Source organism: Paraburkholderia eburnea (assembly GCF_002917095.1).
GTDB classification, from domain to species: domain Bacteria; phylum Pseudomonadota; class Gammaproteobacteria; order Burkholderiales; family Burkholderiaceae; genus Paraburkholderia; species Paraburkholderia eburnea.
Window position 1 is genome coordinate 113734 of record NZ_PQGA01000003.1, and the last position, 440697, is coordinate 554430.

At 64.2% G+C, this 440697-nt stretch carries 374 protein-coding genes, 11 tRNA genes, 2 pseudogenes and 1 riboswitch (1 of these 388 only partly in view); of the genes and pseudogenes, 126 read left to right on the plus strand and 261 right to left on the minus strand.

The window, feature by feature from the left end:
* From B0G62_RS08580 to B0G62_RS08640, 13 genes are all read right to left on the minus strand, one after another.
* Window positions 1–871, minus strand: the 5' portion of a protein-coding gene (locus B0G62_RS08580) for a GH1 family beta-glucosidase (protein ID WP_103703768.1). 542 nt of this gene lie to the left of the window's left edge; 871 of the gene's 1413 nt are visible here — the first part of the coding sequence; the start codon lies at window positions 869–871; its stop codon lies off the left edge, out of view.
* A 227-nt stretch (window positions 872–1098) separates the two neighbouring features.
* Window positions 1099–2775 (minus strand): SulP family inorganic anion transporter, encoded by a 1677-nt coding sequence (locus B0G62_RS08585; RefSeq protein ID WP_103703769.1) that lies wholly within the window; start codon window positions 2773–2775, stop codon window positions 1099–1101.
* Between the two features lie 218 nt (window positions 2776–2993).
* Window positions 2994–4739, minus strand: coding sequence for a SpoVR family protein (locus tag B0G62_RS08590; RefSeq protein WP_103703770.1), 1746 nt, complete (start codon window positions 4737–4739; stop codon window positions 2994–2996).
* Window positions 4736–6004: a YeaH/YhbH family protein gene (locus tag B0G62_RS08595; protein ID WP_103703771.1), complete on the minus strand. Its 1269-nt coding sequence runs from the start codon at window positions 6002–6004 to the stop codon at window positions 4736–4738. The genes B0G62_RS08590 and B0G62_RS08595 overlap by 4 nt, the downstream gene beginning before the upstream one ends.
* A 167-nt stretch (window positions 6005–6171) precedes the next feature.
* Complete coding sequence (locus tag B0G62_RS08600; protein ID WP_103703772.1) at window positions 6172–8094, minus strand: PrkA family serine protein kinase; 1923 nt, start codon at window positions 8092–8094, stop codon at window positions 6172–6174.
* A gap of 735 nt (window positions 8095–8829) precedes the next feature.
* The gene (locus B0G62_RS08605) at window positions 8830–9591 is read right to left on the minus strand and encodes a 2-keto-4-pentenoate hydratase (protein WP_103703773.1); all 762 of its coding nucleotides are present in this window, start codon (window positions 9589–9591) and stop codon (window positions 8830–8832) included.
* A 476-nt stretch (window positions 9592–10067) separates the two neighbouring features.
* A complete protein-coding gene (locus B0G62_RS08610; RefSeq protein WP_103703774.1) occupies window positions 10068–11855 on the minus strand; it encodes a methyl-accepting chemotaxis protein in 1788 nt (595 codons plus the stop codon).
* A 294-nt stretch (window positions 11856–12149) separates the two neighbouring features.
* Window positions 12150–13229, minus strand: coding sequence for a LacI family DNA-binding transcriptional regulator (locus B0G62_RS08615; RefSeq protein ID WP_103703775.1), 1080 nt, complete (start codon window positions 13227–13229; stop codon window positions 12150–12152).
* 241 nt (window positions 13230–13470) lie between these two features.
* On the minus strand, window positions 13471–14505 hold the full coding sequence (locus B0G62_RS08620) for an ABC transporter permease (RefSeq protein WP_103703776.1): 1035 nt from the start codon (window positions 14503–14505) through the stop codon (window positions 13471–13473).
* On the minus strand, window positions 14502–16199 hold the full coding sequence (locus tag B0G62_RS08625) for a sugar ABC transporter ATP-binding protein (protein ID WP_103703777.1): 1698 nt from the start codon (window positions 16197–16199) through the stop codon (window positions 14502–14504). The genes B0G62_RS08620 and B0G62_RS08625 overlap by 4 nt, the downstream gene beginning before the upstream one ends.
* 383 nt (window positions 16200–16582) lie before the next feature.
* Window positions 16583–17539, minus strand: a complete 957-nt coding sequence (locus B0G62_RS08630; protein WP_103703778.1) for a sugar ABC transporter substrate-binding protein — start codon at window positions 17537–17539, stop codon at window positions 16583–16585.
* A gap of 189 nt (window positions 17540–17728) precedes the next feature.
* Window positions 17729–18706 carry a magnesium/cobalt transporter CorA gene (gene corA / locus B0G62_RS08635; RefSeq protein WP_103703779.1) on the minus strand — a complete coding sequence of 326 codons (978 nt, stop codon included), beginning with the start codon at window positions 18704–18706 and terminating at the stop codon, window positions 17729–17731.
* Window positions 18707–18955: 249 nt separating this feature from the next.
* A complete protein-coding gene (locus B0G62_RS08640) occupies window positions 18956–19414 on the minus strand; it encodes a hypothetical protein (protein WP_103703780.1) in 459 nt (152 codons plus the stop codon).
* 229 nt (window positions 19415–19643) lie between these two features.
* On the opposite strand from B0G62_RS08640, the gene cydX reads away from it, so the two are divergent.
* Together cydX and B0G62_RS08650 are read left to right on the plus strand one after the other, a co-directional pair.
* Window positions 19644–19769, plus strand: coding sequence for a cytochrome bd-I oxidase subunit CydX (gene cydX, locus B0G62_RS08645; protein WP_103703781.1), 126 nt, complete (start codon window positions 19644–19646; stop codon window positions 19767–19769).
* 29 nt (window positions 19770–19798) lie between these two features.
* Window positions 19799–20383, plus strand: a complete 585-nt coding sequence (locus tag B0G62_RS08650; RefSeq protein ID WP_103703782.1) for a P-loop nucleotide/nucleoside kinase family protein — start codon at window positions 19799–19801, stop codon at window positions 20381–20383.
* A 10-nt stretch (window positions 20384–20393) separates the two neighbouring features.
* Here B0G62_RS08650 and B0G62_RS08655 read toward each other — a convergent pair whose 3' ends face one another.
* A complete protein-coding gene (locus B0G62_RS08655) occupies window positions 20394–21500 on the minus strand; it encodes a saccharopine dehydrogenase family protein (protein WP_103703783.1) in 1107 nt (368 codons plus the stop codon).
* A gap of 199 nt (window positions 21501–21699) precedes the next feature.
* Window positions 21700–22164 (minus strand): Lrp/AsnC family transcriptional regulator, encoded by a 465-nt coding sequence (locus B0G62_RS08660; protein ID WP_103703784.1) that lies wholly within the window; start codon window positions 22162–22164, stop codon window positions 21700–21702.
* A 287-nt stretch (window positions 22165–22451) separates the two neighbouring features.
* Here B0G62_RS08660 and B0G62_RS08665 point away from each other — a divergent pair, with 287 nt between their 5' ends.
* Entirely contained in the window at window positions 22452–23012 is a 561-nt protein-coding gene (locus tag B0G62_RS08665) for a Spy/CpxP family protein refolding chaperone (RefSeq protein WP_103703785.1), read from the plus strand.
* 242 nt (window positions 23013–23254) lie between these two features.
* Complete coding sequence (locus B0G62_RS08670; protein ID WP_103703786.1) at window positions 23255–23689, plus strand: PGDYG domain-containing protein; 435 nt, start codon at window positions 23255–23257, stop codon at window positions 23687–23689.
* A 53-nt stretch (window positions 23690–23742) separates the two neighbouring features.
* On the opposite strand, the gene B0G62_RS08675 is transcribed toward B0G62_RS08670, so the two are convergent.
* From B0G62_RS08675 to B0G62_RS08710, 8 genes are all read right to left on the minus strand, one after another.
* Window positions 23743–24108, minus strand: a complete 366-nt coding sequence (locus B0G62_RS08675; protein WP_103703787.1) for a DUF3022 domain-containing protein — start codon at window positions 24106–24108, stop codon at window positions 23743–23745.
* A gap of 159 nt (window positions 24109–24267) precedes the next feature.
* Window positions 24268–25077 (minus strand): YhfC family intramembrane metalloprotease, encoded by an 810-nt coding sequence (locus B0G62_RS08680; protein ID WP_103703788.1) that lies wholly within the window; start codon window positions 25075–25077, stop codon window positions 24268–24270.
* Between the two features lie 133 nt (window positions 25078–25210).
* Window positions 25211–26296, minus strand: coding sequence for a LacI family DNA-binding transcriptional regulator (locus tag B0G62_RS08685; RefSeq protein ID WP_103703789.1), 1086 nt, complete (start codon window positions 26294–26296; stop codon window positions 25211–25213).
* Window positions 26293–27258 (minus strand): 2-hydroxyacid dehydrogenase, encoded by a 966-nt coding sequence (locus tag B0G62_RS08690; RefSeq protein WP_103703790.1) that lies wholly within the window; start codon window positions 27256–27258, stop codon window positions 26293–26295. The genes B0G62_RS08685 and B0G62_RS08690 overlap by 4 nt, the downstream gene beginning before the upstream one ends.
* 50 nt (window positions 27259–27308) lie before the next feature.
* On the minus strand, window positions 27309–28592 hold the full coding sequence (locus tag B0G62_RS08695; RefSeq protein ID WP_103703791.1) for an MFS transporter: 1284 nt from the start codon (window positions 28590–28592) through the stop codon (window positions 27309–27311).
* 83 nt (window positions 28593–28675) lie between these two features.
* Complete coding sequence (locus B0G62_RS08700; RefSeq protein WP_103703792.1) at window positions 28676–29650, minus strand: sugar kinase; 975 nt, start codon at window positions 29648–29650, stop codon at window positions 28676–28678.
* An 88-nt stretch (window positions 29651–29738) separates the two neighbouring features.
* Window positions 29739–30527 carry an apurinic/apyrimidinic endonuclease family protein gene (locus B0G62_RS08705; RefSeq protein ID WP_103703793.1) on the minus strand — a complete coding sequence of 263 codons (789 nt, stop codon included), beginning with the start codon at window positions 30525–30527 and terminating at the stop codon, window positions 29739–29741.
* 166 nt (window positions 30528–30693) lie between these two features.
* Window positions 30694–31638 (minus strand): LysR family transcriptional regulator, encoded by a 945-nt coding sequence (locus tag B0G62_RS08710; protein ID WP_103703794.1) that lies wholly within the window; start codon window positions 31636–31638, stop codon window positions 30694–30696.
* A 113-nt stretch (window positions 31639–31751) separates the two neighbouring features.
* Here B0G62_RS08710 and B0G62_RS08715 point away from each other — a divergent pair, with 113 nt between their 5' ends.
* From B0G62_RS08715 to B0G62_RS08735, 5 genes are all read left to right on the plus strand, one after another.
* Complete coding sequence (locus B0G62_RS08715) at window positions 31752–32825, plus strand: YeiH family protein (protein WP_103703795.1); 1074 nt, start codon at window positions 31752–31754, stop codon at window positions 32823–32825.
* Window positions 32826–33014: 189 nt separating this feature from the next.
* On the plus strand, window positions 33015–33749 hold the full coding sequence (locus tag B0G62_RS08720; protein WP_103703796.1) for a glutathione S-transferase: 735 nt from the start codon (window positions 33015–33017) through the stop codon (window positions 33747–33749).
* 133 nt (window positions 33750–33882) lie between these two features.
* Complete coding sequence (locus B0G62_RS08725) at window positions 33883–35649, plus strand: ClcB-like voltage-gated chloride channel protein (protein WP_103704101.1); 1767 nt, start codon at window positions 33883–33885, stop codon at window positions 35647–35649.
* Window positions 35650–35947: 298 nt separating this feature from the next.
* Entirely contained in the window at window positions 35948–36208 is a 261-nt protein-coding gene (locus B0G62_RS08730; RefSeq protein ID WP_103703797.1) for a hypothetical protein, read from the plus strand.
* A gap of 178 nt (window positions 36209–36386) precedes the next feature.
* On the plus strand, window positions 36387–36617 hold the full coding sequence (locus B0G62_RS08735; RefSeq protein ID WP_103703798.1) for a DUF2795 domain-containing protein: 231 nt from the start codon (window positions 36387–36389) through the stop codon (window positions 36615–36617).
* Window positions 36618–36654: 37 nt separating this feature from the next.
* On the opposite strand, the gene B0G62_RS08740 is transcribed toward B0G62_RS08735, so the two are convergent.
* Window positions 36655–37287: a TetR/AcrR family transcriptional regulator gene (locus tag B0G62_RS08740; protein ID WP_103703799.1), complete on the minus strand. Its 633-nt coding sequence runs from the start codon at window positions 37285–37287 to the stop codon at window positions 36655–36657.
* Between the two features lie 432 nt (window positions 37288–37719).
* On the opposite strand from B0G62_RS08740, the gene B0G62_RS08745 reads away from it, so the two are divergent.
* The 4 genes from B0G62_RS08745 (at window position 37720) to B0G62_RS08760 (ending at window position 44213) form a co-directional block, all read left to right on the plus strand.
* Entirely contained in the window at window positions 37720–38823 is a 1104-nt protein-coding gene (locus B0G62_RS08745) for an efflux RND transporter periplasmic adaptor subunit (protein ID WP_103703800.1), read from the plus strand.
* Window positions 38820–41996 carry an efflux RND transporter permease subunit gene (locus tag B0G62_RS08750; protein ID WP_103703801.1) on the plus strand — a complete coding sequence of 1059 codons (3177 nt, stop codon included), beginning with the start codon at window positions 38820–38822 and terminating at the stop codon, window positions 41994–41996. The genes B0G62_RS08745 and B0G62_RS08750 overlap by 4 nt, the downstream gene beginning before the upstream one ends.
* Window positions 41993–43498 (plus strand): efflux transporter outer membrane subunit, encoded by a 1506-nt coding sequence (locus B0G62_RS08755; protein WP_244193158.1) that lies wholly within the window; start codon window positions 41993–41995, stop codon window positions 43496–43498. Before B0G62_RS08750 ends, B0G62_RS08755 begins: the two co-directional genes overlap by 4 nt.
* Window positions 43499–43790: 292 nt before the next feature.
* Window positions 43791–44213, plus strand: coding sequence for a YfiM family lipoprotein (locus tag B0G62_RS08760; RefSeq protein ID WP_103703803.1), 423 nt, complete (start codon window positions 43791–43793; stop codon window positions 44211–44213).
* 310 nt (window positions 44214–44523) lie between these two features.
* Here the strand turns inward: B0G62_RS08760 and B0G62_RS08765 are convergent, their stop codons facing one another.
* The gene (locus tag B0G62_RS08765) at window positions 44524–47034 is read right to left on the minus strand and encodes a penicillin-binding protein 1A (protein ID WP_103703804.1); all 2511 of its coding nucleotides are present in this window, start codon (window positions 47032–47034) and stop codon (window positions 44524–44526) included.
* Between the two features lie 647 nt (window positions 47035–47681).
* On the opposite strand from B0G62_RS08765, the gene B0G62_RS08770 reads away from it, so the two are divergent.
* From B0G62_RS08770 to B0G62_RS08785, 4 genes are all read left to right on the plus strand, one after another.
* Entirely contained in the window at window positions 47682–48248 is a 567-nt protein-coding gene (locus B0G62_RS08770; protein WP_103703805.1) for a plasmid mobilization protein, read from the plus strand.
* Window positions 48249–48604: 356 nt separating this feature from the next.
* On the plus strand, window positions 48605–49285 hold the full coding sequence (locus tag B0G62_RS08775; protein WP_103703806.1) for a PspA/IM30 family protein: 681 nt from the start codon (window positions 48605–48607) through the stop codon (window positions 49283–49285).
* 108 nt (window positions 49286–49393) lie between these two features.
* On the plus strand, window positions 49394–50584 hold the full coding sequence (locus B0G62_RS08780; RefSeq protein ID WP_103703807.1) for a tetratricopeptide repeat protein: 1191 nt from the start codon (window positions 49394–49396) through the stop codon (window positions 50582–50584).
* A gap of 94 nt (window positions 50585–50678) precedes the next feature.
* Window positions 50679–52157 carry a flavin-containing monooxygenase gene (locus B0G62_RS08785; RefSeq protein ID WP_103703808.1) on the plus strand — a complete coding sequence of 493 codons (1479 nt, stop codon included), beginning with the start codon at window positions 50679–50681 and terminating at the stop codon, window positions 52155–52157.
* A gap of 7 nt (window positions 52158–52164) precedes the next feature.
* Here the strand turns inward: B0G62_RS08785 and B0G62_RS08790 are convergent, their stop codons facing one another.
* The 14 genes from B0G62_RS08790 to B0G62_RS08855 all read right to left on the minus strand — a co-directional run bounded on the left by B0G62_RS08790 (window position 52165) and on the right by B0G62_RS08855 (window position 71977).
* Window positions 52165–52887, minus strand: a complete 723-nt coding sequence (locus B0G62_RS08790; RefSeq protein WP_244193159.1) for a class I SAM-dependent methyltransferase — start codon at window positions 52885–52887, stop codon at window positions 52165–52167.
* 354 nt (window positions 52888–53241) lie between these two features.
* Window positions 53242–54042: a hypothetical protein gene (locus tag B0G62_RS08795; RefSeq protein ID WP_103703810.1), complete on the minus strand. Its 801-nt coding sequence runs from the start codon at window positions 54040–54042 to the stop codon at window positions 53242–53244.
* Between the two features lie 247 nt (window positions 54043–54289).
* Window positions 54290–54934 (minus strand): hypothetical protein, encoded by a 645-nt coding sequence (locus tag B0G62_RS08800; RefSeq protein ID WP_103703811.1) that lies wholly within the window; start codon window positions 54932–54934, stop codon window positions 54290–54292.
* 19 nt (window positions 54935–54953) lie between these two features.
* Window positions 54954–56015, minus strand: a complete 1062-nt coding sequence (locus B0G62_RS08805; RefSeq protein ID WP_244193160.1) for a hypothetical protein — start codon at window positions 56013–56015, stop codon at window positions 54954–54956.
* Between the two features lie 62 nt (window positions 56016–56077).
* Window positions 56078–56722 carry a type VI secretion system lipoprotein TssJ gene (tssJ, locus tag B0G62_RS08810; protein WP_407671121.1) on the minus strand — a complete coding sequence of 215 codons (645 nt, stop codon included), beginning with the start codon at window positions 56720–56722 and terminating at the stop codon, window positions 56078–56080.
* 23 nt (window positions 56723–56745) lie between these two features.
* Window positions 56746–57774: a type VI secretion system baseplate subunit TssG gene (gene tssG, locus B0G62_RS08815; protein ID WP_103704104.1), complete on the minus strand. Its 1029-nt coding sequence runs from the start codon at window positions 57772–57774 to the stop codon at window positions 56746–56748.
* 68 nt (window positions 57775–57842) lie between these two features.
* On the minus strand, window positions 57843–59666 hold the full coding sequence (gene tssF / locus B0G62_RS08820) for a type VI secretion system baseplate subunit TssF (protein ID WP_103703812.1): 1824 nt from the start codon (window positions 59664–59666) through the stop codon (window positions 57843–57845).
* A gap of 58 nt (window positions 59667–59724) precedes the next feature.
* The gene (locus B0G62_RS08825; RefSeq protein WP_244193161.1) at window positions 59725–62499 is read right to left on the minus strand and encodes an ImcF-related family protein; all 2775 of its coding nucleotides are present in this window, start codon (window positions 62497–62499) and stop codon (window positions 59725–59727) included.
* A 791-nt stretch (window positions 62500–63290) separates the two neighbouring features.
* On the minus strand, window positions 63291–64529 hold the full coding sequence (locus B0G62_RS08830; protein ID WP_146055222.1) for a hypothetical protein: 1239 nt from the start codon (window positions 64527–64529) through the stop codon (window positions 63291–63293).
* Window positions 64530–64538: 9 nt separating this feature from the next.
* Window positions 64539–64790, minus strand: a complete 252-nt coding sequence (locus tag B0G62_RS08835; RefSeq protein WP_103703815.1) for a PAAR domain-containing protein — start codon at window positions 64788–64790, stop codon at window positions 64539–64541.
* Window positions 64791–64945: 155 nt separating this feature from the next.
* Entirely contained in the window at window positions 64946–65971 is a 1026-nt protein-coding gene (locus tag B0G62_RS08840) for a DUF6708 domain-containing protein (RefSeq protein ID WP_103703816.1), read from the minus strand.
* Between the two features lie 2 nt (window positions 65972–65973).
* Window positions 65974–68739 carry a T6SS effector BTH_I2691 family protein gene (locus tag B0G62_RS08845; RefSeq protein WP_103703817.1) on the minus strand — a complete coding sequence of 922 codons (2766 nt, stop codon included), beginning with the start codon at window positions 68737–68739 and terminating at the stop codon, window positions 65974–65976.
* A gap of 6 nt (window positions 68740–68745) precedes the next feature.
* On the minus strand, window positions 68746–69621 hold the full coding sequence (locus B0G62_RS08850) for a DUF4123 domain-containing protein (RefSeq protein WP_103703818.1): 876 nt from the start codon (window positions 69619–69621) through the stop codon (window positions 68746–68748).
* A 1-nt stretch (window position 69622) separates the two neighbouring features.
* Window positions 69623–71977 carry a type VI secretion system Vgr family protein gene (locus B0G62_RS08855; protein ID WP_103703819.1) on the minus strand — a complete coding sequence of 785 codons (2355 nt, stop codon included), beginning with the start codon at window positions 71975–71977 and terminating at the stop codon, window positions 69623–69625.
* A gap of 217 nt (window positions 71978–72194) precedes the next feature.
* On the opposite strand from B0G62_RS08855, the gene B0G62_RS08860 reads away from it, so the two are divergent.
* From B0G62_RS08860 to B0G62_RS08865, 3 genes are all read left to right on the plus strand, one after another.
* Window positions 72195–72566 (plus strand): PAAR domain-containing protein, encoded by a 372-nt coding sequence (locus tag B0G62_RS08860; RefSeq protein WP_244193162.1) that lies wholly within the window; start codon window positions 72195–72197, stop codon window positions 72564–72566.
* An 890-nt stretch (window positions 72567–73456) separates the two neighbouring features.
* Window positions 73457–73747, plus strand: a complete 291-nt coding sequence (locus B0G62_RS31110; RefSeq protein WP_146055223.1) for a hypothetical protein — start codon at window positions 73457–73459, stop codon at window positions 73745–73747.
* A complete protein-coding gene (locus tag B0G62_RS08865) occupies window positions 73748–74065 on the plus strand; it encodes a hypothetical protein (protein ID WP_103703821.1) in 318 nt (105 codons plus the stop codon). It begins immediately after the preceding gene.
* A gap of 592 nt (window positions 74066–74657) precedes the next feature.
* Here B0G62_RS08865 and B0G62_RS08870 read toward each other — a convergent pair.
* The 13 genes from B0G62_RS08870 to B0G62_RS08920 form a co-directional block, all read right to left on the minus strand.
* The gene (locus B0G62_RS08870) at window positions 74658–75200 is read right to left on the minus strand and encodes a hypothetical protein (RefSeq protein ID WP_103703822.1); all 543 of its coding nucleotides are present in this window, start codon (window positions 75198–75200) and stop codon (window positions 74658–74660) included.
* Between the two features lie 107 nt (window positions 75201–75307).
* Window positions 75308–75856, minus strand: a complete 549-nt coding sequence (locus B0G62_RS08875; protein ID WP_146055224.1) for a hypothetical protein — start codon at window positions 75854–75856, stop codon at window positions 75308–75310.
* Between the two features lie 33 nt (window positions 75857–75889).
* Window positions 75890–76474, minus strand: coding sequence for a DUF927 domain-containing protein (locus B0G62_RS32455; protein WP_279629744.1), 585 nt, complete (start codon window positions 76472–76474; stop codon window positions 75890–75892).
* Between the two features lie 1414 nt (window positions 76475–77888).
* Window positions 77889–78383: a bifunctional DNA primase/polymerase gene (locus tag B0G62_RS08885; RefSeq protein ID WP_103703825.1), complete on the minus strand. Its 495-nt coding sequence runs from the start codon at window positions 78381–78383 to the stop codon at window positions 77889–77891.
* Window positions 78384–78563: 180 nt separating this feature from the next.
* Complete coding sequence (locus B0G62_RS31120; RefSeq protein ID WP_146055226.1) at window positions 78564–78842, minus strand: hypothetical protein; 279 nt, start codon at window positions 78840–78842, stop codon at window positions 78564–78566.
* A 118-nt stretch (window positions 78843–78960) separates the two neighbouring features.
* Window positions 78961–79266: a hypothetical protein gene (locus B0G62_RS08890; protein WP_103703826.1), complete on the minus strand. Its 306-nt coding sequence runs from the start codon at window positions 79264–79266 to the stop codon at window positions 78961–78963.
* 361 nt (window positions 79267–79627) lie between these two features.
* Window positions 79628–80752: a tyrosine-type recombinase/integrase gene (locus tag B0G62_RS08895; protein WP_146055227.1), complete on the minus strand. Its 1125-nt coding sequence runs from the start codon at window positions 80750–80752 to the stop codon at window positions 79628–79630.
* Window positions 80749–81132 (minus strand): integrase arm-type DNA-binding domain-containing protein, encoded by a 384-nt coding sequence (locus tag B0G62_RS31125; RefSeq protein ID WP_146055228.1) that lies wholly within the window; start codon window positions 81130–81132, stop codon window positions 80749–80751. The genes B0G62_RS08895 and B0G62_RS31125 overlap by 4 nt, the downstream gene beginning before the upstream one ends.
* A gap of 306 nt (window positions 81133–81438) precedes the next feature.
* A complete protein-coding gene (locus B0G62_RS08900) occupies window positions 81439–81624 on the minus strand; it encodes a hypothetical protein (RefSeq protein ID WP_103703828.1) in 186 nt (61 codons plus the stop codon).
* Between the two features lie 132 nt (window positions 81625–81756).
* Window positions 81757–82575 carry an ABC transporter permease subunit gene (locus B0G62_RS08905; RefSeq protein ID WP_103703829.1) on the minus strand — a complete coding sequence of 273 codons (819 nt, stop codon included), beginning with the start codon at window positions 82573–82575 and terminating at the stop codon, window positions 81757–81759.
* Window positions 82572–83516: an ABC transporter permease subunit gene (locus B0G62_RS08910; protein ID WP_103704105.1), complete on the minus strand. Its 945-nt coding sequence runs from the start codon at window positions 83514–83516 to the stop codon at window positions 82572–82574. The genes B0G62_RS08905 and B0G62_RS08910 overlap by 4 nt, the downstream gene beginning before the upstream one ends.
* A 5-nt stretch (window positions 83517–83521) precedes the next feature.
* Window positions 83522–84682, minus strand: a complete 1161-nt coding sequence (locus B0G62_RS08915; protein WP_103703830.1) for an ABC transporter ATP-binding protein — start codon at window positions 84680–84682, stop codon at window positions 83522–83524.
* Window positions 84683–84794: 112 nt separating this feature from the next.
* Window positions 84795–85895, minus strand: a complete 1101-nt coding sequence (locus B0G62_RS08920) for a polyamine ABC transporter substrate-binding protein (RefSeq protein WP_103703831.1) — start codon at window positions 85893–85895, stop codon at window positions 84795–84797.
* Between the two features lie 526 nt (window positions 85896–86421).
* On the opposite strand from B0G62_RS08920, the gene B0G62_RS08925 reads away from it, so the two are divergent.
* Entirely contained in the window at window positions 86422–86625 is a 204-nt protein-coding gene (locus tag B0G62_RS08925; protein ID WP_103703832.1) for a DUF1289 domain-containing protein, read from the plus strand.
* Between the two features lie 81 nt (window positions 86626–86706).
* Here B0G62_RS08925 and B0G62_RS08930 read toward each other — a convergent pair whose 3' ends face one another.
* From B0G62_RS08930 to B0G62_RS08940, 3 genes are all read right to left on the minus strand, one after another.
* On the minus strand, window positions 86707–87348 hold the full coding sequence (locus B0G62_RS08930; RefSeq protein WP_103703833.1) for an OmpW/AlkL family protein: 642 nt from the start codon (window positions 87346–87348) through the stop codon (window positions 86707–86709).
* 84 nt (window positions 87349–87432) lie between these two features.
* Window positions 87433–88623, minus strand: coding sequence for an NAD(P)H-dependent flavin oxidoreductase (locus B0G62_RS08935; protein WP_103703834.1), 1191 nt, complete (start codon window positions 88621–88623; stop codon window positions 87433–87435).
* Window positions 88624–88811: 188 nt separating this feature from the next.
* Complete coding sequence (locus tag B0G62_RS08940; protein ID WP_103703835.1) at window positions 88812–90245, minus strand: aldehyde dehydrogenase family protein; 1434 nt, start codon at window positions 90243–90245, stop codon at window positions 88812–88814.
* Between the two features lie 174 nt (window positions 90246–90419).
* On the opposite strand from B0G62_RS08940, the gene B0G62_RS08945 reads away from it, so the two are divergent.
* Complete coding sequence (locus tag B0G62_RS08945; RefSeq protein ID WP_146055229.1) at window positions 90420–91160, plus strand: PA3715 family protein; 741 nt, start codon at window positions 90420–90422, stop codon at window positions 91158–91160.
* A 96-nt stretch (window positions 91161–91256) separates the two neighbouring features.
* Here the strand turns inward: B0G62_RS08945 and B0G62_RS08950 are convergent, their stop codons facing one another.
* Window positions 91257–92849, minus strand: coding sequence for an ABC-F family ATPase (locus B0G62_RS08950; RefSeq protein WP_103703837.1), 1593 nt, complete (start codon window positions 92847–92849; stop codon window positions 91257–91259).
* Window positions 92850–93019: 170 nt separating this feature from the next.
* Window positions 93020–93916, minus strand: coding sequence for an NAD(P)-dependent oxidoreductase (locus B0G62_RS08955; RefSeq protein WP_244193163.1), 897 nt, complete (start codon window positions 93914–93916; stop codon window positions 93020–93022).
* Window positions 93917–94108: 192 nt separating this feature from the next.
* Here B0G62_RS08955 and B0G62_RS08960 point away from each other — a divergent pair, with 192 nt between their 5' ends.
* Entirely contained in the window at window positions 94109–94318 is a 210-nt protein-coding gene (locus B0G62_RS08960) for a dodecin (RefSeq protein ID WP_027814779.1), read from the plus strand.
* A gap of 82 nt (window positions 94319–94400) precedes the next feature.
* Here B0G62_RS08960 and B0G62_RS08965 read toward each other — a convergent pair whose 3' ends face one another.
* From B0G62_RS08965 to B0G62_RS08980, 4 genes are all read right to left on the minus strand, one after another.
* Window positions 94401–95486, minus strand: a complete 1086-nt coding sequence (locus tag B0G62_RS08965) for a BMP family ABC transporter substrate-binding protein (RefSeq protein WP_103703838.1) — start codon at window positions 95484–95486, stop codon at window positions 94401–94403.
* 100 nt (window positions 95487–95586) lie between these two features.
* Window positions 95587–96516, minus strand: coding sequence for an ABC transporter permease (locus B0G62_RS08970; protein ID WP_103703839.1), 930 nt, complete (start codon window positions 96514–96516; stop codon window positions 95587–95589).
* Between the two features lie 37 nt (window positions 96517–96553).
* Window positions 96554–97660: an ABC transporter permease gene (locus B0G62_RS08975; RefSeq protein WP_103703840.1), complete on the minus strand. Its 1107-nt coding sequence runs from the start codon at window positions 97658–97660 to the stop codon at window positions 96554–96556.
* Between the two features lie 70 nt (window positions 97661–97730).
* On the minus strand, window positions 97731–99353 hold the full coding sequence (locus tag B0G62_RS08980; protein WP_103703841.1) for an ABC transporter ATP-binding protein: 1623 nt from the start codon (window positions 99351–99353) through the stop codon (window positions 97731–97733).
* A gap of 324 nt (window positions 99354–99677) precedes the next feature.
* Between B0G62_RS08980 and B0G62_RS08985 the strand changes: the two genes are divergently transcribed.
* Window positions 99678–100610 (plus strand): LysR substrate-binding domain-containing protein, encoded by a 933-nt coding sequence (locus B0G62_RS08985; protein WP_103703842.1) that lies wholly within the window; start codon window positions 99678–99680, stop codon window positions 100608–100610.
* Between the two features lie 99 nt (window positions 100611–100709).
* Here B0G62_RS08985 and B0G62_RS08990 read toward each other — a convergent pair whose 3' ends face one another.
* The gene (locus B0G62_RS08990) at window positions 100710–102089 is read right to left on the minus strand and encodes an 8-oxoguanine deaminase (protein WP_103703843.1); all 1380 of its coding nucleotides are present in this window, start codon (window positions 102087–102089) and stop codon (window positions 100710–100712) included.
* Window positions 102090–102659: 570 nt separating this feature from the next.
* On the opposite strand from B0G62_RS08990, the gene uraH reads away from it, so the two are divergent.
* The 4 genes and pseudogenes from uraH (at window position 102660) to B0G62_RS09005 (ending at window position 107576) form a co-directional block, all read left to right on the plus strand.
* The gene (gene uraH / locus B0G62_RS08995; protein WP_103703844.1) at window positions 102660–103013 is read left to right on the plus strand and encodes a hydroxyisourate hydrolase; all 354 of its coding nucleotides are present in this window, start codon (window positions 102660–102662) and stop codon (window positions 103011–103013) included.
* Window positions 103014–103174: 161 nt separating this feature from the next.
* On the plus strand, window positions 103175–104368 hold the full coding sequence (locus B0G62_RS09000; protein WP_103703845.1) for a urate hydroxylase PuuD: 1194 nt from the start codon (window positions 103175–103177) through the stop codon (window positions 104366–104368).
* Between the two features lie 517 nt (window positions 104369–104885).
* Window positions 104886–104981: pseudogene (locus tag B0G62_RS32645) on the plus strand (ESPR domain-containing protein); the annotation flags it as partial.
* Between the two features lie 54 nt (window positions 104982–105035).
* Window positions 105036–107576 carry a YadA family autotransporter adhesin gene (locus B0G62_RS09005; RefSeq protein ID WP_244193164.1) on the plus strand — a complete coding sequence of 847 codons (2541 nt, stop codon included), beginning with the start codon at window positions 105036–105038 and terminating at the stop codon, window positions 107574–107576.
* Window positions 107577–107681: 105 nt separating this feature from the next.
* Here B0G62_RS09005 and B0G62_RS09010 read toward each other — a convergent pair whose 3' ends face one another.
* The 12 genes from B0G62_RS09010 to B0G62_RS09065 all read right to left on the minus strand — a co-directional run bounded on the left by B0G62_RS09010 (window position 107682) and on the right by B0G62_RS09065 (window position 120069).
* Window positions 107682–108206, minus strand: a complete 525-nt coding sequence (locus B0G62_RS09010) for an ureidoglycolate lyase (RefSeq protein ID WP_103703847.1) — start codon at window positions 108204–108206, stop codon at window positions 107682–107684.
* 18 nt (window positions 108207–108224) lie between these two features.
* Complete coding sequence (gene alc, locus B0G62_RS09015) at window positions 108225–109235, minus strand: allantoicase (RefSeq protein ID WP_103703848.1); 1011 nt, start codon at window positions 109233–109235, stop codon at window positions 108225–108227.
* Between the two features lie 83 nt (window positions 109236–109318).
* Entirely contained in the window at window positions 109319–109840 is a 522-nt protein-coding gene (gene uraD, locus B0G62_RS09020; RefSeq protein ID WP_103703849.1) for a 2-oxo-4-hydroxy-4-carboxy-5-ureidoimidazoline decarboxylase, read from the minus strand.
* Window positions 109837–110796: an allantoinase PuuE gene (gene puuE / locus B0G62_RS09025; RefSeq protein ID WP_103704107.1), complete on the minus strand. Its 960-nt coding sequence runs from the start codon at window positions 110794–110796 to the stop codon at window positions 109837–109839. The genes uraD and puuE overlap by 4 nt, the downstream gene beginning before the upstream one ends.
* Window positions 110797–111056: 260 nt before the next feature.
* Window positions 111057–111845 (minus strand): aspartate/glutamate racemase family protein, encoded by a 789-nt coding sequence (locus B0G62_RS09030; RefSeq protein WP_103703850.1) that lies wholly within the window; start codon window positions 111843–111845, stop codon window positions 111057–111059.
* Between the two features lie 47 nt (window positions 111846–111892).
* A complete protein-coding gene (locus B0G62_RS09035) occupies window positions 111893–113407 on the minus strand; it encodes an NCS1 family nucleobase:cation symporter-1 (protein WP_103703851.1) in 1515 nt (504 codons plus the stop codon).
* Window positions 113408–113697: 290 nt separating this feature from the next.
* Window positions 113698–114432, minus strand: a complete 735-nt coding sequence (locus B0G62_RS09040) for a GntR family transcriptional regulator (protein WP_103703852.1) — start codon at window positions 114430–114432, stop codon at window positions 113698–113700.
* A 297-nt stretch (window positions 114433–114729) separates the two neighbouring features.
* Window positions 114730–115656 (minus strand): muramoyltetrapeptide carboxypeptidase, encoded by a 927-nt coding sequence (ldcA, locus tag B0G62_RS09045; protein WP_103703853.1) that lies wholly within the window; start codon window positions 115654–115656, stop codon window positions 114730–114732.
* 64 nt (window positions 115657–115720) lie between these two features.
* Window positions 115721–116386 (minus strand): tRNA adenosine(34) deaminase TadA, encoded by a 666-nt coding sequence (gene tadA, locus B0G62_RS09050; RefSeq protein WP_103703854.1) that lies wholly within the window; start codon window positions 116384–116386, stop codon window positions 115721–115723.
* A gap of 11 nt (window positions 116387–116397) precedes the next feature.
* A complete protein-coding gene (locus B0G62_RS09055) occupies window positions 116398–116799 on the minus strand; it encodes a DnaJ family domain-containing protein (protein WP_103703855.1) in 402 nt (133 codons plus the stop codon).
* A 544-nt stretch (window positions 116800–117343) separates the two neighbouring features.
* On the minus strand, window positions 117344–118540 hold the full coding sequence (locus B0G62_RS09060; RefSeq protein ID WP_103703856.1) for an amino acid aminotransferase: 1197 nt from the start codon (window positions 118538–118540) through the stop codon (window positions 117344–117346).
* 104 nt (window positions 118541–118644) lie between these two features.
* Complete coding sequence (locus B0G62_RS09065) at window positions 118645–120069, minus strand: amino acid permease (RefSeq protein ID WP_103703857.1); 1425 nt, start codon at window positions 120067–120069, stop codon at window positions 118645–118647.
* A 284-nt stretch (window positions 120070–120353) separates the two neighbouring features.
* Between B0G62_RS09065 and B0G62_RS09070 the strand changes: the two genes are divergently transcribed.
* The gene (locus B0G62_RS09070; RefSeq protein WP_103703858.1) at window positions 120354–120827 is read left to right on the plus strand and encodes an Lrp/AsnC family transcriptional regulator; all 474 of its coding nucleotides are present in this window, start codon (window positions 120354–120356) and stop codon (window positions 120825–120827) included.
* Between the two features lie 249 nt (window positions 120828–121076).
* Here the strand turns inward: B0G62_RS09070 and B0G62_RS09075 are convergent, their stop codons facing one another.
* From B0G62_RS09075 to B0G62_RS09105, 7 genes are all read right to left on the minus strand, one after another.
* Window positions 121077–122168, minus strand: coding sequence for a porin (locus B0G62_RS09075; protein WP_103703859.1), 1092 nt, complete (start codon window positions 122166–122168; stop codon window positions 121077–121079).
* A gap of 195 nt (window positions 122169–122363) precedes the next feature.
* Window positions 122364–123386, minus strand: coding sequence for a 4-hydroxy-2-oxovalerate aldolase (gene dmpG, locus B0G62_RS09080; RefSeq protein WP_103703860.1), 1023 nt, complete (start codon window positions 123384–123386; stop codon window positions 122364–122366).
* Between the two features lie 11 nt (window positions 123387–123397).
* On the minus strand, window positions 123398–124348 hold the full coding sequence (locus B0G62_RS09085) for an acetaldehyde dehydrogenase (acetylating) (protein ID WP_103703861.1): 951 nt from the start codon (window positions 124346–124348) through the stop codon (window positions 123398–123400).
* 14 nt (window positions 124349–124362) lie between these two features.
* Window positions 124363–125166, minus strand: a complete 804-nt coding sequence (gene mhpD, locus B0G62_RS09090) for a 2-keto-4-pentenoate hydratase (protein WP_103703862.1) — start codon at window positions 125164–125166, stop codon at window positions 124363–124365.
* 80 nt (window positions 125167–125246) lie between these two features.
* A complete protein-coding gene (locus B0G62_RS09095) occupies window positions 125247–126803 on the minus strand; it encodes a bifunctional 3-(3-hydroxy-phenyl)propionate/3-hydroxycinnamic acid hydroxylase (protein ID WP_103703863.1) in 1557 nt (518 codons plus the stop codon).
* A gap of 149 nt (window positions 126804–126952) precedes the next feature.
* Window positions 126953–127807: a 2-hydroxy-6-oxo-6-phenylhexa-2,4-dienoate hydrolase gene (bphD, locus tag B0G62_RS09100; RefSeq protein ID WP_103703864.1), complete on the minus strand. Its 855-nt coding sequence runs from the start codon at window positions 127805–127807 to the stop codon at window positions 126953–126955.
* Window positions 127808–127874: 67 nt separating this feature from the next.
* A complete protein-coding gene (locus tag B0G62_RS09105) occupies window positions 127875–128798 on the minus strand; it encodes a VOC family protein (protein WP_103703865.1) in 924 nt (307 codons plus the stop codon).
* 347 nt (window positions 128799–129145) lie between these two features.
* Between B0G62_RS09105 and B0G62_RS09110 the strand changes: the two genes are divergently transcribed.
* The 4 genes from B0G62_RS09110 to B0G62_RS09125 all read left to right on the plus strand — a co-directional run bounded on the left by B0G62_RS09110 (window position 129146) and on the right by B0G62_RS09125 (window position 132747).
* Window positions 129146–130174, plus strand: coding sequence for a LysR family transcriptional regulator (locus B0G62_RS09110; protein WP_103703866.1), 1029 nt, complete (start codon window positions 129146–129148; stop codon window positions 130172–130174).
* Window positions 130175–130831: 657 nt separating this feature from the next.
* Window positions 130832–131326 carry a Spy/CpxP family protein refolding chaperone gene (locus tag B0G62_RS09115; RefSeq protein WP_244193166.1) on the plus strand — a complete coding sequence of 165 codons (495 nt, stop codon included), beginning with the start codon at window positions 130832–130834 and terminating at the stop codon, window positions 131324–131326.
* Window positions 131327–131457: 131 nt separating this feature from the next.
* Entirely contained in the window at window positions 131458–131736 is a 279-nt protein-coding gene (locus B0G62_RS31130; protein ID WP_146055230.1) for a hypothetical protein, read from the plus strand.
* Between the two features lie 291 nt (window positions 131737–132027).
* Window positions 132028–132747, plus strand: coding sequence for a Crp/Fnr family transcriptional regulator (locus B0G62_RS09125; protein WP_103703869.1), 720 nt, complete (start codon window positions 132028–132030; stop codon window positions 132745–132747).
* A 109-nt stretch (window positions 132748–132856) separates the two neighbouring features.
* On the opposite strand, the gene B0G62_RS32650 is transcribed toward B0G62_RS09125, so the two are convergent.
* Complete coding sequence (locus B0G62_RS32650; RefSeq protein WP_103703870.1) at window positions 132857–133069, minus strand: glycine zipper 2TM domain-containing protein; 213 nt, start codon at window positions 133067–133069, stop codon at window positions 132857–132859.
* A gap of 334 nt (window positions 133070–133403) precedes the next feature.
* On the opposite strand from B0G62_RS32650, the gene B0G62_RS09135 reads away from it, so the two are divergent.
* Both B0G62_RS09135 and B0G62_RS09140 read left to right on the plus strand, forming a co-directional pair.
* Entirely contained in the window at window positions 133404–133607 is a 204-nt protein-coding gene (locus B0G62_RS09135; RefSeq protein ID WP_103703871.1) for a hypothetical protein, read from the plus strand.
* A 166-nt stretch (window positions 133608–133773) separates the two neighbouring features.
* A complete protein-coding gene (locus B0G62_RS09140) occupies window positions 133774–134091 on the plus strand; it encodes a hypothetical protein (RefSeq protein WP_103703872.1) in 318 nt (105 codons plus the stop codon).
* Between the two features lie 119 nt (window positions 134092–134210).
* On the opposite strand, the gene B0G62_RS09145 is transcribed toward B0G62_RS09140, so the two are convergent.
* From B0G62_RS09145 to B0G62_RS09160, 4 genes are all read right to left on the minus strand, one after another.
* A complete protein-coding gene (locus tag B0G62_RS09145; protein ID WP_103703873.1) occupies window positions 134211–142982 on the minus strand; it encodes a GH36-type glycosyl hydrolase domain-containing protein in 8772 nt (2923 codons plus the stop codon).
* A 154-nt stretch (window positions 142983–143136) separates the two neighbouring features.
* The gene (locus tag B0G62_RS09150; protein WP_181315541.1) at window positions 143137–143496 is read right to left on the minus strand and encodes a hypothetical protein; all 360 of its coding nucleotides are present in this window, start codon (window positions 143494–143496) and stop codon (window positions 143137–143139) included.
* Window positions 143497–143595: 99 nt separating this feature from the next.
* Window positions 143596–145275, minus strand: coding sequence for a phosphoglucomutase (alpha-D-glucose-1,6-bisphosphate-dependent) (gene pgm / locus B0G62_RS09155; RefSeq protein WP_244193167.1), 1680 nt, complete (start codon window positions 145273–145275; stop codon window positions 143596–143598).
* A 109-nt stretch (window positions 145276–145384) separates the two neighbouring features.
* A complete protein-coding gene (locus tag B0G62_RS09160; RefSeq protein WP_103703875.1) occupies window positions 145385–146257 on the minus strand; it encodes a slipin family protein in 873 nt (290 codons plus the stop codon).
* Between the two features lie 35 nt (window positions 146258–146292).
* Here B0G62_RS09160 and B0G62_RS31590 point away from each other — a divergent pair, with 35 nt between their 5' ends.
* Both B0G62_RS31590 and B0G62_RS09165 read left to right on the plus strand, forming a co-directional pair.
* Window positions 146293–146439 carry a hypothetical protein gene (locus tag B0G62_RS31590; protein WP_167401212.1) on the plus strand — a complete coding sequence of 49 codons (147 nt, stop codon included), beginning with the start codon at window positions 146293–146295 and terminating at the stop codon, window positions 146437–146439.
* A 423-nt stretch (window positions 146440–146862) separates the two neighbouring features.
* On the plus strand, window positions 146863–147717 hold the full coding sequence (locus B0G62_RS09165) for a sensor histidine kinase (RefSeq protein WP_167401213.1): 855 nt from the start codon (window positions 146863–146865) through the stop codon (window positions 147715–147717).
* A gap of 270 nt (window positions 147718–147987) precedes the next feature.
* Here B0G62_RS09165 and B0G62_RS09170 read toward each other — a convergent pair whose 3' ends face one another.
* On the minus strand, window positions 147988–149235 hold the full coding sequence (locus tag B0G62_RS09170; protein WP_103703877.1) for a type II toxin-antitoxin system HipA family toxin: 1248 nt from the start codon (window positions 149233–149235) through the stop codon (window positions 147988–147990).
* Window positions 149228–149566, minus strand: coding sequence for a helix-turn-helix domain-containing protein (locus B0G62_RS09175; protein ID WP_103703878.1), 339 nt, complete (start codon window positions 149564–149566; stop codon window positions 149228–149230). The genes B0G62_RS09170 and B0G62_RS09175 overlap by 8 nt, the downstream gene beginning before the upstream one ends.
* A gap of 552 nt (window positions 149567–150118) precedes the next feature.
* Between B0G62_RS09175 and B0G62_RS31135 the strand changes: the two genes are divergently transcribed.
* Window positions 150119–150679: a hypothetical protein gene (locus tag B0G62_RS31135; protein WP_146055231.1), complete on the plus strand. Its 561-nt coding sequence runs from the start codon at window positions 150119–150121 to the stop codon at window positions 150677–150679.
* Window positions 150680–151109: 430 nt separating this feature from the next.
* Here the strand turns inward: B0G62_RS31135 and guaA are convergent, their stop codons facing one another.
* The 3 genes from guaA to guaB all read right to left on the minus strand — a co-directional run bounded on the left by guaA (window position 151110) and on the right by guaB (window position 155070).
* On the minus strand, window positions 151110–152693 hold the full coding sequence (guaA, locus tag B0G62_RS09180; protein ID WP_103703879.1) for a glutamine-hydrolyzing GMP synthase: 1584 nt from the start codon (window positions 152691–152693) through the stop codon (window positions 151110–151112).
* A 208-nt stretch (window positions 152694–152901) separates the two neighbouring features.
* Window positions 152902–153603: a hypothetical protein gene (locus B0G62_RS09185; protein ID WP_103703880.1), complete on the minus strand. Its 702-nt coding sequence runs from the start codon at window positions 153601–153603 to the stop codon at window positions 152902–152904.
* Between the two features lie 6 nt (window positions 153604–153609).
* A complete protein-coding gene (gene guaB / locus B0G62_RS09190) occupies window positions 153610–155070 on the minus strand; it encodes an IMP dehydrogenase (RefSeq protein WP_103703881.1) in 1461 nt (486 codons plus the stop codon).
* Window positions 155071–155353: 283 nt separating this feature from the next.
* Between guaB and B0G62_RS09195 the strand changes: the two genes are divergently transcribed.
* Entirely contained in the window at window positions 155354–156397 is a 1044-nt protein-coding gene (locus B0G62_RS09195) for a DMT family transporter (RefSeq protein WP_103704108.1), read from the plus strand.
* A 52-nt stretch (window positions 156398–156449) separates the two neighbouring features.
* Here B0G62_RS09195 and B0G62_RS09200 read toward each other — a convergent pair whose 3' ends face one another.
* Together B0G62_RS09200 and B0G62_RS09205 are read right to left on the minus strand one after the other, a co-directional pair.
* The gene (locus B0G62_RS09200; protein WP_103703882.1) at window positions 156450–156797 is read right to left on the minus strand and encodes an RnfH family protein; all 348 of its coding nucleotides are present in this window, start codon (window positions 156795–156797) and stop codon (window positions 156450–156452) included.
* A 2-nt stretch (window positions 156798–156799) separates the two neighbouring features.
* On the minus strand, window positions 156800–157237 hold the full coding sequence (locus tag B0G62_RS09205) for a type II toxin-antitoxin system RatA family toxin (protein ID WP_103703883.1): 438 nt from the start codon (window positions 157235–157237) through the stop codon (window positions 156800–156802).
* A 102-nt stretch (window positions 157238–157339) separates the two neighbouring features.
* On the opposite strand from B0G62_RS09205, the gene smpB reads away from it, so the two are divergent.
* Complete coding sequence (smpB, locus tag B0G62_RS09210; protein ID WP_103703884.1) at window positions 157340–157786, plus strand: SsrA-binding protein SmpB; 447 nt, start codon at window positions 157340–157342, stop codon at window positions 157784–157786.
* Window positions 157787–157877: 91 nt separating this feature from the next.
* On the opposite strand, the gene B0G62_RS09215 is transcribed toward smpB, so the two are convergent.
* The 3 genes from B0G62_RS09215 to ppsA all read right to left on the minus strand — a co-directional run bounded on the left by B0G62_RS09215 (window position 157878) and on the right by ppsA (window position 161891).
* Complete coding sequence (locus B0G62_RS09215) at window positions 157878–158834, minus strand: SPFH domain-containing protein (RefSeq protein WP_103703885.1); 957 nt, start codon at window positions 158832–158834, stop codon at window positions 157878–157880.
* A gap of 31 nt (window positions 158835–158865) precedes the next feature.
* On the minus strand, window positions 158866–159330 hold the full coding sequence (locus B0G62_RS09220; protein ID WP_103703886.1) for an NfeD family protein: 465 nt from the start codon (window positions 159328–159330) through the stop codon (window positions 158866–158868).
* Window positions 159331–159491: 161 nt separating this feature from the next.
* Window positions 159492–161891: a phosphoenolpyruvate synthase gene (gene ppsA / locus B0G62_RS09225; protein WP_103703887.1), complete on the minus strand. Its 2400-nt coding sequence runs from the start codon at window positions 161889–161891 to the stop codon at window positions 159492–159494.
* Between the two features lie 412 nt (window positions 161892–162303).
* On the opposite strand from ppsA, the gene ppsR reads away from it, so the two are divergent.
* Window positions 162304–163119 carry a posphoenolpyruvate synthetase regulatory kinase/phosphorylase PpsR gene (gene ppsR, locus B0G62_RS09230; protein WP_103703888.1) on the plus strand — a complete coding sequence of 272 codons (816 nt, stop codon included), beginning with the start codon at window positions 162304–162306 and terminating at the stop codon, window positions 163117–163119.
* 86 nt (window positions 163120–163205) lie between these two features.
* Here ppsR and B0G62_RS09235 read toward each other — a convergent pair whose 3' ends face one another.
* From B0G62_RS09235 to rpsB, 17 genes and pseudogenes are all read right to left on the minus strand, one after another.
* The gene (locus tag B0G62_RS09235) at window positions 163206–163991 is read right to left on the minus strand and encodes a TrmH family RNA methyltransferase (protein WP_103703889.1); all 786 of its coding nucleotides are present in this window, start codon (window positions 163989–163991) and stop codon (window positions 163206–163208) included.
* A gap of 94 nt (window positions 163992–164085) precedes the next feature.
* Complete coding sequence (gene rnhB / locus B0G62_RS09240; protein ID WP_103704109.1) at window positions 164086–164772, minus strand: ribonuclease HII; 687 nt, start codon at window positions 164770–164772, stop codon at window positions 164086–164088.
* A gap of 80 nt (window positions 164773–164852) precedes the next feature.
* Window positions 164853–166022 (minus strand): lipid-A-disaccharide synthase, encoded by a 1170-nt coding sequence (gene lpxB, locus B0G62_RS09245; protein ID WP_103703890.1) that lies wholly within the window; start codon window positions 166020–166022, stop codon window positions 164853–164855.
* A gap of 3 nt (window positions 166023–166025) precedes the next feature.
* Complete coding sequence (gene lpxA, locus B0G62_RS09250; RefSeq protein WP_103703891.1) at window positions 166026–166814, minus strand: acyl-ACP--UDP-N-acetylglucosamine O-acyltransferase; 789 nt, start codon at window positions 166812–166814, stop codon at window positions 166026–166028.
* A gap of 72 nt (window positions 166815–166886) precedes the next feature.
* Window positions 166887–167351 carry a 3-hydroxyacyl-ACP dehydratase FabZ gene (gene fabZ / locus B0G62_RS09255; protein WP_103703892.1) on the minus strand — a complete coding sequence of 155 codons (465 nt, stop codon included), beginning with the start codon at window positions 167349–167351 and terminating at the stop codon, window positions 166887–166889.
* A gap of 273 nt (window positions 167352–167624) precedes the next feature.
* Entirely contained in the window at window positions 167625–168701 is a 1077-nt protein-coding gene (lpxD, locus tag B0G62_RS09260; RefSeq protein ID WP_103703893.1) for a UDP-3-O-(3-hydroxymyristoyl)glucosamine N-acyltransferase, read from the minus strand.
* Between the two features lie 18 nt (window positions 168702–168719).
* On the minus strand, window positions 168720–169265 hold the full coding sequence (locus tag B0G62_RS09265; RefSeq protein ID WP_103703894.1) for an OmpH/Skp family outer membrane protein: 546 nt from the start codon (window positions 169263–169265) through the stop codon (window positions 168720–168722).
* A 43-nt stretch (window positions 169266–169308) separates the two neighbouring features.
* Window positions 169309–171615 (minus strand): outer membrane protein assembly factor BamA, encoded by a 2307-nt coding sequence (bamA, locus tag B0G62_RS09270; RefSeq protein WP_103703895.1) that lies wholly within the window; start codon window positions 171613–171615, stop codon window positions 169309–169311.
* A gap of 68 nt (window positions 171616–171683) precedes the next feature.
* Window positions 171684–172520, minus strand: a pseudogene (gene rseP / locus B0G62_RS32655) (RIP metalloprotease RseP); the annotation flags it as partial.
* Between the two features lie 192 nt (window positions 172521–172712).
* A complete protein-coding gene (locus tag B0G62_RS32660; protein WP_407671110.1) occupies window positions 172713–173183 on the minus strand; it encodes a site-2 protease family protein in 471 nt (156 codons plus the stop codon).
* Between the two features lie 137 nt (window positions 173184–173320).
* Entirely contained in the window at window positions 173321–174502 is a 1182-nt protein-coding gene (locus B0G62_RS09280) for a 1-deoxy-D-xylulose-5-phosphate reductoisomerase (protein ID WP_103704110.1), read from the minus strand.
* A 30-nt stretch (window positions 174503–174532) separates the two neighbouring features.
* Entirely contained in the window at window positions 174533–175342 is an 810-nt protein-coding gene (locus tag B0G62_RS09285; RefSeq protein WP_103703896.1) for a phosphatidate cytidylyltransferase, read from the minus strand.
* The gene (gene uppS / locus B0G62_RS09290; protein ID WP_103703897.1) at window positions 175336–176118 is read right to left on the minus strand and encodes a polyprenyl diphosphate synthase; all 783 of its coding nucleotides are present in this window, start codon (window positions 176116–176118) and stop codon (window positions 175336–175338) included. Before uppS ends, B0G62_RS09285 begins: the two co-directional genes overlap by 7 nt.
* A gap of 64 nt (window positions 176119–176182) precedes the next feature.
* Window positions 176183–176743: a ribosome recycling factor gene (frr, locus tag B0G62_RS09295; protein WP_103703898.1), complete on the minus strand. Its 561-nt coding sequence runs from the start codon at window positions 176741–176743 to the stop codon at window positions 176183–176185.
* Between the two features lie 92 nt (window positions 176744–176835).
* Window positions 176836–177552 (minus strand): UMP kinase, encoded by a 717-nt coding sequence (gene pyrH, locus B0G62_RS09300; RefSeq protein WP_027814826.1) that lies wholly within the window; start codon window positions 177550–177552, stop codon window positions 176836–176838.
* Window positions 177553–177828: 276 nt separating this feature from the next.
* Complete coding sequence (tsf, locus tag B0G62_RS09305) at window positions 177829–178710, minus strand: translation elongation factor Ts (RefSeq protein ID WP_103703899.1); 882 nt, start codon at window positions 178708–178710, stop codon at window positions 177829–177831.
* Between the two features lie 213 nt (window positions 178711–178923).
* Window positions 178924–179679: a 30S ribosomal protein S2 gene (gene rpsB / locus B0G62_RS09310; protein WP_103703900.1), complete on the minus strand. Its 756-nt coding sequence runs from the start codon at window positions 179677–179679 to the stop codon at window positions 178924–178926.
* Window positions 179680–180033: 354 nt separating this feature from the next.
* Between rpsB and map the strand changes: the two genes are divergently transcribed.
* The 4 genes from map to B0G62_RS32575 all read left to right on the plus strand — a co-directional run bounded on the left by map (window position 180034) and on the right by B0G62_RS32575 (window position 185798).
* Window positions 180034–180855 carry a type I methionyl aminopeptidase gene (map, locus tag B0G62_RS09315; protein WP_103703901.1) on the plus strand — a complete coding sequence of 274 codons (822 nt, stop codon included), beginning with the start codon at window positions 180034–180036 and terminating at the stop codon, window positions 180853–180855.
* Window positions 180856–181130: 275 nt separating this feature from the next.
* The gene (locus B0G62_RS09320; RefSeq protein WP_103703902.1) at window positions 181131–183710 is read left to right on the plus strand and encodes a [protein-PII] uridylyltransferase; all 2580 of its coding nucleotides are present in this window, start codon (window positions 181131–181133) and stop codon (window positions 183708–183710) included.
* Between the two features lie 220 nt (window positions 183711–183930).
* Entirely contained in the window at window positions 183931–184881 is a 951-nt protein-coding gene (locus B0G62_RS32570) for a hypothetical protein (protein WP_322789228.1), read from the plus strand.
* Window positions 184882–185054: 173 nt separating this feature from the next.
* Complete coding sequence (locus B0G62_RS32575) at window positions 185055–185798, plus strand: pseudouridine synthase (RefSeq protein WP_322789226.1); 744 nt, start codon at window positions 185055–185057, stop codon at window positions 185796–185798.
* Window positions 185799–185889: 91 nt separating this feature from the next.
* Here B0G62_RS32575 and def read toward each other — a convergent pair whose 3' ends face one another.
* The 5 genes from def to B0G62_RS09350 all read right to left on the minus strand — a co-directional run bounded on the left by def (window position 185890) and on the right by B0G62_RS09350 (window position 195272).
* Window positions 185890–186423: a peptide deformylase gene (def, locus tag B0G62_RS09330; RefSeq protein WP_103703904.1), complete on the minus strand. Its 534-nt coding sequence runs from the start codon at window positions 186421–186423 to the stop codon at window positions 185890–185892.
* The gene (gene ligA, locus B0G62_RS09335) at window positions 186420–188480 is read right to left on the minus strand and encodes an NAD-dependent DNA ligase LigA (protein WP_103703905.1); all 2061 of its coding nucleotides are present in this window, start codon (window positions 188478–188480) and stop codon (window positions 186420–186422) included. The genes def and ligA overlap by 4 nt, the downstream gene beginning before the upstream one ends.
* Before the next feature lie 348 nt (window positions 188481–188828).
* On the minus strand, window positions 188829–190154 hold the full coding sequence (locus B0G62_RS09340; RefSeq protein ID WP_103703906.1) for a cell division protein ZipA C-terminal FtsZ-binding domain-containing protein: 1326 nt from the start codon (window positions 190152–190154) through the stop codon (window positions 188829–188831).
* A 231-nt stretch (window positions 190155–190385) separates the two neighbouring features.
* On the minus strand, window positions 190386–193904 hold the full coding sequence (smc, locus tag B0G62_RS09345) for a chromosome segregation protein SMC (protein ID WP_103704111.1): 3519 nt from the start codon (window positions 193902–193904) through the stop codon (window positions 190386–190388).
* 222 nt (window positions 193905–194126) lie between these two features.
* Window positions 194127–195272: a DMT family transporter gene (locus B0G62_RS09350; protein ID WP_103703907.1), complete on the minus strand. Its 1146-nt coding sequence runs from the start codon at window positions 195270–195272 to the stop codon at window positions 194127–194129.
* A 276-nt stretch (window positions 195273–195548) separates the two neighbouring features.
* Here B0G62_RS09350 and dapC point away from each other — a divergent pair, with 276 nt between their 5' ends.
* From dapC to cls, 6 genes are all read left to right on the plus strand, one after another.
* Window positions 195549–196805: a succinyldiaminopimelate transaminase gene (gene dapC, locus B0G62_RS09355; RefSeq protein ID WP_103703908.1), complete on the plus strand. Its 1257-nt coding sequence runs from the start codon at window positions 195549–195551 to the stop codon at window positions 196803–196805.
* 106 nt (window positions 196806–196911) lie between these two features.
* A complete protein-coding gene (dapD, locus tag B0G62_RS09360; protein ID WP_103703909.1) occupies window positions 196912–197739 on the plus strand; it encodes a 2,3,4,5-tetrahydropyridine-2,6-dicarboxylate N-succinyltransferase in 828 nt (275 codons plus the stop codon).
* Window positions 197739–198107, plus strand: coding sequence for an ArsC family reductase (locus tag B0G62_RS09365; protein ID WP_103703910.1), 369 nt, complete (start codon window positions 197739–197741; stop codon window positions 198105–198107). Before dapD ends, B0G62_RS09365 begins: the two co-directional genes overlap by 1 nt.
* 142 nt (window positions 198108–198249) lie before the next feature.
* Window positions 198250–199389 (plus strand): succinyl-diaminopimelate desuccinylase, encoded by a 1140-nt coding sequence (dapE, locus tag B0G62_RS09370; protein ID WP_103703911.1) that lies wholly within the window; start codon window positions 198250–198252, stop codon window positions 199387–199389.
* Window positions 199390–199421: 32 nt separating this feature from the next.
* On the plus strand, window positions 199422–200318 hold the full coding sequence (gene prmB / locus B0G62_RS09375) for a 50S ribosomal protein L3 N(5)-glutamine methyltransferase (protein WP_103703912.1): 897 nt from the start codon (window positions 199422–199424) through the stop codon (window positions 200316–200318).
* A 177-nt stretch (window positions 200319–200495) separates the two neighbouring features.
* Window positions 200496–201962: a cardiolipin synthase gene (cls, locus tag B0G62_RS09380; RefSeq protein ID WP_103703913.1), complete on the plus strand. Its 1467-nt coding sequence runs from the start codon at window positions 200496–200498 to the stop codon at window positions 201960–201962.
* Between the two features lie 14 nt (window positions 201963–201976).
* Here cls and B0G62_RS09385 read toward each other — a convergent pair whose 3' ends face one another.
* The gene (locus tag B0G62_RS09385; protein ID WP_103703914.1) at window positions 201977–202459 is read right to left on the minus strand and encodes a glutathione peroxidase; all 483 of its coding nucleotides are present in this window, start codon (window positions 202457–202459) and stop codon (window positions 201977–201979) included.
* Window positions 202460–202677: 218 nt separating this feature from the next.
* Here B0G62_RS09385 and B0G62_RS09390 point away from each other — a divergent pair, with 218 nt between their 5' ends.
* A complete protein-coding gene (locus B0G62_RS09390; protein ID WP_103703915.1) occupies window positions 202678–204627 on the plus strand; it encodes an ATP-binding cassette domain-containing protein in 1950 nt (649 codons plus the stop codon).
* Window positions 204628–204717: 90 nt separating this feature from the next.
* Window positions 204718–205905 carry a CaiB/BaiF CoA transferase family protein gene (locus tag B0G62_RS09395; RefSeq protein WP_103703916.1) on the plus strand — a complete coding sequence of 396 codons (1188 nt, stop codon included), beginning with the start codon at window positions 204718–204720 and terminating at the stop codon, window positions 205903–205905.
* A gap of 99 nt (window positions 205906–206004) precedes the next feature.
* Here B0G62_RS09395 and B0G62_RS09400 read toward each other — a convergent pair whose 3' ends face one another.
* The 3 genes from B0G62_RS09400 to alr all read right to left on the minus strand — a co-directional run bounded on the left by B0G62_RS09400 (window position 206005) and on the right by alr (window position 208984).
* Window positions 206005–206268: a DUF2866 domain-containing protein gene (locus tag B0G62_RS09400; protein WP_103703917.1), complete on the minus strand. Its 264-nt coding sequence runs from the start codon at window positions 206266–206268 to the stop codon at window positions 206005–206007.
* Between the two features lie 154 nt (window positions 206269–206422).
* On the minus strand, window positions 206423–207802 hold the full coding sequence (gene radA, locus B0G62_RS09405) for a DNA repair protein RadA (RefSeq protein ID WP_103703918.1): 1380 nt from the start codon (window positions 207800–207802) through the stop codon (window positions 206423–206425).
* A 111-nt stretch (window positions 207803–207913) separates the two neighbouring features.
* A complete protein-coding gene (alr, locus tag B0G62_RS09410) occupies window positions 207914–208984 on the minus strand; it encodes an alanine racemase (RefSeq protein WP_103703919.1) in 1071 nt (356 codons plus the stop codon).
* 218 nt (window positions 208985–209202) lie between these two features.
* Between alr and lplT (B0G62_RS09415) the strand changes: the two genes are divergently transcribed.
* Together lplT (B0G62_RS09415) and thiD are read left to right on the plus strand one after the other, a co-directional pair.
* Window positions 209203–210513, plus strand: coding sequence for a lysophospholipid transporter LplT (gene lplT, locus B0G62_RS09415; protein WP_103703920.1), 1311 nt, complete (start codon window positions 209203–209205; stop codon window positions 210511–210513).
* A gap of 120 nt (window positions 210514–210633) precedes the next feature.
* Window positions 210634–211440 (plus strand): bifunctional hydroxymethylpyrimidine kinase/phosphomethylpyrimidine kinase, encoded by an 807-nt coding sequence (gene thiD / locus B0G62_RS09420; protein WP_103703921.1) that lies wholly within the window; start codon window positions 210634–210636, stop codon window positions 211438–211440.
* Between the two features lie 21 nt (window positions 211441–211461).
* Here thiD and B0G62_RS09425 read toward each other — a convergent pair whose 3' ends face one another.
* Genes B0G62_RS09425 through tsaB form a run of 4 tightly spaced genes read right to left on the minus strand, consistent with a single transcriptional unit; the run spans window position 211462 to window position 214811 of the window.
* Window positions 211462–212535, minus strand: coding sequence for a DUF1853 family protein (locus B0G62_RS09425; RefSeq protein WP_103703922.1), 1074 nt, complete (start codon window positions 212533–212535; stop codon window positions 211462–211464).
* Window positions 212532–213494, minus strand: a complete 963-nt coding sequence (locus B0G62_RS09430) for a uracil-DNA glycosylase (protein WP_103703923.1) — start codon at window positions 213492–213494, stop codon at window positions 212532–212534. The genes B0G62_RS09425 and B0G62_RS09430 overlap by 4 nt, the downstream gene beginning before the upstream one ends.
* Window positions 213481–213975: a ribosomal protein S18-alanine N-acetyltransferase gene (rimI, locus tag B0G62_RS09435; protein WP_103703924.1), complete on the minus strand. Its 495-nt coding sequence runs from the start codon at window positions 213973–213975 to the stop codon at window positions 213481–213483. Before rimI ends, B0G62_RS09430 begins: the two co-directional genes overlap by 14 nt.
* Window positions 213972–214811, minus strand: coding sequence for a tRNA (adenosine(37)-N6)-threonylcarbamoyltransferase complex dimerization subunit type 1 TsaB (tsaB, locus tag B0G62_RS09440; RefSeq protein WP_103703925.1), 840 nt, complete (start codon window positions 214809–214811; stop codon window positions 213972–213974). Before tsaB ends, rimI begins: the two co-directional genes overlap by 4 nt.
* A gap of 187 nt (window positions 214812–214998) precedes the next feature.
* Here tsaB and B0G62_RS09445 point away from each other — a divergent pair, with 187 nt between their 5' ends.
* The 3 genes from B0G62_RS09445 (at window position 214999) to aceA (ending at window position 219244) form a co-directional block, all read left to right on the plus strand.
* Entirely contained in the window at window positions 214999–215268 is a 270-nt protein-coding gene (locus B0G62_RS09445; protein ID WP_103703926.1) for an acyl-CoA-binding protein, read from the plus strand.
* Between the two features lie 448 nt (window positions 215269–215716).
* Window positions 215717–217480 (plus strand): DEAD/DEAH box helicase, encoded by a 1764-nt coding sequence (locus B0G62_RS09450; protein ID WP_103703927.1) that lies wholly within the window; start codon window positions 215717–215719, stop codon window positions 217478–217480.
* Between the two features lie 438 nt (window positions 217481–217918).
* Window positions 217919–219244, plus strand: coding sequence for an isocitrate lyase (aceA, locus tag B0G62_RS09455; RefSeq protein WP_103703928.1), 1326 nt, complete (start codon window positions 217919–217921; stop codon window positions 219242–219244).
* Between the two features lie 139 nt (window positions 219245–219383).
* Here the strand turns inward: aceA and B0G62_RS09460 are convergent, their stop codons facing one another.
* The gene (locus B0G62_RS09460) at window positions 219384–219818 is read right to left on the minus strand and encodes a universal stress protein (RefSeq protein WP_103703929.1); all 435 of its coding nucleotides are present in this window, start codon (window positions 219816–219818) and stop codon (window positions 219384–219386) included.
* Between B0G62_RS09460 and B0G62_RS32465 the strand changes: the two genes are divergently transcribed.
* On the plus strand, window positions 219817–219951 hold the full coding sequence (locus tag B0G62_RS32465; RefSeq protein ID WP_279629745.1) for a hypothetical protein: 135 nt from the start codon (window positions 219817–219819) through the stop codon (window positions 219949–219951). The genes B0G62_RS09460 and B0G62_RS32465 overlap by 2 nt on opposite strands.
* 27 nt (window positions 219952–219978) lie before the next feature.
* Here the strand turns inward: B0G62_RS32465 and B0G62_RS09465 are convergent, their stop codons facing one another.
* Window positions 219979–220887, minus strand: a complete 909-nt coding sequence (locus B0G62_RS09465) for a LysR family transcriptional regulator (RefSeq protein WP_103703930.1) — start codon at window positions 220885–220887, stop codon at window positions 219979–219981.
* A gap of 144 nt (window positions 220888–221031) precedes the next feature.
* Between B0G62_RS09465 and B0G62_RS09470 the strand changes: the two genes are divergently transcribed.
* From B0G62_RS09470 to B0G62_RS09480, 3 genes are all read left to right on the plus strand, one after another.
* Entirely contained in the window at window positions 221032–221820 is a 789-nt protein-coding gene (locus B0G62_RS09470) for a haloacid dehalogenase type II (RefSeq protein WP_103703931.1), read from the plus strand.
* A 71-nt stretch (window positions 221821–221891) separates the two neighbouring features.
* The gene (gene aceB, locus B0G62_RS09475) at window positions 221892–223484 is read left to right on the plus strand and encodes a malate synthase A (protein WP_103703932.1); all 1593 of its coding nucleotides are present in this window, start codon (window positions 221892–221894) and stop codon (window positions 223482–223484) included.
* A gap of 195 nt (window positions 223485–223679) precedes the next feature.
* A complete protein-coding gene (locus tag B0G62_RS09480) occupies window positions 223680–224567 on the plus strand; it encodes an AraC family transcriptional regulator (RefSeq protein ID WP_103703933.1) in 888 nt (295 codons plus the stop codon).
* A gap of 27 nt (window positions 224568–224594) precedes the next feature.
* Here the strand turns inward: B0G62_RS09480 and B0G62_RS09485 are convergent, their stop codons facing one another.
* From B0G62_RS09485 to gltX, 9 genes are all read right to left on the minus strand, one after another.
* Entirely contained in the window at window positions 224595–225059 is a 465-nt protein-coding gene (locus B0G62_RS09485; RefSeq protein WP_103703934.1) for a GNAT family N-acetyltransferase, read from the minus strand.
* Between the two features lie 221 nt (window positions 225060–225280).
* Window positions 225281–225357 (minus strand) — tRNA-Asp (locus tag B0G62_RS09490).
* Between the two features lie 79 nt (window positions 225358–225436).
* Window positions 225437–225512 (minus strand) — tRNA-Glu (locus B0G62_RS09495).
* A gap of 77 nt (window positions 225513–225589) precedes the next feature.
* Window positions 225590–225666, minus strand: a tRNA-Asp gene (locus B0G62_RS09500).
* Between the two features lie 83 nt (window positions 225667–225749).
* Window positions 225750–225825, minus strand: a tRNA-Glu gene (locus tag B0G62_RS09505).
* A 70-nt stretch (window positions 225826–225895) separates the two neighbouring features.
* Window positions 225896–225972: transfer RNA gene (locus B0G62_RS09510), tRNA-Asp, on the minus strand.
* Window positions 225973–226050: 78 nt separating this feature from the next.
* Window positions 226051–226126 (minus strand) — tRNA-Glu (locus tag B0G62_RS09515).
* Window positions 226127–226181: 55 nt separating this feature from the next.
* Window positions 226182–226257, minus strand: a tRNA-Ala gene (locus B0G62_RS09520).
* A gap of 223 nt (window positions 226258–226480) precedes the next feature.
* On the minus strand, window positions 226481–227902 hold the full coding sequence (gene gltX / locus B0G62_RS09525; RefSeq protein WP_103703935.1) for a glutamate--tRNA ligase: 1422 nt from the start codon (window positions 227900–227902) through the stop codon (window positions 226481–226483).
* Window positions 227903–228450: 548 nt separating this feature from the next.
* Here gltX and B0G62_RS09530 point away from each other — a divergent pair.
* A complete protein-coding gene (locus tag B0G62_RS09530; protein ID WP_103704112.1) occupies window positions 228451–229368 on the plus strand; it encodes a patatin-like phospholipase family protein in 918 nt (305 codons plus the stop codon).
* A gap of 97 nt (window positions 229369–229465) precedes the next feature.
* Here B0G62_RS09530 and B0G62_RS09535 read toward each other — a convergent pair whose 3' ends face one another.
* The 5 genes from B0G62_RS09535 to B0G62_RS09555 all read right to left on the minus strand — a co-directional run bounded on the left by B0G62_RS09535 (window position 229466) and on the right by B0G62_RS09555 (window position 236064).
* A complete protein-coding gene (locus B0G62_RS09535; protein WP_103703936.1) occupies window positions 229466–230188 on the minus strand; it encodes a C40 family peptidase in 723 nt (240 codons plus the stop codon).
* Window positions 230189–230348: 160 nt separating this feature from the next.
* Complete coding sequence (locus tag B0G62_RS09540) at window positions 230349–231980, minus strand: ABC transporter ATP-binding protein (protein ID WP_103703937.1); 1632 nt, start codon at window positions 231978–231980, stop codon at window positions 230349–230351.
* On the minus strand, window positions 231977–233083 hold the full coding sequence (locus B0G62_RS09545; protein WP_103703938.1) for an ABC transporter permease: 1107 nt from the start codon (window positions 233081–233083) through the stop codon (window positions 231977–231979). Before B0G62_RS09545 ends, B0G62_RS09540 begins: the two co-directional genes overlap by 4 nt.
* 1 nt (window position 233084) lies before the next feature.
* Entirely contained in the window at window positions 233085–234122 is a 1038-nt protein-coding gene (locus tag B0G62_RS09550; RefSeq protein WP_103703939.1) for a microcin C ABC transporter permease YejB, read from the minus strand.
* A gap of 25 nt (window positions 234123–234147) precedes the next feature.
* On the minus strand, window positions 234148–236064 hold the full coding sequence (locus tag B0G62_RS09555; protein ID WP_103703940.1) for an extracellular solute-binding protein: 1917 nt from the start codon (window positions 236062–236064) through the stop codon (window positions 234148–234150).
* 125 nt (window positions 236065–236189) lie between these two features.
* Here B0G62_RS09555 and fabI point away from each other — a divergent pair, with 125 nt between their 5' ends.
* Window positions 236190–236981 carry an enoyl-ACP reductase FabI gene (fabI, locus tag B0G62_RS09560; protein ID WP_103703941.1) on the plus strand — a complete coding sequence of 264 codons (792 nt, stop codon included), beginning with the start codon at window positions 236190–236192 and terminating at the stop codon, window positions 236979–236981.
* Window positions 236982–237132: 151 nt separating this feature from the next.
* Here the strand turns inward: fabI and B0G62_RS09565 are convergent, their stop codons facing one another.
* From B0G62_RS09565 to cysS, 7 genes are all read right to left on the minus strand, one after another.
* Window positions 237133–237474 carry a hypothetical protein gene (locus B0G62_RS09565; RefSeq protein ID WP_103703942.1) on the minus strand — a complete coding sequence of 114 codons (342 nt, stop codon included), beginning with the start codon at window positions 237472–237474 and terminating at the stop codon, window positions 237133–237135.
* Between the two features lie 653 nt (window positions 237475–238127).
* Window positions 238128–238221 (minus strand) — tRNA-Ser (locus B0G62_RS09570).
* 181 nt (window positions 238222–238402) lie between these two features.
* Window positions 238403–239653 (minus strand): aspartate kinase, encoded by a 1251-nt coding sequence (locus tag B0G62_RS09575; protein WP_103703943.1) that lies wholly within the window; start codon window positions 239651–239653, stop codon window positions 238403–238405.
* A 477-nt stretch (window positions 239654–240130) separates the two neighbouring features.
* Window positions 240131–241570, minus strand: coding sequence for a tRNA lysidine(34) synthetase TilS (tilS, locus tag B0G62_RS09580; RefSeq protein WP_103703944.1), 1440 nt, complete (start codon window positions 241568–241570; stop codon window positions 240131–240133).
* An 18-nt stretch (window positions 241571–241588) separates the two neighbouring features.
* Window positions 241589–242560: an acetyl-CoA carboxylase carboxyltransferase subunit alpha gene (locus B0G62_RS09585; RefSeq protein WP_103703945.1), complete on the minus strand. Its 972-nt coding sequence runs from the start codon at window positions 242558–242560 to the stop codon at window positions 241589–241591.
* Window positions 242561–242741: 181 nt separating this feature from the next.
* Entirely contained in the window at window positions 242742–243716 is a 975-nt protein-coding gene (locus B0G62_RS09590) for a DNA-3-methyladenine glycosylase family protein (protein ID WP_103703946.1), read from the minus strand.
* Window positions 243717–243763: 47 nt separating this feature from the next.
* Entirely contained in the window at window positions 243764–245164 is a 1401-nt protein-coding gene (gene cysS, locus B0G62_RS09595) for a cysteine--tRNA ligase (protein ID WP_103703947.1), read from the minus strand.
* A 293-nt stretch (window positions 245165–245457) separates the two neighbouring features.
* Here cysS and B0G62_RS09600 point away from each other — a divergent pair, with 293 nt between their 5' ends.
* The 4 genes from B0G62_RS09600 (at window position 245458) to B0G62_RS09615 (ending at window position 248354) form a co-directional block, all read left to right on the plus strand.
* Complete coding sequence (locus B0G62_RS09600; protein WP_103703948.1) at window positions 245458–246162, plus strand: tetratricopeptide repeat protein; 705 nt, start codon at window positions 245458–245460, stop codon at window positions 246160–246162.
* 86 nt (window positions 246163–246248) lie between these two features.
* A complete protein-coding gene (locus B0G62_RS09605) occupies window positions 246249–246836 on the plus strand; it encodes a peptidylprolyl isomerase (protein WP_103703949.1) in 588 nt (195 codons plus the stop codon).
* 129 nt (window positions 246837–246965) lie between these two features.
* A complete protein-coding gene (locus B0G62_RS09610) occupies window positions 246966–247460 on the plus strand; it encodes a peptidylprolyl isomerase (protein WP_103703950.1) in 495 nt (164 codons plus the stop codon).
* A 60-nt stretch (window positions 247461–247520) separates the two neighbouring features.
* On the plus strand, window positions 247521–248354 hold the full coding sequence (locus B0G62_RS09615) for a UDP-2,3-diacylglucosamine diphosphatase (protein WP_181315544.1): 834 nt from the start codon (window positions 247521–247523) through the stop codon (window positions 248352–248354).
* 82 nt (window positions 248355–248436) lie between these two features.
* On the opposite strand, the gene cysE is transcribed toward B0G62_RS09615, so the two are convergent.
* Together cysE and B0G62_RS09625 are read right to left on the minus strand one after the other, a co-directional pair.
* Complete coding sequence (gene cysE, locus B0G62_RS09620; protein ID WP_103703952.1) at window positions 248437–249258, minus strand: serine O-acetyltransferase; 822 nt, start codon at window positions 249256–249258, stop codon at window positions 248437–248439.
* A gap of 263 nt (window positions 249259–249521) precedes the next feature.
* A complete protein-coding gene (locus B0G62_RS09625) occupies window positions 249522–250313 on the minus strand; it encodes an RNA methyltransferase (RefSeq protein ID WP_407671123.1) in 792 nt (263 codons plus the stop codon).
* Between the two features lie 444 nt (window positions 250314–250757).
* Here B0G62_RS09625 and B0G62_RS09630 point away from each other — a divergent pair, with 444 nt between their 5' ends.
* The 4 genes from B0G62_RS09630 (at window position 250758) to B0G62_RS09645 (ending at window position 257295) form a co-directional block, all read left to right on the plus strand.
* A complete protein-coding gene (locus tag B0G62_RS09630) occupies window positions 250758–251567 on the plus strand; it encodes an inositol monophosphatase family protein (protein WP_103703954.1) in 810 nt (269 codons plus the stop codon).
* Between the two features lie 216 nt (window positions 251568–251783).
* The gene (gene lplT / locus B0G62_RS09635) at window positions 251784–253082 is read left to right on the plus strand and encodes a lysophospholipid transporter LplT (protein WP_103703955.1); all 1299 of its coding nucleotides are present in this window, start codon (window positions 251784–251786) and stop codon (window positions 253080–253082) included.
* Between the two features lie 162 nt (window positions 253083–253244).
* On the plus strand, window positions 253245–255950 hold the full coding sequence (mutS, locus tag B0G62_RS09640) for a DNA mismatch repair protein MutS (protein WP_103703956.1): 2706 nt from the start codon (window positions 253245–253247) through the stop codon (window positions 255948–255950).
* A 55-nt stretch (window positions 255951–256005) separates the two neighbouring features.
* Complete coding sequence (locus B0G62_RS09645) at window positions 256006–257295, plus strand: hypothetical protein (protein WP_103703957.1); 1290 nt, start codon at window positions 256006–256008, stop codon at window positions 257293–257295.
* A 99-nt stretch (window positions 257296–257394) separates the two neighbouring features.
* On the opposite strand, the gene B0G62_RS09650 is transcribed toward B0G62_RS09645, so the two are convergent.
* The gene (locus tag B0G62_RS09650) at window positions 257395–257940 is read right to left on the minus strand and encodes an FKBP-type peptidyl-prolyl cis-trans isomerase (RefSeq protein WP_103703958.1); all 546 of its coding nucleotides are present in this window, start codon (window positions 257938–257940) and stop codon (window positions 257395–257397) included.
* A gap of 32 nt (window positions 257941–257972) precedes the next feature.
* Between B0G62_RS09650 and B0G62_RS09655 the strand changes: the two genes are divergently transcribed.
* Together B0G62_RS09655 and B0G62_RS32100 are read left to right on the plus strand one after the other, a co-directional pair.
* Window positions 257973–259208: a cupin domain-containing protein gene (locus B0G62_RS09655; RefSeq protein WP_103703959.1), complete on the plus strand. Its 1236-nt coding sequence runs from the start codon at window positions 257973–257975 to the stop codon at window positions 259206–259208.
* 232 nt (window positions 259209–259440) lie between these two features.
* On the plus strand, window positions 259441–259716 hold the full coding sequence (locus B0G62_RS32100) for a hypothetical protein (RefSeq protein WP_103703960.1): 276 nt from the start codon (window positions 259441–259443) through the stop codon (window positions 259714–259716).
* Window positions 259717–259942: 226 nt separating this feature from the next.
* On the opposite strand, the gene yoaA is transcribed toward B0G62_RS32100, so the two are convergent.
* From yoaA to B0G62_RS31595, 3 genes are all read right to left on the minus strand, one after another.
* The gene (yoaA, locus tag B0G62_RS09670; protein ID WP_482811927.1) at window positions 259943–262105 is read right to left on the minus strand and encodes a DNA repair helicase YoaA; all 2163 of its coding nucleotides are present in this window, start codon (window positions 262103–262105) and stop codon (window positions 259943–259945) included.
* 171 nt (window positions 262106–262276) lie between these two features.
* Window positions 262277–262510: a DUF465 domain-containing protein gene (locus tag B0G62_RS09675; protein ID WP_103704113.1), complete on the minus strand. Its 234-nt coding sequence runs from the start codon at window positions 262508–262510 to the stop codon at window positions 262277–262279.
* Between the two features lie 116 nt (window positions 262511–262626).
* Window positions 262627–263649 (minus strand): hypothetical protein, encoded by a 1023-nt coding sequence (locus tag B0G62_RS31595; protein ID WP_407671125.1) that lies wholly within the window; start codon window positions 263647–263649, stop codon window positions 262627–262629.
* A gap of 171 nt (window positions 263650–263820) precedes the next feature.
* On the opposite strand from B0G62_RS31595, the gene B0G62_RS09685 reads away from it, so the two are divergent.
* Window positions 263821–266184 carry a Tex family protein gene (locus B0G62_RS09685; RefSeq protein WP_103703963.1) on the plus strand — a complete coding sequence of 788 codons (2364 nt, stop codon included), beginning with the start codon at window positions 263821–263823 and terminating at the stop codon, window positions 266182–266184.
* Between the two features lie 109 nt (window positions 266185–266293).
* On the opposite strand, the gene B0G62_RS09690 is transcribed toward B0G62_RS09685, so the two are convergent.
* From B0G62_RS09690 to ndk, 17 genes are all read right to left on the minus strand, one after another.
* Window positions 266294–268180 (minus strand): potassium transporter Kup, encoded by a 1887-nt coding sequence (locus B0G62_RS09690; RefSeq protein WP_103703964.1) that lies wholly within the window; start codon window positions 268178–268180, stop codon window positions 266294–266296.
* A 307-nt stretch (window positions 268181–268487) separates the two neighbouring features.
* Window positions 268488–269060 (minus strand): phosphoribosyltransferase, encoded by a 573-nt coding sequence (locus tag B0G62_RS09695; RefSeq protein WP_103703965.1) that lies wholly within the window; start codon window positions 269058–269060, stop codon window positions 268488–268490.
* 23 nt (window positions 269061–269083) lie between these two features.
* On the minus strand, window positions 269084–270430 hold the full coding sequence (locus tag B0G62_RS09700) for an adenylosuccinate synthase (RefSeq protein ID WP_103703966.1): 1347 nt from the start codon (window positions 270428–270430) through the stop codon (window positions 269084–269086).
* Between the two features lie 168 nt (window positions 270431–270598).
* Window positions 270599–271753 carry an ATP phosphoribosyltransferase regulatory subunit gene (locus B0G62_RS09705; RefSeq protein WP_103703967.1) on the minus strand — a complete coding sequence of 385 codons (1155 nt, stop codon included), beginning with the start codon at window positions 271751–271753 and terminating at the stop codon, window positions 270599–270601.
* A gap of 129 nt (window positions 271754–271882) precedes the next feature.
* Window positions 271883–272074, minus strand: a complete 192-nt coding sequence (locus tag B0G62_RS09710) for a DUF2065 domain-containing protein (protein WP_103703968.1) — start codon at window positions 272072–272074, stop codon at window positions 271883–271885.
* 44 nt (window positions 272075–272118) lie between these two features.
* The gene (gene hflC / locus B0G62_RS09715; RefSeq protein ID WP_103703969.1) at window positions 272119–273018 is read right to left on the minus strand and encodes a protease modulator HflC; all 900 of its coding nucleotides are present in this window, start codon (window positions 273016–273018) and stop codon (window positions 272119–272121) included.
* Between the two features lie 11 nt (window positions 273019–273029).
* Window positions 273030–274487 (minus strand): FtsH protease activity modulator HflK, encoded by a 1458-nt coding sequence (gene hflK, locus B0G62_RS09720; protein WP_103703970.1) that lies wholly within the window; start codon window positions 274485–274487, stop codon window positions 273030–273032.
* 92 nt (window positions 274488–274579) lie between these two features.
* Entirely contained in the window at window positions 274580–275752 is a 1173-nt protein-coding gene (hflX, locus tag B0G62_RS09725; protein ID WP_407671111.1) for a GTPase HflX, read from the minus strand.
* Between the two features lie 74 nt (window positions 275753–275826).
* Window positions 275827–276063 carry an RNA chaperone Hfq gene (hfq, locus tag B0G62_RS09730; RefSeq protein ID WP_027814901.1) on the minus strand — a complete coding sequence of 79 codons (237 nt, stop codon included), beginning with the start codon at window positions 276061–276063 and terminating at the stop codon, window positions 275827–275829.
* A gap of 173 nt (window positions 276064–276236) precedes the next feature.
* Window positions 276237–277574 (minus strand): ribosome biogenesis GTPase Der, encoded by a 1338-nt coding sequence (gene der / locus B0G62_RS09735; RefSeq protein ID WP_103703971.1) that lies wholly within the window; start codon window positions 277572–277574, stop codon window positions 276237–276239.
* 375 nt (window positions 277575–277949) lie between these two features.
* Window positions 277950–279095 carry an outer membrane protein assembly factor BamB gene (gene bamB / locus B0G62_RS09740; RefSeq protein WP_103703972.1) on the minus strand — a complete coding sequence of 382 codons (1146 nt, stop codon included), beginning with the start codon at window positions 279093–279095 and terminating at the stop codon, window positions 277950–277952.
* Window positions 279096–279155: 60 nt separating this feature from the next.
* On the minus strand, window positions 279156–279785 hold the full coding sequence (locus B0G62_RS09745) for a tetratricopeptide repeat protein (protein ID WP_103703973.1): 630 nt from the start codon (window positions 279783–279785) through the stop codon (window positions 279156–279158).
* 113 nt (window positions 279786–279898) lie between these two features.
* Entirely contained in the window at window positions 279899–281236 is a 1338-nt protein-coding gene (gene hisS, locus B0G62_RS09750) for a histidine--tRNA ligase (protein ID WP_103703974.1), read from the minus strand.
* Window positions 281237–281302: 66 nt separating this feature from the next.
* Window positions 281303–282622 carry a flavodoxin-dependent (E)-4-hydroxy-3-methylbut-2-enyl-diphosphate synthase gene (gene ispG / locus B0G62_RS09755; RefSeq protein ID WP_103703975.1) on the minus strand — a complete coding sequence of 440 codons (1320 nt, stop codon included), beginning with the start codon at window positions 282620–282622 and terminating at the stop codon, window positions 281303–281305.
* Window positions 282623–282734: 112 nt separating this feature from the next.
* Window positions 282735–283919, minus strand: coding sequence for a helix-turn-helix domain-containing protein (locus B0G62_RS09760; protein WP_103703976.1), 1185 nt, complete (start codon window positions 283917–283919; stop codon window positions 282735–282737).
* Window positions 283920–284146: 227 nt separating this feature from the next.
* Window positions 284147–285310 (minus strand): dual-specificity RNA methyltransferase RlmN, encoded by a 1164-nt coding sequence (gene rlmN, locus B0G62_RS09765; RefSeq protein WP_103703977.1) that lies wholly within the window; start codon window positions 285308–285310, stop codon window positions 284147–284149.
* A gap of 127 nt (window positions 285311–285437) precedes the next feature.
* On the minus strand, window positions 285438–285863 hold the full coding sequence (gene ndk / locus B0G62_RS09770; protein WP_027814909.1) for a nucleoside-diphosphate kinase: 426 nt from the start codon (window positions 285861–285863) through the stop codon (window positions 285438–285440).
* Between the two features lie 294 nt (window positions 285864–286157).
* On the opposite strand from ndk, the gene B0G62_RS09775 reads away from it, so the two are divergent.
* A complete protein-coding gene (locus B0G62_RS09775; RefSeq protein ID WP_103703978.1) occupies window positions 286158–286856 on the plus strand; it encodes a Bax inhibitor-1/YccA family protein in 699 nt (232 codons plus the stop codon).
* Between the two features lie 89 nt (window positions 286857–286945).
* Here B0G62_RS09775 and B0G62_RS09780 read toward each other — a convergent pair whose 3' ends face one another.
* The 10 genes from B0G62_RS09780 to B0G62_RS09825 form a co-directional block, all read right to left on the minus strand.
* Window positions 286946–287722: an MBL fold metallo-hydrolase gene (locus B0G62_RS09780; RefSeq protein WP_103703979.1), complete on the minus strand. Its 777-nt coding sequence runs from the start codon at window positions 287720–287722 to the stop codon at window positions 286946–286948.
* Window positions 287723–287729: 7 nt separating this feature from the next.
* Window positions 287730–288872 carry an outer membrane protein assembly factor BamC gene (gene bamC / locus B0G62_RS09785; protein ID WP_103703980.1) on the minus strand — a complete coding sequence of 381 codons (1143 nt, stop codon included), beginning with the start codon at window positions 288870–288872 and terminating at the stop codon, window positions 287730–287732.
* Between the two features lie 108 nt (window positions 288873–288980).
* The gene (dapA, locus tag B0G62_RS09790; protein WP_103703981.1) at window positions 288981–289886 is read right to left on the minus strand and encodes a 4-hydroxy-tetrahydrodipicolinate synthase; all 906 of its coding nucleotides are present in this window, start codon (window positions 289884–289886) and stop codon (window positions 288981–288983) included.
* A gap of 44 nt (window positions 289887–289930) precedes the next feature.
* Window positions 289931–290602 carry a class I SAM-dependent methyltransferase gene (locus B0G62_RS09795; protein ID WP_244193170.1) on the minus strand — a complete coding sequence of 224 codons (672 nt, stop codon included), beginning with the start codon at window positions 290600–290602 and terminating at the stop codon, window positions 289931–289933.
* Between the two features lie 3 nt (window positions 290603–290605).
* The gene (locus B0G62_RS09800) at window positions 290606–291808 is read right to left on the minus strand and encodes a tryptophan--tRNA ligase (protein WP_103703982.1); all 1203 of its coding nucleotides are present in this window, start codon (window positions 291806–291808) and stop codon (window positions 290606–290608) included.
* A gap of 4 nt (window positions 291809–291812) precedes the next feature.
* The gene (locus tag B0G62_RS09805; protein WP_103703983.1) at window positions 291813–292478 is read right to left on the minus strand and encodes a site-2 protease family protein; all 666 of its coding nucleotides are present in this window, start codon (window positions 292476–292478) and stop codon (window positions 291813–291815) included.
* 84 nt (window positions 292479–292562) lie between these two features.
* Window positions 292563–293198, minus strand: coding sequence for an L-threonylcarbamoyladenylate synthase (locus tag B0G62_RS09810; RefSeq protein WP_103703984.1), 636 nt, complete (start codon window positions 293196–293198; stop codon window positions 292563–292565).
* Window positions 293199–293359: 161 nt separating this feature from the next.
* Window positions 293360–294190 carry a 3',5'-nucleoside bisphosphate phosphatase gene (locus B0G62_RS09815; RefSeq protein WP_103703985.1) on the minus strand — a complete coding sequence of 277 codons (831 nt, stop codon included), beginning with the start codon at window positions 294188–294190 and terminating at the stop codon, window positions 293360–293362.
* Window positions 294191–294273: 83 nt separating this feature from the next.
* Window positions 294274–295191 carry an alpha/beta fold hydrolase gene (locus B0G62_RS09820; RefSeq protein WP_103703986.1) on the minus strand — a complete coding sequence of 306 codons (918 nt, stop codon included), beginning with the start codon at window positions 295189–295191 and terminating at the stop codon, window positions 294274–294276.
* A gap of 79 nt (window positions 295192–295270) precedes the next feature.
* Window positions 295271–296155: a ferritin-like domain-containing protein gene (locus B0G62_RS09825; protein WP_103704114.1), complete on the minus strand. Its 885-nt coding sequence runs from the start codon at window positions 296153–296155 to the stop codon at window positions 295271–295273.
* A 175-nt stretch (window positions 296156–296330) separates the two neighbouring features.
* On the opposite strand from B0G62_RS09825, the gene B0G62_RS09830 reads away from it, so the two are divergent.
* The 3 genes from B0G62_RS09830 (at window position 296331) to B0G62_RS09840 (ending at window position 298379) form a co-directional block, all read left to right on the plus strand.
* Entirely contained in the window at window positions 296331–296855 is a 525-nt protein-coding gene (locus B0G62_RS09830) for a gamma carbonic anhydrase family protein (RefSeq protein WP_103703987.1), read from the plus strand.
* 75 nt (window positions 296856–296930) lie between these two features.
* Window positions 296931–297893: an Hsp33 family molecular chaperone HslO gene (hslO, locus tag B0G62_RS09835; RefSeq protein WP_103704115.1), complete on the plus strand. Its 963-nt coding sequence runs from the start codon at window positions 296931–296933 to the stop codon at window positions 297891–297893.
* Between the two features lie 81 nt (window positions 297894–297974).
* Window positions 297975–298379 carry a hypothetical protein gene (locus tag B0G62_RS09840; RefSeq protein WP_244193176.1) on the plus strand — a complete coding sequence of 135 codons (405 nt, stop codon included), beginning with the start codon at window positions 297975–297977 and terminating at the stop codon, window positions 298377–298379.
* Between the two features lie 92 nt (window positions 298380–298471).
* Here B0G62_RS09840 and ftsB read toward each other — a convergent pair whose 3' ends face one another.
* The 9 genes from ftsB to B0G62_RS09885 form a co-directional block, all read right to left on the minus strand.
* Window positions 298472–298891 carry a cell division protein FtsB gene (ftsB, locus tag B0G62_RS09845; RefSeq protein ID WP_103703988.1) on the minus strand — a complete coding sequence of 140 codons (420 nt, stop codon included), beginning with the start codon at window positions 298889–298891 and terminating at the stop codon, window positions 298472–298474.
* Window positions 298892–298992: 101 nt separating this feature from the next.
* Complete coding sequence (eno, locus tag B0G62_RS09850) at window positions 298993–300276, minus strand: phosphopyruvate hydratase (protein WP_103703989.1); 1284 nt, start codon at window positions 300274–300276, stop codon at window positions 298993–298995.
* Between the two features lie 390 nt (window positions 300277–300666).
* Entirely contained in the window at window positions 300667–301521 is an 855-nt protein-coding gene (gene kdsA, locus B0G62_RS09855; RefSeq protein ID WP_103703990.1) for a 3-deoxy-8-phosphooctulonate synthase, read from the minus strand.
* Window positions 301518–303179 carry a CTP synthase gene (locus B0G62_RS09860; RefSeq protein ID WP_103703991.1) on the minus strand — a complete coding sequence of 554 codons (1662 nt, stop codon included), beginning with the start codon at window positions 303177–303179 and terminating at the stop codon, window positions 301518–301520. Before B0G62_RS09860 ends, kdsA begins: the two co-directional genes overlap by 4 nt.
* Before the next feature lie 206 nt (window positions 303180–303385).
* Window positions 303386–304189, minus strand: coding sequence for an alpha/beta fold hydrolase (locus B0G62_RS09865; protein ID WP_103703992.1), 804 nt, complete (start codon window positions 304187–304189; stop codon window positions 303386–303388).
* A 101-nt stretch (window positions 304190–304290) separates the two neighbouring features.
* Window positions 304291–306879 carry a ComEC/Rec2 family competence protein gene (locus B0G62_RS09870; protein ID WP_103703993.1) on the minus strand — a complete coding sequence of 863 codons (2589 nt, stop codon included), beginning with the start codon at window positions 306877–306879 and terminating at the stop codon, window positions 304291–304293.
* 102 nt (window positions 306880–306981) lie between these two features.
* Window positions 306982–307770, minus strand: coding sequence for a TatD family hydrolase (locus B0G62_RS09875; protein WP_103703994.1), 789 nt, complete (start codon window positions 307768–307770; stop codon window positions 306982–306984).
* A 23-nt stretch (window positions 307771–307793) separates the two neighbouring features.
* On the minus strand, window positions 307794–308525 hold the full coding sequence (locus B0G62_RS09880) for an ABC transporter ATP-binding protein (protein WP_103703995.1): 732 nt from the start codon (window positions 308523–308525) through the stop codon (window positions 307794–307796).
* On the minus strand, window positions 308518–309771 hold the full coding sequence (locus B0G62_RS09885) for a lipoprotein-releasing ABC transporter permease subunit (protein ID WP_103703996.1): 1254 nt from the start codon (window positions 309769–309771) through the stop codon (window positions 308518–308520). Before B0G62_RS09885 ends, B0G62_RS09880 begins: the two co-directional genes overlap by 8 nt.
* A gap of 314 nt (window positions 309772–310085) precedes the next feature.
* Here B0G62_RS09885 and B0G62_RS09890 point away from each other — a divergent pair, with 314 nt between their 5' ends.
* The 5 genes from B0G62_RS09890 to B0G62_RS09910 all read left to right on the plus strand — a co-directional run bounded on the left by B0G62_RS09890 (window position 310086) and on the right by B0G62_RS09910 (window position 316981).
* A complete protein-coding gene (locus B0G62_RS09890; protein ID WP_103703997.1) occupies window positions 310086–311213 on the plus strand; it encodes a regulator in 1128 nt (375 codons plus the stop codon).
* 51 nt (window positions 311214–311264) lie between these two features.
* A complete protein-coding gene (gene recJ, locus B0G62_RS09895; RefSeq protein ID WP_103703998.1) occupies window positions 311265–312971 on the plus strand; it encodes a single-stranded-DNA-specific exonuclease RecJ in 1707 nt (568 codons plus the stop codon).
* Window positions 312972–313134: 163 nt separating this feature from the next.
* A protein-coding gene (prfB, locus tag B0G62_RS09900; RefSeq protein ID WP_103703999.1) for a peptide chain release factor 2 occupies window positions 313135–314239 on the plus strand; the annotation gives its coding sequence in 2 pieces (ribosomal slippage) (window positions 313135–313215 and window positions 313217–314239; 1104 coding nt in all).
* 121 nt (window positions 314240–314360) lie between these two features.
* Window positions 314361–315899, plus strand: a complete 1539-nt coding sequence (lysS, locus tag B0G62_RS09905) for a lysine--tRNA ligase (protein ID WP_103704000.1) — start codon at window positions 314361–314363, stop codon at window positions 315897–315899.
* A gap of 347 nt (window positions 315900–316246) precedes the next feature.
* Entirely contained in the window at window positions 316247–316981 is a 735-nt protein-coding gene (locus B0G62_RS09910; RefSeq protein ID WP_103704001.1) for a glycine zipper 2TM domain-containing protein, read from the plus strand.
* A gap of 91 nt (window positions 316982–317072) precedes the next feature.
* Here the strand turns inward: B0G62_RS09910 and iscX are convergent, their stop codons facing one another.
* From iscX to B0G62_RS09970, 12 genes are all read right to left on the minus strand, one after another.
* Window positions 317073–317270: a Fe-S cluster assembly protein IscX gene (gene iscX / locus B0G62_RS09915; protein WP_027814936.1), complete on the minus strand. Its 198-nt coding sequence runs from the start codon at window positions 317268–317270 to the stop codon at window positions 317073–317075.
* Between the two features lie 26 nt (window positions 317271–317296).
* The gene (gene fdx / locus B0G62_RS09920) at window positions 317297–317638 is read right to left on the minus strand and encodes an ISC system 2Fe-2S type ferredoxin (RefSeq protein ID WP_027814937.1); all 342 of its coding nucleotides are present in this window, start codon (window positions 317636–317638) and stop codon (window positions 317297–317299) included.
* A gap of 157 nt (window positions 317639–317795) precedes the next feature.
* Complete coding sequence (gene hscA, locus B0G62_RS09925; protein ID WP_103704002.1) at window positions 317796–319667, minus strand: Fe-S protein assembly chaperone HscA; 1872 nt, start codon at window positions 319665–319667, stop codon at window positions 317796–317798.
* Between the two features lie 125 nt (window positions 319668–319792).
* Window positions 319793–320329, minus strand: a complete 537-nt coding sequence (gene hscB, locus B0G62_RS09930; protein ID WP_103704003.1) for a Fe-S protein assembly co-chaperone HscB — start codon at window positions 320327–320329, stop codon at window positions 319793–319795.
* 122 nt (window positions 320330–320451) lie between these two features.
* Complete coding sequence (gene iscA, locus B0G62_RS09935) at window positions 320452–320775, minus strand: iron-sulfur cluster assembly protein IscA (RefSeq protein ID WP_103704004.1); 324 nt, start codon at window positions 320773–320775, stop codon at window positions 320452–320454.
* Window positions 320776–320926: 151 nt separating this feature from the next.
* Window positions 320927–321331 (minus strand): Fe-S cluster assembly scaffold IscU, encoded by a 405-nt coding sequence (iscU, locus tag B0G62_RS09940; protein ID WP_103704005.1) that lies wholly within the window; start codon window positions 321329–321331, stop codon window positions 320927–320929.
* A gap of 86 nt (window positions 321332–321417) precedes the next feature.
* Entirely contained in the window at window positions 321418–322641 is a 1224-nt protein-coding gene (locus B0G62_RS09945; protein ID WP_103704006.1) for an IscS subfamily cysteine desulfurase, read from the minus strand.
* Window positions 322642–322709: 68 nt separating this feature from the next.
* Window positions 322710–323243, minus strand: coding sequence for a Fe-S cluster assembly transcriptional regulator IscR (gene iscR, locus B0G62_RS09950; RefSeq protein WP_103704007.1), 534 nt, complete (start codon window positions 323241–323243; stop codon window positions 322710–322712).
* A 168-nt stretch (window positions 323244–323411) separates the two neighbouring features.
* Window positions 323412–323894, minus strand: coding sequence for a low molecular weight protein-tyrosine-phosphatase (locus B0G62_RS09955; RefSeq protein ID WP_103704008.1), 483 nt, complete (start codon window positions 323892–323894; stop codon window positions 323412–323414).
* Window positions 323895–324028: 134 nt separating this feature from the next.
* The gene (locus B0G62_RS09960; RefSeq protein WP_103704009.1) at window positions 324029–324265 is read right to left on the minus strand and encodes a hypothetical protein; all 237 of its coding nucleotides are present in this window, start codon (window positions 324263–324265) and stop codon (window positions 324029–324031) included.
* Window positions 324266–324437: 172 nt separating this feature from the next.
* Window positions 324438–325877, minus strand: a complete 1440-nt coding sequence (locus B0G62_RS09965) for a lactate utilization protein B (RefSeq protein ID WP_103704010.1) — start codon at window positions 325875–325877, stop codon at window positions 324438–324440.
* Window positions 325878–325916: 39 nt separating this feature from the next.
* Window positions 325917–326639 carry a (Fe-S)-binding protein gene (locus B0G62_RS09970; RefSeq protein ID WP_103704011.1) on the minus strand — a complete coding sequence of 241 codons (723 nt, stop codon included), beginning with the start codon at window positions 326637–326639 and terminating at the stop codon, window positions 325917–325919.
* A 202-nt stretch (window positions 326640–326841) separates the two neighbouring features.
* Between B0G62_RS09970 and B0G62_RS09975 the strand changes: the two genes are divergently transcribed.
* A complete protein-coding gene (locus tag B0G62_RS09975) occupies window positions 326842–327642 on the plus strand; it encodes an IclR family transcriptional regulator (protein ID WP_103704012.1) in 801 nt (266 codons plus the stop codon).
* Between the two features lie 34 nt (window positions 327643–327676).
* On the opposite strand, the gene B0G62_RS09980 is transcribed toward B0G62_RS09975, so the two are convergent.
* From B0G62_RS09980 to pbpG, 3 genes are all read right to left on the minus strand, one after another.
* On the minus strand, window positions 327677–328201 hold the full coding sequence (locus tag B0G62_RS09980) for a helix-turn-helix transcriptional regulator (protein ID WP_103704013.1): 525 nt from the start codon (window positions 328199–328201) through the stop codon (window positions 327677–327679).
* 3 nt (window positions 328202–328204) lie between these two features.
* The gene (locus B0G62_RS32105) at window positions 328205–328465 is read right to left on the minus strand and encodes a hypothetical protein (protein ID WP_103704014.1); all 261 of its coding nucleotides are present in this window, start codon (window positions 328463–328465) and stop codon (window positions 328205–328207) included.
* Between the two features lie 247 nt (window positions 328466–328712).
* Window positions 328713–329897, minus strand: coding sequence for a D-alanyl-D-alanine endopeptidase (gene pbpG, locus B0G62_RS09990; RefSeq protein ID WP_103704015.1), 1185 nt, complete (start codon window positions 329895–329897; stop codon window positions 328713–328715).
* A 741-nt stretch (window positions 329898–330638) separates the two neighbouring features.
* Between pbpG and B0G62_RS09995 the strand changes: the two genes are divergently transcribed.
* Window positions 330639–331211, plus strand: a complete 573-nt coding sequence (locus B0G62_RS09995; protein ID WP_103704016.1) for a phasin family protein — start codon at window positions 330639–330641, stop codon at window positions 331209–331211.
* Window positions 331212–331507: 296 nt separating this feature from the next.
* Here B0G62_RS09995 and lpdA read toward each other — a convergent pair whose 3' ends face one another.
* From lpdA to B0G62_RS31600, 4 genes are all read right to left on the minus strand, one after another.
* The gene (gene lpdA, locus B0G62_RS10000; RefSeq protein WP_103704017.1) at window positions 331508–333274 is read right to left on the minus strand and encodes a dihydrolipoyl dehydrogenase; all 1767 of its coding nucleotides are present in this window, start codon (window positions 333272–333274) and stop codon (window positions 331508–331510) included.
* Window positions 333275–333361: 87 nt separating this feature from the next.
* Window positions 333362–335029, minus strand: a complete 1668-nt coding sequence (gene aceF, locus B0G62_RS10005) for a dihydrolipoyllysine-residue acetyltransferase (RefSeq protein WP_103704018.1) — start codon at window positions 335027–335029, stop codon at window positions 333362–333364.
* Window positions 335030–335106: 77 nt separating this feature from the next.
* On the minus strand, window positions 335107–337803 hold the full coding sequence (aceE, locus tag B0G62_RS10010) for a pyruvate dehydrogenase (acetyl-transferring), homodimeric type (RefSeq protein ID WP_103704019.1): 2697 nt from the start codon (window positions 337801–337803) through the stop codon (window positions 335107–335109).
* Between the two features lie 155 nt (window positions 337804–337958).
* On the minus strand, window positions 337959–338198 hold the full coding sequence (locus B0G62_RS31600; protein WP_167401210.1) for a hypothetical protein: 240 nt from the start codon (window positions 338196–338198) through the stop codon (window positions 337959–337961).
* On the opposite strand from B0G62_RS31600, the gene fixL reads away from it, so the two are divergent.
* The 4 genes from fixL (at window position 338101) to B0G62_RS10030 (ending at window position 344810) form a co-directional block, all read left to right on the plus strand.
* On the plus strand, window positions 338101–340617 hold the full coding sequence (gene fixL / locus B0G62_RS10015; RefSeq protein ID WP_103704020.1) for an oxygen sensor histidine kinase FixL: 2517 nt from the start codon (window positions 338101–338103) through the stop codon (window positions 340615–340617). The genes B0G62_RS31600 and fixL overlap by 98 nt on opposite strands.
* A complete protein-coding gene (gene fixJ / locus B0G62_RS10020) occupies window positions 340614–341270 on the plus strand; it encodes an oxygen response regulator transcription factor FixJ (RefSeq protein ID WP_103704021.1) in 657 nt (218 codons plus the stop codon). The genes fixL and fixJ overlap by 4 nt, the downstream gene beginning before the upstream one ends.
* A gap of 303 nt (window positions 341271–341573) precedes the next feature.
* Window positions 341574–342428, plus strand: coding sequence for a bifunctional methylenetetrahydrofolate dehydrogenase/methenyltetrahydrofolate cyclohydrolase FolD (folD, locus tag B0G62_RS10025; RefSeq protein WP_103704022.1), 855 nt, complete (start codon window positions 341574–341576; stop codon window positions 342426–342428).
* A gap of 285 nt (window positions 342429–342713) precedes the next feature.
* Complete coding sequence (locus tag B0G62_RS10030; RefSeq protein WP_103704023.1) at window positions 342714–344810, plus strand: M3 family metallopeptidase; 2097 nt, start codon at window positions 342714–342716, stop codon at window positions 344808–344810.
* 84 nt (window positions 344811–344894) lie between these two features.
* On the opposite strand, the gene B0G62_RS10035 is transcribed toward B0G62_RS10030, so the two are convergent.
* On the minus strand, window positions 344895–346181 hold the full coding sequence (locus B0G62_RS10035) for an amidohydrolase family protein (RefSeq protein ID WP_103704024.1): 1287 nt from the start codon (window positions 346179–346181) through the stop codon (window positions 344895–344897).
* A gap of 208 nt (window positions 346182–346389) precedes the next feature.
* On the opposite strand from B0G62_RS10035, the gene B0G62_RS10040 reads away from it, so the two are divergent.
* Window positions 346390–347085, plus strand: a complete 696-nt coding sequence (locus B0G62_RS10040) for an aspartate/glutamate racemase family protein (RefSeq protein ID WP_103704025.1) — start codon at window positions 346390–346392, stop codon at window positions 347083–347085.
* A 76-nt stretch (window positions 347086–347161) separates the two neighbouring features.
* On the opposite strand, the gene B0G62_RS10045 is transcribed toward B0G62_RS10040, so the two are convergent.
* Window positions 347162–347238, minus strand: a tRNA-Met gene (locus tag B0G62_RS10045).
* A gap of 133 nt (window positions 347239–347371) precedes the next feature.
* Entirely contained in the window at window positions 347372–347908 is a 537-nt protein-coding gene (locus B0G62_RS10050) for a PadR family transcriptional regulator (protein WP_103704026.1), read from the minus strand.
* A 185-nt stretch (window positions 347909–348093) separates the two neighbouring features.
* Between B0G62_RS10050 and B0G62_RS10055 the strand changes: the two genes are divergently transcribed.
* On the plus strand, window positions 348094–349065 hold the full coding sequence (locus B0G62_RS10055; protein ID WP_103704027.1) for an NAD(P)H-dependent flavin oxidoreductase: 972 nt from the start codon (window positions 348094–348096) through the stop codon (window positions 349063–349065).
* 67 nt (window positions 349066–349132) lie between these two features.
* On the opposite strand, the gene B0G62_RS10060 is transcribed toward B0G62_RS10055, so the two are convergent.
* On the minus strand, window positions 349133–349744 hold the full coding sequence (locus B0G62_RS10060) for a 2-hydroxychromene-2-carboxylate isomerase (protein WP_103704028.1): 612 nt from the start codon (window positions 349742–349744) through the stop codon (window positions 349133–349135).
* A gap of 158 nt (window positions 349745–349902) precedes the next feature.
* Here B0G62_RS10060 and xth point away from each other — a divergent pair, with 158 nt between their 5' ends.
* Window positions 349903–350688, plus strand: a complete 786-nt coding sequence (gene xth, locus B0G62_RS10065) for an exodeoxyribonuclease III (RefSeq protein WP_103704029.1) — start codon at window positions 349903–349905, stop codon at window positions 350686–350688.
* 82 nt (window positions 350689–350770) lie between these two features.
* Here the strand turns inward: xth and B0G62_RS10070 are convergent, their stop codons facing one another.
* The 4 genes from B0G62_RS10070 to glnA all read right to left on the minus strand — a co-directional run bounded on the left by B0G62_RS10070 (window position 350771) and on the right by glnA (window position 357406).
* Window positions 350771–352852: a prolyl oligopeptidase family serine peptidase gene (locus B0G62_RS10070; protein WP_103704030.1), complete on the minus strand. Its 2082-nt coding sequence runs from the start codon at window positions 352850–352852 to the stop codon at window positions 350771–350773.
* A 117-nt stretch (window positions 352853–352969) separates the two neighbouring features.
* Window positions 352970–354550, minus strand: coding sequence for a nitrogen regulation protein NR(I) (gene ntrC / locus B0G62_RS10075; protein WP_103704031.1), 1581 nt, complete (start codon window positions 354548–354550; stop codon window positions 352970–352972).
* 85 nt (window positions 354551–354635) lie between these two features.
* Window positions 354636–355778, minus strand: a complete 1143-nt coding sequence (glnL, locus tag B0G62_RS10080; RefSeq protein ID WP_103704032.1) for a nitrogen regulation protein NR(II) — start codon at window positions 355776–355778, stop codon at window positions 354636–354638.
* Between the two features lie 212 nt (window positions 355779–355990).
* The gene (gene glnA / locus B0G62_RS10085; protein ID WP_103704033.1) at window positions 355991–357406 is read right to left on the minus strand and encodes a type I glutamate--ammonia ligase; all 1416 of its coding nucleotides are present in this window, start codon (window positions 357404–357406) and stop codon (window positions 355991–355993) included.
* 580 nt (window positions 357407–357986) lie between these two features.
* On the opposite strand from glnA, the gene B0G62_RS10090 reads away from it, so the two are divergent.
* Window positions 357987–358451 carry a rhodanese-like domain-containing protein gene (locus tag B0G62_RS10090; protein ID WP_103704034.1) on the plus strand — a complete coding sequence of 155 codons (465 nt, stop codon included), beginning with the start codon at window positions 357987–357989 and terminating at the stop codon, window positions 358449–358451.
* A gap of 107 nt (window positions 358452–358558) precedes the next feature.
* Here the strand turns inward: B0G62_RS10090 and B0G62_RS10095 are convergent, their stop codons facing one another.
* The 5 genes from B0G62_RS10095 to hrpA form a co-directional block, all read right to left on the minus strand.
* Entirely contained in the window at window positions 358559–359371 is an 813-nt protein-coding gene (locus tag B0G62_RS10095) for a competence/damage-inducible protein A (protein ID WP_103704035.1), read from the minus strand.
* A 53-nt stretch (window positions 359372–359424) separates the two neighbouring features.
* Window positions 359425–360267 (minus strand): EI24 domain-containing protein, encoded by an 843-nt coding sequence (locus B0G62_RS10100; protein WP_103704036.1) that lies wholly within the window; start codon window positions 360265–360267, stop codon window positions 359425–359427.
* Between the two features lie 199 nt (window positions 360268–360466).
* Window positions 360467–361495, minus strand: coding sequence for a sterol desaturase family protein (locus tag B0G62_RS10105; RefSeq protein ID WP_103704037.1), 1029 nt, complete (start codon window positions 361493–361495; stop codon window positions 360467–360469).
* 31 nt (window positions 361496–361526) lie between these two features.
* Window positions 361527–362567 carry a YncE family protein gene (locus B0G62_RS10110; protein WP_103704038.1) on the minus strand — a complete coding sequence of 347 codons (1041 nt, stop codon included), beginning with the start codon at window positions 362565–362567 and terminating at the stop codon, window positions 361527–361529.
* Between the two features lie 175 nt (window positions 362568–362742).
* Window positions 362743–367434, minus strand: coding sequence for an ATP-dependent RNA helicase HrpA (hrpA, locus tag B0G62_RS10115; RefSeq protein WP_244193171.1), 4692 nt, complete (start codon window positions 367432–367434; stop codon window positions 362743–362745).
* A 23-nt stretch (window positions 367435–367457) separates the two neighbouring features.
* Between hrpA and argA the strand changes: the two genes are divergently transcribed.
* From argA to proP, 3 genes are all read left to right on the plus strand, one after another.
* Entirely contained in the window at window positions 367458–368861 is a 1404-nt protein-coding gene (gene argA / locus B0G62_RS10120) for an amino-acid N-acetyltransferase (protein ID WP_103704039.1), read from the plus strand.
* 93 nt (window positions 368862–368954) lie between these two features.
* On the plus strand, window positions 368955–369230 hold the full coding sequence (locus B0G62_RS10125; RefSeq protein WP_103704040.1) for an oxidative damage protection protein: 276 nt from the start codon (window positions 368955–368957) through the stop codon (window positions 369228–369230).
* Between the two features lie 644 nt (window positions 369231–369874).
* The gene (gene proP, locus B0G62_RS10130) at window positions 369875–371338 is read left to right on the plus strand and encodes a glycine betaine/L-proline transporter ProP (protein WP_103704118.1); all 1464 of its coding nucleotides are present in this window, start codon (window positions 369875–369877) and stop codon (window positions 371336–371338) included.
* A gap of 75 nt (window positions 371339–371413) precedes the next feature.
* Here the strand turns inward: proP and B0G62_RS10135 are convergent, their stop codons facing one another.
* The 5 genes from B0G62_RS10135 to B0G62_RS10155 form a co-directional block, all read right to left on the minus strand.
* Window positions 371414–371890: a metallophosphoesterase family protein gene (locus B0G62_RS10135; RefSeq protein WP_103704041.1), complete on the minus strand. Its 477-nt coding sequence runs from the start codon at window positions 371888–371890 to the stop codon at window positions 371414–371416.
* A 42-nt stretch (window positions 371891–371932) separates the two neighbouring features.
* On the minus strand, window positions 371933–372265 hold the full coding sequence (locus B0G62_RS10140) for a cupin domain-containing protein (RefSeq protein WP_103704042.1): 333 nt from the start codon (window positions 372263–372265) through the stop codon (window positions 371933–371935).
* Window positions 372262–373671, minus strand: a complete 1410-nt coding sequence (locus B0G62_RS10145) for an FAD-containing oxidoreductase (RefSeq protein WP_103704043.1) — start codon at window positions 373669–373671, stop codon at window positions 372262–372264. Before B0G62_RS10145 ends, B0G62_RS10140 begins: the two co-directional genes overlap by 4 nt.
* A gap of 303 nt (window positions 373672–373974) precedes the next feature.
* Complete coding sequence (locus tag B0G62_RS10150) at window positions 373975–374184, minus strand: hypothetical protein (RefSeq protein ID WP_103704119.1); 210 nt, start codon at window positions 374182–374184, stop codon at window positions 373975–373977.
* 179 nt (window positions 374185–374363) lie between these two features.
* Window positions 374364–374978, minus strand: a complete 615-nt coding sequence (locus tag B0G62_RS10155; RefSeq protein ID WP_103704044.1) for a glutathione S-transferase family protein — start codon at window positions 374976–374978, stop codon at window positions 374364–374366.
* Between the two features lie 473 nt (window positions 374979–375451).
* On the opposite strand from B0G62_RS10155, the gene B0G62_RS10160 reads away from it, so the two are divergent.
* The 9 genes from B0G62_RS10160 (at window position 375452) to B0G62_RS10205 (ending at window position 384672) form a co-directional block, all read left to right on the plus strand.
* Window positions 375452–375700 carry a hypothetical protein gene (locus B0G62_RS10160; protein WP_103704045.1) on the plus strand — a complete coding sequence of 83 codons (249 nt, stop codon included), beginning with the start codon at window positions 375452–375454 and terminating at the stop codon, window positions 375698–375700.
* A gap of 357 nt (window positions 375701–376057) precedes the next feature.
* Window positions 376058–376330 carry a hypothetical protein gene (locus tag B0G62_RS10165; protein WP_103704120.1) on the plus strand — a complete coding sequence of 91 codons (273 nt, stop codon included), beginning with the start codon at window positions 376058–376060 and terminating at the stop codon, window positions 376328–376330.
* 1098 nt (window positions 376331–377428) lie between these two features.
* A complete protein-coding gene (locus B0G62_RS10175; protein ID WP_103704047.1) occupies window positions 377429–378484 on the plus strand; it encodes a LacI family DNA-binding transcriptional regulator in 1056 nt (351 codons plus the stop codon).
* A 97-nt stretch (window positions 378485–378581) separates the two neighbouring features.
* Window positions 378582–379613, plus strand: a complete 1032-nt coding sequence (locus B0G62_RS10180) for an ABC transporter substrate-binding protein (protein WP_103704048.1) — start codon at window positions 378582–378584, stop codon at window positions 379611–379613.
* Between the two features lie 37 nt (window positions 379614–379650).
* On the plus strand, window positions 379651–380475 hold the full coding sequence (locus B0G62_RS10185; protein WP_103704049.1) for an ABC transporter permease: 825 nt from the start codon (window positions 379651–379653) through the stop codon (window positions 380473–380475).
* Window positions 380472–381383 (plus strand): ABC transporter permease, encoded by a 912-nt coding sequence (locus B0G62_RS10190; RefSeq protein ID WP_103704050.1) that lies wholly within the window; start codon window positions 380472–380474, stop codon window positions 381381–381383. The genes B0G62_RS10185 and B0G62_RS10190 overlap by 4 nt, the downstream gene beginning before the upstream one ends.
* The gene (locus tag B0G62_RS10195; protein WP_103704051.1) at window positions 381380–382420 is read left to right on the plus strand and encodes an ABC transporter ATP-binding protein; all 1041 of its coding nucleotides are present in this window, start codon (window positions 381380–381382) and stop codon (window positions 382418–382420) included. The genes B0G62_RS10190 and B0G62_RS10195 overlap by 4 nt, the downstream gene beginning before the upstream one ends.
* A 33-nt stretch (window positions 382421–382453) precedes the next feature.
* Window positions 382454–383281 (plus strand): phosphodiesterase, encoded by an 828-nt coding sequence (locus B0G62_RS10200; RefSeq protein ID WP_103704052.1) that lies wholly within the window; start codon window positions 382454–382456, stop codon window positions 383279–383281.
* 176 nt (window positions 383282–383457) lie between these two features.
* The gene (locus B0G62_RS10205) at window positions 383458–384672 is read left to right on the plus strand and encodes an MFS transporter (RefSeq protein ID WP_103704053.1); all 1215 of its coding nucleotides are present in this window, start codon (window positions 383458–383460) and stop codon (window positions 384670–384672) included.
* Window positions 384673–384711: 39 nt separating this feature from the next.
* Here the strand turns inward: B0G62_RS10205 and B0G62_RS10210 are convergent, their stop codons facing one another.
* Both B0G62_RS10210 and B0G62_RS10215 read right to left on the minus strand, forming a co-directional pair.
* Window positions 384712–385248 (minus strand): ferritin-like domain-containing protein, encoded by a 537-nt coding sequence (locus B0G62_RS10210; protein WP_103704054.1) that lies wholly within the window; start codon window positions 385246–385248, stop codon window positions 384712–384714.
* Between the two features lie 59 nt (window positions 385249–385307).
* Window positions 385308–385469 carry a DUF1328 family protein gene (locus B0G62_RS10215; RefSeq protein ID WP_103704055.1) on the minus strand — a complete coding sequence of 54 codons (162 nt, stop codon included), beginning with the start codon at window positions 385467–385469 and terminating at the stop codon, window positions 385308–385310.
* 185 nt (window positions 385470–385654) lie between these two features.
* On the opposite strand from B0G62_RS10215, the gene B0G62_RS10220 reads away from it, so the two are divergent.
* Window positions 385655–385792, plus strand: coding sequence for an entericidin A/B family lipoprotein (locus tag B0G62_RS10220; RefSeq protein ID WP_103704056.1), 138 nt, complete (start codon window positions 385655–385657; stop codon window positions 385790–385792).
* A gap of 151 nt (window positions 385793–385943) precedes the next feature.
* Here the strand turns inward: B0G62_RS10220 and B0G62_RS10225 are convergent, their stop codons facing one another.
* Entirely contained in the window at window positions 385944–386939 is a 996-nt protein-coding gene (locus B0G62_RS10225; protein WP_103704057.1) for an EamA family transporter, read from the minus strand.
* 673 nt (window positions 386940–387612) lie between these two features.
* On the opposite strand from B0G62_RS10225, the gene B0G62_RS10230 reads away from it, so the two are divergent.
* The 5 genes from B0G62_RS10230 (at window position 387613) to B0G62_RS10250 (ending at window position 393551) form a co-directional block, all read left to right on the plus strand.
* Window positions 387613–388020 carry a GreA/GreB family elongation factor gene (locus tag B0G62_RS10230; protein ID WP_103704058.1) on the plus strand — a complete coding sequence of 136 codons (408 nt, stop codon included), beginning with the start codon at window positions 387613–387615 and terminating at the stop codon, window positions 388018–388020.
* A gap of 205 nt (window positions 388021–388225) precedes the next feature.
* Window positions 388226–388365: riboswitch (TPP riboswitch) on the plus strand.
* Window positions 388366–388463: 98 nt separating this feature from the next.
* Window positions 388464–390395 (plus strand): phosphomethylpyrimidine synthase ThiC, encoded by a 1932-nt coding sequence (gene thiC / locus B0G62_RS10235; protein WP_103704059.1) that lies wholly within the window; start codon window positions 388464–388466, stop codon window positions 390393–390395.
* Window positions 390396–390623: 228 nt separating this feature from the next.
* Window positions 390624–390845: a glycine zipper 2TM domain-containing protein gene (locus B0G62_RS10240; RefSeq protein WP_103704060.1), complete on the plus strand. Its 222-nt coding sequence runs from the start codon at window positions 390624–390626 to the stop codon at window positions 390843–390845.
* A gap of 244 nt (window positions 390846–391089) precedes the next feature.
* A complete protein-coding gene (locus B0G62_RS10245; protein WP_244193172.1) occupies window positions 391090–391647 on the plus strand; it encodes a hypothetical protein in 558 nt (185 codons plus the stop codon).
* Between the two features lie 302 nt (window positions 391648–391949).
* Window positions 391950–393551: an L-lactate permease gene (locus B0G62_RS10250; RefSeq protein ID WP_103704061.1), complete on the plus strand. Its 1602-nt coding sequence runs from the start codon at window positions 391950–391952 to the stop codon at window positions 393549–393551.
* An 83-nt stretch (window positions 393552–393634) separates the two neighbouring features.
* Here the strand turns inward: B0G62_RS10250 and bamC (B0G62_RS10255) are convergent, their stop codons facing one another.
* Window positions 393635–394900, minus strand: coding sequence for an outer membrane protein assembly factor BamC (gene bamC, locus B0G62_RS10255; protein ID WP_103704062.1), 1266 nt, complete (start codon window positions 394898–394900; stop codon window positions 393635–393637).
* A gap of 390 nt (window positions 394901–395290) precedes the next feature.
* On the opposite strand from bamC (B0G62_RS10255), the gene B0G62_RS10260 reads away from it, so the two are divergent.
* Complete coding sequence (locus tag B0G62_RS10260) at window positions 395291–395785, plus strand: DUF2844 domain-containing protein (RefSeq protein ID WP_103704063.1); 495 nt, start codon at window positions 395291–395293, stop codon at window positions 395783–395785.
* Here B0G62_RS10260 and B0G62_RS32665 read toward each other — a convergent pair.
* Window positions 395763–396056 (minus strand): hypothetical protein, encoded by a 294-nt coding sequence (locus tag B0G62_RS32665; RefSeq protein ID WP_407671128.1) that lies wholly within the window; start codon window positions 396054–396056, stop codon window positions 395763–395765. The two genes, B0G62_RS10260 and B0G62_RS32665, sit on opposite strands and share 23 nt — an antisense overlap.
* Here B0G62_RS32665 and B0G62_RS10265 point away from each other — a divergent pair.
* Window positions 396037–397062, plus strand: coding sequence for a DUF3443 domain-containing protein (locus B0G62_RS10265; RefSeq protein ID WP_407671127.1), 1026 nt, complete (start codon window positions 396037–396039; stop codon window positions 397060–397062). The two genes, B0G62_RS32665 and B0G62_RS10265, sit on opposite strands and share 20 nt — an antisense overlap.
* A gap of 6 nt (window positions 397063–397068) precedes the next feature.
* On the opposite strand, the gene B0G62_RS10270 is transcribed toward B0G62_RS10265, so the two are convergent.
* A complete protein-coding gene (locus B0G62_RS10270) occupies window positions 397069–397650 on the minus strand; it encodes a hypothetical protein (protein WP_103704065.1) in 582 nt (193 codons plus the stop codon).
* 154 nt (window positions 397651–397804) lie between these two features.
* Here B0G62_RS10270 and B0G62_RS10275 point away from each other — a divergent pair, with 154 nt between their 5' ends.
* Together B0G62_RS10275 and B0G62_RS10280 are read left to right on the plus strand one after the other, a co-directional pair.
* Window positions 397805–399607 carry a VRR-NUC domain-containing protein gene (locus B0G62_RS10275; RefSeq protein ID WP_103704122.1) on the plus strand — a complete coding sequence of 601 codons (1803 nt, stop codon included), beginning with the start codon at window positions 397805–397807 and terminating at the stop codon, window positions 399605–399607.
* On the plus strand, window positions 399604–401889 hold the full coding sequence (locus B0G62_RS10280) for an ATP-dependent DNA helicase (RefSeq protein ID WP_103704066.1): 2286 nt from the start codon (window positions 399604–399606) through the stop codon (window positions 401887–401889). Before B0G62_RS10275 ends, B0G62_RS10280 begins: the two co-directional genes overlap by 4 nt.
* Before the next feature lie 84 nt (window positions 401890–401973).
* Here B0G62_RS10280 and B0G62_RS10285 read toward each other — a convergent pair whose 3' ends face one another.
* The 6 genes from B0G62_RS10285 to xylA all read right to left on the minus strand — a co-directional run bounded on the left by B0G62_RS10285 (window position 401974) and on the right by xylA (window position 412366).
* A complete protein-coding gene (locus B0G62_RS10285; protein WP_244193173.1) occupies window positions 401974–404823 on the minus strand; it encodes an ATP-dependent Clp protease ATP-binding subunit in 2850 nt (949 codons plus the stop codon).
* Window positions 404824–405317: 494 nt separating this feature from the next.
* Window positions 405318–406475 (minus strand): sugar ABC transporter permease, encoded by a 1158-nt coding sequence (locus tag B0G62_RS10290; RefSeq protein WP_244193177.1) that lies wholly within the window; start codon window positions 406473–406475, stop codon window positions 405318–405320.
* A gap of 38 nt (window positions 406476–406513) precedes the next feature.
* Window positions 406514–408127, minus strand: coding sequence for a D-xylose ABC transporter ATP-binding protein (gene xylG / locus B0G62_RS10295; protein ID WP_407671114.1), 1614 nt, complete (start codon window positions 408125–408127; stop codon window positions 406514–406516).
* Between the two features lie 70 nt (window positions 408128–408197).
* Window positions 408198–409226, minus strand: a complete 1029-nt coding sequence (xylF, locus tag B0G62_RS10300) for a D-xylose ABC transporter substrate-binding protein (RefSeq protein WP_103704068.1) — start codon at window positions 409224–409226, stop codon at window positions 408198–408200.
* A gap of 223 nt (window positions 409227–409449) precedes the next feature.
* Entirely contained in the window at window positions 409450–410940 is a 1491-nt protein-coding gene (xylB, locus tag B0G62_RS10305) for a xylulokinase (RefSeq protein ID WP_103704069.1), read from the minus strand.
* Window positions 410941–411043: 103 nt separating this feature from the next.
* A complete protein-coding gene (gene xylA, locus B0G62_RS10310; protein ID WP_103704070.1) occupies window positions 411044–412366 on the minus strand; it encodes a xylose isomerase in 1323 nt (440 codons plus the stop codon).
* A gap of 261 nt (window positions 412367–412627) precedes the next feature.
* Here xylA and B0G62_RS10315 point away from each other — a divergent pair, with 261 nt between their 5' ends.
* Both B0G62_RS10315 and B0G62_RS10320 read left to right on the plus strand, forming a co-directional pair.
* Window positions 412628–413860 carry a XylR family transcriptional regulator gene (locus B0G62_RS10315; RefSeq protein ID WP_103704071.1) on the plus strand — a complete coding sequence of 411 codons (1233 nt, stop codon included), beginning with the start codon at window positions 412628–412630 and terminating at the stop codon, window positions 413858–413860.
* Window positions 413861–413893: 33 nt separating this feature from the next.
* Complete coding sequence (locus tag B0G62_RS10320) at window positions 413894–414988, plus strand: aldose epimerase family protein (protein WP_103704072.1); 1095 nt, start codon at window positions 413894–413896, stop codon at window positions 414986–414988.
* 19 nt (window positions 414989–415007) lie between these two features.
* Here B0G62_RS10320 and B0G62_RS10325 read toward each other — a convergent pair whose 3' ends face one another.
* The 3 genes from B0G62_RS10325 to B0G62_RS10335 form a co-directional block, all read right to left on the minus strand.
* Entirely contained in the window at window positions 415008–415868 is an 861-nt protein-coding gene (locus tag B0G62_RS10325; protein WP_103704073.1) for a 3-hydroxybutyryl-CoA dehydrogenase, read from the minus strand.
* 167 nt (window positions 415869–416035) lie between these two features.
* Entirely contained in the window at window positions 416036–416602 is a 567-nt protein-coding gene (locus B0G62_RS10330; protein WP_103704124.1) for an acyloxyacyl hydrolase, read from the minus strand.
* A 452-nt stretch (window positions 416603–417054) separates the two neighbouring features.
* Entirely contained in the window at window positions 417055–417993 is a 939-nt protein-coding gene (locus B0G62_RS10335; protein ID WP_103704074.1) for a DMT family transporter, read from the minus strand.
* Between the two features lie 690 nt (window positions 417994–418683).
* On the opposite strand from B0G62_RS10335, the gene B0G62_RS10340 reads away from it, so the two are divergent.
* The 6 genes from B0G62_RS10340 to B0G62_RS10365 all read left to right on the plus strand — a co-directional run bounded on the left by B0G62_RS10340 (window position 418684) and on the right by B0G62_RS10365 (window position 422835).
* Window positions 418684–420030: a tyrosine-type recombinase/integrase gene (locus tag B0G62_RS10340; protein WP_103704075.1), complete on the plus strand. Its 1347-nt coding sequence runs from the start codon at window positions 418684–418686 to the stop codon at window positions 420028–420030.
* A gap of 10 nt (window positions 420031–420040) precedes the next feature.
* Window positions 420041–420622, plus strand: coding sequence for a hypothetical protein (locus B0G62_RS31145; protein ID WP_146055233.1), 582 nt, complete (start codon window positions 420041–420043; stop codon window positions 420620–420622).
* Window positions 420623–420795: 173 nt separating this feature from the next.
* Complete coding sequence (locus B0G62_RS10345; protein WP_103704076.1) at window positions 420796–421023, plus strand: helix-turn-helix transcriptional regulator; 228 nt, start codon at window positions 420796–420798, stop codon at window positions 421021–421023.
* A 221-nt stretch (window positions 421024–421244) separates the two neighbouring features.
* On the plus strand, window positions 421245–421538 hold the full coding sequence (locus tag B0G62_RS10355) for a hypothetical protein (RefSeq protein WP_103704078.1): 294 nt from the start codon (window positions 421245–421247) through the stop codon (window positions 421536–421538).
* Between the two features lie 2 nt (window positions 421539–421540).
* Complete coding sequence (locus B0G62_RS10360; protein WP_103704079.1) at window positions 421541–422326, plus strand: hypothetical protein; 786 nt, start codon at window positions 421541–421543, stop codon at window positions 422324–422326.
* A 329-nt stretch (window positions 422327–422655) separates the two neighbouring features.
* Window positions 422656–422835: a hypothetical protein gene (locus B0G62_RS10365; RefSeq protein WP_106346925.1), complete on the plus strand. Its 180-nt coding sequence runs from the start codon at window positions 422656–422658 to the stop codon at window positions 422833–422835.
* 379 nt (window positions 422836–423214) lie between these two features.
* Here B0G62_RS10365 and B0G62_RS10370 read toward each other — a convergent pair whose 3' ends face one another.
* From B0G62_RS10370 to B0G62_RS10445, 16 genes are all read right to left on the minus strand, one after another.
* Window positions 423215–423589, minus strand: a complete 375-nt coding sequence (locus tag B0G62_RS10370; RefSeq protein ID WP_103704081.1) for a hypothetical protein — start codon at window positions 423587–423589, stop codon at window positions 423215–423217.
* 190 nt (window positions 423590–423779) lie between these two features.
* Window positions 423780–423856, minus strand: a tRNA-Pro gene (locus tag B0G62_RS10375).
* Between the two features lie 79 nt (window positions 423857–423935).
* Window positions 423936–424334 (minus strand): MerR family transcriptional regulator, encoded by a 399-nt coding sequence (locus tag B0G62_RS10380; protein WP_103704125.1) that lies wholly within the window; start codon window positions 424332–424334, stop codon window positions 423936–423938.
* 143 nt (window positions 424335–424477) lie between these two features.
* Complete coding sequence (locus B0G62_RS10385; protein ID WP_103704082.1) at window positions 424478–424888, minus strand: integration host factor subunit alpha; 411 nt, start codon at window positions 424886–424888, stop codon at window positions 424478–424480.
* 93 nt (window positions 424889–424981) lie between these two features.
* A complete protein-coding gene (gene pheT, locus B0G62_RS10390; protein ID WP_103704083.1) occupies window positions 424982–427438 on the minus strand; it encodes a phenylalanine--tRNA ligase subunit beta in 2457 nt (818 codons plus the stop codon).
* Window positions 427439–427567: 129 nt separating this feature from the next.
* Window positions 427568–428581, minus strand: coding sequence for a phenylalanine--tRNA ligase subunit alpha (gene pheS, locus B0G62_RS10395; RefSeq protein ID WP_167401216.1), 1014 nt, complete (start codon window positions 428579–428581; stop codon window positions 427568–427570).
* 289 nt (window positions 428582–428870) lie between these two features.
* The gene (gene rplT, locus B0G62_RS10400) at window positions 428871–429230 is read right to left on the minus strand and encodes a 50S ribosomal protein L20 (RefSeq protein WP_004192938.1); all 360 of its coding nucleotides are present in this window, start codon (window positions 429228–429230) and stop codon (window positions 428871–428873) included.
* Window positions 429231–429260: 30 nt separating this feature from the next.
* Window positions 429261–429458, minus strand: a complete 198-nt coding sequence (gene rpmI, locus B0G62_RS10405; protein ID WP_027793434.1) for a 50S ribosomal protein L35 — start codon at window positions 429456–429458, stop codon at window positions 429261–429263.
* A 308-nt stretch (window positions 429459–429766) separates the two neighbouring features.
* On the minus strand, window positions 429767–430288 hold the full coding sequence (infC, locus tag B0G62_RS10410; protein ID WP_084068824.1) for a translation initiation factor IF-3: 522 nt from the start codon (window positions 430286–430288) through the stop codon (window positions 429767–429769).
* A gap of 49 nt (window positions 430289–430337) precedes the next feature.
* Window positions 430338–432245, minus strand: coding sequence for a threonine--tRNA ligase (thrS, locus tag B0G62_RS10415; RefSeq protein ID WP_103704126.1), 1908 nt, complete (start codon window positions 432243–432245; stop codon window positions 430338–430340).
* Window positions 432246–432558: 313 nt separating this feature from the next.
* Window positions 432559–432635, minus strand: a tRNA-Val gene (locus B0G62_RS10420).
* Between the two features lie 89 nt (window positions 432636–432724).
* A complete protein-coding gene (locus B0G62_RS10425) occupies window positions 432725–434977 on the minus strand; it encodes a RelA/SpoT family protein (RefSeq protein WP_103704085.1) in 2253 nt (750 codons plus the stop codon).
* Between the two features lie 118 nt (window positions 434978–435095).
* Window positions 435096–435449: a RidA family protein gene (locus B0G62_RS10430; protein WP_103704086.1), complete on the minus strand. Its 354-nt coding sequence runs from the start codon at window positions 435447–435449 to the stop codon at window positions 435096–435098.
* A gap of 108 nt (window positions 435450–435557) precedes the next feature.
* On the minus strand, window positions 435558–436451 hold the full coding sequence (locus B0G62_RS10435) for an alpha/beta fold hydrolase (protein ID WP_103704087.1): 894 nt from the start codon (window positions 436449–436451) through the stop codon (window positions 435558–435560).
* 299 nt (window positions 436452–436750) lie between these two features.
* Window positions 436751–437392 (minus strand): CoA transferase subunit B, encoded by a 642-nt coding sequence (locus B0G62_RS10440; RefSeq protein ID WP_103704088.1) that lies wholly within the window; start codon window positions 437390–437392, stop codon window positions 436751–436753.
* A 15-nt stretch (window positions 437393–437407) separates the two neighbouring features.
* Complete coding sequence (locus B0G62_RS10445; protein ID WP_103704089.1) at window positions 437408–438127, minus strand: CoA transferase subunit A; 720 nt, start codon at window positions 438125–438127, stop codon at window positions 437408–437410.
* 239 nt (window positions 438128–438366) lie between these two features.
* On the opposite strand from B0G62_RS10445, the gene B0G62_RS10450 reads away from it, so the two are divergent.
* Window positions 438367–438933: a PAS and helix-turn-helix domain-containing protein gene (locus tag B0G62_RS10450; RefSeq protein WP_103704090.1), complete on the plus strand. Its 567-nt coding sequence runs from the start codon at window positions 438367–438369 to the stop codon at window positions 438931–438933.
* Window positions 438934–439017: 84 nt separating this feature from the next.
* Here the strand turns inward: B0G62_RS10450 and B0G62_RS10455 are convergent, their stop codons facing one another.
* Together B0G62_RS10455 and B0G62_RS10460 are read right to left on the minus strand one after the other, a co-directional pair.
* A complete protein-coding gene (locus B0G62_RS10455) occupies window positions 439018–439458 on the minus strand; it encodes an acyl-CoA thioesterase (protein ID WP_103704091.1) in 441 nt (146 codons plus the stop codon).
* A 49-nt stretch (window positions 439459–439507) separates the two neighbouring features.
* Window positions 439508–440287, minus strand: a complete 780-nt coding sequence (locus tag B0G62_RS10460; RefSeq protein WP_103704092.1) for an SDR family oxidoreductase — start codon at window positions 440285–440287, stop codon at window positions 439508–439510.
* A gap of 177 nt (window positions 440288–440464) precedes the next feature.
* Here B0G62_RS10460 and B0G62_RS10465 point away from each other — a divergent pair.
* The coding region (locus B0G62_RS10465; protein ID WP_146055234.1) for an NAD(P)/FAD-dependent oxidoreductase at window positions 440465–440697 on the plus strand (233 nt) is incomplete at its 3' end.

The following is a 440697-nucleotide window of genomic DNA, read 5'->3' on the forward strand; positions in this document are numbered from 1 at the left end:
AGAGTTCGAACAGCTCGGCCGGATATTCGCCCTTGAGCAGCGGGTCGAGAATCCACGCATTGTGCTGCACTTCGAAGCGGCGCGCGGCGGTGATATCGGCCGGCGTTTGCGAATTGGGCGTGCCGCGCCCGACGTTCGCGACGATACCCTTGGCCGACTTCGCATCGTTGGCGCGCAGCACCTGGGTCGCAAGGCCATGGCCGAGCAGCAGGTGATGCATGGCCTGGGTCGGATAGCGCGGATTCGAAAGCCCCGGCGCGTGATGGCCGTTGCCGTAGCCGAGATACGCCGAGCACCACGGCTCGTTGAGCGTCATCCAGGCATCGACGAGACCCGTGAGTTCGCGGCTCATCAGATCGGCGTAGTCGGCGAAGCGGTATGCCGTATCGCGGTTGAGCCAGCCGCCGCGATCTTCCAGATGCTGCGGCAGATCCCAGTGATAGAGCGTCGCGAAGGTCTGGATGCCCTGCTCTTTCAGGCGTTCGAGCAGACGCTTGTAGAAAGCGATGCCTTTCGGATTGGGGCGGCCCGACGCGTCCATCACGCGCGGCCAGGCAATCGAGAAGCGATAGGCCTCGAAATTGAGGTCCTTGAGCAGATCGAGGTCGCCGGACCAGCGATGATAGTGATCGCAGGCCACCGCGCCCGTATCGCCGGCCAGCACCTTGCCGGGCGTGGCGCTGAAGGTGTCCCAGATCGACGGCAGACGGCCGTCCTCGGTCGCCGCGCCTTCGATCTGGTAGGACGCGGTGGCCGCGCCCAGCAGGAAATCGCGGCGCCAGAGCGCGGAATCGGGCGACGGCGTGAAAGCGTCGTCGTCGAGAATGGCGTTTGAAGCGGAATGCTGCGAAGCGGCTGAATCGTGTGTCACGAAAGCTCCTGCGCGAGGTCTGACCGGTTGGCGGGTATGGTGGCTATCCGGCCTTCCGGTGGTGAGAGTGGAAGCGCTTCCACAGCGCTTGAGGCGCACGATATCAGCCGCGAAAACTCATGGGCAATCAGGGTTTGTCTGGAGCGTTTTAAGTAGTTTGCGTGTAGGGAGAAAACGCACGGTGGCTGGGCGTTTAGCCACCGTGCGTTGAAATGATGCGCGCTGAATTACGCGTCGGCGTGGGCGTCGAGTTCGGGGTGCACGGCGGCGAGCGCCTCGTGCAAGGTCGTATAGAGATTTTCCGCACCCACCACGGGCGTGATGCCGTGGCGATCCATATCCGCGCGCAGATAGCGATTGACGCGCCCGAAAATCACTTTGATGCCGCTATTGCGCAACGACTCGCATAGTTCGTTGACCGAACGACCTGCCGAATAATCGACATCGGTGATGGCGGCGGCATCGATCACGAGCCAGCGCACCGGCATCGGCGCGCCGTCGATCAGACAACGGATATCATCGATGAAAAAATGGTCGTTTGCGTAGAAAAGGTCTGCGCCAAAGCGGTAAACGATAAGCCCAGGCGACGTCATCTGCCCGGCCTGCGCGGGCACCGGCATCCAGCGCCCCTCGTCGTTCGGCATCAGCACCATCGTGTGCGGGCGATAGCTGTGGCGCACATGACGCAGCAAGGACAGCGCGATCGCGATGAGAATACCGTTCTCCACGCCGATCACGACCACCGACACGGCCGTGGCCACTGCAAGCCGAAACTCGCCGCGGCTTTCCCCGCGAATATCGATCAGTTGTCCGATGTGAACCAGCCCGACGGCGATGGTGAAAACGATCGCGCCCAGCACGCAGCGCGGCAGATACTGCAACCAGTTGCTCAGGAACAGCAGCACGATCACCACGACACCCGCGAACACGAGCTGCGCGAACTGGCTGCGCGCGCCCGCCTGCTCGCCCATCGCCGTCTGCGTGGGACTGCCGTTGACGACGAAGGCGCCGCTGAATGCGGCTGTCGCGTTCGCGGCCGCGAGACCGAGCAGATTGCGATCCTCGTCGACGCGTTCACCGTATTTTTCCGCGAAGGCGCGGCTCGTGGCCGCGCTCTGCGCGACGATGATGACGAAGCACGACGCCGCCACCTGCAGCAGGTCGATCATCTGGAACCAGCCGACCGCGGGAAACGCGAGATGCGGCAGGCCACCCTCGACCGGGCCGGTGATGGCAATGCCGTGGCCCGCGAAATCGAAACGCGCGCTCGCGGCGATGCCGCCCACCACGGCCAGCAAGGGCACGGGCCAGCCAGGCCGCAAGCGCTTGAAGATCAGAATCGCCGCGACGACGAAAGCGGATATGGCCAGTGTCTGCCAGTGAATCGCGTTGAACTGCAGCACGATCTGCTTGATCTGCAACACCGTGCGTCGCGAGGTGAACGGAATGCCCAGCATGTCGCCGAGCATTGCCACACCCACCTGCATACCGACGCCCGTGAGGAAACCCACCAGCACGGTACGCGAGAGAAAGTCCGCGAGAAAGCCCAGCTTGAAGATGCGCGCGAGCAGCAGGATCGCCGCGGTGAGCAGTGCCGTCATGCCGGCCAGCGCGACATATTCCGCGCTGGAGGGCGATGCCATGGTGGAAAGCTTGCTCGCGAAGATGGTCGCGGTGGCCGAGTCGGCGGCCACCACCAGATGACGCGACGCGCCGAACAGCGCAAACGCGATCAGCGGCAGAAAGCCCGTGTAGATGCCCGTCACGGCGGGCATGCCCGCGATGCGCGCGTAGCCTAGCAATTGCGGGATATTCATCGAGGCGAGCATGACGCCCGCCTTCGCGTCGCGCAGTGCGCCTGGGCGGGTAAGCGGCCGCACGCCCCTGAACAGGTCAAACGCCATGGCCGCGTCCTTTCGATTCTTGCATCCGCATCGACTCCTCTGTGAATCCTTGATGAAATTTCGGCAATCGGAATAGCGTTGTATCTTAGCGCGCCCCTCCACCGCTGCGTTGCAGTGAAGGCCGGTGAAAGCTCGCATCGGTCTGCGCGCCGACAATAAAAAAGGCCAGCGCGTTGGCTGGCCTTCGATTACCGCATCAATCAAGAACGCCTGGTGCGTCACACCCTTATCGGCGGCGGCACGTAGCGGCATTCATAACGCTTTCTCACCGTGCCGTTTTCATCGACGCTCTCCAGGTACACGTCGAACTGCCAGAGCCGTGCCATGTGCCTCAGCACCTCGTCGGTGTCGCCCGACAGATGGCGGTTGTCGCTCATGAAGTGGCGCAGCGTGAGGCTGCGGTCGCCGCGCGTGTTCACCGACCACACCTGGATGTTCGGCTCGCGATGATGCATGTCGTACTGACGCGAAAGCGCCTGCCGCACGTATTGATAGCCGCTGTCGTCATGGATCGCCGAGACTTCGAGCGCATCGCGCATGTCGTCGTCAAGCACCGAGAAAAGCCGCATTTCGCGAATCAGGTGCGGCGACAAATACTGCGCAACAAAGCTCTCATCCTTGAAGTTGCGCATCGCGTAGTGCAATGCCTTCAGCCATGGGCTGCCCGCGAGTTCCGGGAACCACTTGCGGTCTTCGTCCGTGGGGTTTTCGCAGATGCGGCGAATGTCGCTCATCATCGAAAAACCCAGCGCGTACGGATTGATGCCGCTGTAGTAGTGCTTGGTGACGGGCGGCTGATAGACCACGTTGCTGTGCGAGTGCAGGAACTCCATCATGAAGCCGTCTTCGAGCTTGCCCTGCGCGTACAGCGTGTTGAGCAGCGTGTAATGCCAGAAGGTGGCCCAGCCTTCGTTCATCACCTGGGTCTGGCGCTGCGGATAGAAGTACTGCCCCACCTTGCGCACGATGCGAATGACTTCGCGCTCCCACGGTTCGAGCAGCGGCGAGTTCTTTTCCGCGAAATACAGCAGGTTTTCCTGCGGCTCGGGCGGAAAGCGCTCGTCGTATTCCTCGGCAATGGGCTGCTGTGTTTTCGGCAGCGTGCGCCAGAGTTCGTTGACCTGCGATTGCAGATACGCCTCGCGCTCGCGGCGCATGGCGGCCTCGCGTTCGAGCGAAAGCTTCTGCGGCCGCTTGTAGCGATCGACGCCGTAATTCATGAGGGCGTGACACGAATCGAGCAATTCTTCCACGCGATCGAGCCCGAAGCGCTCCTCGCACTCCGCGATGTAGTTCTTCGCGTAGACGAGGTAGTCGATGATCGCGTGTGCGTCCGTCCAGAGGCGGAACAGGTAATTGCCCTTGAAAAACGAATTGTGGCCGTAAGCCGCGTGCGCGATCACCAGCGCCTGCATCGTCATGGTGTTTTCTTCCATGAGATACGCAATGCAGGGATTCGAGTTGATGACGATCTCGTAGGCGAGACCCATCTGGCCCCGGCGATAGCTCTTCTCGGTGGAGAGAAAATGCTTGCCGAACGACCAGTGGCGATAGTTGACCGGCATGCCGACGGAGGCATAGGCATCCATCATCTGCTCGGCGCTGATCAATTCGAGCTGGATCGGATAGGTGTCCAGTTCGTATTGCTCTGCAACATGCGAGATGTGCGTGTCGTATTCCTCGATCAGATCGAAAGTCCAGTCGGATGGGCACGGCAACGGCCGTCTGTCGGCTACGTTCATATGCACTTCCCTTTTTTGGGCAGGATGCCGCTCAGGAGGGAGCCTGTGCTCGTCGGGCCCGGGCGCCTCGGCGCGCGCCGGGTCGGCGACTTGTCCTCCCATTTCCGTTGCGGCCTCGTGACCGGCTTGCTGCCCTGCTTGCCGGTCCGGTCCGTGGCCGCCCTTTTTCTTGCGCTCCGGCTGGTAGCCGCGCGCCTCGTTGTGCAAATGGCGCGTCGTCATGAGCGCTCCACCTGCTTTTCGAACAGCTCCCGGAAAACGGGGTAGATATCCGCTGCGGTGTCGACCTTCTTCATCGCCAGTTCAGGCTCGGTGAGCGCCAGTTGGGCATATTCCAGCCAAAGGTTCTGCTCCTCCGGCGTTACCTGAATATAGGCAAAATAGCGCACCTTAGGCAGGATGTCATCCGCGAGCAGCTTGCGGCACTTCGGCGAATCGTCGGTCCAGTTGTCGCCGTCCGAAGCCTGCGCGCCGTAGATGTTCCAGTCGCTCGGCGAATAACGGTCCTCGATCACTTTCTTCATCAGCTCCAGCGCGCTCGACACGACCGTGCCGCCGCTTTCCGTCGAATGGAAGAAGGTGTCCTCGTCGACTTCCTCGGCGCGGGTGTGGTGGCGGATGAACACCACCTCGATCTTCTCGTAGTTGCGCTTGAGGAACAGGTACAAAAGGATGAAGAAGCGCTTGGACAGATCCTTGCGCTGCTCGTCCATCGACCCGGACACATCCATCAGACAGAACATCACGGCCTGGCTCGACGGCTGCGGCTGCTTCACGCGGTTCACGTAGCGCAGATCGAACGGATCGATGAAAGGGATGCGCCAGATGCGCCCGCGCAAATGATGGATCTCGTCTTCGAGAATCTTGATCTCGTCGCGGCGATCGGTCGGGTCGGCCATCAGCGCTTCGAGCTGCTCTTCGAGCGTATGCAGCTCGTTCACGAGCGGCGCACCCAGCGCGATACGCCGGCCGAGCGCGCTGCGCAGCGAGCGCACCACGTCGATGTTATTGGGCGTGCCTTCGGCGGCCCAGCCCGCGCGGATGCTCTTCCACGTGGGGACGGCCATCAGATGGGTTTTGACGAGGCGCGGCAGTTCGAGGTCGTCGAAGAAGTACTGCATGAACTCTTCGCGGGACAGCTCGAACACGAAGTCGTCCTGACCTTCGCCCTCGTTGCTGGCCTGGCTGCCCCCCCCTCCGCCGCCGCCTTGCGGGCGCGGGATACGGTCGCCGCGAATGTAGTCCTCGTTGCCGGGATGAACCATTTCACGCCGCCCGCCCGGGCCGTGCCGGAACGAGGGTTCGGCGATGTCCTTGCGCGGAATGGTGATGCTCTGGTTACTCTGTATGTCCTTGATGCTGCGGTCACGCACCGCTTCCGAGACGGCGTGACGGATATAGTTTTTCACGCGGCGCAGAAAGCGCTCACGATTTGCGATGCTCTTGTTCTTGCCTGCCAGCCTGCGGTCGATGATTTGATGAAGCACATCCAGTCTCCCGCTCCAGTGTGGAATGGGCGAGGTGCGCAGTCTGGGATGCCGTGCCTGCCGCGTTCACCCGCTCGCGGCTGCGTGGCCTGCGCCCTGCCGGAGTTTCCTTTTGCGCTGCCGCATGATGATTGCGGCGGCGCAAAAAGAAGGTAAAGCCTCTGCGCTCATGACGACTTGCGCACCCGCAGATACCAGTCGCAGAGCAACCGGACCTGCTTCGGCGTATAGCCCTTCGCCACCATGCGGTTGACGAAGTCTTCATGCTTGCGCTGTTCTTCCGCCGATCCTTTTGCATTGAACGAGATGACCGGCAAAAGTTCTTCCGTATTCGAGAACATTTTCTTCTCGATCACCACGCGCAGCTTCTCGTAGCTGATCCATGCCGGATTCTTCCCGGCATTGGCCGCGCGCGCGCGCAGCACGAAGTTCACGATCTCGTTGCGGAAGTCCTTCGGATTGCTGATGCCCGCGGGCTTTTCGATCTTCTCCAGCTCGGCGTTCAAGGCCGCGCGGTCGAAGCTCTCGCCCGTGTCGTGATCGCGGAACTCCTGATCCTGAATCCAGAAGTCGGCGTACGTGACATAGCGGTCGAAGATGTTCTGACCGTATTCCGAATACGATTCGAGGTACGCGGTCTGAATCTCCTTGCCGATGAACTCGGCGTAACGCGACGCCAGCACGTCCTTCACGAAGGACAGATACTTCTGCTCGGTTTCCGGCGGAAACTGCTCGCGCTCGATCTGCTGTTCGAGCACGTACATCAGGTGCACGGGATTCGCCGCCACCTCGGTCGAGTCGAAGTTGAACACGCGCGAGAGAATCTTGAACGCGAAACGCGTGGAGACGCCGTTCATGCCTTCGTCGACACCGGCGAAGTCGCGATACTCCTGGTACGACTTGGCCTTTGGATCGGTATCCTTGAGATTCTCGCCGTCGTAGACCTGCATCTTCGAGAAGAGACTGGAATTCTCGGGTTCCTGCAGACGCGTGAGCACCGACATCTGCGCCATCATCTTGAGCGTGCCCGGCGCGCACACCGCATCGGCCAGCGACGAATTGCGCAGCAGCTTCTCGTAGATCTTCATCTCTTCCGAGTAACGCAGGCAGTACGGCACCTTCACCACGAAGATCCGGTCGAGCAGTGCTTCATTGTTGCGGTTGTTGCGGAAGGCCTTCCATTCCGACTCGTTCGAGTGCGCCAGGATGATGCCGTTGAACGGAATCGCGCCGAAGCCCTCGGTGCCCTTGAAGTTGCCTTCCTGGGTGGCCGTGAGCAGTGGATGCAGCACCTTGATCGGCGCCTTGAACATTTCGACGAATTCGAGCAGACCCTGATTCGCGAGGCACAGACCGCCCGAATAGCTATAGGCATCCGCATCGTCCTGCGCGTATTGTTCGAGCTTGCGGATATCGACCTTGCCGACGAGCGACGAGATGTCCTGATTGTTCTCGTCGCCAGGTTCGGTCTTGGCAATACCGATCTGACGCAGGATGGAGGGATAGCGGCGCACCACGCGGAACTTGCGGATGTCGCCGTTGTACTCGTGCAGACGCTTGACGGCCCACGGGCTCAGGATGCTCTTGAGATAACGGCGCGGAATGCCGTATTGCTCTTCGAGGATCGGACCGTCTTCGTCGTAGTCGAACAGACCCAACGGCGACTCGTTCACGGGCGAACCCTTGATCGAGTAGAACGGTACGCGTTCCATGAGCTGTTTCAGACGTTCGGCGATGGACGATTTGCCGCCGCCCACCGGACCCAGCAAGTAGAGAATCTGCTTCTTTTCTTCGAGTCCTTGCGCCGCATGGCGGAAGTACGCGACCACTTGCTCGATCACGTCCTCCATGCCATAGAACTCGCGGAAAGCGGGATACACCTTGATCACCTTGTTCGCAAAAATGCGCGATGTGCGCGGATCATTGCGGGTATCGATCTGTTCTGGTTCCCCGATTGCCGTCAGCATGCGTTCGCCAGCCGTGGCGTACGCGCTGGGATCTTCTTTGCAGAGCGCGAGATACTCCTCGAGCGAGAGTTCCTCTTCTCGCGTTTTTTCGAAGCGGGTCGCGAAGCTGCTGTAGATATCCATGCTACCTCCTCGCCGAGATCTGCGACCGATGTCGTGCGCGGCGCGCTAATCGGAAACGACATCGCTCGAATTCATCCTAAACCCTTTTGAATTTTTTTTCACACATAAATCGCGCCTGATTCAAGGGCCGATTTGAGCGCTTGGTGCCGCGCCTGCTACGTCTTACAATGATCTTCCCTGCCCTCGCAAGTTTCACGCCGCAAGCGCATCAGATCGCGAAGGACTTCGACGTTCCAGCATCGCCACCGCAGCGAAACCGCGCGTCGAACTTCGCTGCGCGCACCCCCTCCTGCTGCGCACTGCTTCTTTCCAACAACGCATGGCCGCACAAGCCGTGTACACGCCGCAACGATTTCTACTGCCATATTTGTAACAAGTCGAGCGCGCTCTCGTGTCGGTCTCGTGTGTAGCGCCGCTTCGTCCATTGCGCATTTTTTCCTGTTTTACGCGTCGTATTTGCGCGCGTCGGTGACCTGCCGCGCATTTATTCGTGTATCTGCACAGGCGTTTTCACGCGCACCACTGCCCCTATCGCCAGTAGTGGCTTTCTCTTAACGGGCACTTGCTTGAATGCGAGAAAAATGACGCGTGTGACAGCTTGTCTGCACGCCACACCGAACAATCAGGTCAACAATCCGCTCAACAATCAGGTCAACGAAAAACGGCCATCGCGCGAGGTGCACGATGGCCGTTGACGTGTTCTCGACGCGTGCGATGACTGCGTCGCGCATCCGATCACACGAACTCGATTTCGACTTCGCCGAATCCGTCGATGTGACCGTGTAGAAGACCGGGGCCTTCGATGCGGTGAGCCCCTACGTAGGAACCCGTGGTAATCGTCCATTCCGGCTCGATGGTGATACCCATGGCCGCGCAATGGTTGACGAACCAGACCAGCAGTTCGCGCGGGTCACCCGCCGGATTACCCGGAGCTTCGGGGACGAGCGACACGCCGTCGAACGTCAGTTCGAGTTCGGGCGCGACGAAGTCGAGCGCGCGCGCAAGCGTTCCGTAGGGCTGCGCGTGGCCTGTCACGAGCGCGCCGTTGTTCTGGGCATCGGCGAGCTGGGCCAGCGGCGCGACATTGGGCCATTCGGCATAGCGGCTATCGACGATTTCGATGGCGGGCAGCACCTGCCCCACCAGGGCTAGCACCTCGTCGCGCGCATAAGCGCCGGGACGCGGCGCGACCGGCTCGGCGAAGCGGAAGGCGATTTCGAGTTCCACCAGCACGCGAAAGAAGTGCTGACGCTCGATGCGCGCGGGCGAGGCGTGCACCAGCGTGGCCGGGATCGGCGCGCCGGAGGCGGCGCCACCGGGCGTGCGCGCGCCGATCTTCCAGGCGCCCGTGGCGGTGCCGAGCCCGGCGATCACGGCCTGCTGGATCGCATAGGCCGTTGCCGCGTCGGGCGGCAGGCTCTCGGGCGGCAGCGTCTCGATCAGGTGATGGCGGCGGCGCGCCGTCACGAGGCGTTGCACGAGATCGTCACGTGTCATGTCTGGGTCCTGTTTGTACGTTCTGTACGTTCACATGCCGACGGCACCTGAGCGCGGTCTGGCCGGCATGTTGTCGTCATATCGCGTTTGCGGCGCCGCACCGCTGCGCCGCCCGGTTACACCTCGGCAAGGCGGCGCGCCCTCCCTGGCGCCCATTCGTGACCGCTTTGCCGCCCCTTTGAATACCGCTTGCCCTGCGCTTATGCGGTTCGCACAGCCGCGCAGGATGCCACCACGGCGCTTGTGTTGCACCCGCGCCGTACCAAGGCGGCTGGAGGCAGCGCAGTGTACCTTGCGTCCCTGGCTGCGCGCGTGACACGACTCACAATGTACCGTAACCCGTTGGCCACGGCGCGCGCAGGATCCACTGAGCGTCCATACGGGCGAAAAAAAGCCGCTGCAGGGCAGCGGCGTGATTGCAGCAGGCCAGGAGGCGCGGGGCGGCTTCGGTGCGCCGGAACCTTTGGATATGACGATTAGAAGGTTTCCCAGTCGTCGTTCGAGCCGGTGCTGGCCGTGGTGGCGACCGAGGCAGCAACCGAGGCAGCAACCGGGACGGCAGACCGCGCCGCAGCCGTTGCCGGCGCGCGCGGCGCCGGGGTGGCCACGGCGGGCGCCTGGCGTGCCGCGATGGGCTTCACCGCCGCACGCGCCACAGGCTTCGCGCTCGTCCTGGCGGGTGCTGCCGCAGGAGCCGACGCAAACGCCATAGCCGACGCGCCATGATCGTCGAGATTGAATACCGCGACGACAGCGCGCAGACGGCCCGCCTGATCCTCCAGCGACTGCGCGGCGGCAGCGGCCTCTTCCACCAGCGCCGCGTTCTGCTGCGTGACTTCGTCCATCTGCGTGACGGCGCGCGCGACCTGGTCGATGCCGCTCGACTGCTCCTGCGACGCCGCGGCGATCTCGCCCATGATGTCGGTGACGCGCTGCACGGCGCCGATGATTTCCGTCATCGTGCGGCCCGCCTCGTCGACCAGCGCCGAGCCTGCATGCACGCGCTCGACCGAGTTGTCGATCAGCGCCTTGATTTCCTTCGCCGCCGCCGACGAGCGTTGCGCCAGGCTGCGCACCTCACCCGCCACCACCGCGAAGCCGCGGCCCTCTTCGCCCGCGCGGGCCGCTTCCACGGCCGCGTTGAGCGCGAGGATGTTGGTCTGGAACGCGATGCCTTCGATGATCGTGATGATGTCGGCGATCTTCGCCGAACTCTGGTTGATGTCGCCCATCGTGCCGACGACCTGGCTGACCACGCTGCTGCCCCTGTTGGCGATTTCCGAGGCGTTGGCCGCAAGCTGGCTCGCCTGGCGCGCGTTTTCGGCGTTCTGCTTCACGGTGCCGGTCAGCTCTTCCATGCTCGACGCGGTTTCCTGGAGCGCCGATGCCTGCTCTTCCGTGCGCGACGACAGATCGATGTTGCCGGCCGCGATCTGGCGCGTGGCCGTCGCGATCGATTCGGTGCCTTCGCGCACCGAGCGGACCGTGTCGGTCAGGCTGCGCTGCATGCGCGAGACGCCGCCGAGCAGTTCGCCCATTTCGTCACGCGTACGCACCACAACGGGGCGGCGCAGATCGCCGGCGGCGATCGCCGTGAACGCGCCCAGCGCCTCGTTGAGCGGCTCCGAGATGGCGCGGCGCAGCGCGAGGAACGAGAACACCGAAGCGCCGATGCCGATCAGAAGCGCTGCGATCACCGCGATGCGCAACTCGCCAAATGCCGCTTGCGCGTCGTCGAAGCCTTGCTGCGCGAGCGAGGCCTGGAGCTTGTCGAGCGCGAGATCGGCCTTCGACAGTTCGTCGTAGGCGGCCTGCAGCGCCTTCGCGCCGTCGATCACCTTGCTCTGGTCGCCTGCCGTGACGATCGCGGCGAAGTTGTCGGCAGCCTGATGCAGCGCGTCGCGACGGGCCGCGACGTCCTGCGCGAGCCGGTCCTCGTCCTGGCCGCGCGGCAGATCGGTGTACTTCTTCCAGTAGCTGTCGGAGATGCCGCGCAGGTCGTGGGCGCGGGCGAGCGTGGCCGCCGCATCGGGCGTGCCGATCTGGAAAGCCGCGCGGTCAAGGGCGAGACGCTCGCGTGCGGCGTAGATTTCGGCCAGGTTGACGGCATGGCCACTGGGCATCTGGTTGGTATAGGTATCGCTGTACGCGTTGTTGGAACGCGTGAGACCGAGCAGCCCCATCACGCTGATGACGACGATGAGCGCCGCCAGAAAACCCATCGTGAGGCCGATACGCGCCTTGATGCTGATGCCCTTGTTCATGACTCTCCCGAACTTGCCGAAGGCGGTGGCTGCCGCCCTGAAAAACGAATAAGTGCAATTAACCTGCTCTTGATTTGTTTACGGCAAACGTTTGAGAGACTTGAAATTGTTATATGGTATGAAGAAAATGCCCTGATGCGCGAGGCAATAATTACAAATCAATGCCTTTTGCTTTCTAATCCTTAACAACGAGGCAGAGGTTGAACTGAGCAGGCCCGCGAGCGTACAAACGGAGGTTTGTGCGCCTGCGGCCATTTGCGCGGCTGGCGCGCCGCGCACTGAAGCGCGGCGGGGTCAGGCCGCGAGCGAGGCAGGCTCGGGTTCCGGTTCCTGCTCCTGTACGGACTCCGCCGGGGCGTTGCCGCTCCATGGTGCGGTCGATTCGCGCTGCAACAGTTGCGGCGCCATGACGCGCCGCAGCACCTTCGCGCCCATGCGCTCGTGCTCCGTCGCGCCAATGCGCTCGATCAGCGTGAGCGCCGCCATTTCGCCGAGCGCCCGCGCAGGCTGACCGACCGTCGAGAGCGCGGGCCACGTGAAATGCCCCAGCTCGATATCGTCGAAGCCGATGATCGAACAGTCGGCCGGCACGCGCAAACCGCGTTCGGCGGCGGCCCGCAGCGCGCCGATGCCCATCATGTCGTTGCCCGCGAAAATCGCGCTCGGGCGCACGGTGTCGAACAGTTGCGCCGCGGCGCGATAGCCGCCCGCGCCCGAGAAGTCGGCTTCGACGATCGCGCCCGGCGCGATCTCGATGCCGCGCTCGGCCATCGCGCGCAGGAAGCCGTGCATCCGCATGGCGCTTACGGCTGTCGTGACCGGCCCGGTAATGCAGCCGATATTCGAGTGGCCGAGTTCGATCAGATGGCGCGTCGCGAGCCACGCGCCGCGCTCGTGGTCGATCTGCACGAGATCGGCGTCGAGCCCTTCGATGTTGCGGTCCACCACCACGATCGGCTCGCGCGTGTCGCCCAGCGTCGCGGCGAGCACGGCGTCATCGCCGGCCGAGGCCACGATCAGCCCGTCGATACGCTTTTCCTGCAGCACGCGCAGGTAGTTGCGCTGCTTGACGGGATCGTCGTCCGAATTGCAGAAGAACACGCAGTAGCCTTTCTGCGCGCAGCCGTCCTCGACGCCGCGCGCGAGTTCGGCGAAATACGGATTCGTGCCGTTGGGCACCACCAGCCCGATAGTCGCCGTCGAGCGCGCTTTCAGCGAGCGCGCCACGGCCGAAGGCACGTAGTTGAGGTCGCGGATCGCCTGCTCGACCTTGGCCCGCACCTCCGCGGACACGGGCCGCGAATTGTTCACCACATGCGACACCGTCGTGAAAGACACCCCCGCCACGGCGGCCACATCTTTGATCGTCGCCATTTTCTGTTGCTCCTGCTTCGTCCTGCACGTTTTCTACTGCTGCCGCCGTACACACGGCGATTGCTCCCGGCGCCCGCGCTGATTTGCTGGTCTGCTACGTGGGCGCGCCCTCGTTACGTTCTTATTGCTGCCGATGTTGCTGTATTGCTTCGATGATCGCGTCGATGTGCGCGCTGCCCGGTCCGCAGCCTGCCTCACCCCTCGCTTCACCGCCTCTGCTGCTCTTTTTCCCTCTTTTTCATCATTTGCCGCCACCGCTTCGGCGCTTGCTGCGCCGGTTGCTGCGATACGTGTCGAGCACGACGGCCACCACGATCACCGCGCCGGTGATGATGCGCTTGGTCGGCTCGTTCGCGCCGATCTGCGCGAGTCCCGCCGCCAACACCGAAATGATCAACACGCCGAAGAAAGTGCTGACCACCGATCCCCGGCCGCCCATCAGGCTCGTGCCGCCGATCACCACGGCCGCGATCACCTGCAGCTCAAGCCCGACGCCGGCATTCGGATCGGCAGCTTCCAGGCGCGACACCTGGAACAGCGCCGCAAGCCCCGACAAGGCGCCCATCAACGCAAACACCAGAATCTTGTAAGGCCGCGGATCGACGCCCGCGAGTCGCACGGCTTCCTCGTTGGTACCGATACCAATCAGATAGCGGCCGAACACCGTGCGCGTCAGCACCAGTTGCGCAACCACCATGACCGCGACGGCGATCAGGAACGCGGGCGAGATGCCGAACGCGATCGGGTTCGACAGGAAGTCGAACGCATCGCCGATATAGGCCGTGCGCGAATTCGTCATCTGGTACGCGAGGCCGCGCGCGGCCTCCAGCACACCGAGCGAAACGATGAACGACGGAATGCGCCAGCCCACCGTCACCGCGCCGGTTAGCGTACCCGTGGCCGCAGCGGCCAGCAGGCCGAGCAGCGCCGAGGGCAACGGCCCGAGACCCCACTTGAGCGCGGCCACGCTCACCACCGACGCGCCGAGCGCCAGCACCGACCCCACCGACAGATCGATGCCCGCGATGATCAGCACGAAAGTCATGCCCACCGACATCACGACGAGATCGGGGATCTGGTTCGCGATCGTGCTGAACGTATCGTAAGTCAGGAAATGCGAACTCAGCAGCGAGAACAACACGATCATCGCCACCAGCGCGAGCGCCAGGCCCAGATAGTTCGACAGGCCGAAACGCGTGCCCACGGGCTTGCCGCTCGCGAGCCGGGCTTCGTCGCCAGGCGGCGTTTGTTGTTCGCGCAACGGTTGATTCGTCATGAAGCGCTTTCTCCTGGACTCTTTCCTGAGCCGTGATCGCCGAATTCACCGATTTCGCCCACCTGAGGATCGGGCAGATCGGCGGCATCGGCGAGCAACGCGTCTTCGGCGCGATAGCCCGCGAACGCCGCGCCAAGCAGCGCATCCTGGGTCCATTCCCCGCGCGAGAACACCGCCGTCATCCGGCCCGCCGACATCACGCCGATGCGGTCGCAGATCAGCATCAGCTCGCGCAGATCGCTCGACACCACCACCAGCGCGCGGCCTTCGCGTGCGAGCGCGCCCATCAGCGCGTAGATGTCGAACTTCGCGCCCACGTCGATGCCGCGCGTGGGCTCGTCGAACAACAGCACACGCACGTCGTTCGACACGCGCCGCGCGAGCCAGCGCCCGATCACGACCTTCTGCTGGTTGCCGCCCGACAGCTCGCCCACCGCCTGCCCCGGACCCGCCGTGCGGATGTGCATCGCGTCGATCTGCGCGGACGCCAGCGCGTTTTCGCGCGTGGCGTCCACGACGCCGTAACGCGACACCGCGCCGATATTGCCGAGCGACACATTCGCGGCGATCGGTTGCGACAACAGCAGCCCTTCGCCCTTGCGGTCCTCGGTGATCAGCGCGATGCCGAGGCGCACCGCATCCACCGGCGACCCGATCTGGACCGGCACGGGCGCGGCGCCTGGCGTCGGCGCGAGCGCGACCGAGCCGCGGCCCTTCGCATCGGCGCCGTAGATCAGGCGCATCAGTTCCGTGCGTCCCGCGCCGATCAAACCCGAAACGCCGAAAATCTCACCCGCGCGCACTTCGAACGAGACGTCGCGCACGGCATTCGCCCGTCCGAGCCCGTCGACCTTGAGCAGCGGCGCACCGATGCGCCGCTCGCCCAGATCGATGCGCTCGCCCAGCTCCCGTCCCACCATCAACGCGACGATGCGATCGGGCGTGAGGTTCGCCATCGCGTCCTCGCGCACGAGCCGCCCGTCGCGCAACACGGCCACGCGCTGCGCGATGCGCTCCAGCTCTTCGAGCCGGTGCGAGATGTAGACGAGCGCCACACCGCGCGCCTTGAGCCGGGCGATCTGCTCGAACAGCAGCTCGACTTCGCGGCCCGTGAGCATCGCCGTCGGCTCATCGAGGATCAGCACGCGCAACGGCGCGCCTTCGGTGCCGATCAGATTGCGCGCGATCTCCACCAACTGCTGATGGCCGATGCCAAGCGCTCCCACCGGCGTGTCCGGGGCGATCGCTTCGAGGCCGACCTGGGCCATCGCCGCGCGCGCATCCTCGCGCAGGCGCGTGCGATCGATCCAGCCCGTCCAGCCGAGCGCCTTCGCGCGCGGCAGATGATTCAGATACAGGTTCTCGGCGACCGAGAGCGTGGGCAGGAGATTCAGCTCCTGCATCACCATCCGCACGCCGAGCGCCTCCGCTTCCTTGCGGCTCGCCGGCGCGTAGGGCCGGCCCATCAGCGTCATGCTGCCGGCCGTGGGCGTGGTCAGACCGCCGATGATCTTCGACAGCGTGCTCTTGCCCGCACCGTTCTCGCCCGTGAGCGCAAGCACTTCCCCCGCACGCAGCGCGAGGCTGACGTCGGCGAGCACCGGCTGCTCGTAGGTCTTGCCGACGCCCGTTACCGTCAGCACCGCGTCTTCGGCGGGTGCAGGTGACTGTGCATCGGGGGCAATTGCTTCCATCAGGATCCTGTAGTCGCGCTGCCAGGGCCGCCTTCGGCGCTGTGTACGATCCGCACAAAAAGGCGCGGGCGGCGCGCGGCACGCACTGGCCCACGCCGTTCGGACGGCCCGCTTTCGGCGGCGCAATCGTGCAAACCCGGTTCAATCTGGGTTCGACCTCGCTCACGCAGTCATCACGCTACGAATAACGGCGGCGCAGCGCTTTTCTTGAGCGGTTTATTACACAAGAACCCGGCGAGCTGGCGCGCAATCCTTTGCGCAAGCCGCCGGGCCGGCCACGTCATGCATGCCGACGCAAAATCGACGATTCGGCATGCATATTTTGTGCCTTCCCGGCCGGGTCGTTTCGCCCGTCAGCCAGTGGGCTGATTGGTTGGTTGGGCTTACTTCGTGACGAGCACGACCGGCGTTTCGACCACGCCCGACAGATCGCCCTGCTTCTTGTGGTCCTTGAGCGCCTTGAGCGCCGTGTCGATGCCGAACACGGCCTGCTTCGCGGCGTACTGGTCGGCGGTGGCGAGCACGCGGCCGTCCTTGAGCATCGGCTTGATGGCGTCGATGTTGTCGTAACCGACCACGTAGACCTTGCCCTGCTTGCCCGCCGCGCGCACGGCCGAGACGGCGCCGATCGCCATATTGTCGTTGCCGCACAGCAGCGCTTTCAGGTCCGGGTATTCGTTGAGCATGGCCGAAGCGACGGCATTGCCCTTGTCGATTTCCCATTCGCCCGACTGCGTGGAGACGATCTTCGCGCCGAGCGCGTCCATCGCGTCCTTGAAGCCCGCCGTGCGCTGCTGCGCGTTGGTGGTGGTCGACACGCCCTCGACGATGCCGACCTGATCGCCCGCCTTGAGCTTCTTCGCCAGGTAATCGCCGACGAGGCGCGCGCCCTTCCTGTTGTCCGGGCCGACGAACGGCACATTCAGGTTCTTCGACTTGAGCACGTCCGGATCGAGCCGGTTATCGATGTTGACGACGATGATGCCCGCGTCCACGGCCTTCTTCACGACCGGCACGAGCGCCTTCGAGTCGGCGGGCGCAAGCACGATGGCGTCCACCTTCGAGACGATCATCTGCTCGACGATCTGGATCTGCGCGGCCGTGTCGGTCTCGTTCTTGATGCCGTTGGTGATGAGATCGAACTCACCCGCGTTGTGCTTCTGATAGTCCTTCGCCCCGGTTTCCATGGTGAGGAAGAACTCGTTGGCGAGCGACTTCATGACGAGCGCGACCTTGGGCTTGTGCCCGGCGGCCTGGGCGTGCGCCGAAAGCGGCAGCGCCGAAACGGCGAGGAGTGCAGCGGCAGTACAAAGAACGCGACGGCGAATGCGGGAGTTCATCTTTGGAGTCTCCGGTTGTCTGGCCCGGTCGGGCCGTATTTCTGGTTATGCGCAAACGTTTCTGGACGGCCCGTTCTCCAGGGCCGCCGCGCGCGCGGGCAATCGGTCAACAGGCCGCGCGTTGTTGCCACCCGCGCCGCGCCGCGTTGCGATGCAGCATGGGTGTATCCGATGAAACCGCAGAGGCTATCAGAGCCAGCCGCCGCGGCGGAACAGGATGTACAGCACGATGTCGATGACCGCCATCACGGCGAGGCAGACCTCGTAACCGTACTTGAAATGTAGCTCGGGAATGTGCTCGAAGTTCATCCCGTAAATACCCGCAATCATGGTCGGCACGGCGAACAACGCGGCAAAAGAACCGAGCCGCTTGGTCACCTCGTTCTCGGCCAGCGAGATCATGCCCAGATTCACCTGAATCGCCGTGACGATCATTTCGCGGCGCGCATCGATCATGTTCGAGATCCGTACCAGGTGGTCGTACACGTCGCGATAGTACGCCTGCATGCCGACGCACACCGCAGGTATGCGCCCGCCCACCAGCTTGCCCACCGCATCGACGAGCGGCGTGATGTGGTGCTGCAGGATCACGAGACGGCGCTTGAGGGAATACAGATCCTCGATGATGGCGCGCGACTGCGCGAGCGAGTGCTTCTCGAAGATGCGGTCCTCCAGCTCCTCGATCTCGGTGGAAAGCGCTTCGAGCACCGGCGCATAACGGTCGACCACGCTGTCCATCAGCGCGTACAGCACGAAGCCGGAGCCTTCCTTGAGCAGATCCGGTTCGCGCTCGCAGCGCGCGCGCACATCCTGAAACCCCTGCTGGGCGCGATGGCGCACGGTGAGCACGAAGTTCGGCCCGGCGAACACGTTGACCTGGCCGGCGATGATCTCGCCGTCGCCGTCGATCTCGATCGTGTGGAAGACCGCGAACAGCGTGTCGCCATATTCCTCGATCTTGGGGCGCTGGTTGCCGTTCATCACGTCTTCGATGGCGAGCGCGTGCAGACCGAACTCTTCCTTCATCGCGGCCATTTCGCCCGCGTCCGGGTCCTTGAGCGCAACCCAGACGAAGCATTCGGGCTTTTGCAGATAGTCGCTGATGGCGTCGATGTCGATATCGGCCAGTTTCTTGCCGCCCTGATACGCGGCGCAATTGATGAGCATGTTCGGATTCTTCCCGGCGGCGCGCGGCGATGATGGCGCGCCGCCTGTCCTGAAGTTGATACTTGAGTTGACACCTGGGGTGATGCGGATGCCAAGTGTAAGCGTTGGATCGACCTTCGCGCGCCGCGCCAGTTCCGTATGGCGCCCAGCAAGCGCGGTGCCGGGCGCCGCGGCGCTGCCAATGAAAGCAATGTGAAAGTTGCGGGCGCCGGAGCTGCCCGCAGCCCGGCGGCGGTGGCCAACGAGGCTTTACTGCGCAACCCGCCGGATGCCGATCCGATGATCCTTGTCGAACGTTACACTCGCGCGATTCGTGTAGCGCGGATCGACCACGAAGCGCAATTCGATCACCGGATCGAATTGCGTCGTCACGCCGATGCGGTGGATGCCCGGCTTCAGATAGAACGTGACGTGCTCGCCGTCCATGATGTCGGTGACCTCTTCGCCATCGATGTAGATGTGCGCGTCACGGAATTTAACGATGACGTCGCGGATGCGCTCGCGCCGCACGTCCACGGCGACGAGGCCCTCGCCCGGCTCGGTGTAGCCCGGCTTGAGGACGCGGGCCTGCGGGACCGGCTTGAACGCCACGGGAGGCGCGCGCTCCTCGGCGCAACCGCCTAGCGCCAGCGCCATGCTGACGGCCAGTGCAGCAAGGGGCGCGGTGCCCCACGAACGGCGACGCTCTTTGCATAGGCGCAACGGCATGGGCGCACTCCCCTTTGTCTGCTCTTTGTCCGCTCGGGCCGTGGGCTTTTGTCCCGTTTTGCCGCCGACCCGCGAGCGCCCATCATAACCGCACGCGGGCCGCCCGCCGCGCCCGGCGGCGCACATTGCGGGCGCGCATAACCGGCACGGCGGTGGCAATGGTATATGCTCCACGAATTGGCGCGCGATCGCGCCGCTTCATCCCGTCACTCCAGGGAGGTCGCAGACGATGTGGTACTTCACATGGATACTCGGCATCGGCGTTGCGCTCGGCTTCGGCATCATCAACGTGATGTGGCTGGACGCCAACGGCAAGCTCCTCACTGGCGACGGCGGCACGCAGCCCCCTGAATAAGCGTTGCACCCAACAACGGACTGGCGTACTTGACTCGACTGGTTTTCTTTTGCGGACACGCCGGCACCGGCAAGACGTCGCTGGCCAAACGGCTGATCGGCCCGCTCGCCCGCGCGACGGGCAAGCCGTTCTGCCTGCTCGACAAGGACACGCTCTACGGACGAAGCAGCGCCGCGACGCTCGCCGCGCTCGGTCAGGATCCGCACGACCGCGACAGTCCGCTCTTTCTCCACCATCTGCGCGACCCCGAATACCAGGGCCTGCTCGACACCGCACGCGAGAATCTGGCGCTGGGCGTGAGCGTGCTGGCGGTCGGTCCGCTATCGCGCGAGGTGCGCGAGCGGCGTCTGCTGGATCGGGACTGGCTGGGGGTGAGTCAGGACGTGGCGCTTGCCGCCGTCTGGGTGCGGGCCGCCGAGGAGACGGCCCACCAGCGCATCGTCGCGCGTGCCCACCCAGGCGACGCCTGGAAACTCTCGCATTGGGACGAATATCGCCAGCGGCGCTTCGAACCCGAAGGCGCGCAACTGGACGACCTCATCGTGTTCGACACGACCGCGCCCGCGCAAGGCGATTACGACGCCCTGCTACACCGGCTTGCGCAGGCTACCTGAGCCAGACCGCCTACACCACCGCGACCGGCGCGAGCGCATCGAGCGTCGCGCCTTCATAGACTTGCCCGAAGCGGTTGGCCAGAAACTCCGCCAACGGCACCTGCTCCTGGCGCACAAAACCCGACTGCGGCAGACGCTTTTCGCGGAACAGGTCGAGCACCGCGCACATCGCGCCTGCCGTGGTGATCTGGATCGCGCTCATCGGCACGCCGCATACCGTTTTGGCGAAGATCTTGCGCGTGAAGACTTCCTGCACGAGCTGCCCGTTGCGCATACCCGTGACCGTCATGAAGATCAGCACGACGTCCTGCTCCGTGGCGGGAATCGCGCGGCGCATGATCGACTTGAGCACATCGCGATCGTTGGACAGCCGGAGATCCTCGAGCAGGAACTGCATCAGCGCGCGATGGCCCGGATAACGCACGGATTTATAGTCGAGCGATTCGACGCGGCCCGACAGCGTCTCGCACAGCGTACCCAGACCGCCCGAGGTGTTGAATGCTTCGTACTCCACGCCATCGAGCGAGAAATGCTCCAGGCCTTCGAGCGGCTGGACCCATTGCGTGCGGCCGTCGCGGATCGCTTCGCAAGGCTGGCAGTATTCGTTGATGAGGCCGTCCACGCTCCAGGTGAGGTTGTATTTGAGCGCGTTGGTGGGGAATTGCGGCAGCGCGCCCACGCGCATTTTCACTTCGCGGATCTCGCTGAAACGGCTCGCGAGCGCGTGCGCGGCGAGCCCGATAAAGCCAGGCGCAAGCCCGCATTGCGGCATGAAGGCGTGATCGGCGCCATCGGCCAGCGCGCGGATCGCGTGCGTCGCGCGCACGTCCTCGGTCAGATCGAAATAGTGAACGCCGGCGCCCTTCGCGGCGGAGGCCACGTTCACCGCGAGGTAATACGGCAGCGCGTTGATGAGCACGTCATAGCCTTCGAGCGCGCCGCGCAATGCTGCGGCGTCGGCGGAATCGACGCGGACCGTGGGGATGCCCTGGGCGGCGAGCGCTTCGAGTGCATGCGCATCGCGGTCGAGCGCGGCCACTTCATAGTCCCCGGTTTCGCGCAGCATGTGTGCAATGGTGTGGCCGATCAGGCCGGCGCCTGCGATAGCGACTTTCATCTTGCCTCTCCTTTTTGATGTTCTGTGGTCGGGGGCCATGCCGCGCCCGCTCCGCTACAGTCTAGGGAGGTGCAAAATCAGATCATAGGCACAAAATGATGCGCTTCGACGTCGGCTTTCGTCATTTGGACGAAGGTTTTGGTCGAAATGACGAAAACTCGCATAAATCGTGTTAACGCTGCCGCGCTCGCAGCCCCGCTCAGCCCATGACCGTGCCGCGATCGATCTTGCGCGCCAGCACGATCGAGGTGGTCGTGCGCTCGACGCCTTGCATGCCGCCGATCTGGTCGAGCAGTTCGTTCAGACGCTCGGGCGAATCGGCGCGCAACCATGCCACGTAGTCGTATTCGCCGCTCACCGCGCAGAGCAATTGCACCTCGGGCATCTTGCCCAGACGCTTCTGCACGTCGGGACCATGACGCGGCGCGATGATGAGACCGACCCACGCCTGCAGGCTCGCATCGAGCACATCCTGACCCAGCCGCACGCCATAACCCGCGATCACCTGCGAACGCTCGAGCCGCGCGATGCGCGCGAGCACCGTCGTGCGCGCGACGCCCAACTGGCGCGCGAGATTCGCCACGCTTTCGCGGGCATTCTCCTGCAGCAGCGCAACGAGGCTGCGGTCGAGATCGTCGAGTTGATCGAGGCGCGGCGGTCTCATCGTAGGTCGGGCTCCTGGGCACGAAAGCGTTGGGTTGGTGTGGGAAGATCCGCGCCATTATCGCCCGCGTATGCGCGATGCAAAGCGGCGTGTTTCAGCTTATTTCTGAGCGTTTCGTTTGTAAGCAGATGTCGCATCATCGCCGTTTTGTCGCGATAACGTGGTACTAATATCGTCTGCAACCCGCCTGCACCCGCTTTGGTCGTTTTTTGGTCGTTTGGGTGTTGCGCCTGCTCGCTACGAAATAGTCACGAACTCGCTACGAAATGAAGATCCAAGGAGCAACAATGAAGAAAGCTTTCGTCATCCTTGCCGCCACGCTTACGATGAGCGCCGCCTTCGCGCAAGGCGCTGTCGCACAGACCGCCGCGCCGGCCGCCGCAGCCGCATCGAGCGCCGACGTGCGCGCCGCGCAGCATCAGCAGCGTGTGGAAGAGCGCATTGCGTACCTGCATTCGGCGCTGAAGATCACGGCCGATCAAGAGCCGCAATGGAAGACGTTCGCCGATGTGATGCGCAGCAACGGCCAGACCATGGCCGATCTGTACAAGCAGCGCGTGGAAGGCGAAGCGCAGCGTAACGCGCTCGACGACATGAAGCAGTACGCCCAGATCACCCAGGCGCACGCCGACGACATGCAAAAGCTCGTGACGGCCTTCGAGCCGTTGTACACCGGTTTCTCGCCGGAACAGAAGAAGCTTGCGGACACGACCTTCCGTCACCCCGAGCACGGTCAGAAGGGTGAAGCAGGCCAGGCGCATCCGAAGCACAAGCTGAAGCCGAAGGCCAAGGCGCCCGCCGCGGCAGCCAGCGGCGCCGACGCCGCGAGCGCACCGGCTGCTCAGTAAAACCACTCGATAAAGCTCCACGGAAATCGCGCGCGCTCGCGTAGCGGGCGATTTCAAGGTACGCTTGCGGACCGCACGACGGCCGGGTAATTTGCCCGGCCGTCGTGCTTTTTGTCGTGCCCGTTTCTGCCGACTTATTTCTGCCGACTTATATCAGCTAAAGTACCGGCTAAAGTTTGAGCCCGTATTTCAGGCAGTTTTCCCGCCTGGACATCCTTCGCGGCAGGTCCGCCATTACCACCATGATTGAATTGACCCAACTCGACCTCGCCGCCGATCCCGCCGCGCAACGCGTGGTCAAGGACGAAACCGTCACCGTCGAATTCGCCGCCGCGCCGGGCGAGCTGATGAGCCTCGAAGGCCCGAACCGCTTCGCGCCCGGCGACGCCATCATCACCGGCGCCACGGGCGAGCGCTGGGTCGTTTCGCGCGAGCGCTTCGATCCGAAGTACCTGCCCGCCGATGCCGCGCTCGCGCATGGCGCGCCCGGCGCCTACCGCAACCGCCCGAGCGTCGTGCTCGCCAAACGTGTGAACGAACCGTTCACGATCGTGCGCTCGGCCGGCGGCGACCGCCTGCACGGCGAAGCCGGCGACTGGGTCATGCAATACGCGCCCGGCGATTACGGCGTGGTGAAGGCCGCGCGTTTCGCGAAGGTGTATCGGGCGGCCGATTGACCGGCCACGCTGTAGCGGACGCATGACGCGCCCACCCTCGCCTCCAGCGCGCTTTAAGCGAATTCCTCGTCGAGATCGAGCGTGACGTCGCGCGGCGTTTCCTCGCCTTTCGCGTGCTGCTCTTCGAGCGAACCGATGGTCGCTTCCACGTAGGCGTGCAGCACCGCGAAGCTACGTGAGCGCATACGCGCGGGCAAGGCGCGGTAGCGCGCCAGCGCGGCGGGCGCGATGGCCACGGTCAGCGTCATGCGGCGCGCAGCCGTGCCCATGCGCATGGCGACCCAGTGCACGACCAGTTGCGGCGTGCCGTTTTCGGCGGCGTGCTCGGCAAAGCGCGTCTGCTCGGGGAACAGATCGGCGATCACGCGCGCGAGCTGCTCGATATCGGCGCTCGCGCATTCAAACAGATAGTCTTCCATCGCTCGGTCATGTCCCCGGTAGTGTCGCGAGTGCCGCAAAGGCCGCAGATTCAAGATAGCGCCGAAGCGTACCCGAGCCGCCGCCGTGACGCCAGTGCCGTCAGGCGCGCTCAGTTGCGTTCAGTTGCGCTCAGTTGCATTCACGTGCGCTCAGAGACGTCAGGCCGCGCGAGCCTCGCTGCGGCGCGGCGCGCAGGTCTTGAACAGCACGATCGCGGCGACGATCGCAAGCGACACGTAGAGCGCATCCACGGCGACCAGCGGCAAGAGGCCCGCCTGGAACATCGCGGCGGGCACGTCGATCAGCGCGTGCACGAGAATCGCGATCGGCAGGATCGATTTGCGTCCCGCCTGTACGCCGCGCCACATCAGCACCGACAGCGCGATCTGGAACACGAAAGCCGCCGTGCGCTCCAGCGCGAACACGCCCGCATGCAGCGGCGAAAGCTCGGCGAGGATCAGATGCACGCGCAGCACCGAATCCATCGTGAGATTGCTCAGATGCCCGTCCAGGTCGCCGCGATTGGCGAGCACCGCGAAAAAGATCCATTGCAGTTGCACCAGCACGCCGACAAACCACGCCTCCGCGCCGCCGTGGCCAATGCCGTAGGCGAGACCCGTGCTGTCCTGCGGCGAACCGGACAGACGCCCGCCGCGCCGCGCGAGCATGCGCATCGCGATATAGCGCCCGACTTCCTCGCACACGCCCGCCACGAGCGCGCCGTAGATCACGAACGCAATGGGGTTGGTCAGGAAGTCGGCGCTCCGGGCGTTGTCGTGCAGCAGGAAGCCGTTGAGCGCGCGCTCGATGACGGTAGCGAACAGCGCGAAGACGGCGATCCCGGCGATGGTGTCGCGCCAGTCGAACAGGAAGGGCCGGCGCAGCCGGCGATAAAGCGAAATCGGCAAGAAGGCGACGAAAAGCGTCGCGAGTGAGAGACAGACTAGCGTGACCGGTTCTACGTGCATGGGGTTCCTGGGGTTCCTCTAACGTCCGGCGTGCGCACAAAATCATTCATGCCGCCCGCCGCAGCCCGCATCATCGCAGAAAATGGGCCGATCGCGCAGCCTCGGCTGCGCGCGGCCCCGGCCCCGCTCCGGCTTAGCCCAGTGTCGAGGCCCGTACCACCAGCTCGCCGGGAAACGCCGCCGCACGGGCGGCCGGCGCCGCGCCTTCGATGCGCTCGTGCAGGAATTCGACGGCGCGATAGCCGATCTCGCGCGTCGGCTGGCGGATCGTGGTGATGCCGGCCAGTTCGGCCCATTCGGGATCGTCGATGGCGATCAGCGCGACCTGCTGCTGCCACTGCGCGCCGAGCTTCGCCTTCAGATGGAGCGCGAGGCGCAGCGCCACCGGCGCGTTGGCCGCGAACAGCGCGCAGCGTGCGCCGCGTCGGGCCGCATCGGCAAGATGAGTGTCGAGCGCCGCAAGCGAGGCTTCGATGGCGGCTTCCTCGCGCAGATCGAGCACATGCGTGCTCCGTGCGGCCCGTGCGCCTTGGATCGACGCACGAAACGCCGACTCGCGCTCGCGCCGCGAACTCACCTGCTCGAACGGCTGCACGACGAACACGAGGTCGTCATAGCCGCGCTCGATCAGGTGCTGCACGCCCTGACGCACGGCGGCCGCGTTGTCGAGGCCAACCATATCGGCGTCGAGACCGTCGACGGTACGGTCCACCAGCACGGCAGGAATGCCGCCGCTGCCCACCGGCTTGAGCATCGATTCGCGCACGCCCAGCGCATTGACGATCACGCCTTCCACGCGATATGTCGTGAGCAGTTGCAGATAACGCCGCTCCATATCGACTTCGTTGGCGGCGTGGCAGATGAGCGGCATATAGCCGAGCGCGTGGCAGGCCTCTTCCACGCCTTGCAGGACTTCGACCGAATACGGGTTGGCCAGATCCGCGAGCAGCAGGCCGAGCAGCCGGTTGCGGCCGCGCTTGAGGCCGCGCGCCATCTGGTTGGGCCGGTAGTCGAGCCGCTCGATCGCCGCTTCGATGCGCGCGCGCAGATCCGGCGAGAGCACCGACAGCTCGCCGTTCAGATAGCGCGAGATGCTGGTCTTGCCGGTGCCCGCCTCGCGCGCGACGTCGCTGATGGTCGCGCGGCGCGCGCCGCCGCGCGTCGTGACTGCGGCGGCATCGGCGGCTGCGGCGTCGGGGGCGCTCGACTCGACCGTCATTGCGCCAGCACCTCGCGGTTGACGATATTCGTGCGCAGCGTGCCCGCAAGCGCCGCGACCAGGTTCTCCGCCGCGTTGCGCGCCATCGCGTGACGCGTCTCGTGCGTGGCCGAGCCGATGTGCGGCAGCGCCACCACGTTCGGCATGCGCAGCAGCGGCGAGGCCGGATCGATCGGCTCCTGCTCGAACACGTCGAGACCCGCGCCGTGGATCGTGCCCGCTTCGAGCGCCGCGATCAGCGCTTTCTCGTCGACGGTCGCGCCGCGCGAGGCGTTGATGAGGATCGCGCTCTTCTTCATCCTCGCGAATTGCGGCGCGCCGATCATATGGCGCGTGGCGTCCGTGAGCGGCACCTGCAGGCAGACGAAATCCGATACCGCAAGCAACTCGTCGAGTTCGACACGGCGCGCGCCGTACTCGCGCTCGGCGGTCTCGTTCGGGCTGCGGTTGGTGTAGAGCACGTTCATGTTGAAGCCCAGCGCCGCGCGCCGCGCGACCGCGCCGCCGATGCGCCCCAGCCCGACGATGCCGAGCGTCTTGCCCTGCACGTCCACGCCGAAATGCGCCGGGCCGATGCTCGCCTTCCACTGGCCGGCCTTCACCCAGTCGGCCAGCTCGACCACGCGGCGGGCGCTGGCGAGGATCAGCGAGAACACCGTATCGGCAGTCGATTCCGTGAGGACGTCGGGCGTGTGCGCGAGCACGATGCCGCGCTGCGTGAGGTCGGGCACGTCGAACTGGTCGAAGCCCACGGAAATGGTCGACAGCGCCTTGATGCGCGTGCCGTCGAGCATCGCGGGCGTGATCCTGATGCTCGAGCCGATGGCGCCGTCGGTGTCCTTGAGCGCGGCGCTCAAGGCCTGCGTGTCGCTACCATCGACGAACACGACTTCGGCATGCTCGCGCAGATAGTCGGTCACATCGGCGGGCAAAGTCTTGTAGGCAACGATTTTGTGCTTCATAGGTCCGCGGTTTCCGTTGGGTCGATTTGGGTCGGTTTGGGTCAGGTCTGTTATTTTCCATGCGCCGGCGCGACATAGCCAGGCGCGTCGTCGCGGCGCGGCTTCACGGCGAGCGTGAGGCCCACCGACACCAGCAGCGCCGCGCTCATGAACGCGTAGGATGCCGCAGGCGAGCCAGTCGCGCCATTCAGATAGCCGACCACATACGAGCCCACGAACGAGCCAAGCGCGCCCATGCTGTTGATGAGCGCCATCGCGCCGCCCGAGACATTCTTCGGCAGCAGCTCCGGCACGATCGCGAAGAACGGGCCATACGGCGCGTACATCGCCGCGCCCGCGATCACCAGCAGCGCATACGAGGTCCAGAAGTGCGTCGCGCCGAGCGCGCAAGAACCCGCGAAGGCCATCGCGCCGATCAGCAGGAACGGCCACACGAAGGCGCGGCGGTTATTGAGCTTGTCCGAAGCCCACGAGGCGCCGAGCATCGCGATGGTAGCAGCGAGATAAGGCATTGCCGAGAGCCAGCCCGTCTCGACCATGCCGAGCGACGAGCCGTCCTTCACGATCGACGGCAGCCACAGCACGAAGCCGTACACGCCGATGCTCCAGCAGAAGTATTGCGCGCACAGCAGGATCACGGCGGGCGAGCGGAACGCTTCGGCGTAATTTTTCACCGGCTTGATCGCGGCCTGCTCGGCGCGCATGGCGGCGTCGAGCGCGCGCTTTTCGTCGTTCGAGAGCCACGTGACCTGCGCGGGCTTGTCGCGCACCAACAGCCACCAGCACACGGCCCAGACCACGGCGGGCACGCCCTCGGCGATGAACATGTGGCGCCAGCCGTAGGCGTGCACGAGATAGCCCGAGACCACCGACATCCACAGCACCGTGACCGGATTGCCGAGGATCAGGAAGGTGTTGGCGCGCGAGCGCTCGGTCCTGGTGAACCAGTTGCTGATATAGATCAGCATCGCCGGCATCACGGCCGCTTCCACCACGCCGAGCACGAAGCGGATCACCATCAGCGAGGGGATATTGGTGACGATGCCCGTGAGCGACGCGCAGCCGCCCCACAGCAAGAGGCTCGCGAACACGAGCTTGCGCACGCTGCGGCGCTCGGCGTAGACGGCGCCGGGCAACTGGAAGAAAAAGTAGCCGAGGAAGAACAGCGCGCCGATCAGCGACGACAGCGCGGGACTGATGCCCAGATCGCGGTTGATGCCCGCCGCCGAGGCGAAGCCGTAGTTCGCGCGGTCGAGATAGGCGAGGCTGTACGTGATGAACACGATCGGCATGATCGCCCACCAGCGGCGCGGGGCAAGCGAGGTTGAGGTCATCGGTGTCTCCTGTCGGCGGCACGTTTGGGCGGTCAGCCTCGTGCCGTTCCTTGCTGAATGTGGGGCCAGGTGTCTGACGTGCTTCAGGCGGCCTGCGCCGGGCTGACGTCGTGCGCTTCGAGCGCATCGAGTTGCGCGCGCGTCGGCAGTCCTTCCGAATCGCCGATCACCTGCACCGCGAGCGCGCCGATGCGGTTGCCGCGCGCCACGGCCTCGGGCAGCGGACGTCCTTCGAGCAGCGCGCTCACCACGCCCACCGCGAAGCCGTCGCCCGCACCGACCGTATCGACCACGTTGTCCACGCGCTGCGCCTGCACGTGGCCGCGCTCACCCGTGTTCGTCTCGAAGTACGCGCCTTCGGCGCCGAGCTTCACGATCACACCGCGCGCGCCGCGCTCCAGATAGAAGCGTGCGATCAATTCCGGATCGTCGGAGCCTGTGAGGATGCGGCCTTCGTTCACGCCCGGGAGCACCCAGTCGGCGAAGCGCGCGAGTTCGTTGAGCGTCGCGACCATTTCGGCTTCGGAGCCCCAGAGCGTCGGGCGCAGATTCGGATCGAAGGTGATCGTGCGGCCCGCTTCGCGCATCTCGCGGGCAAGCATGAAAGCGAGTTCGCGCGAGGTCGCCGAAATGGCGGGCGCCACGCCGCTCAAATGCAGATGCCGTGCGCCCAGCACGTAGCCGCGTTTGTAATCGCCGATCGACAGATGGCTCGCCGCCGAACCGCGCCGGAAATATTCGACGGCGGGATCGCTGCCGTCGTCGGTCTTCGATTTGAGCTGGAAGCCGGTGGGATAGCGCGGATCGGTTTCGACGCACTGGGCGTCGATGCCTTCCTGCGCGAGCACGCCGCGCACGAAGCGGCCGAACGAATCGTCGCCGACGCGGCTCATCCAGCCCACCTTGAAGCCGAGGCGCGCAAGCCCCGTCGCCACGTTCAGTTCCGCGCCCGCCGCGCGCTTCGCGAAGTGCGCGACGTCGTGGAGCGCGCCGGTGTCGGCGGCCACGAACATCGCCATGGCCTCGCCGTAGGTGATGACATCGAGGGAGTGCGTCATGAAATGCGTTCCTGCAAAAAAGTGAATTCGGGGGCGCTTAGTGCACGCTCAGTTCACGCCTGGTTCACCCAGTTCGCCCGGATCCCGCTCAAGCCGAGGCGAGCCACGCCACGTAGCGGGCGGCGTCTTCCTCGACGCGCGGCTCGTCGAACGGAAATTCGATACCGCGCGGCACGTCCGAAGGCAGTCGCGCGAGCGCGGCGCGGCACAGCGGATCGTCGGCGGCGGGCGCGCAGGCAAAGCGGCGCGCGCCCTCGCCAACGACGGCCTTGCAGTGGATGTATTCGACGTTGGGCGCGAGCGCGACGGCGGCCATCAGCGGCGCTTCCCCGGTCCACTGCCAGTTGCCGATATCGAATGTCATGCCGATCAGCTTGTCTTCCCCGGCTGCACGCAGCGCGCGGAACAGCGCGGTGAATTGGGCGAGCTTGCCGCCCTGTTCGAGCTGGCCGTTTTCGACCACCACGCGCGGCGCGCTGGCCTCTGCGCGGCCTTTCACGCCGAGTTCTTCGAGAATCGCCGCGAGCCGTGCGGCGTGCGCCTCGCCCGCGAAGCCGCCGAGCTGCAACTTGACGAAGCGCGCGCCGAGCGCGCGGCCGCATTCGACGGCATGGCGCAGTTGCATTTCGTTGAGCGCGCCGTCGTCGGCGTAGAGCGTGTCGGGCGTTGACCACACGGGCCACAAGCCAGAACCCGCAAGCGCTGTGCCGAGCGCGCGCAGCGCGTCGGGATGCGCGTCGGCGTCGTGCATCAGTTCGCGCCGCACCTCGAAGGCACAGGCGCCCGAGCGCTTCGTCGCCCCAAACCATGCCGCATGTCCGTCACGCCAGATCGATCCAGCGCCGAACGCGCTTGACACAATTGCCACTTCCGCCATCGTCGTCTTCCTGTTACTGCCGGTTCCGCTTGCCTGGATATTGCTTGGAACCGGTTCCAAATCATGCTCGAAAAAAAGCGCTTACGCGCCTGAGCCGATCCATCGGATTGATTGGCGGGATGTTGCGCCGACCCGGCAGCCGGCGCCATTGTGGAAATCCCCTAATTCAAGGCGGGAACCTCGTAGCGCCCGAAGCGTGGCCTGAGCCGCCGCCGTTCTCGCCCGGCGCGTCGAGCAGACATAGCTCGAGAAAGCGCTGCGTCACGCGCGAAGCCGCGCCCGCGTGCGGCACGACGATCGAGAAGCGCCGCGCGAGCGGTTCGGGACCGATGCGGATCTGGGCCAGCGCGCCGTCCTCGTGGCGCATCGACATCGCCGACACAAAGCCGATCCCCATGCCCGCCCGCACCGCTTCCTTAACGCCCTCCACGCCCGCGATCTCCAGTGCGACGCGCATCGGCACCGCCGCGCGCGCGAAGGCGCGTTCGACCACTTGACGCACGCCCGAGCCGTCTTCGCGCAGCACGAGGGGCAGATCGCCGAAGGCCGACAGATCACAGCGCGCTAGCCCTGCTGCGCCGGCGAGCGCATGGCCGCGCGGCGCGATCGCCACGATTTCGTCCTCGTGCCAGGGATGCACGGCGCAATCGGCGGGCAGTTGCGAACCCACCGGCCCTTCGACCAGCGCGATATCGAGCTCGCCGAGCATCGCCACGACGTCGGCGGTGTTGCCGCTCGCGGTTTCCAGCTTCACGTCCGGATAGCGCCGATGGAACGCCGCGACCAGATACGGCAGGCGGTAGCTCGCGGGTGTCGTGCTCGCGCCGATGCGCAGCGTGCCACGCTCCAGACCGCGCAGTGCGTCACGAAATGCCTGCGCGTCGCGCCAGTTCTCGCGCAGACGCGCCGCGTAGGCCGCGAGCTGCTCGCCCGTGGGCGTCAGGCGCACGCCGCGCCCGTCGCGCAGATACAGCGGCTCGCCGAATTCCTCCTGCAACAGCTTTAGCTGCCCGGACACGGCGGGCTGCGACAGATGCAGCGCGAGCGCGGCGCGGCTGATGTTGCGGTGCTCGGCGACGGCAGCAAAAGTTATCAGTTGTTCCGGGGTCATCGCATCAAATTATTGGGTTGACCTATAGTTTACTTCGCAAATGACGATTTTTCATATCGTTATATGTAATTTAGGATTAGCGCATTCGTAGCCAGATCAAAACACTCACTGCCATGTCCACTCCGTCGTCTACTCTCGCTCACCCGTCGCTTTCGACACGCGGCCAGATCAACGGCGTGCTGTTCGTCGCGCTGTTCGCCTTCGCCGTCACGCGGCTCGCGGCCCTGCCCGCCATCGCCAACCTGGGGCTGAGTCCGCTGATCGTCGGCATCGTCGCCGGCGCGATCTACGGCAATCTGCTGCCCGACACGATGCCCGAAAGCTGGGCGGCGGGCGTCAACTTCTCCGCGCGCAAGCTGCTGCGCATCGCCGTGGCCTTCTTCGGGCTGCGCGTGAGCCTGCAGGAAATCGCCCAGGTGGGGCTGCCGGGCCTCGTCGAATCGGTGGCGATCGTCGTGAGCACGCTGGTGATCGGCACCTGGGCGGGCATGAAGATCATGAAGCTCGACCGCGACACGGCCATCCTCACGGCCGCCGGCAGCGCGATCTGCGGCGCGGCCGCCGTGCTCGCCTTCGAGTCCACGCTGCAGTCGAAGCCGCACAAGAGCGCGATGGCCGTGGGCAGCGTGGTGCTGTTCGGCACGCTGTCGATGTTCCTCTACCCGCTGCTCTATCGCGCAGGCTGGCTGCATCTGGATACCGTCGGCGCGGGTCTGTTCTTCGGCGGCACGATTCACGAAGTCGCGCAGGTCGTGGGCGCGGCGAGCAACGTGGGCCCGGACGCCTTGCACATCGCCACCATCGTCAAGATGACCCGCGTGATGCTGCTCGTACCGGTGCTGCTGGTGCTCGGCGTGTGGCTCAATCGTTCGGCGCGCGGTGCGCAAGGTACTGACGGCGCGAAACACGGTTCGCGCAAGCTCGCGGTGCCCTGGTTCGCACTCGGTTTCCTCGCGCTGGTGGTGGTGAACTCGCTGCATGTGCTGCCCGAAGCGGCTACCTCGTCGCTGAACCTGCTCGACACCTTCGCGCTGACCATGGCCATGACGGCGCTCGGCATCGAAACGCGCGTCTCGCAGATCCGCCAGGCCGGTCCGCGTGCGCTGACCACGGGGTTCATCCTTTACGTCTGGCTCGTGCTGGGTGGCCTCGCGATGACCTGGGGCGTGGAGCGGCTGTTCGGCTGATGACAGAAACGCGATTCAGGCAGAGCCTGAGAGACTGCGCACCGGTTCGTCCGGTCGCTTGCCCCGCCCTCGGCGGGGCTTTTTGCGCTTGTAGCCCAGCGTTCGCATCCCTGATTTCGGGCAAGCCACGCAGCACCCAGGCGCGACGGTTGCGGCCCATACTGTCCGATCCGACGAAGGGGACGAGCAATGGCATACGAACTGTATTACTGGGACGGTTTGCAGGGACGGGGCGAATTCGTGCGCCTGGCGCTGGAGGAAGCCGGCGCGCCCTATGTGGACGTGGCGCGCGGCGCGAAAGAGGATGGCGAGGGTATCGGCGCGCTGATGGCCGGACTGGAGAGCGACGGGCCGTATCCGCCCTACGCGCCGCCTTTTCTCAAGGACGGCGAGCTGATCGTGCCGCATGTGGCCAACATCCTGTTCTACCTCGGCCCCAAGCTCAAGCTCGCGCCTCGCGACGAGGGCTTGCGCATCATTGCGAACGGCCTGCAACTGACGATCGCGGACCTCGTCACCGAAGTGCACGACACCCATCACCCGATCGCCAGCGGCCTCTACTACGAGGATCAGCAGGACGCGGCGAAGGCACGCTCGAAGGACTTCATCCAGCATCGCCTGTCGAAGTTCATGAGCTACTTCGAGCGGGTGCTCGCGCAGAATCCGGACGGGCCAGGGCACATGGTCGGCCGTGCGCTCAGCTATGTCGACCTGTCGATGTTCCAGATCGTCGAAGGCTTGCGCTACGCGTTCCCGAAGGCGACGAAGCCTCTCGCCGACCACTATCCGCACGTGATCGCGCTGCACGACGCCGTGGCCGCGCGGCCCAATATCGCGGCTTACGTGCAGTCCGGGCGGCGGCTGCCGTTCAACGAAACGGGGATCTTCCGTCACTATCCGGAACTCGATCGGGCCGTGCGCTGAGCGCCGCGAGCGCCGTGAACCATCGCGGTCGCGCCTGTCAACGCAGTCGGACTCAAGCGGCCACCGCGTGGCGCGGCGCCGCTATTCGTTTTGCTGGTTTTTTCTTCTCAACCCTCCAACCTGCCCGCCTGCCGTGCTGTCATTCCTGCTGAAACTGCGCACCCGCGCCCGCGACCTCTTTCGCCTCTCCGACGCCCATACCATGCTGATCTGGTCGGTCATCGTCGGCGTGGCCGGGGCGTTCGCGACCGTGCTCTTCCGCGAGGGCATCGCTCATTTGCAGATCCTCTTCACGGGCAGCGAAGGCAGTTTCGTCGAGATGGCGCGCCGGCTGCCGTGGCACACGCGCATCTGGCTGCCCGCCGCGGGCGGCTTCATCGCGGGCTGTCTGCTGCTGATGGCCAGACGCGATGCGCCGGCTGCGGGTAGCAAGCCCAACAAGCCAGGCGACAAGCCGATCCACACCGACTACGTCGAAGCCGTGGCGATCGGCGACGGCGTGATGCCGGTCGGCACGAGCCTCTGGCGCAGCGCATCGTCGCTGTTCACGATCGCCAGCGGCGGCTCGATCGGCCGCGAAGGGCCGATGGTGCAGCTCGCCGCGCTCGCAGCCTCGCTGATCGGACGCTGGGTCCATTTCGACCCGCAACGTCTGCGCCTGCTGGTCGCGTGCGGCGCGGCGGCCGGTATCACTTCGGCCTATAACGCGCCGATCGCGGGCGCCTTTTTCGTGACGGAAATCGTGCTGGGCGCGATCGTCATGGAGAGCTTCGGGCCGATCGTGGTGGCCTCCGTGGTCGCCAACATCACGATGCGCGAGTTCGCGGGCTACAAGCCGCCTTACGAGATGCCGGTGTTCCCGCCCGTCACGGGCGTCGAGGTGTTGCTGTTCGTCGCGCTCGGCATTCTGTGCGGCGTGCTCGCGCCGCGTTTTCTCGCCTTGCTCGACGTGACGAAAGCCGGCTTCGGGCGCCTCAAGCTGCCGCTGCCCGCCAGGCTCGCGCTCGGCGGGCTCGTGTGCGGCGTGCTGTCGGTGTGGACGCCCGAGGTCTGGGGCAATGGCTACAGCGTCGTGAACTCGATCCTGCATTCGCCGTGGACATGGACGGCGCTCGCCACGGTGCTCGTCTTCAAGCTGATCGCCACGGCCGCGACGGTGGGTTCGGGCGCCGTGGGCGGGGTCTTCACGCCGACGCTCTTCATGGGCGCGGTGGTCGGCTGCCTGTTCGGCCATGGCATGAACGCGTTCTGGCCGCACGGCACGTCCGCGCCGTTTGCCTACGCGATGGTCGGCATGGGCGCGTTCCTCGCGGGCGCGACCCAGGCGCCGCTGATGGCGATCCTCATGATCTTCGAAATGACGCTCAGCTACCAGGTGGTGCTGCCGCTGATGCTCTCGTGCGTGGTCGCGTATTTCGTCGCACGCGCGACGGGCACGAAGTCGATGTACGAAATCACGCTGCACCGCAATCGCGAGGAAGCTGAACGCCTGCGCCTGCGCGCCACCCAGATGCGCGAGCTGGTGCGCCCCGCCGATACCGTCGTGCGCGCCGATGCGACGGTGCAGGAGATGACGCGCGTGTTTCTCGAATATCCGGTCAAGTATCTCTACGTGACGGACGACACGGGGCGCTTTCTCGGCGCGGTCGCGCTCGCCGACATCACCAACGACCTGCTGCAAAAGCGCGACACCTCGAACAAGCACGCGTGCGATTACCTCAAGGCGTCGTTCGACGTGCTGACGCCCGATATGCCGCTCGCGGTGGCGTTGCAGCATTTCATGTCGTTCCAGGGCGAGCGCCTGCCGGTGATTGAAAGCGCGCAGCAGCCGCGGCTGGCGGGGGTCGTCTACAAGACTTCGTTGCTGGATGCGTATCAGCGGATGAACCCGGAGCGCTAGGCTGCAATAAGCGAAGTTAAGTTGCTGATTTCCTGTGACAAATCAAAAAAGCACGCGCGTTCGAGACGTGATGCCGCATTTGCTGCCATTATGAGATTTCCGTTCGCGCGTGTGCCCTGACAGACGTTGCGCCAATGTCTGTCACCGCTTTTCCGCATGCCCGACGGTGTGTCGCGTGGCCTGCGCTGCTTTGCCCAGTTTCCTGCACGCGGCCGCCTTGCCTCGTCCGGTCAGCCTGACCGCCACGGCACGGCACTTGCTGCGACCTTCGGGCCGCATGAGGAAAGGAGGTCGAGCGATGAAAACCTCGACGCTGTTGACCACTGTGCTGCTGTCGGCCTCGTGCTTCGCGGCACCCGTGCGTACGCAGGACGCCCAGATCGACCGTGCCAGCGCCGCCGCGCCCGACGTTCGTTCGCCGATGGCGGATGTGCCCGTGGCGCCGCCCGCGCCCGAGGTGCCGAGTGCGACGGGCGTGCAGCACTGGGAGTATCTGAGCCTGCCGAAGTCGCACAGACTGGACCGTACGCTAAGCCCGATTCTGCATCAGCAGACTTGAGCGCCGGGCGCGCGGGTTTGCCCGCTGTGCATCGACTGGCGGCGCGGCGCCGGCATTGTGTATGCTTGTCGCGACGCCAACGGCCCTACGCCATGTTTCACCCTGCGGGGGCCGTCCATCTATCCGGTTTTTGAGCTGATTTCACGTTAGCGCGCCCGCCGCGCCGAGGATTTCGCGCATGTCCGCCTCATCCATCCCCGAAGAGCCGATCGACCTTCAGTTCGCCGACGTCCTGCGCGAAGTGCGCTGGCCCGCCAACAAGGACGATCTCGTGGAGGCCGCCCGCAACGCCGGGGCGAGTAACGAGGTGCTGGGGATTCTCGACGGGATGCCCGAGCAGGACTACCGCGACGTGGCCTCGGTCACGCGTCTGATCGGCAGCAACTACGGCCCTGGCCTCGGTATCTGAGGGCCGCGAGGCTCGCCAGCTCCATCGTGCGCGCGGCTCAGGCGTCGCGGCCAAACACCACGCGCGCGAAGAAGCGGCCAAGCACTTCTTCCACCACCGGCAGCGTCACGTGCTGCGGATCGGCCGTGGCCAGGAATTGCACGCCATCGCACAAACCCATCAGGCCCAGCGCCATCAGATCGGGCGCGATCGACAGCGGCGTGCCCACGCGCGCCGAGAATTCCTCGATATAGGCCGCCAGGCGCTCGCGTTTTTCCTTCATGAAGGCGTTGAAACGCGTGCGAAAACGCGCGTCGCGGGCCGCAAGCAATTTGGCTTCCACCCACAGCAGGAACATCTTGTTGTCCTGCGGCAGGCGGCTGTAGAACGCCAGCACGCGCGCCTCCATGACCTCGCGCGGGGCGTTGGCCTCGAAGATCGCACGCAGATCGACTTCCATCGCCTCATGGTCGCGCCGCAGCAGTTCGACCAGCAGCTCGGCCTTGCTATCGAAATTCGAGTAGAACGCGCCGCGCGTGTAGCCGGCCTCCTGCGCGATGTCCTCGACGCTCGCGCCCACAAAGCCTTTGGCCATGAACAAAGCCTGCGCGGCATCGAGCAGGCGCTCGCGCGTCTGATCGCGGCTCTGCTCGCGGGTGAGTCGTGGGCGCGGTGTGGCTTGGCGCGTCATGGCGTGGGGTGACAAGGCTCGGGTGGATAGGTTGCGGCGTGATGGCGATGCTTCTGGCATGACCCGACGGTAGCGCGAGTCTATCACTGAATCTTTCTTCGGATTCATTTGTGTATTCAGATACAGCCTTGTATTAGAATTCACGGAATTATCTGAGATCGATCGGTGTGCGACGCAGGAGCCATCCATGTACGCCGTGTCTGGCCTGTTTTGCTTTCGCGGGCGGACGGACTCAGCGGCGGCGTGACCGGCCCGGGGCGAGCGACAGCGCGCACGGGCCCGGCGCGCGTGCGTTCCAGGCATGTCGAGGTCCATGTGAATCGTCGCGGTCGTAGCGCATCGAGGATGCGCAGTCAGTGTCAGTCCCAGGCTATCGCCGTCAATCCGTCCGATCCGTCCGTGCAGGCAGGCGCATCGAGGTCATCGCGCGTCATGAGCGCCCTCGCGTTGTGCGCCTTCAGCGCACTGGCCGGCCTCGCCGGCTGCAGCAAGCATGAGGAAGCGGCGCCGGGGCCGCGCCCGGTCGTCTCGATGACCGTGCATGCCGATCAGAGCGGCCCATCCACCACGTATCCGGGCGGCGTCCAGGCGCGCAATAACACGCCGCTGTCCTTCCGCGTGAACGGCAAGATCATCGAGCGCAACGTGCGGCTAGGCGATGTGGTCAAGCCCGGCCAGGTGCTGGCGCGGCTGGACCCCGCCGATTACGACAGGAATGCCGCGAGCGCCCAGGCGCAGTACGATGCCGCGCAGCACCGCTATGTGTTCGCGAAGCAGCAGCTCGACCGCGATACCGCCCAGGCGCAGGCCAACCTGATCGCCCGCGCGCAGTTCGAGCAGACTCAGGATGCCTACGCATCGGCCGTCGCGGGGCGCGACCAGGCAAAGCAGCAACTCGCGCTCTCCCAGGATCAACTCCGCTACACCCAGCTCGTCGCCGATCACGCGGGCATCATCACCGCCGAGAACGCCGATACCGGCCAGAACGTGCAGGCGGGCCAGGCCGTTTATCAACTCGCCTGGACCGGCGATGTGGACGTGGTCAGCGATCTGCCCGAAAACGCCATCGCCGGATTGCATACCGGCGACCCCGCGCAGGTCACGCTCCCCGCGCTGCCGGGACGCAGCTATACGGCGAAGGTGCGCGAACTGGGCGCCGCCGCCGACCCGCAAAGCCGGACGTGGCGCGTCAAGCTCACACTCGAACACCCGGACGCCGAGGTGCGCCTCGGCATGACGGCCAATATCGCGCTCTCTTCCACCGCCGCCAGTCACGCGGCGAGCAGCCATTTCACCGTCCCCGCCACCGCCCTCTTTCACGACGGCAACGCGCCCGCGCTCTGGATCGTGCAAGGCGCGGACAACGTGCTGCAACTGCGCCGCGTGAGCGTGTCGCGCTACGACGCGCGCACCGTCACCGTGACGGACGGCCTCAAGGACGGCGATCGCATCGTGCTGCAAGGCGTGCATACGGTCAGCGCGGGCGAGAAAGTGCACCCGGTTGCCCCGCTGCACCCCGAGGACTTCGCGTCATGAGCGAACGCGAAGACCCGCAACACGCAGCCGACGACCCATCCGACCACGGCCCCGGCGCCGACCACGACGAAGGCCGCTTCAATCTGTCCGCCTGGGCGCTGCGCCACCGCACGCTAGTGACCTTTCTGATCGCGCTGGCGACGATCTTCGGCGCGTTGTCGTACACGCGTCTTTCGCAGTCCGAAGATCCGCCCTTCACGTTCCGCGTGATGGTGATCCAGACCTTCTGGCCAGGCGCGAGCGCGCGCCAGGTCGAGGACGAAGTCACGAGCCGCATCGGCCGCAAGCTCCAGGAAACGCCTTATATCGACTTCCTGCGCAGCTACTCGCGGCCCGGCGAGTCGTTGGTGTTCTTCACCATGAAGGATTCCGCGCCGGTTTCCGAGGTGCGCGAAACCTGGTATCAGGTGCGCAAGAAAGTCGGCGATATTGCGCCGATGCTGCCGCAAGGCGTGCAAGGACCGTTCTTCAACGACGAGTTCGGCGATGTCTACACCAACATCTACGCGCTCGAAGGCGATGGTTTTTCGCCCGCGCAACTGCACGATTACGCCGACAATCTGCGCGAAGAACTGCTGCGCGTGAAGGACGTCGGCAAGGTCGATTACTTCGGCGATCCGAATCAGCGCGTCTATGTGGAAATCGCCAACGCGCAACTCACGCGTCTGGGCATCTCGCCCACGCAGATCGGCCAGGCGATCGGCGCGCAGAACAGCGTCGCGGCATCCGGCACCCTCACCACGCCCGACGACCGCGTGTTCGTGCGCCCGAGCGGCCAGTTCACCGATCTCAAGGCGCTCGCCGATACGCTCATCAGCGTGAATGGCCGCAGCTTCCGGCTGGGCGACATCGCCACGATCCGGCGCGGCTACGACGACCCGCTCGCCACGCAGATGCGCTTCCAGGGCAAAGCCGTGCTCGGCATCGGCATCACCATGCAGCCAGGCGGCGATGTGATCCGCCTGGGTAAGGCGCTCGACGCGCGCGTCGGCGAGTTGCGCCGCGAACTGCCCGCGGGCCTCAAGCTCGTCGAAGTGTCGAGCATGCCGGACGCGGTCTCGCATTCGGTGGACGACTTCGTCGAAGCGGTGGCCGAAGCCGTCGGTATCGTGCTGGTCGTGAGCCTCGTGTCGCTGGGCGTGCGCACGGGCATGGTGGTCGTCATCACGATTCCGATCGTGCTCGCCGTCACCTCGCTCGTGATGTACCTGTTCGACATCGGCCTGCACAAGGTCTCGCTCGGCACGCTCGTGCTTGCGCTCGGGCTGCTGGTGGACGACGCCATCATCTCCGTCGAGATGATGGCCGTGAAGCTCGCGCAGGGCTGGAACCGCACGCGCGCCGCCGCGTATGCCTATACGAGCACCGCGTTTCCGATGCTCACCGGCACCCTCGTCACGGTGTCCGGCTTCCTGCCGATCGTGCTCGCGAAATCGAGCACGGGCGAATACACGCGCTCGATCTTCCAGGTGTCGGCGATCGCGCTGGTCGCGTCGTGGTTCGCGGCGGTCGTGCTGATTCCGCTGCTCGGCTATCGCCTCCTGCCCGAACGCAAAGCCGATCCGAACGCCACGAACGGCGCGCATCACGAAGAGGACATCTACGACACGCGCTTCTACCATCGTCTGCGCGGCTGGGTAGGCTGGTGCATCGAGCGGCATATCGTCGTGCTCGCGCTCACCATCGTGCTGTTCGTCGTGGCGCTCGCGGGCTTCACGCTGATTCCGCAGCAGTTCTTTCCGAGTTCGGACCGGCCGGAGCTGCTGGTGGACGTGCGCCTGCCCGAAGGCGCGTCGTTCGATGCCACGCTGCGCCAGACGAAACAGCTCGAAGCAGCGCTCAAAGGCCGCCCTGAAATCGATCATTCGATCGACTTTGTCGGCACGGGCGCGCCGCGCTTCTATCTGCCGCTCGACCAGCAGTTGCAGCAGCCGAATTTCGCGCAGTTCGTCATCACGGCGAAGTCGGTCAAGGATCGCGAAAAGCTCGCCGACTGGCTGGAAACGAAGTTGCGCAATGACTTCCCGGCGATCCGCACACGCCTCTCGCGGCTGGAAAACGGCCCGCCCGTGGGCTATCCCGTGCAGTTCCGCGTGAGCGGCGACGACATCGCCACCGTGCGCAGCATCGCCGAGCGCGTGGCCGCGCAGATGCGCGCCGACCCGCGCACCACGAACGTCGGCTTCGACTGGGACGAGCCGGCCGAGCGTTCGCTGCACTTCGCGATCGACCAGCAGAAAGCGCGTGCGCTCAATATCTCGTCGCAGGACGTCGCCAATTTCCTGCAGATGACCTACTCCGGCTACACGGTCACGCAGTACCGCGAGCGCGACAAGCTCATCAGTGTCGATCTGCGCGCGCCCGCCAACGAGCGCGTCGATCCCGCCCATATGCTCGCGCTGGCGATGCCCACGCCCAACGGTCCGGTGCCGCTGGGCGCCATCGGCCACCTCGAAAACACGCTCGAATACGGCGTGATCTGGTCGCGCGACCGGCAGCCGACCATCACCGTGCAGGCGGACGTGCGGCGCGGCGCGCAAGGCATCGACGTGACGCATGCGCTGCAAAAAACGCTCGCGTCGATGCAGGGCACGCTGCCGACCGGTTATCGCATCGAGGTGGGCGGCTCGGTCGAGGAAAGCGCCAAAGGCCAGGCGTCGATCTTCGCGCAGTTGCCGGTGCTCATGATCGCTGTGCTGACGCTCCTGATGATCCAGTTGCAAAGCCTCTCGCGCGTGATGATGGTCGTGCTCACCGCGCCGCTGGGGCTGATCGGCGTGGCCGTCGCGCTCCTGCTTTTTCACGAGCCGTTCGGCTTCGTGGCGATGCTCGGCGTGATTGCGATGTTCGGCATCATCATGCGCAATTCGGTGATTCTGGTGGATCAGATCGAGAGCGATATCCGCGCCGGACACAAGCGTTTCGACGCGATCGTGGGCGCGACCGTGCGGCGCTTCCGGCCCATCATGCTGACGGCCGCCGCCGCCGTGCTCGCGCTGATTCCGCTGGTGCGCTCGAACTTTTTCGGGCCGATGGCGACGGCGCTGATGGGCGGCATCACGAGCGCAACCGTCCTCACGCTGTTCTTCCTGCCCGCGCTCTATGCGGCGGCGTTCCGCGTGCGCGCGAGCGAGAGCGACGCCGCGCGTCCCAATGGCCAGAACGCATCATGAAACGATCCGCGCCGATGAAGACCTTTGCCTTGCAACGCCCGCTGCTGAGTGCGGCGGCGCTTGTCGTGTTACTGGCAAGCGGCTGCGCCTTCGGCCCCGATGGCGCGCCGCCCGTGACGCCCAATCCCGCGCATTACGGCGTAGCGGCGCAGCCCACGCAGACTGTCGCCGCACAAGGCGTCGCGCAGCAGTTCGCGGTGGGCGCGCAGCCGGTGCCGCAATGGTGGACGCAGTTCGATTCGCCGGCGCTCGATGCGCTGGTCGAGGAAGGTCTCGCCAACAGTCCGAACCTTGCCGCCGCCGATCACAGCCTGCAAGCCGCGCGCGAGCAGTTGCGCGGCCAGATCGGCAGCTCGTTGTTGCCGACCGTCGATGCGATCGGCACCGCGCAGCGCCAGCGCGCGCCCGGCATCCCGCAGCTGGGCGTCGATAAGCTCGAATACAACCTGTTTGCGGGCCTCGTCGAGGTGCGCTATTCGTTCGACATCTTCGGCGCTTCGCGGCTGAACAATGCCGCCCTCGCCTCGCGTGTGAATTTGCAGGCGTTCCAGTTCGAGGCGGCGCGCCGCGCGCTGGCGGCCAATATCGTCGCGAGTGTGTTGGGCATCGCCACGCTGCACGCGCAGATCGACACGACGCAACGGCTCGTCGACATCGCCAATGCGCAAGCCGACGATCTGCAAAAGCGCTATGCGCTGGGCGCGGTTTCGCATACGGACCTGCTCAACGCGCAGCAAAGCGCGGCGGCGCTCGCCGCCAATCTGCCGGGGCTGCAGCAGCAGGCGGCGGCCATGCGCCATGCGCTGGCCGTGCTGCTGGGCCGCTCGCCCGACCAGGCGCCGTCCGATCTCGATCTCGCGAGCTTTCATCTGCCGCAGCAGGTGCCTGTTGTGGTGCCGTCGGATCTGCTGAAAACGCGCCCCGATATCGAGGCCGCGGGCGCGGCGCTGATTGCCGCCTCCGCGGAGGTGGGCGCGGCCACGGCGCAGATGTACCCGAGCATCACGCTTTCGGCGGGGCTGGGTCAGGGCGGATTTAGCTGGCCGGTGGCGACTTCGGGCGTGGGCGCGCTGTGGGCCATCGGCGCGTCGCTCACGCAGCCGATCTTTCACGGTGGCGCGCTGCTCGCGCAGCGGCGGGCCGCCGTGCAGTCGTATGACGCGGCCAATGCGTCGTACCGACAAACCGTGCTTGCGGCCTTCCAGGATGTGGCCGACCGGCTCGCGGCGCTGGAGCACGACGCACAGGCGCTCGATGCGGCCGGCACCTCGGCGCAGACCGCGCAAGGCGTTTACGACGATACCAACGCGCGATACAAGCTGGGCGCGGTGCCGTACTACGCGGTGCGCCAGAGCGAGCAGCAATGGCGCAATGCGAGCCTCGACGCGATCCGCTATCGCGGCGCACGACTGTCGGATACGGCCGCGCTGTTCCAGGCAATGGGCACCCCGCCGGGCGCCGGCAGCACCAACGCTGCCAGCACGAACACTTCGGCACCTTGAAGGCGTGTCGCCGTGCACATGCAAGGTGTGCGCGTTCATTCCCGAGGCGGCCAGAATCAGAAAAAAGGCCGCCTCGCACGCTCTCCACTTAATCTGAATCTCGTCTTTCCCACGCATATTTCACGATTTTCCGACGGAAAGATCTCAGATTAATTTTTAAGACTTTACTGATACACTCGATCGCAAATCGAGGGTAAGGCAATCTAATTAATTCGGATTCCTTTATATAACTCGATCATTTTTATCGAGAGAGAGCGCAATAATCAACCTCGGCAATGCCGACCCGTCGATCATGGCAATCGTGCTAAAAAGCGGCCTCTGCGCCGCACTGCTGCTTATGGCCAGCGCCGCGGCGCATGCGGACTTCGACTGCTCCGGTTCGCACGGCGGCTTTCGCATACAGACCTCAGACAGTTGGGTCGGCACGGACAAGCTGGAGCACTTCGGTGTCTCGGCGCCGTTCGGCGCGCTCGGCGGGTGGTTGATGCGCGACACCGATCATCCGGTGATTTACGGCGGCCTGCTAGGCACCGTGCCGGGTCTGATAAAGGAAACCATCGACGGCACCTGCCGCACCGATGGTTTCTCGTACAAGGATCTGTTCGCCGATGCGCTGGGCGCGTTCACCGGCGCATGGCTCGCACATTGGGCGCTCACCTATTCGAGCAGCGTGCACGGCAAAACCGTCGGAGTCCGATACGACAATACTTTCTGATGCGAACTGCCTCATCGCCGCTTCGCACTGACAAGCGCTTTCGGATCAGATAGTTAGCTTCGCTCTCCCAAGGTTACCCACAGGGCTGCCAACAAAATCTGTTGATAAGCCTGGCGCTTGCGCAGGGCTTCGTTGTCCACAGTTTTTGTGGACCTGCCTGTGGAAAAGCCCTGGGCAACCTACCCAAGTACTTGTCGCAAAAGGAAATCGGCGCCGCAAAACAAAACACGGCACACCGTTGCCGGTGCGCCGTGTTCAGGTTATTCGTTTACCGCAATCGTCCGGGCTGCCAGGCAGCCCGAACCATCCGTCAAGGCTTGTTCGTTTCGAACAGATCCATGATCTGCTGTTTCTCGCTCGACGTCACGCTGGGCGGCGTCATCCCGCCCGGCCCCATGGTGCCGGTCGCGCCGCTGGCGTCGCTCGCCGCACCCGCCGGCACGCCCGAGTCCATGCCGATCGCCGAAACGAAGCCCGCACCCGGCGTCGCATCCGAGTAGTAAAGCTCGCCGCCGATCGTCGTGATGCCGGCCGGCATGGGCGGCTCTTCCTGCGGGATGCTGCGCAGCGCCTTGCCCATATACTCCACCCAGATGGGCAGCGCGAGCTGCGCGCCGAACTCGCGGCTACCGAGGCTCTTCGGCTGGTCGTAGCCCATCCACGCCACCGCGACCAGATTGCGCTGATAGCCCGCGAACCAGCCGTCGTGCGCATCGTTGGTCGTGCCGGTCTTGCCCTGCAGGTCGTCACGGTGCAGCACGTTGGTGCCCGCACCCGTACCCGCCGTCGCCACCGAATGCAGCAGGCTGTTCATGATGTAGGCGTTGCGCGGCGTCAGCGTCTGCGGCGCATTCTGGCCCGCGACCAGCGGCTGTGCGCGCGAAACCGGCTGACCGTGCGCGTCGTCCACTTCAGCAATCAGATACGGATTGATGCGATAGCCGCCGTTGGCGAACACGCTGTACGCGCCAGCCGACTGCAGCGGCGTGACGAGGCCCGCGCCCAGCGCCATCGGCAGGTACGGCGGCGTCTTGTCCGCGTCGAAGCCGAAGCGTTGCGTCACGTAGTCCTGTGCGTACTTCGTGCCGATGTACGACAGGATGCGGATCGACACGAGGTTCTTCGACTTCTGCAGCGCGAGGCGCATCGGCATCGGACCATCGGGCTGGTCGTCGTCCTTCGGCTCCCAGGCGTCGCCGCCTGGCGTGCTGGGCGGGAAGTACAGCGGCGCGTCGTTGATGATGGTCGCCGGTCCCAGGCCCTTTTCGAGCGAAGCCGAATAGATGAACGGCTTGAAGCTCGAACCGGGCTGGCGCCACGCCTGGGTCACGTGGTTGAACTTGTTCTTGTTGAAGTCGAAGCCGCCGATCAGCGCGCGGATCGCGCCGTCCTGCGGCGTGAGCGACACCAGCGCGCCTTCGACCTGCGGCAACTGCGTGATCAGCCAGTTGCTCTTGTCGTCGGCGATCAGGCGCACGATCGAACCCGGGCGGATCTTCAGCGCAGCCGAGGCGCGCGTCGACAGACCCGCCGCCGCGAAGCGCAGGCCCTCGCCCGTGATGTTGACCGAGGTGCCGTCGAGCAGTTGCGCCGTGACCGACTTCGGACCCGCTTCCGTGACCACGGCCGACACGAGATCGCCGTTGTCGGGGTGATCGGTAAGCGCATCGTCGATCGCCTGATCGCGGTCGTCGCCCGCGGGCGGCAGTTGCACGAAGCCTTCCGGACCGCGATAGCCGTGACGGCGCTCGTAGTCCATCACGCCCTTGCGCACGGCGGCGTAGGCCGCGTTCTGGTCGGCCGAATCGATGGTCGTCATGACCGTCAGGCCGCGCGTATAGGTTTCGTCCTTGTACTGCGCGTACATCATCTGACGCACCATTTCCGCGACGTACTCCGCGTGCACGCTGTACTCGGTGCCGGCGGTGCGCGTGCGCAGCGGCTCCTTCACGGCATCGTCGTACTGCGCCTGGGTGATGTAGCCCAGATCGAGCATGCGCTTGAGGATGTATTGCTGACGGATCTTCGCGCGCTTCGGATTGACGATCGGGTTATACGCCGACGGCGCCTTGGGCAGGCCCGCGAGCATCGCCGCTTCGGCGAGCGTGATGTCCTTGAGGTCCTTGCCGAAGTACACCCGCGCCGCCGCCGAGAAACCATAGGCGCGCTGCCCCAGATAGATCTGGTTCATGTACAGCTCGAGGATCTGGTCCTTCGTGAGCGCGCGCTCGATCTTGTAGGCGAGCAGCATTTCGTAGATCTTGCGCGTATAGGTCTTCTCGCTCGAAAGGAAGAAGTTACGCGCGACCTGCATCGTGATCGTGCTCGCGCCCTGCGACGCGCCGCCGTGCATCAGGTCGGCCACGCCCGCCCGCAGGATGCCGACGAAGTCCACGCCGCCGTGCTCGTAGAAGCGGTAGTCCTCGATGGCGAGGACGGCCTTCTTCTGCACGTCGGGGATGTCCTGGAAGCGCACGAGCTGGCGACGCTCGTCGCCGAACTCGCCGATCATCACGTGATCGGCGGTATAGATGCGCAGCGGCACCTTCGGCTGATAGTTGGTGAGCGCGTCGAGCGAGGGCAACTGCGGCCCCATGACGACGAGCGCATAGCCGACGATCAGCGCACCCACCACGCAGAGCGTGGCAATCAGGCCGGCGAACCAGATCGCGATCGACGCGCCGATGGAACGCCTGCGCGGGCGCTCGCCGCGCGAACCTGGGCGTGAATCGTCGTTACGCTGCTGGCGTGCGTTGTTGAAGGAAGGTTCCCGATCGTCGTTCGGGTATTGCGGTGAAGGCGGTCGTTTGATGATAGGCATGACTGGAATGATTGGCGCGTCTGGTACTGCGCCCCGGCTGCGCGCATCGAAGCGCGCATAGATCTGATCATGGCGTCATGGCGCCAATGCGGCGTGGACGGCATCGCACCCCGAGTGCGGTGCCGCGGCGCGACCGGCAACGCCCCCGTCCGGTCACGCGGCGCGTGGGTAAGACGCGCCGTCGCGTGGTCACTCTTTCAGCAACCTTTCGAGCAAAGCCCTTAAAAGCGGCATCCGCGCGAAATGTAACAGCGCATTCTAAATAAATCGCGCGCCGACGGTCGCGCTTTTTTTGTAAGAGTTTCCTGGATTCGGCCTTGGGGGCGTCGACGATCCGGTTTCATGACGGCACCTTGCGCGATCTAAGGCGTTCTGCGGAGAAAATATCGAGCCGGCTCCCGACTCGATTCCGTAATGCGCGGTCATTATGCTTATGCACGATACATTGTTGCTTGAGCCGTCCGGTCTGCACGCGCATCTTTGCGTTGCGCGGCGCGCGTCTCGTCTTATGATGGATAGGTTGCCGCACCCCCTGCTCGCCTCGCCTGCTTCGCGTTGCCGGGGAGCGGGCGCCAGGTGCGTTTCGTAGCCAGATTCGACGCCGATTTCAAAGCCGCTTTCAAAACCGATTGCCCGGCAAGCCGATCATGAACAAGCCCAGCGAACGCATCGTCGTCTTCGTCACGCCCGCCCAGAAGCGTGCGATTTCCGCCACGGCCGACGAACTCGGCATCAGCGTCAGCGAGCTGATGCGCCGCGCCGTGATCGCCTTCAGCGCGACGAGCGATCAGGTGAAGGCCGCAAGCATCGTCGACCGGCTGAACGCGCGGCGCGAACCCGATGCGCTCGCCCAGGTGCTACGCAAGGCGGCAAAACCGCTGCGCGCCGGGCGCGGTGGCGTGCGCCCGGTCGCTCAAGCGCAGGAGGACGCCGCCGGCGAAGCCCATCGCGTAACGTCCGCCGATGAGCCGCAAGAAGAGCCCGCACTCGATCAAGCCGAGCGTGAAATGGCGCAGACGGTCGCGCGCCTGGCTGCTGAAGCGGCGCAACCGCAAACTGATGCGCGGAATTCACATTCTGATAGTCCGCCTATGCGCGAAGGCGCTCCCCTGCCGCCGCTCAGCAATGCGCCGTTCGCGCGCACGCAGCGCCTGCACGGCGACGAAGATGCATCGGACGGCGATCCCGCGCCCGATGGCGGAAAATTCGCCTGACGCCGGACCTATGGGTACCTTATACGTACCTTTAAGTCCCTTTTAAGAGACCCCTGGTGTAATATCCGCGAGCATTGCGGGCAGCCCGGACGGTCGATACGCTGACGTAAGGTTTGTCCGCACGGGCATTGCGGGCGACGCAATCGCGCGCTGCAAGAGATTTTGGGTCACGCGCCACCTGATCTCTATTGCAATTACCCGAAGCGCCCCGATTTTCGCGCTGCATGCGCAGCCCGCACAAAGCGGCGTAAGCTGAATGCTGAACGTGAAAGCGAATCGCACTCGGCAAGCGCAGCGCGGCATGTACGCACGCACTGAGGCCCCAGGGGCCGATTTCATTACACCGGAGGAATTCCATGTCGCTTTTCGACTCCATCTCCCGCACGGTCAAGGGTCTCCTGAACGACGCGGCCGATTCCGTGCAGGACCCGTCGCGCGACGCGCGCCAGATCGTGCGCGAACTCGACGACAGCATCGCCAAGGCCGAAAACTCGCTGGTCGAGATTCAGGCTCAGGTCGCGATGCAGCAAAGCAAGCGCGATGTGGCCGCCGACAAGGCGAAGAAGTACGAGGACGGCGCGAAGCGCGCCCTGCAATCGGGCGACGAAGCGCTCGCCCGCGAAGCGCTCGGCGCGCAGTCGACGGCCGAAGCCGAACGCGATGCGCTCGCCGCTGAACTTGCCAAGCTCGAGCCGTCGGTCGATCAGCTCAAGCAGCAGATCGACGACATGCGCTCGCGCCGCAACGACCTGAACGCGCGCTCGAACATCCTGCAGGCGAAGCAGCAGATCGCCCAGGCCAAGGACGTTGCGGCCACGGCGCTCGGCGGTATCGGCGGCAAGAATCTTGCGCAGGACTTCCAGAAGCTCGAAGACAAGGTGAACCTGTCGAACGCGCGCTCGGACGCCCGGCTCAATTCGGCGGACGCTTCCAGCGGCAAGGCGCTCGAAGACAAGCTCGCCGCGCTCAACAAGGGCCCATCGGTGGACGACCGCCTCGAAGCCCTGAAAAAGCAGCTCAATACGCCGGCGCAGTAATGCGCCGTGCGTGACGGATGCGGCGCGGCAGTTCAGTAGTCCGGGCGCCCCACCGCATCCACGTAACGTATGTCATGGAGACGGGCGACAAGCCGCCCGGCCTGCAACATGAAAAAGTTTCTTGTCGCTGTTTTCGCATCGCTCGCCCTCGTGAGCGGCGCGGCGTTCGCCGTGCCGAGCGTTCAGCAGATCGAATCCGCGATGTCGCAAGGCGACTGGCAACGCGCGGACTCGGGCCTGACCCAGGTTCTGCAGGCGCACCCCGACAATGCCCGCGCGCACTATCTGTACGCGCAGGTGCTCAACCGCGAAGGCCGCTACGCCGACGCGCTCACCCAGGTCGAGCAGGCAAAATCGCTCGATCCGCAGATCCGCTTCACGCAGCCGCAGCGTTTTGCGCAAGTCGAAGCGAAGATCCGTTCCGACGCCACGCGCGCGGGCGCCACGAACACAACCCGCACGAGCAACCCGTTCGCGCAGCAGACCCAGTCGGCCGCGCCCGCCGCCGTGGCGACCGCCGCCGCGCCGCAGCGGCACGGCCCCGGCATGGGTATGTGGATCGGCATCGCGATTGTCGTGATCGGCATTGCGCTGGTGCTGCGCTGGACGCTGCGCCGCGCGAAGTCAAACGACGATGCCCGCGCCGGCGACGACCGCCGCGACCAGCTCAAGCGCGCGACCGACCTGCTCAACGCGGTGCGCTCGCTCAAGCTCGACGTGAAGCTTTCGACGCTGCCCGGCCACGAAGCCCTCGAAAAGGATGTCGACGCGTTCGAAACGCAGTTGCGCAGCGTGGTCGAAAAGCTCTCGGGCAGCACGAGCCCGGTGGCGCCCTATGAGATCGAAGATCTCGAGCGCCAGTTCGCAAGCCTCAAGGCGCGCGCCGAAGGCCGCCCTGATCCGAACGCGCAAGCCGCCGCGCCCGCGGGTTCGTACGGCGGCGACTCGCCCTACGCGCGCGAGGCCGATGCGGCCTTCGGCCGTCAGCCGCAATATCCGCCCCAGTATCCGCCGCAACAGCAGCCGCCCCAGGTCATCGTCCAGCAAGGCGGTGGCGGTATGGGTGGCATGGGTGGTTTGCTGACCGGCGTGTTGCTCGGCGAAGCGCTTAACTCAGGCCGCGACCGCGTGGTCGAGCGCGACGTGATCGTCGATCGCGACGATGGCCGCCGCCGTGACGGCAACAACGATGGCGGTGTCGACTACGGCCAGGGTTCCAACGACTGGGACGAGGGTTCGGGCGGCGGCGGCGTCGATATGGGCAGCAACGACAGTTCCTCGGACGACTGGAACTCCTGAGCGTAGCCGGATCTGGCCAGACGGGCTCCTTCGCGGAGCCCGTTTTGCTTGGATGCTCGCCTGGTTAAGCAAGACTATTTCGAATCAGACTGATATGGCCACTCACGCGGGCACGCCGCGCATCGCGATCGTCGGCAGCGGCTTTTCCGGCATCGGCATGGCGATCCAGTTGCGGCGCATGGGGATCGAATCATTCACGATCTACGAGGCGGCCGCGAGCCTTGGCGGCACATGGCGCGACAATGCCTATCCCGGCGCCGCCTGCGATGTTCCTTCGCACCTCTATTCATTTTCCTTCGAGCCTAATCCCGACTGGACGCGCACCTACGCGCCGCAAAGCGAGATCCTCGCTTACCTGGAACGTTGCGCGCGCAAGTACGATGTCGAGCGCTTCATCACGTGGCGCTCGCGCGTGAGCGCGGCGCGTTTCGACGCGGCGCGTGGCGTCTGGAGCATCGACGTCGAGGGCGACGGTGTCACGCAGACCGTCGAGGCCGATCTGCTGATCGCCGCCAACGGCCCGCTCTCGCGCCCCGCCCTGCCCGCCATCGAGGGGCTGGAGCGCTTTGCAGGCAAGCTCTTTCATTCGGCGCGCTGGGATCATGACTACGCACTCGAAGGCAAACGCGTGGCCGTGATAGGCACGGGCGCGAGCGCTATCCAGTTCGTGCCGCGCATCCAGCCGCGCGTCACGCAGCTCACCGTATTCCAGCGCACCCCGCCGTGGATCATGCCGCGCCGCGACCGCGCGATCGAGGCGCGCCGCCGCTGGATGTACCGGCATATCCCGTTCGCGCAGCGCCTCGCACGCGCCGCGATCTACTGGCAGCTCGAATCGCGGGCTCTGGGTTTCGTGGTCGATCAGCGCCTGCTCGCCGCGCCGATGAAGTTCGCGCGCAACTATCTCGCGCACAAGGTCAAGGATGCCGCGCTGCGCGCGAAGCTCGCGCCCGACTATGCGCTTGGTTGCAAGCGCGTGCTGCTGTCGAGCGACTATCTGCCTGCGCTGACGCAACCGAACGTCGCCCTGCTCACCGATCCGATCCGCGAAGTCGTGACCGACGGTATCGTCACCGCCGACGGCCTGCACCACGCCTTCGACGCCATCGTCTGCGGCACGGGTTTCCAGGTCAACGACGTGGAGGCGCCGTTTCGCGTGAGCGGTCTGAACGGCGCCGATCTCGGCGAGGCCTGGCGTCGCGACGGACCTGAGGCGTATTTGGGCACGAGTGTGGCGGGGTTTCCGAATCTGTTCTTCGTGATCGGACCGAACACGGGCCTCGGCCACAACTCAATGATTTACATGATCGAGTCGCAGATCCGCTATATCGCCGCCTGCATCCGCGAACTGCAGCGCCGCGGCGCGCGCACGATGAGCGTGCGGCCCGCTGTGCAGCGCGCCTTCAACGACAGGTTGCAGGCGCAACTGCAACGCACGGTCTGGACCTCGGGCTGCCACAGCTATTACCAGACGCGCAGCGGCAAGGTCACGTCGCTGTGGCCTGGTTTCACCTTCACGTTTCGCCGCAAGACGAGGCGCGTGCGCGCGGGCGATTACGAGTTCGGACGCTGACCGTGCATTAGCCGCGCACCGGCTTGCCCACGAATACCCGCGTTTCGTAAGCGAAGTTCACGCGCCCGGCCTGCTGTGTGGCGTCGAATAGTTCGCGCAACGCCGCGAGCATCGGCTCGTAACGCGGGTCGCCGGGCTTGGGCGCGTAGGAGGACGAAGCCAGCCGCCCGCGCAACCCATCGAAATCGAGCAGCTGCGCGTTCGGGAACACGGTCTTCTGGGCGAAGCCGTTGCCGAACCATTCGGCCATGGCGTCGTCGGTGGGATAGCTTTCGGCGACGCTCGCGTAGTCTTCGGAAAAGCGCTGCAGCAGGGCTTCAAAGCCCTCCAGAAATGCCGATCCCTTGAGCAGGCGGCTATTCCAGAACAACACGATCTTGCCGCGCGGCTTGAGAATGCGCGCGAATTCACGCCGGGCGCCCGCCTTGTCGAACCAGTGGAAAGCCTGCGCGGCGCTCACGAGATCCACGCTCGCGTCGGGCAAGGTGGTGGCTTCGGCCGTGCCGGCCACGCTGCGGTAGCCCGGATAGTCCGCGAGGAAACGGTCGGCCGCCTCGCGCATCGCCGCGTTCGGCTCGACGGCCACGACCGGATGCCCGGCGTCCAGAAAGAGCCGGGACGAAATGCCCGTGCCCGCGCCGATATCCGCGACGCTCGCGCCGGGCGCCACGCCGCATTCGACATGAACGAAGGTCGCGACTTCGCGCGGATAGGTCGGACGGTACTTCACGTAGTCTGCGACCAAATCAGTGAACCGATCATAGTTCACGGTACCACACCCCTTGCCACAAGGCTTTGCGGCCCGCGTGCAGGAAAAAGGGCATTCCCCACGCGCCCACAAACATCGTTCCCCCACGTTTCCCCTCACACTGCGGTGCAGAAGAAACGGCCATTCCCCTCGCTGGAGAATGGCTCGCATATTAAACAGGTGTTCTGTAAAACTTTCAAGATGGGGGCAGTCGCGGGTTACGCTGACAAGTCACGTGTTCACGAAAAGCGCATACAAGCCATCTGTTCACGCTGCGACGCACACAATCACGGCAAGGCTGGCGGATTTCCCCACGGCTTACGATGCCAGGGTCGCTCAGCCGCCATACTTCGCCCGCTTCAACGGGCTCTTCGTGATCCGCAGCCGGAAGCAGAAGGGGCACCACGCGTCCTTGCTCAAGACCATGGCCGGCGTGGTGTCCCAGACGTGGCCCAGGTGGCACTGCCAGGCCAGCTTGACTTTGATGCCAAGGTACACCTCACTCAGACAGCGTCCTCCACGCGCGTGCGCGACCTCCCGCATCCTCTCAATGCCCAGGCGCTTCGACTCGCTCAGGCACTTCATGCACCACGTCCCGCGAAGTATCAGATGGCCACGGGCTTTCCACTCATGCCCTTTCGCACAGCGAAACCGGTACTTCTCGTCCAGCGTCCCATAGGCTTCGGCCAGACATACCCCGCCCTGCGCCACAGCCGCCGCCCTCAGACGCTCCAGTCCATCGGCCAGGCGGCGCAGCTCGCCACGGCGTTGTACCGCACAGATAGCGCACCAGACGCCCGCCAGAACCCTGGCACCCTCGCTGTTCCATCGGTGCCCCTGCGCGCACTCCCACGTGTATCCGGCGCTGACGCCGTCATAGGCCGTGGCAAGGCACCTTCCACCACGGGCCGCCGCCGCAGCGTGCAGGCGCTCCAGCCCGTCCGCGCGCAGAAGCCGCTCCGAGCGCGACTGCACCATACACTGCGGGCAACCGGTCCCGTCCACGACGCGCTGCCCGCGCGTCTCCCACCGATGGCCCCTGGAGCAGGTAAAGCCGTATCGCTCGTTCGCGCCACGGTATTCGCCCTCGACAACAAAGCCACGTCGCGCCACGGTGTCGAAAAAACGCTGCGCCACTTCTTCCCTCGCACACTCCACGCAGATCGGCGTACCGTGCAGCAGGACATCCCCCGACGGGTGAATTCGTGTCCCTTCGGACAGGCCAGGTGATAGACGGGGGTATGGCCTTTCCATTGCGTCGAAAGCAGCCTCAGACCGCGCTCAATCGCGGCGCGTCGAAGGCGATGCAGCGCCGTTTCATCGTTCGTCATGGACTTTCACCGCCTCCCATTCTTTCCCGCCTCCCGACCCGGGCATCCCGCTCTCACTTCTTCAGGAAGTCCGCAGCCGGAACGAAATGCCATCGCTCCGACTCGGGGTCGAACAGTGCCAGTTCATCGCACAACGACGCATCACAAGCCGTCACTTCAATCGTCCCCAGCGCACGCTTCACGGCGGACTCCACCCTCGACACCTCCCAGGAGCGAGTTGCCCGCACTGTCTCGCGCCACGCAAAAAGCCCCGCACGCTCGTGTACGTCATCGAGCCATCTGGATGCAGCCGCATCCACCTCGAACGAAGCTGGCAGTTCTGCCCCGTGCGGTACATGAAGCCGGACCGGCTTCGTGATTGTGGCGAGGCTCAGGTCGGGCTGCAAGATGATCCTGCGCTCATGCACGGGCCAGCAGGTACGCACATCGACCATCAGGCACTGCGTATCCGCGTTATAAAACAGCTTCCGGTTGAACCTTCCAGCCCATTCGGGCCTGTAACCCGACCGTCCTGCCTTTGCAAACTGTGTCGCGTCGATCCACGCCGTCACGGGATTGGCATAGCCGCCAATGGTCCTGCCGTCCACCGCCATATGGCCAGATACATCGAACTGGCCGTCGTCGGTGGGACGCGCAAGGACCAGCAGGGGAAATTCGGAGAAGTACGGACGCACGGCATCATGCTGTGTGTTCTTCATGGTCACTGTTCACCCGGATTCACCCCTCGAAATCGTATTTCAGCCGCTTGCCGCGCTTCTTCGACCGTTCGAGGTTCGCGCACAGCGGGCACCAGCCCCCCCCCCGGATGATGACAGCCGGTCTGGTGGACCATGCATGCCCGCGCTCACAGCGCCATTGCAGTTTCGTCCGGGTATCGACGTACTCTGACGATACGCATTCGCCACCGTGGCTGCGCGCCAGGGCCTGCATCTCCTGGATCGAGTGCTTCAGGCTGTCCCAGTAACACTCCCGGCACCACTTGCCATACCAGACCTGGTTCGCCCTCGCTTCCCATCCGTGCCCGTGCGCGCAACGGAATGGATAGTGGCTCTTTGCGCCGGTGTAGGTCGTTGCCAGGCACGTGCCACCGTGCTGCCGCGCGGCCTCCTGCAACCGTTGCAGGCCGTCGCGGTAAAACTGGCGGGCGCCTGTCTTCGCCCCGATCACCTTCTTCTTGCACCCCGGGCACCACTGGCCACGAACGATTTCCGCGCCCTGCGCGCTCCAGCGGTGCCCCAGAGCACATTCGAACGGGTAGTACCCGCTCCCCCCGGTGTATTCCGTGGTCAGACACCGCCCGCCCTTCTCCCGTGCGGCGACCTGGAGCCGCTCCAGCCCGTCCGCCCGGAGATGACGCCGTGCCATACGTTCGTTCCGGCAACCCGGGCACCAGTAACCTCCGGCGATCTTGCCGCCCTGCGCCTCCCACTCATGGCCCTTTGCGCAGCGCAGCCGGTAGCGCTTCTCCAGCCCCGTGAACGTGCCCTCGACCAGTTCACCGCCACGGCGGGCGAGCGTGGCCATCCAGCGATCCCGGATTGCGTCGGCCTCGCAGTGCCGGCAAACCGGTATCCCGTAGGTCACCGCCACAGCCTGCCGCTCCTGCAGGTGGCCGTTCGGACATTCGAAGGCATAACGTGCGTGATACCCGTTCCAGGTGCGCGCCAGGCACCGCCAGCCGAGTTCACTGGCCCGCCGGATGAGTTTCACCAGCGAAGGGGACATCGGCGCAGCCGCGCCGACCTCAGGGCGCCGCGCGTACTCTGGCACGGCATTCATGAATGGCCCCGCCATCGGGTTGCCATTGATATGGACTCCAGATCAATCATTTCCCGCTCCTTTCACCCGGTCTTCTGGCTGCCGGCCTGCGCCCCTGTCGGACCCACGGGTTTCGGGCCTGACGGCAAACCCTGCTGCGGCGCCTGACGCGTGACCGGCTGTGGATCGGCACCGATCACCACCAGTTCGCGACCGCTCACCGCGATCTTGACCGGGTCGGTCTTTTTCCACTGCTTCTTCGGAATCGCAAGCTTCCAGTCCGCGTCCTGCGACGGCTCGCGGAAGAACGCCACCACACCGACATATTGCGCATCGGCGTTCATCGGCTCGGCCACGCTCGCGCTCGCGCCTGGCCGCAGCACCACGTCCTTCGTGGCCAGCAGATCCGCCTTCAGGAGTGCCAGGTCATCCGTCTGCAGCTGCACATAGGTCAGTTGCGCAAAGGTCTTCGCGTCCTTCAGCTGGTAGAACCTCACCACCGTGGACAGCGGCTGGCCGCTGGCCGCTTCGTTGACCGCCTCACGGGCCGCGAGATCCACATTCATGGTCTTGACCTGCGTCGTAAAGGCCCATTTCGCCGCGTTCACCGTGCTGTCTCCCACCGCCTGCCCGACTCCGCAGCCAGCGGTCAGCGCTGTCGCCAGCGCTGCGACCGCCAGCGTCGCTAATCTCGCCCTGCGTTTCATCGATCCGTTCATCCACGTCATGTTCATGGGCTGCGTCCTGTCGTTCATGTGGCGTGCGCCGGCCCGTTCCAGCGGCCAAGCTGGACGCTGGTCATCCGCGCTGAACCCCGCGCGGCTTCGGGTGCCGCCAGTTGCGCCGTGAAGCCGAGCGTCGTCTGCTGCGGCGACAGCAGCGGCGCGGGCATCAGCTCCGGCCGCACCTGCATCTCAAGGTGCGCCTCGCTTTCGTAGCCCAGGTAGAAGCGCAGCAGCGCCATCACCTCGCGATGCGCCGGCCTGCCGGGCACCAGCGCGAGCACGCCTTCACGCGTCACGGGCGTAAAGGTCACCCGCACCGTATTTGCCCGGTCGTAAAAGCCCCGGCCCAGCAGGCACTGCTCGCCCAGCGGTGCCGCTTCCACCTCATCCAGTTCCCGCCACACCGGGTAGAACTCCTCGACCGTGATCGGGCCGTCCGGCACCGCATGCCGCAGCACCCCCGCCAGCCCTTCGGCCGTGCGGGTTTTCTGCATCGCGAGTCCAAGCATCGACAGCAGCCGGCGTTTGTCGGCAACCGACGCGAGGCTGTGCCGGGCGCTTCGCGATACGGGTTCCTGCGCGCTGTCCGTCGGCGTGAAAGCGGGTGCGCCCCGGCGTGCGGACGTACTGAACCCGAACCCCACGAAGCTGAGCAGGTAGCGCGACACCGGGTCCGTTCCATCGCGCCGGAAGCCCACCGGATAGCGGTACTTGCGCGCGACGCGGTAGAACTGCGTGGCCACGCGATGGTGAAACAGGTCGAGGAACGCCGACAGCGCTTCCGCCCCGTCGCGGTGCTGCGCCACCTCGTCAGCGAAGTACGCGGGCATGCGTGCATCGACGCCGTAGAACCCCAGGAACGTCGTGCGCACGGCGGGCGGCGCGGACGGACTGTCGGCGTCGTACTCCACCGCGTCGATCTCGCGCCCCGGAAACCCCAGTTGCGGGCGCGAGCGGAAGCGCACCGGCTCCCGCGCGGGCGAATCCGTGGTGCCGAGGGGCGGTGCATCGGGCGCGGCCAGTTCGATCAGCTCGCAGAAGCGGATGAAGTTCATCCGCGTGGCGTCACCGAGCAATGCGGGCAGCAGTGGCGGCAGGGTCGCCGCAAGCACGTCCTGGGCGTTCAAAACGGCGCCCCTTCGCCCTGGATTGCCGGCCAGTCGATGCGCCGGCCGGTGGGCTTCGCGACGACCACCAGCTTCGTGTAGAGGTTCGCGGTCGCGTACAGCCCGAGGAAGCGGCTGAGCATGCTGCCGAACAGTTCGAGATCCCCGTCACCCGCGAAGTGCCGGCTGTCGAGCGTCACCGTGATCTCCACGCCCCGCATGAGGCCGCCCTTGACGAGCTTCTGCAGCGGCCGGTGCCGCACGTCGCTGATCGATTCGATACGCTGGCGGTTCACCTCGCCTTCGGTCCAGTCGTAGAGCGACAGCGAGCCGCGCAGGATCTCCGCGTCGAGAAGCGACAGATAGCTGGGCGCGAGATGCGAGAGCACGCGCCACTGGAAACGGTCACCCGTGGGGGGATAGACCGGCAGCGTGGGCGCCGTAAGGTTGCTCACTGCCGCGACGTTCGTAAATCCCCCGCGCATGCGCCGGATGCCCGCCTCGCGCAGCGCCCGGCGGGGCAGCATGCCGTTGGTGCCCGTCACCGACAGCGTCAGCTTCTCCTTCGGCAGCGTATCCGCCCTCTCCCGGGCGTGGCCGCCCAGCACAATCCAGGTGTCGAAGCGACCGGAGGGACCGCGCTGCATGCGCGTGTGGTAGTAGCGCTCGGGCTTTTCGTGACGCAGCATGCCGCCACGATGACGGAACGCCGCGAACGGCACGTATTCGAAGCGCCGGCCGCGTTCCATGCACTGCACCGCATCGACGGAATAGATGTCGATGGGCGAGTCCTGCTGTGCCCCCGTCGTCACGCGGTATTCGTTCTCGTGGGGCGTGACGCTCACCAGGTCGGCCTCCACAGGAAACAGGTTGATGGCGGGCGTGCAGTAGAGCCGCACATTGTCCGCGCCGAAGCGCATGTCGTCCGGGTACGGTCTGTCGAGCACCACCTCGACATCGACCCACGGTGCCGCCGCCGGAATCGCCTGCATGTCGAGCCCGAGCAGATCGAAGAACATGAACTTCTCGGGGAACGTAAAGTACTCCAGCAGCAGCTGGTAGCCGCTGAACGCCTCGTCGGCGTTGGGCCAGAGCCGTTCGCCGGTCGCAAAACCGGCCGGTGTCAGGCGCAGGCCGGGCATGGCCTGGGGCGTTCCCGGCCGGTCCTCGGGCCAGCCCGGCACGCGCACGTGCATCGACACCGGCTTCGCGCTGAGCGCGGCGTAGAGGGCCAAGGCAACGGGCCGGTCGGCATTCAGGTACAGGCGCAGACGCGGCACCTCCAGACGCTCACGCTGCGTCTGGGGCTGGACCGTCAGACGCAGGCGGATGACCGAGTGGCCATCCTCGCGGGCGTAGGCGCCGGCTTCGGTCAACGAGAGCGGATACAGGTCAACGGCCTGTGTGGTGCGGTATACGCATTCGACGTACGCCTCGCCGCCCGTTCCGTTCCCGGCCTGCCCAGACGCGATGGGGTCCGAGGTGGCTTCCAGCCCTGGCTCTACCGTTTCGTGCTTCTGCAGCGCCCCCCGGTCGGGCGTCAGCTCCAGGATCGCCAGCGACGGGATCATGCGCAGGTAGTGCGGCCAGAGCATGCTGACCAGACCCTCGGTCAGCTCCGGCAGCTCATCATCGAGCTTGTGGCGCAGCCGCCCCATCAGAAACGCGAAGCCTTCAAAAAGCCGTTCGACGTGCGGGTCCCCCTCGCCCACGCGGTCAAGTTCCAGTTCACGCGCGCGCTCGGGGAACGCGCGGGCGAACTCCTTCGCGGCCTCGCGCAGGTAGCGCATTTCCGCCTCGTAGTAGCGCAGGATCTCGTTGTCCCTGACTGGATCGGTCATCGTCACTCCTTGATGCGGGCGCTCAACTGTGCGTGGCGCGGGTGGCTGTTCGTGGACATCAGGGCGCAACACCTGCGGGCAGCGACACCGCCGCGTGCTTCGCGGCCAGAATCGCCGCCTTCGGCAGGGGCGGCGGACCCGCCGGCTGGCTCACCGCCTTGACGGCCGGCCCAGGGCTGTCAATGAAGATGCGCGAGGGTAGCGCGAAGCCTCTGAGCGCCAGGAGTTCCAGCGGCCCTTTACCCACGTCGGTACGCAGGATGTAGTGGACCGGGCGCGTGAACTCCGCCGGGGCCGGGGCGAGCGGCCCCTGCGCGTTCAGGGCGTCCTGATCCGTCGCGGTGTCGGCCTTCGCGACCGCCGGCTTCGTTCCTGCTTCCGGCGCGGCCCGCCACGTGAGCTGGTACGTTGCGCTGTCCAGCGGTTCGACCGTGGCCCGTTCGAGCATGCGCACCAGCGCCCAGCGGCCACTGAACTCGAAACTGCGGCTGGTGCCCGCCGTGTCGGTCTGCCATTCGAGCCGGGTGCCCGCCTTCTGGGGCTCGCCCGAGGGCCACGTCATCGTGCTCCACGTCTCCACCTGGTTGTAGTAGTGCAGGGTCTGTCCGTCGAGCGTGAGCAGCGTGTCGGTGATGCCGGGCGTGGGCACGGGCTTGAGTCCGAACACGAACTGCGGTTCGCCCTGCGCCAGCAGGTGCGCGGCAAGCTTGTGCAGCGTGTTGATGGCCTTCAGGAAAGCCGGATCAAAGGCGCGTGAGGTACTGCCCGCGCCCGCACCGCCCGAGACCGGCACCCACTGGTCGCCCTGGAGCTGCAGCGCGCCCGCAAGCTGCGTGGTCAGGAACGCATCGAGGACGCCGCCCTGCGGCTTCAGGAAACGGGCCAGTTCGGGCAGCGAGGCATCGTTCGACGTACTGGCAAACGGATAACGCCCGGCAAACGACTGGTTCCACGCCTCGACAATGCTCTGCCGCCAGGCGTCGTTCAGGCTCGATTCGGCGGGCGCGAGCACCGTGCGCGTGGCCTGCGTGACGGGTTCGACAAAGAGCGTGTTGCCCATGCCGGCCCACTGCTCACCGAGGCTCGCCGCGATGAGCTTCGCGTAGTTCAGGGTATCGGAGAGATCCGAGCCCTTGCCCTGGTACAGCGCCTGCGCAACCTGACGCGCCTGATCGTCGGAATCGGGGCTGTCGCTGATCTGCTGCAGCTTCAGGCGCAGCGTCGTCACGCGTTCGGTGAAGCGCTCCAGGCTCAGGTCGCTCGCGCCAGGCGTGTTGCCGCTGCCCTGTCCGACGAGCCGGAGGACCGGCCCGAAGGATGCCCCCAGCGGTCCGGCCGGATCGGGTTGTGCTGCCTGCGGGGTATCGTCATTTTTGCCGAACAGGTTCTGCGCCTTCGTCACCAGCGCATCGGAGATCGACGCCTGCTGCGCGCCCGCGCCGCCCTGCCAGGCGAGCGACTTCATCAGCGCAATGACGGGAGACTGGCGCGCATCGGCGATGAGCCTGAGCTGCCCCACCGCAGAGGGAAGGGTCGTCGCCGCATCGAGGCGCAGGCTGTTCATGAAATCCTGCCAGTGCTCCCCATAGTCGGCAAAGTACCGCTTGCGCAGGGCCCTGCGCAGTGACTCCGGGGTCTGGGCATCCGGTGCGCCCGGTGCGCCGCCTTGTGCGCTGGCGGTGTTGCCGAGCACCCAGTCGGCGGTGACGCCATTGTGCTTCGCGGCCTCGTCAATCGCGGCCTCGATGGTGCCTTCCCACGCCTGGCGGGTGAAGACGCCGGGCACCGTGGCCGTGGTGCGGAACAGGCCGCGCGTATCCGTGCCGGCGGTCAGCGACGCCAGCGTCTGGTCGGGATACTTGTGGCCCACGGAATCCAGGATGCCCTGGTAGATCGTGTCTTCCGAACTTTTAACCCCTATCATCGCCAGCAGCGTCTGGCGCGCGTTGCCGACCAGATCCTCACGGGGCTGGATGCGCCAGTCGGGATGCGCCTGCAGATGCTGAGTCCAGAAGCCCATCAGCTGCGTGGCGAAATCCAGCTTCTCGCCAGGACGCAGTCCGGTGTCGAGGTTCCAGTGGCGGGCAAGTTCCGGTGCCATGAAGGCCGCATCGACGCGCTGCGGCTCGGCCATCATGAGGTAGGTCTTGAGCGCCTGCTGGCCATCCTGCGCCATCTGGCTGCTCTGGGTGTCGAGCTGCGCAGTCTGCATCTGGCCGAGATCCACGAGCTGACCTTCGATGTCCTGCTGGGTGGGCGCGACAAGCAGCGTGCGTGCCGCACGCGCGTAGGGCGTCCACAACGCGTCGAGCACGGCGCGGTCGTGGTTCAGGCCAAAGCGGGTAAGCAGCGGTGTGTGTTGCTGCACACGTGCCTCGTGCAGGCCGATGCGCTGCTGAAGGGCGAGGAGCGCGCGCAGACGTCCGGGGGTATCGCCCGCGCGGTCGAGCGCCTGCAGGGCCTCCTTCGTGAGCATGACCTCGTGCGCGTTGTTCATGCCCGAGACCAGCATGCCCGCGCTCCACAGGCCGATGGCGGCAAGCGCGATAGCCGACGACACCGTATAGGGATGCGCCAGGGTACGTCGCCCCGGCATGCGGGTGCTCGCCTCGGCCAGATAGCGCCATAGCGGCAGATGGGCGCTGTCCACGCCCGGTGTCAATACGATGTCAGTCGGCAACGGAGCGAAGAAAGCGCCTGCGACCGGCAACGGACGGCGCTGCCAGTCGGTAAGGGCCGCGATCCAGCGTGCAAGCGGCGCGCTGCGGGTATCAAGCCGCTTCGACAGTTCCGAGGCGTAAACGTGGTCGCCGTTATCTGCGAGTTGGTACACGCTCCGGTCGGCCAGCCTGTCGCGCAAATCGATCAGCGCGGTTTCAACGGCCGCAGCATCCAGGCCACGACTGAATTCGCAACCTGTTACAGGCGTGCTGACTCCGTGAACCGGATCGGCCCCTGCGACATCAAGAATGTACACTGGCGCCGACCAGCGCACGACCTCAGAGATGCGCGAGAGGCGAGAACCCCATGGGTTCCTCTCATGCACAGAATCCGGCAACGGCATTTTGCCATCTAGCAGGAGCACGATGGCGTCAAGCGGACGGCCGCGCCGCAACCGACGAATCTGGCGCAACCTGGACTCATCGATACGGGCGTTGGATTCCAGGCCACCCCACAACAGCACGACATCGTCGGTGACCCGAAAGCCTCTCTCGGCTAGTTCCGGTACTAGGCGGGAGATCACCGGACCCTCACCGACCAGTAACAACCAGGGTATCTGATAACGCCGACCCCACCAACCGTAGCGGTCGCGCAGTACATCTTTTAGCTCGTCTGCCCAGCTTCGCTGGACCGTAACATTGGAAGTGCCAGTCGCTCCAGCACGGGCAGCAGGATCGCGAACATAGCGACGGGAGGCACGCTGAGGAGCGTGCCTCGCCCCCCAACGCCAGGCGGTCGCAAATGGTCCCCGTGCAAGCAACAGGATTGCACCGGCCAGCAACACGACCGTGACCCTGAGTACAGCCGAGGGGTGCAGCGCCCCACCCTGAAACCAGGCCAGGACGGCGACAATCAACGTGAGAGTGACGACGAAAATCCAGTAACCCGACAGCTTGCGGTTGCTCATCCTTGCTCTTCTGTTTCTGTTATATGACCCGAAGGCCGGACGACGGCCAGTCGCAGGCTGCTTTCACGGCTTGCGACCATTTGTGGCGTTGTCATCTGCCCTGCAAACTCCGCTGCCAGGGCAATGGCAAGCCATGCCGCCGCCGCGCCCGGGTTGCCGATAGCCAAGTCGATGTCGTGGACGCCGGAAAACGAATCGGTCAACGATATACCGGACTGCAGATCGGACGATGCCTTGAGTAGTCCTGCCTTGTCTCCCTGATCCAGACCAGCCTGCCATAGATCACTGACCTGTTCAGCTTCAGCGTCCCCCCACATGAGTGAGCGGGCCACTGCATCGTTGATCGTGCCCACTCCAACGCTCACCGGACGATGCAGCAGGGCTTTCGGCGTCAATCCGCTGCGCTGCGCAAGTGGCACCCAGCCAAGCAGTAGCGCTACCGCCGCTTCAGCGCCGTTGACTTGAGGTATCGAATGCAACTGCACTGCCACGAACAGCGCAAATTTCTCCAGCCCCGTCCCGCCGCGAACATCCAGCCACGTATCCAGCGCCATCACTCCGTCCCGCAATGACAGCAGTGCCGCCTCGACCGGACGATGACCAAAGGCCCGCCAGCAGTTCTGCCAGGCGTCGTGTATGGGCGCCCATTCCGTATCTGGCTGAAGTTGCAGATACACCTCCAGTGGCGCGTGCTCCGGAACAACCCGCAGGGTTTCGTCCAGCCGTTCCAGCAATTCAACGAAGCAGGCCTCGTACCGGCTCCCGAACGCAGGATTATCAGCACTGGCCAATCGTGTGTGGCGGACAGCATCGCCGCTGCCAGATGACTTTCGGGATTCCAGCGCCTGAACTTCACCGGCAATATCCTTCGCGACATTGTGGCTTCCCATCGCACTCAGATAGGCACTGTCCAGTATCGCCAAGGGTTCGCGGGCAAACTGGACCGCCTCGGACCTGTCGGCCTCAAGCTGTTCCTTGTCCGCTTCAAAGCGATCCGCTTCCTGCTCGAAATAGAGTTCGCGTAAACCATATGCCAGGCAACCGGCAAACGCCGGGAGTACCAGTAGCCGCACCCAGAACCATAGGGTATTGGTGGGTTGCCCATTGGGCCAGGTGACCAGCATCGCTATCACACCCGCTATCACGACCAGCAGGAAAATGACGAGCCAAACCATCAATCCTGGCGGCTCCGGCGGCGTCAAATCCCCCTGAGGGGATGGCAGTTCAACCGGCATGTCTGACGCCTAGTTCACGCTCGATATCAAGCGGCAACCGCACATCGCGCGATGCCCCTGGCGGGCAACAGGAATGCCATCGTCCTTCATCGATTCATCGCCCTCGATGATGCGATTTGGACGGACATCCGGGTGTTTGGGGCATGTCACCTCGTCACCCTTGCGTGCCACAAAGCGGCCCTCGTAACGCATTGTCTGAGAAGCACTGACCACCTTGCCGCCGTGATCTGTATCATCGCCCAACCGGATCAGGTCATTCATTTCTTGACTCCTTTTCTATGTTGTTAAATGTTTCGTGGATATTCATGCAGCAACTGCCGGGTCAAACCCATCATCTGTCACCCGCAGTTATCAATTCGTTACCACCTCGCAGCAACCAGACCAAACTGGTCCCAAGCTCTTCAGCGGCATAGCAATCATTGCCGCAACGACTGCTCGCGGGCGCGCTCCTTTTCCCAGCGACGCCTCGCCTTTGCCTCCGCGTATTCGAGCACCCCTGGGATATCCGCCGCGAACTGTCCCGTGGACTCTGGAACAGGCCACACATTCGGATCGTCTGCTGCGACCTGGCAGGTCGCTTCGATCTCTGGCGAGAAGACAGGCTCCTTGCAGGTGCGGAACACCAACCATCGTGTGGCCGTGAACAGCGCAATGAACGGCGACAGGAGGACACGCCTGAGCGTAGTCGTCGCACTGGTGAAGTTCACCGCAAAGAGCATGGAGTTCTTCAGCGTGGGCGTAACCGACAGCGCCACGTACTTCGCCATCGGACTGTCGACCACAGCGTCGGGACCTTCATCCATGTAACGCCGGATGAATTCCCACATCTCGCGCACCGGGGGTTCGCTTTCCGCTGCGTGGCCAAGCGCGAACGTGTCCTTTACCACTTCGCCGTCCAGCACCTCACCGCGTATGTCACGCAGAAATTTCATGTCCGTGCCGCGACCAATGTGAAAGTACATCGACTCCCACGGTACACTTAGGACTCCACCCGGACCGTTGTGCCTGAACACATGCACCATTCTTGTCTTCCGATTGAAACGGATGGGATAGTGGGTGTAGGTGAAGTAGTCGTATCGAATCGTGAAGTAATAGAGCAAATAGCTGATCCCAAAACCGAAAATCGATATCGCTACGGCGCATGCCACATTGGTCCAAAGGTCTTGACCCGCTTCCGGAATTAAACGCAATAATACATAGGCCGCGTATATCCCGGAACCGGCAATGAAGATACATCCCAACGTTGCTACAAATGTGTTGAGCATTCCACGAAAGCGGAATCGGCGATCGATCCAGTCAATATAGGTCGAATTGATGTGAATCAGGCTAATATGCTGTCCTGGTTCGATGTCAGCTTGTGTTTCATGTGGAAGAGACTCTTGGCGCTCTTGAGCAGACAACGTGCGGTCAACAGGAAACGAACGAATCCAGCCGGTGTACATCTTTAAGCTCCCGTCGCCATTGCTTTAAGGGCCATCGCCTGCTCAACGGGACCTCCAAAACGGCCGTCCTTGCCCTTGCCAAAGGTCAGCGATTTACCCAGCCAATCCTGCAAGGGGGACGGGGTAAATCGCGCTATGGCCACCATGATGACGCCAATTACCAGCATTACCGCGAAGCCAATTCCTGCGGTTGCTGTGAACAACATCAAGACTGCCGCACCGATGGAAACGAGACCAAGGCCGATGTTCAAAACGCCAAGAACAGGATGGTTGGCCAATAGTTGAACTCCTTGAACCATCGTCACCACACCTGCCACGACACCTCCAACGATTCCAAACAGCTTGCCCACGCCGACAAGCCAGCTGGCACGCGTTTCCATTTCGATTGCCACGAACTTGAACTGCCGGGCAGTTTTAGCCGCGCCCCACGCGGTCTTTTCTGCCACCGCGCCAACCGCCTGTCCTGCCGTGCCAACCAGACCCACCACACCCGCCCCGAAATTAACCGTCTTCCCAAGAATCTCCCCGGGGTTAGCCGTCATCATGTCCTTGAAAGCGCTATACAGGGTGATCGAAGAGAACACCAGCTGTGCGACGCCCGATTTGAAGTCCATGTTGCCCAGCTTGCCGAAGCTTTCCTGCATGATTTCGTCGAATTCGGCTGGCGTAAGCACACCGGCCACTGCCGTCCTGCGGGCGGCTCCCGTCAGTCCAGCCAGCTCCTTCGCCTTCACCTGATCCACGAGCATCACGCCGTGATAGGGATGAAGGTCATCTCCCGACTTTGCCAGTGCCTCAAGCGCCGCACGCGCACCGCTGCGATATTTCTGCGGATCGTCCCCGGCAAGCTTGGCCAGCGTGCCGGCCAGACTCCGTGCGGCATCCTTCCGGCTCCACGCCCCTCGCAGGTCCACCACGATCAAATTAGGGTTTTCCTCCCGGGCCATTGTGCCGAGTATCCCCATCAACCAGTTGGTGGGCAGCTTGCTTGCTCCTGTTGCCACTCCCTGGTCTATCGCTTTGCTCAAATTCCTGATCGCTGCGCCGCTCAACTGATAGGCACAACGTGCAATAGCATCAGCATAGGGCCGCTTGAGATTATGGTCGGCCCCCTGAACGATCACGTCCTTGAACTTGTCGTGGAATTTCTCGACCAGATCTTTCCAGGGAAAATCCTTCGACGTCGCCTGCGCGAGTGCCTTTTCTGTCCAGCTGGTAATCAGCGGTTCGTGATTGAGCGCAAGCCCTCGCGTCAGCCACGCCTCCGGGTGACGTGGGTCCTGCTGCAAACATTCGCTCAAGAAATCGAGCACCGCTGTGCGTCCGCTGGCATTGTGAATTATCGCCGTAACCAGATCGGTATAGGCTGCGCCGCAATCACAATCGTGCGAATCGTAGTTATGCGTCAGATAAGCGCTCAAGCTACTGCTCTTGAGCCATGCGAGATACGGCACATCCAGTGGTGCCAATGTGGCATCCGTAAAAGCCTGCAGTTCGGATGGGTAGGTCGACTCAACGTATTTGCGTTCGCCTGATTCATCAAATTCTCCGGCATACTTTTCCCAGCCGTGCTGCGCAACCGTGTCCTCCTCGTCGCCGCCAAGCTCACCGGCCTTCGCTATCTTTTGCTGATACGCGTCATAGCCACCGACTGAGTCATACCCTCCATGGCTGAGTGCGTAGGCGCTACCAATCTCTGCCGAAAGCTGCCGGTCTGCTTTCTCGCTCTTGACCGCGCCATTCATCACATTTGCGCGCAACGAATCGATAATCGAGGCCGTTTCGAGAATCCACTTGCGCCGCCTGTCGTCCGTGAACTCGATGCTGCACTGTAATGCCAGGCCGTTAAGCTCAATGGCAATACCAGCAGGGTCGAACAAACCGACGACGGCGGCCCGCCAGGGTTTGGCAGCGCTGTTCGCCCACTTCATCAGCCCTTCTGCTTCACCATGGGCAAGCCAGAACCTCTGCGTTGAGAATGCCCACGCCGCCGTATCTACCGGGCCGCTTGTCGCGGGCGTGCCGATCGCACCTGCCCAAAGCTTCTGGATCATGGGTGAAAGCATACCCAATGCCATCTTGCTGGCTGGATCGGTCTTCAGAAGATCTTCCAGCGTTCTGTAGGGCGGCGGCATGAAGTTCTGCACGTAGCTACGCGTTTCCTTCTGCAGGCTTACGCCGTCTGCCGCAAATTCAGCCACTTGCTTCAACGTATCGAAAGCCCCGACATGCGGTTGCGTACCACCACCACGCCAGGCTGCGATATCGATGCATTGCATATGCGCCTTACGGTAATCCGGCTTGGCGTGCTTCTGAAGCACAGCAGGAGTCCACATGACATCACTGAACCCTAGCCACACGCGAGTCGAGTGGGCCGCATCCTTCACCGTGATGCAACGGGCAAGGTAAGGATCGTTCTTCGCCTTGCATGCTTCGTTGAATTCCTTGTTACCTACCTCTGGTGATACCTTGGCGTGAATATCAAACACATAAAGATAACCCTGAGGATTGACAACATACCCGCTCCACTCGTTGCGTCGTTCATCAAACACATACAGGTAACCCGAACGCAGCAGGCGCAGTGTGTAGTGTGCGTTTTTGGCAGGCAGGTCAATTGATGTGACGCCTGCGCCGAAAGGAGCCGTGAGCTTTGGCGCGTTCCCCTTGTCGGCACGCGCGATTGCGTAGCGCACGGGCAGGATGGGCAAACCATGCTTGTCGCAAAACGGGCAAAACGGGGAAGATGCCGGCGATGCAGTAGCGTTCATAACGTGTTATCTCACCTGAATCTGTTCGAGTTCTTTTGCCAAACGACACATCCGCGAATCGTCAATATCAGCGCAAGCCGTAACGAAAGTCATCGCGTTCTCGCGAACCTGACCCAGACAATTCCGTAGTACTGGATGTTGGTGGATATGACGGTGATAGCGGCTTGCCTGTAACACATAGAGCAACCGGTCCTGGGGATCGCCCAGACCACGCACGTCTGATGCCTCGGCCAGCAGCATGTCGAGTTGTTGCGCGATGCCCGGCTTGCCCGCGCAAGCCGGATCGACACGCGAAAGCTCCACCAGCGCCCGATTGATCTCCGCCATGCGCAGGAGCGTCAACCATTGCGGGGAGGTCAACCGCAACGGCCGCAGACTGGCCTGCTCCGAGACACGTACGTGCTGATGCCATGTGCCGTCAGGTTGACGCCAGTGCCACGTCGTAATCGGCCCAAGCAGGCTGTCCATCTGCCCGACACTCAACAGCCAGAGCAGATGCTGAAACACAAACGGGTCGTAGAAGCGCAGGGCGTCGTCCACACCGTCAGGGCGCCGCACGGCCATGCGCCTGACCAGATGAGCGGTAACAGCAGAGCCTTCAACTGTGGCGTCGAAAAACGCGAGAACGAACGGCACACCGTTTTCCTGCTCCGACACCCGGTCCCGACTCCAGACATCCGCGCGACCGTCCGGCCCCAGCGGCTGAAAATCCACAAGCACGGGAAACAATTCTGGCTGGTGGCAGAATCGTTCCGGCACGACCGGTAGATACGCCAGGTCAACCCACTGTGAACGGCTCACCTGCGCAGCATTGACCAGTGCGTATCGGGCCTGCGGTTGCGTACCAACGTCAAGCCGGCCGGAGGACGGGAGGCTATTCATCTCACGCGCCCCCCATCAAGGCCGCGTGCTGGGAATTGGCCTGCTCGCCTCGCAGCGAGCAGACCACCGCGTCGCCCTGCGGCAATGAGGATGCGACCTTGCCAGAAGCTGCGCCTAGCTTGTCCCACATGGCACATTTTTCAAGGATATCGCCCGACGTGACATTCTCGATGCTGCTGCCGTTGATCTTGATGTAAGAACCGTCTGCACCGATCCAAACTTCCTTCGCGGCCGACAAAACCAGCCGGCCATCAACGCTCGTAATGGTGAGATCATGGAGCGCGCACAACGCCATCGCATCATTTTGCGCTTGCATGTTCACCTTTCCATGACTGGCAACCAGTTCGATGCCCTTCTCCTCCGCAAAGAGGCTGATCAATTCACCAGCCGTCATGGTGACCTTACCCTGCACGCCAACATCTGCGTTCTGGCCGGCTACAAATGTCAGGTTCTTGCCTGCGCCGTGCAGTATTGACTCTGGCGTCGCCACAGCAATACTCGACGCCGAAGACAGCACCATCACAGCCTGCTGCAAATCCTTGATCTGCGACTGCAACACCTCATTCATTGCCTTGACGTCAGCAGCCTGCGCCTGGGCTTGCTGCGCGCACTGTGCCAGCCGCTCCATGAGCGTATGGGACGCCTGGAGCTGCTGCATAAGTTCCTGCATGTCCGTCTGGTTGCCCTGGGCGTTCGGACGATCAAGGGTCGTAACCAACAGCCCCTTGCCTGAGCGAATCGCGCCATAGCCCGACGTGCGCAGCTCAAAACCCTCACCCCGGTATTCGAGCTTCTGGTTGACGAGGTAACCGAGACTCAGCTGCGACTTGCCCGAATGTTCCGTGCTAAGCTTCACGCCTTCCTGGCCCGCCCAGTCCTCCATGCGCAGCTTGTTGTTCGCCTGCGTGCGGATCATGTTGCGCGAGAGCCAGCGCCGGTCGCTGGTCACCAGATCAGTGGCTTGGCTGTGATGATGAAACGCAATAATTTCCGGCTTGTCAGGGTCTCCATCTCGAAATGCGATTACTGCCTCGTCATTGTCCAGCGCGACGAAGTGCATGCCGGTCTGCAGCTTGCCCGCGAAGGGTTTGGCCAGACGCAGCGGCACACTTTCGCCGCCCCTGGGCCAGTCCGCGAAATCGACATCGAATCTAACGGTGTAATAGCCGGCCACTGTCAGATAGCCATACTTGTATCTGTCAGGCGAAGTCACCCGCGCTGACAGCGTGCCGGAAATCCTCGCCCACTTCGACTCCTCGAATTGCAGCCGGAAGCGCCGGTCGGCAGGGATCGCCTTGAAGGTGTTGGAGTAGGACTGGTCGCGCGCCCCGCTGTGCGTCACCTCGATAACAACCAAGCCGTCCGGTGCATCGGGCAGTTCGGCATCCATCTCCAGCACACGCCCCGGCTGCAGTTCCAGCACGGTGCTCTCGCCTTCGTAGATGACCTGCCAAGCGATGGCCGCCTCGTGTCGGATCTGTGCCTGACGCTTCGCCCCGGCCTGATCCAGATGGTGGGTGCCGTAGATGTACGGCTGGCCGTACGTCGTCTGGTCCTGCGGTGCGACATTGGCGCTATCTCTAAATCTTTCCCAGGCTTTTTCAGGGTTGTAATCTGCGACAACGTACGACTGCGGCACGACCTCCGCGTGGGTCCTGAGCATCGTCACCGCTTCCACGCCGCCCGATTCGAGCCCTGCCGCCTCGCGGTACGGCACGGTCAGCCTGGGATCGTAGAGATAGTGATCGACGTCATCGGCAAAGACGGTCTGGTCGCCGTGTTCCGTTTCGACCACGAAGCAGTAGATACCGTCCCGTTCCATCAGCATATGGACGTAATCCATATCGCTCATCCGGTACTGCATGCGGAACAGGTGCAGCGGGTACTGGCTTCGCAGGCGGAAAACGAACTGATGCCCCTTCATGCCATGACGGCGCAGGATCGCCTCGATGATCTGCGGGGTGCTCTTGTGCTGATAGATCGCCGTCATGACGACGCCTTCCAGCCTGGCCAGCCCGGACCTGAGGACGATCTCGTGCTTCGTGAAATCGCCCGTCGTCTTGACGGCGGAAAAGCGCGAGATATGGCCTGAGTATTTCTTGACGGCGCCATCGTCCGCCACAATCGAAAACGTGGCCTCCTGGTTCAGGTATCCGTCACGGCCCAGGCGTCGGGGATGGGTGAACACGATGACCACCTCGTTGGCCGCCCCCATCTTTTCCTTCGCGGTGTAGGACACCACGGACACCTCGGCCGAGCTGTCGGTACCGGGCACGTCCAGGTGGTACGCCTGGCGGCCTGGTATGGCCTTCAGGTCGGGCACCACCGACCTTGCATCATCAAACAGACTTGCCATCGTTATTCCCCCTGCCTTCTGTCAGGACTGCTTTACAACGGGTATGCATCGCGAGCCGCTTGTGTGTAAAAAAAGCGCGCGAACAAATCATCTGACGAAAATACCTGCACTTCGGGTCTTCAGTGAAGGGGGAAGTTGAGGCTATGAACACATCTCTTGTCGAGACTCAAAGCACTCACATCATTCACCCCCACCTCCTGTTTTCGGGATGAACGGCATGCTAGACGTGAAGGGCTGGCGGCGCGATGCTGGCCGGAAATCCGGGCGACGTGCCCGGGGATGCGCAGCGATCAGGGAGGAAGACGCGATGGCAAAATTGATGGCACTCAAGGGCAACGCCACCACGACGGGAGGCCGTGTGCAGGACGGGGAAGAACTCGATCTGGATCATGGACAACCCTACACGTACCACCTGGCACGGGCGTCCTACGGGCGTTGCGGACAGAGCGGGCCGATACTCGGGACCGCTTTTACCTGGAGCGTCGGCAAGACGCATGGCGTCCTCGACGGCGATATTGTCCAGTGCGCTTGTCCCCACGGGGAGAACCGGGTCATCGCGCAGTCCACGTTCTACTACAACACGCCGTGACGCTGGCAGGGGATCGCCCAGGACACTGCGTCGCGGGAGACGGCAGCAAGTGACTTGTTCCTGGCTGCGGGACGCGAGGCGGTTATCTCTGGATGCGAAACCTGCCCCGCTGAAGGCGGCTGGAAACCGCTGGCGGATCCGCCCCGGCGGTCGGCATCGACCGTGACCCGCAGCCGGGAAATCGCGGCTCCAGCAACCCTGGCGTATGCCACATGCACGAGCCCGGATAATCACCCAACACTCACCCCGCACTCCCCCGGTCGCCGGACCGTAACGCGTGCAAGCCGCCGATGCTGGCGGGCCGGTGCCGACACGCTCACCACGACGCGCAGCCCGCCATCCGCCGGACGGTCGAAATCCGCCGGGAGCCGGTGCCGGAAAATGCCCGTGTTACTCTTCTGGAGACGACTGGAAGCCGCCGGCGCGGGCGGGCCGGTGTGCAAGGCTGGAGGGGAACCCGAAGCCGTCAAAGTCTGCTAGGGCAGGATCGGGGCGGTTAGTTGCGGTTCGTGGGCTGTGGAATATTGGGGCGCGCATTGTTGGTGAACAGGAATCATTCCCGATATGAAACCGCACGCGATGGCGATGATAGGGCGCGCTGCCCTGCCGCAGATTACCCGGCAAAAGTGCGGCCGGGTGAAAATCAGAAAAATCAATGGGTTAGGAGAAGGGGTGTCATTTGGGGAGAAAAGTGACGGGCGGGTACCCCCGAAAAGATCACTTTTCCCTGAAAAATAACATGACCCCATTAAATTTATCTCATTAAAAATCAATGACTTGGCTGAATCAGGTGTCATTTTTGGCCAAAAATGACAGGTTTCCCGGCAACAAGGAGAGCTTCCTATACACGTCACCTGTACCGCACGCGGGTGAGTTGAAACGTAAGTCATGTGGGCAGCACCCCGAGCTACACGTACCGCCTGTTTCAGCCTGTCATTTTTATCATTTTTCTATCTATCAATTATTTACGAGTTATTATTTATTATTATTCATTAAAAATTAGTAGATTTCACTCGCATGGCGAGGTACCCACCCTCGAGCCGGGACAACTGTTTTCGGTTTCCGGCGATGCGCCCGCGTACCGTATTGAGGAAGCCGGACCCGTTGCGTATGCCGCAGGCTCGCTGCTGGACAATCCGTTCGGGACGTGGTGGCTCGTGCCGCTGGAGACGACGCACTGAATGCACATCGTGAAGGCATTACCGTATCTCGCCATGCGCACCGGACACCCAACGCCGGAAGAGGACGCGGTGCAGCGCCAGCGCATGCCGACCAGCAAAGCTACCCTTTGCCGCCAGCTTCAGGACTCGCATTACCCCAGGGAATTCGGCGACAACCAGTGTGGCTTTTCAGACCAATGCGTCGTTACACCGGTCGGCCCAGTGTCACCAGTGCTATCGTCCCTTTTCCCGGTCCTCCTGCTGAACACGTTCAATGAGCTGTCGCCACGCCCCCGCCCGGATCACCCTGTCAATCTGTCGTTCAACCATGCCTTGTAGATCGTACAGATTTACGCTCTCACTCGTATAGCGATCCTGACAGCAAGTCTCGCAATGCATGTGCAATATACGGGACCGTGATCGCCACGATGCAAATTCAAGGTCACCGAAAACCTTTTCAATAACGGCCACGAGCGCTGTATCACAACGTGGGCAGTACGCAGATAGATCACTTATCCTGTTATCCACATAACGCCAGCGCCAGCGCATTTCAAAGAAATTATCTTCCCTGTAGCTATGGAAGGTAATCCGTGTCCCCGGTTCCCGTCGTTTTACAACCTTCCTTGTTGCAACAGTGATCCAGGTCAGAACTGATAGCCCCCCCTACATAACCCATCCAGGCAGGGAGCGAAACGTGCTGCATCATATGGAGCTGAAGCGCATTGAGGCAGTTGAGTAGCCAGCGCCATATATATGTCGGGCAAATGCTGCCACAAGAGCGTCAAGCCACAAACGATGCTTGCTCCCACAACTGTAACGATCACCCCGTTTCTGATTGAGTGCTCAGCTTTCTCTGTCATCCTATGTTTGGCACGCTAGGCCTTTGCCCGACTCGACGTTTCTAGTGGATCTCAGAGCACGTCACCGCCAGCTATACGTAGTCCGCCCTGTCCTCGCGGGCCGCCGCTGTGCCCGCTGTCTCGCCAATCGCCCCCGGTAATGACATGATCGCGCCCAGCACCGGTATACCGAGAAAAAACAGCAGGACAACACACAGGAGTACAAACAGCCGGTAAAAGAACCGCGCGACATGCGGATGCCGGACCTCCCGGCCCCGGGCTTCGTCCCATCTTTCGATCCGGGGCCGGCAGTGATCCGCCAGCGACCACAGGGCGAACCAGAACGCGAAGTACAGCACCGTGCAGACCATCGCCAGCCGGTGCGCACCTGCCCATGTCGTGAGTCCCACGCCTGCATGCAGGAACGCCAGCGCGCCATAGATCAGAATCGTCTCGTGGGCGCGTGCAAATACGTTGCCGTCCACCTGAAATGCCTGCAACCACGCGGTGTAGTACGCCTGGCCGAGAAAGTAGTCCGCGCCGACCACCACCACCCCGAGTACGGGCATCGACACCTTCCAGAACCACTCCGGGATCGAGGAAAGAAGAATCGCGACCTTCGGCTGCTGCTCCATTTCGTACTCCGTTCATGAAGAAATACGAATGGTATGCGTGACGCTGTCCCGAATTTATGGGGTAAACGTGAGGCGTGGCCGCGCGACTCACACGCCTGCCAGGTGATTCAACCGGTAACCTCCGCCCCCTGCCGGACAGGGACACGCCCGCTGTCCCCGTCCGGACTTTCATGTCTCGTTGCATTAACGACGATGCAGGTTGACAGCGGGCCACCCGTGCTGCCGAACTGCGGCAGGCCGCGCCCCAGCCGGGTCCGGCAATGCCGCTTCAGAAGCGGCCCCTGGCGCTCCATCTCGTCAAGTGCTGCCTGATAGTCCTTGTGGCGGCGGCGACACCACGTCTCGAACGCGCTGCGCAGGATATACGTATTACCCGAGCTTTCCTCAAAACGCGCCCTGAGCGAATGGCCTGGTGCTAAATCCCTTCTGACGTAGTCCTCCTGGCTATCGGGGACGATGGGCAGCTTGTGGCGCGCCACGGCGATCATGTTGCCGATGTTGTCGTTCAGGAACTCCGCCAGCACCGATCCGGCTTCCTCGCGCACCGTCGTAACTTCCCGGCGCTGCTGCGGCAGCAGCACGTCGATCACCCACCGCTCGACCAGCGCCACGTCGATGTCGTGCAGCCCTGCGGCCTTCGCCAGCTCCGCTGCCACGAAATCGCCGCCAGCGCCGCGAACCACAACCGCTCATCGCGACGCGCGTGTGCACGTCGCATGAGCGACTGCCGCTTTGCCTCGATCAGCGCGGCCAGCCGGTGGCTGTTGGTCACAATCCACTGCACGAAGGCTTCGCCCGCCAGGCCGTAGTTGCGCATGGCCAGTTCCACGATGGCGCGCTCGCTCATCCAGGACCCGTTTGGGATCGTTCGGCGGTATCGTGACTTCCAGCATCCGGTTGAGCACGGCGGCATTCTCTTCTTCGGTGCACCCGGAGAGCATGCCGCGCAGCGAGCGGTTGCCTGCTGCCACGTAGATGGACTTCCAGGTGGTACCCGGCTTCAGCGTCAGGCCCGAGGTCATGCGGTCCTTTTCCTGGCCGCCCGCCAGCGCATGCACCAGCGGAAAGGCTTCCTCGGGCTGGGTAAGCGGCAGTTCATCGAGCATGAGCGGCAGGTTCTTCAGCACGCCGAGCTGCGCCATGAGCGCGTTACGCGTGCTGCCGTCTTTCGAGGTCGGTGCATTCCTGACCAGTTCCTTCGGGTCGCGCCAAAAGCCTGCCGATATGCGCATCACCGAGGTCTTGCCGCTGCCCGACGGTCCCGTGACGTACACGAGAAAACCCTCCCCGTCGGTGAAATGCAGCAGCGGCGCCCCCCATTCCGGCAAAGAGCAGGAACGCCATCGCTTCCTGCCCCGGCTTCGCGTAGAGGTTCGCCGCCTGCTTCCACTTTGCGAGTTCGCCCTTCGGCTCCAGCATGCGCGCGATGCTGGCCGCCGTGGGCGTCAGACGCCCCGGCACGATCTCCAGGTTGGGGCCATCGGGTGTGTCGCCGGTCCTTGCGATGAACTGGTTTTCCTTCAGGACGAAAGTCCCGTCACCCGCCCATCCCTCCCGCTCCAGCAGCACGACCGCTGCACGCGCCTGGCGCACCTGGTTCATGTAGGCTTTCATATACTCCAGCATCCTTTCCTGGCTCTCGCGACCGGCGCACAGGGTCAGGCCATGGCCGCTCAGTTCGGGGGGCAACTGGCGCGACAGGACAAAGAGGTTCCCCGGCACCGCCGCCTCGTCCCACACCTTGCGTCTGACGTCGTAGATGCGCACGAAGTAGGTGAAAACGACCCCGCCCTGGGCGTCGGGCAACCATGCAGCGTCGGTAATCAGCGCCGGCTGGCGGGAGACGGGTATCAGCTTCTCCTTCCAGGTACCATCGTCACCCTTGCTTCGATCTGCAAAATAGACACCCATGGGCAGATGCTCGTTTTCCTCGTCGGACATCACGAGCCGGAAGCGGGGATCACGAAGCCGGGGAACCTCCCGGTGTGTTTCCGGCGCACGGGCACGCGGCACGACGAAGTCGCCCGGCGTGGCACCCTCGCCGCCCACGACATGGACCGGTGCCGCTGCCACAGCAGGGGCAAGGATGGGTGTCCCTTCGAGGCCCAGCAGAACCGGTGAACGGATCGCCCCCCAATGGCGACATGCCGTGCAGATGCCAGGGCGCTTCTCGTTGAAGGTGGCGCACGTCATCGGCATGCCGCCCGCGCCCTGCTGGCGGACGAGCGTCACCAGCTTCGCTTCGGTATCCTCACGACGGTAACGCGCCCTGTCGAGCTTCGACATGGCGTGGCACCACCAGTCACCGTGCCCACACAGCCGCACCACCGAGAGCATGCCGCGCCAGATTTCCTCGCTCTGGAACGGGGCTTCGCGTATTTGGCGGCAGCCCCGGTAAATCGGATCAAACTCCTTCGGCGTGCTGACGTCGAGGCTACCCAGCGGCAGGCTGCCGTTGGCGTGGCTGACGGCGCTGGCCCTGGCGAAGGACGCCCGGTGCGGTTCGGCCGCCTCCCGGAGCCGCGCGGCGAATTCATCGAATGTGTATTCGTCGCTCAGGCCGAGCAGTTCGACCGGCCTGGGGTTCGCCGCGTCTTTCCAGTTCATCGTGCCCACGGGCCGCAGCACGCGCGCCGCGTCCGCCGTGCAGGCATGATCGGCCTTCAGCTCCAGCGCCTGCGTGAGACCCTAGAGATCACACGCCAGCCTCTGCCAGCCGTCGCGAGATATGTACTGACCGAACGGCCAGTACAGGTGAAAGCCGTGGCCCGAACTGACCACCAGCGGGAACGGCAGACCGGATTCGCGAATGAAGCGGTCGATGCCTTTCGCCGCCTGCGCAGGCGTTGAATAGGCATCGTCGCGCCCCGGCTTCACGTCGATGTCGAGCCATAGCGAGCGGAACCACTGCGCGTTCTCCCCGGTGCGGCGAAAGCGCGCCCTGCCGCCCGCCGGTCCCGCTTCCCTGCGCTCCCGAAACCCGGCCATCGCCATGTAGGCGTCCGCCTTCGCCGTATTGATCGACTGCACGCGTGCGGCCAGCCCGTCTACGTCCGCGACGGGCTTGTGCCGCCACCACGGACCCTTCGTGCCCTGTTCCAGTTTCGCGGCGCACAGCACGCCCTGGCCCGGCAGAACGCGCCGGAGGAAGGCTGCGGTATCCGATCTCGCAGATTGCTCCATCGTGGACTCCCCGGCATCCGGGCCTGACCCGTGCAAGTCACTTGCCGTCCGACGCGAAATCAGTCCCCCACCACTCACGAAGGTTTGCACACGTCGAACGAGGCCAGGCGGAGAAGTCACCATCGGGGCCGCCAGCAACGCGACGGTCGCCCGAAAATGGAAGCAGCAGCGCCCGGGCCATCACCGCGTCTTCCGCAGCCACGGGAAATGCAAACAGCTTTTCCGGCCTGCGATGTAGGGTGTCAGATAAACAAAGGTCCCAGAGCCATCGGGCGAATCCGGGTCAACACCCCAACCGACAGACTCCGGGACCGGCCCGAGTTCGGGAGATGTGTACAGATACGCACCAGTAAATGCTCCCGTGATAATTGCCAGCACACCGTGCTCGCGCCGCAACTGCTCATACTGCGCACGAGACACCATCGCTTCACCACAAACATCATTTTGTTCGGAGTCCATATCTTCATCCTGATACCGCTCTACGCCCTGTGCACCATTATTCCCCCTGAATCAGGGGTTATCCGGTGTCACCCATCAACGACTGGCCCGCCAGCACGGGGCACATCACCACCACCGCTCAGACCGCAGCAAAGAACTCCATCGTGACACGGCGGCGTGCCACCACCCGCAGCCTGTCAAGTAGCCAGCGCGGCACGGGATACCGCCGCCGGAGCAGCATGCGCGTGTAGGATTCGCTGATGCCGAGTTCCTGCGCCATCGTGGCGGGGTCGTTGCCGTATTCCTCGCGTAGCAGCGCCGAGAGCCGCAGGTACACCTCGTCCGGGGTCAGGGGTTTGCCGATCCTGCTTCGTGTCATGCCATCCTCCATCGGGGTAATGCGCGTCTGGCGCCGCTCCTGCGCATCGGACATCGCAGGGGTCATGAGATGGCCTTTTAGCGCGATCCACCCCGGATTGCAACAGTGATTTTTACCTCCTAATTCAAAAATTACAGATGTTTTATTCGTCAAATTTAATAAATTTAATAATATTTCTCCAAAATAACCGAAGCGAGGAGATTCAACCTCCCGGCTCCCCGGTTTCGGAAATTGAGTGCTCCAGGAACACAAACCGGAATATTGGGGGCCGGGGGTATTTCCCCCGCCTCCCGTCACAAAAAGTTGCGACGCACGGAAGGAATAACCACAAACGTGATAGGGATTTGAGGCGGGAGCCGTGCGGGAAATCCGTCACGCGAGCGCGTGACCGGAGTGAAACGGACGCGGCGTGGCCGCGCCCGGTGCATCAGGCCGTTTCGATCTGCGGCGGTTCGGCGCTGTCGTCGTTGGCGACGATCATTTCATCGGGACCTGCAATCTGCGTAAGCGCGCCATCGAGCTTCGTCAGGTAGTCGCCTAGCGCCTGCCAAGCCGCGCGCATTTCTCTTTCGTAGTCGTACCGCTGGTAAGTACGCACGAGCCGGGAATTCAGCCCCTTCCTGCGCGTTTGGGTTGCAATGCTATGGTTCAGGCACCGCTCGACAATTCCTTCATCGAAACCACATGCCTGCATGAGCGTGGCACCTGTGCGGCACAGGTCGTGACAACTCCATGGCCCTCCGTGAAGGAATAGCGCGCCCGCCGTCGCTGCCGATGGTCTCGCTTTTTTCTTCCATTTGCCCCAACTCTGCCGCGAACTGATCGCCCCCCGAAGAATGTCAGTTGTCATCGGTACACCCCCGACCTTTGTGTGCGGCAATACGTACCCGGTGTGCCCGGTCAGATCACGCAATTCCTTGAATAGTCGCAATGCAAAACGCGAGAGGTAGATCGTAAAGCTCTTGCGATTCTTCGATTGTGATGGCGGAATGAACCAGGTACCGGCGTCGAAGTCAATGTGCGTCCAGCAAGCAGCGCACATTTCGTTGATACGGGCAAGCGTTGCCAGCATGATCCAGATAGCTAGCTCGTGCTCCCTTGCCATGGGCCGTGCGAGCCCCTTTCTCGTTCCATGATGAGCCTCAAAAGCCTGACGCATGACCTGGAAGCGGTTGCGCAACTCGACAATTTCATCGTCCGCCAGCACCCGCTCACACCAGCTCTGGTAGTCGGCAGGGACCATCCTGTCGATATCGACTTCTTCGGCAGGGCTTACATCGAGGACGAAACGCCACGGTTTGCGCTTCGCCGCCCACACGAACATCGCACTGGTGTACACGTATAGCGAAATGGCGGTCGATACCTTTCCAGCGTCGATGAGCGCTCTGACTGGCTTGCGTACGTGCTCCGACTTTACTTCGAGCAATCGGACACTCGCGACTTGAGGGAGGAAGTGAAATTCAAACAGGCGACGCACGCGCAACGCCCCCTTCGGAGTATTCTCCGCCATCGCTTCGGGATGCCACGCCTCGAACATGGCCAGTAGGGTCACAACTGCTGCTCAGCACGCTCGCGCCGTTGTTCGGCCAATTCATACTGCTGCTGTTCAAGCTGGGCCTGTTCAAGCTGCACCTTCTTCACGAAGGCCTGCTTCCGGCCAACCGGATCGCTGCCGTGCGTAACGCGCAGTTTGGTTTCTTCAAAGCTCTCTCGGATGGCTTCAAGTGAGTCGCGCTGCCACGCACACAACGTCATCTCACGCGGCTCCCCCTGAAACCGATAACGGTAGCGAAAGTGGACGCTGATACCCTTCGCTCCTGCACGAACCTTGCCGGACAGACCGCTACCCTCATTGAGAACCCGGTTGTGATCAGCGGCGGGGAGCTTCAGGAGTACCCGTTCGCTGATGGTTTGCGAACGATTTTCCCCCACGATATTCCCCACAAAACGGATGCGCTGTCTGGATTCTAGTCCGAAGCCGGATCAGCGAGTAAACATCCAAGTTCCTAAATCTAAACAGAATAGATATTTGTGTGTGTGGCGCAACGCAAAACGAAATTCTTCACGGTTTTTGCGACCCGGTCGGTGAAACGCCGGGTGGAATCGTCGATCATCGTGTGCCCTTGCATTGTGGTCACGCGCGCCGCCGTAACGGTTCACAGCGCCTCGCGCGGGACTTCAAGCCCATCGCGGCAGGCCCTCGCGCGCCCGCCGCTCCCCGTCGGCCTGCTTGCCCCTTCAGGCGCCGCCCAGCAATCTGAGCAGCCCCCATAGAAAACGGCAGACCATCACGATCAGCTCCCAGAGCTGAAAAAGTTGCTGCCACAGTGCGCTAATCGCGCCCTCTTTGAAAATCGTTTCGATCATCGTGTTCCCGCGGCGGCCCTCGGCTTGACGCGCCAAAGCCGCGTTTCCTCCGATCATAGCGCCTCGTCGCCTGGTCACGCTAAAGCGGCAAAAGGTCCCCCCGGCCCCAGTCTCCCAAAAAGCAAAACGGCGCGTGGACCGAAGTCCACGCGCCGTTTTCCCTATCGCTGCCTTAACAAGGCCTGAGCGTCAAACCGCCATCGCCATGCGCTTGCGCTCGGCGCGCTGCATGAAGTAGTTGCCGACGATCACGCCCACCGTCACCACGGCGATAAAGAGTGTCGCGAGCGCATTCATCTCGGGATTCAGACCCAGACGCACGCGCGAGAACACCACGAGCGGCAGCGTCGTCGAGCCTGGTCCCGAGAGAAACGCCGACAGCACGAGATCGTCGATCGACAGCGTGAACGACAGCAGCCACCCGGCCGCGAGCGCCTGCGAGATCAGCGGCAGCGTGATCTGGAAGAACACCTTGAGCGGCGTCGCGCCCAGATCGAGCGCCGCCTCTTCGAGCGACGGATTCAGTTCGCGCACGCGCGACTGCACGATGATGGCGACGTACGAGATACAGAGCATCACGTGGCCGATCCAGATCGTGAAGACGCCGCGTCCCGCAGGCCAGCCCAGCAGCTTGCCCATCTCAACGAAGAGCAGCAGCAGCGAAATGCCCTGAATCACCTCGGGAATCACGAGCGGCGCGTTGATCATGCCCGTGTAGAGCGTGAAGCCGCGGAAATTGCCCATGCGCGCGAGCACGAAGCCCGCCCACGTGCCGATGATCACGGAGGCGAACGCCGTCATCAGCCCGATACGCAGCGATAACCAGGCGGCGTTGATCAGCTCGTCGTCGGTCGCGAGCGCCTGATACCAGCGCGTCGAGAAACGCGTCCACACCGTCACCAGTTGCGACTCGTTGAACGAGTAGACGATCAGGCTGACGATCGGAATATAAAGGAACGCGAAGCCCAGCCCCAGCGCGATGAATTGCAGTACGCGATTCGGTTTCATTTGCCGCGGCCCTCCAGTTCCTTCGCCTGGAAGTGCTGGAACAGCGCCATCGGCACGAGCAGCAGCAGGACCATCGCGCAGGTGACGGCGGAGGCCATCGGCCAGTCGGCGTTATCGAAGAACTCGTTCCACATGACGCGGCCGATCATCAGCGTGTTCGCGCCGCCGAGCAGTTCCGGAATCACGTATTCGCCCACCGCCGGGATGAACACCAGCAGGCAGCCTGCGATGATGCCGTTCTTCGAGAGCGGCAGCGTGATTTCGAGGAACGCGCGCCAGGGCTTCGCGCCCAGGTCATAGGCCGCTTCAAGCAGCGTCAGATCCATCTTCACGAGATGCGCGTAGAGCGGCATCACGAGGAACGGCAGATACGAATACACCATGCCGATATAGACGGCCGTGTTGGTGTGATAAAGCTCGATGGGCGTGTGGATGATGCCGGTCGACATCAGGAAATTGTTCAGCAGTCCGTTGTTTTTCAGAATGCCGATCCACGCATATACGCGGATCAGGAACGATGTCCAGAACGGCAGCATCACGGCCATCATGAGCACGTTGCGCGTGGCCGGGTTCGAGCGCGCGATGTAATACGCCATCGGATAGCCGATCAGCAGACAGAGCAGCGTCGAAATCGCCGCCACGACCACCGAATTCACATAGGTCGCGAAGTACAGGCTGTCCTGGAACAGGAACGCGTAGTGCGAGAGGTCCAGCGCGATATGCCAGACGCCGTCGCTGAACGACGTGAGTTCCGTGTACGGCGGAATGCCGAGTTGCTGGTCAGCGAAGCTGATCTTCACCACCAGGATGAACGGCACGAGGAAGAACAGCAGCAGCCAGAAGAACGGCCCCGCCACCACGGCGGTGCGGCCGGTCAGGTTAAAGCGCTTCGCCGGCCAGTTCAGGAATTTCCTGAAGGCGCTGGAGGTGCTGGAGTTCATCGTGCTCATGACGTCAGCACCACGCCGGCCGAGGCGCTCCAGCGCACATAGACTTCGTCTTCCCAGGTGGGAGAGTCGATTTCGGAAAGCGCGAGGCTCGACATGTTCGCGATCACCGTCTTGCCCGATTCGAGCTTGACGTGGTAGAGCGAGTAACCACCCATGTAGGCGATATTCTTGACCACGCCCTTGCCCCAGTTGAAGGTGCCTTCGGGCGGTTTGCGCGTGAGCGAGATGCGCTCGGGACGCACCGAAATCGTCACGGGCATACCGAGCGGTCCGGTGATGCCGTGGTTCACATAGAGATGCACGGGCAGTTCCGCCGACTCGACGTACACATGGTCCGGCTCGTCTTCCACCACCTTGCCGTCGAACAGATTGGTCGAGCCGATGAATTCGGCCGAGAAGCGGCTGTTCGGGTACTCGTAGACCTGGTTGGGCGTGCCGAGCTGGACGATCTCGCCTTCGCTCATGACCGCCAGGCGCCCCGCCATCGTCATCGCCTCTTCCTGGTCGTGCGTGACCATGATGCAGGTGACGCCGACCTTGTCGAGAATGTTGACCAGCTCGATCTGGGTGCGCTGGCGAATCTGCTTGTCGAGCGCCGACATCGGCTCGTCGAGCAGCAGCAGCTTGGGGCGCTTCACGAGCGAGCGGGCAAGCGCCACGCGCTGCTGCTGGCCGCCGGAAAGCTGATGCGGCTTGCGCCTGGCAAAACGCGACATCTGCACGAGTTCGAGCACGTTGGCCACGCGTTCCTGCAGCTCGGCCTTTTTCACGCCTTCCTGGCGCAGCCCAAAGCCGACGTTCGATTCCACCGTCATATGCGGAAAAAGCGCATACGACTGGAACATCATGTTGACCGGGCGGCGGTACGGCGGCAACGCAGCGAGGTCTTCGCCATCGATCAGGATCTTGCCCGACGTGATCGTTTCCAGACCGGCGAGCATGCGCAGCAAGGTGGACTTGCCGCAGCCCGAGCTGCCAAGCAGCGCGAACAGCTCGCCCTTCTTCACCGACAGGTTGACGCCCTTGACGGCCGTCGTGTCGCCGAACTTCTTGACGACATCGACAACCTGCACGAAGTTGTCCGCGGCTGAATCGCTCGCGGCGAAGCCCGCAGGCAGCGCGCCTGCTAGGGTCGGCACACTCGACTGGTCACTCATGATTCTCTCTGCCCTGCCTTTCTGACTTGATACCTGGACGGGGTTGACGAACAAAGCCCCCGGCACGTGCCGAGGGCTTTAGGCAAAACGCAAAACTACGTGGCCGGGCGCGTCAGCGGCCCGACTTGAATTCGGTCCACAGACGCGTCTGCAGGCGCTGGATTTCCGGCGGCAGCGGCTTGAGCAGGAACAGCGTCTTGAGCACTTCCGGCGACGGATACACGGCCGGATCGTTGGCGATGTCCTTGTCCACGTACTTGCGCGCTTCCGCATTCGCGCTCGGGTAGTACACGGCGTTGGTGATCGCGGCGTGAACCTGCGGCGTTTCGATGTAGTTGATCCACTGGTACGCGGCGTCCTTGTGCTGCGCATCCTTCGGGATGGTCATCACGTCAAACCAGATCGGCGCGCCGCCCTTCGGAATGTAGTATTCGATCTTGTACGGCTTCTTCGCCTCGATCGCGCGATGCTTCGCGATCACGACGTCGCCCGACCAGCCGTAGGCGAAGCAGACATCGCCGCCAACCATATCGTTGATATAGCCCGACGAGTTGAACTGCGTGATGTACGGGCGGATCTTCTTCATCATCGTCAATGCGGCGCGATAGTCGTCCGGATTGGTCGACAGCGGATCCTTGCCAATGTAGTGCAGCGCGGCGGCAAAGAACTGATCCGGCGCGTCGAGCACGGACACGCCGCAGGTCTTCAGCTTCGAGATGTTCTCGGGCTTGAAGAGGATGTCCCAGTTGTCGAGCGACACATTCTTGCCGAGGATCTGCTGCGCCTTGTTGACGTTATAGGCAAGACCCGTCGTGCCGTAGGCCCAGGGCACCGCGAACTTGTTGCCCGGATCCGCGCCGGCGACGAGTGCCATCAGCTGCGGATCGAGATACTTGAGATTGGGGATCTTCGACTTGTCGAGCGGCGAGAAGATGCCGGCGGCGATCTGCTTGCCCGCGTAGTTGGTCGTCGGCACGACGATGTCGTAGCCCGAATTGCCCGCGAGCAGCTTGGCTTGCAGCGTGTCGTCGCTGTCGTAGTTGTCGTACTTGACGGTGACGCCGGTTTGCTTCTGGAAGTTCGGAATCGTGTCTTTGGCGATGTAATCGGACCAGTTGTAGACGTTCAGTTGCGTATCTTTCGCCACCGACGCGACCCACGGCGACGCACATAGTGCGAGCACAGCCAGTTTCGCCAAAACCCGTTTCTTCATCCCGTTCTCCGTTCTTAGCCTGCCGCTCGAGGTCGTTTGAATGTTGCTCGGCGTCTTGCCAGGCTGCGTTGCGCCGCATGTGCGCCGCCCAAGGCGGCCCCCAGAATTTACCGAACCTACCATCAATCGCGCCAGGCGACAAAAAAGAACGCCGGCTTGTCGCGCAAACGGAACAGGGCCGCGGACAACCCCGGGCGACCCGGCTGGCAGGCGGTAAATCGCGCGCAATTTTAGCCGTTTGAGCGTCCCTGTCTACAAAAAAAACGTGGACGCAACATTCGCGCGACGCCCGCCGCTTAAGCCCCGGGGCGCGTCCGATCCGGATTGCATCGGCGAGCGTCCGGTGCGGGCGGTACGGCGACTGCCAGCCGCCCTTTCCGGCGGCAAGAAAATCCTTGCCCTTTTGGCCGCATGGGCAAGGCAGGGGCAAGGCAGGCCGCCGCCCGCGAATCGGTTAACATAGCGGGGTTTTCCGCACGGCCGGCGTGCCTTTTGCGCCCCGGCCATCCCGCCCCAAGACATATCGATGGCATCCAATCTTCACGACCTTCCCGACAGCCCCTGCATCGGCGTGTGCTCCACGCTTTTCGACGACATCTGCAAAGGCTGCGGCCGTACCGCGATCGAAGTCTCCAACTGGGTCTTCCTGAGCGACGAAGAAAAGCAGGCAATCTGGGCCCGCATCGAGCGCGAAGGCACCGCCATGCGCTTTCAGCCGAAAAACGCCTGAGGGCTGCGCAGGCGTAAAAAAACGCCGGACAAGCCGGCGTTCGGTCCCGCTTGTGCGGGTCGGCCTTGACCCGCGCGGCGCTCAGAACTTCATGCCGACGCCGATACCCACGATGATCGGGTCGATATAGAGCGTGCCCAGCGACGACCCGTTGAGCGACGCGCCCGTGCGCATCCATATCTTCTTGATATCCGCGTTCACGAACACATTCTTCGCGACCTGGTAATCGACGCCGAATTGCAGCGCCGGGCCAAAGCTATGGTTGTCGATCGACACCGGCTGGCCGCCCGCGTGCAGACCGTTGTTGTAGAACAGCGTGTAGTTGATGCCCGCGCCCACGTAAGGCCGGAACACGCCGGCATTGTTGAAGTGATATTGCAGCAGCAGCGTGGGCGGCAGCACGCCGACGCCGCCCAGCGCGCCGAGGCTCGACGTGACCTGATGGCGCGAGGTGCCCAGAATCAGTTCCGCGCCGATGTTGTTCGTCACCATGTACGTGAAGTCCAGTTCGGGCACGATGGCGTTGTTGACGTCGGTCTTGAGCGTAGTGAGCGTGCCGTTCGTGCTCGACTGCGGCATGATGCTGATCGCGCGCAAACGCACGAGCCAGTCGCCCGCGTAGATCCCCGTGTCGGGCGTGGCGGCGTGAGCCGCCGATGCGCCAAACGCCAGTGCGGCAACTGCGGCGGCAGCGGCCGCGATGGTCTTGATCTGATTTTTCATGGTGAATTCCCCTGTAGTTCCCGCGGTGATTCGCAAGACACTGCGAATTCTCCGAGGCAGGGGCCACCATTTTCTTGATTCGAATCAGCTAAGCGCGAACGCCGCGCGATGTGCGACCGCAGGTCGCGCTGAACCCGTCAAAAGCAGTTCCAAAAGGTCTCTTACCGAGCGGATGGCGTTGCCAAAAGGCAACGCTTCGCGCCCGCGGAAAAAGAGTCCGTTCGACACGTCGCCGCGCAGGGCGGCGGCAAGACGCGTATCGATGCAAAAGTGCCCGAACTTTTCGATCCCGTCGCGCAAGCCGCACACGGACAGACATTCGAGCCCCGTCGGGCAAGCGTTTTTGACCTGACCGATCTTCACGCGGATGCGCGATTCGTTGCGCAGGTAACGATCGAGCCACGGCGTTTTCACGGCGCGCGCGGGTAGCCCCGTCACGCTGATGAATTCGACGATGTCTTCGGGCTTCGCATCGGCGAGCACGCGCTTGAAGTTGGGATGCGCGTCGCCCTCTTCCGTCACGGCGAACGGCGTGCCCACCTGCACGCCATTGGCGCCGGCCTGCAGCCAGCGCCGCACTGCCTCATGGCTATTGATGCCGCCGCCCACGATCAGCGGAACATCGCTGCGGCTGATGCCGAGCGTGGCGTACACGCCGTCCAGTTCCTCGAAGATACGCTCGAAACCGAAACGCTCGTTATCCATATCGGCCAGATCGGTCACACCCAGATGGCCGCCCGCATGGGCGGGATGCTCCAGCACCACGGCGTCGGGCAGACGCCCCTTCTTCATCCACTTCTTGAGCACCAGCGACACGCCGCGCGCGTCGGAAAGAATCGGGATCAGCGCGATGTCCACGCCCTGGGTGAGATCGGGCAGATCGAGCGGCAGGCCCGCGCCCATGACAATGGCGTCGGCGCCATGCTCGCAGGCCGCGCGCACATAGTCGGCGTGGGCGTTGACGGCCTTCATGACATTCACGGCGATCATGCCGTGGCCGTCGGCCAGCTTGCGCGCGGCTTCGATCTCGCGGCCCAGCGCGACCAGATTGGCCTGCGCGAGCGTGTCGTGGCGCGGATCGGCGCGGCATTGTTCGACGAGATCGGCGTGATGGTGGCGCAAGTCGATGCTCGCGATGGTGCCGAGCGCGCCCTCGCGCGCGACGCTGCCCGCGAGCCGGTGCGCGGAAATGCCGACGCCCATGCCGCCTTGCACGATGGGCAGCAATTGACGGCCGCGAAGTTGGAGCGGCGCGAATGAATGATCTGGAAACATGGTGACAGTGACCCGCCTGGCGTTGTCGATGACAAAACGCTAATGGTCGCGCGCACCCGGATGGCAGCATTGATAAAAGTCAAAAACTAATGCGGGAGCCAAGTATGACTCCCGCATTAGTGATGTAAATCAAGACGTCGCACCGTGACATTTGCAAGGCGCGACGTTTTCAGCCGGCTTTAAACGGCTCAGTCCTTCGGCACCTTGAACTGCATCGACTTGTATTCGAGGTATTCCTCGAGCCCGTACACGCCGTTCTCGCGGCCATGTCCCGACTGCTTGTAGCCGCCGAACGGTGCGGCCATGTTCCATGCGCCGCCGTTGATGTCGATCTGGCCCGTGCGGATGCGGCGCGCGACGCGCATCGCGCGCTCGTCGCTGCCTGCCCAGACCGCGCCGCCCAGACCGTAGAGCGAATCATTGGCGATGGCTACCGCGTCGTCCTCGTCTTTGGCCGTGATGATCGTCAGTACCGGGCCGAAGATTTCCTCCTGCGCGATGGCCGCGTCGCGCGGCACGCGACCGAAGACTGTCGGCTTCACGAAGAAGCCCTGAGTCAGCCCTTCGGGCATGCCTGCGCCGCCCGTGACGAGTTCGGCGCCGTCGGCGATGCCGCGCTCGATGTAGTGCTGCACTTTCTCCTGCTGCACCTTCGAGGCGAGCGGGCCGAGCCTGGCCTTTTCGTCGCGCGGATCGGCGACCGTGTAGGCTTCGGCGGCGGCTTTCGCCAGCTCGCGCGCTTCTTCATAGCGCGACTCGGGCACGATCATGCGCGTGTGCGCCGAGCAGGTCTGCCCCGAGTTCAGGAAGCACGCGCCCACGGTGCCCTTCACCGCAGCCGCGAAATCGGCGTCGTCGAGCACCACGGATGCCGACTTGCCGCCCAGCTCCAGCGACACGCGCTTGACGCTCGCCGACGCGACTTCCGACACGCGCTTGCCCGCGCGCGTCGAACCCGTGAACGAGACCATGTCGACTTCGGGATGGCGCGCCATCAACTCGCCGACGACCGGGCCGTAACCGCTCACGAGATTGAACACGCCCGCGGGCAGGCCCGCTTCGTGGATCGCCTCGGCGAGCACGAAGGCGTTGAGCGGCGCGATCTCGGACGGCTTGAGCACGACGGTGCAGCCCGCGGCCAGCGCGGCGGCGACCTTGAGCGTGATCTGGTTGAGCGGATAGTTCCACGGCGTAACGGCCGCGACGACGCCCACCGGCTCGCGCACCACGAGCGAATTGCCGACGCGTTCCTCGTACTGGAATTCGCTTGCGAGCTTCGCGTAGGCGCCCCAGTTGTAGACCGGACCGCCCACCTGAATCGCGCGCGCGAGCTTGAGCGGCATCCCCACTTCGCCTGCGATCAACTGCGCGAGTTCGTCGGTGCGGGCCTTGAGGTTGTCGGCGATCTTTTGCAGATACGTTGCGCGCTCGGCGGCGGGCGTCGTCGCCCAGGCGTTGAACGCGGCACGCGCGGCGGCGATGGCGGCTTCGGTATCGGCTTCGTTGCCTTCGGGGATGCGGCCCATGACGGCCTCGGTGCCCGAATCGATCACATCGATCGTGCCCTTGCCCTGCGGCGCGACCCATTGGCCATTGATGTAGAGCTGGTCGAACTGTTTCATGTGCGGTGCTCCTGTCTCCGTTTGTGTGTCTGTGTGTGCTTTTGCGCGTCGATGAAAACGCGACGAATCCGCATTCTAGCTTGCTTGACGCATACGGAAAGTGTTGCGCACGCTCATGCTGGGGTTTTGGTTGCGCCCTTATACTGCGCGCTCCTCCACTCGCTTGCACGCTTCATGAAACGCACTCTGCTTTGTCTCGCCATGGGTCTTACTCCGCTGCTCGCTCACGCGGGTTGCGAGGACAACTTCCAGAAGTGGACCGCGCAACTGCATCCGGGCCGCACGCTCGACACCGACCATGCGGTCTGCAAGGTCTGGCCCGCGAACGAGGCACTGACGATTGCCGCCCTGCCGTTGCCGCAGAAAAGCAGCAACGACGACACGGGCACGGACGATCTAGAAGTGCTGGTGGCCGATACGGCGTCGGGGACGGTGATCGCGCATCAGTTCCAGAAGTCGGCGATTTCCTACGATGCGATCCGCCTGGAGAGTATCGCGCTCGATACCGCGCGTTATCAACTCGCGCCCGGCAATCGTGCGTTCGGTGTGCGCTTGAGCTACGAAGGCTCATCGCGCGTGAGCCCTTACGAAGCCACGGCGCTCAGCCTCTACACAATCGAGGGCCAGCGCCTTCGCGCGGTGCTGGACAACCTCACGGTGAGCCAGTCGAGCGGTGACTGGGACGGCAACTGCGCGGGCACGTTCAACGACACGACGCGCACGCTCGACATCGGCGCGCCCGGCAAGGAAGGTTTTGCGACGCTGAAGATCGCGGAAAAGTCGGTGGATCGCGTGAACAAGCCGGCCGGCAACGACTGCGCCGAAAACCAGAAGCCGCCGAAGCGCGCCAATATCACGCTCGAATACCGCAACGGCAAGTACGGTGTGCCGAACGGTATGCAGTACAGCAACTGACCCGCTGCCGCCAAAAGCAGAACGGGCGACACCTATCGCGTCGCCCGTTTTCATTTCACGCTTCGATCGCCTGAACCGGCAATCGAAAACCGCAACTCAATGCAGACCCTGGCTCGCCAGGAAGTCCTCATAGTTACCGCTGTAGTCGTTGATCGTGCCATCGGTTTTCACTTCGATGATGCGATTGGCCAGGCCGTTCACGAACTCGCGGTCGTGCGATACGAACACCAGCGTGCCTTCGAACTTTTCGAGCGCGATCTGCAGCGACTCGATCGATTCCATGTCCATGTGGTTGGTCGGCTCGTCCATCAGCAGCACGTTATGGCGGCCCAGCATCAGCTTGCCCCAGATCATGCGGCCCTTCTCGCCGCCCGACAGCACCTTGACCGACTTGCGGATGTCGTCAGCATTGAACAGCAGACGGCCCAGCGTGCCGCGCACGGATTGCTCGTCGTCGCCTTCCTGGCGGTACTGGTCGATCCAGTCCATCAGCGTGACGTCGTTCGGGAACTCTTCGTACGTGTCCTGCGGCATGTAGCCGATGCTGGCGTTTTCAGCCCATTTCACCGTGCCGTTGTCGACCGCCACGTTGCCCATCAGCGAGCGCAGCAGCGTGGTCTTACCCGCGCCGTTTTCGCCGATGATCGCAATGCGCTCGCCCGGCTGCACGCTGATGCTGAATTTGTTGAAGATGCGGCGCTCGTACGTCTTCGTGATCTCTTCCGCGACCACGACGATGTTGTGCAGCTTCTTCTCGAATTCGAAGCGGATGAACGGATTCTGACGCGACGAGGGCTTGAATTCCTCGATCTTGATCTTGTCGATCATCTTCAGACGGCTGGTGGCCTGACGCGCCTTCGACTTGTTGGCCGAGAAGCGGCGCACGAAGTCCTGCAGGTCGGCCACGCGCTCCTTGGCCTTGGCGTTGGCGTTGGCCTGGCGCTCGCGCGCCTGTGCCGAAGCGAGCATGTAGTCGTCGTAGTTGCCCGGATAGACCTTCAACGTGCCGTAATCCATGTCCGCCATGTGCGTGCAGACCTGGTTCAGGAAGTGTCGATCGTGGGAAATGATGATCATGGTCGAGTTGTACTCGTTCAGAACATCTTCCAGCCAACGGATCGAGTTGATGTCGAGGTTGTTGGTCGGTTCGTCGAGCAGGAGCACGTCCGGCTTCGAGAACAGGGCCTGCGCGAGCAGCACGCGCAGTTTCCAGCCCGGCGCCACGCCGCTCATCGGGCCGTTATGGAATTCCGTGGCGATGCCGATGCCGAGCAGCAGTTCGCCCGCGCGCGCTTCGGCCGTGTAGCCGTCGTACTCGGCGAATTTCGCTTCGAGTTCGGCGGCGTGCATGTAGTCGTCGTCGGTGGCTTCGGGGTTCGCGTAGATCGCGTCGCGCTCGCTCATCGCGGCCCACATTTCGGTGTGGCCCATCATGACGACGTCGAGCACGCGCACGTCTTCGTATGCGAACTGGTCCTGGCGCAGCTTGCCCAGGCGCACGTTGGGTTCGAGGATGACGTTGCCCGAGCTTTGTTCGAGGTCGCCGCCCAGGATCTTCATGAACGTGGATTTACCGCAACCGTTCGCGCCGATCAGGCCATAGCGGTTGCCTTCGCCGAATTTGACCGAGATGTTCTCGAACAAGGGCTTCGGCCCGAATTGCATGGTGATGTTGGCGGTAGAGAGCACAGCGCGTCCCGGTAAGTAGATCGACGAAAAACCTGTAATTTTAGCAGGTTATGCCAGTTCGCGCGCGTCTGCCAGAGTCCGGACGCGGGAGGAGGACAAAGCGCGCGCCCGTTCGAAATTACCGGAAATTCGTGGCAGATTCGTGCAGGGCTTCGCTTGAGCCGCGCGCCCTAGCCGCGCCGTGCGGTTTGCAGCACATCGACGAAGCCGGACAAATCGGCCTGATCCAACCCCATCGCAGCGCCAAGCCGCAGGATCTGCTGCACCGTCCCCGCCACGGGCATGGGCGTGCCGGTCTGCTGTGCGGCGGCCGCCACCGTATCGACATCCTTCTGGAACGTTTTCAGCGCGCCGATTGGCGCGAGCCCATCCTGCGTCATGCGCGGCACGAACGTGCGCAACAGCGTCGAGTCGGCCCAACCGCCTGCGAGCGCCTCGGGCAGCTTCGCGGCGTCGATGCCGCTGCGGCGCGCGAGGCCCACGGCTTCGGCGATCGCGGCAACCGTCGCCGTGACGATGGCCTGATTGCAGAGCTTGGTGGTCTGCCCCGCGCCCGCCGCGCCCATGTGCGTGACGCGCGCCGCGTAGGCGGCGAGGATCGGCGCGACGGCTTCGACGTCCCCGGCGTCGCCGCCCGCCATCACGGCGAGCGTACCGGCCTGCGCCCCGCCCACGCCGCCCGACACCGGCGCATCGACCCAGCCGACGCCCAGCGCCGCGGCACGCGCGGCCAGCTCGCGCGTGAATTCCGGCGCAATGCTCGAATGATCGACGATGCGGCGCACGCGCGCCCTGCCCGCATCGCCTCGTCCTGCCAGAATGCCGTGCGCGCCGAACACCGTCTGCTCGACTGCCGCGCCGTCGGCGACGCACAGCAGCACCACGTCCGCACGTTGCGCGAGCGCCTGCGGCGTGTCCACGACCTGCGCGCCATCGGCCATCAGCGCTTCGGCCTTGGCACGCGAACGGTTCCACACATGAACGGCGTGACCGGCGCCCAGCAAATGGCGAATCATCGGCGCGCCCATCAATCCCGGCCCGCAAAATCCCAGTTCCTGCTTCTGCATCTTCCTTGTCTCCTGCTGCATGTTTTCAGCGACGTCGTTTGCTTCGCGCCCGCGAGGCGTCATGATACCGGTCGACGTCCATCGCGCAGCGATCTCCGACGCGCCCTGGCGTACGACGCGCCGTTACCTATACTCGGTTGACGTGCCTGAAAAATGTCACGCGCGCGCCGCCCCCATCGAGGAGACTTTGTCATGAGCGACCACGTCTACAAACAAATCGAACTCACCGGTTCGTCCACCGTTTCGAGCGACGAAGCGATTCGCTGCGCGATCGCGCGCGCATCGAAAACGCTGCGTCATCTGCACTGGTTCGAAGTCACCGAAACGCGCGGTCTGATCGAAGGCGACAAGGTGATGCACTGGCAGGTGACGATCAAGGTCGGCTTGCGGATCGATGAATAAGCGCGGCCAATGAAAACGGCTGCGCGCGCCGTGAAGGCGTCGCGCAGCCGCACCCTGCTGCATTGATCCTACGAAAGCGCGCTTATTTGGGCAGCGATCCGTCCACGCCTTCGACGTACCAGTTCAGGCGCTGCAGTTCGGGATCGCTCAGCGTCTTGCCTGCGGGCACCTTGACCGCGCCCGTCTGATCCTTGATCGGACCCGTGAACACGTCCCACTTGCCGCCTGCGATCGCTTCACGCTTTGCAGCAACGGCCTTCTGCGCATCGGCGGACAGCGCGGCCGTGTTCACGTCGCCCAGATCGACGGCTTTTTGCGGGATGCCCCACCAGACCGGATCGTTCTTCCACTTGCCGTCCAGCACCTGCTGGATCGCGGCGACGTAATAAACGCCCCAGTTCGCCTCGACCGAACCCAGATGCGCGTCCGGGCCGAACTTCTTCATGTTCGAATCCCAGCCGAACGCGTGGACGTGTTTCTCTTCGGCGGTCGCCAGCGTCGCGCTCGAATCGGTGTTTTGCAGCAGCACGTCGGCGCCCTGACCGATCAGCGTTTCGGCGGCCTGCTTTTCCTTGCCCGGATCGAACCAGCTGTTGATCCAGATGACCTTGGTATGGACCTTCGGATTCACCGAGCGCGCGCCCAGCGTGTACGCGTTGATGTTGCGCACGACTTCGGGAATCGGCACGGAAGCCACGAAGCCGAGCGTGTTCGTCTTCGTCGCATAACCCGCCGCGACGCCCGCAAGGTACGCGCCCTGATACATGCGCACGTCATAGGTGCCGAAGTTCGGCGCCTTCTTGTAGCCGGTGGCGTGCAGGAACACGGTGTCCGGGAAGTCCTTCGCCACTTTCAGTTCGAAGTCCTGATAACCGAAGCTCGACCCGAAGATGATCTTGTTGCCCTTGCTCGCGAGGTCGCGGAACACACGCTCCGAGTCCGCCGATTCGGGCACGTTCTCCACGCGCGTGATCTTGATCTTGCTGCCGAACTTCTGTTCGGCGGCCTTCGAGCCCTGATCGTGCGCGTAGGTCCAGCCGGCATCGCCAGGATTGCCGAGATAGACGAACGCGACGCCTGGCGCATCGGCGGCCTGCGCCGACGGCGCGAGCGCCGCCGCGCCGCAAGTGGCGGCCACGGCGAAAGCGGTCAGGATGGTTTTTTTCATTGTGAGTCTCCGGTCCCGTTGGGATGCTTGCTTCTGTGGTGGATTGAGAAACTGCGAGCGCTTCGAATAATTTTTGCAACAAGCGACAAACAAGCGACAACTACGCCGCCCCAAAGAACGACTTGCCGAGCGACGCGGGCGCGTTCAGGCGGATCGTGTTCGGGTTACGCGAGATCAGCACGAGCACGACGACGGTGGCCACATACGGCAGCATGGCGAGGAACTGCGTGGGCACCGGCACGCCGATCGCCTGCGCGTAAAACTGCGCGCCCGTCACCGCGCCGAACAGCAGCGCGCCGATCAACAGACGGCCCGGCCGCCACGTCGCGAACACCACGAGCGCAAGCGCGATCCAGCCGCGTCCCGCCGTGATCTGCTCCTGCCACAGATGCAGTTGCACGACCGAGTAGTACGCGCCCGCGAGACCCGCCATCGCGCCGCCGAACGCCGTCGCGCCATAACGCACGCCAATCACCGGAAAGCCCACCGAATGCGCGACCTGCGGCGACTCGCCCACCGAGCGCAGCACGAGTCCCGCACGCGTGCGATAGAGGAACCACGCGACCACGGCGAACATCACGAACGCGAGGTAATCGACAGGCGTGAGACTGAAGAACGCCGGGCCGACCACGGGCAGATGCGAGAGACCGGGAATCGGCCACGCATTGATCGTCGCCGAAGTGGCCGCCGAGGTGTACGGCTTGCCCACGTAGGCCGACAGGCCCACGCCGAAGATCGTGAGCGAGAGGCCTGTGGCGACCTGGTTGGCGAGCATCGTCAGCACGAGAAAGCCGAACAGCAGCGACATTGCGATGCCCGCCGCCATGCCCGCGACGAGGCCGAGCCACGGGTTGCCGCTGATCGTCGTGACCGCGTAGCCGGTGACGGCGCCCATCAGCATCATCCCTTCCACGCCGAGATTGAGCACGCCCGACTTTTCCGTGACGAGTTCGCCCACGCCCGCGAACATCAGCGGAATGGCGGCGGTGACGGCGCTCGATGCGAGCGAACTGGCTTGCTGGATATCCATATCGTGTTGCCTTGTTTCGTGTAAGCAGGTGGCTCGATCAATGCGCCGCGGCAGCGGTGTGACGACGGCGAATCCGGTAATTCACGAACAGATCCGCGCCGAGCAGGCAGAACAGCAGCAAGCCCTGGAACACGCCGGAAAGCGCCTGCGGCAGTTGCAGCGAGGTCTGCACCGCTTCGCCGCCGAGATACAGCAGCGCCATCAACAGACTCGCGAGCACGATGCCGACCGGATGCAGCCGCCCGACGAACACGACGATGATCGCCGTGAAGCCGTAACCCGGCGACCACGTCGCCTGCAACTGGCCGATCGGCCCGGCGATTTCGCCCATGCCCGCGAGACCGGCCAGCCCGCCCGAGAGCAGCAGCGAAGTCCAGATCGTCTTTTTCTCCGAGAAACCGGCGTAGCGCGCGGCGAGCGGCGCGAGACCGCCCACGCTCATGCGATAGCCGGCAAAGCTGCGGCGCATGAAGAGCCAGACGAGCGGAATGGCCGCGAGCGTGAGGAAGATCGACGCATTCAGACGCGTGCCGCGCAGCCAGTGGATGCGCCAGTCGCCGCCGAAAGTCGGATAGAGCGCATCGCCGCTGAACATTTCGGAGAGCGGGAAATTCATGCCGTTCGGATCGCGCCACGGCCCGCTCACGAGCCAGATCAGCAACTGCGTGGCGACATAGGTGAGCATCAGGCTCGTGAGGATTTCGTTGGTATTGAAGCGGCTCTTGAGCCAGGCAGGAATTGCCGCCCACGCCATGCCGCCCAGCACGCCCGCGATCATCATCAGAAACAGAATCCACCCGCCGCTGGCCTGATCGAAGTAGATCGCCACGCCGCTCGCCGCGATGCCGCCGAGCACCATCTGCCCTTCCGCGCCGATGTTCCAGACGTTGGCGCGATAACCCGCCGCGAGGCCGAGCGCGATCAGGCACAGCGGCGACGCCTTGAGCAGGAGTTCCGACCAGCCGTTGACGCTCGAGAGCGGTTCGATGAAAAACGCGTGCATGGCCTGCACGGGATCGCGGCCCACGAGGCCGAAGATCAGGAAGCCGATCGCCAGCGTGAGGAGCGCGGCGATCAGCGGCACGGCGATGCGCACCGTGCGGGACGGCGTCGTGCGGGCTTCGAGTCGGTAGGGAAAGATCATGGCGGTGGAATGGCTGTAGCGTTGTCGTTATGTGGTACGCGCATGAGTCATGGCAGTCAAGTCATGGCGGTCATGCGTGCGCGGCCGGTGCCGCCGGCGCGGCGGGCGGCGGAGCGCCGTTGGCTTGCGAGGCGCGCTCGCCGAACAGGCCGGCCATCCAGCGGCCGATTTCCTCGGCATTGGTTTCGCCGGTCAGACGCGCGGGCGAGAGCCGTCCGCCCGCGAGCACGGCGATGCGGTCGCAGATATCGAACAGTTCTTCGAGTTCTTCCGAGATCACCAGGATCGCCACGCCGCTCGCCGACAAATCGAGCAACTGCTGACGGATGAAAGCCGCCGCGCCCACATCCACGCCCCAGGTGGGCTGCGCGACCACGAGCACCTTCGGCGCCTGCAAAATCTCGCGCCCGACGATGTACTTCTGCAGATTGCCGCCCGAGAGACTTTGCGCGAGCGCATCGGGGCCGCCGCAGCGCACGTCGAAGGCGCCGATGCAACGCTGCGCGAACGCGCGCATCGCGCCGGTCTTGAGCCAGCCCGAGCGCACCATGCCTTCGCGGTGCGCCGTGAGCAGCGCGTTTTCCGCGAGCGACATCGCGGGCACCGCGCCGCGCCCAAGGCGCTCTTCCGGCACGAAGGCAAAACCGAGCCGCCGCCGTGCGCCCGCCGACAGCCGCCCCGCCGGCTTGCCGCAGATCGTCACCGAATCCGCCGCGCCGTGACGACCCGCGGGCGTCTGGCGCGCCTCGCCCGAGAGCGCCGCGAGCAGTTCCGCCTGACCGTTGCCCGACACGCCCGCGATCCCGAGAATCTCGCCCGCATGGACGCCAAAGCTCACGTCGTCGAGCGAGGTGCCGAACGGATCGTCGCTCGGCATCGACAGATGCTTCACGTCGAGCAGGACGTCGCCGGGCGTATGCGAGCGCCGCGTATAGGCAGGCAATTCGCGTCCCACCATCAGTCGCGCGAGCGATGCGTGGGTTTCCTCGCGCGGAATCACGTTGCCGGTCACCTTGCCGCCGCGCAGGACCGTGGCCGTATCGCAAAGCTCCTGGATTTCGTCGAGCTTGTGGCTGATGTACAGAATGCTGCAGCCTTCCGACGCGAGCCGCCGCAGCGTGCCGAACAGCTTGCGCACGGCCTGCGGCGTGAGCACGGAGGTCGGCTCGTCCATGATGAGCAGACGCGGGTTCTGCAGCAGGCAGCGCACGATTTCCACGCGCTGACGCTCGCCCACGGTGAGGCTATGCACGTGGCGCTGCGGATCGACGTCGAGGCCATATTGCCCCGACACCTCGCGGATGCGCGCGGCCAGCGTCTTGAGATCGAATTTTTCGTCGAGCGAGAGCGCGATGTTCTCGCCCACGGTGAGCGTTTCGAACAACGAAAAATGCTGGAACACCATTCCGATGCCGAGCTTGCGCGCCGCCGCCGGGCTGGCGATTTCGACGGCAGCGCCCTCCCAGCGGATCTCGCCCGCGTCGGGGCGCACCGCGCCATAGACGATCTTCATGAGCGTGCTCTTGCCCGCGCCGTTCTCGCCGAGCAGCGCATGAATCTCGCCGGGCGCGACCGTGAGCGTCACGTCGTCGTTGGCGCGCACGGCCGGGTATTGCTTCGTGATGCCGGAAAGCGCGAGGCGCGGCACGCGCGGCTGCGTTTCAATCGGTTGACGGGAAGAAGAATCGCCCATGGAAGTTCCGCCGAGGTACGTTATTTAATACGTTATTGCTGGTTCGTTATCTGTTGTCGTCCGTTACCGCCGCGCTACCGCAGTTCGCGCGCAAGCCTTTTCCATGGCCGCGCAAAGCGCCCCCGCGCGGGGTGACGATACCTTGCCGGCGTGGCCAGCGTCGAGCCGACAAAAATCCTCATGACACGCCGTCGTGCCCCGCGCAACAGGGACTTGTCAGGATGGCTCGGTACAACCCTGTCTTGACGGGTCTTTTTGTCCATATTAAAAAACATATATCCCTAAAGCCCCTCGATCAGCCAAAACATATAATTCGGAGATTTCATGAGCCAGCAACGCGAGGCGATCGACACGTACCTTTTGCGCGTCTTGCACACCCTCTTGATGGAGCGCAGCGTGACGCGCGCGGCCGTCAAGCTCAATCAGTCGCAACCCGCCATCAGCGCAGCGCTACGGCGTCTGCGCGACATTACCGGCGACCCGCTGCTCGTGCGCGGCAAGTCCGGCATGGTGCCCACCGAATACGGCCTGCGCCTGCTCGAACCCGTGCAGAACGCCCTGCGCGAGATCGAGCGCATCCGTTTCCAGCAGCACAATTTCGATCCGGCCACCTCGATCCGCTGTTACCGCATCGGCTGTCCGGACTATCTGAACGTGCTGTTCGTGCCCACCGTGGTCGAGCGTTTCCGCCAGGCCGCCCCCAATGCCACGCTCGAATTTCATTCGCTCGGACCCGCGTTCGACTACGAACTGGCGCTCGAAGAAGGCAAGCTCGACATCGTGATCGGCAACTGGCCCGAGCCGCCCGAGCAGCTTCACCTGTCGAATCTGTTCGTCGACCAGATCGTTTGCCTGATGAGCAACACGCACCCGTTCGCCAAGCGCGGCGGGCTGACGCTCGACCAGTACCTCAACGCGCCGCATCTCGCGCCCACGCCCTATTCCGTGGGCCAGCGCGGCGCCATCGACGTGCATCTCGCGCGCGAGCGCCTCAAGCGCCACGTGGTCGTCACGCTGCCGTACTTCAATCTGGCGCCTTACGTGCTCATCAAGTCGGATCTGGTGTTCACCACCACGCGTCTCTTTGCCGATCATTACGCGCGCTTCCTGCCGCTCACGGTCGTGCCCGCGCCGCTCGACTTCCCGCCGATGCAGTACTACCAGTTGTGGCACGAACGCTGTCACTATTCGGATGAAGTCCGCTGGTTGCGCAGCCTCGTCGCCGAAGCGACGAAGACGCTGATCGACAAGCCTTAATAGACGCCGATGCCGTTTTGCCGAACGGCTTGAGCGTTACAGCACGGGCGGCCCGCTTCTGCGCGCCGCCCGTTTCGTTTCCGCGCGGCTTAACGTCGCTTAACGCGCCGCCTGCACGAGTTGCCCCGCGAGCCGGTTATGGCGCTCGATCACCGGCCCAAGTTCGACCGTCTGCAGCACGCCCTCTTTCACCACCACGCGCCCATCGATCACCGACAGCGCAACCTGCGAGGGCGCGCAGAACGCCAGCGCCGCGACCGGATCATGCAGCGCGCCCGCGAACAAAGGCTGGCGCAGATCGAAAGCCACGAAATCCGCCGCCATGCCGGGCGCGAGCGCGCCGATATCGTCGCGGCCCAGCACCTTCGCGCCGCCGAGCGTCGCGATCTCCAGCGCCTCGCGCGCCGTCATGGCGTCGGGGCCGAAGCCCACGCGCGCGAGCAGCATCGCCTGGCGCATCTCGCCGATCATCTGCGCGCCGTCGTTCGAAGCCGAGCCGTCCACGCCCAGGCCCACGGGCACGCCCGCGAGGCGCATTTTCCTGATCGGCGCGATGCCGGACGCCAGGCGCATATTCGAGCACGGGCAATGCGCGACGCCCGTGCCGGTGCGTCCGAACAGACCAATGCCGTGCTCGTCGAGCTGCACGCAGTGGGCGTGCCAGACGTCGCGGCCGACCCAGCCCAGATCCTCGGCATATTCGGCCGGCGTCATGCCGAACTTTTCGCGGCTATAGGCGATGTCGTTGACGTTCTCCGCGAGGTGCGTGTGCATCGACACGCCGTAATGGCGCGCCATCGTCGCCGATTCGCGCATCAGATCGCGGCTCACCGAGAACGGCGAGCACGGCGCGACCACCACGCGCAGCATCGCGTAACGCCCCTCGTCGTGATACGTCTCGATGAGGCGCTGGGTGTCGGCGAGGATCGCGTCCTCATTCTCGACCACTGAATCCGGCGGCAGGCCGCCGTCCTTCTGCCCCACGCTCATGCTGCCGCGCGCCGCATGAAAACGCATGCCGATCTGCTGCGCGGCGCGGATGCTGTCGTCCAGACGGCTGCCGTTCGGGTAGATGTAGAGGTGATCGCTCGACGTCGTGCAGCCCGAGAGCAGCAGTTCCGCCATCGCCGTGAGCGTCGATACCTCGATCATTTCCGGCGTCAGGTTGGCCCAGACCTTGTAGAGATTCGTGAGCCAGCCGAACAACTCGGCATCCTGCGCGGCGGGCACGGCGCGCGTGAGGCTCTGATACATGTGATGGTGCGTATTGACGAGGCCCGGCGTGACGATATGGCCGGTGGCGTCGATCACCTCGTCGGCGGTCTGCGGCAGTTCCGCCGTCGGGCCGACCGCGACGATGCGGTTGTCCTCGACATAAAGACCGCCGCCGCGGATCTCGCGCCGCGCGCCGTCCATCGTCACCAGCATGTCGGCGTTCTTGACCAGCAAGGTTTTTTTCGTGCGGGGGGTGCGTTCCATCGTGTCTGTTCGCTCCGTTGTCCATGAATCGACTGTGAATGTGAAGCAAACGCCCTTGCCGCACCGCCGGTCAACCGGAACAACCGGTGCCGACGCATCCTGACGAGGACGCCGCTGGCCCGGTTACCCGGCGCCCAGCGCCGTCTTCGGGTTGCGCGCTCCGGTATGTGTCCGGTGTGTGCCGTTGCGCGCATGACCGCTACCTTCGGCAACCAAAATTCCGCTGGCAATTCGCCTGGGCGAGATACCGGAATTCAGTCCCTTCATATAAAGGTCGATTTTTGGCGCGGATACGATGTGCACATGGGTGAAAACCCGAGGTTTCGATCGCCGCGAGAGCCGCTTGCAGCAAGGCCAGGCGGCCAGGCTCATGCGGCGGGGATTATCTTTCCTATCGCTCGCGCGATTGCGGCCCGAACGTTCTTAAAATGCGTTCACGGCGCTCGCTTCGATCCGCCGACGGGTATGTAGCCACTGACGTGGAGCCTCGATCCGCCGCTTGAGCATCATGGGATCGAGACGCCGCCGAAACCTCGCAACGACACCAGGAAAAGACAAGGAAAACTGCGAATGGGCAAGCTGACTACCCACGTGCTCGACACCGCGAACGGCCGTCCCGGCGCGGGCATCAAGGTCGAACTCCACGCGCTCGACGGCGACGCCCGCCGCGCGCTGAAGACCGTCACGACCAACCACGACGGCCGCTGCGACGAACCGCTGCTCGAAGGCGCGGCGCTCACCCCGGGCGAATACGAACTCGTGTTCCATGCCGGCGACTACTTCGCGTCGATCGGCACGAAAGTGCCGGAGCCGCGCTTCGTCGATCGCGTCGTGCTGCGCTTTGGCGTGGCCGATGCCGGCGCGCACTATCACGTGCCGCTGCTCGTCTCGCCGTGGTCGTACAGCACCTATCGCGGCAGTTGAGCTTGCTGGGCTGCCGTCCACAGCACACCAACAACACAACAAAGAGAAAGGCGGCGCGCCGACGCGTCCGCGCTTTGCGGCGCTGCACTTATGCCGCCCCCGCAGTCCCGCGCGAGACGCCTTGACGTCCGCGCGCAACGAATCAGGAGTGGAGGAGTTTCATGGAAGGCTTTATTACCGACTGGCTGAACCTCGCGTTGCGCTGGTTCCACGTCATCGCGGCGATCGCCTGGATCGGCGAATCGTTCTACTTTGTCGCGCTCGACAACAGCCTCAAACCGCCCACGGATGCGAACCAGCGCCGTCGCGGCGTGTTCGGCGAACTGTGGCACGTCCACGGCGGCGGCTTCTACAACATGCAGAAGTACACCGTCGCGCCGCCCGAAATGCCCGACGATCTGCACTGGTCGAAGTGGCCGTCCTATACGACGTGGCTCTCGGGCGCATCGCTCTTCACGGTGCTTTACCTGTTCGCGCCGAATACGTATCTCATCGACAAGAACGTGCTCGACATGGGCCCGGTCGTGGCGGTGGCCTCGGCGCTCGGCTTCCTGGCTGCGGGCTGGATCGTGTATGACTCGCTGTGCCGCCTGCTGGGCACGAAGGACAAGCTGCTCGGCGTATGCGTGGGCGTCTATGTCGTGGTTGCCGCGTACCTCGCCTGCCACATCTTCTCGGGCCGCGCCGCGTATCTGATCATGGGCGCGATGCTCGCGACGATCATGTCGGCGAACGTGTTCTTCGTCATCATCCCTGGCCAGCGCAAGATGGTCAACGCGATGCTCAAGGGCGAAACGCCGAACCCGATCTACGGTAAGCGCGGCAAGCAGCGTTCGGTGCACAACACCTACTTCACGCTGCCGGTGGTGTTCGCGATGCTGTCGAACCACTACGCGATGACCTACGCGCACGAATACAACTGGGCCGTGCTCGTGGTCATCATGCTGGCCGGCGCGCTGATTCGCCAGTTCTTCGTGATGCGCCATCGCGGCCAGCAACTCTGGTATCTGCCGATCGGTGGCGTGGCGCTGATGTTCGTCGCGCTGGTCTGGACGCTGCCGCGCCCGGTCGTGCCGCAGGCCGAAGCCGCAAACGCGCCGACGATCAAGATCGGTGACATCCAGCCGATCCTGCAACAGCGTTGCGCGGGCTGCCACTCGGCGCACCCGACGATGATGGGCGCAGCGCCCGCCGGCGTGATGTTCGATACGCCCGATGAAATCTCGCAGAACGCGCAGCGGCTGTATCAGCAGGCCGTCACGCTCAAGGCGATGCCGCTGGGCAACGTCACGCACATGACCGACGACGAGCGCATGAAGATTGCCGCGTGGTTCCAGGGCGGCGCGAAGCAGTAATCTTCCTGGGCCAGTTTGGCCGCATTAAAAGCCCGAAGCACTTTTGTGTTTCGGGCTTTTTGTTTTTTGATCCGTGCTTGAGAAAATTCTCAATTTATTAGTCTGAAAGTGCAAATAATTAAGAATTCGAAGCGCCGAGATTAAAATCACGAATCCAATCCTACGCCTCGCGACGCACTTTCATTCTGGTGCAGGGCGCACACCGCGTCGGCATCCGATCTATGTCGGTCCCGCTCCCGCTTCCCGACTACTGCTCCTGGACTAATCAGTTCAACTTCAATCGATTTTAAGAATTCTCTTATACCCCATTATTTGAGCAATTAATAAAGTTCGAGGGATTTTCTATCGCGGTGATTTCACATAGATTGAAAACAATACCAGTGAATGCCCGCGAGATTGAAAATCGACTCAACATCTTGAGTGACGGTTAGTCACGTCATTCGAGTCTGGCTGCGGCGCATCTGAGACTATGTCGCCCCCATGCGTTCGTAGCCACTCAATTAAATCAGGATAACGAATGAATAAGACCTATCGATCAGTTTGGAACGAAACGACGGGGACATGGGTAGCAGTATCGGAACAATCCGTAGCACGTGGCAAGCAAAAGAATTCACGATTGAGATCCTTCAGGATACTTGCAACGATAGGGGTTGGCACCGTTGGAGGCATGGTATCCAGCAGCGTCTTCGCGAGCCAGTTATGCACCACCGACATCAACGGCGGAAACCAGGAAGCGGTGAGCGCCGCGTCGAAATCGCTTATCCAGGGCTGTCAAGGGCTACCGGTCACGGGTCATGACATCGGCATGCTCGAAGCGCAGTCCAGCATGGTCTATGTCGACGGGACGACGGGTACGGTCAATTTCCGCGCGACGGCGTCCGGCCCGACCTTAACGATTAACGCTGCCGGCAACCTCAAAAATCTCACGGCTGGCGTGGTCAATGGAAGTAGCAAGGACGCAATTAACGGTTCGCAGCTCTTCGGGCTGGCTTCGAGCGTCGCGACAGATTTGGGCGGCGGTGTTTCAGCGAATGCCGACGGCAGCGTGACCGCTCCGAAATATGTCGTTGCCGGGGGCACCTACAGCAACGTCGGCTCGGCGCTTGCCGCGCTCAGTGCGGGCGGCAAGCAGGACGCCGTGCTCTACGACTCGTCCGCGCATAGCTCCGTAAGTCTTGGTGGCGCGAGCGCAACGGCGCCGGTGGCCCTGCTCAATGTCGCGAACGGCGCAGTCAATGCGTCGAGCACGGACGCGGTCAATGGCGCGCAGTTGTATGGGGTATCCAGTTCCATCACTAGCATCAATAGCGACGTTACACGGATACACAACACCCTGACCACGGCAGGCTGGGGAGCGCAAAGCGCCTCGTCAAATCCCGCGGCCTACACGTTTGGCGGCTTCATCATGGACGCGGACGGCAATGTGAGCAATCCTGCTGTTCTCTACACCCCGAACACGACTGGAACGGCGAACGCGCAAATCGTGCTCGACCCAGGCAAAGGCAATAGCCTTTATTTCGTGAACGGCGACCGTTCCCAGGGTTATTTGCCGAAGGGCACCGTTATCAGCAACGTGGCCGACGGCATTCAAGATACCGACGCCGCCAATGTCGGTCAGGTCTACGAAATTGTCAGTTCGTCGAGCGGAGGCAGTAAGGACAGACTGTTGCTGTCGGCATCGACTGCAAACAACGCGAACGGCGGCTCAGGTGTGAATTCGACCGGGCTCAACCAGTCATATACGACCGCGGCGTACTACGCCCAGGTTGCGGGCCTGGCGGATAACAGCGGTTCGCAAGGCCCGTCTGACGCGGCACGTGCTTCGGGAGCCGGCGCCATCGCTATCGGCTCGAACGCCTACACACATGCCGCAAATGGCGTCGCGCTTGGCGTGCAAGCCTATGCCAGTGCGAAGGATGGAGTCGCAATCGGTGCGGGTTCCGTGGCGAACGAGTCGAATACGGTCTCGGTGGGCAATGACGGCAAAAGCTCGTATGTTGCGTATGACGCCAATGGTGTGCCCTTCACGATTCAAAACGAAGCCAACACGCGTCGGATCGTGAACCTGGCGGCGGGCCAGGACGATACGGATGCGGTCAACGTCTCGCAGCTCAGATCCGTGGCAAGCGCGTTGGGCGGCGGCGCCGGCATCAATGCCGCCGGCGGCTTCATCGCACCGTCCTATACGGTGGGTGGCGCGACGGTCAATAACATCGGCGACGCGATCACCAATCTCGACAACCGCGTGCTGAAAAATACAACGGACATCTCGACGCTCGCAGCATCGATGAATCCGGCAGCGGCGACGTCAGCAACGTCGTCTGGCACCGAGCGCGGCGCCGTGGCGATCGGCTCGCTCGCGCCCGCGAATCCCATCAGCGTGGGCGTGGGCGGCGTAGGCGACACCAGCACGACGGACTCCAACGCCGTGCATTACGATTCGGCAGACCACTCCACGGTGACGCTCGGCGGCACGAGCGGCGGCAACGTCAGCCTGAGCGGCCTTCAGAACGGCACACTGTCCGCGCAAAGCACCGATGCCGTCACCGGCCAACAGCTCTATGCCACGAACGAGCAGGTCGCCAACATCAATCAGGCTGTACAGAATCTCAGCACGGCGGGTTCGACGGCCATTTCGGTCAACTCGACCAGTAATGCTGCGAGCGCATCGGGCACGCAATCGGTTGCCGTAGGCGGTGGCGCGGTGGCAACGGGCAGCAACGCGACCGCAATCGGCGATACGGCCAATGCCTCGGCAACGAATTCCGTGGCGCTCGGTGCAAACTCGGTTGCCAACCGCGACAACTCCGTGTCGGTCGGGGCGGCCGGATCGGAGCGTCAGATCGTCAACGTCGCTGCCGGCACGCAGGGCACCGACGCCGTCAACCTGAACCAGTTGAACACGGCGATCGCCCAGCAATCGAGCGCGATCGGACAGCAGATCTCCAATCTGCAAGGCTCGATCAACACCGTGTCGAAGAACGCCTATGCGGGTGTCGCGGCGGCCATGGCCATGCCCAACCTCACGCCCTCGGGTCCGGGACGCACCGTCGTCGCGGCAGGCGGCGGCTACTACATGGGCGGCAGCGCGGCGGCGGTCGGCGTGACATATCGTTCGGCAAACATGCACTGGCTCATGAGCGGCGCTGTATCCGTCACGAGCACGGGCAATCCGGGAGTGCGCGCCCAGGTCGGCTACGAATTCTGATCGCACCTCCTCGCGCATGACTCGCGCACGCTCAATGCAAAAAGCCACGGCCCAGGCCGTGGCTTTTACGCTTGATTCCTCGCGTGAGGCGAAGCGCTTCTAACTTCAGCGCTGCGCTTCGTGCATCGCATCTTCGGTCAGCCAGAGCGATTCCGGCAGATCCTGCTCGTTGAGGTTCAGCCCCTCGCCGCCCCGATCGACAACGATAAAGTCGCTCACGTCACCCAGCGCGATCAGCGGATGGTGCCAGACGCCCTTCGCATAGTTCACGCCCTGCCAGCCGCTCGACACGAACGCGCGGATCTTCGTCACGTCCAGATCGCCCGCCGGCGCGACAACGACGAGATACGGCTTGTCGTTGAGCGGCACGAACGCCTGGCTGCCAAGCGGATGACGCTCGAGCATCTTCACCTCGAAGGGCAGCACGCGCGGCTGGCCGCGAAAGAGATTGACGAGCGTGCGCCCGCCCTCTTCCGTGACATCCACGTTCGCCAGATCGTGATAGCGGATCGTCGTGCCCAGATTGATCGGAATCTGTTTCGCGCCCTCAAGCTCGATCACGTCGCCGAACGGCGCGAACGCTTCGCGCGTGAGCGGCTCGATGGTCAGCGTTGTATTCACTTCGCTCATGATGGCCTCGTCGCCGGATCAGGCGAGCGTACCCCACAGACGCACGCGCGACACGCCGCCGTCCGGGAAGATGTTGAAGCGCACGTGCGTGACCGGGCCAAGCGCCGCGATTTCGCTCTCGAAGTAGTGCTGCTTGTCCATCTGCAGCTTCTGTTCGTCAAGCAGCACGGGCCAGAACATCGCCTGCGTCACGAGCGAGCTGTCCGTGCCGCCCACCACGCGCGCGGCCTGGAACGAGCAGCGATCCGGATAGTTGCCCTTGAAGTGGGCCGTATCGACTTCGATCTTCTTGATGATGCCCGGCTGTGCGAGCGCGATGATCGCCCAGTCGTTGCCAGGTTCGCGGCGGCGGCGCGTTTCCCAGCCGTCGCCCATGTTCACGCCACGGCCCGGCATGAGCAGCGTCGACGCCACACCAAAGTGCTGGTTGTTCGCGCCGACCAGATACGCGCCGTTTTCCATCGAGGCCAGATCGAACAGTTCCGTGCGGCTCGCGCCCTGCCAGTCGACCTGCGGCTGGCCGTACACGCGCAGACGCGCAATGCCGCCATCCGGATAGATGTTCACGCGCAGATGCGTGAACGGCTTCTCGCTCGACACTTCGACGTAGTGGTGGCTGTTGCCGTTGAGCGAGGTCGAGGGAACGATCTCGGTCCATTGCGTCGATGCGCCAGGCGCGCCTTCGGCCACATAGGCGCCTTCAACCGAAGCTGCAGGCGGGAAGTTGCCCGTGAAATGGCTCGTGTCGAGATCGAGGCCCTTGATGACGCCAGGGCGCGCGAGCTTGACGATGCACCAGTCGTAGCCGTTGCTACGCTTACGGCGCGTTTCCCAGCCGTCCATCCACTTGCCGTGGTCGTCGTACTTGCCCGGGATAAAGACGGCCGGCTCCGGATTGAGCATGCGCTCCTTCGGCGCGAAGAAGTCGTCGCTCGCCTCGAGCGCCTGCGCCCCTAGCCGCGGATCCGCGAGATTGACGAAGCGGCGCGTAAAGTCAGGTGCGTTGGGGTCGAGAGTCGGGAGTGCCATCTTTGTCTTCCTTCGTATCTTTTCTGTGGTTCAAAACGGCGCTGCGCCCCGCAGGTTGCTACTTGCCGGGGCGCATCGCCACGTCACGCGTCGATCAGCTCATCCAGCCTGAAGCGCGCGATACGGTAAATCTGGTCGAGGCTCGCGCGCATTTCGTCGGCGCGATTGTTGTTCACGCGCGACTCGAAGTTCGCGATGATGCCGTGGCGGTCGTAGCCGCGCACCGCGAGAATGAACGGAAAGCCGAACTTCTCGCGATAAGCGCGGTTGAGCGCCTGCAGCCTGTCGAATTCTTCCTGCGTGCACTGGTTCAGCCCGGCGCCGCTTTGCTCGCGCGTCGATTCCGCCGTCAGCTCGCCGCGCACGGCGGCCTTGCCCGCAAGCTCCGGGTGGGCGTTGATGAGCGCGAGTTGCTGCGCTTCGCCCGCCGTTTCCACCGCCTTCGACATCGTCGTATGCAGCGCGTCGATGCTCGCGTAGGGCCGTTGTTGCGCCGCCGCCTCGGCGACCCAGGGCGAGTGCTCGAAAATGCCCGAGAGCGCGGCCACGAAGGCGTCGGTCGAGGCCTGATTCAGCTGTTCAAGGGTGTAGTGCATTGCCTTCATGCGGCGACCCCGCGGTGATCGTTCTGTTGCGGTTGATAGGGATGGTGCTCGCGCCAATGGCGCGCGATATCGACACGGCGCGTCACCCAGACGCGGTCGTGCTTTTCGATGTGATCGAGAAAGCGCTGCAGCGCGCGGATGCGGCCCGGGCGTCCGAGCAGGCGGCAATGCATGCCGATCGAAAGCATCTTCGGCGCTTCGTCGCCTTCTTCGTAGAGCACGTCAAAGGCGTCGCGCAGATAGGTGAAGAAGTGATCCGCCGTGTTGAAACCCTGCGGCGTGGCGAAGCGCATGTCGTTGGTGTCGAGCGTGTACGGCACGATCAGTTGCGGCACCGTCTTGCCGCCCGTCACTTCGACGTCCATCCAGAACGGCAGGTCGTCGCCGTAATAGTCGGAGTCGTAAAGAAAGCCGCCGTATTCGGCCACGAGGCGATGCGTGTTGGGGCTGTCGCGGCCCGTGTACCAGCCGAGCGGACGCTGGCCCGTCACGCGCTCGATCGCCTCCATGCCGAGCTTCATGTGCTCCGCTTCGCGCTCGGGCGTGGCGTCCTGATAATGAATCCAGCGATAGCCGTGGCAAGCGATCTCGTGGCCCAGTTCGACGAATGCACGGCCCAGCTCGGGATGACGCTCGATTGCCATGCCCACGCCGAATACCGTAAGCGGCAGGCCGCGCTTCTCGAACTCGCGCAGGATGCGCCAGACGCCCGCACGCGAGCCATATTCGTAGATCGACTCCATGCTCATGTGGCGTGCCGGATAAGCCGCGGCGCCCACGATCTCTGAGAGGAACTGCTCGGACGCGGGGTCGCCGTGCAGCACGCAGTTTTCGCCGCCCTCTTCGTAGTTGAGCACGAACTGCACCGCGACGCGCGCCTGGCCTGGCCAGTTGGCCTGCACCGGATGGCGGCCGTAACCGATCAGATCGCGGGGATATTGGGGATCGAGTGGCATGCTGTCGAATCTGTCGAAGGGTGATGACGAAACGAAACCGGGCGGAACGCCGCGAACGAATGCCGTTGCCACTGCATTAAAACCTTGCGCCACAAGGATTGGCAGGCAGGCGGACATTCTGCTTCGAGGACCGGCCCAGTTTAGCGAAATCGTTCGGGCGCGCCCATACGCGAGGACGGATAGTACGGGTCAAGAGAGGTGTATGTGCCGGGCCGGCAAGGCCCGAGCATAGTGCAGCCCGGGCCGTTTGCGTTGCGCGTTTACCCGTAGCGCAGCGGGCGGACGGGCGGCGGCGTATCGGTCACGCTGGCCGCGCCGGTGGGGCTAAAGCGTGCGAACTCGCCGTCGTAACGCTTCGTGAGCGGCCGGGCGAAGTCGCCGCGCTTGGCGGTCGTCAGGCGCAGCGCAACCAGCGCCTCGACCCATTTCACGGCCGCGGTCACGCCATCCACGACCGGCACGCCCAGCGCGTCCTCCACCTGCGCGCACAGGCTCGTCATGCCCGCACAGCCGAGCACGATGGCGTCGGCGCCGTCCTCCTCCAGCGCGCGGCGGCATTCGTCGACGATCGCGCGGCGCGCCGCCGATCCGGGCTCGTCGAGTTCGAGCACCGCCACGTCGATGGCGCGCACGTTGCGGCAAAAGCGCGTCATGCCATAGCGCTCCGCCAGATGCCACGCCATCGTTTTGGTGCGCGAGAGCGTGGTGACGACCGAGAAGCCGGGAGCCAGCACGCTTGCCGCGTGCATGGCCGCTTCGGCGATACCCACTACCGGCCCGCGTGCGAGTTCGCGCGCGGCGTAGAGGCCGGGGTCGCCGAAGCAGGCGATCACGTAGCCGTCGAAGCCTTCGCGCTCGCCCGCCTCCACCTCGGCGAGCAGGCCGGGGGTGGCCAGCGCCTCGTCGTAATAACCCTCGATCGAGGGCGGCCCCATCGTCGGACTCACGGCCACCACTTCGGTGCCGGAGGCCGCGACGGCCCGCGCGCATTGCCCCATGGCCGCCGTCATGCGCTGCGTGGTGTTCGGATTGATCAGTTTGATACGCATGGCAATTCCCTGGTCTTCAGACATTGGTACGCATATTTGGGTGTCGTTCAGGCCTGCGCGCGTGCGCGCTCGCCCATCGTCAACACGCGATAGAACAATGCGCCCAGCGCCGCGCCGATGAACCACGAGAAGTTCGCCGCGTTGCCCAGCGCCGGCACCATCACGCACAAGATCGCGATCACCGCGGCAGGCAGCAGCGCCGCGACCGCACGCCAGTTCACGCCGTTGCTGTACCAGTAAGCGCCCTTCGGCGACACCGTGTAGAGATCGTCCACCGCAAGACGGCCACGCTTCACGAGGTAGAAGTCAACGATCAGGACACCATACAAAGGACCGATGAAAGCGCCCAGCACATCGAGCGTGTAGTGAATCACGGCAGGATTGTTGAAGAGATTCCACGGCGTAATGAAGATCGAAGCCACGGCGGCGAGCATGCCGCCCGCACGCCAACTGATGAGGCGCGGCGCGACGTTGGAAAAATCGAAGGCCGGCGAAACGAAGTTGGCGACAATATTGATGCCGATGGTCGCAATCGTGAAGGTCAGCGCGCCGAGAATCACCGCGGTCGGATGATCGATACGGCCCACGGTTTCGACCGGATCAGTAATCAGTTGTCCGAATACAGGCAGCGTGGCCGAGGTCGTGATCACCGTGACCAGCGAGAACGCGAGAAAGTTGACCGGCAGCCCCCAGAAGTTGCCGCGATGCACGCTGCGCAGCGACTTGCCATAGCGCGAGAAGTCGCCAAAATTGAGCATCGGCCCCGAGAAATACGACACCACCAGCGAGATGGCCGTAATCATCACCGGAATCACTTCGGCGCCGTGATACTTCACGCCACCAAGATTAAGGCCAATGTTCTGCCAGCCCGCGCGATACACCATGTAACCCGCGAGCGCGAACATCACCACATAGACCGCCGGGCCCGCGAAGTCGATGAACTTCTTGATGGTGTTCATGCCGTTCCAGAACACGAGTGCCTGCAGCACCCACAGCGTCATGAAGCCCGCCCAACCGACTGTCGAAAGGCCCAACATGCCGTGCTTGTGCACATCGGCGTATGGCATCAACTGCGGGACGAACTTGAGCACGACGATCACGAGCGCGCTCGACGCGAGAAAGGTCTGGATGCCGTACCAGGCGACCGCGATCAGGCCGCGAATCACGGCGGGAACATTGGCGCCGAGCACGCCGAAGGTGCCGCGGCAAGCCACTGGATACGGCACGCCATGACGCTGGCTGGGGCGTGCGATCAGGTTGCACAGCACGTTGACGATCGAGATGCCGACGATCAGCGCGACGAGCACCTGCCAGCTCGTGAGACCCAGCGCGAACAGGCTGCCCGCGAACACATAGCCGCCGACGCTGTGCACGTCGGACATCCAGAACGCGAAGATGTTGTACGCGCCCCAGGTCTGTTCCTTGAGCGGCGCGAGATCGTGATTGTAGAGGCGCTCGCTGTAACCGGCGGGCATTCGCATGCCGTCGCCGGGTTCGCTGCTCTCGCCTGAGTCGAAGGTGGGCACTGCCGGACTGCCATGTGACGCGCTGAACTGAGCCATGATCCGCTCCTTGGGATGGATATGCCGACGGAAAAAAGACGCCTTGACGCCTTAAAAACGCGTGCTGCGCCGCCTGATGCAAAACCTCATGCGGCTGCCGCGATCTCTGCGTGGAGGGCCGCGCGTGCGCACTGCGCCGGTCGCCACCGTGGCGCCCTACCCGCCGTGCCGCTGCCATCCCCAATCCTTCCCCGCGCGGCGGCGTCATGCGTCGCGCCGCGCATCATTCAGTTGTCCTTCAGTTCAGTTGTGTGGAAGCGCTTATTTTCGGGCGCTCCCACGGTCACACGTCAGCGCGCTGCAACAGCGGCGTCACGCATACCGAAAACATCCTGCAGATCCACCGACGCGCCGGTCGGCCGGTCCAGCATCTTGAGTTCCACGCCCTGCAGGTGGCGCACCATCAGCGCGGCCGCTTCCTGCGCCTGCCCGGCCTCCAGCGCCACGAGAATCGCCTCGTGATCGTCGAACGAACACGGGCTGCGTCCGGGCGATTCGTAGAGCGCCGAAATCAGCGTCGAACGCGCGACGAGGCCGTTCAGGCAATCGCACAGCACCGTGTTGCCTGTGAGCGCCGCCAATTCGGTATGAAACTCGCCGGAAAGACGGATCCACGCCGGAAAGTCTCGCCCCTCGAAGGCTTTGCGCTCGCGGCGGATGGTTTCGCCAATGCTCTTGAGCCGCCGCGCACCGTGCTGGGCGCCGCACACCCGATCCACCACGGCTAGCTCGATGATGCGGCGCATCTCGAACACCTCATGCACTTCCTGGAGCGTCGGGCTGGCGACGAACGCGCCGCGATTCGGTTCCAGATCGACAAGGTGATCGGTGGCGAGCAACGCGAGCGCCTGGCGGATCGGCCCGCGCTTGACGCTGAACACATCGCACAACTGCGCTTCCGTCAGCTTCGCGCCAGGCGGCAGACGATGCTCGAGGATCGCGGCGCGGATGCGCGCGGCGATGGCCTCGGGCTTCGTGCCGGTCGCGTCGGCTTCGGTATCGGCGTTTTGCACGTCTTTGGGCATGTCTGTCACCTTGATGTTGGGTATGCTAGTTTGGACATAAAGATTGTCAACAATTTTATCGGCGAACCTGGGGAAGATGCCTGGTCTGACCGGTCAGCCACATGCCTTATTCTGGTGAGAACCGCTTCAACACGGGGAATTCCGCACTTTCATGGTGACCGAATGCCCTTAAATGGCCCAAATTTTTGTCAACAATTTGTCCCGCTGGCGGTTCTAGAACATTTCGATAGAGAAGGATTTATTGGCTGTTAGTTGCGTATTGACGGTTAAAAACAGCGCCCGAGGGCGCTGGCGAAATCAACCCAGATGCGGATAGCCGCTCATGTTGAGTTCGAACCCGTGCGCATTGGCGCTCAGTTGCGCGTCGGCGCCGAAGGGCAGCGTGACCAAGTCGGCGGTATGGCCGAACGGCAGGCCAGTGAAGACCGGAATGCCCGCCAGCGCGCGCACCTGCTCCACCACCGCGTGCATGTCGTAGCCGTTGTCGTAATCGAAGGGTTTGCCGCCCGAGAAATCGCCGAGCACGAGCGCCTTCTGGCGCGCAAGGATGCCCGACAGATGCAACTGATACAGCATCCGTTCGATGCGGAAGGGTTGTTCGTTGACATCCTCGACGAACAGGATGCCGCCCTCCACCGGCGGCATGTACGGCGTGCCGATCAGCGACGTGAGCACCGCCAGATTGCCGCCCCAGAGCATGCCCGAGACATCCGCGTGCTGCGACTGAGGTGTCTTCACCTTGAGCGTGAATTCGGGCTGCGTGAGCGCCTGCCAGAAGTGCTGCATCGTGAAGCTGCTCAACTCCGGCGCGCCGAAGTCGCCCAGCAGCATCGGACCGCCGAAGGTCGTGAGCCCCGCGCGTGCATAGAGTGCGAGCTGGATCGCCGTGAAGTCGCTATGGCCCACCAGCGCAATGGGCTGACCCGCCAACCGCTTTTGCAGCCCCTCGTAGTCGAGACCGTGCAGGATGCGCACCGCACCGTAGCCTCCGCGAACCGCCAGCGCGATATCGGGCAACGCGCGCGAAGGATCGGCCAGGCGATTCAGTTCGGCGGCGCGCTGGCCGTCGGTGCCAGCAAAGCGCTGAAAACGGCGCTCCGTGGCTTCGATGTTCTCAACCCGATGACCCTGCGCGCGCAGCCGCGCGATGCCGCGATGCACGGCTTCCGGATCGTGGGGGTAGCCTGACGGCGCAATCAGTTCGATGGTGCGATGGGTGGTCATGTTCGACTGGTTCGAATTCCACCAGGCGCCATCAGGCTGCGGCGGCGCGACGTGGCGGTGTGAGTCAGTGAGGATCGGTCCGGCCAGGATTGGTCCGGCCGGGCTGTGCGCTGGCCGCATCGGCGGCTTCTGCGGCGGCGCGGCGTGCTTCGCGGCTCGCACGGCGGCGCTCGGCAAAGAAGGCGCGCAGCGCGTCGCCGCATTCGGTTTCGAGCACGCCGCCCACCACGCTCGTATGGTGGTTGAGCTGAGCGTTCGAGAACGCATCGACGACACTGCCGCACGCGCCCGTCTTCGGATCGCGCGCGCCGTACACCACGCGCGAGATGCGCGCATGCATGATCGCGCCCGCGCACATGAGACACGGTTCCAGGGTCACATAAAGTTCGCAGCCGGGCAAGCGGTAGTTACCCAGTGCGGCGCCGGCGGCACGCAACGCCGCCATTTCGGCATGGGCCGACGGATCGTGCGTGCCGATCGGATGATTGAAGCCCGTCGCGATGACTTCGTCACCGCGCACCAGCACCGCGCCAACCGGCACTTCGCCGGCCGCGCGCGCCTTGTCGGCGGCGGCTTGCGCCAGGCGCATGAAATGGCGGTCGCGTTCGCTGACGGGATCGGATTCGGGGATAGGGGGGGATTCAGCGGAAGCGGCCGCCAGCGGCGCTGCGGCTTCGGACGGCGTGTCGTCGGGTTCGCGTGCGTCGTCGGGCGCGCCGGACGGCGTCATGGCGCCCACGCTCAAGCGGCACCCGCCGCGAAACCCTGTGCGCTCGCCGCGCGCTCGGACAGCCGCTCGGCGATGCGGCGGCGATATTCCTGCGGCACCACCATCGGGCCGCCGCGCAGCGACTCCAGCGCCATATCGAGGGCGAGCAGGCGCGCACGCAGACGGCACTGCGCGGCCTTGTCGCCCACCTTGGCGAGTTCTTCCTGGAGATCGCGCAACGCGCGCAACTGTTCGAGCGCGGGCGGCACGAATCCGGCGTTCTTCAGGATACGGTTCGCGACACGCACTTCTTCGGGCACGAAGAGGTCGTCGTCGAGTTCCTGGGGCGCTCCGGCGCCGGGCAACCCTTCGAAATCCCCGCGCGCGGCTGCGGCGGCAATCCGTTGTTCGACGAGGGCATCAAGCAATTTCATCGGCAATCCACTACGTTGCGGCCACGGGATTCTATCAGGGTAACACCTGGAAGACTGCGCTAGTCCGACATGGACGACATGGAGGCCCTACACATTGACAGACACGCCATTTGATGCGAGGCGCATGGGCGAGGTGCCATGCCAAGCCCGAGGAAAGCCGGATTCGTCCGATAGGCGCGCCTCGGAGGCGGGAGTAAGGTCGTTCGATTCGCCGCCAGCAAACGCGCGACGGCACCCTTCCCTTACTTGCGCAGGCAACGATGAAATCTTCTTCATTTTTCCGCTTACCGATCACGCGGCGGGCGCTTTGGGCTGGGCATCGCGCTTCCTCGCGGATCGCCCGGATGGTGCGGATGATGCCGCAGTGGCGTTTTGCTGTGGTTTGCGTGCTGCTTTGCGCCAGCCTGAGTGGCTGCAGCGTGTTTTGCGGCGCGGCGGGCGGCAGTGGCGGCGGCGCGGCGGGGGTATGTGGAATCGGCACGGGAATGCGATTCTGAAGCGGCGCCCGGATGATCGGGCGCCGCTTCGGCAACTCACAGGGGGCTTAGTCCTTCAGCACCTTGCCCACGGCATCGACCACGATGCTCACGTTCTTTTCGTTGAGGCCCGCCACGCACATGCGGCCCGAACGCAGGATGTACACGCCGAACTCCTCCTTGAGGCGATCGACCTGCTCCGCGCTCAAACCCGTGTACGTGAACATGCCGCGCTGCTTCACGTAGCGCGACAGCGCCTCGCCGCTCACATGCGCCTTCAGGCCGTCGTGAATCGCCACACGCATACGCGCGATACGCTCGCACATGGCCGCCAGCTCGGTTTCCCACGATTGGCGCAGCGCCGGCGTCGTCAGCACGCGCGTGACGATCTTCGCGCCATGCGTCGGCGGATTGCTGTAGTTCGAGCGCACCGAACCCGTCAGTTGGCCCAGCACACGATCGGCTGCCGCCGCGTCTTCGCAGATCACGTGCAGACCGCCGCAACGCTCGCCGTACAGCGAGAAGTTCTTCGAGAACGAATTCGCCACCAGCGCCGGGATACCGCGACGGCCCAGTTCGCGCACCGCGAACGCATCGGCATCGAGACCCGCGCCGAAGCCCTGATACGCCATATCGACGAACGGCAGCAGATCGCGCTTTTGCAGCACGTCGATCAGTTGCACCCATTGGGCGTCGTCCAGATCGACGCCGGTCGGGTTATGGCAGCACGCGTGCAGCAGCACGACGCTCTTCGCCGGGAGCGCGTCGATGGCCGCGAGCATCGCGTCGAACTTCAGGCCGCCTGTCGCCTCGTCGTAGTACGGGTAGGTGTTCACCTGGAAACCCGCGCGCTCGAAAATGAAGCGATGGTTTTCCCACGTCGGGTCGCTCACCCACACCTGACTTTGCGGGAAATAGCGCTTGATGAAGTCCGCGCCCACCTTGAGCGCGCCCGAGCCGCCGAGCGTCTGCACCGTGGCCACGCGCCCGGCCGCCCGCGACGGACATTCGGCGCCGAACACCAGCGTCTGCACCGCGTCGCGGTACTGCGCGAAACCGGCCATCGGCAGATAGGGCTTCGCGCCCGGCTCGTTCAGCAGCGCCGCTTCCGCTTCGTGGACGGCCTGCATGACCGGCAGGCGGCCTTCGTCGTCAAAATAGATGCCAATGCTCAGATTGACCTTGTTCTGCCGCGGATCTTTCTGGAAGTTCTCGTTGAGCGAGAGGATCGGGTCGCCGGGATAGGCATCGATATGTTCGAACATGGCCTTAACTTGTCGGTTACGGGAAAGTTGCTGGAATACGGATGATAAGCGCCTGATGCGGGTTCATGGGGCGCTCGCATGAACGCCCTTCCCCCACGGGCGACTTACTGCCCCTGGCGCGTCTGCATGCCGCCGTGCAGAGCGGGCGCCGCACCACGACGCCAGAACCGATACGCGCCACCGAGCACCGCCAGCCACACGGGAATCAGCCAGACGGACAGGCGCAGATCCGGAATCAGATACATCACCACGAGAATACCCGCGAGGAACGCGAGACACAGGTAATTCGTGAACGGATAGCCAAAGCTGCGAAACGCCGTCGTCTCGCCGGCACGCGCCTTCTCGCGACGGAACTTCAGGTGAATCAGGCTGATCATCGCCCAGTTGATGATGAGCGCCGATACCACGAGCCCCATCAGCAGCTCGAAAGCCTTGCCCGGCATGAAGTAGTTGATGACCACGCAGGCCGCCGTCGCCACCGCCGTCACGGCGAGCGCCGTCAGCGGAATGCCGCGGCGGTTCACCTTGAGCAGCGCCTTCGGTGCGTTGCCCTGCTGCGCCAGACCGTAGAGCATACGGCTGTTGCAGTACACGCCGCTGTTGTAGACCGACAGTGCGGCCGTGAGCACGACCACATTGAGCACGTGCGCCACGAAGTTGCTGTTCATCGCATGGAAGATCAGCACGAAGGGGCTGCCGCCCGTCACGACCTTTTCCCACGGATAGAGCGAAAGCAGCACGCCCAGGGCGCCGACGTAGAAAATCAGGATGCGGTAGATCACCTGATTGGTCGCGCGCGGAATGGTATGCGAGGGATCGTCCGCTTCGGCGGCGGTGATGCCGACCAGCTCCAGCCCGCCGAACGAGAACATCACGACCGCCATCGACATCACGAGACCCGAGACGCCGTGCGGGAAAAAGCCGCCATGCGCCCAGAGATTCGAAATCCCGGCCTGTGGTCCCGCGTTGCCCGAAAACAGCAGCCAGCCGCCGAAAGCGATCATGCCGACGATCGCCAGCACCTTGATGATCGCGAACCAGAATTCGAGCTCGCCGTAGGACTTCACGCTCGCCAGGTTGATGCCGTTGATGACGACGAAAAAGCCGAGCGCCGACACCCACGTCGGCAGCCCCGGCCACCAGTAGTGCATGTAGATGCCGACCGCCGACAGCTCCGCCATGCTCACGAGCACGTAGAGCACCCAGTAGTTCCAGCCGGAGAGAAAGCCTGCGAACGGGCCGAAGTACTTATCGGCGAAATAGCTGAACGAACCGGCGACGGGCTCGTCGACGACCATCTCGCCGAGTTGCCGCATGATGAAGAACGCCACGATGCCCGCGATCGCATAGCCGAGCAGCACGGAAGGCCCAGCGGTCTGGATGGTCTGTGCGATGCCGAGGAACAGTCCGGTGCCGATCGCGCCCCCGAGCGCGATCAGCTGGATATGTCGATTCTTGAGGCCGCGCTTGAGATGACCATTCTCGTCGCCGCGACGGCCCGAAGGCTTGCCTGGTGTAGTGGAAACCATGTCTCTTCCTGTCTCTTCTTTATCGATGCGTCGGCAAGGAACCGGCTGGCTGATACGTACACTGCGCCGTACACCGCGCCGTTCCCTGTGCGGCCACGCGAAATAATATTGCGCGCGCAACCTTCTGCGCTGGCGCGCTCCCAAGGCCGCCACAGGTGGCTAACCGCCTTGTCAGGTGCGCCCAGTGTATAGGCGGTGAGGAAAAATATGATTTCATCTGATACGCAGGCAAACCCTGATTGGTACAATTTCATTTCGCATTGAACTCATCCCGAGCAAGAAAAGTGCAGACACTCGCCCTCGACCCCATCGACCTGCGGCTTCTCGCCGCCCTGCAGGAGCACGGACGCGCCTCCAATCTCGAACTGGCCGCGGCTGTCAAGCTCTCGCCCGCGCAGACATTGCGGCGCCACCGACGGCTCGAAGAACTGGGCGTCATCAAGCGCTATGAGACGCGACTCGACGCGCAGGCACTCGGCTTCGGCGTGGTCGCGTTCATTCAGGTGACGATGGAGCGCGGGCACATGCGCGAACTCGTGAAGTTCAAGGAGCTCATCGCAACGCTGCCGCAAGTGCAGGAGTGCTATTCCGTGACCGGCGATATCGACTACGTACTGAAGGTGGTGGCGCGCGATCTCAAGGCGCTCTCCGAATTCCTGCTCGACACGCTCATGCGGGCGCCCGGCGTCAGCAGCGTGCATTCGATTGTGTGCCTCGATGAACTCAAGGGGACGAGCGCGATGCCGTTGGAGGCGTGAGCGGAGCGTGAAGCCGGCTCGCTGGGGATAAGTCCAGTGCGGATTCGCAATTTTATCTCATTTGAGTCGCCCAGATGAGGGATGATTGCATTTTGACGCCCTGAGATGGCTGAAAATGGAGCCACAACGGGGAATCCAATAGCCACAAAAAAACCCGCGCCGGATCAAGATCCGTGCGCGGGTTTTGTTTATCGCCGGCGTTTTGACGCGTCGTCCACGGCCCCAACGCAGATCGCGACAATCCGCCGATCAGAAAGAGGTGCGCAACCCGACACGAGCGATGGCCTGCGAGGCGCTGCTCGACGAACCGGAGGGATTCAGGATGCCATCGATGTCCGCTTGCGCGCCGGAATTGGCCCGCTGATAGACCCCTTCTGCATAGACCATCGTGCGTTTGGAGAGCGAGTAGCCCAGAATCGCATTCAACTGGTTCGCATGGTTGTCATTCAGCACCTCATTGCCTTTCATATACATGTAACTCAAGCCGAGCGAAACGGCAGGCGTGATTTGCCAGTTAGTGGCGAGTTGGCCGGAGTACGCATAGGCGCCCGTCAGCTCGTTACGAACCGTGACAAGGCTTGCCGACGTCAGCGTGGGCCCCACGGCGTAGTGAGCACCGACACCCCAGTTTCGAATGGCCACCTGCGGAGCGTTACCGAGCGAGCCAGGATATTTCTGCTCGGTATAGGCGGCGCCAAAACCTAGTGGACCGCGATCGTAGTTCAGGCCTACACTCACGCCCGAATTCGATCCGAACGACCCGGCAACGCCGCCGAACGAATAAAGCGCACCAAAGGAAAACCCGGCGATTTGCGGCGACTGGTATTTGACTGCATTACCGATGGGAATGCCATTCGTGCGGGCCCACCCGAACGAGCCCGTCGGGTTTTGCGGAATGCCCAGGTTCTGAAACGGACCTGCGGCAAAACTATATAGACCACCGGAAAACTGGCCAGGCGTGTTGTTGTGCTCGGTCAGTGAAGTAAACATAAACTCGTAGACGTTCCCCAGCGTCAACTTGCCAAATCTGGGATCGTCGAGTCCGACGTACGCATTGCGCCCAAAAATTCCCGGTTGCACGGTCGTCCCCGTACCGAGATAAAACTGATTTTCGAGCTTGAAGATTGCCCGGGTTCCTCCTCCCAAGTCTTCGGCGCCTTGAATACCGAAAAGGTTGGGGGCGAAGATCCCATCATCGAATTTGGTTACGGAATGTCCACCCTCATTGGATATATACGATATCCCGGCGTCGATCATCCCATACATCGTCACATTGCTCTGGGCAAAAGCATGATCTATCGTTAGTAATACGAATAATGGTATCGCGCAAAGCTTTTTCATATTCCGTCTCCAAACTGCGTTTTTATTTTTTAAAACCGCGCATTATCGCCTTAGCGACCGATCGCGCATCCAGTCCAACACGGCGCCCCTCCTTCCTTCAGGCCATGATTTGACCGTCCTCACCCCAAGACGTGCGAGCCGTCTTTAATCCGACAGACTGCAACGGTGCGCACGTCGCGGGGATTCCGTTGCTCGCTAATGGCTGCCGTTGACCTGTCTGGCAAGGTCAAGCGCGACATCGACAATCATGTCTTCCTGGCCGCCCACCATGCGGCGCCTGCCCAGTTCGACGAGAATGTCCACGGTCTTCAGGCCGTACTTCTTCGCGGCCACCTCCGAGTGGCGCAGGAAGCTCGAATACACGCCCGCGTAGCCGAGTGCGAGCGTCTCGCGATCCACCCGCACCGGGCGGTCCTGGAGCGGGCGCACGATGTCATCGGCCGCGTCCATCAGCGTGTACAGATCGGTGCCGTGATTCCAGCCCATGCGCTCCGCCGCCGCGATGAACACTTCCAGCGGCGCGTTGCCCGCACCGGCCCCCATGCCCGCGAGCGACGCGTCGATACGATCGCAGCCCTCTTCCACGGCCACGATCGAATTGGCCACGCCCAGCGACAGGTTGTGGTGCGCGTGCATGCCGGTTTGCGTTTCCGGCTTGAGCACGGCCTTCACCGCGCGGAAACGATCGCGCACGTCGTTCATCGTCAGCGCGCCGCCCGAGTCGACCACGTAGATGCAGGTCGCGCCGTAGCTTTCCATCTTCTTCGCTTCGACGGCGAGGTTTTCCGGCGTGGTCATGTGGCTCATCATCAGAAAGCCCACCGTGTCCATGCCGAGTTCGCGTGCGTATTCGATGTGCTGCTTCGAGATGTCGGCTTCCGTGCAGTGCGTGGCGACGCGCACGATGCGCGCACCCGCGTTGTACGCCGCCTTCAGGTCGTGAATCGTGCCGATGCCGGGCAGCAGCAGCGTGGCGATCTGTGCGTGCTCGACCACGTCGGCCACGGCTTCGATCCATTCGAGGTCGCTGTGCGCGCCGAAGCCGTAATTGAAGCTCGAACCTTGCAGGCCGTCGCCATGGGCGACTTCGATGCTGTCCACCTTCGCGCGGTCCAGCGCACGAGCGATGTCCTGCACGTTCTGGATCGAGTACTGGTGGCGGATCGCGTGACTGCCATCGCGCAGCGTCACGTCGGAGATATAGAGTTTCTTGCTCATCGCCCTGTCCCTTAAGTTCTTTGCACGCCAGGCAGCGCCTGCGCCATGCGCTCGGCGGTGGCGAGCGCGGCGGAAGTCATGATGTCGAGATTGCCCGCGTACGCGGGCAAATAGTGCGCGGCGCCCTCCACTTCGAGGAACACCGACGTTTTCAGGCCGCTGAAGTTGCCAAGACCCGGAATGTTGAGCGGCGCGCTCGCGGGAATCTCGTCGAACTGCACCTTCTGCTTCAGGCGATAGCCCGGTACGTAAGCATTGACCTTTGCGACCGTCTCTTCGATCGACGCTTCGATCTTTTCGCGGTCTGCAAGGTCGGAAAGCGTATAGACGGTGTCGCGCATCATCACCGGCGGCTCGGCCGGGTTCAGCACGATGATCGCCTTGCCCTTCGCCGCGCCGCCCACGGCTTCGATGGCCTTCGAAGTCGTCTCGGTGAATTCGTCGATGTTGGCGCGCGTGCCAGGTCCCGCCGACTTGCTGCTGATCGACGCGACGATTTCCGCGTAATGCACCTTCGCCACGCGCGAGACCGCCGCGACCACGGGAATCGTGGCCTGGCCGCCGCACGTCACCATGTTGACGTTGAGCGCTTCGATCTGCGCGTCGATGTTCACGACCGGCACGCAGTACGGGCCGATCGCAGCAGGCGTGAGGTCGATCACGCGAATCGACGGCTTGAGCTTGCGCAGTAGCGCGTCGTTTTTCACGTGCGCGCCCGCGGACGTAGCGTCGAACACGAAAGCGATCTCGTCGAACACGGGCAGGCGCGTGAGCCCCTCCACGCCTTCATGCGTGATCGCGGCGCCCAGGCGCGCGGCACGCGCAAGGCCATCGGAGTTCGGGTCGATGCCGACCATCGCCGCCATTTCCAGATGCCGGCTGTTGCGCATGATCTTGATCATCAGATCCGTGCCGATATTGCCTGAGCCAATGATCGCGGCCTTGAGTTTTTCCGAAGCCATAGTGAATTCCTGTATCAGGCGGTGAATGTCGCGCGAACGCTGCCAAGGCCTTCGATCTGCGCGGTGTACGTACCGGGTTCCTTCACGGCGACCATTGGCCCGAGCGCGCCCGTGAGCACCACGTCGCCCGCGCGCAGCGGCGTGCCGAGCTGCGCCATGCGATCGGCCAGCCATGCGGCGGCGTTGAGCGGATTGCCGAGGCAAGCCGCGCCGTTGCCGCGCGAAAGTACCTCCGCGTCGCGCGAAAGCTCCATTGCGCAGGCACTCAAATCGATCTGCGAGAGCGGCACAGGACGGCTGCCCACGACGAAACGCGCGCTCGATGCGTTGTCCGCCACCGTATCGACGAAGCGGATATCCCAGTTCTGGATGCGGCTATCGACCACTTCGATCGCCGCCAGTGCATACGCGGTCGCGTTCAGGATGTCGACGAACGTGTGCTTCTCCTGCGTCAGGTCGCGCTCCAGAACGAGCGCGATTTCGGCTTCCACCTTCGGCTGGATCAGTTGCGAAAGCGGAATCGGCTCGCTGTCGCCATAGGCCATCGAGGCGAACAGCGCGCCAAAATCGGGCTGTTCGACGCCCAGTTGCTTCTGCACCGCGAGCGACGTGAGGCCAATCTTTCGCCCAACGATGCGCTCGCCACTCGCCACGCGCCGTTCCACGTTGGCCTGCTGCACCGCGTAGGCCGTGGCGATGTCATCAACGGCGATACCGCCCGGCGTGCCGCCCGTGCGCACCGGCATGATGGTCCGGCACGAGACTTCGGCGTCACGCAAGCGCGTAGCAAGCGTGTGCACCATAGTGTTATCAAGCATCGGTAAACTCCTTCTTCGATCGATGCGGGTCGGCGCCACGGCCGCCCCGCACGTCGTATTCCGTTACCGCCAGTCACCGCCTACGCAGCAGCGGTGCAAACCGGCACGGCAAGACCGCTCACATCGGCTGCGGCCACGAAACGATCGGGACGCAACGCGACCGCACGCGCACCGTATTTGCGCAGCCAGGGACGCAATACGCCGTCGAGGTCGATCAATTCGTCGGCTCCCCGGGTACGCTGGTCCTGCTGGCGCACAGCGATGTACCGGGCGCCGAGCCGGTCCCACTCGTCCTTCTCGCTGGCGGTGAGCAACGTTGCGGGGTCAACGTCATCGCCGAGCAGCACGAAGCCGTCACCGAGCAATTCATCCAGACGGGCCATCCGCCCGCGCGTGTCTCCGACGACGGGTTGCGGCACCATGCGGCCAACGATACTGTCCCTGGCGAGCGGGCCGCGCAGCCATCCGGCGGCGAGCACCGGCGGTGCAATCAGCGGCGCCTCCGGTGCATCCTCCGCGGGCGGCGCGTTGAGAGCCGCCTGCTCTTCATCCGTCAGTTCCTGCTTGATGACGCGGCCAAGCTGAACGGCGAGTTGCGTGTAGAACTCCGCGTTGGGGCGACGCTCCGTTTCGTAGGTATCGAGGAACGGCTCGGGCAAGGTCCCATTAATCACGCCCGCGAGCTTCCAGCCGAGATCGAACGCGTCACGCATACCGGTCTGCATGCCGGCGCCGGCCCAGGGCGGCATCAGATGCGCTGCATCGCCGGCAAGGAAGACGCGTCCGACGCGCCATGTTTGCGCCATGCGGGTATGGTGGCGATAGAAAGCGTGCTGATGAATTTCGACGTCGTCTTCGCTTACGCCGAGCGCCTTGAGCAATGGCCACACCTTGTCGTTCGTCGCGAAGTCCGCCTCGGTCTCACCGGGCTTGAGCGGGAGTTCCCAGCGATGATTGCCGCCCGAGAGCGCAATATCCACCACCGGCCGCTCCTTGTCCGACCAGAAGGTCAGCAGATTGCGATCCGGCCACCAGCGCTTCACACGGCAGTCGACCACGATCCACAACACTTCCAGCGTATCGCCGAGCAGCTTCACACCGAGTGCTCCGCGCGTCGCGCTGCTCCCGCCGTCGCAACCGATCGCATAGCGCACGCGCGTGGAAGTCCGGGCGTCCGTGTCCGCATCCTTCGCCGTCACCGTGACACCCGCTTCGTCCTGGTCCAGCGCCACCACCTCCAGGCCATAGCGCACGTCGATCTGTGCGTGGCGGCTTGCGCATTCGCGCAACGTCGCCTCCATCGTGGGCTGATAGATGTTGAAAAAGCGCGGCTTGATGCCGAGCGTCGAAGGAGGATGCTCGATGCGCATGATCTCGGTGCCGTCATAGCGCATCCAGCGCAGCGCGCGCTGCGGATCGATGCATTTCAGAACCGGTTCGTCGACGCCCAGGCTCTGGAAAATGCGCATGGTCCAGTCGTTGACGGTAACAGCGCGGGCACGGGGGTAAATGTCGCGGTAGCGTTCGAATACGACGGTGGAGATGCCATATTTCGCCAGAGTAAGGGCAGCGATCACGCCGCTCGGGCCATAGCCGACGATGGCAATGTCGGCGTCGTAGTTGAGATGCTCCGTCATGGGTAAAACTCCACTAGAAAATTTGCCGCTTCAATGCAACAACGAGCTATTTAATTCGTACTGCGTAGTTAATAACCCGGATGTCTCCGTACTCACGTCTGCTCGTACCGGCGATGGCTTGAGGCGTCTGCGCGCCGTCGCCGTCGCGTTTAGCCTTTCAGGAAGTCGAGAACGAGCCGGTTGAATTCTTCGGCGTGTTCCCATTGGGCCCAGTGACCACATTTCGGCAGGATGTGGAGCCGCGCATCCTGCAAGGTGTTGATCATGCGCAGGCCATGATCGAGCGGTACGAAACGGTCGTCGCGGCCCCATGTCACCAGGGTCTTGTGGGCGATCTCCGGGAAGCGGCTCGACAAATCCCAGTTGGTGACGGGACAACGCTTCGAACTTTCGACGAAGTTCTTCAGGTGATTCAGGTTCGACTCGATGTTGCTCCAGCGTCCCTTGCGCAGTTCCTCGGTAATCGCTTGCGGATCGTAGACGAACACCTCGAGCATGGCCTCGAAATTCTCGTAATTGGGCTGCATGTACAGCTTGAACATGCGCTTGATACCTTCTCCAGGCTGCGGCTGAATGATGCTTGGACCTTGTGCGCCCGGTCCCATCAACACCATGCGATCCAGGCGATCGGGGAACTCCAGCGCAAAGCTCAAAGCCGAGGCGCCGCCCATCGAGTTGCCAACCAGATGAGCCTTTCCGATACCGAGCGCATCCAGCACGCCCTTGGTCGCGCGCGCGTTGAGCAGATTGCGAGGCACGTCACTGACGATCTCACCCGACTTGTTGAAGCCGGGACTGTCGATCAGCAGCACGCGAAAACCCGCGTTCACCAGCGCATCGAGGTTACGGTAGTAGTTGCTCCAGCCGCTCGCGCCGGGGCCGCCACCGTGCAACATGGCGACTGCAGGACCACTGCCCGCGTCGTTGAAGTGAATGGTGAAATTTTCGAGTCCCGGTTCGTCGATCGTCACGAACTTGCTGGTACTGGCTTCGGTCAAGGACATTTTTTAGCTCCGATGGCTTGCGGTGTTGCGGTTGCTTCAGATGGAATGCGCGCGTGATGCGACGGGTTCAATGCGCCTTCGGCGCGGGTGCGCCCGGCGGCGGATTGAGCTTGTGGCCCCAGTCGCTGAGTTCGGTGTAACGTTTGACTTCCCACGTGTCGTCGTCCACGACGATGCCGCCCGAGCCGAATTCGATCGCGAAACCCGAGGGCGAGATCAGGTAGAACGAAAACATTCCGTCGTTAGGGTGGTGACCCAACTCCATCAGGATCGGCACACCAGACGCCTTGCAGCGGTCGTAGGCAAGACCGACATCGTTGGCATCGGAGCACTCGATCATCATGTGGTGGATACGCTTCGAGACCGGGAACGGGACTTCGGCGATCGCGAGTGAATGGTGGCGGCCAGCACGCGCGTGGAAGAACGTCACATCGATCGTCATGCCCGGCGCCGCGTCGCCCCCGATGCTGTCGCTAAGCTTCAGGCCGAGTATGTCCTCGCAGAACGCTTTCGCACTCGCGCTATGCTTCGGCACGGTGACGAAGTGGCCCGCGCCGAAGCGCCCGGTGCTGAAGCCACCGCGCAGCACTGACGAGCGGAACGCATCGCGGGTATTCGCCCGATACGCGGTGCTATAGAACTCATGGCGGATGCCGTCCGCGTCCTCGCAGACAAAGAGACGCGTGACGCGGCGCTGGTCGGCGACCGCCTGGTCAGCCTCGGCGACTTCGACGCCTCGGGCGCGGATCTGGGCGATATAGGCGTCGAGTTGCGCATCCGTCTCGAACTCCCAGCCTGCGGCGAGGAAGTCGTCGATGTCGCTTTTGAGCAGCAGAATGCGCTGTTCGTAGTCGTCCATGCGCAGGCCGAGCGACTCGCCGGCCACGCGCTTTCCGGCCTGCAGACCCAGCACGTTGACGGCAAACCCTTCCCACGCCGCGAGGTCGCTGACCCCGAGGACCATATATCCGAGCGTCGAGACGCTATGCATGACTTCTCCTTGTTCGTACTGCGATATAAAGGCCGCGGATTAGCCGATGGCCAGCGTCAGCATGTCCCGCTCGGGGCCGTGGCAGGCCGGGGACGATGACCTGGCGCGACGTGAATGGCGTCCGGTCAACGGTGTGTTTGATGTGGCACGAAGTATAGTGACGCGGGCCGCGCGAAAGGAAACCGCCGTTTTCCATAGGAGGTATTGGCAAAGCCGCTTAGGTAAAAACGCCAAGGTAGCGACGGCGGGCAATCCCCGATTGCGCAAAGACACGGCCCGGTGGACGATTTTCGGTCCCAGGGCGAAGCGTGCCGGCCCGGGCTAGTCAAACGGCGACGAATCCAGTCATGAGCAAATCGAATCAACTTCGCAACGTCAATCTCAATCTGCTACCGATCCTCTACACGTTGCTGAAGCATCGAAACGTGACGATAGCCGCGAAGGAACTGCATCTGACCCAGTCCACGGTCAGCGGAAGCCTGAAGCGTCTGCGCGAAGTGTTCGACAACGAACTGCTGGTATTCAACGGTCGCGAGCTGCTTTTGACGGAGAAGGCGAAGGCGCTGCTGCCGCAGCTGGAGCAATTCCAGATGGCGGGCGAATCGCTGCTCGGGACGCTCGAATTCGATCCCGGCGAGATTACCGGGCGCTTCCGTATCGCCTCGGCTGACTGGTTGAGTTTCCTGCTGATACCGCCTTTGCATGAGCGTCTCAATGCTGGCGCGCCGAAGGCCAGCGTGCAGTTCGTCCATGGCGACCAGAACTCGGGCGAAGACATGCGCCAGGGCATGATCGACATGGTGATCGCCCCGGAACGGGCATCCGACTGGTCCGGCCTCAATCTATTTAACGAGGATTCCGATCACCAGTACGAGTCTCTGTTCACCGACCAGATGGTCGGCATCGAATCGACACGGCATGCGCCGTCGCGCGCCGGGCTGGGCCGGGACGCGTACTTGCAGCATACGCATATCAGTTTCAATCTCGGGTCTCGCGTGAATGCGAGCATCGAACGCGATACGCTGGCGGGAACCGGCCTCGCACAGAACGATCAGTTTCTGATACCGGAATTCACGACGATACCGTACATGGTGGCCGCGACCGGTTGCATTGCGGCAATACCGCTATCGCTCGCGCGACCGTTCCAGGACATGCTGCCGATCCGGATTTTCGAGCCGCCAGTGGCCTTCCCGCCGCTGAAGATCATCATGGCCTGGACCAAGGCGAGCGATCGCGATGCGTCGCAATGCTGGTTCCGCCAGCAGGTTCGCGAAAGCGTCCGCGAACTCACCGCTGCATGGACGAAAGGCGCATCAGCGCCGGGAAACGCGACATCGGCGGCACCGAATAACGGTACATCGGAATCCCTGGGTTAGGACAAGTCAAGCGCAGAGCGCCGTAATAGTTGCCTGCGCATCGTTTCTTTGAAAGTCCACGTATGACTTCGCCCGCCGCCTAATCAGCACCCGCGTACGCAACTGGGGGGCGGCGCGCAGGCTCAGATCAACGGCATGGTCGGTCCGGACGGAATGTCGAGCGGGCCGAACCAGGTGCTTGCGCGGGTCGGCTTCCAGACGATGTTCTGATCGATATCGTTGCTAAGGGAGGCGGGAGCCATTCTTTATTACTCAGGATACCGAATATCTTTGGTAAGTCACGACGACCTGGACCACCCGCGTTAGCTTTGATGGTTCTGCTCATCGATGATGTCCCACCATCGCCGGCAACAAAACGGTTCCGAACGCGCGTTTAGCACGTAACGGGAACGATGCATGACAGGACTCAGCGCCCTGGCAGCGTAACGCGCGACGAACTGGCGATCCGCGCCTGTCCTCAGTCAGGTTTCATCGAGCCGGTCACGCCACCTCGCGGCAGTGGAATCCGTGCGGCACGCTACCGGTGTAGCGAGAGCAAACTCGCCCAGCGTCCGGCACCGGACAGACGCCGCTCAGGAATGAGCCCATACATGAGCAGTTCGATCAAAGCTCGCCCATAGCGACAGAAACGCGCTGGCGGGCGCCCACGAGCTCACCTTGGAGAACACCATGAAATTCAACACCCCCCTCTTTGCGCAGGGACGCTTACCTGCAGGCGCAGCAGGATTCTTTCTCGCGATAACGGCATTCGCCAGCCCCGCAGGCGCTGCGGCACCCGCGCAGAATCCGGCGCCAGCACATGTGATGACCGTGGCGGCCCACGACTCGATTGACGCACGCATCAACAGCCTTCACAACAGGCTTCAGATCAACGGGGCGCAGGAAGCGCTCTGGCAAAAAGTCGCGCAGGTCATGCGCGACAACACGGACACGATGCGCGCGCTTAGAGAGACCCGCATGAGCCAAATGAGCAGCATGAACGCCGTGGACGATCTCAAGTCCTACGGTCAAGCCGCCGACGCGCACGCGGAAGGCATCAGAAAGCTCACGCCCGTCTTCCAGACGCTGTACGACAGCATGTCCGACGAGCAGAAAAAGAACGCCGATCTGATCTTCCGGACCGATCACCACCATCCCGCGAAGAAGGGCTGATCACGGGCCACCCGCATTGGGCGCGGCTCGAAGCAGCGTAGTACGTCGGTTCGGGCCGCAGACAGGAGAACATGATGAGAAGCACGGAAAGACGAACCGCGTGCAAGGGTTCGATAAAGAGCAGGATCGCGATGGCATCGGCTATTGCGTTAGCCGTTAGCGGCGTGTTCGTTGCGCCCGCACAGGGCGCCAATAACAATCGTCACGAGGAACAGCACACGACCAATGGCGGGAATCACCACGAGCAGGGACATCAGGCCGCTCACCGGGATCAACACTATCAGCACGATGCCCGGCGCTATGGCGACGGCTACGGCCGTCAGGACTACGTCTACTCTCCTCCGCCCGTTGTCTATGCGCCTGATGAGTCGCCAGGCATCAGCCTGTTCCTGCCGATTCAGCTTCGCTAGCAGGAAAGGCACGTAACCGGGGCAAACCGCGCGGTTGCGACATAAGTGCCAGTACCGGTGACAGTGGCGGGCTTCGATGTGGGTACGAACCACACCCGCCCGCCGGTCATTGTTGCGTTGACCGGCTCCGAGACAGGCACAGACGACGTTTTCGGCCATTTGTTAAAACATGCCATAGTGTGCGCTATCGGAGCGGGAACTATAATTCAAGGCGACGAACCGGCTTGACATCCGGTATCGCTGCAATGACCACAGCGCGCAGTATTCAGGCAGGACTTTGAGGAGCGGCACATGGCGAACGGGCATCAGCCGAAAGACAACCATCTGCTTTCCGTTTTGCCGGACGCCGAGTGGGCGCGTCTTTCACCTCACCTGGTTCGCCTCGATATGCCCTTGGGGCAGGTGGTCTATGAATCCGGCGACCGGCTCGATCATGTCTATTTCCCCACTACGTCGATCGTCTCACTGCTCTACGTGATGGAAGATGGCTCCTCCGCCGAGATTGCGATTGTGGGCAACGAAGGGCTCATCGGTATCGCACTCTTCATGGGCGGAGAGACCATGCCCAACCGCGCAATCGTGCAAAGTGCGGGCGCGGCATACCGGCTCGATGCAAGGATTCTGAAAGAGGAGTTTCACCGGGCCGGCCCGGTCCAGCGGCTATTGCTGCGCTATACCCAGGCATTGATCACACAGATGGCTCAAACGGCCGTTTGCAACCGTCACCATTCGATCGACCAGCAGTTATGCCGCTGGCTGCTGCTTAGCATCGACCGCCTGCCGTCGAACGAACTGAAGATGACGCAGGAACTGATTGCCAACATGCTGGGGGTGCGCCGATCCGGGGTCACCGAAGCGGCGTTGAAACTGCAGGATGCGGGACTGATTCGCTACAGCCATGGTCACATCGAAGTGCTGGATCGCCCCGGACTCGAAAAGCGCGTATGCGAGTGCTACGCCGTAGTACGGCGGGAATTCGACCGACTGCTGCCCGACCTCAAAGCGCTATAAACGACGCGTCCCGAAGCCCCCACCAAGAGATGTAAAACGCGTCTGTGCCTGGCTGTACCGTCGAGGCGTCCCGCCCTTCTCTTGCCGCGCCCGGTCCTCCTCCAGCGTTCTATTTGCCCACCTGGTTGCCAACCACACCGCCGACGGCAGCACCTCCCACCGTACCCAGCGCCGAGCCGCCAGTCAGGACTGCGCCCCCTACTGCGCCGACGCCCGCTCCGACTACGGTATCTGTGCCTCTATGGGACATATCACCGCAACCGGTCGCGGCAAGCGCGACAGCCAGCACGAACATGTCGATCACTGTTCGAATGCGTTTCATCGTGACACCCCTCGTTCGCCGATACGGCGATGCGGCCCGACCCGTTCGACAGAACCCAACGATGCAAAACTTCGTTGTACGCCGCAGCCGAAATCATCGTAGCGGAAAGACATTCTCGACGCGGTCCGCCAGCGTACAGAAACCCGGGCGCAGCCCGGAAAATGGCTAACGACGCTTCCTGGCGCTGTTTAAGCAGACGGCAATCGCGACATCGCTCAGCTCGGCTCACGTGAAAGGTTCGAGGCAGTCCCACGCCGTACGGTAGCGTGCAGACATGCAAAATCGGCCATCCCATACTTGAAGCGGGTTATTAAACAGTGCCTTGGGGGGGACGATGCAGCATTATCAATTCGAAGAGGACCTTACGCATCTCGAACAGATCATTCCGCAACTGATCAAAGGAAATCCGCTCGGACTTTCGTATTGGCGCCGTCGTGTCACTGCTTTGGCGGTGTATCAGGGTCTGGTGCCAGATGGAACGAGCCGTGTGACCCGGTTAATCAGGTTATTTGAAGAAATCGAACGCACGACGACATGAGGTTCACCAGCCGATACCCGGCACGCTCGTGATCGCCAGGCATGAACGTTGATTCGGTCACGTCAACTGCAAAACAGCAGTTGCGCAAAGCGCATGGCGATAATGGAAACGCTGAGGCAATAACAGGGCGTACACTCGAAATACGCTCAATCCCCGGATCCGTATCATGACCGACGCTACCCCCCAAAGCACCTTTCGCGGTCTTCCCTTGACTGCGGAGCAAGACGCCGAAGTCAGGCACTACATAAAGACGAAAAAGCAGCACGGGGCACCGTGGGACACCCCCGAGCTGGAGGCCATGCTCAAAGACATGCTGGAGCCGCCGGGCGACGACGATGAAGGACCCGGTGCCATCGCCGACGAAACAAAGGCGGCTACGGAACGCGCGACAGCGTCCGTCGACGAAGCCATGGAACCCATTGAGGCCAGCGAAGAGCGGAATGCCGCAATGGAAACCGAAGGCATGAAGGGACCAAGGCGTTGAAATTGCCCCCGCGTGTCCGGATCCTGGCCACATGCCTTGCATCACGTCCAGAAAATACGCTTGCCGGATATGACGAAGCAATCGCCAAACGCATTGCCCGAATTCAAATAATCGTCTGGTTAATCTGCGCCGCTTGAGCCGCTTGAGCCGCTTGCGAGGCAACCGGCAACAGCCCCCGATCCTGGTCCTTCCGGCTTGCCAAGCGTCACCGTCACACTATGACGCTCGCCGTCGTCCAGCAGTTTCACGGTCGATTTGCCCTCGGCGAGGCTCAGGCCGTCCACGACGATGCCGCTCACGCCACGGCTCACGCCATCCGGATTCGTCACCACGATGTCGTACCGTGTACGGCCACAGCGGAATATCGCCGTGAAGCCAGGCCACGCTCGTGGTACACAGGGATCGATCGACAATGCGTCACCGTGCTTGCGAATGCCGAGCACACCTTCGATGCCCGCTCGATACATCCATCCCGCCGATCCCGTGTACCACGTCCATCCGCCTCGCCCCACGTGTGGCGCAACCGAGTAAACGTCGGCGGCAACAACGTAAGGCTCAACCTTGTAGCGGTTCACACCGCTTCGAGTACGACTGCGATTGACCGGGTTCAGCATGGCGAAGAGTTCCGCCGCGCGATCGCCGTCGCCCATGCCGGCGAAGGCCAGCATCGACCACATCGCGGCATGCGTGTACTGGCCGCCGTTCTCCCGAACTCCAGGCGGATAGCCCTTTATATATCCGGGATCAAGCACCGTACGATCGAACGGCGGGGTGAACAGCAACGCGAGGCCGTCTTCGCGGCGAATCAATTGCCTGTCGAGAGCGGCCATCGCCTCTTTAGCCCGTCCTGCGTCGGCGGCGCCTGACAACACGCTCCAGGACTGCGCGATCGCATCGATCGAGCATTCGTCGTTGCTGATCGAACCGAGCGGCGTACCGTCGTCAAAGTAGCCGCGCCGGTACCATGCGCCATCCCATCCTGCGCTTTCGAGCGCGCCTCTTAACGCTTCGGCGCGCGCGCGCCAGCGATCCGCGCGCGCATTGTCGTCGCGTGCCCGCGCGAGTGGCGCAAAAGCCGTCAGCGTGGCGTACAGAAACCAGCCGAGCCAGACGCTTTCACCTCGCCCCGCCTCACCCACGCGGTTCATACCGTCGTTCCAGTCGCCTGTCCCGATCAGCGGCAGACCGTGCGCGCCGAACAGTTCGAGCGTTTGTTCCAGCGCCAGCACGCAATGCTCGAACAACGTCACACTGGTCTCCGATACTCCCGGCACAAAGTAAGCGTCGTGCTCGCCGTCAGCCAGCGATCGCCCTTCGAGAAAAGGCAACGTTACGTCGAGAATAGCGGCGTCGCCGCTCACGTCGATATACTGCGCAACCGCATGAGCAAGCCACACGCGATCATCCGAGATATGGGTGCGCACGCCATCGCCGGCCTGAGGCAGCCACCAGTGCTGCACGTCGCCTTCCGGGAACTGTCGTGCCGCCGCCCGCAGCAGATGCTCGCGGGTCAGCGCCGGGCGCGCGACGGCAAGCGCCATGACGTCCTGGAGCTGATCGCGAAAGCCGTACGCCCCGCTCGCCTGGTAAAAGCCCGCGCGTGCCCAGAGGCGGCAGGCGAGCGTCTGGTACAGCAGCCATCGGTTGAGCATCAGGTCCATCGACCGGTCGGGTGTGACGACCTGGACCGCTCCGAGCGTGTCATCCCAGAACGCCGTGACGGCAGCCAATAACGCGTCGAGGTCGGCTTCGCGATAGCGGACGATCAGTTCCCGCGCGATATCGAGCCCGGCGGCTTCGCCGAGCAGAAACACCACTGTCGCGACGCCGCCGGGTTCGAGTTCGATGGTGTTTTGCAACGCCGCACACGGGTCGAGTCCAGCGCCGACCTTTCCCGCCAGCGGCAAGACACCCGCGAGCCCGGCAGGATCGCTCAAGCTCCCGTTACGCCCGATGAATTCGCGCCTGTCCGCGCTCCACGCTGTCTGCTGGCCGCCCAGATCCGCGAAGGCCACGCGGCCGCGATAAGCCTGGGACCAGCCGTTACGCGCCAGCATCGCGCCGGTGGCCGCATCGATCTCGCTGATCGTGTGCGGCGCGGCGACGCTGCGCGATGCGCCCAGTGACCACTCCACATACGCCGTCACCGAAAGGCGACGTGTGCGGGCGGACAGGTTGTGCAACGTCAACCGGGATATCTTGATCGGGTCCTCCAGCGGCACGAATTGAAGCAGGTCGAGCGCAATATCGTTGGACGTATGCGTAAAGCGGCTGTAGCCCTGGCCGTGACGGGCAACGTAGGGCGCGGCTTCGGGGCCGCTGTCGCGCACGGGGTTCGCCTGCGGTCCCCACAGCGCGCCCGTATCGTCGTCGCGGACATAGAACGCCTCGGCGGGTGGATCGCTGACAGGATCGTTCGACCATGGCGTCAGTTGATGCTCCCGGCTATTCGACGTCCACGTATAGCCGCTGCCTTCGGCCGACACGAGAAAACCGCAAACCGGATTGGCGATCACGTTGACCCACGGCATCGGCGTGCATTGGCCAGGCCCCAGCACGATCACATATTCGCGGCCATCGTCCGCAAAGCCGCCGAGACCGTTGAAGCACTCGAGGCCGCCACCGATCGACACGCTCCTTGCAGGCGTCGTTGCCTCCTCCTGCGCAGGCAGTCGCCTCGCACGCGGCGGGAGGGTCGCGGGCGGCACCGCCAGTCGCCTCAACTGGTCGAGCAAACGCCCGTTGCGCGCCGCCAGTACGGCGCGTGCGACGACCGGAAAGATTGCGCGCGCATCGCCCGACATCAGGTCGGCACGCAGCACGAAAATTTCGCCGCGCGACGTGCCGCCGGGCTGAGACCGCCGCCCCGAGCGAACCAGGGTTTCAAGTGCGCCCTGCAAATCCTGCACGTACGACGCCGCGCGCTCGTTGACGATGACGAGATCGACTGCCAGCCGCTTCATGCGCCAGTACTCATGGGCATGCACCAGTTGCTGCACGAGCGCCATGTGCTCGATGTCGTCGATGCGCACCAGCAGGATCGGCAGATCGCCGGATACACCGTGCGCCCAAAGTGGCGCGGCGCCCACGCCACCGGCCGCGGACACTTCCGCCGCCCCGCGCACCAGCGCAACGGAGGTGGGCCGCATCGACGGATCGCTGTACAGCATGCATCCGGCCATCCGCTGGTACAGTGCGGCCTCGTCGGCACTGACACCGTGATGGCGCAACTGCACTTGTGCCTGCGTCCACGCAAGCATCGCTGCACGCGCGAACGAGGCGCCATCGCGATGTTTGTCCACCAGGTCGAGCAAGCTCGCGCGCGAATCCGCGACGATGGTCCAGAACGCGACGCTTGCGGTCGTCCCCGGCGCGATGCGCAAACGCCGGCGCATCGCGAAGGCCGCATCGAGCACCACGCCCGCGGAGTTGGCCAGCGGCCGGTCTTCGGCGAGGCTCCGCGGTGAGCGCACGTGCCGTCCGCGCCCGACAAAGCGGGCGCGGTCGGTTTCAAATTCGATAGCGCCCAGCGCCTCGCCTTCGACGACCGAAATATGGGCCGCCCACAGTTCCGGTTCGGTTTCGGCGCGGCGTCTTCGCGTCGCGAGAATCGCCCCCAGCTCGGGTAGATACTCCGTCTCGACGAACAGTTTGCTGAATGCCGGATGCGCCTGATCGGCCGCCGGTGTCGCGAGCACGATTTCCGCGTACGAAGTGAACTCTATCGTACGGGCACGGGACCCCGCATTGGCCACGGACACCCGGCGCACTTCGGCGTCGTCTTCGGCGGAGACGATGACGTCGAGTGACGTGGTGAGCGTGCCGTCGCACCGGACGAACTCCGCACGATCTTCGGTGAACGTCACCGCGTAACTATCCGGCACCACGCCGGCAGGTTGCCACGCAGCCGACCAGAATTCGCCGCTTTCGACATCGCGCAGATAGAGATAGCTGCCCCAGTCGTCGCGCGTCGCATCCTCACGCCAGCGGGTGATCGCCAGATCGCTCCAGCGGCTATACCCGGAACCGGCGGCCGTCAGCATGACGGCGTAACGCCCGTTGCTGAGCAGATGCGTGGCAGGCGAGAGATCGTTCGCTGACAGAAGGCGCCGGGCGATAGCGGGCTCGACGCCGCGGATCGGCCCGCTGCCGCGATCTTCGCCGACCCGCAGATGCGCCACCGCTACCGTGCCCGGCATACGCTCCTGCAGCAATAGCTCGGTCGCCCGGATGGCGGGCTGCGCATGGAAGTACGAGCGGATGCGCCCGCCCAGCAACGCGTTAGCCAGCGAAACGATCGACATCCCCTGATGATGCGCCATGAAGGCCCGCACGATCGCCACCTGCTGCCCCTCGGGCACGCGCGCGGGCGTGTAGTCGAGCGCCTCGTAAAAGCCGAAGCGCCCGTATGCGCCCGCCGCGCCCAGACGTTCGAGATTACGGGTCGCCGCCGCCGGCGCCACCATTGCAGCGAGTGCGGTCGCATAGGGGGCAATCACGGCGTCCTGACCGAGACCGCGCTTGAGGCCGAGGTCCGGAATGCCGAAGCTCGAATACTGATAAGTGAATTCGACATCCCGTGCGTTGTAGGCCGATTCGGAGATGCCCCACGGCAGGCCGAGCATGGCGCCATAGCCGATCTGCCGGCGCACGACGAGGCCGTTGGTCCGTGCGATCAGGCTGCTGGCGGGTGCACACATCACCAGCGACGGCATCAGATATTCGAACATCGAACCCGACCACGACACGAGCGCGGCACCACCCGCCACCGGGATCGCGACACGCCCCAGGCGGAACCAGTGGCGCGCGGGAATATCGCCTTTCGCGATCGCGACAAAACTCGCCAGCCGGGCTTCGGACGCGAGCAGATCGTAGCTGCTTGCGTCGAGCCGGCCGTCAGCAACGGCATAACCGATCGACAGCAGATTGCGCACAGGGTCGAGCAGGAAGCCGAACTCCATCGCGTTGGCCATCTGCAGCGCGGTCTCGGTCAGCGCGGTCAGACGTTCGCCCAGAGCCGCCCACTCTTGCGGCGAGCAGGCGGCGTCCCGGCAGTGACTGCGGATCGCGCGTTCCAGCGCGTCGGTCCAGAACAGCACGTCGGCATTCCGGTTGTCCTGCGCTGACGGATCCTCGTCGACGAGCGCGCGCGCAATGTCGGCCACGGTGGCAGCAAGCGCCTCGACTGCAGGCCACGACGGCGCGGCAGGTGGCTCGCCGCCCAGCGCCGCCTGCAGCGCGGCCACCGACTGATCGAAGTCCGTATGCAGGGCCGCCTGGTTGCCACTACCGGTATTTCCATCGCGGGGGTGCCCGCGCACGGCGTCGAGCAATAACGCCAGGCTGTCGCCGATGCCGGCAAAGGCCACGCACGGGTCCGCATCGGCTGGCTGGCGAGTCCACACGCGACACGCGTTACCGAGCGCAATCAGATGACCCGCGAGATTACCGCTATCGACAGACGAGACATACTTTGGGTCGAGCGGACGCAGGTCCTGGGTGTCGTACCAGTTGTAGAAATGCCCACGGTAACGCGGCATCCGCTGCATCGTGGCAAGCGTCGCCGCGAGGCGCTCAGCGGTCTCGAGCGTGCCGGCCCAGCCGAACTCGCGGGCGCTGACTGTTGCGAGCAGATAGAGCCCCAGGTTGGTCGGCGACGTGCGATGGGCGATGACGGGTCGTGGATCTTCCTGAAAATTGTCCGGCGGCAGCATCTGGTCCGCCGCCGTCACGAAGGTTTCGAAATAGCGCCATGTACGGCGCGCGTAAAGACGCAGTTGTCGCGCGTCGGCGGCGGTAATGGCGAGATCGCCAGCGGGCCGCGGGGGGAGGCTCGACCACCAGGCGACGGCGGGCGCGACCAGCCACCCCAGCACGAACGGGGCCGCCACCCAGCCGCCACGGTTGCCCGTCAGGCTTGCGACCAGCGCGACCGCGCAGCCCGCGCACAGGGCGAGCCCCATTCCGCCATGCATGCGCAGGTAGGTGCGGCCGGGCGTGAGCCGGCCGCGCGCCCCCGCTTCCGCGGCCGTGGTCCATTCGAGCAGATGCCGACGACTCACCAGCAAGCGGAACAGGGTTCGCGAGATCGCGTCGCCCATCGACCAGGTCTCCTGCGCAAGAAAAATCACCACCATGCCCAAGCGCAGCAACTCGAGCCGCAAACCGGCCAGCCAGACGCCTAACACGCTACGCGCGGTCATCTTTATGTGGGCACGGCGCCAGGGCGGCATGAGCGCGCTCAAGGTCGGCAGCAGCACCGGGAACGCGAGCGTTGCCAGCACGAAGCCGGTCCACGACAACGACGCCAGCAACGGCAAGGTCCAGCCGGCCAGCAGCGCGACAAATGCCGCAGGCGCGGTGAGTGTGCGGCGCAGGTTATCCAGCATCTTCCAGCGGCCGGCGGCCTGGAGCATGCGCTCCGGGTGCCCCGACGCCGCGGTCAGCCACGGCAGCAGTTGCCAGTCACCTCGCGCCCAGCGATGCAGGCGGGCCGCCGAGACGTCATAGCGAGCCGGAAATTCTTCGACCACCTCGATGTCGGATGCCAGTCCGGCCCGCGCGAAGATGCCTTCGAACAGATCGTGACTGAGCATGGTGTTATCGGGAACGCGGCCGGCCAGAGCCGCCTCGAAAGCATCGACATCGTAGATCCCCTTACCCGCGTATGAGCCCTCGTCGAGCAGGTCCTGATAGACATCGGAGACGGCCGCCACATACGGATCGATTCCGCTTGGACTCGACGACACGCGCTGAAACAGCGAGCCTTCCGCGCCCACCGGCAACGAAGGCGTCACGCGCGGCTGCAACACGCCATAGCCGTCGACGATGCGCTGACTCGCGCGATCGAATACAGGGCGATTGAGCGGATGGGCCATTTTTCCGATCAGCCTGCGTACCGTGTCGCGCGGCAAACGCGTGTCGGCATCGAGCGTGATCACGTAGCGCACGTCAGGCGGAAAGACCGGCGGTCGTCCGTCGATGGCGACAAACGAGGTATCCAGCGCGCCGCGCAGCAGCCGGTTCAGTTCGTGCAGTTTGCCGCGCTTGCGTTCCCATCCCATCCATACGCCCTCCTCCTCGTTCCAGGTGCGGCGCCGATGCAGCAACAGGAAACGTTCGCTGTCTGCCGTGCCAGGATACCGCTGGTTCAGCGCCGCGATGCCCGCCGCCGCAGCGGCTAGCAGGTCGTTATCAGCCTCGGTTTGCGCCATCTGAGCGTCGGTCCAGTCGGACAGCAACACGTAGTACACCTCACCTTCGGGGCTCGCCAGGTGGCAAATCTCGAGCCGTTCGATCTGCTCCGCCAGCACCTCCGGCGTAGTGAGCAACGTGGGCACGGCGACAACGGTGCGCAAGGCAATGGGGATTCCGTCAAGCAGCGCCAGACCGGGAAGGACGATCGCGTTGACATCGCGCATGACGCCACGATTGACGAGCGCCACCGTGAGATCCATCGCGGGCAGGAACCCGACCAGAACCAGACCGATCCCCATGCGCGGAACAGGTGCGAGACCGGCCAGCAATACGAGCATGCCGGCCAGAAGCAGCACGGCCAGCAGGAGGATGCGACCGATATAACCGCCAAGGCCGGCGCGACGCGTGAAGCGGTGAAGCCAGACCGCCACCGGCGGCCGGTACCCGATTCCGGCCTCCAGTGCACGCCGCCCGCCCGAGAGCAGGTGATAGCCCGGATCAGCTTCCCGGTCGTGCATCGTGCTGTCAGATGGTTCACAGCCGGGTTCACTGCCGGGTTCACTGCCGGGTTCACTGCCTGGCTCGCTGCCTCGTTCGCACGTATTCGCCGCGGCAGCCTGTGCCGCCGCAACGGCCCGCTGTGCGATGTCCAGTTCGCTCACCGACGAACCGCGCGCGAGCGTCTCGATGGCACCGCGATACAGGTTACGGGTCGCAAAATCCATTTCGACGAAACGGGGATGCGTGCGCAGCACTTCGTCGACCGGGCTGACGCGCTCGAACAGTTCAGTCCAGTCCACATCCGAGATCAACCGCATGCTGGTAATGACGTTGCGCACCGTCACGCTGGCGGCGCCCTGCTGCTGATGAACGTCGGCCACAATCTGGTCGGCCGTGGTGTGCTGCACGGCGAGGCGCTCATGCAGCCACATGACTGCGGGCGTGACCTCGGGGTCCTGGTCATGCAGTCGCTGGATCAACTGCACGGCAAACGTATCGCGCAGCGCCGAGCGTCCATAGCGCGCGATAAGTGCGCCGACCGGCTCCGGGCTTTGTCCGCCTACGCCGAGAATGCGGTCAGCCATCGCATCGGCATCGAGACGCGCCGTCCGACCGTGATCGATCTGGTGCGCGAGGCGCCGCAGATTTTCGATCAGCACGATACGCAGCGTGATTGCCACGGCCCAGAGTTCACTGATCGTCAACGGCTGAACCGTCTGGTAGGCATGGACGAACCGGCACAGCAGATCCGGATCGAAGCGGCTGTCGGTGTGCGCGACGAATGCCCAGGCAAGACCGAACACGCGCGGATAGCCTGCAAACGGCCCCTCGCTGAGTTTGGGCAACTGCCGGTAGTAACTCGGCGGCAGGTCGTCGCGTATCTTGCGAACCTGTTCGTCGACCAGGTAGTAGTTGTCCAGCAGCCATTCCGCTGCCGGCGTGATCGCCTCATCATTCGCTGCTGCCGTTACCGTCGCTTCATACGCCCGCACCAGGTAGCGCGCGTTGTCCTTGAGTCGTGCGGCGAGCGAACCGCCCGAAGCAGACCCCGGTGCAATTTTCTGTGTGGCGGCAAGGCTGCGGGCATGTTGCGCCAACCGTTCTTCGCCGAAGAGTTCCTCGCGGACTGGCTCGTTACTGTCCCAGGGAGGAGGCGCGGTGCGGCCCCGCAGGATGCGCGAGAAAACGGACATCAAGGCGCCTTTTTGAATGGGGACAGGGGATACAGTCCGGACCGCTTCATCAACGACCAATGTGCATCTGTCAGAAATGGCATAAGACCTCCTTCTGTCGACTGGTTTACCGCTCTCATGCACGCGGAAACCGACTGCTCTTCGTGATCGGAAGTCAGGACGACGGCACTGCATCTAGTTTCGCGTCACGTCCTTTCGTTGCAGCACCGTCGGACACGTCATGCGCTCGAAGCGCCGCGTTGGCCGCCACCAGCAGCGTCGCGTTCTGCTCAAACAGCGCTGTATCGAGTTCGTCAAACGTCTTCAGCAGCCTCTTTCGACCCGCCTTCGTCCCAGCCCTGCTGTCTTCCACCGCGACCGCTTCCTTCCTCAGGCGTTTGACGAGCTTCGCAGCACATCGACTGTCCAGCGACTGATCGGCAACCAGCGCCTGGATGTGACTTGCCAGTTCGACGAGCGCCGACTCGGTAGATTGAGTCCTGTCGAGTTCCGCGTCAGTGTGTTTCCTGCTCATGATGATTCTCCAAGGTCGATTCATGACACCCATCCCGGGCGCGGGGCATGTCATATGCGTCGGTTCATAAATGGTCCAAAGCCGGGCTGTATCCCTTCCCTATACGCCGTCATTTGTGGCCGCCTGTGCCTCAAGCGTGCTGTCGACCATTGCCCGCGCCTCGTCGACAATGCGTGTCAGGTGGTCCTCGCCGCGAAAACTTTCCGCATAGATCTTGTAGATATCCTCCGTGCCTGACGGGCGCGCCGCAAACCATCCGCTTTTCGTGACCACCTTGATGCCCCCAATGGCCACGCCATTGCCTGGCGCGCGGTCGAGCACCTGCTCGATTTTTTCACCCGCAAGGTCAGTGTGAGGAAACTGCGCGCGCGAGAGGCGGGCCAGCACCGCGCGTTGCGGCGCCGTCGCCGCCGCCTGTACGCGACGTTCGACCGGCTCGCCCAGCTGCTGGGTCAGATCCCGATAGCGTTCCGCGGGATCGCGGCCTGTCCGGATCGTGATTTCGGCTGCAAGCAAAGCGGGCACGATACCGTCCTTGTCGGTACTCCACGCCGTACCGTCGAGCCGCAGGCAACTGGCGCCCGCGCTTTCCTCACCGGCGAAACCCAGCGACCCGTCTAGCAGGCCATCGATAAACCATTTGAAGCCGACCGGCACTTCGTAAAGCGGTCGGCCGATTTTTTCAGCCACCCGATCGATCATCTGGCTGCTGACGATGGTCTTGCCCACCGCGGCCTGAGCGCGCCACATCGGGCGATATGCGTACAGATAGTGAACGAGGACCGCGAGATAGTGATTCGGCGGCAGCAATCCCTCTTGCCGGGTGACGACACCGTGGCGATCGTGATCGGTGTCGCACGCGAAGGCCACGTCGAAGCGATCCTTCCGGTTGATCAGTGTTTGCATCGCATACGGCGACGACGGATCCATGCGAATCCGCCCATCCCAGTCGACGCTCATGAAGCGGAAAGTCGGATCGACCTCGTCGTTGACCACGGCGAGATTCAGGCCATAGCGCTCGGCAATCGGCGCCCAGTAGTGCACACCCGCACCGCCAAGCGGATCGACGCCGAGGCGGATCGGCGCGCCGCGCACCACATCCATGTCGATGACGTTGACGAGATCGCCGACATAAGCGTTGAGGAAATCATGCCGATGCGTCGTCGTTGCGCGCAGCGCTTTCGGCAAATACATGCGCAGCACACCGTCGAGCCTGCTTTCGAGCAGTCCGTTCGCGGCGCTTTCGATCCAGCCGGTCACCGTCTCGTCGGCCGGCCCGCCGCTCGGCGGGTTGTATTTGAAACCGCCGCTTTCCGGCGGATTGTGCGACGGCGTGATGACGATGCCGTCTGCGAAACCCCCAGTGCGGCCGCGATTGTAGGTAAGGATGGCATGCGACACCGCGGGCGTGGGCGTGTATTCGCCGTTTTGCGCGATCATGACGTCGACACTGTTGGCGGCCAGCACCTCCAGTGCGCTCGCGTAAGCGGGTTCAGACAGGGCATGCGTGTCGATGCCGATAAAGAGCGGGCCATCGATACCCTGCTGCTTCCGGTAGTGGCAGATGGCCTGCGTAATCGCGAGCACATGCCACTCGTTGAAGCTGCGCACAAATGCTGAGCCGCGATGCCCAGACGTGCCGAACGCGACCCGTTGCGCCGGGATCGCTGGGTCCGGCTTGTCGGTGTAGTACGCCGTGACAAGCCGCGGGACGTTGACCAGCATCGCATGGGGCGCCTGCTTGCCGGCGAGCGGACTAAGGTTCATCGCGGTCTCCATGGGCAATCGCAATTCACGAGAGCAACGCCTGCAAACGACAGGAACGCCGGATTAACGCACAGGCCGCACTGTCGCGTCTTGACGCGCCGTGTCATCATCGCCGGTCCGTCTACGCCGCGGTCTTGAGCGGACTCACTAGCACCTCTTTAGCAGGCTCGCGTCCGGCGATCGCGAGCGCCAACGCCGGATTCAGACTGTCAACCATCGAAGTCGGCATGAGGATGGTCGCGCCGCGCTCCTTGGTCGTTTCATAGATGATGTTCATCGCGCGAAGCTGGAGCGCACCGGGCTGGTCTTGATAGACGCGAGCCGCCTCGACGAAATTCGCCGCAATGGCCGCTTCGGCAGAACCGAGAATGACGCGCGCCTGCTTTTCCCGCTCGGCCTGCGCCTGACGGGACATCGCGTCCTGGAGCGCAACGGGAATCGCGACGTCCCGAATTTCCACCGAACCGACCGAAATGCCCCACGCAGCCGTTTTCATGCCGATCTCGTCTCTGAGATGGGCATCCGCATAGGTTCGATCCGAAAGCAGTGTGGCCAGCATCGACGATCCGATTAATTCGCGTAGCGTGGTCTGGGACACCCGATCGATTGCCTGGCGATAGTCCGTGATGGCGAGTGCCGCCTTTTTTGCATCCTCGACATGCCAGAAGATGATCGCATCGACGTTGACCGGCACCGTGTCTTTGGTCAGCGCCTGCTCGGCGTTGAAAGCCGTGGTCTGGATACGTTCATCGATGACCGCCACGACGTGATCGAGCATCGGAATGATCATGAAAAATCCCGCGCCCTTGACGCTCTGCAGTTTGCCAAGCCGCAGAATCACGAACTTTTCCCACACATTGGCCACCCTCACGGACAGTCCTATCAGGATGCCGATGATGATCAAGGGAGGCGTCAGATAGACGCTGACCCATTGGCCAGCCGCAGCACCGGCCAGCACAAAAGCTGCGGACAGAAACAAGGTAATCGGATTCATGGTTGCTCACTCCGTCTTATGGAGAATCACAACCGGTGACACCGATCGAACAGGATCATGTCTCACGCGGCCGCGCCGAAGGTGCCTTGAAACTGAAAACTCAAGGCATCAGAGACACGGTGCACATCATTGAGATCAGAGTCGGTACGGTGCCGTACCGGGGTGCGGCCGACGGCGCCTGACTCCGAGTCCTCAGGTAGTCAACCAGATGGGCGGTGCCGCCGTTGGCTGGATTCGCAGGCCGGATAGGGAGGGCGAACTCAAAAGCGTGGTTTCGCCCTTCCGGAATATGGATGTTGACGCCGATGATGATCCGCGCGTTCCGTTCCGTTCTCTAGTCAGCCTTGATTTCAGGAAACCAGTGGCAAGGAATCCTGATCTATATCTGCCCTCGGACCATGACGTCGATCTACTCCGGGAAGCCTGGCCGCGAGCGAGCGCCGCGGTTGTTTTTTCCAACCTGAACGCCACCGTACAGACTTGCCGGATCGCTCATGGGATCTTGCTGTGTCAACCTGCCCCTGGCAGTGATCTTCAGATCACGCTCGCGAAGCAGGTATCGGCGAATCGCCCACTGCTGGAGCATCGCGACCGAAAAGCGCGACATGGGGATCAATATGTCAGTACGTTCAACGTCTTTCCGATGGTCTGTCGGCACTCACGACGCGCACCACGAAGAGCTGACCGATGAAATCATCGCACGCCCTCCGCGGCGGTCCACCGTTGTTCTCCTCGAAGCGCCCCGTCCAGGCGGCGACCCTGCCGGCGTGCCGAACTTCAAGAACAGGGTGCTGACCATGGTGGCGCATGAGCTTCGTGGACCGCTCACCCCGCTGCAACTCGCCACACAGCTGATCCGCAGGGCGTCGGCGGATCGGCCGGAAGTGCTCCGCTCGCTTGACATGATCGACAGACAAGTCGCGCAGATAGCCCGGCTCGCCGAAGATCTGATGGATGCTATCCGGCTCGACCGCGATGCCCTTCACATGACCCTGGAGCGCGTCGACGTGGCCTCGTTCCTGGCCGCCCCGCTCGCCGCGGCTGCACTGGAGACGGCCAAACGTGGCCAGACATTCACGGTGCAACTTGCCGACAGGACGCTACGCGTTGAAGGCGATCCGGTCCGTCTGGCACAGGCCGTCAGCAATCTCCTGCATAACGCGGTGAAATACACACCTGAAAATGGTTGCATCACTGCGAATGTACTTTCGGACGGAAAAGACCTTGTCGTCTCGATCAAGGACAATGGCCTGGGCATATCGGCGGCACTTCTGCCGCACATATTCGAACTCTTTGCTCAATCCAGCAGAACGATAGTGGCAAGCGCGGGCGGTTTGGGAGTTGGTCTTGCCGTTGTGAAAGCCGTCGCCGAGTCACATGGCGGAACCGTGTCAGCGACCAGTGCGGGACCCGGCGCCGGCAGCGAATTCACGCTGCGGCTGCCCATCGTGATCGAGTGATGGGTAGCGGATGCACCGGCATGATGGCGGCAATACCGCGGCAACCTCAAGGCGCTCGCCTGATTTCGTGTGTCCGCCATTCTGGCTTCGTCAGGCCAGTTGGCAGCCCATTCACCAACGATCTTCGCCACGGTGCGCCGCTGCTTTTCCCGCTGGATCAGCGCCTGCGTTATTTGAAAAATCTCGAACAGTGGCTGTCTCAGGACGCGTTAAGAGCGCGATACCGTCGTCGATACCGTCAGGCTCGTTCGAAAGCGACCCTTGATACCGTCACAACCGCAACGCTGCATCACGATCATCATGCTCGAAGGCACTTGCCATGCGAGCGCTCTCTGCGCGCCGGCAACCGACTTCCTGAGCAACCGCTTGCCATGTCCGGGTCACGTCTGCCACCTCCCGAATCGTGGCCCGGGCCTGTTTCAGCGACAAGCCGAAAAACTCCGCTGCATTCTCAAGGAGTCCGACCGAACACGTTCCCTCGTCGAGATCGATGTTAGTCGTCAGGATGCGCGCCTTGACGTCGGTTGGCGTGGGATTAAGGTCATAAGCCGGTGACAACACCCAGCCATCGCGGCCGGCCCAGAGGAAACCATGGTTGCGCAGATGGTCGTCGACATTGGAGACCAGTACGTTGAAGGTCACGCGACGATACAACTGTGCAGCATCGGCCCGCGCCTTCGCGCCGTGTTGCGTCAGTGCATCAACCAGTTCGGGATAGCTGCCACGTTGGCCGTCCCGCGATCCTGTCATCGACATGGCCGAGAGAAAGGGAATGCGAATATTCCCAGCGCGGTCGAAGCGACGCGACAACAGCACAGGCTTGCCCGCTACCTGAAGCAGTTCGTGATGTGGGGTGGAAATGCCGGCGCGTTCAGCCAGGCGCAGGGCGACTTCCTCCCACGCCTCGATGCTGTAGTCGTCGGTCTCCTTCGGGAATTTGGCAATCGACAAATGGCCATACTGGTCGATGACCGATGCCTTGGGACGCGCGCCACCGAGTGACGACCCGGGCGCGAAGATCAGTTGCAGATCCTCATCGGTTTCCTCGTCCCGCAGGATGCGCTCGGTGATTTGAAGCAGACGCCCCAATTCGATCAGCGCGGGGACACCGGCGGAAACGGGCGTCTGGAATTCGTCTTCTCCGCTCCAGCGGAATCGCAGCGCGCCCAACCGCGTTTCATCCGCTACGCCCAGCAGATAATCCAATTCGCCGAGCGTGCGGACGCGCCGGCCTTCACGTTCGGCCTGTCGACGCTCCGCGCGCTGCATGAGGCGGCGCCCCCAGGTATCGGGCGCTGAATCGCCGATCGAACCAAAGACGGATTGATCTGGCGGCGGTGGGAATACGCCACGCGTCAACGCCAGCGCCGGCTCAATCGAAAAGCGCTCGTCGTCGGCCAGCCAGGTCTCGTCATATTCGAACGTGACCGTTTCTTCCCGACGCGACGCGTGGCGTCTGAGCAGCCCTACCGGTCGCGGCGTGCCGGCGAGATCGATATATACCTCGACATCAGCCATGATCACCCTTCCCTCCGCCGCCACGGGGCAGCCGGACGCGCTGAGGCAATGCGGCGGTTGCCAGCGACTGCCCCACGGTATCCCGGGCGGCGTCGGCAACCTCCAGTAGTCCGTCCAGAAGTCCAAGCGCCTGCAGAACTGCCGCGTAGATGCCCACGCTCACGCTGGGATCACCCGCCTCGATGCGCTGCAAAGTCGCTCTCGACGTAAAGGCCCGCTCGGCAATCACAGCCATGGTTAGCCGGCGACGACGACGAGCGTCGTGAATATCGGCGCCCAATTTGCGCAGCGCCCGCCGGACGCCGGCTGAAGGAGCGTGGGGGGTTGGCATTTTGCTATCTTCCTGAGCCTCTGTGCTTGTTAATGTATCACGAAGATAGCATTTTTCTGGTCAGGTTGGGTCGGCGGTGAAACTTGACGTCGCACGGACATAGGGTGCGATCACCGTGAGTGAGTTTATGATGACTACCTGTCACCATAGGGAGCCGGCAAGACCGTTGCGCTCGATACCCAGTTGATCTCCCGTCATTAAGGGGTCGTTGGTGCATCTGCCGGCTCTCCATTTGCCGCCTTTTGCACAGAGAAGACTCCTTCACCAAGAGCAGGAAAGAATGATCGGCGCGTTCAAAAGATTGGAGTTGTAGGCCCGTCGTTATTACTTGACTCGCCAGCGCGTCCATACCGTCCTCAAACCGATTCCGTCGTGGCTGGCGCGTAATACGGCTCTATTGGCCAAAGGAGACAATCGTGGCAAATGGCCCAAGTTGTGAATATCCGTTCTGCAGGGTTTATTGAGGTATGAGAACACTCGTCGGCGTGCCCACAACGCATGCATCGTTTCGGACTGTTTGCTGAGAGCACGACCTGGCATTGGGGAATTCGCATGAAACAGGATTCTGATCCGTCGTTTTCCGAAGAGCTTGCCAAACTACCTGAGTGGGATCGAGGATTTTGGCTCTCACGCGCATTTATTGAAGCCAGTCAATGCTTGTGTACGAAAATGCTTGAGGGTGAATTCAGTTCACAATATTCATCAAGTCGCGTAATACTGCACCTGGCTCGCCAAGGAATTGAGCTGTTCTTAAAGGCGGCAATTGGCGCCGTTTCTAGTCGAGACTTGACACCGCCGACCCACAACTTAAACAGACTATTCCTTGAATATCGTCGACTTTATCCAGATCTGATCTTTTCATTCGAAATTCCGCCTTGTTTCAACGTCAGCCAAAATCTTGACCTATTTCCGGACGTTCAAGAAGCGTTCCACTCGACGCTAGATCAGCGCCATCGATATCCGACCGATCGAAAGGGCAACTCGTTCGCCACCAAGGAGGTGTTTGATCCGATAGCGACGTTAAAGGACCTGGAAGAACTTGACCGCGAGCTGAAAATTTTGGAGTGGGCGCGCATTCGACCTTATCTGCGAGGCGAGCCGCTGATCTATTAGATACTGTGCAACGTGGACAACTAACAGAAAACTTCGATCAGCCGCCCCACAGACCATGCCGTACCTGCACGGCAAGGTCGAGGAGACAATTCTTTCACGCTAAAATTCCTGTTCTCGCCATCAGAAATTTTATGCAAACTCCTAACGCCGCTGCAATTTCGCTTATCTGGCAGATATCGGGCACCTGCCACGCTCCTTTTGGGCATAGAGACGCAACTCACGGTATTAAGCGAGCCTGTACCTGTCGCTCGCCTATACCGTTAGAGATGCTGTTGAAGCGCGCCCAAGGGAATGCCGAAACGCACGCTGTGGCGAAATCAGTACCTTTAACTCGCTGATCGATTGCAGATCGATCTCACCAATTTACAATAGCTCCGAAACCAACTATCGTAAACTGCAAGTCATTAATTCCTACCACGCTTCATCATTCCTACTCCCACTCAATCGTCGCCGGCGGCTTCCCCGAAATATCGTACACAACGCGATTAATCCCGCGCACTTCATTGATAATGCGGTTCGACACATTGCCGAGCAGCTCATGCGGCAGATGCGCCCAGTGCGCCGTCATGAAGTCCATCGTCTGAACCGCGCGCAGCGCGACGACATACTCATACGTGCGGCCATCGCCCATCACGCCCACGCTCTTGACCGGCAGAAACACTGCGAACGCCTGGCTCGTCAGTTCGTACCACGACTTGCCGGTTTCCTTGTCGATGGTGTTACGCAGCGTCTCGATAAAGATCGCATCCGCGCGGCGCAGCAGATCCGCGAAATCGCGCTTCACTTCACCCAGAATGCGCACGCCCAGACCCGGACCCGGGAACGGATGGCGATACACCATCTCGTGCGGCAGGCCGAGCTTCACGCCCAGTTCGCGCACTTCGTCCTTGAACAGCTCGCGCAGCGGTTCGAGCAGCTTGAGGTTCAGCGTTTCCGGCAGGCCGCCTACGTTGTGGTGGCTCTTGATCGTGTGCGTGCCCTTCTTGCCCTTGCCCGCCGATTCGATCACGTCCGGGTAGATCGTGCCCTGTGCGAGCCACTTCGCGTCCGTGAGCTTGCCCGCTTCCGTCTGGAACACTTCGACGAATTCCGCGCCGATGATCTTGCGCTTCGCTTCCGGATCGGTCACGCCCGCCAGCTTCGACAGGAACGCTTCGCTCGCGTCGACGTGAATCACCTTCACGCCCAGATTGCCGGCGAACATCGACATCACCTGTTCGGCTTCGTTCAGACGCAGCAGGCCGTGATCGACGAACACGCAGGTCAGCTGGTCGCCGATCGCGCGATGCAGCAGCGCCGCGGCCACCGACGAATCCACGCCGCCCGACAGACCCAGGATGACGTGCTCATTGCCAACCTGCTTGCGGATCGCTTCGACGGCTTCGTCGATGTAGTGGCCCATTTCCCAGTCGGCCTTCGCGCCGCAGATGCCCACCACGAAGCGTTCGAGCATCGCGCGGCCCTGTACCGTGTGCGTGACTTCCGGGTGCCATTGCAGGCCGTAGAAGTGGCGTGCTTCGTCGGCCATCGCCGCGATCGGGCACGACTCGGTCGAGGCCATCAGCTGGAAGCCGGCCGGCATTTCGATAACCTTGTCGCCGTGGCTCATCCACACCTTGAGCATGCCGTGGCCTTCGGCCGTACGGAAGTCTTCGATACCGTCGAGGAAGCTCGTATGGTTGCGGGCGCGCACTTCGGCGTAACCGAACTCACGCAGGTGGCCGCCGTCGACCTTGCCGCCGAGCTGTTCGGCCATCGTCTGCATGCCGTAGCAGATGCCCAGCACGGGCACGCCCAGTTCGAACACGGCTTGCGGGGCGCGCGGCGTGTCGGTTTCGGTAACGGAGCTGGGGCCGCCCGACAGGATGATGCCCTTCGGTGCGAATTCGCGGATAAACGCGTCATCGACGTCGTAGGGATGGATTTCCGAATAGACGTTGGCTTCGCGCACACGGCGCGCGATCAGTTGGGTGACTTGCGAACCGAAGTCGAGAATCAGGATTTTGTCGTGCATGGCAGCGGACGAGACCTAAAAAAGAACGGATACAGAAAGCCGCGCACTGGCTGCAAAGCTCGCACGCGGCGTGAATTCATTGGCGCCTGGGGCGCCTGCGCCTCTGCGCGGCAAAACCGGGGGTCCGGTGCAGCGCGGTGCGGGCGCGGGTTTGGGCGCACTCTGGCGGATGTCGCGTCTGACGGTTGGCGTCGACGCGCATCGCACCTCAACCTCGCAGCGGTGGCCGCTGCGCGTCGGCGGCTTCGTCGCGGGCGCTCTGGCGCGCTTGCCCAGCTGTTTCGGCTTCTGCGGCTTGCACCGTCGTGGCGTGCGGCGTAACCACCGGCGCAACGGGTGCAGCGTATGTTTGCGCAGTCGCTGGCGCCACAGGTTCAACAGGCACGGCAACCGGCGCGGTCTTTACGTGCGGGAAACCCGGTTTCGCATACACCACCGGCTCATCACGCCTGGAGCTGGCCGCAAGGCGCGCCTCGCGCTGTTGCGCCGCGGCTTCGGCCGCCAGCGCCTTGTCGCGCAGCTTCACCTTCCCCGCGAGACGCGCGCCGCCCAATCCGATGACGATCAGGCAAACACCCACCGCACCGGCCACCAACTGGCCGAAACCCGTGAGTTGCGGCTTGTGCAAGCCGATCAGCCAGACCAGCATCAACACACCGGCGATCCAGTTGACGTGCCCCGCCGTGCGGCCGACCGTGGCGGTCAGCGCGCCGTCGAAGACCCCGCGCAGCGCGAGCCAGGCAAAACCGAACAACACCACACCGAACGCCTGTCCGATGAGCGCCGGCTGCGCCTGTACCAATTGCAGCGCGTCGTAGAGCGAGGCCCAGGGCGTGAGAAGAAACAGCACGCCGAACCCCAGCAACACCAACGCATCGACAATCAGCACTACGCGCAGCAGCGGCTTCATCGAGGCTTAGTCCACGTGATAGTTGGGCGCTTCCTTGGTGATCTGAACATCATGGACGTGCGATTCGTTCAGACCGGCACCCGTAATCTGCACAAACTCCGCCTTCGCGTGCAGTTCGTCGATCGTGCGGCAACCGCAGTAGCCCATCGAGGCGCGCACGCCGCCGATCATCTGGAACAGGATGGCGTTGATGGGACCCTTGTAGGCCACACGGCCTTCGATGCCTTCCGGCACGAGCTTGTCGATGTTCGCCGAGTTGTCCTGGAAGTAGCGGTCAGCCGCGCCGTCCTTCATCGCGCCGACCGATCCCATGCCGCGGTACGACTTGTACTGGCGGCCCTGGAACAGGAACACGTCGCCCGGCGACTCTTCGGTGCCCGCGAACATGCTGCCCATCATCACGGCGTTCGCGCCGGCTGCCAGCGCCTTCGACACGTCGCCCGAGTAGCGCACGCCGCCGTCGGCGATGCACGGCACGCCGGTGCCCTTGAGCGCTTCCGACACATTGGAAATCGCGCTGATCTGCGGCACGCCCACGCCCGCGACGATACGCGTCGTGCAGATCGAGCCGGGGCCGATACCGACCTTCACGCCATCCGCGCCATATTCGACCAGCGCACGCGCGGCATCGGCCGTCGCGATGTTGCCGCCGATGACTTCGACGTGCGGGAAATTCTGCTTGACCCAGCGAACGCGCTCCAGCACGCCCTTGCTGTGGCCGTGCGCCGTATCGACGACGATCACGTCGACGCCGGCCTGCACCAGCAGTTCGACGCGCTCTTCGTTGTCCGGACCCACGCCGACTGCCGCGCCAGCGCGCAGCTTGCCGTGTTCGTCCTTACAGGCGGCCGGGTGCTCGGTCTGCTTGGTGATGTCCTTGACGGTCATCAGGCCGCGCAGTTCGAAGGCGTCATTCACGACCAGCACGCGTTCGAGGCGGTGGCTATGCATGAGCGACTTGGCTTCGGCGAGCGGCGTGCCTTCCTTGACGGTGACGAGGCGCTCGCGCGGCGTCATGATCGAGCGCACCGGCTCGTCCAGACGGGTTTCGAAGCGCAGGTCGCGGTTCGTGACGATACCGACGAGTTGCGCGCCTTCCACGACCGGGAAGCCCGAAATGCCATGCTGCTGCGACAGCGCGATGACGTCCGCGACCTTCATCTGCGGCGGCACGGTGATCGGATCGCGCACGACGCCCGACTCGAAACGCTTCACCTTCGCGACTTCGCGCGCCTGTTCGGCGGGCGTGAGGTTCTTGTGGACGATACCGACGCCACCCTGCTGCGCCATTGCGATAGCGAGACGCCCTTCCGTGACGGTGTCCATCGCGGCCGAGACGAGCGGAATGTTCAGGGAGATATTGCGGGTCAGCCGGGTCTTCAGGCTGGTGTCGCGCGGGAGAACGTCGGAAAAGGCGGGAACGAGGAGCACGTCATCGAACGTGAGTGCTTTCTGGATCAGACGCATGGCAAATCCTATAGGCGCAAAAGCAGATTATACGGGATAGCGCCCTGGAAATCATCAGCGCGTACAGTAGCTTAGCGCCGATTTGGGGATTTTTTTGGGGCTCGGGCGGCGTCGCGAAGGGCCGCCGCACAAGGGTTTCCGACCCGAATTTCGATCCATTGAGCATGACCCGCGGGTGTGCGACAAGCGGGCGCCGTGCAGTATTGAACAAGACGCCACCGCGCCCGCACGGTTAAGCTGCGAGCCAATGAAATGCAATGACTGACTTGCGGAGGCAATGGAAATGCAGCGTGGTGTGTTGTACGGCGTGCTCGCCGGAGCGTTATGGGGAACCGTATTCGTGGTGCCCCGGCAACTGGTGGACTTCTCGCCGTTGCTCCTGAGCGCCGGACGCTACGTGATGTATGGGCTCGTTTCGCTGGCTGCCCTGTTGCCGATGCTCAAACGCGTCTGGCCGCGTTTCACGCGCGAGGATCTCGTCGCGCTCGTCAAGCTGGCGCTGATGGGCAACCTGCTTTACTACCTGTGTCTGGCCAGCGCGATTCACCTCGTGGGCATCGCCCCGGCGTCGCTGATCGTCGGCGTATTGCCGGTGACGGTGACGCTGCTCGGGCGCGCCGATCGTGGCGCCGTGCCGCTCTCGAAGCTGGTCTGGCCGCTCGCGATGATCGCGGCGGGCATCGTCTGCATCAACGTCGATGTATTCACGGCGTCCGCCAGCGCAAGCGATCACACGACGACGCTCACGAAGATCGCGGGGATTGGCTGCGCGGTCGGCGCGCTGATCTGCTGGACGTGGTTCGCCGTGGAAAACTCGCGCTACCTGCAACGCAACGCGCATTTCAGCGGCAACGAGTGGTCCGTGCTCTGGGGCGTGGTGACAGGTGCGCTCGGCGGCCTGCTGTGGCTCGGGATTCTCGTGATGCCGGCGGGCACCGCACAGGCAACGCTCGCCGATGGACGCTGGACGACGTTCTGGCAGCTCAACCTCGTGCTGGCGATCGGCGCATCGTGGCTCGGCAACGGCCTCTGGAATGCCGCCGCCAAGCGCCTGCCGCTCACGCTGTCAGGGCAGATGATCGTATTCGAGACGCTGTTCGCCCTGCTCTACGGCTTCATCTACGACCACCGCCTGCCGCGTGGGCTGGAAATCGCGGCTATCGTGCTGCTGGTGGTGGGGGTGAGCTGGTCCGTGCGCCATCATGCGGGCGGTCCGGAGGATACGATGCACGGGGACGGCATCGTGCCGGAAGGCGATCTGCCCGGCATGGGCCACGCAGGGAAAAGTGGCGAAAACGGCACCGAACGGCGCCGCGTGGCCAACTGAGCGAAACCGAGCGACAAGGAGGGGCGGATACGCGCACCGGTCCAAAGCCCGATCAGCGCGAATCCTTGTTCTGCCACTTGCGCCCTTCGATCGAGCCCGCCTTGCGCGTTTTGTCGACACGGCGCTGACGCGCGAGCTTGGGATCCACGACCAGCGGCCGATAGATCTCCACGCGGTCGTGATCGGCCAATTCGGCGTCGAGCGGCTTGAGCTTGCCGAACACGCCCACCTTCAGTTTCGTCAGATCGATCTCGGGATGGCGCGTCAAGATGCCGCTGGCGTCGATGGCCTGCTGGACGGTCGCGCCGGCCGGCAACTGCACGCCGATGAGCGTCTGCGCGTCAGGCAGCGCGTAGCAGACATCGACGCGAAGGCTGCTGGAGGTGACATTCGCGCTCATGCTCAGGCCTTGCCGTAGCGCTGATCGGCGCGCTTCACGAAGGAATCGACGAAAGTGTTCGCAATGTGGTGGAACACCGGGCCGATGATCTTTTCGAGAATGATGTTAGAAAACTCGTAGTGCAGCGCGAACTCGATCTTGCAGGCGTCCGCGCGCAGCGGCGTGAAGCGCCACGAGCCGGTGAACTTCTTGAAAGGACCGTCCGTGAACTCCATATCGATCCGTTCGGGGCGCTGCTGCACGTTACGCGTGGCGAAGTGCTGCTTGATGCCCTTGAAGTTGATATCGATTTTCGCCTCCATGCCGGTTTCGTCCTTGCGGCGAACCTCGACGCCGCCGCACCACGGCAGGAAATTGGGATAGTCGTCGACATCGGTCACGAGGTCGAACATCTGTTCCGCCGAATGGCGAATCAACACGGTTTTCTGGACATCCGCCATAAATTGCGCAATGCGATGCAAGGGTGAAGGCGCCACGGGCTTTCGCTGGCCCGCTTTGCTAAAATCGTAATTTTAAACGAGTTGGGCGTTTCCCATTTTCCTATGAGCATCATCGACAACAGAAAAGCCTTCTTCGATTACTTCATCGAAGAGCGCCACGAGGCGGGGCTCGTGCTCGAAGGGTGGGAGGTCAAGGCGATGCGCGCCGGGCGGGCCAACATCAAGGAAGCCTACGTCATCATCAAGGATGGCGAGCTTTACCTGATCGGCGTGCACATCAGCCCGCTGCCCGAAGCCTCGACCCACATCCAGCCCGACCCCACGCGCACCCGCAAGCTGCTCTTGCATCGCGAGGAAATCGACAAACTGATCGGCAAGGTCGAGCAGCGCGGTTTCACCCTCGTGCCGCTGAACTTCCACTACAAGGGCGGCCGCGTGAAGTGCGAGATCGGCCTCGCCAAGGGCAAGAAGCTGCACGACAAGCGCGAAACCGAGAAGCAGCGCGACTGGCAGCGCGAAAAGGCGCGCCTGATGCGCAACCCCACTTAAGCAGCGCTGAGCGGCGCGTACGAAACCCTCAGACATGACAAAGGGCGGCCCTGGCCGCCCTTTTGTCGTTCTGTCACATTAGACCGAAAGCTCAGACGCCTTTGGTGGTGTCGCGGGTCAGCTGCGTTTCCTTCATGCCCGTGCGGTTCACGATCGTCAGCGCCGACGCAATCATCGAACTCAGATCGCTCATATTGCCCGGCACGATCAGCGTATTGCCCTGCTTCGCCAGGTTGCCGAAGGCCGTCACGTATTGCTCGGCGACCTTGAGGTTGACCGCATCCATGCCGCCCTGCGCCTGGATCGAGTTGCCGATCTTCTGGATCGCGGTCGCATTCGCCTCGGCAACCGCCAGGATCGCCGCCGCCTGACCCTGCGCCTGATTGATCGCGGCCTGCCGCTCGCCTTCCGACTTCTGGATAGCGGCCTCGCGCGCGCCCGCCGCAAGATTGATCTGCTCCTGCTTGCGCCCTTCTGACGCCGCGATCAGCGCGCGCTTCTCGCGCTCCGCCGTGATCTGCGCCTGCATCGCGTGGAGGATTTCCTTGGGCGGCGTGAGATCCTTGATCTCGTAGCGCAGCACCTTCACGCCCCAATTCGACGCCGCCTCGTCGAGCGACGAGACCACGCTATGGTTGATGAAATCGCGCTCCTCGAAAGTCTTGTCGAGTTCGAGCTTGCCGATCACCGAACGCAGCGTCGTCTGCGAAAGCTGCGTAATCGCAAACACGAAATTGCTCGATCCGTACGAGGCTTTCATCGGATCGGTCACCTGGAAATACAGCACGCCGTCCACCTGCAACTGCGTGTTGTCGCGCGTGATGCAGATCTGGCTGGGCACGTCGAGCGGGATTTCCTTGAGCACATGCTTGTAGGCCACGCGATCGATGAAGGGCAGCACGATCGTGAGGCCCGGCGTGAGCGTGGCGTGATAGCGGCCCAGCCGTTCCAGCACCCAGGCGTGCTGCTGCGGCACGATCTTGACGGTTTTGGAGATCAGGACGATGACGATCACGAGCAGAATCAGCCCAACAACTGGTACTTGCATGCGCTTCCCCTTTTGTTTCGTTCAGGCGTCGTCAGGCGTGGCGTGTTGCCACGCCGGTCACGTCACCATGCGCGGCCGCGACGATGAGGCAACTGCCCCGTAAGGCTTTGATCTGATAGAGATGGGCGTCTTCCGGTTCGCCAGGCGCGAGTTCCACGTCCCATTCGGCGCCGCGATACAGGGTGCGCGCGCGGCCTTCATGCCACGCGGCCACCGTGAGCGTCGAGCCAATATCGAGATTCACGCCGGGATCGCTCGACGCATCGACCATGCGGCGCTTGCGCCCAAAACGCGAGCGCCGCAGCGCGATCACGGCGACCAGCGCCACCAGTGCGGCCACCACGAGCTGCAAATCGAGCGGCGCGTCCAGTTCGAAGGCCAGCGCGCCGGCGAGGAAGCCGAGCGCGATCATCAGCAGATAGAAGGTGCCGGTCATCAGCTCGGCCACGATCAGCACGCCCGCGCCGATCCACCAGAACAAACCATGCGGACCCACGTCGACCTCCCAAAGTAAAACACCCCGGATAGACCGGGGTGTTATAGCACGAAGCTGACACTTTTTTCCGCTGCGTGCGAAAGCCCAATGCAAGCTGCATCAAGCTTCTCGCGCGCGGGCGGCGGGACGGCTTACGCCGCCCGTCGGCGTGGTTCGCGATCTTACTTCGCCTGCGCCTTTGCCAGCGCCTGCCACGTTTCGATCACCGTGTCGGGGTTCAGCGAGATCGAGGCGATGCCCTCTTCCGCGAGCCACTGGGCGAAGTCCGGATGATCGGACGGGCCCTGACCGCAGATGCCGACGTACTTGTTCAGGCGCAGGCAGGTTTCGATCGCGCGCTTGAGCAGGAACTTGACGGCCGGATCGCGTTCGTCGAAGTCGGCGGCCAGCAGCTCCATGCCCGAGTCCCGGTCGAGGCCGAGCGTGAGCTGCGTGAGGTCGTTCGACCCGATCGAGAAGCCGTCGAAGTACTGCAGGAACTCTTCGGCAAGGATCGCGTTGGTCGGGACTTCGCACATCATGATGAGGCGCAGACCGTTTTCGCCGCGCTTCAGGCCGTACTTCGCCAGCAGCGCGACGACGCGCTCCGCCTGCTTGAGCGTACGCACGAACGGCACCATGATCTCGACGTTCGTGAGGCCCATCTCTTCACGCACGCGCTTGAGCGCCAGGCACTCCATCTCGAACGCCTGAGCGAAGTCGTCGGCGATGTAACGCGACGCGCCGCGGAAACCCAGCATCGGGTTTTCTTCGTCCGGCTCGTAACGCGAACCGCCGATCAGCTTCTTGTACTCGTTCGACTTGAAGTCCGACATACGCACGATGACGGGCTTCGGATAGAACGCCGCGCCGATCGTGGCGATGCCTTCCGTCAGCTTGTCGACGTAGAACGCACGCGGCGACGCGTGGCCGCGCGCAACGCTCTCGACCGCCTTCTTCAGGTCCGCGTCGATGTTCGGGTACTCGAGGATCGCCTTCGGGTGAACGCCGATGTTGTTGTTGATGATGAACTCGAGACGCGCGAGGCCCACACCGGCGTTCGGCAGCTGCGAGAAGTCGAACGCGAGTTGCGGGTTGCCGACGTTCATCATGATCTTGACCGGAATCGACGGCAGCTCGCCACGCTGGATTTCGCTGACTTCGGTTTCCAGCAGACCGTCATAGATGCGGCCTTCGTCGCCTTCGGCGCACGACACCGTCACCAGCGCGCCGTCCTTGAGCATGTCGGTCGCGTCGCCGCAACCCACGACTGCCGGCACGCCCAGCTCACGCGCGATGATCGCCGCGTGGCAGGTACGGCCGCCACGGTTCGTGACGATGGCCGCTGCGCGCTTCATTACCGGCTCCCAGTTCGGGTCGGTCATGTCGGCGACCAGCACGTCGCCCGGCTGCACGCGTTCCATTTCGGACGGATCGTGAATCACCTTCACGCGGCCCGCGCCGATCTTCTGACCGATTGCGCGGCCCGTCGCCAGAACCTGCGATTGGCCCTTGAGCTTGAAGCGCTGTTCGACCTTGCCGGCGGCCTGGCTCTTCACCGTCTCCGGACGCGCCTGGAGAATGAAGATCTTGCCGTCGAGACCGTCCTTGCCCCACTCGATGTCCATCGGGCGCTGATAGTGCTTTTCGATGATGACGGCGTACTTCGCCAGCTCGATCACGTCTTCGTCGGTGATCGAGAAGCGATTGCGCTGTTCGTGCGAAACGTCGACCGTCTTCACGCGGCCCGGCTCGCCCGGCTGCGTGAATTCCATCTTGATGAGCTTCGAGCCGATCGAGCGGCGGATGATCGGCGCCTTGCCTTGCGCGAGCGTGGTCTTGAAGACGTAGAACTCGTCCGGATTCACCGCGCCCTGCACCACGGTCTCGCCCAGGCCGTAGCTCGACGTGATGAAGACGGCTTCCTTGAAGCCCGATTCCGTGTCCAGCGTGAACATCACGCCTGCGGCGCCGCGGTCCGAGCGGACCATGCGCTGCACGCCGGCCGACAGCGCGACTTCAGCGTGGGTGAAGCCCTTGTGGACGCGATAGGAAATGGCGCGGTCGTTGTAAAGCGACGCGAACACGTGCTTGAGGCGGTCGAGCACGTCCTCGACGCCCACCACGTTCAGGTAGCTTTCCTGTTGACCGGCAAACGAGGCGTCGGGCAGATCTTCCGCCGTCGCCGACGAACGCACCGCGAACGACAGCTCGGAAGGCGAGCTGGCCTGCAGCGTTTCGAACCCCGCGCGGATGTCCGCTTCCAGTTGCGGCTGCAGCGGCGCGTCAACGATCCATTGACGGATTTCCTTGCCGGCTTCGGCCAGCGCCTTGACATCGTCGACGTCGAGCGTTTCCAGACGAGCGGCGATCCGTTCGGTCAGGTTGTTGTGTTTCAGGAAGTCGCGGAAGGCGAGCGCAGTCGTCGCGAAGCCCGTAGGCACACGCACGCCAGCCTCAGCCAACTGGCTGATCATTTCGCCGAGCGAGGCGTTCTTGCCGCCCACGATCTCGACATCGGTCATCCGCAACTGCTCGAAAGGCACTACATAAGCCTGATCCTTGGCAACGGTGTTAGTCATACAAGCCCCTAAGTGTGAAAAAAATTCACGATTGCGCAAGTGGGCTCGAACGCGAGTCGCCCATTGGGGGCGAATTCGCGTCTTGCGCAACCTGTTGGAGAAGCAATCGCCGTGGCTCCGAAGGACTGGAGCCGGCATGGGGAAAAGCACGAAGATGCGCGCGATTGCAGAAAGTTATCCAAAACCGCTGCAAGTTGACGCCAGTTTGAGCCACGATGGACTGCGGTTTGGCGCGGTTGCACTGCAATTGCTTATCCAACAGGTTGCCGCTATTCTACCGTGCCGACTACGGAAAATGTGTCAGTCGGCGAGAATCGCGCCTCGGACTCGTCCCACAGCGGTCCGACGGCGCCTACGGGGCTTTCCAGCCCGTCCCGAGCGCTCCAGCAGCTCACGTACCCAGCCTCAACCGATGCCGCCTACCGTATTCATCGTCTCCGACGGTACCGGGATCACTGCCGAAACGTTCGCGCATTCGATCCTGTCGCAGTTCGACCAGAAATTCCGCCTCGTGCGCGTGCCCTTCGTCGATTCGTCCGACAAGGCTTATGCCACCGCCGAGAAGATCAATGAGGCCGCGGTGCAGGAAGGCCGTCGCCCGATTGTCTTCACGACGCTCGTGGACAGCAGCTCGAACGAGATCGTCAAGCGCGCCAATGCGCTCGTGCTCGACATGTTCCAGACCTTCGTGGAGCCGCTGGAGCAGGAACTGGAACTCAAGTCGAGCCACGCCATGGGCCGCGGTCACCAGAACGCGGACACCGACGAGTACAAGAACCGGATCGAGGCGATCAACTTCTCGCTGGCGCACGACGACGGCCAGTCGGACCGCAATCTTGCCGATGCTGACGTGATCCTCGTGGGCGTATCGCGCAGCGGCAAGACGCCGACGAGCCTCTATCTGGCGATGCAGTACGGCGTGAAGGCGGCAAACTACCCGCTGATTCCCGACGATTTCGAGCGTGGCAAGCTGCCGACTTCGCTGCTGCCGCACCGCTCGAAGATCTTCGGGCTGTCGATCGATCCGCAGCGCCTCACGGAAATCCGCAACGAGCGGCGCCCGGGCAGCAAGTATGCGGCGCTGGAAAACTGCCGCTACGAGGTGAACGAAGCCGAAGCGATGATGCGCCGCGAAGGCATCAAGTGGCTCTCCTCCACGCACAAGTCGATCGAGGAAATCGCCACAACGGTCCTGCAAGAGATTCGCATCGACAAACCGTCTTACTGATTTGCCGTTCGCAACGCATTCGTAACGAAAAAGGCCTGCAGTTCATATCTGCAGGCCTTTTTGCTTTTGAGGGGCGCCGCGTGACGTCAGCGCGCGTGGCGCTGTTGCCGGCACTGCTCGAAGACGCACACGGCCGCCGCCGCCGCGACATTGAGCGATTCCATGCCGCCGGGCTGCGGAATCGTCACGCGCAACGCCGCCGCGTCGCGCCACACCTGCGAGACGCCCGCGCCCTCGTTGCCGAACACCCATGCGAGCTGCCCTGTCAGATCCGCCTCGTCGATGGCCTGTGCGCCATGCGAATCGGTGATGACGACCGGCACGCCGAGCAGGTCGAGGAGCGTCTGCGGCTCGACGTTCTCGTAGACCTGCAGCAGAAAATGCGCGCCCATCGCCGAGCGCAGCACCTTGGACGACCACGCGTAGGCCGTGCCAGGCGTGCAGAACACCTTGTCGATGCCCGCCGCCGCCGCGCTGCGCAGGATCGAGCCGACATTGCCCGCGTCCTGCAGACCGTCGAGCACAAGACAGGTCGATGCGACGCGCTGCGGCAGCGTCGTTTCCGGCATGTCCACGAGCAGCAGCATCCCCGCGCCGTGCACGACGTTCGAAAGCTGGCCGAACAGCGCATCGGGCAAGGTGATGACGCGGCGTTCGTCGACCCGCGCGACGATGTCCTGCGCCTCCTCGTGCGCGAGCGCGCCTTCGGTGACGACGCAATATTCGGGCTGCACGCCGCCGTCGAGCCAGGCGCTCGCGAGGTGGAACCCTTCGAGCAGGGCCTGATGGGCGCGCCGCTGTTGATGCGTCGAGCCGGCCAGCGCCTTCAGGCGCTTGTAGAGCGGATTGTCGCGCGAGGTAATGGCTTTCACGGGCGGGCCTGGCGGTTCAAAAAAGGATCGTTGAAAAGGAAAACGGCGCCGCACGAGGCGGCGCCGGATGAGTTCGGCAGGCGCATCGGCGGGGTCAGGCGGGCGCGAAGGCGTCGTCCGGACCCGCCGCATCGCTTGCCGCCGTCGCGGCCGCCACCTGCGCCGCCGCGCCATGCAGTTCATAGGCTGCGCGCACCGGCGCGAATGTACGCCGATGATGCACGCACGGGCCATGCGCGCGCAGCGCCGCCAGATGCTGCGGCGTGCCGTAGCCGGCGTGCGCGTCGAAACCGTAAGCGGGAAACGCCGAGTGCAACTCCAGCAGCATGCGGTCGCGCGTGACTTTCGCGATGATCGAGGCCGCCGAAATAGCCGGCACCAGCGCGTCGCCGCCGATCACCGCCTCGCTGCGCACCGGCAGCACCGGGCAGCGGTTGCCGTCGATCCTGGCGAGCGTCGGCGTCACGCTCAGGCCTTCGACCGCGCGGCGCATCGCCAGCATGGTCGCGTGCAGGATATTGAGCGTGTCGATTTCCTCGACGCTCGCTTCAGCCACGCACCACGCAAGCGAGCGCTCGACGATGAGGTCGTAGAGCGCGTCGCGCGACTTCGCGGTGAGCGCTTTCGAGTCGTCGAGACCTTCGATCGGGCGAGCCGGATCGAGAATCACCGCGGCGGCGACCACCGGGCCGGCCAGCGGCCCGCGCCCGGCTTCGTCCACACCGCAGATGATGTCGTCAGGCGATTCGAACAGCAGACCGGCCTGTTCCGCGCGCTGCATGCGCACCGCGCGCTTTTGCGCGGCCTGCGAAGGCGCCTTCGGCTTTGCGGCTACCTTCGCGCGCCGGGTCGTACCTTCGCTCATGCCCGCCCCTTGCGGCTTTCGACGACGCGCGCCACCACTTCAGCGGCACGCTCCGAGGTGTTCTGGCGCAGCGCGTGATGCATCTGCGTAAACACTTCGGTCAGGGTGCGCCGGTTCGCTTCGTCGTGCAACTGGGTGAGCGTGGCGTCCGCGAGCGCTTCGGGAGTGGCGAAGTGCTGAAGGATCTCCGGCACCACGAAACGCCCCGCAAGGATGTTCGGCAACCCGACATAAGGCAGATAGGCCTGACGGCGCATGATCTGCCCCGTGAGCCAGGGCACCTTGTAGGAAATCACCATCGGCTTCTTGAGCAGCGCCGCTTCGAGCGTGACCGTGCCGCTTTTCACGAGAATCGCGTCGGCGGCCGTCATCGCGAGTTGCGACTGACCGTCGACGATCGTGAGCGCCAATCCCTGATGCTGGCTCGCCAGTTCCTGCAACTGCGCGTGAATCGCGGGCGTCGCCGCCGGCATCACGAAGCGCAGGCCCGGTTCGCGCTGCTGCATGATCTGCATCGCGTCGAAGAAGGTCGGGCCGATCAGGTTGATCTCGGAGCGGCGGCTGCCCGGCAGCACCGCGATGATCGGGCCGCTGTGGGGCAGGCCGAGCGCGCGGCGCGCGCCGGGCACGTCCGGTTCAAGCGGGATATCGTCGGCGAGCGGATGGCCCACGTAGGACGCGGCGACGCCGGCCTTTTCCAGGATCGCGGTTTCGAACGGGAACACGCAGAGCATGTGATCCACGGACTTCTGGATCTTCTTGATGCGGCCGCCCCGCCACGCCCAGATCGACGGGCAGACGAAATGGATCGTGGGAATGCCCGCTTCGCGCAACGAATGTTCGAGGCCGAAATTGAAGTCCGGCGCATCGACACCGATAAAGACATCGGGCTGTTCCGCGAGCAGTTGATGCTTGAGCTCGCGGCGGATGCGCAGGATTTCGGGGATGTGCTTGAGCGCCTCGACGTAGCCGCGCACCGTGAGCTTGTCCATCGGCCAGTGCGCGTCGAAACCGACGGCCTGCATGCGCGGGCCGCCGATTCCATAGTACTGCGCAGTATCCGGCAGCTTGCTGACAAGCCCCTTGAGCAGCGACGATGCGAGCAGGTCGCCGGACGGTTCGCCGGCGACCATGGCGAGGCGTAGCGGATGGGTTTGCAACGCCATCGTTTAGCGGATGATGCCGCGTTGCGACTGCTCGACGAAGCTGAGCAGCGCCTTCACGTGCTCGTCGCCGTCGCCGCCCGCCTGGGCGAGTTCGGCGAGTTGCTGCTTCGCTTCTTCGAGCGACAGGCTGTTCTTGTACAGCGTGCGGTAGGCTGCGCGCAGCGCCGAGATCGCGTCGGGCGAGAAGCCCCGGCGGCGCAGACCTTCGACGTTGACGCCGTGCGGCACCGCCTTGTTGCCTGCGGCGATCACGAACGGCGGGACATCCTGCACGAGCGCCGAGGCGCCGCCCACCATCGCGTGCGCGCCGATGCGCACGAACTGGTGCACCCCCGTCATGCCGCCGACGATCGCGTAGTCGTCCACGATCACGTGGCCCGCGAGCTGCGCGTTGCTCGACATGATGATGTTGTTGCCAAGACGGCAATCGTGGCCGACGTGCACGTAGGCCATGATCCAGCAGTCGTCGCCGATCGACGTGACGCCGGTGTCCTGCACCGTGCCCGTGTGCAGCGTCGTGAACTCGCGGATCGTGTTGCGGTTGCCGATCACGAGCTTCGTGGGCTCGCCGCGGTACTTCATGTCCTGCGGGCGGCCGCCGATCGAGGCATAGTGACCGATCGAATTGTCTTCGCCGATCGTCGTGTGGCCTTCCAGCACGCTATGCGAGCCGATCTGGGTACGCGCGCCGATGGTGACGTTCGCACCGATCACCGCATACGGGCCGATCTCGACCGATTCGTCGACTTGAGCGCCCGGCTCGACGATCGCAGTGGGATGGATCCTGCTCATTCGTCATGCTCTCCGATTCTGTTGTCGTGCGCAGCGCGTCTGCAGGCGCGCTGCGGCATGCGACAGCGCAGCTTACTGCGCCGCGTCCATTTTCTTGACGGTGCACATGAGCTCCGCCTCGCAGGCGACCACGCCGTCCACGTCGGCTTGCGCCTTGAACTTCCAGATGCCGCGCATGTAGCGCTCGAACGTCACGTTCAGAATGAGCTGATCGCCCGGCTCCACCACGCGCTTGAAACGAGCACCGTCGATGCCGACGAAGTAGTACAGCGTGTTCTCGAAGTCCTGCTCTTCTTCCGAGAACGTCAGCAGCGCGGCGGTCTGCGCCAGCGCTTCGAGGATCAGCACGCCCGGCATGACCGGACGCTGCGGGAAATGACCCGTGAAAAAGGGCTCGTTGATCGTCACATTCTTCAACGCCTTGATGCTCTTGTGCGGCTCGAGCTCGAGGACCCGGTCCACCATCAGGAACGGATAACGGTGCGGGAGCAACGTGAGAATCTTGTGGATGTCGAAGTTGAGTTTTTCGATGTTCATGGTGTTTCTGCTCACGCAGGAATTGCGTGTCACTTTCGATTGCGTTGCCCGAAGCGCCTGGCTAGCACCTGGCTATAAGCGGCGGCTGCCGCGCCGGCGAGGCGTACCCCTGCGGTTCGCGCCCTGGCGCAGTATGCGCCCCGCGCGCGACTTCGTGCATACGGATTCCCCCGCGCCACGCTGGCCGGCTAGCGGGCCGGGCACGCAGCCCGGAACGCGTCGCGCGAGGTTCGGCCCGGCACGCGGCGAGAGCCGCGCCGCCAGGCCTGGTTCTTATGCGTCGCCCTGCGGTTTTTGGGCGACGGCGGCTTCAAGCGCGCGGATACGGTCGCGCAGCTTGTCGATATTGCGCAGCAGCGCGGCGCTCTTGTTCCAGTCGCCGTGTTCGACGGCCGGGAACGCACTGGTGTAGATGCCGGCCTTCGGCAGCGACTTCGACACGCCCGACTTCGCCGTGACGATTACGTAATCGCCAAGCGTGACGTGCCCGGCGATGCCGACCGCGCCGCCGATCATGCAATGCTTGCCGATCGTCGTGCTGCCCGCAATGCCGGCACAGCCCGCGATCACCGTGTATGCGCCGATCCGGCAGTTGTGGCCGATCTGCACGAGGTTGTCGATCTTGACGCACTCCTCGATGATCGTGTCGGCCATCGCGCCACGGTCGATCGTGGTGTTGGCGCCGATTTCGACATCCGGTCCGATCGACACGCCGCCCACCTGCGGAATCTTGACCCAGCTACCCGTGCGCGCATCGCCCTCGCCCGTGAAATCGGGGGCAAAGCCGAAGCCGTCGGAGCCGATCACCGCGCCTGCGTGCACGATGGCGCGCGCGCCGATCCTGCAGCCGTAGTAGACGGTGACGCCCGGATAGAGATGCGAGCCCTCGCCCACCTGGGTACCGCGACCGATCACCACATTGGCGTCCAGACGCACGTTCTCGCCAATCACCGCGCCCGCTTCCACCGTCACGTTCGGGCCGATCACGGCGCTGGCCGCCACCGTGGCCGTCGCGTCGACGTGCGCACTCGGGTGCACGCCCGGCTGCACCTTCGGCGCGGCCAGGTCGATGAACGCCTGCGCGACGCGCGCGAAGTAAGCATACGGATTGGGTGTGACGATGAAGTTGCGACCTTCGCGCGAAGCGAGTTTCGCCAGATCGTCCGGGCTGATGAGGACCGCGCCCGCACGGGTCGTTTCGACCTGCGAGAGATACTTCGGATTGGCAAGGAAAGCCAGTTGCTGCGGACCCGCCTGGTCGAGCGGCGCGAGCGAACCGACGCGGTGCGTCGCATCGCCCACCACCTCGCCGCCGAACTGCCCGGCGATTGCCTCAAGCGTAAATGCCATGCGCGTGCTGCTCCTGCCTTAGTTGCTGTTGCTGCCGGTGGCGCCGTTGGCCAGCGCCTTCAGCACCTGGTCGGTGATGTCGATGCGCGGACTCACGTACACCGCTTCCTGCACGATCAGATCGTAGTGCTGCTGCTCGGCGATCTGCTTGATCACCTTGTTCGCGCGATCCAGCACCGCCGCGAGTTCTTCGTTGCGGCGCTGGTTCAGATCTTCGCGGAACTCACGCTGCTTGCGTTGAAAGTCGCTGTCGAGCTGCGACAGATCGCGCTGCTTCTGTGCGCGATCCACAACCGACAGGCTGGGCCCGCTCTTGTCGAGCGAGTCCGACATCGTTTTCAGGCGCTGCGCCATGTCCTGCAGATCCTTGTCGCGCTTCGCGAACTCGGCTTCGAGCTTGGTCTGCGCAGCCTTCGCGGGGGCGGATTCGCGCAGGATGCGGTCGGAGTTGACCGCCGCGATCTTCGCTTCCTGCGCATGGGCCGCGCCCGTGCCGAAAGCGAGCATCGCCAGCGACAGCGTCAAGGCCCCGATCGTCCGCCTGGAAAACAGTCCCGTTAGCAAAGTTATCCTCTCGTTTCTGTAAATGCCTGTTCCTGCGCGTCCGTCAGAATGCCGTGCCGATCTGGAACTGGAACTTCTGATACTGGTCGCCTTCATGCTTCGTGACCGGGAAGCCCAGGCTCAGCTTGAGCGGGCCGATCGGCGAAATCCACGCCAGACCCACACCGTAGGCGTAACGCAGACCGTTCGAGCCGATGCTCGTGCCTTCGTCGCCCCAGACGTTACCACCGTCGAGGAAGGTGAAGACGCGCAGCGTGCGGTCGTAGCCCGTACCCGGCAGCGGGAACGTGAGTTCGATGTTGCCGACCACCATCTTCGAGCCGCCAATCGGGTCGTTCGTCGTCTTGTCGCGCGGACCCAGCGAGCTCGGCTCGTAACCCCGCACGGAACCAATACCGCCGGCGTAGTAGTTCTTGAAGATCGGGTACGGCTTGCCGCTCAGGCCATTTCCGTAACCGGCCTGGAAGTTCAGGCCCAGCACGAAGCCGCGCGCAAACGAGTAATAGTACTGCGCCTGCACATCGGTCTTGTAGTACTCGGTCGCGCCGATCGGCGTGCCGTATTCGGCATTGGCCTGCAGGAAGTAGCCGCGGCTCGGAATCAACGCGCTGTCACGTGCGTCGCGCGACCAGCCGATCGTCAGCGGCACGTTGTTCGACACGCGGCCGAACTGGTTCACGTAGTCCTTGTACGACTGCGGCGTTGCGTCATCGACGTCGAGACGGTCCTGCTCGAAGCCCACGCCGAAGAACACGGTATCGACTTCCGAGAACGGAATGCCGAACTTCAGGTCGCCGCCCGCCGTGATGATCTTGAAGCTCGAATCGGTCGAGTAATACAGCGGCTGGTACGTACGGTAGTAGACGTCCGTGATGCGCTTGATGCCGTCCACGGTGAAGTACGGATCGACCTGCGTGACGGACAGCGTGCGGTACGACTTCGCGGTGTTGACGTTCACCGACAGCGACGTGCCCGAACCGAACACGTTGTCCTGCGACACGCCCGCCGAGAGCACCACCTTGTCGGTCGACGAGAAGCCCGCGCCTAGCGTGATCGCGCCGGTCGGCTTTTCGGTGACCTTCACGTCCACGTCCACCTGGTCAGCCGTGCCTTCCACGGGAACCGTGGTCACGTCGACGTCGGTGAAGTAGCCCAGACGGTTGATACGGTCCTTCGACAGCGCGAGGCGGCTCGAATCGAACCACGAGCTTTCGAGCTGGCGCATTTCGCGGCGCACGACTTCGTCGCGCGTGCGCGTGTTGCCGACCACGTTGACGCGGCGCACGTACACGCGGCGGCTCGGGTCGACTTGCAGCGTGAGGTCAACGGTGTGATTGGCCTGGTTGATCTGCGGCAGCGCGTTGACGGTCGCGAACGCATAGCCGTATTCGCCGAGCTTGTCGACGATGGCCTTGGTCGCCGCCTGCAGCTTTTCAGCCGAGAAGCGATCGCCCGCCTTGATCTTGACCAGCTTGTTCAGCTCCGCCTCGCGGTCCAGCAGATTGCCGGCGAGATGGATGCCCGAGATCTTGTACGGCTCGCCCTCGTGCAGCCCGATCGTGAGGTACATGTCCTTCTTGTCGGGCGAGATCGAGACCTGCGTCGAGTCGATGTTGAACTCGAGGTAGCCGTGATTCAGATAGTACGAGCGCACGTTCTCGAGGTCGCCCGTGAGCTTTTCCTTCGAGTACAGGTCGTTCTTGGTGTACCACGAGAACCAGTTCGGCGTGGACAACTGCATTTCGCTCAGGAGCGTGCTGCTGCTGTACGTCTTGTTGCCGATAAAGTTGATCTGGCGGATCTTCGCGCTCGGACCTTCGACGACCGAGAACAGCAGACCGACGCGGTTGCGGTCGATCGGCGTGACGGTGGTCGTGACTTCGGCTGCGTAGAAACCGCGCGTGAGGTACTGGCGCTTCAGCTCCTGCTCGGCCTTGTCGACCAGGGCCTTGTCGTAGTAGCGGCCTTGCGAGAGACCGACTGCGCGCAGCGCCTTGGTGAGGTTGTCCTTGTCGAACTCGTGGATGCCGGCGAAATCGATCGTGCCGATCGCGGGGCGTTCCTGCACCTGCACGACGACCACGCCGCCTTCGGTGGCGATGCGCACGTCGTTGAAGAAACCGGTCGCATACAATGCGCGAATCGCTTCGGAGGCCTTGTCGTCGGTGAATGTATCGCCCTGCTTGATCGGCAGGTACGCGAACACCGTGCCCGGCTCTACGCGTTGCAGTCCTTCGATGCGGATGTCCTGTACCACGAAAGGCGTCGTTGCAGCATGGGCCACAAGACCCTGTGCGGCAAGCGCCGCGGCGGCTACCGTTTTTGGAACCAAGCGATGAGGTCTAAACAACGTGCTTCCCCAGTGTGTATAGCTGCATCAGGTCGGGCGGCCCGCCCTCGGACGCCGCCAGACAATCTTTAGAAATGGATTAACCGAGCCAGATCGTTGAACAACGCGATCGCCGACAGGGCGACGATGCAGGCAAGCCCCGCTCGCTGCAGCACCATCTGCCAGCGATCCGAGACGGTTTTGCCCGTTACGGCTTCAACCGCATAATATAACAGATGCCCCCCGTCCAATACCGGAATTGGGAGCAGGTTGAGTACGCCGAGGCTAATACTGACAAGGGCGAGGAACGAAAGGAACGCCGACGGCCCGAGCTTCGCGCTCTTGCCGGCATAGTCAGCAATCGTCACGGGGCCCGAAAGATTCTTGAGCGACGCCTCGCCCGTCAGCATGCGGCCGAACATGCGCAGCGAATACACGCCGATATCCCACGTGCGATTCGCCCCGAGCCGCGCGCTCTCGAGCGGCCCATAACGCACCTCCACCGTGGGTCCCTGCGCCGAAAGCGCCGCGCCGATACGACCGACCTGCTCGCCCGTTTCTTCGTCGCGCTGCACGGCGGGCGTCACGGTGAGCGTCAGCGTTTGTGAGCTGGCCTGCACATTGCCCTGCGCGGCGCGCGGCTCATCGCCCGACTCGCTGCCAGACACGCCACCCTGCGCGTCGTCCTTGCCGACATCCTGGGCCGCGCCGCCGCGCTGGATCCGCAACTGCACCGGCTTGCCCGCATGTGTCTTCACGTAGGCGATGAAACTGCTTGCGCTGTCAACGGGTCGTCCGTCGATGGCGCTCAGACGATCGCCCTTTTGCAGTCCTGCCTGCTGCGCCGCGCTGCCCGGCTCCACGCCGGCAATGCGCAGCGAGCCGCCGCCAGGCTCGAAGCCGATCTTCGACATGAAGTCGTCGTCGAGGTCCTTGCTGTCGAGCCGGGAAAGATCGAGCGAGTAATCGGAGCTGATATTGCTGGCGTGCGCATCGCGCGCGGCCAGCACCACATGGCGATGGTCGAAGGCCGCGGAAAGCAGCTTCCAGCGCAGGTCGGCCCACGACCGCACCGGCTCCATGCCGTTGCCGTTCGCCGCGCTGACGGACAGCACGGTCTAGCCGCCCTGGAAGCCCGCGTTCGCGGCAACGGACTGGGTTGGCGGCGCGGCTACGATCGCGGCAGGCTCGCTCACGCCGCTCGCATAAACGACCGCGAACAACACGATGGCAAGAATGAAATTGGCGACGGGACCCGCGGCGACGATGGCGATCCGCTTGCCGACCGATTGACGGTTAAAGGCATGCGGGAGATCGTCGGGGGGAATGGCAGACATGGCGTCGGGCCGGTCGGCAAATTCGCGCTCGTCGAGCATCTTGACGTAGCCGCCTAGCGGCAACCCCGAGATCGTCCATTCGGTGCCGCTCTTTTTGCTGACCCACCGCAAAAGCGGCCGGCCAAAGCCGATGGAAAATCGCAAAACCTTGACGCCGCACAAGCGCGCGACACTGTAGTGCCCATACTCGTGGACGACGACGAGCACGCCTATCGCCACGACAAAAGCCACCAGTTCGGTGAGCAGATCCATATGCGCCTCCTGTGCTGGAAGCAGCGCGCCGGTGCGGGGAGCGGCCCTGCCTGCGGGCCGAACCTTGTAAACCCTCGGGTACCTGCCGTTGCTGCGCAGGTGGCCCGAGCGGGGTCTCATGGACCCCCTGGTAGGCCTTAGGCCGGCACCGGCAGGCTGTCGATGATCTTATGTGCCGCGCGGCGCGCGGCTGCGTCGGCTTCGAGGACCACGTCGAGGCTGGTGGCGCTGCGGTTCTGCAGCGCGTTCAGCACGGCATCGACCGTCTGCGCGATCGCCATGAAGCCGATACGACGATTCAGGAACGCCTCCACGGCGACCTCGTTGGCCGCATTGAGCGTCGCGCTCGCGACACCGCCCTCGGCCAGCGCCTTCATGGCCAGCGCGAGACACGGGAAGCGTTCGTAGTCCGGTTTCTCGAAATTGAGCGTCGCGACCTGCGCGAGATCGAGCTGCGCGACGCCCGAATCGATACGATCCGGGAACGACATCGCATGGGCGATCGGCGTGCGCATGTCGGGATTGCCCAGTTGCGCGAGCACCGAACCGTCCGCGTACGAAACCATCGAGTGGATCACGCTCTGCGGATGGATCAGCACGTCGATGCGATCGCCGGGCAGATCGAACAGGTAATGCGCCTCGATCACTTCGAGGCCCTTGTTCATCATCGTGGCCGAGTCGACCGAAATCTTGCGGCCCATCGACCAGTTCGGATGCTTGCAGGCCTGCTCCGGCGTCACGTCGACGAGCGTGGACGGCTCGCGCGTGCGGAACGGGCCGCCCGAGGCGGTCAGGATGATCTTCGTCACGCCGCCGTGCTGCGCACCGTCGCGCGGCATGCACTGGAACACGGCGTTGTGCTCGCTGTCGAGCGGCAGGAGCACGGCGCCGCTGTCGCGCACCGTGTCCATGAAGATGTCGCCCGACATCACGAGCGCTTCCTTGTTCGCAAGCAGAATGCGCTTGCCAGCCTTCGCCGCCGCGAGCGACGGCTCCAGACCCGCCGCGCCGACGATGGCCGCGACCACCGTATCGCAGGCGTCGCTCTTCGCGACATCGATCAGCGCCTGCGGGCCGTAGCTCACGACGGTCTTCGAACCGGCCGCGCGCAGTTTGCGTTCGACGTCCTGGGCCGTTGCGGCGTCGCCGACCACGGCCACTTCGGGCGCGAAGCGCAGACATTGATCGACGAGCTTGTCGCCGTTGCGGTGCGCGGTGAGCGCGTAGACGGAGAAGCGTTGCGGATGACGTGCGACCACGTCGAGCGTGCTGTCTCCGATCGAGCCCGTGGAACCGAGCAGGGTGATTCGTTTTTGCATTTTCATATCTCTAACCGGGCGCCTGGCGCGTTAGCCGAGCAGCAGCATGGCCAGCGGCAACACCGGCAACAGCGCGTCGATACGGTCGAGGACCCCGCCGTGACCGGGCAGCAGGCCGCTCGAATCCTTCACGCCGGCCTGGCGCTTGAGCATCGACTCGAACAGATCGCCGACCACGCTGAATGCGACCAGCACCGTAAGCACGAAGAGCGCACGGCCCACACCCAGTTGGGCGGCCAACGCCGAATACAAAGTAGGCTCGAACACTTGCAGCACGAGTGCCGCGACCGACACGATCATCACGGCAGCCCAGCCGCCCACTGCGCCTTCCCAGGTCTTGCCGGGGCTGATCGAGGGAGCCAGCTTATGCTTTCCGAATGCCTTGCCCGAGAAGTATGCGCCGATATCGGCCAGCCAGACGACGAGCAGCAGCGAAAGCACGAAGGCGACGCCAAGCACCCGGGCGCCGACAAGCGCATGCCAGCAGGCGGCAAAGATCACAAAACCAGCGGCCAGCAGGAAGACGCGCCAGGCGCCCGCGGCGAGCACCGGTTTGCGCACCAGCACGTAAGGACCGGCGACGAGCCAGAAAATGCCCGCGGCCTGGTAGAGCGGCCGGGCGGATTCGAGCCGGGTGCTGGCGAAGACAAGAACGGCGGCGATGGCCGCATAGACGATCGAGCCGACCTTGCCGGCCTTGAGCAGGCGCGCCCATTCCCACGCGGCGAACACCACCACGAGGCCGATCAGCGCGCCAAAGGCGGCCACCGGCGCGAACAGCGTGACCGGCAGGAAGACGGCCAGCAGGACGATCGCCGTGATGACACGGGTCTTTAGCATGAAAGCGAGTCGGCGTTCTGGTTTTGGGTAACGAGCTGGGCGCTCGTACGGCCGAAGCGGCGCTCACGATCGGCGTAGGACGCGATCGCGCGATTGAGCGCGTCGGCGTCGAAGTCCGGCCAATACGTGTCGGTGAAATAGAATTCTGCGTAAGCGAGCTGCCAGAGCAAGAAATTGCTCACGCGCTGCTCTCCGCCAGTGCGGATGAAGAGATCCGGCTCCGGCGCGTAGTTCATGGCGAGATACTGGCTGACCGTGTCTTCGTTCACCGGCACCGCCTCGCCTGCCGCCACCGAAGCTTCCACGAGCTTGCGGGTGGCCTGCATGATGTCCCAGCGGCCGCCGTAGTTCGCGGCGATGGTCAGCGTCAGGCGGGTGTTGCGCGCGGTCTTGGTCTCCGCGCGGCGAATCAGATCCTGGATGCGCTCGTTGAACATCGACAGATCGCCCACGACGCGCAGACGAATGCCGTTCGCGTGCAGGCGCGCCACTTCGCGCTCGAGCGCGGTGACGAACAGGCGCATCAGGAAGGAGACTTCGTCGGTGGGACGCCGCCAGTTCTCGGAACTGAAGGCGAACAGCGTGACGAATTCGACGCCGCGTGCGACGCATGCCTCGACGACCGAACGCACGGCGTCCACGCCGCGCGTATGGCCTGCGACGCGCGGCAAGCGGCGCTGCGTTGCCCAACGGCCATTGCCGTCCATGATGATCGCGATGTGGCGCGGCACGGCCGCCACGTCGGGCACGTGAACGGTTGAGCTGGTATAGGTCATGGCCGTCGGACTAAAACTGCGATAAGGAAAGGGAAACCCTGGCGGAACTGGAAGCCTTGCGGCCTCAGACCGTCATGATTTCGGCTTCCTTCGTCTGGACGAGCTTGTCGATCTCGGTCACGAAGCGGTCCGTCAGCTTCTGGACGTCGTCGCTGCCGCGACGCTCGTCGTCTTCCGAAATTTCCTTGTCCTTGACGAGCTTCTTGAGCTGCTCGTTGGCGTCGCGGCGCAGGTTACGCACGGCAACCTTGGCCGTTTCGCCTTCGTTCTTGACGACCTTCGTGAGTTCCTTGCGGCGCTCTTCGGTCAGTGCGGGCATCGGCACGCGGATCAGATCGCCGTGCGTGGCCGGGTTCAGGCCGAGATCCGACTCGCGGATGGCCTTTTCGATGACCGGCACCATCTTCTTTTCCCACGCCGTGACGCCGATCGTGCGGGCGTCGACGAGCGTCATGTTCGCGACCTGCGAGATGGGCACGGGCGAGCCGTAGTAGTCGACCTGGATGTGGTCGAGCAGACCGGTGTGTGCACGGCCCGTGCGGATCTTTGCCAGATCGCCCTTGAACGCGTCGATCGAGCGCTGCATTTTCTGCTCGGCGCCCTTCTTGATGTCAGCCACAGCCATTTTGATACCTCCGAACCTTCATTGCGGTACGGGCCCGCCAGCGCGCATAGTGGGCGGCGCGGCCCGAGATCGATCTCGTGCGAGACGAGAGTTTACACGTGGACGAGCGTGCCTTCGTCTTCGCCCTGAATGATGCGCTTGAGCGCACCGGGCTTGACGATCGAAAAAACACGGATCGGCAGCTTCTGGTCGCGGCACAGCGCGAAGGCCGTGGCGTCCATCACCTGCAGATTGCGGCCGATTGCCTCGTCGAAGCTGATCGTCGAGTAGCGCGTGGCCGTCGGGTCCTTCTTGGGGTCGGCCGAATAGACGCCGTCCACCTTGGTGGCCTTGAGCACCACTTCCGCGCCCACTTCCGCGCCACGCAGCGCGGCGGCGGTATCGGTGGTGAAGAACGGGTTGCCCGTGCCGGCCGCGAAAATCACGACCTTGCCCTCTTCGAGCTGACGGATCGCGCGCGGGCGGATGTACGGCTCGACCACCTGGTCCATGCGCAGCGCGGACTGCACACGTGCTTCGATGCCGGCGTGACGCATGGCGTCCTGCAGCGCGAGCGCATTCATCATGGTCGCGAGCATCCCCATGTAGTCAGCGGTTGCGCGGTCCATACCGGCCGCGCCGCCCGCGACGCCGCGGAAAATATTGCCGCCGCCGATCACGACTGCGAGCTGGGTGCCCAGGCGCACGACCTCGGCCACGTCCGCCACCATACGTTCGATCGTGGCGCGGTTGATGCCGAAGGCATCATCGCCCATCAGGGCTTCGCCGGAAAGTTTAAGCAGGACGCGTTTATAGGCGGGTGTGGGCATGGAGGTATCCAGGATCGCGCGCAAAGGGCAATAACTTGAAACTGTAGGGGTGAAATACGGCTTGGGGCAAGCGCCACCAGAAATAGCGAAGATTTGCGCCGCAGGGCACGGCGGATGGCCGCCATGCCCGGCGTGTCGCTATTCGGGCGTCGCTACGCTGCCCACCGCGGCGGTGAAACGCCGCCGCGGCTTGCTACGGTACTGCGGTCAGACTTTTACTGCCTTGAAGCTTGCCGCTGCTTAAGCGGCTTTTACTGCTTAAGGCTTGCGCGGCCTTTATTGCTGCTTTGCAGCAGCGACTTGCGCGGCCACTTCGGCTGCGAAGTCGTCTTGACGCTTCTCGATGCCTTCGCCAACGACGAACAGCGCGAACTTCTGCACCGAGCTGTTGGCAGCCTTCAGCATCTGTTCGATCGTCTGCTTGTCGTTCTTAACGAACGGCTGGTTCAGCAGCGAGACTTCCTTCAGGTACTTCTGGACCGAACCGTCGACCATCTTGGCGACGATTTCAGCCGGCTTGCCCGATTCGGCGGCCTTCTGCTCGGCGATGCTGCGCTCCTTGGCGATCAGCTCGGCCGGCACGTCGTCCGACGACAGCGAAACCGGCTTCATCGCGGCGATGTGCATCGCGACGTCCTTGCCCACTTGCTCTTCAGCGCCCGTGTAGTCGACCAGCACGCCGATACGCGTGCCGTGCAGGTACGCAGCCAGCTTGTTGGCGGTTTCGAAGCGCGCGAAGCGGCGGATCGAAACGTTTTCGCCGATCTTGCCGACCAGTGCCAGGCGCACTGCGTCGACCGTCGAGCCTTCCAGCGGCAGAGCCGACAGAGCGGCGACGTCAGCCGGGTTTTGCGTGGCGACCAGTTCGGCCACCGTGTTCGAGAACGCGAGGAAGTCGTCGTTCTTCGCGACGAAGTCGGTTTCGCAGTTCAGTTCGACCACGGCGCCAGCGTTGCCGCCGATGAACGAAGCGATCACGCCTTCAGCCGTGACGCGCGATGCAGCCTTGCTCGCCTTGTTGCCGAGCTTGACGCGCAGGAGTTCTTCAGCGCGCGCCAGGTCGCCGTCGGCTTCCGTCAGCGCCTTCTTGCATTCCATCATCGGCGCATCGGTCTTCGCGCGCAGTTCTGCCACCATGCTTGCGGTAATTGCCGCCATCATTCGCTCCTTGAGTCTGTCTGGTACGCGCCGGTCGCATGATTCGATGCGGCCGGCAGGAATTCGTTTCCGTTTATGCCCATGCTGAAACGCTTTTTTACAGCTGCTTCTACAGGACTACGGTGCCGCCCATATGACGCGGCGTCGAATGCCACGGCTTAAAAAAAAGGGGCCTATGGAAAGCCCCCTTTTCTTGCCGGACACGGGGGCAGCTTACGCCTCCGGGTTGACCTCGACGAACTCGTCGTCGCCGTCGTTGCCGCGTGCAGCTGCGACCACTTCGTTCACCGAGTTCGCGCGGCCTTCGAGGATCGCGTCCGCCACGCCTTGCGTGTACAGCGCGACAGCCTTGCTGGCGTCGTCGTTACCCGGGATGACGTAGTCGATGCCTTCCGGCGAGTGGTTCGTGTCGACCACGGCGATAACGGGGATGCCCAGCTTGTTGGCTTCCGTCACAGCGATCTTGTGGTAGCCGACGTCAACCACGAAGATTGCGTCCGGAATGCCGCCCATGTCCTTCACGCCGCCGATCGACTTTTGCAGCTTGGCGATTTCGCGTTCGAACAGGAGCGCTTCCTTCTTGCTCATCTTTTCGAGCTCGCCTGCCTCGACCGCTGCTTCCATGTCCTTCAGGCGCTTGATCGAAACCTTCAGCGTCTTGAAGTTGGTCAGCATGCCGCCGAGCCAGCGTGCGTTCACGAACGGCATACCCGCGCGGTTTGCCTCTTCAGCGATCGTGTCACGCGATTGACGCTTCGTGCCGACGAACAGGATCGTGCCACGGTTCGATGCCAGCTGACGCACGTACTTCAGTGCGTCGTTGTACATCGGCAGCGTCTTTTCGAGGTTGATGATGTGAATCTTGTTGCGATGGCCGAAAATGAAGGGGGCCATCTTCGGGTTCCAGAAGCGCGTCTGGTGACCGAAGTGGACACCTGCTTCCAGCATTTGGCGCATGGTAACTGCCATGTTTGATTCTCCGCGAGGGTTGGGTTCTTAAGCCGGCTGCCGTATCGCCGCGCCGCCCTGCCTTCAGGACTGGCGCCGCGACACCCTGGGTGCGCCGGCTTGCGATTTCAATTGCACTACCAAGTCACCCGGAGTCCGTTCATTCGAACAGGACGAGAGCGACTTAGCCGAAGAGTATAGCACGCAAATTGTGCATGCCTCAAGACGGCTATTACCCTCGGGCTATGCGATCCGGACGATATATCTATCGGCGCCGATGTAACCCGCCGGCAGGATAGCGCATTCTCAAAAGCCAGCGACCATAGTGATTAGGTGCGATAATTCGATATTCGACTGCATTTTCGGGCGCACACCATGGCCATTTCGATCAAGAACGAACACGACATCGCGCAAATGCGCGTCGCCTGCCGACTGGCGAGCGAGGTGCTCGACTACATCACGCCCTTTATCGTGGCGGGCGTCACGACCGGCGAAATCGACCGGCTCTGCCACGAATACATGACCAACGTGCAGGGCACCGTGCCCGCGCCGCTGAACTACCAGCCGCCCGGCTACCCGCCCTACCCGAAGGCGATCTGCACGTCGGTCAACGATGTGATCTGTCACGGTATTCCGGGCGACAAGGCGCTGAAAAACGGCGACACGCTCAATATCGACGTCACCGTCATCAAGGACGGTTACTTCGGCGACACGAGCCGCATGTTCATCGTCGGTGAGGGTTCGATCCTCGCGAAGCGCCTCGTGCAGACCACGTACGAGTGCATGTGGCTCGGCATCGACCAGGTTCGCCCGGGTGGCCATCTGGGCGACATCGGCCATGCGATCCAGCGTTACGCGGAAGCGCAAGGTTATAGCGTCGTGCGCGAATACTGCGGCCACGGCATCGGCACGGTGTTCCACGACGAGCCGCAGGTGCTCCACTACGGCCGCGCCGGCACCGGCGTGGAACTGCTGCCCGGCATGATCTTCACCATCGAGCCGATGATCAATGCGGGCCGCCGCGACATCCGCACGATGCCGGACCAGTGGACCGTCAAGACCAAGGACCGCAGTCTTTCGGCACAGTGGGAGCACACCGTACTCGTCACCGAAACCGGCTACGAAGTGCTGACGGTGTCGGCGGGCACGCCCGCCAGGCCGGCGATCGTCGCGCAGGCGGCGGGCGCCACGGCCTGAACAGACGCAAGACCAGGCACGGCTGCCCGGCGCTCCCTGTTAGCCGGGCGATAGTGCGCGGCTTCCGGCAGCACGCCGGAGCCTGCAGCAGCACCACAAAAAAGCACAGCCTCACCCGGCACGACCAGCACTAACGGCATGACATGGCCACCAGCCGGCTCAACCCGGCTGGAAGAGCCTGCAAAGCAGCACCCCAGCCCGTACGGCTTGCCTTGCGAAACCCCGCCGTACGCACGGCACATCGCCCGACCAACCGCGCCACCATCACCTGACCCATGAGCGTTCTCGCCGTCGCCGCACCCGATACGTCGTCGCTGAAGTCCGACTACAAGGCCGCCAAGGCCGAGTTGCTCGAACGCTTCAAAAGCACGTCCAACGTCGATTCGCTGATGCGCGCACTCGCCCGCACCACCGACGAGATGCTGCGTCGCGCCTGGAGCCTGTGCGAGCTGCCGGCAACGCTCGCGCTCGTGGCCGTGGGCGGCTTCGGCCGGGGCGAGCTCGCGCCCTTCTCCGACGTCGACATCCTCGTGCTGCTGCCCGACGACGAAGCGCTCGCGCCGCTCGAAGCCCGGATCGAGCGCTTCATCGGCCTCGCGTGGGATCTCGGGCTGGAGATCGGCAGCAGCGTGCGCAGTGTTTCGCAATGTATCGAGGAAGCGGCCAACGACGTGACCGTGCGGACCTCGCTGCTCGAAGCGCGCCGCATCACCGGCAGCACCACCTTGTTCGGCGACTTTGTCCAGCGTTATCGCGACGCCATGGACCCGCGCGCGTTCTTCCAGGCGAAGGTGCTGGAAATGCGCCAGCGTCACGCGCGCTTCCAGGACACGCCCTACGCGCTGGAGCCGAACGTCAAGGAAAGCCCCGGCGGACTGCGCGACCTGCAACTGATCCTGTGGATCACGGAAGCCGCGGCATTCGGCAGTAGCTGGAAGGAACTCGACCAGCGCGGCCTGATTACGACCCGCGAGGCCCGCGAATTGCGCCGCAACGAAGCCTTTCTGAAGGCATTGCGCGCGCGCCTGCATGTCATCGCGGGACGCCGCCAGGACATCCTGGTGTTCGACCTGCAAACGCCGGTCGCCGAAAGCTTCGGCTTCAAGGCGAGCAGCGCGCGGCGCGCCAGCGAACAACTGATGCGGCGCTATTACTGGGCCGCCAAAGCGGTGACCCAGCTTGCCAGCATCCTGATCCAGAACATCGAGGCCCAGCTCTTCCCGAGCACGAGCGGCATCACGCGCACCCTCTCGGATCACTTCGTCGAAAAACAGGGCATGATTGAAATCGTGTCCGACGACGTATTCGAGCGCGAGCCGCACGCGATCCTCGAAGCCTTCCTGCTCTACGAGCAGGTGCCCGGCGTGAAGGGACTGTCGGCGCGCACCATGCGCGCGCTCTACAACGCGCGCGAAAAAATGGACCTGCACTGGCGGCGCGACCCGGAAAACCGCCGCCTCTTCATGGAAATCCTGAAGCAGCCGGCCGGCATCACGCACGCCATGCGGCTGATGAACCAGACGAGCGTGCTCGGGCGCTATTTGCTGAATTTCCGGCGCATCGTCGGGCAGATGCAGCACGACCTCTATCACGTCTACACGGTCGATCAGCACATCCTGATGGTGCTGCGCAACATCCGCCGCTTCGCCGTGGCGGAACACGCGCACGAATACCCGTTCTGCAGCCAGTTGATCGCCAATTTCGAGCGGCCCTGGGTGCTCTACGTGGCGGCGCTCTTTCACGACATCGCCAAGGGACGCGGCGGCGATCACTCGCAGCTCGGCATGGCCGACGCGCGGCGCTTCTGCCGCGAGCACGGCATCGAAGGCGACGACGCCGATCTGATCGTCTGGCTCGTCCAGCAGCATCTGACCATGAGCCAGGTCGCGCAAAAGCAGGATACGAGCGACCCGGAAGTGGTGAAGCGTTTCGCCGATCTGGTGGGTTCGGAGCGGCGCCTGTCGGCGCTTTATCTGCTGACGGTGGCCGACATTCGCGGCACCAGCCCGAAGGTCTGGAACAACTGGAAAGGCAAGCTGCTCGAAGATCTCTACCGGTCGACGCTGGCCGTGCTCGGCGGCGCGCGGCCCGACACGCATTCCGAACTGAAGACGCGCCAGGAACTGGCGCTTGCGCTGCTGCGCCTCGAAACCGTCCCGGAACACGCGCACCGCGCGCTCTGGGACAAGCTCGACGTCGGCTATTTCCTGCGGCACGACGCCGCCGATATCGCGTGGCAGACGCGCGTGCTCTACCGTCACGTCGAAACGCCCTCGCCCGTCGTGCGCGCGCGGCCCTCGCCGATCGGCGAAGCGCTGCAGGTGCTCGTCTACGCGCAGGATCGGCCCGATCTGTTCGCGACGATGTGCGCGTACTTCGACCGCAGCGGCCTGTCCGTGCTCGACGCGCGCGTGAGCACGACGCGTCATGGCTATGCGCTCGACAATTTCATCGTCGCCCACACCGAGGGCGACGTGCATTACCGCGACATCGCGAACCTGGTCGAACAGGAACTCGCCGAGCGTCTTGCGGCTGAAAGCCACGTGCTGCCGGAACCGTCGAAGGGACGGCTCTCGCGGCTCTCGCGCACCTTCCCGGTGACGCCGCGCGTCGACCTGCGGGCCGACGAGCGCGGCCAGTACTACATCCTGTCCGTGTCGGCCAACGACCGGCCGGGCCTCCTTTATTCGATCGCGCGCGTGCTGGCCGAGCACCGGGTCGGCGTCCATGCGGCGCGGATCAACACACTCGGCGAGCGCGTCGAAGACGTATTCCTGCTGGACGGGTCGGGACTCTCCGACAACCGTTTGCAGATCCGTGTCGAAACCGAACTGCTGCGCGCGATAGCAGTGTGAAAGTCAAAGCGAATTACCTGAATCATGCGAGCCAAACTGACAGCCAAACACCCGCGCCCGGCCACGCCGGAACGCTCCCCCGTCCGACGCGGCAGCACGACCGCCCGCAAACCGGTGCGGCCGGCTGAGGTGCGGCCCGCTGACGCACGTCCGGCGGCAGCCAAGCACGCGGGCGGCAAACCCGCGCGCGCCGGCAAGCCGATGTCCCGCGAGGATGGCGGTGAGCGTCGTTTTCCGCGTCGGGATGAAGGTGGCGAACGCCGCTCGTTCGGTGCGCGTGAGGATGGCGGTGAGCGTCGCTTCCCGCGCCGCGACGAAGGTGGTGAGCGCCGTCCGTTCCGTGCACGCGAGGAAGGCGGTGAACGCCGCCCGCCCCGCCGTGAGGAAGGTGGCGAACGTCGCTCGTTCGGCGGTCGTGAGGATGGCGGTGAACGTCGCTTCCCGCGTCGGGATGAGGGTGGTGAGCGCCGTCCGTTCCGTGCACGCGAGGAAGGCGGTGAACGCCGCCCGCCGCGTCGTGACGAAGGCGGCGAACGTCGCTCGTTTGGTGGTCGTGAGGATGGCGGCGAGCGCCGCTTCCCGCGTCGGGATGAAGGTGGCGAGCGCCGTTCGTTCGGTCCGCGCGAGGACGGCGGTGAGCGTCGCTTCCCGCGTCGGGATGAGGGCGGCGAACGTCGCCCGTTCCGCGCGCGTGAAGATGGCGGTGATCGTCGCCCGCCGCGTCGTGACGAAGGCGGCGAGCGCCGTTCGTTCGGTCCGCGCGAGGATGGCGGTGAGCGCCGCTTCCCGCGCCGTGACGAAGGTGGCGAACGTCGCCCGTTCCGCGCGCGTGAAGATGGCGGCGACCGTCGCCCGCCGCGCCGCGATGAAGGTGGCGAACGTCGTCCGTTCGGTGCTCGCGAAGACGGCGGTGAGCGCCGTTTCCCGCGCCGTGACGAAGGTGGCGAACGTCGCCCGTTCCGCGCGCGTGAAGATGGTGGTGATCGTCGCCCGCCGCGTCGTGACGAAGGCGCCGAACGTCGCCCGTTCGGTGCGCGCGAAGACGGCGGTGAGCGTCGCTTCCCGCGTCGGGATGAAGGCGGCGAACGCCGTCCGTTCCGCGCTCGCGAAGACGGTGCCGATCGCCGCCCGCGCGAAGACGCCGGCGATCGTCGCTTCGCGCGCCCCGTAAAGTCGTCCTACGGCAGCGACCGCGACGGCGCAGCGCCCCGAAAGTTCGCAGATAAGCCCGCCGGCAGGTCCTTCGACAAAGCTCCACGCCGCACGCCCGATCAGGACCGCTCACGCGACGCCGCGCCGCAACGCGCCCGCCGCGAGGAAATCGACGGCGACAATACACTGCGTCTGTCCAAGCGCATGTCGGAACTGGGCCTGTGCTCGCGCCGAGAAGCCGACGAATGGATCGAAAAAGGCTGGGTCTTTGTCGATGGCGTCGTAGTCGATACGCTCGGCGCCAAGGTCACGCCCGAGCAGCGCATCGAAATCGACCCCGCCGCGCTCGCCGCGCAGGCGCGCCAGGTGACGATCCTGCTGCACAAGCCGATCGGCTATGTCTCCGGCCAGGCCGAAGACGGCTATTCACCCGCCGCCACGCTGATCACCGGCGAAAATCACTGGGAAGGCGATCGCTCGGGCATCCGCTTCTCGGCGCAGCATCTGCGCACGCTCGCGCCGGCCGGCCGCCTCGACATCGATTCGACCGGGCTGCTCGTACTCACGCAGGACGGCCGCGTGGCGAAGCAACTGATCGGCGAAAGCTCGGACATCGACAAGGAATACCTCGTGCGCGTCACCTACGGCGACATCGAGACCGAAGTCGATCAGCACTTCCCGGCCGAACTGCTTTCGAAGCTGCGCCACGGCCTCTCGCTCGACGACGTGCCGCTCAAGCCCGCACAGGTCAGCTGGCAGAACGGCGAGCAGCTGCGTTTCGTGCTGCGCGAAGGCAAGAAGCGCCAGATCCGCCGCATGTGCGAGCTGGTCGGCCTGCACGTAGTGGGCCTCAAGCGCGTACGCATGGGCCAGGTCCTGCTGGGCGCGCTGCCGCAAGGCCAATGGCGCTACCTGTCGGCGGACGAGGGATTCTGAACGCCCTGACACCGGCGCTTCGTTGCGCCGGGCCATAAAAAATGGGAGCCATTGGCTCCCATTTTTTTTTCAGTGTCACGGCTTCGCGGCTTCAGTCGTCACTATTCGGATCGAGATCCGGGAACAGCACCTCGGTGAAACCGAATTTCGCAAAATCCGTGATCCGCATCGGGTACAGCTTGCCGATCAGATGATCGCACTCGTGCTGCACCACGCGCGCGTGGAAGCCTTCCGCGACGCGCTCGATCGGCTTGCCGTACTGGTCGTAGCCGTTGTAACGGAGCATGGAATAGCGGCTCACCGCGCCGCGCATCCCCGGCACCGACAGGCACCCTTCCCAGCCCTCTTCCATGTCATGCGAAAGCGGATGGATGACAGGATTGATCAGCACCGTTTGCGGCACGGCCGGCGCTTCCGGATAGCGCTCGTTGTGCTCGAAGCCGAAGATCACCACCTGCAGGTCCACGCCAATCTGCGGCGCAGCGAGACCCGCGCCGTTGGCCGCGTGCATGGTGTCGAACATGTCGGCGATCAGTTCGTGCAGTTCCGGCGTATCGAAGTGATCGACGGGTCGGGCGATGCCGAGCAGGCGGGGATCACCCATCCTGAGAATTTCGCGAATCATGTTGAATGCCCCTCCAGGAGCTTGTGCAACCCTTCTTCGTCGAGCACCGGCACGCCGAGTTCCTCGGCTTTCGCAAGCTTGCTGCCCGCGTCGGCGCCCGCCACCACGTAGTCGGTCTTCTTCGAGACCGAGCCGGCGACTTTCGCGCCGGCCGCTTCCAGCATTTCCTTCGCCGCGTCGCGCGTGAGCGTGGGCAACGTGCCCGTGAGCACGACCGTCTTGCCCGCGAGCACGCCCACGGGCGCTTTCGGCGCGGGCGGACCTTCAACCCATGTGACCTTGCCGGGCGCGCGCAGTTGCTCGATCACGGTGCGGTTATGTTCTTCCGCAAAGAACTGGTGAATCGATTCCGCCACCACCGGCCCCACATCCTTTACTTCGAGCAGTTGCTCGATGCTCGCGTCCATGATCAGGTCGAGCGAGCCGAAGGATCTGGCCAGATCCTTCGCCGTGGACTCGCCCACCTGGCGGATGCCCAGCGCGTAGATGAAGCGCGCGAGCGTGGTCGATTTGGCTTTCTCCAGTGAATCGAGCAGGTTTTGCGCCGATTTGTCGGCCATGCGGTCGAGTTCGGCGAGCGTCGCGAAGCCGATGTTGAAGAGATCCGCGGGCGTGCGCACGAGGTTCTGCTCGACGAGCTGATCGATGATTTTCTCGCCAAGGCCATCGATATCGAGCGCGCGGCGCTGCGCGAAATGCCAGAGCGCCTGCTTGCGCTGCGCCGGGCAGAACAGGCCGCCCGTGCAGCGGGCAATGGCCTCATCGGGCAGACGCTCGATGCGCGAGCCGCACACCGGGCATTGCGTGGGCATGACGAACTCGCGCGCGTCCTGCGGACGGCGTTCGAGCAGCGCGCTCACCACTTCGGGAATCACGTCGCCCGCGCGCCGCACGATCACCGTGTCGCCGATGCGGATGTCCTTGCGGCGGACTTCGTCCTCGTTGTGCAGCGTGGCGTTGGTGACGGTCGCGCCGCCCACGAACACCGGCTCGAGCCGCGCGACCGGCGTGATGGCGCCGGTGCGGCCCACCTGCACGTCGATGGCGAGGAGCGTCGTGAGCGCCTCCTGGGCCGGGAACTTGTGCGCGAGCGCGAAGCGCGGCGCGCGCGAGACGAAGCCGAGCGCGTCCTGTTCGTCGCGGCGGTTCACCTTGTAGACCACGCCGTCGATGTCGTACGGCAGGCTGTCACGCTTCTCGCCCACGGCGCGGAAGAAGTCGAGCAAGCCCTGCGCACCCTTCACGAGCGCGCGCTCGCTGTTCACCGGCAAGCCCATTTCGGCGTACCAGTCGAGCAGTTCGCCGTGCGTGGCGGGCATCGTCTCGCCTTCCAGCACGCCGATACCATAGGCGAAAAACGACAGCGGGCGCTGTGCGGTGATCTTCGAGTCGAGCTGGCGCAGGCTGCCCGCCGCCGCGTTACGCGGATTGGCGAACTCTTTCTGGCCGGCCTCACGCTGACGCTCGTTCATGCGCGCGAAGTCGCGGCGGAACATCAGCACTTCGCCACGCACGTCGAGCACCTTCGGCACGCGCTTGCCCTTGAGGCGCAGCGGCAGCGAGCGGATCGTGCGCACGTTTTCGGTCACGTTCTCTCCGGTCGTGCCGTCGCCGCGCGTGGAGGCCTGTACGAACACGCCATCGACATAGCGCAGCGAAATGGCCAGCCCGTCGAACTTCAGCTCGCACGCGTAATCGACTTCCTCGCCCTCGGCCTTGCCGAGCGTGTCGTGCACGCGCTTGTCGAACGCGGCGATGTCTTCGTCGGCGAAACCGTTGTTGAGCGAGAGCATCGGCACGTCATGGACGACCGGCTCGAAGCCGGACGCGGCCTCGCCGCCCACACGCTGGGTGGGTGAGTCGGGCGAGATCAGATCGGGATGTTCCGCCTCGATCTGCTGCAGTTCGCGGAACAGCTTGTCGTATTCCGCGTCGGGCAATTCCGGCTGGTCGAGCACGTAATACGCGTGATTGGCGCGCTCAAGTTCGGCGCGCAGCCACGCCGCGCGCTCGGTCGCGGAGGATGCTTCGGGGGGACGGGCGGGATGACGGACCATGCTGATTGCGGCTTCTGACGAGTGATTTAGGAGACAGATTATCTCAGGAAGCCGCGCCCGTCGCATCGGCCAAACGGCTAACTTCGTGCGCCGCCGAACGGGTCGCGCGAATGCCTGGCCGAATGGCTAACGTGACCCGTAAAGCATTGACCCGGTGCGTTTCCGGTGCGACCGTAACTGGACCGTGGCCCGCGCCGCAACCCGCACGCTGCACCGCCTCTTCGATGCCAAATGAATACGCCATCCGCCCCACCCATGCCCCGATCAGGCAACCGGACGCCCATAGGAAAAAAGGCGCGGCGCCCTGATGGCACCGCGCCTCTTGCACGTGCGAAAGACCGGTCGGTCTTACTGGCTGAACAGCCGGCGCGTCGCCGGCGAACCGGCCGGGATACCCGCCTGCTCGAGCTTCGCATAGAGCGTCATGAGCTGCTTGTCGATGTCCTGCAGCACCGATTCCGGCAGCGGCCGGCGCTGGTCGTCCACCACACGCCCGCCGATGCGCTCCGCGAGCGAGCGCGCGTAATCGCACATCAGGCGGAACGGCAGGATGTCCTCGTCGGCGACCGGCACGTCGAGGATCAGCGTGATCATCTGGCCGCCCTTGTAGGTCAGGTCGTCGCGCAGGAAGTTGGTGTCGCCGAACTGCAGCATGAACACGGGACTTTGCTTCGCGTCGAGCTTCACGAAACGCGTGCCGTCGCGCGAGAGCAGCAGACCGTCCTGCGCCGACACCGCCTGCACGTAGTTCGCCGACCACGGCGCGCCGTCCGACAGCACGTTGATCGAAAGCTGCGCGTCGCACTGCGCCGCGAAACCGTCGAGTTCGCGCGCCATCGCGACCGTCTCGGTCATGTCCGGAAATTCGGGCAGGCCGTCCAGCGCATCGGCGAACTGATGCACGCCCGCGACGAACTCCGAAAACTCCAGCTCGTTGAGCGGACCGCTGCGGTTCGCAAGCTGTGCGGCCGCGCGCAGCTCTTCGTAGCGCACGCCGTTTTGCAGCAGCTCCCAGCTATCGCCGCCTTCGGGCTTGCCTTCGATATGCACAGGCTTGCTGCCCGCGCGGCGCAGGCGCTGCGCGAGCGGAATCACGCGCTCGCCGGGCAATGCGGCGCCCAGGCGAATCGGCACGATGCAATCGATTCGGCGGTCCACGATAGCGGGCGGCGCCGAGGAAATCGTCGTAGCGGCCGGAAGCACCGGCTCGATGCGCTCGTCTTCACCCGCAACGGCCTGCGCGTGCGTTTGCTCTTCGGCGGCGTGCCCGGCAGGCGCGGTCTCGCCGTGCTCATCCGGCGTCACGGCGGGCGCGTCGCCTTCAGTGTGCGCCACCTCAGTGTCGGCGAAGCCGTTCGGCGAGGTGTTTTCGGCCTGAATGTCGACAGGCGTGTCGGCGGGCGCCGCCGTGCCGAAGCCCGGTTCCATGCGCTCGACGGCTTCCTCTGGAGCGCCGCCAGCCAGCGACGGCTCGCGCCGCGACGGCGCGCGGGCCGGCTCGATGAACGGGCCAGGCTCCTGCAACTCGTCGCGTTGCGGCGACTCGACTGCTTCCTCGGGCATCGGGCGCGGCATGCGGCGGCGCACCCTGGCGCCCTGCCACGCGTTGTACACCACCACGCCCCCGACGACTACGGCGCCAGCGCCGATCAACCCGAGAGTCAACTGATCCATGCATGCTCCATCTGCAATTCCTTTCCGGCGGCACACCCAGGCCTGAGCCCGTGCGTCTGCCGCAAGCGTGGCATCGCGGGCATCTGCGCCGGCCGCCATCGTGAGGCGCTGCCGGACGCGCACCGCGCGCCGTCCCTTAGATTCCTGAACCGTCCCGACTGCGTGGCCGAAATTCAGCCCGTCGTTCAGCCGGCTTTTCAGCCCGTTTTTGCGTCGCTACTCAATCGATATTCAGCCGATATTCTGAGCGAAACCCGCAGCCGTTTCCATGTCCACGGCCACGATGCGCGACACGCCCTGCTCCTGCATCGTCACGCCAATGAGTTGCTGCGCCATCTCCATCGCGATCTTGTTGTGCGAGATGAAGAGGAACTGCGTCTTGTCCGACATCGCGCGCACCAGGTTGGCGAAGCGCTCCGTGTTGGCGTCGTCGAGCGGCGCGTCCACCTCGTCGAGCAGGCAGAACGGCGCCGGATTGAGCTGGAACATCGCGAACACGAGCGCCGTGGCCGTAAGCGCTTTTTCGCCGCCCGACAGCAAGTGGATGGTCGAATTCTTCTTGCCAGGCGGCTGGGCCATCACCTGCACGCCCGCGTCGAGAATCTCGTCGCCGGTCATGATGAGCTTCGCCTGGCCGCCGCCGAACAGACGCGGGAACAGCTCGCCGAAATGGTGATTCACCTGATCGAACGTACCCTGCAGCAGCGTGCGCGTTTCCTGGTCGATCTTGCGAATCGCGTCTTCGAGCGTTTCGATCGCGCTCGTCAGGTCGGCCGACTGCGCGTCAAGGAAGCGCTTGCGTTCCGTCGCGGCGGCCAGTTCGTCGAGCGCGGCCATATTGACGGGCCCGAGCGCCGCGATCGCGTTGTTGATGCGCGTGACTTCGCCTTGCAGGTACGGCGCCTTGAGATCCGGCGTGAGCTTTTCCTGCAGCGCGATTTCGTCCACGCCCGCGGCCTGAAGCTGCTCGACGTACTGCTCGCCATTCAGGCGCGCGGCCTGTTCCTTCAACTGCAGTTCGGTGATACGGTCGCGCAGCGGTTGCAGCGCGCGCTCGGCGTTCAGGCGCGTCTCGTCGGCGGCGCGCAGTTTGGCGCTCAGATCGTCGAGTTCGGCGCGCGCGTTGCGCAGCGCTTCTTCCTTTTCGGCGCGAATTTCCAGCGCATCGTGCAAGCCGGTGTGCGCGGTCTGCTCGTTGATGGTTTCGAGTTCGGCGCGCGCGTCTTCGAGCGAGGCGGCCACGCGCTCGCTCTGATCGTGCGCGACCTGAACGTTGCGCTTGAGCTCTTCGATGCGATTGGCCATGTTGCGCGCCGCAAAACGCGCGTCGCCCGCGGCGCGTTCGAGATCGCGCGCCTGATTACGCGCGGCACCGAGTTCTTCGTCGAGCGCTTCGAACGCGAGCTGGTTGTCCTCGAAGCGGGCCTGCAGTTCAGCGAGTTCGGTGTCGTGACGCTCGAAGTTCGCTTCCGATTCCGCACGCAGCGCGCGCTGCTCTTCGATCTGCGCGCGAATTTCTTCACGTTCCTCGCGGATCTGCGTGCTGCGCGCCGTGTAGCGTTCGTGCGCCTGGGTCAGCTTGAGCACGTCCATCTGCAGCGCGTGCACGCGTTGCGTCGCGCGTTCGGCCTGCTGGCGCAACTCGGCGAGTTGCTGGGCCGCCTGGGTATGCGCCGCTTCGGCGCGCACCACGGCCGTACGCGCGTCGTCGGCGAGCAGCGCCTGGGCGCGCAATTGACGCGTGAGGTTTTCGATTTCCTGCTGGCGCGCCAGCATACCGGCCTGTTCCGAGTCGGCGGCATAGAGCTGCACGCCGACACGCGTGACCATATGGCCCGCCTTCACCACGAACGTACCGCCTTCGGGCAGTTGCGCGCGCTGGGCGAGTCCTTCGGCCAGATCGGCGGCCACGAAGGTCGTGCCCAGCCACTCGGTCAGGACGGCGCGCAGGCCCGCGTCGTCGATACGCACGAGCGAGAGCAGCGGCGTCAAACCTGCGGGCGCGGCGGGCGTCGCAGCCGCGAGCGGCGGCGCATAGAACGCGAGCTTGGCCGGCGGCGCATCGCTGGCGAACGCTTTCACCCAGTCGAGATTCGATACTTCGAGCGCGGCCAGGCGCTCGCGCAGCACGGCTTCCAGTGCGGTTTCCCAACCGGCTTCGACGTGCAGCTTCTTCCACAGACGCGGCAGCGAATCCAGTTCGTGACGTTCGAGCCACGGCTGGATCTTGCCTTCGGTCTGCACGTTTTCCTGCAGTTGCTTGAGCGCTGCAAGACGGGCTTCGAGCTGATGGGTCTGCGCGCTTTCCGCGTTGACGCGCTCGTGCGCGGCGCGGCGTTCCGCGTCCAGACGCGGCACGGTTTCCTGCGCATCGGCCAGACGATCCTGTGCGTCGCGCTGGATCTCTTCCTGCTCCGCGAGCTGCATGCGCAACTCTTCGAGCTGCACTTCGTCGGGCGCGTCCAGGCCGCTCGCTTCCGACTTCAGGCGCTCTTCGCGCTGCTGGAATTGCTGGAGCATCTGGTCGGCGTTGCGCTGATGGGCGGCTTCGAGCTTGATCGCCTGTTCCGTGCGCGCGATGCCGGCACGCTCTTCGTTGAGCTGCGACTGCGCATCGCGCCAGCGGTTTTCGAGCGCGGGCAGCGCTTCCTGCTTCGCGGCGGCCTCCTCTTCGGCAACGGCCGCTTTTTCCTCGCCCATCGCAAGCTGCTCTTCGGCGTCTTCGATGTCGTCCTGGGCCTTCTGCGCCTGCACCTGCCATTGCTCGCGCTGCGCGGTGAGCGCGGCGATCTGCGCCCGCACGCGATTGCGCGACTCGACGATAAACTTGATTTCGGCTTCGAGGCGGCTCACCTCGGCGTTCGCCTCGTAAAGCGAGCCCTGCGCGCCCTGCATGGCGTCGCTCGCCGAATAGTGCGCGACACGCAGCGTTTCGAGCTGCGCCTCGACTTCGCGCAACTGCGCCGTGTGGCGTTCCAGGTCGATTTGCGCCTGCTCGATCGCACGTTGCTGGCGTTGCTGTTCGGCCGCAGCTTCGTTCTTGCGCAGCAGCCACAAGAGACGCTGCTTTTCTTCGCCGTCTGCCTGCAGTTCGCGAAAGCGCGTCGCCACCACGGCCTGGCCTTCGAGCTTCTCGAGATTGGTCGAGAGTTCGCGCACGATGTCTTCCACACGCGTCAGATTCTCGCGCGTGTCGTGCAGACGGTTTTCGGTTTCGCGGCGGCGTTCCTTGTATTTCGACACGCCAGCGGCTTCTTCGAGGAACACGCGCAGTTCTTCGGGCTTGGCCTCGATGATGCGCGCGATCATGCCCTGCCCGATGATCGCGTAGGCGCGGGGCCCAAGCCCGGTGCCGAGGAAGATGTCCTGGATGTCGCGGCGGCGCGCCGGCAGGTTGTTGATGTAATAGCTCGAGGTGCCGTCACGCGTGAGCACGCGCTTGACGGCGATTTCGGCATATTGGCCCCACTGGCCGGCGGCGCGGCCGTCCGCGTTGTCGAACACGAGTTCGACGCTCGCGCGGCTACCGGGCTTGCGCGCCGTGGAGCCGTTGAAGATAACGTCCTGCATCGACTCGCCGCGCAGCTCGGAGGCGCGGGATTCGCCCAGCACCCAGCGCACGGCGTCGATGATGTTCGATTTGCCACAGCCATTCGGCCCGACCACTCCGACGAGTTGGCCCGGGACCTGAAAATGCGTGGGATCGACGAAAGATTTGAAGCCAGCGAGTTTAATCGAGGTCAGACGCACGGCGATATCGCTGTTGGAATAGGAAGAGTGAACGGGACCGCCCGCGCCGCTGGTCGCAGGCCGCGCGCCGTCGACCAAGGCTCCGGTCGCACGACGGCGCGGCGCGCCGCATCAGGCATACATCAAGCATCTCGGGCAGCCGCCACGGCTCGCCGCACCACGCGCTTCATACACTTTTCATACACTTGCATGCGCGAGCCGGCTGGCGAGGATCAGCGGCAATCATACCATCGCGCGCGAGCCATTCCGCCCGCTGCGCGGACAAGCGCCGGGCATCGCGCTGTCTTTCGCGTCGCTTTCGGGTTCGTCGGCGGCTTTATCGGCGTCGGTCGCTGTGCTCGCGTCGCTTTTGGGGCTATTGCATGGCGCGCCGCCATCGTCGTCGACACGGCTGGTCTGCGCGTGCGCGATCGCGCTGGCATCGGCGCTTTCGTGCACGCGGGGCGCCGTGTGAGTGTCCTCCCGTTTCTGCGTGCGGTACTGCGTGCGGTGCACCCAGCTCGACAGCAGCGAAGCGAGCACGATGCACGCCCCGCCCGCCCATTCGCGCGGCCCGGGCGTCTCGCCCGCGAGCAGCCACGACGAGAGCGCCGTCACGACGATTTCGAACAGCATGATGATCGAGGCGCGGTTCGCCGGCACGCGCGCGAGACCGTACTGCACGAGCATGTTGTTCGAACTGAGCAACAGGCCAAGCACCAGCACCAGCAGCACGACCCGCGCAACCGGCTCGCCGGCATGGAGCGCAGGCAGCGGCTCGAAGCACGAGGCCAGCGCGCCGAAGATCGCCGCGCCGCCGAAGATCACGGCCGTGCGCATTTCGGGTTTCATCTGCGGCAGGACACGGCTCGTTTTCACGACCAGCACGTTGCTCATCGCGAAACCCATCCCGGCGACGAGGCCCGCCCACTCCGCCGCGCTACCCGGCAACGGCACGCCGAGCCTGGGCGACCACAGCATCATCACCGCGCCGAGCAGCGACAGCCCGGCGAGCGCCGCGCCCGACCACGACAGGCGTTCGTGCAGGATGAAGTGCGCGAAGATCGCGGTCCACGCGGGCGTGAGATAAAAGAGCAGCAGCACGCGCATCACTTCGCCGTGGATCGCACCCCACACAAAGCCGATGTTGGTCACGCCCGCCGCGAGGCCCAACATTGGCAGAATCCAGTGCCAGCGCACCGTGGCGATCGAGCGGCGGCGCAGCAGCAGCACGAACAGGCAGCCCGCCGCGCTCGTGGCGGCGCCCGCGGCCGTGCCGGTCAAGCCGAAGCTCGCGAGCGTGCGCAGCGGATACCAGATGACACCCCAGACCGAAGCGCCGATCAGGATGGCGAGCGTCGGCCAGCCGGCCTTCAGGCTCGCGTTCATTGTGCTGGCCGCGAGGTGCGGCTATTCACCGGCGGCGTTCCATTCACGGATTGCATGTCTCTCCTTTTTGCCTCTGCGGCTCACGTCCGGCTTGCCGTGCGAGCCTTTCCGGCCCGCAACGTCCGGACGACACCACGTTATAATTCACGCTTTTCCAGCCACAGCAGCCGCGCAGCGATCCGCAGCGACCGTCTTCGGCCCCGCCGCGCCCGCGCCGATGCGCGCCACCATGCTGCCACGCTGTCCATCCGTCTTTCGCGTCCGCCCGCCAAGCCAGTGAATCCGCTACTCGACACCCTCCAGTCCTATCCCTTCGAAAAGCTGCGCGTGCTCTTCAAGGACGTCACGCCGAACGCCGGCCTGCGCCACATCAGCTTCGGGATCGGCGAGCCTAAACACCCGACGCCCGCGCTGATCCGCGACGCCATCGTCGCCTCGCTCGACGGTCTGTCGGTGTATCCGGCGACGGGCGGCACGCCCGCGCTGCGCGAAGCGATCGCGAAATGGGTGACCGAGCGCTACGCGCTGCCCGCCATCGACGCCAGCACTCAGGTGCTGCCGGTGTCGGGTTCGCGCGAGGCGCTGTTCGCGCTCGCCCAGGCCGTGGTGGATCCGACGGCAGGCGCGAAGGACCCGGCAAAGCGGGCGATCGTACTCTGCCCGAACCCGTTCTACCAGATCTATGAAGGCGCCGCGCTGCTCGCGGGCGGCGAGCCGTACTTCGTGAACAGCGATCCGGCCCGCAACTTCGCCTGCGATTACTCGCAGGTGCCCGACGAAGTCTGGGCCCGCACCCAGTTGCTGTTCGTCTGCTCGCCGGGCAACCCGACCGGCGCCGTGCTCACGCTCGACGACTGGCGCGAACTGTTCGCGCTGTCCGACCGCTACGGCTTCGTGATCGCGTCCGACGAATGCTATTCGGAGATCTATTTCGACGAAACGAAGCCGCCGCTGGGCGGCCTCGAAGCGGCGCACCAGCTGGGCCGGGGCTTCGAGCGCCTCGTCATGCTGTCGAGCCTGTCCAAGCGCTCGAACGCGCCGGGCATGCGCTCGGGGTTCGTCGCGGGCGATGCGGCCATCCTCAAGCAGTTCCTGCTCTATCGCACCTACCACGGCTCGGCGATGTCGCCGGTCTGGCAGTCCGCCAGCATCGCCGCGTGGGGCGACGAAGCGCATGTGCGCGAGAACCGCGCAAAATACGTGCGGAAGTTTTCGACCGTCACGCCCATGCTCGCCGAGGTGCTGGACGTAAAGCTGCCCGACGCGGCGTTCTACCTCTGGGCCAACGTCGCGCGCACGGGCCTGTCGGACGCCGCGTTCGCCCAGCGCCTCTACGCCGACTATAATGTGACGGTTCTGCCGGGCTCGTATCTCGCGCGCGAAGCGCACGGCACGAATCCCGGCGCCGGTTTCGTGCGCCTCGCCCTCGTCGCCGACGTCGAGGAGTGCATCGAGGGCGCGCAGCGCATCGTCGACTTCTGCCGCTCGCTCGAAGCCAACCGCAGCCTTCAAACCACCGGGAAGCCGCTTTAACCGCTTCTCCCGCACGCGCGCCGCGCGTGCCACGCTTTGCCGATCGCGCCCTCGCGGTGCGCTTTTTCACCGCGCTTTTTCACCGAACTCTCACGAAATCACCACCATGTCGCAACAACTTCAGCAGATCATCGACACCGCCTGGGAAAACCGCGCCGACTTCTCGCCCAAGTCCGCGCCGAACGACGTGCGTGAAGCCGTCGCCCACGTCATCGCCGAGCTGGACAAAGGCGCGCTGCGCTGCGCCGAGAAGAAGGATGGCGACTGGGTCGTCAACCAGTGGGTGAAAAAGGCCGTGCTGCTGTCGTTCCGCCTGGAAGACAACGCGCCGATGCCCGCAGGCGGCTACAGCCAGTTCTACGACAAGGTGCCCTCGAAGTTCGCCAACTACACGGCTGAAGACTTCGCCGCGGGCGGCTTCCGTGTCGTGCCGCCGGCCATCGCGCGCCGCGGCTCGTTCATCGGCAAGAACGTCGTGCTGATGCCGTCGTACACCAACATCGGCGCCTATGTCGACGAAGGCACGATGGTCGACACGTGGGCGACGGTCGGTTCGTGCGCGCAGATCGGCAAGAACGTGCACCTCTCGGGTGGCGTCGGCATCGGCGGCGTGCTTGAGCCGCTGCAGGCCAACCCCGTCATCATCGAGGACAACTGCTTCATCGGCGCGCGCTCGGAAGTCGTGGAAGGCGTGATCGTCGAGGAAAACTCGGTCATCTCGATGGGCGTGTATCTCGGCCAGTCGACCAAAATCTATGACCGCGAAACCGGCGAAGTCTCCTACGGCCGCATCCCGGCAGGCTCGGTCGTCGTGGCCGGCAACCTGCCCTCGAAGGACGGCTCGCACAGCCTGTACTGCGCCGTGATCGTCAAGAAGGTCGACGCGAAGACCCGCGCCAAGGTCGGCCTGAACGAGCTGCTGCGAGGCGACTGATGGCGAAGGCCGCAAAGACTGTCGTTGTCTACGGCATTCCGAACTGCGACTCCGTGAAGAAGGCCCGTGTGTGGCTGGAAGAACACGGCGTCGAGTTCGAATTTCATGACTTCAAGAAGGCGGGCGTGTCGAATGCGCTGGTCCAGGACTGGCTCAAGGATGTGTCGCTGGATCAGCTCATCAACAAGCGCGGCACGACCTGGCGCGGTCTGTCCGAGGTGCACAAGGCCGAAGCCGACTCGACCGCCGGCGCGATCGCGCTGATGATCCACAAGCCGTCGATCATCAAGCGTCCGGTCATCGCCGTGAACGGCCGCGTCAAGACGCTCGGCTTTGCCGCCGAGCAGTTGGAAGCGATTTTTGCCTGACACTTTTGCCTGACACTTTTGGCTGATTTATCGCGTGAGTCCGGCACATTCGTGCGCGTATCGGAACGAACGCCATCACAAGCTGTTGCCGGCCCCTGATTCGTCAGCGGCGCCGGCATTTTCATTTGCAACCGGTCCATCCATGTCCGCCACCCTCGCCCTTACCGAAGCCCTGATCGCGCGCGCGTCCGTGACGCCCGACGACCAGCACTGCCAGCGCATCATGACCGAACGCCTCAGCGCGCTCGGCTTCGCGTGTGAAACGATCGAATCCAACGGCGTGACCAACCTGTGGGCCGTCAAACGCGGCGCGGCCGGCACCGACGGCCCGCTGCTCGCCTTCGCGGGCCACACCGATGTCGTGCCGACCGGCCCGCTCGAGCAATGGAGTTCGCCGCCGTTCGAGCCCGCGCACCGCGACGGCGTGCTCTACGGCCGCGGCGCCGCCGACATGAAGACGTCGCTTGCCGCCTTTGTCGTGGCGAGCGAAGAGTTCGTCGCCGCCCATCCGCAGCATCGCGGCGCCATCGCGTTCCTCATCACCAGCGACGAGGAAGGCCCGGCCACCGACGGCACCGTCAAGGTCGTCGAGGCGCTGCAGGCGCGCGGCGAGAAAATGGATTACTGCATCGTCGGCGAGCCCACTTCGTCGGCGACGCTGGGCGACTGCGTGAAGAACGGCCGCCGCGGCTCGATGTCGGGCAAGCTCGTCGTCAAAGGCGTGCAAGGCCACATCGCCTATCCGCATCTGGCGAAGAATCCGGTGCATCTGCTCGCACCGGCGCTGGCAGAACTCGTCGCCGAAAAATGGGACGACGGCAACGAATACTTCCCGCCGACCACGTGGCAGGTGTCGAACCTGCACAGCGGCACGGGCGCGAGCAACGTGATCCCGGGCCATGCCGACGTGCTGTTCAACTTCCGCTTCTCGACCGCCAGCACGGTCGAAGGCCTGCAAGCGCGCGTGCACGCGATCCTCGACAAGCATGGTCTCGAATACGACCTGACCTGGAGCGTGAGCGGCCTGCCCTTCCTCACGCCGCGCGGCGCGCTCTCGAATGCGCTCGAAAAAGCCATCCTGGACGAAACCGGCGTCACCACCGAGCTTTCCACCACGGGCGGCACCTCGGATGGCCGTTTCATCGCGCGCATGTGCCCGCAGGTCGTCGAATTCGGCCCGCCCAACGGCAGCATTCACAAGATCGACGAGCATATCGAAGTGAAGTTCATCGACCCGCTCAAGAACGTGTACCGCCGCGTGCTCGAACAACTGATCGCCTGAGCGCCACGCGCGCTCACGCTGGAGTCCACACTATGACCCAACCGCTTTCCACCACGTTCAAGACCGTGCGCGATCTGCTGCGCTACGGCGTCTCGCGTTTCTCCGCCGCGCAGCTCGCATTCGGCCACGGTTCGAGCAACGCCTATGACGAAGCCGCGTATCTGATCCTGCACTCGCTGCATCTGCCGCTGGACCTGCTCGACCCGTTCCTCGACGCGCGCCTCGCGCCCGAGGAAATCGACAAGGTGCTCGCCGTGATCGAGCGCCGCGCCACCGAGCGCGTGCCCGCTGCCTACATCACGCAGGAAGCGTGGATGCACGGCCTGCGCTTCTACGTGGACGAGCGCGTCATCGTGCCGCGTTCGTTCATCGGCGAGCTGCTCGCAGACGGCCTGCAACCGTACGTGGAAGATCCCGAGCAGGTCACCGCCGTGCTCGAACTCTGCACGGGCTCGGCAAGCCTCGCGATTCTCGCCGCGCACGCGTTCCCGAATGCCGATATCGATGCCGTCGATCTGTCCGCGCCCGCGCTCGAAGTCGCAAAACGCAACGTGCACGAGCATGAGCTGGACGAACGCGTCGCGCTGTTCGAAGGCGATCTGTACGCACCGCTGCCCGAGCGCCGCTACGACGTCATCATCACCAACCCGCCCTACGTCAACGCCGATTCGATGCAGGCGCTGCCGCCCGAATACCGCCACGAGCCCGAGATGGCGCTCGCAGGCGGCGCGGACGGCATGGATATCGTGCGCCGCATCGTCAAGGAAGCGCGCAACTGGCTCACCGACGACGGCGTGCTCGTGGTCGAGATCGGCAACGAGCGCGAGAACGTCGAAGCCGCGTTTGGCGGCCTCGATCTCGTCTGGCTCTCGACGAGCGCCGGCGACGATCAGGTGTTCCTGATCCAGGCCTGCGATCTGCCGGTCTAAGTCTGCTGCCCTGAACGGGCCGCCGCCGTCACTCGCGCGTCGCCACGCGGCGCGCGAGCTTGACCCAGACGCACCGCCTGACCGGCTACCGGGATAGCCCCCATTGCGCGGGCTTCGGTAAGATGGACGTTTCCCGGCTGACACCGCCGCCCGGCTTCAGGAGCGTCCCGCGTCTTTATGCGATTCGACTGGTCTACCCTCGGCACCCTGCTCGCGATCGTCCACCTGCTCGGACTGATCGCCGCGTGTCACGCCATCCTCGTTACCCGCACTTCGCAAGGGGCGATCGCGTGGGCGGTCTCGCTTGCGACGATGCCCTACCTCACGCTCATCCCCTATCTGTTCCTTGGCCGCAGCAAGTTCGCGGGCTATGCGGACGCGCGGCGGCTGCGCAACGAAACGCTGCGCTCGCGCGCGCGTGCGCCGGACCTTGGGCAACTCGGCAGCGAATCCGGCGACCGGCTGGCCAGCGAAGCGAACTGGCCCGCCGACGCGCTCAGTCCGCGTGTGATCCGCACGCTCTCGCATCTGGGCGGCATGCCGCTCGTGCCCGGCAACGCAGTGCGCACGCTCGTCAACGGAGAGGCCACGTTTGCCGCGATCTTCGACGCCATCGAGCGGGCCCGCCATTATGTGATCGTGCAGTTCTTCATCGTGCGCGCCGATGCGCTCGGCGACATGCTCAAGGACCTGCTGCTCGCCTGTACCGCGCGCGGCGTGCGTGTGCATTTTCTCTACGACAGCATCGGCAGCTTCGATCTGCCCGCGAGCTATGTGAACGCACTGCGCGCGGGCGGCGTGGAAGTGCATCCGTTCTCGACGAAACGGCGCTTCGTCAACCGCTTCCAGCTCAACTTCCGCAATCACCGCAAGATCGTCGTGGTGGACGGCGAGCGCGCCTTCGTTGGCGGTCACAATGTTGGCGTGGAATACCTCGGCGCCAAACCGCCGCTTTCGCCGTGGCGCGACACGCATATCGAAGTGCGCGGCCCGGTGGTGGCCAACATCCAGTTTGCGTTTACCGAGGACTGGTACTGGGTCACGCAGGAACTGCCGGGCAGCGAGCCGCCCGCGCTCAAGCCGCGCGACGGCGACGACATGGCCTGCCTCGTGATGCCCACCGGTCCCGCCGATCGTCAGGAGACCTGCTCGCTCTTTTTCGTCGAAGCGATCAACGCGGCGAACACGCGCATCTGGATCACCACGCCCTATCTGGTACCTGATTCCGCCGTGCTGGCCGCCCTGCGCCTGGCCGCGCTGCGCGGCGTGGACGTGCGCATCCTGATCCCGAGCCGGCGCGACCATTACGTAGTGTTCGAAGCCTCGACGCTCTATGCCTACGACGCCGTGCGCGCGGGCATCCGCATCTTCCGCTACCAGCCGGGCTTCCTGCACCAGAAGGTCGTGCTGATCGACGATACGGCGGCCGCCATCGGCAGCGCGAACCTGGACAACCGGTCGTTTCGCCTGAACTTCGAGATCATGGTGCTGACCGTCCACGCAGGCTTCGCATCGGAAGTCGAAACGATGCTGCTGCGCGACTTCGAAGCGAGCCTGGAAATCGATCGCAGCGAGTATCGCGACGCGCCCGCCTGGCGCAAGATCGCGATGCACGTCGCACGTCTGTTCGCGCCGATTCTCTAAGTAAAAGGCACCCGCTACAGGAGTTTTTCGATATCGGCAGCAATGGCGTCGGGCTTCGTGAGCGGCGCATAGCGCTTGACGACGTTGCCACTGCGATCCACGAGAAACTTCGTGAAATTCCACTTGATGCGCTCAAGGCCAAGCAGCCCCGGCGCCTCGCCCGTAAGCCAGTTGTAGAGCGGATGCGCGTTCGCGCCGTTCACGTCGATTTTCTCGAACATCGGAAACGTCACGCCGAAGTTCTTCTCGCAAAACGCGCCGATCTGCGTGGCGTCGCCCGGCTCCTGCTTGCCGAACTGGTTGCAAGGAAAGCCGAGCACCGCAAGGCCCCGTGTGGCGTACTGGTCGTAGAGCTTTTGCAGGCCCGCGTACTGCGGCGTGAAGCCACATTCGCTCGCAGTATTGACGATCAGCAGGACCTTGCCCGCGTATTGTTCGAGGCTCACCGGCGCGCCGCCGCCAAGCGGTTGCGCCGTGAACGAATAAACCGTGGTCATCTGGCTCCTCCCCAAGGAAAGCGCCAGTCTACGTGAGAAAACGTGCCGCCCGCACCCTGGCCAGATGGCTAGCAACGGGGCACGGTAAAAGTCACCAGAACAGCGGCCAATCCGCTGCAAATGCACACTAGCCGTTCGGCCGATGCCGGCCGGCGCGCGCGGCAGTCTAAAATAGCGCTTTACGTTTTGTCCGCGGCCCTGACCGCGCCCGCGCTCCCGTGATTCGCTTCAATCAATTCAGCCTTGCCCGCGGCACCAAGCCGCTTTTCGACCAGACCTCGTTCACCCTCAATCCGGGCGAAAAGGTCGGTCTCATCGGCGCGAACGGCGCGGGCAAATCCACGCTGTTCGCCGTGCTGCGCGGCCAGCTGCACGCGGACGCCGGCGACTTCTCGATGCCGCCTTCGTGGGAAATCGCGCACGTCGCGCAGGAAACCCCCGCGGTCGACAAGAACGCGCTCGAATACACCCTGGACGGCGACGCCCCGCTGCGCGAGATCGAGGCCCGCATCGCCGCGGCGTCGGCGGCGCATGACGGCGCGGCCGAAGCCGAGGCGCACGCCGCATTCGCCGATGCCGACGGCTATACCGCGCCCGCACGCGCCGAAGCCCTGCTGCTTGGTCTGGGCTTCACGATGGATCAGACCCGCCAGCCGGTCGCGAGCTTCTCGGGCGGCTGGCGCATGCGCCTGAACCTCGCCCAGGCGCTGATGTGCCGCTCGGACCTGCTGCTGCTCGACGAACCCACGAACCACCTGGATCTGGACGCCATCGTCTGGCTCGAAGACTGGCTGCACCGTTATCCCGGCACGCTCGTCGTGATCTCGCACGACCGTGAATTCCTCGATTCGGTCTGCAATGTCACGCTGCACCTGGAAAACCAGCAGATCAAGCGCTACGGCGGCAACTACTCGCAGTTCGAAATCCTGCGCGCGCAACAGATCGCGCTCCAGCAAAGCGCCTACGAGAAACAGCAGCGCACCGTCGCGCATCTGCAAAGCTTCATCGACCGCTTCAAGGCTCAGGCCACCAAGGCGCGCCAGGCGCAAAGCCGCGTCAAGGCGCTGGAGAAGATGGAGCTGATCGCGCCCGCGCACGCAGCCTCGCCCTTCACGTTCGAATTCCGCACCCCCGATTCGGCGCCCAATCCCATGCTGGTGATGGACCGCGTGCGCTGCGGTTATCGCGCCGACGACGGCAGCGAAACACCCATCGTCGAAGGCGTCGCGCTGTCGATCCAGAACGGCCAGCGCATCGGCCTGCTCGGCGCGAATGGCCAGGGCAAGTCCACGCTCATCAAGACGCTCGCCGCCACGCTCGCGCCGCTTTCCGGCGATCTGCGCACGGGCAAGGGCCTGCAGATCGGCTATTTCGCGCAGCATCAGCTCGAAACGCTGCGCCCCGACGACACCCCGCTCCAGCATCTCGCGCGCCTCGCGCCCGACACGCGCGAGCAGGAACTGCGCGACTTCCTCGGCGGATTCAACTTCCCCGGCGAAATGGCCACGGCGCCAATCGCCCCGTTCTCCGGCGGCGAAAAAGCGCGCCTCGCACTCGCGCTCATCATCTGGCAGAAGCCCAATCTGCTGCTGCTCGACGAGCCGACCAACCATCTGGACCTCGAAACGCGTCACGCGCTCACCATGGCGCTCGCACAGTTCGAGGGCACGTTGATTCTCGTCTCGCACGACCGGCATCTGCTGCGCGCCACCACGGACCAGTTCATGCTGGTCGCGAAGCACCGCCTGCAACCCTTCGACGGCGATCTGGACGACTACCGCGACTGGCTGCTCCAGCACGCAGCGGAACAGCGCGCGGCGATCAAGGCGGCGGCGGGAGGCACGGCGAATGCAGCAACCGGCACCATTGCCGACGACGGTGTGAACCGCAAGGAACAACGCCGTCAGGAAGCGGAAACGCGCCAGCGTCTCGGGCATCTGAAAAAGCCCTTGCAGCAGAAGATCGCCAAAATCGAGAAAGAGATGGACGCGCTCAACGCAGAAAAGGGCACACTGGACGCGTACGTCGCCGATCCGGCCAGCTACGAACCCGCGCAGAAGAGCAAGCTGACCGAGTCGATCCGCCGTCAGGCCGAAGTCCAGGGGCGGCTCGAAGCACTGGAAGCCGACTGGCTCGAAGCCCACGAGGAACTCGAACAGATCGGTTGACGCGCGTTGCGCCAACCGTCTCCAGCCAACCCACGCCCACGCCAGCCAGCGCCATCGTCAGGAGCCATCCTAGTGTCGACACCCGCCGCATTGCAGGGCTTACGCGTTCTCGATCTGACCCGGCTTTTACCCGGGCCCGTGGCCACGTTGCGCCTCGCGGAAATGGGCGCGGACGTGCTCAAGATCGAGCCGCCAGGCGCCGGTGACGCGGCGCGCACGATGATGCAGAACACCACCGATGAACTCGCGGGGCGTCCCGGCGCGTTCTATCGGCTCGTCAACCGGGGCAAGCGCGAGACGCGGCTCGACCTGAAGTCCGAAGGCGGCCGCGCGGTGCTGCTCGCGCTCGCGCGCGATGCCGACGTGCTGGTCGAGAGCTTCCGGCCCGGCGTGATGGAGCGGCTCGGCGTTGGCTACGAAACGCTGCGCGCGGCCAATCCCAAGCTCGTCTATTGCGCGATCACGGGCTATGGCTCCACCGGCCCGTTTTCGGATCGCGCGGGCCACGATCTCAACTATGTCGCGTATGCCGGTGTGCTCGACCAGCTCGCCACGCGCGACGGCGCGCCCGTGCTGCCGAATTTCCAGATCGCCGATCTGCTGGGCGGCGCGCTGTCGGCCGTCACGCAGATCCTCGCGGCGCTCTGGCACGTTTCGCGCGGCGGCGAAGGCCGTTTCGTCGATATCTCGATGGCGCGCGAATCGCACGTGAACAACGTGGTCGCACAGGTAGCGCTCGCCAACGACGACGCGGCGGCGCTCCAGCCCGGCGGCGGCCTGCTGAACGGCGGCGTGCCCTGCTACAACCTCTACCGGACCCAGGACGACCGATGGCTCGCGGTGGGCGCGCTCGAACTCAAGTTCTGGCAGGCACTGTGCGCCGCGCTGGGCCGCGAAGACTGGGCGCAGCGTCATTGGAGTCTCGGTCAGGCGATTGGCGGCTCCGACGCTGCGTCGCTTACGCGCGAGCTGGGCGCGCTGATCGCGTCCGAGACGCTGCAAACCTGGATCGATCGGCTCGAAGTGATCGACTGCTGCGTCTCGCCCGTGCTCACCCCCGGTGAAGCCGCCAATCATCCGCTCTTCAATGCCGACGTGCTTCGGGCCATGCTCGACGATATCGATGCGCAGCGTGAAGCCGCCGTGCAGCCGCCGGCAAGCATTGCGCGCCTGCCCATGGGCGCCGCGCCGGCAGCCCCCGCCATCTCGCCGGCGAGCGCTCACCCGAGCGCCGGTCAACCGGGCAAGAAGCCGTTCAACTACGGCCCGTGGGGCTAAAACAGCAATGGGCGCACCGGGCGCCCATTGTCTCGTTTGTTGCTGGAATGACAGGAATCGGGGGAGTTGCGGGAGTTACGGGAAAAAGACGCCGCGTGCCTAGCGTCGCGGCAAGGTCTGGCGCGGTGCGCGCTCGTCGTCATAGAGGACGTGCTTGCGGCCTTCGACGTGATGGGCGATGGTGCTGCGCACCTGCGCGGCTGTCACGTTGCCGGCCACCACCTGTCGCGAAATGCGGCCGTCGCCATCGATCCATTCGACGATACGGCAACTGCTGCCCCAAGGCTGCACGAGCGGCTCGGAGACCCGGCAGCCGCGCACGACGATCGAACTGGCGCTCGTAAACGTTTCTGTCTGTTTCAAAGTCGCTATCCTTTCCGCTGGATGCGGGGTTGCTCAACGGGGCAAGGATAGGGAAATCGCAAAACTTTCTGGTTACAGCACGCGCCAGGGTTGTTACTAATCATTACGCGCCAGACCGCGCCTGCGCGCGGCGCCTGGGGCCGTGAATTCGCCGTTATTCGAACTCGCGCACGCGATCGATGGCCTCTTCGATCCGCTCGACGGCGATCACGTTCAAACCTTCGATCGGCTGCTTCGGCGCGTTGGCGCGCGGAATCAGCGCGCAGGTAAAACCGAGCTTCGCCGCTTCCTTCAGACGATCCTGGCCGCGCGGCGAGGGTCGGATCTCGCCCGCCAGCCCGACTTCGCCAAAAACGATCAGACCCTTGGGCAACGCCTTGTTACGCATCGAGGAGTGAATGGACAGCAGCACGGCGAGATCCGCGGCCGGTTCGGTGATCTTGACCCCGCCCACGGCATTGAGGAACACGTCCTGATCGAAGCAGCCGATGCCCGCATGACGGTGCAGCACCGCCAGCAGCAGCGCGAGCCGGTTCTGCTCCAGGCCAACCGCGAGCCGGCGCGGGTTGGGCACCTGCGCCGTATCGACGAGCGCCTGCACTTCCACCAGCAGCGGGCGCGAGCCTTCCTGCGTCACCATCACGCACGAGCCGGGCACGCTCTGCTCGTGCTGCGACAGAAAGAGTGCGGAAGGATTCGCGACACCGCGTAAGCCTTTTTCCGTCATCGCGAACACGCCCAGCTCGTTGACCGCGCCGAAGCGGTTCTTGAACGCGCGCACCAGACGGAACGACGAATGCGTGTCGCCCTCGAAATACAGCACCGTGTCGACGATGTGTTCGAGCACGCGCGGGCCCGCGAGGTTGCCCTCCTTCGTCACGTGGCCGACCATGATGATCGACGTGCCCGACTGCTTGGCGATACGCGTGAGCTGCGCGGCGCATTCGCGCACCTGCGCGACCGAGCCGGGCGCGGACGTCAGCGCTTCGGAATAGATCGTCTGGATCGAGTCGATCACGGCGACGTCGGGTTTTTCGGCTTCGATGGTCGCCTGGATCTTTTCGAGCTGGATTTCCGCAAGGAGCTGAAGATCGTTCATCTTCGAGCCCTTTTCGAGCAGCCCAAGACGTTGCGCGCGCAACGCAATCTGCGCAGCGGACTCTTCGCCGCTCACGTAGAGCGAGCGCCGGTCGGCGGCGATTTCGGCGAGCGATTGCAGCAGCAGCGTCGACTTGCCGATACCGGGGTCGCCGCCGATCAGCACCACGCCGCCCGCAACCAGTCCGCCGCCGAGCACGCGATCGAATTCGCCGATGCCCGAAGTGAAGCGCGGCACATCCGAGGCTTCGATATCGGCAAGACGCCGCACCGGCGCGCTCTTGGCGAGCGACTGGAAGCGGTGATTGCCGTTCGTCGGCTCCGCGACGCTTTCCACCAGCGTGTTCCACGCGTTACAGGCGGGACATTGTCCTTGCCACTTGTGGGCCTGCCCGCCGCATTCGGTACAGATATAGACCGTCTTCGCCTTCGCCATGCTGGTTGTCGTACCGGGTTTTTACGCGCGCATGAGCGCGCATGTCTGAAGATTGATCGGAGGGAGCGTGGTGGGCTTTGGTGCGTGCTTTGTGCGCGCTTTTGTGCGCACTTACTCCGCGCGCACCGGCACGCGCGGCGCAACCGCACACATCAGCTCGTAGCCGATGGTGCCGCACGCCGCCGCCACCTCGTCGATGGGCAGATTCGCGCCCCACAATTCGACGCGCGTGCCCATGCCCGCGTTCGGCACCGGCGTGAGATCGACGGTAATCATGTCCATCGAGACGCGTCCGACGATGCGCGTGCGCACGCCATCGACGATCACGGGCGTGCCTTCGGGCGCGATGCGCGGGTAGCCGTCCGCGTAGCCGCAAGCGACCACGCCGATGCGCATCGTCTTGCGCGCCGTGAAGGTCGAGCCGTAGCCGACGGTCTGCCCTTCGGCGACCGTCTGCGTGCCGATGATCTCCGAGGCAAGCGTCATGGCCGGCTGCAGCCCGGTGCCGTCGAGCGCCGACGCCACGCCTGAAGGCGACGCGCCATACAGAATGATGCCGGGGCGCACCCAGTCGAAATGCGACGACGGATGCCAGAGCGTGGCCGCCGAATTCGCGAGGCTGCGCGTGCCCGCGATGCCTTGCGCGCCGCGCTCGAACGTTGCCATCTGTTCGGCGATGCCGCGCGGCGCGTCGGCGTCCGAAAAATGCGTCATCAGCGTGATCTGGCCAATGCCGGGACAGGCGCGCGCCCGTTCCCAGGCCGCGCGATATTTCTCGGGCGAGTAGCCGAGCCGGTTCATGCCGCTATTCATCTTGAGCTGCACGTTGACCGGCTTCGAGAGGCGCGCCATTTCGAGCATTCGCATCTGTTCGTCGCAATGCACGACCGTCGTGAGGCTGTAACGGTCGATCACATCGATATCGGTGGGGCGGAAAAAACCTTCAAGCAGCAGGATGGGACCGGCCCAGCCCAGCTCGCGCAGTTTCGCGGCTTCTTCGAGGTCGAGCAGACCAAAGCCGTCGGTGGCGCGCAGCCCCGGAAAGGCGCGCGCAAGCCCGTGCCCGTAGGCATTGGCCTTGACCACGGCCCAGATTTTCGACTTCGGCGCGTATTTCCTGACGACGGAGAGATTATTGGCGAGTGCGGTGGTATGGATCGTGGCTGAGAGGGGGCGCGGCATGGGAGTTTTTTCGCAAAGACGCTTTCGAATCAGGAGCTTACAGGGTGTTTTCAGCGCCCGGCAGGCCCGCCAGGTGGGCGGTCAAGGAATGTGCTAGTCCGAATACAGCTATTTTCGTGATATAAAGCCCTGCGCACAACCCATTTCGAACGTAATAAGCCCGGATGCCTCCACCCGTCCGGGGCGGACGGACCGCAGCGAGGACAGCATCGCATCAGATGAAAAAAGGCTTTTACACCATCATGGCCGCGCAGTTTTTTTCGTCGTTGGCCGACAATGCGCTCCTCATCGCTGCGATAGCACTGCTGAAAGACCTCCACGCTCCGAACTGGATGACGCCGCTGCTCAAGCTGTTCTTCGTCCTGTCCTACGTCGTTCTTGCCGCCTTCGTCGGCGCCTTTGCCGATTCGCGCCCCAAAGGGCGCGTCATGTTCATCACCAACACGATTAAAGTGGTCGGCTGCGCCATGATGCTGGCCGGCACCCATCCGCTATTGGCCTATGGCGTCGTGGGCTTTGGCGCGGCGGCCTATTCGCCGGCCAAATACGGCATTCTCACCGAGCTGCTGCCGCCCGAGCGCCTCGTCGCCGCCAATGGCTGGATCGAGGGCACGACGGTCGGCTCGATCATTCTCGGCACGGTGCTGGGCGGCGCGCTGATCAGCCCGCATATCGCCGCGCACGTGATCCGCCATACGCCCGCCTCGATCAACACGCCCGCCGAAGCCGCGATGCTCGTCATCATGGCCATCTACGTGATCGCCGCCCTTTTCAATCTGCGTATCCCCGATACCGGCGCGCGTTATCCGCGCCAGGAACACGGGCCGATCCGCCTCATCACCGATTTCGCCGACTGTTTCAACACGCTCTGGCACGACAAGCTCGGCCAGATCTCGCTCGCCGTCACGACGCTGTTCTGGGGCGCGGGCGCGACGCTGCAATTCATCGTGCTCAAGTGGGCCGAAGTGTCGCTGGGCATGTCGCTGTCCGAAGGCGCGGTGCTGCAAGCCGTGGTGGCCGTGGGCGTCGCTGCGGGCGCAATGATCGCCGCGGCCCGTATTCCGCTCAAGAAGTCGCTTTCGGTGCTGCCCGTGGGCATCATGATGGGCATCGCCGTGATGCTGATGGCGTTCTACACGCGCAACCTGTTTCCGCCGCACTGGGGGCTGCATATCGGCCACCTGCGCCTGCCGGGCTATCTGCTGTTCGCGTATCTGTTCCTGATGGTGGTGGGCGCGCTCTCCGGCTTCTTCGTCGTGCCGATGAACGCCCTGCTCCAGCACCGCGGCCACGTGCTGCTGTCCGCCGGTCACTCGATCGCCGTGCAGAATTTCAACGAGAACCTCTCGGTGCTCGTGATGCTGTGCCTCTACGCCGTGCTCGTCTGGCTCGACGTGCCGGTCGCCATCGTGATCGTGCTGTTCGGCACCTTCGTCTGCCTGATGATGTGGCTCGTGATGCGCCGCCATCAGGCCAATCAACGCGCGTTCGACTCCGTCGCGCTGATCGGCGAAAATCACCGGCATTGACCCGGCGGCGCGCGTGTTAGCGCGCCCGCGTCACCTACCGTATCGACTCTCTTTCCTGCGCCCGCGCCTATGCGGCTTCGACTCCGAAGCTCCACGCGCGGCGCGGCACGCGAAGCTGACATGACTGCTCCGATTTCCAACGTCCTCACGATCGCCGGCTCCGACTCCGGCGGCGGCGCCGGCATCCAGGCCGACCTCAAGGCCTTCTCCGCGCTCGGCGCATATGGCGCGAGTGTCATCACCGCGCTCACGGCACAGAACACGCGCGGCGTCACCGCGATTCACGCGCCCGATCCGGCCTTCGTGACGGCGCAGCTCGACGCCGTATTCGACGATATCCGCATCGACGCCGTGAAGATCGGCATGCTCGCCAACGCGCCGATCGTGCGCGCGGTCGCCGACGCGCTGCGCCGTCACAAGCCGCAGCGTGTCGTGCTCGACACGGTGATGATCTCGAAGAGCAATCACGCGCTGCTCGCGCCCGAGGCCGTTGCCGCGTTGCGCGAGGAATTGTTGCCGCTCGCGGGCATCGTCACGCCGAATCTGCCGGAAGCCGCGGCGCTGCTCGGCGTCGCGCCGGCCACGGACGAAGCCGCGATGGTCGAGCAAGGCGAGGCGCTGCGCGCGCTCGGCGCGCAGGCGGTGCTGATGAAAGGCGGCCATCTGGGCAGCACCGACAGCCCCGACTGGCTGATCGAGGCGGAAGGGACATTGCGGCTGGGCGGTCCACGCGTGCCGGTAACGAATACGCACGGCACGGGCTGCACGCTGTCGTCGGCGATCGCCGCGCTGTGGCCGCAACATCCGACGCTCGCGGAGGCGGTCGCGCAGGCGAAGACCTACCTGACGGGCGCGCTGGAAGCCAGCGATCGACTCGACGTGGGCGACGGCGTTGGGCCGGTGCACCACTTCTGGCGCTGGTGGTAAGCCGTTCGCGCGGTGGTAACGCTACTGCCGCGCGTAAGCCTGGGCGCGCGCCGGCCAGTCGTCGGGGACGATGAAGCCGCGCGAGCGCTCCACGTAGCCGCCTGCCCCATCGTCGATAAAGGCGGCGACCATCGTGGGTTCGTGCGGGCGCGCAAGGCTCTCGAAATACGTCGAGAAAAGCGTCGCGGGATCGGTCGGCCTGCCGACTTCCGTGCTCGATGAGCGCAACGATCTGGCGGCGGCATCGCAGCCGTTTTCGTGATGTTCGCTGACTTGGCTGTTAGTTGCGATCAGGGACCGCGAAGAGAGATGACGCGGCGCCAGCCAGGCCAGCCTCGGCAACACGCTCCAGCCATCCGCGCCCGAGCGTTGCGCGAAAGCCATCCAGTCGGCGTGCGTCACCCACCAGCCCCGGCCATGCCCTGGCGTCAACTCCGGCGCATCGGCGACCTGCTCGCCGGCGCGGTAGAACAGCCATCCCTTGATGAACATCTGCGCGAGCCACGGCCCGGCAAAACCCAGCGACGCCAACTCGGGCCGCTCGCTCAGGCGCAGTTGATGATCGCGCAGATGCGCAAACTTCAGGTCGAAGCGATCGCGCAGATTCGGCCCGACGTAATCCGCCAGCCGCGAGGCGGTTGCGCCCGTCGTACCCGCATGAAGAAAGCACTTCACCGCCAGTTCCCAATGCAGGCGCAAACCGTCAGCCGTTTCGACGAGGAAATCGCATTCGCCTAGCGTCCTGCCCTCGCCGCGCAACGCAACATTGGCGGCAATCAGGCGCGGCTCGGGACCGTTTTGCAGATACCAGGCGAGCAAGGTTTCGGCGTAACGGCCAAGGCGCGTGATGCGCGCGCCATCCAGCGCGGCATGCAGACGGGAAGGCTCGTGATCGAGTTGCGCAAGCCACGCGAGCGCGTGGCCCCTCTCTTCGTCGTTCGACCCTGTCCGGGCGAGCGGCATGTGGGGTTGCGCGCGCAGCAGATCGGCGCTGAACAACAGCCATGCGAGATCGCGCACGGCGGGATCGGCATAACGATCGATCGGCGAACCCTGACCCGGCCCGCCGCCATGCACGGGCCGCGCGGCGCTCATTGACCGCCGCCCGCCGTGCGCCACGTATCGCGCGCGAGGCACAGATCGGTCCACGCCTTCGACTTGTCCTGCAGACTGCGCAGCAGATACGCCGGGTGATAGGTGACGATCACGGGCACGCCTTCGTACTCGTGCACGCGCCCGCGCAGCGACGCAATGCTGTTGCCCGTCTTGAGCAGGCTTTGCGCTGCGAAGCGGCCCATCGCGACGATGATCTTCGGCTTCACGAGCGCCACCTGGCGCTGCAGATACGGCTCGCAGCGCGCGACTTCGTCCGGTTCCGGATTGCGGTTGCCGGGAGGGCGGCACTTGATGACGTTGGCGATATAGACGTTCTCGGTGCGGGCGAGCGTGAGCGAGCGCAACATGTTGTCGAGCAGCTTGCCCGCCTGGCCGACGAAGGGCTCGCCCTGGCGATCTTCGTTCTCGCCCGGCGCTTCGCCGATCAGCATCCAGTCCGCTTCGCGGTCGCCCACGCCAAACACGGTATTCGTGCGCTTCTCGCACAAACGGCAGCGCGTGCACGACGCGACGCGTTCGGCCAGTGCGTCCCAATTCAGCGTGGCCACGTCATCACGCGGTGCGCGGACCGGTTCGATGTCGTGTGGCAGCGCCGGTTCCGGCACGGCGTCGAACCATGCGAAATCGTCTTCGGTGAGCGGAGGCGGTTCTTCGGACGCGGCCTGCGCGGGCCTGGCGGGCGCCACGCGCTCCGGCGAAACCTGTGGTGTTGCTTCGGCAGCGAAGGCATCTTCGGCACGTACCTTGGGCGGCGTCGCACGCTCCACGGCCGGCGCGGGCGCGGCGGTTTCGAGAGCGACTGCAGGCCGTGCTTCGACCTCGACTTCCACTGCGGCGCTCGCGACTGGCGCCGCTTGCGGCGCAACGACCGTCACGCCCTTGCGAACCCAGCGCGGCGCAAGGCCCAATTCTTCCAGCGCGATCTCATCGAGCGGCATCCGCGCCCTCCAGTGCAAAAGAAAAACGCATCACGATCGCGTCCTCGCGGCTGTGATGGCGGGCCGGATAGTAGTTCTTGCGGCGACCGATGGTGACGAAGCCGAACTGCTCGTAAAGCCGGATCGCCCGATAGTTGGACGGCCGCACTTCGAGCAGCAGCCCTTCGAGTCCCTGCACGCGCGCGATGCGCACGCCTTCGCGCAGCAACGCGAGGCCTGCGCCCGCGCCCTGCGCCTGGGGCGCGACGCACAGGTTCAGCAGATGCATCTCATCGACCACGGGCATCAGCACGCAGTAGCCCAGCAGCGTGCCCGTCACATGACGCATGCAGATGCCGTAGTAGCCGTTGCGCAGCGAGTCTTCGAAATTGCCGCGCGACCAGGGGAATTCATAGGCGGACTTCTCGATGACGACGACCTCGTCGAGGTCGCTCTCCGTCATCTGCGAGAGATAGCGGTCGGTCATCAACACGCCGCTCATCGGCTTCCCTCCTGGGCGTCGCCGCGCGCGGTCCGTGTATCCCGTGCGTCTTTTTCCGCCTTCGCCGCCATACGCTCGGCAGTGGTCTGCGCGACCTTGTTGCGCACGTATTCCGGCGCGGCCTGATCGGCAGGCACGGTGCGGCCCGCGCGGAACGCGCGCAGCGCGGCATGGGCGAGCGGGACGGCGTGCGGCAGCGCTTCGGCGTCGATCGTGCGCGCGGCGGCCGAGGCCGCCAGCCGCGAGCCAAACGCCGCCGCGGCGTTACCGGCCAGCGTGAACGGTTCGTCGGGCGCGACGATCGCCTCGGGCGCGTCAAGCGAGGCCGCCTGCAGCGTGCGCCAATCGCCCGAGTCGCCCGCAGAGGCATCCCACGCGTAATCGGCCCAGTAAGCCTCGTCCATGCGGGCATCGAGCGCCGCCAGCACGCGCACGGTCGAGGGATCGCGCAGACGCGCGCTTTCCGCGCACACGAGCAGCGTGCTCACGGGCACCACGGGAATGTCGAGTCCGAACGCGAGGCCTTGCGCCACGCCCGTCGCCGTACGCAATCCCGTGAAGGAACCGGGGCCGGAACCGAAGGCGATCGCATCGCAATCGGCAAGCGTAAGCCCCGCTTCGGCGAGCAGTTCGCCGATGGCGGGCAACAGGCGCGTGCTGGAGACGGCGCCGGTGGCTTCATGACGCACCCAGACGCGCGGTTCTTCTGCGGCGTCGGGGGCATCGGCGGTGAGGGAGGCAACGGCGGCAGCGCCAGCGGGCGTGGCGACGCGAAGCAGCGCGACCGAGCAGTATTCGGTCGAGGTATCGAGGGCAAGCAGCACGGTTTCAGTCATGAGCGCTATTGTAATGCGCCGCTCCCGCGCAGTCGCCGCCCGGGCATGAGTCATGCACTCCTTCGCGTACTGACGGCGCATGCCTGACTAGAGTGGAGGAATCGTTCCAGCCCTGTGCCAGATGATGCCGTTCTCACGCTGGTAGGATCAATGGACTGCATCGATACCTATAGTGGAGGAAAAACCCATGAGCGACGTACAAGCCCAATTCGCGCAGGCCCAGCAAGACGTCCAGCAACTGACGGAACGTCCGGGCAACCTGACGCTGCTGCGTCTGTATGCCCTGTTCAAGCAGGCCACCCAAGGCGACGTCCACGGCGACAAGCCGGGCTTCGCCGACATCGTCGGCAAGTACAAGTACGACGCGTGGGCCGCGCTGCAAGGCACCGCTGAAGACACGGCAAAGACGCAGTACATCGAGCTCGTCGAATCGCTCAAGAGCGGCGCTGCTAGTTGAGTTAATCCAGCCCCATTTCCATCAACGGGACTGACGGCTGCGCAACACCCTCGCCCAGTCCCCGCCAAATCCTACCCTCGCCCCTTGCGTCAGGCTGTCGCAGGGCGCGAGGCGTCATATGCGCTGGCGCGGCGCAACAAAACGAGATATAATGCCTGCTGCGTTGCGCTCCGGTCGCCCTTTGCGATCAGTGCTCCGCCTCGTAGCGTTAAGCTCCAATCCAGTTTAGAACCTGTCCCCCCCTGCCGTGGCCCAGTTATCGGGCCGTCAAGATTCAGGCTGGCGACTGGCCAATCCCGGCTAGAGTCGCACCCAAAACAGCTTCTAACGAAAAATCCGCCCTCTCGTGGTGCGGATTGCCCCCGTTTTTCGATTTGTTCGCAAAATCAGACGACTTGGGTATGCCGATTGGCGCCGACGTTCTATTTCCTGTGTACCAAGGATTTTCATGACTTCGAGCAATACCCAAAGCCCCCTCGACGCGATCGCTAACGACGCCCTCGGTCTCGACGCTGCTGCTGCCGCCGCTTCCACTGAAGCCCCCGCGCAAGCCGCCGACGCACCCGCAGGTCCGACGTTCGAATCGCTCGGTCTGTCGCCGGAGATCATCTCCGCGCTGATCGCGGCGGGCTACAAGGCTCCGACGCCCGTGCAGGAACGCGCCATTCCTGCCGGCATCGCGGGCCGCGATCTGCTGGTCTCCAGCCCGACCGGTTCGGGCAAGACCGCAGCCTTCATGCTGCCGGCGATCGAGCGCTTCGCGCAGATCCAGAAGGCACAAGCCGCACAACCGCGCGAGCCGCGCCCGCAAGGCGAAGGCCAGCAAGGCCGCCAGCGCCGTCCGCAACAGCCGGTCGCCCGTCCTGGCCTGCTCGTCCTCACGCCCACGCGTGAGCTCGCCATGCAGGTGACGACGGCCGCCGCGACCTACGGCAAGCATCTGCGCCGTCTGCGCACCGTCAGCATTCTGGGCGGCGTGGCCTACGGCCAGCAGCTCATGCTGCTCGCGAAGAACCCCGAGATTCTCGTGGCGACGCCGGGCCGTCTGCTCGACCACCTCGAACGCGGCCGTATCGACCTGTCCGAACTCAAGATGCTCGTGCTCGACGAAGCCGACCGCATGCTGGACATGGGCTTCATCGACGACATCGACACGATCGTCGCCGCTACGCCGGAAACGCGTCAGACGATGCTGTTCTCGGCCACGCTCGACGGCAAGATCGCGTCGGTCACCGGCCGCCTGCTGAAGGATCCGGAGCGTATCGAGATCGTCCGCAAGGTCGAAGCCGCCTCGAACATCGCCCAGACCGTGCATTACGTGGACGACCGCGATCACAAGGATCGTCTGCTCGACCATCTGCTGCGCGACGAGAGCCTCGACCAGGCTGTCGTGTTCACGGCAACCAAGATGGACGCCGACCAGCTGGCCGGCAAGCTTGCCGACGCAGGCTTCGAAACCGCCGCCCTGCACGGCGATCTGCCGCAAGGCGCGCGTAACCGCACGATCCGCGCACTGCGCGAGCGCCGTGTGCGCGTGCTGGTGGCGACCGACGTGGCAGCACGCGGTATCGACATCCCGGGCATCACGCACGTGTTCAACTACGACCTGCCGAAGTTCGCGGAAGACTACGTCCACCGTATCGGCCGTACGGGCCGTGCAGGCCGTTCGGGCACGGCCGTGAGCCTCGTGCATCACGCCGAGCAAGGCGCGCTCAAGCGCATCGAGCGCTTCGTGCGTGCTCCGCTGCCGGTCAACGTCGTCGCAGGTTTCGAGCCGCGCAAGTCGCCGCCCGCAAACCGTGGCTTTGGTGGCGGCCGTGGCCGTCCGGGCGGCGGCAACGGTGGCGGCCGTCGCTTCGGCAGCGGCAGCGGCAAGCCGGGTGGCTACGGCAACAACCGTGGCGGCAACGGCGGCGAGCGCAGCTTCGGCAACGGTGGCAACGGTGGCAATAGCGGCGAACGCAGCTTCGGCGACCGTAACAACAACGGCGGCGATCGCAACGGCAACAGCTGGGGCAACCGCACGGAAAACTCGCGCGGCGGCTACGGCCAGCGTGAAGGCGGCTACGGCGCCTCGCGCCGCGAAGGCAGCGGCGGCGATCGTGGCGGCTACAGCCAGCCGCGCGGCGAAGGCTTCGGCGGTCGCCCGCGTGAAGGCTTCAGCGGCGCACGTCGCAACGACGGCCCGCGTGGCGCACGTCGCGACAGCTAAGCGCTAGCTAACGTCGCTCGATGTTGCGGGCGGAATGAAGATTCCGCCTGTCTCACACAAGTCACGATCGGCAAATAGAAAGACCGGTGCCCAGGCGCCGGTCTTTTTTTGTTTGCGCGCATCGTTTCACGATACGAAAAAATTTTTTGCGTGGTAAAAAATCGTGCTGCGTGGCACAACGCGCCCCATTGCAGGATGAAAAACAGCGTTTCTTATCGCAAAACGCATCTTGTAAGCGCCTGATTTTAATGAAATAAAAAGCCAGAAATTTACCCGTTCCCGCCCTGTCGCGGCGCAATCGATCCGCCTAGACTCTTATATAAGAGTTCGCGAAACGAAAACGCTCCGTCACCTGACTAGCAGCAGGCTTCGCGAAATTCGTCCGCTCAGCAGTTCCGATCAGTGGTCCCTATATCAGGTAGACAGAAGGAGCTCACCATGTCGACTCGTCAAGAGCAAGTCCAGCAGCTTCAGCAGCAATGGGAAACGGATCCGCGCTGGAAGGGCATCAAGCGCAACTACACGGCCGAAGACGTGGTGCGTCTGCGCGGCTCGATCCAGCCCGAGCACACGCTCGCGAAAAACGGCGCGCAAAAGCTCTGGCATGGCGTGAACAACGAACCCTTCATCAACGCGCTGGGCGCCCTCACCGGCAACCAGGCGATGCAGCAGGTGAAGGCGGGCCTGAAGGCGATCTATCTGTCGGGCTGGCAGGTCGCGGGCGACGCCAACCTCGCGGGCGAAATGTACCCCGACCAGTCGCTCTACCCGGCCAACTCGGTGCCGCAGGTCGTCAAGCGCATCAACAACACGCTCACGCGCGCCGACCAGATCCAGTGGTCGGAAGGCAAGAACCCGGGCGACGAGGGCTACACCGACTTCTTCCAGCCGATCGTGGCCGACGCGGAAGCGGGCTTCGGCGGCGTGCTCAACGCGTTCGAACTGATGAAGGCGATGATCGAAGCGGGCGCGGCGGGCGTGCACTTCGAGGACCAGCTCGCTTCGGTGAAGAAGTGCGGCCACATGGGCGGCAAGGTGCTCGTGCCGACGCGCGAAAACGTCGCCAAGCTGACGGCCGCGCGCCTAGCCGCCGATGTCTGCGGCGTGCCGACCGTGCTGCTCGCGCGCACCGACGCCGAAGCCGCCGACCTCGTCACCTCCGACATCGACGACAACGACAAGCCGTTCCTGACCGGCGAGCGCACCGTGGAAGGCTTCTTTCGCACGCGCAACGGCCTTGAGCAGTCGATCTCGCGCGGCCTCGCCTACGCGCCGTACGCCGACATGATCTGGTGCGAAACGGGCAAGCCGGATCTGGCGTTCGCGAAGCAGTTCGCGGAAGCGATTCACAAGGAATTCCCGGGCAAGCTGCTGTCCTACAACTGCTCGCCGTCGTTCAACTGGAAGAAGAATCTCGACGACGCGACGATCGCCCGGTTCCAGCGCGAGCTGGGCGCGATGGGCTACAAGTTCCAGTTCATCACGCTGGCGGGCTTCCACTCGCTGAACTACTCGATGTTCAACCTCGCGCACGGCTATGCGCGTCAGAACATGAGCGCGTTCGTCGAATTGCAGCAGGCCGAGTTCGCCGCCGCCGAGAAGGGCTTCACCGCCGTGAAGCATCAGCGCGAAGTGGGCACCGGCTACTTCGACGCCGTGACGCAGACGGTCGAGCGCAACGCGTCGACCACGGCGCTGCACGGCTCGACGGAAGACGAGCAGTTCTTCGAGCAGAAGGATCAGCGGGATCAGAAGGTCGCTTAATGGTGTCGAGGGTGTCGCGGGTGTAGAGGCGCAATGGCGGTAAGGCAGTACGACTGTGGCGGCGGCCGGCGTGCGAGTCCTTGGCGGGACGCGCCGGTTGCCGCCGCCGTCACCCGCGCCCACCACGTCGAGCACGGCATCAGCGATAGACGATCACCGGAATCTTCGTATGCGTGAGCACGCGCTGGGTCTCGCTGCCGATCAGCAGGCTGCCCAGACCGCGGCGCCCGTGCGAGGCCATGAAGATGACGTCGCAACCACAGTTTTCGGCGGCTTCGATGATGCCCAGGTACGGCGCGGGATGGACGCTCGTGCAACTGGCGCAGCTCACGCCGACACGGCGCGCGGCCTTTTCCACCTCGTCCAGATGCGCGCGCGCCTCTCGCTCACTGCGCGTCTGGAAATCGCCGGGCAGTTCGATCACGACATCGGCGTAAGGCGAATACGGATATTGCGGCAGGCACGCGTAGGCGGTCATGCGGGCGCCCACCGTGCGCGCCAGGTCGATCGCGCCGTCGATGGCCTTTTGCGACAGATCCGAGCCGTCGGTCGGAACGAGGATGTGCTTGAACATGGCGCTCTCCGTGTTCGTCTGGGCTGCGGGCCTGCTTGACGCGATTTTTCTCGCGATCCTGATTCCGATTGTAGTGCGCGAAGTCGTGCACGAAAAAGCGCCGCAAGACGCGCTTACGGGCTTCTCCGCATAGTGAAAACGCGCAATGCAGACCGCGCATTCATTCCTGGCCCCAGTAACCCGGTTGACCGTAGGTATGTTTGAGATAGTCGAGGAAGAGGCGCACGCGCAGCGGCAGATGGCGGCGCTGCGGAAACACGGCATGGATGCCGATAGGCGGCGCGGCGTAGGCGTCGAGCACGCTCGCGAGCCGGCCCGCCGCAATATCGTCGCCGACTTCCCACCACGAACGCCATGCGAGACCATGGCCTTCCAGACACCATTCGTGCAGCACCGCGCCGTCCGAGCACTCCATCGTGCCGGAAACGCGGATCTGCACCACCTTGCCGTCCTCCTGGAACGTCCAGCCGCGCTGCTGGTTCAGGCTCGCCCCGAATGCGAGGCAATTGTGGCGCGCGAGATCCGCCGGCGTATCGGGCGCGCCGCGCCGCGACAGGTAAGCGGGCGATGCCACCACCACGCGCCGGTTCTCGCCGAGCTTGAGCGACACCAGCGACGAATCGGGCAATTCGCCCAGCCGCACCGCGCAGTCGAAGCCCTCGTTGACGAGATCGACGAGACGGTCGGACAGATCGAGCGTGATCGTCACGTCCGGATGCGCGGTCGTGAAATCGGGCACGAGCGGCGCGACGTGGCGCCGCCCGAAGCCCGCGGGCGCCGACACGCGCAAGTGCCCGCTCGCCTTCACGCCGCCCGCCGAGACGCTCGCTTCCGCATTCTGCAAGTCATGAATGATGCGCTGGCAGTCCTCCAGGAACGCCGAGCCTTCGAAGGTCAGCGTGAGCCGGCGCGTGGTGCGCACGAGCAGCTTGACGCCCAGGCGCTCCTCCAGCGCGTCGATGCGGCGGCCGATGATCGCGGGCGCAACGCCTTCGGCCAGCGCGGCGGCGGAAAGACTGCCCTTCGCGGCGACGGCGGCAAAGGTTTCTATCTGTTTGAAGCGGTCCATGAGCGCGCCTGTGAGGGAAAGCGTAAGTCCGGCGCACAGATTAGGTAGGTAAAAGTAAAAGATCAAGTGATCATTGCCGACTTTTTCCACCATTGCACTCATGAATACAATGCTCCTCGACCTCTGATGATGGAGTGCAAGGCTATGTCGGCCACAACGACAATCCACAATCCCAAGGCAGTGATCTTCGACGCGTACGGCACGCTTTTCGACGTCCATTCGGTCGTCGCCGCCGCCGAGCAGATGTTCCCCGCTCACGGCGAAGCGCTCTCGCAGCTCTGGCGTCTCAAGCAGATCGAGTACACGCAGCTGCGCACGCTGTCGGACCCGGCGGGCGCGCGCTACAAGCCGTTCTGGGAGATCACGCTCGACGCGCTGCGCTACGCGGCACGCCGTCTGAACCTGCCGCTTACCGGCGCGGGTGAAAAACGCCTGATGGACGAATACGCCTGTCTCTCCGCCTTCCCAGACGTGCTGCCGGTCCTGCGCCGGCTGCGCGAGCCACGTGAAGACGGCACGCGTGCGGGTCTTGCGATCCTCTCGAACGGCAATCCGCAGATGCTCGACATCGCCGTGAAGAGCGCCGGCATGAACGGCCTGTTCGATCACGTGCTGTCGGTCGATGCGGTGCGCGCCTACAAACCGGCGGCCGCGGCCTACGCGCTCGGCACGAGCGCATTCGACGCCGCGCCGCGCGACATCGTCTTCGTGTCGTCGAACGGTTGGGACGCCGCGGGCGCGGGCTGGTTCGGCTACACCACGTTCTGGATCAACCGCCAGCGACTGCCCGCCGAAGAACTCGGCATGGCGCCGCATGGCACCGGCGGCGGCATGGCAGAGCTTGTCGCCTTTCTCGCCGCTTTTCCTGCTTCACTTTCCGATACCGCCGCAACCGCCGAACGAAGCCGCCCCCGCCCCAGCCCGGGCGCATGACGCCATCGTTCAGCCAGCACGGTAATAACAACACTCACGCATTCCAATCTGACCGACCAAGGAGTTAGCAAATGGCAAACACATTGCAACTGCCGCAAGGCATGCAGATCACGGCCGAGATCCAACCCGGCTTCGAACAGATCCTCACGCCCGAGGCGCTTGAACTCGTCGCGAAGCTGCACCGCGCATTCGAGCCGCGTCGGCAGGAACTGCTGAAGGCGCGCGTCGAGCGCACGAAGCGCCTCGATGCGGGCGAGCGTCCTGACTTCCTCGCGGACACGAAGTCGATCCGCGAAGGCGACTGGAAAATCGCCGCGCTGCCGAAGGATCTCGAATGCCGCCGCGTGGAAATCACCGGTCCGGTCGAGCGCAAGATGATCATCAACGCGCTGAATTCGGGTGCGGATTCCTACATGACCGACTTCGAGGATTCGAACGCGCCGAACTGGGACAACCAGATCACCGGCCAGATCAACCTCAAGGACGCGGTGCGCCGCACGATTTCGCTCGAACAGAACGGCAAGTCGTACACGCTCAATGACAAGATCGCCACGCTGATCGTGCGTCCGCGCGGCTGGCACCTCGACGAAAAGCACGTGACGGTCGACGGCCAGCGCGTCTCGGGCGGCATCTTCGACTTCGCGCTCTACCTGTTCCACAACGCGAAGGAACTGATCTCGCGCGGCAGCGGCCCGTACTTCTATCTGCCGAAGATGGAAAGCCACCTCGAAGCGCGCCTGTGGAACGACATCTTCGTCGCGGCCCAGGAAGGCGTGGGCATCCCGCGCGGCACGATTCGCGCGACGGTGCTGGTCGAAACGATCCTCGCCGCGTTCGAGATGGACGAAATCCTCTATGAACTGCGCGAGCACAGCTCGGGCCTGAACGCCGGCCGTTGGGACTACATCTTCTCGGCGATCAAGAAGTTCAAGAAGGACGCGGACTTCTGCCTCGCGGACCGCTCGCAGATCACGATGACGGTGCCGTTCATGCGCGCCTACGCGCTCGAACTGCTCAAGACCTGCCACAAGCGCAATGCGCCGGCGATCGGCGGCATGAGCGCGCTGATCCCGATCAAGAACGACGCGGCGGCCAACGACAAGGCAATGGGCGGCGTGCGCTCGGACAAGGCGCGCGACGCGGGCGACGGCTACGACGGCGGCTGGGTTGCGCACCCGGGCCTCGTGCCCATCGCGATGGAAGAGTTCGTGAAGGTGCTCGGCGACAAGCCGAACCAGATCGGCAAGCAGCGCCCCGACGTCAACGTGACGGGCAAGGATCTGCTCGACTTCCGCCCGGAAGCGCCGATCACCGAAGCCGGCCTGCGCAACAACATCAACGTCGGCATCCACTACCTGGGTTCGTGGCTCGCGGGCAATGGCTGCGTGCCGATCCACAACCTGATGGAAGACGCCGCGACCGCGGAAATCTCGCGCTCGCAGGTGTGGCAGTGGATCCGCTCGCCCAAGGGCAAGCTCGAAGACGGCCGCAAGGTCACAGCGGAGCTCGTGCGCGAGTTGATCGGGCAGGAACTGGACAAGGTGAAGGCGTCGGTGGGCGGCGATACGAAGCCCTACGATCGCGCCGCGCAGATCTTCGAACAGATGTCGACGTCGGAGAATTTCGTCGAATTCCTGACGCTGCCGCTGTACGAAGAGATCTAAGTCTCGCTATCGTACTGATCGCCTGAAACGTCCGGGCGATGAAAGAGGCCCGGCGGATGCAAGTCCGTCGGGCCTTTGTCGTTGCTGCGTCTGCGGATTCGGCGCGCGAGCCGTTCGTAGGCGGATTCTCACGAGGCTGTTCGCGTTGCACCAGACCCGCCTAAAATGATGCCGACAGAATCGCTCAGACCCGCCATGCCCGCCGCCTCGCTCCCCTTGCTGCCCGACCCGTTGCCGCCCGCTGAACTCGCCGATATTCCGCGCGAGTTCGAGCCGACCAGCGAGCATCCGATTCGCGTGCGCTCGCGGCCGATGGCGGCAGGCGTGCGTATCGCGCGCCATACACATGCGTGGGCGCAGCTCGCCTACGCCTCGCGCGGTGTGCTGCGCATGGCCACGCCCGGCACGACCTGGATGGTGCCGCCTTCGCGCGCCATCTGGGTGCCGCCTCACGTGACGCACGAAGTCTCGATCGTCGAAGACGCGTTCTTGCGCACGCTCTATGTCGATGCCTCGGTGATTCCGCCGGGGCTCGACGCATGCCGGGTAGTCGAGGTGTCGGGGCTGCTGCGCGAAGCGATCGCCGCGTTCGACCAGCACGCCATCGGGCCTGCGCGCGAGCGGCTGCTCGGCGCCGTCGCACTCGACGAGATCACGCGCTCCGCGCCCCTGCCGCTCGCCGTGCCGATGCCCGAGGAAAAGCGCCTGCGCTCGCTCTGCGAGGCCTTGATCGCCGATCCGGCCGCGCCCGGTTCGCTCGAACATTGGGCCGCGCAGGTCGGCGCGAGCACGCGCACCATTGCGCGGCTGTTCCGTCAGGAACTGGGCGTGAGCTTTTCACAATGGCGCCAGCAGGCGATCCTCGCGCGTGCGATTCCGCTGCTCAATCAGGGCAAGCCGATGTCGATCGTCGCGCAGGAACTGGGCTATCAAAGCCAGAGCGCGTTTTCTGCGATGTTCCGCCGCGCCTTCGGCGAAAGTCCGCGCGCGTTCATCGCACGCGGCACCGGCGAGCGCGAAGACGATCAGCGGGAAGAAGAGGCGACCAACGACGAGCCGATCGCGGCGCCCCACGACGCCTGAACGACGCGTTGCAGCGAAAGCAGACGCTCAGACCAGCCGCGTCATGTGCCGGATCGAACCGAGCCGCGCCAGCCGTGGCCCCGCCACCCGGTAGCCCATGCGCAGATAGAGCCGCGCCGCCGGGTTATCGACGAATACGCGCAGTTGCAGTTCGCGCAGGCCGCGCTCGCGCGCCCAGCGATGCGAGATGTCGAGCAGAAAGGTCCCTGCCCCGTTGCCGCGATAGCCTTCGGCAATCTGGACATCGCGGATATGCAGCGAATCGTTTTCCTGCGTCACCCGCAGCACGCCGATGGCCTCGCCATCGAGTTCAAGAATGAAATTTTCCGATTCGCGGTAGCTGGCGAGAAAAAGATCACCGCGCCAGATCAGATGATGCCGCTGGTAGTAGCCGCCCATGTTGCGGCGCGTGAGCGCCTCGGCGAACTCGAAGTCGTGCATGGTGGCGTGGCGCAGCTGGAAGCGCGACGGAATGTCGTTCGGTGCGAACATGGCGGGTAAGGCGACTAAGGCGGCTATCGCGAAAATTCGAAATTTCGACAACGCTACGATAACGCGCGGGCGCAGGCAATGGCCGTTTGTCCGTACTGGGCGGAAATATCGCGAGAGGCGGCTGGAGAGCGGCCGGGACAATCCGGCAAGAAAGCCGGCGTGAAACCCAGCGCGAAAGAAATAGAAAAAGCCCGCTGGTTTGACCCAGCGGGCTTCTTATCTGGCGGAGCGGACGGGACTCGAACCCGCGACCCCCGGCGTGACAGGCCGGTATTCTAACCAACTGAACTACCGCTCCAGCTTGCTGCATCACCGGCGGGCGTTGGTTAGACCCGCTGGCGGCGTCGCCTTGACTACTTGTGGCGCCACTTTGAATTTGGCGTCCCCTAGGGGATTCGAACCCCTGTACTCACCGTGAAAGGGTGATGTCCTAGGCCTCTAGACGAAGGGGACAGCACAGGCTTGCGCCTTGAACTACATGCTACCTGAAGTTTTCGCACAACTTGCGCGAAGTTTCCGGCAACTTGATCTGGCGGAGCGGACGGGACTCGAACCCGCGACCCCCGGCGTGACAGGCCGGTATTCTAACCAACTGAACTACCGCTCCAGTACTGCTTGACTACTACACCGGCGGTGTCGGTTAGATCCCCGCTGGCGGCTTCGCCTTGACTCTTTGGCGCCGCATGATTCTGGCGTCCCCTAGGGGATTCGAACCCCTGTACTCACCGTGAAAGGGTGATGTCCTAGGCCTCTAGACGAAGGGGACAGCATAGGCTTACGCCTTTAAACTCTTACAACTAAAAAGCCCACTCACGCTTTCTGAGCGGGCTTCTATCTGGCGGAGCGGACGGGACTCGAACCCGCGACCCCCGGCGTGACAGGCCGGTATTCTAACCAACTGAACTACCGCTCCAGCTTTCGACATAAACAGATGGGCATTGACTTCCTTCCCACCTGCCGCAGCGTCAACCTCGTTGACGACGCCTATGTCTGGCGTCCCCTAGGGGATTCGAACCCCTGTACTCACCGTGAAAGGGTGATGTCCTAGGCCTCTAGACGAAGGGGACATGATCTTTGCAGATAATGCCTTGCTACACTTTACTGCCAAACACGCTGTTTTGTTGGTGGAGGTAAGCGGGATCGAACCGCTGACCTCTTGCATGCCATGCAAGCGCTCTCCCAGCTGAGCTATACCCCCCTGCAAAACAGAAGCGAAATTTTAAACATCAATTTCACTCTTGTCAAGCACTTTCGAATCATTTTTTTACTACGCTTTGAAGTTTTGGCGAAACTTCGTTGCTTGATTCTCGGTACTTGTCGCAAGATCTGCTGCTTTTCTTGCGCTCCGCGTTCAACGGAGACCGAATACTACAGGACTTCTTGCTCCGGCGCTAGTGCCAGAGCAAGAAAACTTCATTTTTTTACGAGGAAGCAGAAATACCCTTCTCGATGCGGCCCACCACCACATCCCGGCCGAACAATTCGAGCACTGCATCGATGGCCGGCGTGTGCGTCGTGCCTGCCACGAAGAGGCGCACCGGCATGGCCAACTGCGGCATCTTGAGCTTGTGCGTGGCCAGTGTCGCCTTGAAGGCGGCCGAGATCGCAGCCTTCTCCCACTGCGCGCCCTTGAGCGCCGCGAGCAGATCGGCCAGCGCCGGGCGCACCGCGTCGGTGACGTGCTGGGCGATGGCATCGGCTTCGGGCTGCGGCTCACGGTAGAACATCGCGGCGCTTTCGGCCACTTCCTTGATCGTGTTGGCGCGATCCTTGAAGAGCGCGACTACGCCGTCGAGCGGCGCGCCCTTGGCGAGCGCGGCGTCGTCCACGCCCAGTTCGGCGAGGAACGGCTTCGTCAGTTCGGCCAGACGCGCGTTGTCGACGCTCTTGAGGTAGTGGTTGTTGAGCCAGTTGAGCTTGCTGTGGTCGTACTGGGCCGGCGACTTGCCGAGGTGATCCAGATCGAACCACTCGACGAACTGCTCGCAGGTGAACACTTCCGCGTCGCCATGCGACCAGCCAAGACGCGCGAGATAGTTCAGCACCGCTTCCGGCAGATAGCCGGCGTCGCGGTAGCCCATCACGCTCATGGCGCCGTGGCGCTTGCTCATCTTCTCGCCCTGCTCGTTGAGCACGGTCGGCAGGTGGGCGTAGACCGGCGGTTCGCCACCCAGCGCGCGCAGGATGTTGATCTGACGCGGCGTGTTGTTCACGTGGTCATCGCCGCGAATCACGTGCGTGATCTTCATGTCGAGGTCGTCCACCACCACGCAGAAGTTGTAGGTGGGCGTGCCGTCCGGACGCGCGATCACGAGATCGTCGAGCTCTTCGTTCGAGATTTCGATACGGCCCTTCACGGCGTCGTCCCAGGCCACCACGCCTGTCAACGGATTGCGGAAGCGCAGGACGGGCTGCACGCCTTCGGGCGGCGTGGGCAGGACCTTGCCCGGCTCCGGGCGCCACGTGCCGTCGTAGCGCGGCTTCTCGCCCGCTTCGCGCTGGCGCTCGCGCAGCGCGTCGAGTTCTTCGGTCGACATGTAACACGGGTACACGAGGCCCTGCTGCTGCATCTGCGCGAGCACTTCGCGGTAACGGTCCATGCGCTGCATCTGGTAGAACGGACCTTCGTCGAAATCGAGGCCGAGCCACGCCATGCCTTCGATGATCGCGTCCACGGCTTCGGAGGTCGAACGCTCGACGTCGGTGTCCTCGATCCGCAGCACGAAGGTGCCCTTGTTGTGGCGCGCGAAGGCCCAGGGATAAAGCGCGGAGCGGATGTTGCCGAGGTGGATGAAGCCGGTCGGGCTCGGCGCGAAACGGGTACGGACGGGAGTCGTGGTCATGGGCGAATACTCGAGGACGGTGCTGTCTCGCGACCGGTTCGCGTATCCCGTGCGTGACGAAGATGGCGGAACCGGCCGGCGGCGGACGGCGTAGGTTCGCGGCGCGGGGCACGCGTATGCGTATCGCGCAGCGCCGAAAGCGAACGAAAAACCGGGAAAATTAGAGACGGGATTATACCCGGCGCACGACGCTTCGGCCGTCCCTGGGCGCGGGGGGCAAAGGCCCGCGCCATTTGCGCCGCATGACGATGTTTCGGGATGAAATTCATCCCACATCAAACGTCACATCGCGTTACACGCACAACGCGTTCGCGCATGGCGCTTTGCCTTATTATGTCGGCGCGCTGGCGCCCACGCCGGCCTGAACCGGCCCGCCGACGCGGGCCACGAGAACAAACGCGGCGCGCCCGCCACACGCTCATGCCTGTTCGCACGCCGCCTGGAGAAATTGCTTGAAGCCCAGCTCGAAGCCCGCCCTGCCGCCCGTCCCGCAATCCGGATCTGAGTCTGTTTCCGGTTCTTCCTCTGCAGCAAGCGCGTCGTTTTCGCTGCGCCGCCGCCACTTTTCGCTCGCGGCCGCGTCCGGCGTCCTTGCGGCCTGCACCAGCGCCGGCACGCAGTCTCCCGACAACAAGCCGCAGGTTGCCCCGCCGCCCGTCGCGCGCACGCAGCGCCCGATCCGCGTGGGCCTCGCACTCGGCGGCGGCGCCGCGCGGGGTTTCGCGCACATCGGCGTGATCAAGGCACTGGAGGCCCGCAACATTCAGGTCGATCTGGTCACGGGCACGAGCGCGGGATCGGTGGTCGCCGCGCTTTACGCGTCGGGCATGAACGGTTTCGCGCTCAACAAGCTCGCGCTGACGATGGACGAAGCGTCCATCAGCGACTGGGCCATGCCGTTTCGCACGCGCGGCATCCTGCAAGGCGTGGCGTTGCAGAACTTCCTCAACACGACGCTGCACGACCGCCCGATCGAGAAGATGAACAAGCCGCTCGGCGTCGTCTCGACCGATCTGCAGACCGGCCAGCCGATCCTGTTCCAGCGCGGCAATACCGGCATCGCCGTGCGCGCGTCTTGCAGCATTCCGTCGATCTTCGAGCCGGTGAAGATAGCCGGTCACGAATACGTCGATGGCGGACTGGTCAGCCCGGTCCCGGCTTCGTTCGCGAAGAAAATGGGCGCCGATTTCGTGATCGCCGTGGATATTTCGTCGCGGCCGGAATCGGCTTCGACGCTCAGCCAGTTCGACGTGCTGATGCAGACCTTCACGATCATGGGCCAGTCGATCAAGACCTATGAACTCGACAAATACGCCGACGTGGTGATCCGCCCAAGCCTCAGCGCCATGTCGAGCAGCGACTTCACGCAGCGCAACGCGGCAATCCTCGCGGGCGAGGAAGCCGGTGCGCGCGCGGCTGCGGAAATCGAACGCAAGCTGGCGGCAGCGCGCGGCGCAGTGGTCTGAGCGACGAATTCACGGCGCACAGACGCAAAAAAGCCTGCTTCGATGAAGCAGGCTTTTTGTTGCCCGGAGCGTTGACACTGACCCGGTAAAACCGCGATCAGTTGCCGCCGGTGGTGTCAAACTGCGCGCTCACGCGCTGCTTGAGGCTTTGCTGCTGATCCGGCGTGAACGAGGTCTCGACACGGCGAGCGCCCGTGAAACGCTTTTCCCAGTAGCCGTCGTCCAGGTCGTCGACGCGGATCGTGCTGCCGGTGGACGGCGAATGCACGAACTTGTTGTCGCCGATATAGATGCCGACGTGCGAGAACGTGCGGCGCATCGTGTTGAAGAACACGAGATCGCCCGGCTTCAGGTTGCTCATGCTCACCTTTTCGCCGACGCGGCTCATTTCCTCAGCACGGCGCGGCAGGTTCATGCCCAGCGTATCCTGGAACACATAGCGCACAAAGCCGCTGCAATCGAGCCCCGAATCCGGCGTATTGCCGCCCCAGCGGTAACGCACGCCGATCATATTCAGGGCGCCAACGACGACATCGCCAGCCTTGCCGGCCATGCCGGAAAGGAATGCGCGTGCGCCGCCCTCGGCCGGTGCGGATTGCGTGCCCGAGGAGGTTGAAGGGGTCGAAGGTGCGTTCTGAACGGCCGCCTGGGCCGAAGGGAGCGATTGCGAATTCGCCTGGCTGGAGGGGGCGAATGAGACATTCTGGTTAAAGCTGCTAGCTTCGTCGGCGAATGCGCCGTTAGCTGCTGCCATCAGTACGCCGATGAACATGCCGGCGACGACGCGCGTGCAAGCCTGGGTCAGGTATCGGTGCTGCATGGGTCGGTAGAAATTGCCCGTAAATCAGGGAGTTAGAAGAAAAGTTTGGACGATACTAGCCAGATAGTATTTGTGTGTCAAAAGTTATAGAAAAATACAATCGCGACGCGCACCTCATTGGTGAATTTCACCAATATTCCCTCTAAAGTTCTCAGGACGTTCAGCGATCGAAGGCCGCTTTCAGCAACTTTCGCGTGTAAGCGTGGGCGGGCTCGTCAAAGATTTTTGTTACGTCTCCAGCTTCGACGATCGCCCCGTTCTGCATCACCGCCACGCGATGCGCCATCGCTCCGATCACCGCCAGATCGTGGCTGATGAACACATACCCGAGGTTGTATTTGCGTTGCAGGTCCGTCAACAATCGCAGGACCTGCTGCTGGATCGACACATCGAGCGCACTGGTCGGCTCATCAAGCACGATCACGCGCGGCTCAAGCACCAGCGTGCGCGCGATGGCGATGCGCTGGCGCTGGCCGCCGGAAAATTCATGCGGATAGCGTTGCAACGCCGTGCGATCGAGGCCCACTTCGCGCAACACGCCGACAATGCGTTTGCGACGCTCGTCGGCGGACAGTTCGGGCCGGTGCAGCGCCAGCCCCTCCCCCACGATGCGCTCGATGGTCTGACGCGGCGAAAGCGAACTGAATGGGTCTTGAAAGACCACCTGCAGATGCGCGCGCAGTCCCATGCGCTCACGACCCTGATAACTCGCGATCGGACGCCCCTGAAACTCGACGCCGCCGCCCGCGGTTCGTTGCAGACCCAACAAGGCCATTGCCAGCGTCGACTTGCCCGACCCCGATTCGCCGACGATGCCCAGCGTCTCACCCTGGCGCACCGACACGCTCGCGTCGTTGACCGCACGAAAGCGCCCGCGCCGCCACCAGCCCTGAAAACCCGGCAGCCGGGTCGCGAAATCGACGCTCACGTCCTTCGCTTCCAGCAGCACCGGCGCGATCGGCAGCACGGGCAGCACGTTGCGCTCGGGGCGGCTTGCGATCAGCCGCTGCGTGTACGGATGCTGCGGCGACGCGAAAATCTGCTCGACCGTCCCCGTTTCGACGAGCCTGCCCTTCTCCATCACCGCCACACGCTGCGCGAAGCGGCGCACGAGATTGAGGTCGTGCGTGATCAGCAGCACGGACATGCCGCGCCGCTGCGCCTCCTCGCGCTGCAGTTCGAGCAGCAGATCGACGATCTGGCCGCGTATCGTCACGTCGAGCGCCGTGGTCGGTTCGTCCGCCAGCAGCAGGCGCGGACGGCACGCCAGTGCCATCGCGATCATCACGCGCTGGCGCTGGCCGCCCGAGAGCTGATGCGGATAGCTGAAGAGGCGCCGGCGCGGCTCGGGAATGCCCGTGCGCTCCAGCAGCCCCACGGCGCGCTCATACGCCGCTTTCTTCGGCACGCCGTCGTGCAGCACGATGGTCTCGGCGATCTGCTCGCCGATCGTGTAGAGCGGATTGAGCGCCGTCATCGGCTCCTGGAAGATCATCGCGATCTCGTTGCCGCGCAGGCCGCGCATCGCGCGTTCGCTTTTCGCGAGCAGATCGTCGCCGTCCAGACGGATCGCGCCGTCGATCCGCGCGTCGCTCAAGAGGCGCAGAATCGCCAGCGCCGTGACGGTCTTGCCGGACCCGGACTCGCCCACCAGCGCCACGCGCTCGCCGCGCCCGATGGTCAGCGCGATATCGTCCACCGCGAGCGTGTCGCCAAAGCGCACGCTCAGGTTCTCGATCGACAGCAGCGGCGTTTCGCTCATCGTGCCGATGGCTTCAGGCAGCGCGCTCATTGATTGCCTCCGGCCTTCATGGCGTCGGAAATGCGCGTATCGAGCGCGTTGCGCAGCGCGTCGCCCATGAAGGTCAGGAGCAGCAGCGTGACCACGAGCACGCCGAACGTCGACATCGAAATCCACCACGCGTCCAGATTGCCCTTGCCCTGCGCGAGCAACTCACCGAGGCTCGGCGTGGGCGGCGGCACGCCCAGACCCAGAAAGTCGAGGCTCGTGAGCGCGAGAATCGATCCGCTCATGCGAAACGGCAGGAACGTGATAACGGGCGTCAGGCTGTTGGGCAGGACGTGGCGCCAGATGATCTGCCAGTTCGACAATCCCATTGCGCGCGCGGCGATCACATAGTCCTGATTGCGGTTGCGCAGGAACTCCGCGCGCACGTAGTCCGACAGCCCAATCCAGCCGAACAGCGACAGCAGCACGATCAGCAGGATGAAGCCCGGCTCGAAGATCGACGCGAAGATGATGAGCAGATAAAGCTCGGGCAGCGCGCTCCAGATTTCGATCAGGCGCTGCCCGACGATGTCGATACGCCCGCCGAAGTAGCCCTGAAACGCGCCCGCCAGCACGCCCAGCAAGGTGCCGATGGCCGTGAGCACCAGCCCGAACTCCACCGAGACCTTGAAGCCATACAGCAGCCGCGCGAACAGGTCGCGCCCGCTCGCGTCGGTGCCGAGCCAGTTCTGGCGCGACGGCGGCGCGGGGTTCGGCACCTTCGAAAAATAGTTGAGCGTGTCGTAGTAGTACGGATTCGGCGGATAGAGCGCGAAGTTGCCGGGCGTGTCGAAGCGATGGCGGATATACGGATCGAGATAATCGGCGGGTGTCGGGAAGTCGCCGCCGAAGGCCGTCTCCGGATAGTCCTTGAAAAGCGGGAAATACAGATGCCCCTCGTAACGCACGACGATCGGCTTGTCGTTGCACCAGAGCGGGCCGGCCAGGCTCGCCGCGAACGCGACGATAAAGACGATCAGGCTCCAGTAGCCCAGGCGCTGCTGCTTGAAGCGCAGCCAGACGCGGCGCGCGGGCGTGGGCGACTTGAAGGCGCGCACGCTCTCGGTGCGCGGCTCGGGTTCGGCGCCGGTGCGGACTCGGTTCAACTCAGCGCTCCAGTTGTTCGAATTGGATGCGGGGATCGACCCACACGTAGCAAAGATCGGAAATCAGCTTGGTCAACAGGCCGATCAGCGTGAAGAGATACAGCGTGCCAAGCACGACCGGGTAGTCGCGCCGCACCACCGACTCGTAGGACAGCAGGCCCAGACCGTCGAGCGAGAACAGCGTCTCGATCAGCAGGCTGCCCGTGAAAAACGCGCCGATAAACGCCGCCGGAAAGCCCACCACGAGCGGCAGCAAGGCATTGCGGAACACGTGCTTCCAGAGCACGGTGCGCTCGGACAAACCCTTCGCGCGCGCGGTCAGCACGTACTGGCGGCGGATTTCTTCGAGGAAGGCGTTCTTGGTGAGCATCGTCGTCACCGCGAAGCTGCCGACCACCGACGCCGTCACGGGCAGCGTGATGTGCCAGAGATAATCGACGATCTTGCCGCCGAGCGAGAGCGTGTCCCAGTCGTCGGACGTGAGATTGCGCAGCGGAAACAGTTGCAGGAAACTGCCGCCGCCGAACAGCACGAGCAACAGCACGCCCAGCACGAAACCCGGAATCGCATAGCCGACCAGCACGACGAGACTCGTGACGAGATCGAAGCGCGAGCCGTTGCGCACCGCCTTGGCGATGCCCAACGGCACCGATATCAGATAGGTCAAAAAGAAGGTCCACAGGCCGATGCTGATCGACACCGGCAGCTTCGAGATCACCAGCGACCACACGCTCTGGTGATGAAAATAGCTCTGCCCGAGATCGAAACGCGCGAAGCGGCCAAGCATCATGAAATAACGCTGCAGCGGCGGCTTGTCGAAGCCATAGAGTTGCTTGAGTTGGGCGATCTGCTGCGCGTCGACGCCCGAATGCGCGCGCATACCGAACGGCATGCCCTGCTCCGCGCCGCGCCGCAGGTCGCGCACGGCCTGCTCGACGGGGCCGCCCGGCACGAACTGGATCACGGCGAAGGTCAGCGTGAGCACGCCGAGCAGCGTCGGGATCATCAGCAGCAGGCGTTTGACGATGTAGCTCCACATGATGGACGTGTTCCGTCGAAGAAGGTCAATGCGGCTGCGGTTGTGACTGCGACTGCGATGGCTGCGGCTTGAGCCACCACGTCGAGATGATCCAGTCGATCGCGCCATAGTACAGCGGCAGGGTCGCCGGATACGCGAGCGTGTTTTTATAGGCCACGCGATGTGTCGCGCTGTACCACTGCGGCACCACATAGTAGCCGTGCAGCAGCACCCGGTCGAGCGCATGGGTGGCGTCGAGCAATTGCTCGCGCGTCTGCGCCTGCATCAGCGCCTTGATGATCGCATCGACCGCGGGCGACTTCAGGCCGATCAGATTGCCCGAGCCGGACTCGGCCGCCGCCTTGCTGCCGAAGCGGTCAAGCTCCTCCGCGCCCGGCACCTGCACGTCGGGAAACTTGATCGTGGTGAGATCGAAGTCGAAGTCGTCCAGGCGCTTCTGATACAGCGCGAAATCCACCGAACGATAATTCACGCCGATGCCCAGCCGCGCGAGCGCCTGGGTGTATTGCGCCATGATCGGCGCCCACTGCGCGGACGCCGCGGTGTCGTCGAGCACTTCGATCACGAAGGGATCACCTTTGGCGTTGCGCAGCGCGCCGTCGCGATAGGTCCAGCCGGCATCGGCGAGCAGCGCGCGCGCCTTGAGCAGATTCGCACGCAGCGAATGGGGCGGATTCGTGTCCGGTTGCGCGGGTGGCGGCCCGAACACCGCCGGATCCAGTTGCTTGCGCAACGGTTCGAGCAAGGCCATTTCGCCCGGCGAAGGCGGCCCTTTGGCCTGCAGATCGGTATTGACGAACCAGCTGTCGATGCGCCGATACTGGCTATAGAACAGCATGCGGTTGAGCCACTGGAAGTCGAGCGCGAGATCGAGCGCCTGCCGCACGCGCACGTCCTGGAACAGCGGCTTGCGCACGTTGATGACATAGCCCTGCATGCCGGTGCCGTTGTGCTGCGGGAATTCGCGTTTCACGAGTTCGCCGCTGTCGAACTTCTTGCCGATGTCGCGGCGCACCCAGTTGCGCGCGACGTACTCGACCAGCGCATCGTATTCGCCGGCCTTGAACGCTTCGAGCCGCGCGACGTCGTCCGAGTAGAGCTTGTAGACGATGCGGTCGAAATTGTTCTGGCCCACGCGCACGGGCAGATCACGGCCCCAGTAGTGCTCATCGCGCTTATACGTGATCGTGCGGCCATTCGAGTAGCGCTCGATCACGTAAGGACCGCTGCCGATCGGCTCCTCGAAGGCGAGCTGGTCGAACGCGATACGGCTGCCGTCGGCACGCAAGCCCCACTTGTGCGAGAACACCGGCATGCCGCCCGCGATCAGCGGCAGTTCGCGATTGTTGTTGCGAAACTCGAAGCGGATCGTGGCCGCATCGACCACCACGGCCTGCACGATATCGCTGTAGTAGGCCTGCATCGACGGCGCGGCCTGACGGCTCTTGAGCGTATCGAGCGAGAACTTCACGTCGGCGGCGGTAACCGGGTCGCCGTTCGAAAATCGCGCGCGCGGATTCAGATGAAACGTCACCGACAGGCGATCGGGCCCGACGTTGATATCGTCGGCGAGCAGGCCATAGGCCGAGGCCACCTCGTCCATGCTGCCCGTCGTCAGGCTTTCGAACAGCATGCCGATACCCGGCGCGACGTTGCCCCGCAGTGTGAACGGGTTGAACTTGTCGAAGCTGGTCGAGCGGTCCGGATTCGCGAGCACCAGCGTGCCGCCCTGGGGCGCAGCCGGGTTCACGTAGTCGAAGTGCTTGAAGTCCGCGGGGTATTTCGGCTCGCCGTACTGCGCGATCGCGTAGACCGCGTGCGCGGCGGGCATCGTGATCCACGTCAGCGCAAAGGCGGCGGTGACGGCCGCGAAGGCTCGCTCAATCCGTCGTGTGCGTCCTGCGCGCCGCCACGCTGTACTGCCTCGCGTTCCTGTCGTCATAGATCGGGGTGTCCGCCGGGGGTGTCCGGAGTGCCAGGTCAAGTGTGGGAGAATTCTACCCAAACCGCGCGACGGCACACACCGGCACGTTGCATCGGCTGCACCGAACCTGTTCAGGAGATTCCATGGGCTTCCTCGCTGGCAAACGCATTCTCCTGACCGGTCTGCTGTCGAACCGGTCGATCGCTTATGGCATCGCGCAGGCCTGCAGACGCGAAGGCGCGGAACTCGCCTTCACCTATGTCGGCGAGCGCTTCAAGGAGCGCATCACCGAATTCGCCCAGGAGTTCGGCAGCGATCTCGTGTTTGCCTGCGATGTGGCCGACGACGCGCAGATCGACGCCCTCTTCGCCGATCTCAAACAGCACTGGGACACGCTCGACGGTCTGGTGCATTCGATCGGCTTCGCGCCGCGCGAGGCGATCGCCGGCGACTTTCTCGACGGCATGACGCGCGAGAATTTCCGCATTGCGCACGATATCTCGGCTTATAGCTTCCCGGCGCTTGCCAAAGCCGCGCAGCCGATGCTGGCCGACAACGCGGCGCTGCTCACCCTCACCTATCTCGGTGCCGAGCGCGCGATTCCGAACTACAACACGATGGGGCTTGCCAAGGCGTCGCTCGAAGCAAGCGTGCGCTATCTCGCGGTTTCGCTGGGCGCCAGGGGCGTGCGCGTGAACGGCATTTCGGCTGGCCCGATCAAGACGCTTGCGGCGAGCGGCATCAAGAGCTTCGGCAAGATTCTCGATTTCGTCGAACACAATGCGCCGTTGCAGCGCAATGTCACGATCGAACAGGTCGGCAATACGGCAGCGTTCCTGCTTTCGGATCTGGCGGGCGGCGTAACGGCTGAAATCGTGCACGTCGATGCAGGCTTCAATGCCGTCGTCGGTGGCATGGCGCATCTGGGCGAGTAGGACGCTCCGCGATTCGCGTCTTGCCGCATCGACTTTGTTGCGCAGGCAACCGTTGCAAGCAACAAAAAAGCCGCCTGTGGGCGGCTTTTTTGCTTCCAGCGCGACGCGTGCTCTGCGACCAGAAACACGCGCGGCGTCGAATGAATTCGGCTTAATGCCAGTGTCCCGGAGGGCCGCCGTGATCGTAGCCATGGCCACGGCCCGGACCGTAACCACCGCCGTGATGGCGATACCAGTCATCGCGGGCCCAGTAGCGGCGGCCGTCCCAGTAACGATCACCGTGCCAGCCAATCACGATCGCCGGCGCGGCGTACACCGGTGCGGGCTGATAGACGACGGGCGGCGGCGGCGGAGCATAGACCGGCTGCGGAGCGACATAAACCGGGGCCGGAATACCGATGTTGACACCGACGCTCACGCCAGCGAAGGCCGCGCTCGACGCACCGATAGCCAAGCCCCCGAGCAGCATTGCAACAACACGAGCGAACTTCATGGACTCACCTTTTGGGGTTGATGTTTTGTTGAAGCCAATATAGCGCAGGCTCCCCAGCCCGCGTATTTCAACTTTGTAATAACTGATGCACAAAAGCACGCCGAACACACCTGGGTAACGTCTCGTTACATAGGACAGGTCGCCGCAACGCAGAGCCTGCGAAGAGGCCTCTTCCCGCCAGCATTCCAGCGTGCCCGCCGCATCAAGCGCAACCGTTTGCGCGAAGCACACGCCCGGTCCTGGATGCGGCGACCGGGAGGATATCATCGCTTTGCATCAAGCGTGAGTGCGCACGCAGCCTATATTCGAGCGCGTATCTCGCAGGTGCCGCGCAACCCTACGAACGCATACGATATGCCTGCCGAATCGCTTACAGAGGTGCTTCCAGCAGATTTCGCAAGCGCACTTGCGTCGCAACCGTCACCTGCAATTTAATTCGGATTCCAGATTAAATTGCGGTCGCATGACTTGCGCGTGTTTGCGCCAGAACACTTCGAATTTGCGGAGAGGAGGAAAAGCGTCGCACTCCTATTGGAGTGCACTGCCACATTTGCCGTAGAGGCAGCGAGTACACCGTGAGCCGCTCGCCGAACGACATCCGGAAAAAGAAAAACCCCGCAAGCCTAGACTTGCGGGGTTTCCACCGCCATTACTGGCGGAGACGGAGGGATTCGAACCCTCGATCCAGGTTTTGGCCCAGATGCTCCCTTAGCAGGGGAGTGCCTTCGACCTCTCGGCCACGTCTCCCGAAAACCTCGTTGGCGCCAGGGAGGCAGCGCAACGAAGCCAAGATAATAGCGGGTTAAAGTCAGTCGGTCAATTCATAAGACGCTTTTTTGCAAACTTTTTTCTGCAAGTGCGCAGACCGGTTCAAACCACGTCGCGCGCAGCGTCCGGATAACGGACCGACTGTCACGCCGCCATCACATCAAGCCTGTTCCAGCTCGAATGCCTTGTGCAGCGCGCGCACTGCGAGCTCCATGTACTTCTCGTCGATCAGCACCGAGATCTTGATTTCCGACGTCGAGATCATCTGGATGTTGATGCCCTCTTCCGAAAGCGTGCGGAACATCTTGCTCGCCACGCCCACATGCGAGCGCATACCCACACCGACCACCGAGACCTTCGAGACCTTCGCGTCGCCGAGCACCTTCTCCGCGCTCACATGACCCTGCACGGTGTTCGTGAGGACATCCACGGCGCGCTGATAATCGCCGCGCGGCACCGTGAACGTGAAGTCGGTCTTGCCGTCCACGCTCTGGTTCTGGATGATCATGTCGACGTCGATGTTCGCATCCGCCACCGGGCCGAGGATCTGATACGCGATGCCGGGCTTGTCGGGCACGCCCGCCACGATGATGCGGGCCTCGTCGCGCTGGAACGCGATACCCGAGATGACTGCTTTTTCCATGGTCTCGTCTTCTTCAAAAGTAATCAGGGTGCCCGACTTCATTTCCGCGTCGAGGTCCATCATCGGGTCGGTCAGGCTGGAGAGCACGCGCGTCTTCACCTGATACTTGCCCGCGAATTCGACCGAGCGGATCTGCAGCACCTTCGAGCCGAGGCTGGCCATTTCCAGCATCTCTTCGAACGTGATGCGATCGAGCCGCCGTGCGTCGTCCACCACGCGCGGATCGGTCGTGTAGACGCCGTCCACGTCGGTGTAGATGAGGCATTCCTCGGCCTTGAGCGCGGCCGCGACCGCGACCGCCGACGTGTCCGAGCCGCCGCGGCCGAGCGTGGTGATGTGGCCTTCGGGGTCGATGCCCTGGAAGCCCGTGATCACGACCACCTTGCCGGCGTCGAGATCGGCCAGCACGCGTTCGCCGTCGATGTCGTTGATGCGCGCCTTCGTGAAGGCGCTATCCGTCTTGACGGGCACTTGCCAGCCGGTGTAGCTGATGGCGTCCACGCCCGCTTCCTGCAGCGCGATCGAGAGCAGACCGACGCTCACCTGTTCGCCGGTCGACGCAATCATGTCGAGCTCGCGCGGGTTCGGCTGCGGCGAAATTTCTTTCGCGAGACCGAGCAGACGATTGGTTTCGCCGGACATCGCCGAGGGCACGACGACCATCTTGTGGCCGGCCTTGTGCCATTTGGCAACGCGCTTGGCAACGTTCTTGATGCGCTCGACCGAGCCCATCGAGGTGCCGCCGTATTTGTGTACGATGAGTGCCATTGTCGTTCTGAACTGGAGATGTTACCGCGCTGGCGCACCAAAGACGGCGCAGCCGGAAAGGCCGGTGAGGACGCGATTAGCGAATACGACCAGGGAACCGGACCGCGGCAGCGGCTTGGCGCGTGCAGCACACGCGGAATTTGCCCCGGAACCGCGAAGCCATGGAGGTTCGCGCGCTCCGCCCGCACACCGCTACGACGTCCTTGCAACCGTCGGATACCGCTCGAAGGAGAAATCGCGCTTTCAGGGAATGCACCGCTTTTGACGGCGTCCGTGAACGCGAAAAAGCGGGCTGGACAAACAACTTACCCTACCCGATCAAGGTCGAAATTACAAGACCAAATTGGCCGACGAGGAGCCAAAAAGGCTTGTGGGGCAAGGATTTGCGGCGATCCGGCGACAATGCCGACGTGCGGGCGATGTGAGGCAACAACAGGTTCGTGGGCAGTCCGGCAAAAATGACCTGCCCGGGGCGGCTCAGGCGATCTGCAGATCCTCGCGCCATTCGATGCGGCGCCAGGGTTGCGGAGGCGTCATGCCGTGCTCCCCCAGCACCGAACGGTTCACGCCGATGCGGGGCACGAACAGCAGCGTCTCGCCACTGTAAAGCAGCGGCACGTCGCGCTCCCACGCAGGCACGCCGCGCGACTGGAACAGGTTCTTTAGCGTGCGGCTCAGATTCGCGGCTTCGTCGCGCAGACGCTCACCGCCTTCGCGCGCCCTCGCCACGAGCGGCGCGCGCCGCAGCACGGACTCGGGCACGGCATCGGGATCGCTTTCATCGGCGACTGCGAAAACATAGGTGCCGCGCCACTGCGGCAGGCGCCAGATCTCCTCGCCACGCCAGATCAACTGCATGGGTTCGCGTTGCACGCCCTCGCCCGGCGTCTGCGCAACGGCCGCGGGGACCAGGGCATCCCAGAACACTTCGCCGCGATAACAGCGCAGCGCGCGCCCCGCATGATCGACGCGTAGCGCGTGGCCCTCGCCTTCGCGCGCGGTCTCGCGCAACTGCCGCAAGGCATCGGCAAGCCGCGCCGTGGACGCCGCCGGCAAGCCGAGTGTGCGCATCCAGTAGCGCAGCAGATTGAGCGCGCGCGCATCGTCCAGCGCGACCACGGCGGCGTGCGAAAGCGCATTGGCGCCACTGGCGCGGGCCGCGAGCAGATCGCCCCGCGCAAGCTCGTCCAGCAGTCCTTGCGCCGACGCGGCATGCGCCGCCGTGCGCGCGAGCGCTTCGCGAAAGCCCGGAAAATGCGCGGAAAGCGCGGGCATCACGTCATGGCGCAAGGCATTGCGCGCGTAGCGCGTATCGGCGTTCGACTCGTCTTCGATCCAGCGCAGGTCGCAGGCGTGCGCGTAGCGCTCCAGTTGCGCGCGCAACAAACCCAGCAGCGGCCGCACGCGCGTCACACCACCCGCGACCTCGCGCACGGGCGCCATCGCGGCGAGTCCAGCGAGACCCGCGCCGCGCAGCAATTGGAGCAAGACGGTTTCAGCCTGATCGTCGGCGTGCTGGGCAAGCCAGAGCGCCTGCACGCCGTGCGCGGCGCACATCGCATCGAGCGCCCGATAGCGCGCGTCGCGCGCCGCCGCTTCCACGCCTGCCGCGTCGTCGGGTGCGACGTCCACCCGGCGCGCGTCGAAGCTCACGCCGTAGGCCCGCGCCGTGGCGTCGCAGTGCGCGAGCCACGCATCGGCATTCGGGCTCAGACCGTGATGGACATGGAACGCGACAAGGCGGTCCGCGCCCACCATCCGCACAGCCGCATCGAGCAGCACCGACGAATCGAGGCCGCCGCTGTAGGCGACGGCAATGCGCGCATCGCCGGGCAGCGCAGAAAGCACAACGCCGAGCGCGTCGCGAACGATGCGCCCGGCGTCGGAACCGGAATCAGACTCGGGATGGGCAGTCACGGCGTGACGTCGAGCACCTTACGCGCCCGGCGTCGTTTCCTTGTACTTGCCGTAAGCCATGAGGCGCTCGAAGCGACGCTCCTTAAGCTCGGCGATGCTCATACCCTGGAACTGGCGCAGCGAATCGGACAGTGCGCGGCGCAGCAGCGCGGCCATGCCCTTCGGATCGCGGTGCGCGCCGCCCAGCGGCTCGTTGACGATCTTGTCGATCAGGCCCAGCGCCTTCAGGCGGTGCGCCGTGAGGCCCAGCGCTTCGGCGGCTTCGGGCGCCTTGGCGGCGCTCTTCCACAGAATCGACGCGCAGCCTTCCGGCGAGATCACCGAGTACGTCGAGAACTGCAGCATCATGACCGTGTCGGCCACGGCGATCGCGAGCGCGCCGCCCGAACCGCCTTCGCCGATGATCGTCGTGATGATCGGCGTCTTGAGCTCGGCCATCACGTACAGGTTGTGACCGATCGCCTCGGACTGGCCGCGCTCTTCCGCGCCGATGCCAGGGTACGCGCCAGGCGTGTCGACGAACGTGAAGATCGGCAGGCCGAATTTTTCGGCGAGGCGCATCAGGCGCTCGGCCTTGCGATAGCCTTCCGGGCGCGGCATACCGAAGTTACGCGCGGCGCGCTCCTTCGTGTCGCGGCCCTTCTGATGGCCGATGATCATGCAGGGCTGGCCGTTGAAACGCGCGAAACCGCCCACGACGGAGAGGTCGTCCGCGAACGAGCGGTCGCCGTGAAGTTCGTGGAAATCGGTGAACAGCTCGTTCACATAGTCGAGCGTGTACGGGCGTTGCGGATGACGTGCGATCTGCGAAACCTGCCACGGGCTCAGGTTCGCGTAGAGGTCCTTCGTGAGCTGCTGGCTCTTCTTCGACAGGCGATCGATCTCTTCCGAAATATCGACGGCCGAGTCGTCCTGAACGAAGCGCAGTTCTTCGATCTTCGCTTCGAGTTCAGCGATCGGCTGTTCGAAATCCAGAAACGTGGTTTTCATGTGTTGGAATCCTTGCACTTTGCGGCAGCGCGTATTCTAACCGCGCCGGCCGGGATCGAAATCGGATCGGAACTATCGAATTCAGATAGCGATAGGAAAATTCTGATGCAATTGGGAACCGCTTAAGAGGGCCGGGCCGCAGCGCCCGCCACGTGGCGCGATCCCGGGCCTGACCCGGCGCTTAAGCGTGTTCGAGGCTGCGCCACATATACCACGTTGCGACGGTTCGCCACGGCTCCCAGTTGGCCGCCACTTCGCGCGCTTCGCTGCGCGTGACGGGCTCGCCGCTGAAGTAGTTGACGCTGATCGCCTGGATGAGGCCGAGATCGTCGAGCGGCAGCACGTTCGGGCGCGCGAGATTGAAGATCAGGAACATCTCGGCGGTCCAGCGTCCGATGCCGCGAATGGCCGTGAGTTCGGCAATCACGTCCTCGTCGTCCATCGTGGTCCACTTGCCCACGTGGAGCGCGCCCGACACGAAATGCTGCGCGAGATCGAGGATGTATTCCGTCTTGCGCTTCGAAAGCCCGCAGGCGGCGAGTTTCTCGTGGCCGAGCTTGATGAACTGCTGCGGCACGAGCTTCGGGCACGCGGCCTCGACGCGCTTCCACAGCGCCTGCGCCGCCGCCGTCGAAATCTGCTGGCCGACCACCGAGCGCGCGAGCGTGACGAACGGATCGTCGCTGCTCATCAGATGCACGGGACCGAACTTCGGAATCAGCTTCTTAAGAATACGGTCGCGCTTGACGAGATCCGCGCAGGCCTTGTCCCAATAGTCGGGGCGCACGACTTCATGCTCCGCGTCGCTCCCGGGTGCGGCTGCCGCCTGCACGGCGTCGCCCGACGCAGCGCTCTCCTGCGCGGCAGGCATGACGCCCGTGCCGTCGATGACGGCGCCATTGATCTTTGCGCGCGACGGCTTCGCCGCGCCATTGAACGCATGCGCGTGAGCATCCGGTTGCGCCTTCGCGCCGCGGCCGGAACCCGTCTTCGCCATGCCTTTCGTCACGCCGGCCGCCTTGGCGGCTTCGGCTTCCTGTTGCGACGTGAGCGCACCACCGCGCGCCGCACGTCGTGCGGCCGGGCTCGTTTCGTCGCCCGCCGCGCCCGTTAGCGACACAGACCGCCTGGCCTGCGTCTTCGTGGCCGTTGCCATCCTGCCTCCTGCCTCGCGAATCGATCAGTGGAAACTGGACAGCCCGCTTAGACGCGGCGCCACTCGGTCAATCCGCCCGGTTTGTCTTCGAGCGCGACACCGGCATCGAGCAGTTCGGCCCGGATCCGGTCCGCCTCCGCATACTGTTTCGCCTGCTTCGCGGCCGTGCGTGCGGCAATCTTCGCCTCGATCCCGGCGCTATCGAGCGCGCCTGCCGCATCGAGCGCGCCCGCGCCCTGCTGCAGGAACGCACGCGGCTCGCGCACGAGCACGCCAAGCACGCGCGCGAGGCGCTGCAACTGACGCGCCAGCACGGCGTCGCCCGTGCGATTCACCTCGCTGGCCAGTTCGAACAGCACGGAGATGGCGACAGGCGTGTTGAAGTCGTCATTCATCGCCGCGCTAAAACGCTGCGCGTGCGCTTCGTTCCAGTCGAGCTCACCCGCATCCGGCGTCACATCCTTGAGCGCCGTATAGAGCCGCGTGAGCGCGTTGCGCGCGTCGTCGAGATGCACGTCGCTGTAATTCAGCGGCGAACGATAATGCGCGCGCGCCATGAAAAACCGCACCACTTCGGCGTCGTACTTCGTCAGCACTTCGCGGATCGTGAAGAAGTTGCCGAGCGACTTCGACATCTTCTCGTTGTCGATATTGACGAAGCCGTTGTGCATCCAGTAGTTGACGAACTTCTCGCCGGTCGCGCCTTCGCTCTGCGCGATTTCGTTCTCATGGTGCGGGAACTGCAGATCCTGACCGCCGCCATGAATGTCGAAATGCTCGCCAAGCAGCGTGCAACCCATCGCCGAACATTCGATGTGCCAGCCAGGACGGCCGCGACCGTACTTCGAGTCCCAGCTCGTGTCGGCCGGCTCTTGCGGTTTTGCCTGTTTCCACAGCACGAAGTCAAGCGGATCCTGCTTGGCATCGTTCGTGGCCACACGCTCGCCCGAGCGCAGGTCTTCGAGCGACTTGCCCGAGAGCGCGCCGTAGCGCGCGAACTTGCGCACCGCGTAATTCACGTCGCCGTCCGCGCCCTGGTAGGCGTAGCCGTTCTTTTCCAGCGTGCCGATCATGTCGAGCATCTGCGGGATGTAGTGCGTGGCGCGCGGCTCGTGATCGGGACGCTCGATGCCGAGCGCATCCGCATCTTCATGCAGCGCCGCGATGTAGCGGTCGGTGAGCGCCTTGATGGTTTCGCCGTTTTCCACCGCGCGACGAATGATCTTGTCGTCGATGTCGGTGATATTGCGCACATAGGTCACCTGGTAACCGAGGGTGCGCAGCCAGCGCTGCACGATATCGAACACCACCATCACACGCGCGTGGCCAACGTGACAATAGTCGTACACCGTCATACCGCAGACGTACATGCGTACGACACCGGGTTCGAGTGGCACGAAATTTTGCTTGTCACGCGCGAGCGTGTTGTAGATGCGCAGTGATTCCATAAAGACGGTGGATACGTGGGTCGAAAGAAATCCGCAGCAGCGCCGACAGCAGCCCGAGGGTGCCAGGCACCGCTTTGCTCGAGGCTGCGTACAGTCGCGCTCAATCAGTCATCAGGGCGGAGACGACCACGAGTGGCGAAAGAAAGCCGGGCATTTCGCGGGAGCCGATCGTCCGGAATCGGGACTGCAACGAACCGGAACAGGCGCTCAACCAGCGCGCAGCCAAAGCGCGCGACGAAACGCACAGACCTTTTGTTAGAATGGCTCGGAGTATAACACCGCGACCTCACCCTATGAAATCTTCCAGCGGCCGCGCGCCTCGCGCTGCGACCTTTGCCATGGCGGCTCTCGCGAGTGTCGCGATCGTCCTTTGCGGCGCTCGCGCAGCGCTCGCGGCGCCCCCTGCGACGGCCGATGGCACGCCCGGCGCCGACACCGCGATTGCCCAGCACAACTGGGCCACGGCACTCACGGAACTCGACGCGCGCATCAAGTCGAACCCGCGCGACGTGCAGGCGAAATTCAAGCGCGCGACCATCCTCGCGCGTCTCGGCCGCGACGACGACGCAATCGTTGCGTTCACCGAACTCACACAGACTTACCCCGAGCTGCCCGAGCCGTATAACAATCTCGCGGCGCTCTACGCGAAGCACGGCCGCTACGACGAAGCGCGCATTGCACTGGAGACGGCGACCAAGGCCAATCCGTCGTACACGCTCGCCTGGGAAAACCTCGGCGACCTGTATCTGCGTCTGGCCTCGGCTTCCTACCGCCGCGCGAGCACGCTCGGCCACACGAGCGGCGCGACCCAGCAGCGCCTCGCCGACATCGACAAGATCGTCAACCCGCCGGCCAGCGGCAAGACCGCACACGCCGCCGCTGCCGCGCCGGACGCCGGCGCGACGCGCGTGGGCCCGATGCTCGACAATCCGGTGTATCAGTTCGGCGGCTCGACCGGATCGCTCGCGATGCCGCCCTTCATGGCGCCGTCGAACTAAAGCCGCCGCGCACAGGTGCAGTCAAAGCCGCGGTCAAAACCCGCGGCGCGTTTCGACAAGTTTTTCCCGTACTTCCGAGGATACAAATGAAATGGTTGATGTTGGCGCTCGGCAGCGCCGCCCTGATCGCGAACGCGCCCGCTTTTGCGCAGTCGGCCCCCCAGGCCCAGACCGCGCATCCGCAGGTGCTGATCAAGACCAGTGAAGGCGACATTCGCGTCGAGCTCTACCCCGAGAAAGCGCCGAAGACCGTCGACAATTTCCTCCAGTACGTGAAGGCCGGCCAGTACAACGGCACGATCTTCCATCGCGTGATTCGCGGCTTCATGATCCAGGGCGGCGGCTACACGACGAGCTTCGTCGAGAAACCCACGCGTGCGCCGATCCCGCTCGAAAGCAAAAACGGCCTGAAGAACCAGACCGGCACGCTGGCGATGGCGCGCACGAGCGACCCGAATTCGGCGACCGCGCAGTTCTTCATCAACACGGTGGATAACGCCAACCTCGACTATCCGAATCCGGACGGCAACGGCTATGCGGTGTTCGGCAAGGTCACCCAGGGCATGGATGTCGTGAAGAAGATCGAAGCGGCGCCCACCACGTCGCGCGGCCCGATGTCCGATGTGCCGCAAAAGGAAATCGTGATCCAGTCGGCCACGCTGGTCGGCAGGTAATCAACGGCTGAAAGGCCAGCTCCCCCATTCTCCGCGCGGCGCGGCACCGGTACACGCGAAGGCCTACGTCCCGCCTCGTACCGGCACTGCGCCGCCCCACTCCCCCAGCCACAGGCAAAGGATTCCATCATGGTCGAACTGCATACGAACCACGGCGTCATCAAGCTCGAACTCAACGCCGAGAAGGCACCGAAGACGGTCGCCAACTTCCTCGAATACGTCAAGAGCGGCCACTACGACGGCACGGTGTTCCACCGCGTCATCGACGGCTTCATGATCCAGGGCGGCGGCTTCGAAGCAGGCATGAAACAAAAGCCCACGCAGGCGCAGATCGAAAACGAAGCCAACAACGGCCTGAAGAACGAGCGCGGCACGATCGCCATGGCGCGCACGAACGATCCGCACTCGGCATCGGCACAGTTCTTCATCAACGTCGCCGACAACGACTTCCTGAACCACTCGTCGCCGACGCCGCAAGGCTGGGGCTACGCCGTGTTCGGCAAGGTCGTCGACGGTCTTGACGTGGTCGAGAAGATCAAGTCGGTCAAGACGGGCTCGAAGGGCTTCCACCAGGACGTGCCGGTCGACGACGTCGTGATCGAGAAGGCTGTCATCGTCGAATAATCCCGACTCCAGCCACACAAGCGACTTAAGCGATTCAACACACAGGCGCACGCTTCATCGATGCTGCAGGAAAAGACACGGGGACTGGGGATGGCCGCCGCGGGCGTGCCCGGCGAGGGCAAACGTCCGCATGCGGCACGTCCCTTCCTGTTCATTTCCGACCTGCATTTGAGCGAAGCGATTCCGCGCACGGTCGCCGCGTTCGAGCACTTCATCCGTGTATCGGCCGATCAGGCCGACTCGGTGTTCATACTCGGCGACCTCTTCGAATACTGGATCGGCGACGACATGCTCGCCGAACCGTTTGTCGCGCGCATGACCGCGCTGATGCATACGCTCTCCGAGCGCGGCATCGCGCTCTACATCATGCACGGCAACCGCGACTTCCTGATGGGCAAGCGCTTCATGAAAGCGGCGGGCGCGATCTGGCTGCCTGACCCCATCGCCATCACCGCGTTCGGCACGCGTATCGCGCTTGCGCACGGCGACGCGCTGTGCACCGACGATCGCGGCTATCAACTCTTTCGCAAGCTCGCGCGCAACCGGCTCGCGCAACTGCTGTTTCTCGCGTGGCCGTTTCGCTGGCGCCGGGCGCTGGCCGAACGCATGCGCCGCAAGAGCGAAGCCGGGCGCGAGCGGCCCGCCTCGGCCACCCTGTCGGCCACCCCGCCGGCCAACGCGAAATACGACGTCACCGCCAAAGGCGTGGCGGCGCTCTTCAAGCGCGCTCGCGCGAACACAATCATTCACGGGCATACGCATCGGCCCTCACGCCATACGGAACCTGGCGGCACGCGCTGGGTGCTGCCCGACTGGGAACTCGATCACGGCACGCCGCGCGGCGGCTATCTGCGCGTGGATGCCGAAGGGTTCAGGATGCTGCCGCTCGATTGAGCCGGGATCAGGCCTGGATGACCCGCGCACGAAATGAAAACAGCCGCTCGAAGCGGCTGTTTTTTGTTGATCTTAAAATGGATCAGACGTGCGCTGACACGTCTTCCTGAGCCTTCGCCGATTCCTGCGCGATCACCTCGCCCGCAAGGCCGGCCGACAGCCGGCGCAACTCGACGAGCGCCGCGTCCGCGCCATGCAGTGCCTCAAGACGAGCGCCCAGCCGCTCAAGCGCGGCGACGATCGCATCGACGCGCTGCGTCTGCGTGGCGGCATGATCGATCAGGCCGTGAATGGCCAGCGACACGGGATCGTCCGCGTTCGGCGTGATGCCGTAGGCGCAGAAGCCCTCGCGCGCGGACGTCGGCTTCGGCTGCTCCGCCGTGCTCTTTGCGGGCGCGATGATCCGCGCCGGATTGCCGACCGCGGTGCCGCCCGCCGGCACCGGCTTGACGACCACGGCGTTCGAGCCAATCTTGGCCTGCGCGCCCACCGTGAATCCGCCCAGCACCTTCGCGCCCGCGCCGACGATCACACCGGGGCCGAGCGTCGGATGCCGTTTCGCGCCGCGCGTAAGCGACGTGCCGCCGAGCGTCACGCCCTGATAGATGGTGCAGTCGTCGCCCACTTCCGCCGTCTCGCCGATCACGACGCCCATGCCGTGATCGATGAACACGCGCCGTCCGATGGTCGCGCCGGGGTGAATTTCGATGCCGGTCAGAAAGCGCGCGAGCTGCGAGACATAGCGGGCGAGCCAGCGGCGCTTCGCCCGCCAGCAGGCGTGGGCGAAGCGATGCAGCACGAGTGCGTGCAGACCCGGATAACAGGTCAGGACTTCCCAGGCGCTGCGGGCGGCGGGATCGCGCTCGCGGATCGTGGCGATGTCTTCGCGAAGTCTCTTGAACATGACAGTCACACGCTGGACGTGAGGAACATGGGGATGAGGCGGCCACGCGTCGCGGACGTGAATCCGGCGCGCGGCTCGCAAACGGCATTGGACTGGGCTTGGACCCGGGCATTGGACCCGAGGGTCTTAGCAGCCGTGCCGATTTGCTTATGATGTGAAATCGATTGTAGGCGAAAGTCGCGCGCTGGCCGCGAAGCCCCCGCGTCCAGCAAGGTTGGAGCTGGAACGCCGGCGCGGCGGCCTTGCTGCGGCTCGATAGCCGCCTATTTGTCGCTGTCCGTGCCCTTGAGCATCAAGATGTGCTTGGCGATGCCGCGCACGATATTGACCTCTTCGCGCTCCAGGCCCGAGCGCGCGAAGAGCCGCCGCAGACGCGACATCAGCTTCTTCGGATTGGCCGGATCGAGAAAATCGAGCGCGATCAGCGCATTTTCGAGGTGCACGTACATCCGCTCGATGTCGTCGCTGGTGGCGAGCGGCGTCCCCGTGCCAGCCGTGCCCGACGCCGCTGCACCACCGGCTGCGGGCAACGCCGCGCCCGCGCCGCCTTCGTCGAGATAGGCCAGGCGCAATTCATAAGCGAGCACCTGCACCGCCTGGGCGAGATTGAGCGAGCTATAAGCCGGATTGGCCGGAATATGCGCAAGCGCGCTGCAACGCTCGACATCCTCGTTCGACAGCCCCGTGCGCTCGTTGCCGAACACCAATGCGATGTCGCCGTGCGCGACCTGGCGGCAGGCGTCCTGGACCGCGTGGCGCGGGGCGGCGGGCGGCGGCCCGTACTCGCGCATACGCGCCGTGAGCGCGAGCGACCAGTGCGTGCCCGCCAGCGCATCGGCGAGAGTCGGGACGATGTGGGCGGCGGCCAGCACGTCGTCGGCGCCGCTCGCCATGGCGATCGCCTCGGGATCGAGCTGGACCTGCGCCACGCGCGGCGCAACCAGTACGAGCCGCGAGAAGCCCATGGTCTTGATCGCGCGCGCCGCCGCGCCGACGTTGCCGGGGTGGCTCGGCTCGACCAGCACGAAGCGCGTGGAGGTGAAACCGCCGCGCAGCGGCTCGTGGGCGTCGCCGGTGGCGTGCTGCGATGGGTCGAAGTGGTCGGATTGTGATTCGGCGGGGTGGACCAAGATGAATCTCGAAGAGCGGCGTAAGGAATCTGCTATGTTAGCGCGCCTTGCGCACATGGCCTATCCGGTCAGGCGGCGGCGGTATCCCATGTCATTCGCATATTCCCCGCGCACATCCAGCCCAGATGGCCAGGACTCGGGTAAAATGCGAGGTTCGCGCGCGTTTTCTCGACCAATTGATCAATGAAGGTCAATGAAACCACCGCGCCCCGCTCTTATCCAATTCGTCTCCGTTGGCGGGACAGTGCCGCCAGGCCGCGCAGCTCGAACGCGCGGCTTGCGCCCTGTCCAATCGTTAGACGCTTTTATCTTCGGCACCCCCGTGCGCCGCGCCGCCTCGCGCGCGCCGGACAACAAGGATCCAGGCTCATGCATCCCATGCTCAACATCGCTGTCAAGGCCGCGCGCCGCGCCGGACAGATCATCAACCGCGCATCGCTCGACCTCGACCTCGTGCAGGTCGCGAAGAAGCAGCATAACGATTTCGTCACGGAAGTCGACAAGGCGGCCGAAGCCGCCATCATCGAAACCCTCAAGACCGCCTACCCCGATCACGCGATCCTCGCCGAAGAATCGGGCCAGTCGGACAACGAGTCGGAATACCAGTGGATCATCGATCCGCTCGACGGCACCACCAACTTCATCCACGGCTTCCAGTACTACTGCGTGTCGATCGCCCTCGTGCACCGTGGCGTCATCACGCAGGCCGTCGTCTATGACCCGACCCGCAACGACCTGTTCACCGCCTCGCGCGGCCGCGGCGCGTTCCTGAACGACCGCCGCATCCGCGTGGGCCGCCGCGACCGTCTGGCCGACGGCCTGATCGGCACGGGCTTTCCGTTCCGCGAAAAGGACGGCCTCGACAGCTACTGCGAACTGTTCGCCGACATGACCAACGCCTGCGCCGGGCTGCGCCGCCCGGGCGCCGCCGCGCTGGATCTGGCGAACGTCGCCGCGGGCCGCATGGACGGCTTCTTCGAACAAGGCCTCAACCCGTGGGACGTGGCCGCGGGCGCCCTGCTCATCACGGAAGCCGGTGGTCTCGTCGGCAACTACACGGGCGATTCGGACTTCCTGCACATGGGCGAAGTGGTCGCGGGCAACCCGAAGATCTACGCGCAAATGGTGCCGATCCTCTCGAAGTACACGCGCATCAAGAAGGAAACGAAGGAAGCCTGAGTTCGGGTCCGAACGCAGGCATGACGTGGCCGGCCCGCTGCAGTCCGGGGCCGCCCATGTCACAATCGCCGGGACGTGGCTGAGGTTGCAGCCCGCTCCGATGCGTCAAGCGGCTTCGGCCGCTTTTTTGTTTCGCGCGCCAGCGCCTGGCGTCGCGGCCATGCCCGTTTCTCCCGTTTGCTCCATTCGCCCGATCCATCCCCCGGTCCACCCGCGATGAAAAAAGGCTTCTTCACGATCATCGCCGCGCAGTTCGTTTCGTCGCTCGCCGACAACGCGCTCCTGATTGCGGCAATCGCGCTGCTCACGGTGATTTCGTCGCCGGCCTGGGTCACGCCGCTGCTGCAGATCTTCTTTACCGTCTCTTACGTGCTGCTCGCGCCCTTCGTCGGCGCCTTCGCGGATGCGCTGCAAAAGCGCCACGTGATGTTCGTCTCGAACGCGCTCAAGGCCATCGGCTGCCTGATGATGATCGCGGGCGTGCATCCGATGCTCGCCTATGGCGTGGTGGGTTTCGGCGCCGCCGCCTACTCGCCCGCAAAGTACGGAATCCTCACCGAATTGCTGCCCGCCGAAAAACTCGTGGCCGCCAACGCGTGGCTCGAATCGGCGACGGTGCTCTCCACGATCGTCGGCACGATGATGGGCGGCGCGCTCGTCTCCACTTACGCCGAGCGCTTCGTCACCCACCATTCGCTGCCGCTGATCCACTCGGCCGCCGACCTCGCGATGCTCGCGACGATGATCACCTACGCGCTCGCCGCGCTCATCAACATCGGCATTCCGGACACGGGCGCGCGCTACGAAAACCGTCTCAAACAGCCTGGCCGTCTGGTCGCCGATTTCACGCACTGCTTCAATGTGCTGTGGGCCGACAAGCTCGCGCAGATCGCGCTGTGGGTCACGACGCTGATGTGGGGCGCGGCGGTCACGCTGCAATTGCTGGTGCTCAAATGGGCCGACGCGAATCTCGGCCTCTCGCTCTCGAAGGCCGCCGTGATGCAGGGCGTGACGGGACTCGGCATCGCGCTGGGCGCCGCTGCCGCCGCCGCATGGGTATCGCTGCGCGCATCGCTGCGCGTGCTGCCCGTGGGCGTGCTGTGCGGCGTGGTGTCGGTGGCCATGGCGTTCTACAGCAAGAACCTCTTTCCGGCGGGCGAAGGCGTGCGCATCGGCACCTTCGTCATGCCCTTCTATCTGCTGTTCGCGTATCCGCTGATGATTCTGCTCGGCACACTCGCAGGCTTTTTTATCGTGCCGATGAACGCGCTGCTCCAGCATCGCGGCGCGACCCTGCTTTCGGCGGGGCACTCGATCGCCGTGCAGAACTTCAACCAGAACCTCGCCGTGCTCCTGATGCTGGGGGCCTATGCGCTGCTGCTCACGGCGAAAATGCCGGTGCAGTGGATCATCGTCGTGTTCGGGATATTCGTGTCGGGGCTGATCTGGCTCGCCATGCGGCGCAGTGCGGCAAACGCGCGCACGGTCGATATGCAGGCGCTGGTGGACGAGTAACGCTTCGGCACACGTCACGCGCCGACACACAATCTCCGTCAATCTGGCGCGCATTGTTACCTTATCCGGCGACGATTTGCGCGCCGCCTGGCCATTCGGCCAGGTTCACGCGCCCCCGGCGCGGGTTACACTCACGCCCTGAACCTTAGCAAGACTCCGAGGATGGCTACACACACCGCCAGCGCTGGCGACATCGCGCAACACACTCCCATGATGCAGCAATACCTGCGCATCAAAGCCGACCATCCGGACACCCTCGTGTTCTACCGGATGGGCGACTTCTATGAGCTGTTCTTCGGCGACGCAGAGAAAGCCGCGCGCCTGCTCGATCTGACACTCACGCAGCGCGGCGCATCGGCCGGCCATCCAATCAAGATGGCGGGCATTCCGCATCACGCCTGCGAGGGCTATCTCGCGAAGCTCGTGAAGCTGGGCGAATCCGTGGCGATCTGCGAACAGATCGGCGATCCCGCCACGTCCAAAGGCCCGGTCGAGCGCAAGGTCGTGCGCGTGGTCACGCCCGGCACGCTCACCGACGCCGCCCTGCTCTCCGACAAAAACGACGTCTATCTGATGGCGGTCTGCCCCGGCCACAACCGGCGCGGCGTGACCGTCAATGTCGGCCTCGCGTGGCTCAATCTGGCGAGCGGCGCGCTGCGGCTGGCCGAAGTCGCCCCGGAGCAGGTCGCCACGGCGTTCGAGCGCATTCGTCCGGCCGAAGTGCTGGTCGCGGACATGCCCACGGAATCATCGGGCTGGGCGCCGCCTGCGGGCGTGGGTGCGCTCACGCGCGTGCCCTCATGGCACTTCGATCTCGCTTCGGGCAAGCAACGCCTGTGCGATCAGATGGACGTGGCGAGCCTCGACGGCTTCGGCGCGCAGACGCTCACGAGCGCCTGTGGCGCGGCCGGCGCGCTGCTGCTCTACGCGGCGGCCACGCAGGGCCAGCAGTTGCGTCACGTGCGCAGTCTCAAGGTCGAGGCAGAGTCCGAATACATCGGCCTCGATCCGGCCACCCGCCGCAATCTCGAACTCACGGAAACGCTGCGCGGCACCGAATCGCCCACGCTCTGCTCGCTGCTCGATACCTGCAGCACGACAATGGGCAGCCGTCTGCTGCGTCACTGGCTCCATCATCCGCCGCGCGACGCCGGCATCGCCCAGACACGCCAGCAGGCCATCGGCGCGCTGCTCGATGCGCCGCCGCCCGCAAGCGTCGATGCACTGCGCGGCGCCTTGCGCCAGATTGCCGACGTCGAGCGCATCACGGGGCGCCTCGCGCTGCTCTCGGCGCGCCCGCGCGATCTGTCCAGCCTGCGCGACACCTTCGCTGCGCTGCCGACGCTGCGCGAGCAGGTCGCCGCAGCAGGCGGCGCGTCCGCATCGCTTGCACGCATCGTCGATGCACTGGAGCCGCCCGCCGATTGCGCCGATCTGCTGCAACGCGCCGTCGCCCCCGAACCCGCCGCGATGATCCGCGACGGCGGCGTAATCGCGCGCGGCTATGACGCGGAACTCGACGAACTGCGCGACATGTCCGAGAACTGCGGCCAGTTCCTGATCGATCTGGAAGCGCGCGAGCGCGCGCGTACCGGCATCGGCAATCTGCGCGTCGAGTACAACAAGGTGCACGGCTTCTATATCGAAGTCACGCGCGGTCAGACCGACAAGGTGCCCGACGACTATCGCCGCCGTCAGACGCTCAAGAACGCGGAACGCTACATCACGCCAGAACTGAAGACGTTCGAGGACAAGGCGCTTTCCGCGCAGGAACGTGCGCTCGCGCGCGAGAAGGGGTTGTACGACGCGCTGCTGCAGGCGCTGCTGCCCTTCATCGCCGATTGCCAGCGCGTGGCGGCGGCGCTCGCCGAACTCGATCTGCTCGCCGCCTTCGCCGAACGCGCCCGCGCGCTCGACTGGAACGCGCCGGAGTTTTCCGAAGCACCCGGCATCGAGATCGAACAGGGTCGTCATCCCGTGGTCGAGGCGCAGGTCGAGCAGTTCATCGCCAACGACTGTTCGCTTCACGCCGATCGCAAGCTGCTGCTCATCACCGGCCCGAACATGGGCGGTAAATCGACGTTCATGCGCCAGACCGCGCTGATCGCCCTGCTCGCCTATGTCGGCAGCTATGTGCCCGCGCGGCGCGCGCGTTTCGGCCCGATCGATCGCATCTTCACGCGTATCGGCGCGGCCGACGATCTCGCGGGCGGGCGTTCGACCTTCATGGTCGAAATGACCGAAGCCGCCGCGATTCTCAACGACGCCACGCCGCAAAGCCTGGTGCTGATGGACGAGATCGGGCGCGGCACGTCGACCTTCGATGGCCTCGCACTCGCCTGGGCCATCGCGCGGCATCTGCTGTCGAGCAATGGCTGCCATACGCTGTTCGCGACGCACTACTTCGAGCTTACGCAACTGCCCGCGGAATTCGCGCAGGCGGCCAACGTGCATCTTTCGGCGGTCGAGCATGGGCACGGCATCGTGTTCCTGCACTCGGTCAGCGAAGGGCCCGCGAACCAGAGTTACGGCCTGCAGGTCGCGCAGCTAGCGGGCGTGCCCAATGCCGTGATCCGTGCAGCGCGCAAGCATCTCGTGCATCTGGAGCAGCTCTCGGCCGGGCGGCCTACGCCGCAACTCGATCTGTTCGCGGCCCCGGCTGCATCGATTGCGTCACTCGACGAGATGGACGATCTGGATACGCAACCCTATGCGGAAGACGCGCCATCGGCGCCGGCGGACCCCGCCGCGGCGCTGGTCGCCGAACGCCTGCGCGCGCTCGATCCCAACGAGTTGCGCCCGCGCGAAGCGCTCGACCTCCTGTACGAACTGCATGAGCTGGCGAACGCGCCGGACGCCAAACGCTAAGCGTCGCACCGCGACGCCGCCGTGGCCATCCCCGTATGGCCGCGGCGGCTTTGCTTTGCGCGGCCTCTATCGTGCGCTCTATCACGCGCTCGCGTGGCTGATTGCATTGTGTGCGATGGGCACGCCCGGCCTGGCTTTCGCGGCCAGGGCGCAGCAAGCGCCAACCCCTGCCTGGCGCTACGCGTTCGCCGTGGTGGCCAACGTCGTCACCGAACCCGGTGACGAAACCGCCCTGCAACGCCTCGTGGATGCCATCGGGCGCGATCCGCAAATCTCCTTTCTCGTCTACGACGGCAATCTCAAAGGTCCGCGCGAGTCGTGCGTCGATCACCTTTATGAGCGGCGCCGCGATCTGCTCGAAGCGTCCCGCGCACCCGTCGTGTTCGTGCCGGGACAGCGCGACTGGATAACGTGCGGCGCCAGCGGCGCGGGCGGCTACGATCCGGTCGAACGGCTCGATTTTCTGCGCCAGAACTTCTACGGCGACGCTAACGCGCTTGGCGAAACGCCGCTTGCGCTGACACGCGAAAGTGAAGTCTCGCGCTTTCGCCCCTATCGCGAAAACGTGCGCTGGCAGGTCGGCGATACCGTGTTCGTCACGCTCAACGTGCCCAACGGCAACAACCACTTCCTGAACGCGGGCGGGCGCAATGGCGAATTCGAAGACCGCTTGATCGCGAACGGATTCTGGCTGGAACATGCGGCCGAATTCGCGCGTCGGCGCAACGCGCGCGCCATCGTCATCTTCATGGAAGCCGACGCGTTGCCCGATCGCGAAGATCGATCGGATCGCTTCGCGTGGCTGCGTTTTCACCGCGCGCCGCGTGACGGCTATGCGGAATTGCGCCGCAGCCTGGTGAAGCTCGCGGATAGCTTTCGCGGTCCGATCATCGTCGTGCATCCCGATGAAGCAAAACTCCCGCGCGGCTTCACGATCGACCAGCCTTTGCGCAATGAAAAAGGAATCAGGATTGCTAACGTAACGCGCGTGACGTTCTCGCTGCGCGATCCGCTCACGCAATGGCTGCAGGTGGACGCCGACATGGCGCGCAATACACCGCTGCGCGTGAGCGTGCGCGACGTGCCGAAGCATCTGCCCTTGCTGCCGCCGCAGCAGCAACCCCTGTCGCCCGAAATGCCGGAGATATCGTCGATGCCTGACGTAACGGAGATTCCCGGTATGCAGCAGGCGCCCGATCTCAACGCAGCCAGTGCGCCAGGGGGAAGTGGTGAGGGGATGGGAGGATCCGCGGGGTCGGGTGCATCGCAAACGGTTGCGCCGCCGCGACCGCTCATGCCGCCGCCGTGGATTCAGCAGCAGGCGCCCGCCATGCCTTCGAACTGACGACCTAAGTTGCCCGCAAGGAAGACTGGGGCTTGGGAGAAAAGGCGCTCAAATAAAAAACGCCGGTACCGGGAAACCCGGTCCGGCGCATCGTCCTGCTTAATGCAGGGTCGGCTTCGAATCTTCTTCGTCGCCGTCTTCGTCTTCGTCCTCATCGGCGATTTCGAGGCCGTCCGCGCCATGCGCGTGCTCATGCTCGATTTCGTCTTCGGTCGCCTGACGCACTTCCTTGACGGTCAGTGCGAAGCGCAATGCCATGCCCGCGAGCGGGTGGTTGCCGTCGAGCACGACCTTGTCTTCCGCCACGTCCGTGACGGTGTAGATGAGCGAGTCGAGATCCTCATCGCCCTCTTCGGGCGTTCCCTCGAACTGCATGCCGACTTCGAGCGGCTCCGGAAAGCGGCCGCGCGGCTCGATCTTCACGAGTTCGGGATCGTATTCGCCAAATGCGTCTACCGGCTCAAGCTGGATCTGGGTCTCGAAGCCCGGCTCCTTGCCGTCCAGCACTTCCTCGATCTTGGGGAACGTGCCATCATAGCCGCCGTGCAGATAGACCATCGGCTCGTCGCTTTCCTCGATCAGATTGCCCTGCGCATCCGATAGCTTGTAAGCGACCGACACGACGGTGTCCTTTGCGATTTTCATTCGATTCTCCAGATTACAGACCACATTATACGATGCCCAAGCGGTCCCCTGACCACCCGGAGGACGCCCGCAAGCGGCGCGCCTCCCCGTCCCTGGCATGTCCTGCGCCCGATACGCCCACGCCGCTGCTTGGCGGCCTGAGTCCGGCACAGTTCATGAAGAAATACTGGCAGAAAAAGCCATTGTTGATTCGCCAGGCGATACCCGGCATCGAGGCGCCGCTCTCGCGCGACGAACTCTTCGCGCTGGCCGACAACGACGATGTCGAGTCGCGCCTCATCACGCATTTCCGCAAGCGCTGGGCGCTCGAACACGGCCCCTTCGCCGAAGACGAACTGCCCACGCCCAGGACGCGCCAATGGACCCTGCTCGTGCAAGGCGCCGATCTTCACGACGATCGCGCCCGCGCGCTGCTCGAACGCTTCCGCTTCGCACCCGACGCGCGCCTGGACGATCTGATGATCTCCTACGCGAGCGACGGCGGCGGCGTAGGCCCGCATTTCGACTCCTACGACGTGTTTCTCCTCCAGGTGCATGGCAAGCGGCGCTGGCGCATCGGTGCGCAGCGCGATCTGTCGTTGCAGGAAGGATTGCCGCTCAAGGTGCTCGCGAACTTCGAGCCGGAAGAGGAATGGGTGCTGGAACCGGGCGACATGCTGTATCTGCCGCCGCACATCGCGCACGACGGCGTGGCCGAGGGCGAGTGCATGACGTGCTCGATCGGCTTTCGTTCGCCTTCCACCGACGAACTCACGAGCCAGTTTCTTTACTGGCTCGCTGAACGCGGCGCGGACAAGGCGCCCGCAGGTAATCCGACGCTCTATCGCGACCCCGATCAGCCCGCCGTGTCGCGTCCTGCACAACTGCCCCCGGCACTTGTGGAGCGCGTCTCGTCGGTGCTTGCTAAAGTGCGCTGGAACGATGCGGATGTATCGTCGTTCGTGGGGTCCTGGCTTTCAGAACCGAAATCCAATGTGGTGTTCGACGCCCCCGAAAAGCCCCTCGACGAGGCCCGTTTTGTTGCGCGCGCCGCGAAAAGCGGGATAACACTCGACCGCAGGACAATCCTGCTTTACGATGCGCGGTCGTATTACCTCAACGGGGAACAGTACTTGCTCAAAGAAGCAAGGAAGTGGCTGCCGGCATTGGCCGATAACCGCTTGCTGGATGGGAAACGCTTTGTAACACTCTCACACGATTCGAGTGTGACAGTGTTGCTACACGAGTGGTATTGTGCGGGCTGGATACGGCTGGGGGCGCTTGCCTAAGCGCTTCGGGCTGTTATACCGTACTAATATAGTGCTTGTATGAGAAAGACAACGTATTGTCCCCGGATTTGTCGACGGTCGATACGAAAGTGCCTATAATTTCCGCCCAGGCCGTAGGGAAGATTCACGCTCTTGCAGTGCATCTCCACCAGCGGCTCAAGGTCGGTGTTGGGGCACATTACCGGTATTATTTTGCGCTGTTGCTTACCTTTAACCATAAAAGGACGTGATCATGAAGAAATCCCTCCTCGTAGCATCCCTGCTGGCAGCTGTTGCACTGGCTGCATGCAACAAGAGCAGCGACCAAGCTGCTGCGCCGGCTAGCGATGCGACCGCTGCTTCGGCACCGGCTGCTGCTGCTTCGGATTCCGCAGCTGCTGCTTCGGGCGCTGCTGCTGCTGCGAGCGACGCTGCTGCTTCGGCTACGGCTGCGGCTTCGGACGCAGGCGCTGCTGCTTCGGACGCTGCTGCTTCGGCTGCTGCTCCGGCATCGGGCGCAAGCCAGTAAGCTGCATTCGCACGCTGCCCGTCCGGAGCTTCGGCTCATACGGGCATCGGCGCGAAACGCCGTGCAGCCTGACGACATCGTCGGACGCACGGCGGGCATACAGAAAAGCCACGAACGCAAGTTCGTGGCTTTTCTGTTTATGGCTTCGAAATCGAAATCAGCGCAAAAAGAGGATGGATTTCATGCTCAACGCATGTAACCCATCTCTATTATCTGCAAGCGTGTATTACGCGCCCTCTTGCGCGTCGTCTTCGCCCGAGAAAAACGCCTGCACCACTTCAATCTCGCGCGTGCGCTTGAACGGCGGCAGGCTTTGCCAGATACGTCGGCCATAAGGCTTATCGACAAGACGCGTATCGCAGATCATCAGCACCCCGCGATCGGTTTCCGCGCGAATCAGCCGCCCTGCGCCCTGCTTGAGCGTGATGACGGCCTGCGGCAATTGATGAACCGCAAACGGGCTCAAGCCTTTCTTCGTCAGCGCATCGAGGCGCGCGGCCAGCACCGGATCATCGGGCGGCGCGAAAGGCAGCTTGTCGATGACGACGAGCGACAAAGCGTCGCCCCGCACATCCACGCCTTCCCAGAAGCTCTGGCTGCCCACCAGAATCGCGTTGCCATAGGCACGGAAGCGCTCCAGCAGTTCGGTGCGGCTTGCGTCGCCCTGCACGAGCAACGGCGTGCTCCAGCCACGCGTTTCGATCGTCTCGCGCAGCCGGTCGGCGATCTTGTTGACCGCGCGCAGCGTCGTGCACAGCATGAAGACGCCGCCGCCCGACGCCTCGATGGCCGGCAACGCGGCATCGAACACGGCATCGGTGAATTGCGGCGACGACGGCTGCGGCATATTGCGCGGCACGTAGAGCAAGCCCTGTTGCGGATAGTCGAACGGACTCGGCAAAGTCATCGAGCGGCGCGAACTCAGGCCCATCTGCGCCGCATAGTGCGTGAAGTCGCCACGCACGGACAACGTGGCCGATGTGAAGATCCACGTGCGCGGCACACCGGCACGCTGCTTCGCGAAAATCGGCGCGACGGACAGCGGCGTCTCGTGCAGTTGCACGGTATGCGAAAACACTTCGACCCAGCGGACTTTTTCGTCGTCGGCGGGATGGCGGGTTTCGTCGCCATCGCCTTCACGTTCGCGCTTGTTGTCGCTCGCCACGGCCTCGGCCGATCCGCCCGGCACCGCCCAGCCGTTGAGCACGCCCTGCAGCTCGCGCGCGCGGCGCAGACACGCGCCCAGCGACTCCGCACGCTCGGCCTGACCCGCAAGCGCGTTGGCAAGCGCGCCAAGCTCGGTCTGCAAGGCATCGAGCGAATCGAACAGTGGATGATCGTCCGGCAACTGCGTGATCGACACACGCAGCGAATCTTCCTTGAACGCGAGCCGCACATCGCGCGCCGCGCGTTCGAGCGCCGCGCCGAGTTTGACCCACTCGACCGCATCGCGTGCGTGGCTCAACCCTTCCGCGACACAATCGCGCGCGAGTTCGAGAAACTGCGTGGTCGACAGCGTCTCGCCGAAGAACAGCGTGGCCGTTTCGGGCAACTGGTGCGCTTCGTCGAAGATGATCGTGTTCGCGCTCGGCAGCAGTTCGGCCATGCCGGTGTCGCGCAGCATGATATCGGCGAAGAACAGATGGTGGTTCACCACCACGATGTCGGCCTGCTGCGCCTCGCGGCGCGCCTGCATCACGAAGCAGTCCTTGTAATTCGGACACTCCTGGCCGAGGCAGTTATCGCGCGTGGAGGTGACCATCGACCACACCGCGGCCGTTTCCGGCACGCTCGCGAGTTCTGCCTTGTCGCCCGAGCGCGTGATCTTCGCGAAGCGGATGATTTCCTGCAGATACGCCGTCTCCTGCCGCGATGGCAGTCGACCGTTATCGGCCGTGCGCTGCAGGTAGTAATGGCACAGGTAGTTCGAGCGGCCCTTGAGCATCGCGATGCTTACCGGCACGGCGAGCGCGTCGCGCACCGTCGGGATATCGCGGGCGAAAAGCTGATCCTGAAGGTGCTTGGTGCCGGTGGAGACGATCACCTTGCCGCCCCACAGCATCGCCGGCACGAGGTAGGCATAGGTCTTGCCGGTGCCCGTGCCGGCTTCGACGATCAGGGTGTTGTCGCCGGATTCGGCGGCGGCGTTGGCGGCGTCCTCGGCCTGCGGCGCGACGGGGGCGCCGCGCTCGAGACGGCGCGCCGGACGCGACTGAAGCTCGAACGCAGCCGGCTCGGCCTGCGCCTGGGCGGCGGCTTCCATGGCGGCCGCCACGGCGCGCGCCATTTCGATCTGCGCGGCACGCGGCCGATAGCCGTCGATCTCGCGTGCGAGAAGGCCGTCGGCGGCGAACAGTTGTTCGAGCTCGGCGCCGCGACGCGTGCTCAGGGCAGGCGCCGACGCCGTTTGCGCAGCGCGCGCGTCACTGTTCCGCGCGCCATCGTCGCGCGCAGAACCGGATCGGGAAACGGTCGTTGAATTCAAGGCAAGCGGTTCCTGCTCGGACCTCGGGGCGCGGCCCGACTGCTGCCGCGCCCCGGCGCCTGCCGGGACCCGAAGTCAGGCGTGCCCGTTCGAAGTCTTCGGTAAATCGGGGTCCAGCTGCAATTGCAGCAAGATGATGTTGTCTTTCAGCTTGAGCTTGCGCCTCTTCAGCTTCTGCAGTTCGAGATCGTCGAAGTCCGACGTCTCGCACATCCGCTCAATCACACGGTCAAGATCCCCGTGTTCCGATTCCAGTTGCAGAATGCGGTCACGAAGGACCTCGCTCTTGACTTCACGTTGCTCGCGCATGCTCGCCTCCTCGTCATGAACGGCGTGCGCCTTGCGAAGGGTCACACGCCTGAGGTTGCTGTCTGGCTGAAAAAGCGTGGTGTTGCGGGGTGCGACTCTGTGTTACTGGCTCTGTATTACTGGCCCTGCTGCTGTTGCTGCTTAAGCTGCTGTTGTTGCTGTTCCTGCTGCTGCTTTTGCTGTTCTTGCTGCTGAGCCTTCTCGGCCGCCTGCTTCTGGCGTGCTTCGACGTCAGCCTTGTGCTTCGCGGCGTCTTCCTGCTTCTGCTGGAAGCGCTGGGCCTTGTCGGCCCGTTCCTGAGCCTGTTGCTGACCTTGGGCGCGGGCCTGATCCAGCTGCTTCTGGTAATCCGACTGCTTTTTGTCGTAGGCAGCCTGGTTGGCCGAACGCTGCGACTGCGCCTGTGCGCCTTCACGTTGCGCCTGATCCAGCGCATGCTGACGCTGCTTGTCCTGGAACGCCTGCTCGTTCGCCGCGCGCTGCGGCGCTTCCGCCTGGCGCTGCGCCTGATCGAGCGCATGCTGGCGCTGCTTGTCCTCGAACGCCTGCGCACTCGCCGTCTCGTTGGCGGCGCGCTGCGGCGCATCGGCCTGGTCGCGCGCGCGTTGCAGCGCGGCCTGCTCGTCGCGGCGGCGTGCGTTGTCGGCACGCTGCTCTTCGTCGAGCGCCAACTGCTGCTGGCGAATGTCCGCCTGCACCACGCGCATCGAGTCGCGCGCCTTGCCAAGACAGTGATTCACGAAAAACGTGTCGTAGCAGTTGTGCTGCGCCACGCCGTACTGATAGTTGTTTTCCGCCGTACGCCGGTCAAGGACCTTCTGGCGCGCGGCGAAATCGTTCTGGACCGCGCTATCCTGAGTGTCCGACGAAACGCCCGACGAAGTGCCCGATGCACCGAGCGGAGCCAGCGCACCGGAAGCCGTGCGCGCTTGCGCGCCACTTGCCGCCGTATCGACGCCGGAAACCATCCCAGAGGCTGCTGCCTCCTGCGCAAGGGCCGGAACACTCGCCGCGGCCAGCAAGGCGACGGCACAAGCCGCCGCGCGGGCGGTGGTCTGCCATGCGGCGCCTTCGCGCGCACGGGACCGGACAGATAACAAGCGGGATGGGTTCAACGTCTTCTGAGGGCAGCGGAACATGCCGCAAATTCTAACACCCCCCGGGTTGAGCGCCCGGCCATTTATGGCAAAATGCCCCGCTCCACTGGCCGGCGGGCGCGCCTTCGCGGACCTGTCCCGCCGGTTGCCGCGCCGGTTGCCGGAAAGCCAATCCGGACCGCAAACCGATCCTCGCAGGAATATCCAGACCCTATGACGGAAACCGTAGCACTCAAGATCGTCCAGCGTATCGCCAGCGAGCTGACCGTTCAGCCGCGTCAGGTGGCGGCCGCCGTCCAGCTTCTCGACGAAGGAGCGACCGTTCCGTTCATCGCCCGATACCGCAAGGAAGTCACGGGCAATCTCGACGATACGCAACTGCGCACGCTCGAAGAGCGGCTGATCTATCTGCGCGAACTCGAAGAGCGCCGCGCCGCGATCCTCGCGAGCATCGACGAGCAAGGCAAGCTCACCGACGAACTGCGCACCGCCATCGAGACCGCCGACAGCAAGCAGGTTCTCGAAGACCTCTATCTCCCGTACAAGCCCAAGCGCCGCACGCGCGCGCAGATCGCGCGCGAAGCCGGCCTGCAGCCGCTCGCCGACGCCCTGCTCGCGAACCCGCTGCTCGATCCGCAAACGGAAGCCGCGCAATACGTGGACGCCGAAAAGGGTGTCGCCGACGTGAAAGCCGCCCTCGACGGCGCGCGCGACATTCTGTCGGAACAGTTCGGCGAAACCGCCGAGCTGCTGGGCAAACTGCGCGACTGGCTGCACAACCAGGGCGTCGTGATGTCGAGCGTGGTCGAAGGCAAGGAGAACGAGGAAGGCGAAAAATTCCGCGACTACTACGACTACTCCGAGACCATCAAGACGGTGCCGTCGCACCGCGCGCTCGCCCTCTTTCGCGGCCGTAACGCCGGTGTGCTGATGGTGAAGCTGGGTCTGGGCGGCGAGCTCGACACGCAGACGCCGCATCCGGGCGAAGCGCATATCGCACGCCACTTCGGCATCGCCAACCAGGGCCGTCCGGCCGACAAATGGCTCTCGGACGTGTGCCGCTGGTGCTGGCGCGTCAAGGTGCAGCCGCACCTCGAAAACGAACTGCTGACAAACCTGCGCGAGCAGGCCGAAAACGAGGCGATCCGCGTGTTCGCGCGCAACCTCAAGGATCTGCTGCTGGCGGCTCCCGCCGGCCCCAAGGCCGTGATCGGCCTCGATCCGGGTCTGCGCACGGGCGTGAAGGTGGCCGTGGTCGATCGCACCGGCAAGGTGCTCGCGACCGACACGATCTACCCGCACGAACCGCGCCGCGACTGGGACGGGTCGCTCGCCAAACTCGCGCGCATCGCCGCGCAGACGCAGGCGGAACTCATCAGCATCGGCAACGGCACGGCCTCGCGTGAAACTGACAAGCTCGCGAGCGAGCTGATTTCGAAGCATCCGGAACTGAAGCTGCAAAAGATCGTGGTGTCCGAAGCCGGCGCATCGGTTTATTCGGCGTCCGAACTGGCGGCCAAGGAATTCCCGGAAATGGACGTCTCGCTGCGCGGCGCCGTGTCGATCGCGCGCCGCCTGCAGGACCCGCTCGCCGAACTCGTGAAGATCGAGCCGAAGGCGATCGGCGTGGGCCAGTATCAGCACGACGTGAACCAGCGCGAACTCGCGCGCTCGCTCGACGCAGTCGTCGAGGATTGCGTCAACGCAGTGGGCGTCGATGCGAACACGGCGTCGGTCGCGCTGCTCGCGCGCGTGTCGGGTCTGAACGCCACGCTCGCACGCAATATCGTCGATTACCGCGACGCGAACGGTCCCTTCCCCTCGCGCGAGCATCTGAAAAAGGTACCGCGTCTGGGCGACAAGACCTTCGAGCAGGCTGCGGGCTTCCTGCGCATCAACAGCGGCGAAAATCCGCTCGATCGCTCGTCGGTGCACCCGGAAGCGTATCCGGTCGTCGAGCGCATGCTCGCGAAGATCCAGCGCGCCATCGGCGACGTGCTCGGCAATCGCGAGGCGCTTTCGGGTCTCTCGCCTACCGAATTCGTCGACGATCGCTTCGGTCTGCCGACCGTGCGCGACATCCTGAGCGAACTGGAAAAGCCGGGCCGCGATCCGCGTCCCGAGTTCAAGACCGCCACCTTCCGCGACGGCGTCGAGAAAGTCTCGGACCTCGTGCCGGGCATGGTGCTCGAAGGCGTCGTGACCAACGTGGCGGCGTTCGGCGCGTTCGTCGACGTGGGCGTGCATCAGGACGGCCTCGTGCACGTCTCGGCGCTGTCGACGAAGTTCATCAAGGATCCGCACGAAGTCGTGAAGGCTGGTCAGGTCGTGAAGGTCAAGGTGCTCGACGTCGACGTGAAGCGTCAACGCATCGCGCTCACGATGCGCATGGACGACGATCCGGCAAGCGCCGCGCAACGCAGCGGCGGCGCGGGCAGCGGCAATCGCGACCGTGGTGATCGCAACGACCGGAATGATCGCGGCGGCAATGCCAACCACCGTGGCGGTGGTCAACGCTCGCGCGACGCGGAGCCGGCTGGCGCGATGGCGGCGGCGTTCGCGAAGCTCAAGCGATAACCGCCGTAAAGCGCGCGTGAGCCGTGCGGCTCACGTTGCGCACGCAACAAAAAATGGCGCCTCGCGGCGCCATTTTTTTGTCCGGCTCCGGCTCGCGCCGGCACCCTCGTCAAATCTCGATCTTCGTCCCCAACTCCACCACGCGATTGGCGGGAATGCTGAAGAAATCGGTCGGCTTCGCGGCGTTCTGATGCATCCACGCGAAGATGCGCTCGCGGAAAATCGACATGCCGGGCAACTGCGTCGGCACCACGGTCTCGCGCGCGAGGAAGAACGACGTGTCCATCATTTCGAACGACAGGCCTTGCGCGCGACCCACCTCTTCGAGCACGGCCTTCACGTCCGGCGTCTCGTTGAAACCATAATCGGCCTTCACGAGATACAGCCCGCCGCCAACGTCACGCACGCTGACACGCTCCGCGTTGGGCACATAGGGAATGTCGCGGATCTTGAACGTGAGGAAGATCGTGCGCTCGTGCAGCACCTTGTTGTGCTTGAGGTTGTGCAGCAGGCTCACCGGCACGAGCGCGTCGCTGCCCGTGAGATAGATAGCCGTGCCCGACACGCGATGCGGCGGATGCGCGAGCAGCCCCTGCAGGAAAGGCATGAGCGGAATACCATCGGCTGCGGTGCGCTCCTTGACGATCATGCGCCCCTTGAACCAGGTCATCAGCAGGAAGAACAGCAGCGCGCCGATGCCCAGCGGCAGCCAGCCACCCTCTTCGACCTTCAGCAGGTTCGCGCCGAAGAAGCCCAGATCGACAGCCAGCAGCACCGCGATGATGCAGGCGACGAGCGCCCGGTTCCACTTCCAGACCTTCGTCATCACGACGGCGACGAGCACCGTGGTAATCACCATCGTCGCGGTCACGGCGATACCGTACGCAGCGGCGAGATTGTCCGAACTCTTGAAGGCCACCACGATGCACAGAATGATGAACAGCAGCATCCAGTTCACGACCGGCACATAGATCTGGCCGATGGCGAGATCCGACGTGTGCAGCACCTTCATGCGCGGCACGTAACCGAGCAGGATCGCCTGGCTCGTGAGCGAGTACGCACCCGAAATCACGGCCTGCGAGGCGATCACCGTCGCGACCGTCGAGAGCACGACGAGCGGCAGCAGCGCCCAGTCCGGCGCGAGCAGGAAGAACGGGTTTTCGATCGCGCTATGGTCCTGCATCAGCAGCGCGCCTTGCCCGAAGTAGTTGAGCACGAGCGACGGCATCACCAGCGTGTACCACGCGCAGCGGATCGGCTTCGCGCCGAAGTGGCCCATGTCGGCGTAGAGCGCTTCCGCGCCGGTCAGCACCAGCACGACCGAGCCGAGCACCACGTAGGCCTGCAGCAGGTGCGCGCCCATGAACGTGAAGGCGTAGTACGGATTGAGCGCGGCGATCACGCCAGGCTGCTGCACGATGCGCGAAATGCCCAGCACGGCGATGGTCACGAACCACAGCACCATGATCGGCCCGAACAGGCGGCCGACGAGCGAGGTGCCGTGACGCTGGATCCAGAACAGCGCGATCAGGATCACCATCGTGATCGGCAGCACCAGATGCGTGAGCTTGGGGGCGGCAAGTTCGAGCCCTTCGACCGCCGACATCACCGAGATCGCCGGCGTAATCACGGCGTCGCCGTAGAACATGCAGGCGCCGAATATGCCCAGCGCCGTGAGCACCACGGCCGCCTTGCTCCGGCGATCGAACGAGCGCATTGCCAGCGCCATGAGCGCGAGCACGCCGCCCTCGCCGTTATTGTCGGCGCGCATCACGAGCAGCACGTACTTGATGCTGACGACGATCACGATCGCCCAGAACAGCAGCGAGATGACGCCGAGAATGGAAGTGTCGTTCAGAGGAATGCCGTGGGCGGGGCTGAACGCCTCTTTGAGGGAGTACAGCGGACTCGTGCCGATGTCGCCGAACACCACGCCGATGGCCGCTACGGCGAGTGTGGGTAGCGGCTGCTTTGCCACGTGCGTGCTAGTTGTCATATACGCGGAGATCCGTTTGAGGCGGAAAAAACGAGCGCTATTCTAAACCGGCTTGGGGGCGGAACCCAGAGGCGTCGCGGATGTTCGTTGTGGCCCCGCGACTGATCGGGTCCCCGCGCAGTTTAGCATTCGCCTTTGACACAGTCTGCCCGCTTGTGCCGCGAAGTGCGAGCGGGTGCATCGAGGCGCCATTGTGCAAAGGTTTCGCGCATAAAAAACGGAGCCTCGTGAGGCTCCGTTCGATTCCCGGCCACCCGCACGGCGCATGCAGCGCCGCCGGCGGCTCGGGTCATACTGGACCTGGCAGTTACTTCTGCGAATCCTGCTGGGCCTGCTGGAGGCCGCGCTTGATCCATGCGCCAAGGTTGTGCGGACGCACCGTGTCCCATTCCTCGAAAGGCTGGTGGATCCACGGGTTCGTCGGCAGATGCTGGACGAAATAGTCCGGCGTCACCTTCGAGCAGCCCTTGTACCAGAGCACCGCGGAACGCACGCCCGTAACAGCCGGATAGCGCGACTTGAGGTGTTCCTGCACGCGTGCAAGCGTGACGCCCGAATCGACCAGATCGTCGACCAGCAGCACGTTGCCCGAGAGTTCGCCGCGCGTCATCGTGATGTACTGCGCGATGTCCAGCTCACCCTGCTCCGTGCCCGCGGCTTCGCGGTACGAGCTGGTTGCGAGGATTGCCAGCGGCAGATCGTAGATACGCGAAAGCTGGTCGCCCACGCGCAGACCGCCGCGCGCGAGGCACAGGATCTGGTCGAACTTCCAGCGCGACTCGTGCACTTTGAGCGCGAGCAGTTCGATCAGACGGTGGTACTCGTCCCAGCCTACCCACAGATGTTTATCGTCGTTGCGCGGGTCCGTCATTTGAATCATTTTTGCTTCTGCCTTCTTCCTGCTTAAACCTTGAACGGGTGACGCAGCAGGATCGTTTCGTCGCGATCCGGGCCGGTCGATACCATGTCGATCGGCACGCCGGCGACTTCCTGCACGCGCGTGAGGTATGCCTGGGCGCTCTTCGGCAGCGCGTCGAACTGCGTCACGCCGATCGTGCTTTCCTTCCAGCCTGCGAAGGTCTCGTAGACCGGTTCGCACGCTGCAACCTGCGTGGCGCCGCGCGGCAGAATGTCCACATCCTTGCCATCGACCTTGTAGCCGACGCACAGCTTCACTTCTTCGAGACCGTCGAGCACGTCGAGCTTGGTGATGCACAGGCCCGTCACGCCGTTGATCTGGATCGAGCGGCGCAGCGCAGCGGCGTCGAGCCAGCCGGTGCGGCGCGGACGACCCGTGACCGAACCGAATTCCTTGCCGACCTTCGCGAGCGTGAGGCCCACTTCTTCCTGGCGATCGGCGTTGTCGGCGTCGTACAGCTCGCTCGGGAACGGACCCGAGCCGACGCGCGTGCAGTACGCCTTGGTGATGCCGAGCACGTAGTTGAGCTTTTGCGGACCGACGCCCGCGCCGGCCGAAGCCGCACCCGCGACGCAGTTGCTCGACGTGACGAACGGATAGGTGCCGTGGTCGATGTCGAGCAGCGTGCCTTGCGCGCCTTCGAACAGCAGGTTGCCGCCTTCGTTGTTCACGTCATAAAGGCGACGCGAAACGTCCGCTACCATCGGCTTGAGACGGTCGGCGTACGAGAGCATCGTGTCGAGCGTCTGCTGATAGTCGACAGCCGGCGCGCCCAGGTACTGCGTGAGCACGAAGTTGTGGTAGTCGAGGTTCTCGCGCAGGCGCTCAGCGAAGGTTTCCGGCTCGAACAGATCCTGCACGCGCAGACCGCGGCGCGCCACCTTGTCTTCGTAGGCCGGGCCGATGCCGCGACCGGTCGTACCGATCTTCGCGGCGCCGCGGCGGGCTTCGCGCGCCTGGTCGATGGCGATGTGGTACGGCAGGATGAGGGTGGTCGCTTCGGAGATGAAGAGGCGCTTCTGGACGTCAACGCCCGCTTCTTCGAGTTCGCCGATTTCCTTGAACAGGGCTTCCGGCGAAAGCACCACGCCGTTGCCGATGTAGCAGGCGACGCCGGCGCGCATGATGCCCGACGGGATCAGTCGGAGAATGGTCTTCTTGCCGCCGATGATGAGAGTGTGGCCGGCGTTATGACCGCCCTGGAAACGCACCACGCCTTGCGCGTGGTCCGTCAGCCAGTCGACGATCTTGCCCTTGCCTTCATCGCCCCATTGGGTGCCCACGACGACGACGTTGCGTCCCGGGGTTACATTCACTGCGCTGGCAGACATGGTGTTTCGTTAGCTGGTTAAAAACGTATTCTACCTGGGTTCGGCGGCGAGGCCGCCATTTTTTCCCGAAATTCGCGGAATTTCCTTTTGCGCTCAACGGTATGCGGGTCGGCGCCTGAAGCTTCCGGCACGCTTCGAGCCGCCTTCTCCGACCATCCCGCGGACATCTCAGGCGGCGCGCACTTCCACGACCCATGCGCCGTCGCGCTCGACCAGCACGCGGTCGCAGGCGAATTCGTCCATATCGTGTTCGTGGCCCGGCAGCGCCTGGATCACCACTTCGCCTGCATTGCGCAGGGCCGCGACGGCGGCGCTCAGCGCCTCGTCGTGGCGCCACGGCGCGAGAATCGCGCTGCTGCGCGCTTCGACCGGCGAAATACGCGCCACCTCGCGCAGATCGAGCGAAAAGCCCGTGGCCGCGCGGGCGCGGCCATAAGCCTCGCTCACCTTGTCGTAGCGGCCGCCGCGCGCCACCGCGTTCGGCACGCCGTCCACGTAGGCCGAGAACATCACGCCGCTGTGGTACGCATAGCCGCCCAGATCCGCGAGGTCGAGCATCAGTTCCGCGCCCTCGATCCCGCCCATCAGGAACGCGAGATCGTCGAGCGCGCGCGCGATGCCGGGCAGCGCCGGCAGACGCTGGCGCGCCTCTTCGATCACGCTCGCGTCGCCGTACAGTGACGGCAGCGCGCGCAGTGCGTCGCGCGAAACCGCTTGCAGGTTCGCGGTGAGTTCGGCGAGGCGCGGCACGTCCTTTCCTGCGAGTGCTTCATACAGAGCGTCGCCCAGCGCCGCGGCGGCCGGATCGGCTTCGAAAATGGCCGCGAGCACGCCCGCGTGCGACAAATCCAGACGCACCTTCGAGAGGCCCGCCAGGCGCAGCGCGTCGAGCAGCAATTGCTGGATTTCGAGGTCGGCTTCGAGGCCGGCGTGACCGTAGATTTCAGCGCCGATCTGGATCTGTTCGCGCGTCGCGTGCAGGCCGCGCGGACGCGTATGCAGCACGTTGCCCGCGTAGCACAGGCGCGTCACGCCTTGACGGTTCAAAAGGTGCGCATCGATGCGCGCCACCTGCGTCGTCATGTCGGCGCGCAGGCCGAGCGTGCGGCCCGAGAGCTGATCGACGAGCTTGAACGTGCGCAGATCCAGATCGCGCCCGTTGCCGACCAGCAGCGACTCGATGTATTCGAGCAGCGGCGGCATGACCATTTCGTAGCCGTAAGCACGGAAGCGGTCCAGCAGGCGGCGGCGCAGCTCTTCGATCTTGCGCGCCTCGGACGGCAGCACGTCGGCGATATTCTCGGGAAGTAACCAGGTCGACATCGGGGGAGTCCTACGACGATAAGGGCCGCGTTAAAACGCCGCAAAAAGCAGCGACGGCGCACGCGAACGCACGCCCTGCGCGGGCCGGACGATAGAAACGGCGAGCGCCTCGCGGCGCGCGCCTTGAATTCAGGTGGCGAGCATCAGCAGCACGAGACCGAGTCCCATCACGATCAACCCGCCGATGCGGATGTGATGCGGCGGCCGTTCCGCAATTCTACGGAAAGTGTCGCGCCACGCCGTCGGGAAGACGAACGGGAACATGCCCTCGATAATCAGCATCAATGCGATCGCGAGCAACAGGGAGCCGGCTATGTCCATGCGAAGAAGGTGCGCCGCGCACACGCGCGGCGCCAGTGTCTCGTTTAGTGTTTGCGTGGCGCGGCGGGAGCCGGCGACGCCTCTCCGTTCGGACTGCGCATGAAGCGGAAGAAGTCGCTCGACGAATCGACCACGACCACGTCGCCCGGCTTGAAGCTTTCGCGATAGGCCTGCATGCTCTGATAGAAGCGATAGAAGTCCGGATCGCGGCCATAGGCTTGCGCGGCGATCGCGGCGGCTTTCCCGTCGCCTTCGCCCTTGATGGCCTGCGCCTGGCTGTACGCTTCCGCGACCGCGCCCTGCTGCTTGCGCTGCGCCTCGTCCTTGATCTGCTGGGCAACGGCGGCGCCCTTCGCGCGCTCGTCGGCGGCGGCCTGCTCGCGCGCGGCGCTCATGCGCTTGTAGACCACGTCGGCGAGTTCGGCCGGATAGTCGATGCGCGTGAGTTCGATATCGATCACGTCGATGCCGAGCGGCGCGGCGGCGGTCTTCAACTCATCGCGTGCGCGGGCGGCGATGGCTTCCTGCTGCGCGAGCGCATCGGTCAGCGTCACCTTCGAGAACGCGTCGGACAACGCATCGCGCGAAAGCGAGGCGAGCCGGTCGGCGAGTGTCTGCGGATCGCCCTTGGTCGCCGCGAACAGTTTGAGCGGCTCGCCGATGCGATAGCGCACGACCGGGTTCACGAGCAGCTCGGTCTTGTCCGAGGTCGTGTAGCGGTCGGCGTCCGGCGCGTCGAACGCCTGGATGCGGGTGTCGAGAAAGGTCGCGGTCTGGAACGGCGGCGGCAGCTTCACGTGAAGGCCCGGCTCGGCGAGCGAGGCTTTCGAGCCGCCCGACGACGACACCACGGCCACATGGCGCGGATCGACGACGAACACCGCCGACGAAGCCACGAGCACCACCACCACGAAGGCGACGACGAACGCAATGATCTTGTTCATATCGGCGCCCCTTATTGCACGTCGTCTTCGCGGCCGCGCGAGCGGAACCCGTCGCGCGAGCGGAAAGCATCGCTCGCGGCCTGCGCAGCGTCGCTGGCCGAGAGAGCGGGCGCTGCGCCCTGCTGCTGGGCGCCCTGCGGCTGCACGTTCTGCTGCGTGTCGCTATTCGTTGCCGGCACGGAGGCCGCGCCGCTGTTCACATTGCCGTTCGCATTGCCGTTCGCATCGGCTGCGCCGTTCGCCGCGGACGCATTCGCTGCGGCCGCGCCCGACGCGGCGACCGCTGCCGCGGCGCGCTGACGCGTCGCGTCGACGATCTTGTCGAGCGGCAAATAAATCACGTTGTTGCCCGACTTGCTGTCGACGAACACCTTCGTCGTATTCGAGTAGATGTGCTGCATCGTATCCAGGTACATGCGCTCGCGAATCACCGCCGGTGCCTTCGCGTACTGCTCGTAGACGCTGTTGAAGCGCTGGGCATCGCCTTGCGCCTGCTCGACCACGCGGTCGCTATATGCCTTGGCGTCGTCGATCAGACGTGCGCCGTCGGCCTGCGCGCGCGGCAGCAGCTGATCGGCATAAGCCTGCGCGTCGCGCTTCGCGCGGTCGCTGTCCTGATGGGCTTTCGCTTCATCGTCGAAGGCGGCCTGCACGCTATCGGGCGCGGCTACGCTCTGGATCGTCACGCCCACTACGCCCAGGCCCGTCTTGTACTGGTCGAGCGCGTGCTGGATCGTATCGGCGAGCTGTGCGCGGATCGGTTCGCGGTCCGCGTAAAGGAGATCGCTGGTGCTGTGCGCGCCCACGACCGCGCGCACCGCGGCCTGCGCGGCCTGGCTCACGGTGAGATCGGGATCGACGCTGCGGAACAGATAGTCGGTCGGCTGCTTGACCTGGTACTGCACGATCAGACGCACGTCGAGAATGTCGCCGTCGTGCGTGATCACCGAGGCATCCTTCACGTTCGACGGACGTACCGGATTGTTGCGGCCGATCTCGACGCTGCGGATCTGGCCAACGTTCACGATGTCGTGCGCCTGGAACGGGAACGGCATGCGCCAATGCACGCCCGGACCCACGGTATGACGATACTGGCCAAACTGCAGCACGACGCCGGCCTGACCGTCCTGAACGATGAACACGCCGCTGCCGACATAGATGGCGATCAGCACGCCGAGCACGATGCCCACGCCGATGCGCGCACCATGGCCGTTGTCCGGACGCGGTCCGAGGCCGCCAGGCCCCTTGCCCTTCTTGCCGAAGAACGACGACAGGCGGCGATTGAACTCGCGCCACATTTCGTCGAGATCGGGCGGGCCGTCGCCCTTGCCGTCGTTGCCGTTATTGCCCGACGGACGCCGCGCGTCGTCGTTGCGCTGGCCATTGCCCTCGCCGCGGCCCCATCGCGGGTCGTTCAGCGAGAAAATGGCACGCGCGCGCCAGCCAGTCCGCTTGTTGTAATCGTTCACCTGTGTTCGTTCACCAGAGTAGACAGCGGGTCATGTGCGTGGAAATGCGCCCGCGCACCACGAGGGCGACGCCGGGCGCTGCCGGTTTGGGTTCAGCGGCCGTGCTCGGGTTCCCTGCTGGGTTCGTGCGACAGCGGACTCCAGTCGGCTGCGGCCTGAGGCTGCGACGGCTCGACGAGCGGAACGGCCGTCGCGATTTCGGCGATGGCGGCGCGCAATGCATCCAGTCCGACGCCCGTGCGCGCGCTTAAAAAGACGCGCGAAATATTACCATACTCGTCCCGCTCGACCGTCCCGCCTCGGGCCGCCAGTTCGGGCACGGCGTCGATCTTGTTGAACACCAGCACCTGGCGGATCGTATCGGCGCCGATCTCGTGCAGCACGTCGTTGACCTGATCGATCTGGTCCAGACGCACCGCGCTCGACGCATCGACCACGTGCAACAGCAGGTCGGCCTGCACGGTTTCCTGCAGCGTCGCCCGGAAGGCCGCCACCAGTTGGTGAGGCAGTTCGCGGATAAAGCCCACGGTATCGGACAGCACGATCTGGCCGACTTCGTCGCCGAGCCACACGCGCCGCGAGGTCGTATCGAGCGTCGCGAACAACTGGTCGGCGGCATAAGCCTGCGCCTTGGTGAGCGCATTGAAAAGCGTGGATTTACCGGCGTTCGTATAGCCGACGAGCGACACCGACATGGTGCGCGTGCGTTCGCGCTGACGGCGCTGCGTGCCGTGCTGACGGCGCAGCTTGGCGAGCTTGCCCTGCAGCATCTTGATGCGCTCGCCAATCAGGCGGCGGTCGGTTTCAAGCTGCGTTTCGCCGGGGCCACGCAGACCAATACCGCCCTTCTGACGCTCAAGGTGGGTCCAGGCGCGCACGAGGCGCGTGGCGAGATACTGGAGCTGGGCGAGTTCGACCTGCAGCTTGCCTTCGTGGCTGCGCGCGCGCTGCGCGAAGATGTCGAGAATGAGGCTGGTGCGATCCACCACGCGGCGGCCAAGTGCACGCTCCAGGTTACGTTGCTGGGCGGGCGATAGCGCGTGATTAAAGATGACGATTTCGATGTCGTTCGCTTCACAGGCGAGACGCAGTTCCTCGGCCTTGCCGCTGCCGATGAACATGGCGGCGTCGGGGCTGGAGCGGCGCCCGGTGAGCGTGACAGCGGGAGTAGCGCCCGCGCTTTTGGCGAGCAGGCTGAGTTCTTCGAGACTGGCTTCGAAGTCGGTCTTACCGAAGTCGATGCCGACAAGTGCGGCGTTGATCAAATTGTCTGGTATCAAAATGGAAACGGCCGGCCCGGCAGCGCCTGCGAGGCGCCCCGAACCGGCCGCGTCATGGGTCAGGACGCTTCCGAATCCGGGTGGAAGTTCACCGGACGGGCCGGGACCACCGTGGAAATGGCGTGCTTGTAAACCATTTGCGTAACCGTATTACGGAGCAACACGACGTACTGGTCGAACGATTCAATGTTCCCCTGAAGCTTGATGCCGTTGACCAGGTAGATCGAAACAGGCACGTGCTCCTTGCGCAGCGCGTTCAGAAACGGGTCTTGTAACAGTTGCCCTTTGTTGCTCATAGCAAACTCCGTATTTTTTTGCAGGTTTAACTTATATTGGGATGAAGAAAAAGAAATCCACCACCAATCGCTACACTATAGCTGATTCTCGTTACCCCGCGCCGCTTGCGGCGGCCCGGCCAGACGGCCTGACCGCGCCATCTGGTGCGGTAATGCGCGGTAGCGAACGCAGTTCAGCTCTTCTCCGTGTAGGGGTTCGTCGAAGAACGAAGCTCTATTCGCAATGGAGTCCCCTTCAGCGAGAAAGTTTCGCGGAAGCGGTTTTCCAGGTAGCGTTTGTAGGTTTCCGTGACCGCGTCAAGCGCATTGCCATGGATCACGATAATCGGCGGGTTCTGTCCCCCCTGGTGCGCGTAGCGTAGCTTCGGACGCACCGGGCCGCGGCGGCGCGGCTGCTGGAACTCGACGGCTTCGATCAGGGCGCGCGTGAGCTTCGGCGTCGGCAGCTTGGCCATCGCCGCAGCGTAGGCGTCGTCCACCGAGCGCATCAGCGGGCCAATGCCGAATTTTTCCGTCGCCGAAATAAAGCGCATTTCTGCGAAATCGAGGAACTTCAGCTTGCGTTGCAAGTGGTGCTTGGTGCGCTCACGCGCGTGATCGTCCATGCCGTCCCACTTGTTGATGCCCACCACGAGCGCGCGCCCCTGCTCCACCACGAAGCCGGCGATATGCGCGTCCTGATCGGAAACTTCCGTATGCGCGTCGAGCAGCAGGATCACCACGTTGGCGTCGGCGATCGACTGCAGCGTCTTCACCACCGAGAACTTCTCGATCGCCTCGAACACCTTGCCGCGACGGCGCAGACCAGCCGTATCGATGAGCGTGTACTTCTTGCCGTTGCGCTCGAAGTCCACATAGATCGAATCGCGCGTCGTGCCCGGCATGTCGAACGCGATCACGCGGTCTTCGCCGATCAGCGTATTGACGAGCGTGGACTTGCCGACGTTCGGGCGGCCGACGATCGCGATCTTGATGCCGTGCTTGCTGGCGTCGTCTTCATCCTCTTCCGGACGATCGGCGTAGGCCTGGTCGAGCGCCTCGTTGATCATCTCCGTCACGCCGTCGCCGTGCGCCGCCGAAATCGCGCGCGGGTCGCCCAGACCGAGTTCGTAGAAGTCAGCCGCGACGGCGCTGTACTTCATGCCCTCGGCCTTGTTGACCACGAGGAAGATCGGCCGGCCGGTCTTGCGCAGGTAATCGGCGATGTGCTTGTCCTGCGGCGCCAGGCCGTTACGACCGTCGCAGATGAAGACGACGATGTCGGCTTCCTCGACCGCCTGGCGCGTCTGACGCGCCATTTCGTGCAGGATGCCGTCCTTGGCGACCGGCTCGAAGCCGCCGGTATCGACCACCAGATAGGCGCGATCGCCCACGCGCCCTTCGCCATAGTGGCGGTCGCGCGTAAGACCGGGCAGATCGGCGACCAGCGCATCGCGCGAACGCGTGAGCCGGTTGAAGAGCGTGGATTTCCCCACATTGGGGCGCCCGACGAGGGCGATTACGGGTTTCATCTGATCTTTTCTACAGTAAGGCGCGGCGCCGGGACGTCCGGCGCGCTGCGCGGCAAGCATCTGCTATGAGTGCCCGCAGATGCTGCAATAGTTGCAAATTATCACGAATCGGGCCGGGCACCCGATTGCCGGTCCCGGCGCGATGTCGCGCCGGCCAGCCCGAAGCGGCAAGTTGCGCTTCGACGTTCGACAGGAACACCGGGGGTAGCCGCCCCGGCCATCCGTCGTCTCATTAAGTTTCATTCAGTTCGCGGGCGGCGTGCAGTATCAAGCCACCGCTGCACGCAAAAACGCCGGAAAAACACAAGAGGCCGCTGCCCGCGGGCGCGGCCCCTCGAAGTGACGCCCGGCTTCGCGCCCGGCGCCATGATTCGATCAGCGCGGGCGCAGACCGTAGAGATCGCCGTCCTTCGTCTGCACCACCAGCGTATTGCCGGCCAGCACAGGCGCTGCCGTGATCGGGCTGCCGTCGGTCTTCACGCGCGAGACGAAGCTGCCGTCGTCGAGCGAAAGGAAGTGCACGTAGCCCTGATAGTCGCCCACCGCCACCGCGTGGCCGAGCATCGCCGGCACGCTGACGTCGCGGTTCTTGAGCTTGTCCGTGCTCCAGGTCTGCGCGCCGGTCGCGACGTTGTAGGCCTTCACGACCGACCAGTCGTCGCCGCCGACCACCGTGGTGTCGTCCTGGGCAATGCCGCTCGTGCTCGAGAACGGCTTTTCCCACATCGGACGGCCCGAATTGGCGTCGAAGCAGCCCAGCTGGCCCTGGAACGTGACCGCGCAGGTCGTCGCGCCGATCAGCGTGGGCGGACCGCTCACGTCATTGATACGCTCGACTTCGGTCACGCCCTTCGGATACGACACCGGCGTTTCCCAGAATGCGTCGCCGCTTTGCAGGTTGATCGCCGAGAACGCGCCGCCCGGGAAACCCGCGAGCACGGCCTGGTCGCCCGCGAAGGTCATGCCGGCCGACACGCGCAGATTCAGCGGCACGGCGCGGTTGCGATAGGCCCACTTCTGCTCGCCCGTCTGCGCGTTGAACGCGACAACCTGGCCGTCGATCGTGCGCACGACCACGAGGCCATTGCCGACGAGCGGCGGCGAGATGATCTCGCCCGGCGCCTTCGCTTGCCACGAGAGCTTGCCGTTCGAATCGAGCACGTACACGTCGCCCTTCAGGCCGCCGACGGCCGTGAGGTTGCCGTCGCTGCCGACGCCCGCCGACAGATCGTCCTTGAGCTTGATGCTCCAGACTTCCTTGCCCGTTTGCGCATCGATCTTGGCGACCGAGCCGTTGGCGCCCGCGGCGTACACGGTGTCGCCCACAGCGACCGGCGAGAACAGATAGCGGCCGGCCTTGCCGACGCTCGCCTTCCACACCTGCTGGACGTCCAGCACCGGCTTGAACTCGGTCAGCGGCACCGGCACGCGGCGCTCGTCTTTGGTCGACGAGCAAGCCGCCAGTGCGAGAACGGTCATCGCGCAGGCGACAGGCACAACGGTTCGTTTCAGCAGATTCATCGGTGAACGAAGCATGAATGGAGTTGGTTGAATGATGTTGCGATCGATGCCGGCAGCGCGTTAGCCGCCCAGAGCGTCGAGCTTGAACTGGACCAGTTGACGCTCGGACGCGTCGGTCTTCGGCAGGCTGTCGAGCGCGACCTTGTAGGCCGCGCGCGCGTCGTCGCGCTTGCCCGCTGCCGCGAGCAGGTCGCCGCGGCCGTCGGCCACAACACCCTTGAACGGACCCGAATCGGGCTGCGGAATCAGCGCGAGGCCCTGATCGTAGGCCTTCTCGTCAAGCAGCACCGACGCGAGACGCAGCTTCGCGATCTGGCGGAATTCCTCGTCCCTGGCGTGCTCGGAAGCCCATTGCAGTTGCGCCTTCGCGCCTGCCGTGTCGCCTGCCATATAGAGCGACTTCGCCACCGTGAGCGCGCTCATCTGTGCATAGGCGGTGCCGCCAAAGCGATCTTCCATGTCGGTCGCGACGCGCGTGAGCAGCGCCTTGTCGGCGCCCGTGGCAGCCTGTTGGACCTGGTCATACAGAACGGCGGCTTCGGCAGCCTGACGGCGCTGCCAGAAGTTCCAGCCATTCCACGCAGCGAGCGCGAGCAGAACGATCAGCACGACCCACGTGGTCGCGTTGCCCCACTGCGTCCACCAGGCCTTGAAACTCTCGATCGATTCCTGTTCGTCGTGATAACTCATCGCGTAGCGATTCCTCGTTTATTTTGAAGCCTGTTTTCGGGCGCGCCGCATAGGTCAATACAGGTCAATGCCGGACGAAGCGGCGCGCCATCAAGGTGATCAAATACGCTGGATCAATCCTCGCCATCTTCGGCGGATGCAACCATCGCATTGATCAGATATTCGGTCAAGTCCTCAAAGGCTACCGTTTGTTGCTCGCTGCGAGCCTCCGCGGCATTCCCGCGCAACGCCTTCACACCGGCCACGCCCTGCGCCACTTCGTCCTCGCCGAGCACCACGGCAAACGCCGCGCCGCTCGCGTCCGCGCGCTTCATCTGCGACTTGAAGCTGGCCGACTGGCCGTCCGCGCTGCAATGGAGAATGACGTCGAGACCCGTATCGCGCAGGCGCTCGGAGACGATGAACGCCTGTTCGCGCGCCGCATCGCCTTGATGCACGACGTAGACGTCGCAGCCTTCGGCTTCCGGCACGAGGTTCTCTTCCTTGAGCAGTTCGAGAATGCGCTCGATGCCCATCGCCCAGCCGCACGCCGCCGTGGGCTTGCCGCCGAGCTGCTCGATCAGCGGGTCGTAACGGCCGCCCGCCGCGACGGTGCCTTGCGCGCCGAGCTTGTCCGTCACCCATTCGAACACGGTCAGATTGTAATAATCGAGACCGCGCACGAGACGCGGATTGATCTTGAACGGAATGTTGTTCGACTTCAGGATGCGCTGCAGGCCTTCGAAGTGCGCGAGCGAAGCTTCGCCGAGGAAGTCGATCAGCTTCGGCGCCTTGTCGGCCATGTCCTGGAGCGCGGGATTCTTGGTGTCGAGCACGCGCAGCGGGTTCGTGTAGAGGCGGCGCTTGCCGTCTTCATCGAGCAGATCGACGTGTTGTTCGAGGTACTTGATGAGTTCGACGCGGTGCGCCGCGCGTTCTTCGGCGAGACCCAGCGAGTTGATCTCCAGCTTGATGCCGGTCAGACCGAGGTCGTCCCACAGGCGCTGGCACATCAGGATGATTTCCGCGTCCGCATCCGGGCCCGCGAAGCCGAGCGCTTCCACGCCGACCTGATGGAACTGGCGATAGCGGCCGCGCTGCGGGCGCTCGTGTCGGAACATCGGGCCGATGTACCACAGGCGCTTCGGGCCGTCGTAGAGCATGTTGTGCTCGATCGACGCACGCACGACCGCAGCCGTGTTTTCCGGGCGCATCGTGAGATTTTCGCCGTTGAGCGCGTCCGTGAAGCTGTACATCTCTTTTTCGACGATGTCGGTCACTTCACCGATGCCGCGCGTGAAGAGCTGCGTATGCTCGACGATCGGCGTGCGGATGTTCTGGTATCCGTACGAACGGAGCATGGACTTCACGGTCGTTTCGAAGAAGTCCCACAGCGCTGCATCCTGCGGCAGGATGTCGTTCATGCCCTTCACGCCGGTGAGCTTTTCGGGCTTTCTTTTCTGTTCAGTCATTGCGATGCGAATTGTCGTTGCGAGTGCGTTGCGAATCTCGATATCCGGAGTCCGTAGCCCACACGCTTACGCGGTGGCTTCAGCCTTGCCGTACTTGCGCGCGACGTAGTCGCTCACGATCTGCTGGAACTCTTCGGCGATGCGCTCGCCGCGCAGCGTCTTGACCTTTTCGCCGTCGATGAAAACCGGCGCGGCCGGATTTTCACCCGAGCCCGGCAGGCTGATGCCGATGTTCGCGTGCTTCGATTCGCCCGGGCCGTTGACGATGCAACCCATCACGGCCACGTTCATGGTTTCGACGCCCGGATAGGACTCGCGCCACACCGGCATCTGCGCACGCAGATAACCCTGGATCTGCGAGGCGAGTTCCTGGAACAGCGTGCTGGTCGTGCGCCCGCAACCGGGGCAAGCGATGACCATCGGCGTGAACGAACGCAGGCCCATGGTCTGGAGGATTTCCTGGCCGACCACGACTTCGCCCGTGCGCGCGCCGCCCGGTTCCGGCGTGAGCGAGATACGGATGGTGTCGCCAATGCCCTGCTGCAGCAGCACCGACAGCGCCGCCGTCGAAGCGACGATGCCCTTCGAGCCCATACCCGCTTCGGTCAGACCCAGGTGCAGCGCGAAATCGCAACGCTTCGCGAGTTGCTGATAAACGGCGATCAAATCCTGCACGCCGCTGACCTTGCACGACAGAATGATCTTGTCGCGGGTGAGACCGAGTTCGACCGCGCGTTCCGCCGAGCCGATGGCCGACTGGATCAGCGCTTCGTACATCACGCTCTGCGCTTCCCACGGCACGCTGCGCGCCGCGTTCTCATCCATCATGCGGGCGAGCAGATCCTGATCCAGACTGCCCCAGTTCACGCCGATACGCACCGGCTTGTCGTACTTGATGGCCGCTTCGATCATCTGCGCGTACTGCGTGTCGCGCTTGGCGCCCTGGCCCACGTTGCCCGGGTTGATGCGGTACTTCGAGAGCGCTTCCGCGCACGCGGGATGGTCGCGCAGCAGCAGGTGGCCGTTGTAGTGGAAGTCGCCGACGAGCGGCACCATCACGCCCATGCGGTCGAGCTGATCGCGCACGTGCGGCACGGCGGCTGCCGCTTCCGGCGTATTGACCGTGATACGCACGAGTTCCGAGCCGGCCTGCGCGAGTTCCTTGATCTGGATCGCGGTACCGATCGCGTCGGCGGTATCGGTATTGGTCATCGACTGCACGCGCACCGGTGCGTCGCCGCCGATCGTCACCAGTTGGCCGCCCCAGCGCACGTGCACGGCGTGCGACTTGCGGCGCGGCGCGTGGCCGCCGAGGATCGGTTCATTGGACACGATCTGACTATTGCTGGTCGGGGATTGCGTTTCGCTTTGCATCGAAAAACCCATTTACACCTCGCGCGCGCCACCGCTCACAACGAACGGCTACGCTGCGCGAATTGAAAAAGCGTCGCGGCCGGCAAACTGATCTTCGCCGGCCGCGACGCATGCCATGTCTCTGTCAGGGCAGCACGAAGCGCGCAACATTGCCGCGCGCCGACGCGTACTTCGCCTCGTCGACCGGCTGACCGTCGATGGTCATCGACTCGATGCCGGCCTTGTTGCCCACTGTAATCTTCAGCGGTCCCACGCCGGTGATCTCGCGGGCGTCGCTGCCGTGGACCAGGCCGGAGAAGACCTCTTTACCGTCTTTCTGGCGCACGCTGACCCAGGTGTCCTGCGTCACGCGAATCGCGAACGTCGAGGTGTCGCCCGCCGCCGCAACGGGCGCCGAGGCGCCCTGCGCCGCCGGCCCGCTCGCGGCCTGTGCCGGGGTCTGAACGGCGCTTGCTGCTTTCGGCGCTGCTGCTGCCGCCGTATTCGCGACCGGCGCTGCGCTGGCGGGTGCTACGGGTGCGGCGGGTGCTGCCGGAGCCACCGCGGCTGCCTGCGGCGTGCTTGCCGCGCCCTGATCGGCGGCAGCTTGAGCGTCGGACGTCGCGCCATTCTGCGCGCTGTCCTGCGTTGCGGTCTGATCCGCGCCCTGCGCGTCCGACGCGCCCGCCGTGGCGCCCTCGGTGACCGTCGCCGACGACGCGCCCGCATCGCCGCTTACGGCGCTGCTGCCCACACCATTCGCCATCGACTTGATGCGCGCGAACCATGCCGACGAATCGCCGCTATTGGTGCGCCACATCCCGATCACGATCACGGCCACAACGACCAGCGCCACGCCCCAAAGCCACGACGCGCGTCGCCGCGGCGCGCGCACGCCGCCCCCGCCGCCAAGCGACAGCGACACGCGCCCGCGCGGCAGATCGGCGCCCGCCGAAGCGGGCATCGACAGATCCTGCTGCGCTTCGCCCCGTTCGCGGCGCAGCGCCTGGATGAAGGGCGCGGGATCCGCGCCGAGCAGCTTCGCGTAGGCACGCACCACGCCCACCGCGAAGGTCGCGTCGGGCAGATGGCTGATATCGCCCGCCTCGAGTTCGCGCAGCTTCGGCACCGCCACCTTCAGGCGCGCCGAGACATCCTCGACCGACCAGCCCTTCGACTGACGCAGTTGCGCCAGTCGCGCGCCCACGGCGCCGAGCGTGTCAGGCACGGCCTGCACAGGCGACGCCGGCGACGGCGCACCCTCATGCGCCGAACGGCCCGCGTTGGTCTCAGTCCCGTCCGTCCCGAAAGGGTGCTGCGGCTCGCTCATCCCAAAGTCCTTGCGTCGATTCTTTTCTAACCCACGACCGGCGGGCGCACCGCGCCCCGTCCCGAATCGCAGACCGTTTATAACAAAATGCGCGGCGTCTGTGCCGCATCCGATCGCTTCTGCAACGTTTCTTGTCAAACCACCGACAGCACTGCGTCTCCCCCCGCGCAGCCGCTCCGGCCAGGCACTACCTCAAACCCTTCATTGTCCTGCTTCAGCCTTCCCGCTCAGTGCTGGACCGGCCGTACTTCGATGACCTTCTGGCCCGCGCGCTGCCTGCGCTCGGCCAGACGGGTGCGGTCCTTCACCTCGCCGGCGAGCTGACCGCAAGCCGCGTCGATGTCATCGCCGCGTGTCTTGCGCACGGTCGTCACGACACCCGCATCCATCAGAATCTGCGCAAAACGCTTGATCTGCTCGTTTTTCGAGCGCAACAGGCCCGACTCCGGGAACGGGTTGAACGGGATCAAATTGAACTTGCACGGCACGTCGCGCGTCACGGCGAGCAACTGACGTGCGTGCTCTTCCGTGTCGTTGACGCCGTCGAGCATGCAGTACTCGAACGTAATGAAGTCTCGCGGCGCCACCTTCAGATAGCGCTGGCACGCCGCCATCAGTTCGCGCAGCGGGTACTTGCGGTTGAGCGGCACAAGCTCGTCGCGCAGCGCGTCGTTGGGCGCGTGCAGCGAGACGGCGAGCGCCACTGGCAGATCCGCGCCGAGACGGTCCATCATCGGCACCACGCCCGAGGTCGAGAGCGTGACGCGGCGGCGCGACAGGCCATAGGCGTTGTCGTCGAGCATCAGGCGCATCGCCGGCACGACCGCGTCGTAATTGAGCAGCGGCTCGCCCATGCCCATCATCACGACATTGGTGATGACGCGCTCGCCCTTGCCTTCACCGCCGTTCGCACGGCCGCCCGCTTCGCCCAGAAGCGACGCGCGCAGGGCGAATTCCGCCATGCGCAGCTGGCCGATGATCTCGGCGGTGGTGAGATTGCGTGAAAAACCCTGCTTGCCGGTCGAACAGAACCGGCAATTGACCGCACACCCCGCCTGCGAGGACACGCATAGCGTGCCACGCGTTTCTTCGGGGATGAATACGGTCTCGACCGCGTTGCCGTTGCCGACGTCCACGAGCCATTTGCGCGTGCCGTCGGAGGAAACGTTGTCGGAAATGATGTCGGGCATGCCGATCGTGGCGCGCCCTTTGAGCTTCTCGCGCAGCGATTTGGCCAGATCCGTCATGCCGTCGAAATCGGCGGCATTGTATTGATGGATCCAGCGCTGAAGCTGTTTGGCGCGAAACGGCTTCTCGCCCAGGCTTTCGCAATAAGCGACGAGCCCTTGGGCGTCGAGATCGAGAAGGTTGACGGTGGAACTGCTCGTCATATCGAATCCTGCCATTTCAGTGCGAGAGCGCGCTCACCGCCGGCCTCGGGAAACCCGGAACCGGGCGGTAAGCGTCATCGCCGTTCGCGACCTATGCTACTGTGAACTACCGCTTACCGCGCATTAATTAACGCGAGTAAACGTTAACTTCCGGGAAGAAGAACGCGATTTCAACGCGTGCCGTTTCCGCTGCGTCCGAACCGTGGACTGCGTTTGCATCGATGCTGTCTGCGAAGTCAGCGCGGATCGTGCCCTTTTCCGCCTTCTTCGGGTCCGTTGCGCCCATCAGATCGCGGTGCTTCAGGATGGCGTTTTCGCCTTCCAGAGCCTGGATCACGACCGGACCCGAGATCATGAATTCGACGAGATCCTTGAAGAACGGACGCTCTGCGTGAACAGCATAGAACTTCTCTGCGTCAGCGCGCGAGAGTTGGACCATGCGCGAGGCAACGATCTTCAGGCCAGCGTTTTCGAAGCGGCTGTAGATCTGACCGATCACGTTCTTTGCCACTGCGTCCGGCTTGATAATCGACAGGGTGCGTTCGATCGCCATAAAAACTCCAGAAAATTAAGAGGTTACAGATTCAAATGAATCCGCAATTGTAGCATGTTCCCATGTATGATTGCGATTGAACCCTGTTAGGCCGGACAACCGGTCAAAACATGCTCAAAAGCCGCGCCGCCGGGGCTTTCAGCGGGGCTTAAGAAACCCGGCATAGGCTCTGTCACGATAGCTCGAACCGTGTGGCAAACCGTTGAAACTCTGGAGCGCCGCGCATATCTTACGAGGAGCGGCACGCGCATCTGACGCGCGCCGCGAACCACGCGTCTCACGCAAGGAGAAAGCATGAACGAGTATCCCTACAACTTCGGCCGCGGCGGCACCGTCGCCTCCGTCGAGACCCGCAACCGCGTACTGCGCAACACCTACTGGCTGCTCGCGCTGTCGATGGTGCCGACGGTGCTCGGCGCGTGGGTGGGCGTCACCACGGGCTTCTCGCTTTTCGCCGCCACCAGCCCCGCCATGAGCCTGCTCGCGTTCTTCGCGATCGCCTTCGGCTTCATGTTCGCCATCGAGCGCACCAAGAACAGCTCGGTCGGCGTATTCGTGCTGCTCGGCTTCACGTTCTTCATGGGCCTGATGCTCTCGCGCCTGCTGTCGTTCATCCTCGGCTTTTCGAACGGCCCATCGCTCATCATGCTCGCATTCGGCGGCACCGGTGTGATTTTCGCCGCGATGGCCACCATCGCCACGGTCAGCAAGCGCGACTTTTCGGGCCTCGGCAAGTGGCTGTTCATGGGCGTGATCGTGATCCTGCTCGCCGGCGTCGCGAACATCTTCCTGCACCTGCCCGCGCTGATGCTCACGGTGTCCGTGCTGGCGATCGTGATCTTCTCGGCTTACATGCTGTTTGACGTGCAGCGCGTGGTGAATGGCGGCGAGACCAATTACATCTCGGCGACGCTCGCGATCTACCTCGATCTGTACAACGTGTTCACGAACCTGCTGGCGATCCTCGGGATTTTCGGCGGCAATCGGAACTAAAGCGTGAAGGGTCGGATCGGATTCGACCCACTTCGTAAAAGCAAAAAGCCCATGACTCACGTCATGGGCTTTTTTTCGTCTACGCAGCATTACAACGCTACCCAGTCGAATCCTTCAGCCTGAGTTGCAACCCCGATTTCGGTAAGCGCATTGCCCAGCACTGCCGCCATCGCCGCACGGGCAAGTTCCGGCGTGTTGTTCTGCTGACTCAAGTGCGCGGCGATCAAATGCCGCAGCTTCGAACGGTCGAGCGCCCCAAGGATCCGCCCCGCCGCGCCATTGTTCAAGTGCCCATAAGCGCCGCTGATACGTGCCTTCAACGACGCCGGATAGCGGCTAGTCGCCAGCATGTCGAGGTCGTGGTTGAATTCGAGCACAAGCGCGTCGCAACCGCCCAGCACCGCGTTGATATGCGAAGTCGATTCGCCAACATCGGTCAGCACGCCGAGCCGACTCGCACCGTCGTTGAACACGAACTGCAGCGGCTCGCGCGCGTCGTGCGGCACCGTGTAGGGCAACACGCCAAGCTCGCCGATTTCGACCGCCTCGTCGCCCCAAAGGACGTTGAGTTCGACGCCCGCCGCATCGTCGGCGCCGACCGCGCGGGCCGTGCCCCAGCTCGTGTAGAGCGGGATCGACCAGCGGCGCGCCAGCGTGAGTGCGCTGCCGATATGGTCGCTGTGTTCGTGAGTAATGAGGATCGCGCTGAGGGTGTCGGCGGTGAGGCCCGCTCGCGCGAGCCGCCGCTCCACTTCCTTCGCGGAGAAACCGCAGTCGAGCAGCACGCGCGTGGGCGTCGCGCCGCCGCCTGCTTCTACCACCAGTGCGTTGCCTTCGCTACCGCTGCCGAGGCTCGCAAACCGCACGGCCGGGTCAGTTCAGCTGGGCGTGCAGCGCGGTCACGATGCGCTGCGCGTCCGACGAGGTATCCACCTGGCCGTTCTGGTCGAGGACCGCGACCTGGGTTTGCGTATCGCCCTTAGCGCGCACCGCGACGAGGAATTCCGGACCCTGATTCTTCGCGTCCTTCTTCGGGTTGTAGAACAGCTTGCCGAACAGGCCGTCACCCTTGAGTTCCTGCATCGAATCCGCGTAGCGCACGTAGTAGATGCCCTTCGCGCGGTCGCGGTTGTCCACCGTGAAATTGGTGCGGTCGAGCGCGAGACCCACACGCAACCAGGCGCTGTCAAACGCTTCCGGCAGATCGAGCGTCGTGCCGTCCGGGCCCGCGGCGACCTTGGCCGCCACCGACGACGTACGCGCGTCGGTCAGCAGTTGCTTCGACTGCGCGTCGGTCAGGCCGAACTTCTGCATGATCTTGGCGAGGAACGCGGCTTCGAGGGCCGGATCGCGCGGACGCTCGACCCACTTCGAACCGGTCTTGTCCTGGCCCGTCAGCACTTCTTCCATCGCGCTATGCGTGACGGAAATATCGGTCTGGCCATCCGGACCGCGCGACACCAGCGTGCGGAAGCGGTCGCGCGTGCCCGACGAGTAAGCAAAGTCGATCACGCGACCAATCGTGCGGCGGAACCAGTCGTCCGGAATATTGGCGCGGTTTTCGGCCCAGTCCGTCGTCATGATGCCGGTGGCGGCCGAATCGGTGGTCAGCGTAAAGCCGCTCTCCGTCCAGAATTCCTGCAGCTGCGGCCAGACGTCGTCAGGCGAGCGGCCGTCGATCACGAGCCAGCGGTGATCGCCGTCGCGCTCGACGTGCATACCGAGCGGGTCCTGCGAGTTCGGCACGCCCAGCGTGGCGTTGCCGGCGCTGGTGACGGTGCGCTGGGCGCTGCCGCCGAGCGTCAGCGTGGGCGCCGGTGCGACGTACTTCTGGCCGCCAGGCGCCGACGACAGATCCTGCGGCACGGCCAGCGGCGGTGCGCTCGGCGTGTCCTTGTAGTTGACGCGATCCGACGCGAACATGTCGTTCAGCGACTCGCAGCCTGCGAGCGAGCCAAGTGCGAGCGCCAGCACCGCCATGCGGGTTGCGTGGAGGGAAAGAGCGGAACGTTTCATGTGGACCTTCGTAATACGGGAACGCTAAGCCAGGATCAGCCAGGACCCGCCGGCGGTGTGCCGGCGGTTGGGCGATGGCGACGTCGATTGAAAATGCGGCGCGTCGGCTTAGCCGAGCAGGCCGGCCTCGCGCAGCGCCGTGCGCACCACGTCGTGGTAACGCGCGTCGAGCGGCGTGAGCGGCAGGCGGATGCCGCCTTCGATGCGGCCGAGCTCCTGCAGCGCCCACTTCACCGGAATCGGATTCGATTCGATGAACAGGTTCTTGTGCAGCGACAGGAGATTCAGGTGAATCTCACGCGCCGTCTTCACGTCGCCGGCGATGGCGGCCTTGCACAGGTCGCTCATCTGGCGCGGTGCGACGTTCGCGGTCACCGAGATATTGCCGTGACCGCCCAGCAGCATCAGCGCGATCGCGGTGGGATCGTCGCCGCTGAAAATCTTGAAGCCTTCCGGCGCATGCTTGATGAGATGCGCGGCCCGGTCGATATTGCCCGTCGCTTCCTTCACGCCGACGATGCCCGGCACTTGCGCCAGGCGCAGGATCGTTTCGTTCGCCATATCGGCGACGGTGCGGCCCGGCACGTTGTACAGGATCACTGGCAGATCGACCGCTTCGGCGATCTTCTTGAAGTGAAGGTACTGGCCCTCTTGCGTGGGCTTGTTGTAATAGGGCACGACCTGCAGCGAAGCGTGCGCGCCGACTTCCCTGGCGTGCTTCGTGAGTTCGATAGCCTCGGCGGTCGAATTGCCACCCGCGCCCGCGATGATCGGCATGCGACCCGCCGCGTGCTCCACGGCCGTCTTGACCATGAGGATGTGTTCTTCGACGTTCAGCGTAGCGGATTCACCGCTCGTGCCCACCACGACGAGGGCATCCGTCCCCTCTTGCACGTGCCAGTCGATCAGTTTGCGGAAGGCCGGCAGATCGAGACTGCCGTCTTCGTGCATAGGGGTGACGATCGCGGGAATGCTGCCGCCAAGCGTGATGCCGTCCTGAGTGCCGTTAGCCATGAAACGTCAAAGAAATGAGTACGTTAAACCGCGATTGTAGCGGATTAGGCGGTCAGAACGTAACGCGATACGGGTAGTACCTGAGTCGTCTGTGTATGACCGGGTATTTCCGATACGGTGTCCGACCCTGCCGCTGCTTGCTCGCGGGTAAGATTTTCCACTTGTGAGGATTTTTCGCGCACCGCGCAGATGCGCTGCACGAACGCTTCACGCGGGTGCAGGATAAATCCGTCTTGATAAGCGATCACGCGCAGCGTGGGCGCGCAGACCGCCAGCAACTCACCGGGCGCCAGCAGGAACGCCGGATTCGACGGCTTGCCCACCGTCTCGTTGCCTTGCGCGAAAGTTTCGTAAATGAGTATGCCGCCGGGCGCCAATGCGTCGAGCAGACGCCCCATCAACGGACGATGCAGATAATTTGTGACAACGATAGCGGCGAAACGCGCATCGTCCGCCAACGGCCAGGGCGCGCCTTCAAGGTCGCACTCCAGCGTGCCGATGCCGGGCACGTCGCGCAGAGTGGCGAGCGCGGCGGCGTCGCGATCGAGCGCCGCGACGGGATGGCCGCGCTGCGCCAGCCAGCGCGCATGACGGCCCGCCCCCGACGCGAGGTCGAGCACCGTGCCGCCCGGCGCGATCAGATGCGCCCACTGGCGCACCCATTGCGACGGCTCACCGACTCCATGCATCGTGTGCGTGGCCTGGTGCATCGACATGCCTTAGCTGTACGAGAGGCCCATCGCCTCGCGCACGTCGCGCATCGTTTCCGTGGCGTACTTGCGGGCGCGGTCGCAACCGTCGGCGACGATGGCGCGCAGCAGCGACGGATCGTCCATGTACTTCTGCGCGCGCTCGAGCATCGGCTGCTGCTCGCGCAGGATGCCCTCGATCACCGGCTGCTTGCACTCCAGGCAACCGATGCCCGCCGTGCGGCAGCCCTTCTGCACCCACTCGTGCGTCTGCTCGTCGGTGTAGACCTGATGCAGTTGCCACACCGGGCACTTGTCCGGATCGCCCGGATCGGTGCGGCGCACGCGCGCGGGGTCGGTCGGCATCGTGCGGACCTTCTTCTCGATCGATTGCGCGTCTTCGCGCAGGCCGATCGTGTTGCCGTACGACTTCGACATCTTCTGGCCGTCGAGACCCGGCATACGCGACGCCTCGGTCAGCAGCACCTGCGGCTCCGGCAGGATGATCTTGCGCGAGCCTTCGAGGTAGCCGAACAGGCGCTCGCGGTCGCTCATCGACAGGCTCTGCGATTCGGACAGCATCGCACGCGCCTGTTCGAGCGCTTCGTCGTTGCCTTCCTGCTGATAGGCGTTGCGCAGTTCGTGATAAAGCTTCGAGCGCTTGCCGCCCAGCTTCTTCGCGGCTTCGTTGGCCTTCTCTTCGAAGCCCGGCTCGCGGCCATACATGTAGTTGAAGCGGCGCGCCATTTCGCGCGCCATTTCGACGTGCGGCACCTGATCTTCGCCGACCGGCACGAGCGAGGCGCGGTACAGCAGGATGTCGGCGGCCATCAGCACGGGGTAGCCGAGGAAACCGTAGGTGCCCAGATCCTTGTCGCGCAGCTTTTCGATCTGTTCCTTGTAGGTCGGCACGCGTTCGAGCCAGGACAGCGGCGTGCTCATGCCGAGCAGCAGCGCGAGTTCCGCGTGCTCGGGCACGCGGCTCTGAATGAAGAGCGTCGCCTGGTTCGGGTCGATGCCCGATGCGAGCCAGTCGATCAGCACGTCCCAGACGTTCTTCTCGATCACATCCGGCGTCTCGTAGTGCGTCGTGAGCGCGTGCCAGTCGACCACGCAGAAGAAGCACGGGTATTCGGACTGAAGCCGGACCCAGTTTTTCAGCACGCCGTGATAGTGGCCGAGATGCAGCGACCCGGTGGGCCGCATGCCGGAGAAAATACGGTCTGGGAACATGATGTTATGAGAAGAGCGAAACAAGGGGAGTAAGCACTGCCGTCACCACGTCGTAGCCGATCGAAACGAGCGGGCGCAGCCAGAATCGCGTGAAGACGCCGGAGACCAGCAGCGCCATCACGATGATGAAACCATAGGGCTCGAGGCGAGAGAGCGCAATGCTCGCGCGCGTGGGCAGCAGCGCCGCGAGCACACGGCCGCCGTCCATCGGCGGCAGCGGAAACAGATTGAGCACGCCGAGCACCAGATTCACGCCCACGCCGGCCGCGGCCATGCGCGTGAAGAACGGCTCGTCGATGCCGAGCACCGCGAGCGCCACGCCGAACACGCCCCACACCAGCGCCTGCACGAAGTTGCAGGCCGGCCCCGCGGCCGCGACCCAGAGCGTGCCCCAGCGCGGATTGCGCAGATTGCCGAACGCAATCGGCACCGGCTTGGCGTAGCCGAACACGAAGGCGCCGCTCGTGAGGAAATACAGAATGAGCGGCATGGCGATCGTGCCGACCGGATCGATATGGCGCATCGGATTGAGCGACACGCGCCCGAGCACATAGGCGGTGTTGTCGCCGAGCATACGCGCGACATAGCCGTGCGCGGCTTCGTGCAGCGTGATCGCGAAGATGACGGGCAAGGCGTAGACGACGAGCGTCTGAATGATCGAGGCTTCCATGGCGGCGTATTGTAACAATGCGCTAGCGGTGCGCTGCTTCGTGGGCATTCATCGCCGCACAAAACAGCCGGACAGATGCGCGCATCACACCTCCTCTTCCAGCCCGAACGGCGCGAGCGAACCGCGCCCGGCGCGCACGAGCACGGGTTCCGGGCCGCTCAGATCGATGATCGTCGACGGCTCCCACGGGCACGCGCCGCCGTCGATCACGAGGTCGAGCTGCTTTTCCAGACGCTCGCGAATTTCTTCCGGATCGTTGAGCGGGTCCGTGTCGGGCGGCAGGATCAGCGTCGAGGCGAGCAGCGGCTCGCCCAATTCTTCGAGGATCGCAAGCGGAATCGGATGGCCCGGCACGCGCAGGCCGATGGTCTTGCGCGACGGATGCGAAAGACGCCGCGGCACTTCCTTGGTGGCTTCGAGCACGAATACATACGGCCCCGGCGTCACCGACTTGATGAGCCGGTACTGGCGGTTATCGACCATCGCGAAGTTCGCCAGCTCGGACAGATCGCGCACCATCAGCGAAAGCAACGCCTTTTCGTCGAGATGACGGATGCGGCGCAGGCGCTCGGCGGCCTGTTTGTCGTCGATGCGTGCGGCCAGCGCGTAGCTCGAATCGGTCGGCAGCGCGATCACGCCGCCGTCGCGAATGATCTGCACCGCCTGCTTGACGAGGCGCGGCTGGGGATTCTCTGGGTGAAGCCGAAAAAACTGGGACATGGCAGTAATCAGCTAACGAAGGCGAAGCGGATGGGAAGGCGCACTTTACGCGTTATTCACGCGCTATCCGTGACATGCCGCACGAGAGCGGCATGCGCACGGCGGACAGCCGTTTGACGGTGATCGGGTACGAAGGCGATGGGCCGCGCGGCAGACGCGGCCTACAGCCATCGCTCCCAGACAGGCTTGAGGTCGGACGGCAGCGGCGGCAGCGTGCCAGGCTCGATCGAATCCGGGCCTTTGGCGTGGAAATCGGAGCCGCGCGACGCCTCGAAGCCGAAGCGGCGCGCCACCGCAGCATACTCGCTGTACTGGTCGGGCGTATGGCTGCCGGTGACGACCTCGATCGCCTTGCCGCCCAGATCGATGAATTCGCCGAAGAAGGCGTCGAGTTCGAGCTGCGTGTAGTTGTAGCGCCCCGGATGCGCGACCACGGCTTCGCCGCCGGCCGCCTTGATCCAGCCCACCGCATCGGCGAGTTTGGCCCAGCGGTGCGACACGTAGCCCGGTTTGCCGTCGCCGAGCCAGCGCGTGAAGGCGTCCTGGGTATTCTGCGCGCGGCCCGACTCCACCAGAAAGCGCGCGAAGTGCGTGCGCGAGATCAGATCGGGGTTCGAGACATAGCGCAGCGCGCCTGCATAGGCATCGGCAATGCCGAGCGTTTCCAGCCGTTCGCCGATCGCTTCCGCGCGTGCCGCACGGCCATTGCGCGTGCGCGCGAGGCCGTCGACCAGCGCCGGGCAATCAGGATCGACATGCAGGCCGACGATATGCACCGTGCGCGACGCCCACGTGACGGAAATTTCGACGCCGCTCAGGTAACGCATGCCCAGCGCATCGGCCGCCTCGCGCGCCTCGCGCTGGCCGCCAAGTTCGTCGTGGTCGGTGAGCGCCCACAGCGTCACGCCACCCGCCTTCGCCAGTTGGGCGACGGCAGCCGGGGCCATCTGGCCGTCGGAGACAGTGGAGTGACAGTGGAGATCGGCGTTCATTGTGGGCGTCATGGGAGTAAGCGACCATTTTACTGCAACGCGGCGAAGCCGTGCCGACGCGCTCCAGCGTGCGCAGGCGTAGCTTAACCGGCGCAGAACGCTTCGATGAGACGCGCCACGGCCTCGGGCTGATCGTGATGAACCATATGCCCTGCGTCCGCGATCAGGCGCTCGCGCCAGTCGGGGAAGGCCTCGAAACGCTTCTTGAAGACGTCGATGGGCACCTTGCCCGCGATGCGCGCGAGCGTTTCGGAATTCGTCGCTTCTACGTGCAGCACCTTCGCGCGCACGCAGGACCACACGGCCATCATCTCTTCGAGCCGGTACAGCACCGGGTTGACCATCTTGTGCGCAGGGTCGCCGAGCAAGATGTAGCCGCCCTCGCCTTTCGCATCGTTTGCATGGTTTGCATTGATCACCGGCTTCGACCAGTGTTGCGCGAGAAAGCGGGCCCGCGCCGGCAGCAGGCGCGGATTGGTCTTCGTGAGGCGCGCGGCCACCTCGGCGAGCGTCGCGTAGGGACGCAATTGCGGCGGCGTGCGCATCTCGTCGAGCCAGTCGCGCACGCGCCCCGGCGCCTGCGCGGGCACGGTCGCCGGCAGGCCGAAGCCCTCCAGATCGACCACGCGCCGCACGCGCTCGGGCCGCACACCCGCGTAGAAACACACGACATTCGCGCCGAGGCTGTGGCCGACCAGGTTCACCTCGCCTTGCGGTGCGTAGTGGTCAAGCAGCGCGTCGAGATCGGCGACGTAATCGTGGAACCAGTAGCTCCCGCCGCCTTGCTGCGCCACTGGCCAGTCCGACAGACCGAAGCCGCGCATATCCGGCGCAATGATCTGCCAGTCGCCGCCGAGCGCATCGACGACGAACTGGAACGACGCCGCCACGTCCATCCAGCCGTGCAGCATGAAGAGCACGGGCGCGTCCTCGGCGCCCCAGCGGCGCACGTGCAGGCGGATGCCATTCACGGCGACGAATTCGGATCGGGAAAGGTTCATTGCGCTCGCAGAAAAACGAATGATCGTTCGATTATATCGGCACGTTCTGACAGATGGAGGCAGTCGGGCTAAATCGACGTCATTTTTCGCCAGCATCCTGGGCGATCAGCGTGTCGAGTTCGGCGTCGTCGAAGCCCGCCGAGCGCCTGGCCTCGAAGTTGAAGGGCCCGCGCATCTTCGGCGCGTGGTATTGCGCGGCGAGGTCGAGCCAGGCCGTATGCGGATCGAGGCCGCGCTCGTCGCACAGGAAGCGGAACCAGTGGTTGCCGATGCGCACGTGGCCCACTTCGTCGCGCAGGATGATGTCGAGGATGGCGGCGGATTCGTGGTCGCCGGCCTGCTTCAGGCGCGCACGGATAGGCGGCGAGGCGTCGAGGCCGCGCGCCTCCAGCACGCGCGGCACGAGCGCCATGCGCGCGAGCACGTCGTCGCAGGTGCGCTCGCACATTTCCCACAAGCCGTTGTGCGCCGGAAAGTCGCCGTACTGATGGCCATAGTCGGCAAGACGCTGGCGCAAGAGCGAAAAGTGATACGCCTCCTCGGCGGCGACCTTGAGCCAGTCGGCATAGAAAGCGTCAGGCATGGCCTTGAAGCGCCAGACGGCGTCGAGCGCGAGATTGATCGCGTTGAACTCGATATGCGCAAGCGCGTGCAGCAGCACGACGCGACCTTGCGGCGTGCTCATGCTGCGGCGTTGCAGGCTGCGCGGTTCCACCAGTTCGGGGCGCGGCGGGCGGCCCGGCAGGTCGGCGGGCGCATCCAGTACACAGGCGGCGTCCCAACGGGATTCTCCGCGCGCCGCGGCTTCGAGCGTCAGTGCATGGAGCGCGCTGACGGCATCGGCCTTGGCAAGCGGATCGCGCTCGCACAGCGCGTCGAGCGCAGCGGCGCGCCAGCCGGCGCGCACGGGTGCGGATCGCGCGGGATCGGCAGGCGGGTTGGCAGCGGAAAACACGGAACTCATCGCAAAACAGGCAAAAATCGGCAAGACGCTCAGGCGAGCGGAAAGGTGCGTCGCCGGAAGCATCGGGCGCAACCGTTTACAATACGCGATTCACCCGCACTGCGCCGCCCCGCGCCCTGGCCGGTACAGACCGCGCGGGCCGCAGCCACAGCAAGAAAACAGGAGACGCAACACCGTGACCATCTACAAGCTTGGAGAAGCCGCGCCCACCATTCACGAAAGCGTGTTTGTCGCGGACAACGCCACCATCGTCGGCAAGGTCGAACTCGCCGAGGATTCGAGCGTCTGGTTCGGCGCGACGCTGCGCGGCGACAACGAGCTGATTTCGGTCGGCCCGCGCAGCAACATCCAGGAAGGCGCGGTGTTGCACACCGACCCCGGCTACCCGCTTACGCTGGAAGCGAACGTGACGGTCGGCCATCAGGCCATGCTACATGGCTGCACGGTCAAGGAAGGCGCGCTCATCGGGATTCAGGCGGTGGTCTTGAATGGCGCGGTGATCGGCCGCAACTGTCTGGTTGGTGCGGGCGCGGTGGTGACCGAAGGCAAGGTATTCCCCGACAACTCGCTGATTCTCGGCGCGCCCGCCAAGGTGGTGCGCGAGCTGACCGAGGCGGACATCGCCGGCCTCAAGCGCAACGCGGATGTCTACAGCGAGCGCCGGCAGTATTTCAAGGCGCAGCTCGTGCGCATCGGCTAACAGCCTCAAGTTGTCGAGGCTTTGCCGCTGTGCGTCGCGGGCCGCGCCGCCAGGAACGAAACGAAGGAAAAGATTGTGAACGACCAGTTGCAAAAATTCATGTTCAGCGCCGCGCCGGTGCGTGGCGAGATCGTCTCGCTGCGCAATACGTGGCAAGAGGTGCTCACGCGCCGCCAGTACCCGGCGCCGGTGCGCACCGTGCTCGGCGAGATGATGGCGGCCTGCGCCCTGCTCTCGGCCAACCTGAAGTTCGACGGCACGCTGATCATGCAGATCCTGGGCGACGGCCCGGTGCGGATGCTGGTCGTGCAGTGCAGCTCCGACCTGTCGATGCGCGCGACCGCGCGTCTGTCGGATGGCACCGACGCCGACGACGCGTCCGTGTTCCCCGCCGACCTCACGCTCGACAAGCTCGTCAACGCCAGCGGACAGGGCCGCTGCGTCATCACGCTCGACCCCACCAGCAAGCAGCCCGGCCAGCAGCCCTATCAGGGCATCGTGCCGATGAGCGGCGAGGACGGCCCGCTCGCGTCGATCGCCGAAGTGCTGGAGCACTACATGCATCACTCGGAGCAGCTCGATACGCGCCTGTGGCTGGGCGCCAACGAGGACCGCGCAGTCGGCATGCTGCTGCAGAAGCTGCCCGGCGACGGCGGCATCGTGCCGCATCCGCACGAACTCGACGCCGATACGTGGGAGCGCGTGTGCACGCTCGGCGGCACGCTCTCGCGCGAGGAACTGCTCGAACAGGAACCGGAAACGCTGTTCCGGCGTCTCTTCTGGCAGGAGAACGTGCAGCACTTCGAGCCCACCGGCACACGCTTCTCGTGCAGTTGCACGCGCGAAAAAGTGGGCGCGATGCTCAAGATGCTGGGCCGCGACGAAATCGACAGCGTGATCGAGGAGCGCGGCCATGTCGAAGTGCATTGCGACTACTGCAACCAGCGCTACGAGTTCGACCCCGTCGATGTGGCGCAACTTTTCGCGACTCCCGGGCTCTCAGAAGGTGTGTCCCCCGCCGCGGACCAGCGTCACTGATGCCCAGCCTTCTCCGGTTCAGGACGCGCGTCGGGCAGTAAGGGACGCTTTGTTCGACTGGGGAAGGAAAAAGACATGAACATGAGCTTCGGGGCTGAAACTGTAGAACCGTCTGCCCGGCGAAACCGCCGAACGGCTTTCGCCATCGTGACGGCCGCAGCGCTTGGCGCGGGCATCGTGCTGACGAGCGGCTGTACGCTCGATCCGCCCGGCCCGTCGCCGATCTACAGCCGCTTGCCCGCCGATCAGGCAGGCGGCGTCGCCACGACGCCGGCGCTATCGCCGGAACAACTCAAGCGCTACGACGCCATCGACCAGCAGGCGCTCAACGAACAGGACCGCGCCATGGCAGCCGAAGCCGCCGCGCAAGCCTGGTCGCGCGCGTACGCGCCGCCCGTCAGCGTCTATGGCAGTTACTCCAGCGGCGGCTGGGGACGTGGCTGGGGCGGCGGCGTCGGTTACGGCTACCCGGGTTGGGGCTGGTAAGCGCCTTTCGTCCCTGGCGCTCGCACGCATAAACAAAAAGCGCGGCATCCTTGCGGATGCCGCGCTTTTTCTTGTCCTGTACGAAGGCGGCCTTAGTCCGTCTTCTTCGCTTCCTTGCCGTGTCCGTGCCGCTTCTCCGGGACGCGTGACACCGGGTTCGGCACCACCCTCACCGGCGTCGACATTTCGCCGCGCGTCGAGGTGTTCGACGACCCCACCGGCGTCGCGGGCAGCGGCTGGTTCGGCGACACGAACTGCACGAACACCTCGCCGTCCTTCACCATGCCCATCTCGTAGCGTGCACGCTCTTCGACGGCCGCCGTGCCATTCTGCAGATCCTGCACCTCGCCCTCGATGCGTTCGTTACGCAGTTTCTCGTCGTCGTTCTGCTTCTGCTGCTGCGCCAGCTCGCCTTGCAGCTCGTGCACGCGCAGCCAGCCGCCGTGGCCCCACCAGAGCGGATACTGGATCAGCACAAGCAGGATGATCAGGACGACAGTGACGAGCCGCATGAGTGGTGCCGGATAAATACACGCCGCCCTGCGCTTAACGCAGGGCGGCGGAAGGGATAACGAAGTGGGACAGCAAGGCCGCTGCCGGGGCTCGGGTCCGCTTAGCGCAGGTTATAGAACGCCGACTTGCCCGGATAGCTGGCGATATCACCGAGATCTTCCTCGATACGCAGCAGCTGGTTGTACTTCGAGATACGGTCCGAACGCGAGAGCGAACCCGTCTTGATCTGACCGGCGTTCAGGCCGACGGCGATGTCCGCGATGGTCGAATCTTCGGTTTCGCCCGAGCGGTGCGAAATGACGGCTGTGTAGCCGGCGCGCTTGGCCATTTCGATCGCTGCGAAGGTTTCCGTCAGCGTGCCGATCTGGTTGATCTTGATCAGGATCGAGTTGGCGATGCCCTTGTCGATGCCTTCCTTCAGGATGCGCGTGTTGGTGACGAACAGGTCGTCGCCCACCAGCTGGACCTTCTTGCCGAGCTTGTCGGTCAGGAGCTTCCAGCCGGCCCAGTCGGACTCGTGCATGCCGTCTTCGATCGAGACGATCGGGAACTTGTCGGCGAGCGTCGCCAGGTAGTCGGCGAACTCGGCCGACGACAGTTGCAGGCCTTCGCCCGCGAGCTGGTACTTGCCGTCGTGGTAGAACTCGCTGGCCGCGCAGTCGAGCGCGAGCAGCACGTCTTCACCGGCGCGGTAGCCAGCCTTTTCGATCGCTTGCAGGATGGTCGAGAGGCATTCGTCGTTGCTGCCGAAGTTCGGAGCGAAACCGCCTTCGTCGCCCACGGCCGTGCTCATGCCGCGATCCGAGAGGATCTTCTTGAGCGCGTGGAACACTTCCGCGCCGCAACGCAGCGCTTCACGGAAGGTCGGCTGGCTCACCGGCACGATCATGAATTCCTGGATGTCCAGGCTGTTGTTCGCGTGCGCGCCGCCGTTGACGATGTTCATCATCGGCACCGGCAGTTGCATTGCGCCCGAGCCGCCGAAGTAGCGGTACAGCGGCAGGCCGGCTTCTTCAGCGGCGGCCTTCGCGACGGCCATCGACACGGCCAGCATGGCGTTCGCGCCCAGGCGCGACTTGTTGTCCGTGCCGTCCAGCTCGAGCAGGGTCTTGTCGAGGAAGGCTTGTTCCGACGCGTCGAGGCCCATGATTGCCTCGGAGATTTCGGTGTTGATGTGCTCGACGGCCTTCAGCACGCCCTTGCCGTTGTAGCGGCCGGCTTCGCCGTCGCGCAGCTCGATCGCTTCGCGCGAGCCGGTCGATGCGCCCGACGGCACTGCCGCGCGGCCCATCGTGCCCGATTCGAGCAGCACGTCGCATTCGACGGTGGGATTGCCGCGCGAATCCAGAATCTCGCGACCGATGATATCTACGATTGCACTCATGGTTTCCTCAGGAAATGACAGTAATTCTTGCGAGACACACGCCATCTGCATAGCCCCGCGATGCGCTGTTTCGTGCTCGTGCGGGACACACCGTCATATGGGACAGGCGGCGTGGTCATCGGGTTCAACTTGTTGCGGCGCGAGGGTTACGCACTTGCCGTAACCGCTGCGCCGCCACGCTGCCTTGTACATCCGGCGCGGCGCGAGACCTGCGGGCACAGCATGGCATCGCTTCATGACACCTGCTGCACCGCCGGGCCGCTCGCCGCGGCTCCTCCATCGCGCCGCTCATGCAATCGAAGCGGCGCTCAAAATGCCCAATCTATACAACAACGCTATACGACAAAGCACACGACGCACATGAAGTGCGCCGGTGCGGTCCTACGTGAATCAGTTGAAGTCGTTCTCGAGGAACGGCGTGCGCTTGACCGCCTGGTCGAGCGTCACGAGCGTTTCGAGCAGGTCGGCCATGCGGTCGAGCGGCACGGCGTTCGGGCCGTCGGACTTCGCCTGCGCCGGGTTCGGGTGAGTCTCCATGAAGAGACCCGCCACGCCCGTAGCGACGGCCGCGCGCGCGAGCACCGGCACGAATTCGCGCTGGCCGCCCGAACTCGTGCCCTGGCCGCCCGGCAACTGTACCGAGTGTGTGACGTCCATCACGACCGGCGCCGCCGTCTCGCGCATGATCGCAAGCGAGCGCATATCCGAAACGAGGTTGTTGTAACCGAACGAGACACCGCGCTCGCACGCCATGAAGCGGTCTTCGGAAAGCCCCGCTTCACGCGCTGCATCGCGCGCCTTGTCGATCACGTTCTTCATGTCGTGCGGCGCGAGGAACTGGCCTTTCTTGATGTTCACCGGCTTGCCCGAGCGCGCGCACGCGTGGATGAAGTCGGTCTGGCGGCACAGGAACGCGGGCGTCTGCAGGACGTCCACGACCGACGCCACCGGCCCCACTTCCTCTTCCGTGTGCACGTCCGTCAGCACGGGCAGGCCGAGCTGACGCTTCACTTCGGACAGGATGCGCAGACCCTCGTCCATCCCCAGACCGCGAAACGACTTGCCGCTCGAACGATTGGCCTTGTCGAACGACGACTTGTAGATGAACGGGATGCCGAGCTTCGCGGTGATTTCCTTCAGGCGGCCCGCCGTGTCGATCGTCATCTGTTCAGATTCGACGACACAGGTGCCCGCGATCAGGAAGAACGGCTTGGACAGACCGACCTCGAAACCGCACAGATTCATGCTTTCTCCTCAGCGCGCGCCTGTTGATGCGCGACTGCCGCTTCGACATACGCCTTGAACAGCGGATGGCCGTCGCGCGGCGTGGACGTGAATTCCGGGTGGAACTGGACGCCGACGAACCAGGGGTGCATCTCGCGCGGCAGTTCCATCATTTCCGGCAGATCTTCGCTCGGGGTACGGGCGCTGATGATAAGGCCGCTGGCTTCGAGCTTGGGCACGTAGCCGTTATTGACTTCATAACGGTGGCGGTGGCGCTCGTTCACGTCCTTGCCATAGATTTCCGAGGCGAGCGTGCCGGGCTTGATCGGGCAACGCTGCGAACCGAGGCGCATGGTGCCGCCGAGGTCCGAATCTTCAGTGCGCTTTTCGACCTTGCCTTCGCGGTCGGCCCATTCGGTAATGAGCGCGACGACGCGGTCCGGCGTGTCCTGGTCGAATTCCGTACTGTTCGCGTGCTTCAGACCCACGACGTCGCGGGCGAATTCGATCACGGCGAGCTGCATGCCGAGGCAAATGCCGAGGTACGGCACCTTCGCTTCACGGGCGTACTGGATCGCCTTGATCTTGCCTTCGGTGCCGCGACGGCCGAAACCGCCCGGCACGAGGATCGCGTCGAGGTGCTTGAGGCTGTCCACGCCCTCTTCGTCGATCTGTTCGGAATCGATGTACTCGATGTTGACCCGGGTCGAGGTCTTGATCGATGCATGGCGCAGCGCTTCGATCAGCGACTTGTACGACTCGGTCAGATCGACATACTTGCCGACCATGCCGATCGTGACTTCGTGCTGCGGGTTTTCGAGCTTTTCGACCATTTCCGACCAGATCGACAGATCGGCGGGCTTGGCGGAGAGCTTCAGTTCGTCGCAGACGATCGAGTCGAGGCCTTGATCGTGCAGCATCTGCGGAATCTTGTAGATGCTGTCGGCGTCCCACACCGAAATCACGGAGTCTTCCGGCACGTTGGAGAACATCGAGATTTTCGCGCGCTCGTCGTCCGGAATCCGGCGGTCGGCGCGGCACAGCAGGACGTTCGGATAGATACCGATTTCGCGCAGCTTCTGAACGCTGTGCTGCGTGGGCTTGGTCTTGAGTTCGCCCGCCGTCGCGATGAACGGCACGAGCGTCAGGTGCACGAAACAGCAGCTGTTGCGACCGAGGCGCAGGCTCATCTGACGCGCGGCTTCGAGGAACGGCAGCGACTCGATGTCGCCTACGGTGCCGCCCACTTCGACGATCGCGACGTCCGGCTCGCCGCACGTCGCGGAAGCCGCGCCGCGTTCGACGAATGCCTGGATCTCATTGGTGATGTGCGGAATGACCTGCACCGTCTTGCCGAGATAATCGCCGCGGCGTTCCTTGCGGATCACCGATTCGTAAATCTGGCCCGTGGTGAAGTTGTTGGCCTTGCGCATCTTCGTGGTGATGAAGCGCTCATAGTGGCCGAGGTCGAGGTCAGTCTCCGCTCCGTCTTCCGTCACGAACACTTCGCCGTGCTGGAACGGGCTCATCGTGCCGGGGTCGACGTTGATGTAGGGATCGAGCTTGAGGAGGGTGACTTTCAGACCGCGCGATTCGAGGATCGCGGCGAGGGAGGCGGCGGCAATACCCTTGCCAAGGGAAGAAACTACGCCGCCGGTGACGAAAACATATTTGGTCATCGCTGGATGCTCGCGGGAAAAACGGATTATACCGTAAAGCAAGGGCTAACCCTGAATTTTGCTTGAGCACTTTGCACAATCGGGCGCGCCGCCGCCACGCACCTTCGCGAACATCCCTGTCTCATACTGGGCGATCGCTCCCTTTGATCGTTCCCTTTGACCGCGCCATATTTGCGCCTGGATCCACTCAGCGCTTTGGCCGATTTTCAGCCGCCGTTCTCCATCGCATAGAGCATGCGTTGCACCGCGCGCGCGGTTTCGATCGGCCGCTCCATGGGATACAGATGGCTGCCTTCGATCCATTCGAGCCGCTCGCCGGCAAGCCGCCGCGTCGCCGCGATGCCGACCTGGCGCATCTCCTTCGACTGCGTGCCCGCGATGAAGCTGACCGGCACCGGCGAGCCATGCGCGAGCCGCGTGCCGAAGGTATGCGGCAAGGTGCGATAGATCAGATACTCGGTGCGACGGTCGAAGGCGAGCGTGCGCGTGCCGTCGGCCGAAGTCTGAGGAATGCCGTGATCGATATAGTCGGACAGAACGCGCTCGTCCCAGCGCGCAAACGCGGGCTTCGAATGAAAATGGCGCCAGGCCTCGTCGCGGCTCGCCCACTGGGTACGCCGCGCGCGCGTGGCCGCCGCAGGCGAGAGGCGCTCGTCCAGACCGGTCCACTGCGACACCTTGAGCATGCTGCTGCGCCAGCCCGCGATCACGGGCGAGTCGAGCATCACCACGCCCCTCACCCACTGCGGTTTCTTCAGCGCCGCCATCAGCGACAGATAGCCGCCGAGCGAGTGACCGACCAGCCAGACCGGCTCTTCATAGCGACGGCCGATGTCCTCCAGCAATTGATCGACGAGGTGCGGCCAGTCGCGCGTCACCGGGAAGCGCGTGTCGTGGCCGATGCGCTCGATGTAGCGCAGCTCATAGGTATCGCCCAGTTCGGCGAAGAGCGTGCCGTAGGTCGAAGCCGGAAAGCCGTTTGCGTGAGAAAAATGGATGACGTTCTTCAATGTCTTGTTGTCTCCGTTCCAGTGGGCGGTGAGCCGTCGCGCGCGATGGCACGCCGCCTGCCCGCCTGGTCTTGTTTGTGTTGTTGCAGCGCTTTCCTGCGTCAATCAGGCGCCGCTTCCATCCAGTAGCGCCGCTGCGTATCGCGAAAGCGTTCGACGGCGAGCGTGCCGGGCGCGGCTTCGATTCGCACCGCACCATCGGCGTCGCTGCGCGCGAGCACGATATGGCGCGACGCGTAACGCGCGTACACGCCTGGGTGCGGATGATGAAAGCGATTCAAATAGCCTACCTGAAATATCGCGACGAGCGGCCAGACAGAATCGAGGAACGGCTCGGTCGAGGACGTGCGGCTGCCGTGGTGCGGCACCACGAGCACCTGCGAGCGCAGCCCAGCCGCGTCGCGAGCGACGAGTGTGCGCTCGGCGCCCGCTTCGATATCGGCGGCGAGCAAGGCGGAAACCGCGCCCGCGCCGCCCTGCATCGTGGAAACCCGCAGCACGCAGCAATGCATATTGGGCTTGCCGATGAGCGGTCCCGCGTCCGGCCAAAGCACCTCGAACGCCACGCCATCCCACTGCCAGCGCTGCCCCGCTGCGCATTGCACAGTCTGCGCGCCCAGCTTATGCGCGGCCGCCCAAAGCGGATGATGCGGCAGAATGCCCGCGACGAACTCGCTGACCGGTACGGCGTCGAGCACGGCGGGCGCACCGCCCGAATGATCGGAATCGTCGTGGCTGATCATGAGGGTGTCGAGCCGCTTCACGCCATGCGTCTGCAAATAAGGCACGACGATGCGCTCGCCCGCATGCGTCGACTCGGGCCCCGGCCCCGCATCGAACAGCAAGGCGTGACGCGAGGTCTCGACGAGCACCGACGTGCCCTGCCCGATGTCCAGCGCGCTGAGCCGGAACGCACCCGGCGCCGGGCCAGGCGGCGACGGCAACAGCAACGGCAGCCACGTGAGCGGAGCGAGCCAGCGCAGCGGCCAGCCACGCGGCGCGAGCAGCCAGGCGACACCGACACCCGCGCAACCCAGCGCCCAGACGCCCGGCTGCGGCAGGCGCAGCAAGGCCCACGGCCAGCCTTCGAGCGTCCCCAGTGCGCCAAGCAGCCAATCCAGCATCGTATGCGCTGCTTGCCACGCGTAGCCGTCGAGCGGCGCGGGAAGCGCCACGCCGGCCAGCACCATCGGCGTCACGAACAGGCTCACCCAGGGTATCGCCGCCGCGTTCGCGAGCGGGCCGATTAGCGGGATCTGCATGAACCAGTAGGCGGTTAGCGGCGCCAGCGCCAGTGTGACCGCCCACTGGACGCGCGCGCTATCGGCCATCCGGCTCGCGCTGCGGCGGATGACCTGCCGCCAGCGTGCGGCATCGAAAATCGCCAGTATCGCCACGACTCGCAGCCCGGCCGCACGCAAACGGCCCGCGTGCGGCGGCGCGGCGTCGTGATCGCGCATCGGATCGCGTTCGTCCGGAGATAGCGCGGATTCATCGCTGCGGCGAACGCGCGGCACACCGCTCGCCGCAAACAGAATGGCCCCGACCGCGCCAAACGACAGCCAGAAACCGGCTGCCGTCACCGCCCACGGATCGCGCAAGAGCACCAGCCCGAGCGCCCAGGCCAGCACATGGCTTCGCGACACCTCGCGCGAGCGCCAGAGCGCGACCGCCGTGACCGCCAGCATCCATAGCGCGCGCTGCACCGGCACGTTGAACCCCGCGAGCGCCGCATAAGCCGCCGCAGCCAGTACCGCGCCCGTCACCGCCACTTGCTGCGCGGGCACGATGAGCGGCGCCTCGACGCCACGCCAGCGCACACGCCGCCAGAGCGCCCCTGCGGCCCACCCCGCCAGCCCGGCGACAAAGGCCAGATGCAAGCCCGAAATCGCCACGATATGACTCGTGCCCGTGTTGCGCAACCGCCGCCAGTCGTCGTCGCTGACGTCGTCCTGCGCCCCGGTCGCAAGCGCGATGACAATGCCGCGATGCGGCGCATCCACAAGCACCCTGTCGATTCGCGCGCGCACTGCCGCCCGCGCACGCTCGATCCCCACACTCAAGCCGTGGGCATCCGGCAGCAGACGCCGGGCGTGCTGTTCGTCGCTCACGTAACCGGTTGCACGCACACCGCGCGAAAGCAGCGTCGCCTCGCCGTCGCGCAAGCCGAAGTTGCCTTCCGCATGCGGACGTTTGAGCCGCACGTTCAACCGCCATCGAGCGCCGGGCACGAGCGGCGGCAAAGGTGCATCCCGCGCGACCCAGCTCAACTGGACGAGATCGGGCAGCTTTTGCCCCGCCGTCCCGGCCGTGCCCCAGGATTCCATCGAAAATAGAAAGCTCGCGGCGTCCCCATCCTGGGACAGCATCCGGACGATATGCCCTGTCACTTCCACATCGCGCTTTTGCCACGCAGCGGGAAGCGTTCGCGCGAGCCGCAGTTCCGCGCGCCAGGCCGCGTAGCCCAGACCGATACAAGCCGAAGCCAGCCAGATCGCCAGCCACGCCGAAGCACGGCGAACCGATCGCCAGCCGCGCGCACTTTCGCGCTCGCGCATGGCCCAAACCGTCCACGCGATCAGCAGCGTCACGCACACCGCCAGCGCGACCCACGCGCCCCAACCCGGCAACGTCGCCTGCCGCTGCAACGCGATCACGCCCAGCGCAAATCCGCACCATACAACCCGCATCGCCCCTCCCGAAACGAGGCGAAACGCGGCCCGCGCGACCTTGCTCTCGCAACGTCACGTCGCCGCTTCAAAGCGCGCAAAGCGCCTCACCTCACGGGGAAATTATGCAGACGAAAGCGCGAGCCGCGGCAGCGCCGCCGCAGCGTTAGCCGTTGTGCCAAGGGCGAGTTCGTCGGGCGTCATGCCGCGCAAGGCCGCCAGCACGGCGCCGATGCCCGGCACCTGATCCGGCGTGTTGCGCTGCCTGTAAAGCCAGGACGGCGAGATATCGGGCGCATCGGTTTCCATGACGATCGCCTCCAGCGGCAACTGCTGCGCGAGACGCCGGATCTGCAAGGCGCGCTCGAACGTCGTGTTGCCGCCAAAACCCAGACGCATGCCCTGTTCGATGAAGGCGTTGGCCTGCTGAAAACTGCCGTTGAACGCATGGGCGATGCCGCTGCGCACGCCATTGCGGCGCAGGCCCGCGAGCACCTTATCCTGTGACTTGCGCACGTGACAGATGGCGGGCAGATCGAATTCGCGCGCGAGCCGCAATTGCGCATCGTAGAAGTGCTGCTGGCGCGCCGCGTCAAGTCCCGGCACGAAAAAGTCCAGACCGATTTCGCCGATGCCGACGAACTTCGGATCGTCGAGACTCGCCTCGATCCGCGTGCGCAGCTCAGCGATGTCCTCATCGCGCGCGTGGGGCGTGTAGAGCGGATGAATCCCCAGCGCGTAGACCGCGCCGGGCGTGCGATGCGCAAGCGCGCGCACCGTGTCGAAGTTCTCGCGCGCCACGGCCGGAATCACGATGCGCGAGACCCCCACCGCGCGCGCGTTCGACGCGACCGTATCGCGGTCAGCGTCGAATTCGCCGGCATCGAGATGGCAATGCGTATCGATCCACATCGCGGGCGCGCTCCGGTCTTCGTTCAGACCGGCACGACCGGCTCTTCGTGCAGCATGCCCTCGCGCAGGCGCACGATGCGGTCGCAGCGCGCCGCCAGATCGGCGTCGTGCGTGACGATCACGAAGCTGGTGTCGAACTGGTCGGACAGTTCCATCATCAGGTTGAAGACGTTGTCCGCCGTGCCGCCGTCGAGATTGCCGGTCGGCTCATCAGCGAGCACGCAGGCGGGTTTCGTCACGAGCGCGCGCGCGATCGCCACACGCTGGCGCTCGCCGCCCGACAACTCGCCCGGACGATGCCGCGCGCGATGCGCAAGCCCCACGCGCTCAAGAATCGCCAGCGCTTCGGCGCGCGCCGCTTCCTGCGGCATGCGGCGGATGCGCAGCGGCATCGCCACGTTGTCGAGCGCCGAGAATTCGGGCAGCAGATGGTGGAACTGATAGACGAAGCCGAGCGCGCGATTGCGCAGATCGTTGCGAGCGCGCTCGGACAACTCCGTGAACGGCTTGCCGAGCAGCTTGACGTTACCCGTACCCGGCTCGTCGAGGCCGCCCAGCACGTGCAAAAGCGTGCTCTTGCCCGAACCCGACGCGCCCACGATCGCGAGCTTTTCGCCGCGTTTCACCGTGATGTCGGTGTCGTGCAGCACCTGCACCGAGAGCGCGCCCTGGCCGAATACCTTCGAGATGCCATGCGCTTCGATCACGTAGGGGTAATCGCCTGCGGCGGCCTGGATCGATTGACGCTCATTCATAACGCAGTGCCTCCGCGGGACGTACCTTGGCCGCGCGCCAGCTGGGATAAAGCGTCGCCAGCGCGGAGAGCACGAACGCAATCAAGCCGATGCGGATCACGTCGCCGGGGACGAGTTCCGAAGGCAGCTCACTGATGAAATAGACCGAAGGCGGCAGGAACTGCACGCCGAGCAAATGCTCGATCATCGGCACGAGCCACGGAATGCTCCACGCGATCAGGCAACCGAGCGCCACGCCAATCGCCGTCCCCACGAAGCCGATCGTCACGCCCTGCACCACGAAGATCTTCATGATCGAGCCGGGCTGCGCGCCGAGCGTGCGCAAAATGGCGATATCGGCCTGCTTGTTGGTGACCGTCATCACGAGCGACGACACCAGATTGAACGCGGCCACGGCGATGATCAGCGTGAGGATGATGAACATCATGCGCTTTTCGATTTGCACGGCCGAGAACCACGTCTTGTTCTGCTGGGTCCAGTCGCGAATATAAAGGTCGCCCGAGAGCGTGTGCACGAGCTGCCGTGCGACCGCCGGCGCGCGCTGCATGTCCTTCAGGCGCAGGCGCACGCCGCTGGGCGCCGCGAGCCGGTACAGCACCTCGGCGTCGCGGATATTGACGAGCGCCAGCGTGCTGTCGTACTCGTAGTGCCCCGATTCGAACACGCCCACCACCGTGAACTGCTTCAGGCGCGGCAGCATGCCGGCAGGCGTGATGGTGCCTTCGGGCGCGACCAGCGTGACCTTGTCCCCCGCTGTGACGCCAAGGCTCACAGCCAGATCCGCGCCGAGCACGATGTTGAAACCGCCCGGCGTCAGATCGTTCAGGCTGCCGAGCTTCATTTCCTTGCCGATGTCCGAGACCTGCGGCTCTTCGGACGGCTCCACGCCGCGCAGCGCCACGCCGCTCACGCTGTCGCCGCGCGTGAGCAGCGCCTGGGCGTCCACGTAGGGCGCGGCGCCGATCACCTCGGGATTGGTTTTGGCTTCCTTCGCCGTGAGCTGCCAGTCGGGCATCGAGCCCGTCGGCGAGAAAATCTCGACGTGTGCGAGCACGGAGAGCATGCGGTCGCGCACGTCGCGCTGGAAGCCGTTCATCACCGACAGCACGACGATCAGCGCCGCAACGCCGAGCGCGATGCCCGACATCGATATGAGCGCGATGAACGAAATGAAACCGTTGCCGGTCGTGCGCTTGCCGGCGCGCGTGTAGCGCCAGCCTATCTGCCACTCGTAGGGAAGTTTCAAGCGAATCCTTTTGTGCTTCGTTGCTTCTGCGTTGCTTTTGCGTTGCTTCTTCGTTGCTGCTTTGCGTGCCGGAACATATCGGCGATCAAGCGCGAAGTTTGCCACACTACCGCGCCCCAAAGGGCTTTGCGGCATCGTGCACGGCCATTCGCGCCTCGCTGGTTGGACGCGCAATCCGCCCGCAGGTGCCGCGCAGATTTGTATCAGTCCGCACGTAAGTGGCTGATTTGTATGAGCCCGGCTTGCCGCGCCGCGATCCGCTCAGGCGCGCACGCCCCGAGTCCCGAGCCGCGCGTACCCGGCTCCGAAGTACAATGCGCTCCATCATGCCTGCTGACCGTCTCCATCTTCTCGTTCCGTTCGCGCTGCCCTCGGCGGCCGTGGCGTCCACGGCCCTCGCCGGCCTTCAGTACCCCGCGCTCTCAAAGCTGATCGCGCGCGCGCGGGTGGGCGATCAGGTGATTGGCGAGGATTTCCAGCGCACGCTGCCGCACGAGCGCTGGGTCGCGCGCGCATTCGGCGCCGCTGCCACGTCGAACAGCACGGCAAACGGCGCGGCCGCGGACGACGAAGCGCCGCTCGCCCCGTGGATGCTGCTGGCCGACGGCGGCACGCCCGGCGACGCCATCTGGGCCTGCATCCAGCCCGTGCACGTGCGGATCGCGCACGACCATCTGGTGCTGATCGACCCCGCCTCGCTCGAACTGACCGACGCCGACGCCGACGCGCTCTTCGCGGTCGCAAGGCCCCTGATCGAGGAGTTGGGCATCCGCGTCGAAGCCCCCACGCCGCAGCGCTGGTATCTGTCGAGCGATCGGTTCGGCACGCTCGCGGGCGCGTCGCCGTTGCGCGCGAGCGGGCGCAACATCGAAATCTGGCTGCCGCACGAAGCGCATTCCGGCCAGCGCTCGCGCACGTGGATGAAGGTGCAGAACGAGGTGCAGATGGCCTGGTTCGAGCACCCGGTCAACGAAGCGCGCGAGGCGCGCGGCCTGCCCGCCGTCAACTCGATCTGGTTCCACGCGCAAGGCGCGCTGCGGCCCGTGCAGCGCGCGTTCGCCCGCGTGCGCTCGGACGCGGCAGCCACGCGTGGACTCGCGCTTGCCTGCGGTGCGGAACTGGGCGAGGTGCCCGCCACATTCGGCGCGTACTTCAACGCGACAACCACCGCGAACGCCAACTCCTCGGGCGCGACGCTCATCGAGCTCGATCCGTTTTCCGCCGCCTATATCCAGCAGGATTGGGGCCGCTGGAACGCGGCGTTCGCCCAGATCGAGCGCGACTGGTTCGCGCCCGCGCTCGCCGCGCTCGAAAATCGCGAACTGGCCGAACTGGCCGTGACGCTGTGCGGCGACACCGGCTCGGTCACGCTCACCGCGACGCGCGGCGACCTGCGCAAATTCTGGCGACGCCGCGAATTCGCGTCGCTCTTCATCGAATAAGCCGTCGAATAATCCGATAACCGCTTCACTTCACGCTAAAAGCCGTCACGCATGACCCGAATCGTCACCCGCGCCTGTTCCCCCGCCGATACCGAAGCGCTAATCCGTCACGGCCTGCATCCGGTGCTCGCGCGGCTCTACGCCTCGCGTGGCGTGTGCAGTCCCGACGACATCGAAACCGGCCTCGCCCGCCTGATTCCGCCCACCGGCATGAAGGGACTCGACGAAGCCGCCGAACTGCTCGCCGATGCGCTCGAAGCGGACTGCCGCATGCTCGTGGTCGCCGACTACGACTGCGACGGCGCGACCGCCTGCGCCGTGGCCGTGCGCGGCCTGCGCATGATGGGCGCGCAGATCGACTATCTCGTGCCGAACCGCTTCGAGTACGGCTACGGCCTCACGCCCGAAATCGTCGCGCTCGCGGCGCAACGCAAGGGCGGCCCGCCTGACGTCCTGATCACGGTGGACAACGGCATCGCCAGCGTGGAAGGCGTGGAAGCGGCCAACGAGCTTGGCATCGAAGTCCTCGTGACCGACCACCATTTGCCCGGCGACACGCTCCCCGACGCGCGCGCCATCGTCAATCCGAACCAGCCGGGCTGCGAGTTTCCGAGCAAGTGCATCGCGGGCGTGGGCGTGATGTTCTACACGCTGCTCGCGCTGCGCGCCGAACTGCGCAAGCGCGGCGCGTTCAACGACGCGCGCCCCGAGCCGCGCCTCGACGGCCTGCTCGATCTGGTCGCGCTGGGCACCGTCGCCGACGTCGTGAGGCTCGACAGCAATAACCGCGTGCTGGTCGCGCAAGGTCTGCAACGCATCCGCAACGGCCGCATGCAGCCGGGCATCGCCGCGCTGTTCCGCGCCGCGGGCCGCGAGGCGAAAACCGCTTCGGGCTTCGACATGGGCTTCGCGCTCGGCCCGCGTCTGAATGCGGCGGGCCGGCTCTCCGACATGTCGCTCGGCATCGAATTGCTGATCACCGACGATGCGGGCCGCGCATGGGAACTCGCGCAGCAGCTCGACGGGATGAACCGCGAGCGCCGCGAAATCGAAGCGGGCATGCAGCAGCAGGCGCTCGCCGATCTCGCCGACGTCGATCCGCAGGACAACGCCACGCTTACGCTCTTCAACGAGGGCTGGCACCAGGGCGTGATCGGCATCGTCGCGGGGCGGCTCAAGGAAAAATTCCATCGCCCGTCCTTCACCTTCGCGCCCGCCGACGACGAAGGCGAGCTGGTCAAGGGCTCGGGCCGCTCGATTCCCGGCTTCCATCTGCGCGACGCCGTCGATCTGATTTCCAAACGCGAGCCTGGCCTGATCCACAAGTTCGGCGGCCACGCGATGGCCGCGGGCATGACGCTCGCCGCCGCCGACGTGCCGCGCTTTGCCGCCGCGTTCGAGCGCGTGGGCCGCGAATGGCTCAGCGCCGAGGCGCTCGCGCGCACCGTGGAAACCGACGGCGACCTGGAAGACGCCTATTTCTCGCCCGATTTCGTCCAGATGATCGATGCCGCGGTCTGGGGGCAGGGCTTCCCGGCGCCGGTGTTTTCGGGCGAATTCGAGGTGGCTTCGCAGGCGCTCGTGAAGGACAAGCATCTGAAACTCCAGTTGCTGCGCGGACGCCAGCGCTTCAACGCCATCTGGTTCAACCATACCGAAACGCTGCCCCAGCACACCACCATCGCCTACCGGCTCGTGAGCGACACCTGGAACGGCGTGTCGCGCGTGCAACTGGTGGTGGAGCACGCGCTGCTCTGACCCCGCGACGTCCGCGTTTCAGCCGCCGTCCAGTCGATTCAAAGCGCGATCCGAAAACGTGCCGCAACGGGCCGCCGGCTCGTTACGCAGCCGCCCGTGGGCCGGGCCAAGCCCTGCCCAATCGGCTATAATTCAAGGTTTTACACGCCGGATCACGACAAAAATGGAAGCGGAACGTCTCAACGCGATCGAAGCCCTCTTGGCGGACCTGCGCTCACGCGCGGGCGAGCTCCGGGGGTATCTTTGACTACGACGTAAAAGCCCGACGGCTCGTCGAAGTCAACAGCGAACTCGAAGACCCCAACGTCTGGAACGACTCCAAACACGCCCAGGGTCTCGGGAAAGAAAAGAAGCTGCTTGAGGGTGTGGTGCACACGCTCGACGGCATCGAGAACGACACGCGCGACACGCTGGATCTCTTCGAGATGGCACGCGAGGAAGGCGACGAGGACACGCTCGTCTCCATCGAAGCCGACGCCCAGGAGATCGAAAAGCGCGTGGCCGATGTCGAGTTCCGCCGCATGTTCGCGAACCCGGCCGATCCGAACAACGCCTTCATCGACATCCAGGCCGGCGCTGGCGGCACCGAGGCGTGCGACTGGGCGTCCATGCTGCTGCGCCAGTACGTGCGTTACTGCGAGCGCAAGGGCTTCAAGATCGAAGTGCTCGAAGAATCCGAAGGCGACGTCGCCGGCATCAAGAGCGCGACCATCAAGGTCGAAGGCGAATACGCCTACGGCTTCCTGCGCACCGAAACCGGCATTCACCGCCTCGTGCGCAAGTCGCCGTTCGATTCGTCGGGCGGGCGCCACACGTCGTTCTCGTCGGTGTTCGTGTACCCGGAAATCGACGATTCGTTCGAGATCGAAGTCAATCCGGCCGATCTGCGTATCGATACCTACCGCGCTTCGGGCGCGGGCGGTCAGCACATCAACAAGACCGACTCCGCCGTGCGTATCACGCACGTTCCGTCGGGCATCGTCGTGCAGTGCCAGAACGACCGCTCGCAGCACCGCAACCGCGCCGAAGCCATGGCCATGCTCAAATCGCGCCTGTATGAGGCCGAAATGCGCAAGCGCCAGTCGGAGCAGGACAAGCTCGAAGCGGGCAAGTCGGACGTGGGCTGGGGCCACCAGATCCGCTCCTACGTGCTCGACAACAGCCGTATCAAGGATCTGCGCACCAACGTCGAAATCAGCAACACCAAGGCCGTGCTCGACGGCGATCTCGACGCCTTCATCAGCGCAAGCCTGAAACAGGGCGTGTAACAGCGTTTAGATTGTTATGCGCCACGGCGGCCCTGCTGTGCAGCGGCCGCCCTCTCCCGCCGCCCCGCCTCCTCGCGATGCGCGGCGCTGCAGGAACCGAACTCAAAGAACCCGAGCCATCATGACCGAACCGACCCAGCAGAACGCGCAGAATACCGCCGCGCCCGACATCGACGACAACCAGATCATCGCCGAGCGCCGCGAGAAACTGCGCGCGCTGCGCGAGGCGGGCGTCGCCTTCCCGAACGACTTCCGCCCCACCCACCACGCCGCCGACCTGCAACGCGACCACGCCGACACCGACAAGGACGCGCTCGAAGCGAATCCGCTCGAAGTGAAGATCGCGGGCCGCATGATGCTCAAGCGCGTGATGGGCAAGGCGAGCTTCGCCACGGTGCGCGACGGCTCGGGCCAGATCCAGTTCTTCATCACGCCCGCCGACGTGGGGGAAGCCACCTACGACGCGTTCAAGAAGTGGGATCTGGGTGACATCGTCGCCGCCACGGGCGTGCTGTTTCGCACCAACAAGGGCGAGCTGTCCGTGCGCTGCACGGAACTGCGCCTGCTGTCGAAGTCGCTGCGTCCGCTGCCGGACAAGTTCCACGGCCTGTCGGACCAGGAAATGCGCTATCGCCAGCGCTACGTCGACCTGATCGTGACGCCGGAAGCACGCGAGACGTTCGTGGCGCGCACCAAGGCGATCTCGTCGGTGCGCCGCTTCATGTCCGACGCGAACTTCATGGAAGTCGAAACGCCGATGCTGCACCCGATCCCGGGCGGCGCGGCGGCCAAGCCGTTCATCACGCATCACAACGCGCTCGATATGCAGATGTACATGCGTATCGCGCCCGAGCTGTATCTGAAGCGCCTCGTGGTGGGCGGCTTCGAGCGCGTGTTCGAAATCAACCGGAATTTCCGTAACGAAGGCGTCTCGCCGCGTCACAATCCGGAATTCACGATGATGGAGTTCTACGCCGCGTACACGGACTACACGTGGCTGATGGACTTCACGGAACAGCTGATCCGCCAGGCCGCCATCGACGCGCGCGGCAGCGCCACGCTCGACTACCAGGGCCGCGAACTCGATCTGGCCAAGCCGTTCCATCGCCTCACGATTGTGCAGGCGATCCAGAAATACGCGCCGCAATACACGACCGAGCAACTCGCCGACGCCGCGTTCCTGCGCACCGAGCTGAAGAAGTTCGGCGTGGACGCGAACCAGCCGCAGTTCCTCAACGCGGGCGTGGGCGCGCTGCAACTGGCGCTCTTCGAAGAGACCGCCGAGTCGCAACTGTGGGAACCGACGTACATCATCGACTACCCGGTCGAAGTCTCGCCGCTCGCGCGCGCCTCGGACACGCTGCCGGGCATCACCGAGCGTTTCGAGCTGTTCATCACGGGCCGCGAAATCGCCAATGGCTTCTCGGAGCTGAACGATCCGGAAGACCAGGCCGCGCGCTTCAAGAAACAGGTCGAGCAAAAGGACGCCGGTGACGAGGAAGCGATGTTCTACGACGCCGACTACATCCGCGCGCTCGAGTACGGCATGCCTCCGACAGGCGGCTGCGGTATCGGCATCGACCGTCTGGTGATGCTGCTGACCAACAGCCCGAGCATCCGCGACGTCATTCTCTTCCCGCACCTGCGCCGCGAAGACTGAGTCGCTGACGAACCACGCCGCCCTTGATCGAGGACGGCGCGCCTGACGGGGCGCATGCGGTTGACGCCGCATGCGCCCCGTTTCTTTTTGAGTTGCCAACGTCGATTGTTTGTAACCGTGAGTAAAAACCACCGCTGCCGTACTTGGGCACATCGGGCATGTGCTTTGCGCTCTCGCTGAAACCCGCGCCATGCAAGGCCGTGCAGCGAGGTGGATGGCGGGCATCCTCTTTCCACTCGCCGCCCCTTCACGACGGGTTACAAATTGAAATGCCCGGGTCGCGAGATTGGCTCAGACTGATCTGACAGATTCACCTTGAGCCAACTCTGCAAAAGACGGAGCCTGTCATGAATAATCCTGATCCGAAACTGACCACGCCCACCACGCCGGCCGATTCGCGCCGCCGGATTCACCCCCTCGTCGCCACGGCGGCGGGTGCGGTGATCGTCGCGAGCCTCGCGGCCACGGCGGCCATCACCGGCGTGTTCCCGAAAGCCTCCAGCAACGCCGAGCAGAGCGCGCAAAGCCAGACGGGCCAAACGAGCGTCATGGCCTCGCAGCCGGTGGTCGATTCCACGCGTGCCGTTGCGCCTGCAACGAGCGCGCAGTATGCGCAGAACAGCGCGCCCGCGCAACCGCAGCCCACGCCCGCCCAACAGCAGCAAGCGCAGGCGCCGGCCGCCCCACCACCGCCGCAATACGCGCAGCAACCGCAGTACGCCCAGGAAGCACAGCCGCAACCGGCTGCATGTGTATCGTGCGGCGTCGTCGAAGGCATTTCCGCCACGCGTCAGGAAGGTCACGGCACCGGCATCGGCGCGGTAGGCGGCGCGGTTGCGGGCGGCGTGGTCGGCAATCAGTTCGGCGCCGGTGGCGGCCGCACGGCCATGACGCTGCTGGGTGCGCTGGGCGGCGGTCTCGCGGGCAATTCGGTCGAGAAACATTTGCGCAGCACCGCTGCGTATTCGGTGCGCGTGCGCATGGATAACGGCAAGACGCGCTACTTCACCTATCACGAAGCGCCGCCGTTCCAGCAAGGCCAGCGCGTGCGGATCGAACACGGCACGCTCGCCGCGGCCTGAAACCTGACGCATTAAGGCCCGCGCCGGAAACACAAAAGGCGATTCACCTTCACGGTGAATCGCCTTTTTTATCGATCACGAGAACGCGCTATCAGTAGCCCGCATCCTCGATCCATGCCGCCTGAATTGCTTCGAGGATCTTTTCGTTCGAACGCTCGGGATCGTCGTCGAAGCCCTCGAGTTCGGTGATCCAGCGATGCAGATCGGTGAAGCGCACATACTGTGGGTCGACTTCCGGATGGGTATCCGTCAACGCCACTGCGATGTCCTGCGTGTCGGTCCATTTCATGGTTGCGCGCTCCTCTTTGGGATGGATCAGTGATTTTCCTTCGCGTGATTGATCGAGTAACGCGGAATCTCGACCACGAGGTCATCCTCGGCCGGCACGAGCGCCTGGCACGACAGCCGCGAAGTCGGCTCCAGACCCCATGCCTTGTCGAGCAGGTCGTCTTCGAGCTCTTCCGACGGTTCGAGCGCGTTGAAACCTTCGCGCACGATGACGTGACAGGTCGTGCAGGCACACGACTTTTCGCAGGCGTGTTCGATTGCGATGCCGTGTTCCAGCAGCGCGTCGCACACGCTCTCACCCGGCTTGGCGTCGATCACCGCACCTTCCGGGCACAGTTCGACATGGGGCAGCACCACGATTTGAGGCATTCTGATTTCCGTATCCAAAACTTGTCATATCGGGCACGCCCCGTCCACCGACGGCGGCACACCCATTCTACTGGCGTCGCGCGCTTCGCTGCATCGGGAAAGCACGCAGACAGCGGACATAGCCCGACGCGCTTTAACCGCGCCGCTTCAATTTCCTTTAACCGATCTCGTCGAGCTTCTTGCCCGCCAGCGCCCGCTTGATGCCTTTGTCCATGCGACGGGCCGCGAACTCGTCCGTGCCTTCGGCCAGCGCCTTGGTAGCCGCTTCGATCGCATCGGTGTCCTCGCCCGGCGCGATCTGCGCGAGCGCGGCGACCAGCTGGTCGAGTTCCGCGCGCTCGGCGTCGTCGAGCAGTTCGCCGTCGGCGGCCAGCGCCGATTGCGTCGCTTCGATCACGCGCTGCGCTTCGACCTGTGCCTCACGCAGCGCGCGGGCGCGCATGTCGATATCGGCGGTCTTGAAGCTGTCTTCGAGCATTTTCGCGATGTCGTCATCGGCGAGACCGTAGGACGGCTTCACCACCACCGACGCTTCCACGCCCGAATGCTGTTCGCGCGCGAACACGGACAGCAGGCCGTCCGCGTCCACCTGGTAGGTCACGCGAATGCGCGCCGCACCGGCCGCCATCGGCGGAATGCCGCGCAGCTCGAAGCGGGCGAGCGAGCGGCAGTCGGACACCAGCTCGCGCTCGCCCTGGACCACGTGGATCGCCATCGCGGTCTGGCCGTCCTTGAAGGTCGTGAACTCCTGCGCGCGCGCGACCGGGATGGTCGAGTTGCGCGGGATGATCTTCTCGACGAGGCCGCCCATCGTCTCCACGCCCAGCGACAGCGGGATCACGTCGAGCAGCAGCCAGTCGTCGTCGCCGCCGCGGTTGCCCGCGAGCAGATCGGCCTGGATCGCGGCGCCCAGTGCCACAACCTGGTCCGGGTCGAGATTCGTGAGCGGCGCCTGGCCGAAGAACTGCTCGACGGCGCGGCGGATCACCGGCATGCGCGTCGCGCCGCCCACCAGCACCACGCCCTTCACGTCCTTGGCCGTGACCTTGGCGTCGCGCAGCGCCTTCTTCGTGGGCGTGAGCGTGCGCTGCACGAGCGCCTGCGTGAGCGCCTCGAAACGCGCTTCGTCGATCGTCACGGCGATGGCCGCGCCGTTGGACAGCGTGACTTCGATGCGCGCTTGCGGCGCCGACGACAACGCTTCCTTGGCGTCGCGTGCGCGGTCGAGCAACAAACGCACGTCTTCGGGCGCGAGCGCCGCACGCTCGATGCCGCTTTGCTCCAGCACGTAGGCAAATACGGCGTGGTCGAAATCGTCGCCGCCGAGCGCCGAGTCGCCGCCTGCCGCGAGCACTTCGAACACGCCCTTGGTGAGTTTGAGAATCGACAGGTCGAAGGTGCCGCCGCCGAGATCGTAGACCGCGTAGAGGCCTTCGGAACCGTTGTCGAGACCGTAGGCGATCGCGGCTGCGGTTGGCTCGTTGAGCAGGCGCAGGACATTCAACCCCGCGAGGCGCGCGGCGTCCTTGGTCGCCTGGCGCTGCGCTTCGTCGAAATACGCGGGCACCGTGATGACCGCGCCGACCAGATCGTCGCCGAGCGAGTCTTCGGCGCGCTGGCGCAGCGTCGCGAGGATTTCCGCCGAGACTTCGACGGGGCTTTTCACGCCGTCGATGGTCTGGATCTGCACCATGCCGGGCGCGTCGACGAATTCATAGGGCGCGTTCGCCGCGCCTTCGACGTCGGCCTTGCCACGGCCCATGAAACGCTTGACCGACACGATGGTGTTGCGCGGATCGGTGGCGGCTTCGGCCTTGGCGAGACGGCCGATGCGGCGGCCGCCGTTGGCCAGATAGCGCACGACGGAAGGCAGCAGCACGTGGCCGTCTTCGTCGGGCAGCACGTCGGGCACGCCGCTGCGCACCGCGGCGACCAGCGAGTTCGTCGTGCCAAGATCGATGCCGACAGCCAGCCGCCGCTGATGCGGCGCCGGCGCCATGCCGGGTTCGGAGATTTGCAGTAATGCCATCTGTGTGATCGCTTTGATCTGTTTTGGAGCCGGGGCTTCGCGCATCCTGCGCGCGCCGCGCGGCCCCTTCTGTATCCGGGGTGCTACGCTTTTTTCGCCGACGCCGCTACGCGTCGACCTGCCGTTCAGCCTTCCAGCCGCTCGATCTGCGTGTCGACTTCCGCCGCCACGCGCTCGATGAACATCAGTTGACGCACCGCCTCGGCGGCCGGCTGGTTCGAGCCGCTATCGAGCAGCGCAGCGAGCTTCGTCATACGCGCGCGTTCGTCGTCGCGCAGTTCGCCCGCGAGCGCGTCGAGCGCATCGACATTCTTCGCGCCCACCGCATCCTCGATCGCCTCGCGCCATTCCATCTGCTGCATCAGGAACGCCGGCTCCATCGCCGTGTTGTTCTCGGCGCCGACGTCGATGCCGCGCAGATGCAGCAGATACTTCGCGCGCTTGAGCGGGTCGCGCAGCGTCTGATACGCCTCGTTCGCGCGCGTGGCCCACTGCATCGCTACGCGCTTTTGCGCTTCACCCGCCGCCGCGAAGCGATCCGGGTGCACCTGCGCCTGCACGGCGCGGTAGGCGTGATCGAGCGCGTCGGCGTCGAGCGCGAACTGCTCGGACAGGCCAAAGAGCACGAAGTGGCTGTCGGAAAGCGAAGAGAGCGAGGCCATCGGTTTAAGCGTTCTGGTGGGGTCGTAAAGGGGTCGTCAAGCAGGGCCGGCGTCGCTTCAAAGCGCGGCTTCGAAAAATCAAAAAGGCGGCACAGGCCGCCTTTTCAGCGCAACGCGTGGGCTTACACGCGGAAGGACTCGCCGCAACCGCACTCGTCCTTCACGTTCGGGTTATTGAACTTGAAGCCCTCGTTGAGGCCTTCACGCACGAAGTCGAGTTGCGTGCCGTCGATGTACGACAGGCTCTTCGGATCGACGATGACCTTCACGCCATGGCTTTCGAACACGTTGTCTTCGGGCGCAAGCTCATCGACATATTCGAGCTTGTATGCAAGACCCGAGCAGCCCGTCGTACGCACGCCCAGGCGCAAGCCCACGCCCTTGCCGCGACGGGTCAGATACTTCTGCACGTGCTGTGCCGCTTTTTCAGTCAACGAGATTGCCATAACGTTTTCGCCCTACTCCATGTCGTGTGCGCCGCGAGCCTTCCACATGCGCCCGCTTCGTCACGACTCGGCGCAGGCTTGCCTGCATCCAGATCGTTCATTCCACAGCGGCGCCCCGAGGGCACGCCGCCGTCCCGCCCGCGTCCGGCTTTTACGCCGCGTCGGCCTTCGCGTCCGCCGTGTGGCGCTGCTTGTAGTCGGCGACCGCTGCCTTGATCGCGTCTTCCGCGAGAATCGAGCAGTGGATCTTCACCGGCGGCAGCGCCAGTTCTTCGGCGATCTGCGTGTTCTTGATCGACAGCGCCTGATCGAGCGTCTTGCCCTTGACCCATTCCGTGACGAGCGAGCTCGAGGCGATTGCCGAGCCGCAGCCATAGGTCTTGAACTTCGCGTCTTCGATCACGCCGTCCGCGCCCACGCGGATCTGCAGCTTCATCACGTCGCCGCACGCCGGCGCGCCGACCATGCCCGTGCCGACCGCATCGTCATCTTTCGAGAACGAGCCGACGTTGCGCGGGTTTTCGTAGTGGTCCAGAACCTTGTCGCTATATGCCATGATCACACTCCTTCAATTCGTTGGCCGCGCTGCATGTCGAGGTGCGCTGCGGCCGGGGTCGATATTCGCTTTGCTGCGCGTGCTGCTTAGTGCGCGGCCCACTGGATGGTCGACAGATCGATGCCGTCCTGGTGCATTTCCCACAGCGGCGACAGTTCGCGCAGCTTGGCAATCTTCGTCTTCAGCAGGTTGATGACATAGTCCACGTCCTGCTCGGTCGTGAAACGGCCCACCGTGAAGCGGATCGAACTGTGCGCCAGTTCGTCGTTGCGCCCGAGCGCGCGCAGCACGTACGACGGCTCCAGCGACGCCGACGTACAAGCCGAACCCGACGACACCGCCACGTCCTTGACCGCCATGATCAGCGATTCGCCTTCGACGAAGTTGAAGCTGATGTTCAGGTTGTGCGGAACGCGCTTTTCCATGTCGCCGTTCACGTAGGTCTCTTCGATTTCCGAGAGGCCCTTGAGCAGACGGTCGCGCAACATGCGCACGCGCTCGTTTTCCGTCGCCATTTCTTCACGCGCGATACGGAACGCTTCGCCCATACCGACGATCTGGTGCGTCGCCAGCGTCCCCGAACGCATGCCGCGCTCGTGACCGCCGCCGTGCATCTGCGCTTCGATACGCACGCGCGGCTTGCGACGCACGTACAGCGCGCCGATGCCCTTCGGGCCATACGTCTTGTGCGCCGAGAACGACATCAGATCGACCTTGAGCTTTTGCAGGTCGATGGGCGCCTTGCCCGTCGATTGCGCAGCGTCGACGTGGAAAATGATGCCCTTCTCGCGGCAGATCTCACCGATCGTTTCGATGTCCTGGATCACGCCGATCTCGTTGTTCACGTGCATCACGGAAACGAGGATCGTGTCGGGGCGAATCGCGGCCTTGAAGGCGTCCAGATCGATCAGACCATCGTCCTTGACGCTCAGATACGTGACTTCGTAGCCTTCGCGCTCAAGCTCGCGGCAGGTGTCGAGCACGGCCTTGTGCTCGGTCTTCACCGTGATGATGTGCTTGCCCTTGCTCTTGTAGAAGTGCGCGGCACCCTTGATCGCGAGGTTGTCCGATTCGGTTGCGCCGGAGGTCCAGATGATTTCGCGCGGATCGGCGTTGACGAGCGCCGCGACCTGCTCGCGCGCTTCCTCGACGGCGCGTTCCGCGTCCCAGCCGTAGGCGTGGCTACGCGACGCCGGATTGCCGAACTGCTCGCGCAGGTACGGAATCATCTTGTCCACCACACGCGGATCGACCGGCGTCGTCGCGCTGTAGTCCATGTAGATGGGCAGGTGGGGAATATCGTTATTCATCTATCGCTCCGGGGAATCTGGGTGCTGCGCGTGTACTGTGTATTGCTGTCTTGCGGCGCTGGCTGCGCTCATGAACTCGCCATATTGAAGATCGAGTTTGGCCCGAGCGGCACGGTCCTCACCGGCTCGACCGCGGGCGCCTCGGTGCGGCGGTCGCGCAGGACGGCGGGCGCTGCGCCTTCGCGGGCGCGCTGCTTGTCCACCAGATCCTTGAGCGACACCGAATCGAGGTACTCGACCATCTTCTGGTTCAGCGTGGACCAGAGTTCGTGCGTCATGCAGTGGCCGTCGTGCTGCTTGGTGCCTTCGCAGGCGCCCTTGCCGCCGCACTGCGTGGCATCAAGCGGCTCGTCCACGGCGATGATGATGTCCGCGACCGTGACGTCCTCCGCGCGGCGCGCGAGGTTGTAGCCGCCGCCCGGTCCACGGACCGATTCGACGATTTCATGACGGCGCAGCTTGCCGAACAACTGTTCGAGGTACGACAGCGAAATGTGCTGGCGCTGACTGATACCCGCAAGCGTCACCGGGCCCTGCTCCTGGCGCAGGGCCAGGTCGATCATCGCCGTGACGGCGAAACGGCCTTTAGTGGTGAGTCTCATGATGTAGGGGAACCGCAATTCTCGACAATTTTCGTCAAGTATAAATACATGACTAGTTTAGTCAAGTATCCGCGCCGCGATGCGGGTTATTACGCGCCTGACGAAAAGGGAAAACGACGCAAAACGGACATCAGGGTGCGCCGTCACGTTCACTTCAAACCACCCGCCTCAATCCGCGAGCTGCGGGCGCAAAGCCGCCAGCAACCCGTTGCAGGCGGCCTCGCACTGATCGAGCACGGCCTCGAAACCGGCTTCGCCACCGAAATAAGGGTCGGCTACCACGCGATCAGCGGCGTTCGGCGCAAATTCCATCAGCAGGCGGATCTTGTCGCGCCCGGACGCCGGCGCGACCTGCTGCAGCGCCGTCACGTTGGCGTCGTCCATAGCGACGATCAGATCGAAGGCGTCGAAATCCCTCGCGGCGATCTGGCGGGCGCGCAGCACCGCAAGATCGTAGCCACGCTTGCCGCCCGCGCGCTGGGCACGCTCGTCAGGTGCCTCGCCGACGTGCCAGTTGCCCGTGCCCGCCGAATCGACCACCACGCGCTCCCCCAGACCTGCCTCGTCGACAAGCTGCCGCATCACGGCCTCGGCCGTGGGCGAGCGGCAGATGTTGCCAAGACACACGAAGCAGATGGAAACCTTTTTCATCCTTCTTTCTTGACGAAAAACCAGGGATTGGGGCGACCGTACGACCGGCCACTCAGGCCATCGAACGGCGAATTCGCAATTATACAAAGTGCACGATTTATGCGCTTGGCGTGACTCGACGCCCCTCGCGTCGCCTAAATTGCGCTCGTCTGCGGCAGCGGCGTGGCGCTGCGCAACGCCTTCACCGGCGCTTTCATATCGACGCCATCGTCAACCAGACCATATGACACGGCGCGCGCCAGTTCGGCGCTGACCTGATCGGCGGCGAGCGGAAACTGCTGCTCGGCGGTATTCCACGCATGCAGCCATGCGATTGCGGCGAGCGGCACGATGAGCGCCAGCGGCCAATACACCATTATTTTCTTTTTCATGATGCGACTCTCTATCGACTGTGGGGCGATGAGGGCTCGGTACGCACTATCGCCAGTCGAAATGATATAGACGATCGCAATCAGGAAAAACCCGGCAAAGTCGAACACACTGTTGTCGCAGATTAAACAGTGGCTCTATTAGGGTTGACGACGCCGACACAGAGGCGCGGATTCACGTCGGCTTGCGCGTCGGGACGTTGGCGTCCAGGTGGGTGTGACGCGCAGCGTAGAGTTCGCGGAAAGTCCGCCCCACGGGCGCGGGCATATCGCGGCCATCGGTCCAGCCGCGCGCGAACGGCAGCTTGCGGATCATGCGCCCCGAGCCGCCCAGCCGCTCCAGCACCCGCACGCCGAGTTTGGTGAGTAACGCGTATGCGGTCGGATGCAGCACCAGCCAACCCCAGGCGAGCAGCGCCGCGCGCTCGCGCCAGGGGCGCAACCGGCGCTCCGCCTGCTTTTCGCGCAGCTTGCGCAGCAGGTCCGACAACGGAATTCCCACCGGGCAAACACTGTTGCACTCGCCGCAGAGCGTGACCGCCTGCGGCAGATCGAGCGCCTTGTCGATGCCAACGTAGCTTGGCGTGAGCACGGAACCCATCGGCCCCGGGTAGACCCAGCCGTACGCGTGACCGCCCACCTTCTGGTAGACGGGGCAATGGTTCATGCAGGCTCCGCAGCGAATACAGCGCAGCATTTCCTGGAATTCTCCGCCGATCAGACCGGTGCGCCCGCCATCGACGAGCACGACGTACATATGCTCGGGGCCGTCCTGGTCTTCCGCCCCGCGCGGACCCGTGAGCATCGAGAAATAGTTCGACGTAGCCTGCCCCGTGGCCGAGCGCGGCAGCAAGCGCATAGCCGTCGCCAGGTCCTCCAGCGTCGGCAGGATCTTTTCGATGCCGGTGACGGCCACGTGTACGCGGGGCATCACGGTGCACATACCCTCGTTGCCCTCGTTCGTGACCAGCACGACCGAGCCGGTTTCAGCGACGAGGAAATTCCCACCCGTCACCCCCATATCCGCCGAAAGAAAATGGGGCCGCAGGACTTCGCGCGCCTCGCGCGTCATGTCGGGAATGTCGGTCAGACGCGGCTTCTCGTGCGTGCGCGCGAAGAGATCGGCGATCTCGTCCTTATCCTTGTGGACGACGGGCGCAATGATGTGGCTCGGCGGCTCGTTGTTGTTGATCTGGAGGATGTACTCGCCCAGATCGGTTTCGATGGACTGCACGCCCATCTGAGCGAGCACGGTGTTGAGCTGCATCTCCTCCGACACCATCGACTTGGTCTTGATGACCTTGCGGACCTCGTGGCGACGCGCGATGTCGGCGACCAGTTGCGCCGCCTCGCGTGCCGTTTCGGCAAACAGGACCGTGACGCCACGCCGGGTCGCCTCGGCCTCGAACTGCTCGATCCAGACGTCGAGATTCTCAAGCGCCCGATTGCGGCGTTCCTTGAGCGCGGCGCGCGTGGCCTCGAAATCGATCGCCGTGATCGCCTCTGCACGCGCGCTCACGAACTTGGTCGAGAGCTTCTTGAGGTTGTGCTGCAGGCGTTGATCGGCCAGCTTCTGACCGGCACGCGCCTTGAATTGCATCGAGGTAACTTGCATGGCGTGTGAGGACGTGAGTTTTCGTAAAGGCCGAAGGCGTTAGATGTCGCCGGCCAGCACCTGGGCGATGTGCAGCACGCGCGTGCTGTGGTCGCCGGTGCGGCGCAGGCGCCCTTCGATGTTCAACACGCAGCCCAGATCGCCGAGCACCACCGTGCTCGCTCCGCTCGCCTGCACATTCATGCACTTTTCGTCCGCAATCGCGGTCGAAATCGCCCCGTATTTCACCGCGAACGTACCGCCAAAGCCGCAGCAATGTTCGCAATCTTTCATTTCCTGCACCTGCACACCGCGTTGCGCCAAAAGTTCGCGCGGCTGCGCCTTCACGCCCAGTTCGCGCAAGCCCGAGCACGAATCGTGATAGGTCACCGGCCCACGAAACTCGCCTTCCGCGAGGGTCACGCGCGCAATATTCACGAGGAAATCAGTTAGCTCGTAGACGCGTTCGCGCAGCTTGCCGTACCGCGTCATCAGCTCCGGATCGTCACGGAACAGGTCGCCGAAATGCACGCGAATCATGCCGCCGCACGACCCAGAAGGCACGACGACGTAGTCGAACTGTTCGAATTCCCGTAGCGCTTTTTCCGCGAGATCCCGTGCCAGCGCACGTTCGCCGGAGTTGTAAGCCGGCTGCCCACAGCAGGTTTGCGCGGGCGGCACGATCACGTCGTAACCGGCCTCTTCGAGCAGCTTGAGCGTGGAAAAACCGATTTCGGGACGCATCATGTCGATGAGACAGGTGACGAACAGACCGACTCGCATGGGAAATCCTCCTGAAAACCGTCCCCGATTATCCGATGTTTCGCCTTCGCCACCAACGCTGAACGCTGCGTGACGAGTCCTGCCGCAATGCAGCAGCCGCTTTCCGCTAGACGCTTACTTTTTTCACAATACGAGATACAATGAATTTCTGCTTGCCGCACCCACCCCGCATCACACGAATCTGTATCCGGAATACGCCCCCATGACCGACACCAGTCCAGATCCGAAGACCTCGATTCAGGTGATCGAGCGCATGATGCGCCTCCTCGATGCGCTCGCCGCACATACCGACCCGGTCAGCCTGAAGGAGCTCGCGCTGCGCACGGAACTGCATCCGTCCACCGCGCACCGCATCCTCAACGACATGGTGAGCTGCCGCCTGGTCGATCGCTCGGACCCGGGCACCTACCGCCTGGGCATGCGTCTGCTGGAGCTGGGCAACCTCGTGAAGGCGCGACTTTCGGTGCGTGACGCGGCGCTTTCGCCCATGCGCGAACTCCATCGCCTGACTGGCCAGACGGTGAATCTCTCCGTGCGCCAGGGCGACGAGATCGTTTATATCGAGCGCGCGTACTCGGAGCGCTCGGGCATGCAGGTGGTGCGTGCGATTGGTGGCCGTGCTCCGCTGCATCTGACCTCGGTCGGCAAACTCTTTCTGGCCGCCGACGAAGCGACGCGCGTGCGCGCCTACGCCACGCGCACCGGTCTTTCGGGCCATACGCGCAACAGCATTACCGATCTGAGCCGCCTCGAGCGCGAACTCGCGCACGTGCGCCAGGAGTCCTGCGCGCGCGACAACGAGGAACTGGAACTGGGCGTGCGCTGCATCGCTGCAGGCATTTACGACGATACGGGCAAGCTGGTCGCGGGCCTGTCGCTTTCCGCCCCCGCCGACCGCTTGCAGGATTCGTGGCTGGGACAACTGAGCAAGACGGCGCTCACGATTTCGGAATCGCTCGGCTATCACGCCGAACCGGCCGAAGGCCACGTGCAACCGGCCTGAGACGTTTCGCCTCAGCCCACGCGGCCGTTTCCCTTCAACTCACAAGCTCCGCCAGCTGACGCTTGACGCGCGCATCCACCTCGCGCGCGTCTTTCGCCAGATTGACCTGCTTTGCCGTACACGCCGTATCGAGCAAAGCGGCGTCGATACTGTAGCCTTCGCGCGCACTAAGCCAGCTCAGGATGTCGCCCAGATGCCAGAGCGACGGGCTGCCCTCGTGTACCGGCTGCGGGAAATCCGCGAAATGCGCGAGCATCAGCTTTCGCATGTTCTGCCGCGACATGCCGGTCAGATCGGCAACGTCCGTCAAGCCAACGAAATCCGGCGCGGCTTCGACCAGGCGCGCCGACGGCACCGCCTCCTTCACGTTCTGCAGCGCCGTGTAGATGGCGGCCCAGGCGCTCTCGCTCTCACGCGCGAATGCCAGTGCAATGCGCCCCGGCAGCCCCACGCCGATGGTCGCGTCATCGCAACCTCCTTGCGCAAGCCGCTCGACCAGTTGTTCCTGGTCGCAGTCGTCGGGCGCCAGTTGGTACTTGAGCGTGAATACGTAGTTCATGTGTCACTCCTGCTGTGTGGCGCCCTGCACTATGCAGTTATCGACCACGCGCTTTAACAGATGTGCGTGATTGCCTGCGTTGCGCGGCGTGCTCCAGATGCTCGTGATGCCGAATTCCCCGCACCGGCAATCTGCCTGTTTGGCGGGACAATACATTCTTCCCCACGCATGACCGTTACCCTTGCCTGGTCGTACTAACCAACCTTTTGCCTCGGCGTAAGTCAGCGCAGCCTCGATCTCTTTCTTCGGATGCGATCGTCTCATTGGCAAACCCAGTGTATGCTCCGCCACTTTGGTTGTCAATTGACAACCATCAAACGGTAAGCGGAAGATTCGCGCTGCCCGAACAGGCATCGCATGGCGAAACACTGACGATTCTGCCGATGGGATCGTGCTTCAAACAGCTGGCCGGATGGCGTAGGCATCCCCGATCGTGGCCGTGGAAAAACAAACGCCCCGCAAGTGCGGGGCGTTCGAAAACCAGATGAGGACGGCTGGCGTGGCAGGCGGTTCAGGTACCCGGGCCGCCCGCGTCCGCGCTCGTGATGCGCGGCTGCTGGTCCGCGCCGCCGTTGTCGAGCCATGTGCGCACGCGGGTCGCGTCGGCGAAACGCGAGTATTTGCCGCTCGAATCGAGCAGAACCATGATGACCGGACGGCCATGGATCGTCGACTGCATGACGAGGCATTCGCCTGCTTCGTTGATGAAGCCGGTCTTCTGCAGGCCGATGTCCCACGACGAATTGCGCACCAGCGCGTTCGTGCTGTTGTAGGCCAGCGTGCGCTTGCCCGTGTACACGTCGTAGCTGTGATCGGTCGAGAACTGGCGGATCATCGGGTACTGGTAGGCCGCGTTCACCATCTTCACGAGATCACGCGCGGTCGACACGTTGTGGCTCGTCAGACCCGTCGAATTCTCGAAGTGCGTATCGGTCATGCCCAGTTGCTTCGCCTTCGCGTTCATCGCGGCGATGAAGGCCGGACGGCCGCCCGGGTAGTAGCGCGAGAGCGCCGCGGCAGCACGGTTTTCCGACGCCATCAGCGCGATGTGCAGCATGTCTTCGCGCGAGAGCACCGAGCCGACCGACAGGCGCGAGCCGGTGTTCTTCTCGTAGTCGCGGTCTTCGTCGGTGACTTCGATCTGCTCGGTGAGCGGCGCTTTCGAGTCGAGCACGACCATCGCGGTCATGAGCTTCGAGATCGAGGCGATCGGCACCACGGCGTGCGAATTCTTGTCGAAGAGCGGTTCGAGCGAGTTCTGGTCGACCACATAGGCCACACCCGAGCGCAGCATCAGCGAGTCGGGCGTCTCGTGCAGGCCGAACGCCTGACCGACGGTCGGCTGACGCGGCTCGAACGCCACGCGGCGCACTGCCGTATGGTGCCGGCCATTCATCGTGTAGCTGACGCGGCGCTTTTTCGCCACCGGACGCGCATCGTCGTCTTTCGCGGCGACGGTACGGGTTGCGCCCGCCTTCTTCGCGACCTTCGCGGGTGCGGCGTCGGCCTTCACAACCTTCTTGGTGGCCTTCTTGGCCTTCGCCGTTTTGGCGGCGGCAGTGTTCTGCGACGCAGCAAAAGCGCCCTCGGGCGCTAGCAGCGTCGCGCTGATGGCCACGGACACAGCCACCGACAGCGCGGTGCTGACAACCGATGAGGGCACCAGCTTGAACGACAGGAGCTTGTCGGATTTCATTGGTGTTCTGGATGAAGCGGCGGGATCGTTCGCCAAGTGTAGTAAAACCACGAAAAATTCGCAAATTGAAGCACTTATGGCTACTCGTTAAACCGAAGTCTGGTTCTTGATTGAGCAGATCAATGTACTTCACGCATTCGATGGAGTCAGACAATCGACCAGACGGCCCACCCTGCCGCACCTCGTGGCGACAACGTTTGCTGTCGCCCACGCATTAACGGCGCGCATCCTGAAAAACTTGATGTGGGATAAATACCGAGGACGTTGCTCTGACATCCGTGCCGCTGAACCACGCGACGCGCAGTTCGACTGCAATAAAGCTTTAACGTTCCATACAGGAATCCGGTGGACGCGCCTTGGTGCATTCCCTGACAGACCTGACGGAGCCTGACGGCAGACGTCAAAAAACACCACATCACGCCGTCAGACTCAATCTTGCCAGAACCAGCGCGCATATGCGCATCCTTGTCAGGCACGGCATCGAGCAAATTCGCCCGGAGACACCATGCCGCAGCTCAGCGGAAATACCGTTCGCACCCTCATGCCACCGGCATAAGTATCTGTTTAATAATACTTTAACGAGTTTGTGCGGCGCATCAAAAGTTCTTGACATTCGACTGGGCTGACCTAGAATCAGGTTCAATGCTGCGACGCACAAAGCGTCGGGCAGATCACCACCGTCTTGCCATCTACTCCAGGCGACCCACCCTACGAGGCCGCCAACCATCCAGGAGCGTAACCATGAGTCTGCTGACCCCTGAGCAATTCGTCGCCGCACACAAGGCCAACCTCGAAACCCTGTTCGGTCTGACCGGCAAGGCATTCGAAGGCGTGGAAAAGCTCGTCGAATTGAACCTTCAGGCCGTTCGCTCGAATCTGGCGGAATCGCAGGAACAGGCGCAGCGCGCGCTGTCGGCGAAGGATGCACAGGAATTCTTCGCGCTGCAGTCGAGCTATGCCCAGCCGCTCGCCGAAAAGGTCCTCTCGTACGGCCGCCACGTCTATGAAATCGCCTCGGCTACGCAAGCTGAGTTCGCGAAGGTCGCCGAAGCCCACTACGAAGAACAGAACCGCAAGGTCCAGTCGCTCGTCGACAACGTCGCGAAGAACGCACCGGCCGGTTCGGAAACCGCTGTCGCCGTGATCAAGTCGGCAATCAACGCCGCCAACACGACGTACGAAACGGTTCACAAGGCCACGAAGCAAGCCGTCGAAATCGCTGAAAGCAACTTCAACGCCGCCACCGCGGCCGCCAGCAAGGCTGCTGCGCAAGCTTCGCGCTCGGCTGCCGCCGCTGCCAAGAAGCCGGCCTGAGCGCTTAAGCTCACCGTGCATTGACCGGGTGCGCCGCGAGCGGCCAGCGGTTTCCCACCTGAACCTCGCACGCGCCTGGCGCTGGATCTGACGCTCCGACATGCCGCCCGGCATGTCGCTTGCCCGGTCCCCGGCGGCCGGGAATTTTTTTCACGCTCCGGCGCCTCTCGCACTCCCCCGGCTCGCGCGGCATTGTCGCGCTGACCAAAAGAAAACGGCGCGCTCCTCGCGGAGTGCGCCGTTTTTTTACGTTGTTGCTGCGCTCACGCGCGCCGCTGGAGCGGCGCGGCGCGAATTTACTTCTTCTTTTGCGGCGGCAGATCGGTACAGACGCCTTCGTACAGTTCCGCAGCCATGCCGACCGATTCGCCCAGCGTCGGGTGCGGGTGAATCGTCTTGCCGATGTCGGTCGCATCCGCGCCCATTTCCACGGCGAGGCAGACTTCGCTGATGAGGTCGCCCGCGTTCAGGCCGACGATACCGCCGCCGATCACGCGATGCGTCTCTTCGTCGAAGATCAGCTTGGTGAAGCCCTCGTCGCGGCCATTGGCGATCGCGCGGCCCGAAGCGGCCCACGGGAACACCGCCTTGCCGTACTTGATGCCTTCGGCCTTGCACTGCTCTTCGGTCTTGCCGGCCCACGCCACTTCCGGATCGGTGTAAGCCACCGACGGAATCTGCAGCGCGTCGAAGTACGCCTTCTCGCCGTGCGCCGCTTCCGCCGCCACGTGGCCTTCATGCACGGCCTTGTGCGCGAGCATCGGCTGGCCGACCACGTCGCCGATCGCGAAGATGTGCGGCACGTTGGTGCGCTGCTGCTTGTCGACTTCGATAAAGCCGCGATCCGTCACCGCCACGCCTGCCTTGTCCGCGCCGATCTTCTTGCCGTTGGGCGAGCGGCCCACGGCAACCAGCACAAGGTCGTAGCGCTGCGCTTCGGCCGGGGCCTTTTCGCCTTCGAACGTGACGTAGATGCCGTCGTCCTTCGCCTCGGCCTTCGTGGTCTTCGTCTTGAGCATGACGTTCGCGAAGCGCTTCGCGTTGTACTTCTCCCAGACCTTCACGAGATCGCGGTCCGCGCCCGCCATCAGACCGTCGAGCATTTCCACGACGTCGATCTGCGCGCCGAGCGTCGAGTAGACGGTCGCCATTTCCAGACCGATGATGCCGCCGCCGATCACCAGCATCTTCTGCGGGATCTGGCGCAGTTCGAGCGCGCCGGTCGAATCGACCACGCGCGGATCTTCCGGCATGAACGGCAGCTTCACGGCCTGCGAACCGGCCGCGATGATCGCCTGCTTGAACTTGACGATCTTCTTGCCGCCCTCACCCGCCACTTCCATGTGGTACGGATCGAGGAACGTGCCGAGGCCCGTCACGACTTCGACCTTGCGCGCCTTCGCCATGCCGGCGAGACCGCCGGTGAGCTTCTTGACGACGCCCGACTTGAAGTCGCGCAGGCGGTCCAGATCGATCTGCGGCTTGCCGAACGAGATGCCGTGCGATTCGAGCGCGGCGGCTTCGTCGATCACGAGCGCCGTGTGCAGCAGCGCCTTCGACGGAATGCAGCCGACATTCAGACACACGCCGCCAAGCGTCGAATAACGCTCGACCAGCACGGTCTTCATGCCGAGGTCGGCGGAGCGGAACGCCGCCGAGTAGCCGCCGGGGCCAGCGCCGAGCACGAGCATGTCGCATTCGACATCGGCGCTGCCGCTGAAGCTGCCGGCTTGCGGTGCGGGCGTCGCGGCCTTCGGTGCTTCGGCAGCCTTGGGCGCTTCGGCCTTCGGTGCCTCGGCTTTCGGCGCGGGCGCAGCCGCATCGGCCGACACTTCGACGAGCGCGACCACGGTGCCTTGCGACGCCTTGTCGCCGGCCTTGATCTTCACTTCCTTGACCGTGCCCGCGACATCGCTGGGCACTTCCATCGTGGCCTTGTCCGACTCGAGCGAGAGCAGCGTCTGCTCCTTCTCGATCAAGTCGCCCGGCTTGATGTTGACTTCGATGACGTCGATGTCCTTGAAGTCGCCGATATCCGGCACTTTCACTTCGACGAGACTCATGGTGTCCCCTTCAGGAACGACCGGCCGCGCCCGCCGCGACGCGCACCCCGAGGTGCGGCGCGAAGGCGCTGGCCGGTCGAAGCGGTTTTACAGGATCACGCGGCGGAAATCGCCGAGGATCTGGCCGAGGTACGCGTTAAAGCGCGCGGCAGCGGCGCCGTCGATCACGCGGTGGTCGTACGAGAGCGAAAGCGGCAGCGTGAGGCGCGGCACGAACTGCTTGCCGTCCCACACCGGCTTCATCGCGCTCTTCGACAGGCCGAGAATCGCCACTTCCGGCGCGTTGATGATCGGCGTGAAGTGCGTGCCGCCGATGCCGCCGAGCGACGAGATCGAGAAGCAGCCGCCTTGCATCTGGTCCGGCTTGAGCTTGCCGTCGCGCGCGAGCTTCGACAGGTCCGCCATTTCCTTCGCGATATCGACGAGACCCTTCTTGTCGGCGTCGCGGATCACCGGCACGACCAGGCCGTTCGGCGTGTCGGCGGCAAAACCGATGTGGTAGTACTGCTTGAAGACGAGGTTGTCGCCGTCCAGGCTCGCGTTGAACGCCGGGAACTTCTTGAGCGCGGCGACGCAGGCCTTGATGACGAACGCGAGCATCGTGAACTTGACACCTGCCTTCTCGTTTTCCTTGTTCAGCTGCACGCGCAGCGCTTCGAGGTCGGTGATGTCCGCTTCGTCGTTGTTCGTGACGTGCGGGATCATGACCCAGTTGCGATGCAGGTTCGCGCCCGAGATCTTCTTGATGCGCGACAGCGGTTGCGTGTCGATCGGGCCGAACTTCGTGAAGTCGACCTTCGGCCACGGCAGCAGGTTCAGACCTGCGCCGCCAGCAGCGGCCGGTGCGGCAGCGGCAGCCGGAGCGGCCAGCGCGCCCGTCATCACGCCCTTCACGAACGCGGTGATGTCGTCCTGGGTGATACGGCCCTTCGGCCCCGTGCCCGTGACGCGGCCCACGTCGACGCCCAGATCGCGCGCGAACTTGCGCACGGACGGCGAAGCGTGGCTCGGGCGGCGCGAACCGCCTTCGCCTGCCGGAATGATCGGCGCTTGCGCGAGTGCCGACGGTGCAGCGGGCGCGGCCTTGGCGGGAGCCGCCTGCGGTGCGTCCGAGGGCTGCTCGACCGGTGCCTTGGCGGCCGGTGCGGCTGCAGCGGCGCCTTCCGCTTCGACGACGATGATTTCCGTGCCTTCCGACACTTCGTCGCCGACCTTGACCTTGATTTCCTTCACGATGCCAGCCACCGGGCTCGGCACATCCATCGTGGCCTTGTCCGATTCCAGCGTGACGAGCGACTGCTCCTTCTCGACACGGTCGCCCACCTTCACGCCGATCTCGATGACCGGCACGCCCTTGTAGTCGCCGATATCGGGAACCTTGACGCTTTGCACGCCGCCGCTCGCGGCAGGCGCGGCAGCAGCCGGCGCGGGCGCCGCGGCTTGCGCGGGCGCAGCGGCAGGAGCGGCCTTCTCTTCCTTCGCAGCCGGTGCGGCAGCGGCAGGCGCGGCTGCGCCGGCGGCTTCCAGCACGAGGACCAACACGCCTTCCGACACGTTGTCGCCGACCTTGACCTTCACTTCCTTGACCGTGCCCGACGCGGGGCTCGGCACATCCATCGTCGCCTTGTCGGATTCCAGCGTGATGAGCGATTGCTCTTTCTCGACGGAATCACCCGCCTTCACCAGCACCTCGATCACAGGGATGTCCTTGTAATCGCCGATGTCCGGCACCTTGACTTCGATCGCTTGACTCATTGTTAGTGTCTCCGGGGCCGCATAAGAACGCCTCCCCGCTTCGGGGAGGCGCGCTTGCGATGCACAGGGGTGATGCGTTAGACGGTCATCGGGTTGGGTTTGGACGGATCGAGGTTGTACTTGGCGAGGGCTTCGCCGACAACCTTGCGATCGATCTTGCCTTCGTCCGCGAGCGCGTTAAGCGCCGCAACCGTCGTCCAGTAGCGATCGACTTCGAAGAAGTGACGCAGCTTCTCACGCGTGTCCGAGCGGCCGAAGCCGTCGGTGCCGAGCACCACGAACTTGCGCGGCACCAGACCGCGGATCTGGTCGACCAGCGCGCGCACGTAATCGGTCGAAGCGATGATCGGGCCTTCCGTGCCCTTGAGCAGCTTCTCGACGTGCGATTCGCGGCGCGGCTCGCTCGGGTGCAGCAGGTTGTAACGCTCGACTTCGTGGCCTTCGCGGGCCAGTTCCGTGAAGCTCGGCACGCTCCAGAGGTCGGCTTCGACGCCCCAGTCGTTCTTGAGCAGGTCGGCGGCGGCGATCACTTCGTTGAAGATCGTGCCTGCGCCCAGCAGTTGAACGCGCGGGCCCTTGGCCTTGGCGTCGCCCTTGCGGAACGCGTACATGCCCTTGATGATGTCGGCGGCTACGGCCTCACCCTGCGGAATCGCCGGGTGCTCGTAGTTTTCGTTCATCACGGTGATGTAATAGAACACGTCTTCCTGGTCCTGCACCATGCGGCGCAGACCGTCCTGCATGATGACCGCGAGTTCGTAACCGAACGTCGGGTCATAGCTCACGCAGTTCGGCACCGAAGCGGCCCACAGGAGCGAGTGGCCGTCTTCGTGCTGCAGGCCTTCGCCGTTCAGCGTCGTGCGACCGGCCGTGCCGCCCAGCAGGAAGCCGCGCGAGCGCATGTCGCCGGCGGCCCACACCAGGTCGCCGATACGCTGCATGCCGAACATCGAATAGAAGATGTAGAACGGGATCATCGTCTCGCCGTGCGTCGAGTACGACGTCGCGGCCGCGATCCAGTCCGACATGCCGCCGGCTTCGTTGATGCCTTCCTGCAGGATCTGACCGGTTTCCGATTCCTTGTAGAACATCAGCTGGTCGGAATCTTCCGGCACGTACTTCTGGCCTTGCTGATTCCAGATGCCGATCTGGCGGAACAGACCTTCCATGCCGAAGGTACGCGACTCGTCCGGCACGATCGGCACGACGCGCTTGCCGATCGCCTTGTCCTTCAACAGGATGTTGAGGATACGCACGAACGCCATCGTCGTCGAAATCTCGCGGCCTTCGCCCGTGCCCTTGAGCAGCGGCTCGAATGTGTCGAGCGCCGGCACCGGCAGCGACTCGGCCTTCTGGCGGCGAGCCGGCAGGTAACCGCCGAGATCCATGCGCTTCTGGCGCATGTATTCGAGTTCCTTCGAGCCTTCCTCGAACTTGAGGTACGGCACGTCGACGATCTGCTCGTCCGTGATCGGCAGACGGAACTGGTCGCGGAACTTCTTGAGCTGATCCACCTGCATCTTCTTCTGCTGGTGGGTGATGTTCATGGCCTGGCCGGCTTCGCCCATGCCATAGCCCTTGATCGTCTTCGCGAGGATGACGGTCGGCTGGCCCTTCGAGTTCGACGCTTCATGGAACGCCGCGTAGATCTTGTGCGGGTCGTGGCCGCCGCGGTTCAGGTTCCAGATGTCGTCGTCGGACCAGTCGGCGACCAGCGCCTTGAGTTCCGGCGTGTTGAAGAAGTGTTCGCGAACGTACGCGCCCGACTCCGACTTGTAGGTCTGGTACTCGCCGTCGACGACGTCCATCATGCGGCGCATCAGCGCGCCCGATTTGTCGCGTGCGAAGAGCGCGTCCCAGCGGCTGCCCCAGATCACCTTGACGACATTCCAGCCGGCGCCGCGGAACTCGCTTTCGAGTTCCTGGATGATCTTGCCGTTGCCGCGCACCGGGCCGTCCAGACGCTGCAGGTTGCAGTTGATGACGAACACGAGATTGTCCAGACGCTCGCGGCCGGCCATGCCGATCGCGCCGAGCGATTCCGGCTCGTCCGTTTCGCCGTCGCCGAGGAAGGCCCAGACCTTGCGGCCTTCGGTCTTCACGATGCCGCGCGCCTGCATGTACTTCATGAAGCGGGCCTGGTAGATCGCCATGATCGGGCCGAGACCCATCGAGACGGTCGGGAACTGCCAGAAGTCCGGCATCAGCCACGGGTGCGGGTACGACGAGATGCCCTCGCCGCCCACTTCCTGACGGAAGTTGTCGAGCTGGTTTTCGGTCAGACGGCCGAGCAGGAACGCGCGCGAGTAGACGCCCGGCGACGAGTGGCCCTGCACGAAGATCAGGTCGCCACCGTGCTCCGGCGACGGTGCGTGCCAGAAGTGGTTGTAGCCGACGTCATAGAGCGTGGCCGCCGACGCGAACGAGGCGATGTGGCCGCCCACGTTGGTGTGCTTGCCCGCGCGCAGGACCATGGCCATGGCGTTCCAGCGCGTGTACGAGCGGATGCGGTGCTCGATGTCCTGGTCGCCCGGGTTCTTCGCCTGGGCCGACACGGGAATCGTGTTGATGTACGGGGTGTTGGCCGAGAACGGCAGATGTTCGCCATGCACGCGGGCGAATTCGATCTGCTTCTCGATCAGATAGTGAGCGCGGTCGGGGCCGACGGTCGAGATGACGCCATCGAGCGCCTCCAGCCATTCGGCGGTTTCCTGGGGATCTTCGTCCTTGTCAGCAGCAACGTACTTCAGGACTTCGTCGGGTACAGCGGACATGCTTGTCTCCTGGATGTAGGGGAACGCTGTTGATCGGACCATGCGGGCGGCAATGCATGAACACGTGACCGCGCCGACCGCAGCAGCTTTGCGGGCGATTGTAATTAGGCCGTCCGCGTTCGTGCAAGGAAATTTTCGAATTGCGGGATGGGATTTTATAATGCGAAAAATTGTTGCAGCGCACGCTGAATCGTTCGCGCCCCTGTGTCGATATCGGCCAGTTTGAACCTGTTTATCGGCGATTTATCGCTTTTTTCGCGGCATTTCCGTGTCTTACGCTGAGCTACAATCCTTGCCATGTTGACCGAACGGCTTTTCGCACGCTCGGCGCGGCCGCCCGGTTCGCCCGGCGACACGTCGCCGTCCCGCTGGCACCACGGACCGTGGTGGTCCAATTCCTATTTGCTGACGCCGCTCCTGTCGATCCTGGTGTTCCTGATCGTCATGAGCCTGATCTTGTGGAGCCTCAACCGCCGCGAGCAGCAGCAGCAGGAAGACACGCTCTACCGCAACGTGGCCTGGGCCCAGCAGCAGATCCGCCTCTCCATGACGGGCGCGCAGGAGCAATTGCAGGCGCTCTCGCGCGATCTCGCGACCGGCCACTCCGACCCGCAGTATTTCCAGACGTCCACCACGGACATCATGCAGGGTCATCCGGAAATCCTTTACCTGAACTGGTACACGAGCCAGCAGGAGCCGCGCTGGCCCAATACGGCCATGCCGGTGTTCGGCCAGCGCCTGGCCAAGCCCAACGATTCGCAGATGGACGAGGCCGTGAAGGCGGCGTTCGCCGAAGCCCGTTCGTCGCGCCGCCAGGTCTATTCGCCGCTCATTTACGACGACCTCGGCAACGGCTACATCACGCTCCAGACGCCGGTATACCGCGATCGGGAATTTCTTGGCACGATCGCGGCCGTGTTCTCGGTCGAAGGGATCCTGAAACACGACATTCCGCCCGAGCTGTCGGCCAAGTACAAGATTTCGATTCTCGACGCGAACAACCGCGAACTCGCCACCACCTCGACGCGCCCGCGCCTGCCGCGCGACGTCTACTACGACCTGCCGCTCGATCCGCCGGGCCAGGGGGTGTCGGTGCGCGTGTACTCGTATCCGCAGATGACCAACTTCACGAACAACACGCTCGTGTGGCTGGTCGCGGGGCTCTCCTGCTTCGTGCTGTGGAGCCTCTGGAGCCTGTGGAAGCACACGCGCCAGCGCTTCGAGGCGCAGCAGGCGCTGTACGCGGAAGCATTCTTCCGCCGGGCGATGGAAAATTCGGTTTTGATCGGTATGCGCGTGCTCGACATGCATGGCCGGATCACCCATGTCAATCCGGCGTTTTGTCGCATGACGGGCTGGGATGAGAGCGATCTGGTCGGCAAGAACGCGCCGTTCCCGTACTGGCCGCGCGACGCGTATCCGGAAATGCAGCGCCAGCTCGACATGACGCTGCGCGGCAAGGCGCCCTCCTCGGGCTTCGAGCTGCGTGTGCGCCGCAAGGACGGCTCGCAGTTCCATGCGCGCCTGTACGTTTCGCCGCTGATCGACAGTTCGGGCCGCCAGACCGGCTGGATGTCGTCGATGACCGACATCACCGAACCCAAGCGCGCGCGCGAGGAACTCGCCGCCGCGCACGAACGCTTCACCACGGTGCTGGAAAGCCTCGATGCGGCCGTGTCGGTGCTGGCCGCCGACGAAGCCGAACTCCTGTTCGCGAACCGCTACTACCGGCATCTGTTCGGCATTCGCCCGGACGGCCACCTGGAACTGGCGGGCGGCGGCGGCTTCGATTCGGCCAGCGCCTCGTCGGATTCGATCGACATGGTGGACGCCTACGCGGGCCTGCCGGCCACGGCGCTCACCGACAGCGCCGCCGACGCGCAGGAAATCTACGTCGAGGGCATCCAGAAGTGGTTCGAGGTGCGCCGCCAGTACATCCAGTGGGTGGACGGCCATCTCGCGCAGATGCAGATCGCGACCGACATCACCACGCGCAAGCAGGCGCAGGAACTGGCCCGCCAGCAGGACGAAAAGCTGCAGTTCACGAGCCGCCTGATGACGATGGGCGAAATGGCCTCGTCGCTCGCCCACGAGCTGAACCAGCCGCTGGCCGCCATCAACAACTACGCCTCGGGCACCGTCGCGCTGGTGAAGTCGGGACGCGGCGCGCCCGAGAACCTGTTGCCCGCGCTCGAAAAAACGGCGCAGCAGGCCGTGCGCGCCGGCATGATCATCAAGCGCATCCGCGAGTTCGTGAAGCGCTCGGAACCCAAGCGGCAGGCCGCGCGTGTCGCCGACATCGTCGCCGACGCCGTGGGTCTGGCCGAAATCGAAGCGCGCAAGCGCCGCATCCGCATCGTGACCGACATGCGCTCGCGCATGCCCGTGATCTACGTCGATCCGGTGCTCATCGAGCAGGTGCTCGTCAACCTCCTGAAAAACGCCGCCGAAGCAATGGCCGACGCGCGCCCGAATGCCATCGATCCGCTCATTCGCGTGATCGTGAAGCGCGAAGGCGGCAACGTCTGCATCAGCGTGGTGGACCAGGGCCCCGGCGTGGACGAAGCCACGGCCGAGCGCCTCTTCGAACCGTTCTACAGCACCAAGTCCGACGGCATGGGCATGGGGCTGAACATTTGCCGCTCGATCATCGAATCGCATCGCGGGCGCCTGTGGGTGGTCAACAATATTGAAGCTGATGGCCACATCAGCGGCGCCACGTTCCATTGCAGTCTGCCCATCGGCGAATCGGATCAGCCTTCGAGGGACGGCACCGATGAACCGACTCCACAAACCGTTACGGGAGAGCCATGAACAGCCCAGTCACCACCCAGGAAACCGTCTTTGTTGTGGACGACGATGAAGCCGTACGCGACTCCCTGCGCTGGCTGCTTGAAGCGAATGGCTATCGCGTTCAGTGCTTCACGAGCGCGGAAGAATTCCTCGACGCCTATCAGCCCGCACAGCAGGCCGGCCAGATCGCCTGTCTGATTCTGGACGTGCGCATGCAGGGTATGAGCGGGCTCGAGCTGCAGGAGCGCCTGATCGCCGACAACGCCTCGCTGCCGATCATCTTCGTGACCGGCCACGGCGACGTGCCGATGGCCGTGTCCACCATGAAGAAGGGCGCGATGGACTTCATCGAAAAACCCTTCGACGAAGCCGAACTGCGCAAGCTGGTCGAGCGCATGCTGGAAAAGGCGCGCAGCGAAAGCACCAACGTCCAGCAGCAGCGTGCGGCGGCCGAACGTCTGGGCAAGCTCACGGCGCGCGAGCATCAGGTGCTGGAGCGCATCATCGCCGGCCGCCTGAACAAGCAGATCGCCGACGATCTCGGCATCAGCATCAAGACCGTGGAAGCGCACCGCGCCAACATCATGGAAAAGCTCAACGTGAACACGGTCGCCGACCTGCTCCGTCTGGCGCTCTCCAACAAACCGCAGCAGGCGCAACAGCCGCAACAATAAGTTCGTCGTCCCGAGGCCTCGCGGCGGGTTGAGCCGATGCGAGTCCTCCGATCCCCACTCCCCGCATCGCGGCGCGCCCGTTTGACCCAAGGCCGCCGCGCCAGCCTGTTCCCAGGTTGATTTCCTGTCCCGTCCGGCCACCGATCCGTCCTGGCGCGACAAGTCACGCCCGTCTGCCGGGTATAATGTCGGCCTTCGCAGCAGCGCCCGCTGCGCGTGACGCCGGCCCGCAGCGTCGGCACAACCGCCCTCGTCCCGGCGGGCGCGCTCCCCCGCTTTGCCACACTCGATTCTCGACCGACCATGACTGCCACTCTCATCGACGGCGTTGCCCTCTCCAAGAAACTGCGCGCCGATGTCGCCACGCGCGCCGCCGCCCTCACCGCACGCGGCCATCAGCCGGGCCTCGCGGTCGTGCTGGTCGGCGACAACCCGGCCAGCGAAGTCTATGTGCGCAACAAGATCAAGGCGTGCGAGGACAACGGCCTGCACTCGTCGTACGACCGCTATCCGGCAACCCTTTCGGAAGCCGATCTGCTCAAGCGCATCGACGAACTGAACAACGATCCGGCGATCCACGGCATCCTCGTGCAACTGCCGCTGCCGAAGCACATCGACAGCCACAAGGTGATCGAAGCGATCGCGCCCGAGAAGGACGTGGACGGCTTTCACGTCGCCAACGCCGGCGCGCTGATGACGGGCCAGCCGCTGTTCCGTCCCTGCACGCCCTACGGCGTGATGAAGATGTTCGAGGAGTACAACATCCCCCTCGAAGGCGCGAACGCCGTGGTGATCGGCCGCTCGAACATCGTCGGCAAGCCGATGGCGCTGCTGTTGCTCGAAAAGGGCGCAACGGTCACGATCTGCCACAGCAAGACGCGCGACCTCGCGAAGCACACGCGCGAGGCCGATATCGTCGTGGCCGCCGTGGGCAAGCGCAACGTGCTGACCGCCGACATGATCAAGCCGGGCGCGACGGTGATCGACGTGGGCATGAACCGCGACGACAACGGCAAGCTGTGCGGCGACGTCGATTTCGCGGGCCTGAAGGACAAGGCCGGCTTTATCACGCCGGTGCCGGGCGGCGTCGGCCCGATGACGATCACGATGCTGCTCGTCAACACGATCGAAGCGGCGGAGCGTGCGGCAGGCGCGTAAGCGCAGCCTCGCAGCGCGCCACGCAATAACGAAGCGGCCCCGTGCGGGCCGCTTTGCTTTTGGGGCGCCGACGATGCGCCGACGATGCGCCGACGATGCGCCGAGGTTGCGCTGATTGTGCCGCCGCGCCCCGACTTCTGTTAATTTGCTCGGATGACCCGGTTGGAAAGTGCGCACCGCGCCCCAATAACCGATTTATCGGGGCGCGGGCTGCGCGGCGCTCCGGCCCTACACAGTGCGAAAATCGCCTGCGAATCAACCGCGACAGAAGGAACAGGACGCATCATGGCAATTACTTCCTCCGATAATCCCCTGCTCGATTTTTCCGGCCTGCCGCGCTTTGGCGAGATCCGTCCCGAACACGTGACGCCCGCGCTCGATGTGCTGCTCGCCAACGCCAGCGCCGCCGTCGAACGCGCCGCCCAGCCGATGACGCCCGCGCAATGGAGCGACGTGGTCGAACCGGTCGAGCGCGTCACCGAACCGCTCTCGCGCGCCTGGGGTGTGATCGGCCACCTGAACGCCGTCGCCGACACGCCCGAACTGCGCGCCGTCTATGGCGAAAACCTGCCGCGCGTGACCGAGTTCTGGTCGAGCGTCGGCCAGAACCTCGCGCTCTACGAGAAGTACAAGGCGATCACGAATCACAACTCGTTCCAGTTGCTCACGAGCGAGCGCAAGAAGATTCTCGATAACGCCCTGCGCGACTTCCGCCTCTCGGGTGCGGAACTGCCCGAAGACCAGAAGCCGCGTTTCGCCGAACTGCAGGAGCGCCAGGCCGCGCTGGCGAAGGCGTTCTCGGATCACGTGCTGGACGCGACCAACGCCTACGCGTTCTACGCCAAAGACGAAAGCGAACTGGCAGGCCTGCCCGAAGACGTGATCGCCGCCGCGCGCGAAGCCGCCGAGCGCGAGAACAAGGAAGGCTACAAGTTCACGCTGCACTTCCCCTCGTATTTCCCGGTGCTCCAGTACTCGGAAAACCGCGCGATGCGCGAGACGCTGTACCGCGCGTATGTCACGCGCGCGTCCGAACTCGGCCCCGTCTACGGCGGCGGCAAGCCCGAATGGGACAACACGGCGATTGTCGACGAGCAACTGAAGCTGCGCGCCGAAGAAGCGAAGATGCTCGGCTACAACAATTTCGCCGAAGTCTCGCTCACCCCCAAGATGGCCGAAACGCCCGCGCAGGTCATGAGCTTCCTCGAAGACCTCGCCACGCGCGCGCGTCCGCACGCGGAAAAGGACTGGCAGGAACTGCGCGAATTCGCCGCGAGCGAACTGGGCCTCACGCAGATCGAGCCGTGGGACATGGCCTTCGCAGCCGAGCGTCTGCGCCAGAAGCGCTATTCGTTCTCGGAAAACGAGGTCAAGCAATATTTCCCCGAAGACTTCGTGCTCAAGGGCCTCTTCAAGGTCACCGAAACGCTCTTCGGCGTGCGTATCCGCGACGACAGCGCGCCGGTCTGGAACGACGACGTGCGCTTTTTCCGCGTCGAAAACGCCGACGGCACGCTCGTCGCGCAGTTCTATCTCGACCTCTATGCACGCGAAGGCAAGCGCGGCGGCGCGTGGATGGATGACGCGCGCTCGCGCCGCAAGCTCGAAGCGAACGGCGTGCAGACGCCGGTGGCCTATCTCACCTGCAACTTCTCGGCGCCGGTGGGCGGGCGACCCGCCTGCTTCACGCACGACGAAGTCATCACCCTGTTCCATGAATTCGGCCACGGCCTGCACCACATGCTCACGCGCGTGGATGAGCTGTCGGTGTCGGGCATCAACGGCGTGGAATGGGACGCGGTCGAGCTGCCCTCGCAGTTCATGGAGAACTTCTGCTGGGAATGGGACGTCCTCACCGAGATGACCTCGCACGTCGATACCGCCAAACCGCTGCCGCGCGAGCTGTTCGACAAGATGATCGCCGCGAAGAACTTCCAGAGCGGTTTGGGCACGCTGCGCCAGATCGTGTTCTCGATGTTCGACATGGCGCTGCACGTCGACTTCGACGCCTCGAAGGGCAAGAGCGTCAACGATCTCGCGCGCGAAATCAACAAGCGTTATCACGTGATTGCGCAAGCGCCGTTCTCGCGCTGGCCGAATACGTTCAGCCATATCTTCGCGGGCGGGTACGCTGCGGGCTACTACAGCTACAAGTGGGCCGAAGTGCTGTCCGCCGACGCCTACGCGGCCTTCGAGGAAGCCGCCGCGGCCGCGAAGTCGAGCGTGCTCGATCCGGCCACCGGCACGCGCTATCGCCAGGAGATTCTGGAAGTGGGCGGCAGCCGCCCGGCGATGGAATCCTTCAAGGCGTTCCGTGGCCGCGAGCCGAATATCGACGCGCTGCTGCGTCATAACGGCATGGAGCAGCCGCCGGCGCAGTAAGTCAGCCTCGCGCTCGAACCAGAACCACTGAGCCACCCGAAAAACCGCGCACTTCGATGCGCGGTTTTTTTATGGCACGGCGCTTTATCGATGCAGCTTGAAATCGACGCTTTCGGGACGCCCTTCGAGCGCGAGCGCCGCGCGCTGCGCGGGTTGGCGGCTCACCACCTTGCCCCGGCTCACGACGGCCAGGCGTGCGGCGCGCAGCCGGATCGCCTCGATTGGATCGCGTGCGTCGAGCACCACCAGATTCGCCGCGCAGCCCGGCGCGACGCCATAGCCTTCGAGGCCGAGAATCCGCGCGGGATTGACCGTCACCGCGTCGAAACAGGCCCGCGACGCCTCCACGCCCGTCATCTGCGCGACGTGCAGTCCCATCTGCGCGACTTCGAGCATGTCGCCCGAGCCGAAGCTGTACCACGGGTCCATCACGCAATCGTGGCCGAACGCGACCGTCACGCCCGCGGCCATCAACTCGGGCACGCGCGTCATGCCGCGACGTTTCGGATAAGTATCCGCGCGTCCTTGCAGCGTGATGTTGATGAGCGGATTGGCGATCGCGGCCACGCCCGCTTCGCGCATCAGCGGAATCAGCTTGCTCACGTAGTAGTTGTCCATCGAATGCATCGACGTGAGGTGCGAGCCGGCCACGCGGCCATGCAGCCCGAGACGATGCGTTTGCGCCGCGAGCGTTTCGATATGGCGCGAGAGCGGATCGTCCGACTCGTCGCAATGCATGTCGACGCGCAGGCCCTTTTCCGCCGCGAATTCGCAGAGTAGCCTCACCGATTCCGCGCCATCGGCCATGGTGCGCTCGAAGTGCGGGATACCGCCCACCACGTCGACGCCCATCGCGATCGCGCGTTTGAGGTTGTCGAACGCGCCCGCGCTGCGCAACACGCCGTCTTGCGGGAAGGCCACCAGTTGCAGATCGAGATACGGCGCGACGCGGCGCTTTACTTCGAGCAGCGCCTCGACGGCCAGCAGCCGCGGATCGCAGACATCGACATGCGAGCGGATCGCCAGCAGCCCGCGCGCGACGGCCCAATCGCAGTACTGGAGCGCGCGTTCGACCAGCGCCTCCTGGGTCAGATGCGGCTTGAGCTCGCCCCACAGCGCGATGCCCTCCAGCAACGTGCCCGACGCATTCACGCGCGGCAGGCCGTAGGAGAGCGTGGCGTCCATGTGGAAATGCGCGTCGATGAAAGGCGCGGAGACAAGCGCGCCGCTGGCGTCGATTTCATCGCGCGCCTGCGCGTCCAGCCGCGCTTCGACGGCGGCGATGCGCCCCGCCTCGATGCCGATATCGACCGTGGAGTGCCCGGTGGGATGCCCATGCGCGAGCACGGCGCGGCGAATGATCAGGTCCATGTGCGGCTCCTTGCTGGCGTCTTGTTGTGCGTGGTGTTCCGATTCTATCGGTGCCAGAATTCAGCGGCTCGTTATGGTGCGCGAGACTGTCCGGAATCCGTCCCTTGACCGTATCGTGACACCCGCGCGCAACCGTACCTGTACAGCCCAAACGGCAAGCCTATACTCGTGCGGACACTTCAACCACCCGCGCACTCGCGTACACGCAATGAAGACAATCGGTGTGATTGGCGGCATGAGCTGGGAATCGTCGGCGGAGTACTACCGCCTGCTCAACAGCGAGATGAAGGCGCGCCTCGGCGGCCATCACAACGCGCGCAGCCTGATGGCGACCGTCGATTTCGCGGAAATCGAAGCATTGCAGCGCGCGGGCGACTGGGACGCACTAGGCGGCCTGATGGCGCAGGCCGCACGGCAACTGGAGCGCGGCGGTGCGGATATCGTGCTGCTCGCGACCAATACGATGCATCGCGTCTGCGCGTCGATCGAAGCGGCCATCTCGATTCCCTTTTTGCACATCGCCGATCCGACAGGCGCGGCATTGCGTGCAGCGGGCGTGACGCGCGTAGGGCTGCTGGGCACGCGCTATACGATGGAGCAGGATTTTTACGTGGGCCGTTTGCGCGAGGTTCACGGCATCGAGGCGATCGTGCCCGATGCGGACGAGCGCGACGACGTGCACCGCATCATCTACGACGAGTTGTGTCACGGCGTGGTGAAAGATGTGTCGCGGGCGGTGTATCAGCGGGTGATCGACGCACTGGCTGCGCGTGGCGCACAGGGCGTGATACTCGGCTGCACGGAAATCACGCTGCTGATCGGCGCGGAGGATTCGTCGCTGCCCGTATTCGACACGACCGCCTTGCATGCGAAGGCCGCGGTGGACTGGGCGTTGAAGGCCTGAGAAGAGCCACGCAGAAAACAAAAAAGGGTTACACGCTGATGCGTTGTAACCCTTGATTGCTTCCGACGAACAGCTTTGGTTGCGGGGACAGGATTTGAACCTGTGACCTTCGGGTTATGAGCCCGACGAGCTGCCAGACTGCTCCACCCCGCGTCCGTCAGAGAAAAGAATTATAAGGTGAGGCTGTCATAACGTCAATACTTATTTTCTACACACCTTCTGCGCGAGAATGACATGCTCAAGCGCGAGCACCCGCGCTCGCCATAATTAATCCGGAATCCGAACTTTACTGTTCGCCACTACCCAGCAACGACGGCAGTTCTTCAGCCCATTCGAGCCACGATTCCTGCGTGCGAATGCCTGCCTTGAGAATCGCATACTGCAACTGCTGGCCACGCGTGAGCGATGGCGCGCCGAAGTCGCGCTGCTCGATGGCGCGATAGGTGTCGAGCCGTTCGCGCGCATCGACGATCATCTGCCGCACCTGGTCCGCGAGACCCAGCGGCCCGATTACCGCGTCGGCGCGCAACTTCAGCAGCAGCAGATTGCGGTCGTCCACCCCCAGGCGCGTTTCGCGAGCCCAGCGCGCCACCTCTTCGCGCCCGACCGGCAGCACGCGATAGACCTTTTTGCGCGTGGCGGCCGCGTCCTCTTCGACCACGGCTACCCAGCCCGCCTCCACCATGCGGCCGAGTTCACGGTAGATCTGCTGATGCGTAGCCTGCCAGAAATAAGCGATCGCGCGGTCGAAGCGCCGGGCAAGATCGTAGCCGGACGACGGCTTTTCCAGCAGGGCAATGAGGATGGCGTGGGGCGTGGACATGCGCCGATTCTAAACCACGGCTTGAACGATACCGCCCCGGTTAATCCCCGAGGAGAAGCACTATGCAACCAGTTGCATAGTGTTCGGGGCTTTGCTATGTTTATCGATACCAACCACAAGACGGTGCCTTCCTTCAGGGTCGTAAGGGATCACATGGGGGCGCCGATTCCGTCCAGGAGATATGCATGTCCTTGCCCGCCGTCCTGCGTCGCGGCCTGTCGATTCCCGTCGTCGGCTCGCCGCTTTTCATCATTTCGAATCCGGATCTCGTGATCGCGCAGTGCAAGGCGGGCGTGGTCGGTTCGTTCCCCGCGCTCAACGCCCGCCCCGATCACGTATTGGGCGAATGGCTCGACCGCATCACGACCGAGCTTGCCGAGTACAACGCGAAGCATCCCGACCGCCCGGCCGCGCCGTTCGCCGTGAATCAGATCGTCCACAAGTCCAACGACCGTCTGGAGCACGACCTGGGCGTCTGCGCGCAATACAAGGTGCCGATCGTCATCACGTCGCTGGGCGCGCGCGCGGAAGTGAACGACGCCATTCACGCGTGGGGCGGCATCGTCCTGCATGACGTGATCAACAACACCTTCGCGAAAAAAGCGATCGAGAAAGGCGCCGATGGTCTGATCGCCGTCGCCGCGGGCGCGGGCGGCCATGCCGGCACGCTTTCGCCGTTTGCGCTGATCCACGAAATCCGCGAATGGTTCGACGGCCCGCTGCTGCTCTCGGGTGCGATCGGCAACGGCAATGCCATCCTCGCAGCGCAAGCGGCAGGCGCGGACCTCGCCTACATCGGCTCGGCTTTCATCGCCACGCAGGAAGCCAATGCGGTGGAGGCGTACAAGCAGATGATCGTCGAGAGCAGCGCGGCCGATATCGTCTATTCGAATCTCTTCACGGGCGTGCACGGCAACTACCTGCGCCCGAGCATCGTCGCGAGCGGCCTCGATCCGGACGCGCTGCCGGAATCGGATCCGTCGAAGATGAGTTTCGCGTCGAGCGGCGCAAAAGCGTGGAAGCACATCTGGGGTTCGGGCCAGGGCATCGGCGCGGTGAAGAGCGTCGTGCCCGCCGCCGATTTGATCGCGCGCCTGAAGCGCGAATACGATGCGGCGCGCGAAAGGCTGGGCGTGGCCGCTGAAGCTGTCGCCTGATAGCGGAACACGGCGGTGCGGGAACGCATGATTCGCGTCTGCGTTCCCCGCCGCCACGCGCGTTCTGTCACTTCACGCGGGCAATTTCCTCTTCCACGTCACGCAGACGATCTTTGCCGAAGAAGATTTCGTCGTTGACGAAGAACGTCGGTGCGCCAAACGCGCCGCACTTGAACGCGGCTTCGGTATTCGCGAGCAACGTGCCTTTTACCTGCGCATCGGCCATTGCCGTCTCGAAGCGCGCCACGTCGAAACCATCGGCCGCGAGCGTCGCGCGCAGCACCTGCGGGTCGTCGAGCTTGAGACCTTCCTCCCACATATGCGCGAACATGAGTTCGACATAACGCTCGAACACGCCTTCGCGCTGCGCGGCCACCGCGCCCCGCATCAGCGCCAGCGTATTGACGGGAAAATGCGGATTCATCCGATACGCCGTGAGACCATGCTTCGCAATGAAACGCTGGATTTCGAGGAACAGGTATTGGCGCTTGTTCTCGATACCGGCCGTGGTTTCCGCCGGCGAGCGGTTGCCGGTCAGCTTGAAGAGGCCGCCGAGCAGGATCGGCACGTATTCGAAGCGCACGCCCTGACGCGCCTCGATCTGCGGAATTACTTTGTGGCTCAGGTAGGCATTCGGACTGCCGAAGTCGAACAGAAACTGCACGCTCACATTGCTCATCACTGCTCCTCCCTATGTTTGTGATTGGTCCTGGATGCGGGCCGCCGCCTGGCTCGACGTGGCCCGAGCGGCTATAGTGCGGTATCGATTCCCGGGAACACCCGCGCCTGCCCCCGGCAGGCAGCGCCATTCCCCGCACACTTACCGGCTCACCATCCATGAAAATCGCGACCTGGAACGTCAACTCCCTGAAAGTGCGTCTGCAGCACGTCATCGACTGGCTCGGCGAAAGCAAGGTCGATGCCCTCTGCCTGCAGGAACTCAAGCTCACCGACGATAAATACCCGCGCGCCGAACTCGAAGCGCATGGCTATCGTAGCTGGTTCGCGGGCCAGAAGACCTATAACGGGGTTGCCATTCTCGTGCGCGACGGTCTGGACGTCGACGACGTCACGGTCGTGCGCAACATTCCCGGCTTCGAAGATCTGCAGCAGCGCGTGATCGCGGCGACGGTGGGCGGCGTGCGCCTCGTGAGCGCCTATTTCCCTAACGGCCAGGCGCCGGGCACCGAGAAGTTCGCCTACAAGCTCGCATGGCTTGACGCGATGCACGACTGGCTCGCGCAGGAAATGCAGCAGTATCCGAAGCTCGCGCTGCTCGGCGATTACAACATCGCGCCCGAGGATCGCGACGTGCATGATCCGAAGGCATGGGAAGGCCAGAATCTGGTTTCACCCGAAGAGCGCGCGCAGTTCGAGCGGCTCATCGCGCTCGGCTTTGTCGATTCGTATCGGCAATTCGAGCAGCCCGAAAAGACGTTCACGTGGTGGGATTACCGCATGTTCGCGTTCCGCCGCAACGCGGGGCTGCGTATCGATCACATCCTGCTTTCGCCTGAGCTCGCGCCGTCGCTCGTGTCGTGCGAGATCGACAAGGTGCCGCGCAAGTGGGAGCAGCCGTCCGATCACACGCCCGTTATCGCGGACCTGAATCTCGCCGCCTGAGTGTGCAGAAAAAACGGGCGGCTCGCTTGAAGCGCGCCGCCCGCCTGAATCACGGCAGGGTCACAGCAGATTCACCGCGGAATCACCAGGTCCCGCCAAGCGTCGTCCACAGGAAGCGGAACACCAGTGCATCGTATTGCGCGCGCTCCAGCGCATCGCTTCCCGGTCCGTGGCCGCCATCCGTATTCTCCAGATACCAGACGTTCGCGTGCCCTTGTTCCTGCATGCGCGCGACCATCTTGCGCGCGTGCGCGGGATGGACGCGATCGTCGCTCGTCGAAGTCGTGAACAGCACGTCCGGATACGCCACGCCTGCTTTCACGCGTTGATACGGCGAGTACGCGGCGAGCGCCTGCGCTTCTTCGGCATCCTCAGGATCACCGTATTCGTCGATCCATGACGCGCCCGCATGAAGCAGCGGATAACGCTGCATGTCGAGCAGCGGCACTTCGCAGATTACCGCGCCGAACAGCTCCGGCCGTTGCACCATGCACGCGCCGACCAGCAGCCCGCCATTGCTGCCGCCGCGAATACCCAGTTGCGGCGCGCTCGTGAAGCCTTGCGCAACCAGCTCCTGTGCGACGGCGATAAAGTCGTCGAACGAGCGCTGCCGGTTCTCGCGCTGCGCCTCCACGTGCCACGACGAACCATATTCGCCGCCGCCACGGATATGCGCGATGGCGATCACGCCGCCCTGCTCCAGCCAGCCGATGCCCGAGCCCACCAGATACTGCGGCGTGAGCGAAATCGCAAAGCCGCCATAGCCCTCCAGCAGGCACGGCAGCGGGGTGCGCGAGCCACTTTCGAGCGCGGCACGCGGGCCGATCACGGTGAACGGCACCTGCGTGCCGTCAGCCGAGCGCGCATGCGAGCGGATCACGGTGAGCGGCGACGCGTCGAACTGCGTGGGCCAGCGATCGAGCAGTTCCCACGTCTGCAGATCGTCTTTCGCGAGGTCCGCGAGCCAATACTCGGGCGGCAGCAGGTAGTCGTCCACATCGACAAAGACTTCGTCGTTGAGCGTGTCCTCGATGGGCGAGACATCGACCTGCGAACTGGCACGGCCCGGGAACAGGCGCGACTGCCACGTCCACGCGCCCTGTGCTTCGTGCGGCTGCCAGAGCATCGTGCGGCTTTGCACGTCGTCGAGCCACGAGACGATCAAGACGTTCTTCGTATAGGTCCAGTCGCACGCGGACGTGACCGGCGTAGGCGTGAAGAGCGCCGTCACATTGCGATCGCCCGCGACAAAGGCCTCTTCGCGGATCGCAAGCAGCGAGCCGCCCGCATACGTATGCGCTCCCAGCGTCCAGTCGAGGCGCGGTTCGAGCAGCAGCCACCCGTGCCATGCGCCCACGGCCACATGCGAAGGCACGTCGTAGCGCTGCCACTGCCCTTTCGCATCGAGACGATATGAATATGAATCGAAGAAGTCGACGCTGCGCACCACGTCGTGACGCTGCTCGATCGGATCGTAATCGCCTTCCACGCTGATATCGTCGAACTCGCCGCGAAACACCACGGGCGCATCCGCCAGACGCGCGCCACGGCTCCAGCGGCGCACCTCGCGCGGATAACCCGAGCGCGTGAGCGTCTTCTTGCCGTGATCCCAGCCGACATAGACGGCGTCACGATCGATCCACGAAATCGTGTGCTTGCCTTCTTTCCCGATGGCAAAGCCACCGTCGACAAACACGCGCCGTTCGAGATCGAATTCGCGCACCACGACGGCGTCGGCGCCGCCGTCGGAAAGCTGGATCAGCGCGCGGTCGCCATCGGGATAGAGGATGTCGATACCGGCGCACACCCAGGGCACGCCTTCTTCTTCACCGAGCGCATCGAAGTCGATCAGGCTTTCCCACTGCGGCCGATGCGCGCGCCAGTCGGCCCATTTCGCGCGACGCCAGAGACCCTTGGGATTGTCCTCGTCCTCCCAGAGATCGTAGGCCCACTCCTGCCAGCGGGTGGGGATCACGGGCCGCTCACGCGGCAGATAGGCCTGCGCGAGACGCTTCTCCAGCGCCTCGAAACGCGCGCCGCCTTGCCACGCGGCACGCGTGCGCGCGTTCTGCTGCTCGACCCACGCCATGGCGGCGGGATCGTCGAGTTCTTCGAGCGACAGGAAAGGATCGGCCTCGGCGGGCCAGGGAGAAGTCACGGGCATAGTGGGTCATCGACAGGAAAACAGCGTCGATTATGCCCCAGCACGCAAGAAGGTCCGCGCATCCCCGCTTAGGGGCAAGGTGCGCAGCAGCCGCAACAGCCGCTGCGCACGACGGACTCATTCCAGATTGAGTTCCTGGATCTTGCGCGTGATGGTGTTACGGCCAATGCCGAGACGCTCGGCGGCCTCGACCTTGCGCCCGCGCGTGAAGTCGAGCGCTTCGCGGATCACGGCGGCTTCGAAACGGCGCGACAGTTCGTCCATGACGTCGGCGCTGTTCTCGCGCAGCAGACGCGCGACTTCGGTGCGCAGACCGCTTTCCCAGACGCTCACCGTGAGCGCGGCCACGCCGTTGGCGGACGAAAAGCCGCCAGGCAGCGCGCCACCGACGGCACCCGTGGCACCCGGCACGCCTCCCAGCGCGCCGGCCGCGCCCGCCGACAAACCACCCGCCGCACCCGCGAGCACGCCGTTGACGCCCACCGCGCCGGCCGTCGCAACATCGCCGGCCAGCGCGTGCACGCCTTCCGTGGCGGCGACGTGCGCGGGCACCAGATCGGGCGGCAAGTCCTTGATCTCGATGGTCTGCGCAGGCGCCATCACCGTGAGCCAGTTGGCGAGATTCTCCAGTTGGCGCACGTTGCCCTGAAACTGCAGCGACGACATATACGCGAGCGCTTCGTCGGACACGCGCTTGGGTTCGACACCCAGCTCGCGCGCGCTCTTCTGCAGGAAGTGGCGCGTGAGCAGCGGAATGTCCTCGCTGCGCTCGCGCAGCGCGGGCAGACGCAAACGGATCACGTTGAGGCGGTGATACAAGTCCTCGCGGAACAACCCCTGGCGCACCCGCGTTTCCAGATTCTGGTGGGTGGCCGCGATCACGCGCACATTGGCGCGCAGCGGATTGTGGCCACCAACGCGATAAAACTGCCCGTCCGACAACACGCGCAACAGGCGCGTCTGCAGATCGAACGGCATATCGCCGATTTCGTCGAGGAACAGCGTGCCGTTCTCGGCCTGCTCGAAGCGGCCCTGGCGCATCGCCTGCGCGCCCGTAAACGCGCCGCGTTCGTGACCGAACAGTTCGGATTCCAGAAGATCCTTCGGGATGGCCGCGGTGTTCAGCGCGATGAACGGGCCGTTCGCGCGTGGGCTATGTCGGTGCAAGGCGCGCGCGACAAGCTCCTTTCCGGTGCCCGACTCGCCGGTGATGAGCACGGTCGCGGCCGAATGCGAAAGCCGGCCGATGGCGCGAAACATATCCTGCATCGCGGGCGCCTGGCCCAGCATCTCGGGCGCTTCGGCGGGCCGGTCGTCCCAGTGCTGCTCGCCGCGCATGCTTTCGTCCACGGCGCGGCGGATCAGCTCGACCGCCTTGTCCACGTCGAAGGGCTTGGCGAGATATTCGAATGCACCACCCTGGAACGCAGCGACCGCGCTATCGAGGTCGGAGAACGCCGTCATGATGATGACGGGCAGTCCCGGCAGACGCTCGCGCACGGTCTGCAGCAGCTCAAGCCCCGAGCCGCCCGGCATACGAATGTCGGAGACGAGCACCTGCGGGCTGTCGTGGTCGAGCGCGGCTGCGGCATCGCGCACGTTCGAGAAGCTGCGGGTCGCGAAATTTTCGCGGGCGAGTGCCTTTTCAAGCACCCAGCGAATCGATTGGTCGTCGTCAACTATCCAGATCGGCTTCATAAGGTCGGTCAGAAGTCCTGGTGGCGTGCGGTAGCGGTAGATCGGGAAACAGGTTCAGCTTAGGTTCAAACTCGCTCGCGCCCATTCAGGTGTCGAGCGGCAGCAGGATCTGAAACTCGGTATGTCCTGGCCGGCTTTCCACTTCGATCAGGCCATCATGCTGCTGCACGAAGGTCTGCGCGAGCGTGAGGCCGAGACCGCTGCCATCCTCGCGTCCCGAGACGAGCGGATAGAAGATGCGGTCGCGGATGTCCTCGGGAATGCCGGGTCCGTTATCGATGATATGCAAGTCCAATGCCAGCTTGCACAGGCGTTTTGAAATCGTGACCTTGCGCGCGACACGCGTGCGCAATTCGATGCGCGCATCGCCCTGCGAAATGCGTTCGCGCAGCGCCTGGGCCGCATTGCGCACGATGTTCAGGAGCGCCTGAATCAGTTGCTCCTTGTCGCCGCGCAGGTCGGGCACGCTCACATCGTAGTCGCGCTCGATCGTGAGGCCGCGCGGGAACTCCGCGAGGATCAGGGCGCGCACGCGCTCGCAGACCTCGTGAATATTCACGTCGCCCACGATATGCGGATGACGATGCGGCTCCAGCAGCCGGTCCACCAGCGTCTGCAGGCGGTCCGACTCCTTGATGACGACCTGCGTGTACTCGCGCAGCTCGCCGCGCTCTAGCGTGCCCAGCTCGAATTCGAGCAGTTGGGCCGCGCCGCGAATGCCGCCGAGCGGGTTCTTGATTTCGTGCGCAAGATTGCGGATCAGATGCTTGTTGACGGTCGCGAGGTCGTGAATGCGCTCCTCGCGATCGCTCTTGAGATGCCGCTCGTTCTCGAAGAGTTCGAGCAGCACGTAATCGGGGGCGCTCTCCAGGAAGCCGACAATCGCATGCACGTGCAACGATTCGCGGCCCGGGCGTTCGAGCGTTGCGTCGAGGCGCGTCGCATGAAAGCGATGCGCGGCGATCGAGGCGATCGTCTGCAGCAGTTCGTCGGCGTTGGAGAACAGATCGGACCATGCCATCTGCCCGAGCTGGCGCCGCGAGAGGTCGAGCATCGCCTCGGCCGAGGGGTTCGCGAAGGCCACCCGCAAGGTGCGCTTGTCGAGCACGAGCACGACGGTGGGCAGCGCCTCGAAGCCTGGCAGCAAACCCGAGTCGACGAGCGGCGCATCGTCAGAGAGCGCATCCGCGTGGCCTTTTCTTGCCTTGATCAGATTCTTGAGCACCATGTTTCGGCGCCGGTGGCCACGTGGCGCGCCGGCTGGCAGTCCATGTCGATGATGGTTGACACTACGACGTCGATGCGGCGGCGACAATTGACACGCTTCGCGCCGTGCAAAAGCCAACAAAAAAGGGACGGCGCCGCCGTCCCTTCGTGACCGTTTCGCCGACGTCGGACAGACGCTTCGCTGCGCGGTTGCGAGCGAAGCGCCATCGTCGATTACAGCGAGTAGTACAGTTCGAACTCGACCGGGTGCGTCGTCATGCGCACGCGTTGCAGTTCGCTTTCCTTGAGCGCCAGGTACGCGTCGATCATGCCGTCGGTGAACACACCACCGCGCGTCAGGAACTCGCGATCCTTGTCGAGCGCTTCCAGCGCCTGGTCGAGGCCGGCGCACACGGTCGGGATCTTTGCATCCTCTTCCGGCGGCAGGTCGTACAGGTTCTTGTCGGCGGCTTCGCCCGGATGGATCTTGTTCTGCACGCCGTCCAGACCCGCCATCATCAGTGCCGAGAAGCACAGGTACGGGTTAGCCAGCGGATCCGGGAAGCGCGTTTCGATACGGCGGCCCTTCGGGTTCGAGACGTGCGGAATACGGATCGATGCCGAACGGTTGCGTGCCGAGTAAGCGAGCTTGACCGGTGCCTCGAAGTGCGGAACGAGACGCTTGTACGAGTTCGTGCCCGGGTTCGTGATGGCGTTCAGCGCGCGAGCGTGCTTGATGATGCCGCCGATGTAGAACAGCGCGAATTCCGACAGACCTGCGTAGCCGTTACCTGCGAACAGATTTTGGCCGTCCTTCCAGATCGACTGGTGAACGTGCATGCCCGAACCGTTGTCGCCGACGACCGGCTTCGGCATGAACGTCGCCGTCTTGCCGTACGTGTGCGCCACGTTGTGGACGATGTACTTCAGTTGCTGCGTCCAGTCCGCGCGCTGAACCAGCGTCGAGAACTTCGTGCCGATTTCGTTCTGGCCCTGGCCCGCCACTTCGTGGTGGTGGACTTCGACCGGAATGCCGATCTGTTCGAGCAGCAGACACATTTCCGAACGGATGTCCTGGAACGTGTCGACCGGCGCGACCGGGAAGTAGCCGCCCTTGGTGCCCGGACGGTGACCCGTGTTGCCGCCTTCGATTTCGCGACCCGACGACCACGGTGCTTCATCCGAACCGATCTTCACGAAGCAGCCCGACTGGTCCGTGTTCCACTGGATCGAATCGAAAATGAAGAATTCCGGTTCCGGGCCGAAGAAAGCCGTGTCGCCCAGGCCCGTGCTCTTCAGGTACGCTTCGGCGCGCTTCGCGAGCGAGCGCGGATCGCGTTCATAGCCCTTGCCGTCAGCCGGCTCGACCACGTCGCAGGTCAGCACGAGGGTCGACTCTTCGTAGAACGGGTCGATGAACGCCGTGTTCGCGTCCGGGACGAGCAGCATGTCCGAGGCTTCGATGCCCTTCCAGCCGGCGATCGACGAACCGTCAAATGCATGACCCGACTCGAACTTGTCTTCGTCGAATGCCGACAGCGGAACCGAAACGTGCTGCTCCTTGCCGCGCGTATCGGTGAAACGGAAGTCGACAAACTTGACGTCTTCGTCCTTGACGAGTTGCATGACGTCGGCCACGGATTTACTCATAACCTATTCTCCTGATTAACGATTTCGGCGAACGCTGCCGCCTGCCCAATCTTCTGATCTCGCCGGTTGCCGCTGTGTGCTGCCTTCGGCGAGCTTTCAGTTGGCTTCTACCAACATCCCGCAGGCCGGGTGCGAAACGATCGCGACATACAAAGCAGCTTCCGTGCCATGTTTGCGCCAGACTGGCGCAAATTGCTTGCGGATACGTCCCCAAGGCGCAAGCGTGGGGCAACCGCGAGCCAACCCTGAGCCAACTTCGGGGAACACGCGGGTATCTCCCGCCCCACGCCCGAGCACTCGCCCGGATCGCGGGCCGCCTCCAGGCACCAACTCCGTGCAATCCCGGATTTGGCGCGCGAATTTCACTCCATTATGGTGCATAAAACTGCCGACGCACCAACGCGGCGCAAATTTGCCGCGGCAGCGCACGCTGGCGAACTTCGGCGTGCCCAGGCCGCCCACCGCCCGCACTGGCGCAGCGCGCTAGAATAATCCTTTCATCATTGACGTCAACGGCCGGGTCGAATGTTCAGGTCCGCCGTGGACGCCACATGTAGACCCGACCAGGAGATCCGCCGTCATGAGTACGCTCGAACAGTTGTACGCCCAGGCCGACACGCGCCGCGCCGAGAACCAGTTGCCCTACGCGGGCGCTGTCTCGCCCGCCGAGGCGTTCGAGCTCCTGCAACTCGACACCCGCGTCAAACTCGTCGATGTACGCACGCGCGCCGAGCTCGACTGGGTCGGCCGTCCCGTGGTCGGCGACGGCCAGTACGCGCACGTCGAATGGACGCGCTATCCCGGCGGCGTGCCCAACGCCGAGTTCATCACCCAGCTCAAGAGCGTGGCCGACGCCGACACGCCCATCCTGTTCCTGTGCCGCAGCGCCGCGCGCTCGAAGCTCGCGGCCATCGAAGCCGCCAAGGCCGGCTTCACGCACGCCTACGATCTGCTCGAAGGCTTCGAAGGCGACAAGAACAGCGAAGGCCATCGCAAGACCGTTACGGGCTGGTGCTTCCGCGGCTTGCCGTGGCTGGGCGCCTGAACCCAGGCTGAATCCGCCAAAGCCATGAAAAAGCCCGCCAGCACAATCCTGACGGGCCACTTTGAGCGACGCATATGACAAGCCGATGATGCGGCCCGTGCGACCGCTTATGCCGCGGCCTCCGGCGGCTCCACCACATCGCCGCCCAGCAGGTGCACGCCTTCGCGCAGCTTCACGAAGGCCGCCGCCACCGCTTCCGGCTCCCCCTTCACGCCCAGATCGATATGCCGGCGCGCATAGATGCCGCCGCGCTCGCTGTCGCCCACGCTTGGCAGACTAAACACACGCACACCGGGGAAATCACGCTCGATGCTTTCCATTAGCGGCGTGAGCGTCGATTCGGGCAATTCGAACACCAGCAGCGACTTCTCCGCGTGCGGCATCTGGTGATGCAGATGCGCGTATTTCGTGTCGAGCACCCATTCGATCATCGGCCACGCCATCACCGGAAAGCCCGGCACGAAGTAGTGATTCTGGATCGAAAAACCCGGAATCTTGTTGTAGCCGTTCGGGATGATCTCGCAGCCCTGCGGGAACGTGCCCATCTGCAGGCGGTGCAGATTCTCGGGCGAGCCGTAATCGATGGGATCGCTGCCTGTATGCATGTCGCGGATGCGCTCGTGGATGGCGGCTTCGGCGTCAGGATGCAGCGCGAGCGGCACGCCCAGCGCCGCCGCCGCGCACTGGCGCGTATGGTCGTCCGGCGTCGCGCCGATGCCGCCCGTCGAGAACACGATATCGCCCGAAGCGAACGAGCGCTTGAGCGTCGCGGTAATGCGCGCGGGATCGTCGCCGACGTACTCGGCCCAGTCGAGCGCGAGACCGCGCGCGCCCAGCAGTTCGATGACCTTCGGCAGATGCTTGTCGGTGCGGCGGCCCGAAAGGATTTCGTCGCCGATGATGATGACGCCAAATGCCATGTGTTGCCTCGTCGTGTGAATGTGCTTGAAATGATCCGCGAATGGCGGGGACGTCAGTGCACGATGGTCACATCACGCCCTTCGTGGCCCGGATGGCGCGCTTCTTCGGTGCGCAGGCGCTGCAGCGCGCGCAGGCAGTAATGGCCGAACCAGAGCGCCGTGAACACCAGAATGAAAGCGTAAATCCAGATCGTGAGCGCGGCGATCACCGGGAAGAACAGCAGCATCCATGCGGACGCCACCCAGATCGCCGTGGGCAGCGAACCCAGCAGCCCGCTCGCCACGCCGATCGCAAGCAGCGGCAGGCGATGCCGGCGCACGAGTTCGCGGCGCTCGTCGCTGCTCGCGTGCAGCGCGAGCGCGTCGTAGGTCATCACGCGATAGGTCAGCCAGCCCCACAGCAGCGGCGGCACGAGCACGCAAAACGGTGGAATGAACCACAGCGGCAAGGTGACGACCAGCAGCACGAGACACAGCAGCGTAGTCCAGAGCGAATGCAGCAGGCTGCCGAACCAGCTGCCGCCACGGCGCGCTTCGAGCGTGGCGTACTGGCGCGTCGTCAGATGGCGGATCACGCGCGGCATCGCAATCGCGACGATCAGCAGCAGTACCGTGATGACGATGAGCGGAATCGTCAGGATGATGACGACGAATGGCCCGATCATGCTGCGCAGCGAGCCGAAGCCGACCCAGTCGAACGCGTGATAGAGATAGCCCGTGGCAGGCCACGCGTCGAGCGTGCCGCGCACGCCGTCGATCAGCGGTTGCCAGAAGGCATAGAGGAGACCGCCCCACACGCCGGCCGCCACCAAAAACGGCACGAAGGTGAGGAACAGCATCGAGGGATGAAACGCGCTGGCGAGCGCGCGTCCAAACGAGCGCAACAGATCGTTCATGCGAGCGGGAAAACGGCGGAAAGACGAAGGGAGATCACGGAGCCGGAAAATTCAGTGCGGGTTCAGTGCGGCAAAATGACAGCATAAACCACGGCGCACCTCGCCAGCCGCACCTCGCCAGCCGCACCTCGCCAGCCGCACCTCGCCGGCCGCACCTGGCCGGCATGAGCGGGAAAACTGGCAAAGACCGAACAGACAATCAGACGGCGCGACCGCCATCGCGAGTGGCCGCCCTGCCCCGACGCCGCGCCGCCAGCCGCCGTGCGATGCGGGAGAACGCCAGTCCCTGCTGCGCCCAGAAACCCTCGCCGTAGCGCGCGCCTTCGAGCTGGTCGCGGATGCCCGTCGGCTCGATGTGCCCGTTGAAGGAGGCGCTGCCGAACAGCATGTCCCACCACGGAAACAGCACGCCGAAGTTGCAGCCGTAAGTCGTGCCTTCGTGGCCGTAGCCGATCGCGTGATGACGGCGGTGAAAGCGCGGACTCACCAGCAGCCGCTCGCCGAGCCAGCCGAAATGCAGGCGGATATTCGCATGCTGCACGTTCTGCACGAAGTTGGTGAGCGCCACCAGCACGACATACTGCGCGGGCGGCACGCCGATCACGAGCGCAATGCCCGCGAACATGCACGACTGCCCCAGCACGTCGAGCAGGTGATTGCGGTTATCGCACCAGAACGACATCTTGCGCTGGCTGTGATGGACCGCATGCAATTCCCACCAGAGGCCGTAGCGGTGCGAAAGCCGGTGATACCAGTAGCCGAAGAAGTCGAGCACGACCAGGTAGATCGCGAAGGCCACGAGCGGAACCGTCGTCACGCCGGGCCAGAGATTGTCGATATCGACGCTCATGACGCCGTGCAGGCGCAGCCAGCTCTGCGCGCGGTCGAACGCCGGCTGCATGGCGAAGAAAAACAGCAGATTGAGGATGCCCAGGCGCGTCACCCAGGTATAGACGGCATCCACGCCCACGCCCTTGCGGTCGCGCCATTGCTCCGCAGGCATGAGCGCTTCGAGCGGGCGCAGCAGCGCGTACATCACGACCATTTCCAGCACGCCGACGATCACCCAGTAGAGCGCGTCGAACGTATCTTCGTCGACGTCCATGAAGCCGGCGTCGAACAGCGCCGGCTGCAGCACGTTCACGTACAGGAGCGTCTGGAGCCACGAGACGAAATCGTCGGCGCCGGCGGCTACCCAATGTGCGCAGGAACCGAGGAAGTCGAACATGGGCAGCAGCGCTTAAGGTCTTGATGCGCCGTTATGCGCCGTTGGGCGACATGACCGGCGCGCGGTCGTAGAAGTAGATGCCGTGCGGCGAGCGGCCCACCGGAATCGTCTTCACGAGCTTCTTCGTCTGCATGTCGATCAGGCCGATATGCTTCGCGAAGCGGAATGTCACCCACAGCCAGCGCTTGTCGGCGGAGAGTTCCATGTCGTCGGGCCCAGGCATCAGGCCGTTGATCTCGCCCACTTTCTCAAGCGACTCCTCGTCGATGATGCTGATGACGTTCGAGACGCGGCTCGACACCAGCACGTGGCGCCCGTCCACCAGCGAGCGGAAGTTATGCGCCGCCTTGCCCACCTGGATCGTCTTGACGATCTTCTGGTTGCGCCAGTCCACCACGGCCACGTAGTCGGCGCCCGTCATGCCGACCAGCAGGTATTTCTCGCCGGGCGTGAGCCACATGCCCGCGGGCGCGGGGCCGACCTTCATCTTCCAGAGCACTTTCTGCGTGGGCAGATCGACCGCTGCGATCTCGCCCGACACCTGCAGCGAAACGAACACGATATTGCTGTCCTTCGTGAACGCGAGGTGGCTGGGCATGGCCGACAGCGGCAGGCGTCTGGCGAGCGTGATATTGCCCGCGCCGCCGTAGTGATAGATGTCCAGACGGTCGAGGCGCAGGCCGGTGGTCACGAACCACTTGTTGTCCGGCGAAAAACCGAGCTGGTACGGATCTTCGATGTTCTCGATCCAGCGCTGCGGCTTGCCCGTTTTCGGATCGACGAACAGCAGGTTGTTGGACACCGAATTCGCGACGATCAGCGAGCTGTTGTCCGGCGTCGGAAACAGGTGATGCGGCTCCTTGCCCGTGGGCACCGTGCCGACGAGTTCATGCGTCTTGTCGTCGATGAGACTGAGCGTGGCCTCGCCCGAATTAAGCACGATGATGTTGTTCGCGTGCGCGAGGCTCGGCATCGCCGTGGTGAGCGCGGCGCCGACCAGTGCGGAGCCGGCAAACACAGCGGCCTTTTTCGCAAAGCGTGCGGCGGTACGGCGGAATTCGTTTGTACGCATGAAGTGTCGTTTCCTGGCAGATCTGTGATTGTAGAACGCCTGCCGGTTCGCAAGGTTGACGTAGGGCCACTGAAATGTGAAAGGGGCGCAACGCGCGCCCCTTTTTTCAAATAATTTCGAACCAATGTTATGGCCCGCAATGCAGGCGCTTCATGAGCGCGTCATAAGCACGCCATCAACGCTGCATCGACTCCCAGACCTTGTAGAGCCGCTTGACCGACACCGGCATCGGCGTGCGCAATTCCTGCGCGAACAGCGAAATGCGCAACTCTTCGAGCAGCCAGCGGAACTCGCTCAGACGCGCATCGAACACGCCGCCGCGTTGCGAAAGCGCGCGCTGATACTGCTGCGCGAGCGGCTGGAACTCGGCGGCCTGGCGCGCGTCGCGGGCGGGATCGGCGCGCAGTTTGTCGATGCGCAGCGCCACGCCCTTCAGATAACGCGGGAAATGCACCAGTTGCGCATACGGCGTCTCCAGAATGAAGCGCTTGCTGATGAGCGCATCGACCTGCGCCTGCATGTCCGCGGCGGGGGTGCCGAAAGCCTTGGCCTGCACGAGCTTTTTCGCCAGCGACGCGTATTCCGCGAGAATCTGGCCGACGAGCCGCGCGATTTCCTGCGCCAGCAGCGAAAGCCGCCCGCGCCCTTCGTCCTTGCGCGCGTGGAAGCTCGCGTCGTCGTCGGGCAGCGGATCCTGCAGGCAGGCGCGATCGAGCGCGAGTTCGACCAGTTGATCGCGCAATTCTTCCTGGGTGGCGCGCGCCATGAACTGCATCGCCATTTCGCGCAGACCCGGCAGGTTCTTCTCCAGATAGCGGATCGGCTCGCGCAACTGCAGCGCGAACAGACGCCGCAAGCCTGCGCGATGAATGCGCGCGGCCTCTTCCGGCGAATCGAACACCTCGACATCGCAATGCGAGCCGCGATCGACCAGCGCCGGATAGCCGAACAGCGTCTGGCCGCCTCGGCGGATATCCAGCAGCTCGGGCAGCTTGCCGAAATTCCACGTCGTGAGGTTTTCGTAGAGCGCGGTGGCGGGCGCGTCGCCGGTCACGGGCGTGTGCGGTGCGCCGGGTTTGTTCGGCGCGCTCTGCGATGGCGTCGCCGCTTCTGTCGTTGCAGCGACATCGCCCTGCGAACGCGTTTCCAGCGCCGCCAGCGCGGTCGCACTCGCGAGCTTCTGGAACTGCTGCTGCGCCTGCGCGCCGAGTTCCGAGCGCAGTTGCGCGAGGTTGCGGCCCATCGCGAGCTGGCGACCGTGTTCGTCGATCACCTTGAAATTCATGAACAGATGCGCGGGCAGCGTCTCCAGCTTGAAGTCCGAGGTCTTCAACTGAAGCTGCTTCTGCTCGCGCACGTCCAGGATCAGCCCTTCGACCAGACCGCCCGCGCCAAAGCGCTCGCCGCCCACGCGATCGGCGAAACCGGCCGCGTACTCGGGCAGCGGCACGCAATGACGGCGCAGCTTCTGCGGCAGCGATTTCAGGAGCAGTTGCGCCTTCTCCTTGAGCATGCCCGGCACGAGCCATTCACAGCGGCGCGCATCGACCTGGTTGAGCGCGTAGAGCGGCACCGCGAGCGTCACGCCGTCGCGCGGCGAACCCGGCTCGAAGTGATACGTGAGCGCCATCGCCACGCCCGACATCGTCATGCGCCTGGGGAACAGCTCGGTCGTCACGCCCGCCGCCTCGTGACGCATCAGATCGTCGCGCGAGAGATACAGGAGACGCAGCTTGTCCTCGGAGTCGCCGCTCTTCTTCACCTCGTCGCGATACCAGCGCTCGAACGACGCGCCCGAATAAATACCTTCCGGAATCGCCTGATCGTAGAAGCCGAAAATCAGTTCGTCGTCGACCAGCACGTCCTGGCGGCGCGACTTGTGTTCGAGTTGCTCGATATCGGCGAGCAGCTTGCGGTTGTGCGCGAAGAACGGCAGCTTCGTGTCGAACTCGCCTTCCACCAGCGCGCCGCGAATGAACAACTCGCGCGCGCGCGCCGGGTCCTGGCGGCCAAACGCGACGCGGCGGCGCTGATACACGGGCAGTCCGTAGAGCACCCCGCGCTCGAACGCGCTGACCTGGGCCGCGCGCTTTTCCCAATGCGGCTCCGAAAGCGACGTCTTCAGCAGATGCGCGCCGACTTTTTCGAGCCATTCAGGCTCGATCTTCGCGATACAGCGCGCGTAGAGGCGGCTCGTCTCCACGAGTTCGGCGGCCACGACCCAGCGCCCCGCCTTCTTCACCAGCGCCGAACCCGGCCACAAATGGAATTTGATACTGCGCGCGCCGAGGAAATGCGGCTCGTCCTCGGCTTTCAGGCCGATATTGCCGAGCAAACCCGTCAGCAGCGCGTGATGGATCTGCTCATACGTGGCGTCGGATTCGTTGATGCGCCAGCCGTGCTCGCGCACCACCGTCAGCAATTGCGAATGCACGTCGCGCCATTCGCGCAGACGCAGATGCGAGAGGAAATTCGCGCGGCACGAATCGATCAGTTGCTTGTTCGACTTCTTGTGCGCGACGGCGTCCTCGAACCACGACCAGATCTTGAGCCACTGCAGGAATTCGGAGCGCTCATCCGCGAAGCGGCGATGCGCCTGGTCGGCCTGCTCCTGTGCTTCGATCGGCCGGTCGCGCGGGTCCTGCACCGAGAGCGCACTCGCGATCACCAGCACTTCGCGCAACGACTGCTCGTCGCGCGCGGCCAGAATCATGCGGCCCACGCGCGGATCGAGCGGCAGGCGCGCGAGTTCGCGGCCAAGCTGCGTGAGCGCGTTGTCGTCATCGACGGCGCCCAGTTCGTTGAGCAACTGATAACCATCGGCGATGGCGCGGCCCGGCGGCGGCTCGATGAACGGGAACGTTTCGATCGCCGTGAGATGCAGCGACTTCATGCGCAGAATCACGGCCGCGAGCGACGAACGCAGGATTTCCGGATCGGAGAAACGCGGCCGCGCGACGTAATCGGACTCTTCGTAAAGGCGGATACAGATGCCGTCCGCGACGCGCCCGCAGCGGCCCGCGCGCTGGTTCGCGGCGGCCTGCGAGATCGATTCGATCTGCAGTTGCTCGACCTTGTTGCGGTACGAATAGCGCTTCACGCGCGCCAGTCCCGTGTCCACCACGTAGCGGATGCCCGGCACGGTCAGCGAGGTTTCGGCCACGTTGGTCGCAAGCACGATGCGGCGCGCGTTCGACGACTTGAAGACGCGCTCCTGTTCCTGCGCGGAAAGGCGCGCGAACAGCGGCAGGATTTCCGTGTGCGGCGGATGGTGCTTCCTCAGCGCCTCGGCGGCGTCGCGAATCTCGCGCTCGCCGGGCAGGAACACCAGCACGTCGCCGGAGCCTTCGCGGCACAACTCGTCCACGGCGTCGACGATCGCCTCCATCAGGTCGCGGTCCGTATCGCGTTGCGACTTTTTGCTCTCGCGCGGCGCCGTGCTCTGCGCATTCTTCACCGCCGGGCTGTCTTCCTGCACCGGCCGATAACGCACTTCCACCGGATACAGACGCCCGCTCACTTCGATCACGGGCGCGGGCTTTTCGTCGCTGCCGAAGTGGCGCGCGAAACGGTCGGCGTCGATGGTCGCGGACGTGACGATCAGCTTCAGATCGGGCCGGCGCGGCAGGATCTCTTTCAGATAGCCGAGCAGGAAGTCGATGTTGAGGCTGCGCTCGTGCGCCTCGTCGATGATGATCGTGTCGTAGGCCTTGAGCAGCGGATCGGTCTGCGTTTCGGCGAGCAGAATGCCGTCCGTCATCAGCTTGACCGAGGCGCCCGCGGCGAGATTGTCGGTAAAGCGCACCTTGTAGCCGACCACTTCGCCGAACGGCGTGCCGAGTTCTTCGGCGATGCGCCGCCCCGTCGCGGAGGCCGCGATCCGGCGCGGCTGCGTGTGGCCGATCAGGCCGCTGCCGCCCGCGCCGAGCCCGCGCCCGAGCGAGAGCGCGATCTTCGGCAACTGCGTGGTCTTGCCCGAGCCGGTTTCGCCGCTGACGATCACGACCTGGTTGTTGGCGATCGCGCGCGCGATTTCCTCGCGGCGGCCGGAGACCGGCAGCGCTTCGGGGAAGGTGATCGGCGGGATCGGATTCGGCGTGACCGGCGCGCGCGGAGCACGCGGGGCGCGGGCTTCGCGCGGTTCGCGGGGTTCACGTTCTGGACGCGGCGCGCGCTGCTGCGGTTGTGACTCGCGATTGGCTTCGGCGGCGGCTTTTTCTGCGCGCGGCGGACGATCGGATTGCGGCTTCGCCGGACGCGGCGCGTTGGGGCGCGGTGGCTTCGGTTGTTGCTGCCCTTGCTTCGCTTGCTTCGCTTGCTGTTGCGGCTGTTGCGGCTGTTGCGCGCGCGGCTGCACATTGCGCGCCGGCTGTTGCTGCGCACCGGCTTCCCGCGGCTTCTGACGTTGCCTGGGCGATTGTTGCGCTTCGCGCGGCGCGGCGGTTTGCGCGGCGGCGGCCGGCGCGTTCGCGCGCTCATTACCTTCAGCACGGACTTCGCTCACGCGTCGCTCATCGCGCGTTTTGCCCTGCGCATGCGGCGCGGGTTTCGCTGCGGCTTGCGCTTGCTCGCCCTGTTCCGCGCGCGCAACGCTTTGCGGCGCTTGCGGCGGCTGCGTTTGCGCCGGCTTCTGCGGGTTCACCGGCGCGGCCTGCGCCGGCGTGGCCGCACGCTTGTCCTGCACGCGCGCGCCGCCGAGCGCACTGCCCTTCATCAGCGCGGCCAGCCGGTCCGTCGATGCGAGATTCTGCCCATCGCCATATTTTTGCGACGCGCGCTTTTCCTGCGCGCCGCCGTGCGCCGCGTCTTTCCCGGCGGGGGTGTTGCTGCCCTGCGCCGAGGCAGGTCTTTTGGGTACATTCGACATGGGGGCGCATTATAATCCCGGGCATGAATTCCCAAACCGACCTCGTCCCCGCCACCGCGAATGCGCCGGCTTCCGCCGCCGCCGCGGAATCCGCTTCTGAGCAAGCTGCCCAGCAGGCCGCGCAGCACGCGCAATTCGTCGACTGGATGCGATCGGTCGCGCCCTACATCCACGCATTTCAGGGCAAGACTTTCGTCGTCGGTTTCGGCGGCGAGGTGGTGCACCAGAATCTGCTCAACGCGCTCGTCGCCGACATCGCGCTCCTGCAGGCGATGGGCATCCAGATCGTGCTGGTGCACGGTTCGCGGCCGCAGGTCGAAGAACAGATGAGCCTGCACGGCGTCGAGTCCGAGTTCTCGCACGGCATGCGCATCACCAATGCCCGCGCGCTCGAATCCGCCAAGGAAGCCGCCGGCGAAGTGCGTCTGGACATCGAGGCCGCGATCAGCCAGGGTCTGCCGAACACGCCGATGGCGCACGCGCACATCAGCGTCGTGTCCGGCAACTTCGTGACGGCGCGCCCGGTCGGCATTCTCGACGGCGTGGACTTCCAGCACACGGGCGTCGTGCGCAAGATCGACGCCGATTCGATCCGTCACTCGCTCGCGAGCCGCAAGCTCGTGCTGCTTTCGCCGCTCGGCTTCTCGCCCACGGGCGAAGCGTTCAATCTGTCGATGGAAGATGTGGCGTCGGCCGCCGCCATCGCGCTGCGCGCCGACAAGATCGTGTTCCTCACGGAAACGCAGGGTCTGATCGGCGAGGAAGGCGAGCTGATCCGCGAAATGTCGCTCGACGACGCCTACAGGCTGCAGGAAAGCGGCACGGTGCTGGGCGACGCCGGCTTCTATCTGAAGCACTCGATCCGCGCCTGCCGTGGCGGCGTGGGCCGCGCGCACATCATTCCTTATGTGCTCGACGGCGGCCTGCTGCTCGAACTGTTCCTGCACGACGGCGTGGGCACCATGATCTCGTACGAGAACCTGGAAAGCCTGCGCGAAGCCACGCCCGACGACGTCGGCGGCATTCTGACGCTGATCGAGCCGCTCGAAACGGACGGCACGCTGGTGCGGCGCGGACGCCACCAGATCGAGCGCGACATCGACCATTTCTCGGTGATCGAGCACGATGGCGTGCTGTTCGGCTGCGCGGCGCTATACGCGTATCCGCAGGAGCGCATCGGCGAAATGGCCTGTCTCACGGTGTCGCCCGAGGCGCAAGGCTCCGGCGACGGCGAGCGCCTGCTGCGCCGTATCGAGCAGCGCGCCCGCGCGCGCGGCCTCACGCGCATCTTCGTGCTCACCACGCGTACCGAACACTGGTTCCTCAAGCGCGGCTTCGTCAAGGCCACGGTCGACGACCTGCCCGAAGACCGCCGCCGCCTCTATAACTGGCAGCGCAAATCGCTCGTGCTGATGAAACAGCTCTAAGCGCAGCGCTCCACCCACAAGATCCTATAACCCCCTTTATGGGACCGCAGTAAGCGCCAAAGCGCTAACTGCGGCCGACAGGAGAAGCACAGCATGGCCCGTATGATCCAATGCGCGAAGCTCGGCAAGGAAGCCGAAGGTCTCGATTTCCCGCCGCTGCCGGGCGAACTCGGCAAGCGCATCTATGAAAGCGTTTCGAAGGAAGCCTGGCAAGGCTGGCTCAAGCAGCAGACCATGCTGATCAACGAGAACCGCCTGAACATGGCCGACCCGCGCGCGCGCCAGTACCTGATGAAGCAGACCGAAAAGTACTTCTTCGGTGACGGCGCCGATCAGGCGTCGGGCTTCGTGCCGCCGACCCAGGCCTAAGCTTCCCCGAAAGCCGTGCTTCGCGATCCGTCCCCAACTGGATCGCAGCCCGCAAAACCTTGCAAAAACCGCGCCGTCGAGCGCGGTTTTTTTATGCGCTTCATGCGGATTCCTGGCCCGCGCAAGGTCCGCCCGAATCGCCGCAATCCCCCATCCCACAAGGCCTGAGGCGGGGCCGTAAGAACCCCGCCTACAGCGCGGTTTGCACGATCTTCAGTCATCGTGCTATCATGTCGCTTCTTTCAACAGGCATTAGCCATCAATTGCATTCAGGCCGGCACCCAAAACCGCCTTCCGTCTGAGTGTTTTCATACAAAAAGAACGATCCGCCAAACGGACATTCTTTTTCGTTTCAGCGACGCTTCACCGGGCACCCTCGTGCTGGTCCAGCGTCACATGTGCCCTGCCCCCCAACAAGGCCACGCAGGCGCAACGCATACGCACAATTCGATCGAGTGTCGTTTCGCGACATTCAGCATGCCTCTCGCGCGCCGACTGCACAGCAGACGGACCGGGCGTCCCCTTTTGCGGCGTTCATGCGCGACCGGCAGCCCGACCTCGCAGCCGACATCGGCCGCTATCGCGAAACGGCACTCTCCGGCAACCGTGGCGAGCTCTCATGGAGTTCGTCGCCGTCATTGGAGATGCAGACCTTGACCGCTTCCACTTCCGGCTCGTCGGCGCAGTCCGACCTGACAATCGACGACATTACGATCGTCGACAAAAGCCTCCTCAAACGCGCCGTCGGCGCCATGGCGCTCGGTAACGCCATGGAATGGTTCGACTTCGGCGTGTACAGCTACATCGCCGTCACGCTCGGCCAGGTGTTTTTCCCGTCGAGCAGCCCCTCGGCGCAGTTGATCGCCACCTTCGGCACCTTCGCCGCCGCGTTCCTCGTGCGCCCGATCGGCGGCATGGTGTTCGGGCCGCTGGGCGACCGTATCGGCCGCCAGCGCGTGCTCGCGATGACGATGATCATGATGGCCTGCGGCACCTTCGCGATCGGCCTGATCCCGTCGTACCACTCGATCGGCATCGCGGCGCCCGTGCTGCTGCTGGTCGCGCGTCTCGTGCAGGGTTTCTCGACCGGCGGCGAGTACGGCGGCGCGGCCACTTTCATCGCCGAATTCGCCACCGACAAGCGCCGCGGCTTCATGGGCAGCTTCCTGGAATGCGGCACGCTGATCGGCTATGTGTTCGGCGCGGGCACGGTCGCGGTGCTGACCGCCCTGCTTTCGCATCAGCAACTGCTCGACTGGGGCTGGCGCGTGCCGTTCATGATCGCGGGTCCGCTCGGGATCGTGGGTCTGTACATCCGTATGAAGCTGGAGGAAACGCCGGCGTTCAAGAAGGAGGCCGAACTGCGCGAAGCCGAAGAACATGCGCGCCCGAAGCTCACGATGGCTTCGCTGCTGACCCAGCATCTGCGGCCTTTCCTGCTGTGCGTGGGCCTCGTGCTGATCTTCAACGTGACCGACTACATGGCGCTCTCGTACCTGCCGAGCTATCTGTCGGCGACGCTGCACTTCAACGAAACGCACGGTCTGTTCGTCGTGCTCGCCGTGATGGTGCTGATGATCCCGATGACGCTGGCATTCGGCCGCCTCTCGGACGCCATCGGCCGCAAGCCGGTGATGCTCGCGGGCTGCGTGGGACTAATCGTGCTGGCGATTCCGTCGCTCACGCTGATCCAGACGGGCGCGCTCGTGCCGGTGTTCCTCGGCCTGCTGATTCTGGGCACGCTGCTGTCGTGCTTCACGGGTGTGATGCCCTCGGCGCTGCCCGCGCTGTTCCCGACCGCGATCCGCTACGGCGCGCTCGCCATCGGCTTCAACGTGTCGGTTTCGCTGTTCGGCGGCACGACGCCGCTGGTGGCAGCCTGGCTCGTCGAGCACACGCAGAACCTCATGATGCCCGCGTACTACCTGATGGGTGCGGCCGTGGTCGGCATCGTCTCGGTGCTGGCGCTGCACGAAACGGCGCGCCGCCCGCTGCCGGGATCGGCGCCTAGCGTGAGCAGCCGCGCCGAAGCGCATGCGGTGCTGCGCGGCGTACGTCTCGCCCGGGAGATGGACGACGATTACGCAGCCATGCCGGCGCGCGTGTAAGTCGAAATTTTCCGATCGGAAAGTCGTGAAAAGGGCCAGCTTCGTGCTGGCCTTTTTTGCGTTCGTGCGCAGTGTTCAGTCGATGAGAAACGTGTGTTCGACGTGCAAAGCCCCGCCGTTTCCGATCGTCAACATCGCGGCGCTGATCGGCAATTTGAAGCGGCGCGGCCCCGCGCTGCCCGGATTCACGTAGAGCACGCCATCGCGCGTTTCCTGCGCGGGCTTGTGCGAATGCCCGCTCACGACCACGGCGCAGCCCTGCGCAGCGGGATCGCCGCGCAGATCGGGCAGTTCATGCACGACGACGATCGACACGCCGCCGATTTCCACCACGGTCTGCACCGGCAGCGCATCGGCCCATGCGCCGCGATCGTTGTTGCCGCGCACCGCGCTCAGCGGCGCGATGCGGCCAAGCTGATCGAGCACTTCGGGCGCGCAGATGTCGCCTGCGTGGATGATCGCGTCGCTTCCCTGCACGAAACCCAGGAGTTCGGGGCGCACGAGATTGTGCGTATCGGAAACCAGCGCGACGCGTAGCGATGTTCGGGACATGGGACGGCTTCGATGAACAGAGAAAAGCGCATGACGCGCGGCTCAAGCGCTGAAGTATACGGCGAGCCAGACCGTCGGCGCCTGCGGGTCCGTCCACGCCACGCGATGCCGGCAATGCGCGCGAATGTGAACGTGGTCGCCGGGCTTCAGGCGCTGGCGCGTGCCCCTTTGCGCCTCGAATTCCAGTTCCGCCGCGCCCGCGAGCAAGACCACCCACTCGTCGCGCGGATCGTCGTACCAGAAGCCTTCGGGGCTCGCCTGGCCCGTCGAGACAATGCGCTCGATCAGTACGCCGGACTGCGCGACGAGGCGCTCGAACACCTCCTCCCGCGCCCCTGCGTCGATGCCTTCGAACAGATTGCCGGGCGCGCTCATGCGAGCGGCTTCAAACCGTCGAGCAAGGTCGGCACGAGTTCGCTCACGGTCGGATGCACGTGCATCGCGAATTGCAGCGTGGTGTACGGCGCATCGGCGGCCATCGTATCGATGAAGGTATGGATCGCCTCGTCGCCTTCGATACCGAAGATCGTCGCGCCGAGAATGCGCTTCGTCTGTGCATCGACCAGCGCCTTCATGAAGCCGTGGGTCTCGCCGCGCTCGCGCGCGCGGCCGACGCGCGACATCGGCATGGTTGCCATCAGCGCGGGCTTGCCGCTCTCGCGCACCTCGCGCTCGCTCGCCCCGACGCGCGCAAGCGGCGGGTCCACGAACACGGCATAGGCGGGAATGCGCGTGTCGGCGCTGCGGTTCGCGCCGTCCAGCAGATTGGCGGCGACGATCTGGTAATCGTCATAGGAGGTGTGCGTGAAGGCCCCGCGCCCGTTCACGTCGCCGAGCGCCCACACACCGGCGACGCGCGTGCGCAACTGCCAATCGACGGGAATCAGGCCATGCCGGTCGCACTCGATGCCGGCGGCGTCGAGGCCCAGATCGTCAGTGTTCGGAATCCGGCCGGTCGCAAACAGCAAATGCGAAACGTCGAGCGTTTCGCCGCCGAGCGTGATACGGATGCCGTGCCCGGGTGTCGCGCCCAGCGGCGCCACGCTTTGCGGCGAGTTTCCGAAGCGAAACTCCACGCCTTCGCGCGCGAGCACATCCTGCACGCCTTGCGCGACGTCGTCGTCCTCGCGCGTGAGGATGCGCGAGCCGCGCACCAGCAAGGTCACGCGGCTGCCGAAACGGCGAAACATCTGCGCGAATTCGAGCGCCACGTAGCTGCCGCCGCAAATCGCGAGATGCGAGGGCAATTCGGCGAGCGAGAGGATCGTGGAATTCGTTTCGTACCAGACGCGCTCAAGCCCCGGCACCGGCGGCACCGCCGCGCGCGTGCCGGTATTGATGAAGATTTCGTCGGCTTCGAGTTCTTCGATATGGCCGCCCCCGGACATCACGCCGAGCGTTTTCGGCCCCGTGAAGCGTCCGTGCCCTTGCAATACCGTGACGTTCTTCGCCTGACGCAGCCAGCGCTCGACGCCATCGCGCGACGCACCGATGATGGCGTCCTTGCGCGCCTTCACCGCGGCCAGATCGACGCTCACATCGCAATGGCCCGTCCCGTTTCCGATGCGCACGCCGAAATCCGCCGCGTGCCGCGCGACGTGTGCGGCGCGCGCACTCGCCACATAGGCCTTGGTCGGTGTGCAGCCGACATTCACGCAGGTGCCGCCGAACGCCGCGCGCTCGACGATCGCCGTCTTGCGCCCGCTCGCGCCGAGCCGCACGGCCAGCGGCGGACCGCTCTGTCCCGTGCCGATCACGATCGCATCGAATCGCTGTGCCATGCCGTTCTCCTGTCGTGAAGGCCGTGATGCGCGCACGACGCATGCCGCGCCTCGTGTGCCCGCCTGTGCGCGTGTGCGTGAGTTTTGCGTGGTCTCGCTACGTTCGAGTCATGTTACGCCCGCGGCGTCACGGGCCGCGCCAGCGCGTCCGGGCGAGTTTCGGATCGGAAATGGAGAAAAAAAAGCCACCCCGGATCATGGGGTGGCTTACAGGGTGACAGCACAACAGCAAACGGGCGATGCCGCTGCGCGTCGGGGGGGAAACGTGAAATCTATGTGGTCTCTGCGGTCTCGTGCAGTCGATCAGTGAATGCTTTCGCCAGGCGCTGCGCAGCCATGGTTCGCGCACCAGAGATCGCGCGAGCGCTGGAATGCGGCGCGCGCGCCGCGCGTTGCGACCAGCAGACCGATCTGACCCATGTTGAAGTCGAGCGACACCATCAGCTGCATCAGGTCCACCATCGGCAGAACCAGCGCTGGCTGATACAGTTGTCGTTCGATAAAGTCTTTCATGACGGCTCCCGCTGCGGCCGCCGCGTCGTCGTGACGCATCGGCATTAACATGGAAGCCATTGTAGGAATGTAGCGTCCGCCGATAAATGGCCTACGCACGAAGTCACTTGTCGCCAAACTCGAACAATCGCTGTTCGAGCGTCAGGACAAGGGTTTGCGGGCCGCAGCGGACCCTCACATCACTCCAGCGGCGTCGCAACAAATTCCGGCAACGCCTCAGCGCGAGCGGAAAACGCAGCAACGGCAGGATATCGGGCCGGATCGACTGCGCCCGGCAGGACGAACTGCGTGAACCGCCACGCCACCGCCACCGTGATATCGGCCTGCGTGATGCGCCCCGCGCAAAGCCAGCCCTGACGCCCCTCGATCAGTTTGTCGAGCACACTCCAGGCCGCGTGCATCTGTGCGTTCACACGATCGAACCAGGGTTCGTGCTGGCGCTCCTCGGGCCGCAACTGGCGCTCGTAGACCTGCTGGATCGTCTTCTCCATTGCCGCCAGCGCAAAGCCGTTCACGCGCAGCGCGAAAGTGCGCTCCTGGCGCTCCTCGGGCAGCAGGCGCTGGGCCGCCGGCACCTTGCGGTCGAGGTAATCGAGGATGAGCGTGGAATCGATCAGTACCGTGCCATCGTCATCGACCAGCGTTGGCGCCTTCACGACCGGGTTGATCTGCGCGAATTCGTCGTACTGACTGAATACCGACACGCCGCGATGCTCGAACGGTATGCCGAGCACATGAAGCGCGATCGCGACGCGACGCACGTAGGGCGAATCCATCATGCCAATCAGCTGCATTACTCACCTCGACGGAGAAAAGACTGAGAAAAGAGGACCGGACCGTCGATGGTGCAGCATTGTGCAACGCATTTCAAGATTCGCCAGATGTTTCCGATGGCTTTACCAACCCGGCATCTGCACGGAGATATCTGATCGAAATCAAACCGCTAAATCGGCGAGAAAAATGCCGTGTCGATCTGCCACGCACGATTATTTTTGCCCGGGATTACATTGGTTAGCAGACGAGTTGAGTGCCGCGACGCGACATTGCTGCGTCGCAATGCCCGGCTTGTCCTGAGGTCGAACGGGAAACAGCCTTATTCCATAAGGCGCAGCGGATCGACCCTCAAAACAGCAGGATGCCGAAGCATCTTTATGCAGAAAATCAAGGTCGATTTATGCGCCGCATGTGCTGCACCGCATCGCCGGGAAACTCCTGGATTCATCGGCCAAACGCCTGAGCTAGTCTGAACGTAACAGGAGGCGAAATCATGAGACAGGTATTTAATATTGGCATCGTCATCATCCTTGCACTCCTCGTCGGGAACCGGGTTTTGACTCGTGTACAGGCGCACGAGCACGGCACGGTCTCCTGCGCGAAGGGTTCTGAACTGGTCCGGCTCGAAGCGCTGGCGCGCGGTTTCAGTTCGATCGGCGCGCGCAGTCAGGGCGAAAACTTCATGTCGTCGTGCCTCGTTTCCGGTCAGGCACAAGTCGGCTCGGTGGTCGGCCGCGACTGATTCCCCGCATCGAATCAGGCGCGCTGCTCCCTTGTCGAGGGTGACTGCGCGCGCCTGATTCACACTCGTCTGACGGGTTCCGTCACCCGGCACAATCTGTAACAGAGCCGGTTCGGCGTACAAAACGATGGGCGCCGGCATTGCGAGAGCAATGCTGCGCGTATTCGGGCAGCGGGCTGCATATTGCCTGCGCTATCCTCTCGCAAGCGCTACCAGGCGCAATAGCCGTCTCCCCCGCCAGCGGCGCCATTGCAGCGCACGCTTTACTCATTCCGTCCCTAACGTCTGCTAACCTTTCTTTCGGGTTGCCAATGCCGATGTTTGGCGGCGACAATGGTGCGCAATCAAGGGGAATCTATGAAAGGTAGCATCCTGTTGCTCGGGCTCGGCATGCTGACGGCATGCACATCGGTGACCGGTATCAATTCAAGACAGGATGGACATTTTTCCGTGACGAGCCGCGCGCGCTGGGACATCGTTTCATGGAATCGCGTGCGCACCGCTGGCATCAAGGAAGCGCAAGCCTACTGCCACAAGCGAAAAAAAGAGATGCACGCCGTCGAAGTCCATAGCGAAGGCTTACGCGGCGTCACCAACCAGACAGTAGAGGTGGTATTCGACTGCATCTAGTCCGATTCCCTCGCATCAGCCAAAGCCCCGCCCAACAGGCGTTCCAGCCTGAACCCCGCCGTTTTCCGACCTCAAACCCGCCATTGCGCAACAGTTTGTTGTCGTTCTCCCTGATACTCAAGTTGCATCAGCACGCTACACTGGCGACACATTTTGTTACGACTTATCTCAGTTCGTATCATGCTGACTGCTTTCTACATCGCTTCGCCACTGGCCATTGCCGCATTGTTCGGATTTGCCCGGCTGGTGAACCCGCGTACCGGCCAGATCGGCCGCTGATCGGGCGCTGCCCGGCCTGATCCGGTTTGGCTGCATGCCGTGCCGCCGGACAGTGTCGCCATTTGCACGCCTCGCGTGCGGATATCGCTGCGTTTTCATGCGGCCGGGTCGCGTTCCGCTCGCGTTCGTACGTGGCCATTTGCCTGGGTCAAATGGCCAACGTTTGCGGCGCCGCTCCTCATCAAGATCAAACCGAAGCACGCAGCAAAAAACCCGCGAAAGCTTGACGCCATCGCGGGTTTCAGGGCTTCTTGCGAAGCATGTCCAGGGTGGCCCTGGTGCCGGCGACCGGACTTGAACCGGTAAGCCGTGAGGCGGCGGATTTTCGTCACACTACGTCTTTAGACGCCGCGCGCTTATGTTTCGAACGTTTCGAACGAATCAAACGTATCGGACATAAGCGGCGTTCGTGCGCTGGACTATGCCTTCGCCCTAGCTAAAAACCATCACGCGTTGCAGCCGCGCGGGCTTTCGAACCTTAGGCGCCCCCCGTCTAGTCTCTACACCTTCCATGCCGACGCTTGCGCGTCAGCCGGCTTGGCTCGGCGTCGCCTCGGCACCGCGCGCTTACGCGCCGCCTGGTCCCAGGGGTTTCGCCGAATTTGAGGGGTTCTGCACCGGCCGTTTCCGGCTGGGCACTCAATCTGTGTTTAAGTCCGCTATGTTTACCAATTTCATCACGCCGGCAGGGCGGACGGCATTCTACCACTGCCACCCGCCCCCGACCAGGCATCCCAAGGCAAGCGCGTCATCGCGCGGTCACATGCGCTTTCCATAATCGGCCGCATCGAAAACGTTTACAACGCCCGGGCCGCCCGCATGACGCCAACCATCAAGGATGTCGCCGCACACGCCGGTTTTTCGATTGCCACCGTTTCACGGGCAATCAACGCGCCGCATACGGTCAATCCCGTCACGCTCGCCAAGGTTCAGCAAGCGATCGATGCGCTCAAATTCCGCCCGAACCCGATCGGCCGCCAGTTGCGCGGCGAGCGCACGCGCCTGATTGGCGTGGTGCTGCCCACGCTGGCCAATCCCGTCTTCGCGGAATGCCTGCAAGGCATCGACGAACTCGCTTCGGCACAGGGCTTTCGCCTCATGCTGATGACGACGCAGTACGACGCCCAGCGCGAGCGCCACGCGATTGAAACGTTGCGCGCGCAACGGGTAGAAGGCCTGATCCTGACGGTCGCCGATGCCGACACCCACCCGCTGCTCGACGATATCGATGCCGACGGCCCGCTCTACGTGCTCATGCACAACGACACCACGCGTCGTCCCTCGGTGTCCGTCGACAATCACCAGGCTGCCTGCGACGGCGTGCGCATGCTGATCGCGCACGGCCACCGGCGCATCCTGATGCTCGCGGGCACCCTCGCCGCCTCCGACCGCGCGCGGCAGCGCTACGCGGGTTACGCCCACGCGATGGAGCAGGCCGGCCTCACGCCCGCGCCCCCGCTCGAAATCGATTTCAACGCCGAGAACCTCGCGCCCTCGGTGCTCGCGCATCTGAGCACCGGCCCCGCGCGCCCCACGGCGCTTTTCTGCAGCAACGATCTGCTGGCGATGGTGGTGATGCGCGGGCTGTGCCGCGCGCGCCTGCGGGTGCCGCACGACATGTCGATACTCGGCTTCGACGGTCTCGCGATGGGCGAGTTGCTCGCGCCGCCGCTCGCGAGCATCGGCACGCCCAACGGCGAGATCGGCCGCGCCGCCTGGCAGCGTCTGATGGCGCGCATCAGCGGCGAATACGTGGGGCCGACGCTCGATCTCACGCTACCGCACACGCTGCGCCAGGGCGGCACGATCTCGGCAATCGCGACGGGTGTAAGCGTGCCGGGGCGCGACGTGACGCGCGGCGATGCGCTCATCTGACCCGGCAGTATCCGCAACGCTTCGCCGGACCGCGCGCATTGAAGGATCGCGCGCGGTTCAGCCCAACTCCGCACCGCATCCGACCAGGAGACCCGACGTGATACGCCGCTTCGCCCTCGCCGCCAGCACGGCGCTCAGCCTCGCGTTCGCGCCGGCCATCAGCTTCGTGGCATCGACGCCCGCTTACGCCGATGAAACCGCCATCTGCTACAACTGCCCGCCCGAATGGGCCGACTGGGCCAGCCAGATCCAGGCGATCCAGCGCCAGACCGGGATCCGCGTGCCGTTCGACAACAAGAACTCGGGCCAGTCGATTGCGCAATTGATGGCCGAGCAGAAAAGCCCGGTCGCCGACGTCGTCTATCTGGGCATCTCGTCCGCCTTCCAGGCGAAGGACAAAGGCGTGATCGCGCCGTACAAGCCCGCGCACTGGGACGACATCCCCGCGAATCTCAAGGACCCGCAGGGCTACTGGTTCGCGATCCACTCGGGCACGCTCGGCTTCTTCGTCAACAAGGACGCGCTCGACGGACGGCCGGTGCCGCGCTCGTGGGCGGACCTGCTCAAGCCCGAATACAAAGGCATGATCGGCTACCTCGATCCATCGAGCGCCTTCGTGGGCTACGCGGGCGCGGTCGCCGTGAATCTCGCGCTCGGCGGCACGCTCGACAACTTCCAACCCGGCTTGACCTGGTTCAGCAAGCTCAAGGCGAACCAGCCGATCGTGCCGAAACAGACCGCTTACGCACGCGTGCTCTCGGGCGAGATTCCGATCCTGCTCGACTACGACTTCGACGCCTATCGCGCGAAATACAAGGATCACGCCAACGTCGAATTCGTGATTCCCGCCGAAGGAACGATTTCCGTGCCCTACGTGATGAGCCTCGTGAAGAACGCGCCGCATGGGCAGAACGGCAGGAAAGTGCTGGATTTCGTGCTCTCGGACCACGGCCAGAAGCTGTGGGCCAATGCGTATCTGCGCCCCGTGCGCGCGAGCGCGCTGTCGCCGGAAGCAGCCGCGAAGTTCCTGCCCGCGAGCGACTATGCGCGCGCGAAGCCGGTCGATTTCGCGAAGATGGCGGTCCAGCAGCAGGCTTTCGGCGAGCGCTATCTGCAGGTCATGCACTAGCCCACGGGGCGTTTTCATCTATCCACTGCCATCGTTCATGCACGATCTCACCTTTCCGCTGCGCTGGCGCGTGGCGCTCGTCGCGCCCGCGCTCGCGGTATTTCTCGCCTTCTGGCTGCTGCCGATGGTGGCGCTCGTCCAGGTCAGCGCCGACGGCCATCTGGTCGCGACTTATCGCGCACTCCTGACTAATGGCCGCTACATGACGAGCCTGCTGGAAACCGTGCTGCTCTCGGCGGCGGTTACGCTAGCGACGCTCGTGCTCTCCACGATCTGCGGCATGCTGCTCGCGCGCCGCGAATTCCCCGCGCGCCGCGTGCTGGTGGCGCTGCTGACGTTTCCGCTCGCGTTTCCGGGCGTGGTGGTGGGCTTCATGGTCATCATGCTCGCGGGGCGCCAGGGCTTGATCGGCGCCCTTGCGCTGCGCCTCGCGGGCGAGCGCTGGGTGTTCGCCTATTCGATGGCGGGCCTGTTCGTGGGCTATCTGTACTTCTCGATTCCGCGCGTGATCGTCACGGTGATGGCAAGCGCCAGCCAGCTCGACGCCTCGCTCGAAGAAGCGGCGCGCTCGCTCGGCGCATCGCCCTGGCGCGTGACGCGCGACGTCATCCTGCCCGCGCTCACGCCGGGTCTGATCGCCGCCGGGGCCGTGTGCTTCGCGACCGCGATGGGCGCATTCGGCACCGCCTTCACGCTCGCCACCGATATCGACGTGCTGCCCATGACGATTTACACGGAGTTCACGCTTAACGCCAACATGGTGACAGCGGCGGGACTTTCGATCGTGCTGGGCGTGGTGACGTGGGCGGTGCTGACGCTCGCGCGCAGCCTCACGGGCGCGTCCGTCGCGGCGACGGCATGAACGCGGTGCCCCGCAACGAAGGTAAGGACGGCGGCGTGAACGCCTTCGCTACGTCGGACGCAACCAGCACGCGCCGGCGGCTCTCGCTGCCCTCCACGCGCGCCTGGCTCGCGGCTGCGCAATGGTTCGTCACGCTTGCCACCAGCGCGTTTCTCGTCGTGCCGGTCGTGATGTCGATCGTCGCGGGCCTCACCGTGAACTACTTTCGCGGCGTCGCGAGCGGCCTCACGCTGCGCTGGCTCGACGAAGTCTGGACGCAGTATCACGACTCGGTCTTCCTGTCGCTCGAAGTGGCCGCCGCCACTCTCGCGATCACGCTCGTGACCGGCGTACCCGCTGGCTACGCGCTCGCACGCAGCCGCACGCGCCTCTCGCGCCTGATCGAGGAACTGCTCGTGATGCCGGTCGCGCTGCCCGGACTCGCGTCCGCACTGGCGCTGCTGGTGGTCTATGGCGGATTCCCGGCGTTTCGCATGAGCGCGGCCTTCATTGTGGTCGGCCACGTGATCTTCACGCTGCCGTTCATGGTGCGGCCCGTCAGCGCCGTGTGCGCCGCCGCGGATCTGCGCACGCTGGAGGAAGGCGCGGCGAGCCTCGGCGCGAGTTTCATGCAGCGCTTTTTCACGATCGTGCTGCCCAACGCGCGGCCCGGCATCCTGGCGGGCGCGCTCGCGGTGCTCACGCTCTCGATCGGCGAATTCAACCTCACGTGGATGCTGCACACGCCCGATACGAAAACGCTGCCCGTCGGTCTCGCCGATACCTATGCCTCGATGCGTATCGAAATCGGCAGCGCCTACACGATTCTCTTCTTCGCGATGACCATGCCGCTACTCGTGGCGATGCAATGGCTCGGCGCGCGCACGCCCGGCACCGCAAAGATGCGCACTCATCAGGATTCCCAATGAAGCTCGATTCGATGCCGATCACCCTTACGCAGTGCGGCAAAACCTTTCGCGGCACGCGCGTGCTGGAGCCGCTCGATCTCTCGATCGGCGCGGGCGAAACGCTCGTATTGCTCGGCCCTTCCGGTTGCGGCAAGACCACGATGCTGCGCCTGATCGCCGGTCTGGAGACGCCCGATGCGGGCGGCCAGGTGCGCTTTGGCGACGACGATGTCACCGCCCTGCCCATCGAGCGCCGCAAGGTCGGCATGGTGTTCCAGAATTACGCGCTGTTCCCGAACCTCAACGTGCGCGGCAACATCGGCTACGGTCTGAAGATCGCGCGCGTGAGCGCCGCCGCCGCGCGCGAGCGCGTGGACGAACTGCTCGCGATGATGCGTCTGCAAGCGCATGCCGACAAACCCATCGGCCAGCTTTCGGGCGGTCAGCGCCAGCGCGTCGCGCTCGCCCGCGCACTGGCGCCGCGTCCGCGCGTGCTGCTGCTCGACGAGCCGCTCACGGCCCTCGATGCGCGGCTGCGCGATACGCTGCGCGGCGAGATGAACGCGCTGCTGCGCGAACTCGGCGTGACGACCGTGTACGTCACGCACGACCAGGCCGAGGCGATGGAGCTGGGCGAGCGCGTCGTCGTCATGAGCGCCGGGCGCATCGAGCAGATCGGCACGCCGCGCGAGATCTACTATCGGCCCGCCAGCCGCGTGGTCGCGCAATTCGTCGGCACGCTCAACCGGATCGCGGGACAATGGCGCGACGGCGCGCTCGTCACCACGGGCGGCAAGCTCGACACCCACACGACACGCTCGCCGGGCCCCACCGAACTCTTCTTCCGCCCCGAAGACGCCACCCTCGCCGATCCGGCCCACGCCCCGCTGCGCGGCGTGATCGAACAATCGACTTTTCTGGGCGAGCGCACGCGGCTCACCGTCCGCGGCGCCGCGCCCGACACGCTCCTGGTCGATGTCGCGGGCCGCATCGAACTCGCGCGCGGCACGCCCGTGGGCATCGCCATCGAGCCGCAAGCGCTCATCGCGCTCGCGTAATTTTTACCATCGAGCTTAATTTCCGAGGTCACCATGCTGCTCGCGCAAATCAGCGATCTGCACATCAAGGAACCGGGCGCGCTCGCCTATCGGCGCGTCGATACGGCCGCGCGTCTCGCGCGCACCGTCGCGCGTCTGAATGCGCTCTCGCCGCGCCCCGACGCGGTGCTCGTGACCGGCGATCTGGTCGATCGCGGCCATGCCGACGAATACCGCCATCTCAAGACCCTGCTCGCGCCGCTGGACATCCCGTGCTGGCTGCTGATCGGCAATCACGACGGCCGTGAAGGGCTGCGCGAAGTCTTTCCCGAGCGCACCGAACTCCACTCGGGCGGCGAATTCGTGCAGTACGCCGCCGATCTCGGGCCGTTGCGCCTGATCGCGCTCGATTCGATGACGCCGGGCCAGAGCGCGGGCACACTCTGCGCCGCGCGCCTCGCCTGGCTCGCGCAGCAGCTGGAGGCGGCGCGCGGACGACCCGTAATCGTCGCGCTGCATCATCCGCCCTTCGATTGCGGCATTGGCCATATGGACGCGATCCGTCTGGACGACACCGCCGCGCGCGCGCTCGAAGCGCTGATCGCGCGCCATCCGAACGTCGAGCGCGTGCTCTGCGGTCACGTGCACCGGCCGATCTTCGTGCGCTTCGGCGGCACCATCGCGAGCGCGGTGCCGGCGCCCGCGCATCAGGTCACGCTCGATCTCGCGCCCGACGCGCCTTCGACCTTCACGCTGGAGCCGCCAGCGTTCGCGCTGCATCACTACGACGCGGCGCGCGGCATCGTGACCCATCACGCCTACGTGGACGACGCCGACGGCCCCTACCCGTTCCACGGGCCTTCGGGCGAGCTGATCGCCTGACGAGCCTGGCCGCGAGCAGGCCGGGGAATCACACCCGTCATGCACATCGCGTCCGAAGCGCCGCCAGCACGATCGCACGCGCTCCGGTATGATCGGCACGCCCGGACCGGCCTTCGCCTTGGCCGGGCGGTTTTTTCGTCCCGGCGGGCCTCGCCCGCGCTCGTGCCCTCGTGCCCATGTCCACCAAACCCGATTCCGCATCCGCTGGCGAAAGCCAGTCGCTGCCCGGCCTGTTGCTTCTGCTCGCGACCATCGCGGGCATCTCGGTCGCGAACATTTATTACAACCAGCCGCTGCTCGACGATTTCCGCCGGACCTTCCCGGCCGGCGCGGCGTGGATCGGCGCGGTGCCCGCCTCGACCCAGCTCGGCTACGCCGCGGGCATGCTGCTGCTCGCGCCGCTCGGCGACCGGTTCGACCGCCGCCGCATCATCCTCATGCAGATCGGCCTGCTGTGCATCGCGCTGCTCGCCGCCACCTTTGCGCCCTCCCTGCCCGTGCTGATCGGCGCGAGTCTCGCCATCGGCATTCTGTCCACGATCGCGCAGCAGGCCGTGCCGTTCTCGGCCGAACTCGCGCCGCCCGAAGCACGCGGTCGCGCGGTCGGCACCGTGATGAGCGGGCTGCTGCTCGGCATCCTGCTCGCGCGCACGGCGGCGGGTTTTGTCGGCCAGTATTTCGGCTGGCGCGCGGTGTTCGGCGCGTCGATCGTCGCGCTGCTGGCGCTCGCGGTGGTCATCATCAAGAAACTGCCGAAGAGCCAGCCGACCTCGACGCTCAGCTACGCCAAACTGCTCGGCTCGATGTGGCACCTGACGGTGGAATTGCGCGGCTTGCGCGAAGCGTCGGCCACCGGCGCGTGCCTGTTCGCCGCGTTCAGCCTCTTCTGGCCCGTGCTCACGCTGCTGCTCGCGGGCGAGCCGTTCCATCTCGGCCCGCAGGTCGCGGGGCTGTTCGGCATCGTCGGCGCGGCGGGTGCGCTCGCGGCGCCGTGGGCGGGCCGCTCCGCCGACAAGCGCGGGCCCCGCGCGGTCATCACGCTGTCGATCGCGTTGATCGCGCTCGCGTTCGTGATCTTCGCGTTCTCGGGCAAGAGCCTGATCGGCCTCGTGATCGGCGTAGTGGTGCTCGACGTGGGCGTGCAGGCCGCGCAGATCTCGAACCAGTCGCGCATCTACGCACTGCGCCCCGAAGCGCGCAGCCGCGTGAATACGGTGTTCATGGTGTGCTACTTCATCGGCGGGGCGACCGGCTCGGCCGTGGGCGCGGCCACCTGGCACGCGTTCGGCTGGATCGGCGTGTGTGTGGCGGGACTTGGCTTCAGTGCGCTCGCGGCGTGGATCCACTTCGCCACGCGCGAGCGCCTGGACGCGAGCGCGCAGGCGTTCTGACCTGCGCGGCTCGCGGGCACGCCGGCGTCGACGAATCGATCAACGTTCGAGCAGATCGGTCATATCGTCGGCGTGCTCTTCCTCCACCGCGAGAATTTCTTCGAAGATGCGTCGCGTCGTGATGTCGTTATCGCCGAGATACTGAATGATCGCGCGATAACTCTCGATCGCAATACGCTCGGCGACGAGGTTTTCGCGGATCATGTCCTTCAGATCCTTGCCCTCCTTGTATTCCGAATGCGAGCGCTCGCTCAGGTGATCGGGCGCGAAATCCGGCTCGCCGCCCAGTTGCACGATGCGCGCGGCGAGCATGTCCGCGTGCTGTTGTTCCTCGTTGGCGTGCTCCAGGAATTCGGTGGCGACGGCCTCCGATTCGATGCCCTTCGCCATGAAGTAGTGCCGCTTGTAGCGCAGCACGCAGACGAGTTCGGTGGCGAGCGAATCGTTGAGCAGCTTGAGCACGGTCTCGCGATTGGCGCTGTAGCTCGGCGTGACGGAACCCTGATCCAGATTGCGGCGCGCTTCCTCGCGCACGCGCTTCAGGTCGAACTCAAATGCAGCGTGTGACTTGGACATCTGACTCTCCTTCGGACTATGGGGACGGGAATAAAGAGAACGCGAATGGACGCACGCGGCTAGCCGCGCAGAACGCCCAGCAGCAAGGTGACGACGAACACCACGAGGAAGAGATAAAAGAGGATCTTCGCGATTTCCGCCGCCCCTGCGGCGATCCCGGTAAAGCCGAACACAGCGGCAATGAGGGCGATCACGAAAAACACGATGGCGTAATGAAGCATGGCGTAATCCTCCTTGTGGGGGCGCAAACGACGCAATGGAACAATGGGAAACGTGCCTGCGCTTTCTTTCGTCTGCGCCATGCCGAGCGCAAGAGGTGGTCCTGGGGACGCTGGAGGAGGATGGGCGCGGGTCAGGCACGCCGCGTGCTGTAGAGGGTCTTCCCTTATTCCGTGGAGAATTCCCTATGAAACGCCTGATTGCCTTGCTTCTCGTTGCCGCGTCGGCTGCGGCTCTGGCCGCCTGCAACACTGTCGCGGGCGCTGGTCAGGATATGTCCGCGGGTGGCCATGCCATCACGAACTCCGCCGAGCAGGCCAAGTAAGTCGACATCAATCGACCTGAACCGACGCAAGCGGCCCGGCTGACGCGGTTTGCGCATCCTGCGTCGCCCTCTTGGGCGGCGCGGGATTGCGTTATTCAAGCCAGGAAAAGACAGCGCGAGATCATTCAGCCATCCGAATCATCGGGATCGCTCAGGATGCGCGTTTTCTGTCGTCGAAGACGAACGACAGCCCGACACTGCCCAATATCAGCACGGTCGCGATGACCGTCGCCTGTGTGATCGGCTCGCCGAGCGTGAGCGCGCCCAGCGCCACGGCGACCACCGGATTGACGTACATGCAGCTACTCGCCACGAGCGGGCTCGTGTTGCGAATCAGATAGCCATAGGCGACATAGGCCGCCATCGTGCCGATCAGCATCAAATACGCAAATGCGACAAAGGGCAGAAAGTGCAGCGTGCCCATGCGCTCGCCGGTGACCAAGGCAACCAGCGTCGAAATCGCGCCACCCAGGCCAATCTGCAACGCGGTCGCGATGAACAGATCGGCAGGCAGTTCGAGCCGACCGGCCAGATGCGCGCCGATCGCCCAGAACAGCGCGCCGCCCAGAATCGCGAGACAGCCGCCCGCTGTGCCGCTCGCCCCGCCGCCGTGGCTCAGGATCGCGATGCCGATCAGGCCAAGCCCGACGGCCGCCCACTCGCCCTTCGCGATGCGCCGCCCGGCAGCCGCCGCAATCAGCGTGGCGAACAGCGGCACGGTGGCAACCATCACCGCGGCGGTGCCCGTGCCGACGGTGCGCATGCCATAAGCGAGCATCCCGCTCGACAAGCCCACGAGCATCGTGCCGACCACACCGGCGTTGCGAACCTGGGTGAGCGTCGGCATCACGGGACGCCGTCGCATCGCGAATACGAAGAGGCCAATGCCCGCCAGCAGATTGCGCAACCCGGAGAGCAGCAGCGGCGGAAATGATTCGAGCGCGACGTGCACACCGAGGTAAGTCGAACCCCAGACGAAATAGACGACCGCCAGCGACAGCGCGACGCGGCCACTGCGCGACTGCGGCAGGCGCACGCTGCGCGCGAATTGCCAGGATCGCGCGCCAATCGCGCCAAGTGTCCGCAGCAGCCCAAGCACGTAAGGGCTGAGCGAGGAACCGGAAGGCAAACGGGGCGGCGTCGTCATTGCACGGCCAGAGGGTCGGAGGTGAACCGGAGGGCGAACCGCGAACGTCCCGCCAGACGAGGGACGGAACGAATGAAACGCGACGGCATGATGGAGGCGGCGAGAAAGAAGAAGACGCGAGAGTGAGCCCATCCGTGGGCGCACCCGGGCAGCACGAGACGCGAGCGCATGAAATTGCAAGCGTTCCGCAAGCTGCCCGAAATACCCGAAGCGGGCGCCACGCATTATGCAACAAGGCGATTCGTTACGGAGCCAGCGAGCGTACTTTATGCGCCGGCACGCTGCATGCGCGCAACGGTCTGTAAAACCGGGGGCCCTGCGTGTCGCGCGAAGGCAGAAACGTGACGCTTTAATTCATGCCGATCCGGCTTATTGAGAGCGTGCTAGGATGTCCAAATCTTTCATATTTATTACAAATTCATGCGCTCGCCGCTCGCGTTCCTTGCCTCGCTTCCACCGCGCCTCGTGCGCGGGGAGGCGTCGCGTGCGCGCACGCCACGACGTCTTCACGGTCAACCGACCCCGCTCGCCGTAGCCCGGCGTCCGCACTGAACCGCCCTCCTGCTCCGGAGCCGTTCAGTCGGGCTCCGGGCCGATCCCACGCCCCTTTTTGAGGCCTTCCCAGGCCTCTTCCCCTATTCCCTTATACCCATCCGGATCGCAGGAGAACCCCATGTCGAAGAAAATTCGCTATCTGACCGAGCTCGATCTCGCCCGCCTCGAAAAATGCGCGGCCGAACCGGGCGCCGCGCCCGCGCGCCAACTGATGCTCGACGAGTTGCTCGAACGCGCCGAAATCGTCGATGCGCGCGAAGTCGCCGCCAACGTCGTGACCATGAACTCGCAGGTCACGCTCACGAGCGAGCGCACCGGCGAGCCCGTAACCTGGACCGTCGTGTACCCCGCGAACGCGAGCGTCGACGATGGGCGGCTCAACGTGTTTTCGCCCGCGGGCCTCGCGTTGCTAGGCGCGAAACGAGGCGACAAGGTGCGCTTCACGCCACCCAGCGGCGAGATCGAAACGCTCAAGATCACCCGCATCCTGTTCCAGCCCGAAGCGGCCGACGACTTCGCGCTTTGACGCCACGCAGGCACGCTCGACACCGTGCCTGCGACTGTTCCTGGACTGTGCCTGGCCTGCTCGCGCAAGATTTTTCCGCCCCATTTTTCGCGAAGAAACCGCGCGATGTCCTATATGAGTCGCGCGCGCGAACAGCGGTTTTCCCTGCCACATCTCGCGCACAAAGGCACTTGCCAGAGTGTCGCAGCGCGGTGTATCGTTTGGCCTGCTTACGCGGGGGTCCTGCGTGATGCGCCGCTTCGAACTCTTCACACGAATGTTCATGCAGCGTATCGCACGGGTGAGAAATACCCTTTGAACCTGATCTGGATAATGCCAGCGCAGGGAAGCGTCCGGACTTCGCAGCATCACACGCAGCACTCCTCATTGCGAGGTCCGTCCACGTTCCGTCTCGTCTCCTGCGAAGCCGTTGTTCCCACTTTGCACTGCCTGGAGAGAGACGCATGAACGCCAATCCCAAGTTCATTTCCGCCAACGCGCACGTCGACGAAGCCGCGATCGCGCCGCTGCCCAATTCCCGCAAGATCTACGTGAGCGGCTCGCAGCCCGACATCCGCGTGCCGATGCGCGAGATCACGCAGGCGGACACGCCCACGGGCTTCGGCGGCGAGAAGAATCCGCCGATCTACGTCTACGACACGTCGGGCCCGTACACCGATCCTGACGCGAAAATCGACATTCGCGCCGGCCTTCCCGCCGTGCGCCAGGCGTGGATCGAGAAGCGCGACGATACCGAAGCGTTGCCGGGTCTCTCCTCCGAATTCAGCCGCGAGCGCGCCGCCGATGCGGCCACGGCCGAACTGCGCTTCCCGGGCCTGCACCGCACGCCGCGCCGCGCGAAGGCCGGCAAGAACGTGACGCAGATGCACTACGCGCGCCAGGGCATCATCACGCCCGAGATGGAATACATCGCGATTCGCGAGAACCAGCGCCGCGCCGAATACCTCGAAAGCCTCAAGCAAAGCGGCCCGAACGGCGCGAAGCTCGCCGCGATGATGGGCCGCCAGCACCCCGGCCAGGCGTTCGGCGCTGCGGCCTTCGGCGCCAACGCGCTCAAGGAAATCACGCCGGAATTCGTGCGCGAGGAAGTGGCGCGCGGCCGCGCCATCATTCCCGCCAACATCAACCACCCGGAAAGCGAGCCGATGATCATCGGCCGCAACTTCCTCGTGAAGATCAACGCGAACATCGGCAATTCGGCGGTCACGTCGTCGATCGGCGAGGAAGTCGACAAGATGACCTGGGCGATCCGCTGGGGCGGCGACACGGTCATGGATCTCTCGACCGGCAAGCACATTCACGAAACGCGCGAGTGGATCATCCGCAATTCGCCGGTGCCGATCGGCACGGTGCCGATTTACCAGGCGCTCGAAAAGGTCAACGGCAAGGCAGAAGACCTCACGTGGGAGATGTTCCGCGACACGCTGATCGAGCAGGCCGAACAGGGCGTCGATTACTTCACGATCCATGCGGGCGTGCGCCTGCAATACGTGCCGCTCACGGCGAACCGCATGACGGGCATCGTCTCGCGCGGCGGCTCGATCATGGCCAAGTGGTGCCTCGCCCATCATAAGGAATCCTTCATTTACGAGCATTTCGAAGAGATCTGCGAAATCATGAAGGAGTACGACGTGAGCTTCTCGCTGGGCGACGGTCTGCGTCCCGGCTCGATTTACGATGCCAACGACGAAGCCCAGCTCGGCGAATTGAAGACGCTCGGCGAACTCACGCAGATCGCGTGGAAGCACGACGTACAGGTGATGATCGAAGGTCCGGGCCATGTGCCGATGCAGCTCATCAAGGAGAACATGGACCTGCAGCTGGAATGGTGCGACGAAGCGCCCTTCTACACGCTCGGGCCGCTCACCACGGATATCGCGCCGGGCTACGACCACATCACCTCGGGCATCGGTGCCGCGATGATCGGCTGGTTCGGCACGGCGATGCTCTGCTACGTCACGCCGAAGGAACATCTGGGCCTGCCGAACAAGGACGACGTGAAGGAAGGCATCATCACGTACAAGCTCGCCGCTCATGCGGCCGATCTGGCCAAGGGTCACCCGGGCGCGCAGGTGCGTGACAACGCGTTGTCGAAGGCGCGTTTCGAATTCCGCTGGGAGGATCAGTTCAATATCGGCCTCGATCCGGACAAGGCGCGCGAATTCCACGACGAAACGCTGCCCAAGGACTCGGCCAAGGTCGCGCACTTCTGCTCGATGTGCGGCCCGCACTTCTGCTCGATGAAGATCACGCAGGACGTGCGCGAGTTCGCGGCAAAGCAAGGCGTGAGCGACGACGAAGCCCTGAAAAAAGGCATGGAAGTGAAGGCCGTCGAGTTCATCAAGCAAGGCGCAGAGATTTATCAGCGTCAGTAAGCGTCGATCCCGGTTTCGCTGCGCTGCACGATGAAAAATCACGCGTGCGGCGCGGTGAGGCTGCGATCGGGAGGTCGAAACACTTTCTAACGACTCTGGCCACTCGCTGACAAGCGCACACACCCGGATACGGTGGGCGTGGCTACGATGGGTGTACTGGAGGTGCGGTTCGGGCCTGATTTATGCGGGTCGTTCTGCATCGCATCCCTCATACAGTTGGAGTCGATCATGAAATCCTTCACACGTGCCCGTACCCTGTTGACGATTACCACGCTCGTTGCCGTGATCGGCAGTCTCGCCGCTTGCGACGACATGTCCAGACGCGACCGTGACACCGCCATCGGCGCGGGCGTCGGCGGCGCGGCGGGCGCCGTGGTCGGCGGCAGCGCGCTTTCCACCGTGGGCGGCGCAGCGGTCGGCGGCATCATCGGCAATCAGGTTGGCAAGTAACGACGCGCGGCAACGGCGGCAATAAGTAACGCCACCGCCCCTCGAAGGCCGTTGAAGAACTGCAAACACAACAGGCAGGTTTCAGAGAGGACACGCGGCGCATGTTCTTGGGGACATGCGCCGCCTTTGCGTTCTAGCGCCAGCGCGCCCCGCCACCCGTAAGAAAATGCAACATAAACGGCCCACGCCGGTCGTGGCGAGATGAACGAGGCGTGCTAGCCTGAAGAGTCCGCCTGGAGTTGCCATGAAATCCCCGTTCCCGATGTACGCCCGGCGCGCTGTCGCCGCTCTCATTCCGTCCGCGCCGCGCGGTCCGTTCAAGTGGGCCGCGTCGTTGTGCGCAGGCGCGGCGCTGCTCGCGCTGTCGGGCTGCTATTACTACACGCCCTACGGTTATTCGCCCTATCCGTATTACTACGGTACGGTTCCCGCCATGAGCACGCAGCAGGAAACCGATGTTGGCGTTGCGGGCTCAACGAGCACGCAGACGAGCCAGCGGCCCAACCCCGCGCCCGCCGCCGTCGCCGACGCGCAATATCCGGGTCCGCTCTATCCCAACCCGCCCGTTGCCGTGGGCGTGCCGGCGTGGCCGGCCTATCCTGCTTATCCGGCCTACTACAACTGGCCGGGGTACTACTCGTATCCCGCTTACTACGGCTACGGCGGATGGGGCTGGGGCGCCCCGGCCGTTTCGTTCAGCGTGGGTTATTGGGGCGGTGGCTACTGGGGTCACGGCGGTTGGGGCCACGGTGGCTGGGGCCATGGCGGCTGGGGTCACGGCGGTGGCGGCCACTGGCACTGAGCGGAGAAATCGCCCATCGGTCGCCGCACGGCCGTACTTTCCCTGCTTGACGCTTGCGCACCATTTTCTATCCTGAAAGTGGGCATCGGGGATTGAAGCACTGCCTTACTGAATAAGCCCTCCTCTGCGCGCTGCGTCTCGCTGGCCGGCGCGTTGCCTGCCTTGCCGCTCGCCTGGCCGTTTGCCTTGTCGTTCGTTTTACCGTCTGCGTCGCCAACGCCCTACCCGGCACGCCGCGCGCGCCTGCGCCTTGCGCCCTCGCTCATGCGCGCGCCGATACGAACCAGCAGAAAGGAGACGTCATGTTCCATCAGTTGTTGACTCCCATCGGCAATTCGCTGCTCCTGTCGTTTCTCGTCGCCGTCCTGCCGATCGTCGTGGTGCTGCTCATGCTGGGCTGGGCGCGCCGGCCCGCGTGGCAGGCCTCGCTCGCGGGGCTCGTCGTGGGCCTGATCGTCGCCATCGCGGGCTGGCAGTTCCCGGTCAATCTGGCGATCAGCGCGGTGCTCAACGGCGTAGTCTTCGCGCTCTGGCCGGTCATGTGGATCGTCGTCACGGCCATCCTGCTCTACAACATCGCGCTGAGATCGGGCCGCTTCGCGGCGTTTCGCATGTGGCTGCTCGACAATCTGCCGAACGACCGGCGCATCGTGCTCGTGGTCGTGGGTTTTTCATTCGGCGCCCTGTTCGAAGGGATTTCCGGCTTCGGCACGCCAATCGCCATCACGAGTTCGCTGCTCATCATGCTGGGCTTTCCGACACTCGAAGCGCTCACCTTCACGCTGATCTTCAACACCGCGCCCGTGGCGTTCGGCGCGCTGGGCGTGCCGATCACGGTGCTCGGCGCGGTCACGCACCTGCCCGCCGACGTGCTGGGCCAGATGGTCGGCCGCCAGTTGCCGTTCTTCGCGCTGCTGCTGCCGTTCTATGTGATCGCCATCTACGCGGGCGTGGGCGGCATGTTGCGCATCTGGCCGGTGCTGCTGGTCTCGGGCGGCAGTTTCGCGCTCACGCAGTTCGTCACCTCGAACTTCGTCAACTACAGCCTCACCGACGTGCTGTCCTCGCTCGTGTCGCTGATCCTCACGATCCTGTTCCTGCGCGTATGGAAACCGGTGCCCGATGCACGCTTCGAGATCCGCGTCGATCGCGCGAAGGAAGTACGCGGCAGCGTCACGGGGGCGCAGGGCTGGTATCCGTGGATCATCGTCGCGGCGGTCGTGATCATCTGGACCGTCGCCAAGGTCTTCGCGATCGGCGACGTCAAGGTGCCCTGGCCGGGTCTGAACAAGGCCGTGTTCATCACGCTCTACAAGACGCCCTATGGCGCGGTGTGGGATTTCCAGCCGCTCGCGACCGGCACGGCGATTCTGGTCTCGGCCATCATCACGGCCTTCGTGGTGCGCCTGAAACCCGCCGACTTCGGCGGCGCCGTCGTGGATACCTGGGTGCAGACGCGCATCGCCATCCTGACCGTGGCCACCATCGTCGGCCTCGCCTTTCTGATGAACTACTCCGGGCTCACCTACACGCTGGGCCTGGGCGTCGCGTCGGTGGGCGCGTTGTTCCCGCTGGTGTCGGCATTTCTCGGCTGGGTCGCCGTCTTCCTGTCGGGCAGCGATACCTCGGGCAACGCGCTGTTCGGCAATCTTCAGGTCGTGGCCGCGCAGCAGCTCAACCTCAACCCGGTGCTGATGGCGGCGACCAATTCATCGGGCGGCGTGATGGGCAAGATGATCTCGCCGCAGAACATCGCAACCGGCGTCGCGACCACCGAACTCAAAGGCCAGGAAGGTCATGTATTCGCGCGCACGTTCAAGCACTCGATCCTGATGACGGTGCTGCTCGGCATTCTGGTGTGGCTGCAACAGAACGTATTTACATGGATGATTCCGCCGCACTGAGCGCGCTGGCTTCATGACGAAAAAAACCCGCCTGCTTGCGCAAGGCGGGTTTTTTATGGGCGACGCTTAAACGCTATGACGCGTTAGTGCAGCTCTTCGACCACGAGGCCCATGATTTCGCGCGCAGGACGCGACGAATCGATCTGGCCGCTGTCGTCCAGCACCGAGACGCGGGTTTGATTCTCGGTGACGGCGCGCACGTTGACCTTGTATTGCTTCGCGACCTTTTCCTTGCGGCCGTGGAAGATCTGGTTCCAGAAGCCTTGCTCGGCCGAGGTCATATCCTGCGGATCGACGTAGCGCACGTAGTAGATGCCCTTCGAGCGATCGCGATCGTCCACCGTGAAGTTCGCGCGGTCGAGCGCGAGACCCACGCGCAGCCATGCGCGGTCATACGGCTCGCCCAGCGTCAGCTCGGTCGAGGTGTATTGACCGCCGGTTGCACCGCCGGCGCCCTTCGACGAACCCGTTGCCGTCGGGCTTTGGCCCACGGCTGCCGCGTTTTGCGCAGCAATCGCCGCGGCGGCCGGATCGGCCTTCGACGCCGCACCGTTCGCGCCATTGGCCGTCTTCGCGTTGTCGCTCGCCTTGGCGTCGGCTTCCGCGGCCACCTGGGCGTCCGGCACGCCGGGCTTGGCGCGCGCGAGCGTCACCATCAGGCGCTTGAGGTATTCCTGCTCGAGCGCCGGATCGTTGGGCTTGGGCACCCACTTGCTGGTTTCGTTGTTGGTGCCCGACAGTTGTTCGCTCAGGCCCTTCTGGCTGATGAACACGTAGGTGCCGCCCGTGGGCGACGTTTCCAGACGGGTGCGGTACTTGTTGCGCTCCGCCGTGACGTAGGAATTGCCCGTGGCCCACGACAGCGTGTTACGGATCAGACCGTCGTTGATCTTCGGATGGGTTTCGTTCCAGTCCGTTTCCATCAGACCCTTGTCGCGCTGATCGACCACCAGCAGGAAGCCCTGTTCCTGCCAGAAGCGGCGGACTTGCGCCCAGACGTCGGCGGGCGTGCGGCTGTCGATGACGAGCCAGCTTTCCGTACCGTCGCGCTGGATATGCATGCCCGGCACCTGCGGCAGCACTTCGCTGCTTTCGTCGACGGCGGGCGCGCTGGACTGCACCTGCTTGAGCGCGGACAGCGAGGTTTCGCCGCCCTGCGGGGGCAGCGAGCGCTGATCGGCGGTTTCGTCGAGCATGTTCGGCGGAACGGCCAGCGACGACTGCTTCGCTTTTGCGTCGCTACGGTAATCGATCTTGCCCGGCGTCGGCGAACTGCAGCCGGCGACCAGCCCGCCTGCCATCAGGAGCGCAAACGCGCGCGCGGCAAGACGTTGATGAAAATCACTCATGTTCGGGTAATCCCTTCGGCTACGGCCACGGCCAGTGTGTGCGTGGATCAACCAGCCATTTTACCGGCGAGATGGCACGCTGTGCAAAAACAGGGTTAAGCCGACGCGTTTCCGTATGTTGCCGAGGCAAGGAGCGGCCGCGTATGACGGTGCACGACACGCGCGGCGATGCCCTTCATGTAACCTTCATCAACATTCCAGAAACGCTGTCAAACCGGCTTACCTATGACAAATCTCATTTTTTATCAATGATTTAGCGAAACACAGACGTTCGGCGCAAATTTGTCCTGGCTGGCTTTTTTGTTCCATATGACTTGTCACGGCGACCCGGTGCTACTTTTTCCCAAAATCTCAAAATAAAAATTCGAAAAACGTAGCACGGAGAGCGTCATGACAATTTGCAGCCTCATGCGGGCAGGCCGAGTCGCGGCTTTCGCCTGCCTTGCCTCAGCCCTTGCCGCCACGGCCACGCCGGCCCGCGCGGCGCTCGGGGACATCGCCACGGCCCGCCCGACAGCGAGTGCCGCAAGCGACTCGAACGCCACGCACTATCTGCCAGGCGGCGCCGTGCGCGTGACGCAAACCATCGATGCGTTCGGCACGCGCCTGCGCGAATACGTCGCCACGGGCAGCGGCGAGGTCTTCGCCTACACCTGGCAAGGGCCGTCGGCGCCGAACCTCGATATCCTGCTCGGCCGCTATGCCGGCGAGTACCAGAGCGGCGCCGTCGCCCTGCACCTTGCCGGGCGCGACGGCCTGCACGCCGCGCGCGTGGATACGCCCAGCGTCGTCGTCGAATCCGGTGGACTGATGCGCAGCTATGTGGGCCGTGCGTGGCTGCCGTCCGCGCTGCCCGCCGGTATCACAGAAGGAGACCTGCGATGAAAGCGCGCCTCGCCTTGATCGCTGGAAGCGTGGCTTTGGCGCTTAACGCCTGCGGGGGCGGCGGTGGTGGCTCGGCTGCGGGTGCGGCGGCGCCGGCCAGCACGCCGGTCGCCAGCGCACCTGCGGCTTCCGGCGCAAACCCGCCCATCGCGGCATCGGCTCCGTCGACCACGAGCAGCAGCGTGGCCCAGTCCACGACGCCGAATGTGCTGCCGATCACCGTCGCCTCGACGCCCACCTCGACCCGCAATATGTTGATGGCGAGCGTCACGGTCTGCGTGCCTGGCACGAGCACCTGCGCGACCGTGAACAACGTGCAGGTCGATACCGGCTCGCAGGGGCTGCGCCTGCTTGCCTCGGCGTTGCCCGCGGGTTTCGCGCTGCCGGCCGTCCCCGCCGGCAGCGGCGCCGATCCGGCCGGTTCGTGCGCCGCGTTCGGCTCCGGCTACACGTGGGGCGCGGTGCGCAGCGCCGACGTCAAGCTCGCGGGCGAAGTCGCCAGCGCGCTGCCGATCCAGTTGATCGCCGACCCCTCGGTGCCGGTCACGCCGAGCGCCTGCACGAGTTTCGGCCTCGCGATGTTGAACAGCACGGTGTTGCGCTCGAACGGCATTCTCGGCGTCGGACCGTTCGGCGCCGATTGCGGCGCGGCCTGCGTCAACGGGCCCAACAGTTCGTGGTACTACGCTTGCCCATCGGGCAACTGCACGCCAAGCACGCAGCCGCTCGCGCAGCAGGTCAGTAACCCGGTGGCGGCGTTCGCGACCGACAACAACGGCGTCGTCATCGACCTGCCCGCGATTTCCGACACAGGCCAAAGCAACGTGAGCGGCTCGCTTGTGTTCGGCATCGGCTCACAGGCGAACAATGCGCTGGGCAGCGCGACCGTGCTGCGCGGCAATTCGGTGACGGGCTTCGTGTCGACCACGACCTCGGACGGCACGGTCTATTCGCAGAGTTATATCGACAGCGGCTCGAACGGCTTTTTCTTCGCCAATACCACGCTCACGCGCTGCGGCGTGTGGTTTTGCCCGAGTTCGCCGCAAAGCCTTGGCGCGACGCTCAAGGGCGTGGACGGCGTCTCGGCGAGCGCGTCGCTGTCGGTGGCGAATGCGACTTCGCTCTTCGCCACCGGCAACTGGGCCTTCAACAATCTCGCGGGATATAACGGCAGCGCGTTCGGCTGGGGGCTGCCGTTCTTCTTCGGACGGCGTGTGTACACGGCCATCCAGGCGCAGGCGACGCCCGCGGGCGCGGGGCCGTACTACGCGTTCTGAGGGCGCTTATTCGGCGTTTGCGTCCGAGGCGGGGGTGGTTTTCGCCAGCGCCGCGGGCGCGAGCCAATGGAACGAGGTGAGCGCGCCGCTGCGGTCGTAGAGACATTCGGCGGCGGTTTGCGGACGCGACGCCTTGTGCAGGCCGAGCTTTTCGGCGATGAACGCAACCGGCGTGGCGGGCTTGGGTTCGTTCGCTTTGGCTGCGGAGGCCACGGCCGCGGCGCTGGCCGCCGGGGCGCCCGCCGCGAACGATGCGTGCGGCTTGCCGGTCGTGTCAGACGTCGCCGATGCGGCCGTTGCAACCGATGCCGCGGATGCCGAAGAGGCAGCCGAAGCAGCAGCGGCGCCGGAAGCCGGCGCGCCTGCGACCGGCAGAATCCCGCGTTCGAGCTGCCCTTCGATCACGACGCGCTGGCCGCGATACGCGACCGCCGTGTGCGTCACGGAGAGATCGCCCAGCGACTCATGAGCGAGCCGGGCGCGCATCTCCTGTTCGCAGGCGCTGGGGTTCTGGTACTGCGCAACGCAGCCCGCGAGCAGGGTGGCGCCGGCTGCGAGGCCGACGAGACAGGCATTCCGTTTCTTCATCGCTCTTGTCGCTGTAATCGCTGTAATCGCTGTAATCGCGCGGGGCGCGCGCCCCGGGTTCCCGGGCTTCGGCAATTGTAGCTTACGGGCCGCCCGGGGCCGTTTCACCGCGAGCCTGCTATCATCGCGGCTGTATATCCATACAGTGCCGCGCGTGCTCCCCGACCCTCCCGATCCGTTCTATTACCTCGCGAACTTCGAGCGCGCGCTCGGCTGGCTCGACGCCCGCTGCGCCGACCTGTTCGACGCCGCCGGGCAGCGCCTCGTGCAAGGCTTCGGCACCCTGCCGCGCGCCTCGCGCGCGCTGTTCGTGCGGATGCTGATGCGCAAAGGGCCGCAGTTTCGCGCCAGCAAGCTCGACTATGCCGAGATCGGCTGCCCACGCGCGGCGGCGGCGCCGCTGATCGAGGCGGGCTGGCTCGACGGCGCGCCGGTACTCGAATTCGACGCGCTCGCGGCGCTGGTCACGCGGGCGGAACTCCAGGCGCTCGCCGCGCGGCTCATGGCTGACGCCGACTTCGAAACTGCAAACCACGCGGCGGGATTCGACCCGCTGCGCGCACTCAACCTTCGCACCGCCACGCGCGCCGCGCTCCTGAACGCGCTTGACGCAACCGCCCCCTCGGCGCGTGGCTGGGACGCGTGGTTTCCGGCTTCGCCGGACACGGTGGTCGATTTCACCGCAGCGCCGCTATGCGAACGGCTGCGCCTGATGTTCTTCGGCAATCTGCGTCAGGACTGGTCCGAATTCGTGCTCGCCGATCTGGGCGTGTACCGCTACGAACCGGTGCCGCTCGACGGCGCTTCGCGGGCATTCCAGCAGCGCGCGGACATCGACGCGTATCTGGCGTTGCGCGACTGCCGCGAAGCCTTCGATCTCGCGCCCGAGGACCAGCGTGCCGACGCCCTCGCCGCCGCGCTCGACACGCTCGATGCCCTCGCCGCGCACACCCGCGCCAACGCCTGGCTGCATGCACGCCACGACCGCGTGCGCCATGCGGTGGGCCAGGCCGCCGAACGGCTGGGCGACGCGGTGCTCGCGATGCGCGCCTATCGGGAATGCGGCCACCCCGAGTCGCGCTACCGCCGCGTGCGCGTGCTGGAGCAGCTGGGCCGCCGCGACGACGCCTGCGCCCTCGCCCAGGCCATCGCCGCCGCGCCCGCGAACGAGGAAGAAGCGCAGCGTGCGGCGCGCACACTCGGCCGTCTGACACGCAAGCGCGCGCAGGCGCAACCCGCGCAGACCGCGCAACCCACGCCAACGCACAGGCAGATCGAACTCACGCTCCCCGCCGCGCACACGCATCTGCGCGTGGAGGAAGCCGCGCGGCGCGCGCTCGCCAGTGCCGACGCGCCCGTGTTCTATGTCGAAAACACGCTGATTACCGGCCTCTTCGGCCTGCTGTGCTGGCCGGCGCTGTTCGCGCCGCTGCCGGGGGCGTTTTTCCATCCGTTCCAGCGCGGCCCCGCCGACCTGCACGCCGCCGATTTCGTCACGCGGCGCGGCGCGCTGTTCGACGCCTGCCTCGCCGAGCTTGAAACGGGCCGCTATCGCGCGACCATCGAGCAGCGTTTCGCCGATAAATACGGCACGCAGTCGCCCTTCGTCGCGTGGGCCGCCCTCGACGAGGCGTTGCTCACGCTGGCGCTCGACTGCCTTCCCGCCGCGCATCTGCGCCTGTGGTTCGAGCGCCTGTTGCGGGAACCCGCCGCGAACCGTTCGGGCCTGCCCGACCTCGTGCGCTTCTGGCCGCGCGAGCGCCGCTACGAATTGATCGAAGTAAAAGGCCCCGGCGACCGGCTGCAGGACAACCAGCGCCGCTGGCTGGCTTACTGCGCGGCGCACGACATGCCCGTGACGGTGCTGCAGGCGCGCTGGGAAACGCACGAAACGCACGAAACGGCCGGAACAACCGAAGCAGCCGAAACAACCGAAACAGGCACGGCGACGCCATGACTTACACCGTCGCGGTCCGCACGCTCTGCGAGTTCACCGCCAAACGCGGCGATCTCGATCTGCGCTTCACGCCCTCGCCCGACGCGAGCGAAGGCCGGGCGGGCCATGCCGCCATCGCCGCGCGACGGCCTGCGGGCTACGAGACCGAGATCGCCTTGAGCGGCACGTTCGGCTCGCTCACGGTGCGCGGGCGCGCCGACGGCTACGACCCCGCGCGCCGGCGGCTGGAGGAATTCAAGACCTACCGCGGCGAGCTCGACGCCATGCGCGAAAACCAGCGCGCGCTGCACTGGGCGCAACTACGCGTCTACGGCGCGCTGATGTGCGAAAAACTTGGCCTCGACACGCTCGAACTCGCGCTCGTGTATTACGAAATCGGCTCGGGGCGCGAGACCGCGCTCGTCGAGCAGGCCAGCGCCCAACCGCTGCGCGCCGATTTCGAAGCGCAATGCGCACGCTTTGTCGCGTGGGCCGAGCAGGAAAGCGCGCACCGCACGGCGCGCGATACGGCGCTCGCCGCGCTGCGTCTGCCACATGCGAGCTTTCGCCACGGCCAGCGCGACCTTGCCGAAGCGGTCTGGCGCGCCGCCACCCAGGGCCGCTGTCTGCTTGCCCAGGCGCCCACGGGCATCGGCAAAACCATCGGCACGCTGTTTCCGCAATTGAAGGCCTGCGCGCGCGGCGGCATCGACAAGGTGCTGTTCCTGAGCGCGAAAAGCCCCGGGCGGCAACTGGCGCTCGACGCACTCGACACGCTCGCCATGGCGCACGCCAGGGACAAAAGCGACGGCGCGCCCTTGCCGCTGCGCGTGCTCGAACTCGTCGCGCGCGACAAGGCCTGCGAGCATCCCGAACTCGCGTGCCACGGCCAGTCCTGCCCGCTCGCGCGCGGCTTCTACGACCGCTTGCCCGCCGCGCGCGAGGCCGCGCTCGCGCGCGTCAATCTCAAGCGCGACACGCTGCGCGAAGTCGCGCGCGAGCACGCGGTCTGCCCGTATTACCTCGGCCAGGAACTCGCGAGCTGGAGCGACGTGATCGTGGGCGACTACAACTATTACTTCGACGTGAGCGCCATGCTGTTCATGCTCGGCGCGCGCAATCAGTGGCGCATGAGCCTGCTCGTCGACGAAGCCCACAACCTGCCCGAACGCGCCCGTGCGATGTATTCCGCCGAACTCGTGCAAACGCGCGCCGACGCCGTGCGGCGCGCCGCGAGTGCCCCGGTCAAGCGCGCCCTGACGCGGCTTGCGCGGCACTGGAATGCGCAAAACGCGCTCGCACCCGACGCGTGGCGCGCAAGCGATACGCTGCCCGATGGCCTCGTCGCCGCACTGGGCGATGTGATCGCCGCCATCGGCGACCAGCTTGCCGAAGCCGCGCTCGTGCGCGACCCGGAACTCGAACGGTTCTATTTCGACGCGCTGCATTTCGTGCGGCTTGCGGAGCGATTCGACACGCAATCGATCTTCGACGTCACGCCGCTGCCCGCCTTCGGCTCCAACACAAAGCGCGCGCGTTCGACGCTTTGCATCCGCAATCTCGTGCCCGCCAACGCACTGCGCCCGCGCGTGGCCGCCGCGCATAGCGTGACGCTTTTTTCGGCCACGCTCGCGCCCGCCCGCTTTTACACCGATATGCTCGGGCTGCCCGCAAACACGGTGCAAGTGGAGATCGACACGCCGTTTCGCGCGGAACAACTCGACGTGCGGATCGCGCGCGATATCTCGACGCGTTACAAGGATCGTGCGCGTTCGCTCGACACGCTCGTCGAACGTATCGCGCGCCAATATGCCGCGCGGCCCGGCAACTATCTGTGTTTCTTCAGCAGCTACGACTATCTGCAGCAGGCCGCCGCTGTGTTCGTCGCGCGCCACCCGCACATCGACACCTGGATGCAGTCGCGCACGATGGACGAAGCGCAGCAACAGGGCTTCGTTGCGCGCTTTGTGGAGGGTGGCGCTGGAATTGGCTTTGCCGTGCTGGGCGGCGCGTTTGGCGAAGGCATCGATCTGCCGGGCACGCGTCTGATCGGCACCTTCATCGCGACGCTGGGCATGCCGCAGGTCAATCCCGTCAACGAGGCAATGCGCGAGCGCATGGATACGCTTTACGGCGCGGGCTTCGACTACACCTATCTGATTCCCGGCCTGCGCAAGGTCGTGCAGGCCGCAGGCCGCGTGATCCGCAGCGAGGAAGACCGCGGCGTGGTGCATCTGCTTGACGACCGCTTCGCGCGGCCCGACGTGCGCGCGCTGCTGCCCGCCTGGTGGGAGATCGCGTGACGCACCATTGATACGGATTCCCTATCAATTGCGATACAGCAAGCGCAGCGCCAACAACGGCGCCGCGCTTTCCTCAAAAGCCCATCAAGCCGACTTCGACTTTCCTCCACCCTTGCCGTTCTTCTTCGACGGCGGCGGAGGCGGGTCGCCTTCGAGATCGTCGGCCGCGATTTCCGGTGCGACCTCCTTCACGTCGGGCCTGGCGCTCTTGCCCTTCCTGGCCGCCTTCGCTTCGGGGATATCGGCTGGCACGGCGGTCTTGTCGATGGTGACTTCGTCATTCGCCTTGTCGTAGCCGATCTCGACGGTGTCGCCCGATTGCAGCGCATCGCCCAGAATCTCCCTGGCGAGGCGCGTTTCCACTTCCTGGCGAATCTGCCGCTTCAATTCGCGCGCGCCGAATTCGGGCTGATAACCGGCCTCGACCAGATGCTCGACGAGCGCATCGCTCATCTTGAGCGTAATGCCCTGCGCCGCCGCCGTGCGCGTCACGCGGTCGAGCTGGATCTGCACGATGTTGCGGATGTTGTCCTTCGACAGCGCATGGAACACGATGATCTCGTCGATACGATTGAGGAACTCGGGCCGGAAGTGGCCCTTGAGCACCTTCATCAGTTCCCCGCGCACTTCCTTGTCGCTCTTGCGCTGGTCCTCGGGCTGTTCGAGGTTCTCCATGATGATCGACGCGCCCAGATTGCTCGTGGCGATGATGATGGTGTTGCTGAAATCGACCACGCGGCCCTTGCCGTCCGTGAGCCGCCCATCGTCGAACACCTGCAGCAGCACGTTATAGACGTCCGGGTGCGCCTTCTCGATCTCATCCAGCAGAATCACGCTGTACGGGCGCCGCCGCACGCGCTCGGTCAACTGGCCGCCTTCGTCGTAGCCCACATAGCCCGGCGGCGCGCCGATCAGCCGCGCGACGGCATGGCGCTCCATGTACTCGCTCATGTCGATGCGGATGATGGCCTGCTCGTCGCCGAACACGGTTTCCGCCAGCGCCTTCGCCAGTTCCGTCTTGCCCACGCCCGTCGGGCCGAGAAACAGGAAGGTCGCAATCGGCCGATGCTCCTGGCCCAAGCCCGCGCGCGAGAGCCGCACCGCATCGCTCACCGCGACCACGGCGTCGCTCTGCCCGACCACGCGCTCGCGCAACTTGTCTTCCATCTTCAGCAGCTTCTGGCGTTCCTCCTGCGTGAGATCGGCGACCGGAATACCCGTGAGCCGCGAGACCACTTCGGCGATCGATGCGACCGTGACTTCCAGCGTTTCGGAACCGGTCTTGCGCTGCCAGGCCTCGGTGAGTTCTTCGAGCGTGGCCTGCTTCTCCTTGATACGCTCCTCGAAGCCCTTGGCCTCGTCGAAGCGCTTGCGCGAGGACGCGTAGTCCTGCTCGCGCTTGAGCTGGGAAATTTCTGCTTCGAGCTCCTGAATATCGGCCGGTCGCGAGGTCGCGCCGATGCGCACGCGCGCCGCCGCCTGGTCGATCAGATCGATGGCCTTGTCCGGCAAAAAGCGCGAGGTGATATAGCGGTCCGACAGCTCCGCTGCCGCCACGAAGGCGTCGTCGGCGAAAGTGACCTGATGGTGCGCCTCCAGCTTGTCGCGCAGACCGCGCAGGATCACGATGGTTTGCTCGACCGTCGGCTCGGGCACCAGCACCGGCTGAAAGCGCCGCTCCAGCGCCGCGTCCTTTTCGATGTACTTCTGGTATTCGTTGAGCGTGGTCGCACCGATCAGACTCAACTCGCCGCGCGCGAGCGCGGGCTTGAGCACGTTGGCGATATCGAGCCCGCCCTCGCCGCCGCCCTGCCCCGCGCCCACGATCGTATGCAGTTCGTCGATGAAGAGAATCAGCTCGTCGTGTTTGGCCGTCACCTCGTCGATCAACTGCTTGGCGCGTTCTTCGAATTCACCACGGTATTTCGCGCCCGCCACCATCGAGTTGATATTCACTTCGACCAGACGCTTGCCGCGCAGCACCTCCGGCACGTCGCCGTTGACGATGCGCTGCGCGAGCCCTTCGACGATGGCCGTCTTGCCCACGCCCGGCTCGCCGATCAGCACCGGATTGTTCTTCTTGCGGCGCGCGAGCACTTCGATCGTGCTTTCGATTTCCTGCGCGCGGCCCAGCACCGGATCGAGCTTGCCCTGGCGCGCCATGGCCGTGAGATCGCGGCCGAACTTGTCGAGCGTGGGCGTGTTCGTGGGCGCGTCCACGCGCCCGTCTTCCGCGCCCTTGCCCACGACTTTCACCACCTTCTGGCGCAATGCTTCGGGCGTCACGCCGTATTTCTTGAGCAGCGTGCCCGCGATGCTGTCGGGCACCGACGCCAGGCCAATCAGCAAATGTTCGGGACCGACATAGGAGTGACCCAGATCGCGCGAGGCCTGAAAGGCGAACTGAAACGCTTTCTTCAGACGCGGCGAAATCGTCATCTTATCAACGGACGCGTCCGGCCTGGCCGTGCCCTTCTGGGCGTGCTGATCGATATAGGCCACGATGTCCTGCGGCGACAGCTTCAGCTCCTTGAGCAGCGCCGCGCAGACATCGGTGTCGGCCAGCACGTACAGCAGGTGCTCCGTGTCGAGTTCGGTGCGCTGCAATTCATGCGCCTTTTCGGCGGCGCGCTGCAGGATTTCGAGCGTCTGCTCGCTGAACGCATCGGTCGCATCGACCGACTCGCGCGGCACCTCGGCGGCGAAGCTCATCTCGTCGCCATCGTCATCGTCGTGATCGTGGTCGCCGCCGAAGAAACGCGACAGCCCCCCGCCCCCGAGCAGCGAGTCGAAGGGATTGATCATGCTCTGATGCCGCATCAATTGCCGATAGTCGTAATCGCAGATCGACATCGATTTGCGCTGGCCGTTTTGCACCACGGTCACGCGCGCGACGGCAGGGCGCGTATTGCAGATCTCGCAGAGAGTAGGCATGGTCGACTCGTCTCCAGTTCGGTGCCGCTTTGCGGCATGCGGGGCATGCGCGTAGAGTGGCGCGGCGCATCGCGGGATGCGCCGGAAATGTGACAGGCGGCAGCGCGTCGCACAGATGCAAGCCCATTGAGGCCTGACGAAACGACTACGCAGATTGCGCGAAACGTGCGGCGCCGCAGCGGGCAGTAGAGGCGCCGGTGGCATGACGCGAAGACATTGCAGCGCACGGCACCGGCGACACACGACGGAGCGATTGTGGCAGGAATCCGAACATCACGTACCCAGCGTGCAAAGCATCGGCGGGTGCGGAGAATGCGCGTGCGAAGTGTCAAGAAAGCGGGCGGGATCTGGCATCCCGCCCGGAAGGCGCGCCTGGCATTGCACCGGGCTCAGCGCGAAGAGAACAACTGAAAAAAACCTGTATTGATGGACTCGTCCACGTCGTACGAATGTCGCGAGGTTTGCAATCCTCGGCGCTCGGCCGAGGGAAAGCATCAGCGCCGGTTCGACCCCGACACCACGTCGATCCACACAGCCAGCACGAGAATCCCGCCCTTCACGATCATCTGCCAATAGGCGTCGACGTCGAGCATCGACATGCCGTTGTCGAGACTCGCCATCACGAGCGCGCCAATCAGCGCGCCATACACCGTGCCCGAACCGCCTCGCATCGACGTGCCGCCGATGAAGCACGCCGCGATCGCGTCGAGCTCGCCCATCGTGCCCGCTGAAGGCGAACCGGCCGCGAGCCGCGCGGTATTCACCATGCCCGCCACGGCGCACATCAAGCCCATCAGCGCGAAGATCGCCAGCTTCACGCGGTTCGTGTTGACACCCGAAAGACGCGTCGCTTCCAGGTTCGAGCCGACCGCGTAGATGCGTCGGCCAAACACCGTTTGCGTCGCGATCCACGTAAAGATGCCGAGCAGTGCGAGCAACAGCAGCACAGGCACGGGAATGCCGCCATAGCTGTCGAGCATCAGCACGAAGGCCAGCAGGATCGCACCCGCGCCGACGATCTTCACCACGTCCTGCCAGAGCGGCACGACACTCAACTGATAGCGCCGGCGGTTCGCTCTCTGGCGCACCGTGAGCAACGCAAGCAGCACGAAGAGCGCGAAGGCCAGCACATCACCCGCAATGCGCGGCAAATAGCCCTGCCCGATAAAAACAAAGGAATCCGAAACAGGTGCGATGGTCGATCCGCCCGTGATGCCGAGCAGTACGCCGCGAAACGCCAGCATCCCGCCCAGCCCGACGATGAACGACGGCACGCGCCGATAGGTGGACCACCAGCCGTTGAACATCCCGACCAGCACGCCGAGCGCCAGCACGACGGGCACCGTCACGCCGATCGGCCAATGGCGGTTCACGTCGAGGATCGCCGCCACGCCGCCGAGCAGGCCGAGCAGCGAACCCACCGATAGATCGATTTCGCCCGCAATGATGACGAACACCATGCCGCACGCGAGCATGCCGGTGATCGACATCTGCCGCAGCAGGTTCGAGACATTGCGCGGCGTCACGAACGCGCCATGGGTGAGCACCGAGAAGAACACCCAGATCGCGGCTACGGCCAGCAACAGGGCGAGAATCTTGTAGCGTGCGAACAGTTGCTGGAAACGCAGGCCGAAGCCTTTGCCGCCGGCCATCTGATCTTCGCGCGCGCCTTGAGTCGTGACGTCGGGGGTCATGCTGCACTCGCTGAAAGAGGTTGGGCGCGCGCGCTCTGGATCGCGGCGCCAAGAATGTGTTCCTGGGTGAGACCGTCGTTGACGAAATCGCCACGCACCTCGCCCTCGCCGATCACGAGCACGCGATCGCTGATGCCAAGCACTTCCGGCAATTCGGACGACACCATCACGATCGCCACGCCGCGCTTCGCGAGCTGGAACACGAGCTTGTAGATTTCGTATTTCGCGCCGACATCGACGCCGCGCGTGGGCTCGTCGAGAATCAGCACTTTGGGTTCGGTGAGCAGCATCTTGGTCAGCACGGCCTTCTGCTGGTTGCCGCCCGACAGGCTCGCGATCGACAACATGGGGTTGGCCGCACGCACCGAAAGACGCTGCATTTCCGTGCGAATCGTGTCGAGTTCCGCAGCCGTGTCGATACGGCCGTGTTTCGAGAATCGCTCCAGCACGGACAGCGTGATGTTGTGCCCCACGCCCAGTTGCGGCACGATGCCGTGGCGCTTGCGGTCCTCGGGCACCATCGCGATTCCCGCACGAATCGCATCGAGCGGCGCGCGAATCTTCAAGGGCTTGCCTTCGAGCAGCACCGTCGCCGAGCAATTGCCCTCGTAGGCGCCGAAGATCGCCTGCATCGTTTCCGTGCGCCCCGCGCCCACCAGTCCGGCCACGCCGAGAATCTCGCCGCGCCGCACCGCGAACGACACATCGTTCACGCGCTTGCGGCGCGGATTCGTCACGTCGTGGCACGTCACGTTGCGCGCTTCGAACACCACCTCGCCGATCTCGTGCGGTTCGCGCGGAAACAGGTTTTTGATCTCGCGCCCCACCATCATCGCGATGATGCGATCGGTGGTCAGCGTGGCCATCGGTTCGGTCGCTACGTGGCGGCCGTCGCGGATCACGCTGACGGTGTCGCACACGGCCTCGACCTCGTCGAGCTTGTGCGAGATATAGACGCACGCCACGCCGCGCCGCTTCAGGTCGCGCACGATGTCGAGCAGGATTTTCGTCTCCGCCGCCGTGAGCGACGACGAAGGCTCGTCGAGAATCAGCAGTTTCGCGCGCTTGTTGAGCGCCTTGGCGATCTCGATCAGTTGCTGGTGGCCGCCGCCGTAGTTCATCACCGGCTGCGCGACATTGATCGCATCGATATTGAGCTCACGCAGCAGTTCAGCGGCGCGCTGGTACATGGCCGCGTAATTCATGCGCCCGCCCGGCAGCGTGATTTCGTTGCCTAGGAAGATGTTCTCCGCCACGGAAAGCTCGGGCACCAGCATCAGTTCCTGATGGATGATGACGATGCCCGCGCGCTCCGTGTCGCGCACGCTTTGCGCTTCGAGCGGCGCGCCTTCCCAGCGGATCTCGCCGCTCCATGTGCCGTGAGGATAGACACCGGAGAGCACCTTCATCAGCGTGGATTTGCCCGCGCCGTTCTCGCCGCACAGCCCCACGCATTCGCCGGGCCGCACGGTGAGATCGATGCCGTCGAGCGCCTTGACGCCCGCGAAGGATTTGACGATGCCGCGCATCGTCAGCAAGGGTTCGGTCATACGCTTTTCAGCCCGCTTGATTTGCTGCTTCGTTCGCTGCTTTGCATCGCTGCCTTGCATCGCATCGTCCCGCGCGCGTGATCGGCTCACGCACGCGGAACGCCGGGTTGCTAGACCTGTTGCGCCTGGATTACTGGCTGGCCAGTTGCGCCTGCGTATAGAAACCGTCCTTCACGACGATGTCCGCGTTGCTCTTCGTGAGCAGCGTCGGCTGCAGGAGCACCGTATCGACCTTCTTCTTGCCGTTGTCGTACTGCGCGTTATAGGCGGGTTTCTGGCCCTTCGCGAGATCGACAGCCAGCTTTGCGGCCTCGCCCGCGATGAGCTTGAGCGGCTTGTAAACCGTCATGGTCTGCGTGCCGGCGATCACGCGCTTGACCGCCGCGAGATCGGCATCCTGGCCCGAGACGGGCACCTTGCCCGCAAGGTGCTGTGCGGCCAGCGCCTGGATCGCGCCGCCCGCCGTGCCGTCGTTCGAGGCCACGACCGCGTCGATCTTGTTGTTGTTCGCCGTGAGCGCGTCTTCCATGATGCGCAGCGCCGTCGACGCGCTCCACTCCGGCACCCACTGCTGGCCGACCACCTTGATGTCGCCGCGATCGATCGCGGGCTTCAGAACCTTCAGTTGTCCTGCACGCAGCATCTTGGCGTTGTTGTCCGTGGGCGCGCCGCCCAGCAGGAAGTAATTGCCCTTGGGCTGCGCATTGAACACGCCTTGCGCCTGCAGCTCGCCCACCTTCTCGTTGTCGAAGGAGATATAGGCGTCGACATCGGCATCGAGAATAAGGCGGTCATACGAGACCACCTTGATGCCGGCCTTCTTCGCTTCGGCGACCACATTGCCCAGCGTTTTCGAATTGAACGGCACGATCACGATCACATCGACGCCGCGCGAAATAAGGTTTTCGATTTGCGAAATCTGGCGCTCCTCGCTGGCGTCGGCCGACTGCACCGAAACCTTCGCGCCCATTTTCTCGGCGGCGGCGACGAAGTAGTCGCGGTCGCGCGACCAGCGCTCGACGCGCAGATCGTCGATGCAGAAGCCGATTTCCGGATGGTCCTTGCTCGCGTGCGCGAGCGGCGCGGCCAGCGACAGGCTCGCGAGCACTGCGCCGCAGACGAGCGAACCCAGAACCGAACGACGTTTGGCGAACTTCATGTCTCCACTCCTCGTGTTATCGCGTGCCGGCCGTGCGAAGCGCGGCGGCGGCACATCGTTGCGTTATCGAATCGCGTTGCGTGTTTCAGTACGTGTTGCGATAAATCTGCGCGAAATCCAGGCGCGCCTGCGGGAGCGTGGCGGCACGGTGTCAGCGCGGTACGGCCAGGGACTGCGATGCTGCGGTGCTGCGGTCTTGCAGTCCAGCAATTCAAGCTGCGGCTCAGGCGCTTGCTGCAAATACGGGTTCGAGCGCGCGATAAAGCGCACCGAAAGTCGGGCGCCTGGCATCGCGATACCAGGTGTGGCGCGCGGCATTGGGTTCGCGCACCGCCAGCACGGGCGGCTGCGGACACACGGTTTCGAGCGAGGCATCGGGCTCCACGGCCAGGTGCGCGAGACGCGCCGCGCCGAGCGCCGGCCCTACCTCGCCGCCCGCGCGCAGCGTGAGCGCCCGCCCGCTGATATCGGCGAGCATCTGGGTCCAGTAGGCGCTGCGCGAGCCGCCGCCGATCACCGTGATCGTCTCCGGCACGAGGCCCGCTGCGTGCAGCGCATCCATGCCGTCGAGCAAGGCGAAGCCCACCCCTTCCAGCGTCGCGTTGGCGAGATCCGCACGCGACGTTTGCGGCGTCATGCCGTAGAAAACGCCCTTGGCATTGACGTTGTTGTGCGGCGTGCGCTCGCCGCTGAGGTAGGGCAAAAACCAGGGACGGCGCGCGTCGAGATCGGCATTCGTATGGGACTGCGCATCGGCGAGCAGCGCGGCCACGCTCTCGTGGCCCGTCAATTGCGCGGTGAAGTCGAGGCAACTGGCCGCGTTGAGCATCACCGACATGAGATGCCAGGTATGCGGCAGCGCATGACAGAAGCTATGCACGGCGGAATCGGGATTGGCCAGAAAGCCGTCCGATACCGCGAAATAGACGCCCGACGTGCCCAGCGAAAGCATCGCATCACCAGGCCGCACGATGCCCACGCCAACCGCACCCGCGGCGTTGTCGCCGCCGCCCGCCACGACCGCGATCTCGCGCAGGCCGAATTCGCGCGCGATATCAGCGCTCAGTTTGCCGGTCACTTCGTTGCCCTCGAAGACCTCGGGCATCTGCGCGCGCGTGAGTCCGCAGGCGGACAGCAAGGCGTCGCTGTAGTCGCGCCTGGCCACGTCGAGCCATAGCGTGCCCGCCGCGTCCGAGGGATCGGTCGCGAACACGCCCGTAAGCAGCCAGCGAAGATAGTCCTTCGGCAGCAGCACGTGCGCGATGCGCGAGAAAATCTCAGGCTCGTGTTTCTTCACCCATAGCAGCTTGGGCGCGGTAAAGCCCGGCATCGCCAGATTGCCCGCCAGCGCGTGCAGTTCGGGCACGGCACGCTCCAGTTCGATACATTCGGTATCCGAACGACCGTCGTTCCAGAGAATCGCGGGACGCAGCACCTCGCCCTGCGCGTCGAGCAGCGTCGCGCCGTGCATCTGGCCGGTGAGACCGAGCGCTTGGATGCGATTCGTGTCGATGCCGTTGCGGCGCACCGTGTCGAGCAGGTCGTGCAGCGCGCGCTGCGTGGCGCGCCACCAGTCCTGCGGCGCCTGTTCGGACCAGCGCGGCTGCGGACGACTCGCCGTGAGCGGCGCGCTCGCGCTGCCGAGCACATCGCCCGCGCGGTCGAGCAGCACCGCCTTCACACCCGACGTGCCAAGGTCGATACCGATAAACATGTCTCCGTCCTTTTTTCTTGCTGCTTTTTGCTGCTTTTTGCTGCTTCTTTCTGCTCGCAGGCCGGCGCTCGAACATCGCGCCAGCCTGCCGTTACGGCCGCTTCTAGCGCTGACCGTAGATCGCCTGATTGATGACGTTTTCGAGGCGTTCCTGCTGGCCGCTCGCATGCTGCGGGTTGAAGCCGCGCGCGGCGGCGTCCGTTGCGAGCGACGACAGCGAATAGCCGCCAGAAAGGATCTTTCGGCCGAACTCCGTATCCCAACCGGCGTAGCGCTGGCGTTTGAACTGTTCGAGCCGGTCGTTTTCGACCAGCACGGCAGCGCGTTCCAGCGCGATGGCCAGCACGTCGATCGCACCCACATGGCCGTAGAACAGGTCCTCCGGATCGCTGCTCTGGCGGCGCACCTTGGAGTCGAAATTCATGCCACCCGTGGTAAAGCCGCCGTGACGCAGGATCTCGTAGAACGCCAGCGTGAGTTCTTCGACACTGTTCGGGAACTGGTCGGTATCCCAGCCGTTCTGCGGATCACCACGGTTCGCATCGACGCTGCCGAACACATTGAGCGCGTACGCCATGGCGATTTCATGATGGAACGAATGCCCGGCCAGCGTCGCGTGATTGGCCTCGATATTCACGCGAATTTCGTTCTGCAGTCCGTATTGCGTGAGGAACCCATGCACCGTGGCAACGTCGTAGTCGTACTGATGCTTGGTCGGCTCCTGCGGCTTCGGCTCGATCAGCAGTGCGCCCTTGAAGCCGATGCGCTGCTTGTGCTCCACCACCATCGAAAGAAAGCGCGCGAACTGTTCGCGCTCGTGCACGAGGTCGGTATTGAGCAGCGTGTCGTAGCCTTCGCGGCCGCCCCACAGCACGTAGTTTTCGCCGCCTAGCTTGTGAGTCGCTTCGAGCGCGCTGCACACCTGGGTCGCCGCATAGGCGAATACTTCCGGATTCGGACTGGTGGCCGCGCCGGCCGCGTAGCGCGGATGCGAGAACAGATTGGCGGTGCCCCACAGCAGCTTCATGCCGCTCGCCTGCTGCTTCTCGCCCAGGTATCCCACCATGCGCGCGAAGTTTTCCTTGTAGTCCTTAAGATCGCTGCCTTCGGGCGCAACGTCGGTGTCGTGGAAGGTGTAGTACGGCACGCCGAGTTTGGTGAAGAATTCGAAGGCTGCATCGGCTTTCTGATGGGCGCGCTCCATGGCGTCGCCGGGCTGCTGCCACGGACGATGGAACGTGCCCTGGCCGAAAATATCCACGCCCGGCCACACGAACGAATGCCAGTAGCACACGGCAATGCGCAAATGCTCTTCAAGCGTCTTGCCCAGCACTTTCTTCGTGCGGTCGTAGTGGTGATACGCAAGCGGATTGTCCGATTGCGGGCCTTCATAGCGAATCGCGGGAATGGCTTCGAAATACGACATGGCGTCTCCATTTAATGTTGCGGCGCAACGGCACGCATCCGGCAAGGTGATGCCATACTGCCCGTCTCGCCGGGCGAGCGGCAATTGCGAAATTGCGTGATGCGGGTAATGTTTCCTGCCAGTCGGCTGCTTTGCTCGCGCGCGCGCCGTGGACCCGGCCTAAAATAACCGGACGCTTAAAAAGGAGCCGCCGCGCCGTATCGACGTGCGAGCGCGGCGTTCGCAACGGAGACAACTGCGGAAACATTCGCGCGCCACGCCATGAACCGTGCCCCTGCCTTGCCCATTGCCTCGCCGCCCCGCCCCGCGCATCGCATCGCGCTGCTGTTCAACGCGAACAAGGTCTACGACCGCGAAATCATCGCGGGCATCGGCCACTATTTGCACTCGACGCGCGTGGCGTGGGATCTGTTTCTCGAAGAGGATTTCCGTTGCCGGCTCGACGGCATCGAGCGTTTCGATGGCGATGGCATCATCGCCGACTTCGACGATCCCGCCGTCGCCGCTGCGCTGCAAAATATTCCGCTGCCCGTGGTGGCCGTCGGCTCGTCGTTCGAGGATGCCGCGCAGTACCCCGCCGGGCTGCCCTATATCGCGACCGACAATCGCAAGCTGGTCTCGCTCGCGTGGACGCATCTGATCGGCGCGGGTCTGCCGCATCTCGCGATGTACAGCCTGCCCGTCGCGCAGGAAAACCGCTGGGCGCAGGAGCGCGAGCTCGCGTTCGAGGCGCTCGCGCGCGAGGAAGGCATGGAGGCGCCGGTATTTCGCGGTCTGGCCACCAGCGCGCCGTCGTGGAATCAGGCCAGCGAGCAACTGCACGAATGGCTGCAGGCGCTGCCCAAACCCGTCGGCGTGATCGCCGTGACCGACGCGCGCGCGCGTCATCTGCTGCAAGCCTGCCTGATGCATGGCATCGCGGTGCCCGAGCAGGTGGCGATCATCGGCATCGACAACGACCCGCTCACGCGCACCCTCACGCGCATTCCGATTTCGTCCGTGATCCAGGGCACCGAGGAAATGGGCAAGACGGCCGCGCACCTGTTGCATCAGATGCTGCGCGGCGCACGTTTTCCGGGGCAGCGCATTCTGGTGCCGCCCGTCGGCATCAACGTACTGGCGTCGACCAAACACGAACCGATGTCGAGCCCGCACGTCATGCGCGCGCGGCACTTCATCCGCCAGTACGCGTGTCAGGGCATCAAGACCGGGCAGGTCGCCGATTATGTGGGCGTATCGCGTTCGTCGCTCGAAGAATACTTTCGGCGCGAGTTGCAGTGCACCGTCCACCAGGAAATCCTGCGGCACAAGCTCGATGCGGCGAAGGCCATGCTCGCGAGCCGCGACGCGTCGAGCGCCGAAGTGGCGATCCGCTGCGGCTTCACGTCGCTGCAGTATATGTATGCGGTGTTCCGGCGCGAACTGGGCTGCACGCCGCGCGAGTATCAGGACAGCGTGGCGCCGCCCTCGCCTTCCCGTATTTCGCCGCCCTGACGCTCGCCCATCGACTTTTATGACTCCAGCCACATGAACAAGCCACTGCACATCAGCCCGATCAGCGTCGAACCGTGGGGCACGCTGCCCGGCGGCGATGCCTGCCGGCTCTACACGCTGCGCAACGCGCAGGACATGAAGCTGACGATCAGCGACCTCGGCGCGACGCTCGTGTCCTGGCACACGCCGGATCGCGCGGGACGGCTCGCCGATATCCTGCTCGGCCACGACACGCCCGCCGCTTACCAAAGCGCGACGACCTACATGGGCGGCCTGATCGGGCGCTGGGCCAACCGTATCGCCGGCGCGCGCTTCACGCTGGACGGCATCGATCATGCGCTCGATCGCAACGAAAACGGCAATCTGCTGCATGGCGGCGCGAACGGCTTTCACCGCGCGCTCTGGCAGGTCGAGGAAGATCGCGGCGCGCTGCTGCTGCGCCTCGACTCGCCCGAGGGCGATGGCGGTTTTCCGGGCAATGTGAGCGTGCAGGTGCGCTACGCGCTCGACGATGACGGCACGCTCACGATCGCCTACGAAGGCATCACCGATGCACCCACCGCGCTCAACCTCACGAGCCACGGCTATTTCAACCTGAGCGGCGAGCCTGGCGCGGACGTGCGCGGCCACATCCTGACGATCGACGCGGACGCTTTTCTGGAAGTCGATGAACGGATGATCCCGATCGGCATGGCGGAGGTCTCGGGCAGCGCATTCGACTTCCGGCACGGCGCGCCGCTGGGCGCGCGGCTCGACTGGCCGCATGTGCAGCTTGCGCGCGCGCGCGGCTTCGACCATTGCTATGTGCTGCGCGGCGGCGAACAGGCGGAACAGGCGGGACGGCCGCTCACACTGCGTCAGGTGGCGAGCGTCTACGAGCCAGGCAGCGGCCGCGAGCTCGTCGTCTCGACCGATCAGCGCGGCCTGCAGTGCTATACGGGGAATTATCTGGAGGGCCAGCCGGGACGCCACGGCGCGCCGTGCGTGAAGCACGCGGGCCTGTGCCTCGAAGCGGGCGGCTTCCCGAACCAGATCAATATGGCGGCGCCCGATTGCGACGGCGCCGTGTTGCGGCCTGGCGGCACTTACCGCCAGGTCACGCAGTACAAGGTCAGCGTGCGCGCCTGATTCTGCGTAGTAGACGCGCTCAGGAAACCTTGTCGTACTGGTAGACGCCGCGACCGGTCTTGCGGCCCAGTTGCCCCGCCGACACCATCTCTCGCAGCAGCGGGCAGGCGCGATATTTCGAATCGCCGAAGTCCTTCAGGAACACGTCCATCACGGACAGGCACACGTCGAGGCCGATCAGATCCGCGAGCGCGAGCGGCCCGATCGGATGATTGGCGCCGAGCTTCATGCCGGCATCGATTTCCCCGGCGCTCGCCACGCCTTCGGCCAGCACGAAAAAGGCTTCGTTGATCATCGGCACGAGAATGCGGTTGACGACGAAGCCGGGCGCGTTCTTCACGCCGATCGGCGTCTTGTCTAGCCGCTGCGCGAGTTCGCGCACGGCGTCGGCGACCTCGGCGCGCGTCTGCAGGCCGCGAATCACCTCGACGAGCGGCATCATCGGCACCGGGTTGAAGAAGTGCATGCCGATGAAGCGCGACGGCTCGGCCAGCGTCGTGGCCAGCGCCGTGATCGAAATCGACGAGGTGTTCGACGCGATGATCGCATCCGGGCGCGCGGCGGCCTCGATCTGCTTGAGGATGCGCGTCTTGAGTTCGGCGTTTTCCGTGGCTGCCTCGATCACGAGGTCGGCGCTGGCGAGGCGCGCGTAGTCCGTCGAGGTCTCGATGCGCGCGAGCGCCGCGTCGCGCACCGCGGCGTCGAGCTTGCCCTTCGATACAAGGCGTTCGAGGCTGTGCTTGAGCGTCGCGACGCCCCGCTCCAGCGCGGCGTCCGTCACGTCGATCATCACCGCCTTCAGCCCCGCCACGGCCACCGCCTGCGCGATGCCGTTGCCCATGGTGCCTGCGCCTACGATCCCTACCGTTTCGATTGCCATGTCTTGCTCCTCACTCCTTTATCTGCGACGCCGGTACATCGTCTATGAAAAACCGGTGATGCCTTGCGCGTGGTGCACTGCATCATAAGCAGAGAGTGTAACGGGTTGCGCGGCAGGAGGAGTGTCGGCACGGCGGGTGCGACGGGATGCCCCCCCGCCGTCGCGGCCTAGAAGTTGTACTGCAGGTAGACCTGGCTGAAGTTGAGGCCGGGATTGGGCGTCTTGATATCGGCGTTGGAGATGTGCTGAAAGCGAAAGCCCACCTGATAGTTCTGGTGCTCGCCGAACTGCGCGCCGACACCCACCATGTCGGCAAACTGGAACGCGGAGGACAGCGTGCGGTCAGGCGTGAGTTCGACGTGCGAGAGCAGACGTATGCCCACGCCAGCCTCGAAAAATGGCCGTATCCAGCCCGAGTCCTTGATGAAACGGAATACCGGCGTCACGCCGAATTCCCAGATATTCGGCTGCGACGCGGCCAATTCGTCCAGCTTCCAGTAGGCGGCGTGGAACTCACCCACCACCGTGAAATGGAAGCCGCCGATATGCCACCACTGCAAACCCGGATCCCAGACCAGACCGAAATCGAGCTTCTTCACGTCATGATCCGCAACACCGGCGCCAAGCTGGACGCCGAACTGATCGGCGTGCGCCGCCGCGGCTCCGAAGGCGAGCGCCGCCGCGCACGCACAACGCGTCAACCGGGCCTGCCAGGCCCTTTGTCTTTCTGTCATGAACATCCCCGAAAAGGAACGACACTTCACGACGCGGCCGTTGCACGGCCAGCTCTCCCTTACCATTCGAAACGATTTCTACGGGCGCATCGACCGAGCCGTTGATAGCCGTTTGCAATCAAAAACGCGATGTGTCGCCAAGTTTAAACGCGATTTAACAACTGCGTTTGTTCGCCCACCCACGCCCGCCCCCGCCCGCCCATCAAGGCCAAAGCTGACTTAATGCTTTCAATGGAATCCATGCGAGCCGAAAAGGAAATCACTCGCGGATAATCGCCGGATTTAATTCCAATCAATGGCGGGGATTATCGATATCCCGGGCGCGAGAATCTCGCGCAGCGAAAGCGCGATTAAACGACACAGGCAAATGTGAGGACGATTGTTCGGAGACGAGACATCGTTGCGCGCACATGGATGTGCGCGCAACGATCAAACGGGAGGAGAAAACGGATTTACTGCTTGGCGCTGGCGCGATCCGCACGCGGACCGAAACCGGGCAGACGCTTGATGAAGCCGGTCGCGAGCGCCGTCCCCACGAGAATCGTGCAGCAGGCTTCGACCATGCCGATCGACACGTGCTCGCCCAGGAAAAGCGCGCCCCAGAGAATGCCGAACACGGGAATCACGAAGGTCACGGTGATCGTGCGAGCCGGACCGATCGCCGCGATCAGGCGGAAGAACATCAGATACGCGACGCCCGTGCAGAAGATGCCCAGCGCGAGCGCCGCGGCCCAGGCGTGCAGCGACACGGCGGCATGCGGCCACGTGGCGATCGCGAAAGGCGCCAGCACGACGGTTGCTGCGGTCATGGTGCCGGCCGCGACGGTGAGCGGATCGACGCCGGTCAGATGGCGCTTGGTGTAGCTCGCCGCGACACCGTACAGCGCAGCGGCGACAAGTGCGGAAAGCGCCGCCAGCAAGGTGGCCGACGTGCTCGCGCCGTCACCGGCGCGCGTGGCGATCTGATCCCAGACCAGCGCCAGCACGCCGAGAAAACCGATCACCAGACCGACCACGCGCGGGCCGCTCAGCCGGTCCTTGAGCCACACATAGGCGACCACGGCGCCGAACAACGGCGTCGTCGCGTTGATCACCGAAGTCACGCCCGCAGAAAGCGTGAGTTCCGCCCACGCAAAGAGACAGAACGGAGCGGCCGAGTTGAGGATGCCCACCACGAGCAGCGGCCAGGCGCGCGCGCGCAACGTGGCCAGCGCCTCGCGTGGCGAGCGGCGCGAAAACAGCACGAGCAGCAGGAACAGCGAGCCGATACCGACACGCAGCGCCATCAGCGGCGCCACGCCCAGATCGACCACGCCGAGGCGGATAAAGAGAAAGGAGCCACCCCATAGGGAGGCAAGAAAAATAAGCTGAGCGAGTTGGATCGGATTCATGGGGAGTGGCGCTGACGAGCGCTCTGTTATGCCTGGTTAGCCTTGTTGTGCCTGATTTTCTTGCCTGGCTGAGGCATCCGGGCATGCCCGCACCTGCCGCGAAGGCGGAATGCGCAAGACCCGCATATTGACGCCATAGCGGCGACATACGGAACGTGACAGAAACACCGGCGGAATTGCGCTAATCGTAAGGGGCGCGGCGCGTCTCTCATAACGAATGATTCTCATCGATATGTGAGAAAAACTAACAGCCGGTTCTTGCTCAGTCATTCCCGGGCGACCTGGCGCTAACCCTATGAATGAAAAGCCTTAGTAGGCTGGCAGGGCGAGGGAATTGTGGGATTTGTTGAGGAGGCGCGTAGGAAGCGGTATCGGGAAAACTCACCGACGTTTCTTCGCGCTCGACCTGGCACCGCCTTTTTCGAGCGCAAATGAAAAAACCCGCACGGTTTTGACACCGTGCGGGTTTCTGTTCTGGTCGGGGCGAGAGGATTTGAACCTCCTACCACCTGCACCCCATAAAGGCAACTCGCACTCTTTCCGCATCCGGTATAAACTGCCCCGCTCTGGGAAATCCTTGTCAGACGGGGATTTGAGCCGTATTCGCACTCTGGCTCAGTCTGCCCCCATCTAAGCCAAACCAAAGATTTTCCGGTAACCAGACGGTAACGGGACGGTAACGGAGAAAACATGGGAAAGCTGACGGTGCGCGCCATCGAGAGCTTCAAACCGGCTGAGAAGCCGTATCACAAACCTGACGGCGACGGTCTACGGCTTCGCATTGCCACTGACGGCACAAAGTCCTGGCAGATCAAATACACGGCCAACGGGAAGGAAACGACTGTCACACTCCCGCGCCGATACGGGCAACGGACGGACGACGGCCATCTCTCACTTGAGGATGCACGTATCGAGGCAGCAGGCATTCGCGCCCTCGCCCGCAGCGGCACCGACTACCAGCAAAAGATCGCAGACGACCGGGCCGCCGAAGAGCGAGCAAGGCAACGCGAGCGCGACGAACAAGAAGCGCGCAATCGCCGCAAGACAGTCCGCCAACTGTTCGAACAATGGGCGACCGCCGAACTGTCAAGCCGGAAGGACGGCGGCGCCGAAACGAAGCGCGGACTTGAAAAGGACGTTCTGAGCGCGATAGGCAACCGGCACGCCGACGACATCACACGCGCCGACATTATGGCGATCCTCGACGGAGTGAAGGCGCGAAACGCAAACCGGCTCGCAAACCGACTGCTGGCGGAAATGAGGCAGATGTTCGGATTTGGTGCCGTTCGGGAAATCGTCAAAGTTGATCCGACCTACGGCATCAAGAAACGGGACGTAGGCGGCAAGGATGCAGAGCGCGAACGCACGCTATCGGAAGAGGAGATTAAAGAACTCCCGGAGAAGCTCGAAGCAGCAAACCTGCTTACCTCGACCAAGCACGCTGTCTGGGTGATGCTCTCGACGCTCGCCAGAATCGGCGAACTCACGAACGCGCGCAAGGCGGATATCGACATCGACGCCGGAACATGGATCATCCCTGCCGAGCATTCGAAGAATGGAAAGCCGCACACGGTCTACCTGAGCGACTTCGCCGCGCTGCACATGGGCGAACTATTGGCGCTTTCGGATGATCCAGTGTGGCTGTTCCCGGCACGCAACATCGATACCGATGAGCCATCCCGCGCGGTTTGCTCGAAGTCGATCACGAAGCAGCTTCACGACCGGCAACGCGGGAAGACAAAGACCAATGGAACCGCTCTGACGACCGCCCTAACCCTTCCGGGCGGCACGTGGACCCCACACGACCTCCGGCGCACAGGGTCCACCCTCATGGGCGAATTGGGCGTTCACGGCGATGTGATTGAGAAGTGCCTGAATCACACGGAAGAGAACAAGATCAAGCGCACCTATCAGCGGGCGATCCGGCAACAGGAACAGATTGAAGCGTGGCAGAAGCTGGGCGACCGGCTCGACCTGCTCACGCGCGATGATGTCGACAACGTAGTTACGCTGGCGGGACGTGCAGCAAACGCATGAGGATAAGCAAATGACGGATGCCACATTGAATGGCGGTGACGTGCGACGGAGTATTTCGGAAGCGATAGACCGAGTAGGCGATAGAACACATTCGCGTGAACACGTGGAGATTTTGGCTGCATTCGCCGAATCCGTGCTTCGAAATGTGAGCGAGAAAGCGCTGAAACCAGCGTGGGATAACACGAAACGCCCGTCGCCCCCTGAAGTAAAGGAATGGGCGGCCAGTCGCGCTGCAATAGTGTTCAAGACGTGCAATAACCAAGAACGCCCTCTGTTTGAGTCGCTTGAGCTTGCATATTGGGCATACCACGCGGAATCCGAAACACAAGGCCATAAGAGAGTCAAATCAGTGGCGGCCCTTGGCCCTAGCCCGTTGCGGATTGAGCGGACGCTGAAGCTCTGGCGCAAGGGCCGCCGCCAAGTCGCAGCCCCTCTCGCAACGCTTGAAGTAGATTACGAGAGAATGCAAAGACCTGTGATTCCAGCGTTGAATAAGTACGGGTTCGACATTCCCATTTCCGCAGCCGACTGGTTTAAAAAAACGGAAATAAACCGCCGAAAAAATAACGCGACTGCAGTGCCGCCGCACTAATTGCAAACGAAGTTGCCCGGAAATCCCCTCAGGGGGTCTTCCGAGCGGTCTTACTTCAGAAGCGCTGGAATCTCATCGAAAATCGAACCCCTACGGATTCCACCGGTGGAGTCCGGACTTCCTCGATAGGTTCGATTGTGACTACTAGCAGCACTCAGAAGGTCTCAAATCTCATGCCTCCGCGCGCCGCCACTCGCGCGACCAACATCCAACCGCGCGGCCTGTCCGCCCGCCAAGCCGCCGCATATATCGGCATCGGCTACTCGACGCTCTTCGAGTTGCGGAAGAAAGACGCAACTTTCCCGGTCGCCGTGCAACTGTCGGCGAACAGAGTCGCGTATATGCGCGATGAGCTTGATGCGTGGCTTGAATCCAAGCGCGTCGCGTCCAACAGCCACTGAGCGATAGGGCCGGCATCCATGAATCCAGAGATCAAACGGCATTTCGAAGCGACCGAACGGCACTTGCTGGCGGCAATCGCCGAGCTTGAGACGATTCCAGACTCGAACTTCAAATTCTTGGCACTACAGATGCGGGAGGAAATGCTAGGCCGTGCCCGCGCCGGATGGGATTGCTACGTAGCGCGATGCGAGTCTATTCGCGCCCTAGCAAGGGAGGCGGCATGATCGACGCCAACCACTTCGACGCTGCACGCATCACCGAACGGGCGACTATGGACGATCCAACCACCTGGGGGCCGTTCACAGGTTCCGGCTACTACCCAGTTGACGATGCCCAACTCGCGGACGCACTTTCCGGGGCCGAAATCGTTGTCCACGAAGAAGGCTTCGAGGCATTCGAATATATCGAAGGCTATCTTTCTTCGGAGCGTGGCGGCATACCCTTCTTTGCCGTGAAGGACCGCACACCCGGCGCGGTTCACATGCTGTCGGCGCCCGGTCTGGATGATAGGTAAGCATGTTCGCGCCGTTGTCCCCCCTGTTGGGCGCAATCGATTGCTCGACGTTGGATCGTATTCGATCCAACGTTGCAGCAACGCCGCGCGAACGCCTTCTGCTCAACTTTCGCGCGGCGTTCACCTTAAGAGAGCGCCGGAAGGCATTTTTCCTCTCGGAAGCGCTCACGGCGCACGGCATACCACCTTGTTTTCGCCGGGATGAACGTTACCGGCTAGGAGAGCTTGACGAGTCGCAACGGTTCGATCTGTCCGCCTATGACTTGCAATGGCTGGCAATGCGCTATCCCGATCATGCAGAGCAAGTGCGTGGCGGATATGCGTCTTTGCTCCAGGCCGATGACTGGCGCTGGCTTGCGAGCGCAGAATACTATTGGTCGTCGTCGCATCAAGGGGCAACGTGGAAGACCGTCAAGCAGCTGGCGCTTACTGTCGATCAGCAATGGGAATGCAACGTCTTGCGTAGTCAGCCAATCAAGCTGGCGGCGCAAGGCCTTGATCGTCGCCGCGTCAACGTTCGAAAAGCGATCATGGACGAACTGCCGAAGGCGATGCAGCGACGGCACGAAGGCGACGCGAGAATGACTCTTGAACGCCGCTATCGAGTTTGGGTATGTAGTGAGATGGCCGGAAAAAGTCCGACGATGGCAGCGCGCTTATATGGCCTTTGGACTGGCAACAAAATCTCCCGAAGTGTCGCGGATCGCGATGTCGAATGGGTGCGTCGGCACATCCCAGAGTCACGCAAGCGCCGGGGTACGAATGACGCTCGCAACGACATGCAGTGATGCATGCATGCTGTGTCGGGGATATTTCATATCCCCGGCTATCCCGTCACACCATCCCAGCCTTACCCAGCAAGGGTTTCCGCTGTGACAAAACGAGATGACAAGTCCGTGTTTTTTCTACACGGCTGTCACAGCATAAACCGGGTTCCCGTCACAGCATCGAAAGGATATTGAAATAATTAAAACACCCGCTTTGAGCTTGTAAACCTTTTACCTACCTGGCACAATCGGCACCCGGTTTTCAGCAGTGAAGCGGAGCACGGCGGCGCGCTTCACGAAGTCCATCGCCGCCACTGGAATAACAATCAGAAATGGAAGTAGCAAACCACATGCAGCAGATTCAAACGATCGACCTTGAAGACTTCGCGGACCTCTACAGCGAATCGTCCATCATCAACACGACCAGGATCGGAAACACGAAGCTCCATACCGTCACTCACCCCACTCGCGGTAATCTGATTCTGATTGATACCGGCACGTCAGAAGCTGGCTTCATCAACCTCAATTAACATCCCCAAACCTGCAACGGGTTGGCATCGTCTTCGCGACGATGTTTTCGAAACACTACTATCAGTCAACGTTGATTGATAGCTAATCAAACGCCGATTCACTTCTCGTCCCACGACGAAGCAATCACCCGATTGCCGTTCTGACACGTAACGCCCATCCGTGGGAGATGGTGCATTCGACCGCGAATGATCCTCCCATGATCCCGGTGAGAGGGTACGTGCAGGATCATTTCATAATATGCAATGTCTTAGAAAAACCAGACTTCGCGGGTGGCTAGTGTTTCATCATTTGGCTTAAATTTTCACCCGATCCTTACATTTACTCCAGTAGTGCAAAGCGGGCGCCTTGGCCCGCTTCCCGCCGCTCTATATAAGAACGTCAGTCGCCCGATTCGTCGACTTCTTCCAGCGTCATTGGGGGCAAGCCCTGCTTGGCATGTAGCGCGGCGCGATCCGCCTTGTCCCAGCACTTCCCGTAGGCGATCTTCTTGGCGTCTGCCTCTGTAGGCGCCACATCACGTCCGAAGTTGAACGCCCAAATCTTGACCGGCGCCAAGAAGTCGCCATCGTCCAGATGGATAACCTGTTGGAGTTCATAGTGGTGATGCGTCGGTCTGGACGCGTAGCCTAGCGCCGCCATTCCGGCAACGTTTTGGCAGAGGGTGTCCTTCATCATCAGCTGGGTGTTGTCCTGCTGCGCGAAGGCGACGGTTGAAGCAACCCCGAAAATCACGGCGAGTATCGTATTTTTCATAGTCTCTCCTGTAAGCGGGAGAATTAGACCATGAAAAATAAAACGGGGTCACACCGAGACGTATTTAACGGCCTTCGCAAAGGCCGTTGCTCGCACCTGCGAGTTTGTGACGATCCGGTAACCAGACGGTAACGGAAGCCAGAAATGGAAAACGGGTTACAGACTTTCATCTGTAACCCGTTGATTTTCCTGGTCGGGGCGAGAGGATTTGAACCTCCGACCACCTGCACCCCATGCAGGTACGCTACCAGGCTGCGCTACGCCCCGAGAGCTAGAAAGTATAACAGACCCTTTTGCCGATTTGAATGCCTCAGATGCAATTCGTCGGAAAGAATCTTTGCAACCCTCACCGCCCAAGCAGATCGAGCACGTGCAGCAGTTCCTTGCGCAACTGATCGACGTCGACGCTCGCCATGTTGCCTTCGCTCACCGGCACCTCTTCCGCGTCGCCGGGCGCCCCCTCTTCCACGACCGCGCCATGCGAGTCGAGCCGGTTGCGCGCGCCGTTGATCGTGAAGCCCTGTTCGTAGAGCAATTCGCGAATGCGCCGGATCAGCAGGACTTCATGATGCTGGTAGTAGCGCCGGTTGCCGCGGCGCTTGACCGGTTTCAACTGCGTGAACTCCTGCTCCCAGTACCGCAGCACATGGGGCTTCACTCCGCACAGCTCGCTCACTTCGCCGATCGTGAAGTAGCGCTTGGCGGGTATCGGAGGCAAGACGACCTTTTCGATTGTCGATGTCATCGCCGGGTTGCCGTCGTGGTGGTTGCGCAAAGTGGCGTCGCCGCCAGAGTCCGTTGTTGCCAGTCACGCCCGCTGCCTGGCACCCGTGCGGGCGGGCGCGGGTCATCCCGCGCCGTGATGCCTGTTCGATCGTTGCTGCGTTATCAGCGCGGGAAGCTGGCTTCAGCGCCGCTTTCCACCAGCGCCTTGAGCTTCTGGCTTGCGTGGAACGTCACCACGCGGCGCGCGGCGATAGGAATCGCTTCGCCGGTCTTCGGGTTGCGGCCCGGACGTTGCGGCTTGTCGCGCAACTGGAAATTGCCGAAGCCCGAGAGCTTCACGCTGTCACCGCTTTCAAGCGCGTCACGAATCACTTCGAAGAACGCTTCGACCATGTCCTTGGCTTCGCGCTTGTTGAGTCCGACGTTGTCGAACAGCAGTTCCGCGAGTTCGGCTTTGGTCAGCGTGGGCGTGTCGTTCGCGGCGCTTGCCGACGAGGCAGGGATATCGCGAATCATGGCGCTACGCTGTGCCGCGAGTAGGGCTTCGAAATCACTCGAGTTCATTTCGTTCATCTATCTATGAAATGGCGCGCTTCCGGTTCCCAGCACAGCAGTCTGCACTGCGCGAACCGGAAGCCCATGTCGGTACGGGAAAAGCCGGGAGGCTTATCCGCGCAACCGGGCGCCAAACACTCGAGCCAGGCGATCCACCAGGGACTTGATGGCCGCATCGACCGTTTCGTCCTGAAGGGTCCCGCCAGTATCTTGCAGGGTCACCCGGAAGGCAAGGCTTTTCTCGTCCGCGCCAAGTCCGGAAGTATTTGATTTTGCACGAAATTCATCGAACAACGCAACCCTCTGCACAATCCGCGCGGGCTCTTCCTGGATGCCCTTGTGAAGCTCGTCGAGCAGTGCCTGGACCTCGATCTTCTGATCGACGACCACTGCGATATCGCGTCGCACCGGCGGGAATTTCGACACGTCCGTCGGCGTCGGCAGTTCGCGCGCCATCAGCGCATCGGCTTCTACTTCGAAGACGATCGGCGCGTGCGGCAGGTCGTACTTCTGCATCCAGCGCGGATGCAGCTCCCCAATCCAGCCCACGGCTCGGCCATCGACTTCCACGCGCGCGCTACGTCCCGGATGCAGCGCCGGATGCTCGGCCTTCACGAAACGCGGCGTCTTCGCCGCGCCCAGACCCGCGAACAGCGCTTCGAGATCGCCCTTCACGTCGAAGTAATCCACGCCGCGCGTTTGCGCGCCCCACTGCTCTTCGAGCGCGGGACCATACGCGAGCGCGCCGATCATCTTCGGTTGCGCAAAGCCTTCCACCGTCATCTCACCCGCCTTGATCGACGGATCGTGCAGGAAAACGCGGCCCGCTTCGAACACGCGCACGCGGTCCGCGCGGCGATTCAGGTTGTGGCGCAGCACGTTGATGAGGCTGCCGATGAGCGTGGTGCGCATCACCGAAAGCTGGCTCGCGATCGGGTTGAGCAGCTTCACCGGATTCGCGTTGCCCGCGAAATCCAGTTCCCATTCGGCATCGACGAAGCTGAAGTTGATCGTCTCGGCGTAGTCGCGCGCGGCGAGCGCATGGCGGACCGCGTGAATCGAGCGGCGCGTCTCGTTGGTCGCGCGCATTTCGCTGCGCGCCACCGGCGGCAGCGCCGGGATTTTTTCGACGCCGTAGATACGCGCGACTTCTTCGATCAGGTCTTCTTCGATCTCGATGTCGAAGCGGTACGGCGGCGGCGTGACGCTGAAGCTCTCGTCGCCCGCAGCGTCGACGCTACGCTCGAACGTGAGGCCCAGGCGCGTGAAAATCTGCGCGATCTCATCGGCGCCAATCTTCACGCCGATAATGCGGTTCGCGCGCGCAACGCGCATCTTCACCGGCGCGCGCTGCGGCACGTTCACGGTCTGATCGTCGATCGGGCCGGCTTCGCCGCCGCAGATGTCGAGGATCAGTTGCGTGATGCGCTCGATATGCTCGACGGTCGTGGACCAGTCCACGCCGCGCTCGAAGCGATGGCCTGCATCGGTCGAGAAGTTGTAGCGGCGCGAGCGGCCGCGGATCGCGTCCGGCCACCAGAATGCGGCTTCCAGATAGATGTTTTTGGTGTCGAGCGTCACGGCCGTGCTGTCGCCGCCCATGATGCCCGCGAGGCTTTCGATCTCGCGTTCGTCGGCGATCACGCCCACGGTTTCATCGACTTCGACCGTGTTGCCGTTGAGCAGCTTGAGCTGTTCGCCCTTCTTGCCCCAGCGCACATCCATCGACCCGTGGATCTTGTCGAGATCGAACACATGCGACGGGCGGCCCAGTTCGAGCATCACGTAGTTCGAGATATCGACCAGCGCCGAGATGCTGCGCTGGCCCGAACGCTGGAGGCGCTCGACCATCCACGCCGGGGTCTTCGCGTGTGCGTTCACGCCGCGGATCACGCGGCCCGAGAAGCGGCCGCACAGGTCCGGCGCCGAAATCTTCACGGGCAACGTTTCGTTGAGCTTGACTTCCACCTTCGGAAACACGGGCGCTTGCAGCGGCGCGCCGGTGATCGCGGCGGTTTCGCGCGCGACGCCGTACACCGACAGACAATCGGCCTTGTTCGGCGTGAGCTTGATTTCGAAGATGGTGTCGTCGAGGTTCAGCGCTTCGCGGATGTCCTGGCCGATCGGCGTGTCTTCCGACAGGATCATCAGGCCGCTGTGGTCTTCCGAGAGCTTGAGCTCGCGCGCCGAGCACAACATGCCCTGGCTTTCCACGCCGCGCAGCTTCGAGAGCTTGATCGCGAAGGGCTTACCGCCCTCTTCCGCAGGCGGCAGTTCCGCGCCGACCAGCGCCACGGGCACCTTGATGCCGGGCGCGACGTTGGGCGCGCCGCAGACGATCTGCAGCGTCGAGCCGGTGCCGGCATCGACCTGACAGACGTTGAGCTTGTCCGCGTCCGGGTGCTTCACGACTTCGAGCACGCGGCCGACGACGATCTTCGTGGTGGGGGGCGCCGCCGGGCTCAGGCCTTCGACTTCGAGGCCGGCCATGGTGAGCGCGTGGGCCAGCTCATCGGTCGTGAGCTTCGGATCGACAAAGCTTCTCAGCCAGGATTCGGGGAATAGCATTTGGTTTTACGTTCCAGACAGATTGTGACCACAGCGAAGGGTTCTCGCGCACCTTCTTCAGGTGCAGCGTCCGCCTCGCGCCCTGCAGGCGACGGTGCCGCGTCGACGTGAATTCGGCGTCGCTTCGATTCAGGCGAACTGGCGCAGGAAGCGCAGATCGCCTTCGAAGAACAGACGCAAATCCTGCACGCCATAGCGCAGCATCGTCAGACGTTCGAGGCCGCTGCCGAACGCAAAGCCGATATAGCGTTCCGGGTCCAGACCCATGTTGCGGATCACGGTCGGATGCACCTGGCCCGAGCCCGAAATTTCGAGCCACTTGCCCGCGTTCTTGCCGTGCTCGAACATCATGTCGATTTCGGCCGACGGTTCCGTGAACGGGAAATACGACGGGCGGAAACGCACCTGGATGTCGTCGCGCTCGAAGAACTTCTTCAGGAAGTCGCTGTAGACGCCCTTCAGGTCCGCGAAGCTGATGTTCTCTTCGATCCACAGGCCTTCGACCTGGTTGAACATCGGCGAGTGGGTGGCGTCGCTGTCCACGCGATACGTGCGGCCCGGCACGATCACCTTGATCGGCGGCGTGTGCGTGCGCGCGTAGCGCACCTGCATCGGGCTCGTGTGCGTGCGCAGCAGCAACTGACGGCCATCGGCGTCCTTGCCGTCCACGTAGAACGTGTCCTGCATCGAGCGCGCCGGATGGTTTTCCGGGCTGTTCAGCGAGGTGAAGTTGAACCAGTCGGTCTCGATCTCGGGACCGTCGGCCACGTCGAAGCCGATCGAGCCGAAGATCTGCTCGACGCGTTCCCACGTCTGCATCACCGGATGCAGGCTGCCCGTGCCCGTGCCGCGGCCCGGCAGCGTGACGTCGATCGCCTCGGCGGCGAGACGCTGGTTCAGGAGCGCGTCGGCAAGCGCCTGGCGGCGCGCATTGAGCGCGGCTTCCACCTGCTGCTTGACGGCGTTGATGCGCGCACCTTCGGTTTTGCGCGTTTCCGGGTCGAGCTTGCCAAGACCCTTGAGCAGTTCGGTCAGCGCGCCCGACTTGCCGAGAAAACGAGCTTTTTCGTTTTCAAGCGTGTTGACGTCGGGTGCGGAAGCGAAGGCGGTTTGCGCGTCGGCGACAATCTGGTCCAGATCCATTGATCCCATCTTTTCAGCGTCAGTGTTTGAGACTTGAGCGGTGCATTGCACGCCGCCGTGTGCAGGTGTGGCTCACTATCGTGACGCACAATCGCGACGGCATGGTGGCACTGCATGAAACGGCGCAATGGGCCGCATCAGGCGGCGCATAAAACAAGAAGCGCGCAGGAAGCGCTTCACCAACAAAAACGGGGCTCGGTGAGGAGCCCCGTTTTTGTTGCAGCATCACCGAAACAACCGGAATGTCTGCTGCAACGAACCTGCGCAATACCTGATCTAGTTACCCGGATCAGGCAGCGACGGCGGCTTTCACTTGCTTGACGATCGCAGCAAATGCAGCCTTGTCGAACACAGCCATGTCAGCCAGAACCTTACGGTCGAGTTCGATCGAAGCCTTCTTCAGGCCGTTGATGAACACGCTGTAGGTCATGTCGTGCTGACGCACCGCTGCATTGATACGCGTGATCCACAGTGCGCGGAACACACGCTTCTTGTTGCGGCGATCGCGATAGGCGTACTGGCCTGCGCGCATGACCGCCTGCTTGGCGATGCGATAGACGTTATTGCGACGGCCGCGGTAACCCTTGGCCAGGTTGATGATCTTCTTGTGGCGGGCCCGTGCGGTAACCCCACGTTTGACTCGAGGCATGTGTAGCTCCTATGAGTTGTCGGTTGAGGATTACGCGAACGGCAGCATTGCGCGAACGGACTTCAGATCGGAATCATGAACGGCCGTTGCACCACGCAGGTGACGCTTATTCTTGGTGGTCTTCTTGGTCAGAATGTGACGCTTGAAGGCTTGACCGCGCTTGACGGTACCACCCGGACGAACCACGAAGCGCTTTGCGGCGCTCTTCTTGGTCTTCATCTTGGGCATGAAAAACTCCATTTATTTGATGGACATGGGTGTGCAGCTGGCTCCCACGCGCGGCTTCGACACCTTGCGCTTTTGCCCTCATACCGCCCTTCGAAACCCACTCCACTTGTTTTGCAGCCAGCCAGATCAAAAAACGAACTGGCCGCCGCTTTCAGGAAAAACGTCCACCTGCCGCACTTGCGTGCAGCGCGCGGGCGCCATTTCCGGAACCTGCTGCATGTCTGCATGCTCCGTGAAGCGCACGAGACATCGAGAACTGCTTGAAACGTCGCGCAGTGCAGTGAAAAAACACTACGCCGCGCGCCGCATCACTTCTTCTTCTTCGGCGAGAGCACCATGATCATCTGGCGCCCTTCCATCTTCGGCATCTGCTCAACCTGACCGACTTCTTCGAGGTCGGTGCGCAGGCGCTCGAGCATGCGCATGCCGATTTCCTGGTGGGCCATTTCGCGGCCGCGGAAACGCAACGTGATCTTCGTCTTGTCGCCTTCATCGAGGAATCGGATGAGGTTGCGCAGCTTGACGTTGTAATCGCCGTCGTCGGTACCCGGGCGGAATTTGACTTCCTTGACCTGGATGACCTTTTGCTTGAGCTTGGCCTCGTGCTGCTTCTTCGATTCCTGGTACTTGAACTTGCCGTAGTCCATCAGGCGGCACACGGGCGGCACAGCCTGCGGGGCAATTTCAACCAGATCGACGTCTTGCTGTTCCGACATGCGGAACGCATCAGCCAGCTTTACGATACCGAGCGGCTCGTTCTCGATTCCGACGAGACGCACCTCGGGTGCAGTGATTTCACCGTTGATGCGATGCGACTTATCCGTAGCGATGTTACGTTTCCTCTAAAAATTAAAAAAACGAGCCGCGCTGCCAGGTGGCTTACCTGAACGAACTGACGTCCTGCGCCAGACGCTCAGCAAAGGTATCGACAGGCATCACGCCCAGATCGACACCGCCACGGGCACGCACGGCTACCGTTTGTGCTTCACGCTCTTTGTCGCCGACAACCAGCAGGTACGGGACCTTCTCAAGCGTGTGCTCGCGTATTTTATAGCTAATTTTCTCGTTGCGCAAATCGGCCTGCACTCTAACCCCTTGTTTTTGCAACGATTGGGTCAGATTAGCGGCATATTCGGCCTGACTCTCCGCAATATTCATCACAACGACCTGCACCGGAGCCAGCCAGGACGGCATTGCACCAGCATGGTGCTCGATCAGAATACCGAGAAAACGCTCCATCGAACCGAGGATCGCGCGGTGCAGCATGATCGGGCGACGGCGGCTGTTGTCCTCCGCCACGTACTCGGCGCCCAGACGCTCCGGCAGCACCATGTCGAGCTGCAACGTGCCGCACTGCCACGAGCGGCCGAGCGCATCCTTGATGTGGTACTCGACCTTCGGACCGTAGAACGCACCCTCGCCCGGCAGCTCTTCCCACTCCAGACCGCAGGCCGTCAGCGCGTCACGCAGACCCTGTTCGGCGCGATCCCACGTTTCATCCGTGCCGGCGCGCGAATCGGGGCGCAGCGACAGCTTGATGTCGATGTGCTCGAAGCCGAAGTCCTTGTAGACGCTCATCGCCAGCGTATTGAAGGCGATCGATTCGGCGATGATCTGGTCTTCCGTACAGAAAATATGCGCGTCGTCCTGGACGAAGCCGCGCACGCGCATCAGGCCGTGCAGCGCGCCCGATGCCTCGTTGCGGTGGCACGAACCGAATTCCGCGTAACGCAGCGGCAGATCGCGGTACGAACGCAGGCCGTGATTGAACACCTGGACGTGACCCGGGCAGTTCATCGGCTTGACGGCGTAGTCGCGCTTTTCCGACTCCGTCGTGAACATATTTTCACGGTAGTTCTGCCAGTGACCCGACGCTTCCCACAGCGAGCGGTCCATGATCATCGGCGTCTTGATTTCGTCGTAGCCGGCGATGCGCAGGCGCGCGCGCATATATTGCTCGACCTGCTGCCAGAGCGTCCAGCCCTTCGGGTGCCAGAACACCATGCCCGGCGATTCGTCCTGCATGTGGAACAGGTCGAGTTGCTTGCCGAGCTTGCGGTGATCGCGCTTTTCCGCCTCTTCGAGGTTGTGAAGATACAGTTCCTGATCTTCCTTCTTCGTCCAGGCCGTGCCGTAGATGCGCTGCAGTTGCTCGTTCTTCGCGTCGCCGCGCCAGTAGGCGCCCGCAACCTTCATCAGCTTGAAGACCTTGAGCTTGCCCGTCGACGGCACGTGCGGGCCACGGCACAGATCCGTGAAGCCGCCATGCGAGTACAGCTTGATGTCCTGATCGCCGGGAATCGATTCGATGATCTCGGCCTTGTACTTCTCGCCGATGCTCTTGAAGTAATCGACCGCCTCGCCGCGCGTGACGACACGGCGCGAAACCGGCTCGTCCTTCTTCGCGAGTTCCTGCATGCGCTTTTCGATCTTTTCGAGATCTTCGGGCGTGAAGGGACGGCTGTAGGCGAAGTCGTAGTAAAAACCGTTGTCGATGACCGGGCCGATCGTGACCTGCGCTTCCGGATACAGTTCCTTGACCGCGTACGCCAGCAAGTGCGCCGTGGAGTGACGGATGATGTCGAGGCCGTCGGCGTCCTTTTCCGTGACGATGGCAAGCGTTGCGTCGCGATCGATCAGCGCCGACGTGTCGACCAGCTCGCCGTCGAGCTTGCCGCCGAGCGCCGCCTTGGCGAGACCGGGGCCAATCGAAGCCGCCACTTCGGCGACCGTGACGGGATGATCGTACTGTCGAACCGAACCGTCAGGCAGACGTATCGCAACCATGTTTTTCTCCAGAAGCGCCGCGCACGGCACATCGTATTGTGTTCGGGGGAGATCGCCGCTTACGGCCAACTGCCAGCCACCCGCGGCGACCCGCGAAAATTTCGCGGCGAAAAAAAATGCGGCCCCGCTTTCGAGGGGCCGCATTCACTTTTCAAACCAGATTGCAGGGCGAAAGAGGTCCTCGACTAGCGTCGTTCCGAAGTAGTTTCGGTCAACGTTCGCGGTGTCATAACCGTATTCGCCTTGAGCGCAGAGCGCTTTTGCTGCACATGAAGCCCCGATGCTAACACACGCATCGCAACTTCGATTTCGTTGGTAGGCTCGATTGGACTCGAACCAACGACCCCCACCATGTCAAGGTGGTGCTCTAACCAGCTGAGCTACGAGCCTGAAGAAGCAAGACTATATGACACTTTCGTGGACTTGGCAAGTGCTTTTTTGCGCTGCGGCAAAAGCACTTGTCCTCGGCTAACCCTCGGCTACCCTTTACGCGATGCGCGCAGGACGCCGCCGACCTCGCCCAGCAGCACGCAGGCGCGCTGGATCTGCGCCGAACTCGACACCTCGACCGTGAACAACATATAGGCCGCGTTGCGGCGCGTCTGCGTCTTCACGCCGATCACGTTCATCTTCTCGCGTGCGAACACTTCGGAGATATCGCGCAGCAGGCCTTGGCGGTCGGTGGCCTCGATCGAGATATCGACCGGATAGACCGACTGCCCACGACCGCCCATCACGTCGGCGGACCACGTGGTCTGGAGCACGCGTTCGGGCGAGCGGCGCGCCATGCGCTGGAAAGTCGCGCAATCGCTGCGGTGAATCGACATGCCCTTGCCGCGCGTGACGAAACCGCAGATGCCATCGGGCGGCGCCGGGCGGCAGCAGCGCGCAAGCTGCGTCAGAAGCGCATCGACCCCCACCACCAGCACGCCCGACGAGCCGCCATGCGTGACGTTCGAACCGCTCGCACGCTTGGTGAGTTGCTCGGGCGTTTCTTCTTCGGGTTCGGGCGCGGGCGCGTCGCTTAACGCCTGCTCGACATAGCGCAGACTGAACTCTTCCTTGCCGACCACGCTGAAGAACTCGTCGGTCGACTTGAAGCCGAGCTTGGCCGCGAGCTGGTCGAGATTGACCGAGGTGCGCCCCTCGCGCTGCAAGGTCTTTTCGACCATCGCACGGCCGTTCGCGATATTTTCCTGCGCCTCGATGGCGTTGAACCAGACGCGTACTTTCTGCCGCGCGCGATGGCTCTGCAGATAGCCGAGCTGCGGGTTGAGCCAGTCGCGTGACGGCCCGCCCTCTTTCACCGAAATGATCTCGACGGTCTGACCGTTGTGCAGATGCGTGTTGAGCGGCACCATCGCGCCGTCCACGCGTGCGCCACGGCAGCGGTGGCCCAGCTCGCTATGCAGGTGATACGCGAAATCGAGCGGCGTCGCGCCCTGCGGCAGCGCGATCACGCGCGCCTGGGGCGTGAGCACGTAAATATGGTCGTCGTCGAGCGTTGCCTGGCGCAGTTGCTCCCACGGCTGACGGCCATCGGCCACGTCGTCCTTCCACGCGAGCAACTGGCGCAGCCAGGCGATTTTCTCGTCGTAACTGCTGTTCGCGCTGACCTGACCGCCGTAGCCCTTCGCACCCGCTTCCTTGTAGCGCCAGTGCGCGGCCACGCCGTATTCCGCGAACTGATGCATCTCCTGCGTGCGGATCTGCACTTCGAACGCGCGCCCGTCGTCGCCCACCACGACCGTATGCAGCGAGCGATAGCCATTGGGCTTGGGCCGCGAAATATAGTCGTCGAATTCGCGCGGCACCGGCTGCCACAGGTTGTGCACGATGCCCAGCACCGTATAGCAATCCTTGATGTCGCGCACGATCACGCGAAACGCGCGCACGTCATACAGCTCGGCGAAGTCGATGTCCTTGCCGCGCATCTTCTTCCAGATGCTGTAGATGTGCTTGGGCCGCCCGCTGACCTCGGCGTCGATGTGCGCGGCCGCGAGTTCGTGCTGAAGCCGAGCGATGGCTTCGGTCACATAGCTCTCGCGCTCGACGCGCTTTTCGTCGAGCAGCTTCGCGATGCGCTTATAGGTAACCGGCTCCTCGAAGCGAAACGCGAGATCTTCGAGTTCCCACTTCAGTTGCCAGATGCCCAGGCGGTTCGCAAGCGGCGCATAGATGTCCAGCGTCTCGCGCGCAATCTCCGGTGCGGGCGTGACCTTGGCCGCCGCGTAGTAGCGCAGCGACTGCAGGCGCGACGCGAGCCGGATCAGCACCACCCGGATGTCCTGCGCGAACGCGAGCAGCATCTTGCGCAACGATTCGACCTGAGCGCGGCGCGCGGCCTGCGCATCGCGGCTTTCGCGCCCGCTTTCAGGCGCCGCGTTCTGCGCGGCCGCCCGCAGGCTCACCGTGCCCAGACGCAGCAGCTTGCGCACGTCGAACACGAGCTTCGTGACCTCGGCGCCGAATCGCGCCTCGAGCGTCGCTTCCGGATCGTCGAGATGCTGGGCGATGTTGAAGAGCGCCGCCGCCAGCACCGCAGGCGGATCGACGTTCAGGCGGCTCATGATCGACGCGGTGCCCAGCGCGTGTTCGACGAGCGGCTCGCCCGTCGACAGACGCGCGTCGCCGGCATGCTCGCGCACGAACGCGAGCGTATCGTCGAGCGACGGCAGCGCGGCGGACGTGGAAACTTCGGCGGGAACGGGAGGTAAGGTGTCGCTGCTCATGAGACATCGCCCGCCGGCTTGCCGGACGGGCTGCTAACTACGGTAAAACAGTCCAACCATGGTCTGAAGTGCAGCGCGGCCGCGCTTCTTCACGCGGCCGTTCAGGCTTGTTTCAAGCTCAATCGCGCTGCGCGGCCACCACGACGATTTCGACGAGGCACTCCGGATTCGCGAGCTTCGCTTCGACGGTCGCGCGCGGCGGCGTGGCGCCCTGCGCCACCCACTTGTCCCATTCGGCGTTCATGCCCGGGAAATCCTTCATGTCGGCGATATAGATCTGCACGGACAGCAGCAGCGACTTGTCGCTATTTGCCTCGCCCAGCAGACGATCGATATGGCCCAGCACTTCACGCGTCTGGCCAGCGATGTCCTGCTTCGTGTCTTCGGCGATCTGACCGGCCAGATACACCGTGCCATTATGGATGGCGGTTTCCGAAAGACGCGGGCCGACGTGGTGACGAATGACTGCCATGAATTTTCCTGTTGAAGTTGAGTGCCTGGAGGCGTCTGGCGCGCCCCGGGGCGTCCTTTCCAGGGCGCCGAGGCGCCGGACAATCCAATATTATGACGCGCCGACGGGTTATCCGGCGAAGAAACGGCGCGCGATCTCAATCTGGTCGGCGGCGAGGAAGGCCGGCGCGTGCCCCACGCCGGCAATTTCGACGCTCGTGAGTTGCTGGCCCGTCGCTGCCATTTTCGCCACGGTCTCGCGCGAAAGCAGATCGGAAAGCTCGCCGCGCACCGCCAGCACCGGCCCCTTGAACGCCGCGAGCGAGCGCCACAGGAACTGTTCGCCCTGCTCGTTCTGCTCGGGCGTCACGCCCTTGAAGCCTTCGGAAATGCGCGGGTCGTAACGGTAGCGCCAGACGCCGTCCACCTCATGCAGCAAGGGCGTATTGATCTCGCGCCATTCGTTGGGCGTAAGCGGCCCGAACGAGGCCGCCAGCAGCGCGGCGTTGTCGATCCCTTCCTGCAGCGATGAAAAGCTCACGTCGCGGCCCACGTATTCGCCGATGCGCTCAAGCGATGCCGGCTCGATATGCGGGCCGATATCGTTCAGCAACATGCGGCCGATGGGCGCGTCGGGCAGCCCGGCAAGCGCCATGCCGATCAGACCGCCCATCGACGTGCCGAACCAGTCCACCTTCTCGACACCGGTGCGCGCGATCACGGTCACCATATCCGCGACGTACTGGGCGACGCCATAGCCGCGCGGATCGACGAGCCACGACGACAACCCGCGCCCGACCACATCAGGGCACACGACGCGGTAGGTGTCGGCCAGCGCCGTCGCCAGGCGGTCGAAGTCGCGGCTGGAGCGCGTCAGGCCATGCACGCAGACCAGCACGCGGGGGTTCGAGGGATCGCCCCATTCGGTGTAAGCCACGCGATGCAGCCCCGAAGGACTGAGGCACTGGACGGTGTGTTGGCGCGGGTGAAGCGGTTGACTCGGCACGGCAGACGAAACGGTCATTGCGTGATCCTCGCTCTGGAAGCGTTCATAGGCGTGGGGCCATTGTAGACGGCTTTGCTGGGCGGGAACGGTGCGCACGGCGGATCCAGAGCGCTTCGGCGCACGCCCGGCCCGCGCCGGACACAGGCACGGCGGCCTGTCCATCGGCCATCCGGCCTATGCCGTTGGGCCGAGGTTTCAGGCGCATCCAAACCCGCCAGAATGGTCCCATCGAAATCAAACCGGAAAACAAAACGGGCGGAACCGAAGTTCCGCCCGTCTCTGCCATGCGATCTGCCGCGACTATGCCATCACCGCACTCAGCTCACGGCGCTCACGTCGAGCGGCGCGCCCGTCTTCGTCTTGATCTCGTCGACGGTGACGCCCGGCGCGAGTTCGGTCACCTTCAGCCCCGCATCGCTCACTTCGATCACGCCGAGGTCCGTGATGATCAGATCCACCACGCCCACACCCGTGAGCGGCAACGTGCAGGCTTCGAGAATCTTGTGCTGGTCGCCCTTGGCCACATGCTCCATGAGCACGACCACGCGCCCGACGCCTGCGACGAGATCCATCGCGCCGCCCATGCCCTTGATCATCTTGCCGGGGATCATCCAGTTGGCCAGGTCGCCCTTCTCGCTCACCTGCATCGCACCGAGGATCGCGAGGTTGATGTGGCCGCCGCGGATCATCGCGAACGAGTCCGCCGACGAGAAAATCGACGAACCCGGCAGCGTGGTCACCGTCTGTTTGCCGGCATTGATCATGTCGGCGTCCACCTGGTCTTCGGTCGGGAACGGGCCGATGCCCAGCAGCCCGTTTTCCGACTGCAGCCACACTTCCACGCCGTCCGGCACGTGGTTGGCCACGAGCGTCGGCAGGCCGATACCCAGGTTCACGTAAAAGCCGTCCTGCAGTTCCTTCGCCGCGCGCGCGGCCATTTCGTCACGATTCCATGCCATGATCGGTCTCCCTTCTTAGGCGTTTGCCGAGTGGTCAACCGCGGCGCGCACGGTGCGTTGTTCGATGCGTTTTTCCGGTTGCGCATTGAGGACGATGCGCTGCACGAAAATGCCCGGCGTATGGATCGCATCCGGGTCGAGTGCGCCGTTCTCGACGATCTCCTCGACTTCCACGACCGTGATTTTGCCTGCCATCGCGCACATCGGATTGAAGTTGCGCGCCGTGCGGCGATAGACCAGGTTGCCCGACTTGTCGGCCTTCCAGGCCTTCACGAGCGCGACGTCTGCCGTGAGCGAGTGTTCCAGCACGTAGTGCTTGTCGCCGAACTGGCGCGTTTCCTTACCTTCGGCGATCAGCGTGCCGAAGCCCGTATTCGTGAAAAACGCCGGAATGCCCGCGCCGCCCGCACGCAGCTTTTCGGCCAGCGTGCCCTGCGGCGTGAATTCGAGCTCGAGTTCACCCGACAGATACTGGCGCTCGAATTCCTTGTTTTCGCCCACGTAGGACGAGACCATCTTTTTGATCTGGCGCGTTTCCAGCAGCAGACCAAGGCCAAAGCCGTCCACGCCCGCATTGTTGCTGATGCAGGTAATGCCCTTCACGCCCGTATCGCGCAGCGCGCCGATCAGCGCCTCAGGAATCCCGCACAGCCCGAAACCGCCGACCGCGAAGGTCTGGCCGTCCTTGACGATGCCCTCGAGCGCGGCAGCCGCGCTTCCATAGACTTTGTTCATCAGTGTGTCCCTTCCTCGAATGGAAATACGTCGATGCGTCGTTCGATCAATCTAGTTGTTCAGCACGGCACTCAGGCGCGCCGCACGCCCGGATGCCCCATTCTAGTCATGCCCCGGCGGCGCTGCCGTGAATCCGGCGCGCCCCTCGCGAGGCCCTCCAATGGTTGGCAAGCGTACGCTGGGCGGGCGATGCGGCACAATACGCAAAACTACATAAAGCCATACTCGTATCAACCGCCATGCCCGAATCCGCTACCGCTCTTCCCGCGCTCGATTACAAGACCGCCTTTCACCTCGCGCCCATCGGTCTCGTGATCGCGCGCGAGCGCATCATCGAGGACTGCAACGAGGCGGTGTGCGCGATCTTTCGCTGCCCCCGCGAAGCGCTGGTCGGTCAATCGTTTCAGGTGCTGTATCCGTCGGCGGACGAGTTCGAGCGCATTGGCGAGCGCATTCCGCCCATCATGACGGCGCAAGGCAGCTACGCGGACGACCGCATCATGAAGCGTGCGAACGGCGAGCTGTTCTGGTGCCATGTGACGGGCCGCTCGCTCGATCGCGCGGCGCCGCACGCGGCGGGCGTGTGGACGTTCGAGGATTTGAGCGCGACGCGGCGTGTGGCCGTGGAACTGACGCCGCGCGAGCGCGAGATCGCGGCGCAACTGGTCACGGGCAAGACGAGCAAGCAGATCGGGCGGATTCTGGACATCAGCTCGCGAACGGTGGACGTCTATCGCGCGCGGCTAATGCGCAAGTACGACACGGGCAACGCCACCGAACTGCTGCAGCGGCTGCTCGGGCAGTAAGCGCGCTCGATACCGCAAAATGAGGCGCGGCGCAGGAACGCGCCGCGTGGAAGGGACAAGCGTGGAAGGGACAATCGCGCGGAATCAGCGCGCCTTGACGAGCGGCGCGTTTTCGATGGTGGCACGCAGGTGATCGGGAATCGGCACCGACTTGCCCGCTTCGTAATCGATCCAGACGCAGCGCGCATTACCGCGCGCATAGACCGTATCGGGTTCGTCCGCGCGACGCAGCTCGAAGCCCGTGTCGAAACTGCTGCGGCCAGGCTGCCCCACCGTCATCGTGCAAACAATGTCGCCCGGATAGTGCAGTTGCTTGAGGAACTCCATCGAGGCGTTGACGATCACCGGTCCCTGCCCGTTGCCGCTCTCGCGGCTTTCGCCGGTCACACCAAGCTGCTCGAACCAGGAAATCCGCGCCTGCTCCATGTAGCGGAAATAGACCGTGTTGTTCACATGGCCGAACGCATCCATGTCGCCCCAACGGATCGGCATGGTCATTTCAAAAACGGGGTGGTAGTCACTCATTGCACTTCGACTTCGGGTTACCGGGGTTACGTTTGAAAAAATCGTGGGCTCAGGTCAGGCCGAAGCCGTCGTCGGCAGTGATGATCGAGCCGTTCATGAATGCCGATTCGTCGGCGGCCAAAAGCAGCAGCAAGCCGTCGAGGTCGGCGGGCGTGCCCACGCGGTGGCGCGGCAGCATCGAGACAAGCTTCTGCCCCTGCTCGGTCGCCCAGTGATGATGATTGATCTCGGTGTCGATATAACCGGGACAGATTGCATTGACGTTGATGCCGTGGCGCCCCCATTCGAGCGCCATCGCCTTGGTCATATGCACGACCGCCGCCTTGCTGATCGAATACAGCCCGATCTGCGGCAACACGCTGAGCCCCGCCACCGAAGCAATATTGATGATGCGATACGCGGGCTTCGAGCCGCCGCCGTTGCCGCGCATGATCATGCGCTTGGCCACTTCCTGCGCGACGAAAAAAGCGCCGCGCGTGTTGGTATCGAAGACATATTCGAAGTCGGCGGGCGTGACTTCGGCAAGCTTTTGCGTGGTGGACACGCCCGAGTTGTTGACGAGGATGTCGATGGTTCCGGCTTCGGTCTCCGCATGGGCGACCGCCGAGCGGATGCTCTGGTAGTCCGTGACATCGAGCGAAACCACGTGCGCGGCGCCGCCATCGGCCTCGATCTCCGCGCGCAGTTCCTTGAGCCGCTCGACGCGCCGGCTCGCCAGCACGACCTTCGCGCCCGCCTGCGAGAGCACCTGGGCGAAGCGCTTGCCGAGGCCGCTCGACGCCCCGGTGATCATCGCTACCTTCCCTTCGAGATTGATCGAACGGCCCATTTTCGCTTCCTCTTCAAGGGATGACGGGAGGCCGGAATGCGCTGCCGGCAGCGTGCCGGGCATTCTGGCATAAAATAGAACGATCGTGCCAATACGGGTTTGTCGGGTTGCGGCAAGGGGAGCGTTACCCGACAATACGAACCCGAAAAAAGCATTCTAATGGCAAGAGGAGCTTTAATGACCCCCACAAGTCTCTTGGAGCAATACGGCCCACGCGAGTCGATGGAATACGACGTCGTGATCGTCGGCGGCGGCCCGGCTGGCCTGTCGGCGGCGATCCGCCTCAAACAGCTCGCCGCCGAAAAAGGCGCCGAGATCGGCGTGTGCGTGCTGGAAAAAGGCTCTGAAATCGGGGCGCATATCCTCTCGGGCGCGGTCATGGATCCGCGCGCGATCACCGAACTCTTTCC

What these genes read in the sequence shown, in the direction of transcription:
- B0G62_RS08585 (WP_103703769.1), bottom strand. Translation starts at nt 2,775, where the DNA reads ATGGCGTTTGACCTGTTCAGGGGCGTGCGGCCGCTTACCCGCCCAGGC.
- B0G62_RS08590 (WP_103703770.1), bottom strand. Translation starts at nt 4,739, where the DNA reads ATGACGACGCGCCATTTGCACAACGAGGCGCGCGGCTACCAGCCGGAG.
- B0G62_RS08600 (WP_103703772.1), bottom strand. Translation starts at nt 8,094, where the DNA reads ATGGATATCTACAGCAGCTTCGCGACCCGCTTCGAAAAAACGCGAGAA.
- B0G62_RS08605 (WP_103703773.1), bottom strand. Translation starts at nt 9,591, where the DNA reads ATGACACGTGACGATCTCGTGCAACGCCTCGTGACGGCGCGCCGCCGC.
- B0G62_RS08610 (WP_103703774.1), bottom strand. Translation starts at nt 11,855, where the DNA reads ATGAACAAGGGCATCAGCATCAAGGCGCGTATCGGCCTCACGATGGGT.
- B0G62_RS08615 (WP_103703775.1), bottom strand. Translation starts at nt 13,229, where the DNA reads ATGGCGACGATCAAAGATGTGGCCGCCGTGGCGGGGGTGTCTTTCACG.
- B0G62_RS08620 (WP_103703776.1), bottom strand. Translation starts at nt 14,505, where the DNA reads ATGACGAATCAACCGTTGCGCGAACAACAAACGCCGCCTGGCGACGAA.
- B0G62_RS08625 (WP_103703777.1), bottom strand. Translation starts at nt 16,199, where the DNA reads ATGGAAGCAATTGCCCCCGATGCACAGTCACCTGCACCCGCCGAAGAC.
- B0G62_RS08630 (WP_103703778.1), bottom strand. Translation starts at nt 17,539, where the DNA reads ATGAACTCCCGCATTCGCCGTCGCGTTCTTTGTACTGCCGCTGCACTC.
- corA (WP_103703779.1), bottom strand. Translation starts at nt 18,706, where the DNA reads ATGCTCATCAATTGCGCCGCGTATCAGGGCGGCAAGAAACTGGCCGAT.
- B0G62_RS08640 (WP_103703780.1), bottom strand. Translation starts at nt 19,414, where the DNA reads ATGCCGTTGCGCCTATGCAAAGAGCGTCGCCGTTCGTGGGGCACCGCG.
- cydX (WP_103703781.1), top strand. Translation starts at nt 19,644, where the DNA reads ATGTGGTACTTCACATGGATACTCGGCATCGGCGTTGCGCTCGGCTTC.
- B0G62_RS08655 (WP_103703783.1), bottom strand. Translation starts at nt 21,500, where the DNA reads ATGAAAGTCGCTATCGCAGGCGCCGGCCTGATCGGCCACACCATTGCA.
- B0G62_RS08660 (WP_103703784.1), bottom strand. Translation starts at nt 22,164, where the DNA reads ATGAGACCGCCGCGCCTCGATCAACTCGACGATCTCGACCGCAGCCTC.
- B0G62_RS08665 (WP_103703785.1), top strand. Translation starts at nt 22,452, where the DNA reads ATGAAGAAAGCTTTCGTCATCCTTGCCGCCACGCTTACGATGAGCGCC.
- B0G62_RS08670 (WP_103703786.1), top strand. Translation starts at nt 23,255, where the DNA reads ATGATTGAATTGACCCAACTCGACCTCGCCGCCGATCCCGCCGCGCAA.
- B0G62_RS08675 (WP_103703787.1), bottom strand. Translation starts at nt 24,108, where the DNA reads ATGGAAGACTATCTGTTTGAATGCGCGAGCGCCGATATCGAGCAGCTC.
- B0G62_RS08680 (WP_103703788.1), bottom strand. Translation starts at nt 25,077, where the DNA reads ATGCACGTAGAACCGGTCACGCTAGTCTGTCTCTCACTCGCGACGCTT.
- B0G62_RS08685 (WP_103703789.1), bottom strand. Translation starts at nt 26,296, where the DNA reads ATGACGGTCGAGTCGAGCGCCCCCGACGCCGCAGCCGCCGATGCCGCC.
- B0G62_RS08690 (WP_103703790.1), bottom strand. Translation starts at nt 27,258, where the DNA reads ATGAAGCACAAAATCGTTGCCTACAAGACTTTGCCCGCCGATGTGACC.
- B0G62_RS08695 (WP_103703791.1), bottom strand. Translation starts at nt 28,592, where the DNA reads ATGACCTCAACCTCGCTTGCCCCGCGCCGCTGGTGGGCGATCATGCCG.
- B0G62_RS08700 (WP_103703792.1), bottom strand. Translation starts at nt 29,650, where the DNA reads ATGACGCACTCCCTCGATGTCATCACCTACGGCGAGGCCATGGCGATG.
- B0G62_RS08705 (WP_103703793.1), bottom strand. Translation starts at nt 30,527, where the DNA reads ATGGCGGAAGTGGCAATTGTGTCAAGCGCGTTCGGCGCTGGATCGATC.
- B0G62_RS08710 (WP_103703794.1), bottom strand. Translation starts at nt 31,638, where the DNA reads ATGACCCCGGAACAACTGATAACTTTTGCTGCCGTCGCCGAGCACCGC.
- B0G62_RS08715 (WP_103703795.1), top strand. Translation starts at nt 31,752, where the DNA reads ATGTCCACTCCGTCGTCTACTCTCGCTCACCCGTCGCTTTCGACACGC.
- B0G62_RS08720 (WP_103703796.1), top strand. Translation starts at nt 33,015, where the DNA reads ATGGCATACGAACTGTATTACTGGGACGGTTTGCAGGGACGGGGCGAA.
- B0G62_RS08730 (WP_103703797.1), top strand. Translation starts at nt 35,948, where the DNA reads ATGAAAACCTCGACGCTGTTGACCACTGTGCTGCTGTCGGCCTCGTGC.
- B0G62_RS08735 (WP_103703798.1), top strand. Translation starts at nt 36,387, where the DNA reads ATGTCCGCCTCATCCATCCCCGAAGAGCCGATCGACCTTCAGTTCGCC.
- B0G62_RS08740 (WP_103703799.1), bottom strand. Translation starts at nt 37,287, where the DNA reads ATGACGCGCCAAGCCACACCGCGCCCACGACTCACCCGCGAGCAGAGC.
- B0G62_RS08745 (WP_103703800.1), top strand. Translation starts at nt 37,720, where the DNA reads ATGAGCGCCCTCGCGTTGTGCGCCTTCAGCGCACTGGCCGGCCTCGCC.
- B0G62_RS08750 (WP_103703801.1), top strand. Translation starts at nt 38,820, where the DNA reads ATGAGCGAACGCGAAGACCCGCAACACGCAGCCGACGACCCATCCGAC.
- B0G62_RS08755 (WP_244193158.1), top strand. Translation starts at nt 41,993, where the DNA reads ATGAAACGATCCGCGCCGATGAAGACCTTTGCCTTGCAACGCCCGCTG.
- B0G62_RS08760 (WP_103703803.1), top strand. Translation starts at nt 43,791, where the DNA reads ATGGCAATCGTGCTAAAAAGCGGCCTCTGCGCCGCACTGCTGCTTATG.
- B0G62_RS08765 (WP_103703804.1), bottom strand. Translation starts at nt 47,034, where the DNA reads ATGCCTATCATCAAACGACCGCCTTCACCGCAATACCCGAACGACGAT.
- B0G62_RS08770 (WP_103703805.1), top strand. Translation starts at nt 47,682, where the DNA reads ATGAACAAGCCCAGCGAACGCATCGTCGTCTTCGTCACGCCCGCCCAG.
- B0G62_RS08775 (WP_103703806.1), top strand. Translation starts at nt 48,605, where the DNA reads ATGTCGCTTTTCGACTCCATCTCCCGCACGGTCAAGGGTCTCCTGAAC.
- B0G62_RS08780 (WP_103703807.1), top strand. Translation starts at nt 49,394, where the DNA reads ATGAAAAAGTTTCTTGTCGCTGTTTTCGCATCGCTCGCCCTCGTGAGC.
- B0G62_RS08785 (WP_103703808.1), top strand. Translation starts at nt 50,679, where the DNA reads ATGGCCACTCACGCGGGCACGCCGCGCATCGCGATCGTCGGCAGCGGC.
- B0G62_RS08800 (WP_103703811.1), bottom strand. Translation starts at nt 54,934, where the DNA reads ATGAAGAACACACAGCATGATGCCGTGCGTCCGTACTTCTCCGAATTT.
- B0G62_RS08805 (WP_244193160.1), bottom strand. Translation starts at nt 56,015, where the DNA reads ATGAATGCCGTGCCAGAGTACGCGCGGCGCCCTGAGGTCGGCGCGGCT.
- tssJ (WP_407671121.1), bottom strand. Translation starts at nt 56,722, where the DNA reads ATGACGTGGATGAACGGATCGATGAAACGCAGGGCGAGATTAGCGACG.
- tssG (WP_103704104.1), bottom strand. Translation starts at nt 57,774, where the DNA reads ATGAACTTCATCCGCTTCTGCGAGCTGATCGAACTGGCCGCGCCCGAT.
- tssF (WP_103703812.1), bottom strand. Translation starts at nt 59,666, where the DNA reads ATGACCGATCCAGTCAGGGACAACGAGATCCTGCGCTACTACGAGGCG.
- B0G62_RS08830 (WP_146055222.1), bottom strand. Translation starts at nt 64,529, where the DNA reads ATGCCGGTTGAACTGCCATCCCCTCAGGGGGATTTGACGCCGCCGGAG.
- B0G62_RS08835 (WP_103703815.1), bottom strand. Translation starts at nt 64,790, where the DNA reads ATGAATGACCTGATCCGGTTGGGCGATGATACAGATCACGGCGGCAAG.
- B0G62_RS08840 (WP_103703816.1), bottom strand. Translation starts at nt 65,971, where the DNA reads ATGTACACCGGCTGGATTCGTTCGTTTCCTGTTGACCGCACGTTGTCT.
- B0G62_RS08845 (WP_103703817.1), bottom strand. Translation starts at nt 68,739, where the DNA reads ATGAACGCTACTGCATCGCCGGCATCTTCCCCGTTTTGCCCGTTTTGC.
- B0G62_RS08850 (WP_103703818.1), bottom strand. Translation starts at nt 69,621, where the DNA reads ATGAATAGCCTCCCGTCCTCCGGCCGGCTTGACGTTGGTACGCAACCG.
- B0G62_RS08855 (WP_103703819.1), bottom strand. Translation starts at nt 71,977, where the DNA reads ATGGCAAGTCTGTTTGATGATGCAAGGTCGGTGGTGCCCGACCTGAAG.
- B0G62_RS08860 (WP_244193162.1), top strand. Translation starts at nt 72,195, where the DNA reads ATGCTAGACGTGAAGGGCTGGCGGCGCGATGCTGGCCGGAAATCCGGG.
- B0G62_RS08865 (WP_103703821.1), top strand. Translation starts at nt 73,748, where the DNA reads ATGCACATCGTGAAGGCATTACCGTATCTCGCCATGCGCACCGGACAC.
- B0G62_RS08870 (WP_103703822.1), bottom strand. Translation starts at nt 75,200, where the DNA reads ATGGAGCAGCAGCCGAAGGTCGCGATTCTTCTTTCCTCGATCCCGGAG.
- B0G62_RS08885 (WP_103703825.1), bottom strand. Translation starts at nt 78,383, where the DNA reads ATGGAGCAATCTGCGAGATCGGATACCGCAGCCTTCCTCCGGCGCGTT.
- B0G62_RS31120 (WP_146055226.1), bottom strand. Translation starts at nt 78,842, where the DNA reads ATGGACTCCGAACAAAATGATGTTTGTGGTGAAGCGATGGTGTCTCGT.
- B0G62_RS08890 (WP_103703826.1), bottom strand. Translation starts at nt 79,266, where the DNA reads ATGACCCCTGCGATGTCCGATGCGCAGGAGCGGCGCCAGACGCGCATT.
- B0G62_RS08900 (WP_103703828.1), bottom strand. Translation starts at nt 81,624, where the DNA reads ATGATCGGAGGAAACGCGGCTTTGGCGCGTCAAGCCGAGGGCCGCCGC.
- B0G62_RS08905 (WP_103703829.1), bottom strand. Translation starts at nt 82,575, where the DNA reads ATGAAACCGAATCGCGTACTGCAATTCATCGCGCTGGGGCTGGGCTTC.
- B0G62_RS08910 (WP_103704105.1), bottom strand. Translation starts at nt 83,516, where the DNA reads ATGAACTCCAGCACCTCCAGCGCCTTCAGGAAATTCCTGAACTGGCCG.
- B0G62_RS08915 (WP_103703830.1), bottom strand. Translation starts at nt 84,682, where the DNA reads ATGAGTGACCAGTCGAGTGTGCCGACCCTAGCAGGCGCGCTGCCTGCG.
- B0G62_RS08920 (WP_103703831.1), bottom strand. Translation starts at nt 85,895, where the DNA reads ATGAAGAAACGGGTTTTGGCGAAACTGGCTGTGCTCGCACTATGTGCG.
- B0G62_RS08925 (WP_103703832.1), top strand. Translation starts at nt 86,422, where the DNA reads ATGGCATCCAATCTTCACGACCTTCCCGACAGCCCCTGCATCGGCGTG.
- B0G62_RS08930 (WP_103703833.1), bottom strand. Translation starts at nt 87,348, where the DNA reads ATGAAAAATCAGATCAAGACCATCGCGGCCGCTGCCGCCGCAGTTGCC.
- B0G62_RS08935 (WP_103703834.1), bottom strand. Translation starts at nt 88,623, where the DNA reads ATGTTTCCAGATCATTCATTCGCGCCGCTCCAACTTCGCGGCCGTCAA.
- B0G62_RS08940 (WP_103703835.1), bottom strand. Translation starts at nt 90,245, where the DNA reads ATGAAACAGTTCGACCAGCTCTACATCAATGGCCAATGGGTCGCGCCG.
- B0G62_RS08945 (WP_146055229.1), top strand. Translation starts at nt 90,420, where the DNA reads ATGAAACGCACTCTGCTTTGTCTCGCCATGGGTCTTACTCCGCTGCTC.
- B0G62_RS08955 (WP_244193163.1), bottom strand. Translation starts at nt 93,916, where the DNA reads ATGCAGAAGCAGGAACTGGGATTTTGCGGGCCGGGATTGATGGGCGCG.
- B0G62_RS08960 (WP_027814779.1), top strand. Translation starts at nt 94,109, where the DNA reads ATGAGCGACCACGTCTACAAACAAATCGAACTCACCGGTTCGTCCACC.
- B0G62_RS08965 (WP_103703838.1), bottom strand. Translation starts at nt 95,486, where the DNA reads ATGAAAAAAACCATCCTGACCGCTTTCGCCGTGGCCGCCACTTGCGGC.
- B0G62_RS08970 (WP_103703839.1), bottom strand. Translation starts at nt 96,516, where the DNA reads ATGGATATCCAGCAAGCCAGTTCGCTCGCATCGAGCGCCGTCACCGCC.
- B0G62_RS08975 (WP_103703840.1), bottom strand. Translation starts at nt 97,660, where the DNA reads ATGATCTTTCCCTACCGACTCGAAGCCCGCACGACGCCGTCCCGCACG.
- B0G62_RS08980 (WP_103703841.1), bottom strand. Translation starts at nt 99,353, where the DNA reads ATGGGCGATTCTTCTTCCCGTCAACCGATTGAAACGCAGCCGCGCGTG.
- B0G62_RS08985 (WP_103703842.1), top strand. Translation starts at nt 99,678, where the DNA reads ATGAGCCAGCAACGCGAGGCGATCGACACGTACCTTTTGCGCGTCTTG.
- B0G62_RS08990 (WP_103703843.1), bottom strand. Translation starts at nt 102,089, where the DNA reads ATGGAACGCACCCCCCGCACGAAAAAAACCTTGCTGGTCAAGAACGCC.
- uraH (WP_103703844.1), top strand. Translation starts at nt 102,660, where the DNA reads ATGGGCAAGCTGACTACCCACGTGCTCGACACCGCGAACGGCCGTCCC.
- B0G62_RS09000 (WP_103703845.1), top strand. Translation starts at nt 103,175, where the DNA reads ATGGAAGGCTTTATTACCGACTGGCTGAACCTCGCGTTGCGCTGGTTC.
- B0G62_RS09005 (WP_244193164.1), top strand. Translation starts at nt 105,036, where the DNA reads ATGGTATCCAGCAGCGTCTTCGCGAGCCAGTTATGCACCACCGACATC.
- B0G62_RS09010 (WP_103703847.1), bottom strand. Translation starts at nt 108,206, where the DNA reads ATGAGCGAAGTGAATACAACGCTGACCATCGAGCCGCTCACGCGCGAA.
- alc (WP_103703848.1), bottom strand. Translation starts at nt 109,235, where the DNA reads ATGGCACTCCCGACTCTCGACCCCAACGCACCTGACTTTACGCGCCGC.
- uraD (WP_103703849.1), bottom strand. Translation starts at nt 109,840, where the DNA reads ATGAAGGCAATGCACTACACCCTTGAACAGCTGAATCAGGCCTCGACC.
- puuE (WP_103704107.1), bottom strand. Translation starts at nt 110,796, where the DNA reads ATGCCACTCGATCCCCAATATCCCCGCGATCTGATCGGTTACGGCCGC.
- B0G62_RS09030 (WP_103703850.1), bottom strand. Translation starts at nt 111,845, where the DNA reads ATGCGTATCAAACTGATCAATCCGAACACCACGCAGCGCATGACGGCG.
- B0G62_RS09035 (WP_103703851.1), bottom strand. Translation starts at nt 113,407, where the DNA reads ATGGCTCAGTTCAGCGCGTCACATGGCAGTCCGGCAGTGCCCACCTTC.
- B0G62_RS09040 (WP_103703852.1), bottom strand. Translation starts at nt 114,432, where the DNA reads ATGCCCAAAGACGTGCAAAACGCCGATACCGAAGCCGACGCGACCGGC.
- ldcA (WP_103703853.1), bottom strand. Translation starts at nt 115,656, where the DNA reads ATGACCACCCATCGCACCATCGAACTGATTGCGCCGTCAGGCTACCCC.
- tadA (WP_103703854.1), bottom strand. Translation starts at nt 116,386, where the DNA reads ATGACGCCGTCCGGCGCGCCCGACGACGCACGCGAACCCGACGACACG.
- B0G62_RS09055 (WP_103703855.1), bottom strand. Translation starts at nt 116,799, where the DNA reads ATGAAATTGCTTGATGCCCTCGTCGAACAACGGATTGCCGCCGCAGCC.
- B0G62_RS09060 (WP_103703856.1), bottom strand. Translation starts at nt 118,540, where the DNA reads ATGTTCGAACATATCGATGCCTATCCCGGCGACCCGATCCTCTCGCTC.
- B0G62_RS09065 (WP_103703857.1), bottom strand. Translation starts at nt 120,069, where the DNA reads ATGGTTTCCACTACACCAGGCAAGCCTTCGGGCCGTCGCGGCGACGAG.
- B0G62_RS09075 (WP_103703859.1), bottom strand. Translation starts at nt 122,168, where the DNA reads ATGAAAAAGCTTTGCGCGATACCATTATTCGTATTACTAACGATAGAT.
- dmpG (WP_103703860.1), bottom strand. Translation starts at nt 123,386, where the DNA reads ATGAGCAAGAAACTCTATATCTCCGACGTGACGCTGCGCGATGGCAGT.
- B0G62_RS09085 (WP_103703861.1), bottom strand. Translation starts at nt 124,348, where the DNA reads ATGGCTTCGGAAAAACTCAAGGCCGCGATCATTGGCTCAGGCAATATC.
- mhpD (WP_103703862.1), bottom strand. Translation starts at nt 125,166, where the DNA reads ATGCTTGATAACACTATGGTGCACACGCTTGCTACGCGCTTGCGTGAC.
- B0G62_RS09095 (WP_103703863.1), bottom strand. Translation starts at nt 126,803, where the DNA reads ATGACGGAGCATCTCAACTACGACGCCGACATTGCCATCGTCGGCTAT.
- bphD (WP_103703864.1), bottom strand. Translation starts at nt 127,807, where the DNA reads ATGTCCTTGACCGAAGCCAGTACCAGCAAGTTCGTGACGATCGACGAA.
- B0G62_RS09105 (WP_103703865.1), bottom strand. Translation starts at nt 128,798, where the DNA reads ATGCATAGCGTCTCGACGCTCGGATATATGGTCCTCGGGGTCAGCGAC.
- B0G62_RS09110 (WP_103703866.1), top strand. Translation starts at nt 129,146, where the DNA reads ATGAGCAAATCGAATCAACTTCGCAACGTCAATCTCAATCTGCTACCG.
- B0G62_RS31130 (WP_146055230.1), top strand. Translation starts at nt 131,458, where the DNA reads ATGGCATCGGCTATTGCGTTAGCCGTTAGCGGCGTGTTCGTTGCGCCC.
- B0G62_RS09125 (WP_103703869.1), top strand. Translation starts at nt 132,028, where the DNA reads ATGGCGAACGGGCATCAGCCGAAAGACAACCATCTGCTTTCCGTTTTG.
- B0G62_RS32650 (WP_103703870.1), bottom strand. Translation starts at nt 133,069, where the DNA reads ATGAAACGCATTCGAACAGTGATCGACATGTTCGTGCTGGCTGTCGCG.
- B0G62_RS09135 (WP_103703871.1), top strand. Translation starts at nt 133,404, where the DNA reads ATGCAGCATTATCAATTCGAAGAGGACCTTACGCATCTCGAACAGATC.
- B0G62_RS09140 (WP_103703872.1), top strand. Translation starts at nt 133,774, where the DNA reads ATGACCGACGCTACCCCCCAAAGCACCTTTCGCGGTCTTCCCTTGACT.
- B0G62_RS09145 (WP_103703873.1), bottom strand. Translation starts at nt 142,982, where the DNA reads ATGTCCGTTTTCTCGCGCATCCTGCGGGGCCGCACCGCGCCTCCTCCC.
- B0G62_RS09150 (WP_181315541.1), bottom strand. Translation starts at nt 143,496, where the DNA reads ATGAGCAGGAAACACACTGACGCGGAACTCGACAGGACTCAATCTACC.
- pgm (WP_244193167.1), bottom strand. Translation starts at nt 145,275, where the DNA reads ATGGAGACCGCGATGAACCTTAGTCCGCTCGCCGGCAAGCAGGCGCCC.
- B0G62_RS09160 (WP_103703875.1), bottom strand. Translation starts at nt 146,257, where the DNA reads ATGAATCCGATTACCTTGTTTCTGTCCGCAGCTTTTGTGCTGGCCGGT.
- B0G62_RS09165 (WP_167401213.1), top strand. Translation starts at nt 146,863, where the DNA reads ATGGGGATCAATATGTCAGTACGTTCAACGTCTTTCCGATGGTCTGTC.
- B0G62_RS09170 (WP_103703877.1), bottom strand. Translation starts at nt 149,235, where the DNA reads ATGGCTGATGTCGAGGTATATATCGATCTCGCCGGCACGCCGCGACCG.
- B0G62_RS09175 (WP_103703878.1), bottom strand. Translation starts at nt 149,566, where the DNA reads ATGCCAACCCCCCACGCTCCTTCAGCCGGCGTCCGGCGGGCGCTGCGC.
- B0G62_RS31135 (WP_146055231.1), top strand. Translation starts at nt 150,119, where the DNA reads ATGAAACAGGATTCTGATCCGTCGTTTTCCGAAGAGCTTGCCAAACTA.
- guaA (WP_103703879.1), bottom strand. Translation starts at nt 152,693, where the DNA reads ATGCACGACAAAATCCTGATTCTCGACTTCGGTTCGCAAGTCACCCAA.
- B0G62_RS09185 (WP_103703880.1), bottom strand. Translation starts at nt 153,603, where the DNA reads ATGAAGCCGCTGCTGCGCGTAGTGCTGATTGTCGATGCGTTGGTGTTG.
- guaB (WP_103703881.1), bottom strand. Translation starts at nt 155,070, where the DNA reads ATGCGTCTGATCCAGAAAGCACTCACGTTCGATGACGTGCTCCTCGTT.
- B0G62_RS09195 (WP_103704108.1), top strand. Translation starts at nt 155,354, where the DNA reads ATGCAGCGTGGTGTGTTGTACGGCGTGCTCGCCGGAGCGTTATGGGGA.
- B0G62_RS09200 (WP_103703882.1), bottom strand. Translation starts at nt 156,797, where the DNA reads ATGAGCGCGAATGTCACCTCCAGCAGCCTTCGCGTCGATGTCTGCTAC.
- B0G62_RS09205 (WP_103703883.1), bottom strand. Translation starts at nt 157,237, where the DNA reads ATGGCGGATGTCCAGAAAACCGTGTTGATTCGCCATTCGGCGGAACAG.
- smpB (WP_103703884.1), top strand. Translation starts at nt 157,340, where the DNA reads ATGAGCATCATCGACAACAGAAAAGCCTTCTTCGATTACTTCATCGAA.
- B0G62_RS09215 (WP_103703885.1), bottom strand. Translation starts at nt 158,834, where the DNA reads ATGCAAGTACCAGTTGTTGGGCTGATTCTGCTCGTGATCGTCATCGTC.
- ppsA (WP_103703887.1), bottom strand. Translation starts at nt 161,891, where the DNA reads ATGACTAACACCGTTGCCAAGGATCAGGCTTATGTAGTGCCTTTCGAG.
- ppsR (WP_103703888.1), top strand. Translation starts at nt 162,304, where the DNA reads ATGCCGCCTACCGTATTCATCGTCTCCGACGGTACCGGGATCACTGCC.
- rnhB (WP_103704109.1), bottom strand. Translation starts at nt 164,772, where the DNA reads ATGCAGCGCGCGGAACAGGCCGGTCTGCTGTTCGAATCGCCTGACGAC.
- lpxB (WP_103703890.1), bottom strand. Translation starts at nt 166,022, where the DNA reads ATGGCGTTGCAAACCCATCCGCTACGCCTCGCCATGGTCGCCGGCGAA.
- lpxA (WP_103703891.1), bottom strand. Translation starts at nt 166,814, where the DNA reads ATGAGCAGGATCCATCCCACTGCGATCGTCGAGCCGGGCGCTCAAGTC.
- fabZ (WP_103703892.1), bottom strand. Translation starts at nt 167,351, where the DNA reads ATGAACATCGAAAAACTCAACTTCGACATCCACAAGATTCTCACGTTG.
- lpxD (WP_103703893.1), bottom strand. Translation starts at nt 168,701, where the DNA reads ATGGCATTTACGCTTGAGGCAATCGCCGGGCAGTTCGGCGGCGAGGTG.
- B0G62_RS32660 (WP_407671110.1), bottom strand. Translation starts at nt 173,183, where the DNA reads ATGGATCTGCTCACCGAACTGGTGGCTTTTGTCGTGGCGATAGGCGTG.
- B0G62_RS09280 (WP_103704110.1), bottom strand. Translation starts at nt 174,502, where the DNA reads ATGCAAAAACGAATCACCCTGCTCGGTTCCACGGGCTCGATCGGAGAC.
- B0G62_RS09285 (WP_103703896.1), bottom strand. Translation starts at nt 175,342, where the DNA reads ATGCTAAAGACCCGTGTCATCACGGCGATCGTCCTGCTGGCCGTCTTC.
- uppS (WP_103703897.1), bottom strand. Translation starts at nt 176,118, where the DNA reads ATGACCTATACCAGCTCAACCGTTCACGTGCCCGACGTGGCGGCCGTG.
- frr (WP_103703898.1), bottom strand. Translation starts at nt 176,743, where the DNA reads ATGGCTGTGGCTGACATCAAGAAGGGCGCCGAGCAGAAAATGCAGCGC.
- pyrH (WP_027814826.1), bottom strand. Translation starts at nt 177,552, where the DNA reads ATGCCCACACCCGCCTATAAACGCGTCCTGCTTAAACTTTCCGGCGAA.
- tsf (WP_103703899.1), bottom strand. Translation starts at nt 178,710, where the DNA reads ATGGCGGCAATTACCGCAAGCATGGTGGCAGAACTGCGCGCGAAGACC.
- rpsB (WP_103703900.1), bottom strand. Translation starts at nt 179,679, where the DNA reads ATGGCAGTTACCATGCGCCAAATGCTGGAAGCAGGTGTCCACTTCGGT.
- map (WP_103703901.1), top strand. Translation starts at nt 180,034, where the DNA reads ATGGCCATTTCGATCAAGAACGAACACGACATCGCGCAAATGCGCGTC.
- B0G62_RS09320 (WP_103703902.1), top strand. Translation starts at nt 181,131, where the DNA reads ATGAGCGTTCTCGCCGTCGCCGCACCCGATACGTCGTCGCTGAAGTCC.
- def (WP_103703904.1), bottom strand. Translation starts at nt 186,423, where the DNA reads ATGATTCGCGAAATTCTCAGGATGGGTGATCCCCGCCTGCTCGGCATC.
- ligA (WP_103703905.1), bottom strand. Translation starts at nt 188,480, where the DNA reads ATGGTCCGTCATCCCGCCCGTCCCCCCGAAGCATCCTCCGCGACCGAG.
- B0G62_RS09340 (WP_103703906.1), bottom strand. Translation starts at nt 190,154, where the DNA reads ATGGATCAGTTGACTCTCGGGTTGATCGGCGCTGGCGCCGTAGTCGTC.
- B0G62_RS09350 (WP_103703907.1), bottom strand. Translation starts at nt 195,272, where the DNA reads ATGAACGCGAGCCTGAAGGCCGGCTGGCCGACGCTCGCCATCCTGATC.
- dapD (WP_103703909.1), top strand. Translation starts at nt 196,912, where the DNA reads ATGTCGCAACAACTTCAGCAGATCATCGACACCGCCTGGGAAAACCGC.
- B0G62_RS09365 (WP_103703910.1), top strand. Translation starts at nt 197,739, where the DNA reads ATGGCGAAGGCCGCAAAGACTGTCGTTGTCTACGGCATTCCGAACTGC.
- dapE (WP_103703911.1), top strand. Translation starts at nt 198,250, where the DNA reads ATGTCCGCCACCCTCGCCCTTACCGAAGCCCTGATCGCGCGCGCGTCC.
- prmB (WP_103703912.1), top strand. Translation starts at nt 199,422, where the DNA reads ATGACCCAACCGCTTTCCACCACGTTCAAGACCGTGCGCGATCTGCTG.
- cls (WP_103703913.1), top strand. Translation starts at nt 200,496, where the DNA reads ATGCGATTCGACTGGTCTACCCTCGGCACCCTGCTCGCGATCGTCCAC.
- B0G62_RS09385 (WP_103703914.1), bottom strand. Translation starts at nt 202,459, where the DNA reads ATGACCACGGTTTATTCGTTCACGGCGCAACCGCTTGGCGGCGGCGCG.
- radA (WP_103703918.1), bottom strand. Translation starts at nt 207,802, where the DNA reads ATGGCGAAGGCGAAGACGGTCTATATCTGTACCGAATGCGGCGGGCAG.
- alr (WP_103703919.1), bottom strand. Translation starts at nt 208,984, where the DNA reads ATGCCGCGCCCCCTCTCAGCCACGATCCATACCACCGCACTCGCCAAT.
- lplT (WP_103703920.1), top strand. Translation starts at nt 209,203, where the DNA reads ATGAAAAAAGGCTTTTACACCATCATGGCCGCGCAGTTTTTTTCGTCG.
- thiD (WP_103703921.1), top strand. Translation starts at nt 210,634, where the DNA reads ATGACTGCTCCGATTTCCAACGTCCTCACGATCGCCGGCTCCGACTCC.
- B0G62_RS09425 (WP_103703922.1), bottom strand. Translation starts at nt 212,535, where the DNA reads ATGAGCGCCGCGCGGCCCGTGCATGGCGGCGGGCCGGGTCAGGGTTCG.
- B0G62_RS09430 (WP_103703923.1), bottom strand. Translation starts at nt 213,494, where the DNA reads ATGCCGCTCGATGAGATCGCGCTGGAAGAATTGGGCCTTGCGCCGCGC.
- rimI (WP_103703924.1), bottom strand. Translation starts at nt 213,975, where the DNA reads ATGAGCGGCGTGTTGATGACCGACCGCTATCTCTCGCAGATGACGGAG.
- tsaB (WP_103703925.1), bottom strand. Translation starts at nt 214,811, where the DNA reads ATGACTGAAACCGTGCTGCTTGCCCTCGATACCTCGACCGAATACTGC.
- B0G62_RS09445 (WP_103703926.1), top strand. Translation starts at nt 214,999, where the DNA reads ATGAGCGACGTACAAGCCCAATTCGCGCAGGCCCAGCAAGACGTCCAG.
- B0G62_RS09450 (WP_103703927.1), top strand. Translation starts at nt 215,717, where the DNA reads ATGACTTCGAGCAATACCCAAAGCCCCCTCGACGCGATCGCTAACGAC.
- aceA (WP_103703928.1), top strand. Translation starts at nt 217,919, where the DNA reads ATGTCGACTCGTCAAGAGCAAGTCCAGCAGCTTCAGCAGCAATGGGAA.
- B0G62_RS32465 (WP_279629745.1), top strand. Translation starts at nt 219,817, where the DNA reads ATGGCGCTCTCCGTGTTCGTCTGGGCTGCGGGCCTGCTTGACGCGATT.
- B0G62_RS09460 (WP_103703929.1), bottom strand. Translation starts at nt 219,818, where the DNA reads ATGTTCAAGCACATCCTCGTTCCGACCGACGGCTCGGATCTGTCGCAA.
- B0G62_RS09465 (WP_103703930.1), bottom strand. Translation starts at nt 220,887, where the DNA reads ATGGACCGCTTCAAACAGATAGAAACCTTTGCCGCCGTCGCCGCGAAG.
- B0G62_RS09470 (WP_103703931.1), top strand. Translation starts at nt 221,032, where the DNA reads ATGTCGGCCACAACGACAATCCACAATCCCAAGGCAGTGATCTTCGAC.
- aceB (WP_103703932.1), top strand. Translation starts at nt 221,892, where the DNA reads ATGGCAAACACATTGCAACTGCCGCAAGGCATGCAGATCACGGCCGAG.
- B0G62_RS09480 (WP_103703933.1), top strand. Translation starts at nt 223,680, where the DNA reads ATGCCCGCCGCCTCGCTCCCCTTGCTGCCCGACCCGTTGCCGCCCGCT.
- B0G62_RS09485 (WP_103703934.1), bottom strand. Translation starts at nt 225,059, where the DNA reads ATGTTCGCACCGAACGACATTCCGTCGCGCTTCCAGCTGCGCCACGCC.
- gltX (WP_103703935.1), bottom strand. Translation starts at nt 227,902, where the DNA reads ATGACCACGACTCCCGTCCGTACCCGTTTCGCGCCGAGCCCGACCGGC.
- B0G62_RS09535 (WP_103703936.1), bottom strand. Translation starts at nt 230,188, where the DNA reads ATGCAGCACCGATACCTGACCCAGGCTTGCACGCGCGTCGTCGCCGGC.
- B0G62_RS09540 (WP_103703937.1), bottom strand. Translation starts at nt 231,980, where the DNA reads ATGAGCGCGCTGCCTGAAGCCATCGGCACGATGAGCGAAACGCCGCTG.
- B0G62_RS09550 (WP_103703939.1), bottom strand. Translation starts at nt 234,122, where the DNA reads ATGTGGAGCTACATCGTCAAACGCCTGCTGCTGATGATCCCGACGCTG.
- B0G62_RS09555 (WP_103703940.1), bottom strand. Translation starts at nt 236,064, where the DNA reads ATGACGACAGGAACGCGAGGCAGTACAGCGTGGCGGCGCGCAGGACGC.
- fabI (WP_103703941.1), top strand. Translation starts at nt 236,190, where the DNA reads ATGGGCTTCCTCGCTGGCAAACGCATTCTCCTGACCGGTCTGCTGTCG.
- B0G62_RS09565 (WP_103703942.1), bottom strand. Translation starts at nt 237,474, where the DNA reads ATGAAGTTCGCTCGTGTTGTTGCAATGCTGCTCGGGGGCTTGGCTATC.
- B0G62_RS09575 (WP_103703943.1), bottom strand. Translation starts at nt 239,653, where the DNA reads ATGGCACTCATCGTACACAAATACGGCGGCACCTCGATGGGCTCGGTC.
- B0G62_RS09585 (WP_103703945.1), bottom strand. Translation starts at nt 242,560, where the DNA reads ATGAAAACCACGTTTCTGGATTTCGAACAGCCGATCGCTGAACTCGAA.
- B0G62_RS09590 (WP_103703946.1), bottom strand. Translation starts at nt 243,716, where the DNA reads ATGGCAACGGCCACGAAGACGCAGGCCAGGCGGTCTGTGTCGCTAACG.
- cysS (WP_103703947.1), bottom strand. Translation starts at nt 245,164, where the DNA reads ATGGAATCACTGCGCATCTACAACACGCTCGCGCGTGACAAGCAAAAT.
- B0G62_RS09600 (WP_103703948.1), top strand. Translation starts at nt 245,458, where the DNA reads ATGAAATCTTCCAGCGGCCGCGCGCCTCGCGCTGCGACCTTTGCCATG.
- B0G62_RS09605 (WP_103703949.1), top strand. Translation starts at nt 246,249, where the DNA reads ATGAAATGGTTGATGTTGGCGCTCGGCAGCGCCGCCCTGATCGCGAAC.
- B0G62_RS09610 (WP_103703950.1), top strand. Translation starts at nt 246,966, where the DNA reads ATGGTCGAACTGCATACGAACCACGGCGTCATCAAGCTCGAACTCAAC.
- B0G62_RS09615 (WP_181315544.1), top strand. Translation starts at nt 247,521, where the DNA reads ATGCTGCAGGAAAAGACACGGGGACTGGGGATGGCCGCCGCGGGCGTG.
- cysE (WP_103703952.1), bottom strand. Translation starts at nt 249,258, where the DNA reads ATGTTCAAGAGACTTCGCGAAGACATCGCCACGATCCGCGAGCGCGAT.
- B0G62_RS09630 (WP_103703954.1), top strand. Translation starts at nt 250,758, where the DNA reads ATGCATCCCATGCTCAACATCGCTGTCAAGGCCGCGCGCCGCGCCGGA.
- lplT (WP_103703955.1), top strand. Translation starts at nt 251,784, where the DNA reads ATGAAAAAAGGCTTCTTCACGATCATCGCCGCGCAGTTCGTTTCGTCG.
- mutS (WP_103703956.1), top strand. Translation starts at nt 253,245, where the DNA reads ATGGCTACACACACCGCCAGCGCTGGCGACATCGCGCAACACACTCCC.
- B0G62_RS09650 (WP_103703958.1), bottom strand. Translation starts at nt 257,940, where the DNA reads ATGAAAATCGCAAAGGACACCGTCGTGTCGGTCGCTTACAAGCTATCG.
- B0G62_RS09655 (WP_103703959.1), top strand. Translation starts at nt 257,973, where the DNA reads ATGCCCAAGCGGTCCCCTGACCACCCGGAGGACGCCCGCAAGCGGCGC.
- B0G62_RS32100 (WP_103703960.1), top strand. Translation starts at nt 259,441, where the DNA reads ATGAAGAAATCCCTCCTCGTAGCATCCCTGCTGGCAGCTGTTGCACTG.
- B0G62_RS09675 (WP_103704113.1), bottom strand. Translation starts at nt 262,510, where the DNA reads ATGCGCGAGCAACGTGAAGTCAAGAGCGAGGTCCTTCGTGACCGCATT.
- B0G62_RS31595 (WP_407671125.1), bottom strand. Translation starts at nt 263,649, where the DNA reads ATGTTCCGCTGCCCTCAGAAGACGTTGAACCCATCCCGCTTGTTATCT.
- B0G62_RS09685 (WP_103703963.1), top strand. Translation starts at nt 263,821, where the DNA reads ATGACGGAAACCGTAGCACTCAAGATCGTCCAGCGTATCGCCAGCGAG.
- B0G62_RS09690 (WP_103703964.1), bottom strand. Translation starts at nt 268,180, where the DNA reads ATGACAACTAGCACGCACGTGGCAAAGCAGCCGCTACCCACACTCGCC.
- B0G62_RS09695 (WP_103703965.1), bottom strand. Translation starts at nt 269,060, where the DNA reads ATGATTCAAATGACGGACCCGCGCAACGACGATAAACATCTGTGGGTA.
- B0G62_RS09700 (WP_103703966.1), bottom strand. Translation starts at nt 270,430, where the DNA reads ATGTCTGCCAGCGCAGTGAATGTAACCCCGGGACGCAACGTCGTCGTC.
- B0G62_RS09705 (WP_103703967.1), bottom strand. Translation starts at nt 271,753, where the DNA reads ATGTCGACCTGGTTACTTCCCGAGAATATCGCCGACGTGCTGCCGTCC.
- B0G62_RS09710 (WP_103703968.1), bottom strand. Translation starts at nt 272,074, where the DNA reads ATGGACATAGCCGGCTCCCTGTTGCTCGCGATCGCATTGATGCTGATT.
- hflC (WP_103703969.1), bottom strand. Translation starts at nt 273,018, where the DNA reads ATGAACAAGATCATTGCGTTCGTCGTCGCCTTCGTGGTGGTGGTGCTC.
- hfq (WP_027814901.1), bottom strand. Translation starts at nt 276,063, where the DNA reads ATGAGCAACAAAGGGCAACTGTTACAAGACCCGTTTCTGAACGCGCTG.
- der (WP_103703971.1), bottom strand. Translation starts at nt 277,574, where the DNA reads ATGAAACCCGTAATCGCCCTCGTCGGGCGCCCCAATGTGGGGAAATCC.
- bamB (WP_103703972.1), bottom strand. Translation starts at nt 279,095, where the DNA reads ATGAATCTGCTGAAACGAACCGTTGTGCCTGTCGCCTGCGCGATGACC.
- B0G62_RS09745 (WP_103703973.1), bottom strand. Translation starts at nt 279,785, where the DNA reads ATGAGTTATCACGACGAACAGGAATCGATCGAGAGTTTCAAGGCCTGG.
- hisS (WP_103703974.1), bottom strand. Translation starts at nt 281,236, where the DNA reads ATGACTGAACAGAAAAGAAAGCCCGAAAAGCTCACCGGCGTGAAGGGC.
- ispG (WP_103703975.1), bottom strand. Translation starts at nt 282,622, where the DNA reads ATGGGTTTTTCGATGCAAAGCGAAACGCAATCCCCGACCAGCAATAGT.
- B0G62_RS09760 (WP_103703976.1), bottom strand. Translation starts at nt 283,919, where the DNA reads ATGAGCGAGCCGCAGCACCCTTTCGGGACGGACGGGACTGAGACCAAC.
- rlmN (WP_103703977.1), bottom strand. Translation starts at nt 285,310, where the DNA reads ATGACGAGCAGTTCCACCGTCAACCTTCTCGATCTCGACGCCCAAGGG.
- ndk (WP_027814909.1), bottom strand. Translation starts at nt 285,863, where the DNA reads ATGGCGATCGAACGCACCCTGTCGATTATCAAGCCGGACGCAGTGGCA.
- B0G62_RS09775 (WP_103703978.1), top strand. Translation starts at nt 286,158, where the DNA reads ATGAACGAGTATCCCTACAACTTCGGCCGCGGCGGCACCGTCGCCTCC.
- bamC (WP_103703980.1), bottom strand. Translation starts at nt 288,872, where the DNA reads ATGAAACGTTCCGCTCTTTCCCTCCACGCAACCCGCATGGCGGTGCTG.
- dapA (WP_103703981.1), bottom strand. Translation starts at nt 289,886, where the DNA reads ATGGCTAACGGCACTCAGGACGGCATCACGCTTGGCGGCAGCATTCCC.
- B0G62_RS09795 (WP_244193170.1), bottom strand. Translation starts at nt 290,602, where the DNA reads ATGTCGATGCACCAGGCCACGCACACGATGCATGGAGTCGGTGAGCCG.
- B0G62_RS09800 (WP_103703982.1), bottom strand. Translation starts at nt 291,808, where the DNA reads ATGTTCCCAGACCGTATTTTCTCCGGCATGCGGCCCACCGGGTCGCTG.
- B0G62_RS09805 (WP_103703983.1), bottom strand. Translation starts at nt 292,478, where the DNA reads ATGGAAGCCTCGATCATTCAGACGCTCGTCGTCTACGCCTTGCCCGTC.
- B0G62_RS09810 (WP_103703984.1), bottom strand. Translation starts at nt 293,198, where the DNA reads ATGTCCCAGTTTTTTCGGCTTCACCCAGAGAATCCCCAGCCGCGCCTC.
- B0G62_RS09815 (WP_103703985.1), bottom strand. Translation starts at nt 294,190, where the DNA reads ATGAACGCCGATCTCCACTGTCACTCCACTGTCTCCGACGGCCAGATG.
- B0G62_RS09820 (WP_103703986.1), bottom strand. Translation starts at nt 295,191, where the DNA reads ATGAACCTTTCCCGATCCGAATTCGTCGCCGTGAATGGCATCCGCCTG.
- B0G62_RS09825 (WP_103704114.1), bottom strand. Translation starts at nt 296,155, where the DNA reads ATGAGTTCCGTGTTTTCCGCTGCCAACCCGCCTGCCGATCCCGCGCGA.
- B0G62_RS09840 (WP_244193176.1), top strand. Translation starts at nt 297,975, where the DNA reads ATGAGCTTCGGGGCTGAAACTGTAGAACCGTCTGCCCGGCGAAACCGC.
- ftsB (WP_103703988.1), bottom strand. Translation starts at nt 298,891, where the DNA reads ATGCGGCTCGTCACTGTCGTCCTGATCATCCTGCTTGTGCTGATCCAG.
- eno (WP_103703989.1), bottom strand. Translation starts at nt 300,276, where the DNA reads ATGAGTGCAATCGTAGATATCATCGGTCGCGAGATTCTGGATTCGCGC.
- kdsA (WP_103703990.1), bottom strand. Translation starts at nt 301,521, where the DNA reads ATGAATCTGTGCGGTTTCGAGGTCGGTCTGTCCAAGCCGTTCTTCCTG.
- B0G62_RS09860 (WP_103703991.1), bottom strand. Translation starts at nt 303,179, where the DNA reads ATGACCAAATATGTTTTCGTCACCGGCGGCGTAGTTTCTTCCCTTGGC.
- B0G62_RS09870 (WP_103703993.1), bottom strand. Translation starts at nt 306,879, where the DNA reads ATGCGGGTTGTATGGTGCGGATTTGCGCTGGGCGTGATCGCGTTGCAG.
- B0G62_RS09875 (WP_103703994.1), bottom strand. Translation starts at nt 307,770, where the DNA reads ATGTGGATCGATACGCATTGCCATCTCGATGCCGGCGAATTCGACGCT.
- B0G62_RS09880 (WP_103703995.1), bottom strand. Translation starts at nt 308,525, where the DNA reads ATGAATGAGCGTCAATCGATCCAGGCCGCCGCAGGCGATTACCCCTAC.
- B0G62_RS09890 (WP_103703997.1), top strand. Translation starts at nt 310,086, where the DNA reads ATGCGCTCCATCATGCCTGCTGACCGTCTCCATCTTCTCGTTCCGTTC.
- recJ (WP_103703998.1), top strand. Translation starts at nt 311,265, where the DNA reads ATGACCCGAATCGTCACCCGCGCCTGTTCCCCCGCCGATACCGAAGCG.
- lysS (WP_103704000.1), top strand. Translation starts at nt 314,361, where the DNA reads ATGACCGAACCGACCCAGCAGAACGCGCAGAATACCGCCGCGCCCGAC.
- B0G62_RS09910 (WP_103704001.1), top strand. Translation starts at nt 316,247, where the DNA reads ATGAATAATCCTGATCCGAAACTGACCACGCCCACCACGCCGGCCGAT.
- iscX (WP_027814936.1), bottom strand. Translation starts at nt 317,270, where the DNA reads ATGAAATGGACCGACACGCAGGACATCGCAGTGGCGTTGACGGATACC.
- fdx (WP_027814937.1), bottom strand. Translation starts at nt 317,638, where the DNA reads ATGCCTCAAATCGTGGTGCTGCCCCATGTCGAACTGTGCCCGGAAGGT.
- hscA (WP_103704002.1), bottom strand. Translation starts at nt 319,667, where the DNA reads ATGGCATTACTGCAAATCTCCGAACCCGGCATGGCGCCGGCGCCGCAT.
- hscB (WP_103704003.1), bottom strand. Translation starts at nt 320,329, where the DNA reads ATGGCCTCGCTCTCTTCGCTTTCCGACAGCCACTTCGTGCTCTTTGGC.
- iscA (WP_103704004.1), bottom strand. Translation starts at nt 320,775, where the DNA reads ATGGCAATCTCGTTGACTGAAAAAGCGGCACAGCACGTGCAGAAGTAT.
- iscU (WP_103704005.1), bottom strand. Translation starts at nt 321,331, where the DNA reads ATGGCATATAGCGACAAGGTTCTGGACCACTACGAAAACCCGCGCAAC.
- B0G62_RS09945 (WP_103704006.1), bottom strand. Translation starts at nt 322,641, where the DNA reads ATGAATAACGATATTCCCCACCTGCCCATCTACATGGACTACAGCGCG.
- iscR (WP_103704007.1), bottom strand. Translation starts at nt 323,243, where the DNA reads ATGAGACTCACCACTAAAGGCCGTTTCGCCGTCACGGCGATGATCGAC.
- B0G62_RS09955 (WP_103704008.1), bottom strand. Translation starts at nt 323,894, where the DNA reads ATGAAAAAGGTTTCCATCTGCTTCGTGTGTCTTGGCAACATCTGCCGC.
- B0G62_RS09960 (WP_103704009.1), bottom strand. Translation starts at nt 324,265, where the DNA reads ATGAAAAAGAAAATAATGGTGTATTGGCCGCTGGCGCTCATCGTGCCG.
- B0G62_RS09965 (WP_103704010.1), bottom strand. Translation starts at nt 325,877, where the DNA reads ATGCAAGTTACCTCGATGCAATTCAAGGCGCGTGCCGGTCAGAAGCTG.
- B0G62_RS09970 (WP_103704011.1), bottom strand. Translation starts at nt 326,639, where the DNA reads ATGCGAGTCGGTCTGTTCGTCACCTGTCTCATCGACATGATGCGTCCC.
- B0G62_RS09975 (WP_103704012.1), top strand. Translation starts at nt 326,842, where the DNA reads ATGACCGACACCAGTCCAGATCCGAAGACCTCGATTCAGGTGATCGAG.
- B0G62_RS09980 (WP_103704013.1), bottom strand. Translation starts at nt 328,201, where the DNA reads ATGAACTACGTATTCACGCTCAAGTACCAACTGGCGCCCGACGACTGC.
- B0G62_RS32105 (WP_103704014.1), bottom strand. Translation starts at nt 328,465, where the DNA reads ATGAGACGATCGCATCCGAAGAAAGAGATCGAGGCTGCGCTGACTTAC.
- pbpG (WP_103704015.1), bottom strand. Translation starts at nt 329,897, where the DNA reads ATGAAATCCGACAAGCTCCTGTCGTTCAAGCTGGTGCCCTCATCGGTT.
- B0G62_RS09995 (WP_103704016.1), top strand. Translation starts at nt 330,639, where the DNA reads ATGAGTCTGCTGACCCCTGAGCAATTCGTCGCCGCACACAAGGCCAAC.
- lpdA (WP_103704017.1), bottom strand. Translation starts at nt 333,274, where the DNA reads ATGAGTCTCGTCGAAGTGAAAGTGCCGGATATCGGCGACTTCAAGGAC.
- aceF (WP_103704018.1), bottom strand. Translation starts at nt 335,029, where the DNA reads ATGAGTCAAGCGATCGAAGTCAAGGTGCCGGACATCGGCGATTACAAG.
- aceE (WP_103704019.1), bottom strand. Translation starts at nt 337,803, where the DNA reads ATGTCCGCTGTACCCGACGAAGTCCTGAAGTACGTTGCTGCTGACAAG.
- fixL (WP_103704020.1), top strand. Translation starts at nt 338,101, where the DNA reads ATGTTGACCGAACGGCTTTTCGCACGCTCGGCGCGGCCGCCCGGTTCG.
- fixJ (WP_103704021.1), top strand. Translation starts at nt 340,614, where the DNA reads ATGAACAGCCCAGTCACCACCCAGGAAACCGTCTTTGTTGTGGACGAC.
- folD (WP_103704022.1), top strand. Translation starts at nt 341,574, where the DNA reads ATGACTGCCACTCTCATCGACGGCGTTGCCCTCTCCAAGAAACTGCGC.
- B0G62_RS10030 (WP_103704023.1), top strand. Translation starts at nt 342,714, where the DNA reads ATGGCAATTACTTCCTCCGATAATCCCCTGCTCGATTTTTCCGGCCTG.
- B0G62_RS10035 (WP_103704024.1), bottom strand. Translation starts at nt 346,181, where the DNA reads ATGGACCTGATCATTCGCCGCGCCGTGCTCGCGCATGGGCATCCCACC.
- B0G62_RS10040 (WP_103704025.1), top strand. Translation starts at nt 346,390, where the DNA reads ATGAAGACAATCGGTGTGATTGGCGGCATGAGCTGGGAATCGTCGGCG.
- B0G62_RS10050 (WP_103704026.1), bottom strand. Translation starts at nt 347,908, where the DNA reads ATGTCCACGCCCCACGCCATCCTCATTGCCCTGCTGGAAAAGCCGTCG.
- B0G62_RS10055 (WP_103704027.1), top strand. Translation starts at nt 348,094, where the DNA reads ATGTCCTTGCCCGCCGTCCTGCGTCGCGGCCTGTCGATTCCCGTCGTC.
- B0G62_RS10060 (WP_103704028.1), bottom strand. Translation starts at nt 349,744, where the DNA reads ATGAGCAATGTGAGCGTGCAGTTTCTGTTCGACTTCGGCAGTCCGAAT.
- xth (WP_103704029.1), top strand. Translation starts at nt 349,903, where the DNA reads ATGAAAATCGCGACCTGGAACGTCAACTCCCTGAAAGTGCGTCTGCAG.
- B0G62_RS10070 (WP_103704030.1), bottom strand. Translation starts at nt 352,852, where the DNA reads ATGCCCGTGACTTCTCCCTGGCCCGCCGAGGCCGATCCTTTCCTGTCG.
- ntrC (WP_103704031.1), bottom strand. Translation starts at nt 354,550, where the DNA reads ATGAAGCCGATCTGGATAGTTGACGACGACCAATCGATTCGCTGGGTG.
- glnL (WP_103704032.1), bottom strand. Translation starts at nt 355,778, where the DNA reads ATGGTGCTCAAGAATCTGATCAAGGCAAGAAAAGGCCACGCGGATGCG.
- glnA (WP_103704033.1), bottom strand. Translation starts at nt 357,406, where the DNA reads ATGAGTAAATCCGTGGCCGACGTCATGCAACTCGTCAAGGACGAAGAC.
- B0G62_RS10090 (WP_103704034.1), top strand. Translation starts at nt 357,987, where the DNA reads ATGAGTACGCTCGAACAGTTGTACGCCCAGGCCGACACGCGCCGCGCC.
- B0G62_RS10095 (WP_103704035.1), bottom strand. Translation starts at nt 359,371, where the DNA reads ATGGCATTTGGCGTCATCATCATCGGCGACGAAATCCTTTCGGGCCGC.
- B0G62_RS10100 (WP_103704036.1), bottom strand. Translation starts at nt 360,267, where the DNA reads ATGAACGATCTGTTGCGCTCGTTTGGACGCGCGCTCGCCAGCGCGTTT.
- B0G62_RS10105 (WP_103704037.1), bottom strand. Translation starts at nt 361,495, where the DNA reads ATGTTCGACTTCCTCGGTTCCTGCGCACATTGGGTAGCCGCCGGCGCC.
- B0G62_RS10110 (WP_103704038.1), bottom strand. Translation starts at nt 362,567, where the DNA reads ATGCGTACAAACGAATTCCGCCGTACCGCCGCACGCTTTGCGAAAAAG.
- hrpA (WP_244193171.1), bottom strand. Translation starts at nt 367,434, where the DNA reads ATGTCGAATGTACCCAAAAGACCTGCCTCGGCGCAGGGCAGCAACACC.
- argA (WP_103704039.1), top strand. Translation starts at nt 367,458, where the DNA reads ATGAATTCCCAAACCGACCTCGTCCCCGCCACCGCGAATGCGCCGGCT.
- B0G62_RS10125 (WP_103704040.1), top strand. Translation starts at nt 368,955, where the DNA reads ATGGCCCGTATGATCCAATGCGCGAAGCTCGGCAAGGAAGCCGAAGGT.
- proP (WP_103704118.1), top strand. Translation starts at nt 369,875, where the DNA reads ATGCAGACCTTGACCGCTTCCACTTCCGGCTCGTCGGCGCAGTCCGAC.
- B0G62_RS10135 (WP_103704041.1), bottom strand. Translation starts at nt 371,890, where the DNA reads ATGTCCCGAACATCGCTACGCGTCGCGCTGGTTTCCGATACGCACAAT.
- B0G62_RS10140 (WP_103704042.1), bottom strand. Translation starts at nt 372,265, where the DNA reads ATGAGCGCGCCCGGCAATCTGTTCGAAGGCATCGACGCAGGGGCGCGG.
- B0G62_RS10145 (WP_103704043.1), bottom strand. Translation starts at nt 373,671, where the DNA reads ATGGCACAGCGATTCGATGCGATCGTGATCGGCACGGGACAGAGCGGT.
- B0G62_RS10150 (WP_103704119.1), bottom strand. Translation starts at nt 374,184, where the DNA reads ATGAAAGACTTTATCGAACGACAACTGTATCAGCCAGCGCTGGTTCTG.
- B0G62_RS10155 (WP_103704044.1), bottom strand. Translation starts at nt 374,978, where the DNA reads ATGCAGCTGATTGGCATGATGGATTCGCCCTACGTGCGTCGCGTCGCG.
- B0G62_RS10160 (WP_103704045.1), top strand. Translation starts at nt 375,452, where the DNA reads ATGAGACAGGTATTTAATATTGGCATCGTCATCATCCTTGCACTCCTC.
- B0G62_RS10165 (WP_103704120.1), top strand. Translation starts at nt 376,058, where the DNA reads ATGAAAGGTAGCATCCTGTTGCTCGGGCTCGGCATGCTGACGGCATGC.
- B0G62_RS10175 (WP_103704047.1), top strand. Translation starts at nt 377,429, where the DNA reads ATGACGCCAACCATCAAGGATGTCGCCGCACACGCCGGTTTTTCGATT.
- B0G62_RS10185 (WP_103704049.1), top strand. Translation starts at nt 379,651, where the DNA reads ATGCACGATCTCACCTTTCCGCTGCGCTGGCGCGTGGCGCTCGTCGCG.
- B0G62_RS10190 (WP_103704050.1), top strand. Translation starts at nt 380,472, where the DNA reads ATGAACGCGGTGCCCCGCAACGAAGGTAAGGACGGCGGCGTGAACGCC.
- B0G62_RS10195 (WP_103704051.1), top strand. Translation starts at nt 381,380, where the DNA reads ATGAAGCTCGATTCGATGCCGATCACCCTTACGCAGTGCGGCAAAACC.
- B0G62_RS10200 (WP_103704052.1), top strand. Translation starts at nt 382,454, where the DNA reads ATGCTGCTCGCGCAAATCAGCGATCTGCACATCAAGGAACCGGGCGCG.
- B0G62_RS10205 (WP_103704053.1), top strand. Translation starts at nt 383,458, where the DNA reads ATGTCCACCAAACCCGATTCCGCATCCGCTGGCGAAAGCCAGTCGCTG.
- B0G62_RS10210 (WP_103704054.1), bottom strand. Translation starts at nt 385,248, where the DNA reads ATGTCCAAGTCACACGCTGCATTTGAGTTCGACCTGAAGCGCGTGCGC.
- B0G62_RS10215 (WP_103704055.1), bottom strand. Translation starts at nt 385,469, where the DNA reads ATGCTTCATTACGCCATCGTGTTTTTCGTGATCGCCCTCATTGCCGCT.
- B0G62_RS10220 (WP_103704056.1), top strand. Translation starts at nt 385,655, where the DNA reads ATGAAACGCCTGATTGCCTTGCTTCTCGTTGCCGCGTCGGCTGCGGCT.
- B0G62_RS10225 (WP_103704057.1), bottom strand. Translation starts at nt 386,939, where the DNA reads ATGACGACGCCGCCCCGTTTGCCTTCCGGTTCCTCGCTCAGCCCTTAC.
- B0G62_RS10230 (WP_103704058.1), top strand. Translation starts at nt 387,613, where the DNA reads ATGTCGAAGAAAATTCGCTATCTGACCGAGCTCGATCTCGCCCGCCTC.
- thiC (WP_103704059.1), top strand. Translation starts at nt 388,464, where the DNA reads ATGAACGCCAATCCCAAGTTCATTTCCGCCAACGCGCACGTCGACGAA.
- B0G62_RS10240 (WP_103704060.1), top strand. Translation starts at nt 390,624, where the DNA reads ATGAAATCCTTCACACGTGCCCGTACCCTGTTGACGATTACCACGCTC.
- B0G62_RS10245 (WP_244193172.1), top strand. Translation starts at nt 391,090, where the DNA reads ATGAAATCCCCGTTCCCGATGTACGCCCGGCGCGCTGTCGCCGCTCTC.
- B0G62_RS10250 (WP_103704061.1), top strand. Translation starts at nt 391,950, where the DNA reads ATGTTCCATCAGTTGTTGACTCCCATCGGCAATTCGCTGCTCCTGTCG.
- bamC (WP_103704062.1), bottom strand. Translation starts at nt 394,900, where the DNA reads ATGAGTGATTTTCATCAACGTCTTGCCGCGCGCGCGTTTGCGCTCCTG.
- B0G62_RS10260 (WP_103704063.1), top strand. Translation starts at nt 395,291, where the DNA reads ATGACAATTTGCAGCCTCATGCGGGCAGGCCGAGTCGCGGCTTTCGCC.
- B0G62_RS10265 (WP_407671127.1), top strand. Translation starts at nt 396,037, where the DNA reads ATGTTGATGGCGAGCGTCACGGTCTGCGTGCCTGGCACGAGCACCTGC.
- B0G62_RS10270 (WP_103704065.1), bottom strand. Translation starts at nt 397,650, where the DNA reads ATGAAGAAACGGAATGCCTGTCTCGTCGGCCTCGCAGCCGGCGCCACC.
- B0G62_RS10280 (WP_103704066.1), top strand. Translation starts at nt 399,604, where the DNA reads ATGACTTACACCGTCGCGGTCCGCACGCTCTGCGAGTTCACCGCCAAA.
- B0G62_RS10285 (WP_244193173.1), bottom strand. Translation starts at nt 404,823, where the DNA reads ATGCCTACTCTCTGCGAGATCTGCAATACGCGCCCTGCCGTCGCGCGC.
- B0G62_RS10290 (WP_244193177.1), bottom strand. Translation starts at nt 406,475, where the DNA reads ATGGCCGGCGGCAAAGGCTTCGGCCTGCGTTTCCAGCAACTGTTCGCA.
- xylG (WP_407671114.1), bottom strand. Translation starts at nt 408,127, where the DNA reads ATGCAAGGCAGCGATGCAAAGCAGCGAACGAAGCAGCAAATCAAGCGG.
- xylF (WP_103704068.1), bottom strand. Translation starts at nt 409,226, where the DNA reads ATGAAGTTCGCCAAACGTCGTTCGGTTCTGGGTTCGCTCGTCTGCGGC.
- xylB (WP_103704069.1), bottom strand. Translation starts at nt 410,940, where the DNA reads ATGTTTATCGGTATCGACCTTGGCACGTCGGGTGTGAAGGCGGTGCTG.
- xylA (WP_103704070.1), bottom strand. Translation starts at nt 412,366, where the DNA reads ATGTCGTATTTCGAAGCCATTCCCGCGATTCGCTATGAAGGCCCGCAA.
- B0G62_RS10315 (WP_103704071.1), top strand. Translation starts at nt 412,628, where the DNA reads ATGAACCGTGCCCCTGCCTTGCCCATTGCCTCGCCGCCCCGCCCCGCG.
- B0G62_RS10320 (WP_103704072.1), top strand. Translation starts at nt 413,894, where the DNA reads ATGAACAAGCCACTGCACATCAGCCCGATCAGCGTCGAACCGTGGGGC.
- B0G62_RS10325 (WP_103704073.1), bottom strand. Translation starts at nt 415,868, where the DNA reads ATGGCAATCGAAACGGTAGGGATCGTAGGCGCAGGCACCATGGGCAAC.
- B0G62_RS10330 (WP_103704124.1), bottom strand. Translation starts at nt 416,602, where the DNA reads ATGACAGAAAGACAAAGGGCCTGGCAGGCCCGGTTGACGCGTTGTGCG.
- B0G62_RS10335 (WP_103704074.1), bottom strand. Translation starts at nt 417,993, where the DNA reads ATGAATCCGATCCAACTCGCTCAGCTTATTTTTCTTGCCTCCCTATGG.
- B0G62_RS10340 (WP_103704075.1), top strand. Translation starts at nt 418,684, where the DNA reads ATGGGAAAGCTGACGGTGCGCGCCATCGAGAGCTTCAAACCGGCTGAG.
- B0G62_RS31145 (WP_146055233.1), top strand. Translation starts at nt 420,041, where the DNA reads ATGACGGATGCCACATTGAATGGCGGTGACGTGCGACGGAGTATTTCG.
- B0G62_RS10345 (WP_103704076.1), top strand. Translation starts at nt 420,796, where the DNA reads ATGCCTCCGCGCGCCGCCACTCGCGCGACCAACATCCAACCGCGCGGC.
- B0G62_RS10355 (WP_103704078.1), top strand. Translation starts at nt 421,245, where the DNA reads ATGATCGACGCCAACCACTTCGACGCTGCACGCATCACCGAACGGGCG.
- B0G62_RS10360 (WP_103704079.1), top strand. Translation starts at nt 421,541, where the DNA reads ATGTTCGCGCCGTTGTCCCCCCTGTTGGGCGCAATCGATTGCTCGACG.
- B0G62_RS10365 (WP_106346925.1), top strand. Translation starts at nt 422,656, where the DNA reads ATGCAGCAGATTCAAACGATCGACCTTGAAGACTTCGCGGACCTCTAC.
- B0G62_RS10370 (WP_103704081.1), bottom strand. Translation starts at nt 423,589, where the DNA reads ATGAAAAATACGATACTCGCCGTGATTTTCGGGGTTGCTTCAACCGTC.
- B0G62_RS10380 (WP_103704125.1), bottom strand. Translation starts at nt 424,334, where the DNA reads ATGACATCGACAATCGAAAAGGTCGTCTTGCCTCCGATACCCGCCAAG.
- B0G62_RS10385 (WP_103704082.1), bottom strand. Translation starts at nt 424,888, where the DNA reads ATGAACGAAATGAACTCGAGTGATTTCGAAGCCCTACTCGCGGCACAG.
- pheT (WP_103704083.1), bottom strand. Translation starts at nt 427,438, where the DNA reads ATGCTATTCCCCGAATCCTGGCTGAGAAGCTTTGTCGATCCGAAGCTC.
- pheS (WP_167401216.1), bottom strand. Translation starts at nt 428,581, where the DNA reads ATGGATCTGGACCAGATTGTCGCCGACGCGCAAACCGCCTTCGCTTCC.
- rplT (WP_004192938.1), bottom strand. Translation starts at nt 429,230, where the DNA reads ATGCCTCGAGTCAAACGTGGGGTTACCGCACGGGCCCGCCACAAGAAG.
- rpmI (WP_027793434.1), bottom strand. Translation starts at nt 429,458, where the DNA reads ATGCCCAAGATGAAGACCAAGAAGAGCGCCGCAAAGCGCTTCGTGGTT.
- thrS (WP_103704126.1), bottom strand. Translation starts at nt 432,245, where the DNA reads ATGGTTGCGATACGTCTGCCTGACGGTTCGGTTCGACAGTACGATCAT.
- B0G62_RS10425 (WP_103704085.1), bottom strand. Translation starts at nt 434,977, where the DNA reads ATGAGCAGCGACACCTTACCTCCCGTTCCCGCCGAAGTTTCCACGTCC.
- B0G62_RS10430 (WP_103704086.1), bottom strand. Translation starts at nt 435,449, where the DNA reads ATGGCAGTCATTCGTCACCACGTCGGCCCGCGTCTTTCGGAAACCGCC.
- B0G62_RS10435 (WP_103704087.1), bottom strand. Translation starts at nt 436,451, where the DNA reads ATGACCGTTTCGTCTGCCGTGCCGAGTCAACCGCTTCACCCGCGCCAA.
- B0G62_RS10440 (WP_103704088.1), bottom strand. Translation starts at nt 437,392, where the DNA reads ATGGCATGGAATCGTGACGAAATGGCCGCGCGCGCGGCGAAGGAACTG.
- B0G62_RS10445 (WP_103704089.1), bottom strand. Translation starts at nt 438,127, where the DNA reads ATGAACAAAGTCTATGGAAGCGCGGCTGCCGCGCTCGAGGGCATCGTC.
- B0G62_RS10450 (WP_103704090.1), top strand. Translation starts at nt 438,367, where the DNA reads ATGCCCGAATCCGCTACCGCTCTTCCCGCGCTCGATTACAAGACCGCC.
- B0G62_RS10455 (WP_103704091.1), bottom strand. Translation starts at nt 439,458, where the DNA reads ATGAGTGACTACCACCCCGTTTTTGAAATGACCATGCCGATCCGTTGG.
- B0G62_RS10460 (WP_103704092.1), bottom strand. Translation starts at nt 440,287, where the DNA reads ATGGGCCGTTCGATCAATCTCGAAGGGAAGGTAGCGATGATCACCGGG.